General features: G+C 67.5%; 422 protein-coding genes, 3 tRNA genes, 1 other RNA gene, 3 pseudogenes and 2 riboswitches (1 of these 431 cut by a window edge). Of the genes and pseudogenes, 187 read left to right on the forward strand and 242 right to left on the reverse strand.

The genetic code is table 11. The features are described from left to right. Window positions 1–73: 73 nt before the first annotated feature. The 4 genes from H536_RS0100265 to hemP are packed head-to-tail and all read right to left on the reverse strand — an operon-like array spanning window position 74 to window position 3,153. On the reverse strand, window positions 74–883 hold the full coding sequence (locus tag H536_RS0100265) for a heme ABC transporter ATP-binding protein (protein ID WP_024348556.1): 810 nt from the start codon (window positions 881–883) through the stop codon (window positions 74–76). Continuing rightward, the gene (locus H536_RS0100270) at window positions 883–1,995 is read right to left on the reverse strand and encodes a FecCD family ABC transporter permease (protein ID WP_024348557.1); all 1,113 of its coding nucleotides are present in this window, start codon (window positions 1,993–1,995) and stop codon (window positions 883–885) included. The genes H536_RS0100265 and H536_RS0100270 overlap by 1 nt, the downstream gene beginning before the upstream one ends. Beyond that, window positions 1,992–2,939, reverse strand: a complete 948-nt coding sequence (locus H536_RS0100275; protein ID WP_024348558.1) for a heme/hemin ABC transporter substrate-binding protein — start codon at window positions 2,937–2,939, stop codon at window positions 1,992–1,994. Before H536_RS0100275 ends, H536_RS0100270 begins: the two co-directional genes overlap by 4 nt. Window positions 2,940–2,949: 10 nt before the next feature. Next, on the reverse strand, window positions 2,950–3,153 hold the full coding sequence (hemP, locus tag H536_RS23025) for a hemin uptake protein HemP (protein ID WP_228238627.1): 204 nt from the start codon (window positions 3,151–3,153) through the stop codon (window positions 2,950–2,952). 304 nt (window positions 3,154–3,457) lie between these two features. Here hemP and H536_RS0100285 point away from each other — a divergent pair, with 304 nt between their 5' ends. Both H536_RS0100285 and hmuQ read left to right on the forward strand, forming a co-directional pair. Beyond that, on the forward strand, window positions 3,458–5,446 hold the full coding sequence (locus H536_RS0100285; RefSeq protein ID WP_162142638.1) for a TonB-dependent hemoglobin/transferrin/lactoferrin family receptor: 1,989 nt from the start codon (window positions 3,458–3,460) through the stop codon (window positions 5,444–5,446). A 23-nt stretch (window positions 5,447–5,469) separates the two neighbouring features. After that, on the forward strand, window positions 5,470–5,814 hold the full coding sequence (hmuQ, locus tag H536_RS0100290) for a heme-degrading protein HmuQ (RefSeq protein WP_024348561.1): 345 nt from the start codon (window positions 5,470–5,472) through the stop codon (window positions 5,812–5,814). 62 nt (window positions 5,815–5,876) lie between these two features. Here hmuQ and H536_RS0100295 read toward each other — a convergent pair whose 3' ends face one another. The 9 genes from H536_RS0100295 to H536_RS0100335 all read right to left on the reverse strand — a co-directional run bounded on the left by H536_RS0100295 (window position 5,877) and on the right by H536_RS0100335 (window position 17,455). Continuing rightward, a complete protein-coding gene (locus H536_RS0100295) occupies window positions 5,877–7,007 on the reverse strand; it encodes a zinc-dependent alcohol dehydrogenase family protein (RefSeq protein ID WP_024348562.1) in 1,131 nt (376 codons plus the stop codon). A 211-nt stretch (window positions 7,008–7,218) separates the two neighbouring features. After that, entirely contained in the window at window positions 7,219–9,012 is a 1,794-nt protein-coding gene (locus H536_RS0100300; RefSeq protein ID WP_024348563.1) for a TRAP transporter permease, read from the reverse strand. 114 nt (window positions 9,013–9,126) lie between these two features. Next, the gene (locus tag H536_RS0100305) at window positions 9,127–10,095 is read right to left on the reverse strand and encodes a TAXI family TRAP transporter solute-binding subunit (protein ID WP_035694462.1); all 969 of its coding nucleotides are present in this window, start codon (window positions 10,093–10,095) and stop codon (window positions 9,127–9,129) included. A 125-nt stretch (window positions 10,096–10,220) separates the two neighbouring features. Further along, the gene (locus H536_RS0100310; RefSeq protein ID WP_024348565.1) at window positions 10,221–11,267 is read right to left on the reverse strand and encodes an aldo/keto reductase; all 1,047 of its coding nucleotides are present in this window, start codon (window positions 11,265–11,267) and stop codon (window positions 10,221–10,223) included. A gap of 96 nt (window positions 11,268–11,363) precedes the next feature. Next, complete coding sequence (recJ, locus tag H536_RS0100315; protein WP_024348566.1) at window positions 11,364–13,157, reverse strand: single-stranded-DNA-specific exonuclease RecJ; 1,794 nt, start codon at window positions 13,155–13,157, stop codon at window positions 11,364–11,366. Between the two features lie 54 nt (window positions 13,158–13,211). After that, window positions 13,212–14,201, reverse strand: a complete 990-nt coding sequence (glpX, locus tag H536_RS0100320; RefSeq protein WP_024348567.1) for a class II fructose-bisphosphatase — start codon at window positions 14,199–14,201, stop codon at window positions 13,212–13,214. A gap of 150 nt (window positions 14,202–14,351) precedes the next feature. Beyond that, window positions 14,352–15,656: a homoserine dehydrogenase gene (locus H536_RS0100325; protein ID WP_024348568.1), complete on the reverse strand. Its 1,305-nt coding sequence runs from the start codon at window positions 15,654–15,656 to the stop codon at window positions 14,352–14,354. Window positions 15,657–15,696: 40 nt separating this feature from the next. Next, window positions 15,697–16,914 (reverse strand): LL-diaminopimelate aminotransferase, encoded by a 1,218-nt coding sequence (locus H536_RS0100330; RefSeq protein WP_024348569.1) that lies wholly within the window; start codon window positions 16,912–16,914, stop codon window positions 15,697–15,699. 88 nt (window positions 16,915–17,002) lie between these two features. Continuing rightward, window positions 17,003–17,455, reverse strand: coding sequence for a hypothetical protein (locus H536_RS0100335; RefSeq protein ID WP_155898333.1), 453 nt, complete (start codon window positions 17,453–17,455; stop codon window positions 17,003–17,005). Between the two features lie 161 nt (window positions 17,456–17,616). On the opposite strand from H536_RS0100335, the gene phaC reads away from it, so the two are divergent. The 4 genes from phaC (at window position 17,617) to radC (ending at window position 22,427) form a co-directional block, all read left to right on the forward strand. Then, entirely contained in the window at window positions 17,617–19,458 is a 1,842-nt protein-coding gene (gene phaC / locus H536_RS0100340) for a class I poly(R)-hydroxyalkanoic acid synthase (protein WP_024348571.1), read from the forward strand. A 611-nt stretch (window positions 19,459–20,069) separates the two neighbouring features. Further along, window positions 20,070–20,792 carry a DNA/RNA nuclease SfsA gene (gene sfsA / locus H536_RS0100345; RefSeq protein ID WP_024348572.1) on the forward strand — a complete coding sequence of 241 codons (723 nt, stop codon included), beginning with the start codon at window positions 20,070–20,072 and terminating at the stop codon, window positions 20,790–20,792. After that, window positions 20,789–21,643, forward strand: a complete 855-nt coding sequence (gene map, locus H536_RS0100350) for a type I methionyl aminopeptidase (protein WP_024348573.1) — start codon at window positions 20,789–20,791, stop codon at window positions 21,641–21,643. The genes sfsA and map overlap by 4 nt, the downstream gene beginning before the upstream one ends. 43 nt (window positions 21,644–21,686) lie before the next feature. Beyond that, window positions 21,687–22,427: a RadC family protein gene (gene radC / locus H536_RS0100355; protein ID WP_024348574.1), complete on the forward strand. Its 741-nt coding sequence runs from the start codon at window positions 21,687–21,689 to the stop codon at window positions 22,425–22,427. Window positions 22,428–22,490: 63 nt separating this feature from the next. On the opposite strand, the gene H536_RS22230 is transcribed toward radC, so the two are convergent. The 9 genes from H536_RS22230 to H536_RS0100395 all read right to left on the reverse strand — a co-directional run bounded on the left by H536_RS22230 (window position 22,491) and on the right by H536_RS0100395 (window position 29,203). Further along, on the reverse strand, window positions 22,491–22,772 hold the full coding sequence (locus H536_RS22230; RefSeq protein WP_051141474.1) for an usg protein: 282 nt from the start codon (window positions 22,770–22,772) through the stop codon (window positions 22,491–22,493). Between the two features lie 150 nt (window positions 22,773–22,922). Next, the gene (locus tag H536_RS0100365) at window positions 22,923–23,651 is read right to left on the reverse strand and encodes an SDR family NAD(P)-dependent oxidoreductase (RefSeq protein WP_024348576.1); all 729 of its coding nucleotides are present in this window, start codon (window positions 23,649–23,651) and stop codon (window positions 22,923–22,925) included. A 95-nt stretch (window positions 23,652–23,746) separates the two neighbouring features. Beyond that, entirely contained in the window at window positions 23,747–24,367 is a 621-nt protein-coding gene (locus H536_RS25455; RefSeq protein ID WP_024348577.1) for a nucleotidyltransferase family protein, read from the reverse strand. Beyond that, window positions 24,357–25,394: a molybdopterin-binding protein gene (locus H536_RS25460; protein ID WP_024348578.1), complete on the reverse strand. Its 1,038-nt coding sequence runs from the start codon at window positions 25,392–25,394 to the stop codon at window positions 24,357–24,359. The genes H536_RS25455 and H536_RS25460 overlap by 11 nt, the downstream gene beginning before the upstream one ends. Next, window positions 25,391–26,107 (reverse strand): XdhC family protein, encoded by a 717-nt coding sequence (locus tag H536_RS0100375; protein ID WP_024348579.1) that lies wholly within the window; start codon window positions 26,105–26,107, stop codon window positions 25,391–25,393. The genes H536_RS25460 and H536_RS0100375 overlap by 4 nt, the downstream gene beginning before the upstream one ends. Further along, window positions 26,107–26,430, reverse strand: a complete 324-nt coding sequence (locus H536_RS0100380; protein ID WP_024348580.1) for an XdhC family protein — start codon at window positions 26,428–26,430, stop codon at window positions 26,107–26,109. The genes H536_RS0100375 and H536_RS0100380 overlap by 1 nt, the downstream gene beginning before the upstream one ends. 41 nt (window positions 26,431–26,471) lie before the next feature. Then, window positions 26,472–27,740: a vWA domain-containing protein gene (locus tag H536_RS0100385; protein ID WP_024348581.1), complete on the reverse strand. Its 1,269-nt coding sequence runs from the start codon at window positions 27,738–27,740 to the stop codon at window positions 26,472–26,474. A gap of 4 nt (window positions 27,741–27,744) precedes the next feature. Next, window positions 27,745–28,662, reverse strand: a complete 918-nt coding sequence (locus tag H536_RS0100390) for an AAA family ATPase (protein ID WP_029702470.1) — start codon at window positions 28,660–28,662, stop codon at window positions 27,745–27,747. A gap of 46 nt (window positions 28,663–28,708) precedes the next feature. Beyond that, window positions 28,709–29,203 carry a flavin reductase gene (locus H536_RS0100395; RefSeq protein WP_024348583.1) on the reverse strand — a complete coding sequence of 165 codons (495 nt, stop codon included), beginning with the start codon at window positions 29,201–29,203 and terminating at the stop codon, window positions 28,709–28,711. Window positions 29,204–29,388: 185 nt separating this feature from the next. On the opposite strand from H536_RS0100395, the gene H536_RS0100400 reads away from it, so the two are divergent. From H536_RS0100400 to H536_RS0100430, 7 genes are all read left to right on the forward strand, one after another. After that, entirely contained in the window at window positions 29,389–30,528 is a 1,140-nt protein-coding gene (locus H536_RS0100400; RefSeq protein ID WP_029702473.1) for a branched-chain amino acid ABC transporter substrate-binding protein, read from the forward strand. 4 nt (window positions 30,529–30,532) lie between these two features. Continuing rightward, window positions 30,533–31,546 carry a P1 family peptidase gene (locus tag H536_RS0100405; protein WP_024348585.1) on the forward strand — a complete coding sequence of 338 codons (1,014 nt, stop codon included), beginning with the start codon at window positions 30,533–30,535 and terminating at the stop codon, window positions 31,544–31,546. Between the two features lie 35 nt (window positions 31,547–31,581). Next, window positions 31,582–32,325, forward strand: coding sequence for a DUF2259 domain-containing protein (locus H536_RS0100410; RefSeq protein WP_024348586.1), 744 nt, complete (start codon window positions 31,582–31,584; stop codon window positions 32,323–32,325). Window positions 32,326–32,409: 84 nt separating this feature from the next. Beyond that, window positions 32,410–33,720 carry an adenylosuccinate lyase gene (gene purB, locus H536_RS0100415; RefSeq protein WP_024348587.1) on the forward strand — a complete coding sequence of 437 codons (1,311 nt, stop codon included), beginning with the start codon at window positions 32,410–32,412 and terminating at the stop codon, window positions 33,718–33,720. 106 nt (window positions 33,721–33,826) lie between these two features. Next, window positions 33,827–34,033 carry a hypothetical protein gene (locus H536_RS0100420; protein ID WP_024348588.1) on the forward strand — a complete coding sequence of 69 codons (207 nt, stop codon included), beginning with the start codon at window positions 33,827–33,829 and terminating at the stop codon, window positions 34,031–34,033. 8 nt (window positions 34,034–34,041) lie between these two features. Further along, window positions 34,042–34,791: an SDR family NAD(P)-dependent oxidoreductase gene (locus tag H536_RS0100425; protein ID WP_024348589.1), complete on the forward strand. Its 750-nt coding sequence runs from the start codon at window positions 34,042–34,044 to the stop codon at window positions 34,789–34,791. A gap of 64 nt (window positions 34,792–34,855) precedes the next feature. After that, window positions 34,856–35,416 carry an RBBP9/YdeN family alpha/beta hydrolase gene (locus H536_RS0100430; RefSeq protein WP_009209039.1) on the forward strand — a complete coding sequence of 187 codons (561 nt, stop codon included), beginning with the start codon at window positions 34,856–34,858 and terminating at the stop codon, window positions 35,414–35,416. Between the two features lie 34 nt (window positions 35,417–35,450). Here H536_RS0100430 and H536_RS0100435 read toward each other — a convergent pair whose 3' ends face one another. Next, a complete protein-coding gene (locus H536_RS0100435; RefSeq protein ID WP_024348590.1) occupies window positions 35,451–36,221 on the reverse strand; it encodes an HpcH/HpaI aldolase family protein in 771 nt (256 codons plus the stop codon). A 1-nt stretch (window position 36,222) separates the two neighbouring features. Continuing rightward, complete coding sequence (locus H536_RS0100440) at window positions 36,223–36,540, reverse strand: DUF1476 domain-containing protein (protein WP_024348591.1); 318 nt, start codon at window positions 36,538–36,540, stop codon at window positions 36,223–36,225. 260 nt (window positions 36,541–36,800) lie between these two features. On the opposite strand from H536_RS0100440, the gene purC reads away from it, so the two are divergent. The 5 genes from purC to H536_RS0100465 all read left to right on the forward strand — a co-directional run bounded on the left by purC (window position 36,801) and on the right by H536_RS0100465 (window position 39,494). Next, a complete protein-coding gene (gene purC, locus H536_RS0100445) occupies window positions 36,801–37,565 on the forward strand; it encodes a phosphoribosylaminoimidazolesuccinocarboxamide synthase (protein WP_009209036.1) in 765 nt (254 codons plus the stop codon). Window positions 37,566–37,635: 70 nt separating this feature from the next. Then, a complete protein-coding gene (gene purS / locus H536_RS0100450; RefSeq protein ID WP_024348592.1) occupies window positions 37,636–37,878 on the forward strand; it encodes a phosphoribosylformylglycinamidine synthase subunit PurS in 243 nt (80 codons plus the stop codon). An 89-nt stretch (window positions 37,879–37,967) separates the two neighbouring features. Beyond that, window positions 37,968–38,648, forward strand: a complete 681-nt coding sequence (gene purQ / locus H536_RS0100455) for a phosphoribosylformylglycinamidine synthase subunit PurQ (protein WP_024348593.1) — start codon at window positions 37,968–37,970, stop codon at window positions 38,646–38,648. Next, the gene (locus H536_RS0100460; RefSeq protein WP_035694389.1) at window positions 38,645–39,064 is read left to right on the forward strand and encodes a hypothetical protein; all 420 of its coding nucleotides are present in this window, start codon (window positions 38,645–38,647) and stop codon (window positions 39,062–39,064) included. The genes purQ and H536_RS0100460 overlap by 4 nt, the downstream gene beginning before the upstream one ends. Window position 39,065: 1 nt before the next feature. Continuing rightward, the gene (locus H536_RS0100465; RefSeq protein ID WP_060576975.1) at window positions 39,066–39,494 is read left to right on the forward strand and encodes a hypothetical protein; all 429 of its coding nucleotides are present in this window, start codon (window positions 39,066–39,068) and stop codon (window positions 39,492–39,494) included. Window positions 39,495–39,532: 38 nt separating this feature from the next. Here the strand turns inward: H536_RS0100465 and H536_RS23030 are convergent, their stop codons facing one another. Then, window positions 39,533–40,096 carry a tetratricopeptide repeat protein gene (locus H536_RS23030; protein ID WP_081651762.1) on the reverse strand — a complete coding sequence of 188 codons (564 nt, stop codon included), beginning with the start codon at window positions 40,094–40,096 and terminating at the stop codon, window positions 39,533–39,535. Between the two features lie 221 nt (window positions 40,097–40,317). On the opposite strand from H536_RS23030, the gene purL reads away from it, so the two are divergent. The 4 genes from purL (at window position 40,318) to H536_RS0100490 (ending at window position 44,955) form a co-directional block, all read left to right on the forward strand. Next, a complete protein-coding gene (gene purL / locus H536_RS0100475; RefSeq protein ID WP_024348597.1) occupies window positions 40,318–42,543 on the forward strand; it encodes a phosphoribosylformylglycinamidine synthase subunit PurL in 2,226 nt (741 codons plus the stop codon). Between the two features lie 101 nt (window positions 42,544–42,644). Beyond that, entirely contained in the window at window positions 42,645–42,878 is a 234-nt protein-coding gene (locus H536_RS0100480; RefSeq protein ID WP_024348598.1) for a BolA family protein, read from the forward strand. A 260-nt stretch (window positions 42,879–43,138) separates the two neighbouring features. Beyond that, on the forward strand, window positions 43,139–43,486 hold the full coding sequence (grxD, locus tag H536_RS0100485) for a Grx4 family monothiol glutaredoxin (protein ID WP_024348599.1): 348 nt from the start codon (window positions 43,139–43,141) through the stop codon (window positions 43,484–43,486). Between the two features lie 194 nt (window positions 43,487–43,680). Beyond that, complete coding sequence (locus H536_RS0100490) at window positions 43,681–44,955, forward strand: multidrug effflux MFS transporter (protein ID WP_024348600.1); 1,275 nt, start codon at window positions 43,681–43,683, stop codon at window positions 44,953–44,955. Window positions 44,956–45,005: 50 nt separating this feature from the next. Here the strand turns inward: H536_RS0100490 and H536_RS0100495 are convergent, their stop codons facing one another. From H536_RS0100495 to H536_RS23530, 4 genes are all read right to left on the reverse strand, one after another. Next, window positions 45,006–45,830, reverse strand: a complete 825-nt coding sequence (locus tag H536_RS0100495; RefSeq protein ID WP_024348601.1) for an inositol monophosphatase family protein — start codon at window positions 45,828–45,830, stop codon at window positions 45,006–45,008. Between the two features lie 23 nt (window positions 45,831–45,853). Beyond that, a complete protein-coding gene (gene ttcA / locus H536_RS0100500; protein WP_024348602.1) occupies window positions 45,854–46,753 on the reverse strand; it encodes a tRNA 2-thiocytidine(32) synthetase TtcA in 900 nt (299 codons plus the stop codon). Window positions 46,754–46,853: 100 nt separating this feature from the next. Then, window positions 46,854–47,471 (reverse strand): 30S ribosomal protein S4, encoded by a 618-nt coding sequence (gene rpsD, locus H536_RS0100505; protein WP_024348603.1) that lies wholly within the window; start codon window positions 47,469–47,471, stop codon window positions 46,854–46,856. 216 nt (window positions 47,472–47,687) lie between these two features. Further along, window positions 47,688–47,846, reverse strand: a complete 159-nt coding sequence (locus H536_RS23530; RefSeq protein WP_035694391.1) for a YqaE/Pmp3 family membrane protein — start codon at window positions 47,844–47,846, stop codon at window positions 47,688–47,690. 163 nt (window positions 47,847–48,009) lie between these two features. On the opposite strand from H536_RS23530, the gene H536_RS0100515 reads away from it, so the two are divergent. After that, window positions 48,010–48,564, forward strand: coding sequence for a DUF2799 domain-containing protein (locus tag H536_RS0100515; protein ID WP_029702478.1), 555 nt, complete (start codon window positions 48,010–48,012; stop codon window positions 48,562–48,564). Here the strand turns inward: H536_RS0100515 and murI are convergent. The 3 genes from murI to H536_RS0100530 form a co-directional block, all read right to left on the reverse strand. After that, entirely contained in the window at window positions 48,561–49,367 is an 807-nt protein-coding gene (gene murI / locus H536_RS0100520; RefSeq protein ID WP_024348605.1) for a glutamate racemase, read from the reverse strand. The two genes, H536_RS0100515 and murI, sit on opposite strands and share 4 nt — an antisense overlap. Continuing rightward, complete coding sequence (locus H536_RS22250; RefSeq protein ID WP_024348606.1) at window positions 49,364–50,230, reverse strand: RNA methyltransferase; 867 nt, start codon at window positions 50,228–50,230, stop codon at window positions 49,364–49,366. The genes murI and H536_RS22250 overlap by 4 nt, the downstream gene beginning before the upstream one ends. Window positions 50,231–50,320: 90 nt before the next feature. After that, window positions 50,321–51,802, reverse strand: coding sequence for a carboxylesterase/lipase family protein (locus H536_RS0100530; RefSeq protein WP_024348607.1), 1,482 nt, complete (start codon window positions 51,800–51,802; stop codon window positions 50,321–50,323). A 185-nt stretch (window positions 51,803–51,987) separates the two neighbouring features. Between H536_RS0100530 and H536_RS0100535 the strand changes: the two genes are divergently transcribed. After that, the gene (locus tag H536_RS0100535) at window positions 51,988–53,199 is read left to right on the forward strand and encodes an NADP-dependent isocitrate dehydrogenase (protein ID WP_024348608.1); all 1,212 of its coding nucleotides are present in this window, start codon (window positions 51,988–51,990) and stop codon (window positions 53,197–53,199) included. Between the two features lie 229 nt (window positions 53,200–53,428). Here H536_RS0100535 and alaS read toward each other — a convergent pair whose 3' ends face one another. Beyond that, the gene (alaS, locus tag H536_RS0100540; RefSeq protein ID WP_024348609.1) at window positions 53,429–56,101 is read right to left on the reverse strand and encodes an alanine--tRNA ligase; all 2,673 of its coding nucleotides are present in this window, start codon (window positions 56,099–56,101) and stop codon (window positions 53,429–53,431) included. A 177-nt stretch (window positions 56,102–56,278) separates the two neighbouring features. Continuing rightward, on the reverse strand, window positions 56,279–57,352 hold the full coding sequence (gene recA, locus H536_RS0100545; RefSeq protein WP_009209020.1) for a recombinase RecA: 1,074 nt from the start codon (window positions 57,350–57,352) through the stop codon (window positions 56,279–56,281). Between the two features lie 179 nt (window positions 57,353–57,531). On the opposite strand from recA, the gene H536_RS0100550 reads away from it, so the two are divergent. Further along, on the forward strand, window positions 57,532–58,479 hold the full coding sequence (locus H536_RS0100550; RefSeq protein WP_024348610.1) for a PfkB family carbohydrate kinase: 948 nt from the start codon (window positions 57,532–57,534) through the stop codon (window positions 58,477–58,479). After that, window positions 58,476–59,390: a pseudouridine-5'-phosphate glycosidase gene (locus H536_RS0100555; RefSeq protein ID WP_024348611.1), complete on the forward strand. Its 915-nt coding sequence runs from the start codon at window positions 58,476–58,478 to the stop codon at window positions 59,388–59,390. Before H536_RS0100550 ends, H536_RS0100555 begins: the two co-directional genes overlap by 4 nt. Window positions 59,391–59,411: 21 nt before the next feature. Here H536_RS0100555 and cckA read toward each other — a convergent pair whose 3' ends face one another. Next, complete coding sequence (gene cckA / locus H536_RS0100560) at window positions 59,412–61,949, reverse strand: cell cycle histidine kinase CckA (protein WP_024348612.1); 2,538 nt, start codon at window positions 61,947–61,949, stop codon at window positions 59,412–59,414. Window positions 61,950–62,200: 251 nt separating this feature from the next. Between cckA and H536_RS0100565 the strand changes: the two genes are divergently transcribed. Then, window positions 62,201–64,054: a flagellar biosynthetic protein FliO gene (locus H536_RS0100565; protein ID WP_024348613.1), complete on the forward strand. Its 1,854-nt coding sequence runs from the start codon at window positions 62,201–62,203 to the stop codon at window positions 64,052–64,054. Between the two features lie 176 nt (window positions 64,055–64,230). Here H536_RS0100565 and dksA read toward each other — a convergent pair whose 3' ends face one another. Next, window positions 64,231–64,647 (reverse strand): RNA polymerase-binding protein DksA, encoded by a 417-nt coding sequence (gene dksA / locus H536_RS0100570; RefSeq protein WP_024348614.1) that lies wholly within the window; start codon window positions 64,645–64,647, stop codon window positions 64,231–64,233. Between the two features lie 308 nt (window positions 64,648–64,955). Here dksA and H536_RS0100575 point away from each other — a divergent pair, with 308 nt between their 5' ends. From H536_RS0100575 to H536_RS23535, 5 genes are all read left to right on the forward strand, one after another. Continuing rightward, window positions 64,956–65,480 (forward strand): SixA phosphatase family protein, encoded by a 525-nt coding sequence (locus H536_RS0100575; protein ID WP_024348615.1) that lies wholly within the window; start codon window positions 64,956–64,958, stop codon window positions 65,478–65,480. A gap of 102 nt (window positions 65,481–65,582) precedes the next feature. Next, entirely contained in the window at window positions 65,583–67,028 is a 1,446-nt protein-coding gene (locus H536_RS0100580) for a YcjX family GTP-binding protein (RefSeq protein WP_024348616.1), read from the forward strand. After that, complete coding sequence (locus H536_RS0100585; RefSeq protein ID WP_024348617.1) at window positions 67,025–68,146, forward strand: YcjF family protein; 1,122 nt, start codon at window positions 67,025–67,027, stop codon at window positions 68,144–68,146. Before H536_RS0100580 ends, H536_RS0100585 begins: the two co-directional genes overlap by 4 nt. A gap of 86 nt (window positions 68,147–68,232) precedes the next feature. Further along, window positions 68,233–68,766: a hypothetical protein gene (locus H536_RS0100590; protein ID WP_024348618.1), complete on the forward strand. Its 534-nt coding sequence runs from the start codon at window positions 68,233–68,235 to the stop codon at window positions 68,764–68,766. Window positions 68,767–69,036: 270 nt separating this feature from the next. Beyond that, complete coding sequence (locus H536_RS23535) at window positions 69,037–69,546, forward strand: thermonuclease family protein (RefSeq protein ID WP_081651765.1); 510 nt, start codon at window positions 69,037–69,039, stop codon at window positions 69,544–69,546. A 184-nt stretch (window positions 69,547–69,730) separates the two neighbouring features. On the opposite strand, the gene H536_RS0100600 is transcribed toward H536_RS23535, so the two are convergent. The 3 genes from H536_RS0100600 to folP form a co-directional block, all read right to left on the reverse strand. Continuing rightward, on the reverse strand, window positions 69,731–69,979 hold the full coding sequence (locus H536_RS0100600; RefSeq protein WP_024348620.1) for a hypothetical protein: 249 nt from the start codon (window positions 69,977–69,979) through the stop codon (window positions 69,731–69,733). 131 nt (window positions 69,980–70,110) lie between these two features. Next, entirely contained in the window at window positions 70,111–70,629 is a 519-nt protein-coding gene (gene folK, locus H536_RS0100605; RefSeq protein WP_024348621.1) for a 2-amino-4-hydroxy-6-hydroxymethyldihydropteridine diphosphokinase, read from the reverse strand. Beyond that, window positions 70,626–71,486 (reverse strand): dihydropteroate synthase, encoded by an 861-nt coding sequence (gene folP / locus H536_RS0100610; RefSeq protein WP_024348622.1) that lies wholly within the window; start codon window positions 71,484–71,486, stop codon window positions 70,626–70,628. The genes folK and folP overlap by 4 nt, the downstream gene beginning before the upstream one ends. A gap of 213 nt (window positions 71,487–71,699) precedes the next feature. Between folP and H536_RS0100615 the strand changes: the two genes are divergently transcribed. The 7 genes from H536_RS0100615 (at window position 71,700) to H536_RS0100645 (ending at window position 78,427) form a co-directional block, all read left to right on the forward strand. Then, window positions 71,700–72,443, forward strand: a complete 744-nt coding sequence (locus H536_RS0100615) for a phosphatase PAP2 family protein (RefSeq protein WP_024348623.1) — start codon at window positions 71,700–71,702, stop codon at window positions 72,441–72,443. A 267-nt stretch (window positions 72,444–72,710) separates the two neighbouring features. Further along, entirely contained in the window at window positions 72,711–73,628 is a 918-nt protein-coding gene (locus tag H536_RS0100620; RefSeq protein WP_009209006.1) for an ABC transporter permease subunit, read from the forward strand. A gap of 5 nt (window positions 73,629–73,633) precedes the next feature. Next, window positions 73,634–75,094, forward strand: a complete 1,461-nt coding sequence (gene livM, locus H536_RS0100625) for a high-affinity branched-chain amino acid ABC transporter permease LivM (RefSeq protein ID WP_024348624.1) — start codon at window positions 73,634–73,636, stop codon at window positions 75,092–75,094. Continuing rightward, the gene (locus H536_RS0100630) at window positions 75,094–76,071 is read left to right on the forward strand and encodes an ABC transporter ATP-binding protein (protein ID WP_024348625.1); all 978 of its coding nucleotides are present in this window, start codon (window positions 75,094–75,096) and stop codon (window positions 76,069–76,071) included. Before livM ends, H536_RS0100630 begins: the two co-directional genes overlap by 1 nt. Then, window positions 76,068–76,817, forward strand: a complete 750-nt coding sequence (locus tag H536_RS0100635; RefSeq protein ID WP_009209003.1) for an ABC transporter ATP-binding protein — start codon at window positions 76,068–76,070, stop codon at window positions 76,815–76,817. Before H536_RS0100630 ends, H536_RS0100635 begins: the two co-directional genes overlap by 4 nt. Next, window positions 76,817–77,170, forward strand: coding sequence for a DUF6867 family protein (locus tag H536_RS0100640; protein WP_024348626.1), 354 nt, complete (start codon window positions 76,817–76,819; stop codon window positions 77,168–77,170). Before H536_RS0100635 ends, H536_RS0100640 begins: the two co-directional genes overlap by 1 nt. A 144-nt stretch (window positions 77,171–77,314) precedes the next feature. Beyond that, the gene (locus H536_RS0100645) at window positions 77,315–78,427 is read left to right on the forward strand and encodes a branched-chain amino acid ABC transporter substrate-binding protein (protein WP_024348627.1); all 1,113 of its coding nucleotides are present in this window, start codon (window positions 77,315–77,317) and stop codon (window positions 78,425–78,427) included. 162 nt (window positions 78,428–78,589) lie between these two features. Here H536_RS0100645 and H536_RS0100650 read toward each other — a convergent pair whose 3' ends face one another. Both H536_RS0100650 and H536_RS0100655 read right to left on the reverse strand, forming a co-directional pair. After that, a complete protein-coding gene (locus H536_RS0100650) occupies window positions 78,590–79,372 on the reverse strand; it encodes an enoyl-CoA hydratase (protein ID WP_024348628.1) in 783 nt (260 codons plus the stop codon). A gap of 101 nt (window positions 79,373–79,473) precedes the next feature. Then, entirely contained in the window at window positions 79,474–80,253 is a 780-nt protein-coding gene (locus H536_RS0100655; RefSeq protein WP_051141475.1) for an SDR family NAD(P)-dependent oxidoreductase, read from the reverse strand. A 183-nt stretch (window positions 80,254–80,436) separates the two neighbouring features. Here H536_RS0100655 and H536_RS0100660 point away from each other — a divergent pair, with 183 nt between their 5' ends. The 18 genes from H536_RS0100660 to H536_RS0100745 all read left to right on the forward strand — a co-directional run bounded on the left by H536_RS0100660 (window position 80,437) and on the right by H536_RS0100745 (window position 96,865). Further along, window positions 80,437–81,294 carry a D-amino-acid transaminase gene (locus H536_RS0100660; protein WP_024348630.1) on the forward strand — a complete coding sequence of 286 codons (858 nt, stop codon included), beginning with the start codon at window positions 80,437–80,439 and terminating at the stop codon, window positions 81,292–81,294. A 140-nt stretch (window positions 81,295–81,434) separates the two neighbouring features. Continuing rightward, a complete protein-coding gene (locus tag H536_RS0100665; RefSeq protein ID WP_024348631.1) occupies window positions 81,435–82,223 on the forward strand; it encodes a DeoR/GlpR family DNA-binding transcription regulator in 789 nt (262 codons plus the stop codon). Between the two features lie 94 nt (window positions 82,224–82,317). After that, window positions 82,318–83,817 (forward strand): glycerol-3-phosphate dehydrogenase, encoded by a 1,500-nt coding sequence (gene glpD / locus H536_RS0100670; RefSeq protein ID WP_024348632.1) that lies wholly within the window; start codon window positions 82,318–82,320, stop codon window positions 83,815–83,817. Window positions 83,818–83,841: 24 nt separating this feature from the next. Further along, on the forward strand, window positions 83,842–84,924 hold the full coding sequence (locus H536_RS0100675) for an ABC transporter ATP-binding protein (protein ID WP_024348633.1): 1,083 nt from the start codon (window positions 83,842–83,844) through the stop codon (window positions 84,922–84,924). Between the two features lie 10 nt (window positions 84,925–84,934). Beyond that, window positions 84,935–86,017: an ABC transporter ATP-binding protein gene (locus H536_RS0100680; protein ID WP_024348634.1), complete on the forward strand. Its 1,083-nt coding sequence runs from the start codon at window positions 84,935–84,937 to the stop codon at window positions 86,015–86,017. Window positions 86,018–86,028: 11 nt separating this feature from the next. Beyond that, window positions 86,029–86,919, forward strand: coding sequence for a carbohydrate ABC transporter permease (locus H536_RS0100685; protein WP_024348635.1), 891 nt, complete (start codon window positions 86,029–86,031; stop codon window positions 86,917–86,919). Next, a complete protein-coding gene (locus H536_RS0100690; RefSeq protein WP_024348636.1) occupies window positions 86,912–87,826 on the forward strand; it encodes a carbohydrate ABC transporter permease in 915 nt (304 codons plus the stop codon). The genes H536_RS0100685 and H536_RS0100690 overlap by 8 nt, the downstream gene beginning before the upstream one ends. 40 nt (window positions 87,827–87,866) lie before the next feature. Then, window positions 87,867–88,151 carry a DUF2160 domain-containing protein gene (locus H536_RS0100695; RefSeq protein ID WP_029702490.1) on the forward strand — a complete coding sequence of 95 codons (285 nt, stop codon included), beginning with the start codon at window positions 87,867–87,869 and terminating at the stop codon, window positions 88,149–88,151. Between the two features lie 92 nt (window positions 88,152–88,243). Further along, window positions 88,244–89,983: an ABC transporter substrate-binding protein gene (locus H536_RS0100700; protein ID WP_024348638.1), complete on the forward strand. Its 1,740-nt coding sequence runs from the start codon at window positions 88,244–88,246 to the stop codon at window positions 89,981–89,983. Window positions 89,984–90,065: 82 nt separating this feature from the next. Beyond that, window positions 90,066–91,550 carry a glycerol kinase GlpK gene (gene glpK / locus H536_RS0100705; RefSeq protein ID WP_024348639.1) on the forward strand — a complete coding sequence of 495 codons (1,485 nt, stop codon included), beginning with the start codon at window positions 90,066–90,068 and terminating at the stop codon, window positions 91,548–91,550. 76 nt (window positions 91,551–91,626) lie between these two features. Beyond that, entirely contained in the window at window positions 91,627–91,896 is a 270-nt protein-coding gene (locus H536_RS0100710) for a type II toxin-antitoxin system VapB family antitoxin (protein WP_024348640.1), read from the forward strand. Next, window positions 91,896–92,291 carry a type II toxin-antitoxin system VapC family toxin gene (locus H536_RS0100715; RefSeq protein WP_024348641.1) on the forward strand — a complete coding sequence of 132 codons (396 nt, stop codon included), beginning with the start codon at window positions 91,896–91,898 and terminating at the stop codon, window positions 92,289–92,291. The genes H536_RS0100710 and H536_RS0100715 overlap by 1 nt, the downstream gene beginning before the upstream one ends. 133 nt (window positions 92,292–92,424) lie before the next feature. Then, entirely contained in the window at window positions 92,425–92,991 is a 567-nt protein-coding gene (locus H536_RS0100720; protein WP_024348642.1) for a biotin transporter BioY, read from the forward strand. Window positions 92,992–93,016: 25 nt separating this feature from the next. Continuing rightward, a complete protein-coding gene (locus H536_RS0100725) occupies window positions 93,017–93,691 on the forward strand; it encodes an energy-coupling factor ABC transporter ATP-binding protein (RefSeq protein WP_024348643.1) in 675 nt (224 codons plus the stop codon). Further along, entirely contained in the window at window positions 93,688–94,278 is a 591-nt protein-coding gene (locus H536_RS0100730; protein WP_024348644.1) for an energy-coupling factor transporter transmembrane component T family protein, read from the forward strand. The genes H536_RS0100725 and H536_RS0100730 overlap by 4 nt, the downstream gene beginning before the upstream one ends. A 95-nt stretch (window positions 94,279–94,373) precedes the next feature. Continuing rightward, complete coding sequence (locus H536_RS0100735; protein WP_244495452.1) at window positions 94,374–95,372, forward strand: ABC transporter substrate-binding protein; 999 nt, start codon at window positions 94,374–94,376, stop codon at window positions 95,370–95,372. Then, window positions 95,362–96,159, forward strand: a complete 798-nt coding sequence (locus H536_RS0100740) for an ABC transporter permease (protein ID WP_024348646.1) — start codon at window positions 95,362–95,364, stop codon at window positions 96,157–96,159. The genes H536_RS0100735 and H536_RS0100740 overlap by 11 nt, the downstream gene beginning before the upstream one ends. Further along, window positions 96,128–96,865 (forward strand): ABC transporter ATP-binding protein, encoded by a 738-nt coding sequence (locus tag H536_RS0100745; RefSeq protein ID WP_024348647.1) that lies wholly within the window; start codon window positions 96,128–96,130, stop codon window positions 96,863–96,865. The genes H536_RS0100740 and H536_RS0100745 overlap by 32 nt, the downstream gene beginning before the upstream one ends. 24 nt (window positions 96,866–96,889) lie before the next feature. Here the strand turns inward: H536_RS0100745 and H536_RS0100750 are convergent, their stop codons facing one another. Both H536_RS0100750 and H536_RS0100755 read right to left on the reverse strand, forming a co-directional pair. After that, window positions 96,890–98,173 carry a cytochrome b/b6 domain-containing protein gene (locus tag H536_RS0100750; protein ID WP_024348648.1) on the reverse strand — a complete coding sequence of 428 codons (1,284 nt, stop codon included), beginning with the start codon at window positions 98,171–98,173 and terminating at the stop codon, window positions 96,890–96,892. Window positions 98,174–98,314: 141 nt separating this feature from the next. Next, window positions 98,315–98,917: a YceI family protein gene (locus H536_RS0100755; protein ID WP_024348649.1), complete on the reverse strand. Its 603-nt coding sequence runs from the start codon at window positions 98,915–98,917 to the stop codon at window positions 98,315–98,317. A 209-nt stretch (window positions 98,918–99,126) separates the two neighbouring features. Here H536_RS0100755 and H536_RS0100760 point away from each other — a divergent pair, with 209 nt between their 5' ends. Both H536_RS0100760 and H536_RS0100765 read left to right on the forward strand, forming a co-directional pair. Continuing rightward, the gene (locus tag H536_RS0100760) at window positions 99,127–99,738 is read left to right on the forward strand and encodes an LOG family protein (RefSeq protein ID WP_024348650.1); all 612 of its coding nucleotides are present in this window, start codon (window positions 99,127–99,129) and stop codon (window positions 99,736–99,738) included. 188 nt (window positions 99,739–99,926) lie between these two features. Next, on the forward strand, window positions 99,927–101,477 hold the full coding sequence (locus H536_RS0100765; RefSeq protein ID WP_024348651.1) for a GNAT family N-acetyltransferase: 1,551 nt from the start codon (window positions 99,927–99,929) through the stop codon (window positions 101,475–101,477). A gap of 10 nt (window positions 101,478–101,487) precedes the next feature. On the opposite strand, the gene rarD is transcribed toward H536_RS0100765, so the two are convergent. The 3 genes from rarD to H536_RS0100780 all read right to left on the reverse strand — a co-directional run bounded on the left by rarD (window position 101,488) and on the right by H536_RS0100780 (window position 103,952). Further along, window positions 101,488–102,402 (reverse strand): EamA family transporter RarD, encoded by a 915-nt coding sequence (rarD, locus tag H536_RS0100770; RefSeq protein WP_024348652.1) that lies wholly within the window; start codon window positions 102,400–102,402, stop codon window positions 101,488–101,490. 120 nt (window positions 102,403–102,522) lie between these two features. Next, window positions 102,523–103,488 carry a prolyl aminopeptidase gene (pip, locus tag H536_RS0100775; protein WP_024348653.1) on the reverse strand — a complete coding sequence of 322 codons (966 nt, stop codon included), beginning with the start codon at window positions 103,486–103,488 and terminating at the stop codon, window positions 102,523–102,525. Continuing rightward, window positions 103,485–103,952: a GFA family protein gene (locus H536_RS0100780; RefSeq protein ID WP_244495451.1), complete on the reverse strand. Its 468-nt coding sequence runs from the start codon at window positions 103,950–103,952 to the stop codon at window positions 103,485–103,487. The genes pip (H536_RS0100775) and H536_RS0100780 overlap by 4 nt, the downstream gene beginning before the upstream one ends. Window positions 103,953–104,152: 200 nt before the next feature. Between H536_RS0100780 and H536_RS23035 the strand changes: the two genes are divergently transcribed. From H536_RS23035 to H536_RS0100800, 3 genes are all read left to right on the forward strand, one after another. Next, window positions 104,153–106,240: a PatA/PatG family cyanobactin maturation protease gene (locus tag H536_RS23035; RefSeq protein WP_024348655.1), complete on the forward strand. Its 2,088-nt coding sequence runs from the start codon at window positions 104,153–104,155 to the stop codon at window positions 106,238–106,240. Window positions 106,241–106,341: 101 nt separating this feature from the next. Beyond that, window positions 106,342–106,476, forward strand: coding sequence for a hypothetical protein (locus tag H536_RS25310; protein ID WP_280137480.1), 135 nt, complete (start codon window positions 106,342–106,344; stop codon window positions 106,474–106,476). Window positions 106,477–106,971: 495 nt separating this feature from the next. Then, complete coding sequence (locus H536_RS0100800; protein ID WP_024348657.1) at window positions 106,972–107,199, forward strand: hypothetical protein; 228 nt, start codon at window positions 106,972–106,974, stop codon at window positions 107,197–107,199. Window positions 107,200–107,223: 24 nt separating this feature from the next. Here the strand turns inward: H536_RS0100800 and pip (H536_RS0100805) are convergent, their stop codons facing one another. Then, window positions 107,224–108,189 carry a prolyl aminopeptidase gene (pip, locus tag H536_RS0100805; protein WP_024348658.1) on the reverse strand — a complete coding sequence of 322 codons (966 nt, stop codon included), beginning with the start codon at window positions 108,187–108,189 and terminating at the stop codon, window positions 107,224–107,226. A gap of 1,375 nt (window positions 108,190–109,564) precedes the next feature. Continuing rightward, window positions 109,565–111,049 (reverse strand): cysteine--tRNA ligase, encoded by a 1,485-nt coding sequence (gene cysS, locus H536_RS0100810; RefSeq protein ID WP_024348659.1) that lies wholly within the window; start codon window positions 111,047–111,049, stop codon window positions 109,565–109,567. A gap of 339 nt (window positions 111,050–111,388) precedes the next feature. Between cysS and H536_RS0100815 the strand changes: the two genes are divergently transcribed. Further along, complete coding sequence (locus tag H536_RS0100815) at window positions 111,389–111,577, forward strand: hypothetical protein (RefSeq protein WP_024348660.1); 189 nt, start codon at window positions 111,389–111,391, stop codon at window positions 111,575–111,577. Between the two features lie 17 nt (window positions 111,578–111,594). On the opposite strand, the gene H536_RS0100820 is transcribed toward H536_RS0100815, so the two are convergent. Genes H536_RS0100820 through H536_RS0100830 form a run of 3 tightly spaced genes read right to left on the reverse strand, consistent with a single transcriptional unit; the run spans window position 111,595 to window position 114,065 of the window. Further along, window positions 111,595–112,209 (reverse strand): LysE/ArgO family amino acid transporter, encoded by a 615-nt coding sequence (locus tag H536_RS0100820; RefSeq protein ID WP_024348661.1) that lies wholly within the window; start codon window positions 112,207–112,209, stop codon window positions 111,595–111,597. A 44-nt stretch (window positions 112,210–112,253) separates the two neighbouring features. After that, window positions 112,254–113,291: a M42 family metallopeptidase gene (locus H536_RS0100825; protein WP_024348662.1), complete on the reverse strand. Its 1,038-nt coding sequence runs from the start codon at window positions 113,289–113,291 to the stop codon at window positions 112,254–112,256. A 24-nt stretch (window positions 113,292–113,315) separates the two neighbouring features. Beyond that, the gene (locus H536_RS0100830) at window positions 113,316–114,065 is read right to left on the reverse strand and encodes an SOS response-associated peptidase (protein WP_024348663.1); all 750 of its coding nucleotides are present in this window, start codon (window positions 114,063–114,065) and stop codon (window positions 113,316–113,318) included. 82 nt (window positions 114,066–114,147) lie between these two features. Between H536_RS0100830 and H536_RS0100835 the strand changes: the two genes are divergently transcribed. From H536_RS0100835 to H536_RS23040, 4 genes are all read left to right on the forward strand, one after another. Next, the gene (locus H536_RS0100835) at window positions 114,148–114,576 is read left to right on the forward strand and encodes an NUDIX domain-containing protein (RefSeq protein WP_024348664.1); all 429 of its coding nucleotides are present in this window, start codon (window positions 114,148–114,150) and stop codon (window positions 114,574–114,576) included. 122 nt (window positions 114,577–114,698) lie between these two features. Beyond that, window positions 114,699–115,136, forward strand: coding sequence for a TIGR02301 family protein (locus tag H536_RS0100840; RefSeq protein WP_081651767.1), 438 nt, complete (start codon window positions 114,699–114,701; stop codon window positions 115,134–115,136). A gap of 104 nt (window positions 115,137–115,240) precedes the next feature. After that, window positions 115,241–115,501, forward strand: a complete 261-nt coding sequence (locus tag H536_RS0100845; protein WP_035694394.1) for a hypothetical protein — start codon at window positions 115,241–115,243, stop codon at window positions 115,499–115,501. Window positions 115,502–115,567: 66 nt separating this feature from the next. Beyond that, window positions 115,568–116,479 (forward strand): hypothetical protein, encoded by a 912-nt coding sequence (locus H536_RS23040; protein WP_024348667.1) that lies wholly within the window; start codon window positions 115,568–115,570, stop codon window positions 116,477–116,479. Window positions 116,480–116,500: 21 nt separating this feature from the next. Here the strand turns inward: H536_RS23040 and H536_RS0100855 are convergent, their stop codons facing one another. Both H536_RS0100855 and H536_RS0100860 read right to left on the reverse strand, forming a co-directional pair. Next, window positions 116,501–117,040, reverse strand: a complete 540-nt coding sequence (locus H536_RS0100855) for an ankyrin repeat domain-containing protein (RefSeq protein ID WP_024348668.1) — start codon at window positions 117,038–117,040, stop codon at window positions 116,501–116,503. A gap of 110 nt (window positions 117,041–117,150) precedes the next feature. Continuing rightward, window positions 117,151–118,515 carry a dihydroorotase gene (locus H536_RS0100860; RefSeq protein ID WP_029702497.1) on the reverse strand — a complete coding sequence of 455 codons (1,365 nt, stop codon included), beginning with the start codon at window positions 118,513–118,515 and terminating at the stop codon, window positions 117,151–117,153. 74 nt (window positions 118,516–118,589) lie between these two features. Here H536_RS0100860 and ygfZ point away from each other — a divergent pair, with 74 nt between their 5' ends. Genes ygfZ through H536_RS0100875 form a run of 3 tightly spaced genes read left to right on the forward strand, consistent with a single transcriptional unit; the run spans window position 118,590 to window position 120,654 of the window. After that, on the forward strand, window positions 118,590–119,456 hold the full coding sequence (gene ygfZ, locus H536_RS0100865; protein ID WP_024348670.1) for a CAF17-like 4Fe-4S cluster assembly/insertion protein YgfZ: 867 nt from the start codon (window positions 118,590–118,592) through the stop codon (window positions 119,454–119,456). Beyond that, window positions 119,453–120,106 (forward strand): YfbR-like 5'-deoxynucleotidase, encoded by a 654-nt coding sequence (locus tag H536_RS0100870; protein WP_024348671.1) that lies wholly within the window; start codon window positions 119,453–119,455, stop codon window positions 120,104–120,106. Before ygfZ ends, H536_RS0100870 begins: the two co-directional genes overlap by 4 nt. Window positions 120,107–120,138: 32 nt before the next feature. Next, entirely contained in the window at window positions 120,139–120,654 is a 516-nt protein-coding gene (locus H536_RS0100875; protein ID WP_024348672.1) for a tyrosine phosphatase family protein, read from the forward strand. A 16-nt stretch (window positions 120,655–120,670) separates the two neighbouring features. On the opposite strand, the pseudogene panB reads toward H536_RS0100875, so the two are convergent. Together panB and panC are read right to left on the reverse strand one after the other, a co-directional pair. Next, a pseudogene (gene panB / locus H536_RS22265) lies at window positions 120,671–121,489 on the reverse strand (3-methyl-2-oxobutanoate hydroxymethyltransferase). Further along, entirely contained in the window at window positions 121,486–122,367 is an 882-nt protein-coding gene (panC, locus tag H536_RS0100885) for a pantoate--beta-alanine ligase (protein ID WP_024348673.1), read from the reverse strand. Before panC ends, panB begins: the two are co-directional and overlap by 4 nt. Window positions 122,368–122,559: 192 nt before the next feature. Between panC and H536_RS0100890 the strand changes: the two genes are divergently transcribed. Further along, entirely contained in the window at window positions 122,560–123,798 is a 1,239-nt protein-coding gene (locus H536_RS0100890; RefSeq protein WP_024348674.1) for an MFS transporter, read from the forward strand. Between the two features lie 19 nt (window positions 123,799–123,817). Here the strand turns inward: H536_RS0100890 and recO are convergent, their stop codons facing one another. The 8 genes from recO to rpoZ form a co-directional block, all read right to left on the reverse strand. Next, window positions 123,818–124,549: a DNA repair protein RecO gene (recO, locus tag H536_RS0100895; protein ID WP_024348675.1), complete on the reverse strand. Its 732-nt coding sequence runs from the start codon at window positions 124,547–124,549 to the stop codon at window positions 123,818–123,820. A gap of 65 nt (window positions 124,550–124,614) precedes the next feature. Continuing rightward, entirely contained in the window at window positions 124,615–125,577 is a 963-nt protein-coding gene (era, locus tag H536_RS0100900; protein WP_024348676.1) for a GTPase Era, read from the reverse strand. Next, window positions 125,574–126,296, reverse strand: coding sequence for a ribonuclease III (rnc, locus tag H536_RS0100905; protein WP_029702499.1), 723 nt, complete (start codon window positions 126,294–126,296; stop codon window positions 125,574–125,576). The genes era and rnc overlap by 4 nt, the downstream gene beginning before the upstream one ends. Beyond that, window positions 126,284–127,018 carry a signal peptidase I gene (lepB, locus tag H536_RS0100910; protein ID WP_024348678.1) on the reverse strand — a complete coding sequence of 245 codons (735 nt, stop codon included), beginning with the start codon at window positions 127,016–127,018 and terminating at the stop codon, window positions 126,284–126,286. The genes rnc and lepB overlap by 13 nt, the downstream gene beginning before the upstream one ends. Before the next feature lie 141 nt (window positions 127,019–127,159). Next, entirely contained in the window at window positions 127,160–127,762 is a 603-nt protein-coding gene (locus tag H536_RS0100915; RefSeq protein ID WP_024348679.1) for a DUF2062 domain-containing protein, read from the reverse strand. Window positions 127,763–127,865: 103 nt separating this feature from the next. Further along, window positions 127,866–128,444: an orotate phosphoribosyltransferase gene (gene pyrE / locus H536_RS0100920; RefSeq protein WP_024348680.1), complete on the reverse strand. Its 579-nt coding sequence runs from the start codon at window positions 128,442–128,444 to the stop codon at window positions 127,866–127,868. A gap of 57 nt (window positions 128,445–128,501) precedes the next feature. After that, window positions 128,502–130,718 carry a RelA/SpoT family protein gene (locus tag H536_RS0100925; RefSeq protein ID WP_024348681.1) on the reverse strand — a complete coding sequence of 739 codons (2,217 nt, stop codon included), beginning with the start codon at window positions 130,716–130,718 and terminating at the stop codon, window positions 128,502–128,504. A 111-nt stretch (window positions 130,719–130,829) separates the two neighbouring features. After that, entirely contained in the window at window positions 130,830–131,234 is a 405-nt protein-coding gene (rpoZ, locus tag H536_RS0100930; RefSeq protein ID WP_024348682.1) for a DNA-directed RNA polymerase subunit omega, read from the reverse strand. 270 nt (window positions 131,235–131,504) lie between these two features. On the opposite strand from rpoZ, the gene H536_RS0100935 reads away from it, so the two are divergent. Together H536_RS0100935 and H536_RS0100940 are read left to right on the forward strand one after the other, a co-directional pair. After that, entirely contained in the window at window positions 131,505–132,110 is a 606-nt protein-coding gene (locus tag H536_RS0100935; RefSeq protein ID WP_009208949.1) for a LabA-like NYN domain-containing protein, read from the forward strand. 46 nt (window positions 132,111–132,156) lie between these two features. After that, window positions 132,157–132,828: a uracil-DNA glycosylase gene (locus H536_RS0100940; RefSeq protein ID WP_024348683.1), complete on the forward strand. Its 672-nt coding sequence runs from the start codon at window positions 132,157–132,159 to the stop codon at window positions 132,826–132,828. A gap of 37 nt (window positions 132,829–132,865) precedes the next feature. On the opposite strand, the gene H536_RS0100945 is transcribed toward H536_RS0100940, so the two are convergent. The 3 genes from H536_RS0100945 to dapA form a co-directional block, all read right to left on the reverse strand. Next, window positions 132,866–133,426: a peroxiredoxin gene (locus tag H536_RS0100945; protein WP_024348684.1), complete on the reverse strand. Its 561-nt coding sequence runs from the start codon at window positions 133,424–133,426 to the stop codon at window positions 132,866–132,868. 16 nt (window positions 133,427–133,442) lie between these two features. Continuing rightward, window positions 133,443–133,916, reverse strand: a complete 474-nt coding sequence (gene smpB, locus H536_RS0100950; protein ID WP_009208946.1) for an SsrA-binding protein SmpB — start codon at window positions 133,914–133,916, stop codon at window positions 133,443–133,445. Window positions 133,917–134,005: 89 nt separating this feature from the next. Then, window positions 134,006–134,887, reverse strand: coding sequence for a 4-hydroxy-tetrahydrodipicolinate synthase (gene dapA, locus H536_RS0100955; protein ID WP_009208945.1), 882 nt, complete (start codon window positions 134,885–134,887; stop codon window positions 134,006–134,008). Between the two features lie 373 nt (window positions 134,888–135,260). Between dapA and H536_RS0100960 the strand changes: the two genes are divergently transcribed. Continuing rightward, window positions 135,261–137,444, forward strand: coding sequence for a lytic transglycosylase domain-containing protein (locus H536_RS0100960; RefSeq protein ID WP_024348685.1), 2,184 nt, complete (start codon window positions 135,261–135,263; stop codon window positions 137,442–137,444). Window positions 137,445–137,488: 44 nt separating this feature from the next. Here H536_RS0100960 and H536_RS23045 read toward each other — a convergent pair whose 3' ends face one another. The 4 genes from H536_RS23045 to H536_RS0100985 form a co-directional block, all read right to left on the reverse strand. After that, on the reverse strand, window positions 137,489–138,460 hold the full coding sequence (locus tag H536_RS23045) for a hypothetical protein (RefSeq protein ID WP_060576968.1): 972 nt from the start codon (window positions 138,458–138,460) through the stop codon (window positions 137,489–137,491). Between the two features lie 476 nt (window positions 138,461–138,936). After that, window positions 138,937–140,166, reverse strand: coding sequence for a porin (locus H536_RS0100970; protein WP_024348687.1), 1,230 nt, complete (start codon window positions 140,164–140,166; stop codon window positions 138,937–138,939). A gap of 398 nt (window positions 140,167–140,564) precedes the next feature. After that, on the reverse strand, window positions 140,565–143,213 hold the full coding sequence (locus H536_RS23540) for an AAA family ATPase (protein ID WP_024348688.1): 2,649 nt from the start codon (window positions 143,211–143,213) through the stop codon (window positions 140,565–140,567). Window positions 143,214–143,216: 3 nt separating this feature from the next. After that, window positions 143,217–144,365, reverse strand: a complete 1,149-nt coding sequence (locus tag H536_RS0100985) for a metallophosphoesterase family protein (protein ID WP_024348689.1) — start codon at window positions 144,363–144,365, stop codon at window positions 143,217–143,219. A 224-nt stretch (window positions 144,366–144,589) separates the two neighbouring features. Here H536_RS0100985 and ku point away from each other — a divergent pair, with 224 nt between their 5' ends. The 4 genes from ku to H536_RS0101005 all read left to right on the forward strand — a co-directional run bounded on the left by ku (window position 144,590) and on the right by H536_RS0101005 (window position 150,032). Further along, on the forward strand, window positions 144,590–145,555 hold the full coding sequence (gene ku / locus H536_RS0100990; protein WP_024348690.1) for a non-homologous end joining protein Ku: 966 nt from the start codon (window positions 144,590–144,592) through the stop codon (window positions 145,553–145,555). A gap of 12 nt (window positions 145,556–145,567) precedes the next feature. After that, window positions 145,568–148,198, forward strand: a complete 2,631-nt coding sequence (ligD, locus tag H536_RS0100995) for a DNA ligase D (protein WP_024348691.1) — start codon at window positions 145,568–145,570, stop codon at window positions 148,196–148,198. Between the two features lie 73 nt (window positions 148,199–148,271). Beyond that, window positions 148,272–148,829 (forward strand): gamma carbonic anhydrase family protein, encoded by a 558-nt coding sequence (locus H536_RS0101000; protein WP_024348692.1) that lies wholly within the window; start codon window positions 148,272–148,274, stop codon window positions 148,827–148,829. 90 nt (window positions 148,830–148,919) lie between these two features. After that, window positions 148,920–150,032: a pyridoxal phosphate-dependent aminotransferase gene (locus H536_RS0101005; RefSeq protein WP_024348693.1), complete on the forward strand. Its 1,113-nt coding sequence runs from the start codon at window positions 148,920–148,922 to the stop codon at window positions 150,030–150,032. 67 nt (window positions 150,033–150,099) lie between these two features. Here the strand turns inward: H536_RS0101005 and H536_RS0101010 are convergent, their stop codons facing one another. Continuing rightward, on the reverse strand, window positions 150,100–150,372 hold the full coding sequence (locus tag H536_RS0101010) for a hypothetical protein (RefSeq protein ID WP_024348694.1): 273 nt from the start codon (window positions 150,370–150,372) through the stop codon (window positions 150,100–150,102). A gap of 392 nt (window positions 150,373–150,764) precedes the next feature. Here H536_RS0101010 and H536_RS0101015 point away from each other — a divergent pair, with 392 nt between their 5' ends. From H536_RS0101015 to H536_RS0101035, 5 genes are all read left to right on the forward strand, one after another. Further along, entirely contained in the window at window positions 150,765–151,109 is a 345-nt protein-coding gene (locus tag H536_RS0101015) for a DUF2147 domain-containing protein (RefSeq protein ID WP_024348695.1), read from the forward strand. A 163-nt stretch (window positions 151,110–151,272) separates the two neighbouring features. Continuing rightward, on the forward strand, window positions 151,273–151,611 hold the full coding sequence (locus H536_RS0101020; RefSeq protein ID WP_024348696.1) for a DUF2147 domain-containing protein: 339 nt from the start codon (window positions 151,273–151,275) through the stop codon (window positions 151,609–151,611). A gap of 176 nt (window positions 151,612–151,787) precedes the next feature. Further along, window positions 151,788–151,976 carry a hypothetical protein gene (locus H536_RS0101025; protein ID WP_024348697.1) on the forward strand — a complete coding sequence of 63 codons (189 nt, stop codon included), beginning with the start codon at window positions 151,788–151,790 and terminating at the stop codon, window positions 151,974–151,976. Between the two features lie 45 nt (window positions 151,977–152,021). Beyond that, entirely contained in the window at window positions 152,022–153,524 is a 1,503-nt protein-coding gene (locus H536_RS0101030) for an AMP nucleosidase (RefSeq protein ID WP_024348698.1), read from the forward strand. Window positions 153,525–153,529: 5 nt separating this feature from the next. Next, window positions 153,530–154,573, forward strand: a complete 1,044-nt coding sequence (locus tag H536_RS0101035; RefSeq protein WP_024348699.1) for an endonuclease/exonuclease/phosphatase family protein — start codon at window positions 153,530–153,532, stop codon at window positions 154,571–154,573. Between the two features lie 121 nt (window positions 154,574–154,694). Here H536_RS0101035 and H536_RS0101040 read toward each other — a convergent pair whose 3' ends face one another. Together H536_RS0101040 and H536_RS0101045 are read right to left on the reverse strand one after the other, a co-directional pair. Beyond that, complete coding sequence (locus tag H536_RS0101040) at window positions 154,695–155,087, reverse strand: lysozyme inhibitor LprI family protein (RefSeq protein ID WP_024348700.1); 393 nt, start codon at window positions 155,085–155,087, stop codon at window positions 154,695–154,697. Between the two features lie 59 nt (window positions 155,088–155,146). Next, the gene (locus H536_RS0101045; protein WP_024348701.1) at window positions 155,147–156,820 is read right to left on the reverse strand and encodes an electron transfer flavoprotein-ubiquinone oxidoreductase; all 1,674 of its coding nucleotides are present in this window, start codon (window positions 156,818–156,820) and stop codon (window positions 155,147–155,149) included. Window positions 156,821–157,051: 231 nt separating this feature from the next. Between H536_RS0101045 and H536_RS0101050 the strand changes: the two genes are divergently transcribed. The 3 genes from H536_RS0101050 to H536_RS0101060 all read left to right on the forward strand — a co-directional run bounded on the left by H536_RS0101050 (window position 157,052) and on the right by H536_RS0101060 (window position 159,930). After that, the gene (locus H536_RS0101050) at window positions 157,052–157,381 is read left to right on the forward strand and encodes a DMT family transporter (RefSeq protein WP_024348702.1); all 330 of its coding nucleotides are present in this window, start codon (window positions 157,052–157,054) and stop codon (window positions 157,379–157,381) included. 37 nt (window positions 157,382–157,418) lie between these two features. Continuing rightward, window positions 157,419–158,339 (forward strand): uracil-DNA glycosylase, encoded by a 921-nt coding sequence (locus H536_RS0101055; protein WP_024348703.1) that lies wholly within the window; start codon window positions 157,419–157,421, stop codon window positions 158,337–158,339. Window positions 158,340–158,460: 121 nt separating this feature from the next. Continuing rightward, the gene (locus H536_RS0101060; protein ID WP_024348704.1) at window positions 158,461–159,930 is read left to right on the forward strand and encodes an MFS transporter; all 1,470 of its coding nucleotides are present in this window, start codon (window positions 158,461–158,463) and stop codon (window positions 159,928–159,930) included. A gap of 160 nt (window positions 159,931–160,090) precedes the next feature. On the opposite strand, the gene H536_RS0101065 is transcribed toward H536_RS0101060, so the two are convergent. The 3 genes from H536_RS0101065 to H536_RS0101075 all read right to left on the reverse strand — a co-directional run bounded on the left by H536_RS0101065 (window position 160,091) and on the right by H536_RS0101075 (window position 165,579). Further along, window positions 160,091–162,076, reverse strand: coding sequence for a PhoX family protein (locus tag H536_RS0101065; protein ID WP_024348705.1), 1,986 nt, complete (start codon window positions 162,074–162,076; stop codon window positions 160,091–160,093). Between the two features lie 143 nt (window positions 162,077–162,219). Next, window positions 162,220–163,170, reverse strand: coding sequence for a DMT family transporter (locus H536_RS0101070; RefSeq protein ID WP_035694397.1), 951 nt, complete (start codon window positions 163,168–163,170; stop codon window positions 162,220–162,222). A 111-nt stretch (window positions 163,171–163,281) separates the two neighbouring features. Next, a complete protein-coding gene (locus tag H536_RS0101075) occupies window positions 163,282–165,579 on the reverse strand; it encodes a xanthine dehydrogenase family protein molybdopterin-binding subunit (RefSeq protein ID WP_024348707.1) in 2,298 nt (765 codons plus the stop codon). Window positions 165,580–165,793: 214 nt separating this feature from the next. On the opposite strand from H536_RS0101075, the gene pepN reads away from it, so the two are divergent. After that, window positions 165,794–168,442, forward strand: a complete 2,649-nt coding sequence (gene pepN / locus H536_RS0101080) for an aminopeptidase N (RefSeq protein ID WP_192844239.1) — start codon at window positions 165,794–165,796, stop codon at window positions 168,440–168,442. A 228-nt stretch (window positions 168,443–168,670) separates the two neighbouring features. After that, window positions 168,671–170,923 (forward strand): PAS domain-containing sensor histidine kinase, encoded by a 2,253-nt coding sequence (locus tag H536_RS0101085; RefSeq protein WP_244495448.1) that lies wholly within the window; start codon window positions 168,671–168,673, stop codon window positions 170,921–170,923. 117 nt (window positions 170,924–171,040) lie between these two features. Here the strand turns inward: H536_RS0101085 and H536_RS0101090 are convergent, their stop codons facing one another. The 32 genes from H536_RS0101090 to H536_RS0101250 all read right to left on the reverse strand — a co-directional run bounded on the left by H536_RS0101090 (window position 171,041) and on the right by H536_RS0101250 (window position 201,382). After that, complete coding sequence (locus tag H536_RS0101090) at window positions 171,041–174,064, reverse strand: bifunctional [glutamine synthetase] adenylyltransferase/[glutamine synthetase]-adenylyl-L-tyrosine phosphorylase (protein WP_024348710.1); 3,024 nt, start codon at window positions 174,062–174,064, stop codon at window positions 171,041–171,043. After that, window positions 174,033–175,466, reverse strand: coding sequence for a sensor histidine kinase (locus H536_RS0101095; protein ID WP_024348711.1), 1,434 nt, complete (start codon window positions 175,464–175,466; stop codon window positions 174,033–174,035). Before H536_RS0101095 ends, H536_RS0101090 begins: the two co-directional genes overlap by 32 nt. Window positions 175,467–175,472: 6 nt before the next feature. Then, window positions 175,473–176,150 carry a response regulator transcription factor gene (locus H536_RS0101100; RefSeq protein WP_024348712.1) on the reverse strand — a complete coding sequence of 226 codons (678 nt, stop codon included), beginning with the start codon at window positions 176,148–176,150 and terminating at the stop codon, window positions 175,473–175,475. A gap of 178 nt (window positions 176,151–176,328) precedes the next feature. Continuing rightward, on the reverse strand, window positions 176,329–177,840 hold the full coding sequence (locus H536_RS0101105) for a Do family serine endopeptidase (RefSeq protein ID WP_024348713.1): 1,512 nt from the start codon (window positions 177,838–177,840) through the stop codon (window positions 176,329–176,331). Between the two features lie 150 nt (window positions 177,841–177,990). Next, entirely contained in the window at window positions 177,991–178,485 is a 495-nt protein-coding gene (locus H536_RS0101110; RefSeq protein WP_029702509.1) for a cytochrome c-type biogenesis protein, read from the reverse strand. Further along, window positions 178,482–180,470 (reverse strand): heme lyase CcmF/NrfE family subunit, encoded by a 1,989-nt coding sequence (locus tag H536_RS0101115; protein WP_024348715.1) that lies wholly within the window; start codon window positions 180,468–180,470, stop codon window positions 178,482–178,484. The genes H536_RS0101110 and H536_RS0101115 overlap by 4 nt, the downstream gene beginning before the upstream one ends. Continuing rightward, window positions 180,467–180,964: a cytochrome c maturation protein CcmE gene (ccmE, locus tag H536_RS0101120; protein WP_024348716.1), complete on the reverse strand. Its 498-nt coding sequence runs from the start codon at window positions 180,962–180,964 to the stop codon at window positions 180,467–180,469. The genes H536_RS0101115 and ccmE overlap by 4 nt, the downstream gene beginning before the upstream one ends. Continuing rightward, on the reverse strand, window positions 180,961–182,148 hold the full coding sequence (gene ccmI / locus H536_RS0101125) for a c-type cytochrome biogenesis protein CcmI (protein WP_024348717.1): 1,188 nt from the start codon (window positions 182,146–182,148) through the stop codon (window positions 180,961–180,963). Before ccmI ends, ccmE begins: the two co-directional genes overlap by 4 nt. Before the next feature lie 97 nt (window positions 182,149–182,245). Next, window positions 182,246–182,650: a hypothetical protein gene (locus tag H536_RS0101130; RefSeq protein WP_024348718.1), complete on the reverse strand. Its 405-nt coding sequence runs from the start codon at window positions 182,648–182,650 to the stop codon at window positions 182,246–182,248. An 82-nt stretch (window positions 182,651–182,732) separates the two neighbouring features. Continuing rightward, window positions 182,733–184,121: an ATP-binding protein gene (locus H536_RS0101135; protein ID WP_081651770.1), complete on the reverse strand. Its 1,389-nt coding sequence runs from the start codon at window positions 184,119–184,121 to the stop codon at window positions 182,733–182,735. Continuing rightward, window positions 184,099–184,773: a response regulator transcription factor gene (locus H536_RS0101140; protein WP_024348720.1), complete on the reverse strand. Its 675-nt coding sequence runs from the start codon at window positions 184,771–184,773 to the stop codon at window positions 184,099–184,101. The genes H536_RS0101135 and H536_RS0101140 overlap by 23 nt, the downstream gene beginning before the upstream one ends. An 85-nt stretch (window positions 184,774–184,858) precedes the next feature. Continuing rightward, window positions 184,859–185,176 (reverse strand): hypothetical protein, encoded by a 318-nt coding sequence (locus H536_RS25080; RefSeq protein WP_024348721.1) that lies wholly within the window; start codon window positions 185,174–185,176, stop codon window positions 184,859–184,861. Window positions 185,177–185,369: 193 nt separating this feature from the next. After that, window positions 185,370–185,576 carry a hypothetical protein gene (locus tag H536_RS0101150; protein ID WP_024348722.1) on the reverse strand — a complete coding sequence of 69 codons (207 nt, stop codon included), beginning with the start codon at window positions 185,574–185,576 and terminating at the stop codon, window positions 185,370–185,372. A gap of 34 nt (window positions 185,577–185,610) precedes the next feature. After that, window positions 185,611–189,501, reverse strand: coding sequence for a baseplate multidomain protein megatron (locus H536_RS0101155; RefSeq protein ID WP_024348723.1), 3,891 nt, complete (start codon window positions 189,499–189,501; stop codon window positions 185,611–185,613). A 3-nt stretch (window positions 189,502–189,504) separates the two neighbouring features. Further along, on the reverse strand, window positions 189,505–189,990 hold the full coding sequence (locus H536_RS0101160; protein ID WP_024348724.1) for an NlpC/P60 family protein: 486 nt from the start codon (window positions 189,988–189,990) through the stop codon (window positions 189,505–189,507). Further along, window positions 189,987–190,877 carry a DUF2163 domain-containing protein gene (locus tag H536_RS0101165; protein WP_024348725.1) on the reverse strand — a complete coding sequence of 297 codons (891 nt, stop codon included), beginning with the start codon at window positions 190,875–190,877 and terminating at the stop codon, window positions 189,987–189,989. Before H536_RS0101165 ends, H536_RS0101160 begins: the two co-directional genes overlap by 4 nt. Beyond that, window positions 190,874–191,509: a DUF2460 domain-containing protein gene (locus H536_RS0101170; protein WP_029702516.1), complete on the reverse strand. Its 636-nt coding sequence runs from the start codon at window positions 191,507–191,509 to the stop codon at window positions 190,874–190,876. The genes H536_RS0101165 and H536_RS0101170 overlap by 4 nt, the downstream gene beginning before the upstream one ends. A 2-nt stretch (window positions 191,510–191,511) precedes the next feature. Next, window positions 191,512–192,084, reverse strand: a complete 573-nt coding sequence (locus H536_RS0101175) for a phage tail tape measure protein (protein ID WP_024348727.1) — start codon at window positions 192,082–192,084, stop codon at window positions 191,512–191,514. Window positions 192,085–192,096: 12 nt separating this feature from the next. Continuing rightward, a complete protein-coding gene (locus tag H536_RS23550) occupies window positions 192,097–192,318 on the reverse strand; it encodes a rcc01693 family protein (RefSeq protein WP_081651771.1) in 222 nt (73 codons plus the stop codon). A 5-nt stretch (window positions 192,319–192,323) separates the two neighbouring features. After that, window positions 192,324–192,671: a gene transfer agent family protein gene (locus H536_RS0101185; RefSeq protein WP_024348728.1), complete on the reverse strand. Its 348-nt coding sequence runs from the start codon at window positions 192,669–192,671 to the stop codon at window positions 192,324–192,326. Window positions 192,672–192,673: 2 nt separating this feature from the next. After that, window positions 192,674–193,087, reverse strand: a complete 414-nt coding sequence (locus H536_RS0101190) for a phage major tail protein, TP901-1 family (protein ID WP_024348729.1) — start codon at window positions 193,085–193,087, stop codon at window positions 192,674–192,676. A gap of 124 nt (window positions 193,088–193,211) precedes the next feature. Next, the gene (locus tag H536_RS0101195; RefSeq protein WP_024348730.1) at window positions 193,212–193,622 is read right to left on the reverse strand and encodes a DUF3168 domain-containing protein; all 411 of its coding nucleotides are present in this window, start codon (window positions 193,620–193,622) and stop codon (window positions 193,212–193,214) included. Between the two features lie 119 nt (window positions 193,623–193,741). After that, window positions 193,742–193,960, reverse strand: a complete 219-nt coding sequence (locus tag H536_RS0101200) for a hypothetical protein (RefSeq protein WP_024348731.1) — start codon at window positions 193,958–193,960, stop codon at window positions 193,742–193,744. Then, complete coding sequence (locus H536_RS0101205) at window positions 193,960–194,292, reverse strand: phage head closure protein (protein WP_024348732.1); 333 nt, start codon at window positions 194,290–194,292, stop codon at window positions 193,960–193,962. Before H536_RS0101205 ends, H536_RS0101200 begins: the two co-directional genes overlap by 1 nt. Continuing rightward, window positions 194,292–194,855, reverse strand: a complete 564-nt coding sequence (locus H536_RS0101210) for a head-tail connector protein (protein ID WP_024348733.1) — start codon at window positions 194,853–194,855, stop codon at window positions 194,292–194,294. Before H536_RS0101210 ends, H536_RS0101205 begins: the two co-directional genes overlap by 1 nt. Before the next feature lie 71 nt (window positions 194,856–194,926). After that, window positions 194,927–196,177 (reverse strand): phage major capsid protein, encoded by a 1,251-nt coding sequence (locus tag H536_RS0101215; protein WP_024348734.1) that lies wholly within the window; start codon window positions 196,175–196,177, stop codon window positions 194,927–194,929. Window positions 196,178–196,213: 36 nt separating this feature from the next. After that, complete coding sequence (locus tag H536_RS0101220) at window positions 196,214–196,729, reverse strand: HK97 family phage prohead protease (protein WP_024348735.1); 516 nt, start codon at window positions 196,727–196,729, stop codon at window positions 196,214–196,216. Beyond that, the gene (locus H536_RS0101225) at window positions 196,726–197,067 is read right to left on the reverse strand and encodes a DUF6107 family protein (RefSeq protein ID WP_024348736.1); all 342 of its coding nucleotides are present in this window, start codon (window positions 197,065–197,067) and stop codon (window positions 196,726–196,728) included. Before H536_RS0101225 ends, H536_RS0101220 begins: the two co-directional genes overlap by 4 nt. Before the next feature lie 445 nt (window positions 197,068–197,512). Further along, window positions 197,513–198,718 carry a phage portal protein gene (locus H536_RS0101235; RefSeq protein WP_024348737.1) on the reverse strand — a complete coding sequence of 402 codons (1,206 nt, stop codon included), beginning with the start codon at window positions 198,716–198,718 and terminating at the stop codon, window positions 197,513–197,515. A 40-nt stretch (window positions 198,719–198,758) separates the two neighbouring features. Further along, a complete protein-coding gene (locus H536_RS0101240; RefSeq protein WP_051141502.1) occupies window positions 198,759–199,994 on the reverse strand; it encodes a DNA-packaging protein in 1,236 nt (411 codons plus the stop codon). A gap of 281 nt (window positions 199,995–200,275) precedes the next feature. After that, window positions 200,276–200,761 carry a hypothetical protein gene (locus tag H536_RS0101245; protein WP_024348739.1) on the reverse strand — a complete coding sequence of 162 codons (486 nt, stop codon included), beginning with the start codon at window positions 200,759–200,761 and terminating at the stop codon, window positions 200,276–200,278. Between the two features lie 144 nt (window positions 200,762–200,905). Next, window positions 200,906–201,382, reverse strand: a complete 477-nt coding sequence (locus H536_RS0101250; RefSeq protein ID WP_024348740.1) for a YcgN family cysteine cluster protein — start codon at window positions 201,380–201,382, stop codon at window positions 200,906–200,908. 140 nt (window positions 201,383–201,522) lie between these two features. Here H536_RS0101250 and H536_RS0101255 point away from each other — a divergent pair, with 140 nt between their 5' ends. Genes H536_RS0101255 through H536_RS0101265 form a run of 3 tightly spaced genes read left to right on the forward strand, consistent with a single transcriptional unit; the run spans window position 201,523 to window position 204,909 of the window. Beyond that, window positions 201,523–203,676 (forward strand): transglycosylase domain-containing protein, encoded by a 2,154-nt coding sequence (locus H536_RS0101255; protein WP_024348741.1) that lies wholly within the window; start codon window positions 201,523–201,525, stop codon window positions 203,674–203,676. 32 nt (window positions 203,677–203,708) lie between these two features. Next, window positions 203,709–204,293, forward strand: a complete 585-nt coding sequence (locus H536_RS0101260; RefSeq protein ID WP_024348742.1) for a DUF1214 domain-containing protein — start codon at window positions 203,709–203,711, stop codon at window positions 204,291–204,293. Continuing rightward, a complete protein-coding gene (locus H536_RS0101265; protein WP_024348743.1) occupies window positions 204,283–204,909 on the forward strand; it encodes a DUF1254 domain-containing protein in 627 nt (208 codons plus the stop codon). The genes H536_RS0101260 and H536_RS0101265 overlap by 11 nt, the downstream gene beginning before the upstream one ends. A gap of 90 nt (window positions 204,910–204,999) precedes the next feature. Here the strand turns inward: H536_RS0101265 and H536_RS24170 are convergent, their stop codons facing one another. Beyond that, on the reverse strand, window positions 205,000–205,170 hold the full coding sequence (locus tag H536_RS24170) for a hypothetical protein (protein WP_155898341.1): 171 nt from the start codon (window positions 205,168–205,170) through the stop codon (window positions 205,000–205,002). Between the two features lie 228 nt (window positions 205,171–205,398). On the opposite strand from H536_RS24170, the gene H536_RS0101275 reads away from it, so the two are divergent. Continuing rightward, window positions 205,399–206,430, forward strand: a complete 1,032-nt coding sequence (locus tag H536_RS0101275; RefSeq protein WP_024348744.1) for a hypothetical protein — start codon at window positions 205,399–205,401, stop codon at window positions 206,428–206,430. Between the two features lie 18 nt (window positions 206,431–206,448). On the opposite strand, the gene H536_RS0101280 is transcribed toward H536_RS0101275, so the two are convergent. The 3 genes from H536_RS0101280 to H536_RS22270 are packed head-to-tail and all read right to left on the reverse strand — an operon-like array spanning window position 206,449 to window position 209,369. After that, window positions 206,449–206,781: a DUF1491 family protein gene (locus tag H536_RS0101280; protein WP_024348745.1), complete on the reverse strand. Its 333-nt coding sequence runs from the start codon at window positions 206,779–206,781 to the stop codon at window positions 206,449–206,451. 16 nt (window positions 206,782–206,797) lie between these two features. Next, window positions 206,798–207,547, reverse strand: a complete 750-nt coding sequence (locus H536_RS0101285; RefSeq protein WP_024348746.1) for a peptidoglycan-binding domain-containing protein — start codon at window positions 207,545–207,547, stop codon at window positions 206,798–206,800. A gap of 1 nt (window position 207,548) precedes the next feature. After that, entirely contained in the window at window positions 207,549–209,369 is a 1,821-nt protein-coding gene (locus H536_RS22270; protein WP_024348747.1) for a sensor histidine kinase, read from the reverse strand. Between the two features lie 377 nt (window positions 209,370–209,746). Between H536_RS22270 and H536_RS23050 the strand changes: the two genes are divergently transcribed. Together H536_RS23050 and H536_RS0101300 are read left to right on the forward strand one after the other, a co-directional pair. Continuing rightward, entirely contained in the window at window positions 209,747–210,322 is a 576-nt protein-coding gene (locus tag H536_RS23050; protein WP_051141476.1) for a DUF5330 domain-containing protein, read from the forward strand. A 110-nt stretch (window positions 210,323–210,432) separates the two neighbouring features. Next, the gene (locus H536_RS0101300) at window positions 210,433–210,855 is read left to right on the forward strand and encodes a SufE family protein (RefSeq protein WP_024348749.1); all 423 of its coding nucleotides are present in this window, start codon (window positions 210,433–210,435) and stop codon (window positions 210,853–210,855) included. A gap of 63 nt (window positions 210,856–210,918) precedes the next feature. On the opposite strand, the gene H536_RS0101305 is transcribed toward H536_RS0101300, so the two are convergent. Next, entirely contained in the window at window positions 210,919–211,440 is a 522-nt protein-coding gene (locus tag H536_RS0101305) for a DUF6456 domain-containing protein (protein WP_024348750.1), read from the reverse strand. After that, window positions 211,437–211,835, reverse strand: coding sequence for a helix-turn-helix domain-containing protein (locus tag H536_RS23055; protein ID WP_202814799.1), 399 nt, complete (start codon window positions 211,833–211,835; stop codon window positions 211,437–211,439). Before H536_RS23055 ends, H536_RS0101305 begins: the two co-directional genes overlap by 4 nt. A 265-nt stretch (window positions 211,836–212,100) precedes the next feature. Between H536_RS23055 and H536_RS0101315 the strand changes: the two genes are divergently transcribed. The 7 genes from H536_RS0101315 (at window position 212,101) to H536_RS0101345 (ending at window position 218,837) form a co-directional block, all read left to right on the forward strand. Further along, complete coding sequence (locus H536_RS0101315) at window positions 212,101–212,529, forward strand: hypothetical protein (protein ID WP_060576870.1); 429 nt, start codon at window positions 212,101–212,103, stop codon at window positions 212,527–212,529. 190 nt (window positions 212,530–212,719) lie between these two features. Continuing rightward, window positions 212,720–213,946, forward strand: coding sequence for an ABC transporter substrate-binding protein (locus tag H536_RS0101320; protein WP_029702526.1), 1,227 nt, complete (start codon window positions 212,720–212,722; stop codon window positions 213,944–213,946). A 194-nt stretch (window positions 213,947–214,140) separates the two neighbouring features. Next, window positions 214,141–215,364 (forward strand): ABC transporter substrate-binding protein, encoded by a 1,224-nt coding sequence (locus tag H536_RS0101325; protein ID WP_029702527.1) that lies wholly within the window; start codon window positions 214,141–214,143, stop codon window positions 215,362–215,364. Between the two features lie 84 nt (window positions 215,365–215,448). Next, window positions 215,449–216,213 (forward strand): ABC transporter ATP-binding protein, encoded by a 765-nt coding sequence (locus tag H536_RS0101330; RefSeq protein ID WP_024348755.1) that lies wholly within the window; start codon window positions 215,449–215,451, stop codon window positions 216,211–216,213. Beyond that, on the forward strand, window positions 216,206–216,934 hold the full coding sequence (locus H536_RS0101335; protein ID WP_024348756.1) for an ABC transporter ATP-binding protein: 729 nt from the start codon (window positions 216,206–216,208) through the stop codon (window positions 216,932–216,934). The genes H536_RS0101330 and H536_RS0101335 overlap by 8 nt, the downstream gene beginning before the upstream one ends. Before the next feature lie 6 nt (window positions 216,935–216,940). After that, a complete protein-coding gene (locus tag H536_RS0101340) occupies window positions 216,941–217,828 on the forward strand; it encodes a branched-chain amino acid ABC transporter permease (protein ID WP_009208875.1) in 888 nt (295 codons plus the stop codon). A gap of 1 nt (window position 217,829) precedes the next feature. Further along, the gene (locus H536_RS0101345; RefSeq protein WP_024348757.1) at window positions 217,830–218,837 is read left to right on the forward strand and encodes a branched-chain amino acid ABC transporter permease; all 1,008 of its coding nucleotides are present in this window, start codon (window positions 217,830–217,832) and stop codon (window positions 218,835–218,837) included. Window positions 218,838–218,995: 158 nt separating this feature from the next. Here H536_RS0101345 and pbpC read toward each other — a convergent pair whose 3' ends face one another. The 4 genes from pbpC to H536_RS0101365 all read right to left on the reverse strand — a co-directional run bounded on the left by pbpC (window position 218,996) and on the right by H536_RS0101365 (window position 228,327). Then, window positions 218,996–221,065, reverse strand: a complete 2,070-nt coding sequence (gene pbpC, locus H536_RS0101350) for a penicillin-binding protein 1C (protein WP_024348758.1) — start codon at window positions 221,063–221,065, stop codon at window positions 218,996–218,998. A gap of 45 nt (window positions 221,066–221,110) precedes the next feature. Then, window positions 221,111–226,591, reverse strand: coding sequence for an alpha-2-macroglobulin family protein (locus H536_RS0101355; protein ID WP_024348759.1), 5,481 nt, complete (start codon window positions 226,589–226,591; stop codon window positions 221,111–221,113). Window positions 226,592–226,708: 117 nt separating this feature from the next. Beyond that, window positions 226,709–227,362 (reverse strand): alpha/beta hydrolase, encoded by a 654-nt coding sequence (locus H536_RS0101360; protein ID WP_024348760.1) that lies wholly within the window; start codon window positions 227,360–227,362, stop codon window positions 226,709–226,711. Further along, window positions 227,359–228,327, reverse strand: coding sequence for a ring-cleaving dioxygenase (locus tag H536_RS0101365; protein WP_024348761.1), 969 nt, complete (start codon window positions 228,325–228,327; stop codon window positions 227,359–227,361). Before H536_RS0101365 ends, H536_RS0101360 begins: the two co-directional genes overlap by 4 nt. Before the next feature lie 181 nt (window positions 228,328–228,508). On the opposite strand from H536_RS0101365, the gene H536_RS0101370 reads away from it, so the two are divergent. After that, entirely contained in the window at window positions 228,509–229,180 is a 672-nt protein-coding gene (locus H536_RS0101370) for a nucleoside triphosphate hydrolase (protein WP_024348762.1), read from the forward strand. A gap of 36 nt (window positions 229,181–229,216) precedes the next feature. Here H536_RS0101370 and H536_RS0101375 read toward each other — a convergent pair whose 3' ends face one another. Further along, a complete protein-coding gene (locus H536_RS0101375; protein WP_024348763.1) occupies window positions 229,217–229,954 on the reverse strand; it encodes a YhfC family intramembrane metalloprotease in 738 nt (245 codons plus the stop codon). A gap of 172 nt (window positions 229,955–230,126) precedes the next feature. On the opposite strand from H536_RS0101375, the gene H536_RS0101380 reads away from it, so the two are divergent. Both H536_RS0101380 and H536_RS0101385 read left to right on the forward strand, forming a co-directional pair. After that, window positions 230,127–231,695: a B12-binding domain-containing radical SAM protein gene (locus tag H536_RS0101380; RefSeq protein ID WP_024348764.1), complete on the forward strand. Its 1,569-nt coding sequence runs from the start codon at window positions 230,127–230,129 to the stop codon at window positions 231,693–231,695. Then, the gene (locus tag H536_RS0101385; RefSeq protein WP_024348765.1) at window positions 231,692–232,015 is read left to right on the forward strand and encodes a hypothetical protein; all 324 of its coding nucleotides are present in this window, start codon (window positions 231,692–231,694) and stop codon (window positions 232,013–232,015) included. Before H536_RS0101380 ends, H536_RS0101385 begins: the two co-directional genes overlap by 4 nt. Before the next feature lie 123 nt (window positions 232,016–232,138). Here the strand turns inward: H536_RS0101385 and bla are convergent, their stop codons facing one another. The 11 genes from bla to minC form a co-directional block, all read right to left on the reverse strand. Then, window positions 232,139–233,038: a class A beta-lactamase gene (gene bla / locus H536_RS0101390; RefSeq protein WP_029702535.1), complete on the reverse strand. Its 900-nt coding sequence runs from the start codon at window positions 233,036–233,038 to the stop codon at window positions 232,139–232,141. Between the two features lie 128 nt (window positions 233,039–233,166). Then, window positions 233,167–233,805 (reverse strand): cob(I)yrinic acid a,c-diamide adenosyltransferase, encoded by a 639-nt coding sequence (cobO, locus tag H536_RS0101395; protein ID WP_009208866.1) that lies wholly within the window; start codon window positions 233,803–233,805, stop codon window positions 233,167–233,169. A 1-nt stretch (window position 233,806) separates the two neighbouring features. Continuing rightward, window positions 233,807–234,247 (reverse strand): GNAT family N-acetyltransferase, encoded by a 441-nt coding sequence (locus H536_RS0101400; RefSeq protein WP_024348767.1) that lies wholly within the window; start codon window positions 234,245–234,247, stop codon window positions 233,807–233,809. A 21-nt stretch (window positions 234,248–234,268) separates the two neighbouring features. Further along, the gene (cobN, locus tag H536_RS0101405) at window positions 234,269–238,051 is read right to left on the reverse strand and encodes a cobaltochelatase subunit CobN (RefSeq protein ID WP_024348768.1); all 3,783 of its coding nucleotides are present in this window, start codon (window positions 238,049–238,051) and stop codon (window positions 234,269–234,271) included. 11 nt (window positions 238,052–238,062) lie between these two features. After that, a complete protein-coding gene (cobW, locus tag H536_RS0101410) occupies window positions 238,063–239,148 on the reverse strand; it encodes a cobalamin biosynthesis protein CobW (protein WP_024348769.1) in 1,086 nt (361 codons plus the stop codon). Between the two features lie 4 nt (window positions 239,149–239,152). Further along, window positions 239,153–239,689: a bifunctional adenosylcobinamide kinase/adenosylcobinamide-phosphate guanylyltransferase gene (gene cobU, locus H536_RS0101415; RefSeq protein ID WP_024348770.1), complete on the reverse strand. Its 537-nt coding sequence runs from the start codon at window positions 239,687–239,689 to the stop codon at window positions 239,153–239,155. Next, the gene (locus tag H536_RS0101420; protein WP_024348771.1) at window positions 239,679–240,320 is read right to left on the reverse strand and encodes a HupE/UreJ family protein; all 642 of its coding nucleotides are present in this window, start codon (window positions 240,318–240,320) and stop codon (window positions 239,679–239,681) included. Before H536_RS0101420 ends, cobU begins: the two co-directional genes overlap by 11 nt. 127 nt (window positions 240,321–240,447) lie before the next feature. After that, window positions 240,448–240,703, reverse strand: a riboswitch (cobalamin riboswitch). 162 nt (window positions 240,704–240,865) lie between these two features. After that, window positions 240,866–241,015, reverse strand: coding sequence for a hypothetical protein (locus tag H536_RS24875; RefSeq protein WP_169513611.1), 150 nt, complete (start codon window positions 241,013–241,015; stop codon window positions 240,866–240,868). A gap of 61 nt (window positions 241,016–241,076) precedes the next feature. Next, a complete protein-coding gene (gene minE, locus H536_RS0101430; protein WP_024348772.1) occupies window positions 241,077–241,340 on the reverse strand; it encodes a cell division topological specificity factor MinE in 264 nt (87 codons plus the stop codon). Continuing rightward, entirely contained in the window at window positions 241,337–242,152 is an 816-nt protein-coding gene (minD, locus tag H536_RS0101435) for a septum site-determining protein MinD (protein WP_009208858.1), read from the reverse strand. Before minD ends, minE begins: the two co-directional genes overlap by 4 nt. A gap of 31 nt (window positions 242,153–242,183) precedes the next feature. Next, complete coding sequence (gene minC, locus H536_RS0101440; protein WP_024348773.1) at window positions 242,184–242,936, reverse strand: septum site-determining protein MinC; 753 nt, start codon at window positions 242,934–242,936, stop codon at window positions 242,184–242,186. Window positions 242,937–243,169: 233 nt separating this feature from the next. Here minC and H536_RS0101445 point away from each other — a divergent pair, with 233 nt between their 5' ends. The 4 genes from H536_RS0101445 (at window position 243,170) to H536_RS0101460 (ending at window position 247,819) form a co-directional block, all read left to right on the forward strand. Continuing rightward, on the forward strand, window positions 243,170–244,384 hold the full coding sequence (locus tag H536_RS0101445) for an ABC transporter substrate-binding protein (RefSeq protein ID WP_024348774.1): 1,215 nt from the start codon (window positions 243,170–243,172) through the stop codon (window positions 244,382–244,384). Window positions 244,385–244,471: 87 nt separating this feature from the next. Further along, window positions 244,472–246,349 carry an ABC transporter permease gene (locus H536_RS0101450; RefSeq protein ID WP_029702538.1) on the forward strand — a complete coding sequence of 626 codons (1,878 nt, stop codon included), beginning with the start codon at window positions 244,472–244,474 and terminating at the stop codon, window positions 246,347–246,349. Continuing rightward, a complete protein-coding gene (locus tag H536_RS0101455) occupies window positions 246,346–247,125 on the forward strand; it encodes an ABC transporter ATP-binding protein (protein WP_024348776.1) in 780 nt (259 codons plus the stop codon). Before H536_RS0101450 ends, H536_RS0101455 begins: the two co-directional genes overlap by 4 nt. Then, window positions 247,118–247,819: an ABC transporter ATP-binding protein gene (locus H536_RS0101460; RefSeq protein WP_024348777.1), complete on the forward strand. Its 702-nt coding sequence runs from the start codon at window positions 247,118–247,120 to the stop codon at window positions 247,817–247,819. The genes H536_RS0101455 and H536_RS0101460 overlap by 8 nt, the downstream gene beginning before the upstream one ends. Window positions 247,820–247,846: 27 nt before the next feature. Here the strand turns inward: H536_RS0101460 and H536_RS0101465 are convergent, their stop codons facing one another. The 3 genes from H536_RS0101465 to H536_RS0101475 all read right to left on the reverse strand — a co-directional run bounded on the left by H536_RS0101465 (window position 247,847) and on the right by H536_RS0101475 (window position 251,036). Next, on the reverse strand, window positions 247,847–248,986 hold the full coding sequence (locus tag H536_RS0101465) for a CaiB/BaiF CoA transferase family protein (protein WP_024348778.1): 1,140 nt from the start codon (window positions 248,984–248,986) through the stop codon (window positions 247,847–247,849). 283 nt (window positions 248,987–249,269) lie between these two features. Next, window positions 249,270–250,094: a ferredoxin--NADP reductase gene (locus tag H536_RS0101470; protein ID WP_024348779.1), complete on the reverse strand. Its 825-nt coding sequence runs from the start codon at window positions 250,092–250,094 to the stop codon at window positions 249,270–249,272. Window positions 250,095–250,364: 270 nt separating this feature from the next. Next, window positions 250,365–251,036: a TetR family transcriptional regulator gene (locus H536_RS0101475; RefSeq protein ID WP_024348780.1), complete on the reverse strand. Its 672-nt coding sequence runs from the start codon at window positions 251,034–251,036 to the stop codon at window positions 250,365–250,367. 120 nt (window positions 251,037–251,156) lie between these two features. Between H536_RS0101475 and H536_RS22280 the strand changes: the two genes are divergently transcribed. Both H536_RS22280 and H536_RS22285 read left to right on the forward strand, forming a co-directional pair. Further along, window positions 251,157–252,581 carry an efflux RND transporter periplasmic adaptor subunit gene (locus tag H536_RS22280; protein WP_244877502.1) on the forward strand — a complete coding sequence of 475 codons (1,425 nt, stop codon included), beginning with the start codon at window positions 251,157–251,159 and terminating at the stop codon, window positions 252,579–252,581. Then, a pseudogene (locus H536_RS22285) lies at window positions 252,578–255,743 on the forward strand (efflux RND transporter permease subunit). The gene H536_RS22280 and the pseudogene H536_RS22285 overlap by 4 nt, the downstream one beginning before the upstream one ends. A gap of 153 nt (window positions 255,744–255,896) precedes the next feature. On the opposite strand, the gene H536_RS0101490 reads toward H536_RS22285, so the two are convergent. Beyond that, a complete protein-coding gene (locus H536_RS0101490) occupies window positions 255,897–256,175 on the reverse strand; it encodes a DUF1289 domain-containing protein (protein WP_024348782.1) in 279 nt (92 codons plus the stop codon). A gap of 199 nt (window positions 256,176–256,374) precedes the next feature. Here H536_RS0101490 and H536_RS0101495 point away from each other — a divergent pair, with 199 nt between their 5' ends. Together H536_RS0101495 and H536_RS0101500 are read left to right on the forward strand one after the other, a co-directional pair. After that, window positions 256,375–256,848 (forward strand): hypothetical protein, encoded by a 474-nt coding sequence (locus H536_RS0101495; protein WP_024348783.1) that lies wholly within the window; start codon window positions 256,375–256,377, stop codon window positions 256,846–256,848. 108 nt (window positions 256,849–256,956) lie between these two features. After that, a complete protein-coding gene (locus tag H536_RS0101500; RefSeq protein ID WP_024348784.1) occupies window positions 256,957–257,439 on the forward strand; it encodes a Dps family protein in 483 nt (160 codons plus the stop codon). 114 nt (window positions 257,440–257,553) lie between these two features. On the opposite strand, the gene H536_RS23060 is transcribed toward H536_RS0101500, so the two are convergent. The 7 genes from H536_RS23060 to H536_RS0101540 form a co-directional block, all read right to left on the reverse strand. Further along, entirely contained in the window at window positions 257,554–257,853 is a 300-nt protein-coding gene (locus H536_RS23060; protein ID WP_024348785.1) for a DUF1289 domain-containing protein, read from the reverse strand. Window positions 257,854–258,011: 158 nt separating this feature from the next. Further along, window positions 258,012–258,476, reverse strand: a complete 465-nt coding sequence (gene rirA / locus H536_RS0101510) for an iron-responsive transcriptional regulator RirA (protein ID WP_024348786.1) — start codon at window positions 258,474–258,476, stop codon at window positions 258,012–258,014. Between the two features lie 149 nt (window positions 258,477–258,625). Further along, window positions 258,626–262,423, reverse strand: a complete 3,798-nt coding sequence (gene metH, locus H536_RS0101515; RefSeq protein ID WP_024348787.1) for a methionine synthase — start codon at window positions 262,421–262,423, stop codon at window positions 258,626–258,628. Between the two features lie 720 nt (window positions 262,424–263,143). Beyond that, window positions 263,144–263,629, reverse strand: coding sequence for a DoxX family protein (locus tag H536_RS0101525; protein WP_051141478.1), 486 nt, complete (start codon window positions 263,627–263,629; stop codon window positions 263,144–263,146). Then, window positions 263,622–264,416, reverse strand: a complete 795-nt coding sequence (locus H536_RS0101530) for an HvfC/BufC N-terminal domain-containing protein (protein WP_024348790.1) — start codon at window positions 264,414–264,416, stop codon at window positions 263,622–263,624. The genes H536_RS0101525 and H536_RS0101530 overlap by 8 nt, the downstream gene beginning before the upstream one ends. Then, a complete protein-coding gene (gene bufB / locus H536_RS0101535) occupies window positions 264,413–265,315 on the reverse strand; it encodes an MNIO family bufferin maturase (RefSeq protein WP_081651777.1) in 903 nt (300 codons plus the stop codon). The genes H536_RS0101530 and bufB overlap by 4 nt, the downstream gene beginning before the upstream one ends. A gap of 73 nt (window positions 265,316–265,388) precedes the next feature. Beyond that, on the reverse strand, window positions 265,389–265,685 hold the full coding sequence (locus H536_RS0101540; protein ID WP_024348792.1) for a BufA1 family periplasmic bufferin-type metallophore: 297 nt from the start codon (window positions 265,683–265,685) through the stop codon (window positions 265,389–265,391). A 188-nt stretch (window positions 265,686–265,873) separates the two neighbouring features. Here H536_RS0101540 and H536_RS0101545 point away from each other — a divergent pair, with 188 nt between their 5' ends. From H536_RS0101545 to H536_RS0101555, 3 genes are all read left to right on the forward strand, one after another. Further along, entirely contained in the window at window positions 265,874–266,428 is a 555-nt protein-coding gene (locus H536_RS0101545) for a sigma-70 family RNA polymerase sigma factor (RefSeq protein WP_024348793.1), read from the forward strand. A 4-nt stretch (window positions 266,429–266,432) separates the two neighbouring features. Beyond that, entirely contained in the window at window positions 266,433–267,068 is a 636-nt protein-coding gene (locus H536_RS0101550) for an NrsF family protein (protein ID WP_024348794.1), read from the forward strand. A 130-nt stretch (window positions 267,069–267,198) separates the two neighbouring features. After that, window positions 267,199–268,194 (forward strand): threo-3-hydroxy-L-aspartate ammonia-lyase, encoded by a 996-nt coding sequence (locus tag H536_RS0101555; protein ID WP_024348795.1) that lies wholly within the window; start codon window positions 267,199–267,201, stop codon window positions 268,192–268,194. Window positions 268,195–268,231: 37 nt separating this feature from the next. Here the strand turns inward: H536_RS0101555 and H536_RS0101560 are convergent, their stop codons facing one another. Together H536_RS0101560 and H536_RS0101565 are read right to left on the reverse strand one after the other, a co-directional pair. Continuing rightward, on the reverse strand, window positions 268,232–268,894 hold the full coding sequence (locus H536_RS0101560) for a protein-L-isoaspartate(D-aspartate) O-methyltransferase (protein ID WP_024348796.1): 663 nt from the start codon (window positions 268,892–268,894) through the stop codon (window positions 268,232–268,234). A 69-nt stretch (window positions 268,895–268,963) separates the two neighbouring features. Further along, on the reverse strand, window positions 268,964–269,893 hold the full coding sequence (locus H536_RS0101565) for an NADP-dependent oxidoreductase (RefSeq protein WP_024348797.1): 930 nt from the start codon (window positions 269,891–269,893) through the stop codon (window positions 268,964–268,966). A gap of 208 nt (window positions 269,894–270,101) precedes the next feature. On the opposite strand from H536_RS0101565, the gene H536_RS0101570 reads away from it, so the two are divergent. Continuing rightward, the gene (locus H536_RS0101570; protein ID WP_024348798.1) at window positions 270,102–270,890 is read left to right on the forward strand and encodes an HpcH/HpaI aldolase family protein; all 789 of its coding nucleotides are present in this window, start codon (window positions 270,102–270,104) and stop codon (window positions 270,888–270,890) included. 78 nt (window positions 270,891–270,968) lie between these two features. Here the strand turns inward: H536_RS0101570 and H536_RS0101575 are convergent, their stop codons facing one another. Together H536_RS0101575 and H536_RS0101580 are read right to left on the reverse strand one after the other, a co-directional pair. Then, window positions 270,969–272,084, reverse strand: a complete 1,116-nt coding sequence (locus tag H536_RS0101575) for a helix-turn-helix transcriptional regulator (RefSeq protein ID WP_024348799.1) — start codon at window positions 272,082–272,084, stop codon at window positions 270,969–270,971. A 91-nt stretch (window positions 272,085–272,175) separates the two neighbouring features. Then, window positions 272,176–272,574 (reverse strand): ANTAR domain-containing protein, encoded by a 399-nt coding sequence (locus H536_RS0101580; RefSeq protein ID WP_024348800.1) that lies wholly within the window; start codon window positions 272,572–272,574, stop codon window positions 272,176–272,178. Between the two features lie 556 nt (window positions 272,575–273,130). On the opposite strand from H536_RS0101580, the gene H536_RS24175 reads away from it, so the two are divergent. Continuing rightward, on the forward strand, window positions 273,131–273,325 hold the full coding sequence (locus tag H536_RS24175; protein WP_155898343.1) for an FGGY-family carbohydrate kinase: 195 nt from the start codon (window positions 273,131–273,133) through the stop codon (window positions 273,323–273,325). Further along, window positions 273,322–274,173 carry a TIGR01459 family HAD-type hydrolase gene (locus H536_RS0101590; protein WP_024348802.1) on the forward strand — a complete coding sequence of 284 codons (852 nt, stop codon included), beginning with the start codon at window positions 273,322–273,324 and terminating at the stop codon, window positions 274,171–274,173. The genes H536_RS24175 and H536_RS0101590 overlap by 4 nt, the downstream gene beginning before the upstream one ends. Before the next feature lie 48 nt (window positions 274,174–274,221). On the opposite strand, the gene H536_RS0101595 is transcribed toward H536_RS0101590, so the two are convergent. Together H536_RS0101595 and H536_RS0101600 are read right to left on the reverse strand one after the other, a co-directional pair. Continuing rightward, complete coding sequence (locus H536_RS0101595) at window positions 274,222–274,896, reverse strand: class II aldolase/adducin family protein (protein ID WP_024348803.1); 675 nt, start codon at window positions 274,894–274,896, stop codon at window positions 274,222–274,224. 89 nt (window positions 274,897–274,985) lie between these two features. Beyond that, entirely contained in the window at window positions 274,986–275,879 is an 894-nt protein-coding gene (locus tag H536_RS0101600; protein WP_029702551.1) for a sugar-binding transcriptional regulator, read from the reverse strand. Window positions 275,880–276,543: 664 nt separating this feature from the next. On the opposite strand from H536_RS0101600, the gene H536_RS0101610 reads away from it, so the two are divergent. After that, window positions 276,544–278,214 (forward strand): BCCT family transporter, encoded by a 1,671-nt coding sequence (locus tag H536_RS0101610; protein ID WP_024348806.1) that lies wholly within the window; start codon window positions 276,544–276,546, stop codon window positions 278,212–278,214. 214 nt (window positions 278,215–278,428) lie between these two features. On the opposite strand, the gene H536_RS24180 is transcribed toward H536_RS0101610, so the two are convergent. Beyond that, a complete protein-coding gene (locus tag H536_RS24180) occupies window positions 278,429–278,845 on the reverse strand; it encodes a hypothetical protein (RefSeq protein ID WP_155898344.1) in 417 nt (138 codons plus the stop codon). Window positions 278,846–280,678: 1,833 nt separating this feature from the next. Between H536_RS24180 and H536_RS0101615 the strand changes: the two genes are divergently transcribed. After that, window positions 280,679–281,701 carry a helix-turn-helix transcriptional regulator gene (locus tag H536_RS0101615; RefSeq protein ID WP_024348807.1) on the forward strand — a complete coding sequence of 341 codons (1,023 nt, stop codon included), beginning with the start codon at window positions 280,679–280,681 and terminating at the stop codon, window positions 281,699–281,701. Window positions 281,702–282,110: 409 nt separating this feature from the next. Here the strand turns inward: H536_RS0101615 and H536_RS0101620 are convergent, their stop codons facing one another. From H536_RS0101620 to H536_RS0101635, 4 genes are all read right to left on the reverse strand, one after another. Continuing rightward, the gene (locus H536_RS0101620; RefSeq protein ID WP_024348808.1) at window positions 282,111–283,082 is read right to left on the reverse strand and encodes a nucleoside recognition domain-containing protein; all 972 of its coding nucleotides are present in this window, start codon (window positions 283,080–283,082) and stop codon (window positions 282,111–282,113) included. Between the two features lie 169 nt (window positions 283,083–283,251). After that, window positions 283,252–284,421, reverse strand: coding sequence for a GGDEF domain-containing protein (locus H536_RS23065; RefSeq protein ID WP_155898346.1), 1,170 nt, complete (start codon window positions 284,419–284,421; stop codon window positions 283,252–283,254). A 235-nt stretch (window positions 284,422–284,656) separates the two neighbouring features. Further along, window positions 284,657–286,063: a pilus assembly protein TadG-related protein gene (locus H536_RS0101630; protein ID WP_024348810.1), complete on the reverse strand. Its 1,407-nt coding sequence runs from the start codon at window positions 286,061–286,063 to the stop codon at window positions 284,657–284,659. A 255-nt stretch (window positions 286,064–286,318) separates the two neighbouring features. Then, entirely contained in the window at window positions 286,319–287,515 is a 1,197-nt protein-coding gene (locus tag H536_RS0101635) for an EAL domain-containing response regulator (protein ID WP_162142639.1), read from the reverse strand. Between the two features lie 255 nt (window positions 287,516–287,770). Here H536_RS0101635 and H536_RS0101640 point away from each other — a divergent pair, with 255 nt between their 5' ends. The 4 genes from H536_RS0101640 to H536_RS0101650 all read left to right on the forward strand — a co-directional run bounded on the left by H536_RS0101640 (window position 287,771) and on the right by H536_RS0101650 (window position 292,437). After that, window positions 287,771–288,340 carry a tyrosine-type recombinase/integrase gene (locus H536_RS0101640; protein ID WP_024348812.1) on the forward strand — a complete coding sequence of 190 codons (570 nt, stop codon included), beginning with the start codon at window positions 287,771–287,773 and terminating at the stop codon, window positions 288,338–288,340. A 22-nt stretch (window positions 288,341–288,362) separates the two neighbouring features. Beyond that, complete coding sequence (locus H536_RS24185) at window positions 288,363–289,244, forward strand: hypothetical protein (protein ID WP_156421783.1); 882 nt, start codon at window positions 288,363–288,365, stop codon at window positions 289,242–289,244. Window positions 289,245–289,431: 187 nt separating this feature from the next. Continuing rightward, window positions 289,432–289,686 (forward strand): hypothetical protein, encoded by a 255-nt coding sequence (locus H536_RS24190; RefSeq protein WP_155898348.1) that lies wholly within the window; start codon window positions 289,432–289,434, stop codon window positions 289,684–289,686. 189 nt (window positions 289,687–289,875) lie between these two features. Further along, the gene (locus tag H536_RS0101650; protein ID WP_162142640.1) at window positions 289,876–292,437 is read left to right on the forward strand and encodes a hypothetical protein; all 2,562 of its coding nucleotides are present in this window, start codon (window positions 289,876–289,878) and stop codon (window positions 292,435–292,437) included. A 24-nt stretch (window positions 292,438–292,461) separates the two neighbouring features. On the opposite strand, the gene H536_RS25465 is transcribed toward H536_RS0101650, so the two are convergent. Next, window positions 292,462–292,797: a DUF6626 family protein gene (locus tag H536_RS25465; RefSeq protein WP_373279276.1), complete on the reverse strand. Its 336-nt coding sequence runs from the start codon at window positions 292,795–292,797 to the stop codon at window positions 292,462–292,464. Between the two features lie 80 nt (window positions 292,798–292,877). Here H536_RS25465 and H536_RS0101655 point away from each other — a divergent pair, with 80 nt between their 5' ends. Both H536_RS0101655 and H536_RS0101660 read left to right on the forward strand, forming a co-directional pair. Then, on the forward strand, window positions 292,878–294,059 hold the full coding sequence (locus tag H536_RS0101655; RefSeq protein WP_024348814.1) for a hypothetical protein: 1,182 nt from the start codon (window positions 292,878–292,880) through the stop codon (window positions 294,057–294,059). A gap of 258 nt (window positions 294,060–294,317) precedes the next feature. Next, window positions 294,318–295,169 (forward strand): hypothetical protein, encoded by an 852-nt coding sequence (locus H536_RS0101660; protein WP_035694408.1) that lies wholly within the window; start codon window positions 294,318–294,320, stop codon window positions 295,167–295,169. 7 nt (window positions 295,170–295,176) lie between these two features. Here the strand turns inward: H536_RS0101660 and H536_RS0101665 are convergent, their stop codons facing one another. The 5 genes from H536_RS0101665 to H536_RS0101690 all read right to left on the reverse strand — a co-directional run bounded on the left by H536_RS0101665 (window position 295,177) and on the right by H536_RS0101690 (window position 298,330). Continuing rightward, window positions 295,177–296,184, reverse strand: a complete 1,008-nt coding sequence (locus H536_RS0101665) for a 3'-5' exonuclease (protein WP_029702554.1) — start codon at window positions 296,182–296,184, stop codon at window positions 295,177–295,179. Between the two features lie 60 nt (window positions 296,185–296,244). Continuing rightward, window positions 296,245–296,508: a hypothetical protein gene (locus H536_RS0101670; protein WP_024348817.1), complete on the reverse strand. Its 264-nt coding sequence runs from the start codon at window positions 296,506–296,508 to the stop codon at window positions 296,245–296,247. Window positions 296,509–296,712: 204 nt separating this feature from the next. Further along, on the reverse strand, window positions 296,713–297,585 hold the full coding sequence (locus tag H536_RS0101680; RefSeq protein ID WP_024348818.1) for a hypothetical protein: 873 nt from the start codon (window positions 297,583–297,585) through the stop codon (window positions 296,713–296,715). Then, window positions 297,582–297,866, reverse strand: a complete 285-nt coding sequence (locus H536_RS0101685; protein WP_024348819.1) for a hypothetical protein — start codon at window positions 297,864–297,866, stop codon at window positions 297,582–297,584. Before H536_RS0101685 ends, H536_RS0101680 begins: the two co-directional genes overlap by 4 nt. Beyond that, window positions 297,863–298,330, reverse strand: coding sequence for a DUF6641 family protein (locus H536_RS0101690; RefSeq protein ID WP_051141479.1), 468 nt, complete (start codon window positions 298,328–298,330; stop codon window positions 297,863–297,865). Before H536_RS0101690 ends, H536_RS0101685 begins: the two co-directional genes overlap by 4 nt. A gap of 401 nt (window positions 298,331–298,731) precedes the next feature. On the opposite strand from H536_RS0101690, the gene H536_RS0101695 reads away from it, so the two are divergent. Both H536_RS0101695 and H536_RS0101700 read left to right on the forward strand, forming a co-directional pair. Continuing rightward, window positions 298,732–300,780: an ATP-dependent nuclease gene (locus tag H536_RS0101695; RefSeq protein WP_029702555.1), complete on the forward strand. Its 2,049-nt coding sequence runs from the start codon at window positions 298,732–298,734 to the stop codon at window positions 300,778–300,780. Next, window positions 300,777–302,522 carry a UvrD-helicase domain-containing protein gene (locus tag H536_RS0101700; RefSeq protein ID WP_024348822.1) on the forward strand — a complete coding sequence of 582 codons (1,746 nt, stop codon included), beginning with the start codon at window positions 300,777–300,779 and terminating at the stop codon, window positions 302,520–302,522. Before H536_RS0101695 ends, H536_RS0101700 begins: the two co-directional genes overlap by 4 nt. A gap of 297 nt (window positions 302,523–302,819) precedes the next feature. Here the strand turns inward: H536_RS0101700 and H536_RS24195 are convergent, their stop codons facing one another. After that, the gene (locus H536_RS24195) at window positions 302,820–303,347 is read right to left on the reverse strand and encodes a thermonuclease family protein (protein WP_155898349.1); all 528 of its coding nucleotides are present in this window, start codon (window positions 303,345–303,347) and stop codon (window positions 302,820–302,822) included. Between the two features lie 417 nt (window positions 303,348–303,764). On the opposite strand from H536_RS24195, the gene H536_RS22295 reads away from it, so the two are divergent. Next, window positions 303,765–304,148 carry a helix-turn-helix domain-containing protein gene (locus tag H536_RS22295; RefSeq protein ID WP_024348823.1) on the forward strand — a complete coding sequence of 128 codons (384 nt, stop codon included), beginning with the start codon at window positions 303,765–303,767 and terminating at the stop codon, window positions 304,146–304,148. Between the two features lie 32 nt (window positions 304,149–304,180). On the opposite strand, the gene H536_RS0101710 is transcribed toward H536_RS22295, so the two are convergent. Then, window positions 304,181–305,494 carry a tyrosine-type recombinase/integrase gene (locus H536_RS0101710; RefSeq protein WP_024348824.1) on the reverse strand — a complete coding sequence of 438 codons (1,314 nt, stop codon included), beginning with the start codon at window positions 305,492–305,494 and terminating at the stop codon, window positions 304,181–304,183. A 205-nt stretch (window positions 305,495–305,699) separates the two neighbouring features. Continuing rightward, window positions 305,700–305,776 (reverse strand) — tRNA-Met (locus H536_RS0101715). A gap of 227 nt (window positions 305,777–306,003) precedes the next feature. On the opposite strand from H536_RS0101715, the gene H536_RS0101720 reads away from it, so the two are divergent. Next, window positions 306,004–306,963: a Gfo/Idh/MocA family protein gene (locus H536_RS0101720; protein WP_024348825.1), complete on the forward strand. Its 960-nt coding sequence runs from the start codon at window positions 306,004–306,006 to the stop codon at window positions 306,961–306,963. Window positions 306,964–307,032: 69 nt separating this feature from the next. On the opposite strand, the gene mnmA is transcribed toward H536_RS0101720, so the two are convergent. Next, window positions 307,033–308,205: a tRNA 2-thiouridine(34) synthase MnmA gene (gene mnmA, locus H536_RS0101725; protein WP_024348826.1), complete on the reverse strand. Its 1,173-nt coding sequence runs from the start codon at window positions 308,203–308,205 to the stop codon at window positions 307,033–307,035. Between the two features lie 373 nt (window positions 308,206–308,578). On the opposite strand from mnmA, the gene sciP reads away from it, so the two are divergent. Then, a complete protein-coding gene (gene sciP, locus H536_RS0101730; protein WP_024348827.1) occupies window positions 308,579–308,869 on the forward strand; it encodes a CtrA inhibitor SciP in 291 nt (96 codons plus the stop codon). Between the two features lie 406 nt (window positions 308,870–309,275). Here sciP and H536_RS0101735 read toward each other — a convergent pair whose 3' ends face one another. After that, the gene (locus H536_RS0101735; protein ID WP_029702559.1) at window positions 309,276–309,644 is read right to left on the reverse strand and encodes a flagellar export protein FliJ; all 369 of its coding nucleotides are present in this window, start codon (window positions 309,642–309,644) and stop codon (window positions 309,276–309,278) included. Between the two features lie 368 nt (window positions 309,645–310,012). Between H536_RS0101735 and ctrA the strand changes: the two genes are divergently transcribed. Next, the gene (gene ctrA / locus H536_RS0101740) at window positions 310,013–310,708 is read left to right on the forward strand and encodes a response regulator transcription factor CtrA (RefSeq protein WP_009208810.1); all 696 of its coding nucleotides are present in this window, start codon (window positions 310,013–310,015) and stop codon (window positions 310,706–310,708) included. 167 nt (window positions 310,709–310,875) lie between these two features. Here ctrA and H536_RS0101745 read toward each other — a convergent pair whose 3' ends face one another. Both H536_RS0101745 and chpT read right to left on the reverse strand, forming a co-directional pair. Next, the gene (locus H536_RS0101745; RefSeq protein WP_024348829.1) at window positions 310,876–311,283 is read right to left on the reverse strand and encodes a response regulator; all 408 of its coding nucleotides are present in this window, start codon (window positions 311,281–311,283) and stop codon (window positions 310,876–310,878) included. Window positions 311,284–311,412: 129 nt separating this feature from the next. Then, the gene (gene chpT / locus H536_RS0101750) at window positions 311,413–312,039 is read right to left on the reverse strand and encodes a histidine phosphotransferase ChpT (protein ID WP_009208808.1); all 627 of its coding nucleotides are present in this window, start codon (window positions 312,037–312,039) and stop codon (window positions 311,413–311,415) included. Between the two features lie 249 nt (window positions 312,040–312,288). Between chpT and H536_RS0101755 the strand changes: the two genes are divergently transcribed. Together H536_RS0101755 and H536_RS0101760 are read left to right on the forward strand one after the other, a co-directional pair. Continuing rightward, window positions 312,289–312,879 (forward strand): DUF1134 domain-containing protein, encoded by a 591-nt coding sequence (locus tag H536_RS0101755; protein WP_009208807.1) that lies wholly within the window; start codon window positions 312,289–312,291, stop codon window positions 312,877–312,879. A gap of 158 nt (window positions 312,880–313,037) precedes the next feature. Continuing rightward, on the forward strand, window positions 313,038–314,177 hold the full coding sequence (locus tag H536_RS0101760; protein ID WP_024348830.1) for a hypothetical protein: 1,140 nt from the start codon (window positions 313,038–313,040) through the stop codon (window positions 314,175–314,177). A gap of 107 nt (window positions 314,178–314,284) precedes the next feature. Here H536_RS0101760 and H536_RS0101765 read toward each other — a convergent pair whose 3' ends face one another. From H536_RS0101765 to H536_RS23555, 4 genes are all read right to left on the reverse strand, one after another. Then, window positions 314,285–315,106: a TrmH family RNA methyltransferase gene (locus H536_RS0101765; RefSeq protein WP_024348831.1), complete on the reverse strand. Its 822-nt coding sequence runs from the start codon at window positions 315,104–315,106 to the stop codon at window positions 314,285–314,287. Window positions 315,107–315,208: 102 nt separating this feature from the next. Then, window positions 315,209–315,586, reverse strand: coding sequence for a hypothetical protein (locus H536_RS0101770; protein WP_024348832.1), 378 nt, complete (start codon window positions 315,584–315,586; stop codon window positions 315,209–315,211). Window positions 315,587–315,834: 248 nt separating this feature from the next. Further along, window positions 315,835–315,909, reverse strand: a tRNA-Glu gene (locus tag H536_RS0101775). A gap of 70 nt (window positions 315,910–315,979) precedes the next feature. Beyond that, window positions 315,980–316,318: a hypothetical protein gene (locus H536_RS23555; RefSeq protein ID WP_024348833.1), complete on the reverse strand. Its 339-nt coding sequence runs from the start codon at window positions 316,316–316,318 to the stop codon at window positions 315,980–315,982. 117 nt (window positions 316,319–316,435) lie between these two features. Between H536_RS23555 and H536_RS0101785 the strand changes: the two genes are divergently transcribed. Together H536_RS0101785 and rpoH are read left to right on the forward strand one after the other, a co-directional pair. Continuing rightward, window positions 316,436–317,470: an RluA family pseudouridine synthase gene (locus H536_RS0101785; RefSeq protein ID WP_024348834.1), complete on the forward strand. Its 1,035-nt coding sequence runs from the start codon at window positions 316,436–316,438 to the stop codon at window positions 317,468–317,470. A gap of 185 nt (window positions 317,471–317,655) precedes the next feature. Continuing rightward, on the forward strand, window positions 317,656–318,567 hold the full coding sequence (rpoH, locus tag H536_RS0101790; RefSeq protein WP_009208764.1) for an RNA polymerase sigma factor RpoH: 912 nt from the start codon (window positions 317,656–317,658) through the stop codon (window positions 318,565–318,567). A 131-nt stretch (window positions 318,568–318,698) separates the two neighbouring features. Here rpoH and H536_RS23075 read toward each other — a convergent pair whose 3' ends face one another. Both H536_RS23075 and H536_RS0101800 read right to left on the reverse strand, forming a co-directional pair. Beyond that, on the reverse strand, window positions 318,699–320,669 hold the full coding sequence (locus H536_RS23075) for a hypothetical protein (protein WP_024348835.1): 1,971 nt from the start codon (window positions 320,667–320,669) through the stop codon (window positions 318,699–318,701). Window positions 320,670–320,720: 51 nt separating this feature from the next. Next, complete coding sequence (locus H536_RS0101800; RefSeq protein ID WP_024348836.1) at window positions 320,721–322,016, reverse strand: adenylosuccinate synthase; 1,296 nt, start codon at window positions 322,014–322,016, stop codon at window positions 320,721–320,723. Between the two features lie 227 nt (window positions 322,017–322,243). On the opposite strand from H536_RS0101800, the gene H536_RS0101805 reads away from it, so the two are divergent. Beyond that, a complete protein-coding gene (locus tag H536_RS0101805; RefSeq protein ID WP_024348837.1) occupies window positions 322,244–323,155 on the forward strand; it encodes a DMT family transporter in 912 nt (303 codons plus the stop codon). A 47-nt stretch (window positions 323,156–323,202) separates the two neighbouring features. On the opposite strand, the gene serA is transcribed toward H536_RS0101805, so the two are convergent. The 14 genes from serA to H536_RS0101875 all read right to left on the reverse strand — a co-directional run bounded on the left by serA (window position 323,203) and on the right by H536_RS0101875 (window position 340,208). Beyond that, entirely contained in the window at window positions 323,203–324,810 is a 1,608-nt protein-coding gene (serA, locus tag H536_RS0101810; RefSeq protein ID WP_024348838.1) for a phosphoglycerate dehydrogenase, read from the reverse strand. Window positions 324,811–325,056: 246 nt separating this feature from the next. Next, window positions 325,057–326,232 (reverse strand): phosphoserine transaminase, encoded by a 1,176-nt coding sequence (locus H536_RS0101815; RefSeq protein WP_024348839.1) that lies wholly within the window; start codon window positions 326,230–326,232, stop codon window positions 325,057–325,059. 199 nt (window positions 326,233–326,431) lie between these two features. After that, window positions 326,432–327,340 (reverse strand): outer membrane protein, encoded by a 909-nt coding sequence (locus H536_RS0101820; protein WP_024348840.1) that lies wholly within the window; start codon window positions 327,338–327,340, stop codon window positions 326,432–326,434. A 227-nt stretch (window positions 327,341–327,567) separates the two neighbouring features. Further along, the gene (locus tag H536_RS0101825; protein ID WP_024348841.1) at window positions 327,568–328,539 is read right to left on the reverse strand and encodes an outer membrane protein; all 972 of its coding nucleotides are present in this window, start codon (window positions 328,537–328,539) and stop codon (window positions 327,568–327,570) included. A gap of 129 nt (window positions 328,540–328,668) precedes the next feature. Continuing rightward, the gene (glmM, locus tag H536_RS0101830) at window positions 328,669–330,015 is read right to left on the reverse strand and encodes a phosphoglucosamine mutase (RefSeq protein ID WP_024348842.1); all 1,347 of its coding nucleotides are present in this window, start codon (window positions 330,013–330,015) and stop codon (window positions 328,669–328,671) included. A gap of 288 nt (window positions 330,016–330,303) precedes the next feature. After that, entirely contained in the window at window positions 330,304–332,241 is a 1,938-nt protein-coding gene (gene ftsH, locus H536_RS0101835) for an ATP-dependent zinc metalloprotease FtsH (protein ID WP_024348843.1), read from the reverse strand. A 127-nt stretch (window positions 332,242–332,368) separates the two neighbouring features. After that, the gene (gene tilS, locus H536_RS0101840; protein WP_024348844.1) at window positions 332,369–333,853 is read right to left on the reverse strand and encodes a tRNA lysidine(34) synthetase TilS; all 1,485 of its coding nucleotides are present in this window, start codon (window positions 333,851–333,853) and stop codon (window positions 332,369–332,371) included. Then, the gene (gene ybgF, locus H536_RS0101845) at window positions 333,757–334,704 is read right to left on the reverse strand and encodes a tol-pal system protein YbgF (RefSeq protein WP_024348845.1); all 948 of its coding nucleotides are present in this window, start codon (window positions 334,702–334,704) and stop codon (window positions 333,757–333,759) included. Before ybgF ends, tilS begins: the two co-directional genes overlap by 97 nt. A gap of 184 nt (window positions 334,705–334,888) precedes the next feature. After that, window positions 334,889–335,422: a peptidoglycan-associated lipoprotein Pal gene (gene pal / locus H536_RS0101850; RefSeq protein WP_009208752.1), complete on the reverse strand. Its 534-nt coding sequence runs from the start codon at window positions 335,420–335,422 to the stop codon at window positions 334,889–334,891. Window positions 335,423–335,659: 237 nt separating this feature from the next. Beyond that, complete coding sequence (gene tolB / locus H536_RS0101855; RefSeq protein ID WP_370195018.1) at window positions 335,660–336,964, reverse strand: Tol-Pal system beta propeller repeat protein TolB; 1,305 nt, start codon at window positions 336,962–336,964, stop codon at window positions 335,660–335,662. Window positions 336,965–337,214: 250 nt separating this feature from the next. Beyond that, window positions 337,215–338,288 (reverse strand): hypothetical protein, encoded by a 1,074-nt coding sequence (locus H536_RS0101860; protein ID WP_024348847.1) that lies wholly within the window; start codon window positions 338,286–338,288, stop codon window positions 337,215–337,217. Window positions 338,289–338,304: 16 nt separating this feature from the next. Next, window positions 338,305–338,754: a protein TolR gene (gene tolR, locus H536_RS0101865; RefSeq protein ID WP_024348848.1), complete on the reverse strand. Its 450-nt coding sequence runs from the start codon at window positions 338,752–338,754 to the stop codon at window positions 338,305–338,307. A 43-nt stretch (window positions 338,755–338,797) separates the two neighbouring features. Further along, entirely contained in the window at window positions 338,798–339,514 is a 717-nt protein-coding gene (gene tolQ, locus H536_RS0101870) for a protein TolQ (RefSeq protein WP_009208748.1), read from the reverse strand. A 247-nt stretch (window positions 339,515–339,761) separates the two neighbouring features. Further along, window positions 339,762–340,208, reverse strand: coding sequence for a YbgC/FadM family acyl-CoA thioesterase (locus tag H536_RS0101875; protein WP_024348849.1), 447 nt, complete (start codon window positions 340,206–340,208; stop codon window positions 339,762–339,764). Between the two features lie 200 nt (window positions 340,209–340,408). Between H536_RS0101875 and H536_RS0101880 the strand changes: the two genes are divergently transcribed. Beyond that, window positions 340,409–342,520: an esterase-like activity of phytase family protein gene (locus H536_RS0101880; RefSeq protein WP_162142645.1), complete on the forward strand. Its 2,112-nt coding sequence runs from the start codon at window positions 340,409–340,411 to the stop codon at window positions 342,518–342,520. 98 nt (window positions 342,521–342,618) lie between these two features. On the opposite strand, the gene H536_RS0101885 is transcribed toward H536_RS0101880, so the two are convergent. Next, window positions 342,619–344,277, reverse strand: coding sequence for a hypothetical protein (locus H536_RS0101885; RefSeq protein ID WP_024348851.1), 1,659 nt, complete (start codon window positions 344,275–344,277; stop codon window positions 342,619–342,621). Between the two features lie 54 nt (window positions 344,278–344,331). Then, window positions 344,332–344,727, reverse strand: coding sequence for a hypothetical protein (locus H536_RS0101890; protein WP_060576860.1), 396 nt, complete (start codon window positions 344,725–344,727; stop codon window positions 344,332–344,334). A gap of 215 nt (window positions 344,728–344,942) precedes the next feature. Between H536_RS0101890 and H536_RS0101895 the strand changes: the two genes are divergently transcribed. Together H536_RS0101895 and H536_RS22300 are read left to right on the forward strand one after the other, a co-directional pair. Continuing rightward, entirely contained in the window at window positions 344,943–345,173 is a 231-nt protein-coding gene (locus tag H536_RS0101895; RefSeq protein WP_024348853.1) for a DUF2188 domain-containing protein, read from the forward strand. Between the two features lie 174 nt (window positions 345,174–345,347). Next, the gene (locus H536_RS22300; RefSeq protein ID WP_024348854.1) at window positions 345,348–346,808 is read left to right on the forward strand and encodes a DUF2254 domain-containing protein; all 1,461 of its coding nucleotides are present in this window, start codon (window positions 345,348–345,350) and stop codon (window positions 346,806–346,808) included. Between the two features lie 10 nt (window positions 346,809–346,818). Here the strand turns inward: H536_RS22300 and ruvB are convergent, their stop codons facing one another. From ruvB to H536_RS0101930, 6 genes are all read right to left on the reverse strand, one after another. Next, window positions 346,819–347,865, reverse strand: coding sequence for a Holliday junction branch migration DNA helicase RuvB (ruvB, locus tag H536_RS0101905; protein WP_024348855.1), 1,047 nt, complete (start codon window positions 347,863–347,865; stop codon window positions 346,819–346,821). 151 nt (window positions 347,866–348,016) lie between these two features. Continuing rightward, window positions 348,017–348,637 carry a Holliday junction branch migration protein RuvA gene (gene ruvA, locus H536_RS0101910; RefSeq protein ID WP_009208741.1) on the reverse strand — a complete coding sequence of 207 codons (621 nt, stop codon included), beginning with the start codon at window positions 348,635–348,637 and terminating at the stop codon, window positions 348,017–348,019. Window positions 348,638–348,788: 151 nt separating this feature from the next. Then, the gene (ruvC, locus tag H536_RS0101915; RefSeq protein WP_009208740.1) at window positions 348,789–349,307 is read right to left on the reverse strand and encodes a crossover junction endodeoxyribonuclease RuvC; all 519 of its coding nucleotides are present in this window, start codon (window positions 349,305–349,307) and stop codon (window positions 348,789–348,791) included. A gap of 238 nt (window positions 349,308–349,545) precedes the next feature. Then, window positions 349,546–350,037, reverse strand: a complete 492-nt coding sequence (locus H536_RS0101920; protein ID WP_024348856.1) for a PRC-barrel domain-containing protein — start codon at window positions 350,035–350,037, stop codon at window positions 349,546–349,548. A 185-nt stretch (window positions 350,038–350,222) separates the two neighbouring features. Next, entirely contained in the window at window positions 350,223–350,942 is a 720-nt protein-coding gene (locus tag H536_RS0101925; RefSeq protein WP_024348857.1) for an SAM-dependent methyltransferase, read from the reverse strand. Between the two features lie 272 nt (window positions 350,943–351,214). Next, window positions 351,215–351,964, reverse strand: coding sequence for a YebC/PmpR family DNA-binding transcriptional regulator (locus tag H536_RS0101930; protein WP_024348858.1), 750 nt, complete (start codon window positions 351,962–351,964; stop codon window positions 351,215–351,217). 79 nt (window positions 351,965–352,043) lie between these two features. Between H536_RS0101930 and H536_RS0101935 the strand changes: the two genes are divergently transcribed. From H536_RS0101935 to H536_RS0101945, 3 genes are all read left to right on the forward strand, one after another. Beyond that, the gene (locus H536_RS0101935; protein WP_024348859.1) at window positions 352,044–352,559 is read left to right on the forward strand and encodes a GFA family protein; all 516 of its coding nucleotides are present in this window, start codon (window positions 352,044–352,046) and stop codon (window positions 352,557–352,559) included. 168 nt (window positions 352,560–352,727) lie between these two features. Next, window positions 352,728–353,354 (forward strand): tetratricopeptide repeat protein, encoded by a 627-nt coding sequence (locus H536_RS0101940; protein WP_024348860.1) that lies wholly within the window; start codon window positions 352,728–352,730, stop codon window positions 353,352–353,354. 40 nt (window positions 353,355–353,394) lie between these two features. After that, on the forward strand, window positions 353,395–354,204 hold the full coding sequence (locus H536_RS0101945; protein ID WP_024348861.1) for an MBL fold metallo-hydrolase: 810 nt from the start codon (window positions 353,395–353,397) through the stop codon (window positions 354,202–354,204). Between the two features lie 30 nt (window positions 354,205–354,234). On the opposite strand, the gene H536_RS0101950 is transcribed toward H536_RS0101945, so the two are convergent. Beyond that, on the reverse strand, window positions 354,235–355,056 hold the full coding sequence (locus H536_RS0101950; protein WP_024348862.1) for a TIGR00282 family metallophosphoesterase: 822 nt from the start codon (window positions 355,054–355,056) through the stop codon (window positions 354,235–354,237). A gap of 443 nt (window positions 355,057–355,499) precedes the next feature. Here H536_RS0101950 and H536_RS24200 point away from each other — a divergent pair, with 443 nt between their 5' ends. Next, on the forward strand, window positions 355,500–356,015 hold the full coding sequence (locus tag H536_RS24200) for a CAP domain-containing protein (protein WP_024348863.1): 516 nt from the start codon (window positions 355,500–355,502) through the stop codon (window positions 356,013–356,015). Here the strand turns inward: H536_RS24200 and H536_RS0101960 are convergent, their stop codons facing one another. Then, window positions 356,016–356,597 (reverse strand): 5-formyltetrahydrofolate cyclo-ligase, encoded by a 582-nt coding sequence (locus H536_RS0101960; RefSeq protein ID WP_024348864.1) that lies wholly within the window; start codon window positions 356,595–356,597, stop codon window positions 356,016–356,018. A gap of 89 nt (window positions 356,598–356,686) precedes the next feature. Continuing rightward, window positions 356,687–356,843: non-coding RNA, 6S RNA (gene ssrS, locus H536_RS23565), on the reverse strand. Between the two features lie 148 nt (window positions 356,844–356,991). Here ssrS and H536_RS0101965 point away from each other — a divergent pair. Then, window positions 356,992–357,489 carry a YgjV family protein gene (locus tag H536_RS0101965; RefSeq protein ID WP_280512686.1) on the forward strand — a complete coding sequence of 166 codons (498 nt, stop codon included), beginning with the start codon at window positions 356,992–356,994 and terminating at the stop codon, window positions 357,487–357,489. Between the two features lie 34 nt (window positions 357,490–357,523). On the opposite strand, the gene H536_RS0101970 is transcribed toward H536_RS0101965, so the two are convergent. Then, a complete protein-coding gene (locus H536_RS0101970) occupies window positions 357,524–358,621 on the reverse strand; it encodes a 2'-deoxycytidine 5'-triphosphate deaminase (RefSeq protein WP_029702575.1) in 1,098 nt (365 codons plus the stop codon). Between the two features lie 89 nt (window positions 358,622–358,710). Next, window positions 358,711–358,788: riboswitch (SAM riboswitch) on the forward strand. A gap of 71 nt (window positions 358,789–358,859) precedes the next feature. On the opposite strand from H536_RS0101970, the gene H536_RS0101975 reads away from it, so the two are divergent. Then, window positions 358,860–360,056, forward strand: coding sequence for an O-succinylhomoserine sulfhydrylase (locus H536_RS0101975; protein WP_024348866.1), 1,197 nt, complete (start codon window positions 358,860–358,862; stop codon window positions 360,054–360,056). A gap of 211 nt (window positions 360,057–360,267) precedes the next feature. Further along, the gene (locus H536_RS0101980) at window positions 360,268–361,194 is read left to right on the forward strand and encodes a GIY-YIG nuclease family protein (RefSeq protein ID WP_169513612.1); all 927 of its coding nucleotides are present in this window, start codon (window positions 360,268–360,270) and stop codon (window positions 361,192–361,194) included. Window positions 361,195–361,243: 49 nt separating this feature from the next. Here the strand turns inward: H536_RS0101980 and H536_RS0101985 are convergent, their stop codons facing one another. Beyond that, window positions 361,244–361,849, reverse strand: coding sequence for a CDP-alcohol phosphatidyltransferase family protein (locus H536_RS0101985; RefSeq protein WP_024348868.1), 606 nt, complete (start codon window positions 361,847–361,849; stop codon window positions 361,244–361,246). A 94-nt stretch (window positions 361,850–361,943) separates the two neighbouring features. Here H536_RS0101985 and apaG point away from each other — a divergent pair, with 94 nt between their 5' ends. Then, window positions 361,944–362,336, forward strand: a complete 393-nt coding sequence (gene apaG / locus H536_RS0101990) for a Co2+/Mg2+ efflux protein ApaG (RefSeq protein WP_024348869.1) — start codon at window positions 361,944–361,946, stop codon at window positions 362,334–362,336. Between the two features lie 76 nt (window positions 362,337–362,412). Here apaG and H536_RS0101995 read toward each other — a convergent pair whose 3' ends face one another. Genes H536_RS0101995 through H536_RS0102005 form a run of 3 tightly spaced genes read right to left on the reverse strand, consistent with a single transcriptional unit; the run spans window position 362,413 to window position 365,610 of the window. Then, a complete protein-coding gene (locus tag H536_RS0101995) occupies window positions 362,413–363,441 on the reverse strand; it encodes an Hsp33 family molecular chaperone (RefSeq protein ID WP_024348870.1) in 1,029 nt (342 codons plus the stop codon). Continuing rightward, window positions 363,434–364,387, reverse strand: a complete 954-nt coding sequence (argF, locus tag H536_RS0102000) for an ornithine carbamoyltransferase (protein ID WP_029702577.1) — start codon at window positions 364,385–364,387, stop codon at window positions 363,434–363,436. Before argF ends, H536_RS0101995 begins: the two co-directional genes overlap by 8 nt. A gap of 8 nt (window positions 364,388–364,395) precedes the next feature. Further along, on the reverse strand, window positions 364,396–365,610 hold the full coding sequence (locus H536_RS0102005; RefSeq protein WP_024348872.1) for an aspartate aminotransferase family protein: 1,215 nt from the start codon (window positions 365,608–365,610) through the stop codon (window positions 364,396–364,398). 449 nt (window positions 365,611–366,059) lie between these two features. On the opposite strand from H536_RS0102005, the gene H536_RS0102010 reads away from it, so the two are divergent. Continuing rightward, window positions 366,060–366,623 (forward strand): GcrA family cell cycle regulator, encoded by a 564-nt coding sequence (locus tag H536_RS0102010; RefSeq protein WP_024348873.1) that lies wholly within the window; start codon window positions 366,060–366,062, stop codon window positions 366,621–366,623. Between the two features lie 105 nt (window positions 366,624–366,728). Here H536_RS0102010 and phoB read toward each other — a convergent pair whose 3' ends face one another. The 8 genes from phoB to H536_RS0102050 all read right to left on the reverse strand — a co-directional run bounded on the left by phoB (window position 366,729) and on the right by H536_RS0102050 (window position 375,657). Then, window positions 366,729–367,472 carry a phosphate regulon transcriptional regulator PhoB gene (gene phoB, locus H536_RS0102015; RefSeq protein ID WP_024348874.1) on the reverse strand — a complete coding sequence of 248 codons (744 nt, stop codon included), beginning with the start codon at window positions 367,470–367,472 and terminating at the stop codon, window positions 366,729–366,731. A 5-nt stretch (window positions 367,473–367,477) separates the two neighbouring features. After that, window positions 367,478–368,224 (reverse strand): phosphate signaling complex protein PhoU, encoded by a 747-nt coding sequence (gene phoU / locus H536_RS0102020; protein ID WP_024348875.1) that lies wholly within the window; start codon window positions 368,222–368,224, stop codon window positions 367,478–367,480. Window positions 368,225–368,243: 19 nt separating this feature from the next. Further along, window positions 368,244–369,053, reverse strand: coding sequence for a phosphate ABC transporter ATP-binding protein PstB (pstB, locus tag H536_RS0102025; RefSeq protein ID WP_051141505.1), 810 nt, complete (start codon window positions 369,051–369,053; stop codon window positions 368,244–368,246). Between the two features lie 23 nt (window positions 369,054–369,076). Further along, the gene (gene pstA, locus H536_RS0102030; RefSeq protein WP_024348877.1) at window positions 369,077–370,360 is read right to left on the reverse strand and encodes a phosphate ABC transporter permease PstA; all 1,284 of its coding nucleotides are present in this window, start codon (window positions 370,358–370,360) and stop codon (window positions 369,077–369,079) included. Beyond that, on the reverse strand, window positions 370,353–371,735 hold the full coding sequence (pstC, locus tag H536_RS0102035) for a phosphate ABC transporter permease subunit PstC (protein WP_024348878.1): 1,383 nt from the start codon (window positions 371,733–371,735) through the stop codon (window positions 370,353–370,355). Before pstC ends, pstA begins: the two co-directional genes overlap by 8 nt. A 70-nt stretch (window positions 371,736–371,805) precedes the next feature. Next, on the reverse strand, window positions 371,806–372,840 hold the full coding sequence (locus H536_RS0102040; RefSeq protein WP_024348879.1) for a substrate-binding domain-containing protein: 1,035 nt from the start codon (window positions 372,838–372,840) through the stop codon (window positions 371,806–371,808). Window positions 372,841–372,990: 150 nt separating this feature from the next. Then, a complete protein-coding gene (locus tag H536_RS22305) occupies window positions 372,991–374,298 on the reverse strand; it encodes an ATP-binding protein (RefSeq protein ID WP_024348880.1) in 1,308 nt (435 codons plus the stop codon). A gap of 132 nt (window positions 374,299–374,430) precedes the next feature. Further along, window positions 374,431–375,657, reverse strand: a complete 1,227-nt coding sequence (locus tag H536_RS0102050; protein ID WP_024348881.1) for a prolipoprotein diacylglyceryl transferase — start codon at window positions 375,655–375,657, stop codon at window positions 374,431–374,433. Window positions 375,658–375,907: 250 nt separating this feature from the next. Here H536_RS0102050 and H536_RS0102055 point away from each other — a divergent pair, with 250 nt between their 5' ends. Further along, window positions 375,908–376,699 carry an SDR family NAD(P)-dependent oxidoreductase gene (locus H536_RS0102055; protein WP_024348882.1) on the forward strand — a complete coding sequence of 264 codons (792 nt, stop codon included), beginning with the start codon at window positions 375,908–375,910 and terminating at the stop codon, window positions 376,697–376,699. A 126-nt stretch (window positions 376,700–376,825) separates the two neighbouring features. Here the strand turns inward: H536_RS0102055 and H536_RS0102060 are convergent, their stop codons facing one another. Continuing rightward, the gene (locus tag H536_RS0102060; protein WP_024348883.1) at window positions 376,826–377,527 is read right to left on the reverse strand and encodes a DUF1013 domain-containing protein; all 702 of its coding nucleotides are present in this window, start codon (window positions 377,525–377,527) and stop codon (window positions 376,826–376,828) included. 158 nt (window positions 377,528–377,685) lie between these two features. Continuing rightward, the gene (locus tag H536_RS0102065; RefSeq protein ID WP_024348884.1) at window positions 377,686–378,693 is read right to left on the reverse strand and encodes an NAD(P)H-quinone oxidoreductase; all 1,008 of its coding nucleotides are present in this window, start codon (window positions 378,691–378,693) and stop codon (window positions 377,686–377,688) included. A 388-nt stretch (window positions 378,694–379,081) separates the two neighbouring features. Here H536_RS0102065 and rcdA point away from each other — a divergent pair, with 388 nt between their 5' ends. The 7 genes from rcdA (at window position 379,082) to H536_RS24880 (ending at window position 385,957) form a co-directional block, all read left to right on the forward strand. Then, window positions 379,082–379,633, forward strand: a complete 552-nt coding sequence (gene rcdA / locus H536_RS22310) for a protease adaptor protein RcdA (protein ID WP_228240260.1) — start codon at window positions 379,082–379,084, stop codon at window positions 379,631–379,633. A 158-nt stretch (window positions 379,634–379,791) separates the two neighbouring features. Then, window positions 379,792–380,799, forward strand: coding sequence for a zinc-dependent alcohol dehydrogenase family protein (locus H536_RS0102075; protein WP_024348886.1), 1,008 nt, complete (start codon window positions 379,792–379,794; stop codon window positions 380,797–380,799). Between the two features lie 430 nt (window positions 380,800–381,229). Continuing rightward, the gene (locus H536_RS0102080) at window positions 381,230–382,390 is read left to right on the forward strand and encodes a TRAP transporter substrate-binding protein (protein ID WP_024348887.1); all 1,161 of its coding nucleotides are present in this window, start codon (window positions 381,230–381,232) and stop codon (window positions 382,388–382,390) included. A gap of 74 nt (window positions 382,391–382,464) precedes the next feature. After that, a complete protein-coding gene (locus tag H536_RS0102085; RefSeq protein WP_024348888.1) occupies window positions 382,465–383,049 on the forward strand; it encodes a TRAP transporter small permease subunit in 585 nt (194 codons plus the stop codon). Further along, window positions 383,046–384,464, forward strand: coding sequence for a TRAP transporter large permease (locus H536_RS0102090; RefSeq protein ID WP_024348889.1), 1,419 nt, complete (start codon window positions 383,046–383,048; stop codon window positions 384,462–384,464). The genes H536_RS0102085 and H536_RS0102090 overlap by 4 nt, the downstream gene beginning before the upstream one ends. Further along, entirely contained in the window at window positions 384,454–385,788 is a 1,335-nt protein-coding gene (locus H536_RS0102095; RefSeq protein ID WP_024348890.1) for an amidase, read from the forward strand. The genes H536_RS0102090 and H536_RS0102095 overlap by 11 nt, the downstream gene beginning before the upstream one ends. Window position 385,789: 1 nt before the next feature. Continuing rightward, window positions 385,790–385,957 (forward strand): hypothetical protein, encoded by a 168-nt coding sequence (locus H536_RS24880; protein ID WP_169513613.1) that lies wholly within the window; start codon window positions 385,790–385,792, stop codon window positions 385,955–385,957. 128 nt (window positions 385,958–386,085) lie between these two features. Here H536_RS24880 and rpmE read toward each other — a convergent pair whose 3' ends face one another. Further along, window positions 386,086–386,307 carry a 50S ribosomal protein L31 gene (gene rpmE / locus H536_RS0102105; RefSeq protein ID WP_024348891.1) on the reverse strand — a complete coding sequence of 74 codons (222 nt, stop codon included), beginning with the start codon at window positions 386,305–386,307 and terminating at the stop codon, window positions 386,086–386,088. Window positions 386,308–386,537: 230 nt separating this feature from the next. Here rpmE and H536_RS0102110 point away from each other — a divergent pair, with 230 nt between their 5' ends. After that, a complete protein-coding gene (locus H536_RS0102110) occupies window positions 386,538–388,343 on the forward strand; it encodes an ABC transporter transmembrane domain-containing protein (protein ID WP_024348892.1) in 1,806 nt (601 codons plus the stop codon). A gap of 106 nt (window positions 388,344–388,449) precedes the next feature. Here H536_RS0102110 and H536_RS0102115 read toward each other — a convergent pair whose 3' ends face one another. From H536_RS0102115 to H536_RS0102150, 8 genes are all read right to left on the reverse strand, one after another. Continuing rightward, window positions 388,450–388,785 (reverse strand): c-type cytochrome, encoded by a 336-nt coding sequence (locus tag H536_RS0102115; RefSeq protein WP_024348893.1) that lies wholly within the window; start codon window positions 388,783–388,785, stop codon window positions 388,450–388,452. A 71-nt stretch (window positions 388,786–388,856) separates the two neighbouring features. Next, window positions 388,857–390,113, reverse strand: coding sequence for a PQQ-dependent sugar dehydrogenase (locus H536_RS0102120; protein WP_024348894.1), 1,257 nt, complete (start codon window positions 390,111–390,113; stop codon window positions 388,857–388,859). A 172-nt stretch (window positions 390,114–390,285) separates the two neighbouring features. Next, window positions 390,286–391,314, reverse strand: coding sequence for a peptidoglycan -binding protein (locus H536_RS0102125; RefSeq protein WP_024348895.1), 1,029 nt, complete (start codon window positions 391,312–391,314; stop codon window positions 390,286–390,288). 2 nt (window positions 391,315–391,316) lie between these two features. Continuing rightward, complete coding sequence (locus tag H536_RS0102130; RefSeq protein ID WP_024348896.1) at window positions 391,317–392,366, reverse strand: MotA/TolQ/ExbB proton channel family protein; 1,050 nt, start codon at window positions 392,364–392,366, stop codon at window positions 391,317–391,319. Window positions 392,367–392,539: 173 nt separating this feature from the next. After that, on the reverse strand, window positions 392,540–393,361 hold the full coding sequence (locus H536_RS0102135) for an inositol monophosphatase family protein (protein ID WP_024348897.1): 822 nt from the start codon (window positions 393,359–393,361) through the stop codon (window positions 392,540–392,542). Window positions 393,362–393,431: 70 nt separating this feature from the next. After that, window positions 393,432–393,995 (reverse strand): elongation factor P, encoded by a 564-nt coding sequence (gene efp, locus H536_RS0102140; RefSeq protein ID WP_009208693.1) that lies wholly within the window; start codon window positions 393,993–393,995, stop codon window positions 393,432–393,434. Between the two features lie 205 nt (window positions 393,996–394,200). After that, entirely contained in the window at window positions 394,201–395,265 is a 1,065-nt protein-coding gene (locus H536_RS0102145; RefSeq protein ID WP_024348898.1) for a tetratricopeptide repeat protein, read from the reverse strand. Then, window positions 395,262–395,915 carry a thiamine phosphate synthase gene (locus H536_RS0102150; RefSeq protein WP_024348899.1) on the reverse strand — a complete coding sequence of 218 codons (654 nt, stop codon included), beginning with the start codon at window positions 395,913–395,915 and terminating at the stop codon, window positions 395,262–395,264. Before H536_RS0102150 ends, H536_RS0102145 begins: the two co-directional genes overlap by 4 nt. Window positions 395,916–396,151: 236 nt before the next feature. Here H536_RS0102150 and H536_RS0102155 point away from each other — a divergent pair, with 236 nt between their 5' ends. Next, on the forward strand, window positions 396,152–396,910 hold the full coding sequence (locus H536_RS0102155; protein ID WP_024348900.1) for a sulfite exporter TauE/SafE family protein: 759 nt from the start codon (window positions 396,152–396,154) through the stop codon (window positions 396,908–396,910). A gap of 94 nt (window positions 396,911–397,004) precedes the next feature. Beyond that, window positions 397,005–398,636, forward strand: coding sequence for an acyl-CoA synthetase (locus H536_RS0102160; protein WP_024348901.1), 1,632 nt, complete (start codon window positions 397,005–397,007; stop codon window positions 398,634–398,636). A gap of 87 nt (window positions 398,637–398,723) precedes the next feature. Here H536_RS0102160 and H536_RS23570 read toward each other — a convergent pair whose 3' ends face one another. Continuing rightward, on the reverse strand, window positions 398,724–398,900 hold the full coding sequence (locus H536_RS23570) for a YdcH family protein (protein WP_035694417.1): 177 nt from the start codon (window positions 398,898–398,900) through the stop codon (window positions 398,724–398,726). A gap of 208 nt (window positions 398,901–399,108) precedes the next feature. Between H536_RS23570 and H536_RS0102170 the strand changes: the two genes are divergently transcribed. The 5 genes from H536_RS0102170 to H536_RS0102190 all read left to right on the forward strand — a co-directional run bounded on the left by H536_RS0102170 (window position 399,109) and on the right by H536_RS0102190 (window position 402,060). Then, complete coding sequence (locus tag H536_RS0102170) at window positions 399,109–399,312, forward strand: YdcH family protein (protein ID WP_024348902.1); 204 nt, start codon at window positions 399,109–399,111, stop codon at window positions 399,310–399,312. Then, complete coding sequence (gene purE, locus H536_RS0102175) at window positions 399,309–399,812, forward strand: 5-(carboxyamino)imidazole ribonucleotide mutase (protein ID WP_024348903.1); 504 nt, start codon at window positions 399,309–399,311, stop codon at window positions 399,810–399,812. Before H536_RS0102170 ends, purE begins: the two co-directional genes overlap by 4 nt. 41 nt (window positions 399,813–399,853) lie before the next feature. Next, on the forward strand, window positions 399,854–400,909 hold the full coding sequence (locus tag H536_RS0102180) for a 5-(carboxyamino)imidazole ribonucleotide synthase (protein WP_024348904.1): 1,056 nt from the start codon (window positions 399,854–399,856) through the stop codon (window positions 400,907–400,909). A gap of 174 nt (window positions 400,910–401,083) precedes the next feature. Continuing rightward, window positions 401,084–401,209 (forward strand): type B 50S ribosomal protein L36, encoded by a 126-nt coding sequence (ykgO, locus tag H536_RS0102185; protein ID WP_024348905.1) that lies wholly within the window; start codon window positions 401,084–401,086, stop codon window positions 401,207–401,209. 278 nt (window positions 401,210–401,487) lie between these two features. Further along, window positions 401,488–402,060: a tetratricopeptide repeat protein gene (locus H536_RS0102190; RefSeq protein ID WP_029702586.1), complete on the forward strand. Its 573-nt coding sequence runs from the start codon at window positions 401,488–401,490 to the stop codon at window positions 402,058–402,060. 41 nt (window positions 402,061–402,101) lie between these two features. On the opposite strand, the gene pyk is transcribed toward H536_RS0102190, so the two are convergent. Then, window positions 402,102–403,538, reverse strand: a complete 1,437-nt coding sequence (pyk, locus tag H536_RS0102195; RefSeq protein ID WP_024348907.1) for a pyruvate kinase — start codon at window positions 403,536–403,538, stop codon at window positions 402,102–402,104. Further along, a complete protein-coding gene (locus H536_RS0102200; RefSeq protein WP_029702587.1) occupies window positions 403,535–403,954 on the reverse strand; it encodes a DUF1036 domain-containing protein in 420 nt (139 codons plus the stop codon). The genes pyk and H536_RS0102200 overlap by 4 nt, the downstream gene beginning before the upstream one ends. Window positions 403,955–404,250: 296 nt before the next feature. On the opposite strand from H536_RS0102200, the gene H536_RS0102205 reads away from it, so the two are divergent. Continuing rightward, the gene (locus tag H536_RS0102205) at window positions 404,251–404,556 is read left to right on the forward strand and encodes a DUF1244 domain-containing protein (RefSeq protein ID WP_024348908.1); all 306 of its coding nucleotides are present in this window, start codon (window positions 404,251–404,253) and stop codon (window positions 404,554–404,556) included. Between the two features lie 132 nt (window positions 404,557–404,688). Then, on the forward strand, window positions 404,689–404,952 hold the full coding sequence (locus tag H536_RS0102210; RefSeq protein ID WP_024348909.1) for a DUF2312 domain-containing protein: 264 nt from the start codon (window positions 404,689–404,691) through the stop codon (window positions 404,950–404,952). Window positions 404,953–405,134: 182 nt separating this feature from the next. Here the strand turns inward: H536_RS0102210 and H536_RS0102215 are convergent, their stop codons facing one another. The 3 genes from H536_RS0102215 to H536_RS0102225 all read right to left on the reverse strand — a co-directional run bounded on the left by H536_RS0102215 (window position 405,135) and on the right by H536_RS0102225 (window position 409,720). After that, the gene (locus tag H536_RS0102215) at window positions 405,135–405,566 is read right to left on the reverse strand and encodes a Ros/MucR family transcriptional regulator (protein WP_024348910.1); all 432 of its coding nucleotides are present in this window, start codon (window positions 405,564–405,566) and stop codon (window positions 405,135–405,137) included. 741 nt (window positions 405,567–406,307) lie between these two features. After that, complete coding sequence (locus tag H536_RS24965; protein ID WP_024348911.1) at window positions 406,308–407,996, reverse strand: peptidoglycan L,D-endopeptidase MepK; 1,689 nt, start codon at window positions 407,994–407,996, stop codon at window positions 406,308–406,310. A 251-nt stretch (window positions 407,997–408,247) separates the two neighbouring features. Further along, window positions 408,248–409,720 (reverse strand): sigma-54-dependent transcriptional regulator, encoded by a 1,473-nt coding sequence (locus tag H536_RS0102225; protein WP_024348912.1) that lies wholly within the window; start codon window positions 409,718–409,720, stop codon window positions 408,248–408,250. Between the two features lie 179 nt (window positions 409,721–409,899). Between H536_RS0102225 and H536_RS0102230 the strand changes: the two genes are divergently transcribed. Continuing rightward, entirely contained in the window at window positions 409,900–411,726 is a 1,827-nt protein-coding gene (locus tag H536_RS0102230) for a M3 family oligoendopeptidase (RefSeq protein ID WP_024348913.1), read from the forward strand. Between the two features lie 44 nt (window positions 411,727–411,770). Here H536_RS0102230 and H536_RS0102235 read toward each other — a convergent pair whose 3' ends face one another. After that, window positions 411,771–412,031, reverse strand: coding sequence for a helix-turn-helix domain-containing protein (locus H536_RS0102235; RefSeq protein ID WP_024348914.1), 261 nt, complete (start codon window positions 412,029–412,031; stop codon window positions 411,771–411,773). A 312-nt stretch (window positions 412,032–412,343) separates the two neighbouring features. Here H536_RS0102235 and H536_RS24205 point away from each other — a divergent pair, with 312 nt between their 5' ends. Then, the gene (locus H536_RS24205; protein WP_155898353.1) at window positions 412,344–413,561 is read left to right on the forward strand and encodes an SGNH/GDSL hydrolase family protein; all 1,218 of its coding nucleotides are present in this window, start codon (window positions 412,344–412,346) and stop codon (window positions 413,559–413,561) included. 201 nt (window positions 413,562–413,762) lie between these two features. On the opposite strand, the gene H536_RS0102245 is transcribed toward H536_RS24205, so the two are convergent. Then, on the reverse strand, window positions 413,763–414,752 hold the full coding sequence (locus H536_RS0102245) for a small ribosomal subunit Rsm22 family protein (protein ID WP_024348916.1): 990 nt from the start codon (window positions 414,750–414,752) through the stop codon (window positions 413,763–413,765). Window positions 414,753–414,955: 203 nt separating this feature from the next. Here H536_RS0102245 and H536_RS0102250 point away from each other — a divergent pair, with 203 nt between their 5' ends. Continuing rightward, a complete protein-coding gene (locus tag H536_RS0102250; protein ID WP_024348917.1) occupies window positions 414,956–416,401 on the forward strand; it encodes a homospermidine synthase in 1,446 nt (481 codons plus the stop codon). A 180-nt stretch (window positions 416,402–416,581) separates the two neighbouring features. On the opposite strand, the gene H536_RS24750 is transcribed toward H536_RS0102250, so the two are convergent. Continuing rightward, window positions 416,582–416,776: a hypothetical protein gene (locus H536_RS24750; RefSeq protein ID WP_162142636.1), complete on the reverse strand. Its 195-nt coding sequence runs from the start codon at window positions 416,774–416,776 to the stop codon at window positions 416,582–416,584. Between the two features lie 86 nt (window positions 416,777–416,862). Here H536_RS24750 and H536_RS22320 point away from each other — a divergent pair, with 86 nt between their 5' ends. The 3 genes from H536_RS22320 (at window position 416,863) to hemH (ending at window position 419,065) form a co-directional block, all read left to right on the forward strand. After that, window positions 416,863–417,309 (forward strand): nuclear transport factor 2 family protein, encoded by a 447-nt coding sequence (locus tag H536_RS22320; protein ID WP_024348918.1) that lies wholly within the window; start codon window positions 416,863–416,865, stop codon window positions 417,307–417,309. Between the two features lie 165 nt (window positions 417,310–417,474). Further along, window positions 417,475–417,846 (forward strand): Omp10 family outer membrane lipoprotein, encoded by a 372-nt coding sequence (locus H536_RS22325; protein ID WP_024348919.1) that lies wholly within the window; start codon window positions 417,475–417,477, stop codon window positions 417,844–417,846. Window positions 417,847–418,003: 157 nt separating this feature from the next. Then, window positions 418,004–419,065: a ferrochelatase gene (gene hemH, locus H536_RS0102265; RefSeq protein ID WP_024348920.1), complete on the forward strand. Its 1,062-nt coding sequence runs from the start codon at window positions 418,004–418,006 to the stop codon at window positions 419,063–419,065. 112 nt (window positions 419,066–419,177) lie between these two features. Here hemH and H536_RS0102270 read toward each other — a convergent pair whose 3' ends face one another. Then, entirely contained in the window at window positions 419,178–419,576 is a 399-nt protein-coding gene (locus H536_RS0102270) for a response regulator (RefSeq protein ID WP_024348921.1), read from the reverse strand. Window positions 419,577–419,900: 324 nt separating this feature from the next. Here H536_RS0102270 and H536_RS0102275 point away from each other — a divergent pair, with 324 nt between their 5' ends. Beyond that, window positions 419,901–420,908 carry an SPFH domain-containing protein gene (locus H536_RS0102275; RefSeq protein ID WP_024348922.1) on the forward strand — a complete coding sequence of 336 codons (1,008 nt, stop codon included), beginning with the start codon at window positions 419,901–419,903 and terminating at the stop codon, window positions 420,906–420,908. Window positions 420,909–420,913: 5 nt separating this feature from the next. Next, entirely contained in the window at window positions 420,914–421,360 is a 447-nt protein-coding gene (locus H536_RS0102280) for an NfeD family protein (RefSeq protein ID WP_029702595.1), read from the forward strand. 15 nt (window positions 421,361–421,375) lie between these two features. Here H536_RS0102280 and H536_RS0102285 read toward each other — a convergent pair whose 3' ends face one another. After that, a complete protein-coding gene (locus tag H536_RS0102285) occupies window positions 421,376–422,359 on the reverse strand; it encodes a KpsF/GutQ family sugar-phosphate isomerase (protein WP_029702596.1) in 984 nt (327 codons plus the stop codon). 244 nt (window positions 422,360–422,603) lie between these two features. On the opposite strand from H536_RS0102285, the gene H536_RS25315 reads away from it, so the two are divergent. Next, complete coding sequence (locus tag H536_RS25315) at window positions 422,604–424,391, forward strand: outer membrane beta-barrel protein (RefSeq protein WP_024348925.1); 1,788 nt, start codon at window positions 422,604–422,606, stop codon at window positions 424,389–424,391. 698 nt (window positions 424,392–425,089) lie between these two features. Here the strand turns inward: H536_RS25315 and galU are convergent. Then, complete coding sequence (gene galU, locus H536_RS0102300; protein WP_024348927.1) at window positions 425,090–425,995, reverse strand: UTP--glucose-1-phosphate uridylyltransferase GalU; 906 nt, start codon at window positions 425,993–425,995, stop codon at window positions 425,090–425,092. A 240-nt stretch (window positions 425,996–426,235) separates the two neighbouring features. Between galU and H536_RS0102305 the strand changes: the two genes are divergently transcribed. Both H536_RS0102305 and H536_RS0102310 read left to right on the forward strand, forming a co-directional pair. Further along, a complete protein-coding gene (locus H536_RS0102305; protein ID WP_024348928.1) occupies window positions 426,236–427,465 on the forward strand; it encodes a lytic murein transglycosylase in 1,230 nt (409 codons plus the stop codon). Between the two features lie 35 nt (window positions 427,466–427,500). Next, on the forward strand, window positions 427,501–428,892 hold the full coding sequence (locus H536_RS0102310) for an SGNH/GDSL hydrolase family protein (RefSeq protein WP_024348929.1): 1,392 nt from the start codon (window positions 427,501–427,503) through the stop codon (window positions 428,890–428,892). 860 nt (window positions 428,893–429,752) lie between these two features. Here H536_RS0102310 and H536_RS0102315 read toward each other — a convergent pair. Both H536_RS0102315 and gltB read right to left on the reverse strand, forming a co-directional pair. Next, a complete protein-coding gene (locus H536_RS0102315; protein WP_024348930.1) occupies window positions 429,753–431,207 on the reverse strand; it encodes a glutamate synthase subunit beta in 1,455 nt (484 codons plus the stop codon). 116 nt (window positions 431,208–431,323) lie between these two features. After that, window positions 431,324–435,949: pseudogene (gene gltB, locus H536_RS0102320) on the reverse strand (glutamate synthase large subunit); the annotation flags it as partial. A 611-nt stretch (window positions 435,950–436,560) separates the two neighbouring features. On the opposite strand from gltB, the gene H536_RS0102325 reads away from it, so the two are divergent. The 3 genes from H536_RS0102325 to H536_RS24215 all read left to right on the forward strand — a co-directional run bounded on the left by H536_RS0102325 (window position 436,561) and on the right by H536_RS24215 (window position 440,156). After that, on the forward strand, window positions 436,561–437,610 hold the full coding sequence (locus H536_RS0102325; RefSeq protein WP_024348932.1) for a threonine aldolase family protein: 1,050 nt from the start codon (window positions 436,561–436,563) through the stop codon (window positions 437,608–437,610). A 356-nt stretch (window positions 437,611–437,966) separates the two neighbouring features. Continuing rightward, on the forward strand, window positions 437,967–438,191 hold the full coding sequence (locus tag H536_RS22330) for a ribosome modulation factor (protein WP_024348933.1): 225 nt from the start codon (window positions 437,967–437,969) through the stop codon (window positions 438,189–438,191). A 261-nt stretch (window positions 438,192–438,452) separates the two neighbouring features. Then, entirely contained in the window at window positions 438,453–440,156 is a 1,704-nt protein-coding gene (locus H536_RS24215) for a hypothetical protein (RefSeq protein ID WP_155898356.1), read from the forward strand. A gap of 84 nt (window positions 440,157–440,240) precedes the next feature. Here H536_RS24215 and H536_RS0102340 read toward each other — a convergent pair whose 3' ends face one another. Then, entirely contained in the window at window positions 440,241–440,708 is a 468-nt protein-coding gene (locus H536_RS0102340; protein ID WP_024348934.1) for an Hsp20 family protein, read from the reverse strand. A 32-nt stretch (window positions 440,709–440,740) separates the two neighbouring features. On the opposite strand from H536_RS0102340, the gene H536_RS24220 reads away from it, so the two are divergent. Together H536_RS24220 and H536_RS0102345 are read left to right on the forward strand one after the other, a co-directional pair. Beyond that, window positions 440,741–441,202 carry a hypothetical protein gene (locus tag H536_RS24220; RefSeq protein WP_155898357.1) on the forward strand — a complete coding sequence of 154 codons (462 nt, stop codon included), beginning with the start codon at window positions 440,741–440,743 and terminating at the stop codon, window positions 441,200–441,202. Between the two features lie 133 nt (window positions 441,203–441,335). Next, complete coding sequence (locus H536_RS0102345) at window positions 441,336–442,310, forward strand: alpha/beta fold hydrolase (RefSeq protein WP_024348935.1); 975 nt, start codon at window positions 441,336–441,338, stop codon at window positions 442,308–442,310. Window positions 442,311–442,367: 57 nt separating this feature from the next. On the opposite strand, the gene hisN is transcribed toward H536_RS0102345, so the two are convergent. Both hisN and H536_RS0102355 read right to left on the reverse strand, forming a co-directional pair. After that, a complete protein-coding gene (gene hisN / locus H536_RS0102350) occupies window positions 442,368–443,138 on the reverse strand; it encodes a histidinol-phosphatase (protein WP_024348936.1) in 771 nt (256 codons plus the stop codon). A gap of 329 nt (window positions 443,139–443,467) precedes the next feature. After that, window positions 443,468–444,352: an N-formylglutamate amidohydrolase gene (locus H536_RS0102355; RefSeq protein WP_029702597.1), complete on the reverse strand. Its 885-nt coding sequence runs from the start codon at window positions 444,350–444,352 to the stop codon at window positions 443,468–443,470. Between the two features lie 171 nt (window positions 444,353–444,523). Here H536_RS0102355 and cpdR point away from each other — a divergent pair, with 171 nt between their 5' ends. Together cpdR and H536_RS0102365 are read left to right on the forward strand one after the other, a co-directional pair. Continuing rightward, on the forward strand, window positions 444,524–444,889 hold the full coding sequence (gene cpdR / locus H536_RS0102360) for a cell cycle two-component system response regulator CpdR (RefSeq protein ID WP_009208652.1): 366 nt from the start codon (window positions 444,524–444,526) through the stop codon (window positions 444,887–444,889). A gap of 420 nt (window positions 444,890–445,309) precedes the next feature. Next, a tRNA-Val gene (locus H536_RS0102365) sits at window positions 445,310–445,384 on the forward strand. Window positions 445,385–445,731: 347 nt separating this feature from the next. Here the strand turns inward: H536_RS0102365 and H536_RS24225 are convergent. Next, window positions 445,732–445,893 (reverse strand): hypothetical protein, encoded by a 162-nt coding sequence (locus tag H536_RS24225; protein ID WP_155898358.1) that lies wholly within the window; start codon window positions 445,891–445,893, stop codon window positions 445,732–445,734. A gap of 371 nt (window positions 445,894–446,264) precedes the next feature. On the opposite strand from H536_RS24225, the gene H536_RS24230 reads away from it, so the two are divergent. Further along, complete coding sequence (locus H536_RS24230) at window positions 446,265–446,405, forward strand: hypothetical protein (RefSeq protein WP_154653357.1); 141 nt, start codon at window positions 446,265–446,267, stop codon at window positions 446,403–446,405. A gap of 327 nt (window positions 446,406–446,732) precedes the next feature. Here H536_RS24230 and H536_RS0102380 read toward each other — a convergent pair whose 3' ends face one another. The 3 genes from H536_RS0102380 to H536_RS0102390 all read right to left on the reverse strand — a co-directional run bounded on the left by H536_RS0102380 (window position 446,733) and on the right by H536_RS0102390 (window position 450,095). Then, window positions 446,733–447,761 carry a LacI family DNA-binding transcriptional regulator gene (locus H536_RS0102380; RefSeq protein WP_024348938.1) on the reverse strand — a complete coding sequence of 343 codons (1,029 nt, stop codon included), beginning with the start codon at window positions 447,759–447,761 and terminating at the stop codon, window positions 446,733–446,735. Between the two features lie 91 nt (window positions 447,762–447,852). Next, a complete protein-coding gene (locus tag H536_RS0102385; protein WP_024348939.1) occupies window positions 447,853–449,022 on the reverse strand; it encodes a Gfo/Idh/MocA family protein in 1,170 nt (389 codons plus the stop codon). A 14-nt stretch (window positions 449,023–449,036) separates the two neighbouring features. Further along, complete coding sequence (locus H536_RS0102390) at window positions 449,037–450,095, reverse strand: sugar phosphate isomerase/epimerase family protein (RefSeq protein WP_024348940.1); 1,059 nt, start codon at window positions 450,093–450,095, stop codon at window positions 449,037–449,039. Window positions 450,096–450,373: 278 nt separating this feature from the next. Here H536_RS0102390 and H536_RS0102395 point away from each other — a divergent pair, with 278 nt between their 5' ends. Further along, window positions 450,374–451,795 (forward strand): mannose-1-phosphate guanylyltransferase/mannose-6-phosphate isomerase, encoded by a 1,422-nt coding sequence (locus H536_RS0102395; protein WP_024348941.1) that lies wholly within the window; start codon window positions 450,374–450,376, stop codon window positions 451,793–451,795. Window positions 451,796–451,940: 145 nt separating this feature from the next. Here the strand turns inward: H536_RS0102395 and H536_RS0102400 are convergent, their stop codons facing one another. Beyond that, window positions 451,941–453,202 carry the 3' portion of a phosphomannomutase gene (locus H536_RS0102400; protein ID WP_024348942.1) on the reverse strand. The gene runs 169 nt beyond the window's last position, so only the last 1,262 of its 1,431 coding nucleotides appear in the window; its start codon lies beyond the right edge, outside the window; it ends in the stop codon at window positions 451,941–451,943.

The following is a 453,202-nucleotide window of genomic DNA, read 5'->3' on the forward strand; positions in this document are numbered from 1 at the left end:
CCGATGGTTAGCCGGAACGGGACGTCACGGCACAGCTGTCGCAAGGGCAATGGAAGCGGCGACCGGAACGCGATCAGGCGGCACCGACCGGCGCGGTCTGGGGCAGCACGAAGGGCAGATCCGGTGGTGTCCGGCCAACCGGCAGGGCGATGCCGTAGACCGCACTGACAAGCGCGTCGTCTACGACCGTGCCGACCGGCCCGTTGGCCAGGACGCGCCCGTCCTTGAGGGCGACGATGCGGTCGCTCGCAAGCGCTGCGAGATTGAGATCGTGCAGCACCACGACGACACCGATGCCGCGTCCCGCCAGCCGCCGGGCCAGCGACAGGGTCTCGACCTGGTGGCGCAGATCGAGACTGGCGGTGGGTTCGTCCAGAAGCAGGTAATGGCCGTCCGCGCCGTCGCCGGCCGGCGATTCCATCGCCGCTTCGAGCTGGGCAATGGCCCGGGCCAGATGCACGCGCTGGGCCTCGCCGCCGGACAGGCTCGGCACCAGCCGCGCCGCGTGGCCGGCCATGTCCACCTGCGCCAGCGCCGCGGCGGCGATGGCTTCGCGCCGCCGGCCGAGCGCCCCGCCCGCCTCGGCGCCGAAGCCGACCACCTCGGCGGCGGTGAAGGGAAAGGCGAGCGCCACGCTCTGGGCGACCACCGCACGGCGCCGCGACAGCGCCGCGGCGCCGATGTCGTCCATCGCGCATCCGTCGAGGCGCGCCGCCCCGCGGTCGGGCCGCATCTGCCCGCTCAGCACCTTCAACAGCGTTGACTTGCCGGCCCCGTTGGCACCGATCACCGCGACGCATTCGCCGGGAGTGACGGCAAGGCTGACCCCGTCGAGGATGGTTCGGCCGCCAAGGGAGACCGAAATGTCGGCGAGTTCCAGCATCAGACGACCAGCCCGCCGCGCCGCCGCAGCAGCAGCCAGAGGAAGAACGGCGCCCCGACAAGCGCGGTGAGGATGCCGATCGGCAGTTCGGCGGGGGCGACGATGGTCCGCGCCGCGGTGTCGGCGGCAACGACGAGACTGCCGCCGAAGAGCGCCGCCGCGGGCAGCAGGGTGCGATGGTCCGGGCCGATCAGCGTGCGCAACAGATGCGGCGCGATCAGGCCGACGAAGCCGATGATCCCGGAGATGGCGACGGCCGCGCCGATCGCCCCGGCGATGACGAACACCGCGAGGCGCGTGACGCGTTGTACGTCGATGCCCAGATGAAACGCTTCCGTGTGGCCGAGGGTCATGGCGTTGAGGCTGCGCGCGAGGAACGGCGCGGCGACGAAGGCCGGCAGCATCAGCGGCAGCACCGCCGCGATCTTCGGCCATGTGGCGCCGCCGAGGCCGCCCATGGTCCAGAAGGTCAGTTCGCGCAATTGCTGGTCGTTGGAAATGAAGACGAGCACGCCGATGAGGGCGCTGGCGAGCGCGGCCAGCGCGATGCCGACGAGCAGCATGGCGGCCACCGAGGTGCGGCCGTTGACCGTCGAGAGCCGGTACAGGATGATTGTCGTGCAGAGGCTGCCCAGGAAGGCGGCGATCGGCAAAAGATGCCGCGCGACCAGCTCCGGCAGCCAGCCGGCGGCCATTTCTCCCAGCACGATGCTGGTCACGGCGGCGAGCGCGGCACCTGAGGAGATTCCGACAAGGGACGGATCGGCCAGCGGATTTCGAAACAGCCCCTGCATCATCGCGCCGGACAAAGCGAGCGCCGCCCCGACCAGCATGCCGGCGAGGACACGCGGCAGGCGAATGTCGAGGACGATGGTGGCCAGCGACAGGTCCAGCGTCTCCCGGCGGCCGGTCGCGGCCGCGACCAGCGCGTCGAGCGTGGCCGAAAGCGACAGGCCGGCAGCCCCGACCGTCAGCGCTACGAGGCAGGCCAGCACCGCAAGAATTCCCGCAGCGACGACACCGATCCGCGCCAGCGCGGCGCGGTCGCGGGAACGCAGGATGTTCCCGCCCCTCCCGGTCCGCGCGCCCACCAGTTCCCCGGAGACGCTCACCGCGGCTCGACCCAGGCGCGCGGCGGCAAGGTCGGCAGATCGAGCCCGGGATACAGATCGGCGGCCAGATCCCGGATCGCATGGGCCGTGCGCGGGCCGAAGCCGAGAAGATAGGTCCCGTCATAGGCGAAGAGCCGGTCGTCTTGCACCGCGGGCGTCGTTGCGAAGGCCGGGTCGGCGCGCACGTGATCGAGGCCGTCGGCATGCTCGCCCGACTGCATGGTGACGACCGCATCGGGCGCGGCGGCAACGACGGCTTCCGGGGTTGCCGGCTTGAAACCTGTGAAGGCAGCAAAGGCGTTGTCGGCGCCGGCCAGCGCCAGCATGGCGTCGGCCGAGGTCTCGCGGCCGGCCACCAGCGGCGCTCCGCCCCGCATGGCCAGGACGAAGGCAACGCTTCGCCGCTCGTCGATGCTTGCGGTCGCCGCGGTCACGGCCGCCAGGTCCGCCGCGACCGTCGCAGCCAGTTCCTCGCCCTTCTCCCCTGCCCCGACAGCGTCGGCCACGGCGCGGATCTTGGCGACGATCCCGTCGGCCGTCGGCGTGTCGGGAATGTTGACGAAGGGCACCGAAGCCGCTTCCAGGACGTCGAGCACGTCCGGCGGGCCAGCGCCCTCGATGGCGACGATCAGCGTCGGCGACAGCGCCAGGATGCCTTCCGCCGCCAGGGCGCGCATGTAGCCGACGTCCGGCTTGTCCGTCATCGCCGCGGGGTAGGTGCTGGTCGTGTCCACCGCGACGATCTTGTCGGCCATGCCGAGCGCGTCGAGGATTTCGGTCACCGCCCCGCCGATCGACACGATGCGGGCCGTATCGGCGATCGCGACCGTGCGGCCATGGGCGTCGACGACGCTGCGGCTCTCCGCCATCGCCTGAGCCGACAGGGCCGGCAGGAGCGACAGCGCCGCGGCGGCGATGGTGAGGCGGCGGAAAAGGCTTTGCATGCCGGATGTCCTACTTGGTCAGGATGAGCTTGTTGTTGGACGTCAGCCGCAGCCGGTAGATGTCGCCGGCATGCCGGATCAGGACTTCCCGCCCGGCCGAAAACAGCTCGGCGGCATTCAGCATCGGCAGCGTTCCGCCGCCGGTTCCTCTCGCCTCATGGCCGGTCCCCGTCTGCGGCTTCGGCGCCGTTTCGCACATCATCTGCACCCTCATCGTCGTCATCCCGCGCTGGACACCCCAGCCCACCGGGCCTTGCCACCCCCTCGGCAACAATGTTGACTCTGATAGTCAGGTTAAATATCGAATGCAAGCAAGGCGCCACGGTCGACAGGCCGTCCGCCTCCGGATGCCAGCCAGCCGCTCCTGACCGTAGCCAGCCAGCCCGTCACGCCTCTCAAACGACAGCGGGAAATCATGGCCCATCCAGACGGGCGCCTTCGCGGCGCGACACCACCCCTCCATGGCGCAGGATGTGCAAACCACGCAGGAACCGGCGGGCGCTCCGGACATGGATGCGATGGCGATCCAGCTCGACGAGGTGTCGATCCTCGCCAATCGTGGTCCGCAGAGCCCGATCCAGAGTCTTGGCGGCGTCAGCGTCGTCGGCCGTGACGAGATCGCCCGCTACAATGCCGGCGACCTGGAGGACGTGCTGGCGACGATTCCGGGCGTGTCCACCACCAGCGACCGCGACGATCCCGGCGTGTCCATTTCCGTCCGCGGCCTGCGCGATTCCGGCCGCGTCAACGTGATGATCGACGGCGCCCGCCAGAATTTCGGCGTGCAGGGCCATCTCGACAACAATCTCGTCTATGTCGATCCGGCGCTTCTGGGCGGCATCGACGTGATCCGCGGCCCGGTGGCGAACGCCTACGGTTCCGGCGCGATCGGCGGCGTCGTGGCGATGCGCACGCTGGAGCTGGAAGACCTTTTGACGCCATCCGAGCGCTACGCGGCGCGTCTCGGCACGGTCTACGGCACCAACGGGCCGGACTGGGTGGGCAAGCTTGAAGCCGGCGTGCGCTTCACGGAGGACGCCGATGTCTACGGCGCCTTCGTCTACCGCGACGAGGACGACTACCGGGACGGTGACGGCAACGATGTCGACAACACCGGCTTCGACGTGCGTTCCGGCGTCCTGAAGGCGCGGCTGCGCCCCGCCGACGGCCACGAGATCACCCTGTCGGGCGTCATCTACGACAACGACTTCGTCTCATCGACCGGCTCCGGCGCCGATCGCGACACCGACGTGCGCAACGCCACCTACCGTGTCGGCTACACCTTCGTCAGCCCCGACACGCCGCTGGTCGACCTCAACTTCAACCTCTATCGCAACGAGACCGACTACACGCAGATCGACCAGAATCCCGCCGCGGCGCGCCGCGACGTCGAGGTGTCGACGACCGGCTTCGATCTCTACAACGCCTCGCGCTTCGATCTCGGCATCGTGCCCACCACCCTCACCTACGGCGTCGACTATTTCCGCGACGAGGTGGAGACCCGCGACGATGTCGGCTCGACCGAACTCTTCACGCCGTCCGGCACGCGCGAGGTCTATGGCGGCTTCATCCAGGCCCGGTTCGAATACGACACCTGGCTGGAAGTGATCGGCGGCGGCCGCTTCGATCATTTCGACCTGACCAGCACCGCGACGACCGAAGAGAACACCGGCGACCGCTTCTCCCCGAAGCTCAGCGTCGGCGTCACGCCGATCCAGGGCTTCCAGATCTACGGCACCTATGCCGAAGGCCTGCGCTCGCCGACGCTGAACGAGGCGGTCGTGTCGGGCCTCCATCCGGCGCCCGCCGCCTTCGAGCTCCTGCCCAATGCCGGCCTGTCGCCGGAAGTCGGGCACACGCTGGAGGCCGGCGTGAACCTCTCCTACGACAATGTCCTCGTCGGCGGCGACGGGCTGCGCGCCAAGCTGGCGGTCTTCCGCAACGACGTCGACGACTACATCGAATATGCCACGCTTGATCGGCCCGGCGTCGCCAATCCGTGCCTCGCCGGCCGCGGGCCGATCTGCTTTGCGCGCCTGCCCTACGATGCGCTGCAGTACCAGAACATCGAGGAAGCCCGGCTGGAAGGCGTCGAGCTGGAGGCCAGCTATGACTGGCGCTGGGGCTATGTGGGCCTGGCCGGCGCGATCATCGACGGCGAAAACCGCCGCAACGGCGATCCGCTCAACTCGGTCTATCCCGACAAGCTGACGACGACGCTGGGCTTCCGGGCGCTCGACGAACGCCTGACCTTCGGCGGCCGCTGGCATGCGGTGGCGGCCAAGGACGACGTCACCGATCCGACCCTCGCCTCGGACCGCTACGACGTCTTCGACCTCTTCGTCGCCTACGAGCCCAACGAGAACACCCGCTTCGACGCCAGCATCCGCAATCTCTTCGACCAGCAGTACCAGGCCTATTCCGGCTTCCCGGCAAGCGAGACCGACCCGGCGCCCGGCTTCGAGGCGATGTTCGGGGTGAGCATCAAGTTCGGCGTCGACAGCTGACACCCCAACACAAGGATCAGACCATGTTCATCGCAATGAACCGCTTCAAGGTGCTCCCCGGACAGGAGGAGGAGTTCGAGGCGGTCTGGCGCAATCGCGAATCCCAGCTCCAGACGGTGCCGGGTTTCGTCGAGTTCCACCTGCTGCGTGGGCCGGTGCGCGAGGACCACGTCCTCTACGCCTCGCACACCATCTGGGCCGACGAGGCCGCCTTCACCGGCTGGACCAAGTCGGAAGCGTTCCGGGCCGCCCATCGCAGTGCCGGCGAACGCCAGCCCATGTATCTCGGCCACCCCGAGTTCGAGGGCTTCACCGTCGTCCAGACCATTCCGGGTCTCGAAGCGGCAGAGCTTGCCGCCACCGGCTGATCGACACGACCGGCCGGCGGCGCGGGTTCACGCGCTGCCGACCGGCATGAACGGGCCCCGCGTCATAGCAGGACGACGTGGCGGACCGTGCGGCCAGCCGCGAGCGCATCGAAGCCTTCATTGATATCGTCGAGCGTTCCGCGGCTGGTCAACAGCCGGTCCACCGGCAGCCGTCCGCCGCGATAGAGCGCGATGTAGCGAGGAATGTCGCGGCTCGGGATGCAGCTTCCGACATAGCTGCCCTTCAGGGTCCGCTCCTCGGCGACGAGCTTGAGCGGCGACAGGGCCATGGTCGCCGTCGGCGGCGTCAGCCCGGCCGTCACCGTCGCCCCGCCGCGCCGGGTGATGGCGAAGGCCAGTTCCAGCGCCCGCGCCGAGCCGGCCATCTCGAAGGCATGATCGACACCGCCGCCGGTCGCCGCGCGCACCGCATCGGCGACGCCCTCCTCGCCGGCATTGAAGATGTCGGTTGCCCCCAGCGTCTTCGCCATGTCCAGCTTGTCGGCCTGCAGATCGACCGCGATGATCCGCGACGCCCCGGCCGCGACTGCGCCGAGAATGGCGCTGAGGCCGACGCCGCCGAGCCCGACCACGGCGACGGTCTCGCCGGCCTTGACCCGGCCGGTATTGACCACCGCGCCGACCCCCGTCAGCACGGCGCAGCCGAACAGCGCCGCGATCTCCAGCGGCAGTTCCGGATCGATCTTGATCAGCGAACGGCGGGACAGGACGGCACGCTCGGCAAAGGCCGAGACGCCGAGATGATGGTGGACGGGTTCGCCCTCGCAGGACAGGCGCCGCTCGCCCGACAGCAACGTGCCCTCGCCGTTGCGGGCATTGCCCGGCTCGCACAGCGCCGGCCGGCCTTCGGCGCAGGGGCTGCAATGGCCGCAGGACGGCACGAAGACCATCACCACGTGGTCGCCGGGGGCCAGATCGTCGACGCCCGCGCCGACCGTCTCGACGATGCCCGCGGCTTCATGGCCGAGCACCATCGGGGTCGGCCGCGGCCGCACACCGTCGATCACCGACAGGTCTGAATGGCAGAGCCCGGCGGCCTTGATGCGCACCAGCACCTCGCCGAAGCCCGGTGGAGCCAGCTCGACGGTCTCGATGGAGAGCGGCTGCGACGTGGCATAGGGGCCCTCGACGGGCGATCTGCGCAGCACCGCCGCGCGCGTGGTGGTGGTCATCATGTCTGTCCTCCCCTCGGGCCTGCCGCCGCGATGTTCCGCGATGGCCGGCATCAACGGCGCACGACCGGTCAAGGCCGCTTCCGGCCGGTGCAATCCGGCCGGCGATACTCCCCAGTGCGCCGCATGTCTCCCTGCGATCGGCCGGGAATGTCGCATCGCCTTTGGCGGCTTGGCAATCCGCGCCCCGCGGCTCCTGCTTGTGCGCGCGTCAGAGCGGCGCGAAGCAGACGATCAGCCCGCCAAGTCCGGCAGCAAGCCGCATCCACACCGGCCCCTTCCAGATGAAGGCCAGCGACAACGCCCAGAGCGCGATGGCGATCTTCACGAAGGCGATCCCGGCCTCGGCCGGACGGTCGGCCATGTGGATGATCGCCGGATTGGCGATCATCGCCAGCGGGATGACATAGAGCCCGATGCCGAGGCGCATGGCGGACCCTGCCACCTTCAGCCAGTTCTCGCCGACCATGCCGGCCGCGATGAACACGGCGCCGCAGACCGGCGGGGTGATGGTCGACAGGAGCGCGAACCAGAAGACGAAGAGATGGGCGAGCAGCGGCTCGATCCCGAGCCGTTCCAGCGCCGGCCCGGCGATGGTCACGCAGATCACGTAGGCCGCCGTCGTCGGCACCTCCATGCCGAGCAGGATGCAGGCGATGGCGGTCAAAAGCAGCGCCGGCCACAGGGAATCGTCGGCCACCGACAGGATCGTCGAGGTGACCTTCACCCCGAGCCCGGTCATGCCGAGAACGCCGATGACGATGGAGGCGCAGATGATGATCGCGCCGATGACCGCGATCTGCTGGCCGGCGCTGACCGCGGCCCCGCCTGCCCGCTCGACGAAACGGTGCAGCGAGACCTCGCCGCGAACATTGACGAAGAGCAGCAGCGCCGCGGCCAGGATCGCCAGGCAGGCGGCATATTGCGGCGTGAAGCCGCCGACGAACATGCGCTCCAGGAGAATGCCGAAGGGCACTGCGAAGAACATGGAGGTGATGACCACATCACGAACCGACGGACGGTCCGCCGCATCGACGGCGCCGAGGCCGTAGCGCCGGGCAAACAGGTCGATGCCGATCCAGGTGGTCAGGAAGTAGAGGATCGCCGGCGGCAGCGCCGCCGCCATGATGGTCGCATAGGGCGTGCCGGTGAGCTCGACCATGACGAAGGCCCCCGCCCCCATCAGCGGCGGCATGATCTGGCCGCCCGACGAAGCCACCGCCTCGACCGCGCCGGCCAGCGCCCGCGGATAGCCGAGCCGGGTCATCGCCGGGATGGTCACCGCGCCGGTAGAGGCGACATTGGCTGAGGCCGAGCCGGAGATCGAGCCGAACATCGCCGAGGACAGCACCGACACCTTGCCGGCGCCGCCGCGCAGGCGCCCGGCCGCCAGCGTCGCGACATTCATGAAACCCTGCCCGGCCTCGCCAGCATTCAGCACGGCGCCGAGAATGACGAAGATCGAGACGATGCCGACGGACACGCCCGTGAGCGAGCCCCAGATGCCGCCCTCGGTGATGGTCATGGTGCCGAGAAAGCTGGCGAAGGGAAAGCCCGGATGGCCGTATTCGCCGGGCACGTACTGGCCGAACAGGCCGTAGGCGAGACACAGGAGGGCCACCAGCGGCAGCGGCCAGCCGATCGCGCGGCGCGCCATCTCCAGCGTGATGGCGAGCAGCGTGATCGCGACCGCCATCTGGAAGCCATTGTCGATGTAGCCGTACTGGTCGGACAGCGCCTCGGCGTTGAGGGCGATGTAGAGGCAGCCGATCTCGCCGAGGATCAGCAGCACCCAGCCGGTGAGAAGCTGTGTGCGGGTCTTGGCCAGGAAGACGAAGAGCCAGGGCAGCGCCAGCGCCATGTGGAGCGGTCGGGCGACCAGCGCCGGCACGAGACCGCTGAAGATCAGTCCCAGATGGAAGGCGATGGAGAGCAGCCCGAGCAGCGGCCAGACGAACCACATTGGAGGGCGCACGGCCGCATCGTCGGCTACCATCGTACTCATCGCATCATCCTTGCGCGGGCCGCCGCGCGGCGCGTCGCACTTGCAGGCCGGCCCCGGCAGCGTTGCGCGCTACCGGGGCCGGAAGGGTCTTTGTCGGTTCAGGGCCCGGTCGTCTCAGCGCAGATCGTCGGGCAGATCGATCCCGGCTTCCTCGTAGTAGCGCGCCGCACCCGGATGCAGCTTGACGCCGCTGCCTTCCAGGAGTTCCGGCGTGACCGCGTTCCACCAGCGGGCGCTCTCGCCCATCGCCGCCTTCTCGTCCCAGAAGGTCTTGGTCAGGAGATAGGCGGTCTCATCGCTCGTGGCGGTGGTGGTGAAGGCGACGACCGGCAGCGAGGTGGTGACGGTGTCCTCGTCGATGCCGGCATAGGTGCCGGCCGGGATCACCTGCCGCGTGCGGCCGGTCTCGGCCACCTGCTCGTCGGTCAGCGTGATCAGGCTCACCGGCGTGCTGGCCGAGGCCTCGATGACGTTCGGTGCGGGGAACGAACCGGCGGTCACGAAGCCGTCGATCTGGCCGTTCTTCAGCGCGTCGGAGGCGTTGCCGAGCTCGGCGTCGGCGACCGTCACCTTGTCGGCAAGGCCGAAGAGCTCGAGATATTTCTCGCCCTCGGTGGCGCCGAAGGAGCCCTTGCCGAGAAGGATGGTCTTGCCGGCCATGTCCTCCAGCGCGCGCGCATCGGCATCGCCGCGCATGACGAAATGCATGGTCAGCGACGGGATCGGGAACAGCGAGCGGATCTCGGCGAAGCGCGGGTTCTGGCGCTCGGCGAAGGGGCCGGTGCCGGCCGCGGCGGCCGAGACGAGACCGGGAGGCGCGGTGAAGACGTAATTGCCGGCGCGGGCCGCCGCTTCCATCACGTTCTGGACCGAGCCCTGGCTTTCCTCGACCGTGACGATGACCTCGCCATTGGTGCCGCCCTTCACCGCATTCGCGAGCTCGACACCCATCTGGTAGTAGGACGTGCCGCTCTTGGCGGATTTGTAGGAGATCCGCTCCTCGGCGGCACCCGGTGCCGCATGGAGCCCCGCGACCAGTACGGCCGCAGCGGCTGCGAACGTCTTCAGACCATTTCCGTGCATCGTCATTCCTCCCATCGTCGTTCCGCCGGTGCCGGCGTGTGTCCCGGTCGACGCTGTCGGCAGCGCCGGCCTCTCTGTCAAGTGCGGCCGCCCCTTGAGGCAAGGCACGGCGGCCGCAGAAAAGGTCACATCGGGATCGGATGCTTGCGATGCAGCGCGTCGATCTCGGCCAGAACGTCCTCACCGAGCGTCACGTCCGTTGCCGCGATGTTGTTGCGCAGCTGGTCCATGTCGGTCGCGCCGATGATCGCCGCCGTCATGAACGGCCGGGTCAGGCAGAAGGCGATCGCCATCTGGCAGACATCGAGGCCGTGCTTCTTCGCGATGGCGCCGTAGGCGTCGGCGATGACCGCGTTCTGCGGCGTGTAGCGGCCGCCGAGCGCATTGTCGTTGACCGCGAGCCGCGCGCCCTCCGGGCTGGCGCCGCCGCTGTACTTGCCGGTCAGGAGACCGGCGGCGAGCGGCGAATAGGCCAGCAGGCCGACATCCTCGTTGACCGACAGCTCGGCGAGATCGAGGTCGAACAGCCGGTGCATCAGGCTGTATTCGTTCTGGATCGAGGCGACCCGCGGCAGGCCCCGCGCCTCGGCGAGCTGCAGGAATTTCTGCGTGCCCCAGCAGGTCTCGTTGGACAGGCCCACATGGCCGATCTTGCCGGCCTTCACCAGTTCGTCCAGCGCTTCCAGCACCTCGACCATGTTGGCCTCGACAGCGGCGGGGTCCTGGCCGCTCGGATCGTAGGTCCAGGACTGGCGGAAATGGTAGGAGCCGCGGTTCGGCCAGTGCAGCTGGTAAAGATCGATGCGGTCGGTCTGCAGGCGCTTCAGGCTGGCCTCCGCCGCCGCCCGGACGCTGGCGCCGGTGATCGGCTCGCCGCCGCGCACCTTGGCATTGCCCTGGCCGGTGATCTTGCTGGCAAGGACGACATCGTCACGCTTGCCGGACGCGGCGAACCACGTCCCGATGATCTCCTCGGTGCGGCCGACCGTCTCGGCGGTCATCGGCGTCGTCGGATACATTTCGGCGGCGTCGAAGAAATTGACGCCCGCCTCCACCGCGTAGTCCATCTGCTGATGGCCCTCGGCTTCGCTGTTCTGGCTTCCCCAGGTCATGGTGCCGAGACAGATCTCGCTGACGCTCAGGCCGGTCCGGCCGAGTGGACGGTACTTCATGCGTGTCCTCGCTGATGGGGAATCGTTCGGGCCGGACCCTAGCCAATTCTCCCCCCGGCACAAGCAAACGGCAGGGTTGCAGGGGTGACGGCGAGTTCAGTCGAAGGCTTCGGCGAGGTCGAGCAGCCGGAAACGCACTTCCTCACGCCCCCGGTACCTGTCCAGCGACAGGGTCCCGACGGCGTGGACCGGGCGGTCGCGGGAATTGAGGAGCCTCTGGCCAACTTCGGTTTCTGCCGTCTTGAAGGCGATCGCCGAGACGCGGGCGCCGTCGGCGCCGCGCAGGGTCGCCCGCACATGGCCATTGCCGACGATCGAGGAGGAATCAATCCGGTGCCGGGCGAGCGCGAAGATCGGTGACGCATGACCCGAGCCGAAGGGTCCGGCCCGCATGATCGTCGCATAGAGCTCGGGCGTCAGCCCGGCCGCGCTGACCGTGCCGTCGATCTTGAGCGAATCGCCCTCGCGCAACGCGGTCACGGCCGCAGCGGCGCGTTCTTCCAGGAAGCCGCGGAAATCGCCGAGCCGCTCCTTCTGGATGGTCACGCCGGCCGCCATCGCATGGCCGCCGCCCTTGACCAGCAGCCCTTCGGTCACCGCCTCGCGCACCAGCCGGCCGAGATCGAACCCGCCGATGGAGCGGCCGGAACCGGTGCCGCGGCCCGAGCCGTCGAAGGCGATGGCGAAGGCCGGGCGGCGATAGCGCTCCTTGAGGCGCGCCGAGATCAGCCCGACGATGCCCGGATGCCAGTCGTTCGAGCCGACGACCAGCACGGCCGGGCCCTCCCCCGAGCCGATCTCGGCGGCAACCTCGGCATCGGCCTCGGCCAGCATGGTCTGCTCCATCGCCTGGCGCTCCTCGTTGAGGGCGCTGAGGCGCGCGGCGATCTCGTCGCAGGCCGCGTCGTCGTCGAGGCAGAGCAGCCGGCTGCCGAGGGCGGCGTCGCCGATCCGGCCGCCGGCGTTGATCCGCGGTCCCAGCATGAAGCCGAAATGATGGGTCTCCATCGGTCCGGACAGGCGCGAGACCCGGCCGAGCGCCGCCAGTCCGCCATTGCGCTGGGCATGGGCGACCTTCAGTCCCTGCACCACGAAGGCGCGGTTGAGCCCGACCAGCGGGACCACGTCGCAGACCGTCGCCAGCGCCACGAGGTCGAGCAGGCCGAAGACGTCCGGCAGCTTCGACTGGGCCATGCCCCGCCGGCGCAACTCGCGCGACACCGCCACCAGCGTCATGAACACGACGCCGGCCGCGCACAGATGCCCCAGCCCCGAAAGGTCGTCCTGGCGGTTCGGATTGACCAGCACATTGGCGTCGGGAAGCTCGGGCCCGGTCTGGTGGTGGTCGAGAACGACCACGTCGACGCCCTCGGCGCGCGCCGCCTCGATCGCCTCGAAGCTGCCGGTGCCGCAGTCGACGGTGACGATCAGCGTCGCGCCGTCGGCCGCGAGTTCGCGCATCGCGGCAGGATTCGGGCCGTAACCCTCGGTGATCCGGTCGGGAATGCGGATCGCCGCGTCGATGCCGAAATGCTTCAGGTAACGCCAGAGCAGCGCCGAGGACGCCGCGCCGTCGACGTCATAGTCGCCGAAGATCGCCACGGTCTCGCGCCGGCCGATGGCGTCCGCGAGGCGGTCGGCGGCCGCGTCCATGTCGGTGAGGCGCGAGGGATCGGGCATCAGGTCGCGAATGCGCGGATCGAGGAAGCCCGTCGCATCCGCCTCGGCGATGCCGCGCGCCGCCAGCACCCGGCTGACGATGTCCGGCAGGCCCAGCGACTGCGCCATCTTCAGGGCGGCGCCTTCGGCCCGCTCGTCGAGCGCGTTCAGCCAGCGGCGACCGCCGATCGAGCGATCGACGTCGAGAAATGTGCGCAGGGGTGCGGCCATGGATGCTGTTGTGGCGATGGCGACGGGGCGGCGCAAGGCCGTCCCCGCGACTGCTCACAGATGAAACTTGGACTTGTCGTGGTGATAGGCGCGCATCTCGCGCACGGTGCGCGAGCGCGACCGCATCAGCAGCGTGTGGGTGACGATGCGGTCGTTGTAGAAGCGCACGCCGTCGAGGAGATTGCCGTCGGTCACGCCGGTCGCGGCGAAGATCACGTCGCCGGAGGCCATCTCGTTTGTCGAGTAGATCCGATAGGGATCGGAGATGCCCATCTTTTCGGCGCGGGCGCGCTTGTCGTTGGTGTTGAGCTGCAGGCGGCCCTGGATCTGCCCGCCGGTGCAGCGCAGCGCCGCGGCGGCCAGGACGCCCTCGGGCGCACCGCCAATGCCCATATAGATGTCGATGCCGGTCTGCTCGGGATCGGTGGTGTGGATGACGCCGGCAATGTCGCCATCGCCGATCAGGCGGATGGCGGCGCCGGCCTCGCGCACCGCCTCGATCAGCGGCGCATGGCGCGGCCGGTCGAGGATGCAGGCGGTGATCTCGGAGACCGCGACGCCCTTCGCTTTGGCCAGCGCCTGCAGATTGACCTCGGGCGGCTGGGCCAGATCGACGACGCCCTCCGGATAGCCCGGTCCGACGGCGATCTTCTCCATGTAGACGTCCGGCGCGTTGAGCAGGCTGCCGCGTCCGGTCATGGCGATGACGGCCAGCGAGTTGGGCAGGTTCTTGGCGCAGACCGTACGGCCCTCGAGGGGATCCAGCGCCACGTCGACCGCAGGCCCGTCGCCGGTGCCGACCTGTTCGCCGATGAACAGCATCGGCGCCTCGTCGCGTTCACCCTCGCCGATGACGATGACGCCCTCAATGGCCAGCGTGTTGAGCTCCGAACGCATGGCATCGACGGCGGCCTGGTCGGCGGCCTTCTCGTCGCCGCGGCCGCGCAGATGCGCCGCCGCGACGGCGGCCCGCTCGGTGACCCGCGCGATTTCGAGCGTCAGAATCCGGTCCAGCGTGCCGGTCTCGTCAGGTGCCCTGGTCATCGCGCGTCTCTCCCTCGTCGCGTCCCCGCCGCCCGAATCCTGTCAGTGCCGGGCGTGCAGGCCTGATATGCGCCGGATGTGCGAAAGCACAATGTCACCGGTCACAATGCCGGAGAAGCCGCCTCCCGGGCCCTCCGGCGAATGAAGCGGTCAGTCGAGCGCCTCGATGCGGATCATCTTCGGCTCGCCGGACAGATGCCCGTCCTTGGACACCATCTCCAGCGCCTTGCGGACGGCCGCCTCGGTGGTCTCGTGGGTGACGAGCACGACCGGGGCGATCGACGCGTCGGCGGTCTCGTCGCGCCGCCGCTGGACGATCGATTCCAGCGAGATCTTGCTCTCGGCCATGCGCCGCGCGATCGAGGCGAAGGCGCCGACCCGGTCGAGCACCGACAGGCGAATGTAGTAGCCGCCCTCATGGGCGCGCATGCGGGCCCGCTTGTAGGGCGCCAGATTGGCCGCCGGCATGCCGAGCGTCGGCCGCAGGGTGCCGCCGGCGACGTCCATGATGTCCGACAGCACCGCCGAGGCGGTCGCCTCACCGCCGGCACCCGGGCCGGCCAGCAGGATCGAGCCGAGGAGGTCGCTGTCCACCGCCACCGCATTGGTCACGCCGTCGACCCGCGCCAGGGCGGAATCGGCCGGGATCATCGCCGGATGGACGCGCTGCTCGATGCCGGTATCGGTGCGCATGGCGACGGCAAGCAGCTTGATGCGGTAGCCGAGCTCGGCCGCGGCGGCGATGTCGTCGTTGGTCACCGTCTCGATGCCCTCGATGAACACCGATTCCAGGTCGAGCTCGCAGCCGAAGGCGAGCGAGGTGAGGATCGTCAGCTTGTGGGCCGCGTCGAAGCCGCCGATGTCGAAGGTCGGATCGGCTTCCGCATAGCCAAGCCGCTGGGCGTCGGCGAGGCAGGCCTCGAAGGCGATCCCCTCCTTCTCCATGCGGGTCAGCATGTAGTTGCAGGTGCCGTTGAGGATGCCGTAGACGCGGCTGACATCGTTGCCGACCAGCGCCTCGCGCATGGTCTTGACGATCGGGATGCCGCCCGCGACCGCCGCCTCGAACAGGATCTCGGTCTTCTTGCGGGCCGCCAGCCGCGCCAGGGTCACGCCGTGATGGGCGAGCAGCGCCTTGTTGGCGGTCACCACCGGCAGGCCGCGGTTCAGCGCCGCCTTCACCGAATCCAGCGCCGGGCCTTCCGATCCGCCGATCAGCTCGACGAAGACGTCGATGTCGGCCTCCGCCGCCAGCTTCACCGGATCGTCGAACCAGGCGAGGCCGGAACTGTCGAAGCCGCGGTCGCGGCTGCGGTCGCGGGCACAGACCGCGGTGGTGCGGATCGCACGGCCGGCCTTGTTGGCCAGCGCCTCGGCCCTGGTCTCGATCAGCCGGGCAAGGCTCGCGCCGACCGTTCCAAGCCCGGCAATGCCGAGCCGCAATGGGCTGTTCATGACGTCCCTGTCGATGTTTGCGTCGAAATAGCCGGCGAGGTCAGGAGCCGGCGCCGATGGGTTCGACCTTCTGCCCGGCTTCGGCGCCGGTGGCAAGAAAGCGCTTGATGTTGCGGGCCGCCTGGCGAATGCGATGCTCGTTCTCGACCAGCGCGATGCGCACATGGCTGTCGCCATGCTCGCCGAAGCCGATGCCCGGTGCGACGGCCACATCCGCCTTCTCGATCAGGAGCTTGGAGAATTCCAAGGAGCCCATGTGGCGGTAGGCTTCGGGCAGCGGGGCCCAGGCGAACATGGTCGAGGACGGCGACGGCACGTTCCAGCCGGCGCGGCCGAACGAATCGACCAGCACGTCGCGGCGGCGGCGATAGATGGTCCGCACCTCCTCGATCGCCTCGTCGCCGGCGTTCAGCGCCGCGGTCGCCGCGACCTGGATCGGCGTGAAGGCGCCGTAGTCGAGATAGGACTTCACCCGCGCCAGCGCCGCCAGCAGCCGCTCGTTGCCGACGGCAAAGCCCATCCGCCAGCCCGGCATGGAGAAGGTCTTCGACATGGAGGTGAACTCCACCGCCACGTCCATCGCACCCTCCACCTCGAGGATCGAGGGCGGCGGCGAGCCGTCGAAGAAGATTTCGGCATAGGCCAGATCCGACAGGACGACGATCTCGTGCTTGCGCGCGAAGGCGACGATCTCGCGATAGAAGTCGAGATCGGCCTCGAAGGCGGTCGGATTGGCCGGGTAGTTGAGGATGATGGCGATCGGCTTGGGGATCGAGTAGCGCACCGCCCGGTCGATGGCGACGAGGAAGTCGTCGTCCGGCTTGGCCGGGATCGCGCGGATCGTGCCGCCCGACATGATGAAGCCGAAGGCATGGATCGGATAGGTCGGGTTCGGGCACAGCACCACGTCGCCGGGCGCGGTGATGGCCTGCGCCATGTTGGCGAAGCCTTCCTTCGAGCCGAGCGTCGCCACCACCTGGGTGTTGGGGTTCAGCGTCACGCCGAAGCGGCGGGCGTAATAGGCCGCCTGCGCCTTGCGCAGCCCGGCGATGCCCTTGGAGGCCGAATAGCGGTGGGTGCGCGGATCGCGGATCGCCTCGCACATCTTGTCGACGATGAATTTCGGCGTCGGCAGGTCGGGATTGCCCATGCCCAGATCGACGATGTCGGCGCCGCCGGCGCGGGCCGTCGCCTTCAGGCGGTTGACCTCCTCGAAGACGTAAGGCGGAAGCCGGCGGATCTTGTGAAATTCTTCCATGATATTCGGTCCTCGGCGCAATGCCGGTCGGGGATTGGGCCGGTCGTCGGGTGGGCCGGTCGCGGAAATTTAGTCGGCGGAAGGCCTGTTACTGCCCGGCCTCGATCTGGCGCAAGACTTCCTCGGGCGTCGGCCCGGTGCGCGCCGGCCGCTTGCCGGCGGCGTCGCGCGGCGTCGGCTCGGTGGCCAGCACCGCTTCCATCTCCGCGGCCTGCTGCTGGCGCACCGACTGGGCGCGCTGGATCTTGCCGTCGAAGCCGCTCGGCTGCGCCGCCGCGTTGGCATGCTGGCCGGCCGTGGCGGCGAGCCGGGCCTGCTCGGCCTGCACCTCGGCATCGGTCAGCTGCTCGGCGGCGCGACCCGGATAGGCACCGAGCAGCGGATAGCCGTCCGCGTCGGTCCGCTGCGAACTCGGCACGTCCGGCGAGGCCGCGAGCCGCAGGGCGCCGACGGACGTGTTCTCCGACTGACAGGCGGCGGCCGGCAGCAGCGCCAGCACGATCGCGAACGGACGGATAACGGAAAGCGGAAGCATAGCCATCAGGCCTTCTTGAAACAGCGTCACACCTCATATCCTAGAGGTCGGGCTTTGACAAAAGCTTGGGTGCCCGATTGTGGCGGGAGCCGATCCTCGACACAATGGCCGGGCACCTCGGGCCAGACTGGGAACCAGCACGCCCGTACCGCATGGGAGGATGCCGCATGACGACGACCAAGCAGCCGAACGACGCCGGACCGCAAAACGGCGCCGGTCCCGACCCGGACTTCGTCGTCAAGGATCCGGAAGCCTTCGCGCGCAACATGGCGCATGTTCTGGAAGAGGTCGGCAAGGCGGCCTCGGCCTGGGTGGGCCCGCGCGAGCGCGGCGAGATCGTCGAGGACAATCCGGTGTCGCTGGGCGAGATCGTCCAGACCCTGTCGAAGGTGTCCGAATACTGGCTGACCGATCCGACCCGGGCGGTGGAAGCCCAGACCGCGCTCTTCTCCAACTACATGAATGTCTGGAACAACTCGATCCGGCGCATGGCCGGCGAGGCGCCGGTCAATCCGGTCGAGACGCCCAAGGGCGACAAGCGCTTTGCCGACAAGCAGTGGAGCGAGCACCTGTTCTTCGACTTCGTGAAGCAGGTTTACATCCTGACGACGCGCTGGGCCGACGACCTTTTGGAGCGCACCGAGGGCCTCGATCCGCACACGCGCCACAAGGCGGAATTCTATCTCAGGCAGGTGAGCAACGCCCTGTCGCCGTCGAATTTCGTCCTGACCAATCCCGAGCTCTACCGCGAGACCGTCGCCTCCAACGGCGAGAACCTGGTGCGCGGCATGAAGATGTTCGCCGAGGACATGCAGGCCGGCGGCGGCACCCTGCGCCTGCGCCAGTCCGACGCCTCGACCTTCAAGGTCGGCCGCGACATGGCCCTGACCCCCGGCAAGGTGGTCGCCCAGAACGACGTGTGCCAGATCATCCAGTACGCGCCGCAGACCGAGACCGTGTTCAAGCGGCCGCTGCTGATCGTGCCGCCCTGGATCAACAAGTTCTACATTCTCGACCTGAAGCCGGAGAAATCCTTCATCAACTGGCTCGTCGGCCAGGGCCACACGGTGTTCGTCATTTCCTGGGTCAATCCCGACGACCGGCAGGCGATGAAGGACTGGCAGGCCTATATCGAGGAAGGCATCGTCTTCGGCCTCGACACCGTAGAGGCGGCCACCAATCAGAAAGAGGTCAACACGATCGGCTATTGCGTCGGCGGCACGCTGCTCGGCGCCTCCCTCGCCTATCTGAAGGCGACCGGCGACACGCGGATCGCCTCGACCACCTTCCTGACCACCCAGATCGACTTCACCCATGCCGGCGATCTGAAGGTCTTCGTTGACGAGCCGCAGCTCCAGACGCTGGAGCGGGCGATGGAGAAGAAGGGCTATCTGGAAGGCTCGCAGATGGCGACGGCCTTCAACCTCCTGCGCTCGGGCGATCTGATCTGGCCCTATTTCGTCAACAACTACCTGCGCGGCAAGGAGCCGCTGCCCTTCGACCTGCTCTACTGGAACGCCGATTCCACCCGCATGCCGAAGGCGAACCATCTGTTCTACCTGCGCAATTGCTACCTGGAGAACCGGCTGTCGCGCGGCGAGATGGAGATCGGCGGCCACCGGCTGGACCTGTCGCAGGTTGATATCCCGATCTACAATCTGGCGACCAAGGAAGACCACATCGCCCCGGCCCGCAGCGTCTTCACCGGCTGCCGGGCCTTCGGCTCGAAGGTCACCTATGTCCTGTCCGGCTCCGGCCACATCGCCGGCGTCGTCAATCCGCCCGAGAAGAACAAGTACCAGTACTGGACGGGCCCGGCCCCTAAGGAGGTCGACACATACGAGGACTGGCTGCTGGCGGCGAAGGAGACGCCCGGATCCTGGTGGCCGCACTGGCAGGAATGGATCGCGCCGCTGTCCGGCACCAAGGTCAAGGCGCGCAAGCCCGGCGGCCGCAAGCTGAAGCCGATCGAGGATGCGCCCGGCAGCTACGTGCAGATCAAGGCCTGAGGCTATGATCGAATACAGTTAGCGTTGGATCAAAAGTGGGTATGCCCTGAATATATTCTTGCCCCGGCGCCCCTCGGTCGGGCGTGGGGGCCTTGTATAACGTGCCCTCAGCTCGTCGACAGCTTGCGTTCGGTCTTCAAGGATACGAGCTGAACCTATTGAGCGATCGTCTGATCGCCACCGTTTTGTTCGCGCCGAACGCTTAATAACAGCGGCGACCTTAACGGGTTTTCCTTGATTTGATGCGCTTTCTTGCTTCAATCGTTGTGACATTTTCCTTTCGCGATGTAACGATGGCTTCGCGCGTTCAGTCGTGTGTTCAATGCGGTCGCCTCTCCCAATTTGGTCTAGGGACAATGTATCCATTGAGTGCGGCAAGCGGTTAGGTAGGATCATTACTGCCCCTCTAAGTACCCACCCTTCACGCCGCATTGCTGCGTAATCCTCGTAGTCAAGGATGTTTATATTAACCGACCGAACCATCACGCCCCCTCCCACCTGCATTCATTTCGATCTCACACCATTTCAGCCAATGGCGCAAAACCAAGTGGCAACAGGGAGAGGTGTTCTCTCGAATTGACGCCGGCCGACCGCCGCCGCTATCGGCAGCCATGGTCAGCTTCCCCTCTCCGCTCATCCCGGCGCGCCTCGTCCTGCGCTACAAGCGCTTCCTCGCCGATGTGGTGATCGACGGCGAGAGCGAGCCCGTCACCGTTCATTGCCCGAATCCCGGCGCGATGATGGGGCTGAAGGCGGAGGGCTCGCGGGTCTGGCTGTCGCGCTCGACCAATCTGAAGCGCAAGCTGCCGCTGACCCTGGAGATCGTCGAGGCCGACGGCACGCTGGTCGGCATCAACACCGCCCTGCCGAACCGTCTTGCCGAAGAGGCCATCGCCGCCGGGCTGGTGCCGCCGCTTGCCGGACTCGGCACGGCCCGCCGCGAGGTGAACTACGGTCGCCGGTCGCGCGTCGACCTGCTCTACCAGGCGCCGGACGGCCAGCCGATCTATGTCGAGGTCAAGAACGTCCACCTGATGCGCCGGCCTGGGCTGGCCGAATTTCCCGACTGCGTGACCACCCGCGGGGCCCGACATCTCGACGAACTCGGCGATCGCGTGGCGGCCGGCGACCGGGCGATGATGCTCTACATCGTCCAGCGCGGCGACTGCGACCGGGTGGCCTTCGCCGCCGATCTCGACCCGGCCTATGCCGCGGCATTCGCCCTCGCCCGCGAACGAGGGGTTGAAGCCCATGCCGTTCGGTGCGACATCAATCTGTCAGATATCCGACCCACGACCATCCTTCCGATCGTCGACAGCGCGCGCCAGCCATGACCACCTATCTCGAAGCCGAAGCGAATCCGACCCGCAACACGGGGGCGATCCGTCTCTATGACGAAGCGGCCTTCGCCGGCATGCGCAAGGCCTGCCAGCTCACGGCCCGCTGCCTCGACGGGCTGGCCGGCATCGTCGAGCCGGGCGTGACGACGGATGCGATCGATCGCTACGTGATGGAGTTCGGCCTCGCCAACGACGCGGTGCCCGCGACGCTGAACTATCGCGGCTACACCAAGAGCGTCTGCACCTCGATCAACCACGTGGTCTGCCACGGCATTCCCAACGACAAGGCCCTGAAGGAAGGCGACATCGTCAATATCGACGTCACCTTCATCGTCGATGGCTGGCATGGCGATTCCTCGCGCATGTATCCGGTCGGCCGGGTCAAGCGCGCCGCCGAACGGCTGTGCGACGTGACCTACCGCTCGCTGATGATCGGCATCGAGGCGGTGCGGCCGGGCGGCCATATCGGCGACATCGGCGAGGCGATCCAGACCTATGCCGAATCCGAGCGCTGCTCGGTGGTGCGCGACTTCTGCGGCCATGGCGTCGGCAAACTGTTCCACGACGCGCCGAACATCCTGCATTACGGCCGCCGCGGCGAAGGCGCCGAGATACGCCCCGGCATGATCTTCACCATCGAGCCGATGATCAATATCGGCCGCCCGCATGTGAAGATCCTCTCCGACGGCTGGACCGCCGTGACCCGCGACCGGTCGCTGTCCGCCCAGTACGAGCACACGGTCGGCGTCACGGAAACCGGCTGCGAGGTGTTCACCCTGTCGCCGGGCGGCTTCGACACGCCGGGCCTGACGGTCGAGCCGCTGACCGCCGCCGCGGCCAGCTAGTTCCGGCACGATGACCTCCGCGGCCTCCGACGACGAACCGGTAATGACCGGTCTTCAGGAGGCCGGCACGCCATCGGGCGGACGCTCACGCAAATCTCAAGACGCGGCGAAGACCGACCATCATCTCGGCCATCGCGACCGGCTGCGCGCCCGCTTCACTGATGCCGGCGCCGATGCCCTGGCCGATTACGAACTGCTCGAACTCGTCCTTTTCCGCACCATTCCGCGCCGCGACGTCAAGCCGATCGCCAAGGCGCTGATCGCCCGCTTCGGCTCGCTGGGCGAAGTGCTGAACGCGCCGCCGCGGCGGCTGACCGAGGTGCCGGGCGTCAAGGACAGCGTCGCGCGCGACATCGCCATCGTCGCGGCGATCAACCAGCGGGCCATGCGCTCGGCCGTCAGGCAGCGCGAGGTGCTGTCGTCCTGGTCGGCGGTGCTCGACTATTGCAAGGCCGCCATGGCCTACGAGACCCGCGAGCAGTTCCGCATCCTGTTCCTCGACAAGAAGAACGCCCTGATCGCCGACGAGGTGCAGGGCACCGGCACGGTCGACCACACGCCGGTCTACACCCGCGAGGTCGTCAAGCGCGGGCTGGAACTGTCGGCCACCGCCATCATCCTCGTCCACAACCACCCGTCGGGAGACCCGACCCCGTCACGGGCCGACATCGAGATGACCCGCACCATCATCGACACGGCGAAGCCGCTCGGCATCGCCGTCCACGACCACATCATCATCGGCAAGAACGGCCATGCCAGCCTGAAGGGGCTGCGCCTGATCTGAGGATGAGAGCCACCCGCCCGCCGCCGCCTCGTCCGGCGGCAGCGATGCGAGGGGTGCCTTCGCTCAGTGCAAGTGACCGCCATCCTTGACCAGCCGGATCTCGCGCGGCCGGATCAGGCCGGCATGCATGACCCGGACGGAGTGGATCGCCGCCTCGATCTCGCGGTCCCAATGATCGAGGAAGCGCTTCAGGCGCGGATAGCTCGGGGCCATGTCCTCGAACTGCCAGGAAAAGCTCTGCAGGAAGTCGGGATGATCCGGCATCCGGTAGAGAACTTCGGCTGTGGTCAGGCCGAAGCCCTTCAGCATGTTCTCGAACTGGGGATCGACGTTGCGGGTGTGCATCGGCAAGCTCCTTGGCTGTGCCGGCCGGCATGAACCGGCACCTGGATGCTCTGCCCCTATGGTTAACGCTTCGTTAAAGCCTGGCAAGCCGGTCGCGCATCCGTGACCCGCAAACCGAACCTCGCGGCGACTTGCCCGCCCCTGCCCCGGTCAGCCGCGTGCGACGCGGAGGGTCGAACGTCCGCCGTCGATGCCGATGACCTGCCCGGTGATCCAGGACCCGGCATCGGTGAGCAGGACCTCGCCCATCGCCGCGATGTCGTCGGGCCGGCCGAGACGCGGCAGCGGATGCATCTTGGCCACCGCCTCGGCCATCTTCTCGCTCGATGCGACGCGCTTGCCGAGCGGGCTGTCGACCAGCGACGGCGCGATGGCATTGACCCGGATCTGCGGCGCGAACTCGGCGGCGAGCGAGCGGGTCAGCCCGACGACGGCGCCCTTGGCCATGGCGATCGAGGCATGGGCGGCAAAGCCCTGATCCACTGCAACCGTGGAGAACAGGAGGACGCTCGCCCCGTCCGGCGCCTTCTGCAATGCCGGAAGCGACGCCTGAATCGCTTTCGCAGCAGCCAGCGCGTTCAGGTTGAAATCATTAAGAAAGTCCTCGCCCTTCAATCTGGCGAAGGGCTTCAGATTGATCGTGCCGACCGCGTAAACCAGCCCGTCGAGGATCTCCCCCGCCGCCTCGGCCGCTGTTGCGATGGCGTTGTCGTCGGTCACGTCGCAGGTCACTGTCTGCGCCCCGATCTCGCCGGCCAGCGCCTGCAGTTCCTCGTCGTTGCGGCCGGCAAGGACAAGGTCGTGACCGGCCGTCGCCAGGCGCCGGGCGATGGCTTCGCCGATACCGCCATTGCCGCCGTAGATGAGATATCTGCCCATGATCGTGCCGGCCTTCCCTGATTGCGTCGAGACCGGCAGATGCCGCCGCAGGCCGAACGATCAACTGCGACGCGATGGCGCGCCGAGGCGACGTGTCAGGCGGAGACGATGGCGCCGCCCGCCGCGCGCATGGCTTCCGGCGTATCGACATCGACGCTGGCCGCCGCGCCGATCTCCACCGTGACCAGGGCGTCCGGATGCGCCGCAATCACCGATTGCGCGCCGACATCGCCGGCAATCGCCGCGATCTCGTCGGCAAAACCGGTGGCGAGAAGCACCGGGTTGCGCCGCTTGCCACCATCCGAGGCGGCGACGATCGCGCCTCTGCCCTCGGGCGCGAAGGCGGCGATCAGCCGGTTGAGATCGGCGGGCTCGAGTTGCGGCTGGTCGGCGAGCATGACGAGCACGCCATCCGCGCCCGCCGCCACGGCCTCCGCAAAGCCCGCCTTCAGCGACGTTGAAAGGCCGTCGGCATAGGCGGGGTTCTCGATGAGCGACAGATCGAGCCCGGCGAGCGCCGCGCCGATCTCGGCGCGCATATGGCCGACGACGACGCGAACATGGCGAGCGCTCGAGGCGAGCGCGGTCTCGGCCGAGCGGCGCACCAGCGGCACGCCGTCGAAGGTGGCGAGCAGCTTGTTCGGTCCGCCCATGCGGCTGGACCGGCCCGCGGCGAGGATCACCACGTCGACGGCCGGCCGGGCATCATCCGGCATCTGCCGGGCCTCGCGTCTCGCTTTCCTTCGGCAGCGCCTCGCGCGGCTGCGGACGCGAGGCGATCTCCATCAGGAGACCGCCGACGCCCATGCGCCTGATATCCTCGCCCGACACCGCAAGATCGGCCAGCAGGCGATTCAAAACCCAGTCGAATCCGTTTTCCTTGGGACTGCGGGCGCAGCCCGGCGCGCCCAGCACCGGACGTCCCTCCAGTCGGCCGAGCAGCAACAGATTGCCGGGATCGACCGGCATGCCGAGATGGTCGACGGCGCCGCCGGCCGCCACGATCGCCGCCGGGATCACGTCGCCGGCGTCGATCACCGCCGAGGCGCCGAAGACCAGCGTGATGTCGGCGGGCCCGAGCCCTTCGAGCGCGTCCCTGAGCGCCACCGTGTCGTGGGCGCAGCGGATCTCCTCGCTGATTGTCGAGCCGGACAGCGCCAGCCGCGCCTCCGTCGCCCGCCGCGTCTTGTCGAGGACGCTCGGCTTGACGCCCGGCAGTTCGGTCTGGATCAGCGCCACGCGCCGCGCCGCGAAGGGCGCCAGCCGGAAGGCCGCCCTCTCCGCGACGAGCTGCACCGCCCTATCGACGGCCGCGCCGGGGACGGCGAGCGGGATGATCTTCACCGTTGCCACCATCTGGCCGGCATCGACCGGGGCATGTTCGGCCAGCGTCGCCAGCGTGATGCCCGGGTCGATAGCGTTCAGCGCATCGACGACGCGGCGATCCGGCAGGAACAGCCCGGCAGGCTCGGCGAAGAGATTGACCCGCCCGGTGGCGGCGGCCCCGGCCCGCACGCCGGCGCCGGCCAGTGCCGCGCCGATCGCGGCGGCGGCCTCGTCCTCGGTCAGGTCGCCCGGCTCCAGCCGCGCCGCCACCACCGTCGCGATCCCCGCCGCGCGCAGCCGCGCGACATCGTCGGCGGACAGCCGCGTGCCCTTCTTCAGGCGGCCACGGTCGAGCGCCTTGGAATGGGCGAGGATCGCGCCCTCGGCATCGGCAAGAGCCACCTCCCCGAAGATCATGCGGCCTCGGTCTCGCCCCGGCGATCGGCGAACATCTTGCGCTTGCGAAAAGCCTCGACGACCGAGGCCATGATGGCGACGGCGATCTCGCCCGGCGTGGCGGCACCGATATCGGCGCCGATCGGCGCCTCGATCCGCTCGATCAGATGCGGCGCGATGCCGGCCTCCACCAGCCGGTCGACGCGTTTGGCATGGGTCTTCCGGCTCCCCAGCGCGCCGATATAGAAGCAGCCGGCTTTCAGCGCCGCGATCAGCGGATAATCGTCGATCTTGGGATCATGGGTGATCACGCAGACCGCCGTATAGGCGTCGAGCGGACGATCCTTGAGCACGTCCTCCGGCCATTCGGCATGGAGGGCGATGTCGGGAAAGCGCTCCGGCGTGGCGAAGGCGGTGCGCGGATCGATGATCTCGATATCGTAGCCGGCCAGCCGCGCGATCGGCGCCAGCGCCTGGCTGATATGGACGGCGCCGATCACCACGAGCCGCGCCGGCGGCAGATGGGCGTTGAGAAACGCCTCGCCGTCGCCGGTCTGGACGATCCCCGACTTGCCGGAGCGGATCACCCGGCCGATCTCTTCGGCCAGCGGATCGGCCGCCACCTCGGCCTCGCGCACCAGACGCTGCGTGCCGGTGGCGAGCTCGGTCACGACGACCGCGGCCCGCCGGGCCTCGCGCTCTGCATTGAGTGCGGAAAGAAGCGCGCGGTCCATCAGTTCACCCGTTCGACATAGACCCGGATCCGGCCGCCGCAGGACAGCCCGACGCGCCAGGCGGTCTCGTCGGCCACGCCGAATTCCAGCATGCGCGGCGCGCCGGCCTCGATCACGTCCACGGCTTCGGCGACCACCGCCCCCTCGACGCAGCCGCCGGAGACCGAGCCCTCGAAATTGCCCTCGGCATCGATCACCAGATGGCTGCCGGTCGGACGCGGCGCCGAGCCCCAGGTCTCCACGACGGTGGCCAGCGCGAGGCTGCGCCCCTCTCCTGCCCAGGCTTCCGCGGTCTTCAGGACGTCGAATTCGGGTTGGCTCATCTTGCGTCTTCCTTCAAGCATCCTGCCGGTCCGCCTGCGGCTCAGGCCGCCGCGGCTGCGCGATCGGCCGCCGCGATCCAGCGGCGCGGATCGGTGTTGCGGTCGCCGCCCTCCGACAAGGCCGCGCAGAGCGCGCCCATCGCCTCCAGCGAATGCACCGCGCGGAACTCGTCGACATGCGGCAGCATGGCCCGCACGCCCTTCGCCCGTGCCGAGAAACCGTCGAACCGCAAGAGCGGGTTCAACCATATCAGCCGCCGGCTGGATTTATGCAGCCGCTCCATCTGTTGCGAGAGGTCATCGACACTGTCGCGTTCCAGCCCGTCGGTGATCAGGATCGTCACCGCGCCCTGCGTCAGCACCCGGCGCGACCAGACCCGGTTGAACTCGGCCAGCGCCTCGCCGATCCGCGTGCCGCCGGACCAGTCCCGCACCGCGCCGGCGCAATCGGCCAGCGCCTCGTCGGGGTCCTTGTGGCGCATCTGGCGGGTGACGTTGGTCAGCCGCGTGCCGAACAGGAAGGTGTGCACGCCCCGCCGCTGCTCGGTCAGGGCATGCAGGAAATGCAGGAAGATCCGGCTGTACTGGCTCATCGAGCCGGAGATGTCGGCCAGCACCACCAGCGGCGGATGCACCTCGCGCGGCGAGCGGAACTTCGGCAGGACAAGGTCGCCGCCGGTACGCATCGACGCGCGCATCATCGCCCGCGGGTCGATCTTGGCACCGCGCGGATCGCTGCGGAAGCGCCGCGTACGCACCCGGTCCTGCGGCAGCCGCAGGGCGGCGATCGCCCGCTTGGCCTCCTCGACCTCGGCGACGCTCATCTGGGCGAAGTCCTTCTGGCGCAGCACCTCGTTGCCCGAGACCGTAAGGCTCGCGTCGATCTCGATTTCCGGCTTTTCCTGCTTCGTCACCCGCTCCTTGGCGCCCTCGAACATCGCCTCGGCGGCGCGGTCCTCGCCGGCGCTCTTCTTCTCCGGCTTGGACGGCCGCGGCGGCGCGGTCGGCGAGAACATCGCGATCATCTTCTCGATGAGTTCGCGCGAGCGCCAGAACAGCCGGAACGCCTCGTTGAAGACGGCGTCGTCCTCGTGCCGCGAGACCAGCACGGCATGCAGGGTCCAGTAGAAATCGTCGCGCGAGGACAGGCCCGCCGCCTTCACCGCCGCGATGGCATCCAGCGTTGCCGACGGACCGAGCTTCAGCCCGGCCTTGCGCAGCGCGCGGGCGAAATAGGCGATGTTGTCGGCCAGCCGGCCCTCGGGGTCGGCAATTGCCGGCGCGCCATCCTCCGGGTCCGAATCCGCCATGGCGTCAGGACGCCTTCGCCAGTTCGCGCTTCACCTCGGTCAGGATCTCGCGGCTTTCGCCCCGTTCCATGCGCTGGATGTCGTCCTGGTATTTCAGCAGCACCCCGAGCGTGTCGGAGACATGGGCCGGGTCGAGGGCGATGGCGTTCAGCTCGGTCAGGGCATTGGCCCAGTCGATCGTCTCGGCGACGCCCGGCGCCTTGAACAGGTCGATGCCGCGCAGCCGCTGGACGAAGGCGACCAACTCCGCCGCCAGCTCGGCATTGGCGCGCGGCGCCTTGCGGCGCACGATATCGAGCTCGCGGTCCGAAGCCGGATAATCGACCCAGTGATAGAGGCAGCGGCGCTTCAGCGCGTCGTGGATCTCGCGGGTGCGGTTGGTGGTGATGATGACGATTGGCGGCTCGGCGGCGCGGATGGTGCCGAGCTCGGGGATGGTCACCTGGTTGTCGGAGAGGATCTCCAGCAGGAACGCCTCGAAAGCCTCGTCGGTCCGGTCGAGTTCGTCGATCAGCAGCACCGGCGCGCGGCCCGGCTCGCCCTCCAGCGCCTGCAGGATCGGCCGGCGGATCAGGAAGCGTTCGGAGAAGATCTCCGAGCGCATGGCGTCGCGGGAAATGTCGCCCGAGGCCTCGCGCATGCGGATCTCGATCATCTGCGCGGCGTAGTTCCACTCGTAGAGCGCCGAGGAGACGTCGAGCCCCTCGTAGCATTGCAGCCGGATCAGCGGCCGGTCGAGCGCGGCGGCCAGCACCTTGGCGATCTCGGTCTTGCCGACGCCCGCCTCGCCTTCCAGGAACAGCGGCCGGCCCATCTTCAGAGCGAGGAACAGCACCGTCGCCAGCGCCCGGTCCGCCACGTAGTTCTGGCTGTCGAGCAGCTGTTCGGTCTCGTCGATGGATGCCGGCAATGAATGTGTCACGTCGCTTCCTTCACGCAGATGGCGTCGTCGGCCGGCTCGCGGCCGCTCAGAGGTGGCGGTAGGCCCGGTCGAGATAGACCAGCGACGCCGCCCTTGGATTGGTGCGAACCGCCACGACCTCGCCGATCAGCACCCGGTGGGTGGCGACGACGCTCGCCTCGATCAGCCGGCAGTCGAAACTTGCCAGCGCCGAGGTGAGGACGGGCGCGCCGGTCTGCAGCGTGTCCCACTCCGCCTTGGCGAACCGATCTTCCGGCGCCAGCTGGCCCTCGCCGGCGAAGGCCCGGGCCACCGGCTCGTCGGCGGCGGCGACCAGATTGACGGCGAAATTGCCATTGGCCTCGAAGCGGTCGTTCTCCGGGCTCGACATGTTGAGGCACACCAAAAGCGTTGCCGGCGAATCGGAGACCGAGCAGGCGGAAGAGACCGTCAGGCCCCGCTGGCCGGCCGGCCCGTCGGTGGTCACCAGATGTACCGCCGCCGCAAAGCGGCTCATCGCGTCGCGGAAGCTGTCGCGGTCGATTGTCGAAGTCGTCAGCAAACCATCGTCCATACATTGCGGGAGCGAATCCCGGAGCTTTGCGGGTAAACATAGGGCGCGCGGATCGGTTTCGCACGGGGGCGCGCCGCAATCCCGCCGGCAACGCACTGTCCTTTGCGGTGGGCGTGCCTGCCGGCCGGCGAAAGCCGATTCCGCTCGGCCGCTCGCTGCTGTAGGCTCGCCCCATGACCATGCTGCAGTTCCGTCCCGGCCCCTTCGGCCCCACCGCCCTCCTCGCCATCCTGACTGTTGCCGGCCTCTGGTCCGCGTCCCCGGCAGTCGCCCAGACGGCCGATGCCACGACCGCGAGCCCACCGGTGCTGCTTGGCGTCGCCGCGCCGCTGAGCGACAGCCAGGCGATTCTCGGCACCCAGCTCGTCGCCGGTGCGCGGGCCGCCGCCGGCACGACTGGCCAGGGCGCCGGCATCGAGATCGTCGAGGCCGACACCAAATGCTCGACCGAGGGCGGGCGGCAGGCCGCCGAGACCTTCGTTGCGATGAACGCGAGTGCCGTGGTTGGCTTTCTCTGCGCCGAGGCGATCGAGGCGGCGCTGCCGGTGCTGACCGAGGCCGGCATTCCGGTGATCGATGTCGGCGTGCGCGCCAACCGCCTGACCGACCGGCGCGAGCGCACCGGCCATCTGGTCTGGCGCATCGCCCCGCGCTCCGACGCCGAGGCCGCGGCGATCGCCCGGACCCTGACCGATCGCTGGGCGGGCGAGCCGCTGGGCCTGATCGACGACGGCTCCATCGCCGCGCGCGGCCTAGCCGACACGGTGCGGCGGCTCCTCGGCGACCGCGGCATCGAACCCCAGAGCGTCGACAATTACCGCCCGGCCGAGGAGAAACAGTTCGGCCTCGTGCGCCGGCTGGAACGCACCGGGATCAGCCGCTTCTTCATTGCCGGCAACCGGCCTGACGTGGCGATCATCATCCGCGACGCAGCCGCCAACGGTCTGGCGCTGCAGGTGATCGGCGGCGAGGAACTGCTCGACGAGACCAGCCTCGACGCGCCGCTGCCCGAGGGCGTCATCGCCGTCGCACCGCGCACCAGCTTCCCCGAACTGGCATCCGCCGAGGACGCAGATGCGGACCTGCCGCCGCAGGGTTATTTCGGTCCGGCCTTCGCCGCGACCGAGATCGCCGTGACGGCCGCCCGCCGCGCCGCCGAGACCGGCCGCCCCCTGCCCGACATCCTGAAGGCCGACAGCTTCCCGACACGTCTCGGCGAGATCCGCTTCGACGCCAAGGGCGATTCCGATCTCGATCTCTACCGGGTGTTCGAATGGCGCGGCGGCCGCTTCGCCGAAGCCGGCGGGAGCTGAGACCCTGACCGGCGTCTGGCGCCCGGGACCGCGCAACAGCCTGACGGATATCGCGGGCGTCCGTGTCGGCCATGGCGGTGATGCGGCGCTGAAGAGCGGCACGACGGCGGTGCTGTTCGACCGGCCGGCAGTCGCCTCCGTCGCCGTTCTCGGCGGCGCGCCGGGCACCCGCGAGACCGATCTGCTGGCGCCCGAAAACACCGTTGCCGGCATCGACGCGCTGGTGCTGTCGGGCGGCTCCGCCTTCGGCCTCGATGCCGCCTCTGGGGTGCAGGCCTTCCTGCGGGAGGCCGGCCGCGGCTTTGCCGTCGGCGATGTGCGCGTCCCCATCGTGCCGGCGGCGATCCTGTTCGACCTCGCCAATGGCGGCGACAAGCGGGCCGGCTGGGACCGCTATCCCCCCTATCGCGAGTTCGGCTATGCCGCAGCCAGCAGCGCGTCCGCCGACTTCGCCATCGGCACGGCCGGCGCCGGCATCGGCTGCACCACCGCGACCTTCAAGGGCGGCCTCGGCACCGCCTCGACGCTGCTGCCAAGCGGCATCGTCGTGGCCGCCCTCGTCGCCGTCAACGCGGTCGGGTCCCCCACCATCGGCACCGGCCGGCATTTCTGGGCAGCCCCATTCGAGATGGCGGACGAGTTCGGCGGCCTCGGCCTGCCCATGCCCCTGCCGGCGGATGCGGCCACGGTTCGCACCAAGCTCGCCCCGCGCCCCGGCACCAACACCACGATCGGGATCGTCGTCACCGACGCCGTGCTCGACAAGGCGGCGGCCAAACGCCTGGCGATCGCCGGGCAGGACGGCTTCGCCAGAGCAATCTGGCCCGCCCACACCGATTTCGACGGCGATCTGGTCTTCGCGGCGGCCACCGGCACCAGCGGCATCGGGCCGGCCCCCATCGATCGAATGGAGCTCGCCGCCGCGGCCGCAGCGACCATGGCGCGCGCCATCGCCCGGGGCGTATCGGCGGCGAACGCGACGGCGTATGATCGGCTGCCGGTCTGGTCGACGGCCTAGGGCGGACCGGACACAACGACATCGGGAGAGACCACATGCCGACGCGGTTCACGACGGGTCTTTTTCGCTGGCTGGTCCTGGCGGCCCTCGCCCTCGCCCCGACCATGGCGAAGGCCGGCGATTTCGCGAGCCTCGAATCCTACGGCTTCTCGTCCAACGGCCAAGTCTACGCCTTCGGCCAATCGGGCATCCATGACGGTTCGGGCTTTCCCTATGCCCATATCTTCTTCCTGGATCTGACCGAGGACCGGTTCATCGCCCCCTCGCCGATCCGCGTGCGGCTCGACGACGAGAACGCGACCCTCGACATGGCGCGCGAGGAGGCCCGCAGCCGGGCCGCGCCGCTGTTCGCCGAGCACGATCCCCGGCCCGAGGCAGGCCTGCTCGTCTTCGCGAAGCCTGCGACCGAACTGTCGGACGATCCGCACCGGGCGCGCTTCCTGCCCCGTGCCATCGCCCCCTCGCCGGATCGCCCGGTCGAGCTGCGGATCGAGACGGTGTCCCTCGCCGGCCCGAGCTATTGCGGCGATTTCGGCGAGACGGTCGGCTACCGGCTGGTGCGGATCGCCGCCGAGCCCGGCGCCACGGCGCGCCTCGTCCATGAGGATACGAGCATTCCCGAGAGCCGCGGCTGCCCGCTCGACTACAGCATTGCCGAAGTGCGGGTGCTCGAGCGCCCCGAGGGCGGCTTCGCCGCGGTCGCCATCATCGCCGTCGAACAGGTCGGCTTCGAAGGCCCGGACCTGCGCTACATCGCCAATCCCGTACCGATGGACTGAACACCGAGTCCGTTGAGGCGATTCGAAACGTCTGGTAGACGGCGCGCATCCCTTCTCCTGCTCGTCTTCGAAAGATATCAGCCGATGATCCCTCGCTATTCCCGCCCCGACATGGTCGCCGTCTGGTCGCAGGAGACGAAATTCCGGATCTGGTTCGAGATCGAGGCCCATGCCTGCGATGCGCTGGCGAAGCTTGGCGTGATCCCCGAGAGCGCCGCGAAGACCATCTGGGAAAAGGGCGGCGCCGCGACCTTCGACATCGACCGGATCGACGCGATCGAGGCCGAGACCAAGCACGATGTCATCGCCTTCCTGACCCATCTGTCCGAGATCGTCGGCCCCGACGCACGCTTCGTGCACCAGGGCATGACCTCGTCCGACGTGCTCGACACCTGCTTCAACGTGCAGCTGACCAAGGCGGCGGACATCCTGCTCGCCGACATGGACGCGCTGCTGGCCGCGCTGGAGCGCCGCGCCTTCGAGCATCGCGACACCATCACCATCGGCCGCTCGCATGGCATCCACGCCGAGCCGACCACCTTCGGCGTCAAGCTGGCGCTTGCCTATGCCGAGTTCGAGCGCTGCCGCGAGCGGCTGGTCGCGGCCCGCGCCGAGATCGCCACCTGCGCCATTTCCGGCGCCGTCGGCACCTTCGCCAACATCGATCCGCGGGTCGAGGCGCATGTCGCCAAGGCCATGGGCCTGACCGTCGAGCCGGTCTCCACCCAGATCATTCCCCGCGATCGCCATGCGATGTTCTTTGCCACCCTCGGCGTCGTCGCCTCGTCGATCGAGCGCCTCGCAACGGAAGTCCGCCATCTGCAGCGCACCGAGGTGCTGGAAGCCGAGGAGTATTTCTCGCCCGGCCAGAAGGGCTCGTCGGCCATGCCGCACAAGCGCAACCCGGTGCTGACCGAGAACCTCACGGGCCTTGCCCGCATGGTGCGTTCCTACGCCATGCCGGCGATGGAGAACGTCGCGCTCTGGCACGAGCGGGACATCTCCCACTCCTCGGTCGAGCGCTATATCGGCCCGGACGCGACGATCACGCTGGACTTCGCCCTTGCCCGCCTCACCGGCGTCGTCGACAAGCTGCTGGTCTATCCCGACCGGATGCTGGCCAATCTCAACAAGTTCAAGGGCCTCGTCCATTCCCAGCGGGTGCTGCTGGCGCTCACCCAGGCCGGCGTGTCGCGCGAGGATTCCTATCGCCTGGTCCAGCGCAACGCCATGCGGGTCTGGGAAGAGGACAAGGACTTCCTGACCGAGCTCCTGGCCGATCCGGAGGTTACCAAGGCGCTGCCCGAGGCGACCATCCGCGAAAAGTTCGACCTCGGCTACCACACCAAGCATGTCGGCACGATCTTCGAACGGGTCTTCGGCCGCGCCGGCTGACGCGCCGCATCCGGAACAATCGACGCCACCGGCGGTTGGCAGGATGAGGGCTGTGCCCGGCATCCGGCAACCGCCGGTCGCGGCCGATCAACCGGGAGGAAGAGCCATGTCCACGCCCCGCGGCCCCTCGCGCCCGAACCGGCGCCATCACACGCTCTGGATCGCACTGACCGTCATCGTCGTCGCCGCGATCGCCTATTTCCTGTTCTTCACCGCCACCCCCGACGAGGGCACGCGCGACGCGGTCGGCGTCTCGACCGAGACCAGCGAGCCCCCCGCGAACGAGGCGCCCGTCACCCTTCCGACCGACTGACGGCCCGAATGGCGCGGCGCTTTGCCCTTTCGGGCCGGACGATCCTCCTGACCGGCGGGTCGAGCGGTGTCGGCGCCGCGCTCGCCGAGCGGCTGGTGGCACTGGACTGCAAGATCGTCGTCTGGTCGCGGCGCCCGCCCGACCCCGCTCACCCGTCGCTCATTCACGAGCCGGTCGATCTGGCCGACATGACGGCGCTGGACGGCGCCCTCGACGGTCTCCTGGCGCGCCATCCGGACCTCTCCGTCGTCATCAACAATGCCGGCATATCCGAGCGCGGCGACCTCACCCGCAGCGACCCCGCGACGCTGGACGCGCGCGCCGAGGCCCAGATCGCCGTCAATCTGCGGGCGCCGATCCGCATCTGCCAGCGTCTCTTCGCGCCGCTGAGCCGGCTGGACAGCGCGATGATCGTCAACAACACCAGCGGGCTGGCCGTCGCCCCGACCGTTCCCCACCCGGTCTATTGCGCCACGAAGGCGGGCCTGCGCAGCTTCACCCAGTCGATGCGCTACCAGGCCGAGAAGGCGGGCGGCCGGCTCGCCATCACCGAGATCCTGCTGCCCGTGGTGGAGACGCCGATGACCGCGAGCGTCCCGCGCGGCCGCATGCCCGTCGACAAGGCGGCGGACCGGATCATGCGCGGCCTGGCCCGGGCCGAGCCGGAGATCTGGGTCGGGCAGACGGCACTGCTGCGCCGCCTCGTCGGCCTGTCCCCTGCCCTCGCACGACAACTTCTCAAGGTAGCAACTGGTTAGCTACCGGGACGGGTTTCGCAAGCCGCGCCTTGACACACCTGACGACCGACCGCATCTGGGTCCGATGCGAGTTGCAGATGCCGATATTCTCATCGTGCCCGGATACAAGGGCTCACCCGAAGACCACTGGCAAAGCCGGTGGGAGCGCAAGCTGTCGACCGCGCGCCGCGTCCAGCAGGCCGAATGGACCAAGCCGGTGCGCGACGACTGGACCCGGACCATCGCCGACGCCGTCAACGAATCGACGCGGCCGATCGTGCTGGTCGCCCATTCGCTCGGCGTCGCCGCCACGGTGCAGGCGATCCCGCAGTTCCGCAACCGGATCTCGGGCGCGTTCCTGGTCGCGCCTCCGGATGTCGAGAACGATGCGATCCGGCCACGCCATCTGATGACCTTCGGCCCCTATCCCCGCGACCCGCTGCCCTTTCCGAGCGTCGTGGTCGCCAGTCGCGACGATGCGTTCTCGTCGCTGGAAAGCGCCGAGGACATTGCCGGCGCGTGGGGATCGCTGTTCATCGATGCCGGCGAGGCAGGCCATATCAATGCCGACAGCGGCCATGGGCCATGGCCGGAAGGTCTCCTGACCTTCGGCAAGTTCATGTCGCGACTGACCGTGCCCGCCTGACGCCGCGAACGACGCCAGGCATTTCAGGTCAGGCTCAGGCGGACGCCGCCTTCGCCAGGGCAGCCGCCCCGGCCGACAGCACGCCGAAATCCGATCCGACGCAGGCCATCCGGTAGCCGTAGCCGCGATAGCGCTTGGCGTCCTCGGCCGTCATCGCATAGATCGCCGCGATCTTGCCGGCCGCGGCAGCCGAGGCCGCGAGATCGCGGATCGTCGCTTCCGTCTTCTCGCTGCCCGGATCGAGCGTGCCGTCCCCGGACAGGGCGATCGACAGATCCGACGGGCCGACGAAGATGCCGTCGAGCCCCTCGATCGCGAGGATCTCCGGCAGATTGTCGAGGGCAGCGGCCGTCTCGATCATGGCGAAGGCCAGCGTCTCGGTGCGAGCCTCGGGCACGTAGCCGCCGCGGTTCCCGTAAGCGTGCAGCTGCGCCGCACGGGTCGGGCCATAGGAGCGCAGGCCGACCGGCGGATATTTCACCGCCGCAACGAAGGCGCGCGCATCCTCGGCCGTCTCGATCATCGGCATGATCAGGCCCGTGGCGCCGAAATCCAGGCACCGCGCGCCCAGCGACCGGTCCTCGATCGGCAGGCGCACCAGCGCCGGCTTGTCGAGAAGGACCGCGCGCTCGATCGCCACCCGCAGGGAGCCGACATCGAAGAGGCCATGCTGGACGTCGAAGGTCGCCACGTCGAAATCGGCGCGCAGGAACGCCTCGTGCACGAGCGGCTCGGGCATGCCGAGCCAGCACGACAGCACGAAGCCGCCTTCGCCGAGGCGGCTGCGAAGTTTGGGAAGGGCCATTCTATTCGGTGTGGACTTGCGTCTCGGCCTCGCCGAGGAACTGGGCCATGTGCCGCCGGATCTGGTGGTCCGACTGGTCCACGCCAGCGTCGTCGAAATCCTTGCGGATCTTCTGGAAGACGTCGTTGTCGCCGGCCTCGATGAAGTCCGCCTTGATGACCTCCTGTGCGTAGGCCTTCGCGTCGTCGCCGGTCTTGCCCAGAAGCTCTGCCGCCCAGAGGCCGAGCAGCTTGTTGCGCCGGGCCTCGATACGGAAGCGAAGTTCCTGGTCATGGGCGTAGCGCGACTCGAAGTCCCGCTCGCGGTCGTTCAGCGACATCGTATCCTCCTTGTACAATCGGCCGGACGAAACCCTTCGGCCTAGCTGATCCTTACCGGCTGCGGCCGATGTTTTGAAGCCGCATTCGGCTGTGAACAGGCGCTTGCGCCCTTGATTTGTGCGCACAACCGCACGACTTCCCGAGCAAGCCATCCCTCGACGATTGTTAAGGTCCGCCGTTTGGGCTAATGAGCGGCATAGTCGTCAGACGTCTTCGCGCCGGGCCAGGGCCGGCGCCTCCACCACGATAGAGCTGCATAATGACACGTCGCCGCCGTATCTACGAAGGCAAGGGCAAGATCCTCTACGAGGGCCCCGAACCCGGCACCCTGGTCCAGTTCTTCAAGGACGATGCCACCGCCTTCAACAAGAAGAAGCACGAGGTTGTCGACGGCAAGGGCGTCCTCAACAACCGCATCTCCGAATACATCTTCTCCCACCTGAACAAGATGGGCATCCCGACTCACTTCATTAAGCGGCTCAACATGCGTGAGCAGCTAATCAAGGAAGTCGAGATCATCCCGCTGGAAGTGGTGGTGCGCAACGTCGCGGCCGGCTCGCTGGCCAAGCGCCTCGGCATCGAGGAAGGCACGGTGCTGCCGCGCTCGATCATCGAGTTCTACTACAAGGCCGACGCGCTCGACGATCCGCTGGTCTCCGAAGAGCACATCACGGCCTTCGGCTGGGCGAGCCCGCAGGAGATCGACGACATCATGGCGCTGGCCATCAGGGTCAACGACTTCCTCTCCGGTCTCTTCCTCGGCGTCGGCATCCAGCTCGTCGATTTCAAGATCGAGATGGGACGCCTGTTCGAGGGCGACATGATGCGGATCATCGTCGCCGACGAGATCTCTCCCGATTCCTGCCGCCTGTGGGACGTGCAGACCCAGGAGAAGCTCGACAAGGATCGGTTCCGCCGCGACATGGGCGGCCTAGTCGAAGCCTATCAGGAAGTCGCGCGGCGTCTCGGCATCATGAATGAAAACGAGCCACCCCGCCCCTCGGGGCCGGTACTGGTCAAGTGAGGCGGCGCCGTGCCGTCAAGCAGCCGGTACCGGCGCTGAAACTGGTCTATTCGAGAGACAGGCGGATATCGTGATGAAGGCACGCATTGTCGTCACGCTGAAGAACGGCGTTCTGGACCCCCAGGGCAAGGCCATCGAGGGCGCGTTGGGCCATCTCGGCTTCGACGGGGTCGGATCGGTCCGCCAGGGCAAGGTCTTCGACGTGGAACTCCACGGCACCGATGGCGAGACCGCACAGGCCCAGCTTGACGCCATGTGCGACAAGCTGCTCGCCAATCCGGTGATCGAGAACTACACCGTCGAGATCGCCTGAGAGCGTCGACGGCCTCGTTTCGACCGTTCCGAGCGGTGGCTGTCGCCTGAGGCAGCCGCCGGATCGTCCTCACCTTTCGAGCCGCACCCATGAAAACAGCCGTCGTCCTCCTTCCCGGCCTCAATCGCGATCGCGACATGATCGCCGCCCTGACCGCCATCACCGGTCGGGCGCCGCAGACGGTCTGGCAGACGGAGACGACGATCCCCGATGTCGATCTCATCGTCATCCCGGGCGGCTTCTCCTTCGGCGATTATCTGCGCTGCGGCGCCATCGCGGCGCGGGCACCGGCGATGCGGGCGGTCGCCGAGGCGGCAGCGCGCGGCGTGCCGGTGCTGGGCGTCTGCAACGGCTTCCAGATCCTGTGCGAGGCAGGCCTCCTGCCGGGCGCGCTGATGCGCAACAACACGCTGCGCTTCGTCTGCCGCGACGTGAAGCTCGAAGTGGTGACCGCCGCCACCCGCTTCACCGGCAACTACACCGACGGCCAGATCATCCGCTGCCCGGTCGCCCATCACGACGGCAACTACTTTGCCGACGACGAGACGCTGGCCCGCCTCGACGGCGAGAACCGCGTCGTCTTCCGCTACGCCGAGGGCACCAATCCAAACGGTGCGATCCGCGACATCGCCGGCATCGTCAACGCCGACGGCAACATCCTCGGCATGATGCCGCATCCCGAGAACCTCATCGAACCCGAGCATGGCGGCACCGACGGCCGCGCGATCTTCGAGAGCGCGCTCGGCATCACCTCGCGTCTCGCCGCGTGAGCCATCCCGTCCTGCGGCCCGCCGCGCTTCTGGCCGCCCTCGCCCTGTCCGCACTGCTGGGCGCCTGCGCGGCCAAGCCCGGCGCTGCGACCGGCGATGCCGCCGCGGGCGACGACACCGGCCTCGACCGGATGGAACGCCTGACGCTGACGGCCAATCGCTGCTGGTTCAAATCCGGCGACGCCGCCTTCGCGCCCTACAGCCTCGCGCCGGAACTCTCGTCCTTCTCGGGCCGGCCGCGCTTCCTGCTGGTGCCGCGCGGCAAGCCGGAATCGAAACCCCTTCTGGTCGTCGAAGGCCGCAAGGGCTCGACCGCCATCGACACCTACGGTCCGCTGATGGGCGAGCCCGTCGCGGCCCGCATCTCGGCCGACCTGTCCCGCTGGCGCGCCGGCGCGGATGGCTGCTCGGCCTGACATGCGACGCCTGCGGACCCTAGCGGCGATGCTGGCGGGCTTCGGCCTCAGCGCCTGCCTGTCGGGCGAATCCGCTTCGCTGGCCGAGCTCGCCGCCCCGGTCGCGGCGCCGGCCTTTGCCGGCCCCGCGCGTCCCGGCCCGGCCGAGATCGACTATGCGAACGCCACTGCCGCCGGCATCTATCGCCGCCGCAGAGCCGAGCGGTCCGCGACCTTCCTGACCGACCGCGATCTCGGTGGCTATGGCCTCTGCCTGCGCTCGCCGGCCGCCGGCGGCGGCATGGACCATGCGCTGATCCTCTTCACCCGCCGCCTCGACGGCGATGCGATCTCGCAGGTGGACGACGACACGCTGGTGCTGCGCCGCCCGGCCGATACGTCGCCCTGCCGGTCCGGCGACATCGCCTATGTCCCGGCGGGCCAGCGCTAGGCGGCGCTCGCCGTAGCTGCTCCAACCGCCGGCCGATCTTACCAGCGCTGCTTGACCGGCTCGACCCGCGCCGCGGGATCGTCCTTGTAGGACCGGATCGAGGCCTCCAGCGCCGTATATTCGCGGCAGCCATTCTCGAAGGCACCGTCGGAAAAGGTCAGCGCCACGCGCCGACACTCGCCGCGCAGCCGGATCAACAGGATGCCGGCGTCGCGCACCCGTCCGAGATCGAGATAGGCCTCGCCGAGATAGGCCATGGCACCCCGGTGATGCGGATTGATCGACAACGCCCGTCCATAGGCGTCGAGGGCGCGCTCGTGATTGCCGGACTTGCGCAGCGAATAGGCCAGCAGCGTCCAGGCATTGTCGTGATGCGGCCGCCGCGCCACGACCTTTGCGAAGGCGGTGATGGCGGCGGGCCAGTTTTCCGCGTCGAAGGCTTCGACGCCATCGGCATAATCGGCATCGCCCGAGCGCACGGTCGGGCTCATCTCGCCGGAGAACACCGCGCCAGCGTCCTGCGATGTGCCGGCCGTGACCATCAGGCCGAGGAACAGGGATGCGGCAAGCTGCAAAGCCGCTCGTCTCGCCATGGTCGCCATCGGGTTCTCCCTGCCTGTGCCGGTCCCCGGCAGGATGAGACCATCGATCGGCGCGGCGCGAAACCGGCATCGGGTGCGGCAGAGCGTCTCGCCGCCAGGCCGATCGCCGGGCCCGATCTCCGGCAGCAACGGGGGAACACCGGCCAAGCCCCTTTGTGTGCGCCGCGCCAGATGGTAACAGGCGCGCAGGACCTTGCCGGAACGTCGCCCCAGGACACGCCATGAACGCCGAGACCCCCATCACCCCGGAACTGATCGCCGCGCACGGGCTGAAGCCGGACGAGTACGACCGCGTCCTGGCGCTGATCGGCCGCGAGCCGACCCTGACCGAACTCGGCATCTTCTCGGCCATGTGGAACGAGCATTGCTCGTACAAATCCTCCAAGCGCTGGCTGCGCACCCTGCCGACCAAGGGCGAGCGCGTCATCCAGGGCCCCGGCGAGAATGCCGGCGTCGTCGATATCGGTGACGGCCTCTGCGTGGTCTTCAAGATGGAGAGCCACAACCACCCCTCCTATATCGAGCCCTATCAGGGCGCGGCGACCGGCGTCGGCGGCATCCTGCGCGACGTCTTCACCATGGGCGCCCGGCCGATCGCGGCGATGAACGCCCTGCGCTTCGGCGCGCCCGACCATCCGCGCACCCGCCACGTCGTGGCCGGCGTCGTCGCGGGCGTCGGCGGCTACGGCAATTCCTTCGGCGTGCCGACCGTCGGCGGCGAGGTCAATTTCCACCCGCGCTACAACGGCAACTGCCTTGTCAACGCCTTCGCCGCGGGCCTCGCGAAGACCGACGCGATCTTCTACTCCAAGGCCGAGGGCGTCGGCCTGCCGGTGGTCTATCTCGGCGCCAAGACCGGCCGCGACGGCGTCGGCGGCGCGACCATGGCCTCGGCCGAGTTCGACGACACCATCGAGGAGAAGCGCCCGACCGTGCAGGTCGGCGACCCCTTCACCGAGAAGTGCCTTTTGGAAGCCTGCCTCGAGCTCATGCAGACCGGCGCCGTCATCGCCATCCAGGACATGGGTGCGGCGGGCCTGACCTGCTCAGCCGTCGAGATGGGCGCCAAGGGCGACCTCGGCATCGAGCTGGACCTCGACCAGGTGCCGGTCCGCGAGGCGAAGATGAGCGCCTACGAGATGATGCTGTCGGAGAGCCAGGAGCGCATGCTCATGGTGCTGCGTCCTGACAAGCGCGACGAGGCCGAGGCGATCTTCGTCAAATGGGGCCTCGACTTCGCGGTGGTCGGCCGCACCACCGACGATCTGCGCTTCCGCATCATGTGGGAGGGCCGCGAGGTCGGCAATCTGCCGATCAAGGAACTCGGCGACGAGGCGCCGGAATACGACCGTCCGTGGATCGAGCCGGTACCGGCCGCGCCGATCGCCGCCGCCGACATTGCCGAGCCGGCCGATTACGGCGCCGCGCTCATCAAGCTGCTCGGCTCGCCGGATTTGTGCTCGCGCCGCTGGGTGTTCGAGCAGTACGACACGCTGATCCAGGGCAATTCGCTGCAGCGGCCGGGCGGCGACGCCGGCGTCGTCCGCGTCGACGGCCATCCGACCAAGGCGCTGGCCTTCTCCTCCGACGTGACGCCGCGCTATTGCGAGGCCGACCCGCTGCAGGGCGGCATGCAGGCGGTCGCCGAATGCTGGCGCAACCTGACCGCCGTCGGCGCCGAGCCGCTCGCCTCCACCGACAATCTGAACTTCGGCAATCCCGAAAAGCCGGAACTGATGGGCCAGTTCGTCAAGGCGGTCGAGGGCATCGGCGCGGCCTGCGAGGCCCTCGCCTTCCCGATCGTCTCGGGCAATGTCTCGCTCTACAACGAGACCCACGGCCAGGCGATCCTGCCGACCCCGACCATCGGCGGCGTCGGCCTGATCGAGGACCGCAGCCGCACCGCCACGATCGGCGGCATGCAGGATGGCGAGACGCTGGTGCTGATCGGCGCCGACGGCACGCATCTGGGCGCCACGGTCTATCTGCGCGAGATCGACGGCCGCGAGGCCGGCTCCCCGCCGCCGGTTGATCTGGCCGCCGAGAAGCGCCACGGCGACTTCGTGCGCGGTCTGATCCGCGACGGCCGGGTCGCCGCCTGCCACGACCTCTCCGACGGCGGCCTCGCCATCGCGCTGGCCGAGATGTGCATGGCCTCCGGTCGCGGCGCCAGCATCGATGCCGGCGACGGTTCCGACCATGCCCGCCTGTTCGGCGAGGACCAGGCCCGCTACGTCGTTGCGCTGAAGGCCGGGGACGTCGCCGCGGTGGAAGCGGAAGCGGCTGCGGCAGGCGTGCCGGTCCGCCGCCTCGGCACGGTCGAGGGCGACCGGCTGGTCGTCGCCGGGCGTCTCGACCTGACGGTGGAAGAGCTGACGATCGCCCACGAGACCTGGTTCCCGGCCTACATGTCCGGCGAGATCGTCGAGCCGGCCGCCGCCGCCTGAGCGAAGGCCCCTCCCCGGTCCGCCCGATTGATCGCGGACCGGGCGATACCTATCATCAGGCCCGGCCGCGATTCCGGACCCGGCCGAAGGAGATCCAGCACATGCCCATGAACGCCCGCGACATCGAGACAATGATCAAGGACGCCATCCCCGATGCCGACGTGACGATCCGCGATCTGGCGGGCGACGGCGACCATTATGCCGCCGAGATCGTCTCGGAGAGCTTCCGCGGCAAGTCGCGCGTCCAGCAGCATCAGATGGTCTACCAGGCGCTGCGAGGCAACATGGGCGGCGAACTGCACGCCCTGGCCCTACAAACCAGTGCGCCGAAGTAATATGTCGGGGTGACGAGGACGAGGTTTCCCGTCGCCGACGATTTCGCATCGTGCCGCGGACGCCATCTGACAACGGATGACATGGCGCACGATGCAGGACGAGACCCGCGCGGGTTGCCCGCGCGCTTGCGTGCCGGTCCGACCGGCCGCCTGACAGACACCTTGCTTTCGACGAGCGAGGCGATTGAAATGGACGCACGGCAGAAGCGCTGAAGGCCGCTGCACCAGTGTCCGCGAACCCTGAGCAAAGGACCGCATCCATGACCGCCATCAACGAATGGATCGACAACGAAGTGAAGACCAACGACGTCGTCGTCTTCATGAAGGGCACGCCCGCCTTCCCGCAGTGCGGCTTTTCCGGCCAGGTCGTGCAGATCCTCGACTATCTCGGCCTTGAGTACAAAGGCGTGAACGTCCTCTCCACCGACGAACTGCGCCAGGGCATCAAGACCTACAGCGAGTGGCCGACGATCCCGCAGCTCTACGTGAAGGGCGAGTTCGTCGGCGGCTGCGACATCATCCGCGAGATGTTCCAGGCCGGCGAGTTGCAGACCTTCCTGGTCGACAAGGGCATCGCCACCACCGCACCGGCGCCCGCCGCCGGCTGACCCTCTTGGCGCGCCGCGGGACATCCCGCGCGCCTGCCCCATATCCCGATCCGCGGCCCGTGCGTTCTTGAGCGTGCGGGCCGCTTTCGGTTGACACAGCGTCGCCCGCTTCAGGCCGCCGAATTGCTAAGCCATGCTTGCGGTTTTGTGCAGTGCGAAATACATCTGCGCGGATCGATCCCACGAGGCTGATGATGTCCAACGCGTCCCCCAACGCCGAAACGCGCGGGCTTCCCTATTGGGAACTCGTCACCATGGTCGCCTGCCTGATGGCGCTCAATGCGGCGGCGATCGACATCTTCATTCCCTCGCTGCAGGAAATGGGCGCGGCCCTCGGCGTCGACGACGCCAACCAGCGCCAGTTCGTGATCACCGCCTACATTCTCGGCTTCGGCGGCGCGCAGATCCTCTACGGCACGCTGTCCGACCGGTTCGGTCGCCGGCCGATCCTGTTCTTCGGCCTGGCCGTCTACATCCTCGCCTCGATCGCCGCGATCTTCTCCCCCACCTTCGGCATCCTCCTGGCGCTGCGCGCCCTGCAGGGCATCGGCGCGGCCGCGACCCGGGTCATCGCCATCTCGGTGGTGCGCGACTGCTTCGGCGGCCGCCGCATGGCCAGCGTGATGTCGCTGGTGATGATGGTCTTCATGGCGATCCCGGTGATCGCGCCGAATATCGGCCAGGCGATCATGCTGTTCGGCTCGTGGCGCGAGATCTTCGTGGCGATCGCCATCTTCGGCGCCTTTGTCACGGTCTGGGCCGCCTTGCGCCTGCCGGAGACCCTGAGCCCCGACGACCGGCGCGAGCTCACCGGCAAGCGCATCGTCGAGGCGTTCCGCATGGTCCTGACCAACCGGGTCGCCTTCGGCTACACGGTCTCCACGGCCCTGATCTTCGGCGTCCTGTTCGGCTTCATCAACCAGGCCGAGCAGATCTATACCGGCCTCTACGGCCTTGGGCCTATCTTCACCGTCGTCTTCTCGGCGACCGCCGTGTTCATGTCGGCCGCCTCGTTCCTGAACTCGAAGCTGGTCGAGAAGCTGGGGATGCGGCGGCTGTCGCATGGCGCGTTGATCGGCTTCCTGTCGCTGGCCGCCCTGCACCTGGTCGTCGCCTACGCCATGGGCGGCGCGGCGCCGCTGTGGTTCTTCGTGCCCATCATGACGCTGAATTTCTGCCTGTTCGGCTTCATCGGCACGAACTTCAACGCGCTGGCCATGGACCCGCTCGGCCATGTCGCGGGCACCGCATCCTCGGTGCTGGGCTTCATGCAGACCTTCGGCGGCGGCCTGTTCGGCGCGGCGATCGGCTATTTCTACGACGGCACGGTGCTGCCGATGCTGGTCGGCTTCATCATCCTGTCGGTCTCGTCGCTGATCTGTGTGGTGCTGGCCGAAGGGCGGTTGTTCGACGCCAAATACGACACGCCGACCGCGGGCACCGCGCCGACGGGCACCGGCGCCGAATAGCAGCTGCCGCGCGCTTCAGGGCGATCGCGGGCTCTGGCCGGCGTCGCCGCCTATCGCGGCAGCAGGCCGTCCCGCGCGGCGGCCCAGACACTGGCGTCGCAGGCGGCAATGACAACGCCTTCCTTGTCGCGCGGCGTATAGGGCGAGCCGTCAGGCTTGCCGACATGGCCGCCGGCTTCCGCGACCAGCAAGCAGCCGGCTAGATGATCCCAGGGCATCAGCTTGGAATAGACGCTGAAATGCGAGCCGCCGGAGGCCAGCAGCCGGTATTCGTGGCCGGCGCAGCGATAGTTGCCGGTGATCTTCACCCCGGCCAGGCGCGGCAGCAGTGCGGCCTTCTCGTCGGGCGGAAAATAGCTGGTGCTGATGCAGCCGATGGTCTCGGCCAGCGGCAGGGCGGCCGCGGTCGACAGCCGCCGCGTCTCGCCCGAACGCGTGCGCTGGAACGCACCGGCGCCCTTCTCGGCGATCATGACGTCGTCGCCCACCGGATCGTAGATGATGCCGCCGACGGTCTCGCCGCGCAGCACCACCGCCGCCATCACCGCGAAGAGCGGCAGGCCGGCGGCGAAATTCGCCGTGCCGTCGACCGGGTCCACCACGATCGCCAGTTCGGCGTCGTCGAGGCGATCCAGCAGCGCCGGGTCGGCGGCGACCGATTCCTCGCCGAGGAACAGGGCGTCTGGCGCCAGCGACCGGCATTCGCGGGCGATCCAGCGCTCGGCCGCCTCGTCGGCCTCGGTGACGAGGTCCGTCGCCGAGGTCTTCTGCCGGATATCGGCCTCCGACAGATTGCGGAAGCGCGGCATGATCTCCGCGATCGCCGCCTCCCGCAGGATATGGGCCAGGCGGTCGATATCGATGGGTGCGGTCATGACGGAAGGCCTTCGGCTGAGGGTCAGGTCGTGGGGGAAGCGGGCGCCAGTCCGGCGAAGTCGAACAGCGACGGATCGAGGAGATGGCCGGGCCGCACATTGGCCAGGGCCCGCAGCATCACCTGCTTGCGGCCCGGGAAGCGGCGCTCGAGATCGGCGATCATCTGCTTGGTCACGTTGCGCTGCAGCCCGTCCTGGCTGCCGCAGAGATCGCAGGGAATGATCGGGAACGCCATCGCCGCCGAGAACCTGGCGATGTCCTCCTCCACCGACCGGATCAGCGGCCGCAACACCATCAGGTCGCCCTCGTCATTGATGAGCTTGGCCGGCATTGCCGACAGCCGCCCGCCATGGAAGAGGTTCATGAAGAAGGTCTCGAGGCAGTCGTCGGCATGGTGGCCGAGCACCAGCGCCTCGCAGCCCTCCTCGCGGGCGATGCGGTAGAGATTGCCCCGCCGCAGGCGCGAGCACAGCGCGCAATAGGTGGCGTTCGACGGCACCTTCTCGGTGACGACGGAATAGGTGTCGCGATATTCGATCCGGTGAGGAATGTCGTAGCGGGTCAGGAAATCCGGCAGCACGTGCTTGGGGAAGTTCGGCTGTCCCTGGTCGAGATTGCAGGCGAGAAGATCGACCGGCAACAGGCCGCGATATTTCAGGTCCGACAAAAGCGCCAGCAGGGCGTAGGAATCCTTGCCGCCGGACAGGCCGACCAGCCAGCGCGCGCCCGGCCGGGCCATGGCATGCGCCTCGATGGTCTCGCGCATCTCGCGCAAAAGCCGCTTGCGCAGCTTCTTGAAGGTCACCGACGACGGACAGTCGCGAAACAGCGGATGCGCCGAGCCGGCGCCATCCTCGGCAGCCGGCGCCGCCGCGTCGTCGTCCTGCGCGCTTGCCGCGCGCGCGGTCTCCAGATCGAGCATCCCCGCCTCCGTCGTCACGGGCTTCGTCTAGCCGCAGACCGCCCAAAACAAAAGGCCGCCCAGAGGACGGCCTTTCGCAGAACTCGCATGCACCGAGAAATCAGCGCGAATAGAACTCGACCACGAGGTTCGGTTCCATCTGCACAGGGTACGGCACGTCGTGCAGGCCCGGAACGCGCTGGTAGGTCGCGACCATCTTCTGGTGATCGACCTCGATGTATTCCGGCACGTCGCGCTCGGCGAGCTGCACGGCCTCGAGGATGATCGTCAGCTGCTTGGACTTCTGACGAACCTCGATCACATCGCCCGGCTTGCAGACGTAGGACTGGATGTTCGTGCGCACGCCGTTGACGTTGACATGGCCGTGATTGACGAACTGACGGGCCGCGAAGATCGTCGGCACGAATTTCGCACGATACACGACGGCGTCGAGGCGGCTCTCGAGCAGACCGATCAGGTTCTCCGAGGTGTCGCCCTTACGGCGCGCGGCCTCTTCGTAGATCTTGCGGAACTGCTTCTCGGAGACGTCGCCGTAATAGCCCTTGAGCTTCTGCTTGGCGCGCAGCTGCACGCCGAAGTCGGAAACCTTGCCCTTGCGGCGCTGGCCATGCTGACCCGGGCCGTACTGGCGCCGGTTCACCGGGGACTTCGGACGACCCCAGATGTTCTCGCCCATGCGGCGATCGATTTTGTACTTCGCTGATGCGCGCTTGCTCATCGCATTTCCTTCAACAAAACGAGGCCCCGCGGACAATCCGAGGACCTTCTGAGGAAACGCGCCCTCCTCTGCCCGCTGTTGCGGACTGACAGGACGACATTGGCACGAGGCGATGCCGTCCACGGGACACGTCAAAAACCGGCTGGAACGGGTCCAACCGGCTGGGCTGTTCCATACGGGGGCGGCCGGAAACTGTCAACCGGGCCGCCCGCCGGATCAGTATTTGGCGATCACCCAGATCGCATGGATGATGCCGGGGATGTAGCCGAACAGCGTCAGGATGATGTTGATCCAGAAGTGCTTGCCGAAGCCGACCTGCATGAACACGCCGACCGGCGGCAGGATGATCGCGAGAATGATGCGGATGATGTCCATGGGGTCTGGTCCTCTTGTACGGGTGTCGGTCTCTGCAACGCCGCTTGTCCCGGCTCGTTCCCCGCAGGCCGTCTTGAAGGGATAGCGCAGCTTGATCTTTGCGCCCGGCGATGCCACCCGTTGCAACCTGCCGATACGGAAGGGGGACGGGATGGGGCGACGGATGAGGGTGTTGCCGCTGGTGCTGGGCGCAGGGGTGCTGCTCAGTGCCTGCGCCACATTGTCGGAAGAGGAGTGCGTCACCAGCGACTGGCGCACTCTTGGCGAATCGGACGGGGCCAATGGCCGGCCGGTCAATTTCGTTGCGCAGCACCAGGCCGCCTGCAGCAAGCACGGGATCGAACCCGACCTGTCCGCCTGGCGCAGCGGCTGGGACGCCGGCATCGTCAGTTTCTGCACGCCGGAAAACGGCGCCCGGATCGGCGCGCGGGGCGGCAGCTACCAGAATTCCTGCCCGCTCGACCTGAAGGCCGGCTTCGAGGAACCCTACCGCGCCCACAAGCGCGTCTATGACGCCGACCGGCGGGTCAACGACCTGCAAGGGCGCATCGACCGCCTGCGTGACGAGATCGACACGCTGGACGACGAGAAAGCGGAGCGCGGCAAGCGGCGCGAGCTGCGGCGGCTGCGCGACGATCTGTGGGACGCCGAGGACGATCTGCGCCGGGCCCAAGAGGATCTGCTGCTGGCTCGCTTTGCCGAGCGGGCAGCCGGCTAGGCGGCGCCGTCCGCCACTTCGAGACCGAAGCCGCGCACCAGCCGGCGCATCTGGTAGCCGGGTGTGCCGCCGGTGAAATGCGCGCGGTCGAAACCTTCGGGGAGTTCGCCCGAGCCCGGCCTGCACAGCGAGCGCGCCCGCCGGGCGATCGCCTCGGCCGGGTCGAGCCAGTCCACCGGCCATGGCGCCAGCCTGCGAAAATGATTGGCGATCAGCGGATAATGGGTGCAGGCGAGAACGACGATGTCGGTCCGCTGGCCGCCGGCCTCGACGAAGCACGGGGCGATCTCCGCCGCCATCGCGTCGTCGAGCTCCTGGCCGCCGCTTGCCTCGCTGTCGAGGAGCGAGCGTTCGGCCAGCCGCGCCAGCTCCGGCGATCCCACCAGCCGCACCTCGCAATGGGTGGCAAAGGCCTCCACGAGATCGCGCGTATAGACGCGGCGGACCGTGCCGGGCGTCGCCAGGACGCTGACGAGGCCCGACCGGGTGCGCTCGGTGGCCGGCTTGATAGCCGGCACCGTGCCGACGAAGGGAATGGCGAAACGGGCGCGCAATTGCGGCAGCACCAGCGTCGAGGCGGTGTTGCAGGCGATGACCGCAAGGCTCGGTTCGTAGATGTCGATGAGCTCGGCGAAGAGGTCGAGAATGCGCGCGACCAGCGGCTCCTCCTCCCAGTCGCCATAGGGAAAGCCCGCATCGTCGGCCACATAGATGAAGCGCCGGTCGGGCATCGCCGTCCGCAATTCGCGCAGCACGGTCAGCCCGCCAATGCCCGAATCGAAGACGAGGATCGGCGCGTTCACAGGGCCGGCTTTCCGGTCCCGTCCGGCGCCGGGTCGGCCCCCTCCGGCGCATCGTCCCCGGCATGGCCGCCCTCGGCCTTGTCCGCCGGCGCGAGGCCCCCCTTGGCAATGACATAGTCGAAGGAGCGGATGACGCCGCGCATGGTGCGCACCTCCGGCTCGGAGAAGCCGGCCTTGGTCAGCATGGTGCGCAGCTTCTGGGCCAGCGCCTCGCGCTTGTGCTCGGGGTAGAAATAGCCGTTGCGGTCGAGCGAGGTCTCCAGATGCTCCAGCAGCCGGTGCAGGTCCTCCTTGCGCGCCGGCGGCACCTCGGGCGCCGAGAAGCGCGGCTTGGTGACATCCGCCGAGCCGGCCATGCGCCAGGCATAGCTCATCAGGAGCACGGCCTGGGCGATGTTCAGCGAGGCGAAATCCGGATCGACCGGGAACGTCACGATCTCGTCGGCAAGGCCCACTTCCTCGTTGGACAGGCCGAAGCGCTCGCGTCCGAACAGGATGCCCGCCGGCTGGCCGCCGCCAATCCGCGCCCGCAGATTGGCGGCCGCCGTCTCGGGCTCGCGCACCGGCTTGAAGCTGTCGCGGGCCCGCGCCGTCGTCGCATAGACGAAGGTGAGGTCGGCCACCGCCGCCTCGACGCTGTCATACAGCCGGGCCGCCTCGATCACGTGGTCGGCACGCGAGGCTGCCGCCACCGCCCGCTCGTTCGGCCAGCCGTCGCGCGGGCTCACGAGGCGCAGGTCGGACAGGCCGAAATTGGCCATCGCCCGCGCCACCATGCCGATATTCTCACCGAGCTGGGGCTCCACGAGCACGATGGCAGGCCCGGCCTCGGGCTTCTTGTTGGGCGACTGGTTCTCGGGCACGCTGGCGACATCCTCTGTTCGGCTCGCTGATACCGCGCCACGCCCGCCACGCCAAGCGGGGCGCAAGAGCATCCCCAGCCGCGCGGTTCCTCACGGCGTCGCGCCGTCCACCCCCTCCCAGGCGATGCGGCGCAGCGGATCGGGATCGGCCTCGACACGGTCGCGGCGGGCCGACAGGACTAGCGTCTCGCGGGTCTCGCTCCGGTAGGCCGGCCAGTCGTCGCCCGGGGGGCCGCCATTGACGAAGGCCATCCAGCGATCGCGCATCCGTATCGCCAGTTGCTGGCGCGCGGGATCCGGCAGCACGCCGAGATAGACGCTGCGGAACGGCTTCAGAAAATCCTCGAACAGCAGCGGCAGATCGACCGAATGGGTCGCCCCGAGCCGCGACAGCAGCCCCTTCGCCTCCCAGTCCAGCCGGTACATGTAGGTGAGCGCGCGCTGCGACTGGCTGTCGGCCATGTGGATCGCCGCCATGCGGAAGAGGAGATCCGTGCCGAAGGCGATGCGCCCGGCCCTACCCGCGGGATAGAGCGCGGCGATCCTCTCGGCCGCCGCCTCCCCCGCCGTCTCGGCCACCCACCGGGTCAGGGACGGCTTGTCGCTGTCGATCTTGAAGATCGGCAGCTCGCTGAAGAAGGAGAACTCGTCGCGATTGGTGCCGATCAGGAGCGGCACCGGCTTCATGGCGCGGTAGAGCGCGGGCAGCGGGCCGTCCGGCAGTTCACCGCAGTCGAAATGCGGCCGCGAGGGGATGCCGGGGAATTCCGCCGTGACCTTGCGCGCGGCGAGACCGAAGGCTCGCGGCGCCAGCCGGAACAGACGCTCGCGATCGGCCTCTGCACCGAGGACCGCCAGGGTGCGCTCGCCGATCTCCATCGCCTGGGCGCGCGGATAGAACAAATTGAGCCCGCCCGACTGCATGATCGCCCGCGAGAACAGCCCATGCGATCCCGGCGCCGCCATGTGGAAGGCGACGGAGGCCGCCCCGGCGGATTCGCCGGCGATCGTCACCCGTTCCGGGTCGCCGCCGAAGGCCGCGATGTTGTCGCGCACCCAGGCGAGCGCCAGCCGCTGGTCGAGCAGCCCGGCATTGGCGGCAAAGCGCGCGTCGCCGGGAAACAGTTCGGCAAAGCCGTTGAAGCCGAAGACGCCGAGCCGGTAGTTCAGCGTCACCACCACCGCGTCGCCGCGGCGGGCGAGATCGGCGCCCGGATATTGCGATCCCGAGCCGATGATGAAGCCGCCGCCATGGATGAAGACGAGGACCGGCCGCGACCCGCGCGTGTCCGGCGTCCAGACATGCAGGTTGAGGCAGTCCTCGCTGAAAGTCCGCTTCAGCCCGGCAAAAGTGGCGAAGGGTTCGGCCAGGGCACGGCGCTGGGGCGCTGCCGGCCCGTAGGCATCTGCGTCGAAGGTCCCCCGGAACGGCGCGGGGGCGCGAGGCGCGGCAAAGCGCAGGCGTCCGACCGGCGGCGCGGCATAGGGAATGCCCAGAAAGCACGTGATGCCGCCGATGCGGTTGCCCCGAACCCGGCCGCAGGGCGCCTCCGCCACCACCGATGCTGTCATGCGCGAACTCCTGTGCGGTTGGTGGCGGGCCGCACCGGCCCACCGGCGGCGAGCGGCGCGGCCCATGCTTTGCGTCCACCGATACGGGTGTTATAGGGCGCCGTGAGTTTCGGGCGTGGCACCGCGTACTGCATCCATGCGGCCGCTCAGGGCCGCGTTTTCATTGCTTCAGGGGGAAGACAGAGATGGCGAAGATCAAGGTCGACAATCCGGTCGTGGAACTCGATGGCGACGAGATGACCCGGATCATCTGGCAGTTCATCAAGGACAAGCTGATCCATCCCTATCTCGACATCGACCTTGAATATTACGACCTCGGCATGGAGAACCGCGACGCCACCGACGACCAGGTGACGGTGGATGCGGCCAACGCCATCAAGAAGCACGGCGTCGGCGTCAAATGTGCGACGATCACCCCGGACGAGGACCGCGTCGCCGAATTCGGCCTGAAGAAGATGTGGCGTTCGCCCAACGGCACGATCCGCAACATCCTCGGCGGCGTCATCTTCCGCGAGCCGATCATCGCCAAGAACGTGCCGCGCCTGGTGCCCGGCTGGACCCAGCCGGTGATCGTCGGCCGCCATGCCTATGGCGACCAGTACCGCGCCACCGACTTCAAGTTCCCCGGCAAGGGCAAGCTGTCGATCAAGTTCGTCGGCGAAGACGGCGAGACCATCGAGCACGAGGTGTTCGACGCCCCGGCCGCCGGCATCGCCATGGCCATGTACAATCTCGACGAGTCGATCCGCGACTTCGCCCGCGCCTCGCTGAACTATGGCCTGCAGCGCGGCTACCCGGTCTATCTGTCGACCAAGAACACCATCCTCAAGGTCTATGACGGCCGCTTCAAGGACATCTTCCAGGAGGTGTACGAGGCCGAGTTCGAGGACAAGTTCAAGGCCGCCAAGATCACCTACGAGCACCGCCTGATCGACGACATGGTGGCCTCCAACCTGAAATGGTCGGGCGGCTATGTCTGGGCCTGCAAGAACTACGACGGCGACGTGCAGTCCGACACCGTGGCCCAGGGCTTCGGCTCGCTCGGCCTGATGACCTCGGTGCTGATGACGCCGGACGGCAAGACCGTGGAAGCGGAAGCCGCCCACGGCACCGTCACCCGCCACTACCGCCAGCATGAGCGCGGCGAGCAGACCTCGACCAACTCGATCGCCTCGATCTTCGCCTGGACCCGCGGCCTCGCCCACCGCGCCAAGCTCGACGACAACGCCGCCCTCGCCGAGTTCGCCTCGACGCTGGAGAAGGTCTGCGTGTCGACCGTGGAGAGCGGCCACATGACCAAGGACCTGGCGCTGCTGATCGGTCCGGACCAGCCGTGGCTGTCGACCACCGGCTTCCTCGACAAGGTCGACGAGAACCTGCAGAAGGCCATGGCCTGATCGCCAGCCCGACAGCTGAATGACGAAACGCCCGGCCTCACCGCCGGGCGTTTTCGTATGGGGAGACGGGAGGCGACGCCGCTCGCAGGGTCAGTCGGGGCGCGCTGGCACGAACGCGGAGCCGCTCACGGTCCCCAGACAGACGCAGACCGGCACGGGCAAACTGGCACGAACGCAAAAGGGGCGCCCGCGGCGCCCCTTGATCCTCGATAGCCATGTGCGGTCGGCCTCAGCCCGCCGCGGCCTCGATCGCCGCTTCGACGGCAGCGATGGCCGCGTCGGCCTTGTCGGCATCGGGACCGCCGGCCTGCGCCATGTCGGGCCGGCCACCGCCGCCCTTGCCGCCGATCGCGACGCTCGCCTCGCGCACCAGCGCCACCGCGTCGAAACGGTCGGTCAGGTCCGCCGTCACGCCGACGACGACGCTGGCCTTGCCGGCATCGACGCTGACAAAGGCGACGACGCCCGAGCCCAGCTGCGTCTTGGCCTCGTCCACCAGGCCCTTCAGATCCTTGCCGGCAACGCCGTTGAGCACACGGCCCACGAAACCGACCCCGGCCACGACCTTCGACGCCGAACCACCCTCGCCGCTCGCCCCGTCGCCGGCCAGCGCCAGCCGCTTGCGGGCTTCCGCCAGTTCGCGCTCGAGCCGGCGCCGCTCTTCGACCACCGCTTCCAGGCGCGCCGGCGCATCGGCCGGCGAGACCTTGAGGATCGACGCCATCTGCCGGACGCGGGCATCCTGCGCGAGGAGATGATCCCGCGCCGCCTGGCCGGTCAGCGCCTCGACCCGGCGCACGCCGGCCCCGACCGCGCTCTCGCCCAGGATATGGACGAGGCCGATGTCGCCGGTGGCATTCACATGGGTGCCGCCGCACAGTTCGATGGAGAAGGTCTTGCCGGCCTTCTCGCCTTCCTCGCCCGTGCCCATGGACACGACCCGCACCTCGTCGCCGTATTTCTCGCCGAACAGCGCCATGGCGCCCGATGCAATGGCGTCATCCACCGCCATCAGCCGAGTCTCCACCGGGGCGTTCTGCAGGACGATGCCGTTGGCCAGCCGCTCGACCTCGGCGAGCTCGGCGGCCTCGATGGGCTTGGGATGCGAGAAGTCGAAGCGCAGCCGCTCCGGCGCGACCATCGAGCCCTTCTGCGCGACGTGACTGCCGAGGATCTCGCGCAGGCCCTCATGCAGCAGATGCGTCGCCGAATGGTTGGCGCGGATCTTGGTGCGCCGGCCATGATCGACGATCAGGTCCAGCGGCATGCCCGGCTTCACCGTGCCCGACTTCACCTTGCCGCGATGGACGAACAGCCCGTCGGCGAATTTCTGCGTGTCGGCGATGACGATCTCCACGCCGTCGCCGCGCATGATGCCGGTGTCGCCGAGCTGGCCGCCCGATTCGCCGTAGAACGGCGTCTGGTTCAGGATGATGGCCACCTCGTCCCCGGCACCCGCTGCCGGCACCTCGGCGCCGTTGCGCACCACTGCCATGACCGAGCCCTCGGCCCGCTCGGTGTCGTAGCCGAGGAACTCCGTCGCGCCGACGCGCTCGCGGATCGGGAACCAGATCGTCTCGGACGCGGCTTCACCGGAGCCGGTCCAGCTCTTGCGCGCCTCGGCCTTCTGCCGCTCCATGGCGGTATTGAAGGCGTCGAGATCGACCTCGATGCCGCGCTGGCGCAGCGCGTCCTGGGTCAGATCCAGCGGGAAGCCGTAGGTGTCGTAGAGCTTGAAGGCGGTCTCGCCGGACAGCTTGGCGCCGGCATCCATGCCTTCGGTCGCGTCGGTCAGCAGCGACAGGCCGCGGTCGAGCGTCTGCAGGAAGCGCCGCTCCTCCAGCTTCAGCGTCTCGGAGATCAGCGCCTCGGCCCGCACCAGCTCGGGATAGGCGCGGCCCATCTCGGCGACCAGCGTCGGCAGCATCTTGTAGAGCACCGGCTCGCGTGCCCCGAGCATCTTGGCGTGGCGCATGGCCCGCCGCATGATCCGGCGCAGGACATAGCCGCGGCCCTCGTTCGAGGGCAGGACGCCGTCGGCGATCAGGAAGGCGGTCGAGCGCAGGTGGTCTGCGATGACCCGGTGGCTGGCGACGCTGTCACCCTCGGCGCGCGAGCCGATGGTCGCCTCGACGCTGGCGATCAGCGCCTTGAACAGGTCGATGTCGTAATTGTCGTGGACGCCCTGCAGGATCGCCGCGATGCGCTCCAGCCCCATCCCGGTGTCGATCGACGGGCGCGGCAGCTCGACGCGATTGTCGGCGCTGAGCTGCTCGAACTGCATGAAGACGAGATTCCAGATCTCGATGAAGCGGTCGCCATCCTCGTCCGGGCTGCCCGGAGGGCCACCGGGGATGCCCTCGCCATGGTCGAAGAAGATCTCCGAGCACGGGCCGCACGGGCCGGTCTCGCCCATCGCCCAGAAATTGTCGGAGGTCGAGATGCGGATGATGCGGTCGTCGGACAGGCCGGCGATCTTGCGCCACAACGCCGCCGCTTCCTCGTCCTCGGAATAGACCGTGACCAGCAGCCGGTCGGCCGGCAGCGCGAATTCCTTGGTGATCAGGTTCCATGCGAGCTCGATCGCCCGGTCCTTGAAATAGTCGCCGAAGGAGAAATTACCCAGCATCTCGAAGAAGGTGTGGTGCCGCGCGGTGTAGCCGACATTGTCGAGATCGTTGTGCTTGCCGCCGGCGCGCACGCATTTCTGCGAGGTCGCGGCGCGCTGATAGGGCCGCGTCTCGACGCCGGTGAAGACGTTCTTGAACTGCACCATGCCCGCATTGGTGAACATCAATGTCGGGTCGTTGCGCGGCACGAGCGGCGACGAGGCCACCCGCTCGTGATCGTTCTTCGCGAAATAGTCGAGGAACGCGGACCGGATTTCGTTGACGCCACTCATGAATGCGACCTTCGGAATACCTGCGGGGAAGAGCCCGTCGCCGCGGCGCGCACGCCGTCAGCCTCGGGCAAAGGCGCGTTGTACAGAGGCCCGCTCCGCCTGTCCATCAGACCCCCCAACGCGAAACGGCCCACCCGGATGGGCAGGCCGTCGCTCATGTCGTGCTGCCGTCGCCGATCAGGCGTCGGAATCGTCGCCCGGGCCGGTATCGTCCAGAAGCTGCTCGGCGAGAAGCCCGGCATTCTGGCGGATCAGTGTCTCGATCTCGTCGGCGACGGCCGGATTGTCGCGTAGGAACGACTTGGCGTTCTCGCGTCCCTGCCCCAGCCGCTGGCTGTTGTAGGAGAACCATGCGCCCGACTTCTCGACGATGCCGGACTTCACGCCCAGATCGACCAGTTCGCCGGTCTTGGAGACGCCCTCGCCATACATGATGTCGAACTCGACCTGCTTGAACGGCGGCGCCAGCTTGTTCTTGACCACCTTGACCTTGGTCTGGTTGCCGGTGACCTCGTCGCGGTCCTTGATCGCGCCGATGCGGCGGATGTCGAGACGGACCGAGGCGTAGAACTTCAGCGCGTTGCCGCCCGTCGTTGTCTCGGGCGAACCGAACATGACGCCGATCTTCATGCGGATCTGGTTGATGAAGATGACCATGCACTTGGAGCGCGAGATCGAACCGGTGAGCTTGCGCAGCGCCTGGCTCATCAGCCGGGCCTGCATGCCGGGCAGCGAATCGCCCATCTCGCCCTCGATCTCGGCGCGCGGCGTCAGCGCGGCGACCGAATCGACCACCAGCACGTCGATCGCGCCCGAGCGCACCAGCGTGTCGGTGATCTCCAGCGCCTGCTCGCCGGTGTCCGGCTGCGAGATCAGGAGGTTCTCCAGATCGACGCCCAGCTTGCGGGCATAGACCGGGTCGAGCGCGTGCTCGGCATCCACGAAGGCGCAGACGCCGCCCTTCTTCTGGGCTTCGGCAATGGTGTGCAGTGCCAGCGTCGTCTTGCCCGAGCTTTCCGGGCCGTAGACCTCGACGACACGTCCCTTGGGCAGACCGCCAATGCCGAGCGCGATGTCGAGACCCAGCGAACCGGTGGAAACAGTCTCGATCTCGACGATCTTTTCGTTCTCGCCGAGCCGCATGATAGAGCCCTTGCCGAAGGCTCTCTCGATCTGCGACAGGGCGGCGTCGAGCGCCTTGTTCTTGTCCAACGAATTATCCTCGACAAGCCTGAGTGAATTCTGTGCCATGAGAGACGAGACCTTATTCCACGCGTTGGACGGGGGTGCAATGACGAGCCGCACCATCACCATGTACTCTTTTTGTTCCCGTTCCGCAAGCCTGCGATCCCCGTTTGTTCCGTTTTCGCGCGCTGCCGCGAATCGCTTCCCGGCGATAAATTTCTGAAGTTTTGATGAAGAGCCCGCCCATGACCGCCCCCCTGATCTATGTCGCCGGTGCGGCCCATATCGACCGGCGCGCGATCTCGGACGCGCCCTTCATCCCGCACGCCTCCAATCCCGGACGGCTGGTGGATTGTCCCGGCGGCGCGGCGTTCAACGCGGTTCAGGCCATGGTCCAGGCCGGTGCGACGATCAGCCTGCACAGCGCCCGCGGCGGCGATCCGGACGGGCGCCGCGTCACCGACGCGATCCGCGCCCTCGGCGTCACCGACCTGTCGGTCACCTGGCTCGACCGCATGACCCCCACCTACACCGCCGTTCTCGACGACAAGGGCGAACTCGTCGCCGGCGTCGCCGACATGGCGCTCTACGACCTCCTGGTGCCGCGGTTGTTCACCAAGAGCGCCGTGCGCGCGGCGATCGGCAAGGCCGACGGCGTCCTCGTCGACGCCAATCTGCCGTCCGGCGCGATCGCGACGATCACCCGGGAGGCGGCGGGCAAGCCGGTCGGCGCGATCGGCGTCTCGCCGGCCAAGATCGGCCGCCTGCAGGATTCGCTCGCCAATATCTCGGCGCTGTTCCTCTCCTATGCCGAGGCCGCCAGCCTGGTCGAGGCGACCACCGGCACCAGCCCGCAGCTGATCGCCGAGTTGCTGGGCGAGCTCGGCGTCCACCGCGCCGTGGTGACCGATGGCCCGCGCGAGGTGATGATCATCGACGGCGAGACCGTTTTGCTGCAGCAGCCGCCCACGGTCGTTCCGAAAGATATCACCGGCGCCGGCGACAATCTGGCCGGCACCGCCTTTGCGGCTTTGTGCGCCGGCACGCCCTGGCTCGACGCCGTGCGCGCCGGCATCGTCGCCGCCTCGTTGCGGATTTCGTCCGATCCGTTATCCCCGGACGCATTGTCGCGGAGGATCGCCGAGGGCGTCGCCGCGCTGCATGACCCCCGCGCACCGGAGCCTGCGTCTTGACCACCGCCCTGCCCTATACGGCCTCTGCCAATGTCGCCGCCGCGCTTGCTTCGAACGCGCCGATCGTCGCGCTGGAATCGACCATCATTACCCATGGCATGCCCTATCCGCGCAATCTCGCCATGGCCGAGCGGGTCGAGGCGATCGTCCGCGAGGAAGGGGCCGTCCCGGCGACCATCGCCGTCCTCGACGGACGCCTGCGGATCGGGCTCGAGCCCGCCGAGCTCACGGCACTGGCGACTGCGAGGGACGTTCTGAAGGTGTCGCGCGCCGACCTCGCCTATGCCCTGGCCACCGGCCGCACGGGCGCGACCACGGTGGCCGCGACGATGATCGCCAGTGCGCTCGCCGGCATCGGCGTCTTCGCCACGGGCGGCATCGGCGGCGTCCATCGCGGCGCCGAGACCAGCTTCGACATCTCCGCCGATCTCGAAGAGCTGGCGCGCACGCCGGTCATCGTCGTCTGCGCCGGCGCCAAGGCGATTCTCGATCTGCAAAAGACGCTGGAAGTGCTGGAAACCAAAGGCGTTCCGGTGGTCGGCTACGGCACCGACGATCTGCCGGCCTTCTGGTCGCGCAGCTCCGGCCTGCCGGTGCCGCTGCGCCTCGACAGCGCCGCCGAAATCGCCGGCTTCCAGGCTGCCCGCGACAGTCTCGGCATCGATGGTGGCATGCTGGTGACCAACCCGCTCGACGCAGCCGCGGCGATCGATCGCGACGAGGTCGACGGCTGGATCGCCCAGGCGCTCGCCGATGCCGAGGCGGAAGGGATCACCGGCAAGGCCGTCACGCCTTTCCTCCTCGCCCGCATCTTCACCCTCAGCGGCGGTCGCTCGCTGGAGGCCAATATCGCGCTGGTCGAGGCGAATGCCCGGCTTGCGGCCCGCATCGCGGTCGCCCGGCAGGGCTGAGCCGCCGGGACGGCCGGAAGCCTATTCGTCGAGCATGTTCTTGACCGCCACGGCCAGCTCGCGCAGCGAGAAGGGCTTGGCGAGGAAGCCGAACTTCTCGCCCTCGGGCAGGTTCTTGGCGAAGGCGTCCTCGGCATAGCCGGAGACGAAGATGAACTTCAGCTCCGGCCGCGTCTTGCGCATTTCGCGCAAGAGCGTCGGGCCGTCCATCTCGGGCATGACCACGTCGGAGACGACGAGCTCGATCTGGCCGTCGAGTTCTTCCATCACCTCCAGCGCCTCGATGCCGGACGCCGCCTCGTGGACGTCGTAGCCGCGCATCTTCAGCGCGCGCACATTGCCGGCCCGCACATGGTCCTCGTCCTCGACGAGCAGGATCGAGGCGGTGCCCGACAGGTCGACCTTGGCGTTCACCGGCGCGGCCACCGCATCGCTCTTGGCCGCCGTCACCTGCGCCGGGATATGGCGCGGCAGGAAGATGCGGAAGGTCGTGCCCTCGCCGGGCTTGGTGTCGACGAAGATGAAGCCACCCGACTGCTTGACGATGCCGTAGACCATGGAGAGGCCGAGGCCGGTGCCCTTGCCGATGTCCTTGGTGGTGAAGAAGGGCTCGAAGATGCGCTCGGCGACCTCGACCGGCATGCCCGTGCCGGTATCGGAGATCTCGGCGAGCACATAATCGCCCTCGGTCATTTCCGCGTAGCCGAAGGCCGCGGCCTCCGCCGCCTCGACGTTGCGGGTCGAGATGGTGATGGTGCCGCCGTCCGGCATCGCGTCGCGGGCGTTCTGCACCAGGTTGGTGATCACCTGCTCGAACTGGCCGATATCGGCCATGACCGGCCACAGGTCGCGCGCATGATGGCGCTCCAGCTTGGCATGGTCGCCGCTGACCCGCTTCAGGAGGAGATGCATGTCGGCGACCACGTCGGTCAGGTTCAGCATCTTCGGCCGCATGGTCTGGCGGCGCGAATAGGCCAGCAGCTGGCGCACCAGCGAGGCGGCGCGATTGGCGCTCTGCTTGATCAGCAGCAGGTCCTGGAACGAGGGATCGCCGGTGCGGTGGTTGAGCAGCAGGAAGTCGACCGAAGCGGTGATGATCGTCAGGACGTTGTTGAAGTCGTGGGCAATGCCGCCGGCCAGATTGCCAATGGCCTGCATCTTCTGGCTCTTGGCGAACTGCTCCTCAAGGGCCCGCTGCTCGGTGATGTCGACGCCGTAGAGAATGACCACTTCTTCGGTGTCCGACCCCGAATTCGGGATCGGGCTGACATAGAAGCGCACGGCGCGGGTCCGCTCGCCCTCGATTTCGGCGTCGATCGGCGGGACGCCCGCCTGCCCTTCCATGGCCGAGCCGAGCGCCTGCTGGAAGCCGTCGCGGCCGGCCGCCAGAATACTGGATTCGATCGCCGCGGTGCCGTTCGCCGCCTCGTTGCCGAAGATCTGCCGGAACACTGCATTCGAGCGCACCGCGCGACCCTGCCGGTCGAGGACGGCGATCGCCATGGGCGAGGAATTGAAGAAGCGGGTGAACCGGGCCTCGGCGACCTCGACGGGGCTGGCGGCATGGTTGTCGCCGCTGCGGTTGAGGACCAGCGTGCGCACCGTGCCCGGCGCGGCCACGTCGTCGGCGACCGGCTTGCGCAGGAGGCGCACCGGCAGGCTGCGTCCCGACTTGGTGATCAGGTCGAGGTCGATGGCGGTGGTGTCCAGCGCATCGGCGCCGTCCTGCGGCAGGGTCAGGAGCGGATGCGACGCCTCGGGCACGAATTCCAGGATCGAGCGGCTGAACGGCCGGAACTCGACCAGATCGACGCCGAGCCAGTCGGCCAGCGTGGCGTTGAGATAGGCGATCTTCAGATTGCCGTCGGTGGCGAAGAAGCCGGCCGGCGCGCGGTCGAGATAGTCGATGGCGTGCTGCAGATCCTGGAACGAACTCTCCTGGTGCTTGCGCTCGGAGGTGATGTCGAGGATCTGCCAGGCGTGCAGCGTGCCGTTCGAGGTGTTCAGCGGGCGCACCGAGGCGCGGTACCAGTGCGGCGTCGGGTCGGTGCTGTCATACAGGCTGCGCGGCAGGCGGAACTCGCGCTGTCCGGTGCGGTTTTCCCGCGCCAGATTGGCGAGGTGGTAGATCGCCTCGGACGCTTCGGTCTCGCGCGCCAGGAGCCGCTCCAGCGTCTTCACGCCGGCGGCACTGGTGGCGCCGGTGATCTCGCCATAGGCCTTGTTGGCGTAGATGATCCGGCCCTTGCGATCGAGGATCAGCATGCCGGTGCGGGCGGTGTCGAGAAAATCCTTGGCGATGGACGCTTCGGCGATCCGGCCGGTGAACTGCACGAAGCCCAGCGCGGTCGCGAAGATCGCCGCAAGACCGGCCATGGCGAGGCCGCCGAAGATGATCAGCAGCGCGATGCCGCCATAGGCGTTGCCAAGAAGCGCCAGCAGCGCCGCCAGCACCATCAGCGAGCCGCCCAGCATCAGAAGGCGCCTGACGCCCGAGGCTGCCGTGGCCCTGTCGATCAGCGGCCGGTCTGCAGACCCCGTCGTCGCCCCTCCATCCATCGTGATTCGCTCCTTGTCCGCGCCGCCATGACTATGAATCAAAAGCAGATTCGACGCGAGAGTGCCCCAGGGTGCTTTTATTCGGCCTGTGGCCGCGGAAAATCCCGGCGACGCCTTCGCGTGCGCCGTCCAACGCTTTATGAACGTCCAAGCTGGCGTTGCCCTTGCCCATGGGGTTCATCCCGCGGAAGGTTGCCCCAAATGTGAAATCGGGCGTGCTCCTCCGCCCAGAGTAGAAGGAAGCCCGCCCCATGCCGCAGTGGATCGTCGATCTCGTCGGGGAAGGCCTCGCGCCGATCGTCTGGGTGGCCATCGTCGCCGTCATCGTCTGTGGTCTGGCGATGGCGATGATCGTTCTCGCCAAGAAGGCCTTCGGCGGACGGATCGGCACCCAGTTCAAGGGCCGCGCGCCGCGTCTGGCGGTGATGGACGTCACCCGCATCGACGAGAAACGCAAGCTGGTGCTGGTGCGCCGCGACGAGATCGAGCACCTGATCCTCATCGGCGGCCAGAACGATGTGCTGCTGGAGGGCAACATCCTGCGGGTGCCGGCCGCCGCGCGTCCGCATGGCGACTGGAACACCTCGCGCTCCGACGAGATCGAGGAGGAGCGCTTCGCCAGGAACCATCGCCACGAGCCGGAGCTGCCCGCTGTCGCCGAACGGGCCCGGGCGCCCGAGCCGCGGATCGACGCGCAGGCCCCGCGCGAGACGAAGCCGACGCCGCCCGAACGCGCTGAAGCCCCCTCCCCGGAGGTAACCGACCGTCGCTCGCCTCCGCCGGTCGCAACGCCGTCGCCGCTGGCCGCCGCAAGTCTGGCCACTGCGGCAACGGGTGCCGCCGCAAATGGTGCCGCCGCGTCCGTTGCGGTCGACAGCCCGTCGCCGGATACCAGGCGTCCCGCGGCCGCCGCCATGCCGGAACCGGCGGCGCCGCCGGCGCCGCCCAGGGCACCCGTTGCGGCGCGCCCGGTGACCCAGCCGCGCTCCATGGCGACGCCGACGGCCACGCGTGCGCCCGACATCGGCCCTGCGACCGCGCAGCAGGACACGGCCGCCGGCCCGGCCCCCGCCAGCCGCGTCGAGCCGCGCTTTGCCGCGGCCAGAAGCCAGCCGGAGCCATCGGCGCCCGATTCCGAGACCGCCCGCACGCAATTGCGCGCCCAGATGAACCGCTCGCAGTCGCCGGAATTCTCGCGGGTTCAGGACGCGACCGCGCCGGCGATCGCCGTCGAGCCGGCCGATTCCCCGGTGGCGGCGCGCCAGCCCCTGTCGGTCCGCAGCTTCGCGAGCGCCATCCAGCAGCGCAAGGCGCCGCCTGAAATGCCGCCGCCGGCCACACCAGCCACGCCGGCGCCGACGGCTCGGCCGGCTCCGGCGGCCCCGGCTTCGGCGGCTCCGGCTTCGGCAAGTGGCCGCGGCGCTGCGACAGCCGCCACCGCGTCCACTGCCTCTGCCGCCTCCGCGGCCCCATCGGTCGCGTCGCCGGCCCCCGAGCCGCAAGCGCCGAAGCCGGAGGTGGCGCCGGCCGCAAAACCGGAGGCGCCTGCCGCCTCCGCATCTGCGCCCGCCAAAGCCCCCGCCATCGAGGCCGAACGCGCCGACCCGAGTCTCGAGGATTTCCTGTCGGCCGAACTCGATACCGATTTCGGTGATGACGACGGCGACGAGGATGTCGCTCCGCCGCGTGGCAATGCCCCGGCTCCCGCGGTCGATGTACCCGTGACGGACCGGCCGGAGCGCACGCCCGAATCCCGCGACGTGCCGAAGGTCGACGCCACCTCGCGTTCCCCCGGCGCGTCGACCTGGCCGCAGGCGCCGACCCCGGTCGTCGCCAAGGCCGAGGATGCGAAGCCGTCACCGGCCCCCGCCCCGTCGATCGACGCCCCCAGCCGCGAGCCGGCGGCCTCCCCACGCCCGATGCCGGAACCGGCGCGGGTGGAACCGGAGACGCGCGCAGACCGCGAGACCCCGGACGATTCGGCGCCGGATGCGCCCGCGACGGGCGATCAGGCCCCCGAGCGTCGCCTGACGCTGGAAGAGGAGATGGAGCGCCTGCTGGGCGACTTCAGCTTCGACGCCAAGGGCGAACGCAAACCCAATTGATGCAGGAATGCCCTCTTGGCGCTGATCACGCGCAGGCGGGCATTCCGCCACCCTGAGGGGTGGACGGCCGGTACGCTGAAACTGTCGGGATTGGAACGCCGAACCGGAACGGTGCGGCCTGGAACGGGGAAGCTGGTCGTTCGAAGGGCGGCCCCCGTCAGGGGACGACCGGTCGGCTATTCGTCGCGATAGACCTTCTCGCGGCGCTCGTGCCGCTCCTGCGCTTCCAGCGACATGGTGGCGATCGGCCGGGCATCGAGCCGTTTCAGGCTGATCGGCTCGCCGGTCTCCTCGCAATAGCCGTAGGTGCCGTCCTCGATGCGCTCCAGCGCCGAATCGATCTTGGCGATCAGCTTGCGCTGGCGATCGCGGGCCCGCAGCTCGATGGCGCGGTCGGTCTCGGAGGAGGCGCGGTCGGCGGCATCGGCCTGATTGCTGTTGTCGCTGGCCAGTCCCAGGAGGGTCTCGCGCGATTCCCGCAGGATCTCGGCTTTCCACGCCAACAGCTTCTTACGGAAGTAGTCCTTCTGACGGTCGTTCATGAACTGCCCGTCTTCGGACAAGGTCGCATCGATATTGAGTAACTGGCTCATCACGCACCTCCGTTTCCGTAATTCGGGCTTATAGCGACGCTTGTCTCCGGGAACAAGTTAACTCCGGCATCCTACATCCAGAATATGAAGACGTTTCTAAGAGACGGATTTCGCAAGGATTTCCGAGCGCTCTATCCCTCGTCTGGATGACGTGGCGATGACGTGGCGATGACGCGGCGGCGATGAATGCCGTCCTGCGTCGAACCGGCCGCCGGTTCCGCCCCGAACCGCGCCCCCGACCGACATGCCGACAGCGGCGGCGAGGCCGCCGATTGCCCGGACCGCATTTATCGGCATAGTCCCTCGCCATGTCCTCCGCCCCGACGTCCCGCCTCTACATTCTCCGCCATGCCCATGCGGGCTGGGCCCGCCCCGGCGAAAGCGACCATGATCGCAGGCTGGACGCCCGCGGCCGCGCCGAATGCGAGCGGCTGGTCGTCTTCCTGCGCCGCGAAGCGTTCGCCTTCGACACCATCCTCTGCTCGACGGCGGCGCGCACCCGCGAGACCCTCGACCTGATTCGACCGGCCCTGCCGTCCGGCCTTGCCGAAGCGGAGCTGTCCTCGCTCTACGGCGGCGAGATCTCGGCCTATTACGAGGCGGTGCGCGGACAGGCGGAGGCGGCCGCGCTTCTCGTCATCGGGCACAATCCAATGATCGAGGAATTCACCCTGTCGCTCGCCGGCAGCGGCGATCGCGCGGCACTCGCCACGGCGAGCCAGGGCTTCCCCACCGGGGGTCTGGCAATCGTCGAGTTCGAGCGTCCCCTGTCCCGGATCGCACCGGGCGCCGGCCGGTTGTGCCGCCTGTTCGATCCCGACGAGGCCGGCTGAGCGGCAGGCCGCGGGCCGGCGCGCCTTTCGAGGTGCCCCCGGCGGACCTATATCGGGGCCTGACGACCGACCCGGAGCCCAGAGAGGACCCCCGCCCCGCCCATGACCTCCCTTGCCGACGAAGCCCGGCTCGTCTTCGATACCTTCACCGACCGCACCACCGGCCTGTTCCACCCCACGCTGCGGCTGGGGGTCACCGGCCTGTCGCGCGCCGGCAAGACCGTCTTCATCACCGCGCTCGTCCACAATCTGCTGCATGGCGGGCGGCTGCCGCTGTTCGAGGCGCAGGCGGGCGGCCGCATCCTGCGCTCCTTCCTCGAGGAGCAGCCGGACGATGCCGTGCCGCGCTTCCAGTACGAGGAGCACATCCGCACCATCCTCGAGGACCGGCTCTGGCCGAACTCGACGCGGGCGATTTCCGAGCTGCGCCTGACCATCGAGTATGAATCGGGCTCCGGCTGGGGCCGGATGTTCTCCGGCGGCCGGCTGTCCATCGACATCGTCGACTATCCCGGCGAATGGCTGCTCGACCTGCCGCTCCTGGAAAAGGACTTCGCGACCTTCTCGGCCGAATCGCTGGAGCGCGCACGCCTGCCCTCGCGCCGCCATCTCGCTCAGGAATATCTCGACCTCGTCGACAGCGTCGATCTGGAAGCGCCGGCCGACGAGACGACGGCGGTCGCGCTCAGCCGTGCCTTCGCCGCCTATCTGCAATCCTGCCGCGCCGACAGCGCCGCCCTCTCGACGCTGCCGCCGGGGCGCTTCCTGATGCCCGGCGACCTCGAAGGTTCGCCGGCCCTCACCTTCGCGCCGCTGCCGGTCGAGCCCGGCCGGACCTATCCCAAGGGCTCGCTCGCAGCCCATCTCGCGCGCCGCTACGAGGCCTACAAGACTGTCGTGGTCAAACCTTTCTTCCGCGATCATTTCGCCCGCCTCGACCGGCAGATCCTGCTGGTCGACGTGATGCAGGCGATCAATGCCGGCCCTGAGGCCGTCCGCGATCTCGAAACCGCCCTCGCCGACATTCTCGGCTGCTTCCGCCCCGGTCGCTCGACCTGGCTCGGCTCCTTCCTGACGCGGCGGATCGACCGCATCCTGGTCGCCGCCACCAAGGCCGACCATCTCCACCGCGACAGCCACCGGCGGCTGGAGGGCATCGTGCGCCGGCTGCTCGACGACGCCATCGCCCGCGCGAAGTTCTCCGGCGCCCGCACCGACGTCCTCGCCCTTGCCGCCGTGCGCGCCACCCGCGAGGCCAGCGTCGAGGATGGCGGCGAGACCCTGCCCGTCATCGTCGGCACGCCGGCCGAGGCCGAGACCATCGGCGAGGAAACCTTCGACGGCCGCACCGAAACGGCGATCTTCCCCGGTGACCTGCCCGCCGACCCGGCGCGGCTGTTCGTCGACGGGGCTGAACCCGACCCGATCCGCTTCGTGCGGTTCAAGCCGCCGCGGCTGGAGCGCGATGCGGCGGGGCTGACCCTGTCGCTGCCGCATATCCGCCTCGACCGCGCCCTGCAGTTCCTCATGGGAGACCGGCTGTCATGACGAGCGACGACACGCAGGACGGTCGCCGTCCGCGCCGCCGGCCCGGCGCCTTCCGCCTTGACGAGGCCGGGATGCAGCCCGAGCGGGCGCCGGAGGCAGAAGCCGCGACGGCGAGCCGCACGCCGCGGGCCATCGAGAATATCGCGAAGATCCGGCTCGACCCCGAGGACGCCATCGAGCGCGAGGCGGTCGCGGTTCTCGACGACGAGCCGGCGGCCCGGCGCAAGCGGCGCTTCTCCTTCGGCAAGCTGTTCCTCGCCGCGCTGGGCCTGCTGGTCTCGCTCGGCATCGGCCTCGCCGTCGATGCCCTCGTCCGCGATCTCTTCGCCCGCTGGGAGTGGCTGGGCTGGGGCGCCGTGGCGCTCGCCGCACTTCTCGTCGTCGGCGCGCTGGGCGTCGCCCTGCGGGAAGTGATCGGCCTGATGCGGCTGGCCGCCGTCGACCGCGAACGCCAGGCCGGCCGCGCCGCCTATGAAGCCAACTCGACCGAGGATGCCCGCAACGTGGTGCGCGGCCTCTCCACCCTTCTCTCCGGCCGCCCCGAGACCGCCAAGGGCCGTGCGAAGATGGCGGAGCTGAAGGACGAGGTGATCGACGGGGCCGATCTGGTGGCCCTGGCCGAGCGCGAGTTGCTCGGGCCGCTCGACATGAAGGCCCGCGCGCTCGTCCTCGCCTCCTCCAAGCGCGTCTCCGTTGTCACCGCCGTCAGCCCCAAGGCGCTGGTCGACGTCGCCTATGTCCTGTTCGAGACGGTCAAGCTGATCCGCCGCATGTCGGAGCTCTATGGCGCCCGGCCCGGCACCCTCGGCCTGATCCGCCTGACCCGCGACGTGGTCGGCCATCTCGCCGTCACCGGCACGATCGGCATCGGCGACGGGCTCGCCCAGCAATTGCTCGGCCATGGCGTCGCCGCCAAACTCTCCGCCCGGCTCGGCGAGGGCGTTGTCAACGGCCTGCTCACCGCCCGCGTCGGCCTTGCCGCCATGGACCTCTGCCGGCCCTTGCCGTTCCTCCGGCTGCGCCGCCCGTCGATCTCCGATGTGCTTGGCGACCTGACCGTCATCGGTGCGGCCCGAACGCCACAGGCGGGGTCGACCGAGCCGCGCACGCCCGGTTGAGCGATCCGTCGCAAGGCTGTGTTAACCCTTACGGATCATAAAGGGGGCTAGGAAACAGCCACTTGCGCCGTCAGGAAGGTCCGCTCATGTCCCGCATGCTGAACGCCGGTCTCGCTCTCGCCATCGCGGCCGGTTCGGCCATCGCGACGCCTGCTCTCGCCGATCCCGACAAGGCGTTCTTCCGCCAGGTCGTCGGCCAGTGGTCCGGCCCGGGCGAGATCGTCGCCGGCAAGTACAAGGGCACCAAGTTCGTCTGCGACTTCGCCGGCTCCGAGCATCCCAAGGCCACCGGCGTCGCCCTCGACGGTTCCTGCCGCGTCGGCCTGTTCTCGCAGCCCATGCACGCCGAAGTCCTGCGCTCCGGCACCAGCTATCGCGGCGCCTTCCAGGACGGCGCCAAGGGCAAGGGCCTCGACATCGTCTCCGGCAATGTCGATCGCGACCGCATCATCGTCGGCCTCGACCGCAAGCAGCTGAAGGGCGCCATGGTCGCCCGCCTCGCCGACGCAGAGACGCTGGCAATCACCGTCTCGGTCACCGTCGCCTCCGAACTCGTCCCGGTCATCGGCATGAACCTGAAGCGCACCGGCGCCACCCGCCAGAGCGCGCTGACAGACTAAAAGCGGCAATGGTCGTCGGACCGAAAGCCGCGGCAACCGGGGCGGCCATCGTCAACTCGGTCCGATACGAGCCCCTGCTCGATACAGACGCCGACCGACGACCTGTTCGGGGCCGTCCTTTGCGCGATCCGACATAGGCAGCCTCACCGGCGGTCCAGTTGGCGTTGGCCGATCCTAACTCATCATATTCGAATTTCGTTGAAACGGACTGCTACGAGGTGACACCCGCGAGCGCCCGCTTACGCTTGGAAAGAGGTCTCGCACAGGACCATGGGGCTCTATTGGAAGATTCTCCGCCTCCTCTTCAGAAAGTTCAATTCGCGGCGGCGTAGGGCGCCTAAGAGAACCGGTGCTGGCCCCAGCGACAGGTTGAGGAAGCTCCAACCGGGCACTGTGCTCAAGGGCAGGTGTTGGGTAATCGATGGCGACACCATCATCATCGACAAGATCCACATTCGGCCAGCCGGCATCGACGCGCCTGAACTCGACCATCCCTGGGGCGAACGTTCCAAATGGGCACTGTTTCGATTGTGTAAGGGCCAGGTCGTAACGGCTCGGCTGACGCCCGAATTCTCCTACGACCGAGTCGTGGCGGAATGTTTCCTTCCTGATGGTCGCGATCTTGCAGCCGAACTTGTCCGCTGCGGCCTCGCTCTCGACTGGCCAAAGTACTCCGGCGGCAAGTACCGGCATCTCGAGCCGGCTGACGCACGACGCAAGCTGTGGCGCGCCGCCGCCCGGCAAAGAGGCGAACCGCACCTGCCGGAGCACGTTGGATAGCAGTCAGACCGTGGGAGGCCGATATCCACGCGACGCGGAATGGGGGACCGATCGATCTCTGATGCTCGCGCCTGCAACGCTCAGTTCACGCACCCAATTCTCCTCCCAGGCCTTCTTTCGGACGCGTGATCGAGACCAGGTTCGGGTCACATCACTTCTCCGCAAAGCCGACAGGTCGAGGTGATCAACGGTTTCGCAGCCATGCCAGGGCGCCGGGCGCCATTCCCTTGAATTTCGGCGCGTCCTCCAGCGGCGCGACGAGGAGCCAGGCGTCGTCGACGAGCTGCCATTTCAGCCGGTGGTAGAGCTTGGAGCGCGTCAGCGCGCTGTCGATGAGATAGATGCCGTCGCCCAGCCTGAAGCCGTCTCCGTGGAGATCGATGTCGATGCCCTGCCACCGCTCGTCGCAGAGAAAGAGGTAGAGCTGGGTCATGCCGGTCCGTCTCGCCTTCGCCTGACATCCACTCGGACCTGCCCGGTCCGTCCCGTCGATTGACCGCCTGGGCCCGGAACACCCCGCCGTGCCAGCGCCCAAGTCCGCTACGCGGCCCCGCACCGCCGCTCTCATGCGTCGGCGTGTTCCTCTCGCCACCATTCGCCGTCGGCGCTGGCGGGCTGGATCCCCTCGGGGTCGATCGCCGCGATCCAGTCGGCCACCGTCCGGCCGCCGAAGGCGAGCTTAGACGCGATGTCGGCGAGCGGCACCAGCACGAAGGCGCGCTCGGTTACCCTGGGATGCGGCAATGTCAGCGCGTCGTCCTCATAGGGTGAGGCCGCATAATCCAGCACGTCGAGGTCCAGCGTGCGCGGCCCCCAGCGCTCGCGCCGCTCGCGGCCGAAGAGCCGCTCCGTCGTCAGGCACAGTTCCAGGAGATCGCGCGGCGCCAGATCGGTCTCGACCGCCGCGCAGGCGTTGACGAAGTCCGGCTGGTCGGTTTTGCCCCAGGGTGGCGTGCGATAGAGCTTTGAGACCGCGACCACCGCCGTGTCGTCGCGCGCGTCGAGCCGCCGCAGCGCCGCCGCCATCTTCGCTGCCGGATCGCCGATATTGCCGCCGAGCCCCAGATAAGCCCGTGCGCTCACCAGCGTTCGCCTCGCATGGCGCGGAACATGGCGTCGGTCACACGCAGCGCGTCGCGATTGGCCGCCACGTTGTGGACGCGGAAGATGTCGGCGCCGCGTTCGCGCATCAGCGCGCTGGTCGCCGCCGTGGCAATGTCCGGCTCGGGATCGTCGCGCCCGACCGCGCCGCGCACGAAGCGCTTGCGCGACGTCCCGACCAGCAGCGGATGGCCCAGCGCCTGCAATTCGTCGAGCCGGGTCAGGAGGATCAGGTTCTGCGGCCCGTCCTTGGCGAAGCCGAAGCCTGGATCGACCACGATCGCCTCGGCCGGAACCCCGGCCCCGCGCGCAATGTCCAGCGACCGGTTCAGGAACAGATACTGGTCGGCGATCATGTCCTCGAGCGTCTCGCGCTCGCGGCCATTGTGCATCAGGCAGAGCCCCGCGCCGGTCTCGGCCGCGACCGTGGCGATGCCCGGGTCCTTCTGCGCGCCCCAGATATCGTTGACGATGTGGGCCCCCGCCTCGACCGCCATGCGGGCCGTCTCGGATCGGTAGGTATCGACCGAGATCACGCAGTCGGAGCACGCCGCCAGCGCCTCGATCACCGGCATGATCCGCCGCTGCTCCTCGGCGGCGTCCACCGGGGTCGCGCCGGGCCGGGTTGATTCGCCGCCGATATCGACGATCGTCGCGCCTGCCTCGACCATCCGCAGCGATTCCGCCACCGCAGCGTCGACGCTGGCATAGCGGCCACCGTCGGAGAAGCTGTCGGGCGTCGCGTTCAGGATGCCCATGATGCAGGCCGGGCCGTTGAGGTCGATACTGCGGCCATGGCCGACGCGCCAGGTTCCGCCGCGCGGTTCGGTCAGCTTCATCGCGTGTCACCTTGCCAGCATTGCATCAGGGTCTGGTAGCGCGCGGCCCGGCCGGGTGCAATCGCGTCGCCGGGCAAGCGCGCCGGGTCGACGGGCAGGCGCGCGAAAACGCCGCGACCGGGCCCTTTCTGCCGGTCGCCCACTGGCCCCGGAGGCCTTGCGCGCTAGCCTGTGACGTTCAGCCCACCCTGCCACTGCCCGCGAAAGCCGCCGATGCAATACCACGCCATCCACCAATGGGTCCGCCAGCGGATCGAGATCACGACGCTCGTGGCCGCGCTGACCGCGGCAGCCGCGATCTGGGGGTTCGTCTCGCTCGCCGGCGAGGTGGTGGAAGGCGACACCAAGGGGCTCGACACCGACATCCTGCTCTGGTTCCGCAGCGCCACCGACCCGCAGGACCCGCTCGGCCCCGGCTGGATGGAAGAGTTCGGCCGCGACATGACCGCCCTCGGCGGCACCGGCGTCCTCGTCATGCTGACGCTGTTTGCCGGCGGCTTCCTGTGGATGCAGGGCAAGCGCCGCTCGATGATCATGATCTTCGCCGCGGTCGGCGGTGGCTTTGCGATGAGCCAGCTTCTCAAGTTCGGCTTCGACCGGCCGCGTCCCGACCTCGTGCCGCACGGCTCGATCGTCTACACGGCCAGCTTCCCGAGCGGCCACTCGATGATGTCGGCCGTCACCTATCTGACGCTGGCGATCCTCGTCGCCCGCGTCCAGGAGCGCCACCGGGTCCGCATCTACCTCATCACCATTGCCTGCTTCCTCACGGTGCTGGTCGGGGTCAGCCGCGTCTATCTCGGCGTGCACTGGCCGACCGACGTCCTCGCCGGCTGGACCGCGGGCGCCGCCTGGGCGGTCGGCTGGTGGATGCTGGCCCGCTGGCTGGAGGAACGCGGCGCGGTCGAGCCGGAAGCCCAGACGATCGACGACCCCGTCGATTCTGCCACGACCTGACGCCGAATGCGGCAGCTCACGAGCGCTTCCATGGCCGCCCCGACCGGGCGGCCATAGGCGATCTCTATGCGCCTTTCGTCGCGCTTGCACGCCCGTAAGCCCTGATTCGCCAAGGCGTTAACACCTTCGCGCCGCGAAATTGACGCAATCGGCTTGCGGAGCCGCCATTGCTATGGAAATGATCATGCCTTCGGACGCGGCGTTTCTGACACTTTCGCGCGCGCCAAACAGACCGGCATCCCAGAAGCACCGGAAAACGGGCGGGCAATGGAATATTTTCTTCAGCAATTGATCAACGGTATCACGCTCGGCTCGATCTACGGGCTGATCGCCATCGGATACACGATGGTCTACGGCATCATCGGCATGATCAATTTCGCCCATGGCGAGATTTTCATGATCGGATCGTTCGTCTCGCTTACGGTCTTCTTGGCGCTCGCCGCCCTCGGCATCACGTTCCTGCCGCTGGTGCTGCTGATCATGGTGCTGGTCGCCATGCTCTGCACCTCGCTCTGGGGCTGGACGGTGGAGCGGGTCGCCTACCGGCCGCTGCGCGGCTCCTTCCGGCTCGCCCCGCTGATCACCGCCATCGGCATGTCGATCTTCCTGCAGAACTTCGTGCAGGTCACCCAGGGTGCCCGCGTCAAGCCGCTGCCGCCGCAGATCCAGGGCGGCATCACGCTGATGGATTCGCCCTCCGGCATCGTCGTGCAGCTGAGCTACATGCAGATGATCATCATCGGCATGACCATCGTCCTGATGGCCGGCTTCTCGCTGCTGATCTCGCGCACCTCGCTCGGCCGCCAGCAGCGCGCCTGCGAGCAGGACCGCAAGATGGCGTCTCTGCTCGGCGTCAATGTCGACCGCACGATCTCGCTGACCTTCGTGCTCGGCGCCTCGCTCGCGGCGGTCGCCGGCATGATGTACCTGCTCTATTACGGCGTCATCGACTTCTATATCGGCTTCATCGCCGGGGTGAAGGCGTTCACCGCGGCGGTTCTGGGCGGCATCGGCTCGCTGCCGGGCGCCATGCTGGGCGGCCTCGCCATCGGCCTGATCGAGACCTTCTGGTCCGGCTATTTCTCGGTCGAGTACAAGGACGTCGCCGCCTTCTCCATCCTGGCGATCGTGCTGATCTTCATGCCCTCCGGCCTGCTCGGCCGGCCTGAAGTCGAGAAGGTCTGATCGCGATGGCCAGCACGACATCAGCCACCGCGGCGAACCGCCCCGAGGGCGCGGAGATCCTGTCCGAAGAGCGGCGCGACGCGGCGCGGGGCGAACCGCCCTTCACCGAAGCGCCGACCGGCGACAGCCGCCTCGTCGCCTCCCTGAAGGAGGCCGGAATCACCGCGGCGATCATCGCGGTCATCACCCTGTTCTTCCTGGCCTTCCGGTCCGATATCGCATCGGGCGGCCTGTCCCTGACCCTGCGGCCGGAGCTCTGGCTGGTCTGGGTGGCGATCGCCTTCGGCGTCCGCTTCCTCCTGTCCTACTTCGTCTTCCGCTCCGAACAGCCGATCACCGGCTTTCTCAAGAAGACCTTCGCGCCCACCGCCCGCGGCCTGCCGATCGGCAAGGTCCTCGGCATCGCGCTCCTGCTGGTCGCGCTGACCCTGCCCTATCTCCTGGCGACGCTGGTTCCGAGCCAGAACCGCTATCTCCTCGATCTGGCGATCCTGATCCTCACCTATGTCATGCTGGGCTGGGGACTGAACATCGTGGTCGGCCTCGCCGGCCTGCTCGATCTCGGCTACGTCGCCTTCTACGCGGTCGGCGCCTATTCCTTCGCGCTGCTGTCGACGAATTTCGGTCTCGGCTTCTGGGTCTGCCTGCCCATGGCCGGCCTGTTCGCGGCGATGTGGGGCGTCATGCTGGGCTTCCCGGTGCTGCGCCTGCGCGGTGACTATCTGGCCATCGTCACCCTCGCCTTCGGCGAGATCATCCGCATCGTTCTGTTGAACTGGTACGAGTTCACCGGCGGCCCGAACGGCCTCCTGGGCATTCCCAAGCCGACCCTGTTCGGCCTGGAGTTCAACCGCGGCGACAATTCCTTCGCGGAGTATTTCGGCCTCGAATACGACACCGTGCAGCGCTTCGTGTTCCTCTACTACATCATCCTGGCCCTCGCCCTGATCACCAACTTCGTCACCCTGCGGCTGCGCAAGCTGCCGGTGGGCCGGGCCTGGGAAGCGCTGCGCGAGGACGAGATCGCCTGTCGCTCGCTCGGCATCAACACCACCAACGTCAAGCTCACGGCCTTCGCCACGGGCGCGATGTTCGGCGGTTTCGCCGGCGCCTTCTTCGCCACCCGGCAGGGCTTCATCTCGCCGGAGAGCTTCACCTTCATCGAATCGGCGATCATCCTCGCCATCGTGGTGCTCGGCGGCCTCGGCTCGCAGCTCGGCGTGGTCATCGCCTCGGTGGTGATGATCGGCGGCATCGAACTCTTGCGAAACCTCACCATCCTGCAGGCGGTCTTCGGTTCGGACTTCGATCCGACCCAGTACCGCATGCTGATCTTCGGTCTCGCCATGGTGGCGATCATGGTGTGGAAGCCGCGCGGCCTGATCTCGTCGCGCTCCCCATCCGATGTCTACAAGGAGAAGAAGAAGATCGGCGCCGATCAGGTCTCCCAGGGCGAGGGTCACTAATGTCGAACACCTCTCACCGCTGGTCGCTCGACCCGGTTCTGACCGTCGAGCATCTGACGATGCGCTTCGGCGGCCTGACCGCCGTGGACGACCTCTCCTTCAATGTCGGGCGCGGCGACATCACCGCCCTGATCGGTCCGAACGGCGCCGGCAAGACCACGGTCTTCAACTGCGTCACCGGCTTCTACAAGCCGACCGAGGGCCGCATCGCCATGCGCCGGGGCCGCAATGTCCCGGACGCCAAGATCGCCGCCCTCACCCGCAGCGGCAACCAGTACGACCGCGACGACGAGCATGCGGTGTTCCTGCTGGAGCGGATGACCGACTTCCGCATCACCGAGGTGGCCGGCGTCGCCCGCACCTTCCAGAACATCCGCCTGTTCGGCGGCATGACGGTGCTGGAAAACCTGCTGGTCGCGCAGCACAACAAGCTGATGCGCGCCTCCGGCATGACCATCGGTGGCCTGTTCGGCCTGCCCGGCTACCGGCGCGCCGCCGCCGAAGCCAAGCGCAAGGCGATCGAATGGCTGGGGCATACCCGCCTTCTCGACCGCGCCGACGACCCGGCCTCCGACCTGCCCTACGGCGCCCAGCGCCGGCTGGAGATCGCCCGGGCCATGTGCACCGATCCGGCGCTGCTGTGCCTCGACGAGCCGGCCGCCGGCCTCAACCCGCGGGAATCGGCCGAGCTGAACACGCTCTTGCGCTACATCCGCGATGAGCATGACGTCTCGGTTCTGCTGATCGAGCACGACATGGGCGTGGTGATGGAGATCTCCGACCACATCATCGTGCTCGACTACGGCAAGAAGATCTCCGACGGTTCGGCCGCCGAGGTGCGCGACGATCCCAAGGTCATCGCCGCCTATCTCGGCGTCGACGACGAGGAGGTGGAGCAGGTCGAGCAGGATCTCGGCGTCAAGAAGGCCGGCGCGTCGACGCACGCCGCCGACGGCAGTCAGGGAGACATGGCATGAGCGCGGTCGCGCCGACGCCCGCGGGGGAGCCGATGCTGGCGGTCCGCGGCGTGCATACCTTCTACGGCAAGATCCAGGCGCTGCGGGGCGTCGATGTCGACGTCTTCGCCGGCGAGATCGTCACGATGATCGGCGCCAACGGGGCCGGCAAGTCGACCCTGATGATGACCATCTGCGGCAATCCGCAGGCCCGCGAGGGGCAGATCCTCTATCGCGGCGAGGACATCACCCACATGCCGACCCACGACATCATGTCCCGGTCGATCGCCCAGTCGCCGGAAGGGCGTCGCGTCTTCGGCCGGATGACCGTGATGGAGAACCTCCAGATGGGGGCCATCATGGAGGACGAGAAATATTTCGACGACGACCTGCGCAAGGTCTTCGAGCTGTTCCCGCGCCTCAAGGAGCGGCGCGGCCAGCGCGGCGGCACCCTGTCGGGCGGCGAGCAGCAGATGCTGGCCATCGGCCGGGCGCTGATGAGCCGGCCGAAGCTCCTGCTTCTGGACGAGCCGTCCCTCGGCCTGGCCCCACTGATCGTCAAGCAGATCTTCGACGTCATCCGCGAGCTCAACGCCAATGAGGGGCTGACCGTGTTCCTCGTCGAGCAGAACGCCTTCCATGCCCTGCGGCTCGCCCATCGCGGCTACGTCATGGTCAACGGCACCGTCACCATGTCGGGCACCGGCAAGGAGCTTCTGGCCCGCGAGGAAGTGCGCAGCGCCTATCTGGAAGGGGGAGCCCACTGATGGAATCCGAAATGGGCCTGCTCTGGGAAGTCGCCCTGCCCGAATTCCTGCTCGTCACCGTTGTTCTCGGCGGCGGCGGTGCCTGGATGATCGGTCGCTCCACCGCGCTGACGTGGAACGGCTGGGGTCTGATGACCTTCTACGTGCTGTTGCTGACGATTGCCGTCCGCTTCATTCACTTCAGTCTGTTCGGCGGCTCGTTCTTTCTGCCGCCGGCGACATTCGGCACCGCGATCTACTATGGACTGATCGACTTTATCGTATTGTTGGCCATTGCCGGCATCGGGCGCAGCTATGTCCGCAACCGTCAGATGTCTCGGCAGTACGGTATATTGCACGGTAACCATCGCTGACTCTGCCGCATTAATGAGCGCCGGCGAAAAACTGTGCCGGGGCTATTCCAACGGCAGCGAATCCGGTCTTAAATCCCCCTCGGTAGAGGACGGTCAACACCGCCTCGTGGCCCACCGGCCGCCAGAATCAACAGGAAGGTTCCCATGAAGAAAGCACTCCTAGCCGGCGCAGCGCTCAACCTGGTATTCGCTGGCGCAGCGTTCGCCGAGATCACGATCGGCGTCGCCGGCCCCATGACCGGCCAGTACGCCAGCTTCGGTGAGCAGTTGCGCACGGGCGCCGAGCAGGCTGTCGCCGACATCAACGCCGCCGGCGGCGTGAATGGCGAGATGCTGAAGCTTTCGGTCGGCGACGACGCCTGCGATCCGAAGCAGGCCGTGGCCGTGGCCAACCAGTTCGCCTCGCAGGGCGTGCCGTTCGTGGCCGGCCATTTCTGCTCGGGCTCCTCGATCCCGGCCAGCCAGGTCTATGCCGACGAGCAGATCGTCCAGATATCCCCGGCCTCGACCAACCCGGACTTCACCGACAAGCGCCCGGGCGACGGCGTGTTCCGCGTCTGCGGTCGTGACGACCAGCAGGGCGAAGTTGCCGGCAAGTACATCTCGGACAACTTCCCGGATGCCAACGTCGCGATCATCAACGACAAGACCGCCTACGGTAAGGGCCTCGCCGACGAGACCCAGAAGTACTACGAGGAAGCGTCCGGCAAGAAGCCGGCCCTCGTCGAGGCCTATACGGCCGGCGAAAAGGACTACACCGCCCTCGTCACCAAGATGAAGGAAGCCGGCATCAACCTGCTCTATATCGGCGGCTACCACACCGAAGCCGGCCTGATGGCGCGCCAGATGCGCGAGCAGGGCATGGACACCGTGCTGATGTCGGGCGACGCGCTCGTCGCCGAGGAATACTGGGCGATCACCGGCGACGCCGGCCAGGGCACGCTCATGACCTTCTCGCCGGATCCGCGCAAGAACGAGGCCGCAGCCCCGGTCGTCGCCGAGCTCGAAAAGGCCGGCAAGACCGCCGAGGGCTACGTGCTCTACACCTATGCGGCGATCCAGGCCTGGGCCGACGCGGTCAAGAAGGCCGGTTCCACCGACTTCGATCCGGTCGTCACCGCCCTCAATGATGGCGACTACGCCACGGTCATCGGCGACCTGACCTTCGACGACAAGGGCGACGTCACGCTGCCCGGCTACGTCGTCTACGAGTGGAAGGACGGCCAGTACGACTACGTCGACGGCGCCGCCCAGTAAGCATCAGGACGCGGCAGACGCCGCATTCCGACATGACGAAGGCCCCGGTGCATCGCGCCGGGGCCTTTGTCATTCAGGGCAATCAGCTCGACTGTCCGAGCACACTCCCGCTTCCGTGACCTCCGCCCGCCATGGGCGGGGACGGCGACCGGTATTCCGCCTTCAGTCCTGCCCGTGCTTGAACACGGCGGCGCGCTTCTCGCGGAAGGCGGACATGCCCTCCTTCTGGTCGGAGCCGGAAAACAGCGCGTGGAAGGTGCGGCGCTCGTGCAGCAGCCCCTCGCGCAGCCCCACCTCGAACGACCGGTTGGTGGCTTCCTTGGCGGTGATCGTCGCGGGCTTGGAGAACTCCGCAATGGTCCGCGCGGCGGCCATCGCCTCCTCCATCAGCGAGGCGGCGGGCACCAGCCGCGACACCAGCCCCATCCGCTCGGCTTCCTCGGCCTCGACCATCCGGCCGGTGAGGATCATGTCCATGGCCTTGTACTTGCCGACGGCGCGGGTCAGGCGCTGCGAGCCACCCATGCCGGGAATGACGCCGAGCTTGATCTCCGGCTGGCCGAACTTCGCCGTGTCGGACGCGATGATCAGGTCGCACATCATCGCCAGTTCGCAGCCGCCGCCCAGCGCGAAGCCGGACACCGCCGCGACCATCGGCGTGCGCACCCGCTCCAGCATCTCCCAGTCGGAGAACCAGTCGGCGAGCATCATCTCCATGACCGTGCGGTCTTCCATCTCCTTGATGTCGGCACCGGCGGCGAAGGCCTTTTCCGAACCGGTGATCAGGATCGCGCCGACGCCGGGGTCGCGGTCGAGTTCGGCGGTCAGCCGGACGATCTCGCGCATGACCTCGGAATTCAGCGCATTCAGCGCCTTCGGCCGGTTCAGGGTGAGGATCGCGACGCGGCCCTCCCGGCTGGTGAGTACGACCTTGTCTTCGCTCATCTGTCCTCCTCTTGCGGGGCCCTGCCCGCTCTCGGCTCTGCGACATGGGGCGACGGTCCGGGCTGCCGTCCTTGGCAACCCGGCCGCCGCGATCGCGGTCCTTATTTCGGGGCCATGCGGATGGCGCCGTCGAGGCGGATCGTCTCACCGTTGAGCATCGCGTTCTCGGCGATGTGGACGACCAGCCTGGCGTATTCCTCGGCGGTGCCGAGGCGCGAGGGGAACGGCACCGCGGCGGCCAGCGAGGCCTGCACCTCTTCCGGCATGCCGGCCAGCATCGGCGTCTCGAAGATGCCCGGGGCGATGGTCATCACCCGGATGCCGGTCTGCGCGAGATCGCGGGCCATCGGCAGCGTCATGCCGGCGATCGCCGCCTTGGAGGCCGAATAGGCGAGCTGGCCGATCTGGCCGTCGAAGGCAGCGACCGACGAGGTCGAGACGATCAGGCCGCGTTCGCCATCGGCGTTGAGCGGGTCGCCCTCGGACATCAGCTGCGCCACCTGCGAGGCCATGTTGAAGGAGCCGATCAGATTGACCGCGATCACCTTCTGGAACAGTGCCGGGTCATGGGCCGCGCCCCGCGAGATGGTCTTGCGGCCCGCCACGATGCCCGCGCAATTGACCAGGATGCGCGGCGTGCCGATCGCCTCGACGGCCAGCGCCAGTGCCTGCCGGACCGATTCGGAATCGGACACATCGCAGCGCACGAAGACGCCGCCGATCTCGTCCGCGACCGCCTGCCCGGCCTCCTCGTTGAGGTCCAGCACCGCGACCTTGCCCCCCTTGGCGGCCAGTGCGCGAGCCGTGCCGCGCCCGAGACCCGAGCCTGCGCCGGTCACGATCGCCGGTGTCGTCGTTCCGATATCCAAGCATTTCTCCATGCGTTGCGGGTCGGGACCGCGAAGATGCGGCGCCTCGCCCCTTGGGATGTGATCTATTGCCGTAGCCCCGCGCGTTCCCCGGCGAAAGCCGGAAATGATGCCGGCGCGCGATCTTTCCCCCTCGTCTTCCACCCGGCCGCGCCACGTCGTATGCACGGCAGCGATCTGTCACAGGAGTCCGGCATGTCCCGTACCGTTTACGTCAATGGCGCCTACGTTCCCGAGGAAGAGGCGACGATCTCGGTCTTCGACCGCGGCTTCCTGTTCGCCGACGGCGTCTACGAGGTCACCACCGTCCTGTCCGGCAAGCTGGTCGATTTCGGTCCGCACATGAAGCGGCTGGCGCGCTCGCTCGGCGAACTCGACATGCCCTCGCCCGCCAGCGAGGAGGACTTGCTGACGATCCACCGCGAGCTGGTCGCCCGCAACGGCCTCGACGAGGGGCTGATCTACATGCAGGTGACCCGCGGCGCCGCCGATCGCGACTTCCTATTCCCGCCGAAGGACACGGCGCCGTCCCTCGTCCTGTTCACCCAGGCCATGGTTCTGCGCGACAAGCCGGCGGCGCGCACCGGCATCCGCATCGCCTCGGTGCCCGACCTGCGCTGGGCGCGCCGCGACATCAAGACGGTGCAGCTCCTCTACCCGTCCATGGCCAAGATGGAAGCCAAGTCCAAGGGCGCCGACGATGCCTGGCTGGTCGAGGACGGCGTCGTCACGGAGGGCTCGTCCAACAACGCCCATATCGTCACAGCCGACGGCACGCTGATTACCCGCGACCTGTCGCATTCGATCCTGCACGGCATCACCCGCGCCGCGGTGCTGAAGCTGGCGGCCGACGACGGCGTCAAGGTCGAGGAGCGCAGCTTCACCCTCGAAGAGGCGAAGAACGCCAGCGAGGCCTTCGTCACCTCCGCCTCCACCTTCGTCATGCCGGTGGTGGAGATCGACGGCCAACCGGTCGGCAGCGGTGCGCCCGGACCGATCGCCAGGCGCCTGCGCGAGATCTACCTCGCCGAGGCCGACCGCACCGCCATCTGACGGCCTCGGGACGCCGGCCGCTCGGCACGTCGCCGGTCGGCGCCGCGACCGCCAGCGAAGCCGGTGATCGGCTTCGCTTTCGTTTCTTGCGCTTCGGTTTCGTTTTGCCCATGATCGCTCCGTCACGGGAGGAGTGAACCATGCTGTCGGACCGACAGACACAGATACTCGAAAGTGCCAAGCGCAGCGGCCGCGTCTCGGTGGAGGAACTGGCGGCCCGCTACGACGTGTCGGTCCAGACCATCCGTAAGGACCTGAACGACCTTTGCGATCAGCGGCTTCTGGCCCGCGTCCATGGCGGCGCGGTGCTGTCTTCCGGCGTCGAGAATGTCGGCTACGACGCCCGCCGCACCATCGCGGCGGACGAGAAGGGCGCGATCGGCCGGGCGGTTGCCGATCTCGTGCCGGACCGCGCCTCGCTCTTCGTCAATATCGGCACCACGACCGAGGCCGTCGCCCGCGCGCTGCTGCGCCATGCCGGGCTGATGGTCATCACCAACAACATCAACGTCGCCACCGTCATGCGGCCCTATCCGGAGATCGAGGTGGTGATCGCCGGCGGCGTCGTGCGCCGCTCCGATGGCGGCATCGTCGGCGAGGCGGCGGTGGATTTCATCCGCCAGTTCCGGGTGGATTTCGCCGTCATCGGCGTCTCGGCCATCGATCCCGACGGCTCGCTCCTGGATTTCGACTATCGCGAGGTGCGCGTCGCCCAGGCGATCATCTCCAATGCGCGCCACGTCATCCTGGCGGCAGATTCGTCCAAGTTCGAGCGCAGCGCGCCGGTGCGGATCGGCCATCTCGACCAGGTCCACACCTTCGTCACCGACGTCGCGCCCGACGGAATCCGGCAGATCTGCCAGGAGCGCGAGGTCCGTCTGATCGAGGCCGGCCGGCGCGATGCGACCAAAGCCGACGCCGCCGAGTAGTTTTCGTTTGACGTTCGGTTTGGTTTCGTAATAGCCTCCTCACATTCGCAATCGCAACCTCAAATGTTGCGGTGCGAAGCCTGGGGAGGCTCTTCTGGATTACGACGTTTTCATCATCGGTGGTGGAATCAACGGCTGCGGCATCGCCCGCGACGCCGTCGGCCGCGGCTACCGTGTCGGGCTCGCCGAGATGAACGATCTCGCCTCCGGCACGTCCTCCTGGTCGACCAAGCTGGTGCATGGCGGCCTGCGCTATCTCGAACACTACGAATTCAGCCTCGTGCGCCACGCCCTGATGGAGCGCGAGGTGCTGTGGAGCATCGCGCCGCACATCATCCGGCCGCTGCGCTTCGTCCTGCCCCACCATGACGGCCTGCGCCCGGCCTGGCTCCTGCGCCTCGGCCTGTTCCTCTACGACCATATCGGCGGCCGGCGGAAGCTGAAGGCGACGACCACCGTCGATCTCGACGGGCCGCTGGGCGCGCCGTTGAAGGACGATTTCCAGAAGGGCTTCGAATATTCCGACGCCCGCGTCGACGACGCCCGCCTCGTGGTCCTCAACGCCCGCGATGCGGCGGCGCGCGGCGCCGACATCATGGTCCGCACCAAGGTGACCGAGGCGCGGCGCGAGAAGGACGGCTGGGTCATCGCCCTCCACGACCAGGAGACCGGCGCGGTCCGCTCCGTCACCGCGCGTTTCCTGGTCAATGTCGGCGGCCCCTGGGTCGACGCCATCATCCAGAATGCCATGGGCCGCAACGGCGCCAACCACATCCGCCTCGTCCAGGGCTCGCACATCGTCACCCGCAAGCTCTACGACCACGACCGCGCCTACATCTTCCAGAATGCCGACGGGCGGATCATCTTCACCATCCCCTACGAGGACGACTTCACCCTCGTCGGCACCACCGACCAGGACTATGAAGGCGACCCGTCGCAGGTGGCGATCAGCCAGGGCGAGATCGACTATCTCCTGTCGGCCGCCAGCGAGTATTTCGCCAGGCCTGTCGTCGCCGAGGACATCGTCTGGACCTATTCCGGCGTGCGCCCGCTCTTCGACGATGGCGCCTCGAAGGCGCAGGAGGCCACCCGCGACTACGTGCTGAAGGTCGAGGGCGAGAATGGCGAGGCGCCGGTCCTCAACTGCTTCGGCGGCAAGATCACCACCTACCGCGTCCTGTCGGAAGAAGTGCTCGGCAAGATCGCCCATCATCTCGGCGCCAAGGGCAGGAGCTGGACCGGCGACGAGCCGCTGCCGGGCGGCGACTTCGCCGTCGACGGCGTCGGCGCGCTGGAAGCCGCACTGCGCCAGGCGGCGCCCGAACTCGACGCGGCGACGATCCACCGGCTCGTCCGCTCCTACGGCACCGACGCGGCGAGATTTGCCAGGACCGGTGCACTCGGCCGGGATTTCGGGCACGGTCTCTACCAGGCCGAGATCGACTGGCTGATCGCGGAGGAATGGGCTCGCACGGCAGAGGATATCCTGTGGCGCCGCACCAAGCTCGGCCTGCGCTTCAGGGCCGACGAGACGGACGCACTGGCGCAATATGTGACGCAGCGACAGAATGAACGGAGGACGGCCGCCGAATAGAACCGGCGCGTCTGGGAGGACACATTGCTCGAATTGCAGAACGTCAGCCGCAGCGTCGGCGGCGAAAAGCACATCATAGACGTCTCGCTGACCCTCGACCGCGGCTCGCTCAACGTGCTGCTCGGGCCGACGCTGGCCGGCAAGACCAGCCTGATGCGGCTGATGGCCGGCCTCGACGCGCCGACGTCGGGCCACGTCGTCATGGACGGCAAGGACGTGACCGGCGTGCCCGTGCGCAAGCGCAACGTGGCCATGGTCTACCAGCAGTTCATCAACTACCCGACCCTGACGGTCTACGAGAACATCGCCTCGCCGATGCGCATCGCTGGCAAGTCGGCGGCCGAGATCGAGGCCGCCGTCCAGAAGGCCGCGGCGCTGATGAAGCTGACGCCCTTCCTCGACCGCACGCCGCTCAACCTCTCCGGCGGCCAGCAGCAGCGCACGGCGCTCGCCCGCGCCCTCGTCAAGAACGCCGAACTGGTGCTGCTCGACGAGCCGCTGGCCAATCTCGACTACAAGCTGCGCGAGGAACTGCGCGAGGAACTGCCGAAGATCTTCGCCGAGACCGGCGCGATCTTCGTCTATGCAACCACCGAGCCCCACGAGGCGCTGCTTCTGGGCGGGCGCACCGCGACCCTGTCCAAGGGCCGTGTCACCCAGTTCGGCGAGACGCCAGACGTCTATCGCCAGCCCCATGACCTCCTGACCGCGCGCACCTTCTCCGATCCGCCGCTCAACGTCATGGCCTTCACCAAGGCCGGCAGCCGCTTCACCTCGCCCAACGGCGTCGTCTTCGAGGCCGCGCCGAGCCAGGCAGCCCTGCCGGACGGCCGCTATCTCAGCGGCATCCGGCCCCATCACCTCACCGTCGAGACCGGCGACACCACCGGCACCGTCTTTCCGGCGGTGATCAGCCTGACCGAGGTCACCGGGTCGGAGACCTACATCCACGCCGAGGTCGGCGAGGACCGGATCATCGCCCTCGTCCACGGCGTGCGCCGCCACGAGACCGGCGAGACCATCCGCCTGTCCTTCGATCCCGCCAGCCTTCTCGTCTTCGACGAAGCGGGCAACGCCGTCGCGGCGCCCGCCCGACACGCGGCCTGAGGAGAACGCCATGGCCCGCATCCGCCTCGACCATATCCGCCACGCCTATTCGCCGGCCCTCGCCGCGGCCGACATCTACGCCCTGCGCGAGGTCCACCACACCTTCGACGACGGCGGCGCCTATGCGCTGCTCGGGCCGTCGGGCTGCGGCAAGACCACGCTGCTCAACATCATCTCCGGCCTGCTGACCCCGTCCGAGGGCAGCGTCCTGTTCGGCGACGACGACGTGACCATGCTGACGCCCGAGGCGCGCAACATCGCCCAGGTGTTCCAGTTCCCGGTCATCTACGACACCATGACGGTCCGCGAGAACCTGGCCTTCCCGCTGAAGAACCGGAAGGTGCCGGCCGCCGAGATCAAGACCCGCGTCGAGGACATGATCGGCCGCATCGGCCTCGAGGCGAAGGCCGATCGCAAGGCCCGCGGCCTCACTGCCGACGAGAAGCAGAAGATTTCGCTCGGCCGTGGCCTCGTGCGCTCCGACGTCAACGCCATCCTCTTCGACGAGCCGCTGACCGTCATCGACCCGCACATGAAGTGGCAGCTGCGCTCGGAACTGAAGCAGCTCCACCGCGAATTCGCGATGACCATGGTCTACGTCACCCACGACCAGACCGAGGCGCTGACCTTCGCCGACAAGGTCGTCGTCATGTACGAGGGCGAGGTCGTGCAGATCGGCACGCCCGAGGAACTGTTCGAGCGGCCCCAGCACACTTTCGTCGGCTATTTCATCGGCTCGCCGGGCATGAACGTCCTACCCTGCCGGATCGACGGCAGCGACGCGATGGTCTCCGACATGCGCATCGCCCTGCCGGGCGGCCGCGCGGCCTATGCCGCCGGGGCGAAGACCGAACTCGGCATCCGGCCGGAATTCGTCACCATCGTCGACCGCGGCGACGGCGACGCCGTGCCGGTGACCATCGACAAGGTCGAGGACGTGGGATCGGAGCGCATCGTGCGGGCCCGGCTCGGCGAGCATCCGCTGAGCGCCATCGTGCGCGAAGGCGTCGCCATCCCCACCGACGCGGCCATGCGCTTCGCGCCCGACGCGCTCAATCTCTATGCCGATTCCCGGCTGGTCGGACGGGTCTAGGGAGAACGCACATGGACAAGACCTGGAACAACAAAGCCTGGTTCATGGTCATGCCGGTGCTGGTGCTGGTCGCCTTCTCCGCCGTGATCCCGCTGATGACCGTGGTCAATTACGCGGTGCAGGACACCTTCGGAAACAACCAGTTCTTCTGGTACGGCACCGACTGGTTCGAGGAGGTGCTGACCTCGGCGCGTTTCCACGACGCCCTCGTCCGCAACCTCGCCTTCTCGGCCATCATCCTGACCATCGAGGTGCCGCTCGGCATCCTCGTGGCGCTGGCCATGCCCCGCAAGGGGATCTGGGTGCCGGTCTGCCTCGTCCTGATGGCGCTGCCGCTGCTGATCCCCTGGAACGTCGTCGGCACGATCTGGCAGGTCTTCGCGCGCACCGACATCGGCCTGTTCGGCTACACGCTCGCCTCGCTCGGCCTCGACTACAATTACGTGCAGGACCCCTTCGACGCCTGGGTCACCGTCATCATCATGGATGTCTGGCACTGGACGAGCCTCGTCGTCCTCCTGTGCTACGCCGGCCTCGTGTCGATCCCGGACGCCTATTATCAGGCCGCCAAGATCGACGGCGCCTCGCGCTGGGCGGTGTTCCGCTTCATCCAGCTGCCCAAGATGGGCCGCGTGCTGCTGATCGCCGTGCTGCTGCGCTTCATGGACTCGTTCATGATCTACACCGAGCCCTTCGTCGTCACCGGCGGCGGACCGGGCAACGCCACGACCTTCCTGTCCATCGACCTGGTGAAACTGGCACTGGGCCAGTTCAACCTCGGCGAGGCGGCGGCGATGAGCCTGATCTACTTCCTGATCATCCTCGCGCTGTCCTGGGTCTTCTACACCATCATGACCAATGTCGGCACCGAGCGCCCGATGAAGGGAGGCGACAATGACTGACACCACGGCAAACCGCGACGTCGTCGAGGCCCCGGGCGCCGGCGCCGTGCCGCCGACCGGCCGCTCCGGCGAGGCGATCGCCCGGCGCAGCCGCAAGGCATCCGGCGGCTTCCGCTGGAAGGCGCTGATCCCGATCCTCTACATCGTCTTCCTGCTGCTGCCGATCTACTGGCTCGTCAATATGAGCTTCAAGACCAATCAGGAGATCCTGAGCGGGCTGACGCTGCTGCCGGAAAACCCGACCCTGCGCAATTACACGGTCATCCTGACCGACCCGTCTTGGTACAACGGCTACATCAACTCGATCATCTATGTCGTTCTGAACATGGTGATCTCGGTCTCGGTGGCGCTGCCGGCGGCCTACGCCTTTTCGCGCTTCCGCTTCCTGGGCGACAAGCACCTGTTCTTCTGGCTTCTGACCAACCGCATGGCGCCGCCGGCGGTGTTCGCCCTGCCCTTCTTCCAGCTCTATTCGGCCTTCGGCCTGATCGACACGCATATCGCCGTGGCGCTCGCCCACTGCCTGTTCAACGTGCCGCTGGCGGTGTGGATCCTGGAAGGCTTCATGTCGGGCGTGCCGAAGGAGATCGACGAGACCGCCTATATCGACGGCTATTCCTTCCCGCGCTTCTTCTTCAAGATCTTCACCCCGCTGATCGCCAGCGGCATCGGAGTCGCGGCCTTCTTCTGCTTCATGTTCTCCTGGGTCGAGCTGCTCATCGCCCGCACCCTGACGGTAACCGACGCCAAGCCGATCTCGGCGATCATGACGCGCACGGTCTCCGCCTCCGGCCTCGACTGGGGCGTCCTCGCCGCGGCCGGCGCCCTGACCATCATTCCCGGCGCGATCGTGATCTGGTTCGTGCGCAACTACATCGCCAAGGGCTTCGCCCTGGGGAGGGTGTGATGCGCATCACCGCACCGACAGCCAAGACGGAGGCCTGCCGATGATCGACCTCAGCTGGATGGCCTGGACCTGGCCGACCGCCACCTTCTTCATCGCGATCTTCGCCCTCATCGCCCTGATGGGCGTCTGGGAGAAGGTGTCGCCCGGCGGCAATCCCCGCGTCGGCATCCTGCGCTTCGAGACCACCCGCGGCGACCGGCTGTTCGTGTCGCTGCTCGGCTCGGCCTTCATCTGCCTCGGCTGGCTGTGGGGCGTCGACCTGCCGCTCTGGTATGCCCTCGGCCTCTGCGCCGTCTTCTTCGTTCTGGTTTTCCGGCTCGTCTGACGGGCCGGAACCGGGCCACACCGCGTCGTCGCCGGTCGACGCGGACATGCCCATCGCTCGCACCGGCTCACACTGGGAGGACATTCGACATGATGAAACGATATCTGATGGGAACGGCCGCCACGTTGGCGATCGCCCTGGCCGCAGGGCCGGCCATGGCCGACATGGAGGCGGCCAAGAAGTTCCTCGACGCCGAGATCGGCGATCTGTCCACCCTGTCCCGGGAGGAGCAGGAGAAGGAGCTGCAGTGGTTCATCGACGCGGCGAAGCCCTATCAGGGCATGGAGATCAAGGTCGTCTCCGAGACCATCACCACCCATGAATACGAGTCCAAGGTGCTGGCCCCGGCCTTCACCGCCATCACCGGCATCAAGGTCAGCCACGACCTGATCGGCGAGGGCGACGTCGTCGAGAAGCTGCAGACGCAGATGCAGTCGGGCGAGAACATCTACGACGCCTACATCAACGATTCCGACCTGATCGGCACCCACTGGCGCTACCAGCAGGTCCGCAACCTGACCGACTGGATGGAAGGCGAAGGCAAGGAGGTCACCAATCCGGGCCTCGACCTCGACGACTATATCGGCACGTCCTTCACCACCGCGCCGGACGGCAAGCTCTACCAGCTTCCCGACCAGCAGTTCGCCAACCTCTACTGGTTCCGCTACGATTGGTTCAACGACGAGAAGAACAAGGCCGACTTCCAGGAGAAGTACGGCTACGAGCTCGGCGTGCCGGTCAACTGGTCGGCCTATGAGGACATCGCCGAATTCTTCACCGGTCGCGAGATCGACGGGAAGAAGGTCTATGGCCACATGGACTACGGCAAGAAGGACCCGTCGCTCGGCTGGCGCTTCACCGACGCCTGGCTGTCCATGGCCGGCAATGGCGACAAGGGCATCCCGAACGGCGTGCCGGTCGACGAATGGGGCATCCGCGTCAACGAGCAGAGCCAGCCGACCGGCTCCTGCGTCGCGCGCGGCGGCGACACCAACGGCCCGGCCTCGGTCTACGCCATCGAGAAGTATCTCGACTGGCTGAAGGCCTACGCCCCGCCGGAGGCCCAGGGCATGACCTTCTCCGAATCCGGCCCGGTCCCGGCCCAGGGTGCCATCGCCCAGCAGATCTTCTGGTACACCGCCTTCACCGCCGATGCGGTCAAGGAAGGCCTGCCGGTGGTCAACGAGGACGGCACGCCGAAATGGCGCATGGCCCCCTCGCCGCACGGCGTCTACTGGGTCGACGGCATGAAGCTCGGCTACCAGGACGTGGGCTCGTGGACCCTGATGAAGTCGACCCCGGTCGACCGCGCTCAGGCTGCCTGGCTCTACGCTCAGTTCGTCGGCTCCAAGACCGTCGACGTGAAGAAGGCCCATGAGGGCCTGACCTTCGTGCGCGAATCCACCATCCGCGACGAAAGCTTCACCGAGCGGGCACCGGAACTCGGCGGTCTCATCGAGTTCTACCGCTCGCCGGCGCGCAAGCAGTGGTCGCCGACCGGCACCAACGTGCCGGACTACCCGAAGCTGGCACAGCTCTGGTGGCAGGCGATCGGCGACGCGTCCTCGGGCGCCAAGTCGGCCCAGGAAGCGATGGACTCCCTCTGCGCCGAGCAGGAAAAGGTGATGGAGCGCATCGAGCGCGCCGGCATCCAGGGCGACATCGGCCCCAAGCTCAACGAAGAGCAGGACATGGAGTACTGGGTGGAGCAGGCCAAGGCCAACGGCACGCTGGCACCTCAGCCCAAGAAGGAAGACGAGAAGGAACAGCCGATCACCGTCAATTACGACGAGCTGGTGAAGAGCTGGGCCGACGCCAACGCGTCCAAGTGACCGTCTGACATCTGAGAAACGAAGGCCGGGGTCAGCCCCGGCCTTCTGCCATCGCGAACACCAGCATCCAGAAGGGGACGGCATGTCCGGATACGTTCTCGCCATCGACCAGGGCACGACGTCGACCCGTGCGATCGTCTTCGACGACGGCTTCCATATCCGCGGCCTCGGCCAGCAGGAATTCCCGCAGCATTTTCCCCATTCGGGCTGGGTCGAGCACGATCCCGAGGACATCTGGACCTCGACGCTCGCCACCATCCGCACGGCGCTCGCCGACGCCTCGCTGTCGGCCTCCGACATCGCCACCATCGGCATCACCAACCAGCGCGAGACCACGCTGATCTGGGATCGCGACACCGGCAAGCCGATCCACAACGCCATTGTCTGGCAGGACCGCCGCACCGCCGAATTCTGCCGCAAGCTGGTCGCCGACGGCCACGAGCCGGAGATCACGCGCAAGACCGGGCTCCTGATCGACCCCTATTTCGCCGGCACCAAGATCGCCTGGCTGCTCGACAATGTGGAGGGTGCCCGGGCCCGGGCCGAGGCCGGCAAGCTCGCCTTCGGCACCGTCGACAGCTTCCTCCTGTGGCGGCTGACCGGCGGCCGGGTCCATGCCAGCGACGCCACCAATGCCTGCCGCACCATGCTCTTCGACATCGAGGCGCATGACTGGGACGACGATCTCCTGCGGCTCCTCAGAGTGCCGCGCGCGCTGCTGCCCGAGGTCAAGGATTGCGACGCCGCCTTCGGCACCAGCGACCCCGGCCTCTTCGGCGCCGCCATCCCGATCTGCGGCATGGCCGGCGACCAGCATGCCGCGACCCTCGGCCAGGCCTGCTTCCAGCCGGGCATGCTGAAATCGACCTACGGCACCGGCTGCTTCGCCGTCCTCAACACCGGCGACACCAGGGTGCCCTCCTCCAACCGGCTCCTGACGACGATCGCCTATCGGCTGGCCGGCCGCACCACCTTCGGCCTCGAGGGCTCGATCTTCGTGGCCGGCGCCGCGGTGCAGTGGCTGCGCGACGGGCTCGGCCTCGTCGACCGCGCCGACCGCACCGGCCCGATGGCGGGGGCCGCCGACGACGCCCAGGAGGTCTATATGGTGCCGGCATTCACCGGCCTCGGCGCGCCCTGGTGGGACGCGGAGGCGCGCGGCGCGATCTACGGCCTGACCCGCAAGACCGGCCCCAACGAGCTCGCCCGCGCCGCCCTCGAATCCGTGTGCTTCCAGACCGCCGACCTGTTGTCCGCCATGAAGAAGGACTGGACCGGCGCCTCCGACACCATCCTGCGCGTCGACGGCGGCATGGTCGCCTCCGACTGGACCATGCAGCGCCTTGCCGACATTCTCGATGCCCCCGTCGACCGTCCGGTCGTCCTGGAAACCACGGCGCTGGGCGCCGCCTGGGTTGCCGGACAGAAGGCCGGCGTGTGGCCCGACATGGCCGGCTTTGCCGAACGCTGGAACCTCGAACGCCGCTTCGAGCCGCGCATGGATGCCGTCACCCGCGGCCGCAAGCTCGCCGGCTGGGCCGATGCGGTGAAGCGGACGCTGAGCTGAGCCGTTCGGCGCGTCGCTGGACACGCGGATATCCCGACACTAAGTTAGGGATATCCTTGCGGATCGGAGCACGATCATGCCGCTCTATGTGAAAGACCCGGAAGTCGGCGAACTCGCCGAGAAGCTCGCCGCGCTGACGCAGACGACCAAGACCGAAGCCGTCCGGCGCGCCCTTCGCGATGCTCTCACCCATGCCCGCACCACAAGCGCGCCGGAAACAGGCGAGGCGTCCTATGTGGAGCGGGGGCTGCGTTTCTCCCGCGACATTCTGAACGATTATCCCCCCGGTGCGCATCCGCAGCCGGTCACAAAGGAATGGATCGACAGCCTCTATGAGGACGGCTGATGTATGTCGATGCATCGGCCCTCGTCGCACTCATCCTGGCGGAACCGGATGCGCCGGACATCCTTGCGCGGATGGAATCGGCGGACCGGCTGTTCACCAGTCCGACCGGCCTGTGGGAAGCGGTGGTTTCCTGCACCCGCCGCATGGACTGGGACCCTGAAACCGCGCGGTCTGCTGTCGCGAGATATCTCGACGGAATGCAGATCGCCGTCGTGGACATGCCCGCAGCAACCGCGGACCGCGCCATCGACGCCTATGCGCGCTACGGCAAGGGTCGGCATCCGGCAGCGCTGAATTTCGGCGATTGCTTCGCCTATGCCTGCGCCAAGCATTTCGACGTGCCGCTGCTCTACAAGGGCAACGACTTCGCCCGGACCGACATCGACGCCGCCTGACCGCCGGTCCGCCGCGCAGCTAAGCAATGCGATGCGCCTCACCCGTTGACCTTTGCCCCGCGATCCGGTCTGTCGTCAGCCGACACGGCGCCGCATCCGGCTGACGCTCACAACATCCCGCAAGAGATTTGCCATGGCCACCAAGGACATCGTCTATATCGCCCTGTTCGCCGCCCTGATGGCGGTGCTGGGCGTGTTTCCGCCCCTGATGATCCCGGCGCTCGGCATTCCGATCACCGCCCAGTCCATGGGCCCGATGCTGATGGGCGGCATTCTCGGCGCCCGGCGCGGCACCCTGTCGATGCTGCTGTTCCTCGCCCTCGTCGCGGTCGGGCTGCCGCTCCTGTCCGGCGGCCGCGGCGGCCTCGCGCCCTTCGTCGGTCCGTGGTCTGGCTTCATCTATGGCTGGCTCGCCGCAACCTTCGTCATCGGCTGGCTGACCGAACGGTTCTGGAACCGCCTGTCCTTCCCGCTCGCCTTCGTCATTGCGGTCATCGGCGGCATCGGAATCATCTATCTGGTCGGCATTCCCTGGTATGCGGCGATGTCGGGCATGGGCCTCGTCGAAGCCTTCATCGGCTCGGCCGTCGCCTTCATCCCGGGCGACCTGATCAAGGCCGGCGTCGCCGCGGCGGTCATCATCGCCGTGCGCCGCGCCTATCCGCTGATCGCGCCCCGGACCTCCGCCCGCTCGGCCTGACCGGCAACATGCGGATGGCCGCCTCGTGATCGCCCTGACCGGCGTCGCCGCCGAACGCGGCGGCCGCCGCGTCCTGTCCGATCTGGACCTGACCCTCACCGAACGCCGGATCGCCATCGTCGGCGCCAACGGCTCCGGCAAGAGCACCTTCGCGCGCCTGCTCAACGGCCTTGTCCTGCCCAGCGAAGGTAGCGTCACCGTTGACGGCCTCGACACGAGGTCGAGCGGCAAGGAGGTGCGCCGGCTCGTCGGCTTCGTCTTCCAGAACCCGGACAACCAGATCGTCTATCCGACCGTCGCCGAAGATATCGCCTTCGGGCTGAAGGGGCGCGGGCTGGACAAGCCGGCGATCGCCGCCCGGGTCGCCGCAACGCTTGACCGCTTCGGCCTGACCGGCATGGACGACCGCCTCGCCCATGAACTGTCCGGCGGCGAACGCCAGATGCTGGCGCTGGCCGGCGTCATGGCGACGGCGCCGCGCTGGCTGGTCATGGACGAGCCGACGACGCTGCTCGACCTGCGCAACACCCGCCGCGTCATGGACGCGGTCGCGGCGCTGGATCAGCATGTCGTCTTCGTCACCCACGATCTCGACCTGATCGCCGGCTTCGACCGGGTGCTCGTCTACGAGGCCGGCCGTCTCGTTGCCGATGCGGCACCGGCCGAGGCTGTGGCCGCCTACCGGGCCATCGCAGGATGATCGCCGGGCTTTACCGGCCCGGCACCAGTCCGGTCCACCGCGCCCGCGCCGGCGGCAAGCTCGCGGCTCTGCTCGGCCTCGGCACGCTGCTCTTCGCCATCGCCGATCCCTGGCTCGCGGCCGCGGCCCTCGTCGTCACCTTGGCCGCCCACGGCCTGGCGCGCATTCCGGCCCGCGTCGCCTTTGCCCAGATCCGCCCCGCCCTGTGGATTCTCGGCATTCTCTTCGCGGTCCAGCTCTGGCTGGTCGGGCTCGACGCCGCCCTCTTGCTGGTCCTGCGCTTCGCCACGCTGATCCTCGCCGCCTCGCTCGTCACCCTGACCACCCGCACCGCCGAGCTCGTGGCGGTCATCGAATGGGCGCTGTCGCCATTGGCGAGGCTGGGCGTCGATGTGGCGAAGGTCGGCCTCGCCATCTCGCTCGCCATCCGCTTCATCCCCGCCGTCGCCGCGATCGTCGAGGAGGTCCGCGAGGCCCAGCGGGCGCGCGGCCAGGACCGCAGCATGATCGCGCTGGCCGTGCCGGTGATCATCCGCCTCCTGAAGATGGCCGACGAGATCGCCGAGGCGATCGACGCCCGCTCCTGACGGGAGAAATTCCCGTTGTGCGATAGGGCGTGACGGGCCGCACCGGGACGCGCTAGATGAAGCCGGGCACGCGAAGGATCATGGGAGGATCGTTCATGCGATGGATTCGGGCGACGCTCTGCGCCGCACTGGCTCTGGCGCTGTGGACCGGTTTCGCGGCCGCCGAGAACGACGCGGCGCATGCGCCGGTTCGGATCGGCGTTCTGAAATACGGCACCGTCAACTGGGAACTCGACGCCATGAAGCGCGCCGGGCTCGACGCCGCCAACGGCGTCGATGTCGAGATCGTGCCCTTCGCCGGCGAGGACGCCTCGACCGTGGCGCTGCAGGCCGGTTCGGTCGACATGATCGTCTCCGACTGGCTGTGGGTCTCGCGCCAGCGGGCGACCGGCGCCGACTTCACCTTCGTCCCCTACTCCACCTCGGTCGGTTCGATGATGGTGCCGGGCGACAGCCCCGTCGCCGACCTGGGCGACCTGACCGGCAGGACCATCGGCGTCGCCGGCGGCCCTCTGGACAAGAACTGGCTGCTGATCCAGGCGCTCGCGAAAAAGGACCACGGCACCGACCTGGCGGCCGAAAACGACATCGCCTATGGCGCACCGCCGCTCCTGGCCGAAAAGGCCCGGACCGGCGAGCTCGATGCCGTCCTCAATTACTGGCACTACGCCGCCCGGCTGGAGGCGCAGGGCTTCCGCACGCTGATCTCCGGCACCGACGCGGCGATCGCCATGGGCACCGACGGACCGGTCGCGGCGATCGGCTGGGTGTTCAGCGAGGCCTTCGCAAAGGACCATCCGAAGGCGGTCGAGGGCTTCGTTGCCGCCGACAAGGCAACCAAGCAATTGCTTGCGACCTCCGACGACGCCTGGGACGCGCTCAAACCGCTGATGAAGGCCGAGGACGACGCGACCTTCCGGATTCTCCGCGATCGCTACCGCGAGGGCATCCCTGGTCGCAGCGGAGCCGACGAGGCCGTCGACACCGCCAGGCTCTACGAGGTTCTGGCCGAGATCGCCGGATCGAAGCTGGTCGGGCCGTCGGACACGCTCGTCGATGGCACCTACTGGACCGGCGACGGGAATGGCTCCTGAGGCAACCGCCGGCGGTCGCGGCAGGTCCTCGGCCGGCATCGCGCCGGCGCTGGTGACGACGCTGTCGCTGCTCGGGCTCCTGGCCGCCTGGTGGATCGCCGCGGTCATCGCCGACAGCCGCGTCCTGCCGACGCCGCCTGCCGTGTTCGACGCCTTCTGGCGCGATGCCGTCACCGGCGAGCTCTTCTACCATCTCGCGATGACGCTGATGCGCGTTGCCGCGGCCTTTGCCATCGCCATGATCATCGGCTCGGCCATCGGCGTCGGCCTCGGGATCGACGCCCGCGCCGACCGCTTCTTCGACCCGTGGCTGATCCTGTTCCTCAACATCCCGGCGCTGGTGGTGATCGTCCTCGCCTATATCTGGTTCGGGCTGAACGAGGCGGCGGCCGTCGGGGCGATCGCGATCAACAAGATCCCCAATGTCGTCGTCACCATGCGGGAGGGCGCCCGCTCGCTGGATCGCGGCCTTTCGGAGATGGCGTCGGTCTACCGCTTCGGACGCTGGCGGACCCTGCGCGACGTCGTGCTGCCGCAGCTCCAGCCCTATTTCGCGGCGGCCTCCCGCTCCGGGATCGCGTTGATCTGGAAGATCGCCCTGGTCGTTGAGCTCCTCGGCCGTTCCAATGGGGTCGGCTTCCAGATCCACCTCTATTTCCAGCTTTTCGATGTCGCGGCGATCCTCGCCTACACCCTGGCCTTCGTCGCCATCATGCTCCTGATCGAGTTCCTGCTTGTCCAACCCCTCGAAGCCCATGCCACCCGCTGGCGCGCCCGGCCCGCTTGACGTCGCCATCCGCGACAAGGTGTTCGCGACGATCGACGGCGTCCGGCTGGCCGCGATCGACGCGGTCGCCTTCACCGCACCGCCGGGCAGCTTCACGACGCTGATCGGCCCCTCCGGCTGCGGCAAGACGACGACGCTGCGGATCATCCTCGGGCTCGACCGGAACTATACGGGCCATGTGCGCCTGCCCGCCGCCGACGGCCGCATCGCCGCCGTGTTCCAGGAACCGCGCCTCCTGCCCTGGCGCACGGTCGAACAGAATGTCCGCCTTGCGCTGCCCGAAGCGCTTGAGGGCGCCGATCTCGACGCTTTGTTCGAGACTTTGGGCCTTGCCGCCATGCGCGGCCGCTATCCCGGCGAGCTCTCGCTGGGTCTTGCCCGCCGGGCGGCGCTGGCCCGCGCCTTCGCCATCGAACCGGCGCTGCTGCTGCTCGACGAGCCCTTCGTCTCGCTCGACGAGGCGACCGCCAACCGGCTGCGCGCCCTGCTCATGGAGGTGTGGTCCGCCCGCCCGACGACGGCGCTGATGGTCACCCACAATCTGCGCGAGGCGGTGGAACTCTCCGACCGGATCATCTTCCTCACCGAGCGGCCGGCACGGGTCCGGGGCATCCACGACATCGACACGCCGCGATCCGAGCGCGATACCGCTTGGCGCGACGCCGCGGTCCGGGCGATCGACGCCCGCTTCCCGGGCGTTCTCTAGGCTTCAGGGGGCCGTGGCTCGCGTCTAGCTGCCGGGGTCCGTCGCTCCGGCCGGCACGGCGACCAGCTCGAAGCGGATCGTCACGGCCCTGTCCAGATACTGCCCGGTCGGATCGTTGGCGACGCCGAGATCGAAGGCGGTCCGGTCGACCGTCGCGCTCCCGACCACATGCGCCGTGCCGTCGCCGTCCTGTTCGAAGCGGAAGGGGACCGTCACCGGCAGGCTCTTTTCCTTGATCGTCAGCGTGCCGCCGGCTTCATAGCCGGTCTCCAATGCGCGGAAATCGCTGAGTTGCAGCGTCACGGTCGGGTGCGTCTCGCTGGCAAAACCGTCCGTGCTCTGCACCTGCGGCGCGACGAAGCTGTTGTCGACATCGATCGACGCCGCATCGATGGTGATGCTGGCCTCGGCCAGATCCAGCGCCTCCGGGGAAAAGCGTACATCCGCCTGCCACGCGCCGATGGTGCCGGTCAGCGTCTTGCCCGAAAACTGCGTCTCGAAGCCGAGCCGGCTCTGCGCCGGATCGACGATCCAGTCGCCGCCGGCAGGGCCCGCGTCGGGTGCCGCCGTCGCGCGGTCGGCGCGCGTCGCCCCTGCCTCGAGGAGAGCGTCGGACTGGCCGGCCACAAGCCCGCCGCCCAGCGCGGACAGCACCACCGCCAGCGCGATCGGGATTGCGATCAGCCGGGTCTGCGGTCGCGCCATGCCGTGATGCGGCAGCATGCGCGAGAAGGACGGAACCGCATCGACCAGCGAATGCTTCAGCGCGCCGGCCACATGCAGGACGAGAAGCCCGAGAAACGACAGCGCCAGCCATTTATGGGCAAAGCCGAAAACATCCTCGAGCGCAGCGGCGTCCATGCCGGGGACCAGCGCGGCCACCGGCAGATGCGGCCATTCGAGACTGTCGATGAGGAAGAGATAGGTCGGGATGCCGGCGGCTGCGGCCGAGACCAGCAGCCAGCCCGACAGCGGCACGATGAGCATCAGGGCGTAGAAGGCCAGATGGACCAGGCCGGAGGCTGCCCGCTCGGCGCGCGTGGTGGTCGGCGCCAGCGCCGGCGGCGGATTCACCAGCCGCCAGGCGATCCGCGCCAGCGTCAGGCAGAGCACCAGGATGCCGATGGTCTTGTGCCACTGGAACAGCGCGAACCGCAGCGCGTCCGGCATGGCGTCGAGATGCACCATGGCGAGGCCGACGGCGAGCTGGAACAGGATCGCCAGGGCGATCGTCCAGTGCAGCAGGATCGCGCCGCTGGTGTAGCGCGTATAGGCCGCGGACCAGCCGGCTGTCGGGGACACGCTCATCAGACGCTCCGTGGCGGGAATGGGGAAGGATCAAAACGACCGCGAACGGCCGCACGCCGGACCTGCTTGCCGACGGCGTTGGACGTTGGGGATGGTGCAGTCGCGGGCGGCGGGACGCGAGAGCGCCCCGCCTTCAGGCGATCAGGACTGGGGAACGAATTCCGCCTCGATCTCCAGCAGCACCTCGGCGGCGACCGGCCCGGCCAGCGCCTCGATGCCGTATTCGGTGCGGTCGACGGTCATCGCACCGGAAAAGCCGACGGCCGGCTTCTGCGACATCGGATGCGGGTTGAGGGCGGTGTTGAAGGTGACGTCCAGCGTCTCTTCATGGGTCTGGCCGTTCAGCGTCAGGTCGCCGGTCACCGTGCCGGTGTTGTCGCCGGTCAGCTCGATCGACTTGGACACGAAGGTGATCTCGGGGAACTTCGCCGCGTTCAGGAACATGTCGCTGGCGATCTCGGCGTCGAAATCCTTGTCGTCGGCCGGATAGTTCGTATCCACCGAAGCCGGATCGATCGTCGCGGTCAGGCTCGACTGCGCCGGATCCTCGGAATTCAGCTCCAGCGTGGCCGAAATCGTCGAGAACCGGCCGATATAGGTCGACAGGCCGAAATGCTTCACCTTCCAAAGAACATTGGTGTGCAGCGGATCGGCGACATAGGTTCCGGCGGGCACGTCGATGCTCTGCGCATGAACGGAGCCGGCAAGGCACAGTGCGGCGACGGTGGTCAGCAAGAAACGCATGAAAACTCCTCTGGGACAGAAAGCCTCTGGGGCTGCCGGTACACTACGGATTTTCTGCACTGCAAAAAGACGCCACCGCCGAGACAGACTGTTCAGGGGCATTCCCCGGCGCAGCCGCGATCCGGGATCGTAGCGACGGGTCGCCCGGCGTCGCCCATGACCCCGCTTGGCGCTTGACCTCTTCGCGCCTGCGTCGGACTTTCAATCCCATGAACACGATTCGATCCGTCTGCGTCTATTGCGGCTCCTCCGCCGGCCGCGATCCCCGATATCTCGAGAGCGGCCGACGCCTTGGCGAGGCGATCGGCGCCGCCGGCATGCGCCTCGTCTATGGCGGCGGCACGCGCGGCATCATGGGCGCGGTCGCCGAGGGCGTGATCGCCAAAGGCGGCGCCGTGACCGGCATCATCCCGCGCTTCCTCATCGACATGGAGGCGACCGAGAGCGAGCTGACCAGGCTGGACGAGTTGATCGTCACCGAGGACATGCACGCCCGCAAGCACCAGATGTTCGAACGCTCCGACGCCTTCGTGGCCCTGCCCGGCGGCATCGGCACGCTGGAGGAACTGATCGAGATCCTCACCTGGAGCCAGCTCGGCCGCCATGCCAAGCCGGTCATCGTCGCCAATGTCGGCGGCTTCTGGGACCCGCTGTCCCGGCTGATGGACCATATGAGCGCCGAAGGCTTTCTCCACACGGCCCATCAGGTGCGCCCGATGGTGATCGACGACGTCGATTCCATCGTGCCGGAACTGGTCACGGCCCTCGCCGGCGACGACGCGCATCGCCGCGGCCGGGCGGAGATCGTCGAGAAGCTCTGACGCCGCCGCACCCGCGGCCTCGCAGCCTTCCAGCCCCGTCGCACGACCATGCGCCCGCCCCCGGACTGCCGGCGGCGGGCGCCTTTGCTTGCGTCGCGGCGCCCGCGTCCTACATCGAAGGCATGGCGGCGCCCGGCCGCACCCCATTCCTCCCCGTCAAACGACCCGAGAAGACAAGGACACGCCGCATGGCCGAGAAGCGCTCGACCCCGAAGATCGAGGTCCGTACCGCCGAGAAGAGCGACGTCACCGACATCATCGCCCTCTCCTCCAAGGTCTTCAAGGACGACGCGCCCTATACGCGCGGCATGATCCTCGGCCAGCTCTCGGCCTTTCCCGAGGGCCAGTTCGTCGTGGTCTACGAGGGCGAGATCGTCGGCTATGCCGCGACCATGATCCTCGCCGAGGAAAAGGCGCTCGGCCAGCACAGCTGGGGCGAGGTCACCGGCGGCGGATATGCCGCCATGCACGACCGCAAGGGTGAGTGGCTCTACGGCACCGAGGTCTGCGTCGACCCGGACCGCCGGCGCCTGCGCATCGGCAAGCGGCTCTACGACGCCCGCCGGCGCCTGTGCCAGGATCTCGACCTCAAGGGCATCGCCTTCGGCGGCCGCATGCCGGGCTACCAGCGCCATGCCAAGAAGTTCGTCACCCCGGAAGCCTATCTGGAGGCGGTGAAGGCCAATGACGTCAAGGACCCCATCGTCTCGTTCCACCTGAATGCCGGCTTCGAGCCGCAGGGCCTCCTGAAGAACTACTATCCCGGTGACAAGGCGTCCGGCGGCTACGGCGTCCTGATGCTGTGGCGCAATCCCTATTACGATCCGGCCCGCGAGGAGCAGCCGGTCAACCGCGGCAATCCCGACATGGTGCGCATCGTCACCGTGCAGATGAAGGCGCGCAAGATCGCCCAGCCGCAGGATTTCTACGACGCGGTCGAATATTTCGTCGAGGTGGCGTCGGAATATGGCGGCGACTTCGTCGTCTTCCCCGAACTCTTCACCCTGATGCTGCTCTCCTGCGAGCCGGAGGAGCTGAAGCCCGACGCGGCGATCCAGCGGCTGACCGAGCACACGCCGGACTTCGTCGAGCGGTTGAGCGAGATGTCGATCCGCCGCAACATCAACATCATCGGCGGCAGCCACGCCACCAAGACCGACGACGGCGACATCCAGAATGTCGGCTATGTGTTCCTGCGCGACGGCTCGGTGCACGAGCGCGAGAAGACCCATCCGACGCCCAACGAGCGCCAGTACTGGCAGATCAAGGGTGGCGACCCCACCGACACGATCGAGACCGACTGCGGCCCGATCGGCATCATGATCTGCTACGATTCCGAGTTCCCGGAAGTGGCGCGCCGCCTCACCGACCAGGGCGCCCGGATCCTGTTCGTGCCGTTCAACACCGACACCCGCCACGGCTATCTGCGGGTGCGCTATTGCTGCCAGGCCCGGGCGATCGAGAACCAGTGCTATGTCGTGACGTCCGGCATGACCGGCAATCTGTCCAACGTCGACAATCTCGACATCGAATACGCCCAGTCGGCGATCTTCACCCCTTGCGACTTCCCCTTCGCCCGCGACGGCATCGCCGCCGAGGCGTCGGAGAATGTCGAGATGGTCACCGTCGCCGATCTCAATCTGGCGACGCTCAACTGGGCCCGCTACGAGGGCTCGGTGCGCAATCTGCGCGACCGCCGGCTCGACCTCTACAAGGTGCGCTGGTCGGACGGCGGCTGAGCCGTCCGGCTCAGGCCGTCTGCGGGGTGAGTGCGGCGGCCCGCCGCCGCGCCCGCCCGTTGCGGAACAGCGCCACGGTGTAGAGCACCACCGCGCTCCAGATCAGGCAGAAGGCGACCAGCTGCCAGTTCGAGAAGGGCTCGCCGAAGACGAAGACGGCAGTCAGGAACAGGAGCGTCGGCACCATGTATTGCAGGATGCCGATGGTCGAGTAATGCAGGAGCCGCGCGCCGGCGGCGAACAGCATCAGCGGGATCGCCGTCAGCGGCCCGGCGAAGATTAGCATGCCGGCCACGTAGCCGCCGGTCATCACGTGGTTGTCGCCCGGCAGGAAGGCCAGGAGCAGCACGCTCGGCACGGCCAAAAGCGCCACCTCCAGGAAGAAGCCCTCGGTCGAGCCGACCGGCACCATCTTGCGCAGCAGCCCGTAGGTGCCGAAGGAGAAGGCCAGGACGAGCGAGATCCACGGCAAGCCGCCCGCCTTGATCGTCAGGATCACCACCGCGATGCCGGCCAAAGCAATGGCCGTCGCCTGCAGGCGGTTCGGCCGCTCGCCCAGGATCACCGCGCCCAGAAGCACATTGACCAGCGGGTTGATGTAATAGCCGAGCGCCGCGTCCAGCGCCTGGCCGGAGGCGATGGCGTAGACATAGGTGCCCCAGTTGAACGAGATCAGCGAGGCCGTCAGCGCCGCCAGCGCCAGGGTCCGCCACTGGGTGAAATACCGCCAGACGCCGCCCAGCAATTCCTGCCACCACAGGACGAGCACCGCGAAGGGGATCGCCCAGATCACCCGATGCGCCACGATCTCCAGCGGCGAGACGTGGCTCAGGAGCTTCATGTAGATCGGGAGAACCAGACCCCAGATCGCGTAAGCGCCAAAGGCATAGAAGAAGCCCTTGTTCGCGCTGCCGGCGGCTTGCATGGATGTGCTCGATAATAAGGGTGAGTGACGGCTTCCTGTAACAGAGCCGCCCCCGTCCCGACACCCGCTTTCTGGTGATCGGACCGATCGCGAATGATGATCGACATGGGCCCGGCGGGATCAGCCCTGCCGGCCGAAGCGGTCCGTTGCCCGGATCAGCCGGTCGAGAATCCCCGGCTCGTTGAAGGCGTGCCCCGCCCCCTCGACCAGGTGCAGATCCGCGTCCGGCCAGGCCTTGTGGAGTTCCCAGGCGATGCGGGCCGGACACGGCATGTCGTAGCGCCCGTGGATGATCTCGCCGGGAATGCCCTTCAGACGATGCGCGTCGCGCAGCAGCTGCCCCTCCTCCAGCCAGCCGGCATGAACGAAGAAGTGATTTTCGATCCGCGCGAAGGCGATGGCGAAATGCGGGTCGGAGAAGTCCGCCGTCAGCGCCGCCGAGGGCATGAGCGTGATGGTCTCGCCCTCCCACAGGCTCCACGCCTGTGCCGCCGCAAGCTGCTCGGCCGGATCGTCGCCGACGAGGCGCCGGCGATAGGCCATCATCATGTCGCCCTGCTCGGCAGGCGGGATCGGCGCCAGGAATCGCTCCCATTTGTCCGGGAACATCTCCGAGACGCCGAACTGGTAGTACCAGGACAGCTCCGCCTTCGTCAGCGTGTAGATGCCGCGCAGCACCAGCGCGTCGACCCGTTCCGGATGGGTCTCGGCATAGGCGAGCGCCAGGGTCGAGCCCCAGGAGCCGCCGAAGACCAGCCAGGTCTCGGCCCCGACCATGGCGCGCAGCCGCTCGATGTCGGCGACCAGATGCCAGGTGGTGTTGGCCTCGAGCTCGGCATGGGGCGTCGAGCGACCGCAACCGCGCTGGTCGAAGAGGAGAACGTCGTAGACCACCGGATCGAACAGGCAGCGATGCGCTGGCGAACAGCCGCCGCCCGGCCCGCCATGCAGGAACACCGCCGGCCGGCCGCCCGGCGTGCCGCAGCGCTCCCAGTAGACCCGGTGTCCGTCGCCGACATCCAGCATGCCATGGGCGTAAGGCGCGATGTCCGGATAGAGGCCCTTGAGGCCGGTCGCATCATTCATGGCCGTTCCTCTTCTTCGGCATCCGGGCGATCGGCATGCTGATACGACACGATCTCTGCCAAAAACGGATTGGCGGCGATATCGGCGGCGGTCGAACGCACGGGCAGGTCGCTGAGCCGGTCGGTGTAGGGCAATTGTGCCTCGACGCCGAACTGGATCGTCGGCGCGATGGCCGCCGGATCGTCGAAGGCGCCGATGGCCAGCGCCATGCCGTCCGGCGCCTCGTAGGTCAACGGCGTCCCGCAGTTTTCACAGAACCCGCGCACCACATGGTTCGACGAACGGAACCGCGCCGGCTCGCGTTTCGTCCACACGCAGCCGCCCTCCGGCACCGACACCAGCGGCGCGTAGAAATTGCCGAACGCCTTCTGGCACATGCGGCAATGGCAGATCGACGCCTGCCCCAGTGTCCCGGTGATGCGAAACCGCACCGCGCCGCACTGACATCCGCCCGAATGACCCATCCGCCCGATCCTCATCGCCCGTCCGGCGCCCGAACGCGCCGCCACGAGGATAGACCCGCGCCCGCACGTCTCCAACAGGCAGACCCCAAGTGTGACCCGCCTCGAATTGCAACCCATGGGAGAAAACAGGGTTGCCCTCTTAGGTTGCATATGCAATATTACGTAACGTAATAATTGCAGCGCAAGGGAGGTGGAACGGCATGTCCGACATATCGACCCTCCTCGACACGCTCGGCCCCTGCGACCCGACCCTGCGCATCGGCGTGGTGGACGGCACGCCCGACCTCGCCATCCCCGCCCTCGCCGATGCGCGGCTCGACCTGGAGCCCACGATGCGCATTGCCGAGGCGCACGGGCCGGACGCCCATGGCACCGAGATCTGCAGCGTGCTGTTCGACCGCGAGGGCGGCCTGGCCCGCGGCTGCAGCGGTCTCATCCTGCCGGTGTTCTTCCCCGATCCGCGCCCCGCCTACATGGCGCCCCGCGCCACCCAGACCGACATCGCGCGCGGGATCTACATGGCGGTCGAGCGCGGTGTGGCGATCGTCAACATCAGCGCCGGCCAGCTGTCCTCGACGCCCGAGGCGTCCCGCCATCTGGAGGATGCGCTGGATCTGTGCGAGCGCAAGGGCATCCTCGTCGTGGCCGCCACCGGCAATGACGGCTGCGCCTGCCTACATGTCCCGGCCGCCGTCGCCAGCGTTCTGGCGGTCGGCGCGATGGATGCGGCGGGCCGGCCGCTGCAAAGCTCCAATTTCGGCGCGAGCTACGGCGCCAACGGCATCCTGGCGCCCGGCGCGGGCCTGACCGTCTCCAGCCTGCGCGGCGAACGCGTCCAGCGCAGCGGCTCGAGCTTCGCCACCGCGGTGGTCACCGGGGTCGCCGCACGGCTGCTGTCGGCCGCCCGACGCGCCGAGAGGTCCCTCGGCCCGCTTGACATCCGCCGGATCCTCATCGAGACCGCCCGCCCCTGCGACCCGCAGGCCGATGGCGAGTGTGCGCGGGTTCTCGCCGGACGGCTCGACGTTCGGGGAGCGATCGAACGCCTTCGTCAGACACTGGAGCCGGAGCTGGAGGGGGCGGTTTTCCTCCCGCGATCCGGGAACGACCAAGCTGGGAGAGAGCCAATGATCAGGGAAACCCTATCCGTCAGCCCGTCCGCGGCGACCATGTCCCCGCCCGGACGATCCGGCATCGCCGGCGCCGTCCTTCAGTCCGATTGCGGCTGTGGCCGCGGCGGCAAGAAGCAGGCGGCGCAGCAGGAACTGGCCGCCGGCGCGATGGACGACGCGGACGAGTTCGACGAGGACATGCTCGCCGCCGGCGACGATGGCGGGGATGACGACGACGGCGACGATGATGTGGAGGTCGCGGGCGCCATGCAGTCGGCCCGGCCGGTGCGGCGGCGGCGCGGCGCGCTGGTAGAGGCCCGCGAGGTCCGGCAGTCGAGCGTGACCCAGCAGGGCTGCGGTTGCGGCGGCGCGGCCAAGGAGCCGCAGAAGGTCTATGCCATCGGCTCGGTCTGGTTCGATTTCGGCAACGAGCCGCGATACGACGCCATCGTCCAGCGCATGGGCGATCCCGTCGCCGCCAACACGCCGGCGGCGCTGATCGACATGCTGAAGAGCGATCTGTCCTTCGCCACCGGCATCACCTTCATCCTGATGCAGGAACAGATCCCGATCTACGCCATCACACCGGCCGGCCCCTTCGCCCAGGAGGTCTATGCCGACCTGCTCGACGCCATGCAGACCAGCCTCGACAACACCGGCGATTTGCAGCGCGTCGCGATCCCGGGCTTCGTCCACGGTTCGACGCGGCTGATGAACGGCCAGATCCTGCCGGTGATCTATCCCGACCCGCGCGGCATGAGCAAATGGAAGCCGATGGAGCTGGTCAACGCCGCCAAGGCCGCGATCGGCGAGGAGAGCGTCAGCGACGACGCGATCTTCAACTTCCTCGTGCGCACCTATGACGAATTGCGCAATCTGGGCATCAGCCCCGAGGACCGGGCGATCAACTTCGCCGCCACCAATGCCTATCAGGGCGCCAGCGTCTTTGCCGACGGCATGAATCGCGGGCTCGAGCTCTACAGCATCACCGTCGCGCGCAGCCCGATCTGCCGGCCGGATTCCGATTGCTGGGATGTGCAGGTGACGATGTTCGACGCCGAGAACGAGCGGCGCGCCGCCCGCGTCTACCGCTTCACGGTGGATGTCAGCGAGGTCCTGCCCGTCACCGTCGGCGCCGGCCGCAACTGGAGCGTCCCGCTCAGCGCGTTGACGTGACCCGAGCCCATCCGCCGGGCCTGCCTGCGCGCGCCCGGCGGTTCCCGGCGTCGGCGCATGATGTGCCGGCGCCAGACCTGCGAACCTGAAGGAGAACCAACATGAGACGACCGATCCAGGCTCCGCCCGTCCAGCGCCATGGCAGCGGCCTGGCACAACTCTCGGGCACGGTCAGCCAGTCCGGCTGCTGCGTGCGGGTGGCCGGAATCTGCCTCGCCAGCTCTCCGATCTGCTGAACGGGCCGGATCATCCGAGCCCGCATCGGAAGACCGTTCGGCCTTAAAGACCCGCCGGTCGGTCCCAACGGGATGGGCGTCGCGCGACAGGCGCGCCGGCCATCCGGACATGCCAACGACCCACAGCCAGTCACCAACAGGGAGAAGTCATCATGAGATCCCCCATGCAATCGGCTCCGGTCATGCGCGGAGCGACTTTCGTCACGGATTCGGGCGGCGTCGGCCAGTCCTTCAGCTGGCGATGCCTGCTGAAGTGTGGCGTCAAGCTCGCCCGCTGCGCCCCCCAGTGCATTCCGAACCCGCTGAGTTCCGGCTGCATCAGCTGTCTCGGCTCGTCCTACAACACCTGCAAGAATTGCTTCTGACGACACCGGCGATCGCCGGCCCATCCGACCGGGCCGGCGGTCGCCCCGCAACGCACGATCCGCGTTGCACAAATGGACCCCACGGTCCGAGACTCGCCGCGTGCTACGCCTCTTGCGAGCGCGCCCCCGCATGATCCCCTTCGACAGGGAGGCTCAGACGATGGACATGCCCCGTCAGGCGAAGCCCCAGCCTCGCAATTTCATGCAGGAACTCGTCGGCCGGCAATGGGCGCCGACGGCCGAGGACCGCAGCGTGCCCGAAGCGCTGCGCCTGGAGGAGACCACCAGGCCGAAGCGCCGTCGCAAGAAGGCGGACGGCGCGTGCCTGCGCCAGCTCATGACCTTTTCGGTCGGCTGAGGCCCACCGCCCCCGCCGGCAGGGTCACAATTCCCTTGCGAAGCGCTCCGTCGCTTTCAGGAGTTCGTTCAGGATGCCCGGCTCGGCGAAAGCGTGGCCGGCGCCCTCGACCATGCGATAATCCGCCCGCACCCAGGCCTGGGCCAGCTGCCAGGAGGTGATCGCCGGCGTCACGACGTCGTAGCGCCCCTGCACGATGACCCCCGGAATGTCGGCGAGCCGGCCGGCGTCGCGGATCAGCTGCCCCTCCTCCAGCCACAGATCATGGTAGAAATAGTGGTTCTCCAGCCGGGCGAAGGCGATCGTCGCGTCCGAGACGGGACCGCCGGACGCCGGCTCGCCGCCCGGGGCGGTCCGCAGCATGACCGTCGCCGATTCCCAGCCGGTCCAGGCCCGCGCCGCCTCGGCCCGCACCGCCCGGTCCGGGTCGGTCAGGCGCATGCGATACGCCGCGATGATGTCGTCCTGCTCATTCGCCGGGATCGGCCCCAGGAGGTTTTCCCAGCGGTCGGGAAACAGCCGGTTGGCACCGCCGTCATAGAACCAGTCGAGCTCGGCCCGCCGGCCCGAGAAGATGCCGCGCAGGATCAGCCCCGAAACGCGCTCCGGATAGGTCTCGGCATAGGTGAGCGCCAGCGTCGCCCCCCAGGAGCCGCCGAACATCAGCCAGCGCTCGACGCCGATCAACTCGCGCAGCCGCTCCAGATCGGCGACCAGATGCCATGTTGTGTTGCCCTCCAGCTCGCCGAGCGGGGTCGAGCGCCCGCAACCGCGCTGGTCGAACAGCAGGATCCGGTAGCGCTCCGGATCGAACAGCCGCCGGTGCTGGGGCGACGCACCGCTCCCGGGCCCGCCATGCAGGAACACCACCGGGATGCCGCGCGGATTGCCGCACAATTCGTAATACAGCTCGTGCCCGTCGCCGACGGCAAGGCGTCCGGTCTCATAGGGCTCGATGGCGGGATAGGGCTTGCGCGTTGGTTCACTCATTCCCTGCCTTGTAGGGCAGACAACGCCGCTTGGCATCGGGGCACACCGATGAATTCTCGACGAGCGACGGGGAAGTGCCGAGTGCCGAGCCGACTGCGACATCCCGCTGCCGCAACGTCACGCCTAGCGGCTCCGCGACGCCCAACCGCCACCGCCAGATCGCCAACCTCCCAGCTGCGTCATCCTCGGGCTCCGACCCGAGGCCCCATGCCAAACCGTTCCCACCGCCGCCACGGCAACGGGCTCCCCTCCCCGATCGCCGCGACGGGGCGATGCCGAGGAATGGGTCCTCGGGTCAAGCCCGAGGATGACGCCGTGGGTGGGGTGTGTGTTGTGGATGGATGGCAAGCGTTGATGGGGTATGCGCAGTGGGTGACTGGCAGCGTGATGGCGGCCCTTGAATGGTTGATCGACACAGACGCCCGCACTGAACTCCCACCAGCTCAGCCCCCGCCCTCGCCACAAAGGGCGCCGCCCTCCCAGCCGCGTCATCCTCGGGCTCCGACCCGAGGCCCCATGCCAAGCCGTTCCCACCGCCGCCACGGCAACGGGCGCCCCTCCCCGTCCGCCGCATCGTGCGCGATGCCGAGGCATGGGTCCTCGGGTCAAGCCCGAGGATGACGCCGTGGGCGGTAGGAGCGCCGTGGATGAATGCAGGCGTTGGTTGGGTATGCGCAGAGGGTAACTGGCAGGCGTGATGGTAGCGCTTGAATGGGTGACCGGCGCAGTCGCCAGCACGGCACTCCCACCAGCTCAGCGGCCGCGCCCTCACCACAAAGCGCGCCAACCTCCAAGCTGCGTCATCCTCGGGCTCCGACCCGAGGACCCATGCCAAACCGTTCCCACCGCCGCCACGGCAACGGGCGCCTCTCCCCGACCGCCGCGACGTGGCGTTGCCGAGGAATGGGTCCTCGGGTCAAGCCCGAGGATGACGGCGTGGGCGGAAGGAGCGTTGCGGACGGCTGGAAGGCGTTGATGGGGTATGCGCAGAGGGAAACTGGCGGGCGTTGAGGTGGCCCTTGGATGGTTGACCAGGGCAGACGCCCGCACAGCACACCCCCGCGGTTCAGCACCCCCCGCCCTCGCCACAAAGGGCGCCGACCTCCCAGCCGCGTCATCCTCGGGCTCTGACCCGAGGACCCATGCCAAACCGCTCCCACCGCCGCCACGGCAGCGGGCGCCCCTCCCCGATCGCCGCGACGTGGGGATGCCGAGGCATGGGTCCTCGGGTCAAGCCCGAAGATGACGCCGTGGGTGGGATGAACGGCGTGGAGGGATGGCAGGTGTGATGGTGACCAGTGAATGGATAGCCGGTGCAGTTGCCAGCACGTGGGTCCCAGCACCGCAGGCGCCCACCGCCGCCCCACTGCCGCCGCTAGCGCTTCATCTCCCAGGTGGTGATGCGTTCGCCGGTGTCGGGGTCCTTGCCGTCCTTGAGCTGGATGCCCTCGGCGAGCAGGTCGTCGCGGATGCGGTCGGCCTCGGCGAAGTTCTTCGCCCGCAGGAGATCGAGGCGCTCGGCGATCCGGGCGGCGATGGCGTCCGTCGGCACCGGCGCGGCCAGGTCCGACGTCGCGGCGAGATAGCCGGATACGTCGATCCCGATCAGGTCGAGGCAGGCGCGCAGCGCGGCCGGGTCGGCCTTGCGCAGCGCGTGCAGTTCGGCGATGGCGGCGGCACTCGCCAGATCATCGGACAGGGCGGCGAGGAAGCGCTCGCTCGGCGCGGAGGGCGCGACCTCGGCCACGGCCCGCGCCCAGCCGGCCAGCGCCTCCTCGGCCTCCTCCAGACGCTTCACCGAGAAGTCGATCGGCTCGCGATACTGGGTCATCAGCATGGCCAGCCGCAGCACGGCGCCCGGCCAGGACCGCCGGCCGAACCGCTTCGTGTGCAGGAGGTCGTGGATGGTGACGAAATTGCCGTCCGACTTCGACATCTTGCGGCCCTCCAGCTGGAGGTAGCCATTGTGCATCCAGAGCTGCGCCATCGCCGCGGTGCCGTGGGCGCAGCGGGACTGGGCGATCTCGTTCTCGTGATGCGGAAAGATCAGGTCGAGCCCGCCGCCATGGATGTCGAAGGTCTGGCCGAGATAGGCCTCGCTCATTGCCGAGCATTCGATATGCCAGCCGGGACGGCCCTTCGGCATGCCGGTGCGGCCTGCGGCCTCCCAGGCCTCGCGGCCCCAGGGCGCCTCCCAGCCCGGCTCGCCCCGCGACGACAGTTTCCACAGGACGAAGTCCCCCGGATTGCGCTTGTGGCCTTCGACCGCGATGCGCGCGCCGGCCCGCTGCTCGTCCAGCCTGCGGTTCGACAGCTGGCCGTAATCGGCCATCGAGGTGACGTCGAACAGCACTTCGCCGCCCGCCTCGTAGGCATGGCCCTTCTCGATCAGCGTGGCGATCATCGACACCATGTCGTGGCCGTCGCTGCGCCCGGTGACGAAATCGGTCGCCCGCGGCTCGTGATCGGGCGGAAGGCAGCCGAGCGCCGCGACGTCGGCGTGGAACTGGTCGGCCGTCGCCTGCGTGACCTTCGCGATCGCCGCATTCAGCGGCAGGTCCGGATAGTCCCGGGCCGCCCGTCGGTTGATCTTGTCGTCGACGTCCGTGATGTTGCGCACATAGGTGACGTGATCGGCGCCGTAGAGATGGCGCAGCAGCCGGTAGAGCACGTCGAAGACAATCACCGGCCGGGCATTGCCGATATGGGCGTAGTCGTAGACGGTCGGCCCGCACACATACATGCGCACATGCCGGTCGGCCTCGGCCTTCCCCGGATCCTGCCAGTCGAGCGGCCGGAACTCCTCCTTGGCGCGCTTCATGGTGTTCCAGAGCGTCAGCCCCCGAAAGCCGTCGTCCATCACTCGTCCCCGGTCGTCTGCATGGTTGCGGAGGCTCTCGCTAACGCCATTCGGCCCGGCTGACAAATCGCGGCGGAGACCCGCGCCGACGGACCCCACGATTCATGACATTCGGACATGCGGCTTGATCGAAAACGGACGGCGCAATTTCCATTCGCAAAGCGTACCAAACTGGAAATATTCCAATCGCCTGGAACCCTTTCACTGTATCGCGATTGCCACTGCATGCCCCAAACGAAGGTGGCGCACCGAGGTTGTGATTTCGGTTTAGAATTTGCCGCTAATCTGGCGCAATCGGGGTCATTGGTTGCGGTCCCATCCAGCCGACGAGACATGGCAATGAGCAGCAGCAACAGTATCGAATTTCGTTCCAAGAGCGAGCGTGAGCGCGACATCCATCTGGAGCGCAATTACCGCGAGATCGGCAACCGCGCGATTGCCGCGGCGAGCCAGTCCTGCTGCAAGCAGAAGCGCGTCGAGACGCGCCGGGACAGCCACGCCGGCGCCGACCTGACCGCCGCCCACTAAGGCGACGGTCGCGGATCTCAGAAATCCGCGCTCATCAGCAGCGTGATGGACAGAAGCGCCATCACGGCGGCGATCGAAACGTCCAGGATCCGCCATGCGGCGGGTCTGACGAAGACGGGCGCAAGCAGCCGCGCACCGTAGCCCAGCGCCACGAACCACACCGCCGAGGCGATCATCGCCCCGCCGGCATAGGCCGTGCGCTCGCTCGCCTCGCCATAGCGGGCCGACAGGCTGCCCAGCAGCACCACCGTGTCCAGATAGACATGCGGGTTGAGGAAGGTCAGCCCGAGCACCACGCCGATCGCGGCCCGCCGGCTCATCAGCCGTGCGCCACGGACCGCCATCGCGTCCGGATGGAACGCCCGCCGCAGCGCCAGCACCGCATAGACGGCGAGGAAGGCCGCGCCGCCCAGCGTCACCAGCCGGACGATCTCCGGTGCACCGGTGATCAGCGTGCCGAGCCCGGCGACGCCGGCGGCGATCAGCGCCGCATCCGCCAGCGTACAGACCAGCACCACCGCCAGCACGTGGTTGCGGGCCAGCCCGCGCTCGAGCACGAAGGCGTTCTGCGCCCCGATCGCCACGATCAGGCCGAGACCCAGCGCAAAGCCCCGCGCCCCGGCCGCAAGCAGTTCCATTCAGCTATCCGTCACCGATCGAGAGCAGGAGAGCCGCCTCAATGGGCGGCGATGAACGCGGTCAGGATCTCGCGCGCGGCGAGCAGATCGCGCTTGTCGATCATCTCGGCCACCGTGTGGATGTAGCGCGTGCCGACGGCGATGCCGACCGCCCGCGCTCCCGAGGCCGCCTGCTGGACGGCGGCGCCGTCCTGTCCGCCGCGGGCGAGGATGGTCCGCTGGAAGGCGATGTCCTTGGAGCGGGCCAGCGCCTCGATCTCGCGCACGAGGTCGATGTCGGCAATGAAGGACCCATCCTTCAGATGCAGGCCGAAGCCCTTGCCCTGCACCGTGGTGCGGTCCTTTTCCGGCACGCCCGGCGTGTCGCAGGCGAGCGTCGTGTCGACGCCGATGCCGATGTCCGGCTGCACGCCGAAGGCCGCCGTCTTGGCGCCGCGCAGGCCGACTTCCTCCTGGGCGGTGAAGGCGACCGTCAGTTCGCAATCATGGGTCTCGCCCGCCTCGACCAGCTTGCGCACGGCCTCCAGGCCGAGCCAGCAGGCGATGCGGTTGTCCAGCGCCTTGGAGACGATCTTCTCGCCCATCTCCTCGAAAGGCTCGTTCATCACCACAAAGTCGCCGACCTGCACCATGTCCTTCGTCGCCGCGCCATGGCCGATATCGACGAAGAACTCGTTCGGCTCCGGCATCTTCTTGCGCTCTTCGGCCGACTGGATGTGGATCGGCTTGCCCTCGGCGTTCATCACGCCCTTGAAGTCGCCGTCGTCGGTGCAGACGAGGACGCGGCGCGAGAACAGATTGCGCGGATCGAAGCCGCCGACCGGATCGATGTGGATGAAGCCCTTGTCGGTGATGTGGCTGACGAGGAAGCCGATCTCGTCCATGTGGCAGAGCAGCATGACCTTCTTCGGCTTGTCGCCCTTGCCCTTGCGGGTGCAGATCAGCGAGCCGAGCGTATCGACGCGGATCTCGTCGAACAGGCCCTCCGCCTCTTTGGTGATCAGGTCGCGCACGCGGTGTTCGCGGCCGGGCACGCCGGGGGTTTCGCACAGACGCTTCAGAAGATCGGTGTTCACGGGGCTATCGTCCTGTTGGAAATGTCAGAAGAGCGAGGGCTGGATCGGGCCATCGGCCGCGCCGTCGTCCGGCTCGGACGCGGTCTCCACCGGCAACTGGATATCGGGGCCGGTATTGGCAACCTTGTTGACCTTGTCCGACACCCGCACCGGCTCGAAGAAATCGTCGTTCGCCGCGGTGAGTATGTCGCCGACCGACGCGGGATCGTGGGTGCGGCAGTCCAGCCAGCGGTCGTGATCCTGTGGCAGGACAACCACCGGCATCCGGTCGTGGATCGGCGCGATGCCGGGATTGGCGGCCGTCGTCAGGATGGCGGCGGTGTCGATCTCGCTGCCGTCCGGCGCCAGATAGGTCTCCATCAGCCCGGCAAAGGCGAAGGGCCGGCCGTCCGCCGGACGCAGGAAATACGGCTCGGACTTCGCCTTGCCCTGCCGGCGCCATTCGTAGAAGCCGGTCGCCGGCACGAGGCAGCGCCGGTAGCGCATGGCGCCGCGAAAGGCGTTCTTCTCGCTCGCGGTCTCGGCCCGGGCGTTGATCAGCAGCGGAAACGCCTTCAGATCCTTGACCCAGGACGGGATCAGGCCCCATCGCACGATCAGCGCCGTGCGGTTCGGCAGATTCGCACCGGGCCGCTCGGGCTGGCCGCCGATGGCGATCAGGATCGGCTGGGTCGGCGCGATGTTGTAGCGTGGCGGAAACGGATCGAGCTCCGCCAGCGCCAGCAGCGCGGCGACGTCGTCCGGGGGTGCCGTGAGAGTGAAACGTCCGCACATGCCGGCTGTTGAGCCGCAGCGCCCGCGTCCTGTCAAGCGGGTCGCGGCCGATCCGGCAAGCGGAGTGAAGAGGACCTTGCCCATGCCAGAGACCAGCCCCCGTCCGCTTCTCGGCGTCTCCTGCGGCCTCGTCGCCGAGGACCGCCTGCTTCTCGTCGAACGCGGCCGACCGCCCTTTGCCGGCAAGCTGAGCCTGCCCGGCGGCAAGCTGCGCTTCGGCGAAGCGGTCGCGGCCGCCGCGCGGCGCGAACTGGCCGAGGAGACCGGTGCGGTGGCGGACAATCTCGCCTTCGTCACGCTGCACGAGGCGATCGATCCGGATTTCCACGCGGTGATCGCGGTCTTCGGCGGACGGCTGATGGCCGGCAGCGAACTGGCGGCGGCCGACGATGCGGCGGCGCTGCACTGGCTGGCCCTCGCCGACATCGAGGCCGCCGAGGCTGCGGGCCGCACGACGCCCGGTCTTTACGATGTCGCACGGAAGGTCCTCGCCACCTGCGCGGAAAACTGACACACCGGGGGCAACGAACGGCGTGCGATTCCTGTTGCCCGAAAGGCGCAGGCGCGGGAGATAAGCGGCCGGGCATCGGACCGATCGTTGCAATTGTCTTAACGAAGGACGAAACATCGGCCATGCGTCGAATGATGATAGCCGCGACGGCCGCACTGGTGGTCTCTTTCGCCGGTTCCGTGGCGGGCGATCACCGGGCGCTGGCCCAGGAGAGCGCCCCGGCGGAGACCGTGCCGGAAGCTGCAGCGCCGCGGGGCGAGGCAGCATTCCTGAAGCCGCTCGGACGGCTGGCGTCGATCCTCGGCTCCATCCACTTCCTGCGGACCCTGTGCGGCGACACCGACGCGGCGATCTGGCGCCAGAAGATGGAAGAGCTGCTGGCCGAGCAGGCGCCGGGAGAGGCCGACCGCCGCTATCTGATCGGCAGCTTCAACAGCGGCTACCGGGCGTTCGAATCGACCTATCGCGAATGCACCCCCGCCGCACGGGTCGCGGTGAACCGCTATCAGGGCGAAGGGGTCACTCTGGCACGCGAAATCAGTGCCAGATACGGGAATTAACCGATGATTAACGGTTCGGAAAAACGGCGAGACTGTTCGCGCCCGGATCGTGCTAGGACCTTAACGGGACGTGAAGCCGCATGGCTGGAATTGAGGGAATCGGAATGATCGATTTGCAGAGCGCCGAACTGGACGAAATGATCCAGGCCGAAAAGAAGCAAGTCGCATTCGAGTATCACAACGAAGCCTGGGCCGACGGCATTTCCGACGGCATCGAGGCCGAGATCCTCGCCGAGACTGCCATTGCCACCGCCCTCACCGAGCTGGTGCGCCGCCATGGCGAGGACGACGTCCTCGAAATGGTCGAGACCCTGCGCCAGCGCATCGAATATGGTGAATTCCGTCCCGACCGGATCATCCAGTAGCCTCTGCCCTCCCCGCGGTCCGGATATTTTACCGCACCCCATCGTCCAACGCAGCGGAGGTCCGTCGTGCCGACGCGCCTGACCCTTGCCCTCAGCACTGCTCTCTTCGCGCTGGCGACCCTCGTCGCCGGCGACGCGCTGGCGTTGTCGCAGATCGACCCCGTCGAGGGCCGCTCCGGCTCACGTGAAGGCATCATCGCGGTGCCGCTACCGCCGCTGACGGATGCGCCGGCCAGCGAGACGGAGTCCGGCCGGCCGCAGGGACCGGGCGAAGGCACCGATGCCGGCGAAGTGCCGCTGTCGCCGGAAGACGAGGTCGAGCCGGGCGACACACGTCCGGCGCCCGCCGAAGGGCCCGAACGCCGGCGTGAACCGAGGCCCGCCGGCGAGGCGCCGGCCGATGCCACCGATCGTCCCGGCCCCGGCACCCCGCGTCAGGACGGGGCGCGGGCAAGGCCGGACGGCGCAACCACCAATTACCAGACCGAACGGGCGCCGAGCGCGGCTCTCGCCTCGGAAGTCGCCTATGGCGATGCCGGGCTGCCGCGCCCGGTCCGCGACCTGCGGGCCCGGCTGATGGCCGTGGCCAGAAGCGGCGAGATCGAGAAGCTGGCGCCCTATATCGAACGCGGCGACCACGGCACGGTCCTGTCCTTCGGCCAGGGCGGCGAGGACCCGATCGCCTTCCTGAAATCGGCCTCCGGCGACGGCGAAGGGATCGAGATCCTCGCCATCCTCCTGGAAGTGTTGCAGTCGGGCTATGCCCGGATGGAGCCGGACACCGACAACGAGATCTATGTCTGGCCCTATTTCACCCAGCAGCCGATGGATTCGCTGACCAAGCCGCAACTGGTCGAGCTGTTCGAACTGGTGACCGCCGGCGACTACCGGAACATGCGCGAATTCGGCGCCTATAATTTCTACCGGGTCGGCATCTCGCCCGAGGGCCGGCTGGAATTCTTCGTCGCCGGCGACTGAGCCTTTAGCGTCTCCGGCCGGTCAGCCGGCTTTCGCCGCCATCAGCCGTTCAAGCTGCGCTGCCGTCTCCTGCGCCCCCATCGCCTTGGCCGCGCCCAGCGCGTCGACGCCGTCCGCGGCGCGAGCCTCGAGATCGGCGCCGCGCTCCAGGAAATAATCGACCATCTCGGTGCGGTTGAACATCGCCGCCATCATCAGCGGCGTGCGCCCGTCCGGCCCGCTGCCGTTGATGGCGGCGCCATGGTCGAGAAGCAGCCGCGCAATCTCCGCCTCGCCCTTGAAGGCGGCGCCGGCCAGCGGTGTCTGGCCGCGATCGTTGACCAGCGACGGATCGGCGCCGCGTTTCAGCAGCAGTTCCGTCAGTTCGACATGGCCGTGATAGCTCGCCAGCATCAGCAGGCTGTCGCCCTTCTCGTTGCGCAGATTGGGCGGCAGGCCCTTGTCGAGGAAGTCGGCCATGGCGACGGCGTCGCCGCCGCGCGCCGCCTGGAAGACCATGGCGGCCAGCGCCAGCGTCTCCTCGTCGAATTGTGGGGCGGGGCCGTTCGCCTCGTCCTGCATGGCCGTCTCCTTGATCCGTGGCGTCTGCACCGTGCGGACTTAGGAAGTCGCTGACGGATGCCAAGCCATGGGACGACAGACGGCCCCCGGCCGCCTCAGCCCTGGCCGCCTCAGCCCCGGCCGCCGAGCGGCGCCAGGGTCTCGACGAACTCCACCGGCTCGCCGGTCGACGGCGCGACAAGCTCGCCCTCCCACATGGCCCGACGGCCGCGCACCAGCGTGCCCACCGGCCAGCCGGTGACCGCCTTGCCGTCATAGGGCGTCCATTGCGAGCGCGAGCCGATCCAGTCGTCGGTGATGGTGGCGTCGCGCTTCAGGTCGACGACGGTGAAGTCGGCATCGTAGCCGAGCGCGATGCGCCCCTTGCGCGACAGGCCGAAGATCCGCTGCGGGCCGGCCGAAGTCAGGTCGACGAAGCGGGCAAGCGACAGGCGGCCATTGGCGACATGGTCGAGCATGATCGGCACAAGGGTCTGCACGCCGGTCATGCCGGAGGGCGATTTCGGATAGATTGCGAGCTTCTCTTCCAGCGTGTGCGGCGCATGGTCGGAGCCGAGAACGTCGACGACGCCGGCCGCGATGCCGTGCCAGATGCCGTCGCGGTGGCGTGCGTCGCGCACCGGCGGGTTCATTTGCAGCTTGGTGCCGAGCCGGCTGTAATCCTCGGCACTCATGGTCAGATGATGCGGCGTCGCCTCGCAGGTAACGTTGCGCTTGTGCCCGGCGAGATAGACGATCTCCTCGGCCGTAGAGATGTGCAGCACGTGGATGCGCGCGCCCACCTGCTCGGCAATGCCGACCAGCCGCTCGGTGCATTGCAGCGCCGCCACCTCGTCGCGCCAGACCGGATGCGACGCCGGATCGCCCTCGACCCGCAGGTCGGCGCGGTCGCGCAGCCGGAACTCGTCCTCGGAATGGAAGGCGGCGCGGCGGCGGGTGCGGCGCAGGATCTCGCGCACGCCGTCATCGTCCTCGACCAGCAGCGAGCCGGTCGACGAGCCCATGAACACCTTGATGCCGGCCGCGCCCGGCAGCCGTTCCAGCTCGGCGACGTCGGCGGCGTTCTCGCGGGTACCCCCGACCCAGAAGGCGAAGTCGCAATGCATCCGGTGGCGGCCGCGCGCCACCTTGTCGGCGAGCGCTTCCTCGCTGGTGGTCAGCGGATTGGTGTTCGGCATCTCGAAGACGCAGGTGACGCCGCCCAGCACCGCGGCGCGCGATCCGGTCTCCAGGTCTTCCTTGTGGGTGGCGCCCGGCTCGCGGAAATGCACCTGGCTGTCGATGACGCCGGGCAGGATGTGCAGCCCGGTGCAGTCGATCACCTCGCCGGCCAATGCCGCGTCCAGCGTGCCGATCGCGGCGATGCGCCCGTCGACGATACCGACGTCGCGCTCACCGGCGCCGTCCTGGTTGACGACGATGCCGCCCTTGAGAACCGTGTCGAAGGTCGCGGCGTTGCTGGCACTCGTTCCCATGGCGTCGTTCCGTGCTTGTCCCTCTGGAGTGCCCGGCTTACGTAAACAGGCAGGATCACACAAGCGAGCCGTCCATGCCCTATGCCCGCCTGCCGGAGCGCAGCCTCCTTGCCGTCACCGGGGAGGCCGCCCATCATTTTCTGCAGAACCTCGTCACCGCCGACCTCGACAGTCTGGCCGAAGGCGAGATGCGCCCCTGCGCGCTGCTGACGCCGCAGGGCAAGATCCTGTTCGAATTCCTCATCGGCAAACAGGCCGACGGGCTGCGCATCGATGTGGCGACAAGCGCCGCCGCCGATCTGAAGAAGCGCCTGACCCTCTACCGCCTGCGCACCAAGATCGGCATCGAATCGCCCGACCTGCCGGTCCATGCGGTGTGGGAAGAGCCCGACCTCACCGCCGCCGAACTTCATGCCGATCGCCGTTTCCCCGAGGGCGAGATGGCGCGGCTCTACGGCACTCCGCCGGAAGGGCTCGCCGAGGCCTCCGCCGACGATTACCGCCTGCGCCGCATCCGCGCCGGCATCGCCGAGGCGGAGACCGACTATCCCGGCTCCGACGTCTTCCCGCATGACGTGCTGTTCGACCAGAATGGCGGCGTGTCCTTCCGCAAGGGCTGCTTCGTCGGCCAGGAGGTCGTCTCGCGCATGCAGCACCGCGGCACCGCGCGGCGGCGGCTGATGCTGCTGGCCGGCGAACGGCATTTGACGCCCGGCTCCAACATCGAGGCCGGCGGAAAGACCATCGGCACCGTCCTGTCGGCCGACGGCACCGAGGGCTTCGGCTTCCTGCGGATCGACCGGCTGGCCGGCGCCCTGTCGCGCGGCGACGAATTGTCGGCCGACGGCGTGCCGGTGACGGCGACGATCCCGCCCTGGGCCGGTTTCGCCCTGCCCGAACCCGCCGGCGCCGATGGCGAGACCGCCGGAAGCGAGGCATGAGCCGCACCGACGCGAAACCGCAGCGCGTCTGGCAGCGCATGCTGTCGGGCCGCCGGCTCGACCTGCTCGATCCCTCCCCGCTCGACATCGAGATCGAGGACGTCGCCCATGGCCTGGCGCGTGTCGCCCGCTGGAACGGCCAGACCCGCGGCGATCACGCCTTTTCCGTCGCCCAGCATTCGCTGATCGTCGAGGCGATCGTCGCGCGCCGCGAGCCCGATCCGCGCTGGCGCCTTGCCGCGCTGCTGCATGACGGCCCGGAATATGTGATCGGCGACATGATCTCGCCCTTCAAGAGCGTCATGGGCGGCGACTACAAGCTGGTGGAAAAACGCCTGCAGGCGGCGCTGCATCTGCGCTTCTCCCTGCCGGCGACGCTGCCCGCCGCCGTCGAGAAGGCGATCAAGGCCGCCGACCGGCTGTCGGCCTATCACGAGGCGACGCTGCTTGCCGGCTTCGACGAGCGCGAGGCGGCGCAGTTCTTCGGCAAGCCCGGCGCGGCGCTGCTCGATGCCGCGGATTTTGCCCCCGTCCCGACCGCGGCGACGGAAGCCGCCTTCCTCAGGCGCTTCGCCGAACTCGACGCCGCGCTGGCCGGCGCGGCCGGCTCCAGCGACCGGGCCCCGGCCAAAGCGTCGCGGCAGGGGTGACATCGGCGCATCCCGGCGCGATATGTGGACCCATGTCCTATCTCGTCGTCTCGTCCCTCGCCGAACTACCCGCCACGGTCGCCAGCCATGGCGCCCAGGATCTGGTCACGCTGATCAACGCCGACACGCGGGTCGACCGGCCGTCCGGCATCGCGCCGGACCGGCATCTGTTCCTCGGCTTCAACGACATCGCCGAGCCGATCGAGGGGCTGACGGCCCCGACCGTCGACCATCTCGACCAGTTGCTGGACTTCGGCACGCGCTGGCGCCGCGACACGCCGCTGGCGGTGCATTGCTGGGCCGGCATCAGCCGCTCCACCGCCGCCGCCTATATCCTGGCGCTGTCGATCAATCCGGATCTTCAGGAAGAGGCGCTGGCGAACGAGCTGCGCAGGCGGGCGCCGTCCGCCACCCCCAATCCGCGCCTCGTCGCCCTCGCCGACGACAAGCTGCAGCGCGGCGGCCGCATGGTTTCCGCCATCCGCGCCATCGGCCGCGGCGAAGACGCCTTTTCGGGCACGCCCTTCATCTTGCCGCTGACGCTCTGATCGACGAGCGGCGGCGTCAGCCCCGCGGCTTGTAGACGTGGTCGGGGCCCGGGAAGCTGCGGCTGCGCACCTCATCGGCATAGTCCGCGATGGCCTGGCTGGCGGCCTCGCCGAGCGCGCCGTAGCGCTTGACGAAGCGCGGCACGCGCGGCGTCAGGCCGAGCATGTCCTCCAGCACCAGGATCTGGCCGTCGCAGGCTGCCGAGGCGCCGATGCCGATGCTGGGCGCCGCGATCTCGGCCGTGATCGTCTCGGCCAGCGGCTCGACGATGCCTTCCAGCACCACGGCGAAGGCGCCGGCGTCACTGACCGCCTTCGCGTCGGCAAGGATGCGGTCGCGCGCGGAGTCGTCATGGCCCTGGCTGCGAAACCCGCCCATGGCGTTCACCGCCTGGGGCGTCAGGCCGACATGGGCCATCACCGGAATGCCGCGCTCGACGAGGAAGGCGATGGTCGGCGCCATGTGCTGGCCGCCTTCCAGCTTGATCGCGCCGCAGCCGGTCTCCGCCATCACCGTCGCCGCCGCGCGAAACGCCTCCTGCGGGCTCGCCTCGTAGCTGCCGAAGGGCATGTCGACGACGATCAGTGCCTTCTCCGTCGCTGAGACCACGGCCCGGCCATGGGCGATCATCAGTTCCAGCTAGGCGCCGAGGGTGGACGCCATGCCGTGCTCGACCATGGCGAGGCTGTCGCCCACCAGGATGAAATCCACATGCGGATCGACCAGAGCCGCCATGGTCGCGTTATAGGCCGTCAGGGCCACGATGGGGGTGGCGCCCTTGCGGCCGGCAATGGCGGGCGCCGTTAGGCGGGTCGTGCGAACCGGCGTGCTCATGCGGCCTGCCCTCCCGTTTCACGCCCTTGCGCTTTCTCTGCGACGCGCTGGTCGATCAGCAGCACGTCGCCGAAGCGGGCGGTCACCAGGATCACCACCGGCCGGTCGTCGATCGCCGTCACCGCATCGAGGTTTGCCGCGTCGCGAATGTCCAGCGAGGCGAGATCGGCGCGCGGCTCGGCGGCGATGATCTCCCGCATGGCCGCCAGCACCGGCTCCGGCTCGGCGGCACCGGCCCGCAGCAGCGCCTCGCCCCGGTCCAGCGCCCGCGCCAGCACCACGGCCGCGTCGCGGTCCTGAGGCGTCAGCCGTACATTGCGCGACGACATGGCGAGACCGTCGGCCTCCCGCACCGTCGGCACGCCGACGATGGCGACCGGCGACGACAGGTCGGCGACCATGCGGCGGATCACGGTGAGCTGCTGGTAGTCCTTCTCGCCGAAATAGGCCCGGTCCGGCTGGACGATGTTGAACAGCTTGGTGACCACCGTCGCGACGCCGCGAAAGTGCCCCGGCCGCGCCGCGCCGATCAGGATCTGGCCGAGCGGCGCGAGATCGACGGATGTCTGCAAGGGTTGCGGATACATTTCCGCCACCGTCGGCGCGAACACCTGGACGCCGGCGAACGCCGCCAGCTGCGCGAGGTCGCGTTCCAGATCGCGCGGATAGGCGTCGAGATCCTCGTTCGGCCCGAACTGGGTCGGGTTCACGAAGATCGTCACCACCACGACGTCGTTCTCGGCGCAGGCCCGCTCTACGAGCTTCAGATGGCCGGCATGGAGATAGCCCATGGTCGGCACCACGCCGACGCTCTCGCCCCGGGCCCGGCATTCCGCCAGCGCCGCCCGCATCGATCCGATCTCGCTATGTACCTGCACGCAGTCCTCCCCACCGTCTGGCCGCGGCTTTTATCGTCTGCGGGGCGCGAGCGAAAGCCGTCGCAACCGGTTGCGGGACCGGACTTGTGGGCGACCGATCAGCGCCGGTGATCGCTGCGATCACGGAAACGCGGTTTCACGGGCGATGCGCCGGGTCTAGTAATGGCAGCGAACCGATGCGGGGATGACGAGATGAGCGCGACGACGACGACCGCGAGCGCCGACCGGACGCCATGGCTGGCGATTGCCGCCGGCTGCCTGATCGCGCTTCTCACCTTCGGGCCGCGCTCGGCGATCGGCTTCTTCCAGATCCCGATGCTCACCGACAATGGCTGGAGCCGCGAGGATTTCGCCATCGCCATCGCCATCCAGAACCTCTTCTGGGGCGCCGGCCAGCCGCTGTTCGGCGCCATCGCCGATCGCTTCGGCACCGCCAAGGTGCTGGTCCTGTCCGGCTTCCTCTATGCCGCGGGCCTGGCCATCACCGCCGTCGCGTCAACGCCGCTCTGGCTGACCATCGGTTCGGGCGTCCTCGTCGGGCTGGGCGTCGCCGCCGGCTCCTTCGGCATCGTGCTCGCGGCCTTCGCGCGGCGGGTCTCGGCCGAGCAGCGCTCCTTCGTCTTCGGCCTCGGCACCGCCGCCGGCTCGGCCGGCATGTTCGTCTTCGCGCCGCTCAGCCAGGGACTGATCGACCGTTTCGGCTGGTCGGATTCGCTTCTGGTCCTGTCGGCGATGATGCTGCTGGTGCCGCTCTTCGCCTTCGCCCTGCGCGGCAACAGCCGCACCACGCGCGGCCATTCCAGCCTGGTGGCGGAGATCGAGCAGACCATGGGTGCGGCGCTGCGCGAGGCTTTCGCGACGAAGAGCTACGTGCTTTTGACCACCGGCTTCTTCGTCTGCGGCTTCCAGGTCGCCTTCATCACCGCCCACTTCCCGGCCTATCTCGCCGACAAGGCCATCGCCCCGGTCTGGGCGGTCACGGCGCTGGCGCTGATCGGCTTCTTCAACATCATCGGCTCGATCGCCTCGGGCCTCATCGGCCAGCGCTATTCCAAGCCGCATTTCCTGGCGCTGATCTATGTCGGCCGGTCGATCGCGGTGACGATCTTCCTGCTGACGCCGATCACGCCGCTGACGGTGGTGGTCTTCGCCGTGGTCATGGGCCTGTTGTGGCTGTCCACCGTGCCGCCGACCAACGCCCTCGTCGCGATCATGTTCGGCACACGCTATCTCGGGCTCCTGGGCGGCCTCGTCTTCCTGTCCCACCAGATCGGCTCGTTCCTCGGCGTCTGGCTGGGCGGCTATCTCTATGCCGTCGCCGGCTCCTACGATCCGGTGTGGTGGCTCGGCGTCGGGCTGGGTCTCGTCGCGGCGCTGGTCCACTGGCCGATCCAAGAGGCGCCGGTGGTGCGGGCGCCGGTTCCGGCCTGAGCCAGCCTTCCAACTGCGACTAGGCAGCGATTCCGATCTTGCGCAGCGCCGACAGGAAGCCGGCGCGCGCATCCGGCACGTCGATCCCGCGCGGCTCGTAGACATGGCGGCCAAGGAAATAGCCGGTCAGGCGGTACCCCGCCGCCAGCGATTCCGCATCGCTGGCCGTGGCGGCATCGGCGAGGAAGGCGGGCAATGTCAGCAGCTTGTCGTGCCACGGCGCGCCGGCGTCGCGGCTGACCGCCCGGCCGGTGCGCGGCGAAACATAGGCGAGATCGTCACGCTGGCCGGTGGCGGCGCAGCGCTCCAGGTCGAGGCCGAAGCCCAGCTCCTCCAGGAGCGCGATCTCGAAGCGCAGCATCAGTTCGGCGACGAGTTCGGGCCGGTCGAGATGATCGACGATGATCTGCAGCCCGTCATAGAGCCGCGCATGGGGATCGCGCTCGGCCAGAAGCCGCAGATGCGCCGCGACGAGTTGCACGCCGTTCAACCCGACGCCGGATTCCATCAGCCGGGCGGCGCGCAGTTCCAGCGGTTCCAGAACGAAGGCGCCCATATGCTCGTCGAGCCGGGCGCGCCAGTGGACGGCGACGGAATTGCCCGGCTGCAGCACCGGCTGCTGCTTGCGCGAGCGCCCGCCCCGCACGAGGCCGAGATGCCGGCCCCGCGCACGCGTCATCACCTCGGCGACGACACTGGTCTCGCCGAGGCGCCGCACGCCGAGCACGATCGCTTCCTCACGCCATTCCATGTCACATCAGCGCCGCAGCGCACTTCGGACCGGTCCGCCGCGACGGCAGGAGCGGCCGCAGGCGGTCAGCTGGAATAGTCCAGCCCCATCTCGCGATAGCGCTCGGGATCGTCGCCCCAATTGCCGCGCACCTTCACGAACAGGAACAGATGCACCTTCTGGTCGGCCGCTTCGGTGATCTCCTTGCGGGCCGCCGAACCGATCGCCTTGATGGTCTCGCCATTGTGGCCGATCACAATGCGTTTCTGGCTGTCCCGCTCGACATAGATGGTCTGCTCGATCCGCACCGAACCGTCCTGGCGCGTCTCCCACAGCTCGGTCTCGACATGCGAGCTGTAGGGCAGCTCCTGGTGCAGGCGCAGATACAGCTTCTCGCGGGTGATCTCGGCGGCGAGCTGGCGCAGCGGCAGGTCGGTGATCTGGTCTTCGGGGTAGTACCAGGGCCCTTCCGGCAACGCCTTGGCCAGATAGTCCATCAGGTCGCCGCAGCCCGAGCCGTTCAGCGCCGAGATCATGAAAATCTCGTCGAAGGCGACGCCGCGCTCGGTGATCTGCTGGGTCAGGCCGAGCAGCCGGTCGCGGCGCATCTGGTCGACCTTGTTGAGCAGCAGGACCTTGGGCTGCTTCACATCCTTGAGGCGTTCGAGAATGGTCTCGACCTCCTCGTTGATGCCGCGGTCGGCGTCGATGATCGCCAGCACGATGTCGGCGTCGCGGGCGCCGCTCCATGCGGTGCGCACCATCGCCCGGTCGAGCCGGCGCTTCGGCGCGAAGACGCCCGGCGTGTCGACGAAAACGATCTGCGTGCGATCGCGCATGGCGATGCCGCGCACGAGGGCCCGGGTGGTCTGCACCTTGTGGGTGACGATCGACACCTTGGTGCCGACGAGCTGGTTGACCAGCGTCGACTTGCCGGCGTTGGGGGCGCCCAGCAGCGCCACGAAGCCCGAGCGCGTCGGTCCTTCTGCGGCAGGCGCGGCGCTCGCCTCGGTCGTCTCGTTGCCGGTCGTGTTGTCGTCTTCGGTCAATTGTCGTCCTTCCAGACGGATTCGCGAATGAGCACCGCCGTGGCGGCCTCCTGTTCGGCAATGCGGCGGGACCGGCCCTGCCCGTCCGCGGGAGCAACGTCCGGGATCGAGACCCGCACGGTGAACAGTGGATCATGGTCGGGGCCGGAGCGCTCGACGATCTCGTATTGCGGCGTCACGGGCCCGCGCGTATGCGCCCATTCCTGCAGCGCCGTCTTGGCATCGCGGCGTGCGGCGACACTCTTGCCAAGCCGCCCGCCCCAGTAACGCACGATGAAGTCGCGCGCCGTATCGAGCCCCTCACCCAGATAGATAGCCGCGATCAGCGATTCCACCAGATCGGCGCGAATGCTCTTGGTGCGATCGCTCTTCAGCTTCTTCAGGTCGCCGCCATGGCGGACGAACTCGTAGAGGCCCAGCTCGTCGGCGATCTCGGCGCAGGTATCGGCGCTGACCAGCGAATTCAGCCGCAGCGACAGCTCGCCCTCGTCGGCACCGGGAAACATGTCGAACAGCTTTTCGGCGACGACCAGGCCGAGCACCCGGTCGCCGAGAAACTCCAGCCGCTCGTAGCTGCGTTCGCCCTCGCCCTTGCCGCCCTTGCTGGAGCGCAGGCTCGAATGCGTCAGCGCCCGCTCGAACCGCGCCTTTTCATGGAACGTGATGCCGATCCGGCGTTCGAGCTCCTCGAGCGGCTTGTCCGCCTTCAGCCGAGCCATGTCAGGATGCGGCCCGGCCGCAGGTCGGTCGGCCATTTCCAGATTTCCAGCGGGGACACGTCGCCCTCCACCGAGAAGAAGATCACCTGGGCCTTGCCGACGAGGTTCTCGAACGGCACGTAGCCGACGTCGAAGCGGCTATCGAGCGAGTTGTCGCGATTGTCGCCCATCATGAAGTAATGCCCCTCGGGCACCACGAATTCGCGGGTGTTGTCGCCAGCCGAATTCGGGCTGAGATCGAGCGTCATGTAGCTGACGCCGTTCGGCAGCGTCTCGCGGAAGCGCGGCACCGGCGTGCCGTCCTCGGCGACGAAGTCCTCGACCTTCTCGCGTTCGACCGGTTTGCCGTTGATCGACAGGACGCCGTCGACCACCTGGATGCGGTCGCCCGGCAGGCCGACCAGCCGCTTGATGTAGTCGACGTCTTCCTCGCGCGGCTTGCGGAACACCACCACGTCGCCGCGATCGGGCTGCGAGGCCATGACCCGGCCGTCGAACAGCGGCGGCGACAGCGGCATCGAATATTGCGAGAAGCCGTAGCTCCATTTCGACACGAAGAGATAGTCGCCCACGAGCAGCGTCGGCATCATCGAACCCGACGGAATCGAGAACGGCTGGAACAGGAACGTGCGGATGACGAGGGCGAGCAGGAGCGCCTGCACGATCACCTTGAGGGTCTCGCCGATCCCCCCGGATTCCCTACGTTCGGCCTTCTCGACCATGCTTCGCCTTTCGTCGCCCCATCGCAGCGCGGCAAAGCCGCCCGCGCCTTCTACCGGCTCGCTCCGACAGGAGCAATCCGCTCTGCGTCAAACTTCGCGCCGCCCAAACGCGCGCCCCGTCGCCCTCGTCGCGGCGGCCTGTCAGGCCGCCCGTCCGGCGTCGCCACCCGCGGCATCCGGGTCGCGCAGACCGCGCGGCGGCCGTCCGGCGATGATCTGTCGGGCGCGGCGCCGCTGGAAGCTGCGCGCCGTGAAGAACACCAGCGCGTAGCTGGCCAGCCCGGCGATCAGGCCCAGCGGCAGGCAGCCGACCAGCATCGGCTTCACCACCGGATCCCAGATGGCGATGAAATCCATGTGGCCGAGGGCCGTACCCAGCCCTTCGGGCGATTTCTCGTGCACCGGCGGCGCATGCAGCATGAACTGGCCGGTTTCGTAGGTGATGCCCCAGATCAGCGGGAAGGTCAGCGGATTGCCGGCCGCCGTGCCCAGCGCCGCGGCTGCCATGTTGCCGGCGATGACATAGGCGATGGCGAAGGCCAGCAGGAAGTGGAAGCCGATGAAGGGCGTGAACGAGGAGGCGACACCTGCCGCCACCCCGGCCGCGATGGCATGCGGCGTCGCGTTCAGCCGCAGCACCCGCTTGCGCAGATAGCGGAAGGAGCGGCGGAACGAGCGGCGCGGCCACAGGATCGTGCGGATCCGCGCTGCTAGATTCTCCGGCTGGCGCCGCCTGAACAACATTCCGGTCGCATTCCCCAATCCGCGTCAGATCGCGGCGATCAGTCTTGCCTGCGCCCGGTGCGGAAAGGCCGCACTGTCGCTGGCGATGGTCCCGCCCGGTCGGCTACAGGTTGCGGCTACCCGGCTTGACCGGCGGAATTGCGGCCAGTTCCGGCGGCAGGGCGTCGGCCGGATAGGCCGGCACCTCGTATTCGGCCAGCGCGATCAGCGGCACGCCGACATCGACCTTGCCGGCCGAGCGGTCGATGATGCAGGCCGCCGCCAGCACCTCGGCGCCCAGCCCGCGCAGGCATTTCACGGTCTCGCGGATCGACAGGCCCGTGGTGACGATGTCCTCGACGATGACCACGCGGTCGCCGGGAGAGATCTCGAATCTCCGCAGCCGGAACACGCCGTTCTCGCGCTCTACCCAGATCGCCGGCGCGCCGAGATGGCGGGAGGTCTCATAGGCCGGGATGAGCCCGCCGATGGCCGGGCCGACGACATAGTCCGGCGCCGGCGACACCTCTTCCCGAATACGCTCGGCCAGCGCCTTGCACAGCCGCTCGGTCAGATGCGGATGCATGAACACCCGGGCCTTCTGCAGGAAGACCGGACTGCGCAGCCCCGAGGTCAGGATGAAGTGGCCTTCCAGATAGGCGCCGGCCTCGCGGAATATCGCGAGCACTTCCTCACTGGTCATGAACGGGTCTCCTCGGCTGCTGTTGCAGCGGTTCGATACGCTGGCTGGCCGTCAGGCTCAACCGTTGACCCGCACGACTTCCGAGACGCAGGGCTTGGCGCGGAGCTGACGCAGGGTCTGGGTCAGGTGCTGGACGTCCCAGACTTCCAGCTCCAACACCATCTTGGTGAAGTCCGGCGCCGTGTTGACCATCGTCAGATTGTGGATGTTGGCGTCGTTGGCGGCGACCGTCTCGGCGATCTCGGCCAGCGAGCCCGGCTCGTTGATCGCCGAGATCATGATGCGGGCCGGAAAGCGCTCGTTCATCGCCTCGTCGATGTCCCAGCGCACGTCGATCCAGCGGTCCGGCTCGTCGTCGAAGGCGATCAGCGCCGGCGACTGGATCGGATAGATGGTGATCCCCTTGCCCGGCTCGATGATGCCGACGATGCGGTCGCCCGGCACCGCGCCGTCCGGGCCGAAGCTCACCGGCATGTCGTCGCCGGCGCCGCGGATGGGGATCGCCTTGCCGCCCTTCTTCGACTTCTTGGAGCGGCCGGGCACCCGGAAGATCATGCCGGCGGCGGTGCGTAGGTTGACCCAGCCGTCCTCTTCCCGGTGCGGTGACTTGCGGGTGACGCGGCTGTCCTGGAAATCCGGATAGGCCGCCCGCACGACGTCCGCCGAGTTCAGCTCGCCGCGGCCCACCGCCGCCAGCGCGTCCTCGACCTCGCGCTGGCCGAGCTTGGCCAGAAGCGGCTTCAGCGCGTCGCGCGAGAAGGTCTTGCCCGAGCGGGCGAAGGTGCGTTCGAGGATCTGCTGGCCAAGGCCGGAATATTGCCGGCGGATGGCGGCGCGGTTGGCCCGGCGGATCGCCGAGCGCGCCTTGCCGGTGACCGCCAGGTTCTCCCAGGCCTGGGGCGGCGTCGCGCCCTTGGCCCGGATGATCTCGACCTCGTCGCCATTCGACAATTCGGTGACCACCGGCATGATCCGGCCGTCGATCTTGGCGCCGACGCAGCTGTCGCCGACATCGGTATGCACCGCATAGGCGAAATCGATGGGCGTCGCGCCGCGCGGCAGCGCGATCAGCCGGCCCTTCGGCGTGAAGCAGAAGACCTGGTCCTGGAAGAGCTCGAGCTTGGTGTGCTCCAGGAACTCCTCGGGATTGTCGCCCTCGGCCAGAAGCTCGATGGTGCGCCGCAGCCAGCCATAGGCGTTGGAATCCTTGGAGAGGTGGACGCGCTGGTCGCCGTCGCCCTCCATGTCCTTGTAGAGCGTGTGGGCGGCGACGCCGTATTCGGCGACCTCGTGCATCCGGCGGGTGCGGATCTGCAGTTCGACGCGCTGGCGCGACGGACCGACGATGGTGGTGTGGATCGAGCGGTAGTCGTTCTGCTTCGGGGTCGAGATGTAGTCCTTGAACCGGCCCGGCACCATCGCCCAGCTGCGGTGGACGATGCCCAGCGTGCGGTAGCACTCCTCCTCGGTCTCCACGATCACCCGGAAGCCGAAGATGTCGGAGAGCTGCTCCAGCGACAGCGCCTTGCGCTGCATCTTGGAGAACACCGAATAGGGTTTCTTCTGCCGGCCGCTGACCGTGGCGACGATGCCGTTCTCGCGCAGGCGGTCGGTCAGGTCCGTCTCGATGCTGGCGATCCGCGACGCATGGCGCTGGTTCAGCTCTTCGAGGCGCGCCGAGATCGTCTCGTAGGCTTCCAGATTGACATGCCGGAACGCCAGGTCCTCGAGCTCCTCGCGCATGTCGTGCATGCCCATGCGCCCGGCCAGCGGCGCATAGATGTCCATGGTCTCCTGCGAGATGCGGGCCCGCTTTTCCGGCGCCATGTGGCCGAGGGTGCGCATGTTGTGCAGGCGGTCGGCCAGCTTGACCAGGAGGACCCGGATGTCGTCGGCGATGGCCAGGAGCAGCTTGCGCAGGTTCTCCGCCTGCGCCGCCTTCTTGGAGACGAGGTCGAGGCGCTTGAGCTTGGTCAGGCCCTCGACGAGCTGGCCGATCTTGGGGCCGAAATGCTGGTCGATCTCCTTGCGGGTGGCGTCGGTGTCCTCGATCGTGTCGTGCAGCAGCGCGACGGCGACGGTCGCCTCGTCGAGATGCATGTCGGTGAGGATCGCCGCGACCTCCAGCGGATGCGAGAAATACGGATCGCCGCTCGCACGCTTCTGCGCGCCATGCTTCTGCATGGCGTAGACATAGGCTCGGTTGAGGAGCGCTTCATCGAGATCGGGCTTGTAGGCCGCCACCTTCTCGACGAGTTCATATTGCCGCATCATGGGATTGGGGATCGGGTCCGCAAAGAGAAAGGGGCGCGCCGTCAACGACGGCACGCCCCTCAATATAAGACTGTGAGGCCGCCGACCGAAAGTGCCGGCATTCCCAAAAGCTTAATAATCGTCGGTCTTTTCCGGCGGGACCAGGCCCTCGATGCCGGAGAGGAGCTCTTCCTCGGACATCCGGTCGAAGGAAACCGGCTCGTCGTCGCCGGCCTCGGCGGTGGCCGCGATGCTGCGGGTCTCGGCCGGGGCCGAGGCGGGCTGCGGTGCCGGCTCCGGCTCGTCGACCTCGACATGCTTCTGCAGCGAGTGGATCAGGTCTTCCTTGAGATCGCCGGGCGACAGGGTCTCGTCGGCGATCTCGCGCAGCGCGACCACCGGGTTCTTGTCGTTGTCGCGATCGATGGTGATCGGCTGACCCTGGGAGATCTGCCGGGCGCGATGGCTGGCGAGCAGGACCAGCTCGAACCGATTGTCGACCTTATCGACGCAATCTTCTACGGTGACGCGGGCCATGCCTGTCTCCTGAGTATCTGAAATTCGAAGAGATGAACGCGTCGCATATACCGTTTGTGGGCGTACGGCAAGGGTCGGACGCTGCGCTATCCCCTGCCCTCGTTGACAGCGCCGCGGCGGCCAGAATAAGCGAAGCGCAACTGACCGGCTGTCGCCGACCGGCGACGGCGCCGGCCTGAAACGGCCGGCCCGCAGACCCTCGTGCCGCCTGCGCTCATCCTGTCGAGCCTGCGGATGCGTGCCCTCCCTCATGCGAGAAAGCAGCCATCCATGTTCGATCAACGCGAAAAGATCGCTCTCTTCATCGACGGGGCCAATCTCTATGCCGCCTCGCGCGGGCTGGGCTTCGACATCGACTACAAGAAGATGCTGCGCAGCTTCGAGGCCCGCGGCTATCTCCTGCGCGCCTATTATTACACCGCCCTCGTCGAGGACAACGAATACTCCTCGATCCGGCCGCTGATCGACTGGCTGGACTACAATGGCTACCGCGTCGTCACCAAGCCGGCCCGGGAGTTCACCGATGCGAGCGGCCGGCGCCGGATCAAGGGCAACATGGACATCGAGCTCGCCGTCGACGCGATGGAGCTGGTCGACACCGTCGACCATTTCGTCCTGTTCTCTGGCGACGGCGACTTCCGCTCGCTGGTCGCGGCCCTGCAGCGCAAGGGGCGCAAGGTGTCGGTCGTCTCCACCCTGACCAGTTCGCCGCCGATGATCTCCGACGACCTGCGGCGCCAGGCCGACCATTTCATCGAGTTGGCGAACCTGAAGGCCGAGATCGGCCGCGACCCGGCCGAGCGAGAGGCGCGGATCGCCCGCCGCATCGAGGCCGAGGAAGCCGCCGCGGCCGTCGAAGAGGACGACGACTATTGAGCGCCACCATCGCGCCGCGCCGTCCGTCGACGCTCCGGATCGAAAAATGAGTTCAACGCCCGCGCCCGAAAACCTGCCGGCGGAGCCCTCCCGCGATTGCCCGCTCTGCCCGCGGCTCGTCGCATTCCGCGAGGAATGGCGGGCAAAGGAGCCCGACTGGCACAATGCCCCGGTACCGACCCTGCTACCGCCCAAGGGGGCTGGCGCGGTGCGGCTGCTGATCGCCGGTCTGGCGCCGGGGCTGCGCGGTGCCAATCGCACCGGCCGGCCATTCACCGGCGACTATGCCGGCGACCTGCTCTACGCGACGCTGGCGCGCTACGGCTTTGCCAATGACCGCTTCGCCGCCCGCACCGATGACGGGCTCGAACTGATCGACACGGCGATCGTCAACGCCGTGCGTTGCGTGCCGCCCCAGAACAAGCCCGTGGGTGCCGAGATCAACACCTGCCGGCAGTTCTTCTCCGGTCGGATGGCGACCTTCCCCAAGCTCGCGGCGGTCGTGACCTTGGGCCGCATCGCCCATGACTCGACGGTCCGCGCGCTGGGCGAACGCCCCTCGGCGGCCCCCTTCGGGCACAATGCCCATCACATGGTCGGCGGCATAGCGGTGTTCTCGAGCTATCACTGCTCGCGCTACAACACGAATACCGGCCGGCTGACCGAAGCGATGTTTCACGACGTGTTCGAGAATGCGGCGGCGTTCCTGAAGCGCTGAACGTCAGCGCCAGTGCGCCATGATCGCCGCCTGCGCGTCAGCGCCCGGCGGACAGCCAGGCGACGACATCCGCCGCGTTCCGGTCGGGCGGGAACACCGGGTAGAACACCTTGTCGATGCGCCCGTCGGTGATGATCATCGCCATGCGCTTCAGATACAGCCCGCCGTCGAGTTCGAAGAACGGCAGGTCGAGGGCGCGGCGCAGATCGCCCGCGGCATCCGACAGCAGCGGATAGGGCAGATGCAGTCGCTCGGCCGCCTCGCGCTGCTCGTCAATCGTCTGGGTGGACAGGCCGAACACCCGTGCGACGCCGAGCGCCTGCAATTCGGCATGATGGTCACGGAAGCTGCAACTCTGGGGCGTGCAGCCGCGTGCGCCGGGGAAGTCGTTCCAGCCTTCGGGCAGCGCCGCGTCGGGCCGGCCGGTCATCGGATAGACATAGAGGACGAGGCGGCCGGGCAGACGCGACAGGTCGACCGCTGTCCCGTCCGTTGCCGGCAGCGGCACCGCCGGCAGGCGCGTGCCTTCCAGATGTGCGGCCCCGCCGTCGTCGGTCGGCGGCGTCAGATCATCCGGCAGTCTCGACACGTCGACCATCGGCCTCTTCCCTGGCTCAGGCTTCCTTCAGGATCCGCTGCTTCTGGCGGTTCCAGTCGCGTTCCTTCATGGTCTGCCGCTTGTCGGGCGCGTTCTTGCCGCGCGCCAGCGCCAGCTGCAGCTTGGCCACGCCGCGATCGTTGAAATAGATCCGCAGCGGCACCAGCGTCATGCCGTCCTTCTGGATCGCGCTCGCCAGCCGGCTGAGCTGCGTGCGATGCACGAGGATCTTCCGCCGCCGCTTCGGCACATGGTTGAAGCGGTTGGCCTGCAGATATTCCGGCAGGTTGGAGTTGATCAGCCAGAGCTCGCCGCCCTCTTCGCTGGCGTAGGACTCGGCGATCGACGCCCGCCCCTCGCGCAGCGACTTCACCTCGGTCCCGGTCAGGACGAGGCCGGCCTCAAGCGTGTCGAGGATCTCGTAATTGAAGCGGGCCTTGCGGTTCTCCGCCGCAACGTTCGAGCCTGCCGATTTCTTCTTCTTCGCCATTCAAACCTCGCGCGCGGCCCAGCCGCGCTCCTCTCGCCCCATGATATAGGGGCGAGACGGCATGGTTTCGACCGTCGCGCGACGGCCGATCAGCCGATCAGGCCGGCATGCTTCAGCGCCGCGTCGATCGTGCGTTCGGTGGATTCGTCGATCGGCACCAGCGGCGAGCGCAGGCGGTTGCCCAGCTTGCCGAGCTTCGACAGCGCGTATTTCACGCCGGTCGGGTTCGGCTCGATGAACAGCGCCTTGTGCAGCGGCATCAGCTTGTCCTGGATCTCCAGGGCCTTGGCGTAGTCGCCCGCAAGGCAGGCCGACTGGAATTCGGCCCCCAGCTTCGGCGCGACATTCGCCGTCACCGAGATGCAGCCCTGGCCGCCATGGGCATTGAAGCCGAGCGCCGAGGCGTCCTCGCCGGACAACTGCAGGAAGTCGGGGCCGCAGGTGATCCGCTGCTCCGACACGCGCTCGACGCGGCTGGTCGCGTCCTTGACGCCGATGATGTTGGAGAAATCCGCCGCCAGCCGGCCCATCGTCTCCGGCGTCATGTCGATGACCGAGCGCCCGGGGATGTTGTAGATGATGATCGGCAGCGACACCGACCGGGCGATGGCGGCGTAATGGGCGTAGAGGCCCTTCTGGTTCGGCTTGTTGTAATAGGGCGTGACGACCAGAAGCCCGTCGGCGCCGGCCTTTTCGGCGAACTGCGCGAGTTCGATCGCCTCGACCGTGTTGTTCGAGCCGGCACCCGCCACAACCGGCACCCGGCCACGCGTCGTCTCGATGCAGATCTCGACGATGCGCTTGTGCTCGCCATGGGTCAGTGTCGGGCTCTCGCCCGTCGTGCCGACGGGCACCAGACCGTGCGAGCCCTCGCCGATCTGCCATTCGACGAAGGCCGCGAACGTCGCCTCGTCCAGCGATCCGTCTTCGGCGAACGGCGTCACCAACGCCGGCAGCGAACCCTTGAACATGCTCTCTCTTTCTCCCCACATGCCGGTCATCGAACGGCGGCACGCGCTTCGTCTCGTGAATGTCATCTGGCCGACGACCGTCGCCCGCTGGACCACCCGAAGATGGCGTGCCGGAAGCTGCAATCGGTCCGGGATCGCGGCACCATATTGAAGCGGTCGGGGCGAAACAAGCAGCGCCCGCAGGCCGTCCCGCCCGAAGCCTCGTGACTGTTGCCGGTAACGGCGCTTTAATCGTGGTCGTGAGAGATTTGCAAACCATTCCGGCAATCCGCCATGCCCCGATCGCGACGGTCACAGGCAGCGGCGATTGCGAGCGGAAGTGGCGGGACCCGGCAGTCCATCTGCCTCGGTCCGGACGTCCAGAAGGTTGGCCATGACAGCACAGAATCTTGCGCAGCGGCTCGTGATTGCAGCGGTGATCTCCGCCATGACGGCCACGTCCACACTGGCCCAGGAGGCCGTGTTGCCCCTGCTCGGCCCGTTGCCGACGTCGCGGCCCGCCGTCCATGCGGCCGGGGTCCCGATGGATCCGTGGCGCTTTGGCCGAACGGTCACCACCGCACGCCAGAACCCGGCCCTCGCCCAGGCCGCCCCCGCGGCGACCCCGGCCGGCGCCAGCGCCTTCACCGCCTCGATCGCGGCGATGACCCCGCGCCTCGGTTCGGTGCAGCCGATGCGCGGCGAGTTGAAGGACGGCCTGCAGGCGCTCTCCGACCGCAATGCCCAGAAGGCCCGTGCCATCCGCGAGGGCATGGTGCCCGGCTCGCTCGACCGCCACATCCTCTCCTGGGCGATCGGCCTGACCGGCGGCAAGGACGTGCCGGCCGCCGAGATCGCCCGCACCGCCACCGAGCTCGCCAGCTGGCCCGGCACCAAGACGCTGCGGATCAACAGCGAGAAGGCGCTCTATCGCGAGCAGCTGCCGGCGGGCGAAGTGATCCGCGCCTTCGGCAACGGCAAGCCGGAAAGCCCCGAGGGCGCGATGGCGCTGGCCCGCGCCTATCTGGCCGCCGGCGATGCCGGCCGCGCCAAGGCGCTGGTGTCGCGGGTCTGGCGCGAGGAACGCCTCGACAAGGATGTCGAGCGCCAGTTCCTGGCGAATTTCCAGTCGCTTCTGTCGCGGGCCGACCACAAGCGCCGCATGGACATGCTGCTCTATGCCGAGCGCGTGACCGATGCCGGGCGCGTCGTCGGCATGGCCGGCGCCAAGGCACTCTACGCTGCGCGCGCCGCGGTGATCCGCAACGAGGGCAACGCCGCCAAGCTGTTGTCGGCGGTGCCCAAGGCCGAGCGCGCCGATCCGGGCTACCGCCTCGCGCTGATCGAGTACAATCGCAAGCACGACAAGGTCGAGGAAGCCGCGCAACTCCTCATCGACGCACCGCGCGACGTCGATGCGCTGGTCGATCCCGACGCCTGGTGGAACGAGCGCCGCATCGTCGCCCGCGATCTCCTCGATCTCGGCAAGCCGAAGCTTGCCTATCGCGTCGCCGCCATGCATCTGGCCGAAAGCGCCTCGGAACAGGTCGAGGCCGAGTTTCACGCCGGCTGGATCGCCCTGCGTTTCCTCAACGACCCGGTGACGGCGCAGCGTCATTTCGCCCAGATCGTCCAGATCTCCAGCATGCCGCTGTCCCTGTCGCGCGGCTATTACTGGCTGGGCCGTTCGGCGCAAGCCGGCGCCTCGGGCTCGGCGGCCAGCTATTACGCCAAGGCCGCGCATTATCCGGCGACCTATTACGGTCAGCTTGCGGCCGCGCGCCTCGGCCGCAAGCCCGAAGCGATCAGCTTCCCCCGTCCGAGCGACGCCGAGCGCCGCCGCTTCGAGCAGCGCGAGGCGGTCCGGGCGATCCGGCGCCTGGAGGAGATCGGCTCCGACTGGCGGGCCGACAGCCTCTATCGCGCGCTTGCGGACGAGTTGGAGAGCCCGGGCGAACTCGCGCTTCTCTCGGTCATGGCGGAGCGGCGCGGCGACCATCATCTGGTGCTGCAGGTCGGCAAGCTGGCCTACTGGCGCGGCATCGACGCCCCGGCCCTCGCCTTCCCCATCGGCGTGATCCCGGCAAGCGCCAACATCTCGGCGGCAGGCAAGGCGCTGGCCTATGCCATCGCGCGCCAGGAAAGCGCCTTCAACCCGAAGGCCCGCTCATCGGCCGGCGCGCTTGGCCTCCTGCAGCTCATGCCGAACACCGCCAAGAGCGTCGCCCGCAAGGTGGGTGTCAGCTATTCGCCGGACCGGCTGACCAGCGATCCTGGCTACAACGCCACCCTCGGCGCGCATTTCCTCGGCGAGCAGATCGCCGATTTCGGCGGCTCCTACGTGCTGACCTTCGCGGCCTACAATGCCGGCCCGCGGCGCGCCCGCGAATGGATCGAACGGTTCGGCGATCCGCGCGGCAAGCCGCTCGACCAGGTCGTCGACTGGGTCGAGCGCATTCCCTACACCGAGACCCGCAACTACGTGCAGCGCATCATGGAAAATTACGGGGTCTACAAGATGCGCCTCGGCGCCGGCTTCGACATCGAGCGCGACCTGCGCTTCGGCCGCGGCGGCTGACCGCCGCCGCTTGAAGCCCGGAAGTGGCAGCAGGCGCGCCGGCCTCAGCCGGCCGCCTTGCCCTGTGACAGGGCACGGGCCTGTTCGACCCAGGCCTCCCGGCCGATCCGGCCGCTGAAGCCGATCGCCGCTTCGATCGCCGCGATCTCGCTCTCGCCGAACGCCGCGATCTGGTCGAAGCGGAAGATGCCCTGCTCGAACAGGAGACGCTCGACCGTCGGGCCGATCCCCTTGATCCGCGTGAGATCGTCCGGCGCCTGCGCCCCCTCTCCCGTGTCGATCACCGGCGCATCGGCGGCTGCGGCAGCAGGCGGCGCCTCGACGCCCGCATCCTCGCCGCCCGCACTGGCTGAACTGTCGGCGTCCAAATCCGTCTCCACGTCCGCGCTCGCCGGCGCGCCGCGCAACGGCGCCGGCCCTCCGGCCGTGCGGAACGCGGCGACATAGGACCCGTCATCGGCAGGCACCGGCGTCAGGGCCGGCGGCACGGCGCTGTCGTCCTCGACCATCCCGGGCGCTGCCTCGCCGCCATCGAGATTGGCATAATCCACCGTCCGGAAATCCTGGTCGAAGCGCGCGGAACGGTGCTTCAACGCCAGCGGGTCGGCCGGTATGCCCTCACGATCGGCGAGGTCGGGCGTCGGCGCGTCGGGATGCGGCCCGGAGAACGCGATCCGTTCGCCGGGAAGCTGCGGCATGGGATCGGGAACGCGCCCGGCCTCGCTACCGCGGATCACCTCCGCTGCAATGACGCTGCCGCCGAAATTCGAGAACACACCCGACTGGCTGGGTTCGGCCGGTCGCCTCTGGTCCGGCGGCGGCGGGCTCCAGGTCGAATGCATGCGCCGCTGACGCGCGCGATCCTCAGCGATCGTCGCCCGGTCCCGCGACAATCGGGTGTAGTCCACCGAGCGGAAATTGCGGTCGAAGGGTGCGGCCCGGTGCTTGACGGCGAGCGGGTCTTCCGGCGGGACCGGTGCCGCAGACTTGGGCGCGGCGGCAGGCTTCGCCGCCACCTCTGCCTTCGCGGAGTCTGCGCCCCCTCCGTTCGATGCGGACGGCACGTCCTGACCGGCAACGTCCTGCGAGTCGGTCTCGGGCGGAGCAGGAGCAGGCCTCGCCGCAGCATTGTCGACGGCCTCGGCCCCGTCCATGCGCGCGGGGGCCGGTGTTTCAGCAGCTTGGGAGGTCTTGTCGTCCCTGGGCCCTCGGCTCCCTGCCCGGCCGCTGTCGCCGCGAAGAAGGCGGGACAGTCGGGTGAGACCTGCGGTCGTGGCGGCAAGCACGATCAACTTGCCAAGGAAGGACGTCATCTGGCCGGCTCCGCAGTCGATGAAGATGCGGGACTAGCTAGTGGGAGTGTGCAGCGCGGCAACCGCCGGTCGGCAGGACCGTCGATCCGCCGGACGGACGTCTTGCGGTGACAGTCACGGCCACAAACAAAAAGAGCCCGGCGCGAACGCCGGGCTCTCTAGACGATATGTCTGCTCTATTAGAAGGAGCGGACGAAGCGGAGGAAGCCCGCCGTCTGGTCGATCGAGTTGTCAGCGAAGCCGTTGTCGCCGTTGAAGTCGAGGTTGGCGTAGGAGATCTCAGCCAGCATGTCGAAGTTGTTGGTGATCTCGTAGCCGACGTTACCGACCAGCTTGTAGTAGTCGCCGTTGCCACGGTTCGTGAAGGCGGTGGCAGTGGTGAAGCCGTAGGTGTCGAAGGTCTCACCGTAGACGCCGGACACGGCGATGCCGAGCTTGCCGAACTGCTGAGCGTAACCAGCACCGATCTGCCACTCGACCGGCAGGGTACCGGTGAACAGGTCGATCTGCGTGCCGAGCGTAGCGGCATTCGAGAACAGGCCGATCGTGGAGTAGCTCGACGGGTCGAAGGCGTAGGAACCCTCGATCTTCAGCTCGGAGTCGGCAGCGATCAGGTCCGTGAGGGACAGACCGGCCTTCAGAGCGAAAGCACCATCGTCTTCGCGCGGATCGAAGCCGACGACGAACGGTGCGAAGGACGCACGGTTGATCAGGCCCGTAGCGAAGTCGACTTCCTCGTCGTACGAACCGGCGAGGTAGATCGAGCCCCAGCCACCGGCATAGGCCAGGCGACCAACGACGTCCGGAGCAAAGTCGCCCGTGCCATCGTCTTCGAGCGACAGAGCGGCGGTAAAGCCGTTTGCAGCGTAGGTGTAGGAGACGCGGTTGGTCTGGTAGTCACCGACCGGCAGGTCCGTGTCCGTCAGCAGGCCGTCGCCTTCGGTCCAGAGGCTGTCCAGGTAACCCATGGTCAGGCCACCGAGCTGGATGAAGCCCATGTCCATGCGGTAGTTGGCGTCGTTGCTGTAGGCGCCGAAGGCGTTCTGAGCCTGGACGCGAGCGAAGGCGCGCAGGGTGCCGAGCTCGGTCTCTTCACGAGCGTCGAAGTTCAGGCGGACGCGGACGGCGGAGCCGGCCTGGTAGTTGTCGCCTTCGAGGTTCGTGAGGTAGTCGTTGCCGAAGTCGTCCTCGATGCCGCCAGCGACGTTGTACTGGAAGCGTACGTAGCCGTTGATCGACAGGCAGGTCTCGGTGCCCGGGATGTAGTAGAAGCCCGTGCCGTAAACGTCGCAAACGCGAACGTAGTCGACCGGCTCCGGAGCAACCGGCATAATGACGTCCGCAGCGCGGGCGCCGGAGACTGCGACGAGAGCCGCAGCGGAGCCGAGAAGAAGGCTCTTAATGTTCATGTCCTGACCTCCAGTCATTTTTTATAGGTTAGGGTTGGGCCTTATACGAAGGACAGCCTTCCCTGCCCCATCCCCTGTGCGAAAGTCCGAAGCGAATGCCCCCTCGATCTCTCTGTGGCGACAATATCCACCAGCGTTCTGGATGCAATCGCCTAAATGCCACATTGGGGCTTCTGGGGTGCTTTGGACACACCCCTGTTGCGGGGATGCCACTTTTTCATTCACCACTTGTTAAGAATCGCCGGTTTGCAGGGGTTTGCGGCCACCTCTGACGGCCTTCGCCCGGGGCCTTGCCGGGTCCCGGACCGCGCGGAACAGGCCCTCCAAACGGCATTTGCCCGTTCGCGGCCCGAAATGCGGCGCGGGTGATTCCCGCCCCGAAACGGCCGTCCGGCGGGTCAGAGTCGGAAGATCGGCGCCCCGAGATCGCGGAAGTCCCGCTCGCGGCAGGTCAGGACGATGATCTGCAGATCTTCCGCCGCCTTCTGCAGGACGAGATGCATCCGTTCCAGGCGCTTCTCGTCCGTATTGACCAGCGCATCGTCGAGGATCACCGCGGCCGGATGCCCGCCCTTCTTCAGGACATGGGCCAGCGCGATGCGGGTGACGACCGCCACCTGTTCCCGCGCGCCCGCCGACAGGCGGCGGAAATCCTCCGCGACGCCGGCCCGGTGCAGGCTGCGGATTTCCAGCGTGGTGTCGTCGAGTTCGATCTCGGTGCCGGGATGAATCAGCTTCAGATACGGCGCGACCTGGGTCTTGATCGGCCCCAGCCAGTGTTCGCGCGCCTCGCGCTGGGCGCCGATCAGCGTGGTGTGCAGCAGACGCGAAGCGTCGGCTTCGAGCCTGAGGCGCGAGAGCCGCGTCTCCAGCGTGCCGATCTCGCCCTCGAGACGGGCGATCTCCTCGCCGAGGCCGGTGGCGCCCTGGGCCCGCAGCTCGCCTTCCAGCGTGAGCGCTTCGTCCTTCAGCGCCGCCATGTCGCGGCGGATCGATTCGAGCGCCTTCCTGCGCGTCGTCAGGGTCAGGCGCACCGTCTCCGGATCGGCATTGTCGCGTTCGCGCTGGCGCATCGCCGCAACGGCGGCCTTGGCCGAACGCTCCAGCTCCGCGGCCGCCAGATCCTCGGCCAGTGCCGTGCGCGGCCGCACGGCTTCGGCCTCGGCGAGTTCGCGGCGCAGGCGATCGGCCTCGGCCTGCCGGAAACCGGCTTCCGACTCTGCCGCGGCAATCCTGGCAAGACTGCCGGACGCGGCCCGGCGCACCTGCTCCAGCTCGGCGCCGGCTGCATCGAGGCGCCGCCGCGCTTCCTGGCGGATCTGCCGGATGCGCTCGCCATCGGCCGCAATCGGCTCGGCGGCATCTCCCGCGGCCTCCGGCGAGAGGGCTGCGCGCCGGGCAAGGTCAGCCCGCAACTCCTCCAGCGTCGACACCGTGGCCGTCACGCCCTCGGGCAGCAGCGCCGCCAGCTGCTTGGCCAGTGCAGCCGCTTCGATCCGGCGGTCTTCGGCGACTCTGGCGCGGGCGCGCGCCGCGTCGGTCGATTCGACGCCGAAGCGTTTCAAGAGCGCCGCGCGCTCGGTTGCCGCCGCTTCGCTGTCATGGCGGAGGGTTTCCGCGTCACCGCCGGGCTCCACCACGATCCGGCCGAAGCCGTCGAGCGTGAAGCCGGTGGGGACCGTCACCCGGACGGCAGCGCCGGGCGCCACGGCCTGCCCGGCCGGGTCGGTGACGCCGGCGTCGCCGTCGGGCTCGAACCGGATGGTCGGCGCGGCCACCGAAAGGCGGACCGCGGCGTCGCGCACCCGCTGGTCGGCCGCATCGAGCGCCTTGATCGCAGCCGCGTCGATCGCCGGCGCGCCGTCGGGCCGGCGCAGCTCGGCGAGGCGCGCATCCAGCGTCCGGCCTTCCTTCAGGCGGCGCTCCAGCGCGGCGATCTCATCGGTCAGGCGCTTCACCTCGGCGCGCGAACGCTGGGCCTCGTCGGCGGCGTCGGCCTGTTCCGCGGCCAGCCGCGCGGCCTCGCGCGCCGCTTCCGCCCGCTCCAGTCCGGCCCGCTCCTCGATGCCGGCCGCCCGCAACTCGTCGAGCGTGGCCGCACTCTCCCCGGCCACCCGCGCCGCCTCGGCAACCGTCGCCATCAGCTTGTCGCGCTGGGACAGGCGCTCGGCCGCCGCGTCGCGCCGCGCCAGCGCATGCTGCACGTCGCGCTCGGCCTCGCCGCATTCCCGGTCGAGATTCTCCGCGCGGACCGCCGCCGCTTCCGCCGCTTCCAGCGCCTGCTCGGCTTTCGGCAGAGCGGCGTCGCGCTCATAGGCGCGCAGCTTGCGCCGGCGCTCCTCCAGACGGTCGAGCCGGTCCTGGAAGTCGCGCCAGAGCGCCGTCTTGGCGGACAGCTCGTCGCGCAGCTCAGAGAGACGCTCTTCCGTCTCGCGCACGGGCGACGAGCGGGCGACCTTAAGCGTCTCGGTAAAGAAGCGGTCCTGCAGCGCCTTGGCGCTGGCGATCAGGCTGCGCCCGCGCTCGCCGCCGAGAATCTGCCCGACCTCGCCCTCCAGCGAAGCCGTCACCGCGTCGCGGCCGACACCGACATCGAGGCCGCCGGTCGAGCGCCCCTGCTCCACCCACAACAGGCCGAAGGCGCCCTGGTGCTTGTCGAGCTTGGGCTCGCCCGCGCCCGGATGGGTGAAGCGGAACAACTCGGCGAGATGCTCCTCCACCGCGTCGCCCGACAGCTTGCCGCCGGCCCAGACGAGCTCGGCCGCCGGCCGCTGCAGGAAGGCCTTGGTCAGCGTGTAGCTCGTCCCGTCGATCTCGAAACCGACCTCGACCTCGGGCCGCGCCTGCCGGTCATAGGGTCCGAGCGCCTTCACCGCCTCGCCGCCGGCCCGGTGCTTCTGGAAGAAGGCGGCGCGCAGCGCGGTCAAGAGCGTCGACTTGCCGGCCTCGTTGTCGCCGACGATGACATTGAGGCCCGGCTCGATCAGCGGCAGTTCGGCCGAGCGGATACCGGCGAAATCGGTGAGGCGAAGCGACTTCAGATACATGGCTCAGCCCTTTGCCGTGCCGGAGCCGTCGGCCGCGGTGCCTAAGAGCCGGCGGTGCTCGACATAGGCCATGCGCAATGCCAGCTGCGCGGCGGCGCGCTCCGGGTCCTGCGGATCGGCTGCCCGTTCGCGCAGCCGGTCGATGGCCACGCGCACGAAGCCGCCGACATCGATCAGGTCGAGATCCTCCGCGTCCGGCTCGTCGATCAGCCCGGCGTCGCGCAGCCGCAGATCGAAGAGCCGCGCCGACCACTCGCCCAGCGCCGCGTCCAGCCGCACCCGTTCGCGCAGCGGCAGGCTGCCGGTCAGGGTCAGGTCGAGCAGCGTCTCGCCGGGACGGGTCAGTTCCGCCAGGGCCGCGTCGAGACCGTCGATGGCGCCGTCGAGCCTGAGTTCCATCGCGCGCCAGTCGAAACGGGCGGTGCGTACCCGCTCGATGCGCGGCGCCGCGCCTGGCGCGTCGATCTCGACGATCGCCACATGGCCGGGCTCGTTGGCCGGATAGCGGTCCGGCTCGGGCGTGCCGGCATAGACCGTGCGCGGTGCGATCTCGACGAAGCCGTGCCAGTCGCCGAGCGCCAGATAGTCGAGCCGCGCCCGCTCGGTGCGGTCGTCGGCGATCGGATTGCCGGATTCGGCCTTGGCCGGCAGCCGGTTGGCGACCGAGCCATGGGCCAGCCCGATGCGCACGGCGCCGGCGGGCGTCTCGGCGTGGTCGAACCAGGCCGTCAGATCGGCGCCCTCGTGGCGGCGGGTCAGCGGCGCCGGCAGGATCACCGCCGCGCCGTCCTTCAGATCGATCGGCTCCGGCCGGTCGGCGATGGCCACCGCGGCCTGGCCGCTGCGCCGGCGCAGCCGCGTCCAGACGGATTCGCTCAAGGCGGCGTCGTGATTGCCCGGCAGCATGATCCATGGGCCGGAAAAGCCCGCCATCGCCTCCAGCGTCCGGTGCAGATCGCGATCGGACACCGTGTTGTCGTCGAAGGCGTCGCCCGCCACCAGCACCGCGTCGCAGCCGCGCGCCTGCGCCAGCGCGGCGATCCGCGCGACCACGGCGAAACGCTCGGCCCGCAGTTCGCCGCGGCGGTCCGGCTCGAACTGGCCGAAGGGCTTTCCGACCTGCCAGTCGGCGGTATGGAGAATCCGGATCAAGGGCTTGGCGCGGTCAGTTCGGTTGCAGGGCGAGGATGGCGTTCGCAGAACGTGCTGCCCGAGTGCCGGCCGATACGCAAGGTTGCGGCGGCACAGCCCTTAGCCATCAACCACTTTTCGCCGGCCGCCAACGCGCGCAGGGCGACGGGGTGACTCAACGGGAACGAGTCGCCGCCCGCGTCCGTTCTACCGGCGCGGCAGTCTGTCTTGTCTGGAGTATGTGAATGGCGCCTCGTCCCATCTGGAAAGGCCAGATCCGGCTTTCCCTCGTCTCAATCCCGGTCGAAATGTTCTCGGCCACCCAATCCGGTGCCTCGATCAGCTTCCGCCAGATCCATCGCGAGAGCGGCAAGCGCATCCATTACGACAAGGTGGTGGAAGGCATCGGCCCGGTCGACAAGGACGAGATCGTCAAGGGCTACGAGGTCGGCAAGGACGACTACGTGCTGCTCACCGACGAGGAGATCGAGGACGTCAAGATCGAGACCAAGAAGACGCTGGAGCTCGTCCAGTTCGTCGACACCTGCTCGATCCCGCCGCTCTATTTCGACAAGCCCTATTATGTCGTGCCCCAGGACGAGCTGGCCGAGGACGCCTTCCGCGTCGTGCGCGACGCCTTGCGCCAGGCCAAGAAGACCGGGCTCGGCCAGTTGTCGCTGCGCGGCAAGGAATATCTCGTGGCGCTGCGCCCCTGCGGCACCGGCCTGCTGCTGGAGACGCTTCATTACGAGGACGAGATCCGCAAGTCCGATACCATCTTCTCCGACATCTCCGACGCGGAGACCGACGGCGATCTCCTCGACGTCGCGACCCAGCTCATCGAGAAGAAGACCGCCCCCTTCGACGCCTCGAACTTCAAGAACCACTACACCGCGGCCCTCAAGGCGCTGATTGCCGAGAAGCGCAAGAAGGGCGGCAAGGCCCGCGTCACCGTCGAGGACGACGAACCGGCACCGGCCAGCAAGGGCAGCAATGTCGTCGACCTGATGGCGACCCTGAAGAAGAGCCTCGAAAGCGGCGGCGGCGACAGCGGCGAGAAGAAGAGCGGGGCCAAGTCCGGCGCGTCGTCCGCACGGGGCAGCAAGGCCAAGACCACGCCGAAGTCGCGCAGCACCAAGGCGAGCGGCAGCAAATCGACCAAGTCCGGCTCGGCTGCGAAGGCCACCACCAGCCGGCGCAAGAGCGCCTGACGGGTCGCGGTCATGGCAGCAAAGAGCGACGCCCTGCTCGAAACCTACCGGCAGAAGCGCGACTTCGCCAAGACGCGCGAGCCCAGCGGCTCGGAGGCGGAGAAGATCGCCGGCGACGGCCTGTTCTTCTGCGTCCAGAAGCATGACGCGACGCGCCTTCACTACGATTTCCGCATCGAGTGGGAAGGCGTCCTGAAGAGCTGGGCGGTCACCAAGGGGCCCAGCCTCGACCCCGCCGACAAGCGCCTCGCGGTCCGCACCGAAGACCATCCGATGGACTACGGCACCTTCGAGGGCACGATCCCCAAGGGCGAATATGGCGGCGGCACGGTGATGCTCTGGGACCAGGGAACCTGGGAGCCGCTGGAGGATCCCGACAAGGGCTTCGCCAAGGGCAGCCTCAAGATGCATCTCGAGGGCGAGCGCATGCGCGGCAACTGGGCGCTCGTGCGGATGAAGCCGCGGAACGGCGAGAAGCGCGAGAACTGGCTGCTGATCAAGGAGAAGGACGAGGCGGTCGATCGTCGGCGCAATCTCCTGAAGGCCGACAAGAGCGTGAAGACCGGGCGCAGCATGGCCGCCATCGCCAAGGGCGACGACGTCTGGGACACCGACCGCACGGCCGACGACGCGAGCGAGGAACCGGGCGGCAAGAAGAGCAAGGCGTCCTCGACCGAGACGAAGACCGCCGCGAAGGACAAGAAGCCGTCGGCCAAGCCCGCCAAGGGCAAGGCGGCCAAGCCGCTGCCCATGCCGGCCTTTTCCCCGCCGCAGCTCGCCACCCTCGTCGATACGGCACCGGCCGGGCGCGACTGGGTCCACGAGATGAAATATGACGGCTACCGCGTGCTGATCGCCATCGGCGACGGCAAGGTCAGCTGCTGGACCCGCAACGAGCAGGACTGGACCGAGCGCTTCACCGGCATCGCCGAGGCCGCCGCGACGCTGAACTGTCGCAGCGCGCTGATCGACGGCGAGGTGGTCGCTTTCGACGCCGATGGCGGCACCGATTTCTCCACCCTCCAGAAGCATCTGTCGGAGGGCGGCCCCCTCTCCTGCTTCTGTTTCGACCTCCTGCATCTTAATGGCGAGGATCTGCGCGATGAGCCGCTCACCGACCGCAAGGCGGCGCTGCGCGATCTCCTCGACGGGCACGAGACCCAGACGCTGCTCTACAGCGATCACATCACCGGCAGCGGCGAATCCGTCTTCAAGAAGGTCTGCGCCTCCGGCCATGAAGGCATCATCGCCAAGCGCGCCGATGCGCCCTATCGCAGCGGCCGCTCGCGCAACTGGCTGAAGGTGAAATGCACCCGCCGGCAGGAATTCGTCATCGGCGGCTGGAAACCGTCGGACAAGAAGAGCCGGCCGTTCTCCTCGATCCTGCTCGGCGTGATGGACGGTGACACGCTGGTCTATCGCGGCCGTGTCGGGTCGGGCTTCGACGAGGAGGCCATGGCCGATCTGAAGGCCCGCTTCGCCGATCTGGCGCGCAAGACCTCGCCCTTCGCCGAACTCGCCTCCGATGTGAAGCGCGCCGCCCGCTTCGTCACGCCCACTCTGGTGGCCGAGATCGAGTTCGCCGAGATCACCGCCGACGGCTCCATCCGCCACGGCGTCTTCAAGGGACTGCGCGAGGACAAGGAGGCCGGGGACGTGACCGACGAGCGACCGACATCCGCTCCGGCGTCGGGGCGCAAGGGCGGCAAGTCCGCCGCGAAGGCGACCCCGTCGCCGCAGGGCACCGGCGCTGCGCCCGATCGGGTGGCCGATGTGCGGCTGACCCATCCCGGGCGCGTGGTCTTCGAGGGCCAGGGCGTCACCAAGGGCGACCTCGCACTCTATTACGAGAAGATCGCCGACCGCATGCTGGCCCATGCCGGCAACCGGCCGCTGTCGCTGGTCCGCTGCCCGCAGGGCGGCGACAAGCGCTGCTTCTTCCAGAAACACGACAGCGGTGGCTTTCCCGACGCGGTCGAGACCGTCGCCGTCACCGAGAAGGACGGCAGCAAGGCCGATTATCTCACCGTCGGCAGCGCCGCCGGCCTCGTCGGCGCCGTGCAGATGAACACCCTCGAATTCCACATCTGGGGCGCCCACAACGACAGGCTGGAAAAGCCCGACCGGCTGGTCTTCGACCTCGATCCCGACGAGGGCCTCGATTTCGGCGACGTGAAACAGGCCGCCTTCGACCTGCGCGACAGCCTCGCCGATCTCGGCCTGACGACCTTCGCCATGGTCACCGGCGGCAAGGGCGTCCACGTCATCGCGCCGCTGGAGCGCCGCCAGGGCTGGGACGATCTGAAGGCCTTCGCCCGCGGTTTTGCCCATCTGCAGGCGCGCGAGGAGCCGGACCGGTACGTCGCCACCATGTCCAAGGCCAAGCGCACCGGCAAGATCTTCATCGACTGGCTGCGCAACGAACGCGGCGCGACGGCCATCGCCCCCTATTCCACCCGCTCGCGCGCCGGCGCGCCGGTGGCGACGCCCGTCACCTGGGACGAACTGGCCGAACTCGACGCCGCCAATGGCTTCACCCTCGACGCGGTCGCCGCCCGCCTCGAGGAAGCCGATCCCTGGGCCGACTACGATTCGGTACGCCAGTCGCTGACCAAGGCGATGCTCAAGGCGGTGGCGGAATGAGGCGCCGCCGCCGCGCTTGATTCCCGCCCCCCGCTGACGCAGTTTCGCTGCGCATCAGCTCGGGAGGTTGCCCATGCCCATTTACGCGCTCGACGAAGACCGGCCGGAATTGCCGGACGATAACAGCGTATTCGTCGCGCCGGGGGCGCATGTCATCGGCCGGGTGCGGCTCGGCCGCAATGTCGGCATCTGGTTCGGCGCCGTGCTGCGCGGCGACAACGAATGGATGACCATCGGCGACGACACCAACATCCAGGACAATTGCACCCTGCACAGCGATGCCGGCTTTCCGCTGACCATCGGCGCCGGCTGCACCCTCGGCCACGCCGCCATCGTCCATGGCTGCACCATCGGCGACAATTCGCTGATCGGCATGGGCGCGACGGTGCTCAACGGCGCCAAGATCGGCCGCAACTGCATCGTCGGCGCCAATGCGCTGGTGACCGAGGGCAAGGAATTCCCCGACAATTCGCTGATCGTCGGCGCGCCGGCGCGGGTCGCCCGCACGCTGGACGAAAAGGCCGAGGCCGGGCTGAAACTGTCGGCCGAGCATTACGCCCGCAACGCCCAGCGCTTCGCCAGGGGCCTCGTGCCGATCGAGCCGGGCAACGCCAAAGCGCCGAAGGCCTGACCCCACGGCCCGGCCATCGCCGCCGGGCCGCATGCCTGCCGCGTCGCCCCGCGCTGCGACGGCTCTTTCCATTCCCGTCCGGAGTTCCCCATGCCGCTCTTCACCGATCTCGTGCGATTGCTGCCCGCTTCGGTGCCCTTCGTCGGGCCGGAAGCGCTGGAGCGGCAGACCGGCGTGCGCTTCAAGGCGCGCCTCGGCGCCAATGAGAGCGTCTTCGGCCCGTCGCCGAAGGCCGTCGAGGCGATGACGCGGGCCGCCGCCGACAGCTGGGGCTATGGCGATTCCGCCAATCACCACCTGAAGGAGGCGCTGGCGGCGCATCTCGGCCTCGCGCCGGACAACATCATGGTGGGCGAAGGCATCGACGGGCTGCTCGGCCTGCTGGTGCGCCTCACCTGCGAGCCCGGCGACCGCGTCGTCACCTCCCACGGCGCCTATCCGACCTTCAACTACCATGTGGTCGGCCACGGCGCGGCGCTGGACTTCGTGCCCTATCGCGACGACCGCGAGGATCTCGACGCGCTGATCGCCCGCACCCGCGAACTGAAGCCGAAGCTGCTCTACGTCTCCAATCCCGACAATCCGACCGGCTCCTGGTACGAGGCCGCGGAGATCGAGCGGCTGATCGACGCCGTGCCGGCGGAGACGATCCTCGTTCTCGACGAGGCCTATGCCGACATGGCCCCCGCCTCGGCCCTGCCGGCGATGGGCGTCATGCGCCCCAATCTTCTGCGCTTCCGCACCTTCTCCAAGGCCTATGGCCTTGCCGGTGCGCGCGTTGCCTATGCCATCGGCGAAGCCGGGACGATCGTGCAGTTCGAGAAGGTCCGCAACCATTTCGGCATTTCGCGCGTGTCGCAGGTCGGCGCGCTCGCGGCGCTGCGCGACCAGGACTATCTGCGCCGGACGGTGGAGAAGATCGTGGCCGCTCGCGGCAGGCTGGCGGAGATCGCCACGACGGCCGGGCTGATCCCGCTGCCGTCGGCGACCAATTTCGTCGCCATGGATTGCGGCGGCGACGGGGCCTATGCCCGCGCGATTCTGGAGGCCGTGATCCGGCGCGGCGTGTTCATCCGCATGCCGGGCGTTGCGCCGCTCGACCGGATGATCCGCGTGACCGTCGGCCGCGACGAGGATCTGGCGATCTTCGAGACCGCGCTCGGCGAGGCGCTGACGGAAGTGGGCCGGCCCCGGACGGCCTGACGGCGGCCGCTTGTGTCAGAGGCGGGGCGACGATGCGCCCGATGCCGTGAAGACGCGTCGCGTGTGATCAGTGACGGGTCATCCACTGGCGCGCGGCGCGCAGCGCGGCGGCGACCTCGGCCTTCGACATCTGGCTGGCGACGTCCTGCCGGTGATAGGCGGCCGCGTCCGATCCCTTGCGATCGGCGAGGTTGAAATACATGTGGGCGGCGACGAAATCGACCGCGCCGTCATGGCCGCAGGCCGCGCGCATGCCGAGGTCGAAGAGGATGTCGGCGTCGACGAACACCGCGCCGCTGGCCGAGATGTCGTCGTAGTTCTGGAAGTCGATGCGAGCCATTGTCTTTCGCGTCCCTGTCGCTGTTGATCGGCTGCTGTCCGATGGGTCGAGAATGACCGCGACGACTGAAGGGGTGCTTAAAGTTTTCGATTAATTCGAGATAAATGCGTGTGAGCATTTGGTTCGGGAAAACGCGCTCAAGCCCATGAACCTTCGGGACAATCCGATCTGAGGACGGACCGCTTCCGTTTCGGAAGATTCACCCATTGCTAACCGTACACTCGCATTCCATGCCTCTGCGGCAGATCTTCCGCCCTGGTGCCCATCGCCGATTTTGCCCATCCGGCAGGCGCGCCAGCATTGCCATTTGCGGCGTCTCGTTTACTCTTACGTGAAGGGAAGCGTCACGGTGTCGAGGAGGACGCCGGCTTGCCCTGATGGGGAGCGAGAACATGAAGCGACTGATACTGGCGGCCGTGCTCGGCCTTGGCATGGGCGGCATCGCGCACGCCGATCCGATCGAGGGCAACTGGAAGATGCCGTCCGGCTACAATGCCAAGATCACCAGCTGCGGCGGCGCCTTCTGCCTGACCTACACGACCGGCCCCCACAAGGGGAAAACCTTCGGGCAGATGCAGCCGACCGGCAAGGGCAAATATGCCGGCACGGTCACCGACTACACCAAGGGCGGCAAGGAATATTCCGGCAAGGGCGCGCTGTCCGGCAACACGCTGTCGGTGTCCGGCTGCGTCCTCGGCGGCCTGATCTGCCGCTCGCAGAGCCTCACCCGCCTCTGATCCGGCCGGGTGGGCAGGCCTCCCTGCCCGCCCGTTCCGCGAACCACTTGGCGCGTACCGGCCCGCATCGGTCCGTCATCGATGGCGACATATCGGCTGCGCAACCCTTGGCGCGGCAGCGGCGTTCTGTCTGTTCGATCCTGAACAGACCACGGAGCCCGCCATGAAGACGATCCTCATCGCAGCCGCCGCCGCCATGGCGCTCGGCACCTCCGCATGGGCCGCCGAGCCCATCGTCGGCAAATGGCGCGCGCCGGGTGGCGGCATCGTGCAGGTGTCGAGCTGCGGCGGCGCCTATTGCGCCGAAGTGATCTCCGGCCAGCACAAGGGCAAGTCCGTCGGCCGCATGACCGGCAGCGGCGCCGACTACGAGGGCGAGGTGATCGACCCCCGCGACGACCGCACCTACAGCGGCAATGCCGTGGTCAAAGGCGGCAAGCTGGAGCTCACCGGCTGCGCCCTCAAGATCTTCTGCAAGACCCAGACCTGGGTGAAGCTCTGAGCCGCGCCGCCTGACCGGCACCAACAACCGACCGCCGCCGCGCACCAACACTCGCCCCGTCTGCGGCTCCGCACCCACTCTCGCCCGGCCATCCGAGCCGGGCGCGTGTCAGCCTCGCTTCAGCGCCATGTGCAATTGTGGCGAAAATGCTGTAGGGCGGCACCATGATGACACGAATGACCGCGCTGACGGTCCTGATCGCCGGGATCGGCACTGTCCTGAGCTTCCTGGTGCAGGACATCGGCGAGCGCCCCGGCAGCGCCTTCGGATCCCTGACCGGCGACGATTGCGATTATCGCCGCGGCATCGTCTGCCCGCTGGTCCGCGATCCGATCGTTCTGCAGAACACCACCGGCGGATTTTGAGACCCGGCGTCTTCTCGCTGCCGTGACAGCCGGTTAGACAGGGGCATGACCGAGATCGTTCCCGCCCCGGCCGAGAGCCGCATCGTCACCCCCGAGACCGCCGAACGCCGCCCTTACTGGGATGCGCAGGAGGCCGTCGCGGAAGTCATCCGCCTTTATGGCCGCTCCGTCGCCTTCCTGTCCGACAGCTTCGACGCGGTGCTGAAGGATGGCGATCTCGACCATCGCTACCGCGCCTATTATCCGGAAATCTCGCTGGCCACGACGACCCATGCGCGGGTCGATTCGCGCCTCGCCTTCGGCCATGTGCCGCGCCCTGGCCGCTACGCGACGACGGTGACCCGGCCGGACCTGTTCGAGCGCTACCTGGTGGACCAGATCGCGCTCCTGATCCGCAATCACGGCCAGCCGGTGCTGGTCGGCGATTCCACCACGCCGATCCCGCTGCATTTCGCCTTCGGCGAAGGCACCTATGTGGACGGCAGCATGGCCGAGCGGCTCGACCGGCCGCTGCGCGACGTCTTCGACGTGCCCGATCTGGAAGCCACCGACGACCGCATCGTCAACGGCAACCACGAGACCGGCCCCGGCGAGGAAATGCCGCTGGCGCCCTTCACGGCCCAGCGCGTCGACTATTCGCTGCACCGGCTGTCGCACTACACCGCGACCCATCCGGCGCATTTCCAGAACTTCGTCCTGTTCACGAACTACCAGTTCTACATCGACGAATTCTGCATGATGGCGCGCGAGATGATGATGCGTGGCGGTGATGGCTATGTCGAATTCGTCGAGCCGGGTAATGTCGTCACCAGCCCCGGCGAGGCCAAGCCGCATCAGGGCGTCGCCCCGTCCCGGCTGCCGCAGATGCCGGCCTATCACCTCAAGCGCGCCGACGGCCACGGCATCACCATGGTCAATATCGGCGTCGGCCCGTCCAACGCCAAGACGATCACCGACCACATCGCCGTGCTGCGCCCCCATGCCTGGCTGATGCTCGGCCATTGCGCCGGCCTCAGAAACAGCCAGGAGCTGGGCGACTACGTCCTTGCCCATGCCTATGTGCGCGAGGATCACGTCCTCGACGCCGACCTGCCGGTCTGGGTGCCGATCCCGGCGCTGGCCGAAGTGCAGGTGGCGCTGGAGAAGGCCGTCGAGGAGGTCACCGGCCTGTCCGGCTACGAGCTGAAGAAGATCATGCGCACGGGCACGGTCGCCACCATCGACAACCGCAACTGGGAACTGCGCGACCATCGCGAGCCGGTCGAGCGGCTGTCCCAGTCGCGGGCCATCGCCCTCGACATGGAATCGGCGACCATCGCGGCCAACGGCTTCCGCTTCCGCGTGCCCTACGGCACCCTCCTCTGCGTCTCCGACAAGCCGCTGCATGGCGAGTTGAAGCTGCCGGGCATGGCGACGGAATTCTACAAGCGGCAGGTGGCCCAGCATCTGCGCATCGGCATGCGGGCGCTGGAGCTGATGTCCGAACTGCCCTCCGAGCGGGTTCATTCGCGCAAGCTGCGCTCCTTCTTCGAGACGGCGTTCCAGTAGACACCATGGCAGGGACCGGAACGACAGACCCGCCGGCGCGTGGGCGAACCGGCGGTCGCCGCTGGCTGCGGTGGACGCTCGCGGCCCTGGCGCTGGCCTGCGCCGTGGCGATCGTCGCCGGCTTCTTCGGCGATCGCGTCGCCGCCTTCGATTCCGTTGGGCATTTTCGCGCCCATCTGTCGGTCGCCGCCCTGCTCGTCGGCATCGCCGCGCTGATCGCCGGCCCGGCCATCCCGCGCATCGCCGGCGCCGCGGCACTCGCCGCAGCCCTCGCCGGCTTCGCGACCGTGGCGCCCTATGTCCTGCCGGACAGCACCCCGATGGCCGCCGACGCCGTCGAGGGCCGGCCGGCCTATCGGCTGCTGCAGATGAATCTGCGCTACGACGTCGCCGAGCCGGCCGAGGCCATCCGCCGGATCGCCGCCGAAGCGCCCGACATCGTCACGCTGCAGGAAACCGGGCGCGACTGGCAGGCGCGGCTCGAAACCCTGTCGGCCACCTATCCGCATCAGTTCTACTGCAGCGGCCCCTTCGCGCAGGGCAACGTCGCCATCCTGTCGAAGCGCCCCTTCGTCGACGAGGCCGGATATTGCGACGTGGTGAACGGCTTCGCCGCGCGGCGCATCGACTTCAACGGCACCGTCGCGACCATCGTTTCCCAGCATTTGCAATGGCCCTGGCCCTTCGGCCACTGGCGCCAGCTGGACGAACTGCAGGAGACGCTGGGCCTGCTCCGCGGCCCGGTGCTGGTCGCCGGCGACTTCAACGCCGCGCCGTGGAGCGCCGCACTGGAAACCTATGCGGCGGCCAGCGGCACGACACCGACGACGGGCATCGGCTTCACCTGGCTCCTGCGCGCCCTGCCGGGAGCATTGGCGCCCTATATCGGCCTGCCGATCGACCACGTGCTGGCGACACCCGGCATCGTGGTCCGGCAGCTCGGCACGCTGGCGCCCACCGCCTCCGATCACCTGCCGATCGCCGCGACCTTCAGCCTGCCGGCCCCGGCGCCGGCCGCCCCGGATACCCCGCTGGCCGCCGCGCTGTAGCTCTGCGGCCGTTCCGGCTTCGATATTATCGGATAGACCGGGCACTCGTCGCCCTGAGGCGGCACCAGGTTGATGCTCTGGTTCGGATCGTTGGTGGCCTCGGGGATCCTGTAATGCCCCCTTACTGCGGCGCGACCGACACCAGGATCTCGTTCAGCGCCTGTGTCCGTTGCGCGATGACGAAAGCCCGGCAGGACGGATAGGACAGGTGCCGGCCGATCGAACCGTAATTCGCCGGATCCAGGTAGAACAGGCAGCTCTTGTCGCGGTAGGTGAGCCACGCCCGCTGCTCGTCGCGAAGCATCGGCTGGCTCTCCTCGGGAAGCTCCGCCAGGAGCGCCTGCCACGCCGCGTTGAGGCGTGCATCCTCGCGCTCGATCCAGGCACCGCCGCAGTCCCCCATCTCCCGCATGCTGGCATCGGCCTCGCGCAGGCACGCATCATAGGCGTCGTCGGCGCGCGCCGGCAGCGCCAGCAGGAGGGCCAGGAGGATCAGCGGCAAAGCCAGGCGCATGGCGGTCTCCCCTTCACGACACGACGTGCAACGCTGCGCAGGTCAGCGAGACGCGGCTCCTACATCACCTGATAGACCGGCCCCTCGCCACCCTGCGGCGGCACCCAGTTGATGTTCTGGTTCGGGTCCTTGATGTCGCAGGTCTTGCAGTGGACGCAGTTCTGGGCGTTGATCACGAACTTCTCCTCGCCGCCCTCCTGCACCCATTCGTAGACGCCGGCCGGGCAGTAGCGCTGCGACGGGCCGGCATAGACCGCGAATTCGGAATCGTGCTGCAGCTGCGGGTCCTTGACCTGCAGATGGACCGGCTGGTCCTCCTCGTGATTGGTGTTCGACAGATACACCGAGGAGACCTTGTCGAAGGTCAGGACACCGTCGGGCTTGGGATAGTCGATCTTCTTATGCTTGGCCGCCGGCTCCAGGCAGGCATGGTCGGGCTTGCCGTGCTTCTGGGTGCCGAAGAACGAGAAACCGAACAGCGAGTTGGTCCACATGTCGAGGCCGCCCAGCCCGATGCCGAGCAGGGTGCCGTATTTCGACCAGAGCGGCTTGACGTTGCGCACCGGCTTCAGGTCGCGGCCGATCGCCGACGTGCGCCATTCGTCGTCATAGGCCGACAGCACGTCGTGGGCGCGCCCCGCCTTGATCGCCTCGGCGGCCTTCTCGGCGGCCAGCATGCCCGAGGTCATGGCGTTGTGGACGCCCTTGATCCGCGGCACGTTGACGAAGCCGGCCGAGCAGCCGATCAGCGCGCCGCCCGGGAAGACCAGCTTCGGCACCGACTGCCAGCCGCCCTCGGTGATGGCGCGCGCGCCATAGGCGATGCGCTTGCCGCCTTCCAGGAGTTCGGCGATGTCGGGATGCGTCTTGAAGCGCTGGAATTCCTCGAAGGGCGACAGATACGGGTTCTTGTAGTTCAGGTGGACGACGTAGCCGACATAGACCTGGTTTTCGCCCAGGTGGTACAGGAACGAGCCGCCGCCGGTGCCGCTGTCGAGCGGCCAGCCGAAGGAGTGCTGGACCCGGCCCGGCTTCGACTTGGCCGGATCGATCTCCCACAATTCCTTCAGCCCGATGCCGAACTTGCCCGGCTCGCGGCCCTCGTCGAGGCCGTAGCCGCGGATCAGCTGCTTGGCCAGCGAGCCGCGCACGCCCTCGCCGATCATCACGTATTTGCCCATCAGCGCCATGCCGCGCTGATACATCGGGCCGGGCTCGCCGGTGCGGGCAACGCCCATGTCGCCGGTGGCGACGCCGATCACCGCATTGCTCTCGTCGTAGAGGATCTCGGAGGCCGCGAAGCCCGGATAGATCTCGACGCCCAGCGCCTCGGCCTTCTCGGCCATCCACTTGCACACGAGCCCCAGCGACACGACGAAATTGCCGTGATTGTTCATCAGCTTCGGCATCAGCGCATTGGGCAGGCGGAGCGAGCCGCTGGCGCCGTAGAGATAGAACCGGTCGTCGGTGACCTTGGTCTTGATCGGCGTCTCTTCCTCGCGCCATTCCGGCAAGAGGATGTCGAGGGCCGAGGGATCGAGCACGTTGCCGGACAGGACATGGGCGCCGACCTCGGCGCCCTTCTCCAGGACCACGACGGAGAGCTCCGGATCGATCTGCTTTAGCCGGATCGCCGCCGACAGACCCGCCGGCCCGGCGCCGACGATCACCACGTCGAATTCCATCGACTCGCGTTCGGGCAGGGTCTCGGTCTGGCTGGCGGTATCGCTCATCGTCTCTGGGTCCTTTCGGTGGCGCGGGCAGATGCCGCGCATCCTCGTACACATTCGCACCGTGTGCCGTCGTTCCAAGACTAGGGCACGGGCCTGTTTGGACGAGTTCTAGCCTGATTGACCTTTCCGTCAAACAGCCGGCGTCGTGCGGATCGTCGCGGACGTCCCCGGCCCTTGACGCGCCGCCCGCGGGCGGATCAGACAGCACCGGCCCGACACAAGGAGACCGGCTTGAACGCGCTCTATCTCGGCATCGCGATTCTCTGCGAGATCGTCGGTACCACCGCCCTGAAATCCACCGAAGGCTTCACCCGGCTCGCACCCTCGCTGGTCACCGTGGCGACCTATGTGCTCGCCTTCTACTTCCTGTCGCTGCCGCTGCGCACCATGCCGGTCGGCATCGTCTATGCGATCTGGTCGGGCACCGGCATCGTGCTGCTGGCCCTGATCGACATCCTCTGGTTCCGCGTCACCCTCGACCTGCCGGCCCTTCTCGGCCTGGCGCTGATCGTCGGCGGCGTCCTCGTCATCAACCTGTTCTCCCAGTCGCTCGGACACTGACGCCGCCGTCGCGCCGCGCGGAAAAATCGGCTAGGGAATGGCCATGAACGCCGAGCCCCACCCCATCGACCGCGAGGCGGCCATCGCCCTCCTCGAATGGTACCGCGCCGCCGGCGTCGATGCGGTGACCGGCGAGGCCGCGCGCGACCGCTTTGCCGAGACGCAGGCCGAGATCGCCGCCCGCAAGGCCCGGCGCGGCCCGCCGGCGGGCGCCACCCCGGCAGCGTCCGGCGATGCCCCGCGCCCCGCACAGGAGACGAGGGCCGCCCCGGCCAGGACGCCGCAGCCGGCCGAGGAGCCCGGCTTCCCCTCGCCGCGCATCGCGGTGCCCGACGATATCGCCGTCGCCGATGCCCGCGAACGCGCCCGCTCGGCGACGACCCTGGCCGAGTTGCGGGCCGCGCTGGAGGATTTCGACGGCTGCAATCTGCGGATCTCGGCCCGCTCGACGGTGTTCGGCGACGGCAGCGAGACCGCCGATGTGATGCTGGTCGGCGAAGCGCCGGGCCGCGAGGAGGACACCGCCGGGGTGCCCTTCGTCGGCCGCTCCGGGCAGCTCCTCAACCGCATGCTGGAATCCATCGGGCTCGAGCGCGAGGCGGTGCGGGTGACCAACACCGTGCCCTGGCGCCCGCCCGGCAACCGCCCGCCGACGCCGGCCGAAACGCAGATCTGCCTGCCCTTCGTCCAGCGCCATATCGAACTGGTGGCGCCGAAGATCCTGGTCTGCCTCGGCTCGCCCTCGGCCAAGGCGATCCTGGGGGCGCAGGAGGGCATCCTGCGGGTGCGCGGCCGCTGGACGACCTACAGCTTCGGGCTGGAGCAATGCGACGCGATCGACGCGGTGGCGATGCTGCATCCGGCCTATCTGCTGCGCCAGCCGGCCCAGAAGCGCCTCGCCTGGCGCGACCTGATCGCCCTGCGCGAGCGTCTGGCGCAGAAATCGACGCCGGGCTGACGCGGGACCGGGCCGCCGCACGAATCGGCGGCGAAAAGGCACTCGCCAAATCGGTCCGAAACGCCTAGCTCTGCCCGCGAGGCAACGCGCCGCATCGACCACACCGTTCCAGGGCCGTCCCATGCCACTGCAGATCCTGCCGATCGCCGCACTGCTCGCATCGACCTTCTTCCTGATGGCCGGCGCCGGTCTGATGGGCATTCTCCTGCCGGTGCGCGGCTCGATCGAGGGCTGGTCGAGCTACCAGATTGGCGCCTTCGGCACCTCCTACGCCATCGCCTTCACGGTCGGCTGCTTCGTCATGCCGGTGATCGTGCGCAGCGCCGGCCATGTGCGTACCTTCGCCAGCCTCGCCGCCCTCCTGGCGATCTCGGTGCTCCTCAGCGGCGTCCTCATCGACCCGCTGGCCTGGATCGTCTTCCGCGCCATGGCCGGCTTCGCGCTGGCCGGCACCTACATGGTCGTCGAGAGCTGGCTCAACGAGCGGGTCACCAACGAGAGCCGCGGCAAGGTCTTCTCGATCTACATGGTGGTCACCATGGCGGCGATGATGGGCGGCCAGTACGTCATGCCGCTCAGCCAGCCCGAGCTGACCATTCCCTTCATGCTCTGCGCGATCCTGTTCGCGCTGGCGGTGATCCCGACGGCGCTGTCGCGCGCCGCCTCGCCGAAGCCGCTGACCAGCGTGAAGATCGATGTCGGCCTGATCTTCCGCAATTCGCCCGTCGCGGCCGTCGGCGTGCTCCTGGCCGGCATCATGTCCGGCGGCTGGAACAACATGGCGCCGGTGTTCGGCCAGAAGATCGGCCTGTCGACCACCGAGATCGCCACCCTCGTCGTCGTCGCCATGGCCGGCGGCATCGTCTTCCAGGTGCCGCTCGGCCGCTTCTCCGACCGGATGGACCGACGCTACGTGATGACCGCAGCCGGGCTGATCGGCTTCATCGCCGCCGTCCTCGGCGTCTATGTCGACGTCATGCCCTGGGGCGCGACGGTCTATTTCGTCGTCGCCTTCATCCTCGGCGGCATCGTCTACCCGTCCTATTCGCTGGCCGTGGCGCATGCCAACGACTACGCCGCCGACGAGGATTTCGTGAAGATCTCCAGCGGCCTTCTGATCCTCTACGGCGTCGGCACGATGATCGGCCCGATCTATGCGGCATTCCTGATGGAGAGCTTCGGCCCTGAAGGCATGTTCCAGGCCGTCGGCACCTCGGCCGTTGCCTATGCCGCCTATTCCTACTACCGGACCTACCGCCGCGAGGCGCTGCCGGTGGACGAGCGGGCGGACTTCCAGACCGTGCCGCTGGCCCGCACCCAGACGCCGACCAGCTTCACGCTCGATCCGCGCGCCGAAGCCTCGATCACCGCCGAGGAGGAACTCGCCGCCAGCGACGAGGCCGAGGCGGCCGAGGCAATGGCCAGTGCCGAAGCGGAGGCGGAAGCAGAAGCAGAAGCGGCGCAGGCCAGTGCCGAGTCAGAGAGAGCAGCAGAGGCTGAGGCAGCAGCCGACCGAACCGACCGCGATGCCGCCACCGCGCGTCCGGCCGAACCGGTGACCCCGCCGGACGACAAGGCCGGCGGCATCTGAGCACAAGACGCGGACGCCAGCTCCCTCCCCGGCCTCGGGCGATCATCCGCGCCCTTCGCGAAAGCGGGACCTGTCGAACGCCTCCGGGTCTTGCACCCACACAAACGAAAACGGGCGGCCGTGATGGCCGCCCGTTTCGCGTTTCGGACCTGTCCGGCGGTCAGCCGATGCGGCCGCCGCCCTGCTTGGTGATGGCCACCACCGACGGACGCACCGGCATGTCGTCCTTGAAGTCGGGCCAGCGGGTGGAGAGATCCTCGTAATAGGACGGCCGGCCGAAGCCTTCCCAGTCCTCGCCGCCATCGGCCGGGTGCTGGACCGCCACGAAGGCCGTCTGCATGTCCGGCAGGATCAGCGGACCGCACATCTCGGCGCCCACCGGAACGCGGAAGAACAGCTTCGACGTGCCGCGGGCCGCGCCCTCGGTGTCGACGGCGAAGAGGCCGTCGGTGCGGCCCGTCGCCTTCGGCGAATTGCCGTCGGTGGACACCCACAGCCGGCCCTCGGCATCGACCGCGCAATTGTCCGGCATGCCGAACCAGCCGTTCTTCGTCGTTTCCGTGGAAAAGGTCGCGCCGACATCGGCGACCGACGGGTCGCCGCATTTCAAAAGGACTTCCCACGTGCCCTTGGTCGCGGCGAAGTCGCCGCCGTCCTCGGCGATCTCGATGATGTGGCCGAAGGCGTTCTTGGCGCGCGGATTGGCGGCATCGGCCTCCTCGCGCTTGGTGTTGTTGGTCAGCATCACGTAGACGCGGCCATTGGTGCCGTTCGGCTCGATGTCCTCCGGACGGTCCATCTTGGTCGCCTCGAGAAGATCGGCCGCGCGCCGGGTCTCGATGACCACGTCGGCCTGGCTTTCGAAACCGTTCTCGGCGGTCAGCGGGCCTTCGCCGAAGACCAGCGGCATCCAGGTCAGCGAGCCGTCGTCCTCGAACTTGGCGACATAGAGCGTGCCCTCGTCGAGAAGGTCCATGTTCGCGGCCCGGTCGTCGGGATTGTAGGTGCCCGCAGTGACGAACTTGTAGACATAGTCGAAGCGCTCGTCGTCGCCGAGATAGAACACCACCCGACCATCCGCCGCGACGATGGACTCGGCGCCTTCATGCTTGAAGCGGCCGAGCGCGGTGCGCTTCTTCGGCACCGAGTTCGGGTCCTCGACATCGACCTCGACGATCCAGCCGAAGCGGTTGGGCTCGTTCGGCTCCTTCGACACGTCGAAGCGATCGTGGAAATTGCCCCATTCGTAGCTGCCGTCCGGCACGCCGTAGCGCTCGTAATTCTGTGCTTCCCGGTGATCTGCCGGCAGTTCGCCGACGAAATAGCCGTGGAAGTTCTCCTCGGCCATGATGTAGGTGCCCCACGGCGTGACGCCGCCGGCGCAATTGTTGATGGTGCCGAACACCTTGGTGCCGGACGGATCGGCTGTCGTCTGCAGCCGGGCATGGCCGGCGGCCGGGCCGCGCAGCTCCATCTCGGTTCCGGCGGTGATGCGGCGGTTCCTGGCGCCGTCGGTCACCACCTGCCACTTGCCGTTCTCCTTGCGGATCTCGACGATGGTGCCGCCATGGGCCGCCATCTCGATGTCGACGCGCTTCTGGTCGGCCGCGGCGACCGTGAGCTTGTCGCCCTCGACCTTCACGATGCCCGGGAACATCAGGTGTTCGTTGGTATATTCGTGATTGACGACGAGCAGACCATGCTCCGACGAACCGTCGATCGGGATGAAGCCGACATAGTCGTTGTTGTAGCCGAACTGGCGCGCCTGGGCTTCCGGCGTCTGGTTCGCCGGATCGAATTCCGGTGAATCGGCAAACACCGGATCGCCCCAGCGCAGCAGCACGTCGGCATCGTAGCCTTCGGCGATGTGGTGCATCTCGTCGACGCCGGCCTCGACCTCGGTGAAGTCGAATTTCGAGCCAGCGGCGCCTTCGGCATGGGCCTCGTCGGCGGCCATCAGCGCCAGCGGGCTCACCGTGGCGGCGATCGCCGTGGCAGCCATCGAGCCGCGCAGGAAGTCGCGGCGCGAGAAGCGCGTCGCGATCACGTCGCCCATGGTGCGGTTGTCGGTCGGGTTCAGACCGTCGCCATCGGCCTCTTCGAGCTGGCTGGTGCGGAATACCGCACGGCTTGCATGTTCGTTCATCGACGCCCCCTGATCTTGCGAAATCCGGCACCGTCCAACTTTTGGAACGGTTCCAGCATCGCATAATCAGGCAAGGTCACAAGCCGATGACACGCCACTGTGAAGGCGCGCGGGTGGCGGGCGGGCCTGCGCCGGCGGGCGTTTCAGCCCGTCGGCGGGGTGACGCGGCGGGCCCGCGAGCGCTCCAGGCCCAAGCGGTGCTCGCGCCAGATGATGAAGATGCCGGCCGACACGACGATGGCTCCGCCGAGGATCGTCGTGCCGCTCGCCGCCTCGTCGAAGATCACATAGCCGATGATGATGGCGAGGATCAGCGAGGTGTATTCGAAGGGCGCGATGGTCGAGGTGTCGGCATAGCGGTAGCAGGCGGTCAGGAGCAGCTGGCCGACGCCGCCGCACAGGCCGGCGAGGATCAGGAAGCCGGCCTGCTCCCATGTTGGCACCACCCAGCCGAAGAAGATCGACAGCGCCGCCAGCGCCGACGAGGTCAGCGAGAAATAGATGACGATGGTGGCGGTCTTCTCGGTGTGGACCAGCCGGCGGATCTGGATCATCGCGATGGCGGCCACGGTGGCCGAGACCATCGCCGCGGCAATGCCGATCGCCTCGCCATCGGCCAGCCCGTCACTGCCGAGCGACAGTTTCGGCAGCGTCACGACCATGATGCCGATCAGCCCGACGAGCACCGCCGACCAGCGGTAGAGCCAGACCACCTCCTTCAGGAAGATCGCGGCGAACACCACGGTCAGCAGCGGCGCGCCATAGGTGATGGTAATCCATTCGGGATAGGGCAGCCGCGTCAGGGCGAAGAAGCCGAACCCCATGGAGGTGACGCCGATGACGCCGCGCCAGACATGGCCGCCGAGATGGTCGGTCGTCAGCGCCGTGCGCAGATCGCCGAGCCAGGCGAGATAGATGACGACGGGCACCAGCGCGAAGAACGAGCGGAAGAACACGATCTCGCCGGCCGGAATGCCCTGGGCCCCCGCCTTGATGGAGGTCTGCATGCCGACGAAGACCACGACGGAGATGCATTTGAGCATGATGCCGAGCATCGGATTGGGCGAGGCCGCGTCGCCAGGCACCTGTGGCATTCGTCCCCTCAGACCGCCGCACCCCTTTGCAGGCGCCGGCATCGTCGATCACGCGTTTCTGTCATCGCCCGGCTGAGCATCTCACGGACAGCCGGGCGACGTTTAAGGGCCCTAGCGGGCGGCCTGCAGCGCTTCCCAGACCCGCAGCGGCGTCGCCGGCATGTCGATATGGGCCACGCCCGCCGGCCGCAGCGCGTCGACGACGGCATTCATCACCGCCGGGGCCGCGCCGATCGTTCCCGCCTCGCCGGCGCCCTTGATGCCGAGCGCATTGGTGGTGGACGGCACGTTGCGGGTCTGGAAGTCGAAATACGGGAAGTCCCAGGCCCGCGGCATGGCGTAGTCCATGAAGCTGGCGGTCACCAGCTGGCCGGTCTCGTCATAGACGGCGTTCTCGATCAGCGCCTGACCGATGCCCTGCGCGACGCCGCCATGGATCTGGCCGGCCAGAAGGATCGGATTCACCGTCACGCCGAAATCGTCGCAGATCGTGTAGGACAGAAGCTCGGTCATGCCGGTCTCGGGGTCGATCTCGACCTCGCAGACATGGGTGCCGTTCGGATAGGTCGCCTCGTCCTGCTTGAACTCGCCGACCGCCTTGCGATCGTCGTCGGACTTGGCCGCCGCCGCCAGCGCGGCGAAATCGATGGCCCGGTCGGTGCCGACGATCCGCGCCTCGCCGCCTTCCAGCTCGATGTCCGTCGCGGCGGCTTCCAGTTCGTCGGCGGCCAGCTTCTTCAGCTTCTCGGCCAGCGACTGGCTGGCCCGGCGCACCGACACCGCGCCCAGCGGGATGGAGCGCGAACCACCGGTGCCGCCGCCGGTCGGGGTCTCGTCCGTGTCGCCCTGGCGCACGTCGATCCGGTCGTAGTCCAGCTTCAGCGCCTCGGCGACGAACTGGGCATAGGCCGTGGCATGGCCCTGCCCGTTGGTCTGGGTGCCGATCTTCAACTCGATCCGCCCCTCATGCGTCAGTTCCACATAGGCCGGCTCGGAGCCGGGGAAGGCGCAGGCTTCCACATAGGTCGCAAAGCCGATGCCGCGCAGCTTGCCGTTCTTGCGGGCCGCTTCACGCCGGGTCTCGAAGCTGGCCCAGTTCGCCCGCCGCAGGCCGGCGTCCAGATGCCCGGCGAAATCGCCGGTGTCGTACAGGCGACCGATCGGGGTGCGGTAGGGCAGCTGGTCGGAGCGGATGAAGTTGCGCTTGCGGATCTCGTCGCGCCCGAGACCGAGCTCGATGGCGCATTCGTCCACCAGCCGCTCGATCAGATAGGCCGCCTCCGGCCGCCCGGCGCCGCGATAGGCGTCCACCGGGACCGTGTTGGAATAATAGAGGTGGCAATCCACGTCGATCGCCGGGATGTCGTAGAGGCCGGTCGCCATCGACATGCCGAACCACGGGATCATCGGCCCGAACTGCGAGGCATAGGCGCCGAGATTGGCGTGCAGATCGATCTTCAGCGCCAGGAACCGGCCGTCGGCGTCCATCGCCATCGAGCCCCTGACGATGTTGTCGCGGCCATGGGCGTCGGTGACGAAATGCTCGGTGCGGTCGGCGGTCCACTTGACCGGCTGGCCCAGCCGCTGCGCCGCGACCAGCACCAGCGCGTGCTCGCGATACAGAAACGCCTTGGTGCCGAAGCCGCCGCCGACGTCGCGGGTGACGACGCGGATCTTGTCCTTGCCGACCTTCAGGACGCGCGCCGCCAGCGTGTCGCGCATGCCGTGCACGCCCTGGCTGCCGGTGGTCAGCGTGTAGCGCTCGCTCTCGGCGTCATATTCGCCGACCGAGGAACGGACCTCCATGTAGTTGCAGACGAGGCGGTTCTGCACGAGGTCGAGGGTGGTGACATGCGCCGCCTGCGCGAAGGCCGCCTCCGTCTTCTCCCGGTCGCCCTCATGCATGTGACCGGCGATGTTGCCGTCGCGATCGTCCCAGGCGAGGACATGGCCGGCCTTGGCCGCCGCCAGGTCAGGCACCGCGTCGAGCACGTCGTAGTCGATCTCGACCAGTTCGGCCGCGTCGCGCGCCTGGATCGCCGTCTCCGCCACGACGAAGGCGACCGCGTCGCCGACATGGCGCACCGTGTCGCGGCACAAAACCGGCGCGTCATGGGGCTGGAACGGGTCGCCGCCCACCTGCTTGGGGCTGGCGAGACAGGGCACTTCGCCGAGTTCCGCAATGTCGGCATGGGTCAGCACCATGCGCACGCCCGGCGCGCTGCGCGCCGCTTCCAGGTCGCCGATGGTGAAGCGGGCATGGGCATGCGGCGAGCGCACCACCGCGGCGTGCAGCAGGCCCGCGCGGGTCTCGTCGTCGGTATAGTGGCCCTCGCCCCGGATGAAGGCGTCGTCTTCCTTGCGCAGCACCGACGCGCCGAGGCCAAACTTTGGGGTCATGACGTTCATGGGAAAGCTCCTTCGACGCGAACCGATCGCCGTGGACAGGACCCGTTCGCAACGGGAGGGTCGGCCACAATGGTCTTAAACACCACTTATTGCTTCCGGCGCAGCCCGTCGAGGGTGGAGGTTGCCGGCCCGCCGCATGTGCCCCTCCGCCGCACGCGATTGGCAATCTGCGGTTTCCGGTCTAACTGCCGGGAAAATCAGGAAAGGGAAGCCCATGCTGCGCAGTGAAGACGGCCAGACGATCCGGCTGGAAGATTATCGCCCGACCGATTTCATCCTGCATTGCGTGGACATGACGGTCCGCCTGTTCGAAGGCCGGGCCGAGATCGACACGCGGCTGGTGCTGGAGCGCCGCGAGGGCGTGGCCGAGGATGCGCCGCTGGTGCTCGACGGCGACGAGCTGGCCCTGACCGGCCTTGCCCTCGATGGCGCCGTGCTCGAGGCCGATGCCTATACGGCGACGCCCGACCGGCTGACGATCCGCCAGGCCCCGGCCCGCGACCGCTTCCTTCTCGACATCGCGACCCGCATCGTGCCGGAAGAGAACACCAAGCTGATGGGGCTCTACCGCTCCAACGGCATCTGGTGCACCCAGTGCGAGGCCGAGGGCTTCCGCCGCATCACCTATTTCCTCGACCGCCCCGACGTGCTGGCGCCCTACCGGGTCCGCATCGAGGCCGACCGTACCGCCGCCCCGGTCCTCCTGTCGAACGGCAACCCGACCGAGAGCGGTGATCTCGGCGACGGCCGCCATTACGCCGTCTGGGACGACCCGTTCAACAAGCCGGCCTATCTCTTCGCGCTCGTCGCCGGCGATCTCGATTCCATCCGCGAACCCTTCACCACCGCCAGCGGCAAGCCGGTCGAACTCGCCGTCTACACCGAGAAGGGCCGCGCCGGGCAGGCCGGCTACGCCATGGACGCGCTGAAGCGCTCGATGGTCTGGGACGAGCGCCGCTTCGGCCGCGAATACGACCTCGACGTGTTCAACATCGTCGCCATCGCCGACTTCAACATGGGCGCGATGGAGAACAAGGGCCTCAACGTCTTCAACCACAAATACGTGCTGCTCGATCCGCAGACGGCGACCGACACCGACTATGCCGGCGTCGAGACGGTGATCGCCCACGAATATTTCCACAACTGGACCGGCAACCGCATCACCTGCCGCGACTGGTTCCAGCTCTGCCTGAAGGAAGGCCTGACGGTCTATCGCGACCAGGAATTCAGCGCCGACGAGCGCTCCGCCACGGTGCAGCGCATCGGCGCGGTCCGGCGCCTGAAGGCGCACCAGTTCCCCGAGGATCAGGGCCCGCTCCAGCATCCCGTCCGGCCGACGGAATACAAGGAGATCAACAACTTCTACACGGCCACCGTCTACGACAAGGGCGCCGAGATCGTCCGGATGCTCGCCACCATCCTCGGCGAGGATGGCTTCCGGAAGGGGATGGACCTCTATTTCGAGCGCCATGACGGCGACGCCGCGACGATCGAGGACTATCTCGCCTGCTTCGAGGCGGCCACGGGCGTTGACCTCTCGCATCTGGCCGTCTGGTACAACCAGGCCGGCACCCCGACCCTGTCGGTGCGCGAGGACTACGACGCCGGCGCCGACCGGCTGACCCTCACCCTGCGCCAGTCGCTCGACGAGGGCGCCGCCGGCACGAGGACCGATCCGGTCCATATCCCGGTCCGCTTCGGCCTCGTCGGCTCCAACGGCCAGGACAAGGACGCCGTGCCGACCCATGGCCCGGACGTCGAGGGCGACGTCATTCACCTGACCGAGGCCGCGACGACGCTGGTCTTCGAGAATCTCGGCGAGCGCCCCTACCTCTCGATCCTGCGCGACTTCTCAGCCCCGGTGAATCTCGACTTCGCCCAGAGCGAAGCCGACCGGCTGGCACTGGCACGGCTCGATCCCAATCTCTTCAACCGCTGGAGCGTCCTCAACGATCTCCTCGGCGAGGCGATGGTGCGTGCCTGCCGCGCGGGCGGGGCGGCAACCGCCTCGCCGCTGCCGGCGGAGATCGTCGACGCGGTGCTGGCCACCGCCACCGATCCCGCGCTGGAGCCCGCTTTCCGGGCCCAGGCCCTGGCCCTGCCGGCCGAACCGGACGTGGCGCGCATGCTCGGCCGCGACGTCGACCCGCAGATCGTCCACGACGTGGTAGACGCCGCCCGCCGGGCGATCGGCACCGCCGGCGTCCAGGTCTTCGAGCGGCTGGCCGCCGAGATGGCGACGGTCCAGGCCTTCTCCCCCGACGCCGAAAGCGCCGGCCGGCGCTCGCTCGCCAATGCGGCGCTCGCCTATCTGACCGCCGCCACGAACGACCCGGCGGCGGCCGAGGCGCAATATGCCAGCGCCTCCAACATGACCGACCGCCTCGCAGCGCTCGGCATCCTCGTCCATCGCTTCCCGGATGCCGCGGCGTCGCAGGCCGCGCTCGACGATTTCTACCGGCGCTTCGAGACCGACGAGCTGGTGCTCGACAAATGGTTCGCCCTGCAGGCGACCGTGCCCCGGCCCGAGACGCTGGAGACGGTGATCGCCCTCACCGGCCACGCAAAGTTCTCCATGCGCAACCCGAACCGCGTGCGCGCCGTCATCGGCACCTTCGCGGCCGGCAACCAGCTTGCCTTCCACCGCCCCGACGGCGCCGGCTATCGCTGGGTGGCGGAGCGGCTGGTCGAGCTGGACCGCCTCAATCCGCAGATCGCCGCGCGCATCGCGACCACCTTCCGCTCGTGGCGCAGCTTCGAGCCGACCCGCCGCGAGCAGGCCGAAACGACTCTGCGGCAACTGCTTGAGACTGAACATCTTTCGACGGATCTTGGAGATATCTTGGGAAGGTCTTTGAAATGACTCGTCAATTCGTTGACTCCCAGATTCTGCCGCAATTCCACGCTGGACAAGGTGATTCGCATTTGCTCAATTGGTAATGATTCGGATCGGCGGCGTTCCTGATCGTTAAGATGCGGTTTACGAGGGGTGAGCATGCGAGCGGACGCGTCCAACGCGCCGGCAGGGGGACTATTGTCCCGATTCGAGGCCCTGCTGACTGCGCGAACGGAAATCGCTGGACACGCCAAGATGTTGGCGGCCCCGGCCTACCGACAGCTTCTGCGCTCCGAGAAGGCGCTTCGCCGCTCGATCCCCATCCTCATCGTCTCCTTCCTGGCGCTCGCGGCGGTCATCCGCCTGGCGACCCTCGTCGAGGAGCGGATGGCACTGGAAGAAGGCGCCGTGCGCGACCTGACCATCGCCACCGCGCTGATGCGCGCCGAGAGCCACGCCATCGAGGCCGATGGCGACGGTGTCGCGCTGGCGGCGGATCTGCTGGCCAGCGCCCTGCCCGCCGAACTCCTGCGCCACGGCCGCTTCGCCGTGGTCAGCGACAGTGACGGCATGATCGTCGCGGCCATGCCCGGCTTCGAGAACCTCGTCGGCGGCGACCTCAAGCGCCTGATCGGCGAGCATCAGGAACTTTTGATGTTCGGCGAGCGCGCCGGCGTGCAGGACACCCGCTTCGGCAGCGAACCGGCCCTCGTCGCCAGCGCCCGCCTTGCCGACAATCAGGGCATCCTCACCTTCGTCCAGCGCGAGACCGACCTTCTGTCCGAATGGCGCCATTCGGTCTCGGTCAACGTCACGCTCTTCGCGCTGACCTCCACGATCATGCTGGTCGTGCTCTACGCCTATTTCCGCCAGGCGACGCGGGCCCAGGACGCCGACGCGCTGTATCTGGAAACCCATCAGCGGGTCGATACCGCCCTGTCGCGCGGTCATTGCGGGCTCTGGGACTGGGACATCGCGCGCGGCCGCATGTACTGGTCGCGCTCCATGTACGAAATTCTTGACCTCTGCCCCAGGGACAGCGTCCTGGCCTTCGGCGACATCGCGCCGCTGATGCATCCCGACGACGGCAGCCTGTTCGAGGTCGCCCGGCAGGTCGCCGCCGGCAAGATCACCAGCCTCGACCGCGTCTTCCGCATGCGCCACCGCAACGGCAGCTATGTCTGGCTGCGGGCCCGCGCCGAGGTGTCGCGCACCGCCGAGAACGAGGTCCACCTGATCGGCGTGGCCGTCGACGTGTCCGAGCAGCAGGAACTGGCGCGTCGCACCGACGAGGCCAACACCCAGCTGAACAACGCCATCGAGAACATCTCCGAGACCTTCGTCCTGTGCGACAGCCAGGATCGCCTGGTCCTGTGCAATTCCAAATATCGCGAGACCTTCGGCCTGACCGAGGCGGACGTCGCCCGCGGCACGCCGCTGGCCACCGTCATGGCCAAGGCCCGCAAGCCGATCGACAGCCATGCCGTCACCAGCCCGACTTTCGCCAGCGGCGAGCGCGCCTCCGAGGCGCTGCTGCCCGACGGCCGCTGGCTGCTCCTGTCGGAGCGCCGCACCGCCGACGACGGCTTCGTCTCCATCGGCACCGACGTCACCCAGCTCAAGCTGCATCAGGCCCGCCTGTCGGATTCCGAGCGCCGGCTGATGGCCGTCATCGACGATCTGTCGATCGCCCGGCGCGACGCCGAGCGCAAGGCGGTCCAGCTCACCGAGATGAACCAGAACTACGCCGCCGAGAAGGAGCGCGCCGAGACGGCCTCCAGCGCCAAGACCACCTTCCTGGCCAACATGTCCCACGAGCTGCGCACGCCCCTCAACGCCATCCTCGGCTTCTCCGAGATCATGCGCCAGGGCACCTTCGGCCCGATCGGCTGCCCGAAATACGGCGAGTACGCCGAGGACATCCACCAGAGCGGCCACTACCTGCTGAAGCTGATCAACGACATTCTCGACATGGCCAAGATCGAGGCCGGTCGCCTGGTCCTGAACCACGAAACCGTCGACCTCAGCGAGATCGCCACCGAGACCGGCAAGATCATCGAGGTCCAGGCCGACCAGAAGGCCATCCGCCTCAATGCCGACGTGCCGGAGCGCATGGAGCTGACGGTGGACCGCCGCGCGACCAAGCAGATCGTGCTGAACCTCCTGTCCAATGCCGTGAAGTTCACCGACAATGGCGGCACAGTGAAGATGAAGCTGCGCACGGTCGGCGACGCGGCGCTGATCACCATCGCCGACAACGGCATGGGCATTCCCCGCGCCGCGCTGAAGAGCCTCGGCAAGCCCTTCGAGCAGATCGAGAACGAGCTGACCCGCACCAACAAGGGCACCGGTCTCGGCCTCGCCATCGCCCGCTCGCTGGTGGCGCTGCAGGGCGGCCGCATGCGGATCAGCTCGCAGGTCGGCGAAGGCACGATCGTCGCCATCCGCCTGCCGCTCACCCCTGCCCCGGCACAGACCGAAGCCCTCGACCAGACCGCCGTCGCCTGACGCCTCGCGCGGCGACGCCGCGACGGCACGACCGCGCCCACAGCCCTGCGAAGATCAGTCCACGCTAGGGAGCCAGGCGGTCACGCATCCGCGCGGCTGACAGGACGAAGGACGTCGTCAGCCCCCTTGCGCCGCCGTCGCGGCATCGGCCGGCACCGTCTCGTCCTCGCCGGAGACCGGCAGCAGCGTGTTGAAGGCGTGCCGCACCCGTGCCGCCGTCCTGGCGAGCAGCGGCGCCACTTCCCCCGGCTCCTCCAGCCCCAGTGCCCGCGTCAGCCGGTCGGCCAGCCCGGGCGGCAGATCCTCGATCCGCTCGACCCCGGTCGGGCCGAGCCGCAGGATCTGGATGACCGACGTATAGGTCCGCATCGCGCCCGGCAGGTCCACCGGCGCTCCGTCGGCATCAACGGCGGCGAGATCGGCGGCGGAAAGGACAGACACGGTCGGGCTGCCGACGAGATCGGAATCGGCCCGCCCGGTCAGCAAGGCCCATTGCGCCAGAAACTCCAGGTCGATCAGGCCGCCCGGGATCAGCTTCAGATCGAGCGGGCCCTTGGGCGGCTTGTCGCGGTCGAGCCGCGCCCGCATGTCGGCCACGTCGCGGCTGGTCATGGCCTCGTCGCGGGCCTCGCCGAGAATGTCGCAGATGGTGTGGCCGACCTCGTCGCGGAACTCCGGATCGCCGGCGATCGGCCGCGACCGGGTCAGCGCCATGCGCTCCCAGGTCCAGGCGTCGGTCGCCTGGTAGCGGCGGAAGGAATCGATGCGCGTCGCCAGCGGCCCCATGTTGCCCGACGGACGCAGGCGGAAATCGACCTCGTACAGGATGCCCTCGCGCATCTGCACGGTCAGCGCCGCGATCAGGCGCTGGGTCAGCCGGGCGAAATACAGCCCCGTGGCGAGCGGCTTGTCGCCGTCCGATTCCTCGACATCCGGGTCGTGGTCGTAGAGCAGGATCAGGTCGACATCGGAGCCGGCGGTCAGCTCGCAATTGCCCAGCCGCCCCATGCCGAGCAGCGCCAGCCGTGCGCCGGGCACCCGGCCATGCTTCTCGGCGAAGGCGTCGCCGACCGCCTTGAGCGTGGCGTCCAGCACCACATTGGCGATGTTGGAGAAGGCCGGCCCCGCCTCCCCCACATCGACGACGCCGCTGAGGAGGCGCGCACCGACCAGGAAACGCTGTTCGGAGGCGAAGATCCGCAGCCGTGCCAGAATGTCTTCATAGCCGTTCGCCTCCGACAGAAAACTCGCCAGCCGCTTCTCCATCATCGCGCTCTCGGGCACCTCGTCGAAGAAGGCCGGGTCGAGCAACGCGTCGAAGACATGCGGGCGCGCCGCGATGGTCTCGCGCAGCGCCGGAGCCGATGTGATGATCAGCGCCAGAAGATCGAGGATGCGGGGGTTGGAGGCGATCAGCGAGAAGAACTGGATGCCCGCCGGCAATCCCGCCAGAAACGTGTCGAAGGCGGCGATCGCCCCGTCCGGGTCCTTGGCGTTGGAAAAGGCTGCCAGCAGCATCGGCAGGCCCGAGGCCAGGCGCTCGCGCGCCGTCTCCGACCGCGTCGAGCGGTAGCGGCCGAACCCCCAGCCGCGCACGATCCGCGCGACGTCCTCCGGCCGGGCGAAGCCCAGCTCCTTCAGCCGTGCCAGCGCGTCGGGATCGTCCTCGCTGGACAGGAGCCGCTTGGAGACCGCCTCCTCGCCCTCTCCCGCATCGCGCTCGCGGCCGTCGTTGAACAGGCTCGTATAATGCCGGTCCACGCGGCGCAGATGCGACAGCAGCGCCTCGGCGAAGGCCTCGCGACCGTCGAACCCCGCCAGCCGCGCAATGCGCTCCAGCCCTTCCTCGTCCTCCGGCAGCGTGTGGCTCTGCTCGTCGGCGACCATCTGGATGCAGTGCTCGATTCGCCGCAGGAACCAGTAATCCTCGAGGAGGTCGCGGGCCGTATCGGCGGTGATCCAGCTCCCCTCGGCCAGCTCGTGCAGCGCCTCGTCGGTGCGCCGGCTGCGCAATTGCGGCGCCCGTCCGCCGGCGATGAGCTGCTGGGCCTGGACGAAGAACTCGACCTCGCGAATGCCGCCCCGCCCGAGCTTCACATTGTGGCCACCCACGGCGATGTCGTCGAAGCCGCGATGGCGATCGATGCGGGTCTTCATCGCCTGAATGTCGGCGATCGCCGCGAAGTCGAGATATTTGCGCCAGACGAAGGGCGTCAGCTCCTGGAGGAACGCCTCGCCCGCCGTCCGGTCGCCGGCGATGGTGCAGGCCTTGATCATCGCGGCGCGCTCCCAGTTGCGCCCGGAGCCCTCGTAATAGCTCATCGCCGCATCGGTGGAGATCGCCAGCGGCATCGCGCCCGGGTCGGGCCGCAGCCGTAGATCGGTGCGGAAGACATAGCCGTCCGCGGTCCGCTCGCCGACGATCCGCACCAGCCGCCGCACGATGCGCGAGAAGGTGTCGACCGATTCGGTCGGATCGGCGGCGACCGACTGCTCGGGATCGAAGAACACGATCAGGTCGACATCGCTGGAATAGTTCAGTTCGCGCGCGCCCAGCTTGCCCATGCCGAGGACGAACAACCCGCATCCGGCCTCCGGGTCGGCCGGGTCGGGCAGCGCGATCTTGCCGCTCTTGTGGGCCGCGATCAGGCAGAAGCGCAGCGCCGTCGCGACCGCCGCTTCGGCCAGTTGCGACAGATCCTCGGTGGTCTCCTTCACGCTCGCCGCGCCGAACAGGTCGCGCAGCGCGATCAGCAGCGAGACCTCGCGCTTGATCAGGCGGATCGTCGCCATCAGCGCCGTCTCGCCCTGCTCCGCCACCTCCATGTCGCGCAGTTCGCCGATCCGCTGCGCAATTCTTTCACGCGCCGGCGCGTCGAACAGCGCGTCCAGCCATTCGGGGTGCTGGAGCATCTGGGTGTTGAGATAGGTCGAGAGGTCGAGCACCGCGCCGAGCCGCGCCACGTCCGGGCCGCCCCGCGCGAGAAATTCGCCGAGCCGCGTCAGATCCTGCGCCGCCGCCGCCTTGCTCAGGTCAGTGAGCCACGCCTCCGCCTTGCCGGGATCGAGCGGCGTCGGGGCGATGTCGCCGCCGATGCCCAGACCGCTGTCATGCTCTTGCGCCGTGTCCTGTTTCGCCATCGGCGACCGTCTTTCCATCCTGAGGAAACTCCAGGACCACTCTAAGGCCCGGCGCCGCATCCTCAAGCGCGAGACGTCCGCCATGCACCCGTGCGATCGCCTGGACCAGCGACAGGCCGAGGCCGGAGCCCGGCAGCGAACGGCTCTGGTCGAGGCGGTAGAAGCGCTCCAGCACGCGCTCGCGCTGGTCGGCGGGCACGCCGGGACCGTCGTCCGACACCGACAGGCGGCAGACGCCATCGGTCAGTTCGAGCCGCACGGCGATCCTGGCGCCGCCGCCATCCGCAACGCCGTATTTCAGCGCATTGTCGATCAGGTTCGACAGGGCCTGGGCGATCAGTTCGCGGCTGACGGAGGCCTGCACCGGCGGGCTCGGCACAAAGACCAGCGTCGCGCCGGCTTCCTCGGCGAGCGGCTCGTAGAGTTCGCAGACATCCGCCACGATCCCGGCGACGTCGACGCGGGTCTTGATCACCGGATGCGATCCCGCCTCGACCCGCGAGATCATCAGCAGCGCGTCGAAGGTGCGGATCATCTGGTCCGCCTCGGCGATCATCCCCTCCAGGACGGTGCGCGTGCCGGCGGCGTCGACATCGGCCGACAGCGCCGCCTCGGCACGGTTGCGCAGGCGGGTCAGCGGCGTCTTCAGATCGTGGGCGATGTTGTCGGAGACCTGGCGCAGGCCCTCCTGCAGCAGGGCGACGCGGGCAAGCAGCGTGTTGAGATTGTCCGACAGCCGGTCGAACTCGTCGCCCGTGCCGGTCACCGGCAGGCGTTCGGTCAGGTCACCGGCCAGGATCCGCGCGCTCGCCCCGGACATGCGGTCGAGGCGCTGCAGTGCCTGCCGTCCAACGAGGAACCACGCGAACAGCGCCGCCGCCCCCATCAGCGCAAAGGCCAGGATCAGCGCGCTGCGTACGATCTGGCGGAAGCGTTCCTGCTCGGTCTGGTCGCGGCCGACCAGCACCCGCATGCCGTTCGGCATGCTGACCACCTGCGCCACCGCCAGATGGTAGCGGTCGCCCGGATCGTCGGCGAAGCGCTCATAGCCGAAGGGCTGTTCGGTAAAGCCGCCCTCGTCGAGGACGCCCGCCTGCAAGCTCTCCACATTGCCGGCGAGAATGCGCCCGGTGGCGTCGGTGACGAGGTAGAGCGAGGCGCCCGGCTGGCGTGCGCGACGGTCGATGGTGCGCACCAGCCCGGCAATGCCGGCGGCATCGTAGATCTGCGCGATCTCGCCGATTTCCTCGTTGATCGCCGCCCGGCTCTGGTTCTGCAGAATGCTCGACGCCGTCGCGGTGACATAGAAGACGAGGATCACGGCGGCGACCGAGAACAGCAGGAAATAGACCGCCGACAATCGGACGGCGGTCATCCGCATCAGGGCCTTCAACCGCGCCATCGGGGCTTACGCGTCGCTGCGCATGATGTAGCCCGAGCCGCGCACCGTGTGCAGCAGCGGCGTGTCGAAGTCGCGCTCGATCTTGGAACGCAGCCGGGAGATATGCACGTCGATCACGTTGGTCTGGGGGTCGAAATGATAGTCCCAGACATTCTCCAGCAGCATCGTGCGGGTCACGACCTGGTTGGCGTGCTTCATCAGATATTCGAGCAGCCGGAACTCACGCGGCTGCAGCACGATCGGCTTGCCGTTGCGGCGCACCTCGTGGGACAGCCGGTCGAGCTCAAGGTCGCCGACCCGGTAGCTGGTCTCCACGTCCTTGCTGCCGCGGCGCCGCCCCAGCACCTCGATGCGGGCCAAGAGCTCGGAAATCGCGAAGGGCTTGGCGAGGTAGTCGTCGCCGCCCGCCCGCAGTCCAGTGACCCGGTCGTCCACCTGCCCCAGCGCCGACAGGATCAGCGCCGGCGTCTCGTTGCCCTTTTCGCGCAGGCCCGAGATGATCGACAGGCCGTCGCGCCTCGGCAGCATGCGGTCGACGACGAGAACGTCGTAGCTTCGGCTGTCGGCCATGTGAAAGCCGTCGTCGCCATCGCCGGCATGTTCGGCGACGTGACCGGCCTCGCGCAGCGCCTTGACCAGATAGGCCGCGGCTTCGCTGTCGTCTTCGATGATCAGGATGCGCATGGGGTCGGGCAGCGTTGCGGGGCTCGGGGAGAAGGACATCTCGGTTTCTCCTATGTGAACCATTCGGCGCAAAAGAAAAGCGGCTGACCGGCGTGCCGGGCGCAGGCCTGGCGCGTCGGTCAGCCGCCGCGGGTGGAGAGAGCGAGGCCCGAAGGCCTCGCCATCATCGTCGGAAGGATCAGCTCTTGGCGATCGGCAGCGCCACGAAGCGGTTCTGCCCGTTGGTCTGGAGCTGGAACAGCGCCGCCTTGCGACCGGATTCCGCAGCGGCGTCGATCGCCGACTGCACATCCTTCTGGGTCTCGACCGTCTCGCCATTCACCGCGATGATGATGTCGCCGGCCTTGATGCCCTTCTCGGATGCCGAGGAATCCGGCTTCACGTCGGTGACCACGACCCCCTCGCCGTCTTCCGACGGGGTCAGGGTCAGGCCGTAGCCCGACAGCGAGGACGGATCGACCGGAACGCCCGAACCGCGGGCCGAGGCGGCCTCGTCGAGGCTGGACAGATTGCCCAGTTCCACCGAAACGTCCTGCGCCCTGCCATCACGCCAGATGGTCACGTCGACCTTGGTGTCCGGGCGGTAATTGCCGATCATGCGGGCCAGCTCGCGCGGACCCTCGACCGTCTCGCCGTTGACCGCGGTGATCACGTCGCCGGTCTTGATGCCGGCCTTGGTCGCCGGGGTCTCGTTGTCCGGCAGGGTGACGATGGCGCCCTTCTCCTCGTCGAGGCCGACCGCCTCGGCGATGTCGTCGGTGACCGGGGCGATCTGCACGCCCAGCCAGCCGCGCTCGACGCTGCCGTCTTCGCGCAGCGACTGGATGACGTCCTTGGCGACCGAGGCCGGGATCGCGAAGGCGATGCCGACATTGCCGCCCGACGGCGAGAAGATCGCCGTGTTGACGCCGATGACCTTGCCGTCGAGACCGAAGGCCGGGCCGCCGGAATTGCCGCGGTTCACCGCCGCGTCGATCTGCAGGAAGTCGTCATAGGGGCCGGCGCCGATGTCGCGGCCGCGGGCCGAGACGATGCCGGCCGTCACCGAGCCGCCGAGGCCGAACGGGTTGCCGACCGCCACGACCCATTCGCCGATGCGCACGGCGTCGTCATCGCCGAACTCGACATAGGTGAACTTGGTGTTGCTCTCGTCGACCTTGAGCAGCGCGAGATCGGTGCGCGGATCGGTGCCGATCAGCTCGGCGTCGTACTCCGTGCCGTCATCCATGACGACGGTGTACTGGCTGCCGCCCTCGACCACGTGGTTGTTGGTCACCACGAAGCCGTCGTCGGAGATGAAGAAGCCCGAGCCCTGGCCCATACGGGTGCGCGGCTCACGATCCGGACGCATGCCGTTCGGGGCGTTGTCGCGGCCCGGCACGTCGAAGAAGCGGCGCAGCGGGTGATCTTCCGGAAGGCTGTCGAAGGGGCTGCCCATCTGCGGGCCGCGGCCCTGCGACATGGTCGGGGTCACTTCCTGGGTAACGCGGACGGAGACGACGGCCGGCGAGACCTTCTCCACCACGTCGGCAAAGCCGAAATTCTGCACCGGTGCCTCGACCTTCACCGGCTCGGCGAAGACCGGCACGGTGTTGCCGACGACGCCGGTCAGCGCGACGCTGGCGACGCCCGCGGCCAGAACGCCGGCAATCAGACCGCCACGCTTCGTCTTGTTCGCATCGTTGCGCATTGGAAACCCTCTTCGATTGGTCTTCGATCCCTGTGGCGCCGGCACGAGCCGTGCGCCATCGATGGATGCCAATCTAGGGATGGCCAGATTACGGGACCTTTTCGGGCGTGTGAAATCTTCGTAAGGTTGGCGCCTTGACGCCCGGAACCGTCAGCCGCGCGAGCGCGTCACCTCGGCGATCGCCGCTTCCTCTTCCGGCGAGAGCGCCGTCGGCGCCGCAGCCTGCCGGCGGCCGCGCACGGTGATAATGGCAAAGCCGATGCCGGCCAGAAGCACCACCACCGGCGTGCCCCACAGCGCCAGCGTCGCCCAGTCGAAGCGCGGCTTCAACAGCACGAACTCGCCATAGCGCGAGACCAGATAGTCGATGACCTCGTCATCCGTGTCGCCCGCCACCAGCCGCTCGCGCACCAGGAGCCGCAGATCCTTGGCGAGATCGGCATTGCTGTCGTCGATCGACTGGTTCTGGCAGACGAGGCAGCGCAGCCCCGTCGACAATTGCCGCGCCCGCGCTTCCAGCGCCGGATCGCTCAGCACCTCGTCGGGCGTCACCGCGAAAGCCGGTGCCGCGCCCTGCGGCCCAGCGATCACGAGGATGGCGAGCGCCAGGCTCGCGGTGATGGCGCGCCAGCCCGGCCGGATCACGCTTCGGCTCCCGTCGCCAGCTGCCGCTTGCGGCTGCGCGCCGGCGCACCGACCCGCAGGCGCCGGTCGAACAGCGACACCGTACCGCCCACCGCCATGAAGATCGCGCCGATCCAGATCAGCGTGATCAGCGGCTTCCACCAGACGCGCACCACGATCGACGCGCCGTCCGGCGAGGGATCGCCCAGCGAGATGTAGAGCTGTGAGAACCAGCGTGTGTGGATGCCGGCCTCGGTCGTCGGCATCTGCCGCGCCGGGTAGAAGCGCTTGGCGCTTTCGATCATGCCGGCATCGAGACCGTCGCGGCGCAGCGTGAACGTGCCCACCTGCTCCTCGTAATTCGGCCCCTGCCGCTGCTGCGCGCCCTCGTAGCGCACCTCGTAGCCGCCCGCATTCACCGTCTGCCCGGCCCGCATCGCCGTCACGGTCTCGGTCTGGAAGGCCGAGGCGGTGATCACGCCGAGCACCGTCACGCCGAGGCCGAAATGCGCCAGCACCGTGCCGAAGGCCGAGCGCGGCAGCCCGCGCAGGCGGGCAAGGCCCGTGCGCCAGCCGACCTTGGCGAAGTTCGCCCGCACGAACAGATCGGTCAGCGCGCCGGCCATCAGCCAGACGGCGAGGCCGAAGCCGAGGGCCGCAAGGATGCGCGTGCCGGAGGTCAGCGCCACGGCGATCAGGATGGTCAGCATCGCCGCGCCGATAGCGAAATACAGCCGCTGCGCCGCGGCCAGCAGGTCGCCGCGCTTCCACGCCAGCAGCGGGCCGAACGGCACGGCAAACAGCAGCGGCACCATCAGCGGGCCGAAGGTGAGGTTGAAGAACGGCTCGCCGACCGAGATCTTGGCGCCGCCCAGGACTTCCAGCACCAGCGGATAGAGCGTGCCGACCAGCACCGTCGCGGTGGCCGTCGTCAGGAACAGATTGTTGACGACCAGCGCTCCCTCACGGCTGATCGGCGCGAACAGGCCGCCCGCCTCCAGCGACGAGGCGCGCAGCGCAAACAGCGCCAGCGACCCGCCGATGAACAGGCACAGAATGGCGAGGATGAAGACGCCGCGGGTCGGGTCGGTAGCGAAGGCATGGACCGAGGTCAGGACACCCGAGCGCACCAGGAAGGTGCCGAGCAGCGACAGCGAGAAGGTCAGGATCGCCAGAAGGATCGTCCAGATCTTCAGCGCCGAGCGCTTTTCCATCACCAGCGCCGAATGCAGCAGCGCGGTGCCGGACAGCCACGGCATGAAGGAGGCGTTCTCCACCGGGTCCCAGAACCACCAGCCGCCCCAGCCGAGCTCGTAATAGGCCCAGTAGGAGCCCATCGCGATGCCGGCGGTCAGGAACACCCAGGCCGTCAGCGTCCAGGGCCGCACCCAGCGGGCCCAGGCCGCGTCGATGCGACCGTCGATCAACGCGGCAACGGCGAAGGAGAAGGCGATCGAGAAGCCGACATAGCCGAGATACAGGAGCGGCGGATGGATCGCGAGACCGATGTCCTGCAGGATCGGGTTGAGGTCCTGCCCCTCCATCGGCGCAGGAAAGACGCGGGTGAACGGGTTCGACGTGGTCAGGATGAACAGCAGGAAACAGGCGGTGATCCAGGCCTGCACCGCCAGCACATTGGCCTTCAGGCTGGCCGGCAGGTCGCGGCCGAACAGCGCCACCAGCGCACCAAACAGGCTGAGGATCAGCACCCACAGGAGCATCGAGCCCTCGTGGTTTCCCCACACGCCGGTGACCTTGTAGAGCATCGGCTTCAGCGAATGGGAATTCTGAAAGACGTTGAGGACCGAAAAGTCCGACGTCACATAGGCCGCCGTCAGCGCCGAGAAGGACAGCATCAGGAGAACGAAGGCACCGGTCGCGGTGATCGTGCCGGTTTCCATCAGCCGGGCATCGCCGCTGCGCGCGCCGATCGCCGGCAGCACCGACTGCACCAGCGACAGGGACAGCGCCAGGATCAGGGCGTAATGGCCGATCTCGACGATCACGAGCCGGCCCCCGACGTCTGCGTCACCACGGCTTCTGGCGTGTCCTTGTTCACCATGCCCTTGCCGTCCTCCCAGAGCCCGCGCTCCTTCAGGTCGTCGACGACCTCCTTCGGCATGTAGGTCTCGTCATGCTTGGCCAGCACCGTGTCGGCGATGAAGATGCGGTCCGGCCCCAGCGTGCCTTCGGTGACGACGCCCTGCCCCTCGCGGAACAGGTCCGGCAGGAGCCCGGTATAGGCGACCTCGACGCTCTCCAGCGAGTCGGTGACCTTGAAGCTGACATGCTGCGAGCCGTCGCGCACGACCGAGCCTTCCTCCACCAGTCCGCCCAGCCGGATGCGCTGGCTCTGCGCCGGCGCCTTGGCGACGATGTCGCTCGGCGAATGGAAATAGGCGACGCTGTCGGACAGCGCGGTCAGGACGAGCGCGGCCGCGCCGCCGATGACGACGAGGATCGTGGCGATCGAGGCGAGGCGCTTCTGCTTGCGGGTCATTGTGTCTGCGTCTCTCCCTCGGCGGTCAGCCCAAGCTCGTCGCCGAAAGCGGCGATTTCCCGGCCGGCGGCGGAATCGGCGGCAAAGGTCTGGCGCGCCGTACGATAGGCCGCGCCCGCGGCCTCGTCGTCACCGAGGACGGTATAGGACCGGATCAGGCGCTTCCATCCTTCCACATCGTTCGGGTTGGTTTCCAGCCGGGCGGCAAGCTGCGACACCATGCCCTCGATCATCGCCTGGCGATCCTCCGCCGCCATGTCGGCGGCAGCGGCGATGTCGGCCTCGCCCGGCCCCGGCGCCGGCGCCGCGGTTCCGGCGTCCGCCGTCGCAGCTGCCGGGGGCGCTTCGCCGCGTGCATCGGCGATCGCCGCATTGGCGATTTCCAGCCAGGGTGCATCCGGCGGGCTCATTTCGACAAGCTGCGTCCAGGCGGTCACCGCCTCGTCGCGGCGCCCTTCCTGCGACAGGTTCAGCGCCAGGAAGAACTTCGCCGGCAGATGCGCGGGATTGGCGGCCACGGCGCGTTCGAAGGCGGCCTCAGCCTCGTCCGTCACCTCGCCGCCGGCAAGCTGCGTCAGCGCCTCGCCCAGTCCGCTTTCGCGGGCGGCCGACGAGCCGTTGAGGCGAATACCGTTGCGAAAGGCCTCGGCCGCATCCTCGACGCGGCCGATCCGCAGATAGATCGGCGCCAGCACGTCCCAGCCGCGACCATCCTCCGGCTCGGCGCGCAACCGTTCCTCGGCGCCCGCGATCAGGGTCTGGATGTCGCCGGGACCGCTCGTCGGCGCGCTGCGTCCGGCCAGCGGCACATCCGGGCGCCCCGCGCCGCCGAGCTGGGCATACAGCACCACCGAGCCGATCGGCACGAGGAGCGCGACCGCGGCGATGGCGGCCAGCATGCGCGGCCGCTGCCACGATGCGGTGCCCGCCTGGCTCTCGCTCTTGCCGCGATCGGCGGCCCGCAGCAGGCGCCGGCCGATCTCCGCCCGTGCGGTCTCGGCCTCCGCGGGCGCCATCGCGCCGCGCGCCACATCCGCGTCGAGCTCGCGCAATTGCGCCGAATAGACTTCCACGTCGTGCTCGGCACGACTGGCCAGATGCTCCTGCCGGGAGCGCAGCAGCGGCCACAGCGAGAGAAGCGTGACGGCCGCCGTCATCACGGCGGCGATAAACCAGAAGATCATGCCATCCCTATACTCACGGCGACGGCCAAAGGAAACGCGGCCTTCGGCCTCGCCCGCCCTCTGCGGCGAAGCAGGTCGGCCGCGCGCCGCATGATCGTCAGACCACCGGCTTCCAGAAGCCGCTGGCCGTCCGGCAGGCGGTTCCTACCGCCTTCACCGCCGGCGATTCGCCCTGGAACACATGCGAATAGCCCCGGCAGTCCTGCGAACCGACGCGGTAGAGCTGGGTCGGCACGACCTCGCCGCTGTAGCCGTCGGCGTTCCACGCGACCGGCTGTCCGGCCGTGGCGAAATTCAGCGCCTGGAACTCTGCCTCCAGCGCCCGGGCGCGGGCGTCCTCCGGCAGCGTCCGTCCCACCGGATCCTGCCCGATCAGCCCACCGTCCAGCGCCGCGACGCCCTCGGTCGGCGGCGACAGGGTTCCGCCGCCGAACCCGGCGCTCAGGCAACCGGACACGGGAAGCGCCAGAACCGGAACCAGAAGCTTCAAGACAATGCGCATATGATCCATCCGAATACGGCAGGCCCGTCGCAAGACTGCGCCAGGGAAGGCCTGTCGGAGATCATGGGTCTTGCCCGGCATGTCAAGCGGCCAGGCCGCCCGGCGCGCGGGGAAGCGTCACCGTGGCTTTCAGGCCACCCAGTTCGGAGCGGCCGAGATCCAGGACGCCGCGATATTCGCGCACCATGTCGAGAACGATGGACAGGCCCAGCCCGCTGCCGGGGGTTGCCTCGTCGAGCCGCGTGCCGCGCTTCTTGGCCTCGACGATCTGTTCCGCCGTCAGCCCCGGCCCGTCATCCTCGATGCTCACCGAGACGCGGTCGGCGCCCGTCGCCTCGGCCGAAACGCGGATACGGGCCTTCGCCCATTTCCCGGCATTTTCCAGGAGATTGCCGGCGATCTCTTCCAGATCCTGCTTCTCGCCGGCAAAGACCAGCTCTCCCGCCGCCTCCGCGTCGAAATCGAGGTCGATGCCCGGATTGAGCTTGGCGACCACCCGCACCAGCCGCTCCAGCGTCGGCGCCACCGGCGTGCGGAACACGCCGCCCTCGCTCTGTGCCGCCACCCGCGCCCGGTCGAGATAATGCTGCACCTGCTGGCGCATCCGCTCGGCCTGGTCGCCGATGACCTGGCCGCGCTCACGGCCCATCGCGCTCGCCTCGTTGACGAGCACGGCGATCGGCGTCTTCAGCGAATGGGCGAGATTGCCGACCTGGGTGCGCGAGCGCTCCACGATGCGGCGATTGTTGTCGATCAGCGCGTTCATCTCGACCGCCAGCGGCTCGATCTCGATGGGAAAACGCCCCTCAAGCCGCTCCGCCCGGCCCGTTCGCACGTCGCTCAGCGCCGCGCGCACCGCCCGCAGCGGCCCCAGCCCGAAAAGGATGGCGAGGCCGTTGACCAGCACCGTCCCCAAGCCGACGGCGCCGAGATAGAGGGTCAGGATGCGGTCGAATTCACCGATCTCGGCGGCCACGACGCTGGCATTGCCCATCACCCGGAACCGCGCCGCATGGTTCTGGCTGTCGAGCACGACCTCGGTCTCGATGATCCGCAATTGCTCGCCGTCGAGGCCGTCGGCATCGTAGCTGCGCCGATAGGCGGCGTCGAAGGGCACCTGCGCGGTCGCGGTCGGCGGAACGTCGAGGATCCCCAGCGAGCCGGAGCTCAGCCTCCCTTGCGTGTTGGTGCTGGCCGGCACGACCTCCCAGTACCAGCCCGACAAGGGCTGCAGGTAGCGCAGATCGCCGAGGTCGGGCGAGCCCGACAGATAGTCGGAATCGCCGACGCTGACGCTGTTGACGAGATTGTAGAGCTGCGCCGTCAGGAGGTCCTCGAACCCCTTGCGCGCGGTCCGCTCGTACAGCGTCGAGATCAGACCGCCGGCCACCGCGAAGGCGACGATCGCCCACACGCTCGACAGCAGGATGACCCGGGCGGTGAGCGACCTAACCGCCGGTGCCGACATCATGCATCCTGTAGCCCTGCCCGCGGACGGTTTCGATCAGTTCGGCGCCGCCGAGCTTCTTGCGCAGCCGCCCGACAAACACCTCGATCGTGTTGGAATCCCGATCGAAATCCTGGTCGTAGAGATGCTCGATCAGCTCGGTGCGCGAGACGATCTGGTCCTGATGGTGCATCAGATAGTCGAGCAGGCGGTATTCGTGGGAGGTCAGCTTCAGCGCCGTGCCGTCGAGCGTCACCCGGGCCGCACGCGTATCGAGCCGCAGCGGTCCGCAATGGATTTCCGAGGAGGCATGGCCGGCCGCCCGGCGGATCAGCGCCCGCAGCCGCGCCAGCACTTCCTCCACATGGAACGGCTTGGTGACATAGTCGTCGGCGCCCGCGTCGATGCCGGCGACCTTGTCGCTCCAGCGGTCGCGGGCGGTCAGGATCAGCACCGGCATGGTGCGGCCGTCGCGCCGCCAGCGCTCCAGGACGCTGATGCCGTCCATCAGCGGCAGGCCGACATCCAGCACCACCGCGTCATAGGGTTCGGTATCGCCGAGAAAATGCCCCTCCTCGCCGTCCATCGCCTTGTCCACCACGTAGCCGGCGCCGTTCAACGCCTCCACGAGCTGGCGGTTCAGTGTCTGGTCGTCCTCCACGACGAGTATCCGCATGCGGATCGTCCCCTCTCTGCAATTCGTCCGGCATCGCTCGAAGCCGGATGGTGCGCGCGTCCGGCTGAACGCGGCGCTGCCCGGCTTACGGGCGAATGGTCACCGTCGTTTTGCGCGGGCGGCCGCCGTCGGTGCCCGGCACCAGCACCGTCACCACGCAGACCGTCTGGCCGCCTTCGGTACGCGTCGAGACCGACAGCACCTCGCCGCCGGTCTGTGCCGCGGCCTTGGACCCGGCGCTCGAGCAATCGGCCTGGGCGAGGCGCACCAGACCGTCCGTCACCGGCGCCGCCCGGCGGAGCTGCTTCGGCCAGTCGCCCGCACCGTCACGCGCGACGACGGGCCCGGCGCCCAGCGTCAGGGCGGCGAGAAACACAAGAAAGATGGTACGAATTCGGGTCATGGATTGCCCAGCTAGATCGGAACGCCACCGGCCACAGACATGGCAGCCGACCCCTTCCTAGCAAGGTCTCGCTGAACCGCCCATGAATGATGCCGGTTCTCGAGCCGATTCTGGCCGGTACCGGCTCTCCCGCCGCCCCGAACCGCCACGCATCCATACCGGACGCGTGACGGCTCCAGCCGCAGCCAGCCCGCTATCGCAGGGTCTTCTGCGCCGCCAGCCGGCCGAGGATCGCGACAACCGCACCGATCGCCGCGGCGCCGTTGGTCAGCGACAGCACCAGCGTCTCGCTGGTCGCCGCGTCGATCTCGACGCCGACCATCCCGCCGACGCCGGCGACCAGCGCCACCAGTCCGCCCCAGATGCTGCGCGACTGGTACCAGGGTTTTGCATCACTCATCTCGCCTCTCCTCCTGTTGCCTCGAATTGCCGGGTCAGCCCGGACGGATGAAGGTCTGGACGGATGGCGTCCCGTCGCCCCAGACCGGGCTCGTTTGGGCGACGGTCACGGTGACCGTCGCCGGCAGCGCGCCGAAGGCGGCGTGCTGCTCTGCTGCCGCGATAGCCAGCGCCGGCAACTCGGTCTGGCGGGAAAGAACCGCGCCCGATCCGTCGCCGATCTCGACGCTGTAGAGTTCGCGCTCCTCGCCCAGCGGCACGTCGAGCCCGTCCCAGCCGTCGCCGCCGATCCGCGTCCGCCGGATCCACGCCAGCGCCAGCGCGCCGTCCGGCTGGAATGCCGCGCGCAGATGCACCGGCGACAGCGGCCGCACCGAGCGTGCCCCCAGCGTGGCGGGCAGGGTCACGACCGCCGGATCGTCGGCGAGCCGGCCGAGCGGCGATACGCGGATCGCCAGGTCGCGCCCGACCTCGCCGGTGCCAAGGCCCAGCGCTTCGCAGGCCGCATCGAGCAGCACGAAGGCCGCCCCCGGCGCGGCGCCCGCCGCCATCGCATCCTCGGTGCCGCCCTGCGCCCGCAGCAATCCGCTCAGATCGAAGACCTGCGGCGCGGTCTCGGTAGCGCTGGCGAATTGCAGCACCTCCCAGGCGCCCGACGCGCTCTCAACGGCGCAGAGATTGCCGCCATCGAGCAGCGCTCCCTCGTCGATCGAGGGCAGCGCCCCGCGATGCAGCCGCACGACCAGCCGACGCCCGCGGTCGAGCACACCGCGGGGACCCGGTTCCAGCGCTTCGATCAGGGTCCCGGTCGTCGCCGCACGGGTGGCGATGCTGCGTGTGTCGAAGCCGTCGCCCGTACGCGACACGCCGACGGCATAGCCCGCGAAAGGCCTCGCATGGATCGCGAAACGCGCGCCGGCGATGGCGTCGCCGCCCTCCGGCAGCGGCAGGTCGAGCAGATGCACCAGCGGTCGCGACGCGCCGAGCGGCACGAGTGGGCCCGGCCCCGGTGGCGGCTCCCCCTGGTCGGGATAGGCGCGACGCCGTGGCGGCAGCAGCCGCGCTTCCATCTGGCGGGCGAGCCCCGTCTCGATCCGCGTGATCAGCCAGGCCCCGTCCCGGCCGTCGAGCTGCACCGTGTCGCCGGCCTCCAGCGCCAGTTCCGATGCCGCGGTTCCGAAGCGCGCGGTCTCGGCATGGCCGCCCATTTCCGCCAGCATCGCGGCCGCCAGCTCCCGCGCATGGGCTTCATCCAGCACCACCGGCAGTTCGACGATCTCCTTGCGCGGCCGGTCGGCGCTCGCCCGCACCGCCTCGGCGGCGCTCGGCTGATAGGCCCGCGCCGGATCGAGATAGCCCAGCGACATCTCCTGCGCCCGCTCGCTCGCATCGGCCCGGCGCAGTTCGACATAGGGGCCCTCCCCGTCGGCGAAGGCGGTGATCGTCGCTTCGGGCCGCAGCCTTGCCAACGAGCGCAGCACCAGCCGGCCCGCCGCCACATGGCCGACCGTCCCGGTCAGCCGCATCAGCTCTTCCAGCGCCTGGCGGGCCGAGCCGGGCCCGCCCGCAAGGAAGCCGGTCACGACCGCATCCACTGCCGAAACGTCGAAGTCGGTAATGCCGTGATCGTGCAGGATCGCGGCAAACAGCGCATCCGCCGGAGCGTTCGCCAGCCGGCCGCTCAGCCAGTGGCCGCGCCGCCAATTGTCGCCATCGGCCCAGACATCGGATCGCTCGGGAAAGGCTGGATAGGGTCGCGCATCCCATGTCCACAGATGGATGGCGTCCGGCGCCACCATCCGCCCGCCATAGACCGGCGAGACCGGGTTGGCCGCCGCGTCGAAAACCGGCGAGGCCGGGTCCCAATGTTCCAGATGCGCCTCGACGAAGCGGCGCTGGGCGAGATCGTCGCGGCCCCCCGCCGAGAAATGCGGCATATGGCTTTCCGACGATTTCGGATCGACGAAGACATTCGGCTGGTTGGCGCCCTTGTCGATTGCCGGGCAGCCGAGTTCGGTGAACCAGATCGGCTTGCCCATCGGTACCCAGGGGGAGGTTCCGGCGATCTCCACGCCGCCGCGCCGTTCGACATGCGGGTTCGCCCACCACCCCGCCAGATCCTTGGCGCGATACACCCACGGCTTGCCGTGGGCGCCGTCGGTGATCGGCGTGCGCAGCCCCGCCGCGCGATCACCCGCGCTGGCATAGTACCAGTCGAAATATTCGCCGCCGGCAATGCCGCTCCGCAGCGCCACCCGGTCGTATTGCGAGGGCGTTTCCTCCGCCGCCGCATCCTCGCTTGCGTCCCGCAGATCGGCGAGCGGCAGGTAATTGTCGATCCCGACCACGTCGATCGCCGGCGAGGCCCAGAGCGGATCGAGATTGTAGAAGACGTCGCCCGAACCATCCGCCGGCTGGTAGCCGGCGTACTCGCTCCAGTCCGCCGCATAGGCCACGACCGCGTCCGGCAGCATCGCCTTCACGGCCTCGGCGATAGCGATCAGCCCCTCGACGAAAGGAAACGCCCCGGTCTCGTCCCGAAGGCGGGTCAGGCCGCGCATTTCCGAGCCGATGACGAAGGCGTCGACGCCGGCCATGGCGGCCAGCGCCGCCTGATGGAAGATCATCCGCCGATACGACCATTCCGCCGGCCCCGCATAGACGACCTCTCCGCCCGCAACGGAGAAATGCTCCGGTCCGGCCGTCCCGAGAAAGGCCGCAATGACGGCCCGTGCCGCCGCCGTGCCGTCGGTCGAGCCGGCCCTCCCCGGTTCCAGATCCAGCGTCATCCGCCCGCGCCAGGGAAACGCCGCCTGTTCGCCCGCGCCATAGGGGTCTGGCAGACCATTGCCCGGCGGCACGTCCATCAGGACGAACGGATAATAGGTGACCGCCAGCCCGCGCGCCTTCAGATCCGCGATCGCCCGCGAGACGCCCCGGTCGCTCGGCGTGCCGCCGAAGGCCGGCCCGCCATCGACGCGGCTGACCAGCCGTGCCCCACCGCGACCGACGCCGCCGGCCCGCCATTCCTCGCTCTCGTCCCGGGCTCCGATCTCGATTCCCGGCCGCACAGTGCAGTGTCCCGCCCGCAGATCGTCGCCGAACCAGGACACCACCAGCGCCGCCCGCTCCAGCGCCGGGCACAGCGCCTCCAGCTCGTCCAGCGATGCCGTCCAGTCACTCGGTCCGAACAGCATGTTGCGGTTGACCAGCCGGTCCTCACCCGGTCCCAGCCGCTCGCGCACCGGCAACGGATCGAGCCCGTGCTCGCTGGCGCCGGGAATGATGGTGACGGCACGGATCTGCGTTTCCATCTGCCCGACCGGACGCAGGATCTCGCAGGTGATCTGCGGCAGACGGTTGCCCCAGCGCTCCAGCGGCAGCCGCTCGAACACCAGATAGGCAAGCCCCCGATAGGCCGGCGCGTTGCCGGCCCCCTGCCGGGCCTCGATCAGCGGATCGGGCGCCTGGGTCTCGTTCCCCGGATAGACGCGATGGACGACCTGCTCGCGGTCGATCTCCTCGCCATCGGCCCAGATCCGGCGAATGCCGGCGATCGGCCCCTCGCACAGGCCGACGGCGACATTGCCGTAATAGCTGTAGGTGGTGCTTTCGACCTTCGGGCCGCCGCCCTTGCCGCCGCGGCGCTCGGTGGCCGAATCCTCCTCGAAGCGCGTCGCCCAGATCACCTGTCCCGCCACCCGCGCCGTGCCGTAGACCCGCGGAATGCCGGCGCCCTCGTCGGCCCCCATGATCCGGCTTTCCGTCAGGCGCGGGCCTTCCGTCCGCTTTGTCGTGCCGAACAGCGCCGCGTCGATCGAGGCGCCCGCCAGGGCACCGGCCGCGCGGCCGAGCACCGCGCCGAACGGCCCGCCCAGAACGCCGCCGACGAGACCGCCGGCCGCCTGCAACAGGATCGTCGCCATGGTCTACTCCGGAAAGCGAAAAGCGCCGGCAATGCAGCGCGCCCAGGCATGCGGCATCGGCGAGGAAACGACCGAAGCGCCCTCATAGGCGTGGATCAGCCGGCTTTCCGCATCGAGAATGCCGCAATGGGTGGCCGGCGCGCCGACCCGCCAGCGAAACAGGAGGACGTCGCCGGGCCGCGCATCGGCACGGGCAATCTCCCGCAGATGCCGCCGTGCCCCTTCCAGCAGCCGGTCCGGCCCCGAACGCGTCGCCCAGTCGACCCGGTAGGGTCCCGGATCCTCCGGTTCGGCGCCATGCAACTCGCGCCAGACACCGCGCAACAGGCCGAGACAGTCACAGCCGACGCCCCGCCGGCTGCCCTGATGGCGATAGGGCGTTCCCAGGAATCCGCGCGCCACGATCAGCGCCGGCGGCAACCCCGCACCGGCGGCCGGCCCGCTGCCATCGGCATCAGCACCGCGCGGGTCCGCCTGCACCGTGCTCATGGCACCACCGGCGCGCCGTCATGGCGCCCGTCGCTCTTGGCGATGGCCAGCGCCGCATCGCCGCCCGGCATGTGCGGAAAGCCGCGAAAATTCACCGCATTGCCGAACCGGTCGCGGCAGGTGGCAAAGCGCTTGTCGCAGCCCTGCACCAGTCGCACCGCGTCCCCAGGCAAAGGCGTCGCCCCCGGCGCCTCCGCCAGCACCAGCGTCACCGTCCCCTCGCCGCCCGCCATGGCCGAGACGATGTCGGCCCCGAGCCCCTCGGCAACCCCACCCAGCATCGTCAGCCGGCCGTCCTGGAACAGCGCCGACGCACCGCCGAGCGTGCCGGCGACGACCATCCGCGATCCTTCGCCGCCCACGACAGCCGTCTCGATCGTATAGGGCGCCGCCGCGACCGCGAATCCGCAGCGCGCATCGCCGAACACCGCATCGCATCGCCGCCGGTAGATCCGCCCCCGCACCCGGTCGAGCTGTGCCGCAACGCCCCGCAGTTCGGCGGCAAAACCGGTCTCGCCGCGCTTCACTTCGCCGAGTTCCGCAACATCGACGAGGACGTGATCCTCCGGGCTCTGCCAGTTGACGACGAAGGTCTCGATGCGCGCCGCGTCGTAGCGCCCCGCCCGGATGTCGGCCTCCTCGATGGCAGCGGAATCCAGCGCCCCCTCGACCTCGCGGCTGGCCGCCGCCAGCCCCAGCATTTCCTCGGCCTCGCTGCCGGTCAGCCCCGTCGCCGCCTCAAAGCGGGTCCCGGCAAGAACCAGCGCCGCATCGTGATCGGTGAAGCCCAGCACCACGCCGTCCCGGCGGGTCAGGCGCCAGCAATGGGCGAGCGTCGTCTGCGGTCCCTTGAGATGCTCCGCCAGTCCCGGGGGAATCGGTCTCATGGGCGTACCTCGATCAGCGGGATGGACGGGATTTCCCCGGCCTCGAAAGCCGCGACATTCACGGTCAGCTGGTCCATGTCGAACCGCACCGGCACGTCGAAATCGTAACCGGCGGTGATCGCCGCGCCTTCGGCCGGCGGAGCGGCGAAGGTGACGATCCCCGTCGCCGGGTCGACGGCAAGCCCCGCCGCGACCTCGCTGCCGTCCACCGCGATGCGCACCGTGTCCGCTGCCGGCTTGGCGATCGGCCGAACATAGGCGCCGGCGCCGAGGCCATAGCGCTTCACCAGCGCAAATTCCGTCGTCACCCCGTCGCCCACGCCGATCGCCTGATCGAGGGCGCTCGGGCTCCCGCCATAGGCGCAGGAGCGCCAGTCCAGCGGGTCGCGAAAGCGGAACCCTGTCAGCCGGCCCCGCCGCGCCTCGAAGAAATCCAGCACCGTCACCAGATCGGCGAGACTGCGCACGCCGGACCCCGCATCGTAGCGGCGCACGGAATGGCGATGGCGCTGGTTGCGATGCTCGAACCCCGTCGACAGCCGCACGATCTCCGTGCGCCGCTCCGGCCCGCCGCTGGTCCCGAAGGACACGCGCAGCGGAAACCGCGCCTCGCTGAAGGCTTCGATCCCCATGGTCACAATCCCCGCCGGCCGCGGCTGGCGGCCCGCGCCAGCATCGCCTGGATCTGCGCCTCCGACCGCCGGAAGCTCGTCGCGTCGGGCGTGGTCACGTTGAACACGATGGACGGGCCGGCCGGCGCACCGGTGCTCGCCACCCCCAGCGTTCCGTCGGCACCGCGCTGCAGCGGCAGGATCGCCTCTGCCCCAGCCTCGCCCATCAGTCCCAGCTTGCCGGCCGTCGGAAAATAGCTCGGCGCGGCGACCACGCCGCCCTTGGCGAAGGGCACGATGCTGGTCGCGGCGGGCAGACCGCCACAGCCACCCAGCCCGCCCAGCGCATTGCCCAGCACGTTCGACGCCAGGTCCGTCAGCGGCTTCAGCGCCGCATCCAGCGCGATCGTCGAGATCCGCTGGCCGAGCTGGCGCAGCACGCCGTCGAGCGAGCGCCCGCCCGTCACCGCGCCCTTCATCGCCGAAGCGATCGCCGCGCCGAAGGAATTGGCGCGCTGCGTCAGGTCCCCCATCGCCAGCTCGAACCCACTGGTATCGGCGACGATCGCGACGTTTATCGTCTCGTCCGGCTCCATCCTGTCACCTCGTCAGTTCGAAGAATCCCGGTCGGGAAAGCGCTGCATCAGGGCGGCCAGCGCGGCGCGTGCGGGCGCCTCGCCCGCCACGGTGCCGAAGGGCGCCAGCGCTGCCGCCAGCTCGCGCGGCGTCGCGGCCCAGAATGCGCGCGGCGACAGGCGCAGCAGGCCGAGCCCCGCCTGCATCGCCTCGGTCCAGGGAAAAGCCGTGCCGGGTGCCGGTCGATCCGGCACGGCGTTCAGGGGTTTGGCGGGGCCCGCTCCGGCTCCCCGTCCGGCGGGCCGAAGGCCGCGGCCAGCAATTGCGCAGCAACAGTCGCGGCACCCGCCGCCCCTCCGTCGATCCGCATGGTCGCCACCTCGGCCTCGCTGACATCGGCCCCGCCGCCGCGCAGGCCCGCCGCCAGGATCCGCGTCAGGTCACGCGCCGACAGCCGGCCGGAACCGAAGCGCTCCGCCAGCCCGGCCAGGCTGTCCGCCGCGAAGGCGTCCTCCAGTTCGCCCAGCGCCCCCAGCGTCAGGCAGAGCGTGCGCTCGCGCCCGTCGATGATCGCCGGCACCTCGCCGCGATGCCGATTGACCGCCATCGTCAGACCGCCACGAAGGCCAGCGCGCCGGCCGATTCCAGCGTCGCCTCGAAGGTGATCTCGCCATTGTGCTCGCCGGCATATTCCAGCGCCGTCAGCTGGAACGGTCCGGTGATCGTGCCGAATTCCGGGATCGCCACCTGGAACGGCACGATGTCTCCGGCGAAGAACACCTGCCGCAGGCTGGCGTCCGAGGCGGCATCCTTGAAGATGCCCGATCCCGACAGCGACGCCCGCTGCACCCCGGCCCCGCCCAGGAGTTCCCGCCAGCGGCCGGCGCTCTCGGCGTCGGTGATGTCCACCGTCTCGGCGTTGAAGGCGATCCGCCGGGTCCGCAGCCCGGCGACGGTGACGAAGCTCCCGTCCCGGTTCTCGTCCATCTTCAGGAGAAGGTCCTTGCCTCTCTGTGCGGCCATTCGCGTTGTCCTTTCCGCCCCGGTGCCGGACGGCCCCGGCCAAAGAAAAAGGCGGCCCCGAAAGACCGCCCGTGTCGATGTCGCTTGAGTGTCTGCGGGACCCCGGCCCCGCGCCGGCTGGCCGTCAGGCCAGCGGTTCGGTCACCGCCCGGAACCGCAAGATGCCGTGATAGGTAGCGGAGTCCGGTTCCTGCCGCGCCTCGGCGAACTGCAGTTGCAGATTGACCAGGTGGTGGCCCTCCAGCGGCAGATGCGCGTCGTTCAGCCGGCCGGCCACCTTGTCCATGATCTCGTAGGTCTCGGCCTTGCCGCCACCCTTCGCCCAGACATGCAGGGTCAGGATGTGCTCGGAACCGTCCTCGGTCCCGGTCGACCAGTCCACCACCGCCGTCCGGCCAAGCGTCAGATAGGGAAAGCTTGCATGTTCGGGTCTGCGGTCGAACACTTTCGGCCCGCCCAACAGCGATGTCAGCGACGGGTCGGCGGTCAGCGTCTCGAAGATCGTCGTCTGGAGTTCGGCACTGGGATGCGCCATGTCATCCTCCTCGCTCACGGATGTCTACAAGATGATATATGGCGTGCCCTTGCGTCCGCCAGACGAACTGCGACCTCTTATGCCTCGTCGCGCACAAGTGATCGCGCCGGCCCGCAAGTTCAGACCGTCGCCGCCGAGCCCCGCGCATCCCGCAGATCGCCGCCAGGGCTCGCATCGTCATCGTCCAGCGTCCCGAGATGCCGCGGCATGTTCGAGGTCGACGGCCAGGTCCCCGCCGGCACGGTCGAGCGCGGGCGGCCGGGCCGGCGAACCGCGCGCACCAGCCGTTCGAGCGGCAGGCGGCTGCGCAGCCGCCGGATCTCCACCGCAATCCGCATCACGCCTCCTCCTCGCACCGGCACACCAGAAAGCGCCCCGTCTCGTCCGGGTCGTGCACCGAGGCGATGACGAGGCGCCGCGTCCCGATGCCGAAGGCGCGCCCGCGCACCACCTCCCCGCTCGAACGGCAGATCACCCGATGCGTGATCGTTGCCTCGTGGCGGTCGAACCGCTCGCGCGCCGTCACGGTCACCGGCTCCACATGCACCGACAGCTCCCGAATTTCCGTCCAGCGCGTCGCCGCGCCGCCGGCGCCGTCGGGCTCCGCTTCGGGCGCCAGCAGCGCCGCGCGCTTGCGCAACAGCCCCGGATCAAGGAACAGCGGCGCCATCAGATCCGCACCCGCCGATAGGGCGCGATCAGCGACCGCGTGAGCTCCGGCATCACCGCCGGCTGCTGTCCGGGATCGACCGCCGCCCGCATCTCGTAGGATGCCGCGACGATCACCAGGAGCGCGGTTCGCAGGTTCTCCGGCACCGCACCAGCCGCAAACCCCGCCTCGAACTCCACCTCGACGCCGTTCACCGCCGCCGCCCGCACGCCCGGCGACACCCGGATCGCCTCCACCCCCAGCGCCCGCTCGACGATCGCTTCGCCCGCGTCGAACATCACGGGCACCCCGCCCGAGGCGTAGGCGGTCACGCCGGTGATCGCCCCCAGCGGTCGGCGAGCGATCTCCACCCAGCCGTCGGCCGGCACCGGATCGAGCGCCAGCCGGAAGGACCGCTGCACCAGGACCAGCCCGGCTATCGCCTCGATGGTCTCGCGCGCCGCGCGGATCAACGCAGCGATCAGATCGTCCTCGTCGTCCCGGTCGATCCGCGCCCAGGCCTTCGCCTCGGCCACGCTTGCCGGCTCCTCGGCCCCGCCGAGCCCCAGATCGATGATCGTCATCCGTCCCTCCGCCAAAGCAAACGGCCGGGCGTGTGCCCGGCCGTCATCCGTCTTGCCCTTGAGCCCGCCCGTCAGGCGGCGAAGTCGAGGAACTTGGCGGCGTCGAAGTCCTGGATGCCGCCGCCGACCCGCTTGGTCGTGTAGAAGAGGACGTAGGGCTTGGCCGAATAGGGATCGCGCAGAACCCGCACGCCCTGCCGGTCGACGACCAGGTAGAAGCGGCCGAAATCGCCGAAGGCGATCGCCTTCGCATCCGTGGCGATATCCGGCATGTCCTCGGCCTCGACCGTCGGGAAACCCATCAGCGTCGCCCGCGCCCCGGCGCTGGCCGGCGGCTGCCACAGATAATTGCCGTCGCCATCCTTCAGCTTGCGCACGCTCGCCTGGGTGCGGCGGTTCATCACGAAGCTGGCGTTCTGCCGGTAGCCGGCCTTCAGCGCATAGACGAGGTCGAGCAGGCTGTCGGCCGCCTCGCCCGGCGCAAAGCCGCCGTCGGCGCCGGTCGCCACCGTGCCCACCGAACCCCAGGCCCAGGCGCCCTCGTCCACCGTCGGATAGGTCATGAAGCCCTTCGGCTTGGCGACGCCATCGCCATTGACGAAGGCCGCGCCCTCCTGCGCCGCGAAGGCCTGCTCGACCTCGTCGCCGATCCAGCGATCGATATCCACCGCCGCATCGTCGAGCAGCGCGTTGGTCGCCGCCGGCATGGCGTAGAGTTCCATAGTCGGAAAGGCGAGTTCGGCGAGTTGCGGTGCGGTGGTCTGCGGCCGGGCATCGGCCTCGCCCACCCAGCCGGTCTGCGCGCCGTCGATCGCGAAGGGTTTCTTCAGGACGGCGGCCGAGACCATCCGCACCGTCGCGATGGCGCGGATCGGCGAGATCGCCGCCAGCCGCCGGCCGATCTCGGTCTCGGTCTCGTCCGGCACCAGGAAGCCGCCATCGGCGCCGGTCAGGCTCGACATCGCCTTTTCCTCGAGCCGCCGCAGCCCCTGCTCGTCGCCGCCGCGCACATAGCGCTCGAAAGCGCTGCGATGCTCGCTCGGCCCGGCCGCCGGCCGGCGTTCGCCCCCGCCAAGCGCCGGCCGCGCCTCCTTCAGGATCAGCCGCTCGACACGCCGCTCCTGCTCGTCGAGGCTCCTGGAAATCCGATCGACCTTCTCCTCGGTCAGGATGTCGGCGCTCATGCGCTTCTCGATCTCGCCCAGGCGCTCGTCATTGGCCTCACGAAAGCTCTCGAAGGCCTGCATGAACTCGTGAAAGGCCGCTCCGGCCTCCGGCGCATGCGCCTTGGTCTCGAGGGACGGATGGGAATGGTCGCTCATGCGGATTCTCCGTTTCGCTTCAGAAGAGTTCGGATGTCAGGCGGCAAAACCGGTCGCGGCCCGGGCGCGCTGCGGGCCGGCATGATCCGCCGCGCTGGCCACGCCGGCGAACAGGCGCGCCCGCTCCTGCATCGGGAAGGTCACCAGCGAGACCTCCCACAGATCGATGGTCACCAGCCGCCGCCGGGCGGTGCCCGCGCCGCGGCGCGCCAGCCTCGTGCGAAAGCCAATGGACAGGCCGTCCAGCGCCCCCGCCGCGATCAGCCCGGCCGCCTCGCGCCCGGCCGCCGTCGCCAGCGCCAGGGCGCCCTCGACATAGAGGCCGGTCCGGTCCTCGCGCACATGGTGCCAGCGCCCCAAGGGCCGGCCGGGATCGTGCTGCCAGAGCATGGCGATCCCGGCCATGCCCCGGCGCAGGACCGAGGCGGCAAAGGCGCCCGGCTCGATGACGTCGCCGGCGAGATCGGTCTCGCCGAAGATCGCCGCATAACCGCGGATCGCCCCGTCCTCGGTCACGCCGGGCCCCGTGCGGGCGCGCAGCCCGCCAGTCATCGCTTCCTCCACGGCCGGTTCTCGCTGCCGCGAAACAGCCCGTCGGCAAAGCGCGACAGCACGCCCAGCGCCCACCAGGCGCACAGGCTCGCCGAGGCCGACCCCATCAGCGCCAGCTCCATGGCGCTCAGTGTCTGGCCGAGGTCGAGATGCTCGGCCAGCATCAGCCCGGCGGGCGGGCCGAACACCACGCCGGTCACCATGCCGATCAGGAAGCGCGACGCCGCCTCGCGCCGCCCCTTCGGCAGCAGATAGGCGACCGAGATCGCCGACCCGGCCGCCGCACCGAGGATCTTCGACGCCCAGAGCGCCAGAACGGACACGGGTTCGACGTTCATCGGCACCTCCATGGAACGGTCGCGGGCCGGCCGGCCCGCTGTCACGGACCCCGGCACCTGTCATGTCTGTCGATTACAGAAGACGTCTCGGGTGTTTCCCGAACCGCCGGGCGCCGGTTTCGGCCACGCAGCAATAGCGCCCACCCAGGCGGCGGGCCGCGCGGGAAAACCGCGCGGCCCCATCAGCCGTCGGGCGCGATCAGGCGATCCACCAGAACACGATGCCCCAGAACAGCAGGCACACGAGCAGCAGGATCAGCCCGGCCCTGGCGCAGCCAATGGCGCCATCGTCGTCTTTCACGGCGGGCTCCTCTCGCATTCATCGAAGCCGCGACACTGCAGCTACAGACAGGCACGAGAAGGATGACCGCATGGTTTCCACGGGCTTACCTCGCCCGGTGGTTAGCAAGGTCTTGACCAAGTGTCGCGATTGCGCTCGGTCGCCTCAGCCCTCGGCGCCGTACCCCACCGCCTCGCGCTTTTCCGAGCGCGACAGGAAGTCTGCCGTCCCGACCCGCGCCCACAGCGCCTCGCGCTCGGCGCTCAACCCCTCGACCCGGTCGAGATCCTGCGCCAGCCGCAGGTCGGGCGCGCCGAAATGGCCGCCCAGCCAGTCGCCGATCGCCCCGGCCAGGCGTCCTGCCAAGGGCAGCACCGTCAGGCGGAAGAAGGCGCGGTTGGCCTCAGCATAATTCGCATAGGTCAGGTCGCCGGGGATCCCCAGCAGCATCGGCGGCACGCCGAAGGCCAGCGCGATGTCCCGCGCCGCGCCATTGCGCGCCTCGATGAAATCCATGTCCTTGGGCGACAGCGCCATCGCCTTCCAGTCGAGCCCGCCTTCCAGCAACATCGGCCGCCCGGCCCGCGCCGCCCCGGCATAGCCGCTTTCGAGCTCGGCCTTCAGCCGGTCGAACTGCTCGGGCGCCAGATTGCCCCCGTCGGCCGGCTGATAGACCAGCGCCCCTGACGGCCGGGCCGAATTGTCGAGCAGCGCCTTGTTCCAGCGCGACGCCGCATTGTGCAGGTCGAGGGCCGTCTGCGCCGCCGCCAGCGGCGAATAGCCTGCCGTTTCGGCCAGCGGATGGAACAGCCGCACATGCAGGAGCGGCGCCGGCCGCTCGCCATGCCCCTCGGCGGCGATCCGGCGCACCGCGTGGCCGGCGCGATATTCATAGGCCTCCGGCCAGCCGTCGCTGCCCTCGACGATCCGCACCCGGTCCGGTCGCAGCGCATGCAGCGCCCGGATCTCCCCGTCGATGCCGGTCGCCTCCAGATAGGCATTGCCCGACAGGAGCAGATGCCCGCACAGGGTCTCGGTCAGGCTCTGGCCGTCGCTGGCCGGGTTCGGCCGGCGCAGGAGGTCGAGGATCGGATGTGCCGTGACCTCCCGGCTGCCCTCGTAGAGCAGCATCGGGATCGCCGCCGCGGTCTCGGCGATCAGCCGGACCGAGCGGTAGACCACCGGGTTCTGCATGAAGCCCGCCCGCGCCAGCCCCTCATAGCCGCGCTCGCTCCAGCCGCCCGGATCGCCGCCGCCGGAAAGCACCAGCGCCCCGCCGGCAGACCCCACGCCCTTGCGCTCCCCCGGCGCCGCCGCACGCGCCCCGCTCCCGCCGCCGAGCCAGTCGGCGATCGTCCGTGCCAGTCCCATGGAGTGTCTCCAGATTACTTCGATTGACGCGGAAGCCGCCTCAAAGCCCGCGCACCCGCGGGTCGCGCACCGGGCCGGTCAGCGCCGTCACCGCCCACACCAGCGCGTCCAGCCGGTCGGGCGAGCGACCGCCGCTCAGGCCCTCCGGGCCGAAATCGGCCATCTCGTCTTCCAGTTCGGGAAACCGCCCCGCATGGCGCACCCGGCCCTGCTCGTAGAGCGCCGCCACCGGCTCGGCCCGCAGCCATTTGCCCCGCGACGCCCGCACGGCGCGGAACGGCACGCTCGGCGCGCAGGCGCGGATCACCGCCTCCACCATGTCGCCGCCCTGGTTCACCTCGGCGACGATCCGGTCCGCCTCCAGCCGCTCGAACAGCGCCACGGCGGCGCCCGCCCATTGATGCGGCTTGGCCCCGCGCCGGCTGGCATCCGCCAGCACATAGATCGTGCCGTCGGCCGCATGGCCTGCCGCGACGATGCCGCAGGCGTCCGAGCGCGTCGTCGCCGTCGCCGGCGGATCCACCGCCACCACCACCCGCCGCAGCTCCGGCGCCGCGCGCACCCGCGCCCTGTCGATCGCCGCCACGTCGAACAGCGCGTCCTCGCGCGCCTCCAGCATCAGCCCTTCCAGCTCCTGCCGGCCGAGCCGCGACCCGCCATAGCGGGCCTCCATCGCCGCCAGGAATCCCGGCGCCAGATTCGCCGCGTTCTCCGCCGTGCGCATGTGGGTCGTCGCCGTCCCGGCATCCGCCATCAGCTGCTTCAACAGCGGGATCGGCCGCGGCGTCGTGGTGAACAGCGCCCGCGGCCGCCCCCCCAGGCGCAGACCGAACTGCAAATTGTCGAAGCAGGCTTCGCCATGCACCCATTTGGCGAATTCGTCGCCCCAGGCCGCATCGAACTGGTAGCCGCGCAGCGCGTCCGGGTCCTCCGACGAGAACACCTGCGCGATCGCCCCGTTCGGAAACACCAGCCGCCGCCGGCTCACCTCATAGACCGGCCGCCCCTCCACCGAGGCCGCCACGATCCCGCTTTCGCCGGCGATCATCACCTCGCGCGCATCGCCCAGTGTTTCGGCGATCAGCGCGATCCGGCCGTGCGGGCGCGCGGCGATCGGCGGTGCCCCCGCCGCCATCGCCCGCACCCATTCGGCGCCGGCCCGGGTCTTGCCCGAGCCGCGCCCGCCGATCAGCAGCCATTGCCGCCAGTGGCCCGGCGGCGGCAATTGCGAGCGCCGCGCCAGGCGCAGCCAGTGCGGCGACGCGCTCGCCAGCACCGGTCCCGGATACGCGCCCGACAAGGCGACCACTTCCGCCTCGTATTCCGCCTCCGACAGCAGCGGCAGCGCCGCATCGTCCGCTGCCGCAGCGGCTCCGACCTCCGATCCGTTTCCACAGCCGCCCGCAACGGCAGCGCCGCCATCGCCGCCCGACGCCCCGCTCGCGTCGATCCCGGCCGCTACGCCCACGCTCCGCGCCAAACTCACACGGTCCGACCCGCCATCGGCGCCTTCGTCGCCGCCGCCCGCGCCTGTCGCGCCAGCCCGCCGCCCGCCGGTCATGCGCCATCCATCGCCGCGGAAGGCCCCGCAGGTCCATCATCCACCGGCCGCGGATCGCCCGCATAGGCGCCGTCGGCATCGAACAAGGTCGCCCCCTCACGCCGCCGCGCGTCGAGGCTGCGCAGCCGCGACAGAAACTCTTCGCGCAGCCGGGCCGTCTCCGCCGCGTCCGCGTCGCCGCCCTCCACCGCCAGCCGTTCCAGCCGCTTCAGTTCCAGGAGCTTCTCCAGGGTGCGCGCCGCCTGGCCGATGCTCTCGACCCGCTCCTTGGCGCTCGCCCGACGCGGCGCCGGCGCGGCCTCGCCGCCAGCCTTCGCCGGCGCCCGCCGCTTCGCCCCGTTGGCGGTCGCCGTCCTGGCGGCTTGGGCCCGCGCCGCGCCGGCCGCCCGCGATAAAGGAATATTGTCCGAGAACTCGGCCTGCAGCGTCTCGACCTCGCGCCGCAGCAGCACGAACAGGCGCTCCGACAACAGCTCCGCCATGCCGCGCCTGCCCCCGAGCCCGCCGGCCAACAAAAAGGGCGCCGGGGTCAAACCCCGCCGCCCGCAATTTCTCGACTGTATCTGAACCCTACCCGACCACCGTCACGCCGTCAAGGACTTTTTTCCTAGACCTTTCATGCCCCCCTAAGCCGCGTCGTCCATCGGGTTCTCGCCCGGCCAGGCCGCCAGATGGTCCTCGTAATCCTCCAGCGCCATGCCGGCCTCGCTGACCGTGCGGCCGCGCACCGAGACGCCGGCCTGGTGCACCGTGTCGGGATCGCCCGAGACCAGGTGGTGCCACCAGTAGAGATCGCTCCCCTCCGCCACCAGCCGGTAGGCGCAGCTCGGCGGCAGCCAGCCGATCGAGCGCACCGTCGCCACGTCCAGCGACACGCAGTCGGGCACCGTCGCCTGCCGGTTGTCGTAGTCGCGGCAGCGGCAGCTCTCGCCGTCCAGAAGCTGACAGCCGACATTGGTCCAGGCGATCTCGCCCGTGTCCCAATCCTCCAGCTTGTTGAGACAGCAGCGCCCGCAGCCGTCGCAGAGCGACTCCCACTCGTGGGGGGTCATCTCCTCGAGGCTCTTGGCCTGCCAGAAGGGCTTGTTGCCGGAATCACGCATGGTTGAAATGTCTGCACTTCCTCGCGACTTTTTCATGATCTCGACGTATAGGGTACAAGCACTTCCTGATGAAGGGACGTCGCGTCGCGGCCGCAGATGCGTCGCGGGCGCGGGGTCCGGCCGAGAGTGACAGGTTGACCTTGGACGAAACTCCCGAAAAACGCCGGCGGCGCAGGCAGCCCTCGCGACTGATCGAGATCGACGCCTGGATCGACTCCAGCCTGTGGCGCTCCTTCCATGCCTTCGCGGCGTGGTGGGAAGGCGTCACCGTGTTCTCCCGCAAGTTCCGCGTGCGCGGCTTCAACCGCTTCCTGTTCGAGGTCATGGGCGAAGGCCTGACCCTCGGTCTGGCCGGCTTCGTGCTGCTTCTGGCGCTGGCCCAGCCGGCGATGAAGGTCACGGCGAAGGGCCTGCCCCAGGAAACCGACTATTCCGTCCAGTTCCTCGACCGCCATGGAGACGAGATCGGCCGCCGCGGCGTGCTGCGGGCGGCCGCCGTGCCCATCGACGAGATGCCGGATTCCTTCATCAAGGCGGTGCTGGCCACCGAGGACCGGCGCTTCTTCGAACATTGGGGCATCGACTTCTTCGGCCTCGCCCGCGCCATGTCCGAGAACGCCCGCGCCGGCGGCGTCGTCCAGGGCGGCTCCACCCTCACCCAGCAGCTCGCCAAGAACCTGTTCCTGTCCAACGAGCGGACCATCGATCGCAAGATCAAGGAAGCCTTCATCTCGCTCTGGCTGGAGTCGCATCTGACCAAGCGCGAGATCCTCGCCATGTATCTCGACCGCGCCTATATGGGCGGCGGCACCTTCGGCGCGGCCGCCGCGGCGGAATTCTACTTCGACAAGAACATCCGCGACGTCTCCATGGCCGAGTCGGCCATGCTGGCCGGCCTGTTCAAGGCCCCGGCCCGCTATGCGCCGCACATCAACCTGCCGGCGGCGCGCGCCCGCGCCAACGAGGTCCTGACCAACATGGTCCAGGCCAACTTCGTCACCGAGGGCCAGGTCGTCGCCTCCCGCCGCCAGCCGGCCGTCGCCGTCGACCGCTCCTCCACCCAGTCGCCGGACTATTTCCTCGACTTCGCCTTCGAGGAGGTGCAGCGCCTCGCCCGCGAGGCCGGCCTCAAGCAGCGCAGCTTCCTCGCCCGCACCACCATCGACATGCGGCTGCAGCAGCTCGCCGATGAATCGGTCGAGTATCATCTGCGCCAGTTCGGCACGAATTACGACGTCGAGCAGGGCGCCATGGTCGTCATCGGCGAGGATGGCGGCGTGCGCGCCATCGTCGGCGGCCGCGACTACGGCGTCTCCCAGTTCAACCGCGCCACCAATGCGCTGCGCCAGCCGGGCTCCTCCTTCAAGGTCTTCGTCTATGCCGCCGCCATGCAGGCCGGCATGACCCCGTCCGACACCATCGTCGACAGCCCGATCACCATCGGCCGCTGGTCGCCGCAGAATTACGGCCGCTCCTTCTCCGGCCGGGTCACCCTCGCCAATGCCCTGGCCCGCTCGCTCAACGTGCCCGCCGTCAAGCTCAGCCAGAAGGTCGGCATGGACAATGTCACGGCCCTGGCCAGCGAGATGGGCGTCGAATCCCCGCTGCGCGGCGACAAGACCATGGCGCTGGGGACCAGCGAGGTCACCGTCCTCGACCAGGCGACCGCCTATGGCGTCTTCGTCAATGGCGGCATGGATTCCCACCGCCACGCCATCATGCAGCTGATGGACGCCTCCGGTCAGACGATCTGGGATGCCCGCCGCGACATGCCGCCCCGCAAGCGCATCCTCACCGAGGACGCGACCAAATCCATGAACGAGATGCTGGTCGCCGTCTCCGAGCGCGGCACCGCGCGCCGCTCCCAGCTCTCCATGACCCGCGTCGCCGGCAAGACCGGCACCACCCAGAGCTACCGCGACGGCTGGTTCGTCGGCTACACCGGTAATTTCACCGCCGCCGTCTGGTACGGCAATGACAGCTTCCGCCCGACCCGCAACCTCACCGGCGGCTCGCTCCCGGCCATGACCTGGCAGCGCTTCATGGAGACGGCCCACAAGAATATCGAGCTGAAGCCGATCCCGTTCATCGACGATCCCTTCCCGGCCGAAAAGCGCGAGGTCGCCACCAGCGATGGCGAGGCGCCGCCGCCCGAAGGGCCGCAGATGCTGTCGCGCGCCGCTCAGGCGGTTCTCGACGACATCGTCGAGCGGCTGGAAGCCCTGCCGCCGCTCGAACCCGAGCAGCTCGCCGCCGCCAGCGCGTCCGGCGCCCCCGCCGCCACGCAGCGCTAGACCGCCATCGGCCTCCCCGGATCTGACCGCCCATGCGTCTTGCGCTTCTCGTCCTCATTGCCCTGTCGATCGCCCTCGGCCTCGGCGGCTGGTCCGCCGACTGGGCGCTGCAACGCTCGACCGAGATCGGCACCGTGTCGGTCGGCCCGTGGCAGGCAAATCCCTTTGCCGGCGCGCCCGACGCCGATCCCTATTCCAAGGCCCGGCTCGCCCGCCTCGGCAATCTCACGCTCGGCATCGGCGAAGGCATCCTCTTCACCGCCGACCAGGACGGCGCCGGCAACGCGCTGCGCCGCCAGTGCAATTACCGCCTTGCCGGCCAGACCCCGCCGGCCCGCATCTGGACGCTGGTGCCCTTCACCCCGGAAGGCCGGCTCATCGCGCCGGCGGCCGGGCGCAACGGCTGGCTCACCTCCAACAGCCTGATGCGCGAGGAAGACAATTCCTTCGTCATCGCCCTCGGCCCCTCGGCCCGCTCGGGCAACTGGCTGGCGACCTCCGGCACCGGCCCCTTCACCCTCGCTTTGGCGCTCTACGACACGCCCGCCAGCGCCTCCACCGGCGTCGACAGCCTCGCTCTGCCCAGCATCACCCTCGAGACCTGCTATGATCGCTAGGCTGCTCTACGCCATCGTCGTCGGCCTCATCGGCGCCGCGCTCGTCCATATCGTGGTGATCTTCGCCATGCCGCATCTGGCCGAGAACAATGCCTGGGGCCGCTTCGCCCGGCTCGGACCGCTCAACGAGACCGTCCGCGTCGAGGCGCTGCGCAGCGCCGGGCCCGACACCATCGCCGCGCCGCCCGGTTCCGATCGCCACGACTTCGCCTTCGTCGATCCGGCCTTCGTCAATGCCAGCTGCCGCTTCTCGCTGGCCGACGGCCCGGTGCGGATGATCGCCAGCTACGGCCCCACCACCTTCTGGTCGGCCTCGATCTACGATCGCAACGGCGACAATCTCTACAGCATCAACGATCGCTCCGCCGTCGACGGCATCTTCGACCTTCTGGTCGGCACCCGCGAACAGATCGTCGACGCCAATGCCGACATCGACAGCGGCGACGACACCACCATCCCGGTCGAGGTCGATCTCAGCGAAGGCTACATGACCATCCGCGTGCTGGTGGACGAGGAGAGCAAGCGCCCGGCCGTGGAGGAATTCATCGGTTCGCTGGCCTGCCGCCCGCTCGGTCCGGTCACCGCCAATCAGCCGGCCGCCAGCCGCGACGGCTGATCGCCGTCCCCGGGAACGCCGCATGGGGCGGCATGCCGCCCGGCTCCGCTCGGTCGGCAAGGACGATCGACCGACGCCGAACCGCTGCGATCAGGCCTGCCGTTTCATCACGACGGCGCCCTTGCCGGCCCGCTCCGGAATCGCTTCCCGGCGCACGCAGGGCAGGAGAATGATCTCCGCCGTCGTGCGGCCGCCCGGCGCGGCCGGCCGCGCCCGCTGATATCTGTCCGACTTGCTGTTCAGGCTCACAATGACTGCCATGGTACGATTCCTCGTCCAATGGAGCACGGCAACATCCAGTATCTGGCGCTGTCGACCCAGGGGCTGACCATCGCGCATCGACCATGATCCGGATGGTCCTGATACCGGCGCATTCGTCATTCGCGCCGTCCGCAGGGCAGCAGACCCTACGACAGTTAACAGCTTGCTAATGTTTCTTAGCTAATCCTTCCTCCCGGCGAAACCAAAGGTCAACCATACGGGAGCCCCATGAAGGACGTCCTGCCGCGCATCTACCGTTCCCTCGAAAAGGACATCCGGCGCGGCGGATTCGACACCATCGTGACGGCCGCGACCATGAGCTTCCTGACCCAGCGCGCGCCCGGCAAACGGCAGCTGCGCGAGTTCGGCGAGCTGGTCGCCTCGGCCTGGCCGCAGCTCGGCGCCGACACCCAGCGCACGCTCGCCCAGTCCCTCGCCTCCGCGCCCAACCTGCCTGTCGGCATCGTCGACCGCATCTGCAACGCCCCGCTGGATATTGCGGCACCGTTCCTGCGCACGAGCCCGTGCCTCGAGAGCCGGCATCTGGAGGCGCTGGCCCAGCGCCCGGACGCGGCCCTCCACGCCATTCTCGCCGAGCGCGAGGCCGCCGATGCGGTCCCCGCCGCTTCGGCCCCGACCGCAATTCCCGCTGCCCCGGCAAAGCCGGCGACCGCGCCCGTCGCGGCCCAGCTCTCCGCCCCCACACCCGTCCGCCAGGATGCCGCCGCAGCCGCCCGCGCCGAGCTGTTCCGGCTCGCCCGCCCCGGCCATGCACCGGCGACACCGGCCGCGCCCAAGGCAGCCGAAGCACCGCTTGCGACCTCGATCTCCGGCCTCGTCGCCGACGCCCGCGCCGGACGCCTCGAACGCTTCTATGCCGGTCTCGGCCGCATGCTGTCCCTCGACGCCGCGACCATCGCGACGATCGCCGACGACGCCAGCGGCGAATGGCTTGGTCGTGCGCTGAAGGTGTTGCGGGCCGGTCCGACCGATGCCCTCACCGCGATCATGCTGGTCAAGCCCTGCATCGGAGCGGATGTCGCGGCCTTCGAGGCGATGAAGACGATTTATCGCGGACTGGACGCCGACGATTGCCGGTCCCGCCTCGGCCTCGCGAGGGCCCGGATCATGGTCGACGCGCCGGCGCTGCAGCCGCAATCGGCCGATCTGGTGATCCGTCCGGTCGCCGGTGCGCCGCGGCGCAGCTTCGGCCGCCGCACGCTGCCGCCGGCCGTCGAACGCTCCATCGGCAAGCGCTGAGGCCGATCGGCCGCTGCGCTATTCCGTGGCGAGGTCGATGAAGGCTTCGGGGTCGCGGGTCTCGATCTCCACCACCCAGAAATCCGGGTCGAAGCGCGCCTCGCGGGCAAGCCGCGCTTCCAGCGCCGCCTCGTCCGCCGCCGGTTCGAGAACGAAGCGGCGCTCGCCGCTCTCCTCGCTCAGGCTCTGCGGCGCGGGCCCGTACAGCTGAAACGCCCCGCCCGGCTGCCGCGCCACGATGAAGATCGCGCCCGCCTGATCGGCGCCGCGGCGGGCGACGACGGCGAAGTCGCCGGCCGAAAACAGCCTGCGCACGAGCTGCGCCACGTGGAGTTCGCTGGTTATCCGCATCGGCGCGCGCGACCGCTCACTGGATCGCGCCGATCTCGATCAGCCGCTCCAGGATCCGCGGGTCCGGCGCGCCGGTGACTTCCAGCCCTTCCAGCGCCTCGAACGTGCGGATCGCCTCGCGGGTGCGCTCGCCGGGAATGCCGTCGGCCGAGAGTTCGGCGACCTGCGCCGAGGTCAGCCCGGCCTGGATCCGGCGCACCAGCTCGCTGTCGCTGAGCTTGCCGATCTCGGCCTGCAGGGCGTCGTCCGGCGCGTCGGTGGAATTGTCGGGCACGTTCTGCGGAATGCCCCGCATCCGCTCCTCGATGCTGGCGATGGCGTTCGGCCGCGGCGACGGGTTCGGCGCCTGCGCCGTCACCTGCCGGATCTGCGACAGCAGCAGCGGCGTCGCCGCCCCATCCGTCGTCAGGCCGTGGCGACTCTGGAAGGTGCGGATCGCGGTGTCCGTCGCCGGCCCCGGACGGCCGTCCACCGGCGCCTCGTAGATCCCCGCCTCGGCCAGCGCGGTCTGCACCTCGCGCACCAGCGGCACCGGCATCAGCGCCGGGTTGTTGCCGGCCACGCGCGTACCACCGCCCTCGCCCGGCTCGCGCGTCGCCAGGAACGGGCTCGGATGCGGTCCCGGCTGGTGCATGGCGTTGATCGCCACGCCGCCGAACAGGATGGCGAACCCGGTCAGGCCCGCCGACAGCGCCGGACGGCGTGCGAGCGCACGCGCCACGCCCGCCGCGCCGCGGCGGGTCAGGGCCAGAAGCGTCGTGCCCATGCTAGGCCGAGCGGCGCGCTTCGAGGGTCTGCGGGGGGAGATTCGTTTGGGTGCGGGCATCGCTCAGAGCTACGACATTTTCCTTGAGGTTTGGTGTGGATTCGGCGCCTTCGACATAGACCGCCGGCAGGCGGACCGTCACCATGGTGCCGACGCCCGGCTGGCTGCGGATCGTCATGTCGCCGCCGTGCAGTTCGGCCAGTCCCTTGACCAGCGACAGGCCGAGGCCGGTGCCCTGGTAGCGCCGCGTGGTGCCGGACGAGACCTGCACGAAGGGCCGACCCAGGCGCTCGATGTCGCTTTCGGCGATGCCGATGCCGGTGTCGCTGACCGAGAACTCGACCATCGGGCCGACCCGCCGGCTTTCCAGCGTCACGACGCCGACCTCGGTGAATTTCAGTGCGTTGGACAGAAGGTTCAGGAGGATCTGGTGGCAGGCCCGCCGGTCGGCGGTGATCTCCTCGTCGCGGCAGCCGGGCCGCACGTCGAGGCGCAGATCCTTGCGCCGCGCTTCCTCGCGCACGACGTCCACCGCCAGGTCCATCGCCTCGCCCAGCCCGAAGGCCTCCGGCACCAGCTCATAGCGGCCGGCCTCGATCTTGGACACGTCGAGCAGGCTGTTGACCACCGACAGGAGGTGCTGGCCCGACTGGCGGATCAGCCCGACATATTCCTTCTGGCGATCGCTCTCGAAGCCCCCGAAGAATTCCTGGTCGAGAATGTCCGAGAAGCCGATGATCGCGTTGAGCGGCGTGCGCAATTCGTGGCTGACCGCCGCCAGGAACTGGCTCTTGGCCGCCGACGATTGATTGGCCGCGTCGAGGGCCGTCTGCAGGTCCGCCGATTCGCCTGCCGCATGCACCGCGACCGCGACGGCCACATGCACGGCACCGGTCTCGGCGCAGCCGCGAAGACGCAGGCTTGCCGGATGATAGGTCCCGTCGCCGCGGCGCAAACGCGCTGCCGCAGTGACGACCTGCGCCGTGCGCCGCGCGTCCGCCAGAGCCTGCAGGAACACCACGCGGTCGCCGACATGGACGAGGTCGACGAGGCTGCGGCCGGTCACGGCGTCGCGCTCCTGCCCGATGCCGGCCAGCGCGGCAGGCGAGACCGCGGTCACCATGCCGCGGGCGTCGAGGGAGATCAGCGCCGCATCCAGGAGAGCGGCGGCATCGTCGATCGACGGCCCCGCAACGGCAACATCCGAGGTCGTGGCCGTAGCGTTAGCGTTGGAGCCGGTCGAACGCCGGGCCAGCCGGAGAACGAGCGTCGCGCCATAGCACAGGATCAGCGCCGCCGAGGCGGGGTCGAGACCGGCGGTGAAGACCGGCGGACCGACGGCGAGCAGGCAGGCGGCAAAGACCAGGGTCGACCCGGCCAGCGCCGCGGCCAGTCCGCGACGGCCGGCGATCAGCAATTCGGCCGGCAGGATCGCCAGCAGGATCAGCCAGGCCGCCGAGGAGGATTGTGCGAACAGCGCGCCCCAGCCGATCAGGCCGGCAACGAGCGTGCCGCCCAGCCAGGTCGCATGGTCGATGGCGCCCGTCGAGGACAGATAGGCCGCGGCCGCCAGCGCCATGCCGGCGACGATCAGCGGCGCCGCCACGGCGAGGATGCCGGACTGGAGCAGTGCCAGGATGGGCGATGCAATCGCGGCGAGCAGGCCGGCGCCGATCAGGCCGCCGATCGCCAGCGCCTGCACCCGGCGCTCACCCGCGTCGCTGACGGAGTTCGGAACGAGAACATCGAGCCGTTCGCCGATGAGAGACAGCGCACCACCGGCCGGTGTTCCTGTCTGTCGCTCGTCCAACGCCTCGGTCATACAAGAACTCGCACTCACATTCAGGCCGCCGGGCGTCGAGGACAATTCGAGGTCCGGCGGCGGTCGACCGTGATAATGCGACCGACGGTTTAAGGAAGCCATAAACCACGGCTTTTCCCGTTGGCGTTGCCGTCGGATACCCGGCACAGCGCAGATTCGGACATCGTCCGTCTTCGCTTATGGTTAACGCTTCCTTGCACCGCCCGATGCCCGCTTCGCCGGCCATCTGGTCTTAAGCGGCGGTGGAAAACGGACAATTTGAATCAACTACGCGTCGCAGTTTCAACGTCCCCTTGGAACGGCCATGGCATGGTGGCGCTTATCGAACGACCGGTCGACCAGGACCGTATGCATGCTCTGCCATTTCGGGGATTGAAATGATCCGCTTCATCATCAGATCGGCCTTCCTGCTCGGCCTCGTCGCGCTGTTCCTGCCTAGCGGCCAGAACGACGGCGACGACGCGGCGACCGGCATCGATCCCTTCACCGCCATGATGGGGGCCCAGGCCGCCATCGCCGACATCTGGGGCTTCTGCGACCGGGCGCCCGCCGCCTGCTCGGCCGGTGGCGATCTGGTGCAGTTCGCCGGCGACCGGATCGGCGATGGCTTCGCCCTCGCCTATCGCACGATCCAGGGTCAGGCCGGCGAGCCGGCGACCACCGACATCGCCGCCGTAAAGACGCCCGCGCCGCAGCACCCCGTTCCGGCCAGCACGATCCCCGCAAGCAGCCGCCCGGACGACATCGTCACCGGCGCCGTGACGCAGGTCCTGGAACTCGCCCGCCCAGCAACCCCCGGCCGCACCGCAAAGCCGGCCGCCAGCACCACTTTCGCCATGCCGGCGCTGGAGGAGACCCAGACGGTCGCCAGCCAGCCGCGCCCCGACACCGCCGTGCCCGCCGCCGCAACGCCGGCCCGTCTGCCGATCCCGCAGCCCGCGCCGCGCGCCTGAAACCCTTTCTCCGAGATCGCATCCCCGGCCGGGCCTGACATCGCCGCCCGCTGACCTTATATCGCGACCAGAGCGGTCCCACGGCCGTATCGGGCCAGACCGGAGGCGGAATGCAGACGATCGAAGACATCACGGCGGATTTCGAATATCTCGACGACTGGGAAGACCGGTACCGTTACCTGATCGAGCTCGGCCGCGCCCTTCCGCCGTTGCCCGAAGGCTCCCAGACCGAGGAGAGCAAGGTCCGCGGCTGCGCCAGCCAGGTCTGGTTGGTGAGCGAATCCGACACGGCCAATCCTCCGCACCTGACCTTCCTGGGGGATTCCGACGCCCATATCGTCCGTGGTCTCGTCGCCGTGGCGCTCGCTCTGTTTTCCGGCAAGACCGCGCCGGAGATCCTCGAAGCGGACGCCGAGGCGACCTTCCTGCGCCTCGGCCTCAAGGATCACCTCAGCCCGCAGCGCTCCAACGGCCTGCGTTCCATGGTCGCGCGGATCAAGGACGACGCCCGGCAGGCCCTCGCCGCCGCCTGAGTTGCGTGCCGTCGCGGACGGCACCCTGCCGCGACCGCGCCGCCGGCGACGGCCCCGCATGCATCACCCTTCCACCGGCTGATCGCCGTCCCCTCGCGCCCCGCCGATCGTCGGGCGCGAATCGGCGGTCCCCCACCGGCGGATATGTCCCTCGCGGTGGCCCGCCTGCCGGTCGAGCCCGTAATGGCGCGCCAGAACGCCGAGCCCGGCCTTCAGCAGGAGCTTGGCGGAGCGAACCGGCCATTGCCGCTCCCGCTCGATCGTTTCCAGCCCCTTCAGGAAACAGCAGAAGTCGAGCAGCACGCCCGAGAGTTCCGGCCCGACCGCCCCGATCGCCGCGTCCACCCGCCGCCGCGCGTCGATTGCCGAATCCGAGAAATCCCCGCCACCGCGGCTGCCCTGCCCGCGCGGCTGCGCGTCCCAGCGCTGGCTGATGCCGGGCATCAGCTGGCCCCGGGTGAAATGGCCCCGCAACCGCTCGCCGGCCTCCACCTCCTCCGCCGTCAGGAACGCCGCGCCATCCCGGCCCCGCCGCCTGGCGAGGCGCGCAAGCGGCGATTCGTCGTCGTTGAACCCCGCCTTCACGCCGCCTCTCCGCGTCCGCTGCCGGGCTGGAAAGCCGCCCGGATCGCCGTGCCCAGCCGCTCCAGCCGTTCGATCACCGCGTCGAATTCGGCATCGTCCCGCCGATCCTCGATCCGCCGCACCGCATAGGCGATCGTGGTGCGGTCGCGGCCGAACGGCCCGGCCATGCCGGTCAGCGGAATCTGGAAAACCACATGGGCGAGATACATCGCCACATGGCGCGCTTCGCAGATCGGCGCGATGGCCCGGGTCGGCCGGTCGATGTCGCAGACCGGCACGTCGAGAAAGGTGCTGGCGATCTCCCGAGCCAGGCGGCATCCGAGCCGCGTGTCGATCGGCGGAACGCCGTCGCGGGCGGGCGGCACGTCGGGTGACGCCGCCGGAACGCCAGGCAAGCCCGCCCTCTCCGACAAAATCTCTGCGCTTCTGGCCGGGATCTGATCCTGCATCGCTGCCTCCACTGTTTCGGGATCTCCCCCGTTCTTAGGCCAAATGCGACCGGTTGTGGAAATTATTCCTATTTCATGCCGCGCGACCCCAGCCGTCGGATTGACCATTCATGCCGAAACTCTGGCGTTGTGGCGAAACCGCACAGGAATTTTTTCCCCGCCATCGCCCACACACCTCAGGCTCATGCGGACATCCCAGGAGGACATCCGCATGACCCCATCCTTCGACCGCCCGGCATCGCAGACCCGGCTCGAAGCCGCCGCCCGCAGCTATGTCGCGGCGCGCCGGCGAGTCGCCGCGGACCGCGCTGCCCGGCGTCAGCTCGCGGCGTTGCTGCGGCCTTTGGCGCCTCCGTCGGCCGCGCTCGACGCGGCCGTCGCCGCCGACGATCCGAGCCTCATTCCCGAAGGGCAGCGCCACGAGATGCTGTCGCGTCTGGCCGCCGAGCTTCGCCATCTGGCGCGTCTGGCGCGGCGCGGCGACCGCGCCTACGACATCAACCGCCATCTCAAGGCGAAGCGTCTGGCGCGCTGGCTCGGCGGCGCCGAGCGCTGGCTTCGCAGCCCCACAGAGCTCGGTTCCGGCCGCTCCGCGAACGCCCGGTTTCGCCGCGCCGGCCGGTGTCGATCAATGCCCTAGAGGAAGCCCCCGACAGACAAAAACCCAACGTTCGCAACACAGATCGCACCGATACTAAGCCTCGCGTAGTATAGCTTGACACCCTTCCGATGGCTGGCCACAACATCGGTCCTGTTCTTGATCAGGTGACTCACCGGGCATCGGCCCTGGGGCCCGATCGAAAGCGAACGATCTGGGAGGATCACCGAATATGCAGAGTTTCACGCGCCTGCTGCTGGCCGGCACCGCCGCGGCCGCCGTCCTCGTACCGGCGACCGTCAGCGCACAGGAAGTGTCCAACGACGTCGTCAAGGTCGGCATTCTCAACGACCAGTCGGGCGTCTACGCCGATTTCGGCGGCAAATGGTCGGTCGAGGCCGCCAAGATGGCGATCGAGGATTTCGGCGGCACGGTTCTCGGCAAGCCGATCGAGATGGTCTCCGCCGACCACCAGAACAAGGCTGACATCGCCTCCAACATCGCCCGCGAATGGTACGACGTCGACAATGTCGACGCGATCATGGAGCTGACCACCTCGTCGGTCGCCCTGGCGGTTCAGGGCCTGTCCCGCGAGAAAGAGAAGATCACCATCACCACCGGCGCGGCGACCACCGAGCTGACCGGCGGCCAGTGCAGCCCCTACGGCTTCCACTGGGCCTACGACACCCACGCTTTGGCGGTCGGCACCGGCGGCGCGCTGGTCAAGGCCGGCGGCGACACCTGGTTCTTCCTCACCGCCGACTACGCCTTCGGCTATTCCCTCGAGGAGCAGACCGGCAATTTCGTCAAGGAGAATGGCGGCGAAGTCCTCGGCGCGGTCCGCCATCCGCTCGGCACCACCGACTTCTCCTCCTTCCTGCTCCAGGCCCAGAGCTCGGGCGCCAAGGTCATCGGCCTGGCCAATGCCGGCCTCGACACCGCCAGCGCCATCAAGGGCGCCGCTGAGTTCGGCATCGTCCAGGCCGGCCAGCAGCTCGCCGGCCTGCTCTTCACCATCGCCGAAGTCCACGGCCTCGGCCTCCAGGCCGCACAGGGCCTGAACCTCACCGAGGGCTGGTACTGGGATCAGAGCGACGAGAACCGCGAGTTCGCCAAGCGCTTCATGGAGCGCACCCAGCGCATGCCGAACATGATCCAGGTCGGCACCTACTCGGCCGTCACCCAGTATCTGAAGGCCGTCGAGGCGGCTGGCACCGATGCCACCGACGCCGTCGCCGAGAAGATGCACGAGCTGCCGGTCGAGGACGTCTTCGCCAAGAGCGGCACCGTCCAGGAGAACGGTCGCATGGTCTACGACATGTACCTCTTCCAGGTGAAGGCGCCGGACGACTCCACCCAGCCGTGGGATTACTACAACGAGATCTCCACCGTGCCGGGCAACGAGGCCTTCCTCTCGGTCGAGGATTCGGGCTGCGACGTCGCCAGCTTCGCCAAGTAGGACGGACACGGGAACGGGGGCGGCGCCGCGGGCGTCCGCCCCCGTTCCGCTTTCTGGCCGGCTGCCCGATTCCAGGACAAGTGCCTGAAGTTTCGGCTTGCAGTCATGGGGTTTGGCCGATCCAATGCAGTTGCGCGACAGCCGTCACGGGGAGGTGACGACCGCGCTCCAAGGGAGGAATCGATTTGATGACCATGAAGACCAGCCTCGTCGCCCTGTGCGCTGCCGGCGTCGCGGCCACCGCTGCCCTTCCCGCCGCGGCCCAGGAGATTTCCGACGACGTCGTGAAGATCGGCATCCTGAACGACCGCTCCGGCGTCTATGCCGACACGGCGGGCGAAGGCTCCGTCGTCGGCGCCCGCCTCGCGGTCGAGGATTTCGGCGGCACGGTTCTCGGCAAGCCGATCGAGATCGTCTCGGCCGACCACCAGAACAAGGCCGACATCGGCTCCAACATCGCCCGCGAGTGGTACGACACCCAGAATGTCGACGCGATCATGGACCTCACCACGTCCTCCGTGGCCCTCGCGGTCCAGGGCCTGTCGCGTGAGAAGAAGAAGATCACCATGACCACCGGCGGCGGCTCGACCGAGATCGCCGGTGGCCAGTGCAGCCCCTACGGCTTCCACTGGGCCTACAACACCCGCGCCTTGTCCCAGGGCACGGCCGGCTCGCTGGTCAAGAACGGCGACGACAGCTGGTACTTCGTCACCGCCGACTACACCTTCGGCGATTCGCTCCAGGGCGAGGCCACCAAGGTGATCGAGGCCAATGGCGGCGAAGTGCTCGGCGCCGTGCGCCATCCGCTCGCCACCACCGACTATTCCTCCTTCATGCTGCAGGCTCAGAGCTCCGGCGCCAAGGTCGTCGGCTTCGCCAATGCCGGCCTCGACACGGCGAACGCCGTCAAGGCCGCCACCGAGTTCGGCCTTGTCCAGTCCGGCCAGAAGCTCGCCGCGCTGCTCTTCACCCTGGCCGAGGTCAACGGTCTCGGCGTCGAGGCGGCCCAGGGCCTGAACCTCACCGAGGGCTGGTACTGGGACCAGAGCGACGAGAACCGCGAATTCGCCGACCGCTACATGAAGGCCTTCGGCAAGATGCCGAACATGATCCATGTCGGCACCTATTCCGCGGTCCTGCAGTATCTGAAGGCCATTGAGGCCGCCGGCACCGACGAGACCGAGGCGGTCGCCGCCAAGCTGCACGAGATGCCGGTCGAGGACCTCTTCGCCAAGAACGGCAAGGTCCTGGAGAACGGGCGCATGGTCTATGACATGTACCTGTTCGAGGTGAAGACGCCCGAGGAATCCACCGGCCCCTGGGACCTCTACAAGGAGGTCGCCACCGTTCCCGGCGACGAGGCCTACGGCACCGTCGAGGAAAGCGGCTGCGACGTCTCGTCCTTCCCCAAGGGCTGATCTGACAGCGGACGCCGGCCGGCCATGCGGGCCGGCGTCCATCCCGGCAATGCGTTTTAACGCCGACAGGAGTACCCCGCGCCGATGAGCGTATCCCCGCAAGAGGCGATTCTGTCCGCCCGCGGCCTGACCAAGGAATTCTTTGGCTTTACCGCCGTCAATTCCGTCGATCTCGACGTGCGCGAAAACACCATCCACGCGCTCATCGGTCCCAACGGGGCCGGCAAGACGACGGTCTTCAACCTTCTCACCAAGTTCCTGACACCGACATCGGGCACCATCACCTTCCGCGGCAAGGACATCACCAAGGTCAAGCCGGCCGATGTCGCCCGGCTCGGGCTGGTGCGCTCGTTCCAGATCTCGGCGGTGTTCCCGCATCTGACGGTGCTGGACAATGTCCGCGTCGCGCTGCAGCGCAAGGCGCATCTCGGCACGCAGTTCTGGCGCTCCAACCGGGTGCTGCACACGCTCGACGACCGCGCCCACGAGCTGATCGACGCGGTCGGCCTCGCCGAATACGCCAATCTGGATGCCGCCGAGCTCTCCTACGGCCGCAAGCGCGCCCTCGAGATCGCCACCACCCTTGCCCTCGACCCGCCGGTGCTGCTCTTCGACGAGCCCATGGCCGGCATGGGCATCGAGGACATCGGCCGCATCTCGGCCCTGATCAAGCGCATCGCCAAGGACCGCACCGTGGTGATGGTCGAACACAACCTCAACGTCGTGGCGGATCTCTGCGACTACGTCACCGTCCTGGCGCGCGGCGAGATTCTCGCCGAAGGCGACTACGAGACGGTGAGTTCCGATCCGCGCGTGCGTGAAGCCTATATGGGAAGCGAAGATGATTGAGGCCCCGGGCCGCCCGCAGGGCCCCGCCCTTCTCGAGGTACGCGATCTGCACGGATGGTACGGCGAAAGCCACGTCCTGCACGGCGTCTCGCTGGATCTGCACGAAGGCGAGACGATCACCTTGGTCGGCCGCAACGGCGCCGGAAAGACGACCACCCTGCGCGCCATCATGAACCTTCTGCCGCGGCGCGAGGGATCGATCCGCATCGCCGGCGCCGACATGATGAAGGTGCCGGTCCACCGCACCGCCTATTCGGGCATCGGCTACGTGCCGGAAGAGCGCGGCATCTTCGCCACGCTGACGGTCTCCGAAAACCTCATGCTGCCGCCCACCGTGGCGCCCGGCGGCATGACCATCGAGGAGATCTACGACCTCTTCCCCAACCTTGCCGAACGCCGCAACTCGCCGGGCACCAAGCTGTCCGGCGGCGAGCAGCAGATGCTGGCCATCGCCCGCATCCTGCGCACCGGCGTCAAGATCATCCTTCTCGACGAGCCCACCGAAGGGCTCGCCCCCGTCATCATCCAGCGCATCGGCGACGTGCTGATGGAGCTCAAGAAGAAGGGCATGACGCTGCTTCTCGTGGAACAGAACTTCCGCTTTGCCCGCAAGGTCGCCGATCGCTTCTTCCTGATGGAGGACGGCCACATCCTGGAAAGCTTCCCGACCTCCGAACTCGATGCCCGGATGGACCGGCTGCACGAAGTGGTGGGAGTGTAACGCGCCATGACCATGATCTTCGGCATTCCGCTCCCGGCGCTGCTCGGCCAATTGCTGATCGGCTTCATCAACGGCTCCTTCTACGCCCTTCTGAGCCTCGGCCTCGCGGTCATCTTCGGCCTCCTGCGGGTCATCAACTTCGCCCATGGCGCCCAGTACATGCTCGGCGCCTTCACCGCCTATCTGGTGCTGGCCTATACCGGCCTCGGCTTCTGGCCGGCGCTGATCGTCGCCCCGCTCATCGTCGCCATGCTCTCGGCGGTCATCGAGCGCACCATGCTGTCGCGGCTCTACGACCTCGACCATCTCTACGGCCTGCTCTTCACCTTCGGCCTGGCGCTGATCATCGAGGGCACCTTCCGCTATTATTTCGGCGCGGCGGGCAATCCCTATCCGACACCGGCGCTTCTGGCCGGCGGCACCAATCTCGGCTTTATGTTCATGCCGAACTATCGCGGCTTCGTCGTCGTCGCCTCGCTGGTCATCTGCATCTCCACCTGGCTGCTGATCGAGAAGACCCGGCTCGGCGCCTATCTGCGCGCCGCCACCGAGAACCCGCAGCTCGTCCAGGCCTTCGGCGTCAACGTGCCGCTGCTCCTCACCCTGACCTACGCGCTCGGCGCCGGTCTCGCCGGCCTCGCCGGCGTCCTGGCCGCGCCGATCTACCAGGTCAGCCCGCTGATGGGCTCCAACCTCATCATCATCGTCTTCGCCGTGGTGGTGATCGGCGGCATGGGCTCGATCCTCGGCGCCATCATCTCCGGCTACATGCTGGGCATTCTCGAGGGCCTCACCAAGGTGTTCTATCCCGAAGCCTCGAACATCGTCGTCTTCGTCATCATGGCGATCGTGCTCATGATCCGGCCCGCCGGCCTGTTCGGGAAGGAGGCGTGACATGACCAGCCTGGATCACACCAGCGAAGTCCGCACCGAGGGAACCGACGGCGCCGCCGTCTCTCCCGACCGCAAGCCCGGCCAGCGCGACCTGTCGACCATCGGCTTCGTCCTCGCCGGCATCGCCGTCGTCGGCCTGCTCGTCGCGCCGTTCTACGTCTATCCGGTCTTCATCATGAGCGTGCTCTGCTTCGCGCTCTTCGCCATCGCCTTCAACCTCTTGCTCGGCTATGTCGGGCTTCTCTCCTTCGGCCATGCCGCCTTCTTCGGCGGCGCGGCCTATTTCACCGCCCACGCCGCCAAGGTCTGGGGCTGGGAGCCGCTCTCGGCGATCCTGCTCGGCGCCGGCGGGGCCGGCCTGATCGGTCTTCTGGTCGGCTATCTCGCCATCCGCCGCCAGGGCATCTACTTCGCCATGGTCACGCTGGCCCTATCGCAGATGATCTTCTTCATCTTCCTGCAGGCGCCCTTCACCCATGGCGAGGACGGTATCCAGGGCGTGCCGCGCGGCTATCTGCTCGGCATCGTCAATCTCAACGACCCGCTGAACATCTACTATTTCGTCCTGGCGATCTTCCTGTTCGGCTTCTTCGCCGTCTGGCGCATCGTGCACTCGCCCTTCGGCCACGTGCTGAAGGCGATCCGCGAGAACGAGAACCGCACCATCTCGCTGGGCTACCGGGTCGAGCGCTACAAGCTCGGCGCCTTCGTCATGTCGGCGGCCATTGCCGGCCTCGCCGGCTCGACCAAGGCCATCGTCTTCCAGATCGCGACGCTCACCGACGTGGCCTGGCAGATGTCCGGCGAGGTCGTGCTGATGACCCTCCTCGGCGGCATGGGCACGATCTTCGGACCGGCGATCGGCGCCGCGCTCGTCGTCACCATGCAGCACTATTTCGCGTCGATGGATTTCCCGGTCACCGTGATGATCGGCATCATCTTCGTCCTGTGCGTGCTGCTCTTCCGCCGCGGCATCGTCGGCGAGGCCATCCGCCTCATCCGCCGATAAGAACAACACCCAGCGGGGCCGGCCATCGCGCCGCCCCGCTGGCGTGACCGCCACATCCGGCATCCCCCGGCTGCCGGCACGCGCAGAACGCTGCCCGCCCGAACCAGCGCCAGTGTCTCGCCACATCCCTCGCCGCTCAAAGCCACCCAGGCCCGGCCTCAGTCGAGAAACACCCGCGAGCGCGCCGCGGCACCCATTGCATCCACCACCGAGATATCGACGAAGCCCGGCTCCATCGGCTGCCACCGCGCCTGCCGCTGCAGCGCGTCGCGGGCTACCGGCCGGCCGTCCACATACCAGGTGAAGGGCGGCTGGCCGTTCCTCACCTTCAGGAACAGCTCGCTGCCGGCGCCCGAGACGAGCCCCAGTTCCACCTTCGCCGCATCCGGCGGAAACACGATCTCCGGCTTCAGCCCGCTCTGGGCGAGGTCCGCGGCCCGGCCGACCCGGCGCATCGGCGGCGGCAGTCCGCCCCCGGCCGAGGCGAGAATGCCCGGCGGCGGACCGGCAAGCCGCGTCACCGGCCCGATCCGCGCAAACACGTCGCGCATCACCGGCACGGCGGAATCCTGCCCGACGAGCCCGGCCACCGGCGCCCCGTCCGGCCGTCCCAGCCACACGCCCACGACGTGCCGCCCGTCATAGCCGATGGTCCAGGCGTCGCGGTAGCCGTAGGAGGTGCCGGTCTTGAAGGCGATCTCGCCGGGTGAGCCCTTCGTGGTGGTCGAGGCGCCGGCGAGGATCGATGTCACGTACCACGCCGCCTGCGGCGCCAGGATGCGCTTGCCCATCACCGGCTCGCCGCTGCGCTCCACATGCAGCGGCATGGCGACGCCGCCATTGGCGAGCCCGCCATAGATCCGCACCAGATCCTCCAGCGTCAGCCCCAGCCCGCCGAGCCCGATGGCCAGCCCCGGCAGCGACCGGTCGCCGAGTTCCGGCGCAGCGCCCGCCCGCCGCATGCGATAGACCAGCCGCGACGGCCCGACCGCCCCGAGCAGTTCCACCGCCGGCAGGTTGCGCGACAATTGCAGCGCCCGCCGCGCCGTGATCACGCCTTCGAACTCCCGGTCGAAATTCTGCGGCGTATAGCCCGCGAAGCCGCCGGGTGAATCGTCGACGAGGCTTTCGGGATGGGCGATGCCGCGCTCGAAGGCGAGGCCGTAGATCAGCGGCTTCAGCGTCGAGCCCGGCGAGCGCGTCGCCCGGGTCAGATCGACGAAGCCCTGCCGCTCGCGGTCGAAGAGGTCGGGCGATCCGACCTGCGCCAGCACCTCCCCCGTCGCCGCATCCGCCACCAGAAGGGCAAGGCTCACCGGCTTCTTCAGGCCTTGCGCCTTCTGGCGCGCATAATTCTCCAGCCGCGCCTGCAGGGCCTTGTCGATGGTCAGGTCGATCCGCGCCGCCTCCGGCTTTGCCTGGTGCAGCCGGACCGAGGCATGGGCGGCCAGCATTGGCAGCGCCCGCCGGCCGGTCGGCATCGCCTCGCGCATGGCGCGCGCCGCCTCGCGGTCGCTGATCAGCTCCAACGTCGCCATCCGCGCGATCACCCGGTCCCGCGCCGCTTTGGCGCGGTCGGGATAGCGGTCCGGCCGATAGCGTTCGGGCGATTGCGGCAGCGCCACCAGCAGCGCGGCTTCCGCCGCCGTCAGCCGCTTCGGCTCCTTGCCGAAGAAGCTGAGCGCCGCTGCCCGCACGCCCTCCAGATTGCCGCCATAGGGGGCGAGCTGCAGATAGAGCGACAGGATTCCGGCCTTGGTCCGGCTGCGCTCCAGCGCAAGCGCGACGAGGATCTGCTCGGCCTTGGCGGCGAGACTGCCCGTCGGCAGGCGGCCCAGAAGCCGCGCCACCTGCATGGTCAGCGTCGAACCGCCGGACACGATCCGCCGCTCGGCCAGCGACTGCCACGCCGCCCGCACGAAGGCGACCGGATCGACGCCGCCGTGCTCGGCAAAGCGCTTGTCCTCCCAGGCGACCAGCATCTCCAGATAGCGCGGATCGACGTCGCCGGCCCCGGCGGCCAGCCGCCAGCGCCCGTCATCATTGGCAAAGGCCCGCAGCAACGCCCCGTCGCGGTCGCGCACCTCCACCCCGGTCGCCGGGGTCTCGATGGCGGCGATCCGCGCCGTCACCGCCCGCTCGAAGGCCGAATAGCCGGCGCCGAGGATCGCGATGGCCAGCAGTAGGCCGAGCAGCCCCAATTGCGCCAGACGGCGCCGCGCCGACATGGGATCAGTTCCCCGTCGCGAAGGCCCGGCGGATCGCGCCCGCCCTCACCGCAGCGGACCGATGACCGAGACGCTCGTCTCGTCGGTGCGCCCGCGCCGGCTTGGATCGTACATGTTCTGCACCAGCGCCGCCGGATGGACGAATTCGCCCGGCGAGACCGCCCGCACGATATAGGCAAAGCGCCTCGTGGCGGTGTCGCCGTCGCCCTGGTCCATGGCCGCCAGGAAGCGCTCGGCCCGGAACTCCGTATGCGCCGCCTCGCCGGTCAGCTGCAGCCAGTCCAGCGCCGCCACGTCGCCGCCGCGCAGGATCGCCGGATTGTCGATCTCGAAGCCCGCCGGCAGCGGGTCGTCGACCATCAGCCGTGCCGGTCCCGAATCGAGCGGCGTGACCTCCAGCACCGTGACCAGCCGCTCGCCCTGCCCGATGGCCGACGGATCGGCCGGGTCGCCGTCCAGCGTGTAATAGCGCCGGTCAATCGCATAGCCGTCCGATTGCGCCGCCGGCGCGAACTCGGGCACGCCGCGCAGGGTGATCTCGGCCCGCACCGGCTGTGCCGCGCGGTTGGCGATGTCCAGCCCGCCGCTGATGTCGGCCGCCGTGAAGGCCGCCGCATACGGTCCGTCCACGTCGCGCCCGGCCACCGTCAGCTTGGGCGGGCTACGGTCGAGCAGCGCATGCGCCGCCAGCAGCGACCAGGAATCCTCCTGCGTGCTGGTGAAGCGCTGGGTCCGCCGCGCATCGTTCACCTGCCGCACCAGCCCGTCGAAGGAGACCCCGTCGATCGCCGTCTCCAGTCCCAGCGTCAGGATCGCCGCATCGTCGCGCAGCGGCGTGCCGTAATCGCCGCGCTGCGAATTGAGCAGCGGCAAGCCGATGGCATCGTCGACCGCGGCGCGGAACACCCGCTTGGCCCGCACCCGGTCGCCATAGAGCGCCAGCGCCGCGCCGATCTGGGCCTTGGCGAGCGGCGTCCGGAAGTTCATCAGCTCGTTGTCGGCGTAATAGCGCAGGTCGCCGATCGCCGCCCGGCCGTTGCGGGCCAGCACGTAGCTCGCATAGGCCACCGGCCCGAAGTCCGGCGCGTCCGGCAGATAGGCGAGGCTGTTGCGCAGATTGTCGATGGCGAGATCGAAGCCTTCCTCCGGCACCTTGTAGCCGGCCTCGCGGGCCCGGGTCAGGAAGTCCGTCACATAGGCGTCGAGCCAGAGGTCGCCGTAATCGGGCCGCCACAGGCCGAAGCTGCCGCTGGACGACTGGTTGGCCAGGACGCCCGAGATGGCGCCGTCGACCCGCGTCTTCACGTCCTCGACGCGGTTCAGCCCGGCGGCCAGGATGGTCGGCTCCAGATAGACCAGCGGCATCGCCCGGCTGGTGATCTGCTCGGTGCAGCCATAGGGATAGACGTCGAGCGCCCGCACCACGCCGGCCACGTCGAACTCGGCCGCCCCGGTGACGCTCAGCGTCGCCGTCGCCGTGCCCGGCAGGAAGTCCGCGAACAGGCTGCGGTCGAAATCGAACTGCCCGCCATTCGCCGCCAGGGTCACGGCGCTCTTGTCGACGGTCTCCGGCGCGATCGAGCGCACCGGCAGCGTCACGCGCTTCGACAGGATGTCGCCATTCGGCAGCGTCAGCGCCACCTCCAGCGTGCCGTCGCCGACCGCCGCGCCTGTCACCGGCATCAGGAAGGTCTCGCGGCGGCCCTCCACCAGGTCGAAGCGTCGCGGCGCGGTGTCGTCGAAGGCGACGATCCCCTCCGCGCCCGACACCGCCAGGCTGGCCGCGCCGGTCGGCCCCTCGACATGGGTCACGTCGATGGCGATACGCGAGCGGTCGCCCGGCGCCAGGAAGCGCGGCTGGTTGACCGCAATCACCACCGGGTCGCGCACGATCATGGAAGCATTGGCCTCGCCCACCCCGGTCTTCGACCAGGCCAGCGCCATCAGTTTCAGCGTGCCGTTGAAGTCGGGAATGTCCAGCGGCACCGCCACGGTCCCGTCCGCGCCGACCGTCACCACGCCGGAGAACAGCGCGACCAGCGCCTCCATCGGCGGCGGGCTGTCGTAGCTCGCCCCGGCGTCGCCGCCCGAGCGCACGCTGCCGGGCGCGCCCTGCATCCGGTCGATCAGCTTGGAATAGAGGTCGCGAATGTCGACGCCGAGGCGCCGCTTGCCGAAATAATGCCCGCTCAGCGACGGCGGCTGGAAGCCGGTGATGTTGAGGATGCCCTCGTCCACCGCCGCCAAGGTCAAATAGGCGGTCTCACCCGCCGCGACGCCGTCGACCGACACCTCCACCGTCATCCGTTGCCGCGGCTCGGTCTTTTCCGGCGCCGCGATGGCGACCTGCAGGGCCCGTTCGCCCGGATCGACCTCGGCATGGGCCAGCCCGATCGCCCGGCCCGGCATCCGCTTCTGGTCGAGATCCATGGGCCGGTAGACGATCGCCGCGATATAGGCGCCCGGCCCCCAGTCGCGGGTGACCGGCAGTTCCACCGTGCCGCCATCGGCGTCGATCTCGGCGGTCTGCCGGGTGATCACGCGCTCGTCCATCACCAGCACTTCGGCGGTTCCGGCAAAGCGCGGCTCGATCCGCACGACGGCCGTATCGCCGATCCTGTAGCGCGGCTTGTCCAGCGACACCCGCGCCATGTCCGGCGTGTCGAGCGCGGCGGCCGCGACGTACCAGCCCGCCTCGAAGCCGGCGCTCGCCGGCACCGCTGCACCGGACGGATCGCTCAGCACCAGCTCGTATTCGCCCCATTCCACCGGCAGCGACAGGGCTGCTGGCCCCTCGGCCCCGATATCGACCGTGCCGCTGGCGACGCGCTCCGTGCTGCGGACCGGCTCGTAGTTCCAGTTGCCGCCCGTAGCGTACCACTGGAAGCGGGTGTTCACCTTGTTGAGGACCCAGTCGACGCCGGCCTGCGCCATGCGCGCGCCGTCGGCATCGATGGCGATCAGGTCGAAGCCGGCCTCCGCCCCCTCGCCCACCGTTCCGTCGAAGCGCGGCTTGATGCCGAGACGCGGCTTGGCGCCGGCCAGTGGCAGCTCCAGCCTGCGCTCCACCGGCCGACCGCCGGTGTCGATCACCCGCACCTGCAGGGCCGCGGTCACCGGCTTGGTGGTCGCCGGCGCGGTGAACGGGTCGAGCCCGATCGTCGCATCGCCCGCCTCGTCGGTCTGCCCGCCATTGAAGGGCTGGCGCAGCGCCGTCGTCTCGTCGCCGGCCAGCCCGAAGCGGTAGCCCGGATAGGCGCCGAGACGGTCGGTTGCCGTCAGCACCGCCTCGCCCCCGACCTCCAGCCCGCCGGCCGGGGCACCGAAGAGGTAGCGCGCCGCCACCGCGATCACCGGCGGCGCATCGGGATCGAGCGCCTCGGCCTGCGTCGTCAGCTCGAAATCGATCTTCTCCGGCTCGAAATCCTCGACGATCACCGTGGTCTCGGCCAAGGCCGGCTGCTTGGGATTGGTATGGAGGGCCACCTTCCAGACGCCGCGCATGGCGCCCGCCGGCAGGTCGAGGCCGAAGGCGAAACCGCCGGCACCCGCATCGGCCACCTGTCGCCGCCGATGCTCGACGCCGTCGGGCCGGGTGACGATCTGGGTCATGGTCAGGCCCTCGACCGCCGCGCCCGTGGCGTCGCGCATCGTGCCGGTGAAGAAGGCCGTCTCGCCGGTGCGGTAGATGCCGCGCTCGGAGGTCAGGAACACGTCCAGCGGCCCGGCCGGCGCCCGGCCGTCCACGCCGCGATCGGTCAGGTCGAAGGGCGTCTGGGTGAGGTCAAGGAAGACGAAGTCCTTCGCCGCCCGCGCCGCCGTCAGAAGCGCCGGACGGTCGCCGCCGGTGCCGCGCAGCAGGCCCGCCGGCAGCCGCGCATGGCCGGCCGCGTCGGTCGTCGCCGTGCCGAGAACCTGGTTGTTGGCGGCCACGAGATCGAGCGTGATCCCGGCCATCGGATCGGCGCTGCCCAGCGAGCGGGCGAAGACGTGGAAGCCGTCCTCGGCGGCCAGGCTGGTCAGCCCGATATCGCTGACGACGAACCACTGGGTGGCGAAGCTGTCCTGGTAGCGCAGGCCGTTCTTCGCCTTGGCGGTCAGCACATAGACCCCGGGCTCGATCTCCGGCACGATCTCGGATACCGGGATCGCCGTCGTCACTTCGCTGTTGATCTCGCGCACCACGCCGACCGTGCCGGTCCACACGTCCTCGCCGGCCTCGGTTGCCACCTCGGTGATCTGCCACTCGGACAATTGCTGCAACAGCCGCCCGTCGGCGATCGCCCGCGACAGGGCGCGGTCGCCGATGCGCTGCAGCCGCGCCTCGATCTCGTCGGTGTTGATCGTCGTCACCGGGATCGTCGCCTCGCCGCCGGCCGGCAGCACATAGGCATTGGTGGCAAACCGCACCGAGGGGTCGCGGTCGCGCACATAGACGCTCACCTCCGCCGAGCGCGACAGGGTCTCGCCATCGACGGAGCGGATGCCGGGACGCGCGACGATGCGGTAGCGCTCGCCGTGCTTGACGCCATCGATGCAGATCTGCGATCCGCTCGCCGTCACCGGCAGGGTCTCGCCGCCCTCCACCTGCACGAAGTCGCCGGCATTCTCCGAACCGGTGAGATGGCTCGACAGCGCGTCCGAGAAGTTCAGGCAGATGCGCGGGCTGGCCGCGTTGTTGTCGACGCTGTTGTCGACGATGCGGAAACCGTGCGCGGCCACGACCGCGTCGAGACTGGCGCGAACATCCGCCATCTCCGCCAGATCAAGGCTTTCGCGATAGGCCTTGATCGCCCGCTTCCAGTTCTGGGCCGCCTCGTAGGCGCGGGCCAGCGTCGCCAGTGCGGCGGCGCGTTCGTCGTCTTGGCCGGCGGTCAGATAGGCGTTGATCGCACCCGCCTCGCGCAGCCGGTTGTTGGCGGGCTGCTCGCCATATTGCTCGGGCGTATAGGCGAGCGCCGCATCGGCGATGCCCTGCCAGGCGAAATGCGCCAGCGGCGCGCGCTTCAGCGCTTCCCGCCATGCCCGGATCGCCTGCGGATGGGTCAGCGCCGTCCGCGCAAGGCCGGAAATCTCCAGCGCACTCGCATCGCCGAACCGGATGCTGCGGTCCTCATTGGCGATTTCCAGCCGCAACTGCCTGGCATCGTCCAGCGTCGCGGCCGGCAGAAACGCCAAATCCGCCATGCGCGCCTCGACGCTGTCGGCGTCGATCCCGGCCTCGGCCACCACCTTGCCGGAAATCGCCCCTGCCACCGTCCGCAATTCGCCCACCGCCTCCTTCAGAAAGCACCAGCGGCTGTTGGTATTGAGGGTGAAGGCCTGGCAGCGGTCGTCGGCGAGACAGGTCGCGGTGCACTGGTCGAGATCGACATCCTTGAGGATGTCGTAGTCGCGGCCGAAATAATCAGCGCCCTCGGTGGTGATCACCCGGCGCCCGTCTTGCGCAAGGGAAGGCGCCGCGGCCTGCCCCGAAAACAGCAGTGCGACCGCCAAAACGAAGAAGAGCCTGCCGAAACCGCGCATCGAATGCTTCTCCCCGGCGGACTTCCGCCGGGTTCATCCTATGCCGAAGCTTTAACTCGCACCAGTGGATTCCGGCGGGACGTCCAATGGCGACGCCCCGCCGGAATCAGGCCCGTTTCAGCCCGCCAGCCCCTGCAGAAGGGCCCGCGCCCGGCCGATCTCGTCCATGTTGATCGTATGGCCGGGCTCCGGATAGAGCACCGCGGTCACCGCGGCGCCGCGGGCTTCGTAATGCGCGGCGGTCTCACGCACCCGCACGGCCGGAATGAACGGATCGCGCTCGCTGCAGCCGATGAACACCGGCAGGCCATCGAGCCGGCCCGTCTCTTCGCGCCCTTCCACCGACGGCCCGATCAGGCCGCCGCTGAAGCCGAGCACGGCCGCGACGCGGCCCGGATGGCGCGCGGCGAATTCCAGCGACAGGCAGGCGCCCTGCGAGAAGCCGGCGATCACCACCTTGTCCGCGCCGATGCCGGCCGCGTCGAGATCGGCGAGGATCGCCGCGATCCGGTCCAGCGCGGCGCTCAGATCCGGCTCGTTGGCGTCGAGCGGCTCCATGAAGGGGCGCGGATACCACGCCCCGCCGCGGGCCTGCGGCGCCAGATAGGCGATGTCGCCGAGGCCGATCGCTCCGGCAATGCCCAGGATGTCCGCCGCCGTCGCGCCGCGCCCGTGCAGGCAGACGACGACCCGGCGGGCGCTTTCCAGCGGCGCCCCGGCATGGCCGAGATGATGGCGGGCCAGAAGCGCGTTCGAATCCTCGGGGGTCATGTCCTGTCCTTTCCCTGGCGGTCGAGCGGCTTCAGGCCGGCTTCGATCTGCGCGCGCTTGGCCTCCAGGAAGGGCGGCAGCGACAGGCTCTGGCCAAGGCTTTCCATCGGCTCGTCGACGGCAAAGCCCGGCCCGTCCGTGGCGATCTCGAAGAGCACCCCGTTCGGCTCGCGGAAATACAGCGAGCGGAAATAGTATCGCTCCACCTCGCCGCTCGACGGCACGCGGAAGCCGCGCACCCGCTCGGTCCAGGCGTGCAGTTCCTCAACGTCGGCCGCGCGGAACGCCACGTGATGCACGCCGCCCGCACCCTGCCCGGCCGCCGGTAGCGACGGGTCCACCGCCACGTGCAGTTCGGCCGCCGGGCCGCCCTCGCCCATCTCGAACACATGCACGCTTGCACCGTCCGCCTCATAGGTGCGGACTTCGCGCATGTTCATCACCTCTGTCAGCACCGGCGCGGTCCGGGCGAGATCCGGCACAGCCATGGTGATCGGGCCGAGGCCGCGGATCTGATGCTCGGCCGGCACGCTGCTCGCGTCCCAGGGATTGGCCTCGCCGGCGCCCCCGTCGTCGATCAGCCGCAGCCGCTGGCCTTCGGGGTCCTCGAAGTCGAGCGAGGCGCGGCCATCCAGTTCCACGATCTCGCCGGTCGCAACACCGGCCTCGGTCAGCCGCGCATGCCAGTAGTCGAGGCTGGCGCGGCCGGCGACCCGCAGGCCGGTCCGCGAGACCGCATGGTTGCCGCGGGTCTCGGGCTGGGCCGGCCAGTCGAAGAAGGTGATGTCGGTGCCCGGCGTCGCCTTTCCGTCGGCGTAGAACAGATGATAGGCGCTGGTGTCGTCCTGGTTGACCGTCTTCTTGACCAGTCGCAGGCCCAGGACTTCCGTGTAGAAGCGGAGATTGCCGGGCGCATCGGCCGTGATGGCGGTCAGATGATGAATGCCTTTGAGGGCAAGGGTCATGGTATCGCTCCGTTGCACGAGGTCGCTTGGCGCAAGATAAGCGGCCTTGGCCTCGCAATTGGAAGGGCGCCGTTCGTGACGAATCGTTTCTCTTTGTTGAACGGCCGTCGTTCGGATGCGAACAGTGCCCTGTCGTCCACCCGGTCCTCCCGCACCGTTTTCCCTGTTCCCGGAGGCTCCCATGCCCATGACCGACCTGGATCCCATCCTCGACGCCATCGCCGCGCGCCGGGGCACCGAGTCCCGGCGCCTCATCGTTGCGCTGGCCGGGGCGCCCGGCTCCGGCAAGAGCACCATGGTCGAGCATCTGCGCGACCGGTTGAATGATGCGTCGCCGCCGGCCGCCGCGACCGGCACCGCCGCGCCGGGGATCGCCGACATCCTGCCGATGGACGGCTTCCACTATGACGACCTCGTGCTGGACGCGCGCGGCCATCGCCCCCGCAAGGGCGCACCGCACACCTTCGACGTCGACGGGCTGACCGTCACCCTCGACCGGCTGAAGGCCGATGACGGTCGCGCCGTCGCCGTGCCGGTCTTTGACCGCGCCATCGAGATCGCCCGCGCCGGTGCCCGCATCATCGCGCCCTCGGCCCGCATCATCCTTGTCGAGGGCAATTATTTGCTTCTGGACGACCCGGCCTGGGCGCCGCTACGCGACCGCTTCGACCTGACGGTGATGCTCGCCGTCCCCGAGCCGGTCCTGCGCCGCCGGCTGAAGGACCGCTGGCTCGGCCACGGCCTGACCACCGACGCCCTCGTCACCAAGCTCGACGGCAACGATCTGCCCAACATGCGGCTGGTGCTGGAGCGCAGCGTGCCGGCGGACCTGACGGTGGTGAATGACGGCTGAGGCCGTGCGGGAGACCGGCGTTCTGCCGGCTGCAAGTCAGCCGCCGGTCAGGCGCAGCGCCAGATAGACCCAGCCCGCCAGGGCCGCGCCGGAAATCGCAAGGTAGAAGGCCCGGCAGATCCGCGGCTCGAACCAGTCCCAGTCGCGGCCGGCGCCATAGGTCGCCGCCCCGTCGACCAGCGCGAACAGACCGAGCGCCACCAGCGCCGGAGCCCATTCCCGGGCGATCATCGCGTCGAACACCGCAATGCGCGTCATCACGTGAAGCGCCGTCGCATCGATCCGCTCGATGGCGCCCATATAGGCGACCCACAGCGAGCGGCGGGCGCCCGCCAGCCAGCGGGCCAGCTTGTCCGGATCGGGGTGGCGATAATCCTCGATCGTCCCCGTCACGAGGATGAAGACGATCTCGAAGCCGGCCGCGCCCAAACCGCAGATCGCCGCGACCTCCAGTTGCAGCGGCAGCCAGCCGGAAGAAGCGATCGCGGCCAGGACGCCGAGTTCCGCAAGGCCCGAGGCCAGCCCCCAGAGCCCGGCCCCGGCGACGCCCGCCTTCATCAGGCGCCGCGCGAACCGCACCCGCGCCAGGAGCAGCTTGCCCGCGACGGCGAGCCCCCACGCCGCGCCCCCGATGGCGTAATAGGCCAGATCGCCGGGCCGCACGGCTGCCAGCCAGACCACGGGCCCCAGCGTCAGCACCGCGAGCACGGCCAGCGACACCCGGTGATGCAGATGCGGCGATGCGACGATGTCTGGCTGCTGCGGACCGGTCATGGCTCCCCTTGCGTCAGATATCGCGCCATGCGCCTTCCATCTTAGGTTGAATTGCTGTAGATTGCCATCCTGGGTTGATCTTACCCAGTATAACCCCTGCCGGTTGCAGGCTCGCGTCTGGCGAGCGGCCCCGCAGGGACCGTTCCGTCGATGCCGAATACGGGAGACCGTCATGCGGGTTGTTCTCTGTGCGCCCCCGATCATGGATCGGTTCGAGGACACGCTGGAATCCATCGCGATGGATGCCCATCGCGAATGTCCGCCCTATGGCATGTATCTCCTGCGCGCCGCCCTGCTTCAGGCCGGCCATCACGTCGATTTCGCCGATCTGATCGCGCTGGGCACCAGTTCGCTCCAGGGCTTTTCGGCCGAGATCGACCGCGCCGATCTCGTCGGCATCGGCGCCACCTCCATGTCCTGGCCCACCGCCATCGAGGTGCTGAAGCAGATCCGCCGTCGGCGGCCCGACGTCCCGGTCGTCGTCGGCGGCATCCACCCGACCATGTTCGACCAGTATGTGCTGTCGGCCTTCCCGGTCCAGTTCGTCGTGCGCGGTGAAGGCGAAGCCGCCATCGTCGCTCTGGCCAACGCGCTGGAGGGCTCCCGCGATTTCCACGAGGTACCGAACCTCTCCTGGAAGACCGACGACGGCGTCGTCGTGCGCAACAGCATCGAGAAGCTGATCCGCAAGGACGAACTCACCGATTTTCCGGTGCCCGATTACGGCGACCTGCCCGACCGGGTCTATCAGGCCCTGTCGATCGAATCCTCGCGCGGCTGCGTCTTCGACTGCTCGTTCTGCTCGACCTCCTACCGGCGCACCTGGCGCGGCATCCAGCCCGAGGAATTCGTCGACCGGCTGGAGATGATCCTGCCGCATGTGCCGCGCACAAGCGCCGGCCATATCCACATCATCGACGACGAGTTCTCGATGAACGTCAAGCGCGCCACCCGCATCGCCCAGATCATCAGCCAGCGCGGGCTCGACGCCGGCCTGGTCTACGATTCCCGCGCCAACGACATCTGCGACGAGGCCTATGTCGAGGCGATGGCGCCCCATACGGTGCAGTTCCTGGTCGGCGCCGAATGCGGCTATGACGAGGGCCTGGCGCTGATCGGCAAGGGCACCACCTGCGCCAAGCTGGAAGAGGCCGCCCGCATCCTGCGCAAGTTCGGCATCGCCGACCGGGCCGACTTCTCCTTCGTCCTCGGCCTGCCCTGGGAGGGCCGCGCCGAGGTCGAGCGCACCATCGCCTTCGCCACCCATCTCCATGCCACCTACGGGGTGCGCGTCCTCCTGCAATGGTACTGCCAGATCCCCGGCTCGCGCCTGTGGGACGAGGCGGCGCGCAACGGCCTCGTCACCGAGGCGATGTATGACGAGTTCGGCTTCTTCTCGAACTACTATCTGTTCCAGTCGGGCGTGAAGATCCCCACCGCCGACATCTATGCGATCTCGGACAAGGTCGCCGCGGTGCGCACCGTCTCGCAGGCCGTCTACAAGGGCCGCAACATGATCGAATATGCCTTTCCCGAGCCGGTCGCGAAGTATTTTCCGCGGATCCTCGAGACCTTCCAGCAGAATGGGCTGGCGAGCCTGCGCCAAGTCGCCGGCCCCGGATCGCAGGCGGCACGCCGCGAGATCCCGGTCGAGCCCCCGAAACCGGCCCCGCCGGGCGAACGGATCGGCATTCCCCTGCGACATTTCCACGGCGTCCACGACAAGGGAGCAGTGACATGACCGACCTGCAGAAGGGCGAAGACACCTATGTGAAGGCCCTGCAACAGATCTTCACCGACCCGGAAGTCCGCAAGGCCCTGGAGGCCGAGCCCGAAGCCACGATGGAAAGGCTCGGCTTCGATCTCGACGACGAGGCGCGGGCCACCCTGCGCGCCAACGACCAGCCCGAACTCGCCGTGGCCGCCGTCCCGGCGGTTCTGGTGAGGGTCGCCACCAACGGCACCCGGCCGGCCGTCCGCGTCGCGGTCTCCAGCTCGACCTTCGCCGCCACCCGTGGCCGCGCCGCCGAGCTCGATGCCGAGCGCGACCGCAGCAGGTAGGCCGGCCCAGCCATCGCTGCGCCGGCCCCACCCGCCTGCCGCCACGGGCGCCGGCACCTCCCGGAGGCGTCGGCGCAGCGACGTCAGGCGACGAGCCCGGATCGACTGCCGGCCGCAGCCCTCTTAACGCGCCGCGATTACCGGGACGATGGCTGCGCCGATCTCGGCGACCGCGGCATTGCGCGTGCTGAAATCCGCCGGCGAGTCGGACAGATAGATCGCCACGAACACCGGCGCGCGCCCCGGCGGGGTGATCATCGCCACGAGATTGCGCGTATGGGTCCGTCCGCCGCCTGACTTGTCGACGACCTCCCAGTCCCTGGGCGTACTCGCGCGGATCAGCTTGCCGGTCACGCCGCCAAGGCGCATCCATTCGCGCAGTTGCTGGCGTGAATCCGGGCGCAATCCGTCACCGACCAGCATGCTCTCCCAGCTCGTCGCCATGGCTTTCGGGCTGGTCGTGTCGCGCGGATCGCCGGGGGCGAAGATGTTGAGATCGGGCTCGGTCCGGTCGAGCCGGGTCACGCCGTCGCCGATGCCGCGCAGGAAGGCGGTCACGGCCTGCGGACCGCCGAGCCTGGCGAGAAGCAGGTTGGCGGCTGTGTTGTCGCTCATGTCCGTCGTCGCCAGGCAGAGTTCGCCGATCGTCATCGTGCCGCCCTGGCGCGTCTCGGTCACCGGGGCATAGCTGAGAATGTCCGCGGCCCGGATCTCCACCGGCTCGTCGAGCGCCAGTGCGCCCTGTTCGGCCTGCTCCAGCACCGCCCCGCACAGAACCGACTTGAAGGTGCTGGCCATCAGGAACCGCTCGTCTTCGCGGTGCCCCCACTGCCAGTCGCTGCCGCTGTCGCGGATGAAGACGCCGATGCGGGCGTCCAGCCGCTCCTCCAGCCCCCGCACCGTCTCCGCCAGGCGCGCCGTGGCGTCCTCGGCCTGCGCCTGAGGCCCTGCCCACAGCGCGGCCACGACCACGACAGCCGACAGGACCGATCGGCGCGACACCATCCGGCAAAAGCTTTTCATCTTCATCCCCCACGCAATAGCCGGTTGCCTCTGCAACCGTTGGAAGGGGGCGATCATGTCGCGCCTCGTGTCGAAATGGAGGCGAAACGCGGCGCTCGTGAGCGCCATCCACAGCCCGGCGAATGACCCTAGAACTCGATCCCCAACTGCGCCTTCACGCCCGAGCGGAACGGGTGCTTGATCATTTCCATCTCGGTGACGAGATCGGCGAAGTCGATCAGCTCGTCCTTGGCGTTCCGACCGGTGATGACGACATGCTTCATCTCCGGCTTGCCCTTCAGGAATTCGATCACCTCGGCAAGATCGAGATAGTCGTAGCGCAGGACGATGTTCAGCTCGTCGAGCAGCACCAGCTTGTGCTCGTCGTCCATGATCAGCGCCTTGGCCCGCTCCCAGGCGGCCTTCGCCGCGGCGATGTCGCGCTGCCGGTCCTGGGTCTCCCAGGTGAAGCCGTCGCCCATGGCGGTCATCGTCACCTGGTCGGGGAACTTCTCCAGCACCTTGCGCTCGCCGGTCTCCCACTTGCCCTTCACGAACTGCACGACGGCGACCTTCATGCCGTTGCCCAGAGCCCGGAAGACCAGGCCGAAGCCGGCCGTCGACTTGCCCTTGCCCTTGCCCGTATGGACGATGACGAGACCCTTCTCGATCGTCTTGGTGGCGATGATCTTGTCACGCGCCGCCTTCTTCTTCTTCATCTTCTCGGCGTGCCGGGCGTCGAGCTCGGCGTCCGACATGCCGTCGGTGATCTTGGGTTTGTCGTTCATGTCAGGCCTCCCCTGCGGTCTGTGTCTGGTCGCCGAAGATCTTGGCGTAGAAGATGCGTTCCTCGCCCTCCGGATAGTCCGGCAGCCGGCCGAATGGGCGATAGCCCATGGCCTCGTAGAAGCCGGGCGACTGGAACGAATAGGTGTCGACCCAGACGCCGCGCAGCGTCTCCTCGCGCGCGATCGCCTCGGCACGTTCGACCAGCCGCCGGCCCAGCCCCGCGCCGCGATGGCGCTCGGGCACCGCCAGCACCTCGATATGCAGCCAGTTCCAGTAGATCTGGGCGATCAGCCCGCCGTCGATACCCGCCGCGTCGCTCAAAGCCAGCGTCAGGAAGCGCGGCGACATGGCAAAGTCGGTGCGCGTCGCCAGTTCCGCCAGCGGCGCCACGATGCGGCTGCGCGTCTCGTCGTCGGCCATCTCCACTTGGCGGATGTCCATGCGCGCGCCTCCTGCGGTCCGTCATCCGGCACCCAGCTCCGCCCGTGCGGAATTCGAGCGCGGTATCCATAGGCCCCGGTCGATCGCCTCGGCAAGCTTGTCGCACATCTCGCGATAGGCGTTCGCATTGTTGTCGAGCATGAAGTCCCGCACCGGCTCGTCCACCACGAAGGCCCGGTAGACGGCCTCGAAATGATGGTCGCGCACCGCACCCGTGGTCGCCGAGAAGGCGAAGAGATAGTCCACCGTCGCGGCGATCTCGAAGGCGCCCTTGTAGCCATGGCGCATGACGCCGGCGATCCATTTCGGATTGACCACCCTGGCGCGCACCACCCGGCCGATCTCCTCGTCCAGCGTGCGCACCACCGGCCGCTCGGGCCGCGAATGATCATTGTGATAGACCACCGGCCGGTCGCCCGAGACCTGCTCGACCGCCGCCGTCATGCCGCCCTCGAACTGGTAGTAATCGTCAGAATCCAGAAGGTCGTGCTCGCGGTTGTCCTGGTTCTGGACCACCGCCTCGATCCCCGACAGCCGCTGTTCGAAGCCGGCCCGGTCCGCCTCGCCCGCGGCATCCGCCCCGTAGGCATAGGAGCCCCAGACGATATAGCTCTCGGCCAGATCCGCCCGGTCGTCCCAGCCCTTCTCGTCGATCAGCGCCTGCAGTCCCGCGCCGTAGGCGCCGGGCTTGGAGCCGAAGATGCGAAAGCCCGACCGCCGCGAAGCCTCGGCCTCATCGACACCGTCGGCCATGAGCGCCTGCCGCTCGGCCCGCATCCGCGCCGCGATCGGATTGTCAGCCGCCTCTTCCTCCAGCGCGCCGACCGCCCGGATCGCCCGGTCGAACAGCGCGATCTGGTCGGGAAAGGCGTCGCGGAAGAAGCCCGAGATGCGCAAGGTCACGTCGACCCGCGGCCGGCCGAGCTCGGCCAGCGTCACGATGGCGTAGCCGGTGACCCGCCGCGAGGCCCGGTCCCAGACCGGCCGGGCGCCGATCAGCGCCAGCGCCTGGGCGATGTCGTCGCCGCCGGTGCGCATGTTGGAGGTGCCCCAGGCCGTCAGCCCGATCGAGCGCGGCCAGTCGCCCTCGTCCTGCAGATGCCGCGTCACCAGGAGCTCCGCCGAGCGTCGGCCGAGATCGTAGGCCGCCTCGGTCGGCACGGCGCGGGTGTCGACGGAAAAGAAGTTGCGCCCGGTCGGCAGCACGTCCGGGCGCCCCCGCGTCGGTGCGCCCGACGGTCCCGGTGCGACAAAGCGGCCGGCAAGCCCGGCCAGAAGGCCGGCGATCTCGGCCGGGCCCGATCCCGTCACCGCCGGCGCCAGCCGCGTCTCGACCTCGGTCAGCACCGCCCGCGTCGCCGTCCAGCCCGGCTCCGCCGCCGTCTCGCCGGTCACGAGCCGCGCCGCCAGCCATTCGATCCGCTCCACCGTATCGCCGGCCGTACGCCATGCGTCGGCCGACAGGTTCTGGAGCACGTCGGGCCGCGCCGCGGTCCATGGGGCCGCCATGTCGCAATCCAGCGGATCGAAGCCGCCCGTCTCCACGCCATCGCTCGCCAGCAGATCGGCCGCGATCGCCCGGTGCAGCGAGCCGTCGCCCGGCGCACTGCCGCGCGGCAGCCGGGCCAGCGCCACGGTCAGATCAGTCAGCAGCCGGCCTTCCGGCGCAACGCCGAAGACATGCAGCCCGTCGCGGATCTGCATCTCCTTCAGGTCGCACAGATAGGCGTCGAGCTTTTCCAGCGCCGTATCCTCGGCTTCACCCGCCGCGATGCCGGCATCCTGGTCGAGACCGATGTCGCGGACGAGGTCGAGGATCTGGCCCTTCAGCAGTTCCAGCCGCCGCGGGTCGCTGCCTGCCGCCTCGTAATATTCGTCGACCAGCGCCTCCAGATCGCGCAGCGGCCCGTAGCTTTCGGCCCGCGTCAGCGGCGGCGTCAGATGATCGATGATCACCGCGCTCGTGCGGCGCTTGGCCTGAGTGCCCTCGCCCGGATCGTTGACGATGAAGGGGTAGAGATGCGGCAGCGCCCCGAACACCGCCTCGGGGAAACAGGCCTTGGACAACGCAAGCGCCTTGCCCGGCAGCCATTCCAGATTGCCGTGCTTGCCCATGTGGATCACCGCGTCGGCATCGTATTGCGTCCGCAGGAAGGCGTAGAGCGCCAGGTAATTGTGCGGCGGCACGAGGTCCGGCGAGTGGTAGGTCTCCTTCGGGTCGATATTGTAACCGCGCGCCGGCTGGATTCCGACCAGCGTCTCGCCGAACCGTGCCAGCGGCAGGGCAAACGCGTCCCGATCGGCCAGGAAGAACGGATCGGCCTCCGGCGCGCCCCAACGCCCCGTCACCGCCGCCTGCACCGCCTCCGGCAGACCGTCGAAGAACGCCCGATAGGCCTCGAACGCCAGCGTCTCGCGGATCTCCCGCGCCGCCGTCCCGGCATTGGTCGGACCGGCCATCAGATGGTCGATCAGCCCGTTGCCCGTCGTCGGCACGTCGGCGACGTCGTAACCCGCCGCCGCCATGGCGTTGAGGACGGTGATGGTCCCGGCCGGCGTGTCCAGGCCGACGCCGTTGCCGAGCCGCCCGTCCCGGTTGGGGTAGTTCGCCAGGAGGATCGCCACCCGCCGCGCTTTCGCGGGCTTTGTCCGCAGCCGGCACCAGCGCGCCGCCAGTTCGGCGACGAAATCCACCCGGTCCGGCAGCGAACGATGCGCCACGATGTCCGTCTGGGTGAGCGCATCCCAGTCGCCCGCCGACTTGAAGGCGATGGCCCGGCCAAGCACCCGCCCGTCCACTTCCGGCAGGGCGACATTCATCGCCAGATCGCGCGCCGAGAGCCCCTGCGACGACGTCTCCCAAGCCTCGCGCGGGCCGCTCGCCAGCACCGCCTGCAGGACGACGGCCCCGCCTTCCTCCAGCACCGTCGGCACCCGCTCGCCGCCGGGCGACGAGACCGCGAAGCCGGTCAGATTGACGACGACATCCGGCGCCCGCTCGGCAAACAGCGCCCGCAAGGTCTCGATCGACACCGGGTCCTTGAGGCTGGAGACATAGACCGGCAGGACGTCGAGCCCCTGCCGCGCCATCGCCCTCGCCAGCGCCTCGACGGGCTCGGTCTGGCCGCTCTGCATCAGCGCCCGGTAGAAGACGATCGCCGCCAGCGGCCGCGCCGCCGGCGTCGCCACTGTTTCGCCGGGAGCATCCGGGTGCAGTGCCGGAGCGGCAGCCGGCCGCGACGCGTCGGCCGCGACGCCTGCCAGTTCCAGCCTGCCCGCCTTCAGCAGCGGCTGCGCCTCCGGCGGCCAGTCCCCGTCCGACAGGATCGCGCCCAGCGCCTGCAGGAAATTCTCCGCATTCGCCGGCCCGCCCTCGACGAGATTGCGCCACAGCCGGTCGCGCTGCCCCTCTCCAAGCGTGTTGTAGCGGTCGAGGCCCGGATCCGGCTTGTCGTCGCCGGGCACCACGACCAGATGGCCGCCCGTCGCCTGGGCATTGGCCAGCAGCGCGTCCAGCCCGTAGGGCCAGTAGGCCGCACCGCCGAGTATGCGCACCACCACCAGCTTTGCGTGGCGAAGCGTCCGGGCGACATAGGCGTCGACCGACATCGGATGCTTCAGCCGCAGGAAATTCGCCAGCCGCAGCGACGGGGCAGCCGCGCCCAGCCGCCCGGCGGCCCCGGCCAGGCCGGCGATCTCCGTGTCGGCGGCCGACAAAACGACGATGTCGGCCGCCGTCTGGCCGAGATCGACCGCCTCGCCGCCATCGTCGATCGTGCCTTTCTGGGCAAGAAGAAGATGCACGACGCTGTGCCCTACTCCGCCGCCGCCTGCGCCGCTCCGTCGGTCAGGGCGCGGATGGTCGCCTGGATCGTCCCGCAGGTCGCCGCGTCCAGCCCGTCATGCAGGCCGATGACGACCAGCCGGGTGGCGCGGGTCTCACCCGGCTTCCAGGGCCGGTCGAAATAGGTCTCGATGCGCTGGCCGACGGCCTGCACCACCAGCCGCATCGGCTTGCCCGGCACATCGGCAAAGCCCTTCAGCCGCAGGATGTCGTGGCCGGCAATGACCGCGGACAGCCCGTCCGCGAAGGCCTTCGGATCGGCGACCTGCCCGGCCTCCACGACGAAGCTCTCGAACTCGTCATGGTCGTGATCGTGCCCCTGGCCTTCATGGTGGAGCTCGTGATGCGACTTGCGATCTCCGATCAGATCCTCCGTCCCGGCGGACAGGCCCAGGAGCACGTCGGTCGGCAGCACGCCACCTTCCGCCGTGACGATCTTCACGGCCTCGGCGCACTGGCCGCCGATCTCGCCGCGCACCCGCTCCAGCGTCGCCGCGTCGACGAGGTCGGCCTTGTTCAGGACGATCAGGTCGGCCGCCCGGATCTGGTCCTCGAACAGCTCTTCCAGCGGATTGTCGTGGTCGAGGCTCTCGTCGGCGGCCCGGGCCGCGGCGACCTTGGCCTCGTCGTCGGCAAAGCGTCCGGCGGCGACCGCCGCGGTGTCGATGACCGTCACCACGCCGTCCACCGTCACCCGCGTCTTCACCTCGGGCCAGTTGAACGCGGCGACCAGCGGCTGCGGTAGTGCCAGCCCCGAGGTCTCGATGACGATGTGATCGGGCAGCCGGTCGCGGGCGAGCAGCTTGGTCATGGTCGGGATGAAGTCGTCGGCGACGGTGCAGCAGATGCAGCCATTCGTCAGTTCGACCACGTCGTCCTCTGTGCAGGTCTCGATGCCGCAGCCGGTCAGGATGTCGCCATCGACGCCCAGATCGCCGAACTCGTTGATGATCAGGGCGATCTTCCGGCCGCCGGCATTCTGCAGCATGTTGCGGATCAGCGTCGTCTTGCCCGCTCCGAGAAAGCCGGTGACGACGGTGGCTGGTATCTTCTGCACGGCTTCAACCTTTCAGGGTGAGCGGCAGGCCGGCGGCGACGAAGATCGCCTCGTCGCACGCGGCCGCGATCAGTTGGTGGAGACGCCCGGCGTGGTCGCGGAAGCGCCGCGCCATGGCGTTTTCGGGGACGATCGACAGGCCGACCTCGTTGGAGACGAAGACGATGAGCCCCGGCGGCCGGCCTTTCAGGCAGGCCACGAGCCGATCGGCCTCCGCGTCGACATCGCGTTCGGCGAGCATCAAATTCGACACCCAGAGCGTCAGGCAGTCGACCAGCAGCGCCCGGTCCGACGCAGCCTCGCTTTCGATGGTCGCGACGAGATCGAGCGGCGCCTCGACGGTGCGCCACGGCGCCGGCCGACGCGCTTTGTGCGCGTCGATCCGGGCGGTCATTTCGGCGTCGAAGGCCTGCCCCGTCGCGATGTAGACGGGGGCGCGGCCGCTCTCGCCGACGCGGCGCTCGGCGAAGGCGCTCTTGCCAGAGCGCGCGCCGCCGAGAACGAGGACGAGGCGGTCGGTCGCGCCGGCCTCAGCCGGCAAGACCGGCGATCGCCAGCAGCTGCTCGCCGAGGATCATCGCCCCGGCACCGGCGACGACGCCGCCCGACACCCGCAGGCCGAAATTCTCGCGGGCGGCGAGGCCGCTGCCGAGAAGCCGCACGGCGATGAAGCCGGCGGAGACCGCGACGACATACTGGATGGCCGCGAAGCCGATCAGATAGGCGGCGACGGCGCCCGATTCCGAACCGACCACCGCTTCGCCATAGGCATAGCCGTGGAACAGGCCGGCGACGGCGAAGAGCGAACCGATCGCGAGCATGCCGTAGGAGCGGCCGGACAAAGCGAGGATGCCGATGCCGGCGACCGACAGGGCGACGACGAATTCGGCGGCCGGCAGGTCGAAGGCCATCAGGTGCAGCAGCGTGCCGGCGACGGTGGCGCCGATGAACAGCAGCGGCGCGGCGAAGCGATGCGCGGTCAGCGCGGCCAGCAGGCCGACACCGATGATGAAGGCCAGATGGTCGAGCCCGATGACCGGATGGGCAAGACCCGACAACAGGCCCCCGCCCATGCCCTGCGGCGCCATGCCACCCGCGGGGTGGTGGGCGAAGGCCGCGGTCGGAATCAGGGACAGCAGCGCCGTGACGGCGAAACGATTGCGGAAAGGCATGAAGACAACTCCCGTGTCCTGTTGGAACGGACGCGGATAGTCCCAAAAAACCGGCGTTTCCCCGAAACTCCGCGGCACGACGGCCGCCGGATCGAAACACAGGTCCTGAAGGAACATCCCGTCCCGTAGACGTCGCACGTGGATGGCAGGTCTCCTGGCTCGCGGGTCGTCGGTCTTCGCCTGGCCTTCCCGGAGACATCTCCAGTGGCTTTTCGCCGGTCTCGCCTGGCCTGACGGCCCGACGCATCCCGGTGGTGAAGACCTCGCCGCTCTACAGTCGCGGGGTCGGCTGCGATATGGGCCCCCTGTTTGGGTCGGCCCGTCGCATTCCCTCTTCGCCCCTGCCGCGTGGCAGCGGGGGAACCATCCTTCGACGGACCCGGCGCAAGCGTCGAATCCGATCAGCTCGCAGACTAGCGATCGGCCGGCGCGACGCAAGCCAATTCGCCCCACGGGCGGGCTCTGCGTGCCGTGCGCGGCCCGAACGCAAAAGGCCCGGCCGCAGTCTCCTGCAGCCGGGCCTCGATGCATGTCAGGCGCTCGGCTCAGCGCGCCGCCGACTGCTCGCAGGCTTCCACATGCTTGGCCAGCGCCTCGTTGGAGAGGATCGCGCTGATCGTGCGGATGTCGCGGTTCTGGAACTTCGGCGTCTTCTGCAGCTCCTTGAGCCGCTCGAGCATGGTCACTCGGCTCATGGTGTTCTCCTTCTTGCCGGTTCCGCGACGGGGATCCCGCCGCGGGTTGGGGCGGGCGCCGTCAGGCGGCCCGCACGCTCGCGGTCACGGGAATCTCGATGTCGACCTCGAGGGTCGAGACCTGTTCGCCGCGATCCATCTTCACGATCACCTTCTCGCGGTCGACATGGACGTGCCGTGCGATCACCGCGAGAATCTCCTCGCGCAGGAGCCCGACGAGATCGGAATGGCCGACCGTCGCGCGCTCGTGGGCGAGCAGGACCTGCAGGCGCTCGCGCGCCATCGGCGCCGAGCTCTGCTTGCTGAAGAAACTGAAAAGGCTCATGCCGCTCTCCGTCCGAAGATCTTGCCGAACAGGCCGCGCTTCTCCCCCGGGATCACCATGGGAACGGTCTCGCCGGCCAGGCGGCGCGCGGCGTCGGTGTAGGCCAGCGCCGGCGCGCTGCGGGCGTCGCCCAGCGTGACCGGCGTGCCGAGGTTGGACGCGCGCAGCACGTCCATCGATTCGGGAATGATGCCGAGGAGCGGGATCGACAGGATCTCCAGCACGTCCTCGACCTTCAGCATGTCGCCGCGCTCGGCCCGGTTCGGGTCGTAGCGGGTCAGAAGCAGGTGCTTCTCCATCCGCTCGCCGCGCTCGGCCTTGGCGGTCTTGGCGTCCAGCAGACCGATGATCCGGTCGGAATCGCGCACCGAGGAGACTTCCGGGTTGGTCACCACCACGGCGACGTCCGCATGGCGCATCGCCAGGGTCGCGCCGCGCTCGATGCCGGCCGGGCTGTCGCAGATGATCCAGTCGAAGGTCTCGCGCAGCTCGTTCATGACGATCTCGACGCCTTCCGACGTGAGATTGTCCTTGTCGCGGGTCTGCGAGGCCGGCAGCAGGAACAAAGTCTCCAGCCGCTTATCGCGGATCAGCGCCTGCGGCAGCTTGGCGTCGCCCTGCACCACGTTGATCAGGTCGTAGACCACCCGGCGCTCGGCGCCCATGACCAGGTCGAGATTGCGCAGGCCGACGTCGAAATCGACCACGACGGTCTTCTCGCCCCGCTGCGCCAGCGCGGCGCCGAGCGCTGCCGTGGAGGTCGTCTTGCCGACGCCTCCCTTGCCCGAGGTCACCACGATTACTTTTGCCATCTCGTTCTCCTGTATGCTGGTCGGCCGCCGGCTAGACCAGGATTTCCGTCTTGAGCGTGTCGCCGTCGAGCCAGACCTGCACGGCCTGCCCGCGATGCGCCGGATTCATGTCGTCGGCCATCTTGTAGAGGCCGTCGATCGCCAGAAGCTCGGCCTCGAGCTTGCGGCAGAAGATGCGGGCCGAGGCGTTGCCGACCGAGCCGGCCATCGCCCGGCCCCTGAGGGTGCCGTAGACGTGGATCGAGCCGCCTGCGACGATCTCCGAACCCGACGCGACCGAACCGAGGATGGTCACGTCGCCTTCCGGGAAGATCACCGACTGGCCCGAGCGCACCGGCTCGTGGATGATGATCGACGGCATCGCCCGGACCGGCTGCGGCTCGGGCCGCGGGGCCGGCGCTTCGGCCTTCGCGGCAGTGCTGGCCGGCGCGCTCGCGGGAGCCGGCGCGGCCGGCGCCTCGAAATCGTCGGCCGGACGTCCGCCCTTCATCGCCGGCGGCATGCCGAAGCCGAGCAGCGAGGCACGGGCGCCCTCGATGCCCATGATCCGGACACTGCGCTCGCCGAGTTCGCCGATCAGCTCCTTCAGCTGCGCCTGGTCGATGTCCAGGCCCTCGACGTCGAGAACGATGGGACGGCCGAGGAAGAAGCCGGTCGAACGGGCGGCCAGATCGTCGAGGCGAGCCAGCCAGCTGTCGAACGGCAGCTCGGGGGACAGCACCAGCGCGAGGAAGGAGCGGCCCTTGAGGCGGATCGGACGGGTGTCTGTTAGCGCTTTGGTCATCTGCGTTAATTTTCGGTTGCTGGGCGATCTAATCGGACGTCGGTTAACCGGAGATTAAGCCTCAAAGCCTGCGCCGGGCTGACGCGAAAGCGGCGATTTGCCCTGTCGGGATACGGCCTTGGCGGGGCTATGACGTCCTTGTGGCCTTGCGATGGCAGCCGCTTTCGGCCATGACGCCGGGGCAGGGTCGGCCCTTGAGATCGGGGCTACGGCCGCAGACACGGGGACTTGCCATGATCACCGGACGGATGTTCGCCACGCTCGCAGGGGCCCTCGGCCTGTTCGCCGGGCTCGCCACGCCGGGCCTCGCCCAGGAGCCGATCACCCTCGGCGAGATGAACAGCTACACCACCCTGCCCGCCTTCACCGGTCCCTATCGCAAGGGCTGGGAACTGGCGCTGGAAGAGATCAACGCCGCCGGCGGCATCGATGGCCGGCCGGTCGCGGTCGTCAGCCGTGACGACAATGGCAAGCCCGCCGACGCCATCCGCATCGCCGAGGAATTCGTCGCCTCCGACGACGTCGCGGTTGTGTGGGGCGGCTTCTTCTCCAATGTCGGCCTCGCCCTCACCGACTTCGCCAAGCAGCGTCAGGTGCCGTATCTGGCGACCGAGCCGCTGGCCGACGCCATCGTCTGGTCGCAGGGCAACCGCTACACCTTCCGCCTGCGCCCCTCGACGGCCATGCAGGCCGCGATGCTGGCCGAAGAGGCCGCCAAGCTCGACGCCACCCGCTGGGCGACCATCGCGCCGAACTACGCCTATGGCACCGATGCGGTCACCGCCTTCAAGGCCGAGCTGAAGAAGCGCAAGCCCGACGTCGAGTTCGTCGGCGAGCAATGGCCGCCCCAGGGCAAGCTCGATGCCGGCCCCACCGTGCGCGCCCTCGAAGCCATGAAGCCCGACGCGATCTTCAACGTCACCTTCGGCGCCGACCTCGCCAAATTCGTCCGAGAGGGCGACATTCGCGGCCTGTTCGACGGCCGCGAGGTCGCCTCGCTCCTGTCCGGCGAGCCGGAATATCTCGAGCCGCTGGGCGCCGAGGCCCCCGAAGGCTGGATCGTCACCGGCTACCCCTGGTACGACATCGATACGCCCGAGCATGACGCCTTCCGCAAGGCCTACGAGGCGAAATACGGCGAGCATCCCTATGCTGGCTCGCTCGTCGGCTATAACGGGATGAAGGCCCTCGCCGCCGCCCTGACGAAGGCCGGCGGCGCCACCGACGCCGACTCGCTGATCGCCGCCTTCGAGGGCCTCGAGGTTTCCGACGCCCCGTCCGGCCCCTTCACCTTCCGCGAGGCCGACCACCAGTCCACCATGGGCGCCTGGGTCGGCCGCACCGCGGTGCGCGATGGCCAGGGCGTCATGGTCGACTGGCGCTATGCCGACGGCGCCGACTATCTGCCGTCGCCCGAGGACGCCCGCAAGCTTCGCCCCGCCGAATAGGCTGGCCGCACAGGCAGCGCACAGACGCCAGCGCGCGGTGACCCCTCCGGTCGCTGCGCGCCGGCGCCCATCCCCAACGAGGAGACGGTGTTGACGACGCTCGGCTTCGTATTCGCCCAGCTCCTGGCCGGCCTTGCCGACGCGTCGTCGCTGTTCCTGGTGGCGGCCGGCCTGTCGCTGATCTTCGGCGTCACCCGCATCGTCAATTTCGCCCACGGCTCGCTGTTCATGCTGGGCGCCTATGTCGCCTATTCGGCGGTCACCTGGCTGCCGACCGGCTTTCTCGGCTTCTGGGGCGGGATGCTCGTCGCGGCCGTCGCAGTGGCGCTGATCGGCGGGCTGATCGAGATCGTCATCCTGCGTCGGCTCTACGCCTCGGCCGAGCTCTACCAGCTCGTCGCCACCTTCGGCGTCCTCCTCGTCATCCAGGATGTCGCGCTGGCGATCTGGGGGCCGGAAGACCTGCTCGCGCCCCGCGCGCCCGGTCTTGGCGGCGCCCTGCGGATCTTCGGCGAGCCGGTGCCGCAATACGACCTCCTGCTGATCGCCGCCGGCCCGGTCGTCCTCGCCGTCGTCTGGCTGGTCCTCAACCGCACCCGCTGGGGCACGCTGGTCCGCGCCGCGACCGAGGACCGCGAGATGACCGGCGCCCTCGGCGTCGACCAGGCGCGCCTGTTCACCACCGTCTTCATGCTGGGCGCCTTCCTTGCCGGCCTTGCCGGCGCCCTCCAGACCCCGCGCGAGGCCGTCAGTCTCGCCCTCGATCTCGACGTCGTGGTCGAGGCCTTCGTCATCGTCGTCGTCGGTGGGCTGGGCTCGATCGGCGGCGCCTATGCGGCCGCCGTCCTGATCGGCGTCCTCAATGCCTTCACCCTCCTGTGGTTTCCGACCCTCGCCACTGTCCTGCCCTTCCTGGTGATGGCGGCGATCCTGGTGGTGCGGCCCTACGGCCTGTTCGGCCAGGCTGCCCTCGTCGCGCCGGCCCCGGCCGAACGCGGCGCCACCCTGCGGCTGCCTGGCCGCACGGTGACGATCCTCGTCGTCCTCGCCGTTGCGGGTCTCGCGCTGCTGCCGCTGGTCGAATCCGGCTTTGCCCTGATCCTGCTCACCGATTTCTTCGTCGCCGCCCTCTTTGCCGCCAGCCTGCAGTTCATCATGGGCCTCGGCGGCATGATCTCCTTCGGCCACGCCGCCTTCTTCGGCCTCGGCGCCTACGGCGCAGCACTGGCCGCCACGGCCCTCGGCCTGCCCATGTTCGCCGCCATGGCGCTGGGCGTGGCCACCGGCGGCCTAGGCGCGCTGATCATCGGCTGGTTCTGCGTCCGCCTGTCCGGCGTCTATCTCGCCATGCTGACCCTTGCCGGCGCCCAGATCCTCTGGGCCGTCGCCCTGCAATGGCAGGATGTCACCGGCGGCGACGACGGCATTCTCGGCGTCTGGCCCGACCGCTTCGCCGCCTCCCGCACGGTCTATTACCTGATCGCCCTTGGCCTGTGCGCCGGCGGCCTCTGGCTGATCCGCCGCATCGCCCATGCGCCCTTCGGCTATCTCCTGCGCGCCACCCGCGACTCGCCCCTGCGCGCCGAGGCCATCGGCCTCGACGTGCGCGGCCGCCAGCTCGCCGCCTTCGTCATCGCCGGCCTCTTCGCCGCGCTCGCGGGCACGGTCTTCGTCTTCGCCAAGGGCAGCGTCTTTCCCACCATCCTGGCGGTCGGCCAGTCCGTCGACGCCCTTTTGATGGTGCTGATCGGCGGCGTGCAGGCCCTGTCGGGTCCGATCGCCGGCGCCGCGATCTTCGTCGGCATCGAGGACTGGGTCGGCCGGCTGCCCTATTGGCGGTCGATCTTCGGCGTCATCATCCTCGCCGTCTGCATTCTGGCGCCCCAGGGCATCGCCGGTGGCCTGCGCTCGGTAGCCGGCCGCGTCCGCCGCCGCGCCACAGCGCCTTCCGGAGCGCCGGCATGAACGCGCTGGAGATCCACGGCCTGAGCAAGGCCTTTGGCGGTGTCGTCGCGGTCGACGACGTCGGCTTTCACGTCGCCTCGGGCGAGATGCTCGCCCTGATCGGCGCCAATGGCGCCGGCAAATCCACCACCTTCAACATGCTCAACGGCCAGCTGCGTCCCGATCGCGGCTCGGTGCGGCTGTTCGGGTCAGAGATCGCCGGCCTGCCGGCCCGCCGCATCGCGCGCCGCGGCGTCGGCCGCACCTTCCAGATCACCCAGACCTTCACCTCCATGACGGTGCGCGAAAACCTGCAGACCGCCCTGCTCGCCCATCGCAAGCGCCGCTTCGACTTTTTCTCCCGCGCCGTCGCCGCCGAGCGGGCGGAAGCCGACCGCCTGCTCGCCATTGTCGGCATGTCCGAGGCCGCCGACCGCCCCTCCGCCGAGCTTGCCTATGGCGACGTCAAGCGGCTGGAACTCGCGGTCGCGCTGGCCGCATCGCCGCGGCTCCTGCTGATGGACGAGCCGACAGCCGGCATGGCGCCGCGCGAGCGCACCGCCCTGATGGCGCTGGTGCGCAGCATCGTCGAGGACACCGGCCTCAGCGTCCTCTTCACCGAGCACGACATGGATGTGGTCTTCGCCCATGCCGACCGCATCGTGGTGCTCAACCGGGGCGCCGTCATTGCCGAGGGCACCGCCGATGCGATCCGCGCCGACCCGACCGTTCGCGCCGTCTATCTCGGCGGCGGCACACCGGAATCAGTCACTGAACAAGTCTCGCCAAATGCTTGAACTGCAAGCGATCGACAGTTTCTACGGCGACGCCCACATCCTGCATGGCGTGTCGCTGACCGTGAACGAAGGCGAGATCGTCGCCCTCGTCGGGCGCAACGGCGCCGGCAAGTCCACGACGCTGAAGAGCGCCATGGGCCTCGTGCGCCCCCGCCGCGGCACGGTGCGCTATTGCGGTGCCGACATCACCGGTCTGCCGCCCTATCGCATCGCGCGGCTGGGCCTCGGCTACGTCCCCGAGGATCGCCGCATCTTCAAGGATCTGACGGTCTCGGAGAACCTCGAGGTCGGCCGCCGCGACGCCGCGGATGCGGACACGCCATGGACGCCGGCGCGGCTCTTCGACCTCTTCCCCAATCTCGGCGAACGCCGCGGCCAGAAGGGCGGGCGCCTGTCCGGCGGCGAGCAGCAGATGCTCAGCCTCGCCCGCACCCTGATGGGCAATCCGCGGACCCTGTTGCTCGACGAACCCTCCGAAGGCATCGCGCCGGTCATCGTCGACGCCATGGCCGCGGCGATCCGCGACCTCAAGCGCGAAGGCCTGTCGGTGCTTTTGTCGGAGCAAAATCTCGGCTTTGCCCGCGCCATCGCCGACCGCGCGGTGATCATCGAGACCGGCACCGTCCGCTTCACCGGCAGCTTCGCCGAGATGGAAGCCGATCCCGACATCGTCTCCAGCCACCTCGCCGTCTAGGCGGCGCGGCCCTTTCGACGGACGCGATCAGCCACCGTCGCCGAAACCCGCGCCCTGGTGCTCGCCGAGCTTCGGCGCCGGCCGCTCCAGCGACAGTTCGGCATCGCCATAGGTGATCGGGCTGCGCACGCCCGCCATGCCGCCCGGCGCGATCTGCATGCCGCGATGGACGATCTGCGGATCGGCGAAGACGTCGGCGACATCGTTGATCGGCCCCGACGGCACGCCCACCGGCTCCAGCGCGGCCAGAAGGTCGTCGCGGCGCCATGCGGCGATCGCCCCGGCCAGGATCGGCGTCAGCGCCTCCCGGTTGGCGACCCGCGCCTCATTGGTGGCGTAGAGCGGATCGGCGGACAGCTGCGGCAGGTCGAGGACGGCGCAGAGCCGCGCGAACTGCCGGTCATTGCCGCAGGCGATGATCAGATGGCCGTCGGCGACCGGAAACACCTGATACGGCACGATGTTGGGATGGGCATTGCCGAGCCGCGACGGCGCGGCGCCGGTGGCGAAGAAGTTCAGCGCCTGGTTGGCCAGGACACCCGCCATGCAGTCGTAGAGCGCCATGTCGACATATTGCCCGCGCCCGGTCCGCTCGCGGTCGGCCAGCGCCGCCTGGATGGCGATGGTGCCGTAGAGCCCGGTGAAGATGTCGGCGAAGGCGACGCCGATCTTCTGCGGCTCGCCCGCCGGATCGCCGGTCAGGCTCATGATGCCGCCCATGCCTTGGATCATGAAGTCGTAGCCGGCCCGGCCCGCATAGGGGCCGTCCTGGCCGAAGCCGGTGACCGAGCAATAGACGAGGCGCGGATTGATCGCCTTCAGGCTCTCGTAGTCGAGGCCGAACTTTTCCAGCCCGCCGACCTTGAAGTTCTCGATCAGCACGTCCGCCTCGGCTGCCAGCGACCGTACCAGCGCCCGCCCCTCCTCGGTGCCGAAATCGGCGACCACCGAGCGCTTGCCGCGGTTGCAGGCGTGGAAATAGGCCGCCGTGCGCTCGCCGTCCCGCTCGACGAAGGGCGGCCCCCAGCCGCGGGTGTCGTCGCCCGCCGGGCTCTCGACCTTGATCACGTCGGCGCCGAGATCGGCAAGCGTCTGGCCGATCCACGGGCCGGCCAGGATGCGGGCGAGTTCCAGGACCTTCAGTCCGGCATGGGGTGCGTGCGTCATCCGGTCGGCGTGCCGCCCGGCGCCGGCGCTGTCAAGCTGCACCAGCGCTTATCGACGGCCCTCGGGGTGAGGATAGCTATGTCTTACGCTGCGGCATTCTGAGTTGATACTCAACCTCAACAGACGCGCGCGAGCATGCCGGACGGCCTGCCGGCGCCCCGACGGGGAAGGCGGGGCGAGGTCGCCCTCGCGACCTGCCCCTCGCCGGGATCGGCGAATAGGGCCCGCTCGCGGAGCCGCCGGAGGCTGCGCCCGGCCGCTCCCGGCAGCAGGCCCGCCTTCCTCAGTCCACGAAGGCGCGTTCGACGACGAAGGTGCCGGGCTTGTTGTTGGCGCCTTCCTCGAAGCCGCGGGCTTCCAGCAGCGCTTCCGTGTCCTTCAGCATCGCCATGGAGCCGCAGATCATCGCCCGGTCGGTCTCCGGGTCCAGCGGCGCGATGGCGAGGTCCTCGAACAGCTTGCCGTTCTCGATCAGCGTGGTGATCCGGTGGCCCCGCGTCTCGCCGTCGCGGGTCGCGCTGGCGTGGAAGATCAGCTTGTCGCCGATGAACTCGCTCATCAGCTCGTCGGCCTTCGACGTCTCCACCAGTTCGCGGCCATAGGCCAGCTCGGCATTGCCGCGGCAGGTCTGGGTAAGGATCACCTGGTCGAACTTCTCGTAGGTCTCCGGGTCGCGGATCACCGAGGCGAAGGGCGCGATGCCGGTTCCGGTCGAGAACAGGAACAGCCGCTTGCCAGGCTTCAGCGCATCGTGGACGAGCGTGCCCGTCGGCTTCTTGCGCATCAGCACCGTGTCGCCGACCTGGATCTTCTGCAGATGCTCGGTCAAGGGGCCGTTCGGCACCTTGATGGAGAAGAACTCCAGTTCCTCGTCCCACGCCGGGCTGGCGATGGAATAGGCGCGATAGACCGGCTTGGCCGCGTTCGGCAGGCCGATCATCACGAACTCGCCCGAGCGGAAGCGGAAGCTCTGCGGCCGGGTGATGCGGAAGGCGAACAGGCTGTCGGTATAGTGCGTGACCTTGGTCACCGTCTCGGCAAAGACGCCGGCGGGAATCGGGAAGGCAGGCTCCGGCGAATGCTCCGGCTGTTGGGCGAGAGAACTCATCAGGCGTCGTTCCTTTCCATGGTCCGCGACCGCGCGAGACGGCCTTGTCCGGTGCGCGCGACGGATCAGCGCCGCGTCACGATTGATCGGGTCCCGGCTGTCGGGAGAATGGCAGGCCGGACAGCATCCTTGCCCCGTGCCTACATCGCAGTCGTGCCGGAAGATAGAACCCCGCACCCCGCAATGCAGCGTCGCACGTTCCAAATATCGGCATTGTTCGGGGAAAACATTCGCCGCAGCCGCCATGCGGCGCGTGCGTCCGCCCTCACCTCAGTTCAGGTTCGCCGCGGCCCGCGCCTCGGCCATCTCTTCGAGGCACGCGACCCGCGCGCTCGAACAGGCAAATCCCGCGATCACGCTGCGCACCACCCGCGCGCCGACCCCGGTCAGGTCGAAGCCGCGATCCGAGCGCAGCCATTCCGAGATGACGCCGCTCACCGCACAGACATAGGCGGTGGCCGCCTCCTTCGGCTGCCATTCGTGCTTCAGCTCGCCGCGAATCTGCACCGCCGCGAAGATCCCAGTGATCGCCTTGTGCATGGTGGCCTCGGCATCCGCCCGGCGCAGCATCGCGTCCTGCATCTCGCCGACATATTCGCAGCGAAACAGGAGAATGGTCAGGATCTTGCGCGTCCGTTCGTCGCGCTCCAGATGGCGAAGCGCCTCCAGCGTGTTCTCGTAGAGGTCCTGCAGCGACCGCCGGCCGGCACAGGCCTGCTCGTCGAAGAACTCTTCCTGGGGCAGCTTCGCGCGCTCCTGCATCGCCCGGAACAGTTCGAGCTTGTTGGAGAAGTGCCAGTAGATCGCGCCGCGCGTCAGGCCGGCGCTCGCGGCAATGTGACTGAGGGTCGTTCCTGCGACGCCCTGTTCGTAGAACAGCGTTTCCGCCGCGTCGAGGATCGCCTCGCGCGTCTGCATCGCGTCCTGCTTGGTGCGTCTCAAGTCCGGGCCTCCCTTGCTCCGATACATTTATGGATGTATGTATGCCGCAATGCAAGAGAGCGGCGCCATGGCCGGCCGGAAAAAGGTTTTACAATGCGCGGACTTAACCTGATTTTGCGCATGACGGCGTGCGTCGGCGTCTCGCTGGCAGCCGCGGGCGCGGCCTTCGCACAGGCCGGCGGCACCCCGCCCCCGCCCGCCGTCACCGTCCTGACGGTCAAGAGCAAGAACCTGCCGGTGACCTACGAATATGCCGGTCGCGTCGCCTCCTCCCGCGAGGTCGAGGTCCGGGCGCGCGTCGGCGGCATCCTGCTCGAACGCAATTTCGACGAAGGCTCGCGCGTCGAGGCCGGCACGCTGCTGTTCCATATCGATCCGGCGACCTACGAGGCGCAGGTGGCGCTGGCCAAGGCGCAGGTGCTCCAGGCGCAGGCCCAGCTCGGCCAGGCCAAGCGGACCGAGGCCCGCGCCCGGCAGCTGGCCCAGAGCGGCGCGTCGAGCCAGGCGACCCTCGAGGACTCCGTCTCGTCGCGCGAACTCGCCGAAGCCCAGGTCGCAGCCGCCGAGGCGCAGTTGCAGACCGCCACCCTCTCCCTCGACTACGCCACCGTCGAGGCACCGGTCGCGGGCGTCACCAGCCTGGAACAGGTGCCCGAGGGCAGCCTGCTCAGCACCGGCGACCTGCTGACCCGCATCAGCCGCCTCGATCCGGTCTATGTGAACTTCTCGGCCGCCGACAGGGAAGCCGCCTCCATCCGCGAACTGGTCGAGAGCGGCCAGTTGCAGGGCGCCTCCTCGCCGTCCGACCTCACCGTCACGCTGATGTTCGGCAATGGCGAGACCTACGGCGAAACCGGCACCATCGACTTCACCTCGACGACGATCGATTCACAGACCGGCACGATCCTGTCGCGCGCCGTCCTGCCCAATCCCGAAAGCCGCCTCCTGCCGGGCCAGTTCGTGCGCCTGCAGCTCGAGGGCCTGTCCATCGAGAACGCCATCGAACTGCCGACCGAGGCGCTGATGCAGGGCCCGCAGGGCACCTTCGTCTACACGCTGAACGACGAGAACCTGGCCGAGGTCAGCCCGGTCGTCGTCGGCCGCGAGCTCGACGGCTCCATCGTCATTTCCGAGGGCCTCGCCGATGGCGACAAGGTCGTCGTCAAGGGCGTCGTCAAGGTTCGCCCCGGCGCCCCGGTCAACCCGCAGCCGGCAGCCGCGAACGCCGATGCCGCCAGCAGCGAGCCGGATGCGCCGGCGCCGGACGCCCCCGCCGCCGAGGCAGCCCCCGCAACAGACGCCCCCGAGCCCGCCGCGGCCGAGCCCGCCGCCGACACCGCCAACGAGGCGGCTGGCGAACAGCAGGGTGCGATCGAGCGCGCCGTCGACGCGGCGAACGACAAGGTCGTTGCCGACGCCGGGCACACGCCCGGTGAAGCCGGCCGCACGGATGCTCCGCCGGTGCCCCTGACGGCCCTGCCCGATGGCGACGACGCCCGCCGCGCCACCAGCGACGGCGACGCTTCGTCGGAGTCCGCCCGATGAATGCGCGGTTCTTCGTCGACCGGCCGATCTTCGCGGCCGTCATCTCGATCCTGATCACCCTCGGTGGCCTGCTGTCGATCAGCGCGCTGCCGATCGAGCAGTATCCGCAGCTTGTGCCGCCGCAGGTCCAGGTGCGCGCCTCCTATCCCGGCGCCAGCGCCGAGACCATCGCCCAGACCGTCTCCGCGCCGATCGAGCAGCAGATCAACGGCGTCGAGGACATGCTCTACATGCAGTCCACGAACTCCTCGACGGGCACGGCGACGATCACCGTCACCTTCGCCAGCGGCACCGATCCCGATCAGGCGACGATCAACGTCAACAACCGCGTCCAGCAGGCCAATGCCTCGCTGCCCGAGCAGGTCCAGCGTCTCGGCGTCACCGTCGCCAAGCAGAACTCGTCGATCCTCGCGGTTCTGACCATGTCGTCGGAGGACCCGCGCTACGACGCGACCTATGTGTCGAACTACGCGCTGCTCAACGTCCTCGACGAGCTGAAGCGCCTGCCCGGCATCGGCGAGGCGCAGCTCTTCGGCGCCCGCAACTATTCCATGCGCATCTGGCTGCGGCCCGACGCGCTGGCCTCCTACGGCCTGACGCCGGGCGACGTGGCCACGGCCGTGCGCGACCAGAACGCCCAGTTCGCCGCCGGCCAGTTCGGCGCGCCGCCCACCAACACCGACCTCGCCTTCACCTATTCGGTGACCACGGCCGGGCGCCTTCCCGACGCCGAGGCCTTCGAGAACATCATCCTGCGCTCCGACGAGAACGGCTCCTCGCTGCTTCTCAAGGATGTCGCGCGGGTCGAGCTCGGCGCCCAGGATTACGGCTTCAACGCCACCTATAACGGCACGCCGACGGTGCCCATCGGCATCTACCTGCAGCCCGGCGCCAACGCCCTCGACACGCTGAGCGGCGTGCGCACCCGCATGGAGGAGCTCTCCGGCTCCTTCCCCGATGGCATCAGCTTCGCCATTCCCTACGACACCACCAAGTTCATCGAGGCCTCCATCGAGGATGGTCATCATGACCTTCATCGAGGCCATGGCGCTGGTCTTCGTCGTCGTCTTCATCTTCCTGCAGAGCTTCCGGGCGACGCTGATCCCGATGCTCGCCGTCCCGGTGTCGATCATCGGCACCTTCGGCGTGCTGCTGGCGCTCGGCTTCTCGATCAATCTCCTCACCCTGTTCGGCCTCGTCCTGGCCATCGGTATCGTCGTCGACGACGCCATCGTGGTCCTGGAGAATGTCGAGCGGATCATGACCACCGAGGGGCTCAACGCCAAGGACGCCACCGCCAAGGCGATGACCGAAGTCGCCGGCCCGGTGATCGCCATCGTGCTCGTCCTGTGCGCCGTGTTCATCCCGGTGGCGTTCCTCGGCGGCCTCGCCGGCACCATGTACCGGCAGTTCGCCGTGACCATCGCCGTCTCGGTGGTGATCTCGGGCATCGTCGCCCTCACCCTCACCCCGGCGCTCTGCGGCCTTCTCCTGAAGCAGGGCCATTCCGAGCCCTGGGCGCCGTTCCGCTGGTTCAACACGGGCTTCGACAAGCTGACCAACGCCTATGGCGCCGGCGTTGCCTTCATCATGCGCCGGGCCGTCGTCGCCCTCGTCCTGTTCGCCGGCATCGTCGGCGGCAGCTACTATTTCTTCCAGACGATCCCCGGCTCGCTGGTCCCGGACGAGGATCAGGGCGTCAATTTCGCCATCGCCATCCTGCCGCCGGCGGCCTCGCTGGCGCGCACGACGGAGGTCATGGAGCAGGTCAGCGCGAATGTGCGCGAGCATCCGGCGGTCGCCGACGTCGTCGCCTTCGCCGGCTTCGACCTCCTGGCCGGAACCCAGAAGTCCAGCTCGGGCGTGGCCTTCGTCACCCTCAAGGACTGGTCGGAGCGCGAGGACCCGTCGCTCGACGCCCGCAACCTCACCGGCCCGATCATGGGCATGAATGCCGGCATCCAGGACGGCATGGTGCTGGCCTTCAACCCGCCGCCGATCCAGGGCCTGTCCACCACCGGCGGCTTCGACCTGTTCGTGCAGGACCGGCAGAACCGCGGCTCCCAGGAACTGGTCGCGGCGACCAGCGCGCTGGTGGCGGCGGCGGCCGAGCGGCCGGAGCTGGCCGGCGTGCGCACCACCTTCTCGGCCAACGTCCCGCAGTACCAGATCGACGTCGACCGCCAGAAGGCCAAGGCGCAGGACGTGCCGATCTCGTCGATCTTCGAGACCATGCAGTCGACCTTCGGCTCGCTCTATGTGAACGACTTCACCCTGCTCGGCCGCAACTACCGGGTCTCGCTGCAGTCCGAATCCGACTTCCGCGAGAAGCCGCAGGATCTGCGCTTCGTCTACGTCAAGGCGAACAACGGCGCGATGATTCCCCTCGACGCCCTCCTGTCGGTCGAGCGCATCGTCGGTCCGGACCTCATCGAGCGCTTCAACGCCTTCACCGCGGCCAAGGTCTCCGGCGGCCCCGCCCCCGGCTATTCGTCGGGGCAGGCGCTGCAGGCCATGCAGGAGATCGCGGCCGAAAAGCTGCCCGACGGCTATCAGGTCGCCTGGACGGGTTCGGCCTATCAGGAGATCGCATCGGGCGGCACCGGGCTCGCCGCCATCGGCTTCGGCATCCTGATGGTTTTCCTCATCCTGTCGGCCCAGTACGAACGCTGGTCGCTGCCCATCGCGGTCCTTCTGGCGGTGCCCTTCGCCATGTTCGGCGCGCTCCTGGCGATCTGGCTGCGCGGCCTCGACAACGACGTCTACTTCCAGATCGGCCTGGTCACGCTGGTCGGACTGGCGGCCAAGAACGCCATTCTGATCGTCGAGTTCGCGGTGCTGAAACGCGAGGAGGGTCTGTCGGCCTTCGACGCCGCGCTGCAGGGCGCCAAGCTGCGCTTCCGGCCGATCGTCATGACGTCGCTCGCCTTCATCCTGGGCGTCGTGCCGCTGGCGATCTCCACCGGCGCCGGCTCGGCCAGCCGCCACTCCATCGGCACCGGCGTCATCGGCGGAATGCTCGCGGCGACCTTCGTTGCGATCTTCTTCATCCCGCTGTTCTACAAGCTGCTCGCCCGCAAGCAGCCGGCCCGCGGCAGCCACGCGGCTCCGACCTCCGGCGACGATGGCGCAGCGACGCCGGCGCCTGCCCCGGCCGAATAGCTTTCGGCCCGGCCGGTTCGCCTCGGGAACCGGTTCATCCCACAAAAAAGGGCGGCGCGCCTGGCTGGCGCGCCGCCCTTTTGCCGTGTGAGCACAAAGCATTGCCGGATTGTCCGGAATCGATCTCTCAGCCGTTTCCGCCCCACCGCGCGATCACGCCTCTGCCGGCACCTCCAGCTTGTCCAGCGGGCACGGATGATCCTTCTTGTCGCATTTGCGCCGATAGACATGCGCCCAGCGGTCGTAGCGCCCGGCCCTGACCAGCCGCTCGGCAAGGGTGCGGAAGAACGCCTTCTTCTCGGCCTTGCCGTCCAGCCGCTTGAACCGCTTCTTTTCCGGCTTGGTCATGGCGCAGCCGATGCAGCGGCCGCCATCCTTGTATTTGCAGATATCGATGCACGGGGACGGGGCATCGGCCCAACGTTTGGCCACGGGCGCTCCTGTGATGGTCGGATGGCGAAGGGACGAATGACGCGGCGGTCTCGATCCGGCCTGCGGCACTTCCCTTCCATTCCCGGTCTGCTATGAATAGATGAAAGTGGTTGTCAAGTTTAGAACGGTTCGAGACGTCGGGTGCGATTCCCTGTCGCGGGTTCCCGGCGCGGTCTTCTTACAGAACGCGGTTGCCTGAATGTCTGCACTGCCCCTGCCCGAGACTCTTCCCTCCTCCGGGCGCGCCCCGGCGCGAATCCTCGCCTTTCCCGGCGGCAATTGCCCGACGGTCCGACCCGCCGCGCCCCAGCTCACCGATGCCGAACGCGACGAGCTGAATCGTCTGCGCTGGTTCGCATTGCGCAGCCGGCTCGCGCCGAAGCCCGATCTCGAACGGGCCTGCTTCCTTCTGGCCGGCGAGGAGAACGTCTCGCTGGAGCGCTTCGCCATCGCCTTCTTTCGCGGCCTCTCCGGCCAGAGCCTGCGCGAGATGGTGTTCTACCGTCCCGGCGCCAAACAGGCCTCGGACGACGAGATCTGGCTGTTGCGCCTTCTCGCGGTGCTGCGCGCCGGCGAGAACGCCGCCGCCGGTGCGCTGGTCGCCTGGCGGGTCCGCCCCGAGGGCCGGCGCTGGCTGCGCTTCCTTGCGGCCTCCCTCGCCCGGGCGCTCTGACGCTCTGACGCGAAAAATCGCATGGGGCCGATTGCCGCGACCTTGCCATGCCCGGCCTCGGAGGCTAGATTAGAATTATTCTAAGACACCACTAAGGGACCGGAGACCATGGGACTAGTAGCAGCCAAGATCGAGCCGACGGCGAAGGAAGAGATCGTCAACGGCCTCACCCAGTCGTTGGCCGAGACGGCGATCGCCACGCTGAAGGCCCAGAACTTCCACTGGAACGTGACGGGCATGTCCTTCGGCGCCCTGCACGCGCTGTTCCAGGAGATCTACGAGGATCACTTCGAAGGTCAGGACACGCTGGCCGAGCGCATCAAGGCGTTCGACGCCCATGCCGAGGGCCGTTACTCGGTCTATCTGGAACGCAGCGCCATCGAAGAGCATGACGGCCGCACCGACGCCCGCACCATGGTCGAGGTCCTGATGCAGGACCAGGAGACCCTCTCCTCGACCCTGTCGGCGCTTGCCGAGGTCGCCGACCAGCATGGCGATTTCGCCACCAACGACCTGGCGACCGCCCGCATCGAGCAGCACGACAAGTTCGCCTGGATGCTGCGCGCCCATCTGAAGACCACCGCCGCCTGAGGCGACCCGCTCGCCGCCCTCGCCGGCGGCGGACACCAGACGTGAAAAAGGCCCGCCGGAGATCGTCCGGCGGGCCTTTTTGCATGTCTCGACAGTGTTTGCGGGCGGCCCGGATCAGGCCTCGTCGCCCTCCACCGGGATCGGACAGGGAACGCCCTCCCGCTCGCATTTGCGCCGGTAGGACATGATCCAGAAAGCCGGGTTGCGCGCCGATTCCTGCAGCCGCCCGATCAGCGTCTCGATGAACTCGCGCTTCTGCTCAGCACCGCCTGACGACGGGAAGGCCTGCTTCTCGGCCTTGGTCATCGAGCAGCCGACGCAGCGGCCCTGGCGCTTGTATTTGCAGATGTCGACGCAGGGGGACGGCGCGGTGGCCCAGGCGGCGTCCGCGGCGTCGGTAACCTTGGTATCCATGAAGAGGGCTGGCCGCTGTTGACGAAATGGCGGGTGACGGCCGGCATATAGGAGCGTCGCCGCCATCCTGCCAGCGGTCGCGCACGCACATCACACACACGAGGGTGACCGGCGCGCCATCCGTGCGCCGGTCCCATCAAACGATCGCAGGATGCGCGTCAGCTCGCCGCGGCGAGCCCGTGCACCGGTTCCATCAGGCCGAGCCGCCGGCGCATGAACGCCTTGTTGCCCAGGAGATCGTCGATCGTGTAATTGCCCAGTGCCCCGAGAAACGCGTTCAGTGCCTCGCGCAGGGCGGAATTGAGCTCGCAGCTCTCGATCAGCGGGCAATCCACGGCGCCGGTCTCGAAGCACTCCGCCAGGGCGAAATTCTCTTCGGTCACTTCCACGACATTGCGCAGATTGATCGCCGCAGCCGGCCGCGCCAGGCGCACGCCGCCATTGCGGCCGCGCACCGTCTCGACCATGCCGGCCTCGACCAGCGGCTGCAGGATCTTGAACAGGAACAGCTCCGACGCCGAATAGGCTGCCGCGATATCCTTGATGCGACTGAGCTGCCCGCCATTGGAGGCGCAGTACATCAGGATCCGGATCGCGTAGTTCGTCTGGCGGGTAAGCCGCATCAAATCGTCCTCGACCATCGTCGCTGGTTAACTTCCAGCGAACCCAATCTAGAACGATTCCAGCATCATGAGAAGGGGAAGCGGGAACCGCGCATCCGCGCGGCCCCGTTTCGTCCCGTTTCGGCGCCGCAAGCGCCGCGCCCTATGCCCTATTCCGCCGCCTGTGCGGGCGTCTCGGCGGCCGCCGTCGGAATGTAGTTGAGGATCGGCGCCAGCCACCGCTCGACCTCGGCGACGGGCATGCCCTTGCGCGCGGCATAATCCTCGACCTGGTCCCGCTCGATCTTCGCAACCCCGAAATAATAGGAGTCCGGGTGTCCGATATAGAGGCCGGACACCGAGGAGCCCGGCCACATGGCGTAGCTCTCGGTCAGCTTCACGCCGGTGGTCGCCTCCGCGTCGAGAAGCTCGAACAGCGTCGTCTTCTCGGTGTGGTCGGGCTGGGCCGGATAGCCCGGCGCCGGCCGGATGCCGGCATAATCCTCGCTGATCAAATCTTCCGGCGTGAAGGTCTCGTCCGGCGCATAGCCCCAGAATTCCCGCCGCACCTTCTCGTGCATGCGCTCGGCAAAGGCCTCGGCGAATCGGTCGGCGAGCGCCTTGACCATGATCGACGAGTAGTCGTCATTGGCCTTGGCGAAGCGATTGGCGATCGCCTCCTCCTCGATCCCGGCGGTCACCACGAAGCCGCCGACATAATCCGCCTTGCCGCTGTCCAGCGGCGCGACGAAGTCGGCCATCGCGACGTTCGGCCGGTCGCCGCGCTTGGTCAGCTGCTGGCGCAGCGTGTAGAGCGTCGCCAACTCCTCCTTGCGGTCGTCGCCGGTGAACAGGCGGATGTCGTCGCCCACCGAATTGGCCGGCCAGAAGCCGATCACGGCCCGCGGCTGGAACCACTTCTCGGCGATGATCTGCTTGAGCATGGCCTGCGCGTCGTTGAACAGCGACCGCGCCGCCTCGCCCTGCTTCTCGTCCTCCAGGATGCCCGGATAGCGGCCCTTCATCTCCCAGGTCTGGAAGAACGGCGTCCAGTCGATGTAGCGCGACAGCTCCTCCAGGTCCCAGTCCGTAAAGACCCGGGTGCCGGTGATCGCCGGCTTGACCGGCTCGTAGGCCGCCCAGTCGCTGACCTGCGCGTTGGCGCGGGCCTGGGCCAGCGGCAGCCGCTTCTTGTCGCGCTCGCCCTTGCGATGCGCTTCGGCGACCTTCTGGTAGTCGGCCTTCACGCCCTCGACATAGGCGTCGCGGGTTTCCTCGGAGAGGAGGTGCGACACCACGCCGACCGCGCGCGAGGCATCGGTGACATAGACCGTCTGGCCCCGGTTGTAGCCCGGGTCGATCTTCACCGCCGTATGCACCTTGCTGGTCGTCGCCCCGCCGATCAGCAGCGGGATGTCGAAGCCCTCGCGCTCCATCTCGGCGGCGACATGCACCATCTCGTCCAGCGACGGCGTGATCAGGCCGGACAGGCCGATGACGTCGACCTTCTCCTGCCGCGCCGTCTCCAGGATCTTGGCGGCTGGCACCATCACGCCGAGATCGATGACCTCGTAATTGTTGCAGGCCAGGACCACGCCGACGATGTTCTTGCCGATGTCGTGGACGTCGCCCTTCACGGTCGCCATCAGCACCTTTCCGGCGTTCGAGCGCTCGTCGGTGCCGTTCAGCCGCTTCTCCTCCTCCATGTAGGGGAGCAGATGCGCCACGGCCTGCTTCATCACGCGGGCCGACTTGACCACCTGCGGCAGGAACATCTTGCCGGCGCCGAACAGGTCGCCGACGATGTTCATGCCGTCCATCAGCGGCCCCTCGATGACGTGCAGTGGGCGGTCCGCCTCGAGCCGCGCCTCTTCGGTGTCCTCGACGATATATTCGGTGATGCCGTTGACCAGCGCATGGGCGATGCGGTCCTGGACGCTCTTCTCGCGCCAGGTCAGGTCCTTGGCCTTGGCCTCCTTGCCGCCGGCGCCGCGCCAGCGCTCGGCCAGTTCCAAGAGCCGCTCGGTCGGGTCGCCGCCATCGGCGCGCTTGCGGTCGAGGACGACGTCCTCGCAGGCCTCGCGCAGTTCCGGATCGATCGACTCGTAGACCGCCAGCTGGCCGGCATTGACGATGCCCATGTCCATGCCCGCCTGGATGGCGTGGTACAGGAACACCGCGTGCATCGCCTCGCGCACGGCCTCGTTGCCGCGGAACGAGAAGGACAGGTTCGACACGCCGCCGGAGATGTGGGCGCCCGGCAGGTTCTGGCGGATCTGACGGGTCGCCTCGATGAAGGCGACGCCGTAGCCGTTATGCTCTTCGATGCCGGTGGCGATCGCGAAGACGTTCGGATCGAAGACGATGTCCTCCGGCGGGAAGCCGGCCTCTTCGGTCAGGAGCTTGTAGGCGCGCGTGCAGATCGCGACCTTGCGCTCCAGCGTGTCGGCCTGGCCCTGCTCGTCGAAGGCCATGACCACCACAGCGGCGCCGTAGCTGCGCACCAGGCGCGCCTGCTTCAGGAAGCTCTCCTCGCCCTCCTTCATGGAGATCGAATTGACCAGCGCCTTGCCCTGCACGCATTTCAGACCGGCCTCGATCACCTCGAACTTGGAGGAGTCGATCATCACCGGAACCTTGGCGATGTCGGGCTCGGCCGCGATCAGGTTCAGGTAGTCGATCATCATCTGCTTGGAGTCGATCAACCCCTCGTCCATGTTGACGTCGATGATCTGGGCGCCGTTCTCCACCTGGCTGCGCGCCACGTCGAGGGCGGCCGGCAGGTCGTTCGCCTCGATCATCTTGCGAAAACGGGCCGAGCCGGTGACGTTGGTCCGCTCGCCGACATTGACGAAGGGGATCTCCTTGGTCAGCGTGAACGGCTCCAGGCCCGACAGGCGCATCAGCGGCGCGATGGTCGGCACCTTGCGCGGCTTGTAGCGCGCCGCCGTCTCGGCCACCGCCTTGATGTGGTCCGGCGTCGAGCCGCAGCAGCCGCCCAGGACGTTGACGAGCCCTTCCTCGCAGAAGATCTCGACCTCCTTGGCCATCTGCTCGGGGCTCTGGTCGTATTCGCCGAATTCGTTCGGCAGGCCGGCATTCGGATAGGCGCAGACGAAGGTGTCCGCGACGTTCGAGATTTCCGCCAGATGGTCGCGCATCGCCGCGGCGCCGAGGGCGCAGTTCAGGCCGATGGTAAAGGGCCGGCCGTGCCGCACCGAGTGCCAGAACGCCGTCGGCGTCTGGCCCGACAGCGTGCGGCCGGACAGGTCGGTGATGGTGCCGGAGATCATGATCGGCAGCGTCACGCCCTTTTCCGCGAAGATCTCCTCGCAGGCAAAGATCGCCGCCTTGGCGTTCAGCGTGTCGAAGATCGTCTCGATCAGGATCAGGTCGGAGCCGCCGTCGATCAGGCCGCGCAACTGCTCGCCATAGGCGATGCGCAGATCGTCGAAGGTGACGGCCCGGTAGCCCGGATTGTTGACGTCCGGCGAGATCGAGGCGGTGCGGTTCGTCGGTCCGAGCGCGCCGGCGACGAAGCGGCGCTTGCCGTCCTTCTCCTCGGCGCGGATGCAGGCGCGCCGGGCCAGCCGCGCGCCGTCGCGGTTCAGCTCGTAGACCTGGTCCTCCATCTGGTAATCGGCCTGGGCGATCGTGGTGGAGGAGAAGGTGTTGGTCTCCAGGATATCCGCGCCGGCCATGGCATAGGCGTAGTGGATGTCCTCGATCGCCTGCGGCTGCGTCAGGTTCAGGAGATCGTTGTTGCCCTGCAGGTGGCATTCGCAGGCGCCGAAGCGATGCCCGCGGAAATCGTCCTCGCCGAGGCCCAGGAGCTGGATTTCGGTGCCCATGGCGCCGTCGAGCACCAGGATACGCTCGGAAACCGCCTTGCGCAGCGCCGCGGACGCCTCTGCCGGCGAACGGCCTTCGGTCATCGCCCCGAAAAGCTTGTCGGACGTCTCTGTCATGGCTTCACCGTTTCCTTGTCGCTCCGCGGCAAATCACATAAACATATCCTTATGTCAATATTTGCCACGGCGTCGGCCTGTCTGCGCCCACCCTTACACCATGCCCGCGACGGATAGAATTCGAGCCGTGGCGCAGATGCTTGCGCCCGCGCCCGACAGGCGGATGACGGCTGCGGTGGAGGTGAGCGTCAGGCACTCTCCGTCACACGGCAAACCGACAGCGTCATCGGATGCGTCGCCCCTGGGCAGGAGAGCGACATCGGCCGCCATCGCAGCCGCCGCGTCACCCCCGCCATCCGCAGAAAACACACCCCACCTCCCCACTCGGCGTCATCCTCGGGCTCCGACCCGAGGACCCATGCCAAGCCGCCCCAACCGCCGCCACGCCGCAGACCGCGCCCCTCCTCCCCCGAAGCGACAGCGGAACCGCAGAGGAATGGGTCCTCGGGTCAGGCCCGAGGATGACGGCGTTGATGGAAAGGCACCGACAAACCACGACGTCAGCCTTGCACAAGCTTCAGGGCGTACCCATCTGTGTGTGGTGCAACGCGTCCCTGACTTGTCAGGTCGATGCGCCCAGGGTCTTCTGCTCTTCGTCCGACCACGGATGTACTGGCGAGTCGAAGAGTGAGGCCCGCACATTGTCTCTCAGAGACAACGCGGAGCCGCCGGGCAATGTCCTTGGCGGCTTTTTCGTGTCTGGAGCCCTGATGTGCCGCCCTAGACGGACGGCATCCCCCGCGGCCGGGCGCGCGCCCCGTCGCCGAAGATCAGACTGTCCAGCGCCAGCCGGCCGCCGCCGAAACACATCAGCGTCAGCGCCATCGCCGCCCAGGGCAGATGAAAATTCGCCCAGCCCTCCGGCACGGTGATCTGGATCACCGCGGTCATCAGCAGGAGCGCAAGGGCGGCAAAGCGCGTGCCCAGCCCCAGCACCAGGAGGATCGGCAGCACGATCTCGGCGATTCCCGCCAGATGCGCGCTCAGGATCGGCGCCGGATAGGCGTATTCGGCACCCAGGATATGCAGCTTGAACTCCTGCGTGAACAGATAGCGCGCGCCGCCCGACAGCTGCAGGAAGCCGTCCCACTTGGTGAGGCCGGACCTGTAGAACGGCACCGCCAGCGCGACCCGCAGGGCGAGCAGCGGCAGGGCCGCCGGCACCGCGCCCAGCGCCGCCTCGGCACGGATCAGCAACTCACGCATCCTCTGTCTCCCTATCGCGAAAGCCGGTCACGGCGCCGAGATCGATGAGCGCGATCAGTGCCTCGCCGAAGGCGAAGGTCTGGTCCGCGTCGACAGCCGCCCCGGCCGCCTCCGCCAGATTGGCCCCCGCCACCAGTGCCGCCACGAAGGGCACGCCGCAGGGTGGCAGGATGGTCGACCGCAATTCCGCATCCGGCCGCGTCACCAGCACCGCCTCTCCCCGCCAATTTTCGACCGGGCGCACCGGCTGCTCCTGATGGTGCGACCAGATCGTGCCGATGGGAAAAGGAGAGCGCACCAGCCGCACGGCCGGATGCAGCGCCGGCGTTATGGCATCGAGCCGCGACGGGTCGAGCCCGGCAAGGCCCGCCCGGTCCAGCGCGTGTGCTTCCGCCGCGTGATAGGCCTGCGTCAGCGCCACCTCGAGCCGGGCGACATCGGCGAGATAGGGCAAGTCCTCCGCCGGCGCGAAACCGGCGACGAAGTCCGCAAACCCGTGGCCGTATTCGAGCATCACCGGCGAGGCGGGCTTCTCGGCGGTCACATAGGCGCGCGCCATGATCTGGAAGAAGGCGTCGCCGACCAGTTGCCGGACCACCGGAAATGCCTTTTCCAGCGCACCGACCAGCCCGACATGGACATTGTTGCGATAGACCGCGAAGCGGCGGGCGTCGCGTGAGCCGCGATGCGTCGTCAGCCCCGCCGGCATCTCTGCCTCCGCCCCGGTCAGGGCGGCGACGAAATCCTGCGCGCCCGGCCTCGGCGCGGTGCCGGCCGCCGCGCTCATGCCGCCGACCGGACGCGGCGATCTACCTGCCGCGCGTCGGCCAACGCCCCTTCCACCCGCGCGACCTCGTCCATCAGCGCCGCGAAAGGAGGCACGTCATTGTCCCATTCCACCAGCGTCGGCAGCGGGCCGCTCTTTCGCAAGGTGTGCTGGTAGAGCGCGAAGACGTCGGGCAGCACCGGCGCGTTGTGCGCGTCGATCAGCAGCCGCTCGCCGGCATCGTCCACCGTCTCGTCATAGCCGGCCAGATGGATCTCCCCGACGCGCTCCAGCGGAAACCGGTCGATATAGGCAAACGGGTCGAGGCGGTGATTGACCGCCGACACCATGACGTTGTTGACGTCCAGCAGCAGGCCGCAGCCGGTGCGCTCGGAAATCGCCGTCAGGAAGTCGATCTCGTCGATGCTGGATTCGGCGAACAGGAGATAGGTCGAGGGGTTCTCCAGCAGCATCCGCACGCCGAGCGTTTCCTGCGTCTCGGCGACATGCGCCACCACCCGCTCCAGCGTCGCAGGCGTATAGGGCAGCGGCAGAAGATCGTTGAAGAACGCGCTTTCATGGGTCGACCAGGCCAGGTGCTCGGAAAAGCTCGCCGGCCGGTAACGATCGATCAGCGCCTTCAGCCGCGCCAGATGCGCCCGGTCGAGGGCGCCCTCGCCGCCGATCGACAGGCCGACGCCGTGCAGCGACAGCGGATAGCGCGCGGCGATCGCCGTGAGGTACCGGTGCGGCGGCCCGCCGGCGCCCATGTAGTTCTCGGCATGAACCTCGAAGAAACCGACCGCCGGGTCCGTTTCCAGGATCTCGCCCGCATGTTCGAGCTTCAGGCCGAGCCCAGCGGCGGCGGGCAAGGGCGATGTATCCGCCATCGATACGGCGGTCTTGCGATGTGACGACATGGGGGCAGCCTCCCGGAAGCCAGCGTCGGGGGAAGGCCCGGCTTGCCGGCCGGGCCTTCCGGTCAGGGCCGTGTCAGCTCGGCACGTCGCGGGTCAGCGGCTCGGTCGAGCCCATGCGGTCGCCCGGCACGTCCATGGTTTCGCAGGTTCCGGCCGGCACCGCCTTCCAGGCATTGCCCTGGTAGTCGACGCTGGACGTGCCGGCGCAGGTCGTGCCCGGGCCGGCGGCGCAGTCGTTCTGGCCGGCCAGCGCCACGCCGTAGCACTTCACCGTATCCTTGCTGTCCTGCGCCGAAGCCGGCAGCGCCGAGGCGGTCAGGGCGGCGGCGAGCGAGCCCGCCAGTGCGAGATTGAGAGAGCGACGGTCCATGGAATCCTCCTTCGAGACCTTTGATCGGGCGACACCGTTGCCGGTCCCGCCTCCCTGTCTTCGCCCTCGCTGCCCGGTTCGTTACGCCCTCTCGACCATCACCATCATGTGAACCGCGTCGCGCCCTGCCGGCGGAAAAATTCGCCATGCTGCGAAACATCCAAGGCACTGCGCGCGAAGGACCAGACATGAAGCCTGCCTCGCCCGTCCGGCCCGGACGACTGGAATCCCTCTTGATGGCGGCCAACGCCGGCGACGACGGCGCCTATCGTGATTTCCTGCAGGAGGTCGCGGGCCTTCTGCGCGGCTTTGCCCGCGCCAGGGCGCCGGTGCATGCCGGCGGCTTCGATCCGGAGGATCTGGTCCAGGAGATCTTGATGGCGGTGCATCTGAAACGACATACGTGGCGCGAGGGCGAGCCCGTGAAGCCGTGGCTCTTCGCCATCGCCCGCCACAAGGCGATCGACGCCTATCGCCGCGAGGGCCGGCGCATCAATCTCGACATCGCCGACTTCACCGACACGCTGGACGATCCCGCCACCATGCCCAACGCCAAGGCCCACGACATCTCCCGCGCAATCCTGTCGCTCGCCGGCCGCCAGAGGGAGGTCGTCGCCTCCCTGTCCGTCCATGGCCATTCCATCACCGAGACCGCCAGTCGCCTGGGCGTCACCGAGGGCGCCGTGCGGGTCGCCTTCCATCGGGGCCTCGCCGCGATCGCCGCCAGATTCGGACGGACCTGACGCCATGCAGACCGACACCCTCATCGACACGCTGGTCGCCGACCGCCAGCGGACCGCGCCGGAGACAGGCCCGTCCTGGCTGCTGCTCGCCCTTGTCGCCGCGGCGCTCGCCGGCCTTGTCTTCTTCACCGCCATCGGCGTCCGGCCGGATTTCGCCGGTGCGCTGCAGACCATCCGCTTCGACTTCAAATTCGTCGTCACCGGACTGCTGGCCGTCACCGCCATCGTCACGATGCGGGCCTTCTCGCATCCCGGCGAACCGCTGCGTCGGCTGTGGTGGCTGGCGCTGCCGGCCGGGGTGATGCTCGCCGCCGTCCTTGCCGAGCTGATCGCCCTGCCCTCGGACACATGGATGGCCTATCTCGTGGGCTCCAACGCGCTGATGTGCCTGACCGCCATCCCCTCCATGGGTGCCCCGGCGCTGATCGTCTTCCTGTGGGCCCTGCGCCGGCAGGCACCGACCCGGCCGGCCCTTGCCGGCGGGCTTGCCGGCCTCGCCGCCGCCGCCCTCGCCGCCATCTTCTATGCGGCGCAATGCACCGACGATTCGCCGCTCTTCGTCGCCGTCTGGTATCCGCTGGCCGCCTCGGCGCTGGTCGCGGCGGGCGCGCTTCTGGGCTGGCGGCTCCTGCGCTGGTAGCGCCTCCGGGCGTCGCGGCACCACGCCTCGCAGCCTCGGGGCGGCGCCCTTTACATCGCCCCATCGCTCACGTTGAACACGGCGCATGGGCGCGGGGTGCAGCCGCGCCGTTCCAGATGAGGCGCCATCGATGACCGCAATCGCAAACGCCGGATCGTCCTCCGGCACCCGCCTTCCGACCTTCGCCGATGTCGCCGCCGCGCGCGAGCGCATCGCCGGCATCGCCCACCGCACGCCGGTCCTGACCTCGCGCTTTGCCGACGCGCGGACGGGCGCGACGCTTCACTTCAAATGCGAGAACCTGCAGCGCGCCGGCGCCTTCAAGTTCCGCGGCGCCTGCAACGCCATCGCCGCCCTGCCCGAGGATGCGCGCCGGCGCGGCGTCATGGCCTATTCCTCCGGCAACCACGCCCAGGCGATCGCGCTGGCCAGCCGCATCGAGAACGTGCCGGCGACAATCCTGATGCCGGCCGACGCCCCGGCCATGAAGGTCGCGGCCACCCGCGGCTACGGCGCTGACGTCATTACCTACGACCGCTACAGCGAGGACCGCGAGGCGCTGGCCAACACCGTCGCGACGGATCGCGGCCTGACGCTGATCCCGCCCTACGACCATCGCGACATCATCGCCGGACAGGGCACCGCGGCGGCCGAACTCTTCGCCGAGACCGGCCCGCTCGACATCCTGCTGGTCTGCCTCGGCGGCGGCGGCCTCCTTGCCGGATCGACGCTGGCCGCAAGCGAACTGTCGCCCGGCTGCCGCGTCATCGGTGTCGAGCCGGAGGCCGGCGACGACGGCCGCCAGTCCCTGGCCCGGGGCGAAGTCGTGCGCATCGACGTGCCGCGCTCCATCGCCGACGGCGCGCTGACCACCCATCTCGGCGATCTCACCTTCCCGATCATCCGCGACCGGGTGGATTCGATCGTCACCGTGCCCGACGCGGCGCTGGTCGACGCCATGCGCTTCTTCGCCGAGCGCATGAAGATGGTGGTCGAGCCGACCGGTTGCCTGGCCGCCGCCGCCGCCTTCACCGGCGCGGTGCCCTGTGAAGGCCAGCGCGTCGGCATCATCGTCAGCGGCGGCAATGTCGACGTGGCGAGCTACGCCCGCTTCCTCGCCGACTAGGGTCGCCCCGTCCCGCCGACACCGGAGCCGCACCCCGTCAGTCTCCGGCGTCGCCCGAAGCGTCCGGCCAGCCTTCGCGCCCGATCAGCGGCACGAAGGCGACCATCTCGAGCACGGTCTCGTCGAATTCCGTGGCCGAGCGCCGGGTGATCCGGCGCAATTCCTGGCCCTGCCGCGTCCGGCCGACCGGGATCACCAGCCGCCCGCCGATCGCCAGTTGCGCGCGCAGCGCCGCGGGAACCGCCGGCGCGGCCGCGGCCACCAGGATCGCGTCGAAGGGAGCGGCGCTTTCCAGCCCGCGCGTGCCGTCGCCGATGGTCACCGCCACATCGTAGCCGAGCGCCTGCAGCCGCGCGCGCGCCGACTCGCCCAGCGCCGTATCGCGCTCGATCGAGACGATGGTCGCGCCCATCTCGGCCGCGACGGCGGCGGCATAGCCCGAACCGGTGCCGACATCGAGCACCCGGTCCCCCGGCGCGATTGCCGCCGCTTCCAGCATCCGCGCGACGATATAGGGCTGCGAGATCGTCTGCCCGCCGCCGATGGACAGCGGCCCGTCCACATAGGCGGACGACACCAGCGCCTCCGGCACGAAGGCCTCGCGCGGCACCCGTCCCATGGCCTCGAGCACGCGGCGGTCCGAGATGCCGTGGCGGACGAGCTGGTCCTCCACCATCCGGCGGCGCAGTTCCTCGCTCATCGGCTCTCTCCCTGGTTTCCGGTCGCCCTCGCGCAGCTGTCCCGTTGCTCTTTGCCCCGCTGTCGCCGCTTACGGCACCGGGCTGAGCACGATCTTGCCGCGCACATGGCCGGTCTCGATCCGCTCATGCGCCGCCGGCAGATCCGCGAACGCCATGGTCGCGATCTCCGGCGGCCGCACAGTACCCGAGGCGACGAGGTCGAGGATCCGCGTCAGATGCGCCCGGTCGCGCCCGACATGCGGCCGCACGATCCTGATGTTTTCGGGCGTCGCCATGTCGGCCGGCCCCGGCGCAATGTGCACCAGCAGGCCGCCGGGCTTCAGCACCTTCAGCGAGCGACGATGCACCTCGCCGCCGATCGTGTCGAACACCACGTCGCAATCGGCCACCGCCTCCTCGAAGGACGTGGCAGTGTAGTCGATGACGCTGTCGGCACCGAGATCGCGCAGATAATCGTGATTGCGCGCACTGGCCGTCACGAACACCTCCGCGCCCACATGCCGGGCATATTGCACGGCGAAGCTGCCGACGCCGCCGGCCCCGCCATGGATCAGGATGCGCTGGCCGCGCGCGAGCTGCGCCACGTCCTCCAGCGCCACCAGCGCCGTCAGCCCGGTCAGCGCCAGCGCCGCCGCCTCGACATGGGACAGCGCCTCCGGCTTGCGGGCGACGAGCCCGGCCGAGAGTGCGAGCTTGCCGGCGCAGGCGCCCTCATGGCCGCGGTCGAGCACCCCGAACACGGCATCGCCCACCGCGACATCGGTCACGCCCTCGCCTAGGCTCGCGACCGTGCCGGAGAAATCCCGGCCGAGCGTCAGCGGAAAGCGGATGGCATCCGCCCCCGGCGAGCGGCCGGCCCGCAGCTTGGCGTCGGCCGGATTGACGCTCGCCGCCTTAACCGTGACCAGCACCTCGCCCGGCCCCGGCACAGGATCGGGCACCTCGCGCAGCATCAGGCTGTCCGCCGGTCCGAATTCGTCGATCTGCCAGGCCTGCATGGCCGCCTCCCCCTCAATTGCGCCGATGTGGCGACATGCCGAAACGGGCGGGCCCGCCACCGTCCGGCAAGCGGCACCGCCTCCTCGCGCTCCCGCCGCCTCACCCCTTATGGTCCTCCGCTTAGGAGAAAAGAACCGGCGAGACGCTTTCGTCCCGCAACTTTCCCGCCTATCACTTCATCAGGCAACCTGACGGATTGGAAGACCCATGGCGCATCCCGTGACCGCTCGCGAGAACCGGCTGAAGACCCGCGTGGCCGCGGGCGAGAAATCCTTCGGCGTCTGGCTGCAAAGCGCCAATGCGACCACGGCCGAGATCGTCGGGCTCGTCGGCTTCGACTTCGTCATCATCGATCAGGAGCACGGCACCGGCGACATCCAGTCGGCGATCGACATGATGCGGGCGCTGAACGGCACGCCGACCACCGCCATCATCCGCGTGCCGGCCGCCGATCCCGCCTATCTGAAGCGCATCGTCGATGCCGGCGCCGAGGCCGTGCTGGTGCCCATGGTCAATTCCGCCGCCGAGGCGCAGAGCGTCATCGACGCCTGCCTCTACACGCCCTTCGGCCAGCGCGGCAACGCCGCTGCCGTCGTGCGCGGCTCGCGCTACGGCCTTGTGCCGGACTATGTCGCCACCGCCCACGAACGGCTGATGGTCATCCCCCAGATCGAAACCGTCGAAGCCGTCGCCAATGCCGAGGCGATCGCTTCGGTGCCCGGCGTCGACATGGTGTTCATCGGCCCCGCCGACCTGTCGGGCAGCGCCGGCATGCCCGACCAGACCGGCGCGCCCGAGGTCGAGCGGCTGATCGCCGAGGCCGAGGCCGCCGTGCGCCGCGCCGGCAAGCCGCTGGCCACCGTCCCGCGCCAGGGCCGCAGCTGGCAGCAGCTTCTCGGCGAGGGCTACGCCGCCGTCGCCTCCGGCAGCGACATCGCCTGGCTGCGCGATGCCGCCCTTGCCCAGGCGAAGGAATGGCACGATTTCGCCGGCTGACCGGCGCTTGGCAAGCTGACCTTGCCGCGCGCAGTCGGGTCGGCTGTCCCGGCCCCGCCTCCACGGCGGCGACAGGCATCAATCCGCGTCGGCCTTGCCGGCCGCGGCCGGGTCCGGTCCCGGAACATGCAGCCCGGCCAGCAGGCTGACGAGCTCGGCCTGCCGGGACAGGCCGGTCTTCATGAACACCGCCTTCAGCTGCGAGCGGACGGTTTCCGGCGAATTGCCGGAGATCCCTGCCAGCGTCTGGATGGTGCCGCCCCTGGCGATGCCGCGCGCGACGCGGGATTCGGCCGGCGTCAGGTCGAACAGCCCTTCGATGATGTCCGCCGACGGCACCTCGCGGCGCGTCACGGGCGTGATCAGCAGAACCGCCGAGGCCGAGAAGAAGATGTCCCGCGCCGCCAGCCGCACCGGCACCAGATGGGCGATCATCGGCGGATGCCCTTCGCGCGCCGCCAGCGGGATCGAGCGCATCGACCGGGCTCGGCCTTCCGACAGGACATCTGCCAGCAGCGCATCGGCGCCCGGATCGCTGAAGGCGACGCGCTTGCTGCCGTCGCGGATCACGTCGGGGATCAGCGCCTCGAACAGCCGGTTCGCCGCGGCGATGCGGTGCGACAGCGACAGCACCGCCCCCGGCAGGCCGACGAGGCCGAGCATTTCCGTCGCCGCATGCGCCCGCTCCAGCTCCAGCCGTCCGGACAGGACGGCCGCCCGCGCCAGATGCGGCCGCAGCGCGTCGAGCTTGTCCACGGCGGCACGGTCGAAGGGACCGTCGTCATAGCGGCGCTCGAAGGTGTAGAGCAGCTTGTCGCCGGTCGGCACCTTCACGCCCGTCCCGGCGCACCACCCATAGCCTCGGGGCCGCAGGAACTCCGTATACATGGGCTGGGTGTCGAGGTGCTCGCGCGTCATCACGTCGAGCTCGGTGATGAAACCCGGATGGGTGGACGTCAGTCCGTGCGGCGTCCGCATATCCATCTCCGGGCGGCCGAGCGCCGCGAAGTCGGCGAGCAGGTCGGACATCATCTTCGAACCGACCCAGCGCATGCCGTCCGGATGAAGGTCGAGCAGCGCGCCACCGCAGCTTCCCACGTCTTCGGCGACGTCGTGGAGAATGGCCGGCCAGAACTCGCCGACGAAGGCAGCCTCGTAGATCCTGTCGACAAGGTCCGTCTCGCCGCGTGGCATGCTCCGCTCCGTCCGATGGCCGACAAGCCATCAGACGCTACGAATTACATCCTCTGCGTGCAAGCGGGATGCATCGCCTGCATGTCGCGCCTCACGCATGTCCCTCGCGCTCGACAACCCGCAGCACGTAGTCGCCGAGGAAATCCGGCGTGTCCGGATCGTAACGGACGGTCGCGATATACGGGTACTCGTCGGCGAAGGTCCCGAGGTCACCGCTCGCCGAGAACAGCAGCGTCGGGATCCGCCGGCGCTTGAGCACGGCGAGCACCATCGGCAGATAGCGGCAGCGGGCATCGACGCCGACCACGGCCACGTCGTAGTGCCGGCGCAGAAGGTAGCCGAGCTTCGCCGGCAGGCTGATGCAATCCGCCAGGATCTCCCGTCCGAGGAGAACGTCCTCGATGAACGCGGCCACCAGCGGGTCGTCGACCAGCACCAGCGCCTCCAGGCCGGACATCCTGCCGCCGAAACTGCCGGCCCCGTCCATCATCGCCCGACACCTGCCATCCGGCCCACGCACCGCGCCCGTTCGAGGACGAGAGTGCGTCGACGTCTTCCTGCGGAACTGCGGCTCGAAACGGTGGCACCCGCGACAGCCTGATGCATGATCGTGCCCTTCGGTGCGCGGGCACCGGCCCGCATTGTTCCCATGGTCCCGCCGGTCGCCCGTCTCCGCATCCCCCGTTTGAGGGATACGCCCAGCAAACCGGCCGCATCGGCCCGTCACGCCCAGGAGAACCGGGCGCGGGCGACGACTCGGCCGGGTTTCGGCACCTCATATACAGAAACCTGCCGTAGCGTCATTTGACAGGCGCATCAGAAGGTGAAAATTTTTACGCGCGCTGAGAAGATAAGCACAAGCCGGACAGCTACATGGGGGAGCGAAACATGATCGCCACGGCTGCGCCGCCTTGTTTGACCACCGCTCCGAACGCCGGGTGCCGCCCTGCCGATCCACGGCCTTTGCCCCGCGCCTGACACCGCGACCGGCGGAGGATACGATTTTCCTGCAGGGGCTCCCCGAAGGCATCGCGCGGATCGAGACGATGGGGTATCGCAAGCTCGACGCACTCGGCGCCCCGCCGCTTCGCAATGTCCGCACGGTGGGCGGCGGCGCCGTCAACACGGCCTGGAGGGAGATCCGTCGGGCCATGCTGGGCGTGCCCTTTCTGCCGGCGCGGGCATCGGATGCGGCGGCGGGCACGGCCCGTCTCGCCCTCGGCAGGAACGCCCTCCCATGACCGGTCACGCCATGCAGTTCGACAGACTTCGCGACATCGCCGAACGCTACGACGCCTTCTTCCTCGACCAGTTCGGCGTCGTCCATGACGGCACCGCGGCCTATCCCGGCGCGCCCGAGGCGGTTGCGGCACTGGCCGGTCTCGGCAAACCGGTGCTGTTCGTCACCAATTCCGGCCGGCCGGCGGCCTTCAACGAGGACCGCCTCGCCCGTCTCGGCATCGCGCGCAGCCTCTATCTCGCCTGCGTCACTTCCGGCGACGTCGCCATCGGTCTCTGCGAGGACGGCACCATCCCGCTGCCGCGGGACCGCGAGATCCGCTGCCTGACCCTGTCGAGCCCCGGCGACACCAATTTGTCCGACCGGCTCGGCTGCCGCGCCGTCGAGGCGGCCGCGGACGCCGATCTGGTCGTCATCGCCGGAAGCCAGGCCGACCGCATCGCCATGGCCGAGTATGAGGACCGCATGCGCCCCGCCGCCAGCCGCGGCGTGCCCTGCATCTGCACCAATCCCGACCGCGAGATGCTGACGCCGCAGGGCCTCGTGCCGGCCGCCGGGGCGATCGCCGACCTCTACGCGGCGCTCGGCGGCGAGGTCACCTTCGTCGGCAAGCCCTATGGCGAGATCTACGCCGCGGCCCATGCGCTGATCGCCGACATCCTGCCGTCGCGCATCCTCTGCGTCGGCGACAGCATCGACCACGACATGGCCGGCGCCGCGTCCTTCGGGGCAGCCAAGGCATTGGTGCGCACCGGCATCCTCGCCGGTGCCGATGACGAGACGGTCGCCGCCCGAATTGCCGCGGAGGGCGTCACCGTCGACCACCATCTCGCCGGCCTGCAATGGTGAGCCCGCGATAGCGCCGCGCCCCGTTCGCATCGCGGGGAAAGACGCGTCTCAGCCGGCGATGGCGTCGCGAGACTGCAGGCCGTAGCTGCCGAACCCCTCCAGCACCTCGGCGATCTCGGCATCGCTCAGGATCACCGGGCCGCCCGGCAGCAGCAGGCTGTGGTGATATTGCTGGGCCAGCGTCTCCAGCTCGACCATCCGCCACATCGCCTTGTCGAGATCGCTGCCGATGGTGATGGCGCCGTGATTGGCGAGCAGGCACCCCGTCCGCCCGTCCAGCGCTGCCAGCGCTTCGCGGGACAGCGCTTCCGTGCCGTAGCGCGCATAGCCCGAGCACTTCACGTCGGTGCCGCCGAAGACGGCGACCATGTAGTGGCAGGCGGGGATCGCGCGGCGGGTCATCGCCAGAGTCGTGGCGAAGATCGGATGGGCATGGACGACCGCGCCCGCATCCGGCCGCGCGCGCAGGATGTCGCGGTGAAAGCGCCATTCGGTCGACGGCTTCAGCGGCCCCGACCAGTCCGAGCCATCGCCTTCCAGCGGCACCGAGACGATCATCTCCGGCGTCAGCGCCCCGTAGGGCGTCGCGCTCGGCGTCAGCAGCATCGCATCACCATGGCGCGCCGAGATATTGCCCGACGTGCCCTGATTGATCCCGTTGCGGTTCATCTCCAGGCACAGATCGATGATCTGCTGCCGCACCGCCCGTTCGCTGTCGCGCATTGGTCCCTCCCTCTCGATTGTCGTCCGCCGCCCCACCCCGGAACCGGGCCCGTGCTCCCATCCCCGGCCCAGACGCGCGCTGACCGCCCTCACGCGGCGGCGTTCTCCGCCAGGATCGCCCGGGCCGTCACCTCGTCGGTCACCAGCCCGTCCAGGAATTCGCTGCGCAGCAGCGCCAGGATCGGCGACACCTTGTCGGCTCCGCCCGCCAGCGCCACGACCCGCGAGGCCCGCAGATGGTCCAGCGTCGGCGACAGCGCCCGGGCGCTGACGGCTTCCGCCACCGGCTGACCCGCCGCGTTGAAATAATGCCCGAGCAATTCGCCGACGGCCTTGCCGGCGCGGATCTCGCCGATCTCGTCGGAGCCCACCAGGCTGGCGGTGAACAGGAACGCGTCCTCGGTCACGTCGCCGATGCCGGCAAAGACCAGCCGCGCCGAGCAGGCGAGGTCGAAGACTTCGCCGACGCCCGGCTGGCTCAGCAGCACCGCCTTGTCCTCGGCCGTGTTGGCGAAGGTCGGCAGCGGGATCTGGAAGGCCTCCGCGCCGGTCTTTTCCGCCAGCCGGTGGATGACATCGTAGGGATTGGCGGCAAAGCGCCGGGTGAAACCGCCGAGCACCGAGACGAAGCGCGTGCGCCCGGTCGCCACCGCCGGCATGGCGTCGACGGCCGCCGCCAGGGTGCGGCCATGGCCGACGCCGATCAGCGCGTGTTCGCCGCGCTCGATCTCGTTCTTCAGGAAGTTCGCGCCGGCGATCCCCAGCACCCGCAAAGGCAGCGCCGTCTCCTCGCCGAGATCCGGCGCCACGCTGCAGAACTCGAGCCCGAAGCGCTGGCGGATCGTCTCCTCCAGCTCAAGGCATTCGGCCACTTCCGCATCGACGAAGACCCGCACCAGCCCGTCGCGATGGGCGCGGGCGATCAGCCGATGCGCCTTGATGCTGGTGACGCCGAGCCGCTTGGCGATCTGGCCCTGGGTCATCCCGCCGGAAAAATACAGCCAGGCGGCCCGCGCCGCGAGACCGGCCTCCCCGTATTCGTCATGGCGGTGTGGCGCCTCGTTCGGCACGGCAGTCTCCCGGTTCCGCGGACATCGCCGCACGCCATTTCACCGACAACGCAGCGAGCTGGAGCTATCCACCGCCGCCGCACGCCCGGCAAGCCTCACCCCCGGCGCCTGCCGCCGACTGTACAGAATCCTAGAGACGCGCCCACAGAATTGCAAAATATTGCGTCATGTGCATAGATTTTCCTGCCGTTGCGGAAACCGAGGCAGGCCCCGGCATATGAGGCGTACATGGCCTTTACTGCCTCGAACTCGCCTTCCGCGAGCGCGAGCCCGCCGATCGCCAGGTCGTGGCGGCCCTCGCCGAATCCGTCGCCCATCGGGCCCCTATGCGGACACCGGCCTCGCCCAGAACGATCGCGTCCCGTCGCGCGCCTGACCGGTGCGGCGCCTGAGCGGCTCCCCCTTGCGCTCGCCGCCGACGCCGGGGCGATCCGCCCCGCGGTCGCCCCCGCGCCACGCCAGACCCCGCCCGTGCCGGCTGGCACGCGGCCACCTTTCGAAGCGCCCATTGCGTGACTTTCCGCCGGACCGCCCCATAAGTAGCTGACCAACGACGCGAAACGGAGCTCGATCGACCATGGCTGGCATGCGACCGCAAGAACGCCTCTGGATTTTCCCGAAGGTCAATCGCCCGGTCTTCCTCGTCTCCGCCCTGCTGATCGTCGCCTTCATCGTCTTCGGCGCGATCTTCAGCGATTTCGCCAACACCATCTTCACCGGCGTCCAGGGCTGGCTGACCGGCTATCTCGGCTGGGCGATGATCGTCCTCGTCAACGCCCTCCTCGTCTTCGTGGTCTTCCTGGCGCTCGGACCCTTCGGCGACGTCCGGCTCGGGCGCTCCGACGAAAGCCCCGAATATTCGCTGTTCTCCTGGACCTCCATGCTGTTCAGCGCCGGCATCGGCATCGGCCTCATCTACTGGGGCGTCGCCGAGCCGATGTACCATTTCTTCGCCCCGCCGAACGCCGAACCGGAAACCGTCGCCGCCGCCCAGGAGGCGATGGCCATCAGCTTCATGCACTGGGGTTTCCACGCCTGGGCGATCTATGCGGTCGTCGCGCTGGCGCTGGCCTATTTCCACTTCCGCAAGGGCCTGCCGCTGGCGATCCGCTCGGCCCTGTTCCCGCTGATCGGCGACCGGATCTACGGCCGCTGGGGCGACCTCGTCGACATCATCGCCGTCTTCGGCACGATGTTCGGCATCGTCACCTCGCTCGGCCTCGGCGCCATCCAGGTCAATACCGGCCTCACCCAGCTCTTCAGCGTGCCCGAGCATGTCAGCGTTCAGATCGCGATCATCGCCGCCATCACCGCCATGGCCACCATTTCGGTGGTCGCGGGCCTCGACGGCGGCATCAAGCGCCTGTCCAACATCAACATCGTCCTGACGCTGCTCTTCCTCGCCTTCATGGTGATCGTCGGGCCGACCCTGTTCATCTTCGACAGCTTCGTCGGCAATTACGGCTACTACATCAGCCGTCTGATCCCGCTCGGCACCTGGAGCGAGAGCTGGCGTGCCGGCAACGAGGCCGGCGACTGGCAGAACAGCTGGACCATCTTCTACTGGGCCTGGTGGATCAGCTGGGCGCCCTTCGTCGGCGTCTTCGTCGCGCGCATCAGCCGGGGCCGCACGGTCCGCGAGTTCATCGTCGGCGTCATGCTCCTGCCCTGCACGATCATGTTCTTCTGGTTCACTGCCTTCGGCGGCACCGCCATCTCGATATCGCTCACCGGCGATCCGGCGCTGATCGAGGCCACCCGGGAGAATTACGCCAACACCATGTTCGTGCTCCTCGGCTACTTCCCCTATTCCGGCGTCGCCTCCCTCTTCGCCACCGTCTTGATCGTCATGTGGTTCGTGACCTCCTCCGATTCGGGCAGCTTCGTCATCGACATGCTGACCGCCGGCGGCGATCCCAACCCGCCGAAGATCCAGCGCATCTTCTGGGCGGTCTCGGAGGGCGCGGTCGCCTCGGTGCTCCTCCTCGCCGGCGGCCTGGGCGCCCTGCAGGCGGCGGCCGTCATCGCCGGCTTCCCCTTCGCCGTGGTGCTGTGCCTGATCGCCTGGGGCCTGATGCGCGCCCTGCGCTGGGACGACCTGATGGTCCACCGCCACCGCCAGCGCTTCCGCAGCGATGCCGAGGCCGAGCACAACATGGGCACCGAAGCCCACGACGCCTATGCCGAGCTCCCCTCCGCCGGCGAACCCGACGCCCCGCCGCCATCCTCCGCCGTCCCGGCGGAGTGACCGGCAAAGGTCGAGGGTCCGCCGGCATCCAGCTGCTACGACAGGGGGGAGTGCCCCGCGCTCTTAGGCAGGAAGAATGGTAGCGACAGGGGAACTGCTCCCCCGGACAAGCGGGTTTTGATTGAGGCTAGCTTTCCAGGGTGGATTACACCTCGCCAGCTTAGATTGTCGCATGGACTGATCTACGATCCCGAGCGAAGGCTATTTCAGCGTTTTAGTCGACTACAACAATGCGTAAATCGTTGTTCCCTGGGAGGGGGTCGCCTACACTATCAATTAACCGCGCGGAATATTTTCCGGGACAAAGAGCAAAACGATAATCATAAATTCTGTATTCATTCGTCTCCGGGATGAAAACTACATTCACCTTTATGTCCCTTGCGCCGACCTCGGCACTCGATAGACCCAGTGCATGCCAAACCTCCCTGAAGGTCATAGAACTAAGAACGCCAAAGATCTGCTCTGAACCAGAGAGTTCCCGGAGGGCTTTTGCCGAAGGCGAAACCGGCTCACGCTCATAGCATTCTCCGTCGCGGGTAAAGAAAAACGCTACAGGACCGGCTGTTGGATTCCGCAAATTTCCCCAGAAATATAACGCTTTCCGACCATCAACAGTGTCGAGAGCGCTCATAGATACACTAGCCCCGTGAGGGATTACACCGACACATTGCCTATCTACGACATTACTGCAAAATGCTGCATCTCTGACCGACTGAGCAACCGCAGCATGTGACACGAGACAGAACATTAGCAGACTGCCTAAAGGAAGTAGTTTTGCTATTCTGCCCACACTTTTCCTCCCAATATCGTATGCTACAAACGGTTTAGTTTAAACCGAGTTCTGGCACGCGAACGCTTCGGCTACTCGCATGGGTGCTTCCGTTGCCCGAGGGCAGGCAAATGCATTCACGGAGGACCAGAATCAACATCCATGTTTGCGAGCGAGCTAGCAGATGCCCACCGACTCAATCAACTGTAAACAATCATCAACGTCAAGACTATTCGAAAACACCAGAACATTCTAGGGCACTCTATCTGTTACAAAACTAGGAAATGCGGCCACTGAAAGCATGAAGGAATGCATTTTGCTTCCTGAGGCCCAAATGCTTGTGATATCGACGAAAATTAAGCTCGGATCTTAGGCCTGGATGAGCCAACTTCTCACAAGCCACACCTTCACGTGATTATTTGATACTCGATCCACGTCGTCACTACGCATCCAATCTGACGTTTAGTCACCTAGGATGACACGCTGAGTAGCCCGCACGCAAGTCGGCCTACGGCATGCGAGACCTAACCACCTGGAATATCTGGAAAAATTTGGTAGCGGGAGAGGGACTTGAACCCCCGACACGCGGATTATGATCTGAACGCCACACATCTACAGGGTTGAAAACGCACGATATTTTCTCGAGAGCGTTGCATTTGCGCTGCGTGGCAACCACACCCAACCGTCAGACGAGACGCGAGAAGGCACTCGCATGCCTGTATCTACCGATCGAAGCGGGATCCCCAAATCTGGGGATGTCTACCGCCTGGATGCACATAATCTCGGTCCCCGTTCGGGCACTTCGCCCGATGGAGGGCACCCAATGAACTTCATAGCCGCAATCGCCATCTGCCTGAGTTCCACGCCGGTCAGCCAATGCCAGAGACAATCCGCGGTCCATTGGTTTGCACTGTCCGAGCCAAGCGCCGGTCTCGCCGACTGTATGCGGGAGGGTATGATATCGGCAGCACGTTCGCGTTTATTGAAAGGCGGTGATTATCCGAAGGTTTTTTGCCGACCATCAGAGTGGAAGCAAACCATCGTAGCCGTGGATGGCGGGTCCTTGCGGTAAGCGGTCGTAGTTCGACAATGTCCACGCGTTTTCTTGAGGCGCTCGTTTTAGAAGACGACGACTTGGTCGCCTCATTCATCGAGGATGTTCTGCTAGCTCGGAACATTGGCTCGGATTGCATCTCGCTCCCGGGTCGCTTTGATTACCTACTCCGGCGTCGATACGACGTCGCAGTAATCGGAGTTGAAACCCCTCGCCGCTATATGCATCTCTCCGCGGAGATATTAAATCGCAGACGCATACCATTTATTATATTCTGCACGTCCCCGCAGTCTCCGCGCGATGGTGTTCTGAAGGAGTTCGCGGTCAGCGTATATAATCCGGCATTCCCGGAGCAGTTGGCTGAAGACGTAATACGCGAATATTCCTGCAATCTAGTCGCCGAGAGAACATCCGAGCGCGATAAATTTCCGCTCAACCAATGACTCCACCCCCGGCTACAGCCTAGCGGGAGCGGAGTGCTAATCCTGCAATTGCATTTGCATGATAGCTGGATTGGGAATTGCCTACCGTTCCTTTTGATGCTTCTTATAACGTGTAACGCTGAGGGCATGCACGTGATAGATGAGGCAGTAAATCGACTTTACGGGACAATCGACGGGTCTGTGGAATGGCAAAGTGCCATGCAAACGTTGATGGAAGCAACTCGTTCGGAGCGCATATCAGCAGCCTTCATCGGCAAAGATGGCTCCTACAGGGAGCTCACCGAGCCGTTCGATCCGGACGGCGCAATGTGGTTCCTGCGCGACTACGCAGACAAAGACGTACGGATTTCGCGCGTCATGCAAGGGCGGAGGGGGATACTCGATACCCGAGATTTGATGTCGCCTGAGGAAATCGCGAAGTGCCCCGTCCACAACGAGTTCTACCGAACTTATCCCGAATGCTGGAACACACTGGCCTGCACCATGGACGGAGAGAAATCACTATTCTTGCCGACCATACATCGTGGGGCAAACAAGGGTGAGTTCACGATGGAGGAGCGCGCGAAGCTAGAGATTGTTTCACAGCATCTCGCGCGCGTTATCGAGATCCAAGATACATTGTCAGCTACGACCCTATCCAAAGATGGCATCGTGGCAGCGTACGACGCGCTGGATGATGGCATCGTCATCTTTGACCAAACAGGAGCCGTACTGCATATGAATGCCTTTGCCAGAAGACTGGCGGCCGCGACCGATGGTATCAAGTTGCGGAATGGAACTCTCGTCGCAGCCGAACCGGTATCCGAGAAGGCGCTCTTGCGGATGATGGCGCTGACAATTCGGGTCGCGGCAGGAGAACTCTATAGTCTACCAAAGCCTGTCGGTATTCGTCGCCGATCGACCTCTCATCCATTGATCGTACGATCGTACGTCGTCCCAAATGGCAACCCAGCTAACAGGGTTGGCGTCATCAAGCTCCAAGAGCGATCTGCTTGGAATCGGCCCACAATCGAGACAATCCAAGCTGCGACGGGGCTTACGAAGTCAGAGGCCGCGCTTGGTCTTGCGTTGCTCGACGGGGTGACCGTGATGCAATATGCGAAGCGAAATGGACTTTCCGAGCATACCGTGCGTGCTCATATGAAGAACATGAACGCGAAGCTTGGCCTCACCCGTCAGGTCGAGGTAGTCGCTTTGCTGGCCCGGCTAGGAAGCGGCTAACCCGATTTCTCTGTACGTCCGCTCAAGCGCTCATAATCGCACCACGGCCGTGGTTGTGTATCTCCCTCTATGCGAGCTGAAACATTGCCAGGAGCAGGGAGGCCCAAAAGATCGCTAATAAAAGGACGACGCCGACCCAAGTCCAAAGGAAACAAGTCCGATCGCTAAATCGATACGACAAAGTACAGACCGTTCAAATTGCATTTCTAGCTGCAGCGTGTCTCCATTTGAATTGTGACCCGGTCGTTGGGAGCGACCGGGTCACAATAAGGACTGCCTAGCATCGATAAAATCCGTTGCGAAGCCCCCGCGTAAACTTACCCGAGCTTTTGCCATTGCCGCATAGCCCAAATTGGGTAGATGGAATAATCCAGCCACATTCTCAGATCGCATATTGAGGCTGACGCTCTCAACCGACCTGCGACGCTGAATGACGGAAAGCCCATTTCGCGAAGCTCCTTTCGGAGATGACTGCCGTCAGGACCGAAATTGCAGCCGTCGCCGCCACGGCGAAGACCAGACGGCCGACGAGGACGCCCATTGGATCAGCGCCGAGCGCGACTACGACCAGCGTGTCTTCAATGACGCCATGTGCAAAGCCCATGAAGACGCAGGCGAGAAATATCTGGCGCGGGGAGATCGCACCCGATCGCGCCTCGCGGATCAGCAGGCCGCCGCCATAGGAAATCCCAAGGAGCAGACCGACCGCGGTGAACTCTCCCGCCTCCCCGCGTATCCCGGCGAGCCGCAGCAGGGGGGCCAGTCCCCGCATCATCAGGTCCAGTAGCCCGGTGGCCTTCAGGATGTCCAGCATCCAGGACAGAGCCAGGAAGATGACGAGCATCGCGGCCATCGTCTCCAGCAGGCCGAGAAGGAAGTCCCCCCAGCCCGGCTCGACGTTCATCGGGATCCAGGCAGGATTTACCGGCGACGCTAACCAGCCGGTCGCCACGAGCAAGCGGTGCAGCAGGAAGGCGTAGAGGACACCACCAAGGAGGCGGAGGACCGTCGTGAGGATCAGCGCGGGCCCGGCCTTCTGGATGATCTTCTGCTCGATGGGTAGGCCGTGGGCAAACAGCAGAAGGGCCGAGAAGACGGTAATGTCGCCGACGCTCAGATCGGCGGCCGGCACCAGCACGTAGATCAAGGGAATCGCCCCCCAGATCCCGATCAGGAGCCCGCTCAACCAGGCAAGGCCCAGTTCCGGAGGCAGACCGAACACGTGCATCACCGGGCCTAATGCGGGTGCGATGGCCTCGATCACCCCCATTCGCGACAGCATCTCGGTAAGGATCGTGATCGGCGCCACGATCCGCGCGAGCACCCAGTAGATGGCGAGCGTCTCCCGCGTCTTGCGAAACATCCGGTTCAGAAGCGGCATTAAGGATCCCCTCGTTGTAGAGCCTTAGGCACTACGTATACGAAGAGGAATAGCAGTATCTACGCCCAAGCCCGGAGGCATGCAAAGAAAGCCGGGGCTTGGCAAGGAAGGAGCAGTTCAGCAGTTCTGTACAACGCTTGCGTAGTGGGAGCCCGTGCCCGCCTCCGAGCTAGCTCTGGGGTAGACATGCGGCAATCGGATCCCCGAGATAACCCTTCGCTCCCGAACGCGGATGCCGATATGCGCCAAACTGCCCGGTCACGCACCGATTCCTTCCGCGGCCTTTCGCGTCGTAGAGGCCCCGATCAGCCGCCGAGAAAAGCTCAGAGAAGTCTACGTTGCCTCCAATTTGACCCGCGACCCCTATGCTGACAGTGACGCTGATTTCATCCCGATGCATTCGATAGATATTAGCTTGCACAGCTAGTCGAATGCGCTCCGAAATCGTCAGTGCATCATCTGCCGTAGTGTCTGGGAGTAGGACAGCGATCTCCTCGCCACCGTACCGGGCTGCTAAATCCTCGGAGCGAATGGACGAAGCGATTATCTCGGCCACGTTGCAAAGAACGCGATCTCCCACGTCATGTCCCCACCGATCATTCACCAATTTGAAATGATCGATATCAATCATCAACAGCGCTACGGATCGGTCCGTGGTCCCCGCGTCTCCCAGTAGGGCTGCAGCAGCCGCGTCGAATGCGCGACGGTTAGCCAAGCCTGTAAGTGCATCTGTGGCAGCTTCCTTCTCCAGTCGCTGGGTGGCGTAGAGTCGGCGACCCTCCGCCGAGAGGAAGCTTCCCAGGACGATAATACCTATTGAATTCAGCATGCAGAGCGGTACCAACGATCCGACCAGCCCCGGTACTGGGATGAATGCGAGGACGAAGAGTACCGAGAACCCATGCAGAGAGCCGAATGCTGAGAGGAGTATGAGTTGGCGGAGAGTATAAGCCCCCCGGTCGAGCGGTATGTAACGGGCATATGCGACGCCGACTACAGTCGCAACGAGGATCGTCATGCACCCAATCGGTGCGCCAGCTCCACCAAGCCAAACGCGGTACGCAATTGCACAAATCGCCGAAATCACCGCAGCGGCCACACCGCCGAATGGTCCTGCCAACGTCAAAATAATGCCTCGGGCATCAATGAAGATACCCTCCTGCATCACAATCGGATCGGCCATTGTTGAAATGGCGCCTAGGCCGAACGTTAGGCCGACTATTACTCCTCGCGACGGAACGGACGAGACAGTTCTCGCTATGAAGCCGTATGTGATGGACACAAGCGCGAGCATGGCTAAGCCATGGATCATCGTGAGAGGATTCGTGAGTGCCTGCAAGTGCCCATCTTCCGGAGTAACAGATGATAAATTTCACAAATAATAAATAAATATACGGAAAATTTCATTAGAATGCCGCCTTGCCGCGAAAACCCTATGATCAAAACCACCCTTCAAATTTAAATGCATCTTGGATAGGAAAAATCTCTATTATATTAATTATTCTGCGCATTTCGCTCGCCGTAAAATAAGTAATTCAAATTCGGCGCCAGGAGGAGTGTCGAGGTGCTCAATGTTACATTGCCAATGCGATATTACCGCCGACCGGGCCGACGCCGGCCGGGACCGGCACGTCGGAATCGGCGTAATTGGCGTTGAGCATCAGACGGACACCCGCGGTGACTGCGATTTCGCTGGCGACGAGTGCAGTCCAGTCGGAGAACTGGCCTACATTCGCCTTGCAGCCGGGTGTCCCCGCGCCAGCGCCGCCGCCCCCGCCGTCGCCGTCATCATCATCATCATCGTCGTCGTCGTCGTCGTCGTCACCGGCGACCGCCACGTCGGGATCGCATACGCCATCGGCATTCTTGTCGCCGCCGATCGTCAACTTGTCATTCGGCAGGTAGATCGTTCCGATCATGCGCTTGGCGTTGTTGCTCTCGATCTTGAAGTCGCGGGCCTTCTTTTTCTGCGAGTCGGCATAGATCAGGACACCGGCCATGGGGCCGTCCTTGGCCGCTGACAGCGAAATCATCGAATCGTTTTTCAGATCAAGGCTGGATTTTTGGCCGATGAAAACGAGGCTGACATCATCGCCGGTCAGTTCGGTTCCCTTGTCGAGTTTCACCTTGGCGTCCCAGAAGATGTAGGTACCGGGCTGCAGGGTGATCTTCGAGCCGCTGACCTGAAGCTTGCCGCAATAGGTGCCGGGCCACAGGATCTGGTTGTTGTTCGAGATCTTCTGGTTCTTGTGATCGCATTTCGTCGGGACCGGCGGAATGCGCGAGGACAGGGGATCGCTGACGGCCGGGCAATCGGTCAGCGGCAAGGGCTCGTAGTTCGACTCGATCCCTTCATAGCCGCCGGAGGAGCAGGCGAGTTCGCTCGAAAGCTTCGCCACCTTGGTGACCGACAGGCCGCTGGGATCGATCGAGTTGGAATAGACCGCGCAATCGGACGCCTGGACCTGGGCATTGCCCGAAATGTCGATGGCCTTCTTGCCCTCCTTGGTGAGGGCGATCGCGCAGATGCGGCCGCCGCCGGCAATGCGCGCCGTGGCGCTGGCCGTGAGTTCGCCGATCGCGCCGGTCAGGTCGGGCATGGGCAGCGACTTGCCGAAATCCTTGTTGAGGGTGACCGTGACTTCGGTGGAAATGGCGGATTCCGCGGCGGTCGCATCCGATCGTCCACCGATCTTGACGTCGATCGTGACGCCTTCGGCCTGATTGCCGAGATTGGTCATGGCGAAGGAATAGGCGACGCTCTTCAACACCTCCGGCCGGCTGTTGGCCATGTAGAGCTCGCGCGCGGCCGCCAGGGCGGCGCTGTCGGCGGCGCTCTGCAGGCGGGAATGGGCGGAATGAGCGGTCGAGAGATTGACGACTCCACTCATCACGAAAATCAGGAGCGGGGTAAGCAAGGCCACGATGGCAGCGACATTTCCATTGGTCGAGGCTGCGAAGGCATTCAGACGTGGCGTCAATTCACGCTTCCTCTCATGAGGAGTTCACTCACGTTGGGATTTTTTGCACATGGTGGTTTAGGATCGAGTGAATGCCGTCGTTCGCATTTGATGCTCAGGTGTTTTGGCAACGATGTCCGCCGGTGCCCGTCCCTGCGTCCGTATATCGCGGGAGTTGCGTCGGCGGCGATCGGGACTATTTTGTGGTTACGCAACTCGTCGAATGATTTGTGCGGTCCCGCCGCTGGCGTGAGATAGGTCGGCGGTGCCAACGGCTCAGGCCGAACCAACCTCTCGCAGAGGATGCGAAAAATCGGTCAGAGCGAAGGCGTCCATGGCTGGTAGCGGCCTGCTGTAGAAATAGCCCTGGACAATGTGAATGCCGGACTCGCGCACGATCTGTAGTTCATCTGCCGTCTCGACGCCCTCGGCCACCACCGACATGCCGAGATCGTTTGCTGTTGTCGCTGCGGTTTTCAGGAACCGCCTGGAGATCCGATCCGTCGTACTGGCCTGGACGATGGACCGGTCGATCTTGAGCTCGTTGAAGGGACATAGGCGCAGCAGGGAGAAATTGGCGCTGCCGGTGCCGTAATCGTCGATGGAAACGCCGTAACCGGCCATCCGGGTGCGTGTCAGGATCTCGATCATGTCGGCCATCGAGTGCGGCAGGGCCTTCTCAGTCAGCTCGAACACGATGCTGGAGGGGTCGATCCCTCGCTCGGTGGCCAGTTCGAACAGGTGTGGCATGACCTGCGGTACCTCGATGACCCGTGCGTCGAGATTGATCGAGGTGCGGTGGAAGACGCCCCGGGCGCGCCATGCCGCGATGTCGTCCATCACCCGCGTGGCGATCGCGATCGTCAGCGCGGGCAGGTCGGCATCGGTGATGCCGGGATGGAAGACCGCGGGGGGGCCGAGGATCGTGCCGTCATCGGCCTCAAGACGGATCAGCGCTTCCAGTCCGGCCATGGACAGCGACCTCGTGTCGATCTGGGGCTGATAATAGGGAAGCAGCGTTCCGAGCGTCACGCCGGAAGCCTGGGTATCGCTCGGATCGAGCGACGGAGGTCGTTGCGGGGCGCGCGCTTGGCAGGCTTCCAGCATGGGCACGAGATCGGAAATGCGGATCGGTTTCTTTAGCGAACCGCAGATGCGCACCCCGAGCATCTCGCCCATGCGTCTGGCCGCATCCAGAATTGCCTCGGATTCGCCGCTCGACAACACGACACTGCCCGAATAGGCGAGTTGGCCGAGGCTGCGCAGATAGGCCAGTCCGTCCATCTTCGGCATGTTCAGGTCGAGAATGATGATATCGACGGGTTTGGTTGCTGCCTGGAGAAGCCGCAATCCCTCGACGCCGTCGCACGCGGTCGAGACAGCGTGATTGTCCAGCGACAGCACGACGCTTTCGGCCACCGCCAAGAATACAGGGTCGTCGTCGACTACTAGAATGTGATGCGCAGTCGCCATGGTGCCTCCAGCGAGGACAACATCCATTCGAACTAGCTAAGATATAATTACGATCAGCGGAAGCGGGGTTCACCGGCCGTGAAACTGCCGGTGAAGCAATTGTCACAGAACACACATTACCTGACGTTTCTGACGCCTACGTCGATAACGCCTTGATCCCGCAGAAGCTTCCGGACCCCCTCTCCGACGCTCGCCCTTCGCGCTGGTTGGAAACATAACGAACGGCACGATGAGGATGCCTTTCGTGAGGTTTCAATGAAACAGGCGCGCGTGCTGACGGATGTGGAATTCAAACGGCTGATGGCTGTGGTGGCGCAGGGCCGACACGCCGCGCGCAACCGGCTCGCCTTCATGCTTTCCTACCAGGCGGGCCTTCGCGTGGGTGAGATCGCCGCCTTGAGGGTACAGGATGTCATGAACCGTGACCGCACCATTCGCGATCAGCTGCGCCTGAGCGCGGCGGTCACCAAAGGTGGTCATGCTCGAACTGTGTTTCTGAATGACCGCCTTCGGAGGGAGATCGAACGGTTCCTCGACAGCTTCGTACCAGCCCCCTCCCCGACCTCGCCGCTGCTGGTCACACAGAAGAGCACGGCGTTCAGCGCGAACACGCTGTGCCAGCTCATGGGGCGGGTCTACCAGGCTGCCGGCCTTGACGGCGGAACCAGCCATAGTGGGCGCCGATGGTTTATCACGAGGCTTGCCCACTCCGGAGTCAGCGCTAAAATCATTATGCAGCTTGCCGGCCATAAGAACCTCGGCACCACGCAGCGCTACATCGATGTGAATGACGAGATGATGCGCGCAGCTGTACAGTCGTTGTGATATAATCGCCACATGATTTTTGGTGTTTCAGATGTTTTATCATGATGTCGAAGGCCTTCGCAAAGATATACTGAATTCTAATCTGCTTCGCTTGCCCGAAGAGATCGAAACCCAAATAACCTCGATCGCCCCTGCGATACCTGATGGGCTCACGACACTCTACAAGCCCAAACAAACATTTTCGAGCACCGTTAAGCCTGCCGCGGAAGCAAGAGAATTATTTGAGGTAAAAATCCGAAACGGTTGGGTTGACGAAGACCGCCTCGAGCAAGGCTTGTCCGTGATGAAGGAGACTGGAAAATTTGAGCTTTCCGCTTCCGATCGAGAGCGTGCATGCACGAGAGAGATAATAATACACACCACACGCCTTCGGGCTCTCGAAAACGAAAGGGATACTGGCTTTTCCCGATATATTCGTGACGAGCGGCTACAAAATTATCTGAGTACTTTATCGCCCTTCGACCTTGCAGCACTTTCGCAATTTCTGGACTCAATTGAAGGTTGGGCTGCACCGTGCTCCGATATCTGGCAGAGTTTGCTCCGAAGAATTGTCATCGGATTGCACGGTGGAGCCATTTCCAACTTAGCGCATCGCATATACTATTTATGCAAGTCGTATTTGAGGTCCCCACCAAGATACATCTCGATTGCTGAAAAGCGTTATCAAATACCCATTTCAGCAGCGCCGGTTGGCGTGAGCATTCCTGTTTGGAAATGCGCGCACTGGCTTGCCTCAAAGGCCAGCCCTGAAAACCCCTTCATCTTTGCAGTCAATTCGACTGTTCGCGATCGAATTGTCGGTTTGAATGCAGTGATGCAGTACGCGGCGAAATGCTCGGCTGGAGGCAATCAAGCTCCAAGCGCGACTCTATCAAGCCGAATGGCATTCGCGATAACCCTCTGAGTTATTTGATTTTTCGTCAGAATTTTTCCATCTAGGTTCGAGAATCGCCAATCGGTAGCTTGAAGCCTCCTTAACCGCGATGGAGGCGCTCATGACCTGAACTCTTGCTTCTTCACCGCCGGCCTGATCTCGAAGCCTGGAAGCTTTGGCGGGTCGGTTCCATTCAACCCTTGTTTGGGAGTAGCCAATGGCTGTCCTAACGAGACCCATTTATGCGCGTTTTCCAACGGGCGATTTGATCCCGTTGAATGACGCTCGCGGACTGAAGGTGCTGCCCGATGGGCGTGTCGTTCTTCCGAGCGGTGGAGATAATCCCTTGATTATCTTCGATCCTGATATCTTCGACGGCGTGTCGCGCGACGATGTTATCAGGACACTGCAGCAGATTCTCTTCGACATCGCAAGAGGTCTGCCGGTCACAATGCCAGATTGGCTCAAGTGATCTCAGGCCCGGGCGTTTTGGCGCCCGGGCTAGCTTTTATTGATTTGGTGTAAAACTCCCATTGGGGCTCTCTACGAGCCTACACCACACCGGCTCTTTCCCAACGAAAAAATGAAATTTGTCATGGTGTCTTCCGCTGCGTCTTCGAGCGCGTCGTCAGCCTCGGCATGTCCAAAGCTCGTCGCTCAGATGGGCATCGACGCCGAATGGGTGACGAGAACCGATCCGCTTGATGGCAGTCCTTACAACCAGATTCTCAGCTACCAGGCTGTCCTTCATTTGGAGGGACAGCGGGTGTCGCTTGTCGTTTACCCTAGGGGAACGACGAAGTCTCATCGCCTCTCTCTCAGTGGCTTGTTGAAGCGCCTAGTTCGTCTCGCGATCAAAAAGGGCACTCTTCCGCGCCTGCCCGACCGGCTGGAAATATTCGGCCACTTCCTACGAGCCGACCTTCCCACGTTTTCAGATTTCTGGCCTCGAAAGCGGGAGTTCGATGGGTTTGGACGCACGTTTACTGCCAAGTCGTTTCGTGAGTCCATCGGACAAAATCTGTCCGACGATACCGAGGGGGAGGATGCACGGCGTCATTCCACCGAAGTGATTTTCTTCCGACAGGGCAAAGCGCCTCCGCACATGGTTCTTTGCCGTTTCGTGGACACCATGCTGTTGACGCCCGGGCGCGCCGGTTTAGCGGTTGCTGCGCAGTTGGTTGGCATGCAGAAGATTTCCCTCCCGGAGGGCCATTCCATCGATCGGATGGATAAGCTTCTCCGGGACGATAAGCCGGCGTTCGAACGATACGCGCTCCACGATGCTGAGATCGCTCTCGAATACGGTCTTCGGATGAAAGCGATGATGACCGGTGCCGGGCTGGGCCGTTTGCCAACCACTCTCGCTGCTGCAGGTATCGGCCTTCTGAGGAGGAAGTGTCGTGAGGACGGCATCAACCTCAACGATGCGCTCGGCTTGGAGGTCAGGAGCGAGACCAAATTCCACGAACGAACGGGGCGTTACCGAACCCGTAAGTCCGTTCATGCTTCCCCGCGCCGTCAAATCCTTGAGGAATTCGGAGCCCTTGCCTATCAGGGTGGTCGCGGGGAGAGCTACTGGTTTGGGCCTACGCCCGTCGGCACCTACTACGATTATGACCTTCCCGGTGCCTACACCACCGCCATGTGCGCCTTGCGGGCTCTCGATTATGATGCGTATCGGTGGACCCGGGATCTCGATGATTTTGAGGCGGATACCGTCGGAGCTGTAAGGGTTCGGTTCCGGTTTCCGTCTGGCACCCGATTCCCCTGTCTGCCCGTCAGGATCGACGACAAACTCATATTCCCCTTGTCCGGCACGAGCGTTTGCACGCCGCCAGAGATCGTTTTGGCGCGATCCATGGGCGCTGAGATGGATGTTCTAGACGGCGTTGTTATTCCCTACGTGGACGATCATCCGATCTTTGGCAGTTTCATCCAGCATGTTCAGGCCGAGAGAGCCCGGGCGGGGAAAGGCACCTTTGAGGACAAAATCTGGAAGGAAATCGGTAATAGTGTCTACGGCAAGCTTGCCCAAGGCGTGAAGCAAAAGCGGGTCTTTGTTCCGCGGTACGGCCGCTACGACGAGATGCCGCCCTCGGCGATTACCGCCGCCTATCCCGCCGCGTTCGTCACCGGCTTTATCCGTGCAGTCCTCGGGGAAATCCTCAACGGTGTACCTGAAGATCGCACAGTTGTCAGTGCTACCACAGACGGTCTCCTGACGAACGCGTCGCTAGCTGAACTAAACGTCGATGATCCGTTGTGCCGCGAGTTCCGCCGGCTCCGTTGGCAGACATTCGGTACCGATGACATCCTCGAAGAGAAGCACCGGGTGGCGCAGGTCGTCGCGATGAAGACCCGGGGCCAGATCACGGGGAAAGCCATCGACGGGCATCCGGTGGTCCTGGCTAAGGCGGGGGTCAAACCCGATGTACCTCCGGACCAGCATAACGATTACATGCTCCGGCTTTTCTTCAATCGGGAACCCGATCAAAGGCATGACCAGCTTTCCCTGATCGGCTTCTACGAGATGTGGAGAACCGAGAGCGATCTGGTGGCCCTCTCTCGCAGTGTTCGGTTGAACCTTGAGTACGATTTCAAGCGTCGTCCGCACCGGGTCGGCGAGTACGCTGTCCGGTTGGCAGGGCCGGATCTGGTACCTTCCTGCGCGGGGGAGCTGCAAACGCATCCGTTCGACCGGATGCATGTTGCTTTCGATACGGTTCCCTATGATACGGCCGATGACGCCGTACGAGCGATGGAGCGCTTCCGAGGCTGGACCCGTAGCCACAAGCGGCTCCTGCAGACGCAGGCCGATGTCGCTGCTTGGCGGGCCTACGAGAGTCTGTTGGATCGTGTCCGCGATGCTAAGGGCGTAGGGGTTCGGTCAGACGGATCGTATGGCTATCTGTACCGCCAGTTTCTTCGAGCGTTGGTTCGGGATGAGTGGGGACTATCCATGGATGGACGGACCTACCCCTCAGTCGTGAACTGGCTTGTTGATCGAGGGTTCGAGAGCTCCGTTGATGACCTGAAGAATGCCAAGCGACCAGGTGCCCGATTGCTGGAACGGTCCGTAATCGTGGACGACACAACGATCCCCCTGCTCAGGGTGATTGTCGAGGAGTTTCCGGATCTGGTGCTGGAACAGATGATAGATCCCGCGTATCTCGAACTGGCATACGAGGCCCTGAATCTACCGTCAAAACGGTGTTCATAACGGAGCCGGCGAAGCCGGCTCCGTTCAGGTTCTCGGCCTGTCGAGAGACTCGGATTCTGCTGTTGATATCCCTGCTCGGGTCCGATGTGCGCGGATCAGCCCACGCGTCTCTATATGCAAGCGTAATCGTTGCCCGAGTCGCCGGAGAAGTTCACGGTCTTCCGGTTGGACGGCTATCCCGGCTTGACGTCGTAGCCGTCCTTCCAAGGCGATAAGCGTACCAATGCCGGGTTCTCGCCCCTCGGCTAGGAGATGAGAATAATATCTCTTGCTCCGCCCAAGCCAAATCTCTGAAAATTCCAACTGGGATCTTGCGAATTCCGCCGACGAGAGCTCCCTATATACATCTGATATCTTCACAACAGCCTCCCCATACCGACAGTATATTTATGTCCACCGGTACTGTGCTTTATAAATAGCAGGAGAAGGAGGACCTTTACATGACGACGATGCTAGAATTACGCGCGGCGATGATGAGCGGCAATTGTTTCAAAGCGGAAGAACGGCGCCAGATCCGTTGGCTGGCACCCGGCATGGAAGCCCAGCGCCAGGTCGTCCTGAACGCGATGGGTATGATGCACGACCTCTCCGACCGCCTACGGGATTGCGGCGAGGATGACCGTTGGGGCGGCGTACAATATTGCCGCGTCCCTACGTGTCCCCGCTGCTTCATGCGGCTTCGCGCTAAAGAGACGGGCAAGGCCATCAAGCGGGACTTCGAGAGGGCGACTAACCAGCAGCTGGCGTTCTTCACGATCCTCCTGCCGCTGACTGCCAGGATCAGCGATGTCGATGGGATCATTACGGCGGAAAAGACCCGTCTTCGCAATATGTTCGCGCGCAAGCGGCGTGCCGATGCTCGTTGGAACGCCGTTCATCTGGTCAGCTGGTGGGAGATGGACCGCACCACCCCGGAAGAGCTGGCGGAGGCCAAGCGCAACAGCGGGCTGTTCTACGAGCAGATTGGCGCGCCGTTGATGGCGATGCCGGGCCGGACACTATGGCGTCCGCATCTGCATGGGATCGTCCATCTGGGCGACATGCCGGCGGCGGTGTTCGCAGAGACACTGCGCGGGTATGGGCACGGTGCAGCGTATCAGGTGGACGTACAGGAGTTCGATCCAAGACGGCCCGTGGAAAGGAACATCCAGAACGTCGTTCGGTATGCCCTGAAGTTCCGCATCGAAGCCGATTACAAATGTCTTCGCGGGCTCTCCTATGCGGAGACGGAAAAGGCCGAACGGAAATCAGATGACGACCGGAATTGGTGGAGCCCGCAGGACGTCAGGAGTTACACGGAATGGCTGGTGCCGAAGGGCCGCAAGCGTTCGCTGCGCTTCGTCATCAACAAGAAGGAATCACCGGTAGAAGCCAATGTGGGAGTGTCAAACGTGGTGGAGTGGGAGGACGTTGATAGGATTAGGTATGAGGATATTATACAAGATACTAACTGGCCTATGGGAGGATCCGAAGGCTTCGATTCCCCACAAAATGATCACGATACGGTCGTCAGCGAGCGTTGCGAAGCCTTTGCAAAATCCGCAAGCGTCCATGGCATGACGTCGGCGGGCGCCTCCGCCCAATCTCAGCTTCGTCCCCACTACGCGGGATGGTTAGGATGATGTCGAACCCGAACGGGAAGCCATGTCCCCTCCCCTACACTGCGGCTCGAGGAGCTCTATCAGCGTCAGGAGCATGTCATCCGCTGCGGTGGCAGATGAAGCGCACACGTAGTAGCTCCCTGAAGAGGCCGCAGCCAGTGAGCATCAGTGGCTTCCGCCCCGCGACGGCAAGAGTTTATAGCATAAACTCTGCCGTCGATCTCTCCGGCCAAGGGTTCAGGCTGTAAGCTGGGCAAACGATAGCGAGGAGTGCGAAGATTGGTGAAGCCGGGCTTTCTGGGTGCTCCGGATATTCTTGCTTGGCTAGCCGGCGTGCAACCCGCATGGACCGCACTGGAATTCGAGAGCTTCAACCTTCTGCGTCGCGAACCTGATGAACCGGACATCGCTGTCCGCTTCTCGGATGGCGTCTCGTCTCCTATCGCGCAGAACACGATGCGTTTCCTATCGCAGTTGATCGACGGCGCTAAGCTGACGGTGACGGGCAATCTCACCCGAGCGTTCGTCGCCGAGGTTCTCGATGATCTGGACTGGCCAGACTTCGACCGGGAGGAGATGTTTCGTCTTCACAAGGTGATCAACGAACCGGATTGCCTGCCCCTGCATGCGATGCGGATCTTTTGCGATCGCGCGGGATTGGTCCGGGGCTACAAAAAGCAGCTGCGCCTGACAAAGGCCGGGAAGCAGTTGGTGTCATCCGGCGATCTGGGTGAATTGAACCGGACGTTGTTCCTCGCGACTTTCTGGAACACCAACCTCGCCTATTTCGATGGCCTTCCCCTGGGGCCTTGGCCGCAGTCGGACATCGGCGTAGCGCTCTGGTGCCTTTCAGTCGCAGCCCACCAATGGCAAACACCGGCGCATCTTGTTCGAACGGCCACCATTCCCATCAACGGGATTATCGAAGCTGCTGGAAGCAGAGACATCGCGGGACCGATCTTCGAAGCCAGGGTTCTCCGCCAACTCTCATGGTTCGGACTTCTCGATGTGGAGACGCAACCCGATCCCATCTACGGGTTCCTCAAACGGCGTCGGTACCGGAAGAACTCTTCCTACGATCAATTTCTGTCCTTCGACGTACGGTTGGAAGGGCAGGACCGCCTCCATTAGGATTGCGCTACGCCTTGAACCGCTCACAAGCCGTCAGCCGTTGCGCGAACAGATCGACATCGGCGCGGTAGATCTCTTCGCGCAGGAACTGCATCTCCATCGCGTGATCGTCCTCCTCGATCTCGACCCACCAGCATTTGGGCATGCCGTCTGATCCATCGTTCCACCGGTAGCCGCGCGCTTTCAGGACATCCTTCAGGTCGAAAGGGCTGCCTTCGGCGAACAGCCGGAGCCGGGTACGCGATGCAGACCTGACGAGTTGCTGGAACGCGGCAATGCCATCCGTTCGAGGCGCAGCCGCCAGCACTTCCAAAAGGGCATGGCAATCATCAACCGCACGATGGCCGTTGTGAAACCAGCCGCATTGACCAACGAGGTAGGCAAGCTTGCTGCCTTCGAAGCCCAGAGCGCCCCAGTCCACCTCTGACACGGAACAGGCCCACGGCTTGATGTCGAAGCTCGGGGCAAAACGCTCGCAAAAGGGACGGTCGAATTTTGCATTGTGCGCGATGACCAGGTCGGCCGGTTCGATGAATGCCGCGACCGCCGATAGATCAATGCTACGGCCCGCGACCATGTCGTCGGTGATGCCGGTGAGCCTGGTGATTTCCGCGTTGATCGGGACGCTGGGCTCCTGCAGCTGAGAAAAGACGTCGATGACCTCGTGTATGCCTCCGTCATCGTAGGTGAAGGCCACCATGCCAAGTTCGATGATCTCATCTCGGCGACGATCGAGGCCCGTAGTCTCGGTGTCCAGGATGATACCGACGCGCTCGCCTGGATTAAGCGCGTAGTTTTCCCGGATAGGACGCGGTTCGAGTTTGCGCAGGATGCGGTAGCGTCCGGTTCGTTCAAGCTGTTGGGCGAGCGCTTCCTCGTTGTCCGTTAGCCCCTCCCTCGGCGTGGGCACGACCAGCGCATCGGCAACGGGTTCCGAAGGCGCGGCGTTACTCGAAGGAGCTTCATGGAGCTCCGCAAACAGATCAGTTTGCCGCGCTGCCTGCGGTCTGTTCATCGCCGCCATCGTGGCCTTCCTGTTTCCTGCTCGGGCCGTCACGTAGTGTGCGGTCAGCGGTCAATGGAGCTGGTGGTCGGGAGACGACACGAAGGCGAGAATGCCTTCGTGCTGGACCGCCGATTTGAACTCTTCATATGCGGCTTCGTCTGTCGCGAACGCATCATCCCAAACCGTCGATGTGTTGACGCTGTCGACGACTTCGAGCCACCAACCTTCGTCATCATCGGCCACTCGGAAGATGTTCACGGTGACAGTGATCCCATCCTCCGTGAAAGTGCCCGTGTAGGGGGAATATTCGATGTCTGGGTCGCGGTCGGTCATGGCTCAACCATCTGCTGAAGGCGCCAACATTATTCCGGTGAACAGGCCGACGCTACCCAGCAAGACGCCCTCCACTCGGTCAACGATCATTCGGTATCCAGTATCAAATCCGGCTCGTGCCGCGTCAGGAGCGCGTCGTCCGCTGCGGTCGTGACGGCTACGCTGCTCGGCAGCATAGCCAGCTTTCGAGCGCGTCGTTGACGCTTACAGGGTCTCCACGGCGTATATTCGGCAGTCGGTCAGTCCGTAGCGTCGATCGTTGGTTATCAGCGTGAGAGTGCCGCCGGGAGCGATCTGGTAGTCTAGGTTCTCGGTGTAGGCGGGCCTGGTTGAAATGGCCTCGCGAAACCGATTGCTGCCGACGCAGGAAAACCAAAGCCGCCGGATCGCGACCGGCGTATCGTTGGTGATGTGCAGGAGGTTGTGCCCGCTATCTCTCGGCTCGAACCTAACCGAGGGGATGAACGCGGGCATGCGCCGGAAGTCCGCATGAGCCACGCTGCAGATTGTACGGCCGAGGTCATATCGGTTGGGATCATTTGGATAGACGTTGGCGATTTCCGCACGCGCGATCCCTTCGTCGGGAGCCAGCCAATGTCCCCAAGATACGGTCTTCGTCCACAGGCTCTCCACAGGGTGGCCGTCCGCATAGATGGCCTGGCATGCGATGCTTGCAGACTGAAGCCAATGGACGCTTTCGTTACTGACCGAGACGGTGATGATGCCGCCAGAGACGGATTGCTTGATCGCAATGGGGATGTTTGCGGTCAGGCGGATGCGCTCTGACGTTGGAATCACGCGGTCGAAGATCACCTCGGATTTCCACATGGCGATCATAGCGAGCGCAATCACCACGGCACCGAGATAGCCGCCGCCGAAATGCGTGAGCGCTATGGCGAGCATGATCGCGCTGCCCGAGATGAAGCCGTAGATGATGACCCGCACGGGCTCCACGTCCGTATAGGCGAGAAGCAGGAACGCCGATCCGCCAATCAGTCCGAGAACGCGGAACTGGGCGACCGCCATGACAATGGGGAACGCCAACACCTCAAAGACAAGATCGGCGTTGCGCTTCAATGCAGCTGCCTTTGCAGATCGGCGAGCGAGATGCTCGTCTGCGCGCCGCCAAGGCACCAACTCAAAATCATCTGGTTCGCTCGGGAGGCCGCGCGTATGGCCATCGCTACATGCAACAGGAAGGCTTGGCGTTCATCGTCAGCGACCTGCGTCTCCGCTAAAGTCAGGGCCAACCGATGGCCCGTCTCGTTGACCAGGCCGAGGTCTTCCAACAACCTGCGGTAACGGTCCAATTCGTCCCTGCTGGGGCGCGTCAGCGCGCGCCCCTCGATGATGGTCAAGTTGCCGTCTTCTTGCGCAGCATCTGGCCCCTTGCCTCAGCGGCTGCGGCCAACTGCGCATCAAGCTCTCCCGCCTGTACGGCCTCGATGAGCGTGTCGATAACTGCCGGGATCTTCTCGAACTCACCGACTTCGATGGCGTTCTTATCCTTGGCCAACTCGATCACCGTCCCCGCGTAGCGCAGGGCAAAGAAGGTCTGGCCCGCAGCGTTCTCGAACCAGCCGGCCCGGAAGCGCTTGCGCGTTTCCATCTGAATGCGCTCACCCGCCTCGTTCTTGCGCCACACCATATGCGTCGGTGCATAGGCCTGCCCGGCGATCTTGGCCTCGGCCGCGCGCTTCTGCTCCGCGAGGGCCTCCATCACCTTGTTACGCGTGCGCTTTACGGGATCGGCCTGTGCGGCGACCGGCTCCGCGCTGGTCAGCTTGAGTGCCTTCAAATGTGCCATGTTGTTGTTCTCCAAGACGTCGTTTCAATGTCCCGGAAAAACTGCCAGTGGCGCCAAAGGGCAACCTGAATTCATCAAGCCATGCATTGTCTCGGTTCGCGAGAAGCCGCTTAGCGCCCATTTCGGTCATCAGAGCGCATAGCCATCACTTCCGTTAGCGGAATCCTGAACCTCCCTCGGAACACCGTGAAGCCCCGGAAAACCGGACGTCCGTGATTCGTGTCAGAACCGGCCGGTTCTGACACCAGCGAAGACCGAGAAGCGGGCGTTTCAGCGTCGTCGGACGCTTCCGAAGCCAGCCGCTCGTTCAGTTATGCGCGACAATCCCTTTTGTCGGTGATCAATTTGCGATCAGACCAACTCGCACTTGGAACGGGCGAACCCGCCGATAGAATGATGGCGACTTAGGGGACGGCATGATCAGACTTACAAATGCGCGCGTTGAGGGTTTTCGTCTGCTGGACAATATCGAGATCGCCGTGGAAGCCGGCGCGACGGTTGTTGTCGGGCGCAACAATAGCGGCAAGACCTCGCTCACAGAAGTGTTCGACCGTTTCCTTGGCGAGCAGGCCGGTAAGTTCCGTCTTGAAGATTTTGCTGCCGTCGTCAGGCCCAAATTCCTGTCCGCGAAAGGGCTGAGAGACGGCGGGGGTGCCGCTCCAGAGGACGTGCTCGCGGAGTTGCCGGTCATCGCGCTTACGCTGACCTTCACCTACAATCCGGCCGCCGACGATCTCGGCGCGCTGTCGCCGTTCGTCATCGATCTCGATCCCGATTGCGTCACGGCCATCGCCCGGATTGAATATTCGCCCGTGCTCAACACCGTCCCGATGTTGCTCGATCTACCCGAACTGGAAGAGGGGGCTAACCCGAACGAGAGTCTCCTCCGACATCTACGTGATGGTATCCCCAAGGCTTACGCGATCCGCTGCTTTGCGATCGACCCCACCGACGACACCAACCGGCGCGCGTTCGATAAAACCACCGAGCTTTCCGCGTTGATCCATACCGGCTTCGTCAAGGCTCAGCGGACGCTCGATCTCGGCAAGCGTGGCGACACTGACGTGATCGGCAAGCTCCTGAACAAGCTATTCAAGACCGCCAACACCCTAACTGCATCAGTCGATGATCAGGAAATCGCCCAAGGGCTCAAGGCATCCGTTGCCGATCTCGAACAGGCGATGCAGGGGGATTTCGACGAGCGGTTGAAAGCCTTGCTGCCCGCGCTTAACACCTTCGGCTTCCCCAGCATCAACGATACCGAGTTGCGGCCGCATACGACGATCGATGTCGAGAGCCTTCTCACCGACAACACCCGCATCCTTTATACCGGGGCCGACGGCGTTCACCTGCCCGAGGGATACAACGGGCTTGGCACACGCAACCTCATCTATATTCTGCTCCAGCTGGAGGCTTTACATAAAGCCTATCGTAGCTCCGCGATGCGGCCCGTGACCCATCTCATTTTTATCGAGGAACCCGAGGCGCACCTCCACCCGCAGATGCAGGAGGTGTTTATCAGCCAGCTCAATGCGGCCGTCGCTACCCTTTCACAGAAATATCCCGGCGAACCGGTCTGGCAGGTGCAGTTCATCGTTTCTACCCATTCCTCACACCTCGCCAATGCGGCTCAGTTCGACGCGATCCGCTATTTTCTGAACGAGCCCACAGCGCATGAAGGTGTCCGCCGCACCAAGGTGAAGGATTTCCGTCGCGGTGCCGAGGCAATCAGCCCCGAGGACCGCCGCTTTCTCCAACAGTATATGACGCTCACAAAGTGCGACCTGTATTTCGCGGACAAGGCCATCCTCGTGGAAGGAGCCACCGAACGGATTCTGATGCCGCGCATCTCCAAGATCGTGGACGCTGACCTACCCGCAGGCAGCAAGCTCAGCCGTCAGTATATCACCACCATCGAGGCCGGTGGCGCGCATGCACAGGTTTTCTATCCGCTTCTTGAATTTCTGGAGCTGAAGACGCTTGTCATCTCCGATCTCGACGCCGTGCGGCTCCTGGATTCTAAATGGCGGAAGTGCCCTTGCGCAGACGGTGAGCGCACGTCGAACTCGGCGCTCAGGGCATGGTTCGACGAGCCTCACATCTCCGTCCAAGACCTGATGGCGAAGACCACCGCCGACAAGACGAAGGGCTTTTGCCGCATCGCTTATCAGATGGCGGAAGATGGATCGGCTCATTGCGCGAGAAGCTATGAAGACGCCCTTATTCTCGCCAATCTCGCGGACTTTGAGATTGTCGATGATGCCGAGGCAGCCAAGAATGCGTGGGAGACCGCGCAGGATTTTAGAAAGTCCGAGGAGGCGATCAAATTTGCCGTCCGCGAAGAAAATTGGAACGTGCCCCGGTATATCCGCGAGGGGCTGATCTGGCTGTCCGAACCGCCACCACCACCCGACGCTCCGCCGCCCATAGTTCCCGGCGGCGAGCCTGAGGAGGCAGCGGCATGACGACCCAGCCTCCATCGCCTGCGGTTGTTGCGGCCCAGCAAGCACAAGAAAGACTCGAGGCATGTCTGGAGGCGGGTGAGAACTTCCGTCTGGAAGCTGGCGCAGGCGCGGGAAAAACCTATTCGCTGGTCGCGGCACTGCGGAAGCTGATCATTGAGCGGGGCACGGCGCTGATGAATGCCGGGCAGAAAGTGGCGTGCATCACCTATACCGAGGTGGCTCGCAACGAGATCGCTCAGGAGATTGAGCAGCATCCCGCCATTCTCGTGAACACCATCCACGGGTTCGGATGGTCCTTCATCTCACCGTTTCAGAAGCAGCTTCGCGATCTTGTCGCCGCTCAGGAAAACCGTCAGGAAGCGATCGAGGCCGCCGGGGGAATCCACAACCAAACGGTCGAATACAATCTCGGCTTTTTCGGCATCGACGATAAGCGGATCACACTCCATCACGACGATATCCCGAGATATCTCGCCGCGCTGCTCGCAAATCCAAAGTTTCAGAAAATTTTCAGCAGCCTGCACCCTGTGCTTTTTATCGACGAGTATCAGGACACCGACCCGCTTGTCATGAGCGCGCTCTCGGACCAGTTTTTTGCGACCGGCACGGGACCTATTATCGGCCTCTTCGGGGATCACTGGCAGACGATTTATCGCAAGGACTATCAGCTAGCGGAGTTTCCCAACGTCGAGCCGATCGACAAGGGTTCCAATTTCCGTTCCGTCCCGGTCATCGTGAACGTGCTGAACAAGCTCCGCCCGGAGCTGGTGCAACACGTAGATGACGAAACCGCTCAGGGCGAGGCGCGGTTCTTCCATTGCAATGCCTACACGGGCGAGCGGGTGGACTCACGAAACGGAAAGGCAGAGCTGCCTGCTGAGCTATCCTTGAGCTTCATCGACACCCTCAAGGAGCAGTTGGAAGCCGAGGGATGGGACATGGCTCCGGCAAAAACCAAAATCCTGATGCTCACTCATAACGCAATCGCGGCTGAGCGCGGCTACCCAAACCTCGCCAATATCTTCGAGCACAAGGAGGCCTTCTCCAAGAAGCAAGACGCGACCATCGCCTTCCTTGCCGACACCGTTGAGCCGATCTGCCTAGCCTATATCGCCGGAAATTATGGCGACATGTTCCAGTTTATGGGCGGCCTTCCCACGATCCGAAAATCCGCCGACAAGGCCGAGTGGCGGGCGCAGATGGATCAGCTTGTCGGGCTTCGTGCTAATGGCACAATCGGTGAGGTGATCGATTTTCTGAAGAACACTTTACGGCCGCGCCTCACGGATCGGGTAGCCAAACGCGAAGCTGAGATCGCCGGACTTGGCCCCGATGAAACGCCGGACGAATCCAAATCCCTCAAGCGTCATCGCAAGCTTAGAAACGTGGCGTACCGCGAGCTGGTCGCGCTCGTGGAATTCATCAACGGCTTCACGCCGTTCGCCACGCAGCACAGCGTGAAGGGCGCGGAGTTCGAAAATGTATTCGTCATCCTCAGCGCCGGGTGGAACCACTACAATTGGCCGAAATTTCTCGAAAGCCTTGAGACGGGGAACATCCCCGCGAAGGAGCAGGCGAGCTTCGCGCGGTGGCGGAACCTCTTTTATGTCGCCATTTCGCGACCTAAGAAGCGGCTTGCCGTTTTGGCAACTCAAACGCTCGGACCACAGGCGCTTGCGGCAACGGTCCACTTATTCGGTGATGAGAATGTCCTATCGCTACCGGTGCCCCAGCGTGAATAGGTGAGCAAATTCAGGAGGCCGTGAAGCTCGGCCCGATGCGTTCGCCTTTCTGATGATCCGCGCTCGGTGCGCTCTCGCAATCCCGCCGCAAGTAACCCTGGTACGAGATAGCAGTCTCGGGTCCCAAAGCGACCATTCCGGTTTTTACCGGATGAAGAAAGCTAGTCTAGGGTGTCGAAACCGAGCGGTTGTGACACTCGCTGAGAGGCAGCTTATCGCCCTTTGCGAACGAAAAGTTGCCAGTCCGCTATGGGCCCCTTTTGGTCATCGAAGTTTGCCGCATAGATAGGCGCGCTTCTAGCGGCACCAAGGATTGCCGCTATTCGGCCAACCCTGGGACAAGCCTTCAGCAATCAACACGTCACCGGCGTCGCGCCCGTCCGCGAGGGTGATGGTGACCAGCGTACGCTCGTAGTAGCCTTTGCCGTGTCGAGTTAGGGTGTAACCGCGAGTCATCAGCATGCGCAGCCGATCGCGAGCAGCATAGCCTCGCGACCTTTCATTCGCGCACTCCGGTGATGATATTTCCGGCGTATCGATATTGGCGATCCGCCATTTGTCGCCGTCCTGCCACCCCGTGTCGCCGTCAACGATACAGGTTACCTGTCGCGCCGCTCGATCTCCGCCAGAACAAGCTGGAATAGGACCACGATACTGAGGTCTTGTCGCGGCCGTGATCGACCTGACACCCGCGGTGGTGTCATTGAAGCTGATGACCCCGGAAAGCCGGGCAATTGTCTCGCCGGCCCGTAACTCGGGCCACTCGAACGCCTGCAGACGATCGAGCAAATGAAACCGATCAGCGACGATCGGTGCGGCGAACACCACCGCGCATGCGAGTATTAGATGCGGCCAGAAGGTAGAGTTGCGCTTCGGCGCCCGGGGCTCAGTTCGGCGCTGTCGAGCTTCTTGAAGATTGCTGACATTGCGAAGCCATACGTCGCCACTCTTTCGATGACGTGTGATCTGCGATTGTGGCCGTTTTGATTGCCAAGGGCTGTCCATACTGCCACGCTAGCAACTGCTCGATAAGCTTTCGTCTCTGCAGACTGAAAAAATCGAGATATCGATGCTGCGCACCTCTCTGTATCCGGATGGCGTTCCAACAATCCGTAGATGCAGCGGCAACGACCCATCTTTCTCAAGTCAGCGGCGATAATGTACTCTATAGGCTGCGTTATCTCCCCAACTCTGTCACAATTTTCGTGACCGGTTGATGTGAACTCTTGGCCGAGGGAACGGATGCGCCAACAAGTTTCAGCAGATCAGGAAAAAGAGCTCGGCGCACGATTGCGTGGCTATCGGAATTATCGTGGTATGTCGCAGAGCGACCTGGGCAAACATTTAGGCGTCACGTTTCAGCAGGTTCAGAAATACGAAAAAGGCGTCAACCGGATCTCCGGCATGCGTATCCTGGAGATTGCCAAGGTACTGGGAATTTCAGTGTCGACGCTGCTCGGAGAGGACAGCAGCGCTGATCCTGTCGGCCAAATTTCGTCGGAGAGCTTGGATCTGATCCGACGCTTGGAAGCCATGCCGGAGGCATCGCGGCGGTCAGCGACTGAGGCAATGATCCGCATCATAGATGCGATTGAGGGGGTCAGAAAACTAGGCGACCCTGCATGATGCAAGGATGCTGTCGGAGGCAACCGATGCCATTACCGGTTTCCCCATTCCGGTCGGAGGCTCTCTTTCATTCGTTCGATCTGAACCTGCGCGTAGTGCTTGTCGATCATCGCGATTGAGGTGCGCGTGTTGCGGGCCAGGTCATGAATGGGAACACCGTGGGCTAGCTGCTGCGACATGTGGAAGTGCCGGAGCGAATAGGATGTGCGGCGCACACCGCGATGATCCGTTTCCAGGCCGCAGTTCCGCAGCAGCTCGTTAAATCCTTTTTTGAAGCTCTGGATACGCCCGCCGCTGGCATCTGCGAACACGGGATCATCATCAGCGGGTTCGCGCCCGGTGCCCTTCTCGAACATCTGCCAAAGCACGTCGAACCACGGCAGTGCCGAAAGCTGGGGAACGAGCGTGCCGCTCTTGCCCTTTCCCCTCACCCGGATACGGATGTCACGGTCACCGATGGGCAGTTGCCGGATTTTCCGATAATCGAGGACGTCACCCCAGTTGAGATTCTTGCTCTCGGTGGGTCGCATCCCGGTGGCCGCAGCGATCTCGATATAGCAGTGCAGGGTGATGCGATCCCGGCGCGTGTGGTCATCCAGTTTGGATAGTCGCCACTGACGACCGTCCTTGGTCGACACGGTGCGCTCGGTTCCACTCAGCATGATGGGATCAACGAGCCGGTCCAAACTGGTCTGGATCAAATTCTCGAACTCGTGGGGCTCGAAGCTGGGTCGTCGGTTGTCCACGCGCCGGCGAATCTTGATCGTTGGGACCTCGATGGCCCGCACGTAACCCCACTTGGTCGCCTGCTGGAACAGCGCTCGCACGATCACCAACTCGCCACGCTGACGACTTATCGACGGGACCTCTCGCTTTACCGAGCGCTTGAGTGCCCTGCCCCCGCGTTCGTAATGGATATGCTCGAGGTCCTTGCCGGGACCACTAATCCAATATTGTCGCCGCCATTCCACATAGCGTTCCAGATCGGGTTCGCCGATACCATCGATGGGGCGTTCGCCGAAAAAGCCGATGAGATAACGGCGAATCACCGGTGGCCAATCTCGCCGATGATGGGAGCTGCGCTGGTCTCGATCGACCTCCAGCAGGATCTGTTCGATGAAGCTCTCGGCGACCTTCGCGAACGGCATCGCCGTGACGTTCAATCCGTTCTTGTCCCGGTAGCTCGCTTCTGCCCAAATCTCGTATGCACGGCGTTCCGCATTGTGGCGATCGTCGGTTTCCAACGATTTGCGGATCTGCTTGCCCTGCATGGTGAAGCGAACGGACCAGTTTCTCGTCCCCTTGCGCTGGAACAGCGTGAATGGCGGCGGCGACAGCTGGGACATGGAGGGCTCCAATGGCGTTACGCTGGTACCCTGCTCTGCGCTAAGACTGTGCTAGGGCCACCCGAGCCAGGCACCGCAAGCCTTGATAACAAAGAGCTTCTGCCAGTGCTGTGCTGAGGCTGTGCTAGCGTAAATCCAGCACAGTGAGCCGTACAGAGCCGGCCGGAACTTTCCGATAAACACTTGTTTTAATTGAGAGAATTAGTGGTAGCGGGAGAGGGACTTGAACCCCCGACACGCGGATTATGATTCCGCTGCTCTAACCAGCTGAGCTACCCCGCCACGGAGCGGATCGTCGCAACGACCGCTCGGAACGAGGGCGGATATAGGAGAGGGCGCGGACGCCTGTCAATGCCTTCGCTGAGCTTTCGCCCAGGAAGCCGCGATGCGGTGGCGCCCGGCCCCTCGGCCCGCAGGTCTGCACGCCCTGCGCCGCGCTTTGCCATGCCCGACTTGCGAGGCGTCCGCCGCTTCGCTAGGTCGAAGCCATGTCAGCTGAGGTCCATGCCATGTCGCCAAGAATCGCCGTCGTCGGATGCGGGCAATGGGGCCAGAATCATATCCGCACCCTGGCCGAGATCGGTGCCCTGGCCGCTGTCGCCGACCGCAACCCGGACCGCGCCACGGCCTTCAGCGAGCAATACGGCGTTCCCGCGCTCGCGCCCGAGGTCGCCATCGCCTCCCCGGACATCGACGCCCTCGTCCTGGCCCTGCCGGCCTCGGTGCATGGGGTCACCGCCCGCGCCGCCTTTGCCGCCGGCAAGGACGTCCTGATCGAAAAGCCGATCGCCCTCGACCCGGCCGATGCCGAACGCACCGCCGCGGCGGCCCGCGAGGCCGGACGGCTGTTGATGGTCGGCCATGTCCTGCGCTTCAATCCGGTGTTCCGGGCGCTCTGCGGCGAGGTCGCCGCCGGCCGCATCGGCACGCTGCGCCACATGATCTCCACCCGCATGGGCCTCGGCCGCTTCCTCGGCATGGATGTGGTCTGGGACCTCGCCCCGCACGATCTGTCGATGGTGCTGCATCTGGCCGGCGCCCATCCGATCGATGTCTCCTGCCGCCGCCGCACCGTCCTCAGCGACGAGACCGACATCGCCGACATCGTCATGGACTTTCCCGGCGGCGTCGGCGCCGAAATCCACGTCTCGCGGGTCTCGCCCTATCGCGACCGGCGCTTCTCGGTGATCGGCACCAAGGGCATGCTGACCTTCGACGATCTTGCGCCCGAGGGGGAGAAGCTCGCCTTCTACGCCCACACGGTGTGGCGGACGGACAATGCCTTCGCCTTCGAGAACGCCCCGGCGCAATATCTGGAGACCGAGCCAGGCATGCCGCTGGATCGGGAATTGCGGCATTTCATCGAATGCATCGGCACGCGGGCCGAGCCCGAGACCGGCGCCGACGAAGCCGTCGAGACGGTGCGGATCCTGTCGGTCGCCTCGCCGCTGGCGCGCACCCCCGGCTGATATTGAAGAAGGCGGCCGGCGGGAAAATCTGCCGGCCCCGCGCGCGCCTGCCTGCCTACGTGATCGCGCCTATTCGGCGGCCAGCACCGGTGCGGCGCGCTGCGCCCTCTGCGGCCGGTCGGTCTCGCTGATCACGCCACCGCCCAGCACTTCGGCGCCGACGCCCTCGCCGCGATAGAAGACGCAGGCCTGCCCCGGCGCGACGCCGTCCTCGCCCGAGGCCAGCTCCACCGTCCAGGCGCCGTTCTCGACATGGATGCGCGCCGGTGCCGGCGGCCGGGTCGAGCGCACCCGCACGTAGATCTCTTCGTCCGCCGCTGCCATGTCGGCCGGATCGGTGCGGCCCAGCCAGTTCACGTCGCGCAGTGTCAGACGGCGCGTCGCCAGCGCCTCGCGCGGGCCGACGACGACCTGCGCCGTCGCCGGATCCAGCGCCACCACATAGAGCGGATCGGCCGCGGCAATGCCGAGCCCCCGGCGCTGGCCGATCGTGTAGTGCACGATGCCCGCGTGGCGGCCCAGATGCCGCCCGTCCAGATGGACGATGTCGCCGGGCTCGCTGGCTTCCGGCCGCAGCTTGCGGATGACGTCGCTGTAGCGGCCCTTGGCCACGAAGCAGATGTCCTGGCTGTCGGGCTTGGCCGCAACCACGAGGCCGTGCCGCTCGGCCAGCTCACGCGTCTGCGGCTTGGTCAGCCCGCCCAGCGGGAAACGCAGGAAGTCGAGCTGCTCCTGGGTGGTGCCATAGAGAAAATAGCTCTGGTCGCGGTCGAGATCGGCCGGCCGGTAGAGGCTGCGATGGGCGCCGTTCTGGCGGCTCTCGATATAATGGCCGGTCGCCAGCGCGTCGGCGCCCAGATCCTGCGCCGTGGCCAGGAGGTCGCGGAACTTGACCGTCTGGTTGCAGGCGACGCACGGGATCGGCGTCTCGCCGGCCAGGTAGCTGGCGGCGAACGGATCGATCACCGCCTTGCGGAACCGGTCCTCATAGTCGAGCACGTAATGGTGGATGCCCAGCGTCTCGGCGACGCGGCGGGCATCGTGGATGTCCTGGCCTGCGCAGCACGAGCCGGCACGCCGGGCCCCCTCGCCCGCATCGTAGAGCTGCAGCGTGATGCCGACGACGTCGTAGCCCTCCTCCTTGAGGATCGCGGCCACGACGGAGGAATCGACGCCGCCCGACATGGCGACGACGACGCGCGTGTCGGCGGGTGGCTTCGGCAGATCGAGACTGTTCGACATCGGCCACTCCGGCAGCGTGTTCGAATGGACGGGATGTGGGTACGGGAATGCCCGCTTCTACCCGCAGGCGGGGACCGAATGCAAAATCCCTGTGGCGGCAGCATGACGGCGAGGCCGACTCGCGACGCGCAAAAAACTTCGCCGCGGCCGCTATTTTCCGCCTCCGCGGGGCGCCAATCGGGGCTTGCAGCCGCGAAATGCGGATTTTCGGAGGCCACTTTTCACGCCGTCAGGGCGAAAAAGCCCGGATTCGCAGGCAGTTGGCCAATTGCTTCAAACTGTTATCGAAACCTTACGCGACGCTTGACGGATTTTTTAGGAGCGGCGTTCTAGGTTGGGGCTCGATTAGGTCTTGAGTGTTGTAGAGAGTACAATGACCGATCAGGTTAGACCACGCGTTAAGTACGTCATTGGCCCCGACGGCAGCCCGTTGACGATTGCCGACCTGCCGCCATCCAACACCAGACGTTGGGTCATCCGCCGCAAGGCCGAGGTCGTTGCCGCCGTGCGCGGTGGCCTCCTCAGTCTCGATGAAGCCTGCTCGCGGTACACGTTGACCGTCGAGGAGTTCGTCTCCTGGCAGATGTCCATCGACCAGCACGGGCTTGCCGGACTGCGCACCACGCAGATCCAGGAATACCGCAAAAAGTCCGACCTTCACTGACGGTCGGATCGGGCCCCGCCTCGTGCGGGGCTCTCAGCGCCCGGCTCCGGCCGGCCGCAAACCGGTTGATCCGCCTGCCGCGGTCGCCTCACGGCGCCGTGCCGTCGCCGATCGAATCGCCTGGACCGCGCTGCGCACGAATCCGCCGGTCCGATTCCCGCTCCCCTCCCCTCGCGCCTTCTTCCGCCCGTTTGACGGCCGCTCGGCCTGAGCGCGACGCCTGTCGCGGCATCGCCGCGTGGCCGATCCCGATACGGAAAATGCCAGGCCCGCCCAACTGGCGTCCTGGCACTGAGATCACGCGGCCTTGCGAAAGTCGGGCCGACCGATCACCGCCCCCGTCGCCGCGCGGCGCCAGGGGCTGAGTGAAAGATTGCCGGTGCGGTTCGCGCCGGGCGGTCGCTGGTCAGCCGACGGCTTCGCGGCGGTCGTCCTCGCCGTCGCGCTGGCCGTCGCGCAGCTCCAGCTTCTCGGCATGCAGCAATTCGGCCTCGGCCTCTTCCAGCGCCAGCTTCGCGGCGTTGATCTGGGTCCGCAGGTCCTGGACCGAATTGGTCAGGTTGTCGCGACGCGAGCGCGCCGCCTTGGCGAAGGTCGGATAGGCGAAATGGGTGATATCGGTAATCCCCGCCTTCTTTTCCTCGTTCGAAATCTGATGATCGAGCTCGGCCGCCATCCGGGCGAACTCCCCCATCATCAGTTCGAGCTGCTCGAGCTGACGACGCTTTTCGCTGACCTTGAAACGCGTCAGTCGCACCAGGTTGTCACGCTTCATCACTCAAACTCCAGATGACGGGCTCCGTCTGACGGCCCGGAAAAGATGCGGCGGACGGTTTTGGGCAAGCCTCGTGAGCTATGCGTTTAACCGTCTGTTTACGCGCACCATTAATCATAGGGGTGAGGATTTAAGGCTGGGTAAACCGAACGCACCGACTTTGGCGGATCGCTCAATCAGGCGGAACACCGGGGTCAGACCAAGGGAAACCAGGTCTTTCATCGTAGGACAGATGCCCGCAGCCCGGCCGACCGTTCGGATTGTGAGCATTTGTTAACCACTTCGTGCCACTTTTGGGCCGAACTTTAGACAAACCGGGGCCATGCCGTTTACCCGAATCGGCAGGGCTGGGCTAAGAGGAATTTCTGATGCGCGTTCTTTTGATCGAAGATGACAGCGCGGTCGCGCAGAGCATCGAGCTCATGCTCAAGTCAGAGAGCTTCAACGTCTATACGACCGATCTGGGCGAAGAAGGCGTCGACCTCGGCAAGCTCTACGACTACGACCTCATCCTTCTCGATCTGAACCTGCCGGACATGTCGGGCTACGAAGTCCTGCGCACCCTGCGCCTGTCCAAGGTGAAGACGCCGATCCTGATCCTCTCCGGCATGGCGGGTATCGAGGACAAGGTGCGCGGCCTCGGCTTCGGCGCCGACGACTACATGACCAAGCCGTTCCACAAGGACGAGCTGGTCGCCCGCATCCACGCCATCGTCCGCCGCTCCAAGGGCCATGCCCAGTCGGTCATCAACACCGGCGACCTGACGGTCAATCTGGATGCCAAGACGGTCGAAGTGAACGGCCAGCGCGTGCATCTGACCGGCAAGGAATACGCCATGCTGGAGCTGCTCTCGCTGCGCAAGGGCACCACGCTCACCAAGGAAATGTTCCTCAACCACCTCTATGGCGGCATGGACGAGCCCGAGCTGAAGATCATCGACGTCTTCATCTGCAAGCTGCGCAAGAAGCTGGCGACGGCCACCGAGGGCAAGAACTACATCGAGACGGTCTGGGGCCGCGGCTACGTGCTGCGCGAGCCGGAAGTCGCCCGCGGCGCCGCCTGATCGCGCGCCCGGCTTTCTGATCGCGTCCCGGATCTTTCGGGACCTGTCTTCCAAACGGCCTGCCCGGTTCCCCGCGGCGGGCCGTTTGGCATTCGGGCCTGGCTGTTTTCGGATTGGCTGTTGCGGATGATCGGCGCCATGCGCCGCCTGCCTTGCGAGACGTCGGCTCACGCGGCCGAGGCCGAGGCGCCTTCCGCGCTGGTGCCGGCAGCCTGGACGAAAGGCGTCAGCCAGCCTTCCAGCGCACTGCGATCGAATGGCTTGTAGATATAGTCGGTGACGCCGGCCCGGCGCAGGCGCGTCATCAGGCCGAGGTTGGATTCCACGATCGAGGCGAGGATCACGGTCGGCCGGCCCTCCGCCTCGGCGCGCAGATGGCGGACCAGCTCGACGCCGGCCGGATCTTCCGCCGACGCCGCGACGATCACGATCTCCGGCAGGCCGTTGGCGGCGACCCATGCCTTGGCCTCGTCGCCCGAGGCGACCCCTTCAACCGTCAGTCCCATCTGGAACAGGATGCGCGACGCCACCTTCCGGATCACCGGAGCCGGATCGACGATCAGACAGCTCTGCATGGGCGCTCACCTCTCCTGACGGGGCCCGGACAATCCGTCCGGAACTCCTTCGTGGTGGATCAGTCCTAGCGCAGCATCTTTGCTGTTTCGTTCAGGAACAGGGGTAACATTACCTAAACGGCGTGTCCGTCAGGCCACCGTGAACAGAACCGAGCCCTCGGTCTTCTCGTGCGCGACCGTCAGGCCGGATTCCTGCGCGAGGAACAGCGTGTAATAGGGCTGGATCGTCTGGGCATCCATCGCCTCCTGCGCCACGTCGCCGTTGAGCAGCGCCATCAGCCGCGGCTGGATGCGGATGCGGTCGCCGGTGGCGCGCACCGTCGCGCGCGGCGGATCGATCGATTCGATCACCACCTTGATCTCCCCGCCCCGGCTGATCGAGGCGTTGGCTAGGACGATCAGATTGAGGATGATCTTGACGAAATTCTTGGCCACGTAGCCCGGCTCGCCCTCCCAGACGATCGCTGCCTTCTCGTGGTTCATGTAGCCATTGGCGACGGTCTTGGCGTCGTTCAGGTCGATCGTCGCGGTCTGCGAACCGGCGGCGCCGAAGGCGATGCGGGCGAACTGCAGCTTGGCGACGGCCGATTTCAGCGAATGGCGGACCAGCTCCATCGATTCGGGATCGTTCGGCATGTCGTCCAGCAGCTCGAGGCCACTCTGGATTCCGAACACCGGCGAGATGATGTCGTGGCACAGCTTGCTGGACAACAGCGCGGCGAGATCCGCAGCCGACAGTTCGGGAAGGGTTGTCATGCAGGAGGTTCCGTTCGATCGAGCCATGGGGAGCCGACGGCGAATCAGCCGTCTCGCTTTGGCACAAAGCATGGGTTCCTGCCCGGAATCCGTCAACCGAGCCGCATCATCCGTACCGCCGCGACACGCACATTGCGGGCGTTAGGCGATTGGAAAGCATGTTTTGGTCAAATGCCGGATATCGCGTCGCAAGCGGGTACCGGGTCGGTCGTCGATCGCCCGCGCCCGCCCTGTCGAAAGGAACCGAACATGAATGCCATCACAGGGGCGGTCCGCAGTCTCCTCTTCGCTGCGGCCACCGCATTCCTCGTCGCAGGCTTCGGCGCTGCATCTCCCGCTCACGCCCAGGCCGGCACCAGCGGCTACAACACCGACGAGGTCATCGCCACCGGCCATAAATTCTTCGGCACCACCTCCGGCAGCCTCGCCCAGGTCGTCGAGCAGGCGTTCAAGAAGTTCGGCTTGCCGAACGGCTACATTCTCGGCGAGGAAGCCGCCGGCGCCTTCTTCGGCGGCCTGCGCTTCGGCGAGGGCACGCTCTTCACCAAGAATGCCGGCGAGCACCGTATCTTCTGGCAGGGCCCCTCGCTCGGCTTCGATGTCGGCGGCGACGGCGCCCGCACCATGATGCTGGTCTACGACCTGCCCTCGGTGGAAGCCGTCTATGGCCGCTTCGGCGGCGTCTCGGGCAGTGCCTATCTGGTCGGCGGCCTCGGCATGACGGTGCTGACCCGTGACAACATCGTGCTGGTGCCCATCAAGACCGGCGTCGGCGCCCGTCTCGGCGTCAATCTCGGCTATCTCAAGCTGACCCCGATGCCGACCTGGAATCCCTTCTGAGCCCATCACCCGCGCGGCGGCCGGTCAGCCCGGCCGCCGCAAGCGTTGCCCGATGACCATACCGGACCGTGAATCGCGCACCGAAAAGCCCGGGCCTCGGCCCCTATTGTCGCTTCGTGCGTTATAAGGGTATCCGAAAGCCCCCAGCGTAGGTCCCCATGATCGCCTCCGGCCTGATATTCCTGTTCGGCTTCTTGGCCGCTGCCCTGATCGCCCTGCTCGTGTCGCCGATCGTCTGGCGCCGCGCCAAGCGACTGGCCCGCCGCGAGTTCGAGGCGACGATTCCCGTCAGCGCCAACGAGATCCGCGCCAGCTACGACCATGTCCGCGCCCAGGCCGCCATGGAATCCCGGCGCCGCGAGATGGAAGCCCACGCCGTCCGCGAGAAGGCCGCGCTGGAGCGCGCCGAGGCCGGCCGCGTCGCCGTCGAGAATGCCGATCTGCGCGGTCGCAACCGCGTCCTCACCGAGACCGTCGCCCAGAACGTCGCCGATCTGAAGGAACTCTCCGCCGCCCTGGAGGCCCGCGAGCAGGACTATCGCAAGCTCGAGGAAGAGCTGCGCGAGACGGTCCACGACCTCGACCTGCGCACCGAGGAGATGAACGCCCTCTCCGATCGCTTCCGCGACCTGACCGGCATCGCCGAGGACCGCAAGCTGAGCATCGTGTCGCTGGAGACCCGGCTGGAGGAAGCCCAGGACGAGGTCCGCTCGCAGGAGCGCATCGGCCGCGAGCGCGACAATGCGATCGACCGTCTGCGCAGCCAGGTCGGCGCCCTCGACGCCAGCCTGCAGAAGGAAAAGGCGACCGCCCGCAAGCTCGAGGAAAAGGTCATCCGCCTCACCGCGCGCCTCGCCGACCAGGACGAGCGCCTGGCGCTGCACGCCGGCGGCCGGGACAGTCTCGACGACGCGGATGACACCGATCTGCCGCAGGCGAGCCGGGCGGACGACACATCCCCGGACGACATCGACAAGACTCCGGTCGTGGCTGCCGCTGCCCCGGTCAGCGCCGAGGCCGTGCGCCGCCAGCTGGAAGAACATCTCGACCTGCCGGCCCATCCGCTGGGCGAGGACGACGACGAGGAAGCCCTGCGCGAACGCATCAGCGACATTGCCGCCCGGGTGATTCACCTGACCGGCAAGGCCGAAGGCCCCAATTCCGTCATCGAGCGCATTCTGGCCGCGGACGAGTCCGGCAAGACCGGCACTGCCGAAAGCGGACGCCCGACGCTGGCCGGCCGGGTCCGGCGCCTGCGCGCCGAGGAATCGAAGACCACCGGACAGGCCGCCGAATAGCTCGCGCCCGCCGACGCGTCGTCGCCTGAAAGACCGGCCGACCCCGCGCCCCCTACCGCTGCCGATCGACCGTGCCGCGCGTGGGCGCTTGGCGACCCGGCGCCCCGCTACCCCGTCGTGTCGTCTCCGGCAAACAGCCGGTGCAGGACGATCGCCGCCGAGGTCGCGACATTCAGGCTGTCGAGCCCCGGCGCCATCTCGATCCGCACCGTCTCGACCGCACGCATCAGCTCCGGCGACAGCCCCTGCCCTTCGGCGCCGAGGCACAGCGCCGTGCGTCCTGCCGTCGCCAGCCCTGCCAGCGGCGTCTCGCCGGCCGGCGACAGCGCCAGGACCCGGTAGCCCGCCGCCCGGCACGCCGCGACGAGGCTCTCGCCCGTCCCCTCCCGGCACCAGGGCACCGTCAGGGCCGTGCCCACCGACACCCGCAGCGCCTTGCGATAGAGCGGATGGCAACTGGTCGCGTCGCACAGCACCGCACCGGCGCCGAACGCCGCCGCATTGCGGAAAATCGCACCGAGATTGTCGTGGTTGGAGAGGCCCACGGCGATGACGACCGGCCGCCCGCCGGCCGCCGCGATCGTCTCGCCCGCCGACGGCCGCGCTCCGCGCTCTGCCCCATGGGCCAGCACGCCGCGATGCACGGCAAAGCCGGCGATCCCGTCGAACACCGCCTGGTCCGCCACATGGATCGGCACGTCGTTTGGAAACCGCGCCAGCCGCTCGGTCAGTCCGGCCAGCCGGTTGCGCAGGATCAGCAGCGATGTCGGCCGAAAGCGCTGCGACACCAGAAGCTGGTCGAGCACCACCGTGCCCTCGGCGATAAAGCCGTCACGGCCGACGAGATCGCGGTCCCGCACATTGCGAAACGGCTCGACCCGCGGGTCGGCCGGGTCGTCGATGGCGATGGTGGAAAGCGAAACCGGCATGGGAGACGTCGAACCAATCGGAGAGAAGCGCGGCAGCGCCCGGGGCGGCCTGCGTATCGCCGTTCGCCGCATCGGGCAAACCGGCAGGCCGCATCGCCGGCATCAGTCCGGCAGTTCGAACTGCGACGCCCCCGAGGCCTTCTCCATCTCGAAGGTCACCCTCGTTTCCTTCCACTCCTCATAGGGCGCGTCCGGCGCGCGCAACGGCAGGCAGCGCTTCATCGCCCTCACCGCCGCATCGCGCAAAGTCCGTTCGACGGCATTCGCCGGCACGTAGTCGGTGCTGGCCTTCACGAGATCGGCGTCGGGCGCCAGTTGCAGGACGAAGGTGATGGGCCGGACCGAGGTGGCCCTCTGCGCCGACGGTGAGGTCCAGCACCGCTTCACCTGCGCTTCGATGCTGGCAACCGGCTTCTGTGCCGAGGCGACGGTCGTGGTGAGGCACAGGGCGAGTGCCAGTGTCAGAATCTTCCGGCCCATGGCTGCGGACAATCGGTTTTCCCCGTTGCGATGACGATACAGACAGCGTCCTACCACGCCGCCGCCCACGACAGCGAGCGACGAACTGGCGCGCCTCGACACGAGTGCGGGAAGCGCCAGCCAGATCGGCAAGCCCCGCCACGGCAAGGCGCTCTGCGCCGCCCAAGAACGCGAAGCGACACTCGGCTGCGAATAATGTCATCGATGATTGGAAGCCAGCAAACACTGCAACCACCCGAGAGGGGGAGTGGTACGCCCAAGGGGAATCGAACCCCTGTTTGCGCCGTGAGAGGGCGCCGTCCTAACCGCTAGACGATGGGCGCTTGCTGGTGAGCGAGGATATAACCGGGCGATTTGCCCGATGCAAGGGGGGCATCGGGCAAATTCTGCGAACTATTGCGGCAGCGCGTAGCGGGCCGTGACGCTGCCGTCGGTGAGCGACACCAGATACAGCGACACCTCGGACCCGTTGCGCACGCGCAGGAGCGCCTGCTTGCCGTCGAGCGAGCTTTCCAGCACCTCGCTGCCGGCCGGCAGCGCGATGGTCGTCTCGATGCCCTCCAGCGGCCCCGGCCCGCCCATGGTGCGGTAGACAATGGCCGCCAGCACGGCCATAAGCCCGATCGTCATGATCCCGATCGAGACCACCAAGAGCCGCACCATCTTGCGCCGGAGCCGTTCGGTCGCCGGGTCGAGCGGCTTTTCGGTGTCGTCGTTGTCCTCGATGCTCATGGCGCGTCCGGTCGGTCTGGCGGCGGCATCGTCCCGAAGGATGCATCTGGTTTCGGGACGGGACACCGCATTGAGAGGGATCAAAATGCCTGTCACTCCAGCGGATCGGGCACTGTGATGGTCGACATCGCTCCTACAGGGCCGCAAGCCGCCGACACAAGCCGCTTTCTGGTCGAGGACGACCGGGCCGGCATCCGGCTCGACGCCTTCGTCGCCGCCGCCAGCGACGGCGCGCTGTCGCGCAGCCGCGCCCAGGCCCTGATCGCCGACGGCCAGGTCACCGTCGACGACGTGACCGTCACCGTCGGCAAGCGCAAGCTGGCCGCCGGCGAGATCGTCGCCGTCGACATTCCGCCGCCATCCGACCCCGAGCCCCTGCCCGAGCCGATCCCGCTGAGCATCGTCTTCGAGGACGAACACCTCGTCGTGATCGACAAGCCGGCCGGCCTCGTCGTCCATCCCGGCCCGGGCAACTGGACCGGCACGCTGGTCAACGCCCTGATCCACCATTGCGGCGACAGCCTCTCCGGCGTTGGCGGCGTCAAGCGGCCGGGCATCGTCCACCGTCTCGACAAGGACACCAGCGGCCTGCTGGTCGTCGCCAAGTCCGATGCCGCCCATCAGGGCCTTGCCGACCAGTTCGCCGCCCATGGCCGCGACGGCCGCCTGTCGCGCGCCTATCTGGCGCTGGTCTGGGGCGTCCCGCTGCGGCCCAGCGGCACGATCGACGCGGCGCTCGGCCGCTCCACCACCGACCGCGTCAAGCGCGCCGTCGTCGCCGCCGACCGCGCCGACGCCCGCCATGCCGTTACCCGCTTCAACCTGGTCAAGGCCTCGACGCTGGACGACGGCATCGCGTCGCTGGTCGAATGCGTGCTGGAAACCGGCCGCACCCACCAGATCCGCGTCCACATGGCGCATATCGGCCATCCGCTCGTCGGCGACGACGTCTATGGCGCCGGCTTCCGCAGCAAGTCGCGGCGGCTGGAGGACGACGCCCGCCAAGTCGTCGAGCGCTTCGACCGTCAGGCCTTGCACGCCTTCCGGCTCGGCTTCGTCCACCCGGTCACCGGCGAGGATCTGGCGTTCCAGGCGGATTTGCCGGCCGATATGGTGGAACTGTGCGCCGCCTTCGGGATTTCTACAGGGTAAGACCCGTTGCCGAGGCCATTGGTGAGCGTTCGCGAACAGATCGTTCAGCGCGCTGATCCCATGATCTTGCCGTGCAATCGGCCGGGGTAATCCCCATATCTGAAAGGTGCGGGCAGGCGAAGGCGGCCCGCACACCGACCGGCTTTCGCGAAAAGCGGTCGTCTGCAACGATGGAGGGCGCACATATGGCCCAAGCCAATCTCCCGAGCATCTCCTCGGGCGAAGCCGGCCTCAGCCGGTACCTGGAAGAGATTCGGCGGTTCCCGATGCTGGAGCCGCAGGAAGAATACATGCTGGCGAAGCGTTACGCGGAACATGACGACCGCGACGCGGCGCACAGGCTCGTCACCAGCCATCTGCGGCTCGTCGCCAAGATCGCCATGGGCTATCGCGGCTACGGCCTGCCGATCGGCGAAGTCGTGTCGGAAGGCAATGTCGGCCTGATGCAGGCCGTCAAGCGCTTCGATCCGGAGCGCGGCTTCCGTCTGGCCACCTATGCCATGTGGTGGATCAAGGCCTCGATCCAGGAATACATCCTGCGGTCCTGGAGCCTCGTGAAGATGGGCACCACGGCGAACCAGAAGCGGCTGTTCTTCAATCTTCGCAAGATGAAGAGCCGCATCCAGGCGCTGGACGAGGGCGATCTGCGCCCCGACCAGGTCTCGCAGATCGCCACCAATCTCGGCGTGTCCGACGAGGAAGTCGTGTCGATGAACCGCCGCCTGTCCGGCGACGCCTCGCTCAACGCGCCGCTGCGTGCCACCGAGGGCGAATCCGGCGAATGGCAGGACTGGCTGGTCGACGACAGCGAGACGCAGGAAGACCTGCTCGCCCGCAACGACGAGCTCGACCAGCGTCGCGGCATGCTGCAGCAGGCCATGGGCGTGCTCAACGACCGCGAGCGCCGGATCTTCGAGGCACGACGCCTGGCCGAGGATCCGCTGACGCTGGAGACGCTGTCCGGCGAGTTCGAGATCAGCCGCGAGCGGGTGCGCCAGATCGAGGTGCGCGCCTTCGAGAAGGTCCAGAAGGCGGTGCGCGACACCGCCGACGCGACCAACCGGGCGCTGCGCACGGTCGAGCAGCCGGCCGCCTGATCGGCGACCACAGCCAGAATGAAGAAAGGGCCGGTCCGCAATCCGCGGGCCGGCCCTTTTCGCATGATGCACGCTTGAACCGTGCCGCGGACTGCCCCCGCCCTGCCCTCAGGCGCGGCAGTCAATGCCCGTCAGGTCTTGGCCTTCCAGGCCTCGATCGCTTCCTTGAACACCCGGTCGCCCGGCACGCCCTTCTCAATCGACATCAGCGCCCGGCGGCCCGAGGCATAGGCGATCGGAATGTCGATCCACTGCTCGTTCTGCAGGAGCGCCATGTTGTTCTGCATCGCCTGTTCGAGATTGTTCAGGGCGATGATGAAGAAGCCGTCGGAGATCTTGCCGGCCACCCCGATCAGCGGCTCGCCGCGCGCCTGCTCGGAGGGCTTCAGGGCCAGCCGCTGGACGTTGGCGACACTGCCTCCGGCGAAGTTTTCCGGCGTCGTGAACAGCAGCTCGATGACGTGGCTGGCCGGCAGCGTCGGGTCCGCATTGCGCCGGATCGTCATGGTCATCTTCAGGTTTTCGTCCGGGATCTCGGCTTCGGCCCGGATCGCCGGCTCGGGCGGCTGCCCTTCCGTCGGCGACTCGTTGACCACCGACCAGACGACGTCGCCGCTCTCCTGCGTGCCCGGCACCGTCTCGGTGCGCTCCTGGTAGAACACCGCGTCCTGCGCGACGCCCACCCCGTCCTCGGACGGATCGACGGCTGCGACCTCGGTCTCGCCGGCTGCGGCGTCCTCGGTCGGCGCGGCATCGGGCGTCTCAGCCGCGGTCTCGCCCGGCGTCTCCGGCGCACCGACGACTTCGGGATTCTCGCCGATCTCGCTGGCAATGGTCGGATTGCCCGACAGGTCCGGCGTCTCCACCGGCGAGGCGGCGGCGATGTTCGTGCCCTCGTCGAAGGCGTTCGGCGCGACCTCGGCCGGGCCCTCGTCGACTTCGGTGCCGTCCGGCAGCAGCCGCTGGGTGAACTGCCGTGTCGATTCCCGCGCCGGCGTCGTCATCTCCGACGCGGTCTCGCCCTCGGCGTCCGGCGTCTCGGCTGCCGGATCGACCGCGGCGACGTCGGTCCCGGCCTCGTCCGTCGGCGTCGGCGCGGGCGTGCCGTCGGCGTTGTTCGTGGCGATGGTCTCGAGGCCCGCCGGATCGACCAGCATCGCCTGGATTTCCTCGCGATACATCCAGCCGGCCGTTCCCAGCCCGCCGAGGATCAGCACGGCGGCAACGGCCGTGATCGCACCGCGATTGCCGGCACCGCCGGACTTTCGACGCTGGCGCGCAGAGTAGCGCGGCGCGGTCAGGTCGGCGGCGGGGATCAGGTCGTCGTCGGAGCGGATGCCGGCCGGCAACCGGTCCTCGTCGTCATTGGCATCGTCCGTCCCGGCAACGGCGGGACCGGAGCGACCGCTCTCCTGCGACGGCACGATGAACGGCACCCCCACGGCGGCGGGACGCGCCCCGCCCTCGGGCTCTTCCGCCGAGACCGGGAAGAAGGGCGGCGGATCGCTGCGCCCGGCATCCTTGGCCGGTCCGGGCCTGGCCGGCGAAGCCGCGCCGGCGCCCTGCGGCTTAGGCGCGGACGGCGTCGGGGTGGCGGGCGTCTCCCGCTCCCAGGCCGAATGCGTGTTGGCCCCGCCGGCGGCAGCTGCAGCGTTACCCGCGTCCGGGCGCCCGCCGTCGAAGGAGGGTTCGATGCGGCTGTCCGGCTGCGGCGCGCGCGGGCGCTCAGCCGGCGGCGTCTGCGGCCGCGGCGGCTCGGACGGCCGCAAATCGGACCGCGGGGACATGTCCTCGGAAGGGGCTGCCGGCGCATCGGCAGGCGCAGACGCCGGCGACGCTGCGACCGGCGCGGCCGGTGCCGCTGCCGTGGGCTCGCTGCCGTCGCCATCCTGGTCGAGATAATGCTGCTCGGTGCGCGCGATCGCATCCTCGAGCGCCGACTGGCGTGCGGCGACGACCTCCTCGGCAAGAGGAGGATTGGCCGCCTGGATCTGCCGCTGGATCGCCGCGCGGGCTTTCTCGTAGACCTTCGCTCGCATCTGCGGCGTTGCGCGTGGCAGGCCATCGATGGTCTTGCGAAGTACGCCGCTCAAATCCGCCATGGATCGCAGTCACTCACTCGTCTTGATTTCTGGTGCGCCGGCGCCGGGACTCTAGTCCTGAAACGGATCGCGAACAAGTATTGTGTCGTCGCGCTCCGGCGAGGTCGACAGAAGCGTGACAGGCGCTTCCACCAGTTCCTCGATGTGCCGGACATACTTGATCGCCTGGGCAGGAAGATCGGTCCAGCGGCGTGCGCCGGCCGTGGTGTCGCGCCAGCCTTCCAAGGTCTCGAAGATCGGCTCGATGCGCTGTTGCTCGGCAAGACTTGCCGGCAGATAGTCTATCGTCTTGCCGTCGAGCTTGTAGGCGACCACGATCTTGATCTCGTCGAGGCCGTCCAGAACGTCGAGCTTGGTCAAGGCGAGGCCGTGAATGCCGTTCAGCGCCACCGCCTGGCGCACCAGCACGGCGTCGAACCAGCCGCAGCGGCGCTTGCGCCCGGTCACGGTGCCGAATTCGCGGCCCTTCTCGCCCAGGAACTGGCCGATCTCGTTGTCCTGCTCGCTCGGGAACGGCCCCTCGCCGACCCGCGTCGTATAGGCCTTGGTGATGCCCAGCACGAAGCCGAGGCTCGACGGGCCGAGGCCGGAGCCGGCCGCGGCCTGCCCGGCCACCGTGTTAGAGGAGGTCACGAAGGGATAGGTACCGTGGTCGATGTCGAGCAGCGTGCCCTGCGCGCCCTCGAACAGGATCCGGTCGCCGGCCTTGCGCCGCTGGTCGAGCAGCCGCCAGACCCGGTCGATATAGGGGGTGATCTCGTCGGCGACCGACGTCAGCTCGTCGAGGATCGCCGCCGGGTCGATCTCGCTCTGGCCGAGGCCGCGCCGCAGCGCGTTGTGATGCGCCAGCAGCCGCTCGATGCGGCCCGGCAGGCTTTCGGGATTGGCGAGGTCCATCACCCGGATGGCGCGGCGGCCGACCTTGTCCTCGTAGGCCGGGCCGATGCCGCGGCCCGTCGTGCCGATCTTGGTGCCGGCGGCGCTGGCGTTCTCGCGGGTGGCGTCGAGTTCGCGGTGCAGCGACAGGATCAGCGCCGCATTGTCGGCGATCCGCAGCGTCTGCGGGCTGACCGACACGCCCTGCTCCTGCAGGCGGTTCTTCTCGGCCACGAAGGCATGCGGGTCGAAAACCACGCCATTGCCGATCACCGACAGCTTGCCCTGGCGCACGACGCCCGAGGGCAGCAGCGACAGCTTGTAGGAGACGCCGTCGACGACCAGCGTATGGCCGGCATTGTGCCCGCCCTGGAAGCGCACGACCACGTCGGCCCGCTCCGACAGCCAGTCGACGATCTTGCCTTTACCCTCGTCTCCCCACTGGGAACCGACGACGACGACATTGGCCATGATATGTCCTTCTCGCGAATGTTCGCCCCGCACCCTGCTGCCGAAGGCGCGCGGACTATAGTCAAGCGCCCGGCGCGAAGCGAGGCGGTCCTGCGGCGGACTTCCGACAATTTGGCCCGACATGCAAGCTGCGCGGCGGCGCGAAATGCCGGCCGCGCCACTCGTCAGCGAACCTTATTTTATCCGCCCCTCTAGGCGCATCGTCCTGGCGCGCGTAAACGCGAAGCATGACGTCCTATTTCCGCAACGCCTATCTCGTCCTCGGCACCGTCGCCCTGTTCTGGGCCGGCAACGCAATCGCCGGCAAGCTGGCCGTCGGCCACGTCTCGCCGATGCTCCTGACCCTGATCCGCTGGACGCTGGCCTGCCTGTTCGTCGCGCCCTTCGCCTGGGGCGACGTGCGCCGCGAATGGCCGGAGATCCGGCGTAACCTGCCCTTCCTCTTCGCCCTCGGCGCGATCGGCTTCACCTGCTTCAACGCCATCTTCTATCTGGCGGTGAACTATACCAGCGCCATCAACGTCACCATCGAGCAGTCGGCCATGCCGCTGATCGTCTTCGTGGCGAACTTCCTTCTGTTCCGCACCGGCGTGACGCTGTTCCAGATCATCGGCTTCAGCCTGACCATCGTCGGCGTCGCCCTGACCGCCTCTCACGGCGAATTGTCCGCGCTGCTCGCCCTCGACCTTAACCGCGGCGACGCGCTGATGATGCTCGCCGTCCTGATCTATGGCGGCTACACGGTGGCGCTGCGCTTCAAGCCGAAGCTGCACTGGCGCTCGACGATCTTCGTTCTCGCCCTCTCCGCCCTCGTCGTCTCGGTGCCGCTGGCCGGTATCGAATGGGCCATGGGCCACACCCAGCTGCCCGACACCTCCGGCATGACCGCGGCGCTCTATACCGCCATCTTCCCGTCGCTGCTGGCGCAGGTGCTCTATATCCGCGGCATCGAGCTGATCGGCCCCAACCGGGCCAATCTCTTCGTCAATCTCGTCCCGATCTTCGGCGCCATCCTGGCGGTCCTGATCATCGGCGAGGAGCTGCACGCCTATCACGTCGCCGCCCTCACCTTCGTCCTCGGCGGCATCATGCTCGCCGAGCGGGGCGCCGCCCGCGCCCGCAAGGCGAGCGAGGCGTAAGCGGCGCCCCGCAAGAAACGGGGCGCCGCGATCCTGGTCTCAGGCCGTTAGACGGCCGCTTCGGCAACGTCGAAGCGCAGCGGCTTGGCGCTGATGATCTCCTTGTGGGAGAGCACCGTCTTAAGAAGGTCCTCCGGCATCGGCGAATCCAGATACAGCAGCGCGATCGCGTCGCCGCCCGGACGGTTCCGGCCGAGCTGGAAGTTGGCGATGTTGACCCCGGCAGCGCCGAAGGTCGTGCCCAGAAGGCCGATGATGCCCGGCGCGTCGTTGTTGGTCGTATAGACCATGTGCTGGCCGACCTCGGCGTCGAGATTGATGCCCTTGATCTGGATGAAGCGCGGCTTGCCGTCCGAGAACACCGTGCCGGCCACCGAACGGGTCATCTTCTCCGTCGTCACCGTCAGCTTGATGTAGGTCTCGAACACGCCCGACTGGTCGCGACGCGATTCCGTCACGTGGATGCCGCGCTCCTTCACCATGATCGGCGCCGAGACCATGTTGACGTCCGACACCTGGCTCTTGATCAGACCCGACAGCGCCGCGCTGGTCAGCGCATTGGTGTTCATGCCGGCCACCGTGCCGTCATAGAGGATCTCGACCGAGGTGATCGGCTCCTCGGTGACCTGCCCGGCAAAACCGCCGAGGATCTCGGCGAGCTTGACGAAGGGCGTCAGGATCGGCGCTTCCTCGGCCGTGATCGACGGCATGTTGATGGCGTTGGAGACGGCGCCGCGGACGAGATAGTCCGACATCTGCTCGGCGACCTGCACCGCGACATTCTCCTGCGCTTCCGAGGTCGAGGCGCCCAGATGCGGGGTGCAGACGACGTTCTCCAGGCCGAACAGCACCGAATCCGTCGCCGGCTCGGTCTCGAACACGTCGACGCCGGCACCGGCCACCTTGCCCGATTTGATCCCCTCGGCGAGATCGGCCTCGACGACGAGACCGCCGCGGGCGCAATTGATGATGCGCACGCCGTCCTTCATCTTGGCGATCGCCGCCGCGTTGATGATGCCCTTGGTCTTGTCGGTCATCGGCGTGTGCAGGCTGATGAAGTCGGCGCGCTTGAACAGCTCGTCGAGCTCGACCTTCTCGATGCCGAGCTGCGCGGCGCGCTCATGCGACAGGAACGGGTCGAAGGCGACGACGCGCATCTTCAGGCCGACGCCGCGGGTCGCCACGATCGAGCCGATATTGCCGCAGCCGATCACGCCCAGCGTCTTGCCGGTGATCTCGACGCCCATGAAGCGGTTCTTCTCCCACTTGCCGGCCTGGGTCGAGGCGTCGGCGGCCGGAAGCTGGCGGGCGACCGCGAACATCATCGCGATCGCATGCTCGGCGGTGGTGATGGAATTGCCGAAGGGCGTGTTCATCACGATGATGCCCTTCCGGCTGGCCGCCGGGATGTCGACATTGTCGACGCCGATGCCGGCGCGGCCGATGACCTTCAGATTGGTCGCCGCCTGGATCAGCTTCTCGGTCGCCTTGGTGGCCGAGCGGATGGCGAGGCCGTCATACCGGCCGATGATCTCGAGCAGCTTGTCCTTGTCCTTGCCGAGATCCGGCATGTAGTCGACCTCTACGCCGCGGTCGGTGAAGACCTGGACGGCGGTCTTGGAAAGCTTGTCGGAAACGAGAACGCGAGGTGCCATGGGAATGGTCCTTTGAATGATGATCGACGCGGTTTTCCGGCGTCGCGAAAACACTGAATGCTGTGAACTGGAACGAGGCGGCCGTCCCTCACCCACACACGGATGAGGACGGTCCGAAGGATCGGGCGACGCGTCGCAAGAGCGCCTGAACAAGGCTTGCCGCGCGGCGCCCCTTCCCGGATCGTTCGCCCTACTTCGGGCCGGACATCCCTCCCCTTGCAGGGAATGGAATGATCCGCGACCGGATCAGGCTGCCTTGGCGAGCTCGGCCTTCTGGGTCTCGAAGGCCCATTCGATCCACGGCATCAGCGCCAGGACGTCGGAGGTCTCGACCGTCGCGCCACACCAGATCCGCAGGCCCGCCGGCGCGTCGCGATAGGCGCCGATATCGAGGGCGACGCCCTCCTTCTCGAGGAGCGACACGACTGCCTTGGAAAAGGCGTTCTGCGCGTCGTCGGAGAGATTGGCCACGGCCGGATCGGCGAAGGTCAGGCAGACCGACGTGTTGGACCGGGTCGCCTTGTCGGCGGCCAGGAACGCCAGGAAGGGATGCGTGTCGACGAAGCTCTCGATCACCGCCAGATTGGCGTCGGCCCGTGCCTTCAGGGCCGGCAGGCCGCCGATCGACTTCGCCCAGCCGAGCGCGTCGAGATAGTCCTCGACGCACAGCATCGACGGCGTGTTGATGGTCTCGCCCTTGAAGATGCCCTCGATCAGCTTGCCGCCCTTGGTCATGCGGAAGATCTTCGGCAGCGGCCAGGCCGGCTTGTAGCTCTCCAGCCGCTCGACGGCGCGGGGCGACAGGATCAGGACGCCGTGCGCCGCTTCACCGCCGAGCACCTTCTGCCAGGAGAAGGTCACCACATCGAGCTTGTCGTAGGGCAGGTCCTGGGCGAAGGCCGCCGAGGTGGCGTCGCAGATCGTCAGGCCTTCGCGGCTCGCCGGGATCGCGTCGCCATTCGGCACGCGCACGCCGGAGGTCGTGCCGTTCCAGGTGAAGACCACGTCGCGGTCGAAATCGACCTCGGCGAAATCCACGATCTCGCCATAGGGCGCCTCGAAGACGCGGGCATCGTCGAGCTTGAGCTGCTTGACCGTGTCGGTCACCCAGCCGGCGCCGAAGGATTCCCAGGCCAGCATGTCGACGCCACGGGCGCCGAGCAGCGACCACATCGCCATCTCGACCGCGCCGGTGTCCGACGCCGGCACGATGCCGATGCGATAGTCGTCGGGCACGCCGAGAACCTCACGGGTCTCGTCGATCGCCTGCTGAAGCTTGGATTTTCCGACCTTGGCGCGATGCGAGCGACCGAGCGCGGCATCGTTGAGTGCGTCGAGCGACCAGCCGGGTCGTTTCGCGCAGGGGCCGGAGGAAAAACGGGGATTGGCCGGACGCAGGTCCGGCTTCGCGGTATGTGCCATCAAAGCTATCCTCACAGATAGAAGCGCCTCGTTGGGGAGGCGTGTCCCGCGAATGGCGCTACTCCTGCGGCCGGCACCCGTCAAGCACATTCGGGCCGCGCGACGGCCCGTCACCCGTCACGTCCCTCCCCCGAACGCAAGAACGGCAGGCCCCGCAAGGCGCCCGCCGTTCTTGCATGAACTTGCTGTGACTTCTCGCCTACCAGAGCGAATAGCGGATCGCGGCCTGGACCGAATGACGCTGGAAGCCGTCATCCTCGGCGCTGAGGCCGAGCTGGCCGTTGGCCGCGACGTCGCCCGAATAGCTGTAGGCGTCGCCGCCGTCGACATCGAGGAAGCGGTAGCCGAGATCGACCTTCAGGTTCCGCGAGATGTCGTAGGAGACACCGGCCATCAGCGAGTAGGCGAAGCGCCAGCTGGTGGCGCCGTCATAGCTCGCCTCGCTGTTGTAGAAGCTGTTCGCGCAGGCCGTGCCGTTGAGCGTGCAGCCATGCGAGACGTTGACGTCGTCATACTTGACCTTCACCGCACCGGCGCCGGCGCCGACATACGGCGTGAAGCCGACGAAGGTGCCGAGATCGGCATAGGCGTTGGCCATCAGTTCCAGGCCGGTCGCGCTGGCGCTGGTCGTGGAGTCGCAGGACGCCTGGCTGGCCGTGCCGCCGGTCGCCGTCACATAGTCGAAGCAGGAGCCGATCCGGTCGCCGCCGTCGATATCGGCCGACCAGTAGCGCGCGGTCAGGTCGCCGCGGAAATAATCGGTGAACTGGTAGCCGAAGCCGACGCCGAAGGACGCGGCGCCATCCATCTCGAAGCCGTCATGGCCGGCACCGAAGGAATCGTACTCGCCCGGCGCATAGGTCGGTCCGTTGCCGTAGCGCGCGAAGTCCGGGCGGTATTCGCGGCCGTTGACGTCGACGTCGGACTGGAAATCGTAGGAGACATCGCCGCGCAGATACCAGCCGCTGCCGATCTCGACGGGCTGCACTTCCGGCACGTCCTGGTAGATCGGGGTCTCGTAGATGGGCGGAAGGTCGGCGGCGCTCGCCACCGGCATGGTGAAGCCGATCAGCGCGGCACTGGCCATCAGTTTGGTTGCAAGGTTCATGGAGCCGCTTCCCGTTGCAGTCTTCGCTTCACGAGAAGTGCGGCACCGCACCCCTCGTCTCACCCGATCCTGCCGCAGAAAGATTAACGCGCGATTAACCCTGTTTCTTAACCGTAAACCTTTACGAAGGTTACGATCGTCCCGCGAAGACGGACGCGAACGCCGCATGAAAAAGGCCGCTGCCCGAAGGCAGCGGCCCGTCTCATGCGCAGCCTTTGCGGGCCGGCTTACTTGTAGATCGGCTCTTCGTAGATCGGCGCCGGCTCTTCATAGAGCGGGGTCGAGGCGTAGATCGGCTCGACGGCCTTGCCCTTGCCCTTGCCGAAGCCACCGCCCCCGCCGCCGAACTCGTAGCGCAGGCCGGCGCGCACGGCGTGGATGTTGAAGCCGTTGTCGCTGCCCTGGACGCCGGACGCGCCGAAGCTGCGGTCGAGCTCGTCGTAACCGAAGGCGTCACCGCCCGAGATCCGGGTGTAGCGGTAACCGGCGTCGAACTTCAGCTTGTGGGTGATGTCGATGCTGGCACCGGCGCTGAGCGACGAGGCGAAGCGCCAGCTCGACTTGCCGGCATGCACGCCGACATAGTTGGTCGCCGGGCAGTTCGGGTTGGAGCCGCAGACGATCTCGTTGGTCTGGTCGTCGTATTTCACATGGGCAAAGCCGAGGCCGGCGCCGACATAGGGCGTGATGCGGCCATAGGTGCCGAGATCGACATAGGCGTTGGCCAGAGCCGTCCAGATCGAGACCTTCGAGCTGTCGTCGTAATAGCAGCCCGCATTGGCCAGGATGTTGTAGCTCTGCTGCACCTGCGTGTTGCAGTTGCTGCGGCCGTCGACATCGGTCCGGAAGTAATCGACGGTCGCGTCGACGCGCAGATGATCGGTGAAGCGGTAACCGACGCCGACGCCGAAGGAGGCGGCGCCCTTCGTCTCGATCGAATCGTAGTGGAAGACGTCGTCGACGAACTGGACGCCCGGATCGATGTTCCAGCCGTTGTAATAGCCGTCGGTCTTGGACTTGAAGACGTAGCCGACGTCACCGCGCAGATACCAGCCGCCCGTGGCGACTTCTTCCACGATCACCGGAGCCGGCGGCGGGAAGTAGGGCTGCTCTTCGATGATGTCGGCGGCCTTGGCGAAGCTGCTGAAGGATGAGACCGCGCCGATCAATGCCACGGTCGTCAAAAGGCGAGATTTCATTGCTCTCATCTCCGATTCGATCCGGCGGCCGGGATTGGCAGACGCCGTTACCTTAACGAAGACGGTAAATCGGAATGGTTAATACGAAGTTTAACGAAGAGCGGGCCCTCAGAACTTGGTGACCCTACCTTACGCTGCGGTCTGCTGGAGCGCGCCAAGGATATCGTCGACCACCGAGTTGACCAGCCCGCGATCGTCGCCCTCGGCCATCACCCGGATCAACGGTTCCGTACCGGAAGCGCGGATGACCAGGCGCCCGCCCTCACCGAGACGATCGCGCCCGGCGCTGATGGCGTCCTGCACGCGCTGTCGCTCCAGCGGCGCGCCGCCCGAATAGCGGAAGTTCTTGAGGATCTGCGGCACCGGCTCGAAGCGGCGGCAGACCTCCGACACGGTGCCGCCCTTGCGCTGGACCACCGCCAGCACTTGCAGCGCCGCCACGAGCCCATCGCCCGTCGTGCCGAAATCCGACAGGACGATGTGGCCGGACTGCTCGCCGCCGACATTGTAGCCATGCTCGCGCATGTGCTCGACGACATAGCGGTCGCCGACCGCCGTGCGGGCCAGTTGCAGATCGTGTTCGGACAGGAAGCGCTCGAGGCCGAGATTGGACATCACCGTCGCGACGATGCCGCCGGCCGCCAGTCGGCCGTCTTCGGCCCAGCTTTCGGCAATCACCGCCATCAGCTGGTCGCCGTCGACCACCTCGCCGCGCTCGTCGACGATCAGCACCCGGTCGGCATCGCCGTCCAGCGCGATGCCGATATCGGCGCGCACTTCCTTGACCTTCTCGATCAGCGCCGCAGGCGCCGTCGAACCGCAATTGCGGTTGATGTTGGTGCCGTCCGGATCGACGCCCAGCTTGACGATCTCCGCGCCGAGCTCCCACAGGACGTCCGGCGCTACCCGGTAGGCCGCGCCATTGGCGCAGTCGATGGCGACGCGCACGCCCTCCAGCGACAGCTCGCGCGGCAGCGTCCGCTTGGCTGCCTCGATGTAGCGGTCGTGGACGCCGTCGATGCGCTTGGCCCGGCCAAGGCCGTCGCCCGTCGCCAGCCGCGGCGTCAGATCCTCGTCCAGCAGCGCTTCGATGCGCAGTTCCAGCTCGTCGGACAGCTTGTAGCCGTCCGGCCCGAACAGCTTGATGCCATTGTCCTCGAACGGATTGTGCGAGGCCGAGATCATCACGCCGATATCGGCGCGCAGCGACCGGGTCAGCATGGCCACCGCCGGGGTCGGCATCGGCCCGAGCAGGAACACGTCGACGCCGGCCGCCGTAAAGCCGGCCACCATGGCGTTTTCGATCATGTAGCTCGAGCGCCGCGTATCCTTGCCGATCACCACCCGGTGCCGGTAGGAGCCGCGCTGGAAGACCAGGCCCGCCGCCATGCCGACCCGCATCGCCACCTCGGCCGTCATCGGGTGCCGGTTGGCCGTGCCGCGAATGCCGTCCGTGCCGAAATAGCGTCTGCTCATCACCTGACCCCGTCTGTTCCTGTTCTGCCGGACCGTCCGTCCGGTGGCGGCTGCCGCGCGCGCCATCGCCCGGCCCGGACGCCGCCATCGACGGTGTCGCGGACCGGGAGAGGCGCGCAGCGCCGTTCCCTGTCGTCATACTCTCGCATCAATGGATTGCGGAGACGTTGCCTGCAACCCCGCCGGTCTGCGTCGCCGCTGATGCCGACCCCGCAAACGAAAAGGGAGCGGCCGTGAGGCCGCTCCCTTCGATTGTCTTGCGATCCCGCAGGAGCGGACCCCGCGTGATCAGGTCGGCTGCGGCTCCAGGCTGTCGCCCGCCTCGCCTGCGCGGGAATCCGGCCCGCGGCTCGAACCGGCCTTGGGCACGGCGGACCCGCGCGACGGCGGCGTGTCGTCGCCCATGTCGCGGGCCAGCGGCTTGCCGGCCAGGAGGTCGCGGACCTCGTCGCCCGAGAGCGTCTCGTATTCCAGGAGCCCCTTCGCCAGGATGTGCAGCTGGTCGATATGGGTGTTGAGGATGTTGCGCGCCTTGTTCTCGGCCGTCTCGATGATGCCGCGCACCTCCGAGTCGATCAGCCGCGCCGTGTCCTCGGACATGTGCTGCTGGTGCGCCACCGAATGGCCGAGGAACACCTCGTCCTGGTTGTCCTTGTAGCGCAGCCGGCCGAGCTTGTCGCTCATGCCGTATTCCATGACCATCGCCCGCGCCATGTTGGTCGCCTGCTGGATGTCGTTGGAAGCGCCCGTGGTGACGTTGTCGAGCCCGTAGATGATCTCCTCGGCGGCACGTCCACCGAAGATCATGGCGAGACGCGCTTCCATCTCGTTCTTGCGCATGCCGTAGCGATCGCGCTCCGGCAGGTTCATGGTCACGCCCAGCGCACGACCGCGCGGGATGATCGTCACCTTGTGCAGCGGATCGTTGAACGGCTCGATGATGCCGACGAGGGCGTGGCCGGCCTCGTGATAGGCGGTCAGCGTCTTCTCTTCCTCGGTCATGGCCATCGACCGGCGCTCGGCGCCCATCATGACCTTGTCCTTGGCATCCTCGAATTCGAGCATGGTGACGAGACGCTTGGAGCGCCGCGCGGCCATCAGCGCCGCCTCGTTGACGAGGTTGGCGAGATCGGCGCCCGAGAAGCCGGGCGTGCCACGGGCGATCGTCCGCAGATTGACGTTCGGTGCCAGCGGCACGTTGCGCACATGCACCTTCAGGATCTTCTCGCGGCCGCCGACATCCGGGTTCGGCACCATCACCTGCCGGTCGAAGCGGCCCGGGCGCAACAGCGCCGGGTCGAGCACGTCCGGACGGTTGGTCGCGGCGATCAGGATCACGCCTTCGTTCGATTCGAAGCCGTCCATCTCGACCAGAAGCTGGTTCAGCGTCTGCTCGCGTTCGTCATTGCCGCCGCCGAGGCCGGCGCCGCGATGGCGGCCGACCGCGTCGATCTCGTCGATGAAGATGATGCAGGGGCTGTTCTTCTTGGCCTGCTCGAACATGTCGCGCACGCGGCTGGCGCCTACGCCGACGAACATCTCGACGAAGTCCGAACCGGAGATGGTGAAGAACGGCACGTTGGCTTCACCGGCCACCGAGCGGGCGAGCAGCGTCTTGCCGGTTCCCGGAGGGCCGACGAGCAGCACGCCGCGCGGGATCTTGCCGCCGAGGCGCTGGAACTTCTGCGGCTCGCGCAGGAATTCGACGACCTCTTCCAGGTCCTGCTTGGCCTCGTCGACGCCGGCGACGTCGGCGAAGGTGACGCGGCCATGGGCCTCGGTCAGGAGCTTGGCCTTGGACTTGCCGAAGCCCATCGCCTTGCCGCCGGCACCGCCCTGCATCTGGCGCATCAGGAAGATCCAGACCGCGAGGATCAGGAGGATCGGGCCGAAGGACAGCAGCATCGACCAGATCGGGTTGCTGTTGTCACCCGGAGGGCTGGCATTGATCTGGACGTTCTGGGCCTCGAGCCGCTCGACCAGCTGCGCGTCTTCCGGCGCATAGGTCTGGAAGGGCGGCGAGGAATCCGAATATTTGCCGCTGATGCGCTGGCCCTGGATCGTCACGGCCTCGACACGGCCGGATTTCACGTCGGACAGGAACTGCGAATACGGGATGTCGCGGGCGCCGGCGGTTTGCGAACCGTTCGAAAACAGCTGGAAAAGCGCGATCAGCAAGAGAGCGATGATCGCCCACAGCGCGAAGTTTCGAAAGTTCTGGTTCATCGATCTTCCTGGAATGGACGCCCGAAGTCACGAGGACGATTGGCTCGAAGATAGGTGCTGCCCCCCTTCTTGCCAACAAGGTCAGGCGGTTTTGCGGCAATTTGCACCGGTTGGCGGCGCAGGGTGGTTACCGCGGCTTTGCACTCGGCCCGGCCCGGCCGCCCGTTGGCGGCGGCAGATCGCGGGTCAGGCTCCAGCCGACGAGCGACCGGATCGCCAGCAGCGGCGTTCCCGCGGCGACCTTGCCGCCGAGCTGTGCGGGGATGGCGACAAGGCTATCGCCGGCAACGAGCACGGGCAAGGTCTTCTCGACCGGATTGCCCCGGCCGAGATCCCCGAAGGCGACGAGCCGCCCCCCACAATGTGAGGGCCCGGCGCCGGCATCGACCACGAAACGGCCGTCGAAGACCCGTTCTCCCGCCGTCGCCGTCAGCACAGCGATCCCGGCCCGGCCGTATTCGCGCATCAGGGCGATCGTTTCGCCTGGCACCGCCCGCACACCCGCCAGCGTGCGGGCCCCGTCCGATTCGCCGCGCAGCGCCTCCAGAAGCCGGATCGTCGCCGGGCCCTCGGGACCATGCCCCCTGCCCCCGACCGCCGCGATGGCGCGTTGCAGAAGGACGAACGCCGTGTCGTCGCCGAGGCCCCGCAGCGCATCCCGGTCGATCTCCAGCGTGCCGGCCTCCGTCAGGCAAAGCTCACCCGCCGCCTGCATCGCGGCGACGGCCTCGCCGAGCCCGGCTTCCAGCGCGTCGCGTTCCGATCGATGCCCGGCGATTCGCGCCCGCAGCGCGTCCCGGTCCAGCCCGCCCGCCGCGATCTGCCGGCGAAGCTGCACCCGGCGCGAGCCCGGATCGTCATTCGTCGGGTCCGTGACGGCCGGCAGGCCATGCGCCGCCACGCTTGCCTTCAGCCGGTCGCCGGCAATGTCCAGGAACGGCCGCGCCAGGACGAGATCCGGCGCCAGCGACCGCACCGGGCGCATGCCCGCCAGGCCGACGACCCCGGCGCCGCGTTCGCGCGCCAGCAGGTGAGTCTCGCACTGGTCGTCTGCGTGATGGGCGGTCAAGATCACTGTCGCGCCGAAGCGCCGGGCCGCATTTGCGAGCAGCGCGTAGCGGGCCTCGCGGGCCGCCGCCGCAATGTTGCCGGTCCGGGCCGGCGCGGCCCAGCGCAGCGTTTCGTGGCCGAGGCCGAAGCGCGCGGCAACGCCCGCGACGTAGCGCGCTTCGGCCGCCGAGGCGTCGCGCAGGCCGTGGTCGACGGTGACGATGTGAAATCGGGTTTGCGGCAGCGCTGCGGTGCCCTGCAGGGCGATGGCCGCGAGAACCAGCGCCAGCGAATCGGGGCCGCCGGACACGGCAAGGATGGCGCGGTCGCGGAAGCCTGTCAGGGCGGCCGCCTGGTGCAGCGAATGGGTCAGGAGCTCGGCAAGGGCAAGCCGGTCGAGCGGCGCGGCGTCGGGACGGGCGCGGGGAATGTCCAGGCGCAGGCCGCGGCGGTCCGCGGCGGGTGTCAGCAGTTGGCCGACTTTTCCTCGCTCGCCAGCTTCTTGCGCACGTTGCTGCTCATCTGCGGATAGCGTTTGGCCACTTCCTTGTAGGTGATGCACGCGGTTTCCCGATTGTCGAGCTTGGCCAGCGACATGCCCAGCTTCAGCATCATCTCCGGCGCCTTGCCGTTCTCCGGCGCGCTCTTCTGCGCCTCGAGGAACACCTCGGCCGCGTCGGCGAATTTCTGCTGCTGGTACAGGCTCTCGCCCAGCCAGTAGCGCGCATCCGGCGCATCCTCGGCGGTCGGATAGGTCTGGGCATACTGGCGGAAGGCCTGCTCGGCGAGCTGGTAGTCGCCGGCCAGGAGGTAGTTGTAGGCCAGGTCGTAGGTCTCGCCCTGCCCGCCCGGCGTGATCGCCGCGACGGTGCTGGAGCCGCCCGACGACGCGCTGTCGCCAAGGCCGGGCACGCCGGTCTGCAGATTGGTCGTGTCGAGCGCGCCGGTGGCAAGCTCGCCGTCCTCCAGGAGACGACCGATGTCGTCTCCCGTGGCGGCCTGCTGGCTGTCGCCGGGCTGCTCAGGCATGGCCGAGCCGGCGTCGCCGCGCTGCTCGTTGACCGAGGTGCCCGCGGCACCCGCTCCGCCGCCCTCGAGCTGCTGGAAGCGGAACTCGTTGTCCTCGAGCTGCTTGCGCATGTCTTCCTGGGTGCGCAGCAGCTGGAAGCTCAGTTCCTCGACCCGGCCATTCAGCCGGCGGACCTCTTCCTCGAGCTGGTTGATGCGCACGCTGACGTCGCCGGCCTGCGCCATGCGCACGGGGGCGGTCCGCGTCTCGGCCGGCGCCTGGCGTGCAGCGCCGGATGCGGACTCGCCGAAGAGCCCGGGCAATTCGAAGGCCGACGCCCCGCCGGTCGCGGTACCCATCAGGGCCAGCGCCGATACGGCAAGGATCGTTTGTCGAAACATCATGAACACAGTTCCTCGACGGCTGGAAACGGCAATGGCCGCCGCGGCGCGAACGCAATGGTTCGTGCAGCGACGGCGCGGTTTCCTAGCATGGAACGAGGCAGTTCGGCCAAAGTTGGGCAGCGCCCTGCTTTCGCCGTGGATGCCGCCGGTCGCATCGCGAACCGGCGACGATTCGTCAGGCCGATCAGCTGCCGGCGCCGCTCAGGACGGTGACGGCGCGGCGGTTCTGCGACCAGCAGGAAATGTCGTCGCAGACGGCGACCGGACGTTCCTTGCCGTAGGAGATGGTGCGCATCCGGTTGGCCGGCACGCCCTGCTGGACGAGGTAGTCGCGGGTCGCGGCGGCGCGGCGTGCGCCGAGTGCCAGGTTGTACTCGCGGGTGCCGCGCTCGTCGGCATGGCCTTCGATCACGATCGAGTACTGCGAATACTGGTTCAGCCAGCGCGCCTGCTGCGTCAGCGTCTGCTGGGCGTCGGCCCGCAGCGAGGTCGAGTCGGTGTCGAAGAACACCCGGTCACCGACATTGACGGTGAAGTCCTGGGTCGAGCCCGGCGTCGCGCTGCCATAGGCGCCGTTGGCACCGTTGGCCCCGTTCAGACCGAGACCTGCCGCGTTGTCCGGCAGGGCGTCCTTCTTGCTGGCGCAGCCAGCGACCGCCAGGCTGGCGACGACGGCGAATGCGATGCGGCTCTTCACCCCGAAAATGCTCCGGCGCATGGCCAGCTCCTTTGAAAACAGTGGGTTTGGGTTACGCGACGTTTACCCTGACGCCACTTAACGACACGTAAAAACGGCGGCGCTTCGGTGCGCCCAACGCGGCTCATCCCGTTGAATTATCGCCGGAATGAGGCCGCCGCCGGATCGTTGCCCGGTTTCCGCCATGTTGCGGCATTTCCGCAACATTCACGCCATAATCGGGCCCCGGGCTTGCCCGGGGCTGGCCTTGCGGCGGCCCTATTCGAGGGAGGGCGACCAGGCCGGGTCCGAGGCGTAGCTCGGGGTCGGGATCTTCTGCTCGTTGTAGCCCGTCAGATCGATCGAATAGAGCTGCGGTCCGCCGCCGCCCCGCTGGTCGCGGAAGAACATCAGGACACGGCCGTTCGGCGCCCAGGTCGGGCCCTCATTGTGGAAGCCCGAGGTCAGGATGCGCTCGCCCGAACCGTCCGGCCGCATGACGCCGATCTGGAACTGCCCGCCGCTCTGCTTGGTGAAGGCGATCAGGTCGCCGCGCGGCGACCAGACCGGGGTCGAATAGGAGCCGTCGCCGAACGAAATGCGCTGCTGGCCCGAGCCGTCGGCCCCCATCACGTAGAGCTGCTGGCGTCCGCCGCGGTCGGATTCGAACACGATCCGGCGCCCGTCCGGCGAATAGGACGGCGAGGTGTCGATGGCCGTGGTCGAGGTCAGCCGGGTCGTCGCCCGCGAGCGCAGATCCATGGCGTAGATATTGGCGTTGCCCTCCTGCTGGAGGCTCATGATCACCTTCTGGCCGTCCGGCGAGAAGCGCGGCGAGAAGGTCATGCCGGGGAAGTTGCCGACGATCTCGCGCTGGCCGGTTTCCAGCTGCAGGAGATAGACCCGCGGCTCGCCATTGCCGAAGGACATGTAGGTGACCTCCTGGCGGCTCGGCGAGAAGCGCGGCGTCAGCACCAGCTCGCTGCCGTCGGTCAGATAGCGCAGATTGGCGCCGTCCTGGTCCATGATGGCGAGGCGCTTGACCCGCTTGTCCTTGGTGCCGCTCTCGGAGACGAAGACGATGCGGGTGTCGAAATAGCCCTTCTCGCCGGTCAGCCGCTCATAGATCGCGTCGGCGATGATGTGGGCGACCCGGCGCCAGTTCTCCGGATTGGTGTAGAACTGCTGGCCGTCGAGCTGCTGGCCCGCAAACGTGTCCCACAGGCGGAACTCGACGCGCAGCCGTCCGTCGGCCTCCGGCGAGACCCGGCCGACCACCAGCGCCTGGGCGTTGATGACGGTCCAGTCCTTGAAGGACGGCGTCGTGTCGGTGGTCAGGCCGGACTGGATGAAGGCCGCCCGGTCGATCGGCGCGAACAGGCCCGAGCGCTTCAGGTCGGCCTGGACGACGTCGGAAATCTGCTTGCCGATGCCGTCGGCCGACTGGAAGTCGGTGATGGCGATCGGCAGCGGCTCGACATTGCCCTGGGTCACGTCGATCTCGACCGCCGCGGCGGCCGGTGCCAGTGCCACGAAAGCGCCGGAGATCGCCATCGCGATCACGAGCGCGCCCTTGATGATCATCTTCATGTCAGACCTTCAACTGCGGTCGGAGACCTGCGCCGGCCGGTTGGCCGCGCCTCTCCTGTTTGAACTGGTACGGAAAATCCCCCGGCAGGCTGGGCCGGGGAATCGATCTTCCCTCGTCCGCTTCCTACCATCCAATAGGGGGATTGTATGGCGTCCTGCCGCAACGGCGACCGGGCGGCTGGCGCCCGGACCGGCGATCCGGCGGCCGGATCATGATCGAAACCGGGTCGCCGCGCCGTCGCCATCAGAACATCTGGCTCGGATCGAAATTGACCACGACGTCGGCCCAGGTGTCGTACTTCTCGGCCGGCAGATTGTAGGGCGCGCAGCGCTGCACGGCGCGCAATGCCGCCTCGCCCGCCACCCGCTCGATCATCGAGCCGCCGCCGCCGCCGATGATCTGCGGCCGCGCTTCCAGTTCGCCCGACGGATCGAGCCGCATCTGGATCGAGATTCGCAGCGAACCGGCTTCCGACACGCCCGAGGGCGGCGACCAGCAGCGCTGGATCTGCCCGCGCAGCGCGTCGAGTTCGCTCTGGGAGAGCTTGCCGCCGGTCTGGCGATCGGTGCCGAGCGAGGCCTGTTGGTCCGAGCGCTTGGCGCCGCCGCCGGCCGACTTCTCCTTGTTCAGGAGCGCGGCGATCTGGTCGGCGTCGAACTGGCTCTCTTCCGGCGTCCGCGTCTCGGCCTGCTTCGTCGGCTCCGGCCTTTTCGGCTCGACGGGCTTGGTCTCGGCGACCTTCGGTGCGGGCGCCGGCGGCTTCGGCTTGGTCGCCGGCACCGGCACGTTCTGCGGCACGGGATCGGGTTCCGGCGCGGCCTCGGCCTCGGCGATCGCCTGCTCCACCGGGTCGGGCTGCGGCGGCGTCACCTCGGCGGGCTGTTCCGGCGTCGGCTCGGGTTCGGGCTGCGGCTCCGGCGGGGTCGGCGCGGGGGCGGGCTCCGGCTCGGGCGCAGGTTCCGGCTCAGGCGTCGGTGGCGTCGGCTCGGACGGCTGGGCGGCGGCCGCCTGCTCGGTCGGGGTCGGGCGCTTGACCGGCGTCGGCGGGGTGGCGAGATCGGTCTCGTTGTCGCCGACATTCTCCGCCGGCATCGGCAGCGTCTCGGGGGTCTCGGTCGGGTTGGGCGCCGGCGTCTCGGTGACCGGCGCGTCCTTGGCACCGATCATCGACTGCGAGAATTCCTCGATCGGCACGAGGTCCACCGGCAGCGATTCCACCGGCGCCATCTGCAGCGGCTCGGGCGCCGACAGGGACCACAGGCCCCAGGTCAGGACCGCTCCGTGCAGAAGGGTGGAAAGGACGACGCCGGACTTCATCGAAAGCTGGTTTCGCTCAAGCGTTTTCTTGATCGGTCACGAGACCGATATTGCGGAAGCCGGCGGCCGAGATCCGCGCCATGACGCGCATCACCGTGCCGTAATCGGCCGAACGGTCGCCGCGCACGAAGATGCGCTCCTCGTAGCCGGCCTTGGCCACGGCCTGCAGCTTGGCCACGACCTCGTCGATCGGGATCACCGTGTCGTTGAGATAGATCTCGCCGTCCGAATTCACCGAGATGGTGATCGGCTGGGTGTCCGAATTCATCGCCTTGGCCTGGGTCTCAGGCAGTTCGATCGGCACGCCCACGGTCAGGAGGGGCGCGGCGACCATGAAGATGATCAGCAGCACCAGCATCACGTCGACCATCGGCGTGACGTTGATCTCGCTCATCGGCTGACGGCGACCGCGGCCCCGACCGCGTCGCGACCCGCTGGAACGCCCGGTTCCGGCAGACATGCCCATCTGTCATTCCCTTCCCGGTCGCACGGACCGGCGTTTCACGCGCTCAGCGCGAGGACAGCTTCTCGTCGATCTGCCGCGACAGGATCGCGGAGAACTCGTCGGCGAAGGATTCCAGCCGCATGCCCAGCTTGCCGGCATCGGCCGACAGCTTGTTGTAGGCAATGACGGCGGGGATGGCGGCGACGAGGCCGATGGCGGTCGCCAAAAGCGCTTCCGCGATACCCGGCGCCACGACGGCAAGGCTGGTCTGCTGCGACCCGGCGATCGCCTGGAACGAGGTCATGATGCCGATGACCGTGCCGAACAGGCCGACGAAGGGGGCCGCCGAGCCGATGGTGGCGAGGAAGCCGAGCCGCGATTCCAGCTCGTCCATCTCGCGGGCCAGGGTCACGTCCATCGCCTTGTCGATCCGGGTCTGCAGGCCGAGCGGCGAACGGGCGCCCTTCTCGAACGACTTCTTCCACTCGCGCATCGCCGCGACGAACAAGGCGCCCATGCCCGACGTCTTGCGCTCGGACAGGTTGTGATAGAGGTCCTCCAGCGACTGGCCCGACCAGAAATTGCTCTCGAACTTGTTGAGCTGGCGGCGGAACCGGCCATAGCGCATCGACTTGTCGATGATGATCGCCCAGGTCCAGACCGAAGCAGCCATGAGCCCGATCATCACCAGCTTCACGATGAAGCCGGCCTGCCAGAACAGGTCCCAGAGGGACACCGAACCGGCGGCGTGTAGCGTTCCCTGAACGACGTCAGCGTCCATTCCCAGTCATCCTCGATATTCGGAACCGTCGGCAGCCTGCAGCAGGTGCGCGCCTCTCGGCACCGTCCCGCCCATATCGGCCCCGACATGCAGCAAATTCGGCCATTCGGCCGCGTAAACCCCTGATGCCCTTTCACAAGCGAATCCGGTGAAAGAATGGCGTGGTTCGGCTCAAATCCGATTCGCGCCATTGATGCACCGGTAGGGTTAACGAGCCGTTACCGCCCACGCCCGGCCGGCCCGCGCCTCACGCCTCGGCGGCGGGCTGCAGCAGCGCCTGCATCTCCTTCGGCATGCGCATCGGCTTGCCGCCGGGCGAGATCACCGCGACCTTCACCATCGCCTCGATCAGCGCCGTGTCGCCGCAGGAGATGCGCTGGGCAAGGACGATCCGCGCGCCGCCGAGGAGTGCCGTGCGGGTGGTCACGGTGACCACGTCGTCGATCCGCGCCGGCCGCAGGAAGTCGATGTCCATGTGCCGCACGGCAAAGGCCATCGGCGCACCGTAGCGTCCGTCCATCAATTCGCCGTGGCCGATCCCCTTCAGCCGCAGGAAGTCCGAGCGTCCCCTTTCGAGGAAGTGCAGGTAGCGGGCGTGATAGACGACGCCGGAGAAGTCGGTGTCCTCGAAATAGATGCGCACGTCGAGCGCGTGGCCGTCCTCGGTCAGCCGTCCGGCCAGTCCATCGGTCATCGCCAGCTCCTTTCACCTCGCGGTCGCGGCACGCGCCGGTCGCACGCCCGTTCCGGCACTGTGTCACGCCTCTGTAACAGGCCGACCTCATAGACGCGCCATTCGCGTCAAGCAAAGGAACCGCCGCCGTGATCTCGCCGCTCCGCCTCAGCCTCGCCGCCCTTCTCGCCACCAGCGCGCTCGCCGCGCCGGCCACTGCGATGGCCGAGCCGGTGTTCCGGCGCATCGCCAGCTTCCCGGTCGCCGCCAACCTGCCGGCCGAGATGCCCGCCGAGACCGAGACCTCCTCGGAGATCATCACCGCCAGCGCCGACGGCAACACCCTGATCTACTCCGACAGCCCGGCCGGCGGCATCGGCCTGATCGACATCACCGATCCGAAGGCCCCGAAGGCCGGCGGCTTCCTGGCGATGGACGGCGAGCCCACCTCCGTGGCGGTCGCCGGCGGCAATGTCCTCGTCGGCGTCAACACCTCGCCGAGCTACACCGCGCCGTCGGGCCGCCTGGCGGTGATCGACATCGTGGCCAAGACCGAGACGGCCTCCTGCGATCTCGGCGGCCAGCCCGATTCCGTCGCGGTCTCGAAGGACGGCGCCTATGCCGCCATCGCCATCGAGAACGAGCGCGACGAGGACCTCGACGACGGCGCCCTGCCGCAGATGCCGGCCGGCTTCCTCGCCATCGTCAAGCTGGCCGACGGCGTGCCGGACTGCGCCTCCCTGACGAAGGTCGAGCTGACCGGCCTCGCCGACATCGCGCCGGAAGATCCGGAGCCGGAATATGTCGACTTCAACGATGCCGGCGAGATCGTCGTTTCGCTGCAGGAGAACAACCATTTTGCCATCGTCGACGCGGCGACCGGCGAAGTCACCGCCGACTTTTCCGCCGGCGCCGTCGACCTCGACGGCATCGACACCGAGGACGACCGCGAACTTTCCTTCACCGGCAGCCAGGCCGGCCGCAAGCGCGAGCCCGACACCGTCCAGTGGATCGACAACGACCGCTTCGTCTCCGCCAATGAAGGCGACTACGACGGCGGCTCGCGCTCCTTCACCGTGTGGAACAGGGACGGCAGCGTCGCCTGGGAATCTGGCCCGTCCTTCGAATACGAGGTCATCCGCGCCGGCCATTATCCGGACAAGCGCTCCGACGCCAAGGGCGTCGAGCCCGAGGGTCTGGAAGTCGCGACCTTCGACGGCACGACCTACGCCTTCGTCCTGTCCGAGCGCGGCTCGGCCGTCGGCGTCTACGCTCTCGGCGACGGCGATCCCGTCTTCACCCAGCTCCTGCCCTCGGGCGTCGCCCCGGAGGGCGCCATCGCCATCCCGTCGCGCAACCTTTTGGTCACCTCCAACGAGGCCGATCTCGTCGAGGATGGCGGCGCCCGCTCCCACGTGATGATCTACGAGCGCGGCGAAGGCGAGAGCGCCTATCCGATGATCGTCTCTGAAGACGATGCCGACGGCCGCCCGGTCGGCTGGGGCGCCCTTTCGGGCCTTGCCGCCGACGCCGACAGCGCCACCACCCTCCACGCCGTCAGCGACAGCTTCTACACCAGCCAGCCGGCGATCTTCACCATCGACGCGTCTGAGAAGCCGGCCCGCATCACCGCCAGGACGGTCGTCACCCGTGACGGCGAGCCCGCCGAGGCTCTCGACCTCGAAGGCATCACCGCGGACGGCGAAGGCGGCTTCTGGCTCGCCAGCGAAGGCAATCTCGAGAAGGACGTGCCGCACCAGCTTCTGCGCGTGGACGCCGCCGGCGCCATCACCGAGGAAGTGCCCTTCCCCGAAGCGCTCGTCGACGGTTCCACCCGCTTCGGCGCCGAGGGCGTGACTCTGGACGGCGACACGCTCTGGGTCGCCATCCAGCGCGAATGGGCGGACGATGCCAAGGGCACCGTGAAACTTCTCGCCTACAAGCCGGCCTCGAAGGAATGGAGTGCCGTCAGCTACGCGCTGGAGAGCACCGGGAAGGGCTGGGTCGGCCTGTCGGAGATCACCGCCAGCGGCGACTGGCTCTATGTTCTCGAGCGCGACAACCAGATCGGCGACGGCGCCCGGCTGAAGAAGCTCTTCCGCGTAGCCAAGGCCGACCTGAAGCCCGCCCCGCTCGGCGGCGACCTGCCGACCGTCACCAAGGAGGAGGTCCACGACTTCCTGCCCGACCTGAAGGCCACCGGCGGCTATGTCGTCGACAAGATCGAGGGCTTCACCATCGCGAGCGACGGCACCGCCTATGCGGTCACCGACAATGACGGCGTCGACGATTCCTCCGGCGAGACGCTGTTCTTCTCGATCGGCAAGCTCTAGCCCGCCATCCAGGAGCCGCGACCGGGGCATCCCGCCCCGGCCGGACCAATTCATCGAAAGGGCGCGCTCCACTCGTCGGGGCGCGCCCTTTTCGTTGTTCAGCGCGCAGGCGTGTCGGAGGCCGCGCCTGTCGGCGCGGAGGGCACGGTGCGCCTGGGCGGCGCGAATTGCGATCCTTCATAGGTCTCGCACAGCCCGGTCTTGCCCTTCGGCGCGACGCAGCTCGCATTCAGCATGCCCCAGACCATGTCCATCGGCAGGACCCGCATCTGGTTCGTGCCCGTGGCATAGAACCAGTCCGGGTCCGGCGCGCCGTTCACCGTCTGGCTCAGGCCGAACAGATTGAGGTCGTTGCTGGCGCCGATCCCCGGCACGCCGGGATTGCCGGTGGCGTCCGGCCCGGCCTGGGAATGGCAGGTCATGCAGGAGGCCGAATTGACGAAGCCGCCTTCGGTGATCGACTGGCCGGCATGGGTCGGCATGCCCGTCGGCATGACGAACTCCGTCTGCGAGGCCTTCAGCCGGTAGCTGCGCCACGCCGGATCGGCCGCCGACGGCCTGTCCGGATCCTGCGGCCCGTCACCCGTGGCAATGCCCATGGCGGCCATCAGCCCGTCCAGCGCCGGGGTGATCCGCTCGCCGGTCTCCTCCGGCGTGTAGGGCGTGCCCATGTCGAAGACGATGTCCTGCGTGGCGTCCTCGGAGTTCTCGGTCTTCGGCGGAATGTAGTTCTGGCCGAAGCTCTCGCCCTCCACCGTCACGCCGGCGGCGCTGTAGCCGTAGGAATCGTTGCAGCCGGTGAAGTCGCAGCGGCCGAGATTGCCGACATGCTCCATGGCGTACCAGTGCCAGGTCGGGATCGCCTTCGACGCCGCCGTCACCGCGACGAGATAGTAGAGTTCCGGTTCCTCGTCGCCCGGCGCCAGCGTCTCCTCGATCAGCATCGTCACATAGGGCGCGTCGGGATCGTTCGGCGGATTGAGCGTTCGCCCGGCATCGTCCTCGCGCCAGATCAGGCCGTTTTCCAGCATCTGCGACTGGCTGAGGAAGTCGACCTTGAACATCACCGCATCGGTCGGATAGTCGATCGCCAGCGCCGCGTTGTTGTAGGGCGCATTGACGTTCACCCAGTCCTGCATCGCGGTGAAGCGGGCGCCGAGACTCTCCTTGTTGTAGAGGTTCTGCGCGAAGGTGTAGCGCACGAAAGACCGGTTGCGGAACACGATCTCCGCCTCCTCCTGGCGCAGCACCCGCGCGGGATCGAGCCGTTCCAGGAAGTCGTGGGTGTGGCTCGGGCTCGGCCGCGCCACGGTGATCGGCGGCGGATTGGTCCAGTCCGGCGGATAGAACGGGCAGCCGGCCGGCGGCGCCTCGCCCAGCGGCGGCGTCTCGTCGAACACCGCCGGATCGCAGCAATCCTCCGGCGAGCCCTCGCGTCCGCAGATCGCCTTCGGGTCGTCGATCCAGATCGTCTGGTCGGTGCCCCAGGTCCAGAACGCCTGCTCGACCGCCGTCAGGAACGAGGTCCAGCCGAAGGCATCGGGACAGCTCACCGCCGGATTGCCGATCGCCTCGGGCCAGCTCACCATGCCGTTCGCGGCGCTGGGCTCGCAGCCCGGCCGGTCCCGCACGTCGGCCCGGAACAGGCTCGCCTGCTGGATCTGGTTCGGCGCCGCCGCCTGTCCCTGCGCTTCCGCGCCGGCCGCCAGCAGCACAGTGGCCGCAAGCAGCGATCGGGCGATCGTTCGATGGGTCATGCCGTCCTCCCGTTGATGCCTGGTCGTGTGAACCCTCCGCCCCGTCCCGCCGCGTCAGGCCGCCGGCAGCAGGGCGACCACCGGCAGGTGATCCGATTGCAGCTTGTCCGGCGGATAATTGGGCGGGATCCGGTCGGCCGCCGGGCCGGCACTGTCGAAGACGTAGTCGCCCGCCCGGTCGCCCTGGGCGAGGCTGCGCGGTGCGAGATCGCGCCATTCCCACGCCAGGCTCGCTTCCTGCAGCCCGATGAAGGCGAAGCCGTCCATGCCCATCGCCTCGGGCATCGCGTCGATGCAATGGGCGACGTTGACGGCGCGGCGGGTCAGATGCGGATTACCGGGGACGAAGGTGCAGGCATCGCCCAGCGGCAAGCCATGGTGATGGCTCATCGCCTCCCAGCAGACATTGTAGCTGAGCACCAGAAGCGCGTCTGTCCCGCTGTCCGCCATCGCCGACCACCTTCCGCTGCGGAATGCTACCAGCAGGGCAGGCTCCTGACCAGCCTTCGCGTCGACGTTGTCGCCCCGGCCGGCGGCGAGACCGAACACATCCGGGCGTTTGACCCGTTGCCCGGCCAGAGGACCGACGGCCGCGACCACTTGCCGCCCCGCGGCGCCTCGCTAGCTTTCGCCAGCACGAGAAACCCGATTGCGAGGAGAGCGGCATGGCACGCGAACGCTATTACGTCCTGAAGGATGGCGACGGCTGGAAAGTACGTCACAACGACAAGGACACGCCCTACGACACCCAGGCGGAGGCGATGGACGCCGCCCGCGACGCGGCCCACAAGATGCATGACAGCGGCACCGACTCCCAGGTCCTGGTGCAGGGCAGCGACGGCCAGTGGCAGACGGAATGGACCTACGGCAACGATCCCTACCCGCCGGCCGGCTGACCCGGCGCACCCAGCCTTCCCTTTGTTGGATCGGCCGCTGACAAAGCGGCCGGTCCCAGCGCCTCCCGCCGGCTCCGGGCACCCATCGTTTCGGATTCACGCGGCAATGGCGGCTTGGAGCTTGTGCCGGGCCGTGCGGGCCATATCTGCACTCGCCCGACCCGAGGAGCCGCGATGCGTGCGTTCATCCAGCAATATTACCAGCGCGTCGTCGCAAGCTACTGGTTCATCCCCTCGATCATGGCGGTCAGCGCCGCGGTTCTGGCCTTCGTCCTGATCGAGATCGACGCCCGGGTCCCGCTCGACGCCTTCGGCGAGAGCCCGTTCTTCTACGCCACCCAGCCGGACGGGGCCCGCGCCATCCTCAGCGCCATCGGCGGCTCGATGATCGGGGTGGCCGGTACCGTCTTCTCGGTCACCATGGCGACGGTCGTCTTCGCCTCCGGCAGCTACGGCCCGCGTCTCCTGACCAATTTCATGAACGACCGCGGCAACCAGATCACCCTCGGCGTCTTCGTCGCGACCTTCATCTATTCCATGCTGGTGCTGCGCAGCGTCCGCGATGGCGGCGAGGACGACGTCTATGCCGCGATGTTCGTGCCCAACATCGCGATCTTCGGCGCCATCATTCTGGCCATCGGCTCGATCGGCGTCTTGATCTTCTTCATCCACCACGTCCCGTCCAACATCCACATCTCCAACGTCATCGCCGGCATCGGCGAGGCGCTGTGCAAGCAGATCGAGAAGGCGTTTCCGGTCCGCGGCGACGTGGAGGACGGCGAGGCGACCGGCGAAGCCCAGCCGGCCGGCCTCCTGTGGCAGGTGCCGCCCTGCTTCGGCGACGACATCGACGAGGCGGCGGCCACCGTGCCCTATGCCGAGATCGTCTCCGACCGCAGCGGCTATCTCCAGATCATCGACCACGAGACCCTCATCGAGGCGGCGCAGAAGGCCGACATCGTCGTGCGGATGAACTGCCGGACCGGCATGTTCGTGCATCCCGGCAAGGTGATCTTCCACGCCTGGCCGAGCGAGCGCGTCACCGACGAAACCCGCACCGCCCTCGTCGCCTCCATCGCCTGCGGCAACCAGCGCAGCCCGCATCAGGACCAGGTCTTCCTCGTCGACGAACTGGTCGAGATCGCCGGCCGGGCCCTGTCACCGGGCGTCAACGACCCCTTCACCGCGATCACCTGCATGGACTGGCTGACCGCCGCCATGTCCCGCATGGTCGGGCGCGGCAAGGCCGATCCGCTGCATGTCGACAGCGACGGCAAGCTGCGGGTCATCGACCTGCCGCGCAGCTTCGCCGAATATCTGGAATATTCCTTCGGCCATCTGCGCCAGTATGCGGCCACCGACATGATCGCTGGCGAGCATTACCTCGCCTGCCTGGAGCAGATCGCCCCGGCCGCCACGCGGCCGCGTGACATCGCCGCGCTGCGCCGCCAGTGCGACGCCTTCATGGGTCTCGCGCGTCTCGGCCTCGACGGCGCCGCCCTCGCCGTGGTCGAGACCCGCGCCGCGCATCTGGCCGCGACCCTCGACCATCCGGCCCATCGCCTCGCCTATCCGGTGCCCGATGGCGAGCGCATGGCGCGGCTGGACACCGGGCACCACCCGGCCTCGGCCTGAACCGCCCGCCTCAATCGGCGTCGGCGCCGTCCTCGAAGAGGCTCGCCTGCGATCCCTGATAGGTGCTCGGCACCGCCAGCCCAAGATGGGCGAAAGCCCGCTGGGTGAGCAGGCGCCCGCGCGGGGTGCGCTGCAGGAAGCCCTGCTGCAGGAGATACGGCTCGACGATGTCCTCGATGGCGTCGCGCGGTTCCGACAGCGCCGCGGCGATGGTCTCGATGCCCACGGGCCCGCCGCCGAAATTCATCGCGATCAGCTCCAGGTAGCGCCGATCGAGCTGGTCGAGGCCGAGACTGTCCACTTCCAGCCGCGACAGCGCCTCGTCGGCCACCTTGCGGTCCACGGTCTCCGCGCCGGCGACGTCGGCGAAGTCGCGCACCCGGCGCAGCAGCCGGCCGGCGATGCGCGGCGTGCCGCGGGCCCGCCGGGCTATCTCGCGGGCGCCGTCCTCGGCCATGGGCAGCCGCATCAGCCGCGCGCCGCGGGTGACGATATGCTCCAGCTCCGCCACCGTGTAGAAATTCAGCCTCACCGGGATGCCGAAACGGTCGCGCAGCGGCGTCGTCAGCAACCCCAGCCGCGTCGTCGCCGCGACCAGGGTGAATTTCGACAGGTCGATCTTCACCGAACGCGCCGCCGGCCCCTCGCCGATGATCAGGTCGAGCTGGAAATCCTCCATCGCCGGATAGAGGATTTCCTCCACCGCCGGGCTCAGCCGGTGGATTTCGTCGATGAACAGGACGTCGCGCTCTTCCAGATTGGTCAGCAGCGCCGCCAGATCGCCGGCCTTGGCGATCACCGGGCCCGAGGTCGAGCGGAAATTGACGCCAAGCTCCTTGGCCATGATCTGCGCCAGCGTCGTCTTGCCGAGCCCCGGCGGCCCGACGAACAGCACGTGATCCAGTGCCTCGCCGCGATTCTTCGCCGCCTCGATGAAGATCTTGAGGTTGGCGCGCGCCGCCGCCTGGCCGACGAAATCGTCCAGTCGCTGCGGCCGCAGGGTCGCGTCGATGTCCTCGCCGTGCTTCTCGGGAGTGATCAGGCGGGCGTCGCTCATAAGGGCCGTTCCGTCGCGATGGGACAATCTGCCTGCAAGACCAGAGGCGCGGCCGGTCGCGGGCAGGTTCCGCAATGGCCGTTCGGCGCCGTCATGTCAAAACCGGCCGGCCGGCGATCCGTCCCCGGCCCCGGCGGCGCCATTCGCCGCCTCAGCGGCTCAGCGCCTTCAGCCCCAGCCGGATCAGCTTCGCGCTGTCCGGCGCCTCGCCGGCATCCTTCAGCGCCTTCGCCACGGCCTCGGCCGCCTGGTCGCGCGGATAGCCGAGATTGACCAGCGCCGAGACCGCATCGGCCACCGGCGCGGCGGCTGTGCCGCCGCCGATGTCGCGCTTCAGTCCCAGGCTCTCGTCGCTGCCGGCGCCCGAGAAGGCCGGCGCCTTGTCCTTCAGCTCGGCAACGATCCGCGCGGCGACCTTCGGCCCGACGCCGGGCGCGCGCGCCACCATCGCCTTGTCCTGCAACGCCACCGCATTGGCGAGATCCCCGGCCGACAGCGTGCCGATCACCGCCAGCGCCACCCGCGCGCCGACGCCCTGCACCATCTGCAGCAGCCGGAACCAGTCCTGCTCAGCCCGCGTCGCAAAGCCGTAGAGCCGCAGCATGTCCTCGCGCACATAGGTGTCGATGAACAGCACCACCGCCTCGCCCTCGCCCGGCAGCGCCGCCAGGGTGCGCGCGCCGCAAAAGGCGACATAGCCGACGCCGTGGACGTCGACGACCACGTGGTCCTCGCCGATCTCGTCGACGGTGCCCTTCAGTTTGCCGATCACGAATGCGTCTCCAGGCGGTGGGAATCGAAGGCGGGTCTGCGGCAAGGCATGCCCGCGCCGTCGCTTACCACGATCGGCGCATCCTCGCCGACAGTCCCGGCTGGCAGCGCCGGGCGCGGGCCGCGACGGGCGGACGGATTGGCGCGCACCCTCACAGGCCGGCCAAAAGCGCCCGCGACTGGGCCGACTGGCGATGATGGCTGTGGCAGATGGCGATCGCCAGTGCGTCGGCGGCGTCGTCCGTGTCGAAGGTCGCCTTGGGCATCAGCACCTTCACCATCATGTGGATCTGCTTCTTCTCGCCATGGCCGACGCCGATCACCGCCTTCTTCACAGCGTTGGGCGCATATTCGGCGACCGGCAGCCCGGCCAGCGACGGCACCACCATGGCGATGCCGCGGGCCTGCCCGAGCTTCAAGGTGGCGACGGCGTCCTTGTTGACGAAGGTCTGTTCCACCGCGGCCTCGTCGGGCTGCTGCGCGTGGATCACGTCGGTCAGCCCCTCGTAGAGCGTGCGCAGCCGCGAGGCGAGATCCATCTTGCCGTCCGACATCACCGTGCCGCTGGCGACGAACCGCAGCGAATTGCCGAGCGTCTCGACGATGCCCCAGCCGGTCCGGCGCAGGCCGGGATCGATGCCGATGATGCGAATGGTCCGCTCCTGCAACACTTCGTTAACCCTCTCCGACTAGCCGAATCAGGTGCTATTGAGAAGACGAAAAGTGAACAAACCAAAAACGAAACGGGCTTGGTCACGTGGAAGCCGCACAGCTCAAAGCGCGCGGGGCGTCGTTCCCTCACCGAAACGGAGCGCTCCATGAACGAGGCCCGCCGCGGTTTCCCGCGACGGGCCTTCGGATTGCACCGGATCAGCTCCGGCTCAAGCGTCGCCGGTCAGGCGAGACGCCTCAGTTCCACCAGGCTTCGTCGACGCCCGGACGGCCTTCGAGCTCTTCCTCGGAGAACCGCGTGATGAACGCGTAGGACTGGTCGTCGACCGGGACGAGATCCACGTCGCCAACCCGCAGCATGACGTGCTTGTCGGCTATGTCGAGAAAGCCGCCCACTTCGGCGACGACGCCGGCAAGGTTGCCCGACCGGTCCAGGACCACGTCCTCGATCTCGCCGATCTGGTTCCAGTCGCTGCCGACCGCGTCATAGCCCGAACGGCCCCAGGCGTAGTCGTCCCGGTCGCCCCAGGAGCCCTCGTCATAGGCTTCGTTCGTCGTGTAGACGGCGCCACCCACGATGTCCCGGGTCCGGATCAGCTGCGCCCAGTCGGTCGCTGCAGTATCTTCCGAGGCCATCGGCGTCGTGGCCGGTGTGCCGGCAGTGTCCTGCGCGATCGCGGGCGTCGCGGCCAAGATGATGGCGGTCGCAGTGGCTGCAATATACTTCATATGAGCCTCCTCTCTGGCGTTGGAATTCATCGAACCAACGGAGAGGATGCGCCATTGTTCCAGAACGCGCGACACAGTCTGACGCTGCCCATCCATACGGGTGCCGGTTGCTTTTGAAACTCGCTCAGCCCGTGCGTTCTACTTCACCGTCGGATGGCCCTGGGCGGCGGGCGGCGAACCGGGAGCTAGGCGTCCCGGGCGCCCGCGTCCCGGGTGGCGATCACCGATTTGCGCAAGCCGAGGACGGTCTCGTAGGAGATCTCGCCATCCGGGAAGAACGCCGCCATCTGCCGCCGGCCGATCAGATCGTGGTCGCGCACCACGTTGCGTGCGTCCTCGACATCGTCGATGCGGTCGAAAAAGCCGAGCGCGAAGCGCTGCAGCATGGCGACCCGGACCGCCTTGGGCAGGTACTGGAAGCCGGCGGTGCGGAAATGCGGCTCGTACGGAAACCAGTAATTCGGCGTCTGGCAGTAATAGCGTGGTGCCAGCCGGCGCATGTTGAGGGCGAAGTCCCGCATGTTGGCCCGCGAGCCGACATGCTCGATCACCGAGTTGGAATGGGCCAGATCGAAGCCCTGGCCGTCGAACAGCGTCAGGTCGCTGGCGCTCTCCCGCACGGCGCGGAACTGCTCGGGGCGCGCCACGACCTGGGGCTCGGTATTGACCAGCGTGACGAAGACACGGCCCTGGCGCCTCTCGAGATAGTCGCCAGCGACCGCCCAGTATTTTTCGGTGCCGCCGAGATCGATGATCTCGCAGCGCTCCTGCTCGGCCAGAACGGCGTCGATCAGGCGGCGGATGCGCACGAACCGCTTGGCGCGGAACTGGAATTCCAGGCTGGTGGTGTCGACATAGGGGTCGGAGCGACGACGAAGGGCCCCGAGATAGGCGGAAATCTGCATGACGTGGTTCCTGTTTCCCACGTCGATGTAGGACTTTCCCTAAGGGGACGTCTCGTTAATCGTTAACAAATGGTTAACGCAGCCAGGCCCGGAAGGCCGGGGGTTGCGGGTGAACGGCGCCTCAGAACACGCAGTCGTGAGGGAAGCTCGGGCGGACGGACGGCGCCATTCGCCCTCGGCACGGCCACCGCGGCCACGCCACGCAGAAGCGACCGGTCGAGCTGCGGCACCGCAGCCCGACGCATGTCAAGGATGGGCGATCAGCCCGGTTTTCAGGCGGCCGACAGCTTCGCCATCACCTCGTCGTCGACCTCGAAATTGGCGTAGACGTTCTGCACGTCGTCGTCGTCGTCGAGGTTGCCGATCAGCCGCATCACGCTCTCGGCCTTGTCCTCGTCCACCGGCGTGCCGGTCTGCGGCCGCCAGGTCGGGCGCACGCTTTCGGCCTCGCCCAGCGACTCCTCGAGCGCCGTCGACACGTCGCCGATATCCTCGAAGGCGGTGATGATGGTGTGGCCGTTCTCGTCGGAGATCACGTCGTCGGCGCCGGCCAGGATCGCCGCTTCCATCACCGTGTCGGCGTCGCCGGCCGACAGCGGATAGACGATCTCGCCGACATGATCGAACATGAAGGACACCGAGCCGGTCTCGCCCATCGAGCCGCCGGCCTTGGTGAAGCAGGAGCGCACGTTGGAGGCGGTGCGGTTGCGGTTGTCGGTCAGCGCCTCGACGATGATGGCGACGCCGCCCGGGCCGTAGCCCTCGTAGCGGACCTCGTCATAATTCTCCGAATCGCCGCCCGAGGCCTTCTTGATCGCCCGGTCGATGTTGTCCTTCGGCATCGACTGCGCCTTGGCGTTGTTGATCGCCAGTCGCAGCCGCGCGTTCATCGAGGGGTCCGGCAGGCCCGACTTGGCCGCCACCACGATCTCGCGGGCGAGCTTGGAAAACATCTTCGATCGGACCGCGTCCTGGCGGCCCTTGCGATGCATGATGTTCTTGAACTGTGAATGGCCGGCCATGGCGAACCTGTCTTTCAATGCGGAAGAATTGCGCGACATATAAAAAATCGGGCGGCAAACGTCCAGAACGAGGTTTCCCATGTCCGACGCCCCCGAAGCTTCCGCGCCCCGCCGGACCACCCTTCCGGCCCTGCCGCTGACCGGCGGCTGCCAGTGCGGCAGGGTGCGCTACGAGATCCGTGCCGCGCCGCAGGTCTTCTATCTGTGCCATTGCACCGAGTGCCAGCGGCAGACCTCCAGCGCCTATGGGGAGAGCTTGCGCGTCGATCCCGCCAGCCTCGTCATCCGCGGCGAGATGGCGACGACCCGGCGCATGGCCGACAGCGGCGCGGTGCGGCTCGGCGATTTCTGCCCCGATTGCGGCGTGCGCATCCAGCACCGCTCGCAAGGCAATCCCGGCCGGGTCAACATCAAGGCCGGCACCCTCGACGACACCAGCTGGCTGGTTCCCGCCGGCCACATCTGGACCGCCTCGCGCCAGCCCTTCGTCGCCATCGGCCCCGACGAACTCGATTATCCCGGAGCGCCGGCCGACAATTTCGCCGCGCTGATCGCACGCTGGCAGGAGATGGTCCGACCCGCCGACGGCGCATAGACGCCTCGCAGCCCGCTCCCGCGTCCCCTCCTGCGCGTTGCCGGCCGGCGACCGCCGCGTGATGACGCCATGTTGATTTCGCTTCTGGCGCCGGCGGGGTAGCCTCGAAGCGTCGGCGCCCGATCGCCCCTGCTGCTGCCGCGCCGACGGTCAGGGGAGAACGCGACCATGCGATATCGCGCTGCGCTGTTCCGCTACGCCCTCTGGGCGGCCCTCGTCCTCGCCGCGGCCGTCCCGGCCCTGGGCGACACCGCCGCGCCGGGCAATGACCGCGCCGCGCCGGCCGAAGCCGAGCCCGCGCTTCGCCCCACCGAAACCCATCTGTTCGCCGCGCTGAAGAACGCCGCCACCGAGGCCGAGGGTCTCGCCGCCGAAAGCGCCATCTGGCGGCACTGGATGCAAGCCGCGCCCGATGCCGCCACCCGCCGCCTCGTCGAAGAGGCCATGGATCGGCGCGGCAGCTACGATTTCGCCGGCGCCCGCGCCCTTCTCGACGCCGCCGTGGCGGCCGCCCCCGATTATGCCGAGGCCTTCAACCAGCGGGGTTTCGTGCGCTTCCTGCAGGAGGATTTCGACGGGGCGCTGGCCGATGTCGACCGCGCCATCGCGCTGGAGCCGAAGCACTTCGCCGCCATGTCCGGCCGCGCCATCATCCTGATGCGCCAGGGCCGCTTCCGTCTCGCCCAGGCCCAGCTGCGCGAGGCCGTGGCGATCCATCCCTTCCTCAAGGAGCGCGCGATGATCGTGCCCGAGGCGCCCGACACGCCTGCCGAACCCGGCGGCGTCAATCTTTGACCCGCTTGACCCGCCCGTCCCGCCGACCCGGAGCCTGCCCATGAACCGCCTCGTCGCCCTTGCCGCGCTTCTCGCCGGCCTCGCCCTGGCGCCCGCCCCGGCCGCCGCCCAGATGGTGCCGAGCACCTGCATCGCCATGGCCGAGAGCCTGCCGGGGGCAACCTATGTCGCGATGGACAGCCCGGCCGCCCGGCGCTTCGCCGCGACGTCGGACGAGGTGACCATCACCTATGTCTCCCACGCGACCTATCTGATCGAGAGCCCCGGCGGGGTGGTGGCGGCCACCGACTATGCCGGCTTTGCGGGCGGCGCGATGCCGGACATCGTCACGATGAACAAGGCGCATTCGTCCCACAACACGCCCTATCCCGACCCGGCGATCCCGCATGTGCTGCTCGGCTGGAACCCGGAGGGCGGCCCGGCAGAGCATGCCTTGACCGTCGGCGACCTCTATGTGCGCAACGTGCCGACCGACATCCGCGCCTTCGGCGGCATGGAGGCGGACGGCAATTCGATCTTCATCTTCGAGGTGGCGGGCCTGTGCATCGGCCATCTCGGCCATCTGCACCACCAGCTCACCAACGAGGATTACGCCCGCATCGGCCGGCTCGACGTCCTGATGGTGCCGGTGGATGGCGGCATGACCATGAGCCAGGAGGGCATGGGCGAGATCGCCGACCGGCTGCGCTCGTCCATCGTCCTGCCGATGCATCGCTTCGCCGGCCCGATCGAGCGCTTCCTCGACCGCATGCCCGGCTTCGCCGTGGAGCGGCGGACCGAGCCCAGCCTCACCATCTCCATGCGCAGCCTGCCGAAGACGCCGACGGTCATCGTCCTTGCCGGCGTCTGAGGCCGGCGCCGTGCGTTCGCGGCGAACGCCTTACCAGAAGTCCGGCACCGCCTCGGCGAGCCGCGGGCCGATGCGCACCGGCGCGACCTTTTCGGCCAGCCCCGTGCGGTCGGAAATCTCCACCGCCAGCCCGGCGATGGTCGCCGGCCCCTGCGCGGCGTCGAAGCGGCCGCGCGGCACCTTGGTGACGAAGCGGTTCAGCGGCTCCTCCTTCTCCATGCCCAGCGAGGAATCGTAGTCGCCGCACATGCCGGCATCGGACTGGTAGGCGGTGCCGCCGACGAGGACCTGGTGGTCGGCGGTCGGCACATGGGTATGGGTGCCCACCACGACGCTCGCCCGTCCGTCGAGGAAATGCCCGAAGCATTGCTTCTCGCTGGTCGCCTCGGCGTGGAAGTCGATGATGATGGCGTCCGCCTGTTCGCCCATCGGGCAGGCCGAGACCAGATTGTCGGCGCAGGCGAAGGGATCGTCGAGATCGGGATGCATGAACACCCGGCCCATGATGTTGGCGACCAGCACCCTGGCGCCGTTCTTCGCCTCGAACAGGCCCGAGCCGTGGCCGGGCGTGCCGGCCGGATAGTTCGCCGGCCGGATGAAGCGGTCCTGCCGTCCGGCGAAGGCCAGCGCCTCGCGCTGGTCCCAGACGTGGTTGCCGGTGGTCACCGCATCGGCGCCCGCCTCCAGCGTGCGCTCGAAGATCTCCTCGGTGATGCCGAAGCCGCCGGCCGAGTTCTCGCCATTGACGACGACGAAGTCGAGCTTCCAGTCGGAGATCAGGCCGGGCAGCCTGTCGAAGACGGCGGTCCGTCCGGAGCGGCCGACCATGTCGCCGAGAAAGAGAAATCGCATCGCGCTCGCCTGTCGCTGTCTGTCCCGCGGCCTCGCGCCGCGCCGGCCCGCCCCTGACGACAAACCGGCAGCGATCCGCTTGGCCCATGCCGCCCGCCCCGTCAACTCGGCCGCGGCATCCCGCGATGCGGGGGGCGCCCGCCGGCAACAGTGCCGCCGTCGCCCGCCCCCTGCGCAACATCGTCGCGCCGGCCGGCCGCCGCCGTCCGGTCGAAAAACCGCCAGATTGCCGAGGCATGAGGCCGGTGTTTCGCCGCGTCGCCGCTGGCCGTGCGCGGTCTTTTGCCGTGCCGACATGCCGGCGGGGCCGACGACTTTCAGATTTCGGTGAGCAATCCCCGCCATCATCATCGTGCATCTGCGTCCCCTTGGGCGCAGGGCCGCCGACCGCCTGCCGCGCCTCCCCGATCGCGCGCCGCAACCGACAGGACAGAACAGACCCCATGATTTTCGCCCGCCGCACGCTCCTTGCCCCCGTCCTGCGCCTCCTGGCGCTGCTGCCCATCGCGCTTCTGGCTGCCTGCGTCGGCTCCCCCGGCTCCGTCGATGTCGGCTCGACCCGCGAGATCAGCGTCGACCGCAATGTCGCGCTCGCCACGATCAACGCCTTCCGCGCCGAGAACGGCCTCGGCGCCGTCCGCTTCGACCCGGTCCTCGGCAAGGCCGCCGAGCGGCAGGCCCGCGCCATGGCCGCCAGGGGCAATCTCAGCCATTCGCTGGACGGCGCGCTGCCCAACCGGGTCGCCTCCTTCGGCTATGACTGGGCCGCCGTGTCGGAGAATATCGGCTGGAACTACCGCTCGACGCCGGCCGTCATCACCGGCTGGAAGCGCTCGCCGGGCCATCGCCGCAATCTGCTCAACGCCAATGTCACCGAGATCGGCTTTGCCGCGGCGACCGGCGCCAATGGCGAGCCCTATTGGGCGCTGATCCTCGGCCGCGAGAAGAACCGGCGCTGATCAGCCGATGTCGGGGCGGATCGTCTCGCGCTCGGTGACGATCATCGGCAGGCGGATGTCGTGGGGCTCCATCGGCACCGTATCCGCCTCCTGCACGGCAAAGGCGACGCCGGCCAGGATCGGCGGCGCGCCCTTGTCCGTCAGCGCCGCGATGGCGCTGTCGTAATAGCCGCGGCCATAGCCGATCCGGCCGCCCTGCCGGTCGAAGACCGCCAGCGGCACCAGCATCAGTTCGGGGTCGAGCACCGCCGCCTCGGCGCCCGGCGCATAGGTGCCGAAGCCCTGCGGCTCCAGCGGCGCCCCGCGCACCAGATGGCGGAACTGCAGACGGCCGTCGACGATCGCCGGCACGCAGAGGCGCGCGCCGCGGTCGGCCAGCAGCATCATCAACGGACGGATATCGATTTCGGAGCGGATCGGCAGGAAGCCCGAGACGACCATGCCGGGCGTGATCGGCAGGAGCTCGGCGCAGCGATCGGCGACGGCGAGCGACGCCTCGATCCGGGCGTCTTCCGGCATCGCGTCCCGCCGGGCCAGCGCCGCCTGGCGCAGGCTTGCCTTGGCTTCTTTCGCATCACTCATCGGCTCTCCCCCTGCCGGGCAGAGGTGAACGATTTCGCGGCGGAAGAAAAGTGGTCTGCCGTGTCGGCTGGCCGGAGAAGGGTGGAAAGTGACGAGCCACCCGGCCGATGGAGATGTCGATCCCGGGAACCTACAGAGTAGGTGGGCGCCGTGTGCCCCAGGCCCACGGGCCAAGGCAGGGACAGCTCCCTAGGAATGACTAAGGCCCCGAGAATATGTTACTCCTGGCGCACCGCGCAGCCCGTCGAACACCAATATAGGCGACGCTGCCCCATCCAGCCATAGCTGCAAGGGCTCCGCCCGAAGTTTCTTCTCACACCCGGCGGACGGCGTCGTTCGACCGCCCCCCCATTCGACCGGGAGATCACAACTGGAGCTCTGGGATTTCCGCTTCATCGCCGGTCAGGCGACCGGCTTTGCCGCGCTGGTCATCTGCATCATGGCCTTCGCCAGCAAGCGCGACGACCGTCTGCTGCTGCTGCTGGTCTTCGCCAATGTCGCCTTCGCGGTGCAGTTCTTCCTGTTCGGCGCCAAGGTCGCCGGCGCGATCAGCGCGCTGATCATCCTGCGCATCCTCCTGGCCCGGCGCTACAAGGGAAGCTGGCCCGTCATGGCAACGATGCTCGCGGCGACCGGGCTGGTCAGCTGGATCAGCTGGGAGCGGTCGCTCGACGTCATTCCGCTGACGGCGGGCCTTCTCGGCACCATCGCCATGTTCATGCTCGACGGCATTCCCATGCGCCTGCTTCTGGCCGGCGCGGCGCTCTGCTGGGTCGCCAGCAACGTCCTCGTCGGCTCGGTCGGGGCGGCGCTGGCCGAACTCCTCGTCCTGACCACCAACGCCATCACCATCTGGCGCCTCACCCGCGACCGCCGCGAGGCGCTCGCCTGAGGGGCGGCGGCGCGGGTCGTCACCGCGCCAGCCGTCAGACGAAGTGCTTCGACAGCTTCAGCCCCTGGGCCTGGTAATTCGACTTCAGATCGCTGCCATAGAGCTTCTCCGGCAGCGCCTGCATCCGCTCATAGACCAGCCGGCCGACGATCTGCCCGTCCTCCAGGATGAAGGGCACGTCATGGCTGCGCACCTCCAGCACCGCCCGGCTGCCCGAGCCGCCGGCCGCCGAATGGCCGAAGCCCGGATCGAAGAAGCCGGCATAATGGACGCGGAATTCGCCGACCAGCGGATCGAAGGGCGTCATCTCGGCGGCGAAGGCCGGCGGCACATGCACCGCCTCCTTGGACACCAGGATGTAGAATTCGTCCGGGTCGAGCACCAGCTCGCCGGCCTTGGAGCGCAGCACCGGCTCCCAGAAATCGGTCAGCGCATAGGCACCGCGCCGGTCGACGTCGACGACGCCCGTATGCCGCTTGCCGCGATAGCCGACCAGCCCGTCCCGGTTGCCGACGAGATCGATCGACAAGGCGATGCCGCCGCCGGAGATGTTGGCCTCGGCCGCGGTCGTCAGCACCTGTTCGCCGTGCAGCGCCGCCAGTTCCGCCTCGTTCAAGAGCGGCTCGCCGCTGCGGAAGCGGATCTGCGACAGGCGCGAGCCCTGCCGCACCAGGATCGGGAAGGTCCGCGGCGAGATTTCCAGATAGAGCGGGCCGTCATAGCCGGCCGGCAGCTTGTCGAATTCCTGCGCCCCGTCGGCCAGCACCCGCGTGAAGATGTCGAGCCGGCCGGTGGAGGATTTCGGATTGGCCGTCGCGCGGATGTCGGCCGGCAGGCGAAAGCTTTCCAGCAGCGGCACGACGTAGACGCAGCCGGTCTCCAGCACCGCCCCGTCTGCGAGGCTGAATTCGTGCAGCGAGAACCGGTCGAGCTTGTCGACCACCGACTGCCCCTGCCCCGGCAGGAACGAGGCGCGCACCCGGTAGGCCTTCGGCCCGAGGCGCAGGTCGAGGCTCGCCGGCTGGATCTGGTCGCCGTCGCGTTCGATCGGCGCGGCGATGGCACCGGCGGCAAACAGCCCCGCAATCTCCAGGTCGGGCAGGATTCCGCCCTGCGCGTATGTGTCCGACATCGGCTGTCCCGTCATGGCCTTGCATTGCGTCCGCGCCGCCCGCGGCGTCGCGCTCCCGGATTGACGCCTAGCCGGATCGGGTCTATTTGCAAAGCAGAAGTGGTGATTTGGCCGGCCGGCTTGCAGCCACGTTAAAGAAGTCGCTAAAGGGCCGTTCTGACGAAATGGCGATCGTGCCTCCCGACGAACCGGCTTTGCGGCGACGCGACAGCCGGTTTTTGTTGTTCGGAGACGACCCATGCAGAAGAAGACGGATACGGCACGCAAACTGCGCCCGGCCACGGCCATGGTCCATGGCGGCACGACGCGCTCAAGCTTCGGCGAGACCTCCGAGGCGCTGTTCCTCACCCAGGGCTTCGTCTATCCGAGCGCCGAGGCCGCCGAGGCCCGCTTCCGCGGCGACGAGCCCGGCTTCATCTATTCGCGCTACGGCAATCCCACGACCCGCATGTTCGAGGAGCGGATGATGGCGCTGGAAGGCGCCGAGGATGCCCGGGCCACCGCCTCCGGCATGGCCGCGGTCGCCGCCGCCATGCAGTGCCAGGTCAAGGCCGGCGACCATGTCGTGGCCGCCCGCGCTTTGTTCGGCTCCTGCCGCTACGTGGTCGAGACGGTGCTGGAGCGCTGCGGCGTCGCCTGCACCCTCGTCGACGGCCGCGATCTCGACGCTTGGCGCGCCGCCGTCCGGCCGGAGACCAAGGTCTTCTTCATGGAGACGCCGACCAATCCGACGCTGGAGGTGATCGACATCACCGCGGTCGCCGAGATCGCCCATGCGGCCGGCGCCACCCTCGTCGTCGACAATGTCTTCGCCACGCCCATGCTGCAGCGCCCGCTGGAGCTCGGCGCCGACGTCGTCGTCTATTCGGCCACCAAGCACATTGACGGCCAGGGCCGGTGCCTCGGCGGTATCATCCTGTCCTCCGCCGCATGGATCGACGAGAACCTCCACAACTATTTCCGCCACACCGGCCCGTCGCTGTCGCCCTTCAATGCCTGGACGCTGCTCAAGGGCCTGGAGACGCTGCCACTGCGCGTCGCGCAGCAGACACGCTCGGCCGCCCGCATCGCCGACACGCTGGCCGAGCACGGCAAGGTCAACAAGGTGATCTATCCGGGCCGCGCCGACCATCCGGACGCGGCCATCATCGCCCGCCAGATGACCGGCGGCTCCACCCTCCTCGCCTTCGAGGTGGCCGGCGGCAAGGAGGCGGCCTTCCGCTTCTCCAACGCGTTGGAGATCATCCTGATCTCCAACAATCTCGGTGACGCCAAGAGCCTGATCACCCATCCGGCGACGACCACCCACAAGAACCTGACGCCGGAAGCCCGCACCGAACTCGGCATCAGCGACGGCCTCCTCCGCCTCTCCATCGGCCTCGAGGACGTCGACGACCTGCTGGAAGACATCGAGGCCGCCCTGGCGGCGGTCTAGATTGGTCGAAAGATCAGCCAGTGCAAGACAATCGGCGATGGCATTGCCGTCGCCGATAATTGCCGTATTGAGGCATTCGTCCTGCAAAATGTTGATAAGTGGAAGCGCAACGCAATTGACCTATCGTCACAAGATATAAGCGCGTTCACCACAGGTCCATGATAGATGAAGGTCACAGTGCTCGTGACCACATCGGCTTGAGGCTTTCCCATTGATCACCGGAAGAAGCGTTCGCCTATACCTCGTTGACGGATCGCCCACCGGCATCCTGACCGCTGAAATCATGAACTGGACAGGGCATGTTCTGGTAGCGCCCCGTTCACGTTTGGCAGAAGCGCTGCAACGTAGTGAGGCAGCGCGAACCGGCGTCTATTTCCTTGTGGGTGACGACCCCAAACAGCCCACGAAGTCCCGGGTTTACGTCGGCGAGGGCGATATTGTTGCTGATCGCATCAAATCGCATGCCAAGGACGACCAGAAGGATTTCTGGACCCGGGCGTGCCTCGTCACCTCCAAGGATCTGAACCTGACAAAGGCGCATGTACGCTATCTGGAGAGCCGCTTCGTTGAACTGACGAAGAACTCCGAGCGAGCAAACGTTGCGAACGGCAACGAGCCAGCGCGCAAGAGCCTGCCCGAAAGCGATGTTGCGGATATGGAGTTCTTTATCTCGCAAGTTCAGGTGATCCTGCCCGTTGTCGGCTTCGATTTCCTGCGAGAAAGGGCAAAGTCAGCAACGTCCGCCGACGCGGCAACGCAATCCCTGCCGGGAATATCTCCGTCGAAGTTGGACTTAGTTCTGACGAGCGGAAAGTACGGTTTTGAGGCGCGCGCGGTCGAGGTTGATGGCGAAATCACCGTACTGGCAGGGTCACACGCGAGCACAGAAAGTTTCGCAACGAACGTCTATGCCAATCTGCGTGATCAGCTTGTTCAGGACGGTCGCCTCGTTCCAACTGATGACCCGAACTTTCTCCGGTTCGCCGAGGATGTCGCCTTTGCGAGCCCGAGTGCGGCCGCTGCTGTTATCAAGAACCGCAACACGAACGGCCGAACGTCATGGAAGCTGGTCGCGACAGGCCAGACGCTGAAGGATTGGCAGGACGCCCAGTTGTCGTCCGTCCCTAGCGACGGATAATACGGCTTGCTCACCTGCGCAGCGGGACGCAGCAGACAAGGGGCGGCCCTCACCCGAACGCCTGGAAACTCAGCCGCACGCGCCAGGCAAAGGTCCAGGCCGTCATCGCCGCGAAGATATAGGCGATCATCGCGAAATGCTGCGGCAGCAGGCAGAACAGCACGAAGACGGCCAGCGTCTCCGACGCCTCGGCCAGCCCGGTGGTGAAATAGAGCGATTTGGTGCCGCGCTGCACGGTCGCGATGCCGCGCTTTTCGGCCATCACCGCATAGGCGAGGAAGCTCGCGCCATTGGCGTAGAAGCTCATCAGGAGGATCGCCGCGGCGAGCGCATTGGCGCCCGGATCGAGGATCGCGAAGGCCAGCGGGATCGATCCGTAGAAGAGAAAATCGAAGACGATGTCGAGATAGCCGCCGAAATCCGTCGGCCGTGTCTGCCGCGCCACCGCCCCGTCCAGCCCGTCGGCGAGCCGCGACAAGAGGATCAGCACGAGGCCGGTGATCAGCGCGCCGAAGGCGATCGCGGCGGCAGCCGACAGTCCCAGCACGAGGCCAGCAATCGTCACGGTGTTGGCGCCGATCTTCAGCCGCGCCAGCCCGCCCGCCAGCCAGTCGATCGGCGGGTCGATCTGCCGTTTCAGAACACCGTCGAGCAAGGCTTTCTCCGTCCACGCGGCGACCCGCCGTTGACCCGAACCGGCCGCGCCGCGATAACGTAAGCGACGCGACACGCCATTCGGGTATGGGGCCATGTACAGGGCGACGACGCACGGCATCACGGTCACGGTGACACCGACCTATCTGGAAGACCAGTCGATGCCGGACGACGGACGCTGGGTCTGGGCATATACGGTCGAGATCGAGAACGGCAGCCGGCAAACGACCCGGCTGCGATCACGATATTGGCACATCACCGACGCCAATGGTCACGTCGAGGAAGTCAGCGGCCCCGGCGTCGTCGGCGAGGAACCGCGGCTCGCGCCGGGCGACAGCTTCACCTACACCTCCGGCTGCCCACTGGGCACGTCGTCCGGCTTCATGCGCGGCCATTACCGCATGGAGCAGGAGGACGGCACGCTGTTCCAGGTGGAGATCCCGGCCTTCTCGCTCGACGTGCCGGCCCGTCAGCGGGTGCTGAACTAGCCGCGCGAACCCGCCGGCCCGTCGTCAGCGCCCCGCGCCCGAACCGGCCGGCCGGCCGCGCGCGAAAAGTGTCGGATCAGCTGTCGCCGTCGGGGCTCGTGTCGCTTTCCGCGTCCGTGAATTCCGACGGATCGAAGCTGTAGGACTCGCCGCAGAACTCGCAGGTCACCGCGATCTCGCCGTCCTCGACGCTCTCGGTGATCTCCTCGGCGGAGAAGTTCGACAACACGCCCTTGATCCGCTCGCGGTTGCACGAGCAGTCGTCGGCGACCGGATTGGGCGGGAACACCCGCACGCCCCGCTCGTGGAACAGGCGGAACAGCAGCCGCTCGACGCCGACATCGGGATCGGCGAGTTCCGACGCCTCGACCGTGTCGACCAGCGCCCGCACCTCGACCCAGGAATCGTCCGGCTCGAAATCGCCCAGATCGTCCTCGACGCCTTCCGGCGCGTCGCCGCCCGGCAGGTCCGGCATGCGCATGCGCTCCGGCGATTCCGGCAGGAACTGCGCCACGAGACCGCCGGCACGCCAGCTTTCCACGAAGCCGTTCTCGCCGCGCTTGACGATCCGCGCCACCGCCAGCTTCACCGCGGTCGGGATCTGCTCGGATTGGCGGAAATACGCCTCGGCGACCTCCTCCATGGACGAGCCGGCCAGTTCCACGATGCCCTGGTAGCGCTGGGTGTATTCGCCCTGGTCGACGGTCAGCGCCATGATGCCGTTGCCCAGCAGCGCCTCGGACGAGGTCGCGCCGACGCTGACGGCGGCCGCCAGCTTGTCCGCGTCGAAGCGGGCATAGCCGCGCACGCTCGACGGCGTCGTGAAGTCGACGACCAGAAGGTCCACCGGACCGTCGGTCTGGGTCTGGGCGATGAACTTGCCGTCGAATTTCAGCGACGTGCCGAGCAGCACCGTCAGGACGACCATCTCCGCCAAAAGCCGTGCCACCGGTTCGGGATAATCGTGCCGGCCGAGGATCTGGTCGAGCATGGGGCCGAGCTGCACCGCCCGGCCACGGGCGTCGAGGCCCTCGACCGCGAACGGCACGACGGCATCGTCGCCGGCGAAGTTGAACTCGCCGAGCGCCTTCTGCGGATCAGCCACGGCTCTGCCCCGCGGAAGTCTCGGTGCCGAGTGCGTCGAAGCACCAGGCCAGGATGGATTTCTGCGCGTGCAGACGGTTCTCGGCCTCGTCGAAGACCACCGATTGCGGGCCGTCCATGACGGCGTCGGTCACTTCCTCGCCGCGATGGGCAGGGAGACAATGCATGAAGAGTGCCTCGGGCTTGGCATGCGCCATCAGGCGTTCGTTGACCTGATAGGGCATGAAGACATTGTGGCCGCGTGCCTGTTCCTCGCGGCCCATGGACACCCAGGTGTCGGTGACGACGCAGTCGGCGCCGGTCACCGCTTCCACCGGGTCTTCCGTAATTAGGATCGAAGCGCCGTCTTTGCGAGCCCGCTCGACGAAGCGCATGTCCGGGCCCGACCCCGCCGGCGTGGCGATGGTCAGGTTGAACGAGAAGCGCGCCGAGGCCTCGACGAAGGACGACAGCACGTTGTTGCCGTCGCCGGTCCAGGCGAAGGTCTTGCCGCGCACCGGGCCGCGCTTTTCCTCGAAGGTCAAAAGATCGGTCATGATCTGGCACGGATGGGTGTCGTCGGTCAGGCCGTTGATCACCGGCACCGTGGCGTATTCCGCCATTTCCGTCAGCCGGTCATGGGTGGTGGTGCGGATCATGATCGCGTCGACATAGCGCGACAGCACCCGCGCCGTGTCGGCGATGGTCTCCGAGCGGCCGAGCTGCATCTCGGTGCCCGACAGGAAGAGCGTCTCGCCGCCGAGTTGCCGCATGCCGACGTCGAAGGACACCCGGGTGCGCGTCGACGGCTTGTCGAAGATCATCGCCAGCACCTTGCCGGCCAGAGGCTTCGGGCCGTCGCGGCCGAGCGCCTTGCGCCTTGCGGCATCGTCGATGATGTCGTGCAGGTCGCGGCTCGGGACGGCGGAGATGTCGAGAAAGTGCTTGGGGCCGTTTGCCATCGTCATCATCCGCCTCACGCGCTCTTGCGCCGGTTGCCGGCCGACATCGCCGCCACCGCCGTCTCGATCCGATCCATCGCCTGCCGGACCTCGTCCGCGGTGACGTTGAGCGGCGGCAGCAGGCGCACGACATTGTCGCCCGCCGGCACCGCCAGAAGTCCTTCCTCGCGCATCTGCGCCACGAGTTCGCCGTTCGGCACCTTGGCCTTCAGGCCGATCAGCAGCCCCTCGCCGCGCACCGCCTCGATCACGTCGGGATAGCGGTCCGAAAGCGAGGCCAGCGACTGCTTGAGCTGCAGCGACATGTCGTGGACATGGTCGAGGAAGCCGTCGTCCAGCACCACGTCGAGCACGGCATTGCCGATGGCCATCGCCAGCGGGCTGCCGCCATAGGTGGTGCCGTGCGAGCCCGGCGTCATGCCGCTGGCCGCCCGCTCCGTCGCCAGGCACACGCCGAGCGGAAAGCCGCCGCCGATGCCCTTGGCCGAGGCGAGGATGTCCGGTGCGGCGCCAGAATGCTGATAGGCGAAGAACTTGCCGGTCCGCCCGACGCCGGTCTGCACCTCGTCGTAGATCAGGAGGATGCCGAGATTGTCGCACATCTCGCGCAGGCCCGTCAGGCACATGGGCGGGACGCTGCGGATGCCGCCCTCGCCCTGGATCGGCTCGATCAGGATCGCCGCGACGTCGGGCTGCGCCGCCGCCTCGCGCAGCGCGTCATGGTCACCGAAGGGCAACTGGTCGAAGCCTTCGACCTTCGGGCCGTAGCCCTCCAGATATTTCTTCTGCCCGCCGGCCGCGATGGTGGCCAGCGTGCGCCCGTGAAAGGCGCCCTCGAAGGTCAGGATGCGATAGCGCTCCGGCGCGCCGTTGACGTAGTGATAGCGCCGCGCGGTCTTGATCGCGCATTCCACCGCCTCGGCGCCGGAATTGGCGAAGAAGGCGCGGTCGGCGAAGGTCGCCGCCGTCAGCCGTTCGGCCATCCGCGTCTGGTCGGGGATCTCGTAGAGATTGGAGACGTGCCACAGCTTCTCGGCCTGCGCCTTCATCGTCTCGACGAGATGGGGATGGGCATGGCCGAGGCAGTTCACCGCGATGCCGCCGCCAAAGTCCATGAAACGTCGGCCGTCGCGCGTCTCCAGCCAGACGCCGCTGCCGCGCTCGAAGGCGAGCGGCGCGCGTGCATAGGTCTCGAAGAGCGGCGAGGAATGGTCCGTCGTGTCAGCCATGGCCTTTGACTTTGCTGGATCGTAAGGGTCGGATCCGGTTGTTGTTGCGGGATCGGTTCGGCGCGCGAACCGCTGGGGCGGGATGCTTGAAACGCCAAAGCCTGCCGATGGGGCAGGCTTTCGAGCGTTTTCCGAGACTTCGGAGCTTCCGCTATACCATGGCGAGCCGACGCGGTGTCAATCGAACCGCATTTTCGCCCTGCTTGTCGGTCATAGGCTTGACGAACGTCACGGGCGGCAACAAAGGCTGGGGAAAAGCCCCAAACGATTCCCCTGCGTCCCCGGCGAGCCTTGTCAGCGAGTCCGCGGCTGGGCTATCTTGCCGTCAAGATACTAGATTTCGTGCGGCGGACCTAGTTCCTCAATATATCTTGTGCGTTCTGGCGCGGTCAGCCGTCGCGCTTGTGGAGGGATTCCAGCCGTCGCGACTATGCCGAAAGGAGCTTGCCATGGGCTGGACTGACGAACGCGTGGAGCTGCTCAAGCAGCTCTGGACCGAAGGCCTGAGCGCCAGCCAGATCGCCGACCGCCTGGGCGGCGTCAGCCGCAACGCCGTGATCGGCAAGGTGCACCGCCTGAAACTCGAATCGCGGGCCCGCCAGCCGAATGTCGCGCAGCCGGTTGCCGTCGAGCGCCCTGCCCCGCGCCGCACGGCCGAGGTCGAGACCGTCGAGATGGTGGTGCCGGCCCGTCTGGTCGCCGCCTCGCAGCAGCAGGCCCCGAGCCGTTCCATGCCGCGCACCATGGGCGCCACCGCGCTGAAGATGGAGCCGGAGGAAGAGCTCGAGGTGATGGACCAGCCGCAGGAGCGCGAGAGCGCCGAAGTGGTGCCGATCGCCCGCAAGCTCAGCCTCGTCGAGCTGACCGAGACCACCTGTAAATGGCCGGTCGGCGACCCGATGAAGCCGGACTTCCATTTCTGCGGCAACAACGCCCGCGATGCCTCGCCCTATTGCGCCTATCACGCCAAGCTGGCCTTCCAGCCCTTCTCGGATCGCCGCCGCGCCCGCTAGGCGCCACAGACCGTACCCAACGCAAACACCCCGCGTGGCCAGGCCGCGCGGGGTGTTTGCGTTTCAGGCTCGTGAAGAAGCCGCCCGGCGCCGGGCGGAGACCCGTCAGGCGCCGGCGCTCAGCCGCGTGCGGGCCGGCGCGGCGGGGGACCTGGCGGCGCTGAACTGCTCGTCCAGCGCATAGCCGGCGCCGCGCACGGTGCGGATCGGGTCGCGCTCGCGGCCGCGATTGATCGCCTTGCGCAGCCGGCCGACATGGACGTCCACGGTGCGCTCGTCGACATAGATGTCGCGGCCCCAGACGCCGTCGAGCAGCTGCTCGCGGGAGAACACCCGGCCCGGCGACTGCATGAAGAATTCCATCAGCTTGAACTCGGTCGGTCCGAGCTTGAGCTCGCGGCCGGCGCGGCGCACCCGATGGGTCTCGCGATCGAGATCGATGTCGCCGGCGACGAGCTGGCTGGAGATCTTCTCGGGCTTGGAGCGGCGCAGCATGGCCCGCACCCGGGCGATCAGTTCCGGCGTCGAGAACGGCTTGACGACATAGTCGTCCGCGCCGACCGACAGGCCGCGCACCCGCTCGCTCTCCTCGCCGCGTGCCGTCAGCATCAGGATCGGCAGGCGCTCGGTCTCCTCGCGCTGGCGCAGCCGCCGGCAGAGCTCGACACCCGACAGGCCGGGCAGCATCCAGTCGAGGATCAGGAGATCGGGCACCTCCTCCTTCAGCCGGATATCGGCCTCGTCGCCCCGGTCGATGACGTCGACGACGTAGCCCTCGGCCTCGAGATTGTACCGCAGGAGAATGCCGAGGGCTTCCTCGTCCTCGACGACGACGATCCGTGCGCTCATCGGTTTCAGCCCCCGTCAGCCTGGGTGGGCGGGTCGTTCGGCACCGGCTGGGTCATCGTCGCCGTGTTGTCGCGCTTCGGCCGCTCGTTCTCGAGCTGCTTGCCGGTCTGGATGTAATAGACCGTCTCGGCGATGTTGGTGGCGTGATCGCCGATCCGCTCGATGTTCTTGGCCGAGAACAGGAGATGGGTGCAGGAGGTGATGTTGCGCGGATCCTCCATCATGTAGGTCAGGAGCTCGCGGAAGATCGAGGTGTACATCGCATCGATCTGCTCGTCGTTCTCGCGCATGGCGAGCGCGCGCTCGTAGTCCCGCTCGCCATAGGCGTCGAGCACTTCCTTGAGCTGCTCCAGCGCCATTTCCGACAGATGCTCGATGCCGCGCACCAGCTGCACCGGATGGGCATGGTCGTGTACCGCGATCACCCGCTTGGCGATGTTCTTGGCCAGGTCGCCGATCCGCTCCAGATCGTTGGAGATGCGGATGGCGCCGACGATCTCGCGCAGGTCGACGGCCATCGGCTGGCGCTTGGCGATGGTCATGATCGCCCGCTCGTCCAGCGCCCGCTGGGCGTCGTCCAAAAGCAGGTCGTCGGCGACCACCGACTGGGCCAGCCCCCAGTCGCTGCGCATCAGCGCGGCGACCGACTGCTCGACCATCCGCTCGGCCATCCCGCCCATTTCCGAGATCCGGCGGACGATCAGCTTCAGCTCGTCTTCGTAGGACGTGACTGTATGTTCGGTCATGGGCATGACGCTTCCTTGCCTTCGTTCAGCCGAAGCGGCCGGTGATGTAGTCCTGGGTGCGCTTGTCGTCCGGGTTGGAGAACATCTTCTCCGTCGGGCCGACCTCCACCAGATAGCCGAGATGGAACATCGCCGTGCGCTGCGAGACGCGCGCCGCCTGCTGCATCGAATGGGTGACGATGACGATGGTGTAGTTCTGCTTCAGCTCGTCGATCAGCTCCTCGACCTTGGCGGTCGCGATCGGATCGAGTGCCGAACAGGGCTCGTCCATCAGGATCACCTCGGGCGACACCGCGATGGCGCGGGCAATGCACAGGCGCTGCTGCTGGCCGCCCGACAGGCCGGTGCCCGGCTCGGCGAGCCGGTCCTTGACCTCTTCGTAGAGGCCGGCCTTGCGCAGGCTGGTGACGACGATCTCCTCGAGCTCGGCCTTGGTCGAGGCGAGTCCGTGGATCTTCGGACCGTAGGCGACATTGTCGAAGATCGACTTCGGGAACGGGTTGGGCTTCTGGAAGACCATGCCGACCCGCGCCCGCAGCTCGACCACGTCGATCGCCGGATCGTAGACGTCTTCGCCGTCCAGCGTGATCTTGCCGCCCACCTTGGCGATGTCGATCGTGTCGTTCATCCGGTTCAGGCAGCGCAGGAAGGTCGACTTGCCGCAGCCCGACGGTCCGATGAGCGCCGTCACCTGGTTCTCCTCGACATCGAGATCGATGTCGTAGAGCGCCTGCTTCGGACCGTAATGGACGGTCACCTTCTCGGATCGCATCTTGATCGGACGGGTAGGTTGCACGGCAGGCCCTTTCGCTAACGACACCTGGATATTTTCCATCATGGGAGTCTCCTGTCGCATATCTACCAGCGCCGTTCGAGACGGCGTCGCAGAAGGACCGCCGTAAGGTTCATGATCGAGAGGAAGGCCAGGAGCACGCAGATGGCCGCACTGGTGCGCGCCACGAAGCCGCGTTCCGGGCTGTCGAACCAGATGAAGATCTGGGTCGGAAGCGCCGTCGAGGGGTCGAGAGGACCCGACGGCGCCGAGGTGATGAAGGCGTTCATGCCGATCAGCAGCAGCGGGGCCGCCTCGCCGAGCGCCTGGGCCAGTCCGATGATAACCCCGGTGAGGATGCCCGGCAGGGCCAGCGGCAGGACGTGATGGCCGATCACCTGCATCTCCGAGGCGCCGACACCCCGCGCCGCCTCGCGGATCGAGGGCGGTACCGCCTTCAAGGCGTTCCGGGTGACGATGATGATCGTCGGCAGGGTCATCAGCGACAGCACCATGCCGCCGACCAGCGGCACCGAGCGCGGCAGTCCGAAGACGCCGATGAACAGCGCCAGGCCCAGGAGACCGAAGACGATCGAGGGCACCGCCGCCAGGTTGTTGATGTTGATCTCGATGAAGTCCGTGAACCGATTCTTCGGCGCGAACTCCTCCAGATAGACGGCCGCGCCGACCCCGACGGGAACGCTGATGAGGAAACAGACCAGGAGCAGGAAGAACGAGCCGATGATGGCGCCCTTCAGGCCGGCGAGCTCGGGGAAGCGGCTATCCGCCTCGGTGACGAGGCCCCAGTCGACGGACGAGCGGATCAGCCCGGCCTCTTCCAGCTGCTTGAAGCGAGCCAGCGCCGCGTCGTCGAGGCGTCGGTTGGCCTCGGCCTGGTCGGCGTTCACGACGCCTTCGAACAATTGCTCGTAGGGGTCGGACACCGGCACCCACACCGATGTCGTCTGGCCCTTGAGCTGCGGGTCCGCGGCGACGAGGTCGCGCAGCATGAACTGCGCGCCGTTGCTCAGGATGCCGGTCACCGCCCGCCGTTCCGCGCGCCCGTCCGTCTCCGGGAACAGGGCGAGCAGGGAATTGTTGGCGAGCGAATTGTAGTTGATGTCGTCCTCGGCGGGGATCGCCACGTCGAGCTTCACCTCGGTCCGCGTCCAGGCCGGAAGCGAGGTCGAGACGACCGAGCCGATCAGGGTCGCGAGCATCAGCAGCGCGAACGCGATCGCGGCGCCGCCGTAGATCTTCAGCCGGGTCTGCGCCGACTTGCGCTTGCCGAGGCTGGCCCTGACGAGATCACGGGAATGCGTGCCCGGCCGGCCCGAGGGAAATGCGCCTGCTTGGGTAGCGTCAGTCATATTGTTCCCGATACTTCCGGACAATCTGGATTGCGACGAGGTTGAGCATCAGCGTCAGGAGGAAGAGCGTCAGCCCGAGGCCGAAGGCGGCCAGCGTCTTGGGACTGTCGAAGGACGTGTCGCCGGTCAGAAGCGCCACGATCTGCACCGTGACGGTGGTGACGCCTTCCAGCGGATTGGCGGTGAGGTTCGCGGTCAGGCCCGCGGCCATGACCACGATCATGGTCTCGCCGATCGCCCGGCTGGTGGCGAGGAGAACACCGCCGACGATGCCCGGCAGGGCCGACGGCAGGATCACCTTGGTAATGGTTTCGCCGCGGGTCGCCCCGAGCCCGAGCGAGCCGTCCCGCATGGCCCGCGGAACCGCGGAGATCGCGTCGTCGGCCAGCGACGAGATGAACGGGATGATCATCACGCCCATGACGAGGCCCGGCACGATCGCCGCCGTCGGCGACACCGGGATGCCGATGTCGCTGCCGAAGCCGCGAATGGCCGGCGAGACGACGAGGACGGCGAAGAAGCCGTAGACGATCGTCGGAATGCCCGCGAGCACCTCGATCAGCGGCTTGACCACCGTGCGCATCGGCTGCGAGGCGAACTCGGCCATGTAGATCGCCGAGAACAGCCCCACCGGCAGCGCCACGACCATCGCCGTCAAGGCGATGATCAGCGTGCCGGCAAAGATCGGCACCGCGCCGAAGGCGCCGGTCGAGCCGACCTGGTCGGGGCGGATGGCGATCTGCGGGTCCCAGTTGATGCCGAAGAAGAATTCCAGCGGCGACACCACGGCGAAGAACCGAAGCCCCTCGAACAGGAGCGAGAAGAGAATGCCCAGCGTCACCAGGATCGAGATGGTGGCGCAAAAGATCAGGATGTACTTGATGATCCGCTCGGCCGTGTTGCGGGCACGAAACCGCAGGTCGATCCGGGGAACGACGACGCCCGAGGCGATCAGCGCGATCGCCACGACGACCGCGAGCAGCAGCCAGCGCGAGACGTTCGCCGCCGTCTGGAAGGTCTCCGCAGCGGTGAAGACCGCGGGGTCGGGCTCGCCGAAGGTGACGCCGGCCGCGACCTGGCGGACCTGTCCGATGAGCAGGCCGAGCCGCCCGGCCGACGCTTCCTTCAGCGTCTCGGGCAGATTGGCGAGGATGATCCGGTCGAGCACGACGGGCTCGAGCGCCAGCCACAGCAGGATGACGACGACGCAGGGCGTCAGGATCGTCAGCGCAAGAAGATAGCCGTGATATTTGGGGAGGGAGTGCAGCGTCCGTCCGTCACCCGTCGCCCCGACCGTCCGCGCCTTCATGAAGGCGGCGCTGAAGCCGATGATCGTCAGCAAGACGGCAGTCGCTAGCGTCAATGATAGCGGCATGGATCCCGACACTCCTTGCGAGGAACCGCCGGCCAGGAAAATGGCCGGCGGGTTTTGTCAGCGCGAAAGCTTACTTCGGCGCCTGCATGGTCTCGCCTTCGGTGGCGGACTTGCGGGTGGCCTCGAGCTTGTCGGCGCTCAGCGGAACCAGGCCGCGGTCGATCAGGTAGCCGTCCTCGCCCATCGCGCCGTCGCTGACATACTCGGCGACGAACTCGTTGAGGCCCGGGATGGCGTCACGATGCGCGTTCTTGACGTAGATGAAGAGCGGGCGGGAGACGCCGTACTCGCCGGTCAGAACCGTGTCCTCGGACGGAACGACACCACCGATGGCGGCGCCCTTCAGCTTGTCCTGGTTCTCGAACAGGAACGAGTAGCCGAAGATGCCGAAGGCGGTCGGGTCGGTCTCGAGGCGCTGCACGATCAGGTTGTCGTTCTCGCCGGCTTCGACGAAGGCACCGTCGGTGCGCATGCGCTGGCAGACTTCGTCGTGACGGTCCTCGTCGAGCGCCTTGATGGCCTCGAACTCGCCGCAGCCCTCTTCCATGACCAGCTCGACCCAGGCGTCGCGCGTGCCGGACGTCGGCGGCGGGCCGTAGACCAGGATCGGCTCGGCCGGCAGCGAGGAATCGATCTCGTTCCAGCTCTTGTACGGGTTGGCCTTCACCTCACCGTCGACCTCGACCTCGGCGGCGAGCGCCTGGAAGAGCTGCGCCTTGCTGACCGACAGCTCCGGGCCGCTGCGGGCGTTGGCGAAGGAAAGCGCGTCGTAGCCGAGCAGGACTTCGGTGACGTCCTTGACGCCGTTCGACTGGCACAGCTCGTATTCCGACGCCTTCATGGCGCGCGAGGCACCGGTGATGTCGGGGGTCTGCTCGCCGACGCCGCCGCAGAAGATCTTCATGCCGCCGCCGGTACCGGTCGACTCGGTCACGGGCGCCGGAAACTCACCCATGTTGGCGAACTGTTCAGCAACGGCCTGGGTGTAGGGGAAAACCGTCGAGGATCCGACGATCTGGATCTGGTCCCGGACCTGCGCGGAGGCCTGGCCGGTCAGTGCGATGGCGGTACCGAGCGCGAGGCTGGCGATGAACTTGTTGTTCACGGGTGCGTCTCCTTGAGGAGTTTGTTTCGAACCGAGCACTGTTGGGCCGCCCTGTCTGACGGCTGCTGCTCGCCGACACGTCTAGCGGCGCTGGAAGAAGTCTATATGACAGTCGGATTGCACCTTTATGACAGTGCAAGCGGCTGATAATTATAGAGGTTTTTCCGAAGTGTCAGAATCGGACCGCGGCAGCGGTAACCTGGCCGTGAACACAGAGCCTTTTCCGATGGTCGACTCGACCAGAAGTCGCCCGCGATGGCGCAAAAGGATGTTGCGGGTGATCGACAGGCCGAGGCCGGTGCCCCGCTTGGCCCGCGAGCGGCCCGGATCGACGCGGTAGAAGCGTTCCGTCAGCCGCGGCACGTGCTCGGCCGGAATGCCGGGACCGAAATCGCGCACCGCCGCGTCGACGAAGCTGCCGCCCGCCTCCTCCGTCCGGGTCAGGCTGATCTCCACGCGCTTGCCGGTCTCGCCGTATTTGCAGGCGTTCTCGACCAGGTTGGAGAAGACCTGCATCAGCTCGTCCTCGTCGCCGGGGATCGCCACCGGCTCGTCCGGCAGGTCCAGCGCCAGCTCGACGTCCAGCTGCTCGGCCAGCGGCGCCAGCTGGCTCTCCACCTTGCGCAGGATCGCCCCGAGATCGACACGGGTCGAGATCGGCACATGCCGCTTCATCTCGATCCGCGACAACGACAGGAGGTCGTCGATCAGCCGCGACATGCGGGTCGCCTGCTCGCGCATGATGCCGAGGAATTTCTCGCGCGCCGCCGGGTCGTCCTTGGCCGGCCCCAGCAGCGTCTCGATGAAGCCCGACAGCGAGGCCAGCGGCGTGCGCAATTCGTGGCTGGCATTGGCGACGAAATCGGTCCGCATGCGTTCGATGCGCAGCTCGGCGGTCCGGTCGCTGAACCTTATCAGGAAGAAATGCGGTCGCTCGCCCTGATAGGGCGGGATCGGCAGGATCTCGATCTGCCAGACCCGCTCGACCGGGCGCCGTTCCTCGATCGTCACCCTGCCCGGCTGGTTGTCGCGCAGCACCGCCTCGACCGCCGCCAGGAATTCCGGCGAGCGGAAGCGCAGCGACAGCGCGTCGCCCAGCGCCATGTTGCCGAAGCCGACCAGCGAGGCGGGATTGCGGTAGCGCAGCAGCATCTGGCGGTCGATGATGAAGCTGGGCTGCTGCAGCGCCTCCACCACCGCCTTGACGCCCCGGCTCGGCCAGGTCGTGTCGGCGCGTTCGCTGGCCGCCACCGCCTGCCGGCGCCGGTCGACCCGCTGCGGCACGTAGAGCACCGCCAGGAGAAACAGGAAGACGGCCACGCTTCCCGGGGCGGCCTCGGGCACGAACCAGCCCAGCCCGCCGAGCCCGATCAGCGCCGCGAGCGCCACCGACCGGGCCCGCACGCCGGAGCGGCCGGCGGGCACGATCTCCGGCTCGCCGGGCTCGGGCGGGCTCAAGCGGACACCTGTGGGGCGGGAATCGGACGGCGGCGGGACGAATGCGACATCCGTCCTTCCTAGCGCAGAATTGTCGAAGATCGATGACGCCGGTTGGCGCCCGGCGCAGTTCGCGAGCCGGCGGCGCCGGTGCTAGTCGATGGCCTGGACACGGAAACCGTAGACGTTCAGGTCGCCCGCCCCGGTTCCGATCTGCGGATCGATGACCAGCTGCGCGGCGCCCATGGCGCCTTCCGGCACCGCCATGTCGAAGACGAAGGTCTCCTCCGCGGCACTCACCTGGAAGCGCTGGCGCCCGCAGACCGTTTCGCCGGCGAACAGGCAGCTCACGCTGAATTCGCGGCCCTGGTCGTCGGGTGATCCGACGGCGAGTTCGCCGCGGGCCCGGCTGCCGGCGATCTGCTCGACGATTCCCGCGCCGATGACCAGGCTGACCTCCGACCCGTCGCCATCGGCCGGCGCGGCGATCTGCACGGCCATCCGGCCGCCCGATCCCGCCACGCCACTGGCGCGCGCGCCGCCCTCGGCCGCGATCTTCTCAAGGTCGGTGCCGGCGAAGACGTCGATCCAGTTGTCCGGCGAGGGTCCGCCGGTCAGCGCCGGGTCCTCGCCGGCCGACTGGATCGTCTCGGCGATGGTCGGCCCATCCTCGCTGGCGACCGGCGCCGGCGCGGTGGAGAACAGCGGCAGCACGACCCAGACCGCCGCGGCGATCAGCAGCAGCAACAGGACGACGATGACCGCGCCGACCAGCTTGTTGCTGGCCTCGCTGAACGGACGGCCGCGCTTCGGCTTGTGGTCGGGCGACCAGCGGTCGCGCACCGGCTTGGTGGATGTCGCGGCGCCGGGCTTGGCGGTCGCGGCCGTCGCGTCGGCCTTGGCCGCAGGCGCCTTGGCGGACGCGGTCTTTGCGGACGGCGTCTTCGCAGCGGGCGTCGGTGACATGGGCGCCGCCTCGGCGGTACGTGTCGCACCAGCCGACGGCGCAGCGGTGTCAGGCGTATCTGCTGCCTGCGTTTCGTCGTCGGTGGCCGGCATCGCCTCCGGCGTCTCAGCCGGGATCGGCGGCGTGGCAGGCGCGGCGACGTCCGGCTCGACTGATGCCGTCGCGTCGCCGTCCTCGGACACGGCATCGTCCCCAAAGCCGCCCGGCGCCGGATATTCCGCCTCGATCGCCTCGATCGCGCTGATCAGCGCCTGGCGCTTGCGATCGGCTTCCGCCTCGTCGCTGTGCTGCGCCGACTGCACGCGGAGAATGGCGCGCTCGGCCGCTTCGTAGACCACGAGGCGAAAATCCGGATCGGCGGCATTCCCCTTCTGCAGCGCGCGTCTGACGCTCTGTTCGATCGCGCTGGCCAAGGACGGTCACTCCACTTGCAAAGAGCCCCTCGGCGCCTTGCGCGCGATGGGAAGAGACAGGGCGACACTAATCGGCGCCCCTGCGGCGTTCAATCCCGTGCCCTGCCGGCAGCATAAGCATCGCCGTCTGGACCGAGGCTGACGCGGCGGCCGGCGAACCGGTCCGGCGCCCCTGCCCTTGCCCGCCCATTCTGGTATGGAGAGCGCGTTGCCGCGTTCGGCGCGGCTGAGATGTCAAAGGAGAAGCGCCATGTCACTCGAAGGCAAGGTCGCGATCGTCACCGGTGGCGCCAAGGGGATCGGCCAGGCCATCGCCCGCCGCTTCCTAGAGGACGGCGCCCGGGTGATCATCGCCGATGTCGACGAGCGGGCCGGCCTCGCTGCCGCGGCCGAACTGAAGGAACTGGGCGAGATCCGCTCGGTGGTCTGCAACGTCGCCGACCGGCTGCATGTCCACAATCTCGTCGCCACCGCCCTCGACGATTTCGGCGACGTGGACATCCTCGTCAACAATGCCGGCATCGTCCACAAGGCCGACTTCCTCGATCTGGAGGAGGAAGCCTTCGACAAGGTGCTGAACGTCAATCTGAAGGGCGCCTTCCTGTGCGGCCAGGCGGTGGCGCGTCATCTGGTGCAGAAGGTCAAGGATGGCGGCGAGCCGGGATCGATCGTCAACATGTCGTCGGTCAACGCCGTTTTCGCCCTGCCCGACCAGGTCGGCTATTCGGTCTCCAAGGGCGGCATGAACCAGCTCACCAAGGTGATGGCCCAGTCGCTGGCGCCTTACGGCATCCGCGTCAACGCCATCGGACCGGGCTCGATCATGACCGACATGCTGCGCTCGGTCGTCGCCGACAAGGACGCCACGGCACGCATCCTGTCGCGCACCCCGATGGGCCGCATCGGCGAGCCGTCGGAGATCGCCGCGCTGGCCGCCTTCCTCGCCTCCGCCGAGGCCAGCTACGTCACCGGCCAGACGCTCTATGCCGATGGCGGCCGCCTCGGCCTCAACTACACCGTCGCGCCGCCCGAGCCCGACTGAGCGCATGGCGGCAGGCCGCCCGGCCGCCGTCCCGCATCCCAGGACATTTCCACAAACGAAAGCGGCGCCGGATCACTCCGGCGCCGCTTTGGCATGTCCCGGGGCCGTCTCCGGCCGCGGGCGATCTCAGTTCTGGTTGCCGTCGTCTTCGTCGGTATCCGTGCTCTGCATCGAGGAGAGCTTGGCGAACACCGCCGCCGCGTCGAGCTCGCCCTCTTCGCGGTCTTCGCGCGAACGGTCCCAGTTCTGGGTCTGCGAGGCCGACAGCAGGCGCTCTTCCTCGGCGATCTCCTCGGGGCGGACGATGCCGCGCGAGGCCTTCTCGACTTCCAGGTCGAGATTGATCTGCGTGCACAGCCCCAGCGTCACCGGGTCCATCGGCTGCAGATTGGCCGAGTTCCAGTGGCTGCGGTCGCGGATCTGCTGGATCGTGTTCTTGGTCGTGCCGACCAGGTTCGAGATCTGCGAATCCTTCAGCTCCGGATGGTTGCGCACCAGCCAGAGAATCGCGTTCGGGCGGTCCTGGCGCTTCGACACCGGCGTGTAGCGCGGCGCCTTGCGCTTGGCCTCGGGCACCCGCACCTTCGGCGCGGCGAGCTTCAGCTTGCGGTTCGGATCCTTCTCCGCCGCCTCGATCTCCTCGCGCGACAGCTGGCCGGTCATGATCGGGTCGAGACCCTTGATGCCCTGGGCCGATTCGCCGTCGGCGATCGCCTTCACCTCGAGATGGTGCAGCGTGCAGAAATCCGCGATCTGTTCGAAGGACAGCGAAGTGTTGTCGACCAGCCAGACGGCGGTCGCTTTTGGCATCAATAATTGCTGTGCCACGATACAATCCTCCTAAGTGCCTGCCCCGGAAGGGCCGGCCGTGGATACTCACCACATGTACGGGAATTCGGGCGCCCTTATAGGCCGTTAGCCATATTGGTGCAAGGAAATCGCCGGATTTCCCGTGCGGCGACCCGGCAGGGGCCGCCGCGACGCGCTCAGCTCTCCAGATGGCGCGTCGTCAGGATGATCTTGCCGATGTGATCCTCGTCCATGTGGCGATGCGCATCGGCGGCCTTCTCCAGCGGATAGACCTCGTCGATCAGCGGCTTCACCGTGCCCGCTTCCAGGAGCGGCACCACCTGATCGGTCAGTTCGGACGCGATCACCGCCTTGAAGCTGACCGGCCGGTTGCGCAGGGTCGAGCCGGTGAAGGTCAGCCGCTTGCGCATCAGCGGCGTCAGGTCGATCTGCGTCTTCGGCCCCTTCAGGAAGGCGATCTGCACGATCCGCCCGTCCTCGGCGGCGAGCTGCAGATTGCGCGGCGTGTACTCGCCGCCGACCATGTCGAGGATCACGTCGACCCCCTTGCCGTCGGTCTTCTCGCGCAGCGCCTCGACGAAATCCTGCGTGCGGTAGTTGATGCAGTCCTCGGCGCCGAGGGATTCGGCCGCCCGGCACTTGTCGTCGCTGCCCGCCGTGGCGAACACCCGCGCCCCGAAATGCTTCGCCAGCTGGATCGCCGTCGTGCCGATGCCCGACGTGCCGCCATGTACGAGGAAGCTCTCACCCGCCGTCAGCTTGGCCCGCTGGAAGACGTTGTGCCAGACGGTGAAATAGGTCTCCGGCACGCCGGCCGCCTCGATCATCGACAGCGATGTCGGCACCGGGATCGCGTTCACCTCGGCGACGGTGGCGTATTCGGCATAGCCGCCGCCCGGCACCAGCGCCATCACCCGGTCGCCGACGGCAAAGCGGCTGGCGCCCTCGCCCAGCGCCACGACGGTGCCGGCGATCTCGAGGCCCGGCCAGTCCGGCGCGTCGGCCGGCGCCGGATACATCCCCTGGCGCTGCATCACGTCCGGGCGGTTCACCCCGGCCGCGGCCACCGCCACCAGCACCTCGCCGGCGGCCGGCTTCGGCACCGGCCGCGTGCCGGGCTTCAGCACCTCGGGTCCGCCGAATCCGTCGAGAAGGGCTGCCTGCATGTCCTGGGGTATCGTCATGGTCTGCGTGATCTCCGTGTTGGCCGTCGCCACGAAACGTAGAGAAATTCCTACGAAAGCGAACCACCGTTAAGCCCTGAGTAAGGTTTCCGGGGTTTAACTGAGATCAGTCCAGATTGAAGGAACGCCGGATTGATGGATAGACGGAGCGGTTTCCGCCCCGTTTGACGCCTCCCTGTTGAAAACTCCTGAAGGGCCGCTCACGCGGCCCCTTTTTTTGACAGACCGGCGGAACCGTCCCGCCCCTGCCGCGCTTGCTTAACAGCAATTAACCTTGTCCAGCGCCCTCGCTTGCAAAGCCTTGGTAACGGACGCACCCTGTTCTCGTTCGACGACCGCGCCCTGTTCGCGGTCCGACCGATTCTGGCAGTGCGAAAAGGTGTCCGCGATGGGGAGTGAATTCGGCTCGATGACGATCCAATCCAACGGCACATCGGACGGCGACCGCACGATCCGGCTCGCCGAGCATCTGGCCTTCTCGCGCTCCTTCCAGCCGCTGTTCAACCAGGGCATGGCCCTGGTCGACGAGACGGCGATCTATCTCGACGGCGCCGGCCGGGTCGAGGCGAAGGCGCTGTCCAAGCACGGCACCACGCTCTACGCCGCCGAATCCATGCGCCTGACCACCCGGCTGATGCAGGTCGCCTCCTGGCTCCTGCTCCAGCGTGCCGCCAACCAGGGCGACATGTCGCGCGCCCAGGTCGAGGCCGAGAAGGTCAAGGTCCGTCTCGAAGGCCTCGGCAGCGCCAAGGATTCGCCGAATTACGGCGAACTCCCGGAAGCCTTCCGCGATCTCGTCGAACGCGCCCTCATGCTGGAGCGCCGCATCGCCATGCTGGATCGCGAGATCTATGGCGAGAACGCCGCCGAGCCGGAGCATGCCGCGCGCAATCCCGTCGGCGAGCAGATCGACCTGCTGAAGACCGCCTTCCACGGCTGATCGCTCCCCGCGGTCGGCAACAGGCGGTCGCCCCGTCTGCGGGTCCATGGCCCGCCCTTGAGCGACGCAGGCGACGGTGTGTTCGCCGCCAAGCCGCAACCGCCCTCGCCTCCTTGCGTTCGCTCCCCACCCTTCCAGCGAACCCAGGAGACGACGCGATGCGCGTGATCCAGCTCAGCAAGCCCGGCGGCCTCGACCAGTTACAGCTCGTCGAGCGCGACGCACCGGGCGCGCCCGGCCCCGGTGAAATCCGCGTGCGGATTCGCGCCAGCTCCCTCAATTTCCACGATTACGGCGTCGTCAGCGGCCGCATGCCGACCGAGGACGGTCGCATCCCCATGTCCGACGGCGCCGGCACCGTGGAGGCCGTCGGCGACGGCGTCAGCGCGTTCACCGTCGGCGACCATGTCGTCTCGACCTTCTTCCCGCTGTGGCTCGATGGCGAACCGCCGGTGGCCGACTTCAGGACCACGCCCGGGGACGGCGTTGACGGCTATGCCCGCGAGGAGGTCGTGCGTCCCGCCACCTGGTTCACCCATGCCCCGAAGGGTTTCAGCCACGCCGAAGCCGCCACCCTGACCACCGCCGGCCTCACCGCCTGGCGCGCCCTTGTCGTCGATGGCGGCATCAAGGCCGGCGACACCGTGCTGGTGCTGGGCACCGGCGGCGTCTCGATCTTCGCCCTGCAATTCGCCCGGCTGATGGGGGCCCGCGTCATCGCCACCTCCTCCTCCGACGAGAAGCTGAAGCGGCTGCGCGAGATGGGCGCCGACCACACGATCAACTACAAGCGCGACGAGAGCTGGGGACAGACCGTCCTCGACCTCACCGAAGGCCGCGGCGTCGACCACGTCATCGAGGTCGGCGGCCCGGGCACATTGCCGCAGTCGATCACCGCCTGCCGCATCGGCGGCCACCTCGCCCTCATCGGCGTCCTCACCGGGCGCGCCGGCGAGGTGCCGACCGCCGCCCTGATGGCCAAGCACCAGCGCCTGCAGGGGCTCATCGTCGGCAGCCGGCGGCACCAGATGGACATGGTCCGCGCCATCGACGCCATCGGCCTGAAGCCGGTCATCGACCGCAGCTTCGCGCTGGAGGACATCGCCGACGCCTTCCGCCACGAGGAATCGGGCGCGCATTTCGGCAAGATCTGCCTGGAATTCTAGGCGCCGATCACCACCGCCGGGCGGCGCGGTTTTGCACCGCCCGGCGCGTTAGACTTTGGTCTCATCTTGCGACCCGGGGCGGCCGGTGCAGCGTTTCCCGCCATCGTGATCGCGGCCCGCAACGCCGCGCGCAGGCCCCGCCGGACCCGCAACCTGGCGCGCCCGGATATGCCTCTTCCGTAAACGTAAATCGCACGCAAGCCCTTGCAAACCATCGGCTTGCGGCTGCTCCACCTGCTGCAGCGCCGTTGCGCCTTGCCGCCACCCCGCGATCGGCTGGCCCTGCCCGGCGCGCGGCCTTCCTCACATGAGCGGCTGCTCAAGACGGTTGGCTTCCGCCTTGATTGACGTGGAGTTTTTAATCGGCAATCTTGCACGCGCTGGGAGGCAACAGGTCATTCCGAGTTAATTCATAAGGGAGGAGTAGATAATGCTGCGCCGCAATAACAACGTTGAGAGCCTGTCCAAGTCGAATGACGGCGTTTCTCGCCGCAAGTTCCTGAGGGGTGGCGTCGTTGCTGCGGGAGCGGCTGCCGGCACTCTCGCTGCGCCGGCCGTGCTGGCCCAGTCGCCGCTGGTCGTGAAGATGCAGACGTCCTGGCCGGCCTCGGACATCTGGATGGATTTCGCCCGGCAATATGTCGAGCGTGTCGAGACCATGTCCGGCGGCCGCCTCAAGATCGATCTCCTGCCGGCCGGCGCCGTCGTCGCCGCCTTCCAGGTGATGGACGCGGTCAATGACGGCGTCATCGATGCCGCCCATTCGGTGTCGGCCTACTGGTACGGCAAGAACAAGGCCGCCTCGCTGTTCGGCACCGGCCCGGTCTTCGGCGGCAACCCGACCACCATGCTGTCGTGGTTCTACCAGGGCGGCGGCAGCGAGCTCTACAAGGAGCTGACCCAGGACGTCATGGGCCTGAACGTCATCGGCATGATGGGCTTCCCGATGCCGGCACAGCCCTTCGGCTGGTTCAAGGAGCCGGTCAACTCGGTCGCCGACATCGAAGGCTTCAAGTACCGCACCGTGGGTCTGGCTGCCGATCTGATGCAGTCCATGGGCATGAGCGTCGCCCAGCTTCCGGGCGGTGAAATCGTGCCGGCGATGGAGCGCGGCGTCATCGACGCCTTCGAGTTCAACAACCCCTCCTCCGACCGTCGCTTCGGTGCGCAGGACGTGGCCAAGAACTACTATCTCGGCTCCTACCACCAGGCGAGCGAGGCTTTCGAGTTCCTGTTCAACAAGGACTTCATGGAGGATCTCGACGACGACCTGCGGGCCATCATGGAATACAGCGTCGAGGCGGCCTCCACGGCCAATACGGCGCTCGCCCTCAACGAATATTCCAAGGACCTGCAGGAACTGCAGGACGTCGACGGGGTGACGGTCCGCCAGACCCCGCCGGAAATCCTGGAAGCCCAGCTGGAAGCCTGGAAGCAGCTGATCGTCGGGCTCGAGGAAGACACCTTCTTCAAGAAAATCCTCGACAGCCAGCGCGAATGGGTCGAGCGCGTCTCGTACTACGAGCTGCTCAACTCGCCGGATTATCGTCTGGCCTACAACTTCTTCTTCCCGGGCAAGCTGCCGAGCTGACGCCGGCTGCGTCGAAGAACGGAATGTCCGGCGGCTGATACCGCCGGACATTTCTGTACGAGGATCGGGAGTCCATGATCGCATTCATTCGTTTTGCCGACGCCCTGTCGGCAGCTTTCGGCAAGGCCTTTGCCTGGCTGATCATTCTCATGACGTTCGGGACGAGCTACGAGGTCTTCGTGCGATACGTCCTCGGATCGCCGACCCCCTGGGCCCTCGACGTCTCCTTCATCATGTACGGCACGCTCTTCATGATGGGCGGCGCCTATACGTTGTCGCGCAGCGGCCATGTCCGCGGCGACTTCCTCTACCGGATGTGGAAGCCCCGCACCCAGGCCATGGTCGACCTGGTGCTCTACGTCTTCTTCTTCTTTCCCGGCGTCACGGCGCTGATCCTGGCCGGCTGGAAATACGCCGCGCGCTCCTGGCGCTACGGCGAGGTCAGCGTCAACAGCCCGGCCGGCATTCCGATCTACCAGTTCAAGACCGTCATCGTCGCCGCCGGCATCCTCCTTTTCATCCAGGGCATTGCCGAGATGATGCGCTGCATCCAGTGCATCCGTGGCGGTGAATGGATCCGGCCCGAGGAAGACGTTCAGGAAACCGAGGACACCGTCCTCAACAAGGCGACCGCGGCCGAGAGAGATGCCCATCCATGAGTGACCCGCAACTCGCCCTGTTGATGCTGGGGCTGTTTATCTTCCTCGTCTTCCTCGGCTTTCCGATCGCCTTCACCCTCATGGCGATGGGTATCGGCTTCGGCTACTACGCCTATTTCGACCCCAACCGCATGTGGCGCAGCTACAACCGGCTCGACGAGCTGGCCTCCAGCTGGGACAGTTTCACGCTCTGGATAGACGGGTTCTTCAGCAACACGGTCTTCGACCTGTTCATCAACCAGACCTATACGGTGATGGCGAACGAGGTGCTGACGGCCGTCCCGCTGTTCCTGTTCATGGGCTACATCGTCGAACGCGCCAACATCGTCGACCGCCTGTTCACGACGCTCAACATCGCGTCCAAGAACATGCCGGGCTCGATGGGCGTTGCGGCGCTGATCACCTGCGCCCTCTTCGCCACCGCCACCGGCATCGTCGGCGCCGTCGTCACCCTGATGGGCCTGCTCGCCCTGCCGGCGATGCTGAATGCGCGCTACGACAAGTCCTTCGCCTCGGGCATCATCTGCGCCGGCGGCACGCTCGGCATCCTGATCCCGCCTTCGATCATGCTGATCGTCTATGCGGCGGCCTCCGGCGTCTCCATCGTCCGGCTCTATGCCGGCGCGCTGCTGCCGGGCCTGATCCTCGTCGGCCTCTACCTCGTCTACATCATCGGCCGGTCCGTCCTGCAGCCGAGCGCCGCCCCGCGCCCGACCAAGGACGAGGTGCCGGACGTGCCGTTCCTGCGGCTGACCTTCATGATCCTGACGTCGTTCCTGCCGCTGGCCTTCCTGATCCTCGCCGTTCTCGGCTCGATCCTGTTCGGCCTCGCCACCCCGACCGAGGCGGCGGCCATCGGCGCCCTCGGCGGCATTCTGCTGGCCGTCGGCTATAGGGCCCTCACCTTCCAGCGGCTGCGCGAATCCGTCTATCTGACGGTCCGCACCACGGCGATGGTCTGCTGGCTCTTCGTCGGCTCCTACATCTTCTCCTCGGTCTTCTCCTATCTCGGCGGCGAGCAGGTGATCTCGGAGTTCGTCCGCGGCCTCGACCTGACGCCGCTGCAGTTCCTGCTGCTCGCCCAGCTGATCATCTTCCTGCTCGGCTGGCCGCTGGAATGGTCGGAGATCATCATCATCTTCGTGCCGATCTTCCTGCCGCTCCTGGAAATGTTCGGCATCGATCCGCTGTTCTTCGGCATCCTCGTCGCCCTGAACCTGCAGACCTCGTTCCTGACGCCGCCCATGGCCATGTCGGCCTATTACCTGAAGGGCATCGCGCCGCCGGACGTGAAGCTGACCGACATCTTCAAGGGCGTCCTGCCCTTCCTGATGATGGTCTTCCTGGCGATGGCGGTGGTCTATCTCGTCCCGCAGTCGGTCTACTACCTCCCGGAAGTCTTCTATGGCCGCTAGGAGTTCGCTGATCGACCTGCCGCCGCTCGACCTGCGCGAGCGGCTGGCAGGGGGCGCCGCGCGCGCGGCGGAGGTCGCCGACGCCGCCGCCGCCCGGGTCGAGAGCGATCCGGTGGCGGCCGCCGCCTTCGCCTGGTTCGACGCCGATTTCGCGCGCCGTCAGGGCGTCCATCTCGACACCCAGCGGGGGCGCCTGCGCTCCATCGGCGCGCTGCACGGCCTGCCGGTCGCCGTCGACGACATGATCGACGCGGCGCGCATGCCGGCCATCGCCGGCTTCGCCCCCTTCGCCGGCCGCGTGCCGGAAGCCGATTCCGCCATCGTCGAGCGCCTGCGCTCGGCCGGTGCGCTGATCGCCGGCAAGACGGCGGTGCGCGAACTCGGCATCGGCCCTGCGGTCCAGTCGACGGACAGCGATGCCCCGGCCACCGGCATCGACGGCTGCGTCACGGCGGTCACCCGCGGTGCCGCCTCGCTCGGCGTCGGCATGTCCGGCGATGGCGCGCTGATCCGCTCCGCCTCGGCCAGCGGCATCACCGGCTACACGCCGACCTTCGGCGCCATCCCGCGCCGCGGCGTCCGCGACGTGGCCCCCAGCCTCGACGCCCCGGGCGTCTGTGCCCGCAGCATCTCCGGCGTCGCGCTCCTGGCCGAATGCCTGTTCGGCAACGATCTGGCCGACCCCTCGACCGAGGCGACGCCGCATCCGCAGCTCCTCGCCCAGGCCGGCATGACGCCGCCCGTCGTGCCGACGCTGGCGATCGTGCGCACGCCCTGGTGGGACCGCGCCGATCCGCTCACGCAGGAAGGCATCGGCGAGGTCGCGAGCGAACTCGGCGAGCGCTGCTTCGACGCCGACCTGCCGGAGATCTTCGCCGACGGGCTGATCCATGCCGAGCGGGTCCGGCTGGCCGAGGCCGCCAAGAACCTCTACGGCACGCGCCAGCGCTACCCCGGCGCCGTCTCGCCCGAGCTGACGGCCCTCTTGGAACAGGGCGACGCCATCCTCGCCCGCGACTACCTCGCCGCCCTCGACTGGCGCGCCGTGCTCTATGCGGGGCTGGAGGCGGTCCTGTCGCGCTGCGACGCCATCCTCACCCCCGCCGCCATCGGTCCGGCCCGGCCCGTCGTGGCGCCGGAGGGCGAGAACGTGTTCAATGCTCTGTGGACCTTCCTCGGGGTGCCCTGCGTGACGCTGCCGCTGCTCGAGACCCCCGATGGCCAGCCCATTGGCGTCCAGCTCGTCGGCCGGCGCGGCGAGGACGGCCGCCTACTGCGCACCGCGCACTGGCTCGAAACGCAACTGACCAACGGGAGCGCCTGACATGACACTGGAACGCAAGCTGTCGCTGGTGGCCTACGCCGTCCTGTGCGCCTTCCTGCTGATTCTCATCGTCCACGTGCCGTCGCCGGATCTCGGCCTGGTGCTCCTGGCGACCGTGCTGCTGGCCGGCTACGACCTGTTCTTCCACGATCCGACGCCGAAGCCCTGACGCGCGTCGCGCGCGGCGACCTCGGCACGCGACCGCGCGGCCCCGCCGCGCGTCGCTTCCGGACCCCAGACAGCAAAAAGCCCGGCACGATGGCCGGGCTTCTTTCATGTCGACTCCGTGTCGGCCTCTTACATGCCGAGGCCTTCGTACCGCTTCTTGAAGCGCGACACGCGACCGCCGCGGTCCAGCAGCTGCTGGTTGCCGCCGGTCCAGGCCGGATGGCTGGTCGGATCGATGTCGAGATTCATCTTGTCGCCGTCAGAACCCCAGGTCGACCGGGTCTGATACTCGGTGCCATTGGTCATCACGACGGTGATCGTGTGGTAGTCCGGGTGGATTTTGTCTTTCATCGCCTTCGATCCTTGGGTCTGGCCGGATCCCCGCCAAACCGACACAGCTGCGGACAGGGCCGCCTGCAGGTCTCGATGTCGCGGAGTTGGAAAGCGCGATCGCTTTCAAATTCGAGGACGAGCCTATACATGAGGGCACCTGTCGGCACAAGAGCCGGAGGCCATCCCCGTCGCGGTGTGCGCGGCGGGTTCATGAACTGCGAGAATGACTGGAGGCGGGCTTGCGCCAGATGACAGCCGGCGAGCGCGAAGCCGAACGCAAGCGCCGCGACCTGAAGCCCCTCGCCCGGCTGATTCCCTATCTGAAGCGCTACAAGGCCAAGGTCGCCGGCGCGATCTTCTTCCTGTCGCTGGCGGCCCTCACCACGCTCTCCCTGCCGCTTGCCGTGCGCAGGGTGATCGACAAGGGCTTCGACGCCCCCAGCACCGCCTTCATCGACACCTATTTCGCCATGCTGGTGGTCCTGGCCGCCGTCCTCGCAATCGCCAGCGCCGGCCGCTACTATTTCGTCATCACGCTGGGCGAGCGCGTCGTGGCGGATCTGCGCAAGGATGTCTTCTCCCGGGTGACCCGCCTGTCGCCGGGCTTCTACGACCGGGCGCTGACCGGCGAGATCGTCTCGCGCCTGACCGCCGACACCACCCAGATCAAGTCCGTCGTCGGCGCCACCGCCTCGCTGGCCCTGCGCAACGCCATCCTGTTCATCGGCGCCGTCGTCATGATGGTCATCACCAGCCCCGGCCTGTCGCTGATCGTCATCGCCGCGATTCCCGTCATCATCGTGCCGCTGGTCGCCTTCGGCCGTTCCGTGCGTCGCCGCTCGCGCTACGCCCAGGACACGCTGGCCGACGCCACCGCCTATGCCACCGAGGCGATCGGCGCCGTGCGCACCGTCCAGGCCTTCACCAGCGAGACCGCCACCGGCAACCGCTTCGCCGCCGCCGTCGATCGCGCCTTCCAGGCCGCCCGCGCCTCGGTCAGCGCCCGCGCCTTCCTCACCGCCTTCGCCATCTTCCTGATCTTCTCGTCGATCATCGCCGTCCTGTGGATCGGCGCCCAGCAGGTCACCGAGGGCACCATGAGCGGCGGCACGCTCGGGCAGTTCCTCCTTTACGCCGTCTTCGCCGCGGGCGCTGTGGGCCAGCTCTCGGAGGTCTGGGGCGAGATCGCCCAGGCCGCCGGCGCCGCCGAGCGCCTGTCCGAGCTTCTGGCCGAGGAACCGGCCATCCGCTCGCCCGCCGATCCCGTCGCTCTGCCCCGGCCGGCGCGCGGCGAGGTCGTCTTCGACCGGGTCAGCTTCGCCTATCCGACGCGGCCCGACGTCTCGACGGTCCACGACCTGTCCTTCACCGTGAAGCACGGCGAGACCGTCGCCATCGTCGGCCCGTCCGGCGCCGGCAAGTCGACCATCTTCTCGCTGATCGAGCGCTTCTACGATCCCGATGCCGGCCGCGTCCTGATCGACGGTGTCGACGTGCGCGCGGCCGATCTGGAAGAGCTGCGCAGCCGCATTGCCCTCGTCCCCCAGGACGTGACCATCTTCGCCGCGACCGCCGCCGAGAATATCGGCTTCGGCGATCCCAACGCCTCGCGCCCGCAGGTGGTCTCGGCGGCCCGCTCGGCGCTGGCCGAAGGCTTCATCGAGGCCATGCAGGACGGCTACGACACCGTGATCGGCGAGCGCGGCATCACCCTGTCGGGCGGCCAGCGCCAGCGCGTGGCGATCGCCCGGGCGATCCTGCGCGACGCGCCGATCCTGCTCCTCGACGAGGCGACCTCCGCCCTCGACGCCGAAAGCGAGATCCTCGTCCAGCGGGCGCTGGAAAAGCTGATGGAGGGCCGCACGACGCTGGTCATCGCCCATCGCCTCGCCACGGTCCTGAAGGCCGACCGCATCCTCGTCCTCGATGGCGGCCAGATCGTCGAGGAAGGCACCCACGCCTCGCTGATCGCCAAAGACGGCATCTATGCCCGTCTCGCCCGCCTGCAGTTCGAGGCCGGCCGCACCGACGCGATGCTCGGCGCCGCCGAATAGCACCGCGAACGCGGCGTCCCGCAGCGCGCCGCGTCACCTCCGGGCGAAGCGTCGTACCTTTGCCGCGGACCGCCGGACCCTGCGCCCGCAAAGCCCGGCGTCCCGGCTAATCCACCTCGGGCATGGTCGCCGTCACCTCGATCGCCGCATACCAGGCGGCCAGATCGGCGATGTCGGCGTCTTCCAGACCCTGCGCGATGATCGACATCTGCTGGTGCTGGCGCGCGCCCGAGCGAAACGCCTTGAGCTGTTCGGCGAGATAGAAGGCGCTGTCGCCGGCGATGTTCGGGGCATCGGGCGCTGTCGCGACGCCGTCGAGGCCGTGGCAGGTGGCGCACATGGCGGCCTTCTCCTTGCCGGCCGCCAGATCCGCGGCCATGGCGGCGGACGAGGCGAGAAGAAGCAGCGCCGCGGCGAGGCCACGCGGCAGGAACTTGGTCATGGGGGTCATCCGTCTGGAGGGTGGCGGGCCGCCCCGGTCTCCCGGCGCGGCCCTGTCGGCGTCAAGAACGCCTATTTGGTGTAGGCGATCCGGTAGATCGCGCCCGCCAGATCGTCGGAGACCAGCAGCGAGCCGTCCTTCAGCGTCGCCACGTCCACCGGGCGGCCGATATATTCGCCGCTGTCCGACAGCCAGCCCTCGGCGAAGACTTCCGTCTCCTTGGCCGAGCCGTCCTCGTTGAGCGAGGTGAACATCACCCGCGCCCCGATCGGGTCGGTCCGGTTCCACGAGCCGTGCTGGGCCGAGAAGATGCCGCCGCGATATTTCCGCGGGAAGCTGTCGCCGTCATAGAAGGTCATGCCCAGATCGGCCGCATGGGCGTCCATCTCGACTTCCGGCATCACCACGTCGGCGGGGATCTCGGCGTTCTTGTACTCGTTGGTGCGCACGCTGCCGCCGCCATACCAGGGGAAGCCGAAATCCTGGCCGGACGCGGTCGCCCGGTTCAGCTCGCCCGGCGGGATGTCGTCGCCCATGCCGTCGACCTGGTTGTCGGTGAACCACAGCTCGCCATTGTCGGGGTTGAAGTCCATGCCGACCGAATTGCGCACGCCGGTGGCGTAGACCTCGCGGCCGCTGCCGTCGCGCTCCATCCGCACGATGCCGCCGATGCCCTCGCGCTTGTAGAGGTCGCTCTTCTCCTCGGGCGGCACGTTGTAGGGCTGGCCGAGCGAGACATAGAGCTTGTTGTCCGGCCCGATCCGGCAGACGCGGGCGGTGTGATTGAAGGATTCCTCGGCGGCCGGAATCAGCTCGCCCTTGTCCACCACCACGCCGACGGCCACGTCCGGGCTCTCGTAAAAGAACTCGGCGGCCGGCAGCACCAGCACCCGGTTCTGCTCGGCGATGAACAGGAAGCCGTCATCGGAGAAGCAGACGCCGTTCGGGATGGTGAAGTCGATCGACGGGGCGAACTGCTTCACCTCGTCGGCCACCCGGTTACGGTCGCGGTCGGTGATCGCCCAGACGGTCTGCTTGCGGGTGCCCACGAAGGTGGCGACGCCCTGCGGGCCGACAGCGATGTGGCGGGCGTCCGGAACCACCGCGTAGAGCGAGATCTCGAAGCCGTCCGGCAGCGTGATCGCTTCCAGGTTCTTGCGCAGCTGGTCGGCATAGCCGCCGGTCTGGTCGATGGTCTGGAAATCCATCGATGTACCCGTCGACTGCATGCCCTGCAGCTTTTTCATGTTGTCGTCGGATTGCGCCGCCGCCGGCGACACCGCCATGAGTGCGAACACGGCGACCGTGCTCATCAGGATCCTGTGCATGTTTCCTCCCCTGCCGCGCTGGGCGCGATCGTTGTGGAGGGGGTGCCCTTCCCCTCGGGCAGGATGCTGGCATGCACTTCGCGACATCGTCAATCATGCACCGCCCACCGACGGCGGCGGGAGGCGCGCCGCAAGGTCGCAGCGTCTCGGAGGCTCGAGATGACGCGGCGGCTCAGCGTTCGGTCAGCTTGAACTCGATGCGCCGGTTGCGGGCGCGGGCCTCGGGCGTGTTCTCGGGATCGATCGGCTGGTATTCGCCGAAGCCCGTCGCCGCCAGCCGCTCGGGCGGCACGCCCTGGCTGATCAGATACTTGACCACCGCGCCGGCGCGCTCGGTCGACAGCTCCCAATTGTCCTCGAACCGGCCACCGGAGATCGGCACGTTGTCGGTGTGCCCGTCGACCCGGATGATCCAGTTGATGTCCGACGGGATCTCGCGATTGAGCGCAACGATCGCCTCGGCGAGCTTGGCCATCTCGTCGGTGCCTTCCTCCTGCAGGACGTCCGACCCCGAGGGGAACAGCACTTCCGACTGGAACACGAAGCGGTCGCCGACTATGCGGATGTTCTCGCGATCCGACAGGATCTCGCGCAGCCGGCCGAAGAAGTCCGAGCGATAGCGCGACAGCTCCTGCACCCTTTGGGCGAGCGCGACGTTCAGGCGCCGGCCGAGATCGGCGATCTTGGTCTGGCTTTCCGCGTCGCGGCTCTCGGACACCTCCAGCGCCCGCTCCAGCGCGCCGATCTGCTGGCGCAGGGCGGCAAGCTGCTGGTTCAGAAGCTCCACCTGCGAGCGGGCCCGCTGCGACAGCTCCTGCTCCTCGCTGAGCGCCGTCTGCAGGCCCTCGACCCGGGCCGAGGCGGCGGCCGCCGAGCCCGATCCCGATTCCAGCGCCTCCTGCAGGCGCGAGCGCTCCTCCTCGATGCCGGCGAGCGACGCCCGCAGATTGGCGATCTGGTCCTCGTTGTCCTGGGTGGTCGAGCGCTCCAGCGCCAGCAGCTGGGTCAGCTCGTTGATCTGGCTGTTCAGCCGGTCGAGCACCTCGTCCTTGCCGGTGATCTCGCGGCTGAGCAGGAACTGCGCCAGCACGAACACCGACAGAAGGAACATGATCGCCAGGAGCAGCGTCGACAGCGCATCGACGAAGCCCGGCCAGTAATCGACCGACCGATCGCTCCTGCGGTTGCGCGACAGCGCCATGGCTAGGGTTCCTTGCGCTTGTCGCCGAGACTGCCGGCGAGCCGGTCCAGCACCTGCCGCAACTCGCGCTGCTCACCGGCCTGGGTCTCCACGAAGTCCCGCAGCATCTGCTGCTCGCTGCGCATGTGGGTGACGAGGCCCTGGATGCTCTCGGCCAGATTGGCCATGGCGGCGCTGGTGCGCGGCGTCGTGGTCTGGTCCTTGGCGATCTTGTCGATCTGCTCGGACAATTGCCGCAGCTGCTCCGAACCGCCGGCGGCCACCTGCGCCCCCTCGCCCGTCGGCGGCAGCACCATGTCGGAGCCGACATCGGTCACCGAGGACAGCCAGTTTTCCAGCTCGGTATAGAACCGGTTCTGCGCCCGCCCGACCTGCAGGTCGAGAAAGCCGAGCACCAGCGAGCCGGACAGGCCGAACAGCGACGAGGAAAACGCCGTGCCCATGCCCGACAGCGGCGCGGCAAGGCCCGCCTTCAGGGCGTCCAGAACGCTGGCGGTGTCGCCGGCGGCCGGATCGAGGCCCTGGATGGTCGCGCCGATCGAGCCGATGGTGCGCAACAGGCCCCAGAACGTGCCGAGCAGGCCGAGAAACACCAGCAGGCCGATCAGGTAGCGGGCGATGTCGCGGGTCTCGTCGAGGCGCGTGGCGATCGAATCGAGGATCGAGCGCATCGAATGGGTCGACAGCGAGATCGAGCGCCGACGACCGATCAGGCCGCGCATCGGCGCCAGCAGCACCGGATCCTTCAGCCGGTCGAAATCCGACGAGCCCTCGCGGAAGGCGTTGACCCAGCGGACCTCTCGCGACAGCCGCAGCACCTGCAGGAAGGCCAAAAGGATGCCGACGGCCAGTACGCCGATGATCAGGCCGTTCAGCCCGGGATTGGTGGCGAAGGCGGTGGAGATCTGCCGGCCGAGGATTGCCGCCACGAAGGAGGCCAGCGCCAGGAACACCAGCATCGACCACAGGAAGACCATGGGGCTCGACAGCCGGTTCGGATCGAAATCATCCGGCCGCCCGGTGTTGTCCGTAGACGATCTGAAGACCTGCATCGCGTTCCAATCAACTCCGCCGGTTCGGGTCCACGGCACGGACCCCGCTGCCCGCGTTCACTCGAACCATAAGGCAAGGTAAGGAATAATGCGGCTCTTTTAAACGCCCGTTACGTCGCCCCGCCAGCCGTCCCCTGCCGTCTGCCCCGGCCGACGATGCGGCCGCGGTCGTCTCAGCCGTTCTGGGCGGCAGCCGTGCGCTTGCGCTCGGCCAGGGCGATCTGGTCGCTCAGCGCCTTGCGCATGAACTCGTTGCCGCAGACCACGTCGCCGATCTCGTGGTCGAACTTGGCGCCGTTCATGCCGCTGATGAAGCCGCCCGCCTCGCGCACCAGGATCGAACCGGCGGCCACGTCCCAGGGCTTCAGCTTGCGCTCCCAGAAGCCGTCGAGCCGGCCCGCCGCCACATAGGCCATGTCCAGCGAGGCCGCGCCCATGCGGCGCACGCCCGAGGTCTCGCCCATGATCTGGCGCAGCTCGTACAGATAGCCGGCATGGTCACCATGGCCGAGGAACGGCGTGCCGGTGCCGAACAGCGCTTCCGCCAACGACTTGCGGGCCGCGACCCGCAGGCGCCGGTCGTTGACGAAGGCGCCGCCGCCCTTTTCCGCCGTGTAGAGTTCGTCCATCGCCGGGTTGAACACCACGCCGGCAACGATCTGGCCGTCACGCTCGAGGCCGATCGAGATGGCGAATTGCGGAATGCCGTGCAGGAAGTTGGTGGTGCCGTCCAGCGGGTCGACGATCCAGCGGTGCTGCGGGTCGTTGCCCTCGACGACGCCGCGCTCCTCCATCAGGAAGCCCCAGTCCGGGCGCGCCCGCGACAGCTCCTGGTGGACGATCTCCTCGGCCCGGCGGTCGGCATTGGACACGAAATCCGCCGGTCCCTTCATCGAGACCTGCAGGTTCTGCACCTCGCCGAAGTCGCGGATCAGGGAACGGCCGGCCTTCATGGCGGCCTGCGTCATCACATGGAGAAGCGCGGATCGGGCCATCGTCTGCTTTCGTCGAATAAGAGAGGGCCGCCCGGATGGCGGCCGCCGTCAGGAAATCTCGGGCTCAGCCTCAGTCGGCGCGGCGCAGATAGGTGATCTCGTTGGTATCAACGAGAATGCGCTCGCCGGTCTCGATGAACGGCGGCACCATCACGCGCATGCCGTTCTCCATCACCGCCGGCTTGTAGGAGGAGGCCGCGGTCTGGCCCTTGACCACCGGGTCGGCCTCGACGATCGCCAGCACCACCTGGTCGGGCAGCTTGATGCCGATCGGCTTGTCCTCGTGGCTTTCCACCGTGACCATCATGCCGTCCTGCAGGAAGGCCGCGCGCTCGCCGACGAAGTCCTTCTGGAGCTCCAGCTGCTCGTAGGTCTCGGTGTCCATGAACACCAGCATCTCGCCCTCGGCGTAGAGGAACTGGTAGTCCTTCTGCTCCAGGCGGACGCGCTCGACGGTCTCGGAGGCGCGGAAGCGCTCGTTCAGCTTGGTGCCGTCGATCAGGTTCTTCAGCTCGACCTGGGCGAAGGCGCCGCCCTTGCCGGGCTTCACATGGGCGGTCTTCACCGCCGCCCACAGGCCGCCATTGTGCTCGATGACGTTGCCAGGGCGAATTTCGTTTCCGTTGATCTTCATCGATGCTCTCGAAGGGTTCTCGCGTCGGCGACGATCCGGTCGCACGGCAGCGGCAGCGTTATTGATCGGCAGGCTCGCTCGCCGGAAGGGGGCGGCCGGCCGGTGCCGGGCTCCATGCCTTCGTCTGACGATCTCTGCGGGTCGGGGCTCAAGACCATAATTTACCCCGCCATTCAAGCCTTGTGGCGGGTTTCGGCTGTCCCGCTCAGCGCGAACGGAACCGGTTGGCCGCCTCCAGGGCCGACTTCTGGGTCTGCGGATCGAGCCCGCGGAAGAAGTCGTCGAGGGTCGGGTCGGAGTTTTCCACCCGCTTGGCCAGCACCGCCCATTTCGCCGCCTGCAGCCGGTCCGGCGCGGTTCCCACGCCGTCTTTGTAGAGATGCGCCACCCGGTTGATGGCGATGGGATTGCCCCGGTCGGCCGCCCGCTTGAGGAAGCGGAAGCCGTCCTCCAGCTGCGGCGGGCCGCCCTTGCCGTTGATCAGCCAGATGCCGAATTCCACCTGCGCCGCGCCGAGGCCGTTGATCGCCGCCGCGCGCAGCCATTTGCGCGCCACGGCGCTGTCGGCCTGCACGCCGCGGCCATACTCATAGAGCTGCGACATGGCGTATTGCGCATCGGCGACGCCGGCATTGGCGGCTTTCTGGAAATAGCCGAAGGCTTCCTCGAAGCCGCCCGAGGGCGAGGCCTGGACGATCATCTGTGCGTAATTGTACTGGGCCAGCGGCAGGCCCTGCTCGGCGGCCGCCGCCATCAGGTCGCGTGCCTTGGCGATGTCCGAGGCGACCACGGTGCCGTCCAGCAGCATCAGCGCGAAGCGGAACTGGCCCTCGGCGCTGCCGGCCTTGGCCGCCGCCTCGTACCAGTGCGCCGCCTTCTGCAGATCCTGCGGCACGCCGAGCGCCCGCGAATAGATCTCGCCGAGCAGCGTCTGCGCCGCCGGGTCGCCGAGATTGGCGATCGGCTCGGCCAGCTTCAGCGCCGTCAGGTAGAAGCCGCGCTGATAGGCGCCGTAGGCCAGATCGCTGGGGGACGGCTGCTGGCCTTCCGCCGGCGGCGTCTCGGGCGCGACCTCCGCCGGCACCGGCAGCGCCTCGCCCTGCGCGCCCTCGGTCAGCGTTCCCTGATCCAGCGCCGCCGGATCAGCCGTCGCGGCCTCGGCCGGCGCATCCTCGCTCTGGGCCCAGGCCGGCCCGGCGCCGATGATCAGCGCCGCCAGCCCCGCTAAAAGGACAAGCCGCCCGCCGGCCGCTCGTTCGGGTGCTCTCATGCGGCCGCGCTTTCGAACCAGGCGTCGATCAGGGCATTGGCCCGCGCCACCATCTCGCCTGCCGCATCCGGCTGCGCGAAGACGGCAGCCGACAGGGCGATGAACTCGGCTCGCGTCGCCGCGGCCTCCACCACGCTCTCGATGTCCGAACCGGCCAGGACGATGCAGGGCAGTTCGACGATCTCGGCCCACCATTCGCCCATGGCGATGCTCTTGGGATGCGGGTTCGGATCGACGTCGCCGCCGAACCGGCCGAACAGCAGGTAGTCGGGGCGCAATTCGCCGGCTTCCAGCGCGTCGTGGCGGGTCTCGAAGCCCGAGGCGCCGACGATCAGCTTCGGCGCGAAGCGCTCCATCGTCTCGCCCAGTTCGGCCGGATCGCCCGACGTCATGTGGATGCCGTCGGCCTGGACGCGGCCGGCGCAGCGCGTGTCGTCGGCGACGATCGCCGCGGCGCCCGACGCCTGGATAATCGGCACCAGCTTCTCGGCAAGGTTCTGGAAGGAGACGGCGTCGCGGCCGGCCGGGTCGAGAATGACCGAGGCGACGTCGCCGCCGGCAAGCGCGGCCTGCACGGCCGTCACGGCATCCGCGTCGCCGAGCGGCGTGGTCAGGAGTACGAGCCGGGGACGGATGTATTCGGTGTCCATCGAAAATGTTGACCTTGCATGTCGGGCGCCGATCGTCGTGTCGGCCGTTTCGCGAAAGGCTTTAGCAAATCACTCGCCGGGTGGGAAACATCCGCCGCGCCGCGGCCGCGACCACGGCCCGATGCCCCGGCGCATCCCGCCGGATGCCGCCATCGCCCGCAGTTGCCATGGCGGTGTGACGGTTCTACTCCTGCGGCACCTTCGTTTGCTGACTCCCACCGGAAGCCGTCCGCCGCGTGATCACCGACCCGCTGTTCTATCTCGTCGCGATCCCCGCGGTGCTTCTCGTCGGCCTTGCCAAGGGTGGCTTCGGCGGCGCGCTGACGCTGGTCGGCGTCCCGCTGATGGCCGTCGTCATCTCGCCGGTCACCGCAGCGGCGATCATGCTGCCCGTGCTGGTGGCCATGGACATCGTCGGCCTCGTCGCCTGGCGCGGCACCTTCGACCGCCGCGTCATCGCCATCATGCTGCCGGCCTCCTTCGGCGGAGTCCTTCTCGGCTATCTCACCGCCACCATGGTTTCCGCCGATGGCATCCGCCTCGTCATCGGCCTTTTGGCGCTGTGGTTTGCCGCCGAATGGTTCTGGCGCTCGCGCCATCAGCTCGAGCCACGGCCGCGCAACACCGCCAAGAGCCTCAGCTGGGGCGCCATCGCCGGCTTCTCCAGCTTCGTCAGCCATGCCGGCGGCCCGCCCTTCCAGGTCGCGGTCATGCCCCTGCGCCTGCCGCCGCCGGTCTATGCCGGCACTTCGGTGCTGTTCTTCGCCTCCACCAATGCCGTCAAGCTGATCCCGTATTTCCTGCTCGGCCAGTTCTCGGCCGACAATCTGGCGACCTCGGCGGTGCTCATGCCGCTGGCGCCGGTCGCCACCCTTGCCGGCGTCTGGCTGGTGCGCCGCGTCGACCCGAAGGCCTTCTACTGGATCGCCTACATGGTGCTGGTGCCGGTCGGCCTGAAGCTCATCGTCGATGGCGCCCGGGCGCTGTTCTTCTAGGGCCCTCTGCCGGCGTTCGGCGCAATCCGCCGTGACGCGCGCCTCCCGATCTTCTATAGAACAGCCCCAAACGGGGGAGTTCGGGACGGAACACATGGGCATCTACGACGAGCATCTCGATCGCAACGCGGCCAATTACCAGCCGCTGACGCCGCTCAGCCACCTGGCCCGCGCGGCGCTGGTGCATCCGGACCGGGTCGCCATCATCCACGGCGCACTGCGGCGGACCTATGCCGAGTTCTACGCGCGCTCGCGCCGCCTCGGCTCGGCGCTGGAACGGCGCGGCATTGCGCGTGGCGACACCGTCGCAGTGATGCTGTCCAACACCCCCGCCATGCTCGAGGCCCATCACGGCGTGCCCATGACCGGGGCCGTGCTCCTGTCCATCAACACCCGCCTCGACGCCGACATCATCGCCTTCCAGCTCGACCATGCCGAAGCCAAAGTCGTGCTGGTCGATCGCGAGTTCTCGGGCGTCATGGCCGAGGCGCTGAAGAAGGCCAAGGTCACGCCCCTCGTCGTCGACTACGACGATCCGGATTTCCCCGCCGACGCCCCGGTCGCCAAGGGGCCGGCCATCGGCAGCCTGGAATACGAGGCGCTCGTCGCCGAGGGCGACCCGGACTATGCCTGGCACATGCCCAACGACGAGTGGGACGCCATCTCGCTCAACTACACCTCCGGCACCACCGGCAATCCGAAGGGCGTCGTCTACCACCATCGCGGTGCCGCGCTGATGGGCTACGCCAACGTCATCGCCTCCGGCATGGGCCGCTATCCAGTCTATCTGTGGACGCTGCCGATGTTCCACTGCAACGGCTGGTGCTTTCCCTGGACGCTTGCCGTCCAGGCCGGCACCCATGTCTGCCTGCGCTGGGTCCGGGCGAAGGCGATGTTCGACGCCCTCGCCGATCACGGCGTCACCCATCTGTGCGGCGCGCCGGTGGTCATGGCGACACTGATCAACGCCGATGCCGGCGACAAGCGCGACTTCGACCAGACCGTCACCTTCAACACCGCCGCGGCCCCGCCGCCGCAATCGGTGCTGTCGGGCATGCGCGACGCCGGCTTCGAGGTCACCCATCTCTACGGCCTGACCGAGACCTACGGCCCGGCCGTGGTCAACGAGTGGAAGGACGAGTGGAACGCGCTCGACGGTCCGGCCCGCGCCGCCCAGACGGCGCGCCAGGGCGTGCGTTACCCGGCGCTGGAGGATCTGGCGGTGATGCATTCGGAGACGATGGAAAAGACCCCGGCCGACGGCGAGACCATCGGCGAGGTCATGTTCCGCGGCAACATCGTCATGCGCGGCTATCTGAAGAACCCCGAGGCGTCGGCCGAGGCGTTCCGCGGCGGCTGGTTTCATTCCGGCGATCTCGGCGTCCTGCACGAGGACGGCTATATCGAGCTGAAGGACCGCGCCAAGGACATCATCATCTCGGGCGGCGAGAACATCTCCTCCATCGAGGTCGAGGACGCGCTCTACCAGCACCCGGATGTCGCGACCGCCGCCGTGGTCGCCAAGCCGGACGAGAAATGGGGCGAGACGCCGCTGGCCTTCGTCGAGCTCAAGCCCGGCCGCAGCGTCACCGAGGCCGATCTCATCGCCCATTGCCGCGAGCGGCTGGCGCGCTTCAAATGTCCCAAGGAGATCCGCTTCCAGGAGGTCCCGAAGACCTCCACCGGCAAGATCCAGAAATACGTGCTGCGCAAGGCGATCGGCTGAGAATGTCGGCGCGGCGCCCGGGCCCGGACGAAAAACGCCCCGACACCGTTGCCGGTGCCGGGGCGGAATGGCTTGGGAGGTCTGAGATCAGCCGGCGGGCTGGCGCAGCCGCTCGATCTCGTCCTTCAGTTGGAGCTTCTTTCGCTTCATCTCCCGGAGTTCCGAATCCCTCATCGCCGGTTTCGATACCAGCGCAGCTGAAATCTCGTGGTCGAGCGCCGAGTGGCGTTGTTCCAGCGTAGCGAGATGGGTATCCAAGGACATGGCTTCTCCCTTCGTGAGTTAGGTCGCGGTCCGCAATGCGAACCGGAGCCAGCAACCAGTCGACGGTGTCACAAGAGTGTCGCACTGTCGATTGGTCCGGCGGTCGCTATCGTCCGATGGGCGGTTTTGCTAATCGTCCGTCACGACTGTCTGGACAATTGTCGAGACCCCGGTTCGGTTGCACGCGGCGGTGCCTGAAAGGAACAGAATGGCGGATCAGGAACAGGCGGCCTTGAGGCTGCAGGTGGCGCGTCTGCGGCAGGAACATGCCGATTTCGACGCGGCCGTGAACGCGATGGTCGCAACCGGCTGCGACCGGCTGCAGGTCCAGCGCATGAAGAAGAAAAAGCTGACCATCCGGGACCGCCTGCAGGATCTGGAGGATCAGATCATTCCGGACATCAGCGCATGAGCGACGCCGCCCTCTCCCCGCCCGTCGCCATCATCATGGGTAGCCAGTCCGACTGGTCGGTGATGAAGAACGCCGCCGACACGCTTGACGCGCTGGCCATCGGCTATGACGCGCAGATCGTCTCGGCCCACCGCACGCCCGAGCGCCTCTACGATTTTGCCCGCGGCGCGAAGGCCGCCGGCTTCAAGGTCGTCATCGCCGGGGCCGGCGGCGCCGCCCATCTGCCCGGCATGACCGCGGCGATGACGCCGCTGCCGGTGTTCGGCGTCCCGGTCGAAAGCCGTGCCCTGTCCGGCCAGGACAGCTTGCTCTCCATCGTCCAGATGCCCGCCGGCGTGCCCGTCGGAACCCTCGCCATCGGTCGCGCCGGCGCCGTCAACGCGGCGCTCCTCGCCGCCAGCGTGCTCGCTTTGTCCGACGACGCCCTCGCCGGTCGCCTCGACGCCTGGCGCAAGGCCCAGACCGACGCGGTCGCGGCCGCGCCCGTGGACACCCCGTGAGCAGGACGCCGCCTGCCCCCGGCGCTGAAGCGCGCTTCGCCATGCCCGACACCGCCATCGGCATCGTCGGCGGCGGCCAGCTCGGCCGCATGCTGGCCATGGCCGCGGCCCGTCTCGGCTACCGGGTGATCGTCCTCGACCCTGACGCCGGCTGCCCGGCCGCGCAGGTCGCCAACGCGCAGATCGTCGCCGCCTATGACGACGTCGCCGCCCTGCGCGACCTCGCCGCCCGCACCAGCGTCGTCACCTATGAATTCGAGAACGTGCCGGTCGAGCAGATCCGCGCCGCCGTCACCGCCGTGCCGCTCTACCCGCCGGCCGAGGCGCTGGAAGTCGCTCAGGACCGCGTCGTCGAGAAGGCGTTTCTCAACGGCATCGGCGTCGCCACCGCCGAATGGCGCGCCATCGACAGCGTCGCCGAACTCGGCCACGCCCTCGTCGAGCTCGACGGCGACTGCATCCTGAAGACCCGTCGTTTCGGCTATGACGGCAAGGGCCAGGCCTCGATCCGCAAGGGCGGGCCCCATGCCGACGTCTTCGAGAGCCTCGGCGGCGTGCCGGCGATTCTCGAGAAGAAGGTGCCCTTCGCCTACGAATGCTCGATCATCGCGGCGCGCGGCATCGACGGCAGCGTCGTCGCCTACGATCCGGCCGAGAACGTCCACCGGCTCGGCATCCTGCATACCTCCACCGTTCCCGGCCGCGTCTCGTCGCAGGTCGGCGAAGCGGCGAAGGCCGTCGCCGCCAGCATCCTCGCCAAGCTCGGCTATGTCGGAGTCATCGGCGTCGAGTTCTTCGTGCAGGGCGACGACACCATCCTCGTCAACGAGATCGCTCCGCGGGTGCACAATTCCGGCCACTGGACCGAGGCGGCCTGCGTCGTCTCCCAGTTCGAGCAGCATGTGCGGGCGATCGCCGGCCTTAAGCTCAGCTCCGCCGCGCGGCACTCGGACTGCGTCATGGAGAATCTCATCGGCGACGACGTGAAGCGCGTCGATGCGATTCTCGCCGAGCCCGCCACCCTCCTCCATCTCTACGGCAAGCCGGAAGCAAGGCCCGGCCGCAAGATGGGCCACCTGACCCGGCTGACGGACTGAATCAGCGCAAATCGGGCATCACAGGGCGGTCGCAATGGCGCCGGGAGCGTTGACAAAAGCTGCCGGCAAAGCTATTTCGGCACCAATCTTTCCGGGCGTGCCGCTGCGGCGCGCCCATCATTTTGCGGCGGAACGGCCAGCCCCGATCCTCGCGTCTAACATTCCGGTGTTGTCATGAAGATCAAGAACTCGCTCAAGTCCCTCGCGACCCGTCACCGCGCCAACCGCATGGTGCGCCGCAAGGGCCGCGTCTACATCATCAACAAGGTGGCACCGCGCTTCAAGGCGCGCCAGGGCTGATGCCCCTGGGGGCCGGCCTCGCCCGTCCCCGCCCCTTCGATCACGAAGTTTCTGATTGACGCTGCGCTGCGGAGAATTAACCTCTCCGCATGCGCGGCGTTTTTCATTGTCTCACCCTTGGTGTCTGCTTTCTCGCCCCGGGCCTCGTCCCGGCGCTGGCGCAGGACGGCGGGCCGCCGTCGCTGATCGAGCCCGATCGTCCGCCTGAGGCCGCGCCGCTCCCCGGCCCGGACGATTCGCAATCGCCGCCCATGGTGATTCCGCCCCCCGATGAAGGCATGACCGACAATCCCGACGCCTTCGGCAGCGCCCCCGTCGCCGAGGACGAGGCCGCCGACGAGGCCGAGCCGCAGGTCGCCGACGAGACGCCGGAGCAGGAACTCGACCGCCTCTTTGCCGAGCTGCGCAAACAGGCCGACGAACGCGCCGCCCGCCGCATTGCCGGCCGCATCGAGCGGCACTGGCGCCGCAGCGGCAGCGCCACCATCGATCTCCTGATGCAGCGTGCCGCCCTCGCCATGACCCGCGAGGACAACGCCGCCGCGCTCGACCTGCTCGACCAGGCGCTGGTCATCGCGCCGCATTATCCGGAAGCGTGGAACCGCCGGGCGACGCTGAATTTCTCGATGAACAGGCTGGGCAAGTCGCTGGTCGACATCGAGCAGACCCTGCTGCGCGAGCCGCGGCACTGGGGCGCCCTGATGGGCCTTGCGATGATTCTCGAACAGACCGGCCGCAAGGAACAGGCGCTGGAGACCTATCTGCGGGTCCTCGCCGTCTACCCGGCGCTGGATTCGGCGCAGGACGCCGCCGGGCGCCTGTCCGAGGAACTGCTCGGCCCGGCGATCTGAGACAGACCGCCGGGCCGTTGCGCGTGGATTGAACGGCCGCGTCAGACCGCGCTGAGGCCGTCCGAGCCGATATAGGCGATGCGCAGCATGTTGGTGGCGCCCGGCGTGCGCAGCGGCACGCCGGCCGTCACGATCATCCGCTCGCCCGACTTGGCGTAGCCCTGCTCCACCGCGATGCGGCAGGCCCGGTCGACCATGTCGTCGAGATCCTGGGCGTCTTCGGTCACCACGCAGTGCAGGCCCCAGACCAGCGACAGGCGCCGCGCGGTGGCCAGCACCGGCGACAGCGCCAGGATCGGCGTCTGCGGCCGCTCGCGGGCGGCGCGCAGGCCGGTGGTGCCCGTCGCCGTATAGGTGACGATCACCGACACGCCGAGCGTCTCGGAAATCTGCCGGGCCGCCAGCGACACGGCGTCGGCGCCGGTCGCCTCGGGCGGCGTGCGCTGACCGGAGATGATGCCCGGATAGAGCGGGTCGAGTTCGACGCGCTGGCAGATCCGGTCCATCGTCGACACCGCCTCGACCGGATACTCGCCGGCCGCAGATTCCGCCGACAGCATCACCGCGTCGGCGCCCTCGTAGACGGCAATCGACACGTCCGAGACCTCGGCGCGGGTCGGCACCGGGGCGGAGATCATCGATTCCAGCATCTGCGTGGCGACGACCACCGGCTTGCCGGCCTTGCGGGCGGCACGGGTGATCCGCTTCTGGATGCCCGGCACCGCTTCCAGCGGCATCTCGACACCCAGATCGCCGCGCGCGACCATGATCGCGTCGGACAGTTCGATGATCTCGTCGAGCCGTTCCACCGCCTGCGGCTTCTCGATCTTCGACAACAGGAAGGCGCGGCCGCGCGACACCTTGCGCGCTTCGGCGAGGTCTTCCGGACGCTGGATGAAGGACAGCGCCACCCAGTCGACATTCTCGGCCAGCACCGCGTCGAGATCGCGCCGGTCCTTGTCGGTCAGCGCCCCGGTGGTCAGGGTCGTGTCCGGCAGGCTGACGCCCTTGCGGTCGGAGATCTTGTTGCCGGCGACGACGCGGCACTTGATCGAGTGCTTGTCGGTCTCGGTGCAGACGAGCTGCAGCCGGCCGTCGTCGATCAGCAGCCGGTGCCCGACCTCCACCGCTTCCAGGATTTCCGGATGCGGGAGATAGACGCGTGTGGTGTCGCCCGGCTCGGGATTGTCGTCGAGGGTGAAATCATCGCCGACCGTCAGCTGGACGCTGCCCTCGGCGAATTTCGCCACCCGCAGCTTCGGGCCCTGCAGATCGGCCAGAATGCCGATCGGCCGGCCCACGGCGGACTCGACCCGGCGGATGCGGGCGACGAGCTCGCGCATCAGGTCGTGGTCGGAATGGCTCATATTGATGCGAAAGACATCCGCACCGGCTTCATGCAGCTTGCGGATCATCTCCTCGGAGGACGATGCCGGCCCGAGGGTGGCAAGGATCTTGACCTTGCGATGGCGTCTCATTGGCTATCCGTTGTTTCGCGGGGCGCTTCGGTCAGCTGGACCATCCAGCTGGCCTGCTCGCCTGTGTCGTATTCGCGGAACCCCATTTTCTGGTAGCCCCGTTTGAAACAGTCCTTGACCCCGGCGATCTTGAACTCGTTCTCGGCGATGCAGAGATTCACCGGCCCGGCCCAGCGGCCCTGGCCATCGGAGTCCTCGGCATACACGTAATAGTACCGCGACGACAGGGGACCCTCGATGATCGCCTTGCAGGTCGTCGCCGGAATCCGCCACCAGCCTTCGGTGGTCCAGCCGGCTTCGGCCCGGTAGCCGATGGCCACGCCGACCAGCGACTGGGTGCCGTTGCACACCCGGAAATCGGCGCGGGCGGCATCCGCCGTCAGCGGCGCCGAGACGAGGAACAGTCCGGCGGCCATCAGCCCGAGAGCAAATCCGTGGCGCAGCCGGCGAAACGGGTTGGGTATCATCACGCTTTCCCCGAAAGAGAGAGTGTCCGCACGAGAGGCAGCTTTCGCATAGCGGTCGAACCTGTCAACGACATGACCACGCTGCGCTGCCGCCGTCCTAGATCATCCGCCGGCCGGTTGCGAGCCCGAACCGGTCCGCCGGCCCCCTGCCCGCCGCCTCGCACCATCCCGCCCTTGATGCGAAGACGCTTCGGCTCGATATCGAGGGCAAGGCGCCGCGAGGCGGACGGACACAGGAGAGCGACATGGACCCGATCGACGACCAGAAGCGCATCGAGCTCGAAGCGGCGGCGTTCCGGCGCCTGCGCGATCATCTGCGCGAACGCATCGACGTGCAGAACATCGATCTGATGAACCTCGCCGGCTTCTGCCGCAACTGCCTGTCCAACTGGTATCGCGACGCCGCCGAGGCCGACGGCATCGCCATGACCAAGGACGAATCCCGCGAGATCGTCTACGGCATGCCCTATGGCGAATGGCGCGACCGCTACCAGCGCGAGGCGAGCCCCGAGACCGCGCAGCGCTTCGAGCAGACGCGCCCCAGCGAGTAACGTTTTCGCGCGCGGACGCCGCATCGGGCGGCCGCCACGTGCCATAGCGGCACAACGGGCTTTCCCCGAATCACCCCGGTCTGGTAGTTCCCGGCCAATTCATTGCGCGAAAGTGCCAGACGGAGACCCACCATGTCCGACGTGAACGATGTCGCCCAGGATCAGCTGCGATCCTTTGTCGAGCGGATCGAACGGCTCGAGGAAGAGAAGAAGACGATCAGCGACGACATCAAGGACGTCTATGCCGAGGCCAAGGGCAACGGTTTCGACACCAAGGTGCTGCGCCGCGTGATCTCGCTGCGCAAGCAGGACCAGAACGAGCGCCAGGAGCAGGAAGCGATCCTCGATCTCTACCTGCAGGCCCTCGGCATGGCCCCGGACCTGCCGCGCGAATAGGCGCCAGCGCCGCGGTCCCGCAACGGCGACCACGCGTCGCCGGTCGCCGGTCCATGGGATCCGGCGCGGCTCGCATCCACGCCGGCGCCCATCACCCGAGGCTCTCAACCGAACACGAAAAAGCCCGCCGGATCGCTCCGGCGGGCTTTTTCTGTTGCTGCCGCGGCGATGCGGCGGCCGGCTCAGCGTGCCGCGGCGCGGCGACGCTTGTGGCCGAGGCCCATCTGCTTGGCGAGGCGCGAACGCGCCGCGGCGTAGTTCGGCGCGACCATCGGATAGTCGGGCGCCAGGTCCCACTTCTCGCGGTACTCTTCCGGCGAGAGATTGTAGTGGGTCATCAGGTGGCGCTTCAGCGACTTGAACTTCTTTCCGTCCTCGAGACAGATGATGTAGTCGTCGGTCACCGACTTCTTCACCGGCACCGCCGGCTTCGGCTTCTCGGCCTGCACCGCCTGCGGCGCACTGTTCGTGCGACCGAGGGCGCCGTAGATGTCCGAGATGAGTGCAGGCAGTTCGGAAACCGGCAGCGAGTTGTTGCTGACATAGGCCGCCACCACTTCCGCGGTCAGCTCCATCAGCATTTCGTTGTTTTCGACGTTTTCGATCTGGTCCATTTTTACCCCGTGCTGCGCGAAGTTGTGGCGATTGCGCCTGTTGAATCAGGCGCCTCTGCGCGCCTCGTGCAGTTTGTTTATTGCGAAACGGTGGCCTCGCCTCCGGGCAATCCACCATCCGTGTTTGGTATTTATGTGGCGTTACTTAATGTCAAGTGGATTATTCGCAACCCCTAAGTCCCGACAATTTTGTCCACACTTGCCGGGGCGAATAAGCAGCCGCAGAATATCGAATGTCTGCCTTATTATAGAACAACTCTAAATGATGCGCGTACATCAAGAGCCCGCAACCGGCACAACCATGCGGCGAAACTGTCCGGCATTGTTCAATGAGCCGCAGAAACCGGAAATGCTTTGCGTCTCATCGCACTGCTTCGGTGGTAAGACCAGCGAACGATATATCGGTGAAGTTGCGACCACCGACTGCGGTGAAAAAGCCGGCCCAAGCCGTTGCGAAGATACGCGGATATCGCACTGCTTCGGCACTGCAGCGAAGTCGAGAGCGCTCGCACGACGTGCATTCCTCGTCCCCATACAAGGCTTCGACGGACTTTTACGTATCGGTCAACTGGCGCCGCGCCCTGGTCTTCTACGCCACGCCACCCCGCCGTCCCGCCTCGCCCACCGGCCGCGGCGAGTTGCCGGTCCTGCCACTCCATGCCCGAACGAAAACGGCCGCCCGGTGGCAACACCGGACGGCCGTCGACGCTTGGATCGTGCGCGGATGGTGGAGCGGCGGCCTTACTGGCCGACCTTCACCATCGGCAGGAAGTTGACGGCAGAGCCCGAGAAGCGGTCGCTCTTGCCGGCATTGGCCGCCGGGGCGAAGCCCGAGGCGAACAGCGTGCTCGGCAAATTGCCGACCAGCCGCCCGGCATCCGGCTTGGCCGTCGCCAGACGCGCGGCCCGGCTGTCGGTGTCGGAGACAAGCGCCGCGATCTTGAAGCGCGAGGCGATCGCCTCCTGCGGATCGAGCACCTTCGGCTTCGGCGTCTCCTGCACCACGGCGTTAAGAACGCGGCCGCCCTTGCCCGAAATCGCCGCGGCGGCAACCGCCGCATCGGCCGGCTGCGGCCGGGGCTTCGGCGCGCTGGACGCCGCTGCGGTCATCAGCGCCGGCACCGGCTTGATGGCCTGCGGATCGATCTGCGGACGCGGGCTCGGCGCCCTGGCGGCCATCTCCACGGCCTTCATCGTCTCTTTGGCGGGCGCGGCCTTGGTGATCGCCGTCGCGGCAGTCGCCGGCTTGTCCTTGAGCACGCTTTCAAATTGCGGGCGGTCGCCCGGCGTCGGAACCGCATAGGCCATCTGGCCGCTCGCCACGGTCTCGCTCGCCTGCTCCTCAAGCGCGGCAACGAGGGTCGACACCGCATCCTCGCGGGCCCCCGGTGCGTCGGAGGCGTCGGCCGGCACGGCACGGCTCGGCGCCCAGGTCGGCACCGGGATCTGTGCATTGATCAGGGCCGCGACCTCGGTCTGCGCGGGGGCGGCAGCCGAGGCCGGTGCACCCGTATCGAAGCGGTCGCCGACCGGCACGGCGACACCGCCCGGCAGATCCCGGCTTGGGCGCGCCTGCGGCACGACCGAAGCCACCTCGACCTTCGGCGCGGCTGCGGCCTTCACCGGAGCCCGCGGCGTCGGTGCGCTCTGCACCTCGTCCTCGCCCTCGTCGCCATCGCCGAACAGCATGGCCAGCAGCGTCTTGCCACCACCCGAAGAACCCGAGCCGGCATTGGCGACCTGGATCGACGAGCCGCCGCGGCGCTGCTTGTAGGAGGCCAGCGCCTGCTGGTAGCCCGGCAGCGGCTTGCCGTCGGACGGCACATGCACCGTGTTCCCGTTCGGGAAGACCGCCATCAGCTGCTTGCGGTTCATCCGCGGCCAGTGGCGGGCGTTGCCAACGTCGAAATGCACGAAGGGCGAGCCGGACTTGGGATAATAGCCGACGCCGCCGACCTGCATCTTCAGGCCGATCTCGCGCAGCTTGGCCAGCGGCACGTCCGGAATGTAGAAGTCGAGCGCCTTGCCCAGCGTGTGCTGGCTCTTCTTGGCGACGCCCGAGCTGCGCGAGCGCAGCATAGAATTGGTCGCCGGCGAGCGATAGCTGGAGACGACATTGATCAGGGCGTTGGAGCCGCTCTGGCGATACGCCTCCCAGATCAGGTCCAGGAGCCGCGGGTCGATCTGGGTCTGCTCGCCGTTGCGCCAGTCGCGCAGGAACCAGTTGATCTTCTTGAGCTCGCCGCTGTTGTAGCGGCCGTTGCTCTTGTAGGAGAAGCTGCCCTTCTCCTTGGTATGCAGATTGTAGAACTTCAGGACGCGGGTCTCGGCCTTCGCCGCGGTGACCGTGCCGCCGATCAGCAGAGCCAGGGCAGCGAACGTCGCGAGGCGCCAGGCCGAGCGGCCGGCGCGAGCGGTATGTCCGAACATGCGGTCTCTTCCCCTCAAAACACTTGCCTGCCCGTCGGACGCATCCGCCGGTATGGGCAACCCCGATGACCGTTCTCGTCGCCTGTCCAATTTTTCCGAAACTGCGGCATGAAGATGACAGTCAGCGAACTTTCTCCCGATTCTGCAAGAAAAGCGTTAAGGCCCGATTAAGCTTACTCGCCGGGATAGTGGTGTTTCGGCGTGAAATCAACGCCTTGCCGGATGGGAAGATCTTGACCGGCGCAAGCTGATCAATCGGCGTCGATCTTGTATTCCCGCATCTTGCGGTACAGCGTCGACCGCCCGATTCCCAGCCGCCGGGCGATTTCGCTCATGCGGCCATGATACTGGGCATGGGCCAGCCGGATCAGGTCGGCCTCCACCTCCTCGACGCGCCGCACTTCGCCATTCTGGTCGCGCACCGCGAAATCGGCGGGCTCGGTGCGACCGTGGCCGTTGGATATCGGCGCCGGGTCGCCCGGCGCTCCGGTGCCGTGGCCACCATGGGACGCCGCATGGGGGGTCGCCTCCGCCTCGGCAGGCCCGGCCGCGATCAGCGCCGCGATCTGCGGGAAGTCGGCCGCCGTCAGGCTTTCGCTCTCGCCCAGCACCACCGCCCGGTGAATGGCGTTCTCCAGCTGCCGGATGTTGCCCGGCCAGTCGTAGCGCTGCAGGAGCGCGATCGCGTCGGCCGCCAGGTGCCGGACCGGCGATTGCGGCTCCATCGCCACGTAGCGGTCGACGAAGCGGCGGGCCAGCTTGGCGATCTCGCTGCGCCGCTCGCGCAGCGGCGGCACGGTCAGCTCGAAGGCGTTCAGCCGGTAATAGAGGTCTTCGCGGAACCGGCCGGCCGTCACCCCGGCCGCCAGATCCCGGTTGGTCGCCGAGATGATCCGCACATCGGTCTTCACCGCCTGGCGCCCGCCGACCGGGTCGATCACGCCGTCCTGCAGCACCCGCAGCAGCTTCACCTGCGCCGAGGCCGACAATTCGCCGACCTCGTCGAGCAGCAGCGTGCCGCCATTGGCCTCCGCGAACTTGCCCTCATGCGGCTGGCCGGCATCGGTAAAGGCGCCCTTGGCATGGCCGAACAGGATGCTCTCCACCAAATCGCCGGGCAGCGCCCCGCAATTGACCTTGACGAAGGGCGCCTTGGCGCGGTCGCCGCCGGCCTGGATGGCGCTGGCCAGCCATTCCTTGCCGACCCCGGTCTCGCCCGAGATCAGCACCGGAATGCCCGAGCGCGCCGCCTTGGCCGCCGCCGCCAGCACCGGCCGCAGCGCCGGCGAGGCGTCGCCCTGATCGAGCCGCACGGTGCGCGCCTTCGACGTGGTCCGCCGCGTCGCCGCGCCGCGCATCTTCAGCGCGCTGTCGATCACCGATTTCAGCTTGTCCGGCGACACCGGCTTAACGATGAAGTCGAAGGCGCCGGCCCGCATCGCCTCGACGACGGTGTCGATCGAGCCCTTGCCGGTCTGCACGATCACCGGAATGTCGAGATTGCGGCGCCGCATCTCGGCCATGACCTCGCTGCCGCCCTTGTCGGGCATCATCAGGTCGAGGATCACGGCGGAGATTTCGCCCGGCTGGTGCGCGTCGAGCGCCCGCAACGCCGCGAGGCCGCCGTCGCAGGTCAGCGGACGCAGGCCCATCCGGCCGATCTGGGCTTCCACCAGACGCCGTTGAATGGGGTCGTCGTCAACGATAAGTACTACGCGGTTCATGTCAGCCTCCAGTCTCGTCTTGACGCGAGAACGACCCAAATTGACACGCACCGCTAAAAAGCGACTGAACGAGAATGGGCAAAAAAGTCCCAGCAATTTCAGTCGAATTTGATCCTTTCCGACGACCGTCCGGCGACCCGCGCCGGCCGGTATTCCCGCCAAGCCATGAGATTGTCCCGATGACGCATTCTGTCCGACCGACCTTTTCCGCCGCCGAGACGGCGGTCGACGCCACCGGCGCCCTGCCGGAATGGAATCTGTCGGATCTCTACCCGGCGATGGACAGTCCCGAACTGACACGCGACGTCGAGCGCGCCCGCGCCGATGCCGAGGCGTTTCAGGAGCGCTGGCGCGGCCGGCTCGAGGAAGCCGCCAGGGCCGAGGACGGCAATCTTGCCGCCGCCGTCGCCAGCTTCGAGGCGCTGGAGGAGCTTCTCGGGCGGATCATCTCCTATGCCGGGCTGGTCTATTCGGGCGACACCTCCGACCCGGCGCGGGCCAAGTTCTACGGCGACATCCAGTCGGTGGTCACCGACATATCGTCGCGCCTCCTGTTCTTCCCGCTGGAGCTGAACCGCATCGAGGATGCCGACATGGACGCGGCGATGGACCGCGATCCGGCGCTGGCCCATTACCGGCCGTGGCTCGTCGATCTGCGCCTCGACAAGCCCTACCAGCTGGAAGACCGCGTCGAGGAGCTGTTCCACGAAAAGGCGATCACCGGCCGCGGCGCCTTCAACCGGCTGTTCGACGAGACGCTGACCTCGCTGCGCTTCACCGTCGACGGCGACGATCTGGCGCTGGAGGCGACCCTCAACATCCTGCAGGACCCGGACCGCGAGAAGCGCCGCAAGGCGGCGAGCGCGCTGACCAACGTGTTCAGCGAGAACCTGCGCACCTTCACGCTGATCACCAACACGCTGGCCAAGGACAAGGAGATCTCCGACCGCTGGCGCGGCTTCGAGGACGTCGCCGATTCCCGCCATCTGGCCAACCGGGTCGAGCGCAATGTCGTCGACGCCCTGTCGCAGGCCGTCACCGACGCCTATCCGTCGATCTCCCACCGCTATTACGCCATGAAGGCGAAATGGCTCGGCCAGGACGTCCTCGACTACTGGGACCGCAACGCGCCGCTGCCCGATTCCACCCGCCGCGACATCTCCTGGGACGAGGCCCGCCACACGGTGCTGTCGGCCTATTCGGGCTTTGCGCCGGAAATGGCCTCGATCGCCGAGCGCTTCTTCACCAATGACTGGATCGACGCGGCGATCCGCCCGGGCAAGTCGCCGGGCGCCTTCGCCCATCCCACCGTGCCGAGCGTCCACCCCTATGTACTGCTCAACTACATGGGCAAGCCGCGCGACGTCATGACCCTCGCCCACGAGCTCGGCCACGGCGTCCACCAGGTGCTGGCCGGCCGCCAGGGCGCGCTGATGGCGGCGACCCCGCTGACGCTCGCCGAGACCGCCTCGGTCTTCGGCGAGATGCTGACCTTCCGCTCGCTGCTCGACCAAGCGACGACCAAGGCCGAGCGCAAGACGCTGCTCGCCTCCAAGGTCGAGGACATGATCAACACGGTGGTCCGGCAGATCGCCTTCTACCAGTTCGAGCGCGCCCTGCACGAGGAGCGCCGCGGCGGCGAGCTGACCACCGAGCGGATCGGCGAGATCTGGATGGACATCCAGAAGCGCAGTCTCGGACCCGCATTGCGTCTCGGCGACGGCTACGAGACCTACTGGACCTACGTGCCGCACTTCATCCACTCGCCGTTCTACGTCTATGCCTATGCCTTCGGCGACTGCCTGGTGAACTCGCTCTACGCGGTCTACGAGAACTCTGAGGCCGGCTTCCAGGAGAAGTATTTCGAGATGCTCAAGGCCGGCGGCACCAAGCACCATTCGGAGCTCCTGCAGCCCTTCGGCCTCGACGCCTCCGACCCGGCCTTCTGGTCGCGCGGCCTCGCCATGATCTCCGGCTTCATCGACGAACTGGAAGCCATGGACTGAGCCACCGGACAACGATCGCAAACCAGCGCCGCCGGGCCTCAAGCTCAGGCGGCGCTGTCGCGTTCCAGACGCTGGCGCATGCCTTCGGGATCGTCGTAGATCACGTCGATGACGTGCCGCACGAAGCTGTCCGGCGCGGTCCGCCCCTGCTCCCAGTTCTGCAGCGTCGAGCGCGGGATCCGCAACAGGGCGGCGAAGGCCGACTGGCTGAGCCGCAGCCGGGCCCGGATCGCCTGCAGCTTCAGCGCACTGTCCAGCGGCGCCACGACGGCATCGCTCCAGTCGGGATTGTCGTCACGGGTCATTGGATCGTCGGTTAGATCGTGTCTGCTGCTTAGCATCCCCAACGATAGGATTACCAGCGCCTCTAGGCGAAGGAACGCCTATCACTCCTGCATCAGATAGCAGAGGCCCGCTACGGATGGCAGCTATCGACCTAATGGCAGCTATCGACCTAATAGAGACATTCGAGCGCAGCGCGTAGATCATCCGCTTTGTGCCCGGAATAGTCATTTGGAACGCTGCAGCTGAAGGCAGCTAGGGCGAGCATCGGCAGTGCGTTATAAATGCGGAATCCCGGGATATCGTTACCCGTGCAGACAGACCGGAGGGGCGGTATGCCCGATCAGAACGACCCTCAGCTCAAACAGCGGATGATGGCAATTGAGGAGCGGCGTGTAGCGATCGAGGAAAAACGAGAGCACAGACTGCAGGCAGAGCGCGAACGTGAACTCGGTTTGGCCGAGCGGCAAGCACAGCCCAAGCACTGGGCCGAAGCGTTCGGAAATCCATTTTTGGTTGCAGTTGTTGCAGGAATTTTAGCTTTAGCCGGGAACGGCCTAGTCGCATTCGTGAACAATATTGGCGAGTTAGATCTTGCGACGCGCAAAGAGCAGTCTGATCTCGTTCTCGCGGCTCTGGGCACCGAAGAAGTCGATAAGGTGAAGCAGAACCTCCGGCTCCTGGCTGAGGCAAAACTCATAACTAGCGATGACCGGAGAAATAGCATCCTACAATATCTTAATACACTTGAAGAAGGGCAAGGGCCGGGCGGCCTTGGACAATCCGTATCTAGAGAAACGCCTAGCGGTCTCGGATTTCTGCAGCATATTCAGCAAATGAAGTCTTTACGATATCAGCGCGCACTCGATAAAGGCCGCATGGCTATCGGGGTTGTAGGCGATGGATGGCTAAATTATCCATTGTTACTGAAAGATATCGGAGACCAGCTGTCTGAAGAATTCGCAGTATTCCGTCAAGGCAATGCTGGAGAATGCATTGAATCTTTGTTGTTCCGAGAAGTACCACTGCCCTCTGATTTAGAATTCGTCTTGGTCAGCGCTGGACTGTGCGAGTTATTTGGAGAGAACGGCATAGTCGCGTCAGTCGCGCCCCCCGTAGCAGGCGAATCACCTTTGCAAGAAGCTGCTAATAGAAAGTTCGGCGCACTTGCCGCCAATTTAGCCATTATAGTTGATGGTTTGATGCTTGAGGCACCGAACGCTCAGTTTGCACTGCACGGCTACGACTACCTGCCATCAATCGTACCAAGCCACCCTCTCGCGAGTGAACTTGCCGCACGGGGTTATCAAGGCGCTGGTGCAAACGATTTGTCCCGAAGACTAATTGACGAATTCAACGATATCGCTGCAGCCTTGGCAGTCGAGCGGTCACGACTGACTTTCGTCGACCTTCGAGGGACCCTTGATCCCGAGGATTGGTACGATCAGCTGTTTCCCAGTAATGCCGGATTCAAAAAAATTACCGAGACGATCAGAAAGCGGATCGACAAGCGGACCGGCGCGACGTCTGATCAATCGCAACCACCACGATAGGACATCTGCTTGTGATCTATCAAATCATCACATGATCGTAACAAATTCACCTTTGGGACAACGTCAGCGAACAGTAGCAATTCCGCATGTCTACCATTCGCTCACAGCTTCGCGAATGGTTCGTTCCCACCCAAAGCCAACTTTGGCCTCCCGTCCCAAGCCTCGTTGTCGGCGCAGTAGATGGCCCTTGCCGCCTGCCCCTCACTCCAGCGCGTCGCCCCAGTCGAGGCGGCGGGCGGTGCGGAACAGGTCCCCCTCGCGCTTGGTGACCAGCCGGTCGCGCAGCGAGCCGTCGTCATTGCAGAGCTTGAGGGTTACCTTGCCGCTGCCCTTGCGGGCCGGCGCCAGCACCCGGGCCGCCGGCGGTGCGGCCGGCGTGCGGGCGACCGCCAGATAGGCGTATTTCTCGTCCTCGAAGGGCACCGTGGCGCTCTTGGCCAGCCGGTGGGTGCGCGTGCGTTCCACCCGCTCGGCGAAATGGCACCAGTCCGGCGTCGTCACCGGACAGGCCCTGGCATGCGGGCACGGCGCCACCAGATGCGCGCCGGCGTCCAGAAGCGCGTCGCGTGCTGCAAGGATGCGCTGCCAGCCCGCCGGCGTGCCCGGTTCGACGATGAGCAGCACCCCCGCCGTCAGCTGCCAGAGCGCCGCCATCAGCGGCGCCAGCTGCGCCGGCGCCAGTTCGTCCAGCACATAGCCGAGCGTCACCAGATCGGCCGGCGCGCGCGCTGCCAGTGCCGTTGCGAGGTCGCCGCGCACCCAGTCGACATGCAGGGCCTCGCCCGCGTCCGCCGTGTCGGCGAAACCGTCCCGCGTCAGCGCCTCGCCGACCGCCATGGCCGGCGCGCTCGCCTCCACCAGCGTTGCCCGGGTCAGCTCGGGATAGGCGTCGCGGGCCGCAAACAGCGCCGTGCCCGGCCCCGCCCCCACATCGAGCAGCGACACCGGCGCAAAATCCGGCCGCCGCCCGGCCACCGCCTCGAGGCTCGCCCGGATCGCCGCGAAGGTCGCCGGCATGCGCGCCGCCAGATAGGCCAGCACCGCCGCCTCGCCGTCCAGATGCTGGCGCCCGTCGCGGGTCTCGGCCCGGTAGCGCTGGCTCAGCCGCGAACCGGCGAGGCGCAGATCGTCGAAGGATTCCGCGTCCAGGCGGTCCGCCAGCGCCGCGCGCAGGGTCGGGGGAAGCTGCATGGGGCTGTCCTGCCTCCGCAAGAATGTCGTATCGGTCGCGCCATGAAACCGACAAGCCCGTCCCCGATAGGTCCGGCTTGCCTGCCGGCGCCCGCTTCCGCGGCGCGCTGCACACTTTCAATTGTCACGGAAACGTTCTAGCGGCTTGCCCGAACACTCCGTGACGATGACCGGCTCCGAGTTGAACCGAAGGAATTTCGCAAATGGCCAAAGAGAACCATCCGATCCACGCCAAGATCACCGGTCCGGTGGTGATGATCGGTTTCGGCTCAATCGGCAAGGGCACCCTGCCGCTGATCGAACGCCATTTCGACTACGACAAGAGCCGCTTCACGGTCATCGACCCCAACGATGCCGACAAGCAGATGCTCGACGAGCGCGGCATCCGCTTCGTCAACGAGGCGGTGACCCGCAAGAACTACGAGGAACTGCTGACGCCGCTGCTCACCGAGGGTGAAGGCCAGGGCTTCTGCGTCAACCTCTCGGTCGACACCGGTTCGCTCGATCTCATCAAGCTGTGCCGCAAGCTCGGCGTCCTCTACATCGACACCGTCGTCGAGCCGTGGCTCGGCTTCTATTTCGACGAGAGCCTGTCGAACGCCGACCGCACGAATTACGCGCTGCGCGAGACCGTCCGCAAGGAGAAGCGCAAGAACCCCGGCGGCACCACCGCCGTCTCCTGCTGCGGCGCCAATCCGGGCATGGTCTCCTGGTTCGTCAAGCAGGCCCTCGTGGATGTGGCCACCAAGGTCGGCCTGGAATTCACCGAACCCACCTTCGACGACCGCGAGGGCTGGGCCAAGCTGATGAAGAAGGCCGGCGTCAAGGGCATCCACATCGCCGAGCGCGACACCCAGCGCACCAAGAACCCGAAGCCGATGAACGTCTTCTGGAACACATGGTCGGTGGAAGGCTTCCTGTCGGAAGGCGTGCAGCCGTCGGAGCTGGGCTGGGGCACCCACGAGAAGTGGATGCCGAAGAACGCCCGTACCCACAAGAAGGGCAACCAGGCGGCGATCTATCTCGAGCAGCCGGGCGGCAACACCCGGGTGCGCACCTGGTGCCCGACGCCGGGCGCCCAGTACGGCTTCCTCGTCACCCACAACGAGTCGATCTCGATCGCCGACTTCTTCACCCACCGCAACAAGGATGACGAGGTCACCTACCGGCCGACCTGTCACTATGCCTACCATCCCTGCAACGACGCGGTCCTGTCGCTGCACGAGGTGTTCGGCGCCGCCGGCAAGTTCCAGCCGGTCCACCACGTTCTCGACGAGAACGAGCTGGTCGACGGCGTCGACGAGCTCGGCGTGCTGCTCTACGGCCACGACGCCAACGCCTACTGGTACGGCTCTCAGCTCTCGCTGGAAGAGACCCGCAAGCTGGCGCCCTATCAGAACGCCACCGGCCTGCAGGTGACCTCGGCGGTCATGGCCGGCATGGTCTGGGCGCTGGAGAACCCGGAAGCCGGCATAGTGGAGTCCGACGAGATGGACTACAAGCGCTGCCTGGAAGTGCAGTCGCCCTATCTCGGCCCGGTCAAGGGCTACTACACCGACTGGACCCCGATGACCGATCGTCCGGGCCTCTTCCCCGAGGACCTCGACGAGAAGGATCCCTGGCAGTTCCGCAACATCCTGGTGCGCTGACCTCAGCCACCACGCGTCATCGTGTTCAACCGCCGGCAGTCATTTGCCGGCGGTTTTTCTTTGCGCGCCGACTGTCGAAACGCGGGGCGACAGGCGAATCGCCCGTCCCGGCAGCACGTTTCAGGCCATGAATGGCAGAGACAACGCGTCAGCCACCGGCAAGCCGTTCTTTCGCCTGCCTTATCCCCAATTATTTTCCCATAGGGAAGCTTCTCCGATGCCATGGGCAAAATGTCGGGAAACCGGCGATTTCCACCGCTTTTTCGCAGCCTCGCCGCAAAATTGGCGCTGCGATCGTGTCGCTTGAGCAAACTTCATCACGCGGATGCCGCAGAACGAGACGCCCGGTACTTGCTTTTCCGCTTGAATATCCAAGGTTTGACCGTCCGGGTGGGAGTTTGTTGCGTCACCCGACGAAAATCGGCAGAGCGGCGCGGGCCGTTCTCCGCTCGGAGCAGTTCATGGTCGACACGGCAGTCACGCGTAAGATCGTCGAGGAAGTGATGGAAGCGGTGATGGCGGGAGCCGCGGGCTCCATCGCCCGTCACTTCGTACCCGGCGCCATGGTGTCCCAGCGCAGCAATGCCGCCATGTCGGACGCGCCGTGGTTCGGCCGCATGGAGGGCGAGTTTCGGCTGCAGGGCGAGGAGGAGGCGCGCGCCTTCTTCGACGAGATGCTGAAGCGCACCACCTACATCTCCTATGATCTGCGCGGCATCGTCTGCGAGGACGACAACGCCGCCAGCCGCTGCGACTGGACGCGCCGCGACGAGAAGACCGGCACGCTGATCACCGGCACCACCATGTACTGGTTCGCCTTCACCTCCGACGCGCGGATCCGCTCCATCGAGACCATCGGCTCGATCCATTCGGTCATTCCCCTGCGCAAGGCCGAGAAGGTCGACTGAACCGTCCCCGTGCCCGTGCTTGCCGTCATGACAGCCGTTTCAAATTGGGATAGCGTGGCACGCGTCTCAAAGCGTTGCGGCGGCGCGGTGCCGTCTCCACGCGAACATTGTTGCCTTAGCGGATCGGCGGTCGCCGGAGTGCCGCATCAGTATCGAGGTCGTATCATGCGCCGTATCGCCGTCACCCTCAGCCTCGCCGCGTTTGCCCTGGGCGCCTGCCAGAGCGAGCGGGCCCAGATGTCGCGGCCGCTGCCGCAGGCCGCCGCCTACCAGGGCGTCGAGGGCCGCTGGGCCTCGACCGGTGGCCCGATCGCCTACACCGCCGTGTTCCAGAACGGCCGCTTCACCTCGGCCGAGCGCGATACCAACGGTCTCCTGGCCGAGGGCAACTACACCTCGAGCGGCGCCTCGCGCATCCAGCTCAACTTCACCTCGGTCGCCCGCGGCGTCCAGATCGCGGCCAACTGCAACCACGGCGGCGGCACGATGGTCTGCACCTCCTCGGACGGTTCGACCTTCCGTCTCGCCCGCGCCTGAAAATCGGTCGCACCCTGATCGCATCGCCGGCGGTTCCAGCCGCCGGCAATCCTCCCTATATGGCCTTGCACGAGGTCGGTCCGGGCGCCCAGCGCCGCCCGGCGTGTTCTGCCGTGGACACGAGCGACCGCCCGCCACACGACGCAAGGACCTGCCGATGAATGCCCTGACCAAGACCATCGCCGAACGCTCCATCGGCCCCCTCCCCGAGGGCCATCCGCCGGTGAAGCAGCCCAAGGTCGGCGTTCTCCTGGTCAATCTCGGCACGCCCGACGGCACCGACTTCAAGCCGATGCGCCGCTATCTGAAGGAGTTCCTCTCCGACAAGCGCGTCATCGAATGGCCGCGCGCCGCCTGGTACCCGATCCTCTACGGCATCGTCCTCAACACCCGCCCCAAGAAGTCCGGCGCGGCCTATGCCGAGATCTGGAACAAGGAGCGCAACGAGTCCCCCTTGCGCACCTTCACCCGCGCCCAGGGCGAAAAGCTCGCCGCCCGCATGGCCGGCGATGCCGGCGTCGTCGTCGACTGGGCCATGCGCTACGGCAAGCCCTCCATCGCCGAGCGCACCGACGCGCTGATGGAACAGGGCTGCGAGCGCATCCTCGTCTACCCGCTCTATCCGCAATACGCCGCCTCGACGACCGCCACGGTCAACGACAAGTTCTTCGAGCACATGATGGGCAAGCGCTGGATGCCGGCCGTGCGCACCGTGCCCGCCTATCACGACGAGCCGGTCTATATCGACGCCCTCGCCCGCTCGATCGAGACGCATCTGGCGACGCTCGACTTCGAGCCGGAGCGGGTGATCTGCTCCTATCACGGCATTCCGCAGAGCTATTTCCGCAAGGGCGACCCCTATCACTGCCATTGCCAGAAGACCTCGCGGCTTCTCGAAGAGCGGCTCGGCTGGCCCAAGGGCCGGCTGATGACCACCTTCCAGTCGCGCTTCGGCCCGGAGGAATGGCTGCAGCCCTATACCGACAAGACCGTCGAGAAGCTGGCGCAGGAGGGCATCAAGGACATCGCCGTCCTCAACCCCGGCTTCGTGTCGGATTGCCTGGAGACGCTGGAGGAGATCGCCGGCGAGGCGGGCGAGATCTTCCACGAGGCCGGCGGCCGGAACTTCGCCCATATCCCCTGCCTCAACGACAGCGAGCCGGGCATGGACGTCATCGAGGCGATGGTCCGCCGCGAACTGCGCGGCTGGATCGACTAGTCGCCGACGCGCAAACGGCCCCGTTCGGCAAGCGAGCGGGGTCGCGCATCCGGCGCGGTCTCCAGCAATGTTTTTAAGAGGAATGCGGCGCCTTGCGGGTGCCGCGGCCGGGCTAGATGCTGAGGCCTTCGCTCTGCATCTGCGTCGCCGCGTTCAGCGGCCCGATCAGCCAGGTCTCGGCATAGGGCTTGTCCACGAAGCCGATCGGCCGAGCCGCCAGCGCCTCGGTCACCATCGCGTCGCCGATGCCGGCGCTGACGAAGAGCGAGGGAATGTCGTGCTCCTCGCGGAGCCATTTCGCCACCGCCACGCCGTTCGGTCCGCGCCGCAGCCGGACATCCACCACGGCGACATCCACCGCGCCGGCGGCGATCTCGTCCATGACCTCGAAGAAGTCCTTGGCAATGCCGACGACCTCGTAGCCATTGTCCTCGAGCATGACCCTCAGATCGATGGCGATCAGAAGCTCGTCTTCGACGATGAGAACCCGGTGTCGTGCCAGTCGCGCCATGCCATTCCCTTTCGTCAACCGGGAAAGGAAGCGCAGATCCCCGGATCGGTTCCCTCCCGTTCCGGCATTATGTGTATTTTTATGGAACACTTGGCGAACGTCGGCAGGCTTTGCACAGATTTCGGCAAAACCGCCACACGAAGACCATCAGGTGACACGTATGACGTGTCGGTCGCGGCCGTTTATACTAAGCAAAACTGACATCCCAGATGCGCCTTGCGTTCCGCTTCCGTCTCCCCTGATATGCGGCCATTGCCGGATGCGGCCCAGCAGGATGCGGGACGGTCACGGCAGCGGAGGTTTTTCATGTTCGCAGGCGATTTCCTGTCGGGAACGGGCATCCTTGTCCTCGTCGTGCTGTTCGTCGCGGTGCTCGTCCTCCTGTCGACGATCAAGATCGTCCCGCAGGGCTACAATTACACGGTCGAGAATTTTGGCCGCTACACCCGCACGCTCACCCCCGGCCTCAACATCATCGTGCCCTTCATCGAGCGCGTCGGCCGCAAGCTCAACATGATGGAGCAGGTGCTGGACGTGCCGACCCAGGAGGTGATCACCCGCGACAACGCCTCGGTCGCCGCCGACGGCGTCGCCTTCTACCAGGTGCTGGACGCCGCCGCCGCCGCCTACGAGGTGTCCGGGCTGGAGAACGCCATCCTCAATCTGGTGATGACCAATCTGCGCTCGGTCATGGGCTCGATGGATCTCGACGACCTCCTGTCCAACCGCGACGCGATCTCCGAGAAGATCCTGCGGGTCGTCGATCAGGCCGCCAACAGCTGGGGCATCAAGATCACCCGCATCGAGATCAAGGACATCAACCCGCCCAAGAACCTCGTCGATTCCATGGCCCGGCAGATGATGGCCGAGCGCGAGAAGCGGGCCGAGATCCTCGAGGCCGAAGGCTCGCGCAACGCCGCGATCCTGCGCGCCGAGGGCGAGAAGCAGTCGCAGATCCTGCAGGCCGAGGGCCGCCGCGACGCCGCCTATCGCGAGGCCGAGGGCCGCGAGCGCCTGGCCGAGGCCGAAGCCACCGCCACCCGGCTGGTCTCCGACGCCATCGCCGCCGGCGACGTCCAGGCGATCAACTACTTCGTCGCCCAGAAATACACCGAGGCGCTGGGGAAGCTTGCCTCCGCGCCCAACCAGCGCGTCGTCCTGATGCCGCTGGAGGCCTCGTCGCTGATCGGCTCCATCGCCGGCATCGGCGAACTCGCCCGGGCGACCTTCGGCGACGACGCCACCGCCGGGGCGCGGCCCCAGGCCGGCCCCACCGCCGGCAAGTCGCGCACGCGGGTTCCCACCGCGCCCTATGGCGGCAGTGAGGGCTGACCGACATGCCTGAGGTTCTGATCGATTACGGCTGGTGGATCCTCGGCCTCGTGCTGCTCGCCCTCGAGGTCGCCGCGCCCGGCGTCTACCTGCTGTTCTTCGGCATCGCCGCGCTGATCGTCGGGATGAACGTCTTCTTCCTCGGCACCGGCTGGTTCGGCTGGGAGCAGCAGATCATCGCCTTCGTCATCCTGTCCGTTGCCGCGGCGCTGCTTGGCCGCCGCTGGTACGGCAACAAGAGCGTCGCCGGCGATGGCGAGCGGCTGAACAGGCGCACGGCCCGGCTGGTCGGCCGTCAGGCCGTCCTGACCGAGCCGATCGTCGACGGCCGTGGCCGGATCGCGATCGAGGACAGCTGGTGGAGCGTCACCGGCCCGGACATGCCGGCCGGCGGCCATGTCCGGATCACCGGCGCGGACGGCTCGGTGCTGGTGGTCGAACCCGCGCCCTGAGGACGGGCGGGCTCGTCAGGCGACGCCGATCCGCAACAGGTCGTGCATGTGGACGATGCCGACCGGACGCCGGTCGCGCACCACCATCAGCGCCGTGATGTTGGACGAATTGACGATCTCCAGCGCCTTGGCGGCCAGGGTCTCCGGCGTGATCGTCTTGGGGTTGGCGGTCATCACCGTGTCCACCGTCTCGGCCAGGAGATCCGGGCCGAGGTGACGGCGCAGATCGCCGTCGGTGACGATGCCGATCAGGCAGCCGCCCGCATCGACCACCGCCGCACAGCCGAAGCTCTTGCGCGACATCACGATGATCGCCTCGGCCATGGTCGTGCCGGAGGCCACCAGCGGCAGCGCCTCGCCGACATGCATCAGGTCGCCGACATGGACGAGGCTGGCGCCCAGCTGCCCGCCGGGATGGAAGACGTGGAAGTCGCCCGGCGTGAAGCCACGCCGCTCCAGAAGCGCCACCGCCAGCGCGTCGCCGAGCGCTGCCTGCAGCGTCGTCGAGGAGGTCGGCGCCAGGCCGTGCGGACAGGCTTCGGCCACCCGCGGCAGGAGCAGCGCCACATCCGCTTCGCGTGCCAGCGTCGAGCCCGGCCGCGAGGTCATGGCGATCAGCGGCAGCTTGAAGCGCCGCGTATAGGCGACGATGCCCTTCAGCTCCGTCGTCTCGCCGGACCAGGACATGGCCAGCACCGCGTCGTCACGGCCGATCATGCCGAGATCGCCGTGATTGGCTTCCGACGGATGCACGAAGAAGGCCGGCGTGCCGGTCGAGGCGAAGGTCGCGGCGATCTTCGCGCCGATATGGCCGCTCTTGCCGACGCCGGTGATGATCAGCCGGCCGGTGATGCCCGCGATCAGGTCCAGCACCCGCTCGAACGGCTCGGCCATCTCGGCCTCGAGCAGCGCCGCCAGCGCGCGCAGGCCGTCCGCCTCGGTGGTGACGGTGCGAACCGCCGACTGCGAACCGGGTTTCGAGGCGGTGGGCTGGGGCATGGATTGGGCGATCACGACGCGGGGAATCACTGTTTTGTTGCAAGATGTGGCGACCAATGACCAGTTCGGTCCGGCCAAAACAAGGCATGTGACGCGCAAACCCCGGTGTTGCGGGGCCCCGCGGAAAATATCAACGAATCCTTAACCATGAAAATTTACGCTTTCGCAACCGGCGCGAAGAAGGCGCGGGCAATGAGAGCGCAGGCAAACCGAGATGCCGTCCATCCCCCGTCGATCCGCACGCATGATCGCCGCCACCGCCCTTCTGGGCGCGGCCGGCATCGGCGTCGGCCTGCCGGGTCTGCCGATCGCCCGCCCTGCCCTCGCCCAGTCGGCGCAGCTACCGCTGTTCCCGGAACTGCGCACCGACGACGCCCGCCCGGCCGCCCCGCAAGCCTTCGACCCCTATGATCTGAGGGCCGCGCCGCTGACCCGCGGCACCCGCATCGACCCGTCCCTCATCGACCGGCTGGAGCAATCCGGCGGCACGCCGGGCGACGATCGCCGCGGTCCGGCCGGGACCGATGCCGGCACCCTGCCGCCCGATCCGCGCGACGCCACCGAGACCGACGGCGCGTCGTCACCGGAGTTCGATCTCTTCAGCGGCCCCGCTGCCGCGCCGCAGGGCCGCGCCGCCACCAGCCGCCCGGCAGCGCCCGTCCGGAGCTTCGATCCCGAGCCCGAGGCGGCCGACGTCGCGGACGAGACCCTCGCCGAAGATCCGCGCGACGCACCGGCCTTCTCGGCCCGGCCCAGCGCCGGCGGACCGGCGAGTGCGGTCCCCGCCGTCGCGCCCCGCAATCCGCCGCTGGCCGCCGGCATCGCCGACGAGGCGCCCGCCGTCGACAGCCCGCTGCGCACCAGCCGGACCGTCATCACCCCCGAGCGCGCGCCGGTCGCCACCAGCGACGCCGATCCCTTCGCCCCGCTCGGCGTGCGCGCCGGCCGCTTCATGCTCTATCCCGAGCTGATCCAGACCCTCGGCGCCTCGACCAATATCGACGATGCGGTCGATGGCGAGAGCGGCATCTTCTCGGAAACGACGATCTCGGCCCGGCTCCTGTCCGACTGGTCCCGCCACGAAGCCGAGCTCAACGGCAGCCTCACCTATCGCCGCAACTTCGCCGGCGACACGCCCGAAGACCCGCGCGCCGCCCTCGACGGGCGCCTGCGCCTCGATCTCGACCGCATGACCACCGCCACGCTGCGCGGCGCCATCGACTATGCCCGCGAGGACACCGTCGACATCTCCGACAGCTTCGTCGGCACCGACCAGGCCGACCGCCTGCAGGGGTCCCTCTCCGGTCAGCTCGAACGCCGCTTCGGCCGCCTCGTCGTCAGCGGCACGGGCACGCTCGCGCGCACCGCCTATGCCGACCTGCCGGCCGGCGCCATCGACCAGGACTACACCACCCTCACCGCGACCTTGCGCACCGGCTACGAGATCTCGCCCGCCGTCACGCCCTTCGTCGAGGCAAGCCTCGGCCGCCGGCTCTTCGATGCGCCCGGCGAGGAAGCCGACGGGACCTTCGACCGCGACGCCCTGCTGCCGGCGCTGCGCGGTGGCGTCGCCCTCGATGTCACCGAGAAGCTGCGCGGCGAAATCGCCCTCGGCTATGCCTGGAACCGTCCCGACGACGATCGCGGCGAGGCGACCAGCGCCCCCACGCTGGACGCCAGCCTCGTCTGGTCGCCGCAGCGCGGCACCGAGGTCACCACCGCCCTGCGGACCCGCTTTGAGCCCGAAAGCTCCGGCCGCTCCACCATCGTCGCCTATGAGGGCTCGCTGGGCCTGCGCCATGCCCTCGACACGCGCACCGAACTAACCGCGACGGCGCTGGCGGAATTCAGCAATTCCACCATCCCCGGCGACGACGAGACCCTCCTGACCGGCGAGGCCGGTTTCACCTACTGGCTGCACCGCGGCTTCGCCGTCACCGGCCTCTACACCCACCGCCAGCTCTACACCGACGACGGCACGGGCGATTACGGCTCCGACACCCTCCGCATCAGCATGAAACTGCAGCGGTAGGGGAAGAGGCCTGAGGCGGGTGAAGACACGGGCGGGTTTCGAACCATCGCAGACGTTCGCCACTTTGCGAGGCGTTGCCGATGAGAGATGTTGACAGCGGCCGAGGGTTCTGACATGTCATAAACCTTGGTGCCGAACCGCGCCAATTTCCGCCCGGCTCTGCCGGGTTTTTTTATGATCGGATGAAAACCGGCCTTTATGTCCCCAGATTCCTGGGTGCAGGTCGGCCTCTTGATCAGCGCGCTTACCCTTACGGTCAATTTCCTTAGTTTCTGGTACTCCGCCCCTCGTCGGGTCGCGCGGAAGCGCGTCCGTATTGTGGAGCGCGAGCGGGAGCTGCGTATTGGAAACTGGATTGTTTGGAAAGTGCGCGATCGAGAGACCACCCGCTCCTAGCGCTCTCGCGCCCGCCTTCACTTTCAGATGACGGGAGCGAGCGATGACTCACGTCTATAGGTCAGGAGCAGACAGTATCAGCATGTCTGCTTGATCAAGTGAACGCTGGTTGTCCGAACAGCAAACGAACTCGTACGATTTTCGTTTTTTCCCCTACCGGCGATACGGCTTGGCCGCCTAGCGTTGGGCTTCGACGGCGCCGCGCCGCGCCCCCCACCTAGCGCCCCCGCCCCACACAAAGACGCCGGCGGCCGCCCCTCAGGGCAACGCCGCCGGCGCGCTTTACCGTCTCTGCTAAGCCGCTATTCGGCGGCCTTCGCCGCGTCCTTCGGCTTTACCGTGTCCATCAGCCGTTCCATGTTGCCGATCACCTTGTCGCGGATGTCCGGGCGCCACAGGGCAAAGGCGACATTCGCCTCGATGAAGCCTTCCTTCGAGCCGCAGTCGAAGGTGCGGCCGTGGAACGGATAGGCGTAGAAATCCTGCTGGTCGGCCAGCTTCAGCATGCCGTCGGTCAGCTGGATCTCGTTGCCGGCACCCTTCTCCTGGGTCTCCAGGATGTCGAAGATCTGCGGCTGCAGGATGTAGCGGCCTGAAATGTAGTAGTTCGACGGCGCCTCGGCCGGCTTCGGCTTCTCCACCATGCCGTCGAGGCGGAAGCCCGAGCCGACGTCTTCGCCGCGCCCGACGATGCCGTATTTGTCGGTCTCCTGCGGGTCGCACTGCTCGACGGACACGATGTTGCCGCCGGTCTCCTCGTAAAGCCGCACCATTTCGGCGAGGCACCCCTTCTCGGCCTGCATGATCATGTCCGGCAGGAGCAGCGCAAAGGGCTCGTCTCCCACGAGGTCGCGCGCGCACCACACAGCGTGGCCGAGGCCGAGCGGCGCCTGCTGGCGGGTGAAGCTGGCCGTGCCGGGGGTGGGCTGCAGCCGGTCCAGAAGGTCGAGTTCGGCCGTCTTGCCGCGCTCCGCCAGCGTGTTCGACAGCTCCACCTGGATGTCGAAATAGTCCTCGATGACGCCCTTGTTGCGTCCCGTGACGAAGATCAGATGCTCGATGCCGGCTTCCCGCGCCTCGTCGACCACATACTGGATCACCGGCCGGTCGACGACCGTCAGCATCTCCTTGGGGATCGCCTTCGTCGCAGGCAGGAACCGCGTGCCGAGACCGGCCACCGGAAACACCGCTTTTCTGACTTTCTTCATCCTTGCACCGTCCTCATCAAACTGGATTTCTGACGCTATCACGCGCGTGCTCACCGTCCTGTGACAGTCGGCACATTGCCGCCATTTCGCCCCGAAATAGCGGCATAAGTCGGTTCGGCCAGATCGCCCGGCCCGGCGTATCGAGATCGGCTGCCCATGCGCCGTCTTGGTGAACGATCGCTTAACGAGATGCTTCTAGTCTGCCGCTTCGCACAGCGACCCTATCTGAGGAGAAGACATATGCAACGAGCGTCCGCAATCCGGCAGAGCTGGCTGGGCTCGGTCATCATGGCCCTGTTGCTGTCGTTCCTTGCGGCAGCGCCGGCCTCGGCCGATGCCGGTTTCCAGCGCTGGATCGCCGATTTCGAGTCCGTCGCCGCTTCCAACGGCGTCAGCCGCAACGTCTACCGGGCCGCCTTCAAGGGCGTCACCTCCCCCGACCCCGACGTCATCGAGAAGGCCCGCTACCAGCCCGAATTCCGCTCCACCGTCTGGGACTATCTCGACAACCGCGTCAATGACGAGCAGGTTGCCAAGGGTCGCCAGATGGCGGCCAAATACAAGGACTGGCTCGACCGGATCGAGAAGCGCTTCGGCGTCGATCGCAACATTCTTCTGGCGATCTGGTCGATGGAGACCAATTACGGCGCCATCCTCGCCCGCGACGACGTCATGAAGAACCTGCCGCGCTCGCTGGCCACCCTTGCCTATCTCGACAAGCGCCGGGCCAAGTTCGCCCGCCAGCAGCTCATCGCGGCGCTGAAGATCGTCCAGGCCGGCCACATCGCGCCGGGCGACCTCACCAGCTCCTGGGCCGGCGCCATGGGCCACACCCAGTTCATCCCGACCAGCTACCTCGCCTATGCGGCGGACATCGACGGCGACGGCCATCCCAACATCTGGGGCTCGATCCCCGACGCGCTGGCCACCGCCGCCAACCTCCTGCGCAAGAATGGCTGGCAGACCGGCAAGACCTGGGGCTACGAGGTCGAGGTGCCGAGCCAGTATCGCGGCAAGCTGGAGCGCGACAATCGCAGCCTGTCGCAGTGGCAGGGCCTCGGCTTCTCGCGGCCCAATGGCAGCGGCTTCGCCTATCCGTCAGACCGCGCCAACCTGGTCCGGCTGGCCGGCGACAGCGGTCCGGCCTTCCTGATGTCGAAGAACTTCTTCGTCCTCAAGAACTACAACAATTCCGACAAATACGCCCTCGCCGTCGGGCTTCTGGCCGACCAGATCGCCGGCTATCACGGCCTCTATCGCGACTGGCCGCGCGGCTACACGCCGCTCTCCACCAACGAGCGTTACGAGCTGCAGAAGCACCTCGCCTCGCGCGGGCTGTATGACGGCAAGATCGATGGTAAGATCGGCGACGGATCGAAATCGGCGATCATGGCGTTGCAGGGTCGGGCCGGTCTCGCCCAGGATGGCAACGCCTCCAAGGCGCTGCTCGACTTCCTGCGGCGCAACTGACGGGCCGCGGCGCAAACGAGAGAACGGAGACCCCGATGACGGGAGCTCGACACGGCAGCAGCCCCGCAAGGGGCTGGCTCGCCAGGATGATGGTCGCCGCGCTGGCGGCCATTGCCGTTTTCGTCACGGCGGTCGTGCCGCAATCGGCGGCCTACGCCCAGCAGCGTCCGCGCACCGTCCTGGAAATGCTGTTCGGCAACCAGACCCGGGAGGCCGCGCCGCCGCGCCGCGTCATTCGCAAGCGTGCCGCTCCGCGCAAGCAGCGCACCCGCCGCTCGCGCTCCTCCTCGTCCTCCAAGCGCACGAGCCCGTCGCGTGCGCCCGCCGCAGCAGCTGCCGCCGCGCCGGACAAGAACGACACCGCCCAGACCGTCCTCGTCGTCGGCGACTTCATGGCCGACAGCCTCGCCAAGGGCCTGTCCGACGTCTATGCCGACAATGCCGACGTCAAGGTGAAGGCCCGCGCCAACGGCTCCTCCGGCCTCGTGCGCGAGGATTACTACAACTGGCGGACCAGTCTCGGTCCGATCATGGAGGAGGAGAAGCCGGCCGTCGTCGTCGTGATGATCGGCTCCAACGACCGCCAGCAGATCGACACCGGCAGCGGCAGCGCCTCGCTGCGTTCCGACGCCTGGGTCGCCGAGTACCAGAAGCGGATCGCCGCCATTGCCGGCACGGTCAAGGAGAAGGGCGTCCCCCTCGTCTGGGTCGGCGTGCCGTCCTTCAAGTTCGATCGCATGAGCGAGGACATGATCTTCCTCAACGATCTCTACAGCAAGGGCGTCGCCAGCGTCTCCGGCGAGTTCGTCGATGTCTGGGACGGCTTCGTCGACGCCAATGGCGGCTTCGTCTATTCCGGCCCCGGCGTCAGCGGCCAGAAAGTGCAGCTGCGCGGCTCCGACGGCATCACCATGACCGGCGACGGCGCCGACAAGCTGGCCTTCTTCGCCGAGCGCGCCATCACCAAGCGCCTGCGCAACCCGGCGGCGCCCGGCACTGCCTTCTCGCTGAGCGAGGAACAGCTGCCCAACATGCAGCTGCCGCCGATCAGCAACGCCGCCAACGCCGTCAACGCCGCGCCGGTCGCCCTCGACGATCCCTCCCTCGACGGCGCCGACCGGCTGCTGGGTGCCGGCGCCGTCCAGGGCTTCTCGCTGGAGCCCTCGCCACGCGACCGGCTCGTCCTCAACGGCAACAGCACCGGCAACATCGCCGGCCGCGCCGACGACTTCGCCTGGAACGAGAAACGCGCCGCCGTCTCGCCGGGCGGCCCGCCCATCGCCTATCGCGGCTCCCTCGATCTCAACAAGCTGCGCGAAAACGACGGCATCGAGCCACCGGAGGAAATGCCCTCCATCCTCGACGCCATCATCGAGGACTGGTCCCGCTCCAACGACGCCGCCAGCGGAACAACGCCGCAGGGATAAACGATCGCGGCCGCGCTCGCCTGCAACCGTGGGCGACAAGCCGCTTCCACCTATCGAGGTCGTCATCCTCGGGCTCCGACCCGAGGATGACGCGCGGAGGAGGCAGCACGCCAACTTGCAGCGTCGCATCGGTAGGGATGAAGGCTGATGTTGACGCGCGGAGAGGGCCTGTGGACGCGCAGAGGGCGTGACACTTCCGTCAGCGAGGGCGTCCCCTCCAGCGTACGCGTCGCGCGAGATAGCACGGAGGTAGCCGCGCCCCTCTCTCCAGCCGCATCCGCAGCAGCACGACGGCGGCGATGAGCGACGCCTTTCATCAAGGTCGTCATCCTCGGGCTCCGACCCGAGGACCCATGCCTCGCCACCCGCGCCGTCCGCTCGGCCAACGACAAACCACCCAACGCGCCGCAGCCGCCAACCGCCACCGCTGCGGTCATCCCAACGGTTTGGCATGGGTCCTCGGGTCAAGCCCGAGGATGACGCGCGGAGGGGGCAGCGCGCCAACTTGCAGCGTCGCATCGGCAGGGATGAAGCATGGTGTAGAGCGCGGAGAGGTGCGCCGACACGCAGGACCGCATCGCGAAGGATGAAGCGTGGTGCGGACACGCGGACACGGGCTTTGGACGCGCGCAGAGGGCGTGACACTCCCTGCAGCGAACGCGTGGCGCGGGTAGCACGGAGGTAGCCGCGCCCCTCTCTCCAGCCGCATCCGCAGCAGCACAACGGCGGCGATGAGCGACGCCTTTCATCAAGGTCGTCATCCTCGGGCTCCGACCCGAGGACCCATGCCTCGCCCTTGGCGCCATCCGCTCCCTCAGGCGCCAATCGCCGGGCGACGACGCATCGCCGCCCGCGCCGCCCTACCGCGGCAGCGTCGTGGCGCCCATCAGGTCGAGATCGATGGCGCGGGCCGCCTGGCGGCCTTCGCGGATCGCCCAGACCACCAGCGACTGGCCGCGGCGGCTGTCGCCGGCGGCGTAGAGCTTGTCGACCGAGGTCAGGTAGCCGAGATCGTCGGCGGCGATGGAGACATTGCCGCGGCGGTCGGTGTTGGTGCGCAGCGCCTCGCCGACATCACTCATGAAGCCGGTCTCGGACGGGCCGGCAAAGCCGATGGCGATGAAGGCGAGATCGGCCTTGATGACGAATTCCGTGCCGGCGATCGGCTTGCGGGCCTCGTCCACCTGGGCGCATTTCACGCCGGTCAGGACACCGTCCTCGCCGACGAATTCCAGCGTGGCGATCTGGAACTCGCGGATCGCGCCCTCGGCCTGGCTCGACGAGGTGCGCATCTTGGTCGCCCAGTAGGGCCAGACTTCCAGCTTGTTCTCGGTCTTGGGCGGCTGCGGCCGGATGTCGAGCTGGGTTACCTTGACGGCGCCCTGGCGGAACGCCGTGCCGACGCAGTCCGAGGCGGTGTCGCCGCCGCCGACCACGACGACATGCTTGCCGCCGGCCCAGATCTCCTCGCACGGCCAGCCGACGCTCTCGACCGGCTCGCTGCCGACCCGGCGGTTCTGCTGCACCAGATACGGCATCGCGTCGTAGACGCCGGACAGGCCGTCATGCGGAATGCCGCTGTCGCGTGGCCGCTCGGAGCCGCCGCAGAACAGGACGGCGTCGTAGCTGGCGCGCAGTTCCTCGACGGTCTTGTCGACGCCGACATTGACGCCGCAGAAGAAGGTGACGCCCTCGCCTTCCATCTGCTCGACGCGGCGGTCGATCCAGTGCTTTTCCATCTTGAAGTCGGGAATGCCGTAGCGCAGCAGGCCGCCGGGGCGGGTCTCGCGCTCATAGACATGCACCGCATGGCCAGCGCGGCCGAGCTGCTGCGCTGCGGCAAGGCCCGCCGGGCCCGAGCCGATCACCGCCACCGTCTTGCCGGTCTGCTGCTTGGCCGGCTGCGGCCGGATCAGGCCCAGCGCGTAGGCCTTGTCGGCGATCGCCTGCTCGACGGTCTTGATGGCGACCGGCGTGTCTTCCAGGTTCAGCGTGCAGGCTTCCTCGCAGGGCGCCGGGCAGATGCGGCCGGTGAACTCGGGGAAGTTGTTGGTCGAATGCAGGTTGCGGGCCGCCGTCTCCCAGTCGCCGGAATAGACCAGGTCGTTCCAGTCCGGGATCTGGTTGTGCACCGGGCAGCCCGTCGGCCCGTGGCAATAGGGGATGCCGCAATCCATGCAGCGTGCCGCCTGCTTGCCGACTTCCGCGTCGGACATCGGCAGGGTGAACTCGCGAAAATGGCGGATTCGATCGGATGCCGGCTGATACTTCTGCGTCTGCCGATCGATCTCGAGAAATCCGGTGACCTTACCCATACCCACTCCAACAGTCTCTTGTGCGGGCTTCAGTGCCGCACCCAATGCTCGACGTCCAGCCCAAAGGGCCCACCGGCGCCGCGCGGCACATCAGCCACGCAGCGCATCGCGGTGGATCACTCGGCGGCAACGCCGAGCCGCATGCGCTCCATCTCCTGCAGCGCGCGGCGGTATTCGACCGGCATGACCTTGACGAATTTCGGCCGGTGCTCCTCCCAGTTCTCCAGCATCTCCGCCGCCCGGCGCGAGCCGGTATAGTGGTGATGGTTGGAGATCAGCTGGAACAGCCGCTCGCCGTCGTGGCTGGTCATGTCCGAGGACAGGTCGACCCGGCCCTTGTACTGGAGGTCGCCGCCATGGTGGTGCAGCTTCTCCATGATGTCGTCCTCTTCCGGAACCGGCTCCAGATCGACCATGGCCATGTTGCAGCGCTCGGCGAAGTCGCCGACCGCGTCATAGACATACGCCACGCCGCCCGACATGCCGGCCGCGAAGTTGCGGCCGGTCTCGCCGAGAATGACGACGACACCGCCGGTCATGTACTCGCAGCCATGGTCGCCGACGCCCTCGACCACCGCCACGGCGCCCGAATTGCGCACGGCGAAACGCTCGCCCGCGACGCCGCGGAAATAGCACTCGCCCGAGATCGCCCCGTAGAGCACCGTGTTGCCGATGATGATCGACTCCTCCGGCACGATGCGGGTGTCCTCGCGCGGGCGCACCACGATGCGGCCGCCCGACAAGCCCTTGCCGACATAGTCGTTGCCGTCGCCGGTCAGCTCGAAGGTGATGCCGCGGGCAAGGAACGCCCCGAAGCTCTGGCCGGCGGTGCCGGTCAGCTTCACCGTGATGGTGTCGTCGCGCAGGCCCTTCAGCCCGTAGCGCTTGGCCACCTCGCCCGACAGCATCGCGCCGGTCGAGCGGTCGACGTTGGAGATCGGCGTCTCGATGGTCACCGGCTGGCGCGCCGACAGGGCGGGCTCGGCCTCGGCGATCAGCTTGCGGTCGAGAATGTCGACGATCGGGTGCTCCTGCAGCTTCGTCCAGCGCACTGCCTCGGGCGCGGCATCGGGCTTGTAGAACACCTTGGAGAAGTCGAGGCCGCGCGCCTTCCAGTGCTCGATCATCGGCTTCTTCTCGAGCAGCTGCGACTGGCCGACCAGCTCGGCCATGGTCCGAACGCCCATCTCCGCCATGATCATCCGCACCTCTTCCGCGACATAGAAGAAGTAGTTGATCACGTGCTCCGGGGCGCCCTTGAAGCGCTTGCGCAGCACCGGGTCCTGGGTGGCGACGCCGACCGGGCAGGTGTTCAGATGGCACTTGCGCATCATGATGCAGCCGGCGGCGATCAGCGGCGCCGTCGAGAAGCCGAACTCGTCGGCGCCCAGAAGCGCCCCGACGATGACGTCGCGGCCGGTCCGCAGGCCGCCGTCGACCTGCAGGCAGACGCGGTCGCGCAGGCCGTTCATCACCAGCGTCTGCTGGGTCTCGGCGAGACCCATCTCCCACGGGCTGCCGGCATGCTTGATCGAGGTCATCGGCGAAGCGCCGGTGCCGCCGTCATAGCCCGACACGATGATGTGGTCGGCGCGCGCCTTGGCGACACCCGCCGCGACCGTGCCGACGCCGACTTCCGACACCAGCTTGACCGAGATGTCGGCCGCCGGATTGACGTTCTTCAGATCGTAGATGAGCTGCGCCAGATCCTCGATCGAATAGATGTCGTGATGCGGCGGCGGCGAGATCAGGCCGACGCCCGGCGTCGAATGCCGTGTCTTAGCGATGGTCGCGTCGACCTTGTGGCCGGGCAGCTGGCCGCCCTCGCCGGGCTTGGCGCCCTGCGCGACCTTGATCTGCAGCATGTCGGCATTGACGAGATATTCCGTCGTCACGCCGAAGCGGCCCGACGCGATCTGCTTGATCGCCGAACGCTCGGGATTGGGCGTGCCGTCGCTCAGCGGCAGGAAGCGGTCCGATTCCTCGCCGCCCTCGCCGGTGTTCGACTTGCCGCCGATCTGGTTCATCGCCCGTGCCAGCGTCGTATGCGCCTCGCGGGAGATCGAGCCGAAGGACATGGCGCCGGTGCAGAAGCGCTTGACGATGTCCTTGGCCGACTCGACCTCGTCCAGCGGCACCGGCGTGCGGCCGGCTTCCTCGGCCATCTTGATGTGGAACAGGCCGCGAATGGTCGAGCTCTCGACCGCCGCCTCGTTCACCATCTTGGCGTAGTCCTGGTACTTCTCCCAGGAATCGGTGCGCACGGCGTGTTGCAGCGTCGCCACCGCATCCGGCGACCACATGTGGGTCTCGCCGCGCATGCGGTAGACATACTCACCGCCGATATCGAGCGAGCGCTGCAGGATCGGATCGTCGGAGAAGGCGCGGGCATGGCGCTCGGCCGTCTCGCGGGCGACCTCTTCCAGGCCGACGCCCTCGATGGTCGTCGCCGTACCGGTGAAGTAGCGCTCGACGAATTCCGACTGCAGGCCGACCGCGTCGAAGATCTGCGCGCCGCAATAGGACTGGTAGGTCGAGATGCCCATCTTGGACATGACCTTCAAAAGGCCCTTGCCCACCGACTTGATGTAGCGGGTCACCACCTCGTTGGCGTCGACCTCCGGCGGGAATTCCTTGCGCCGGTGCATGTCGAGCAGCGTGTCGAAGGCCAGATACGGGTTGATCGCCTCGGCGCCGTAGCCCGCGAGGCACGCGAAGTGATGCACCTCGCGCGGCTCGCCCGATTCCACCACCAGGCCGGCGGCGGTGCGCAGGCCCTTGCGGATCAGGTGGTGATGCACCGCCGCACAGGCCAGCAGCGCCGGGATCGGGATACGATCCGGGCCGACCTGCCGATCCGACAGGATGATGATGTTGTAGCCGCCCGCGACCGCAGCCTCGGCGCGCTCGCACAGACGCTCCACCGCACCCGCCATGCCCGCCGCGCCGGCTTCCGCCGCATAGGTCATGTCGATGGTCTTGGTGTCGAACCGGTCCTCGGTGTGACCGATGTTGCGGATCTTTTCCAGATCGCCATTGGTCAGGATCGGCTGGCGCACCTCCAGCCGCTTGCGGCGCGAGGAGCCCTCGAGGTCGAAAATGTTCGGCCGCGGCCCGATGAAGGAGACGAGGCTCATCACCAGTTCCTCGCGGATCGGATCGATCGGCGGGTTGGTGACCTGGGCGAAGTTCTGCTTGAAATAGGTGTAGAGCAGCTTCGACGACGACGACATCGCCGAGATCGGCGTGTCGGTGCCCATCGAGCCGATCGCTTCCTGGCCGGTGGTGGCCATCGGCGCCATCAGCGTGCGGGTGTCCTCCAGCGTGTAGCCGAAGGCCTGCTCGCGATCGAGCAGCGAGACGTCCGAGCGCGAGGCGCGCGGCGCCACCGGCTTCAGGTTCTCCAGGATGATCTGGGTGTTCTTCAGCCACTCGCCATAGGGGTTGGCCGACGCCGTCTCGCGCTTGATGTCCTCGTCGGAGACGATGCCGCCCTTCTCCAGGTCGATCAGCAGCATGCGGCCCGGCTGCAGCCGCCACTTCTTGACGATGCGCGCCTCGTCCACCGGCAGCGTGCCGGCTTCCGACGCCAGGATCACCAGATCGTCGTCGGTGACGATGTAGCGGGCCGGGCGCAGGCCGTTGCGGTCCAGCGTCGCGCCGATCTGGCGGCCGTCGGTGAAGGCGACGGCGGCGGGGCCGTCCCACGGCTCCATCAGCGCGGCGTGATACTCGTAGAAGGCCTGGGTGTCCTTCGGCATCTGCTTGTTGCCGGCCCAGGCTTCCGGGATCAGCATCATCATGGCGTGGGACAGCGGATAGCCGCCCTCGGTCAGGAATTCGAGCGCGTTGTCGAAGCAGGCGGTGTCGGACTGGCCCTCGTAGGAGATCGGCCACAGCTTGGAGATGTCGTTGCCGAACAGTTCCGAATCGACCGAGGCCTGGCGCGCCGCCATCCAGTTGACGTTGCCGCGCAGCGTGTTGATCTCGCCGTTATGGGCGACCATCCGGTAGGGATGGGCGAGCTTCCAGGACGGGAAGGTGTTGGTCGAGAAGCGCTGATGCACCAGGGCCAGCGCGCTCTCGAAGCGCGGATCGGTCAAATCGGCGTAATAGGCGCCGAGCTGGTAGGCCAGGAACATGCCCTTGTAGACGATGGTGCGGGCCGACAGCGACACGACATAGAAGCCGATGTCGCGGCCTTCCGTCTCCACATGGACGCGGTTCGACACGACCTTGCGCAGGATGAACAGCCGCCGCTCGAACTCGTCGTCGCTGGTCAGCGTCGGCGCCCGGCCGATGAAGACCTGACGGTGCACCGGCTCGGTCGCCAGGATCTCCGGCGCCTTGGAGAGCTGGGAATTGTCCACCGGCACGTCGCGCCAGCCGAGGATCGTCTGGCCTTCCTCGCGCACGACCTCCTCGAACACCGCCTCGATATGGCGGCGCTTCTCGGCGTCCTGCGGCATGAAGACGTGGCCGACGCCGTACTGGCCGGCGGCCGGCAGCTCGATGCCCTGGCCGGCCATCTCCTCGCGGTACAGCCGGTCCGGGATCTGCACCAGCATGCCGGCGCCGTCGCCCATCAGCGGATCGGCGCCCACGGCGCCGCGATGGGTCAGGTTTTCGAGGATCTGCAGGCCCTTCTCGACGATCGAGTGGGACTTCTGGTTCTTCATATGCGCGATGAAGCCGACGCCGCAGGCATCGTGCTCGTTGCGCGGATCGTAGAGGCCGATCTTCTCCGGCATGGTGCGCGGCTTGATCGCGGCACCGATGGTCGCGGCGGCGGTGTCGTTCGAGAGGCTGGTCTCGAAGGTCCCGGCGTTGGATGGCGTCAGCTTCGTCATCGCGTCGTCTCCCGTCGTCGCGCCGCCGTTTCCGGCCGCGCATCTTGTCGCGCCGTTTCAGGCGCAACCTTGGCTCCGGTCCCGCGCCGTCCGCCTGGTTCAGGAGAAGCTCCCTCAGGCGTCCGGGCCGAACCCGAGCGACAATGTCTCGTTTCCGCCGGCTTTTCGCATGACCGCTGGCGTCAGGATAGAACCCGGGCGCGTCTTTTCCGCGCGCCATCGTGCCAGATCGCGCTTTTTCACCAGCCGATTTATGGCAGCATCACTGTCCTATCGGCCGTAATATGACAGAAGCGGTGCCACGCCACAAGGCCACCCCCGGCAGCGCCCCCTCGCCGGCCCCACGCGGATTCAGCATGCGCCGGTCCGCGCGCTGGTCCCTGAACGACCCGCCTCGACTGCAAAGAACGCGCCCGGCAACCGCCCCCGCATGCCCGCAGCGCATGGGAGATCCGCGCCGCGTCCCGCTTGCCCTTGGCCGCGGCGCATTATAACTGCCCGCCATGATCTTTGCTTCCGATAACTGGTCCGGCGCCCATCCGGCGATCAATGCAGCCCTCACCGCCCACGGCGCCGGCATGGCCGCCGCCTATGGCGCGAGCGATCTCGACAAGCGCGTCGAGCGCCGCTTCGACGAATTGTTCGAGCGCGAGGTCGCGGTGTTCTTCGTGGGCACCGGCACCGCCGCCAACTCCCTCGCCTTCGCCGCGGTCAACCGGCCGGGCGGCGTCGTCCTGTGCCACCGCGAGGCCCACGTCATCGAGGACGAGTGCGGCGCACCGGAATTCTTCACCCATGGCGCCCGCATGGCGCCGATCGACGGCCCCGACGGCAAGATCGACCCGGACAATCTGAAGCGCGAAATTGCCCGCTTCAAGCCGGACTTCGTCCATGCCGGCCAGCCCATGGCCGTGACCATCAGCCAGCCCGGCGAGGCCGGCACGCTCTACAGCGGCGACGAGATCGAGACGATCGCGAAGATCGCCCATGACCGCAATCTCGCGCTCCACATGGACGGCGCGCGCTTTGCCAACGGTCTGGCCGCCACCGGCATGACTCCGGCTGAGATGACCTGGAAGCGCGGCGTCGACATCCTGTCCTTCGGCGCCACCAAGAACGGCTGCTGGTGCGCCGAGGCCGTGGTCTTCTTCGATCCCGCCAAGGCCAGCCAGTTCCCCTATATCCGCAAGCGCGGCGCCCAGCTCTTCTCCAAGACGCGCTTCGTGGCGGCCCAGTTCATGGCCTATCTGGAGAACGATCTCTGGCTCGAGCTCGGCAGTCATGCCAACCGCATGGCCGACCGCCTGCGCGCCGGCCTCGACGCCAGCAACCAGGCCCGCCAGGCCTGGCCGACCCACACCAATGAGAGCTTCGCCATCCTCAAGGCCGACCGGGCCGAGGCGCTGAGGGCCCGCGGCGCGGTCTTCTACGACTGGAACCCGCCGCACGGCTTCCACGACATCGTCGGCGACGACGAGCATCTCGTCCGCCTCGTCACGAGCTGGTCGACGACCCCCGACGAGGTCGACCGCTTCTGCGAACTCCTGGCCTAATCCGCCCCCCCCGATCGGTCGCCCGAGCGACGGCCGATCGGCGTCCGATGAAGTCCCAACTGACTCCCGTCAGCCGCAAATCGGCCCTTCGACAGACAGGGAACCGACTTGCCTTCGACGCCCCCCCCTGACTGGCCCCTGACCAGCCTTCGATAGAGCCCCTGACCGGCCTGCAACGGTCGCCCGGGACTGGCCCTCGACGGACCCCTGACTGGTCTTAACCGGCCTTTGCCGACCCTCTGGCCGGCCGGGGCGCGCTCGCCCCGGACCGATCGGGCCGATGGACATCTTTCTTCGGAACGGTTGACCGCGCACGGGATTTCCGTAGCGTAGGTTCACAGCCAGAGGAGAACGTCATGTCCACAGACGCGTTTCATCAGGGCGAACTCGCTTTCCGCAACAATTTCCCGATGTCGTCCTGCGAATATCCGGCCGGCTCATCCCTGCGCGCCGCGTGGATGGAGGGCTGGACCACGGCCCGCAACGCGGCGCCGACGGGCACCGGCCAGCATGCCGGCATGATGAAGGACGCCCGCACCGCCACCAATCTCGGCCGCCACGACGCCCCCCACGAATCCTGACGCGGCCGGGCAGAAACGAGCGAGCGCGCGACGGCCCCGGCCGTCGCGTTTTTTTGTGCAAAGCGTCTGAACGAAGCGAGCGGAGCTCGCGTGCTCAGAGAGTTTCTCGCCGTAATATCCAATCATACGTTGGTGTCGCTAAAGCGTTTCGCGGGACAGCTGAGACTAAGCGCAACGGGCTTTGGTCGCTTTACAAAAACGATAGATTGTCTGGCGATAAGATAGCTTTTCAACGCTTCTCCAGCAAACGAAAAGCTTCCAATGACCTTATCCGCCACACCTCGCCCACGACCAGTCCAAATCGCTGAACTTAGCCTTGGCATCGGCCTAGCTCTATCTCTCGCATTTTCAGCGATCGCATTTGGTCGCCTAGCTCTTCAGTCTGGTTTCGATCTCTATTCGGTGATCTTAAATCGAGGCCTAAAGGAAGCCGTCGAGGTTATCGGTCAATATCTCGCAACGCTAGCAATTAACGATATGGTCGGTCGCTTTGAGGTCAGCGCTCTTGCTGCCAACGTTGCCATCGCGATGTCGATGGCGGCTGCCGTTCTTGCACCATTGTTGTTTGTCTTCGTTTGGTTGCGCATAGCCAAACTCACCAGCGCCTATCTGATGCGAGGTGCATGGGCATTAGGCCCTCGTGACGACGTCGAAGCAGATGTACCGGGTGCTCTCCCCCCAATCGGTAAAGTCAACGAACTCCTCATGTCCGAGGATTTCCAAAACGCCCGTTTAACACAGGAAGATCGAGCCATGCTCGGCCGTCATGGTCGGCACACGCCAAGGGCATTTGTTGCGTTACAGCACAGCTTACGCCTTCCAATGCAGCGGGCTATCCAGCCTCTGCTTAAAGGCTTGCTATGGGCGGTGATGGCATTCGTTGTTCTGGTGGGGCTGGTTCTGTTTCTCAGTGGTCGCATTGAGGTTGTGTTAGCGACGGCGGAACAACTCGCAGCGAATTTTGGTCGCGCGTTTGGCATACCGAGCTTGCTTCTGGTCTTGGCTCTGCTGGGCATCGGCATCATAAGCGTCCTGATGGATCTACGGTTTGCACGGGCGCTTGCACCACGAAAGAAACCAGACGCAAGCAAGTCAACTGAGATGCTACGAAATCTCACTACTAACGCCACACCCGCGCAATTCCTCTCGGTCCTAAAATCTGAACTCGCGATAAGGCTAAAGCAGGCCCGGGTCAGAACACATGGGACAGATGATTCGCGGGACGGATTCGTTGATCAAAGCAGCTTCTTCGTTGACCTATTGATTGAAAATGAATCGAAGGCCGCCAAAAACCCCGTTTCGGGCGAAGCCCGAATCCGAATTTGGACCGGGGTAGTATTCGTATTGGCAGGGACAATTGTCCCACTATTCTTTCTGTTACCATCTTCCCTTCAAAACATGCTCCAGTTTGATCGCTTTGAACTGGCGACGACATCGAGCGCTTTGATTTGGATGTCGATTGCTCTGGCTACCGGTCGCGCTATGCGGGAACTAGGTATGCGCGCAGTGAATGATGCCGAGGTTGTTTTGCAGACCGACTGGCACGAAACTCCAATCGCAGCGATCCGGATAGATGGTACAGTGAACACGCAAACCGCCCTTACCGGACGTGCTCAGAACGATTCCTATGGTGCTGAAAACAGAATCCAACAAAGCCGATACGACGCACGCTTAGTTAGCTGCACTCTGATTACAGTGGCGCCCAAAATTGATGCTGCACGTGAGATTGTTTCGTTCAGCCCCCATGGCTCGGACATGGATCTACACCAGTGCGTAGCGGATTTATTGCGCGAAGAAGGATCCAACTCTACTTTTAGCGCGGTTACCGCGACCATGGAAGACAACCAAGCCATCCTTACGAAGGCGCAACTTCATAAAGCCGAACTCGAACTACGTCTGGCACAGACTCGAGAGGAGTTAAGGCGTATCGAGATGGATAGTGGGGATATCGACCGCCGCGATTAGCAATCGCGATATGCCTATATACTCCACAAACAAAAACGGCGCCGTTTCCGGCGCCGCTCTCTTCCCGTTCCGAGTGTACGCTGATCAGGCGGCGTTCGCCTCGATCTGCTTCTCGTTGACATTGTCGGCCGTGTTGATGGCGATCCGGCGCGGCTTCATCGCCTCCGGGATCACCCGCACGAGGTCGATATGCAGGAGGCCGTTCTTCAGGGCGGCGCCCTTCACCTCGACATATTCGGCCAGCTGGAAGCGGCGCTCGAAGGCGCGGCCGGCAATGCCGCGATAGAGCGTCTCGAACGTCTCGCTCTCCTGGCTCTCGGCCTTCTCGCCCTTGACCGTCAGCACGTTCTCGCGTGCCTCGATCGACAGTTCCTCGTCACCGAAGCCGGCGACGGCGAGCGTCACGCGATAGGCGTTCTCGCCGGTGCGCTCGATGTTGTAGGGCGGATAGGTCTGGCCGTTGTCGGAGAGCGTCTGGCTGTCGAGCAGCGAGAACAGCCGGTCGAAACCGACGGTGGAACGATAGAGGGGGGCAAAATCGACATGACGCATGATGTTCTCCATTCAGAAGCAACGAGGTTTGCGTGAAGTCGCCCGGCACGCATCCCGAATTGGCGATGCAGCCCGGCGTGCGGCCCCGTCTCGGCGACCGCATGACAAAAATAATGGCGCGATTTTTGCTGTTCAAGAGCGCCCGCAAGCCGGCCTTGCAGATTTTTCTTGAGCCCGCCCTCCCGCGCGCGTCGCAGGCGTGCCATCCCGACAGGCTGCCCAACGCTCTGATCGTGCATGGTTTTCCGGCGGGCCTGCCTGAACCGCAGATGAATGCCGCCTTCCGCGACCGTTCATCTGCCCTGGTGCAATGTGGCGTCAGATTTCAGCCGCCCACGAGACATCGGGCGGCCCGCCAAACGGTCGCAGCGTCCCGTCCCTTCCGCTGTGGCCGCTCCGGCCGGAAGCCTGTCAAAGGGCTTCCGGTCGATCCCCTTCCCACCCCTGTCCCGCTGCCTCGCCGCCAGCTTCACACCCCGGCCTTCCGGGTCTGACGCCGCCGCCACTCCGGCTGGCCGCCGGCGCGGAAGGCTTTGACCCGCCCGGCCCCGGCCACTAAAAGCGCGCAACGGCCATGGCCGCCGGATTGCCAGCAGAACGGCCGGTCCCGGGCGAAGCGGATACGACATGAACGAAGCCTTCAATCCGGACGAACTCGTCGTCACCGAGGCCAATCCGGCGCCCGCCGGCATCACCGCCTCGACTTTCCGCGCCCCCGACGGCAAGCGCCTGCGCTATGCGGTCTCGCCTTCGGCGCTGGAGCGCACCCGCGGCACCGTCATCCTGCTGCAGGGCCGCAACGAGAATATCGAGAAATATTTCGAGACCATCGGCGAGCTCAATCGCCGCGGCTACATGGTCGCCACCTTCGACTGGCGCGGCCAGGGCGGCTCGGAACGCATGCTGCGCGATCGCCGCCGCGGCTATGTCCGCCGCTTCGGCGCCTATGTGAACGACCTGGAAGCCTTCATCCAGGACGTCGCCCTGCCCGACTGCCGCGGCCCCTTCGTCATCCTCGCCCATTCCATGGGCGGCCTCGTCGCGCTCACCGCCGCACCGCGCCTCGTCAACAGCATCGAGCGCATGGTGCTCAGCGCGCCGCTGGTCGCCTTCCCGGCGAACCGCGCCATCGGCACAAGGGGCCTGCATCGTCTCGCCCGGCTCGGTCGCTGGCTCGGCCTCGGCCGGCTGCCGGTCGCCCCGTCGCTGCTGCCCGGCCGGCGCATCCGCGCCGCCAGCCCCGCCCTCAGCAGCGATCCCAAGCGCCTGGCCCGCAACGCCGCGCTCGCCGAGGCGGCGCCGTGGCTGTTCCTCGGCAAGCCGACCGTGTCGTGGCTGGCGGCGGTCACCGGCGCCATGCGCCGGCTGGAGGATTCCGACAATATCGCCCGGCTGGGCGTGCCCACCCTCATCGTTACCGCCGGCCAGGATGCCGTCGTCGACAGCCGCGCCGCCGAGCGGCTGGCCTGGCGCATGCGCTCGGGCTCCAGCCTGACCATTCCCTTCGCCCGGCACGAATTGCTGCAGGAGGCCGACCGCTTCCGCGCCCCCTTCATGGAGGCGTTCGAATCCTTCACCGCCGGCGCCCTGCCCCTCGACTGAGCCGGACCACGATGCCTTACGGCGCAGATCCCGGCTCGCGTCGGGATGGCCCAGCCGTCAGCGGTTGAGCATCGCCAGCGCCGCCGCGTGCAGTTCCGGCGTTCCCGCCGCGACGATGTCGCCGCCCGATTCCGGCCGCCCGCCGTCGAGCCGTGTGATGATGCCGCCGGCCTGCTCGATGATCGGCACCAGCGCGACGATGTCGTAGGGCTTCAGCCCGGTCTCCACCACCAGATCCACCTGCCCCGCCGCCAGCATGCAGAAGGCGTAGCAATCGGTGCCGAAGCGCGTCAGCCGCGCCTTGGCCTCCAGCGCCTCGAAGGGCGGCGTCCCCTTCGGCTCGAACAGCCGCGGCGAGGTGGTGAACAGGGTCGCCTCCTCCAGCCGGCGCACGTCGCGCACGGCGAGCCGCGTGCGCGTTCCGCGATGCAGGCCCCACGACGCCTCGCCATCGGCGACGAAGCGCTCGCCCGTGAAGGGCTGCGACATGATGCCGACCCGCGCCCGGCCCGATTCGCAATAGCCGATCAGCGTGCCCCACACCGGCACGCCGGAGATGAAGGCGCGGGTGCCGTCGATCGGATCGATCACCCACAGCCGGTCGCTGGTGCCGCTGGCGCCGAATTCCTCGCCGAGCACCGCATGGTCCGGATAGCGCGCCGCGATCGCCGAAAGGATCGCCCGTTCGGCCGCCCGGTCGGCTTCCGTCACCGGGTCGAAATCCGCCGCGCGCTTGTTGTCCACGGCCGTGCCGGCGCGAAACCGCGGCAGCGTCTCGGCATCCGCCGCATCGGCGAGTTCGAACAGGAAGGAGACGTCGGGAAGAATCATGCGCGCGAAGAACCCACTGAGATCACGAGGATTCCGATCCTAGCGGATCGCCAAGGGCCGGGCGACCGGTGAATGCGCGCCACGCGGCGTTTCCCCTGCGCCTCCGGCCATCGGCGGCCGCCGCATATGCCTCAATATGTGGCGCCAAGCTTTTCTGCACGATTTCCATGCAGATTCCGCTTGCGTCCTGTCGCAGTGCAGCATATCTTGATCTTGCGGTGCTGATGTACCGCGGCCCTTACGGGCGTTTCCTCCCTAGACTCAGACCGCGCTGCCCTCCCGCAGTGCGGTTTTTTTTCGCGTTGAAGACCGGATGACCGGCAGGCCTATTCCGCCGCCGCCGGCAGCCCGTAATCGGCGTCCACATCCTCCGCGAAGCCCGCGACGAAGGCCGCCAGCCGCTCCGCCAGCACCTCGAAGCCGGCATGCGGGCGATAGATGCGCTCGTCGGCATAGAGCCCGCGATTGATCTCGATCTGGATCGCGTGCTGGCCGATCGCCGGCCGACCGTAGCGCTCGGTGATGTAGCCGCCGGCATAGGGCTTGTTGCGCGCCACGTCGTAGCCCAGCCGCGTCAACCGGCCGGTGGCGATGGCCACGAGCCGGGCGCCGGCGCTGGTGCCGTAGCGGTCGCCCAGCACCATGTCCGGCCGCCGGCCGCCCGGTAGCGCCCGCACGCTCGACGGCATCGAGTGGCAATCCACCAGGATCGCCATGCCGAATCGCTCCTTCGTGCGCCGCAGCCGCTCTTCGACAGCCGCGTGGAACGGCTTGTAGATCGTCTCGATCCGGCCGATCGCCTCGGCGAGCGACAACCGCTTGCGGTAGATCTCCTCGTTTTCAGCGACGATCCGCGGGATCGTGCCGAGCCCGCCCGTCACCCGCACCGAGCCGACATTGACGTAGTCGGGCAGCGGCTCGCAGAACATCTGCGGGTCGAGCTCGTAGGGCTCGCGATTGACGTCGAGAAACGCCCGCGGGAACCGCGCCCGGATCAGCGGCGCGCCGAGTCTGGGCACGCATTCGAACAGCTGGTCGACGAACAGATCCTCCGACCGGCGGATCGAATCGCCCGGCAGCCGCGTCGCCGCCAGAAAATCGGCGGGATAGTCGCGACCGCTGTGGGGAGAGCAGAAGACGAAGGGGATGGTCGGCTCGGCCGGTTCGACGACTTCGAAGGCGGGAACTGCCCCGCCGGCCGTCGTGATCATGGGTATGTTCGCCAAACTGTCCCCTTCCGGTTGGATGGCGCACCGAAAAATCCGCCGTCCACCGCCGGATCCTGATTCCTTTTAGAAAAAGTTCCGGCATTCTGCTATGGAATTGCGACCTCAATGAACAGCCGCCGGCATCGTTGCGCCCGGCGTATCCGGATAACGTGAATGTCAAAGATTCTACTCGCCGAAGACGACAACGATATGCGCCGTTTCCTCGCCAAGGCGCTGGAGCGGGCCGGCTACGAAGTGGTCAGCTACGACAATGGCGGCAGCGCCTATGAGCGCCTGCGCGAGGAGCCCTTCTCGCTGCTCCTGACCGACATCGTCATGCCGGAGATGGACGGCATCGAGCTGGCGCGCCGCGCCACCGAGCTCGATCCCGACCTCAAGGTGATGTTCATTACCGGCTTTGCCGCCGTCGCGCTCAATCCCGATTCCAAGGCTCCCAAGGACGCCAAGATCCTGTCGAAGCCCTTCCATCTGCGTGAGCTGGTCGACGAGGTCGCCCGCATGCTCGAGGACGCCGCCTGACCGGCTGAACCCTCACGGGCGCCTGAGCGACACGGAATCGCGTCGCTCGCCAACCCCGGTCCTGCGCAGAGGCAGGCCGGGCGCCAGCGCGCCGATCCCCTGCCCCGCGGGATCACCGCCCGCCGCGGCTTTTCCGTCCGGCGCGGCTCTAACGCTAGCGCAAGCCGCCCATCAGATGGCGGCATTCCCGGCGCCGATCCGCTGCCGCGCGGGATCACCGCCCGCCGCGGCTCCTCGGTCCGGCGCGGCTCTAGCGCCTGGCGCAAGCTGCCTGCCGGATCACGGCATTCCCGGTGCCGATCCGCCTGCCGCGCACCGGCTCCGGCGACCGTCGGACCGGCCATCGAATTCTTCGCGAAAATGGCCGCAAGACCCTATTGACGACCGCTTTGGTCTGTGGTCAAAGCCGCCTCGTCGGATGGGCGTGTAGCTCAGCGGGAGAGCACTTCGTTGACATCGAAGGGGTCACAGGTTCAATCCCTGTCACGCCCACCATCCGAACCTTCCCGGAAAAAACGCCTGCCCCGTCACTGGAATCGAACGTCATGTTCGGATGCGCGACGCAGCCGCAGCGTCTCTGCGCCCACAGGCTGTTTCTCCACCTGACGCCTTTCACGGCACGACAATGCCAAGCGCCCCGCGGCAGACAGCGGCTGCGATGGCCCGAGCCCGATTCGAATGTCGGTGCGGCCACGCGCTCGGCCGGTGCAACCTCTCGCCTCCCCTCCCGTGGAGAGGACAGGGAACCGCAGCTTCGCTTCTGCCGGAGAGAGGGATCGTCTGGACGGCCCAGGGGCATCCGGACACGGTCTCGGACGCCCGATGCCTGCAACCGGCGACAGTTACCAGGTCTGCGTATCGACGAGTTCGTCTTCGATTTCGCGGTCGGTCTTGTTATAGGGCCGCGTTTCCCAGCGATTGTCGGCCCACCGCGCTTCGATATAGTCGAAGGGGTAGAGATATCGCTTCTGCCAGTTCTCGTCGCCGGGCCTGCGACGAAGCATGATCCTGAGATACGCTTGCCATGGACCGAGAAAACCTAGACGATACAACAACGCTTGACGCATATACCTCTCCCCAGCGGGAATGATTATATGCAGCGCGCTGACTTAGCAACCAGAACGATATTTGCCCGCCTAACACAACTCCTTTGCGACCCGGGCGTGCATAAGTGCAGGGCTCCCAGCCGCGGCACGCAAGCGGGCCGGTCTTCCTTGACGAAGGCTTAACGACGCCCCGTTCGCCCATGCGCTCACCGCATGGCTCACCTGCAAGCATCCCGATACCGCAGCGCAGCAAGACCTCCTATATCTCGCTCATCGGAACGACGCGCCGGACACGCTGGCGCCGCCCCGGACAACATTGGAGAGAGATCATGGCCACCACCCGCCCGAGCACGATGCGCCGCATGTACAACGCCTTCGTCGACGCCCGCTTCCGCTCCGTCGAGCGCGAGATCGCCCGCGTCCGCATCTATCACCTGGAAGACAGCGCCCGTTCGAAGCTCGAAGGCTGAACAGGCACACGGGGGGCAGCCTGTCCCTTGTGATACGATCAGGCCGGTTGCCGACCGCGTGTCGGCCCCGGCCCGCCATCCGGCCGGCCCGCCATGTGTCCGACTGCCCAACCGGTCCCTGACCGGCAGCGGCGGCCCGGCACGTTGGGAGCGCACCGAGCCGCCTCGTATCTTCCCTTCCGAGATTGCCCACCCCCGGGGAAGACGACACACGCTATCCTAAGCTTACCAGACGTCAATCCGTCGCTGCCTGAAAATTGTGCAGAACGCGTCGTCGCGACCCGATCGCCTTCGGTCCCATGACCGGGGCTGCACCGGTTCGCCGCGCTACGGCAGATTGTCCCGCATGAAGATGTCGATGCGGATCTGCTCCTGCGCTTCCAGCACCGGCCGGTCGTCGATCAGCGCCTTCAGGATGCGCACGGCGCTGCGCGCCTCGTGCCCGGCATCCTGGTTGATCACCGCATCGAAGATGCCGTCGTGCAGCGCCGCGCGCGCATGCGGGCTGACCTCGTGCGCCACCACGCGCACCCGGCCGGCAAGCCCGGCCCGTTCCAGCGCCGTCACCACCCCGCGATTGCCCGCGCCGAGGCTGTAGAGCCCGGCGATCTCGCCGTCTTGCGCCAGCATCTCGCCCAGAAGCGACGCCACCCGCTCGGCATCGTCCAGCCCTTCCAGCGACGGCAGCACGGTCAGATGCGGATAGTGTTCCCGCATCACCGTCTCGAATCCCTGCCGCCGCTCGACATGGTCGCGCAGCAGCATCGACCCGGCGACCACGGCGATCCGTCCCGGCGCGCCGCCGCAGAAGCGGCCGAGCAAACCGGCGGCCGTGCGGCCCGCCACGACATTGTCGATCCCCACGAAGCGGTCGCGGCTGGAACCGGGCAGGTCGCTGACCAGCGTCACCACCCGCACACCCTCGCCGGTCAGCCGGCCGATCGCGTCGCGCACCTCTGCCGCATCGGTCGCCACCACCGCCACGCCGTCCGTCGCCGTGCGGTCGATGGCGTCGAGGGCCCGCACCAGCGCCGGCCCGTCAAAGGCCGGCACCATGGTGACGGTCACCTCGGCGCGCTCCAGCGACGAGTGCCGCGAGGTCGCCTGCACCGCCGCCGCCAGCCCGCGCATGAAGCTGTTGTCGCCGTCCGGCAAAAGGAAGCTCAGCCGGTAGCGGCGCTTCTTCGACAGATTCGCGGCGGTGATGTCGCGGGTGAAGTCGAGGCGCTGCATCGCCTCCTCGACCTTGGCGACGGTCTTCGCCCGCACGCCGGCCCGCCGGTTCAGAACCCGGTCCACCGTGGCCAGACTCACCCCCGCCGCACGGGCGACGTCCCGGATCGTCGGTCGCGACATCACGCCTCGTCCATGTCGTCAGTTCCCATCGGTCCCGCCAGCCGGTCGTCCCGGCCAGGGCCGTACCGGCCGGCGCAGGGCGGGCCGCGCGTCAGAGCGCCGTCCACGCCCCGTCATTCTGCGACGACGCCACGCAGGCCTCGATGAAGGCGAGGCCGTCGATTCCGTCCGCCAGGGTCGGCAGCGCCAGCCCGTCCGGCGGCGCCTCGCCGGCGTCCGATGCATGGATCAGCTCCGCCGCCTCGGCATAGATCGTCGCGAACCCTTCCAGATAGCCTTCCGGATGGCCGGCCGGGATGCGCGAGACGGCCGCCGCCGCCGCGTTCGCCCCGGCCCCGCCGCGGGTCAGGAGCCGCTTCGGCTCGCCCAGCGGCGTGAACCACAGCCGGTTCGGCTCCTCCTGGCGCCATTCCAGCCCGCCCTTGTCGCCATAGACCCGCAGCGACAGCCCGTTCTCGTTGCCGACCGCCACCTGGCTCGCCCACAACATGCCCTTCGCCCCGCCGGCAAAGCGCAAGAGCATGTTTGCATTGTCGTCGAGCTCGCGCCCTTCCACGAAGGATGACAGATCCGCCGACAGGCGCTCCACCTTCAGCCCGGTGACGAAGCAGGCAAGGTTGTGGGCGTGCGTGCCGATGTCGCCGATCGAGCCGCCGGCCCCGGCCTTCGCCGGATCGACGCGCCAGCCCGCCTGCTTGGAGCCGGTATCCTCGGCCCGGTCGGCCAGCCAGTCCTGGATGTATTCGGCATGCACCATCCGGATCTTTCCCAGATCCCCCGCCGCCACCATCGCCCGGGCCTGCCGGATCATCGGATAGCCGGTGTAATTGTGGGTCAGGACGAAGATCTTGCCCGAGGCCGCGGCGATCTCCGCCAGCTCCTGCGCCTCGGCGAGCGTCGTCGTCATCGGCTTGTCGCAGATGACGTGGATGCCGACCTCCAGAAACGTCTTGGCGACCGGAAAATGCATGTGGTTCGGCGTGACGATCGCCACCGCCTCGATGCCGTCCTCGCGTTCCGCCTCGGTCGCCGCCATCTCCACATAGGAGCCGTAGCTGCGTTCGGGATCGAGGCCGATCTCGGCCGCCGATGCCAGCGCCTTTTCCGGCGTCGAGGACAGCGCCCCGGCGACCAGCTCGAACCGGTCGTCGATGCGCGCCGCGATCCGGTGCACGCCGCCGATGAAGGCGCCCTGCCCGCCGCCGACCATACCCAGCCGTATGCGGCGTGGTCGCTCTGTGTCCTGTTCCTCGCTCGTCATGATGCGTTCTCCCCTCAGCCCTCGATGCCCAGCATGCGCCGGTTCGCCGCCGCGTCCGTCCCGCCCGCCGCGAAATCGTCGAAGGCCTTGTCGGTCACCTCGATGATGTGGCTGGCGATGAACGGCGCCCCCTCGGCCGCCCCCTGCTCGGGGCTCTTCAGGCAGCACTCCCATTCCAGCACCGCCCAGGAATCATAGTCGTATTCGGCGAGCTTGGAGAAGATCCCGGCGAAATCCACCTGCCCGTCGCCCAGCGAGCGGAACCGCCCGGCCCGTTTCGTCCAGGGCTGGTAGCCCGAATAGACGCCCTGCCGGCCGGTCGGATTGAACTCGGCGTCCTTCACGTGGAAGGCGCAGATCCGCTCGTGATAGATGTCGATGAACTCAAGGTAATCGAGCTGCTGCAAGAGGAAATGCGACGGGTCGTAATTGATCTGGCAGCGCGGATGGTCGCCGCAGGCCTGAAGGAACATCTCGAAGGTCGCGCCATCGAAGACGTCCTCGCCCGGATGGATCTCGTAGCCGACGTCGCAGCCCGCCGCGTCGAAGGCGTCGAGGATCGGCACCCAGCGTTTCGCCAGTTCCTCGAAGGCCGTGTCGACCAGCCCCGCCGGCCGCTGCGGCCAGGGATAGAGGAACGGCCAGGCCAGCGCGCCCGGAAAGGTCACGTGGCTCTGGAAGCCGAAATGCGCCGAGGCCTTCGCCGCCAGCTTCATCTGCTCCACCGCCCAGGCCTGCCGCGCCTTCGGATCGCCCCGCACCTCCGGCACCGCGAAACCGTCGAAGGCCTCGTCGAAGGCCGGATGCACGGCGACGAGCTGGCCCTGCAGATGGGTCGAGAGGTCGGTGATCTCGACGCCGGCCTCGCGGCAGATGCCGGCGATCTCGTCGCAATAATCCTTCGAGCCGGCCGCCTTCTCCAGATCGATCAGCCGTGTGTCCCAGGTCGGCAGCTGCACGCCCCTGTAGCCATGCCCCGCCGCCCAGCCGGCGATGGACTTCAGATCGTCGAACGGCGCCGAATCGCCGAGAAACTGCGCCAGGAAAATCCCCGGCCCCTGCATCGTCTTCATCGAAAGCCTCCCCGTTCCCGGCGCCTCCCCGCGCCGCCGGCCCCGTCCCGGAGCCCGTCAGGGGCGCATAGAAGCCGCTTGAGGTACGCCTGTCAAAACGCCGCGCCGCTGGCGCTCTCCCGCCGCGTACGAAGCACGGCATCAACCATCCCGCGCCGCTTTCGCCCCCTCGCTTGCTCTGCCATGGTAGCTAAGGGCAGTGTTCCGACAGATCACCGGCACATGCAGCCGTCATGCATCCGTGCGATGCCGGACGTTCAGATACGACGAGGAAAGCCATGGAACAGCGCGATCAGGTCCTGCCGATCATCATGGCCGGCGGCGCCGGAACCCGGCTCTGGCCGATCTCCCGCGACACGATGCCCAAGCAGTTCATCGCGCTCCTTGAGGATGGCGTCTCGCCCTTCCAGGCGACGGTCCGCCGGGTCGCCGGCGACGGTTTTGGCCGGCCGATCGTCGTCACCAACAACGATTTCCGCTTCATCTGCGCCGAACAGCTCGCCGCCGTCGGCATCACCGCCGACATCGTGCTGGAGCCCGAGCGCCGCGACAGCGCCCCGGCCGTGGCGATCGGCGCGCTGATGGCCGAGCGCCGCGCCCCCGGCACCACCTGCCTGGTGCTGGCCTCCGACCATGTCATCCGCGACGAGCCCGGCTTCATCGCCGCCGTCGCCACCGCCGCGCAGCTCGCCGCCGGCGGCCGCATCATGACCCTGGGCATCACCCCGGACCATCCCTCCACCGCCTATGGCTACATCCGCCCGGGCACCGAGACCCTCGGCCACGGCGCCCATGTCCTCGACAAATTCGTCGAAAAGCCCGACCGCGCCACGGCCGAGACCTATCTCGCCGACGGCTTCGTCTGGAACAGCGGCAATTTCGCCTTCCGCTCCAACGTCATGCTCGACGAGCTGCGTGCCCATGCGCCCGACGTCCTGGTCGCGGCCGAAGGCGCCCTCGACGCCGCGGTCACCGATCTCGACTTCATCCGCCTCGACGCCGACGCCTTCAACCGCTCGCCGTCCCTGTCCATCGACTACGCCGTCATGGAAACCACCCGCCTCGGCGGCGTGCTGGCGGCCGATTTCGGCTGGTCCGACATCGGCTCGTGGGATTCGCTCCATGCGATCAAGGACAAGGATGCCGACGGCAACGTCTTCGAGGGCAATGTCGCGGCCATCGACACGACCAACAGCTTCGTGCGCAGCGACGATGTGCTGACCACCGTCCTCGGCCTCGACAATGTCGTGGTCGTCACCACCGACGACGCCGTGCTGGTCGCCGCCAAGGATGCCGCGCCCGACGTCAAGCGCATGGTCGCCAAGCTGCGCAAGGCCGGCCGCAGCGAGGCCAGCGAGCATCTGCGCATCCACCGCCCCTGGGGCTGGTACCAGCGCATCGACATCGGCGACCGTTTCCAGGTTAAGCACATCTGCGTCAAACCGGGCGGCCGCCTCAGCCTGCAGCGCCACCACCACCGCGCCGAGCACTGGGTCGTCGTCCACGGCACCGCCGAGGTGACCATCGACGACGAGGTCCGCCTCTATCACGAGAACGAGGCCGCCTATCTGCCGATCGGCTGCGTCCACCGCCTGCACAATCCCGGCAAGATCGACCTGAAGCTCATCGAGGTGCAGGTCGGCAGCTATACCGGCGAGGACGACATCGTGCGCATCGAGGACATCTACGCCCGCGGCTGACCGCCGGGCGGCCCCTCGAGGCCCCTTGGGCACCTGAACGGGTCACCGGCAGCTCCGGTCACCCCGTCCGGCGGGACGCCAGGCACACCGGTTCAGCGCCGTCCCGATGGCGCAGGCCGTCGCGCCGCGATGCGGCCAGGCGCCGTCAGCCCCGCACCTCGGCCTCCGCCGCCGCCAGCCCCCAGGCCAGCAGCTCCGCCGCCTTCGCCTCCGATCCCGCCTCCACGTAGCAGCGCAGCTCCGGCGCGTTGCCCGAGGCGCGGAAATGCACCACCGGCCCGGCGTCGAGGATCACCCGCACGCCGTCCAGCGCATCGACCGACGCGACCGTGCCCGCCGGCGCAAAGAAGCCGGCGCGAAACTCCGAATCCTCGGCCAGCCCCGTCAGGAATTTGCCGCTCGCCGCCTGCGGCACATCCTGCAGCCGGTGCGCCGCCGCATGGCCGGCATCGAGCTCGGCCACCAGCGCCGCCAGGTCCATGCCGCGCCGCCTGGCCATGGCCAGCGTGGCGAGGATCGGCAGCACGCTGTCGCGGGTCGGCAGCGCCGGCAGGCTGCGCCCGTCGCGGGTCACCGCCGAGCCGAGCAGCAGGCCGCCATTCGCCTCGAAGCCGACAATGCCCTCGGCGCCGGCCTGCGCCGCCTCGGCCATGCCGGCAATGACGAAGGGCGAGCCGACCTTCGTGCGCACCACCTTGTTCGCAATGCCGGACGTCTCCACCGCCGAGCTCGACGTCACCGGGGTGACGATCGTCGTGAGCCCCAGCGCCCGGCTGGTCAGGAGCCCCAGCACGTCGCCGCGCAGGATCGCGCCCTTGGCGTCCGCCACTAGCGGCCGGTCGCCATCGCCGTCGGTGGAGACGATCGCATCGAAGCGGCCCTCTGCCGCCCAGTCGCGGATCTGCTTCACGTCTTGCGGCCGGTGCGCTTCCGTATCCACCGGCACGAAGGCGTCCGAGCGCCCGAGCGCCACTGCCGTGCCGCCGAGGGCCGCCACGAGATCCGCCAGCAGGTCGCGCGCGACCGAGCTGTGCTGGAACACGCCGATGGTCAGCCCCGCCAGCGCATCGCGCGCGAAGAAGTCGGTATAGCGCCGGGCGAACACCGCCAGCGCATCGCGTTCCGCCGCCTGACCGCCGGCCTCCGGCCCGGGCCGCGGATCGGCACCGGCAATGGCCGCGAACTCGGCCGCGATGCCGGTCTCCTCGGACTTGGTGATCTCGCCGCCACGGCCGTAGAATTTCAGCCCGTTGCGGTCGTCTGGAATATGGCTGCCGGTGATCATCACCGCCGGGCAGCCCTGGTGCATCGCCGCCAGCGCCAGCGCCGGGGTCGGCACCGCGCCGCAATCCACCGCCCGGAAACCGGCGGCATGGGCCGCCGCGATGCAGGCCTCGAGGATCTCCG

Source organism: Aurantimonas coralicida DSM 14790 (assembly GCF_000421645.1).
Classification (GTDB): domain Bacteria; phylum Pseudomonadota; class Alphaproteobacteria; order Rhizobiales; family Rhizobiaceae; genus Aurantimonas; species Aurantimonas coralicida.

Excerpts from the sequence above, each read along its gene's own strand:
- H536_RS0100295 (WP_024348562.1), bottom strand. The coding sequence starts at position 7,007 with ATGACCACCACCACGCGCGCGGCGGTGCTGCGCAGATCGCCCGTCGAG.
- H536_RS0101805 (WP_024348837.1), top strand. The coding sequence starts at position 322,244 with ATGACGTCCTATTTCCGCAACGCCTATCTCGTCCTCGGCACCGTCGCC.
- H536_RS0101195 (WP_024348730.1), bottom strand. The coding sequence starts at position 193,622 with ATGGCGCATCCCAGTGCCGAACTCCAGACGACGATCTTCGAGACGCTG.
- H536_RS0101650 (WP_162142640.1), top strand. The coding sequence starts at position 289,876 with ATGGGCATCGACGCCGAATGGGTGACGAGAACCGATCCGCTTGATGGC.
- H536_RS0101370 (WP_024348762.1), top strand. The coding sequence starts at position 228,509 with ATGCCCATGACCGACCTGGATCCCATCCTCGACGCCATCGCCGCGCGC.
- H536_RS0100425 (WP_024348589.1), top strand. The coding sequence starts at position 34,042 with ATGGCGCGGCGCTTTGCCCTTTCGGGCCGGACGATCCTCCTGACCGGC.
- H536_RS0101785 (WP_024348834.1), top strand. The coding sequence starts at position 316,436 with ATGGTCGACATCGCTCCTACAGGGCCGCAAGCCGCCGACACAAGCCGC.
- H536_RS0102205 (WP_024348908.1), top strand. The coding sequence starts at position 404,251 with ATGGACCCGATCGACGACCAGAAGCGCATCGAGCTCGAAGCGGCGGCG.
- H536_RS0100580 (WP_024348616.1), top strand. The coding sequence starts at position 65,583 with ATGACCTCCCTTGCCGACGAAGCCCGGCTCGTCTTCGATACCTTCACC.
- sfsA (WP_024348572.1), top strand. The coding sequence starts at position 20,070 with ATGGTCAGCTTCCCCTCTCCGCTCATCCCGGCGCGCCTCGTCCTGCGC.
- H536_RS23540 (WP_024348688.1), bottom strand. The coding sequence starts at position 143,213 with ATGTATCTGAAGTCGCTTCGCCTCACCGATTTCGCCGGTATCCGCTCG.
- H536_RS25315 (WP_024348925.1), top strand. The coding sequence starts at position 422,604 with ATGATCGCCGCCACCGCCCTTCTGGGCGCGGCCGGCATCGGCGTCGGC.
- sciP (WP_024348827.1), top strand. The coding sequence starts at position 308,579 with ATGACCGATCAGGTTAGACCACGCGTTAAGTACGTCATTGGCCCCGAC.
- argF (WP_029702577.1), bottom strand. The coding sequence starts at position 364,387 with ATGACGATGGCAAACGGCCCCAAGCACTTTCTCGACATCTCCGCCGTC.
- rnc (WP_029702499.1), bottom strand. The coding sequence starts at position 126,296 with ATGGCTCGGCTGAAGGCGGACAAGCCGCTCGAGGAGCTCGAACGCCGG.
- H536_RS24875 (WP_169513611.1), bottom strand. The coding sequence starts at position 241,015 with ATGAGCCGAGTGACCATGCTCGAGCGGCTCAAGGAGCTGCAGAAGACG.
- H536_RS0100835 (WP_024348664.1), top strand. The coding sequence starts at position 114,148 with ATGCCAGAGACCAGCCCCCGTCCGCTTCTCGGCGTCTCCTGCGGCCTC.
- H536_RS0100310 (WP_024348565.1), bottom strand. The coding sequence starts at position 11,267 with ATGAAGTACCGTCCACTCGGCCGGACCGGCCTGAGCGTCAGCGAGATC.
- H536_RS0101055 (WP_024348703.1), top strand. The coding sequence starts at position 157,419 with ATGGCCATGAACGCCGAGCCCCACCCCATCGACCGCGAGGCGGCCATC.
- H536_RS0102280 (WP_029702595.1), top strand. The coding sequence starts at position 420,914 with ATGCCTGAGGTTCTGATCGATTACGGCTGGTGGATCCTCGGCCTCGTG.
- H536_RS0100480 (WP_024348598.1), top strand. The coding sequence starts at position 42,645 with ATGCCCATGAACGCCCGCGACATCGAGACAATGATCAAGGACGCCATC.
- H536_RS0102150 (WP_024348899.1), bottom strand. The coding sequence starts at position 395,915 with ATGGACACCGAATACATCCGTCCCCGGCTCGTACTCCTGACCACGCCG.
- H536_RS0101885 (WP_024348851.1), bottom strand. The coding sequence starts at position 344,277 with ATGACCCATCGAACGATCGCCCGATCGCTGCTTGCGGCCACTGTGCTG.
- H536_RS0101975 (WP_024348866.1), top strand. The coding sequence starts at position 358,860 with ATGCAGAAGAAGACGGATACGGCACGCAAACTGCGCCCGGCCACGGCC.
- H536_RS0101800 (WP_024348836.1), bottom strand. The coding sequence starts at position 322,016 with ATGGCCAATGTCGTCGTCGTCGGTTCCCAGTGGGGAGACGAGGGTAAA.
- H536_RS22280 (WP_244877502.1), top strand. The coding sequence starts at position 251,157 with ATGACGGCGTGCGTCGGCGTCTCGCTGGCAGCCGCGGGCGCGGCCTTC.
- H536_RS0102110 (WP_024348892.1), top strand. The coding sequence starts at position 386,538 with ATGACAGCCGGCGAGCGCGAAGCCGAACGCAAGCGCCGCGACCTGAAG.
- H536_RS0101600 (WP_029702551.1), bottom strand. The coding sequence starts at position 275,879 with ATGACCCAGGGCCAGATCGCCAAGCGGCTCGGCGTCACCAGCATCAAG.
- H536_RS0102215 (WP_024348910.1), bottom strand. The coding sequence starts at position 405,566 with ATGGACCAGATCGAAAACGTCGAAAACAACGAAATGCTGATGGAGCTG.
- H536_RS0100435 (WP_024348590.1), bottom strand. The coding sequence starts at position 36,221 with ATGGCCCTTCCCAAACTTCGCAGCCGCCTCGGCGAAGGCGGCTTCGTG.
- H536_RS25080 (WP_024348721.1), bottom strand. The coding sequence starts at position 185,176 with ATGACCCGAATTCGTACCATCTTTCTTGTGTTTCTCGCCGCCCTGACG.
- H536_RS0101550 (WP_024348794.1), top strand. The coding sequence starts at position 266,433 with ATGCAGACCGACACCCTCATCGACACGCTGGTCGCCGACCGCCAGCGG.
- H536_RS0101190 (WP_024348729.1), bottom strand. The coding sequence starts at position 193,087 with ATGGCCGCACAGAGAGGCAAGGACCTTCTCCTGAAGATGGACGAGAAC.
- hemP (WP_228238627.1), bottom strand. The coding sequence starts at position 3,153 with ATGAGGGTGCAGATGATGTGCGAAACGGCGCCGAAGCCGCAGACGGGG.
- H536_RS0101065 (WP_024348705.1), bottom strand. The coding sequence starts at position 162,076 with ATGAACGAACATGCAAGCCGTGCGGTATTCCGCACCAGCCAGCTCGAA.
- H536_RS0100535 (WP_024348608.1), top strand. The coding sequence starts at position 51,988 with ATGGCGAAGATCAAGGTCGACAATCCGGTCGTGGAACTCGATGGCGAC.
- rpoH (WP_009208764.1), top strand. The coding sequence starts at position 317,656 with ATGGCCCAAGCCAATCTCCCGAGCATCTCCTCGGGCGAAGCCGGCCTC.
- H536_RS0101100 (WP_024348712.1), bottom strand. The coding sequence starts at position 176,150 with ATGCGCATCCTGATCATCGAAGACGACAGCGAAGCCGCGGCCTATCTG.
- H536_RS0101470 (WP_024348779.1), bottom strand. The coding sequence starts at position 250,094 with ATGAGTTCTCTCGCCCAACAGCCGGAGCATTCGCCGGAGCCTGCCTTC.
- H536_RS0101360 (WP_024348760.1), bottom strand. The coding sequence starts at position 227,362 with ATGACCCCCGAGGATTCGAACGCGCTTCTGGCCCGCCATCATCTCGGC.
- recO (WP_024348675.1), bottom strand. The coding sequence starts at position 124,549 with ATGGAATGGCGTGAGGAAGCGATCGTGCTCGGCGTGCGGCGCCTCGGC.
- H536_RS0102315 (WP_024348930.1), bottom strand. The coding sequence starts at position 431,207 with ATGGGTAAGGTCACCGGATTTCTCGAGATCGATCGGCAGACGCAGAAG.
- dksA (WP_024348614.1), bottom strand. The coding sequence starts at position 64,647 with ATGAGCCAGTTACTCAATATCGATGCGACCTTGTCCGAAGACGGGCAG.
- H536_RS0101030 (WP_024348698.1), top strand. The coding sequence starts at position 152,022 with ATGACCGAGATCGTTCCCGCCCCGGCCGAGAGCCGCATCGTCACCCCC.
- H536_RS0100915 (WP_024348679.1), bottom strand. The coding sequence starts at position 127,762 with ATGTTGTTCAGGCGGCGCCAGCCGGAGAATCTAGCAGCGCGGATCCGC.
- H536_RS0102270 (WP_024348921.1), bottom strand. The coding sequence starts at position 419,576 with ATGGCGCGACTGGCACGACACCGGGTTCTCATCGTCGAAGACGAGCTT.
- livM (WP_024348624.1), top strand. The coding sequence starts at position 73,634 with ATGGCCAGCACGACATCAGCCACCGCGGCGAACCGCCCCGAGGGCGCG.
- H536_RS0101185 (WP_024348728.1), bottom strand. The coding sequence starts at position 192,671 with ATGGCGGTCAATCGGCATCGCGGCGAGGTGCCGGCGATCATCGACGGG.
- H536_RS0101160 (WP_024348724.1), bottom strand. The coding sequence starts at position 189,990 with ATGAGCACGGTGCAGGCGGACCCGCGCGGTGCTGATGCCGATGGCAGC.
- H536_RS0100285 (WP_162142638.1), top strand. The coding sequence starts at position 3,458 with ATGGCGATCCAGCTCGACGAGGTGTCGATCCTCGCCAATCGTGGTCCG.
- H536_RS0101695 (WP_029702555.1), top strand. The coding sequence starts at position 298,732 with ATGATCAGACTTACAAATGCGCGCGTTGAGGGTTTTCGTCTGCTGGAC.
- H536_RS0101755 (WP_009208807.1), top strand. The coding sequence starts at position 312,289 with ATGAATGCCATCACAGGGGCGGTCCGCAGTCTCCTCTTCGCTGCGGCC.
- H536_RS0100630 (WP_024348625.1), top strand. The coding sequence starts at position 75,094 with ATGTCGAACACCTCTCACCGCTGGTCGCTCGACCCGGTTCTGACCGTC.
- H536_RS0101375 (WP_024348763.1), bottom strand. The coding sequence starts at position 229,954 with ATGACCGGTCCGCAGCAGCCAGACATCGTCGCATCGCCGCATCTGCAT.
- H536_RS0102285 (WP_029702596.1), bottom strand. The coding sequence starts at position 422,359 with ATGCCCCAGCCCACCGCCTCGAAACCCGGTTCGCAGTCGGCGGTTCGC.
- rpsD (WP_024348603.1), bottom strand. The coding sequence starts at position 47,471 with ATGAGCAAGCGCGCATCAGCGAAGTACAAAATCGATCGCCGCATGGGC.
- mnmA (WP_024348826.1), bottom strand. The coding sequence starts at position 308,205 with ATGTCGAACAGTCTCGATCTGCCGAAGCCACCCGCCGACACGCGCGTC.
- H536_RS0101300 (WP_024348749.1), top strand. The coding sequence starts at position 210,433 with ATGCAGACGATCGAAGACATCACGGCGGATTTCGAATATCTCGACGAC.
- H536_RS0101170 (WP_029702516.1), bottom strand. The coding sequence starts at position 191,509 with ATGGGGATCGAAGCCTTCAGCGAGGCGCGGTTTCCGCTGCGCGTGTCC.
- H536_RS0100305 (WP_035694462.1), bottom strand. The coding sequence starts at position 10,095 with ATGCACGGAAATGGTCTGAAGACGTTCGCAGCCGCTGCGGCCGTACTG.
- H536_RS24170 (WP_155898341.1), bottom strand. The coding sequence starts at position 205,170 with ATGGCAGTCATTGTGAGCCTGAACAGCAAGTCGGACAGATATCAGCGG.
- H536_RS0100730 (WP_024348644.1), top strand. The coding sequence starts at position 93,688 with ATGATCGCCGGGCTTTACCGGCCCGGCACCAGTCCGGTCCACCGCGCC.
- H536_RS0101925 (WP_024348857.1), bottom strand. The coding sequence starts at position 350,942 with ATGCAGATTTCCGCCTATCTCGGGGCCCTTCGTCGTCGCTCCGACCCC.
- H536_RS0101045 (WP_024348701.1), bottom strand. The coding sequence starts at position 156,820 with ATGAGCGATACCGCCAGCCAGACCGAGACCCTGCCCGAACGCGAGTCG.
- H536_RS0100720 (WP_024348642.1), top strand. The coding sequence starts at position 92,425 with ATGGCCACCAAGGACATCGTCTATATCGCCCTGTTCGCCGCCCTGATG.
- H536_RS0101275 (WP_024348744.1), top strand. The coding sequence starts at position 205,399 with ATGAAGGACGTCCTGCCGCGCATCTACCGTTCCCTCGAAAAGGACATC.
- H536_RS0101620 (WP_024348808.1), bottom strand. The coding sequence starts at position 283,082 with ATGCCGCTTCTGAACCGGATGTTTCGCAAGACGCGGGAGACGCTCGCC.
- H536_RS0101880 (WP_162142645.1), top strand. The coding sequence starts at position 340,409 with ATGGCCGAGCCGGTGTTCCGGCGCATCGCCAGCTTCCCGGTCGCCGCC.
- H536_RS0100400 (WP_029702473.1), top strand. The coding sequence starts at position 29,389 with ATGACCATGCTGCAGTTCCGTCCCGGCCCCTTCGGCCCCACCGCCCTC.
- H536_RS0101340 (WP_009208875.1), top strand. The coding sequence starts at position 216,941 with ATGACCATGATCTTCGGCATTCCGCTCCCGGCGCTGCTCGGCCAATTG.
- H536_RS0101720 (WP_024348825.1), top strand. The coding sequence starts at position 306,004 with ATGTCGCCAAGAATCGCCGTCGTCGGATGCGGGCAATGGGGCCAGAAT.
- apaG (WP_024348869.1), top strand. The coding sequence starts at position 361,944 with ATGTACAGGGCGACGACGCACGGCATCACGGTCACGGTGACACCGACC.
- H536_RS0100440 (WP_024348591.1), bottom strand. The coding sequence starts at position 36,540 with ATGTCGCTGAACGACCGCGAGCGGGACTTCGAGTCGCGCTACGCCCAT.
- H536_RS0100375 (WP_024348579.1), bottom strand. The coding sequence starts at position 26,107 with ATGGACCGCGCGCTTCTTTCCGCACTCAATGCAGAGCGCGAGGCCCGG.
- H536_RS0100550 (WP_024348610.1), top strand. The coding sequence starts at position 57,532 with ATGACCGCCCCCCTGATCTATGTCGCCGGTGCGGCCCATATCGACCGG.
- H536_RS0101220 (WP_024348735.1), bottom strand. The coding sequence starts at position 196,729 with ATGACTGGCGGGCTGCGCGCCCGCACGGGGCCCGGCGTGACCGAGGAC.
- minE (WP_024348772.1), bottom strand. The coding sequence starts at position 241,340 with ATGAGCCTTTTCAGTTTCTTCAGCAAGCAGAGCTCGGCGCCGATGGCG.
- H536_RS0100940 (WP_024348683.1), top strand. The coding sequence starts at position 132,157 with ATGAGTTCAACGCCCGCGCCCGAAAACCTGCCGGCGGAGCCCTCCCGC.
- pyk (WP_024348907.1), bottom strand. The coding sequence starts at position 403,538 with ATGAGACGCCATCGCAAGGTCAAGATCCTTGCCACCCTCGGGCCGGCA.
- H536_RS0101920 (WP_024348856.1), bottom strand. The coding sequence starts at position 350,037 with ATGAAGTATATTGCAGCCACTGCGACCGCCATCATCTTGGCCGCGACG.
- H536_RS0100745 (WP_024348647.1), top strand. The coding sequence starts at position 96,128 with ATGCCACCCGCTGGCGCGCCCGGCCCGCTTGACGTCGCCATCCGCGAC.
- H536_RS0101380 (WP_024348764.1), top strand. The coding sequence starts at position 230,127 with ATGCGGGTTGTTCTCTGTGCGCCCCCGATCATGGATCGGTTCGAGGAC.
- H536_RS0102200 (WP_029702587.1), bottom strand. The coding sequence starts at position 403,954 with ATGGCCGCCGGACTGTTCCTCGTCTCGGCGCCGCTGACGGCGGATGCC.
- H536_RS0101590 (WP_024348802.1), top strand. The coding sequence starts at position 273,322 with ATGACCGGTCACGCCATGCAGTTCGACAGACTTCGCGACATCGCCGAA.
- H536_RS0100890 (WP_024348674.1), top strand. The coding sequence starts at position 122,560 with ATGAGCGCGACGACGACGACCGCGAGCGCCGACCGGACGCCATGGCTG.
- H536_RS0101555 (WP_024348795.1), top strand. The coding sequence starts at position 267,199 with ATGACCGCAATCGCAAACGCCGGATCGTCCTCCGGCACCCGCCTTCCG.
- H536_RS0101095 (WP_024348711.1), bottom strand. The coding sequence starts at position 175,466 with ATGGCGCGGTTGAAGGCCCTGATGCGGATGACCGCCGTCCGATTGTCG.
- H536_RS0100650 (WP_024348628.1), bottom strand. The coding sequence starts at position 79,372 with ATGAGCGAAGACAAGGTCGTACTCACCAGCCGGGAGGGCCGCGTCGCG.
- H536_RS0100760 (WP_024348650.1), top strand. The coding sequence starts at position 99,127 with ATGAACACGATTCGATCCGTCTGCGTCTATTGCGGCTCCTCCGCCGGC.
- H536_RS0102090 (WP_024348889.1), top strand. The coding sequence starts at position 383,046 with ATGAGTGACCCGCAACTCGCCCTGTTGATGCTGGGGCTGTTTATCTTC.
- H536_RS24190 (WP_155898348.1), top strand. The coding sequence starts at position 289,432 with ATGGCTGTCCTAACGAGACCCATTTATGCGCGTTTTCCAACGGGCGAT.
- cysS (WP_024348659.1), bottom strand. The coding sequence starts at position 111,049 with ATGGACGACGGCTTTCGGGGGCTGACGCTCTGGAACACCATGAAGCGC.
- H536_RS0102080 (WP_024348887.1), top strand. The coding sequence starts at position 381,230 with ATGCTGCGCCGCAATAACAACGTTGAGAGCCTGTCCAAGTCGAATGAC.
- H536_RS23030 (WP_081651762.1), bottom strand. The coding sequence starts at position 40,096 with ATGGCGACCATGGCGAGACGAGCGGCTTTGCAGCTTGCCGCATCCCTG.
- H536_RS0100700 (WP_024348638.1), top strand. The coding sequence starts at position 88,244 with ATGAAACGATATCTGATGGGAACGGCCGCCACGTTGGCGATCGCCCTG.
- pal (WP_009208752.1), bottom strand. The coding sequence starts at position 335,422 with ATGCGCCGGAGCATTTTCGGGGTGAAGAGCCGCATCGCATTCGCCGTC.
- H536_RS0101320 (WP_029702526.1), top strand. The coding sequence starts at position 212,720 with ATGCAGAGTTTCACGCGCCTGCTGCTGGCCGGCACCGCCGCGGCCGCC.
- H536_RS0101090 (WP_024348710.1), bottom strand. The coding sequence starts at position 174,064 with ATGGCGAAACAGGACACGGCGCAAGAGCATGACAGCGGTCTGGGCATC.
- H536_RS0100740 (WP_024348646.1), top strand. The coding sequence starts at position 95,362 with ATGGCTCCTGAGGCAACCGCCGGCGGTCGCGGCAGGTCCTCGGCCGGC.
- H536_RS0100465 (WP_060576975.1), top strand. The coding sequence starts at position 39,066 with ATGCGACGCCTGCGGACCCTAGCGGCGATGCTGGCGGGCTTCGGCCTC.
- H536_RS0102130 (WP_024348896.1), bottom strand. The coding sequence starts at position 392,366 with ATGCAGGTCTTCAGATCGTCTACGGACAACACCGGGCGGCCGGATGAT.
- H536_RS0101205 (WP_024348732.1), bottom strand. The coding sequence starts at position 194,292 with ATGGCGCCGCTGTTCCTTGATCCGGGGCTGTTGCGCAAGCGCGCGGCG.
- hmuQ (WP_024348561.1), top strand. The coding sequence starts at position 5,470 with ATGTTCATCGCAATGAACCGCTTCAAGGTGCTCCCCGGACAGGAGGAG.
- H536_RS0100335 (WP_155898333.1), bottom strand. The coding sequence starts at position 17,455 with ATGGCTATGCTTCCGCTTTCCGTTATCCGTCCGTTCGCGATCGTGCTG.
- lepB (WP_024348678.1), bottom strand. The coding sequence starts at position 127,018 with ATGGTCGAGAAGGCCGAACGTAGGGAATCCGGGGGGATCGGCGAGACC.
- H536_RS0101165 (WP_024348725.1), bottom strand. The coding sequence starts at position 190,877 with ATGAGACCGATTCCCCCGGGACTGGCGGAGCATCTCAAGGGACCGCAG.
- pbpC (WP_024348758.1), bottom strand. The coding sequence starts at position 221,065 with ATGTCGGCGCGGCGCCGTCTGGCGCAATTGGGGCTGCTCGGCCTACTG.
- H536_RS0101710 (WP_024348824.1), bottom strand. The coding sequence starts at position 305,494 with ATGTCCCAGCTGTCGCCGCCGCCATTCACGCTGTTCCAGCGCAAGGGG.
- rarD (WP_024348652.1), bottom strand. The coding sequence starts at position 102,402 with ATGCAAGCCGCCGGCAGCGCGAACAAGGGCTTCTTCTATGCCTTTGGC.
- phaC (WP_024348571.1), top strand. The coding sequence starts at position 17,617 with ATGACGACGACCAAGCAGCCGAACGACGCCGGACCGCAAAACGGCGCC.
- H536_RS0101575 (WP_024348799.1), bottom strand. The coding sequence starts at position 272,084 with ATGCCACGCGGCGAGACGGACCTTGTCGACAGGATCTACGAGGCTGCC.
- recA (WP_009209020.1), bottom strand. The coding sequence starts at position 57,352 with ATGGCACAGAATTCACTCAGGCTTGTCGAGGATAATTCGTTGGACAAG.
- H536_RS0102345 (WP_024348935.1), top strand. The coding sequence starts at position 441,336 with ATGAACGAAGCCTTCAATCCGGACGAACTCGTCGTCACCGAGGCCAAT.
- H536_RS0100565 (WP_024348613.1), top strand. The coding sequence starts at position 62,201 with ATGCCGCAGTGGATCGTCGATCTCGTCGGGGAAGGCCTCGCGCCGATC.
- H536_RS0101010 (WP_024348694.1), bottom strand. The coding sequence starts at position 150,372 with ATGGCTCGCATCGACTTCCAGAACTACGACGACATCTCGGCCAGCGGC.
- cobO (WP_009208866.1), bottom strand. The coding sequence starts at position 233,805 with ATGAACGACAAACCCAAGATCACCGACGGCATGTCGGACGCCGAGCTC.
- H536_RS0102005 (WP_024348872.1), bottom strand. The coding sequence starts at position 365,610 with ATGGCTGACACGACGGACCATTCCTCGCCGCTCTTCGAGACCTATGCA.
- H536_RS0101235 (WP_024348737.1), bottom strand. The coding sequence starts at position 198,718 with ATGGGACTGGCACGGACGATCGCCGACTGGCTCGGCGGCGGGAGCGGG.
- H536_RS0100690 (WP_024348636.1), top strand. The coding sequence starts at position 86,912 with ATGACTGACACCACGGCAAACCGCGACGTCGTCGAGGCCCCGGGCGCC.
- H536_RS0102380 (WP_024348938.1), bottom strand. The coding sequence starts at position 447,761 with ATGTCGCGACCGACGATCCGGGACGTCGCCCGTGCGGCGGGGGTGAGT.
- H536_RS0102160 (WP_024348901.1), top strand. The coding sequence starts at position 397,005 with ATGGGCATCTACGACGAGCATCTCGATCGCAACGCGGCCAATTACCAG.
- H536_RS0101075 (WP_024348707.1), bottom strand. The coding sequence starts at position 165,579 with ATGAACGTCATGACCCCAAAGTTTGGCCTCGGCGCGTCGGTGCTGCGC.
- H536_RS24965 (WP_024348911.1), bottom strand. The coding sequence starts at position 407,996 with ATGTTCGGACATACCGCTCGCGCCGGCCGCTCGGCCTGGCGCCTCGCG.
- H536_RS0101860 (WP_024348847.1), bottom strand. The coding sequence starts at position 338,288 with ATGAAGTCCGGCGTCGTCCTTTCCACCCTTCTGCACGGAGCGGTCCTG.
- purE (WP_024348903.1), top strand. The coding sequence starts at position 399,309 with ATGAGCGACGCCGCCCTCTCCCCGCCCGTCGCCATCATCATGGGTAGC.
- H536_RS0101445 (WP_024348774.1), top strand. The coding sequence starts at position 243,170 with ATGATCACCGGACGGATGTTCGCCACGCTCGCAGGGGCCCTCGGCCTG.
- H536_RS0100860 (WP_029702497.1), bottom strand. The coding sequence starts at position 118,515 with ATGGGAACGAGTGCCAGCAACGCCGCGACCTTCGACACGGTTCTCAAG.
- H536_RS0101700 (WP_024348822.1), top strand. The coding sequence starts at position 300,777 with ATGACGACCCAGCCTCCATCGCCTGCGGTTGTTGCGGCCCAGCAAGCA.
- ctrA (WP_009208810.1), top strand. The coding sequence starts at position 310,013 with ATGCGCGTTCTTTTGATCGAAGATGACAGCGCGGTCGCGCAGAGCATC.
- purB (WP_024348587.1), top strand. The coding sequence starts at position 32,410 with ATGATCCCTCGCTATTCCCGCCCCGACATGGTCGCCGTCTGGTCGCAG.
- H536_RS0101260 (WP_024348742.1), top strand. The coding sequence starts at position 203,709 with ATGCGTCTTGCGCTTCTCGTCCTCATTGCCCTGTCGATCGCCCTCGGC.
- H536_RS0101400 (WP_024348767.1), bottom strand. The coding sequence starts at position 234,247 with ATGGACATCCGCCAAGTGGAGATGGCCGACGACGAGACGCGCAGCCGC.
- H536_RS0101070 (WP_035694397.1), bottom strand. The coding sequence starts at position 163,170 with ATGCCACAGGTGCCTGGCGACGCGGCCTCGCCCAATCCGATGCTCGGC.
- H536_RS25310 (WP_280137480.1), top strand. The coding sequence starts at position 106,342 with ATGAGACGACCGATCCAGGCTCCGCCCGTCCAGCGCCATGGCAGCGGC.
- H536_RS0102340 (WP_024348934.1), bottom strand. The coding sequence starts at position 440,708 with ATGCGTCATGTCGATTTTGCCCCCCTCTATCGTTCCACCGTCGGTTTC.
- H536_RS0100660 (WP_024348630.1), top strand. The coding sequence starts at position 80,437 with ATGTCCCGTACCGTTTACGTCAATGGCGCCTACGTTCCCGAGGAAGAG.
- H536_RS0102310 (WP_024348929.1), top strand. The coding sequence starts at position 427,501 with ATGACGGGAGCTCGACACGGCAGCAGCCCCGCAAGGGGCTGGCTCGCC.
- H536_RS0101325 (WP_029702527.1), top strand. The coding sequence starts at position 214,141 with ATGAAGACCAGCCTCGTCGCCCTGTGCGCTGCCGGCGTCGCGGCCACC.
- H536_RS24230 (WP_154653357.1), top strand. The coding sequence starts at position 446,265 with ATGGCCACCACCCGCCCGAGCACGATGCGCCGCATGTACAACGCCTTC.
- H536_RS0100960 (WP_024348685.1), top strand. The coding sequence starts at position 135,261 with ATGACAGCACAGAATCTTGCGCAGCGGCTCGTGATTGCAGCGGTGATC.
- H536_RS0100575 (WP_024348615.1), top strand. The coding sequence starts at position 64,956 with ATGTCCTCCGCCCCGACGTCCCGCCTCTACATTCTCCGCCATGCCCAT.
- H536_RS0101895 (WP_024348853.1), top strand. The coding sequence starts at position 344,943 with ATGGCACGCGAACGCTATTACGTCCTGAAGGATGGCGACGGCTGGAAA.
- ccmI (WP_024348717.1), bottom strand. The coding sequence starts at position 182,148 with ATGATCTTCTGGTTTATCGCCGCCGTGATGACGGCGGCCGTCACGCTT.
- H536_RS0101635 (WP_162142639.1), bottom strand. The coding sequence starts at position 287,515 with ATGGCGACTGCGCATCACATTCTAGTAGTCGACGACGACCCTGTATTC.
- H536_RS24180 (WP_155898344.1), bottom strand. The coding sequence starts at position 278,845 with ATGAGCGCTCTCGACACTGTTGATGGTCGGAAAGCGTTATATTTCTGG.
- H536_RS0101745 (WP_024348829.1), bottom strand. The coding sequence starts at position 311,283 with ATGCAGAGCTGTCTGATCGTCGATCCGGCTCCGGTGATCCGGAAGGTG.
- H536_RS0102075 (WP_024348886.1), top strand. The coding sequence starts at position 379,792 with ATGCGCGTGATCCAGCTCAGCAAGCCCGGCGGCCTCGACCAGTTACAG.
- H536_RS0101005 (WP_024348693.1), top strand. The coding sequence starts at position 148,920 with ATGCCGCTCTTCACCGATCTCGTGCGATTGCTGCCCGCTTCGGTGCCC.
- H536_RS0101615 (WP_024348807.1), top strand. The coding sequence starts at position 280,679 with ATGCAAACGTTGATGGAAGCAACTCGTTCGGAGCGCATATCAGCAGCC.
- phoB (WP_024348874.1), bottom strand. The coding sequence starts at position 367,472 with ATGAGCGCACGGATCGTCGTCGTCGAGGACGAGGAAGCCCTCGGCATT.
- H536_RS0100385 (WP_024348581.1), bottom strand. The coding sequence starts at position 27,740 with ATGGCGGATTCGGACCCGGAGGATGGCGCGCCGGCAATTGCCGACCCC.
- H536_RS0101655 (WP_024348814.1), top strand. The coding sequence starts at position 292,878 with ATGACGACGATGCTAGAATTACGCGCGGCGATGATGAGCGGCAATTGT.
- H536_RS0101640 (WP_024348812.1), top strand. The coding sequence starts at position 287,771 with ATGAAACAGGCGCGCGTGCTGACGGATGTGGAATTCAAACGGCTGATG.
- H536_RS0102250 (WP_024348917.1), top strand. The coding sequence starts at position 414,956 with ATGGCCAAAGAGAACCATCCGATCCACGCCAAGATCACCGGTCCGGTG.
- H536_RS25460 (WP_024348578.1), bottom strand. The coding sequence starts at position 25,394 with ATGATCTTCGGGGAGGTGGCTCTTGCCGATGCCGAGGGCGCGATCCTC.
- H536_RS0102210 (WP_024348909.1), top strand. The coding sequence starts at position 404,689 with ATGTCCGACGTGAACGATGTCGCCCAGGATCAGCTGCGATCCTTTGTC.
- H536_RS0101820 (WP_024348840.1), bottom strand. The coding sequence starts at position 327,340 with ATGAACCTTGCAACCAAACTGATGGCCAGTGCCGCGCTGATCGGCTTC.
- H536_RS0101945 (WP_024348861.1), top strand. The coding sequence starts at position 353,395 with ATGAACCGCCTCGTCGCCCTTGCCGCGCTTCTCGCCGGCCTCGCCCTG.
- H536_RS0101040 (WP_024348700.1), bottom strand. The coding sequence starts at position 155,087 with ATGCGCCTGGCTTTGCCGCTGATCCTCCTGGCCCTCCTGCTGGCGCTG.
- H536_RS0101935 (WP_024348859.1), top strand. The coding sequence starts at position 352,044 with ATGTCCGACGCCCCCGAAGCTTCCGCGCCCCGCCGGACCACCCTTCCG.
- H536_RS24880 (WP_169513613.1), top strand. The coding sequence starts at position 385,790 with ATGACACTGGAACGCAAGCTGTCGCTGGTGGCCTACGCCGTCCTGTGC.
- ligD (WP_024348691.1), top strand. The coding sequence starts at position 145,568 with ATGGCAGCAAAGAGCGACGCCCTGCTCGAAACCTACCGGCAGAAGCGC.
- H536_RS0101355 (WP_024348759.1), bottom strand. The coding sequence starts at position 226,591 with ATGCGCGGTTTCGGCAGGCTCTTCTTCGTTTTGGCGGTCGCACTGCTG.
- H536_RS0100830 (WP_024348663.1), bottom strand. The coding sequence starts at position 114,065 with ATGTGCGGACGTTTCACTCTCACGGCACCCCCGGACGACGTCGCCGCG.
- H536_RS24225 (WP_155898358.1), bottom strand. The coding sequence starts at position 445,893 with ATGCTTCGTCGCAGGCCCGGCGACGAGAACTGGCAGAAGCGATATCTC.
- ccmE (WP_024348716.1), bottom strand. The coding sequence starts at position 180,964 with ATGACCCGCAAGCAGAAGCGCCTCGCCTCGATCGCCACGATCCTCGTC.
- H536_RS0100665 (WP_024348631.1), top strand. The coding sequence starts at position 81,435 with ATGCTGTCGGACCGACAGACACAGATACTCGAAAGTGCCAAGCGCAGC.
- H536_RS0101770 (WP_024348832.1), bottom strand. The coding sequence starts at position 315,586 with ATGGGCCGGAAGATTCTGACACTGGCACTCGCCCTGTGCCTCACCACG.
- H536_RS0102170 (WP_024348902.1), top strand. The coding sequence starts at position 399,109 with ATGGCGGATCAGGAACAGGCGGCCTTGAGGCTGCAGGTGGCGCGTCTG.
- H536_RS0102325 (WP_024348932.1), top strand. The coding sequence starts at position 436,561 with ATGATCTTTGCTTCCGATAACTGGTCCGGCGCCCATCCGGCGATCAAT.
- H536_RS0102245 (WP_024348916.1), bottom strand. The coding sequence starts at position 414,752 with ATGCAGCTTCCCCCGACCCTGCGCGCGGCGCTGGCGGACCGCCTGGAC.
- H536_RS0100780 (WP_244495451.1), bottom strand. The coding sequence starts at position 103,952 with ATGGGTCATTCGGGCGGATGTCAGTGCGGCGCGGTGCGGTTTCGCATC.
- minD (WP_009208858.1), bottom strand. The coding sequence starts at position 242,152 with ATGGCAAAAGTAATCGTGGTGACCTCGGGCAAGGGAGGCGTCGGCAAG.
- H536_RS0101545 (WP_024348793.1), top strand. The coding sequence starts at position 265,874 with ATGAAGCCTGCCTCGCCCGTCCGGCCCGGACGACTGGAATCCCTCTTG.
- H536_RS0102055 (WP_024348882.1), top strand. The coding sequence starts at position 375,908 with ATGTCACTCGAAGGCAAGGTCGCGATCGTCACCGGTGGCGCCAAGGGG.
- H536_RS0102010 (WP_024348873.1), top strand. The coding sequence starts at position 366,060 with ATGGGCTGGACTGACGAACGCGTGGAGCTGCTCAAGCAGCTCTGGACC.
- H536_RS0102095 (WP_024348890.1), top strand. The coding sequence starts at position 384,454 with ATGGCCGCTAGGAGTTCGCTGATCGACCTGCCGCCGCTCGACCTGCGC.
- tolQ (WP_009208748.1), bottom strand. The coding sequence starts at position 339,514 with ATGGACGCTGACGTCGTTCAGGGAACGCTACACGCCGCCGGTTCGGTG.
- alaS (WP_024348609.1), bottom strand. The coding sequence starts at position 56,101 with ATGAGTGGCGTCAACGAAATCCGGTCCGCGTTCCTCGACTATTTCGCG.
- galU (WP_024348927.1), bottom strand. The coding sequence starts at position 425,995 with ATGAAGAAAGTCAGAAAAGCGGTGTTTCCGGTGGCCGGTCTCGGCACG.
- H536_RS0102145 (WP_024348898.1), bottom strand. The coding sequence starts at position 395,265 with ATGAGAGCACCCGAACGAGCGGCCGGCGGGCGGCTTGTCCTTTTAGCG.
- H536_RS0101495 (WP_024348783.1), top strand. The coding sequence starts at position 256,375 with ATGTCTGCACTGCCCCTGCCCGAGACTCTTCCCTCCTCCGGGCGCGCC.
- glpK (WP_024348639.1), top strand. The coding sequence starts at position 90,066 with ATGTCCGGATACGTTCTCGCCATCGACCAGGGCACGACGTCGACCCGT.
- H536_RS0101960 (WP_024348864.1), bottom strand. The coding sequence starts at position 356,597 with ATGAGTGATGCGAAAGAAGCCAAGGCAAGCCTGCGCCAGGCGGCGCTG.
- H536_RS23530 (WP_035694391.1), bottom strand. The coding sequence starts at position 47,846 with ATGGACATCATCCGCATCATTCTCGCGATCATCCTGCCGCCGGTCGGC.
- H536_RS0100735 (WP_244495452.1), top strand. The coding sequence starts at position 94,374 with ATGCGATGGATTCGGGCGACGCTCTGCGCCGCACTGGCTCTGGCGCTG.
- H536_RS0102355 (WP_029702597.1), bottom strand. The coding sequence starts at position 444,352 with ATGATCACGACGGCCGGCGGGGCAGTTCCCGCCTTCGAAGTCGTCGAA.
- H536_RS0100875 (WP_024348672.1), top strand. The coding sequence starts at position 120,139 with ATGTCCTATCTCGTCGTCTCGTCCCTCGCCGAACTACCCGCCACGGTC.
- H536_RS0102385 (WP_024348939.1), bottom strand. The coding sequence starts at position 449,022 with ATGACGAGCGAGGAACAGGACACAGAGCGACCACGCCGCATACGGCTG.
- purL (WP_024348597.1), top strand. The coding sequence starts at position 40,318 with ATGAACGCCGAGACCCCCATCACCCCGGAACTGATCGCCGCGCACGGG.
- H536_RS0102305 (WP_024348928.1), top strand. The coding sequence starts at position 426,236 with ATGCAACGAGCGTCCGCAATCCGGCAGAGCTGGCTGGGCTCGGTCATC.
- H536_RS0100410 (WP_024348586.1), top strand. The coding sequence starts at position 31,582 with ATGCCGACGCGGTTCACGACGGGTCTTTTTCGCTGGCTGGTCCTGGCG.
- H536_RS0101385 (WP_024348765.1), top strand. The coding sequence starts at position 231,692 with ATGACCGACCTGCAGAAGGGCGAAGACACCTATGTGAAGGCCCTGCAA.
- H536_RS0100530 (WP_024348607.1), bottom strand. The coding sequence starts at position 51,802 with ATGACAGCATCGGTGGTGGCGGAGGCGCCCTGCGGCCGGGTTCGGGGC.
- H536_RS0100685 (WP_024348635.1), top strand. The coding sequence starts at position 86,029 with ATGGACAAGACCTGGAACAACAAAGCCTGGTTCATGGTCATGCCGGTG.
- H536_RS0101000 (WP_024348692.1), top strand. The coding sequence starts at position 148,272 with ATGCCCATTTACGCGCTCGACGAAGACCGGCCGGAATTGCCGGACGAT.
- tolB (WP_370195018.1), bottom strand. The coding sequence starts at position 336,964 with ATGATCATCAAGGGCGCGCTCGTGATCGCGATGGCGATCTCCGGCGCT.
- H536_RS0102395 (WP_024348941.1), top strand. The coding sequence starts at position 450,374 with ATGGAACAGCGCGATCAGGTCCTGCCGATCATCATGGCCGGCGGCGCC.
- H536_RS22230 (WP_051141474.1), bottom strand. The coding sequence starts at position 22,772 with ATGCACACCCGCAACGTCGATCCCCAGTTCGAGAACATGCTGAAGGGC.
- H536_RS0101570 (WP_024348798.1), top strand. The coding sequence starts at position 270,102 with ATGGCGCATCCCGTGACCGCTCGCGAGAACCGGCTGAAGACCCGCGTG.
- H536_RS0101565 (WP_024348797.1), bottom strand. The coding sequence starts at position 269,893 with ATGCAGGCCTGGCAGATCGACGAATTCGGACCGGCGGACAGCCTGATG.
- H536_RS0100515 (WP_029702478.1), top strand. The coding sequence starts at position 48,010 with ATGAGGGTGTTGCCGCTGGTGCTGGGCGCAGGGGTGCTGCTCAGTGCC.
- H536_RS0101460 (WP_024348777.1), top strand. The coding sequence starts at position 247,118 with ATGCTTGAACTGCAAGCGATCGACAGTTTCTACGGCGACGCCCACATC.
- ykgO (WP_024348905.1), top strand. The coding sequence starts at position 401,084 with ATGAAGATCAAGAACTCGCTCAAGTCCCTCGCGACCCGTCACCGCGCC.
- H536_RS0101420 (WP_024348771.1), bottom strand. The coding sequence starts at position 240,320 with ATGCCTTTCCGCAATCGTTTCGCCGTCACGGCGCTGCTGTCCCTGATT.
- H536_RS0102135 (WP_024348897.1), bottom strand. The coding sequence starts at position 393,361 with ATGGCCCGATCCGCGCTTCTCCATGTGATGACGCAGGCCGCCATGAAG.
- H536_RS22320 (WP_024348918.1), top strand. The coding sequence starts at position 416,863 with ATGGTCGACACGGCAGTCACGCGTAAGATCGTCGAGGAAGTGATGGAA.
- H536_RS0100620 (WP_009209006.1), top strand. The coding sequence starts at position 72,711 with ATGGAATATTTTCTTCAGCAATTGATCAACGGTATCACGCTCGGCTCG.
- H536_RS0101930 (WP_024348858.1), bottom strand. The coding sequence starts at position 351,964 with ATGGCCGGCCATTCACAGTTCAAGAACATCATGCATCGCAAGGGCCGC.
- H536_RS23075 (WP_024348835.1), bottom strand. The coding sequence starts at position 320,669 with ATGGCGGATTTGAGCGGCGTACTTCGCAAGACCATCGATGGCCTGCCA.
- H536_RS0100300 (WP_024348563.1), bottom strand. The coding sequence starts at position 9,012 with ATGAGTACGATGGTAGCCGACGATGCGGCCGTGCGCCCTCCAATGTGG.
- H536_RS0101950 (WP_024348862.1), bottom strand. The coding sequence starts at position 355,056 with ATGCGATTTCTCTTTCTCGGCGACATGGTCGGCCGCTCCGGACGGACC.
- H536_RS0102180 (WP_024348904.1), top strand. The coding sequence starts at position 399,854 with ATGCCCGACACCGCCATCGGCATCGTCGGCGGCGGCCAGCTCGGCCGC.
- cpdR (WP_009208652.1), top strand. The coding sequence starts at position 444,524 with ATGTCAAAGATTCTACTCGCCGAAGACGACAACGATATGCGCCGTTTC.
- H536_RS0101085 (WP_244495448.1), top strand. The coding sequence starts at position 168,671 with ATGTTGGCGGCCCCGGCCTACCGACAGCTTCTGCGCTCCGAGAAGGCG.
- H536_RS0101610 (WP_024348806.1), top strand. The coding sequence starts at position 276,544 with ATGGCTGGCATGCGACCGCAAGAACGCCTCTGGATTTTCCCGAAGGTC.
- H536_RS0102190 (WP_029702586.1), top strand. The coding sequence starts at position 401,488 with ATGACCGACAATCCCGACGCCTTCGGCAGCGCCCCCGTCGCCGAGGAC.
- H536_RS23555 (WP_024348833.1), bottom strand. The coding sequence starts at position 316,318 with ATGAGCATCGAGGACAACGACGACACCGAAAAGCCGCTCGACCCGGCG.
- efp (WP_009208693.1), bottom strand. The coding sequence starts at position 393,995 with ATGAAGATCAACGGAAACGAAATTCGCCCTGGCAACGTCATCGAGCAC.
- H536_RS0100430 (WP_009209039.1), top strand. The coding sequence starts at position 34,856 with ATGCGAGTTGCAGATGCCGATATTCTCATCGTGCCCGGATACAAGGGC.
- H536_RS0101595 (WP_024348803.1), bottom strand. The coding sequence starts at position 274,896 with ATGCGCGACAGCGAACGGGCGGTGCGGCAGCAGATCATCGATCTGTGC.
- ruvB (WP_024348855.1), bottom strand. The coding sequence starts at position 347,865 with ATGAGCGACGCCCGCCTGATCACTCCCGAGAAGCACGGCGAGGACATC.
- H536_RS0100615 (WP_024348623.1), top strand. The coding sequence starts at position 71,700 with ATGCAATACCACGCCATCCACCAATGGGTCCGCCAGCGGATCGAGATC.
- H536_RS0100935 (WP_009208949.1), top strand. The coding sequence starts at position 131,505 with ATGTTCGATCAACGCGAAAAGATCGCTCTCTTCATCGACGGGGCCAAT.
- H536_RS0100855 (WP_024348668.1), bottom strand. The coding sequence starts at position 117,040 with ATGCAGGACGAGGCGAACGGCCCCGCCCCACAATTCGACGAGGAGACG.
- H536_RS0100755 (WP_024348649.1), bottom strand. The coding sequence starts at position 98,917 with ATGCGTTTCTTGCTGACCACCGTCGCCGCACTGTGCCTTGCCGGCTCC.
- H536_RS0101130 (WP_024348718.1), bottom strand. The coding sequence starts at position 182,650 with ATGCGCATTGTCTTGAAGCTTCTGGTTCCGGTTCTGGCGCTTCCCGTG.
- pstB (WP_051141505.1), bottom strand. The coding sequence starts at position 369,053 with ATGGAAAATATCCAGGTGTCGTTAGCGAAAGGGCCTGCCGTGCAACCT.
- H536_RS0100845 (WP_035694394.1), top strand. The coding sequence starts at position 115,241 with ATGATCGATTTGCAGAGCGCCGAACTGGACGAAATGATCCAGGCCGAA.
- glpX (WP_024348567.1), bottom strand. The coding sequence starts at position 14,201 with ATGACCAGGGCACCTGACGAGACCGGCACGCTGGACCGGATTCTGACG.
- H536_RS0101025 (WP_024348697.1), top strand. The coding sequence starts at position 151,788 with ATGACCGCGCTGACGGTCCTGATCGCCGGGATCGGCACTGTCCTGAGC.
- H536_RS22300 (WP_024348854.1), top strand. The coding sequence starts at position 345,348 with ATGCGTGCGTTCATCCAGCAATATTACCAGCGCGTCGTCGCAAGCTAC.
- H536_RS0100330 (WP_024348569.1), bottom strand. The coding sequence starts at position 16,914 with ATGGAAGAATTTCACAAGATCCGCCGGCTTCCGCCTTACGTCTTCGAG.
- H536_RS0100840 (WP_081651767.1), top strand. The coding sequence starts at position 114,699 with ATGCGTCGAATGATGATAGCCGCGACGGCCGCACTGGTGGTCTCTTTC.
- H536_RS25455 (WP_024348577.1), bottom strand. The coding sequence starts at position 24,367 with ATGCCGGATGATGCCCGGCCGGCCGTCGACGTGGTGATCCTCGCCGCG.
- radC (WP_024348574.1), top strand. The coding sequence starts at position 21,687 with ATGACCGGTCTTCAGGAGGCCGGCACGCCATCGGGCGGACGCTCACGC.
- tolR (WP_024348848.1), bottom strand. The coding sequence starts at position 338,754 with ATGGGCATGTCTGCCGGAACCGGGCGTTCCAGCGGGTCGCGACGCGGT.
- H536_RS0101265 (WP_024348743.1), top strand. The coding sequence starts at position 204,283 with ATGATCGCTAGGCTGCTCTACGCCATCGTCGTCGGCCTCATCGGCGCC.
- H536_RS0100800 (WP_024348657.1), top strand. The coding sequence starts at position 106,972 with ATGATCCCCTTCGACAGGGAGGCTCAGACGATGGACATGCCCCGTCAG.
- H536_RS0100275 (WP_024348558.1), bottom strand. The coding sequence starts at position 2,939 with ATGCAAAGCCTTTTCCGCCGCCTCACCATCGCCGCCGCGGCGCTGTCG.
- H536_RS0102125 (WP_024348895.1), bottom strand. The coding sequence starts at position 391,314 with ATGGCGCTGTCGCGCAACCGCAGGAGCGATCGGTCGGTCGATTACTGG.
- H536_RS23050 (WP_051141476.1), top strand. The coding sequence starts at position 209,747 with ATGATCCGCTTCATCATCAGATCGGCCTTCCTGCTCGGCCTCGTCGCG.
- H536_RS0101500 (WP_024348784.1), top strand. The coding sequence starts at position 256,957 with ATGGGACTAGTAGCAGCCAAGATCGAGCCGACGGCGAAGGAAGAGATC.
- pip (WP_024348658.1), bottom strand. The coding sequence starts at position 108,189 with ATGAGTGAACCAACGCGCAAGCCCTATCCCGCCATCGAGCCCTATGAG.
- H536_RS0101940 (WP_024348860.1), top strand. The coding sequence starts at position 352,728 with ATGCGATATCGCGCTGCGCTGTTCCGCTACGCCCTCTGGGCGGCCCTC.
- H536_RS0101140 (WP_024348720.1), bottom strand. The coding sequence starts at position 184,773 with ATGCGGATACTCGTCGTGGAGGACGACCAGACACTGAACCGCCAGCTC.
- H536_RS0100645 (WP_024348627.1), top strand. The coding sequence starts at position 77,315 with ATGAAGAAAGCACTCCTAGCCGGCGCAGCGCTCAACCTGGTATTCGCT.
- H536_RS0101020 (WP_024348696.1), top strand. The coding sequence starts at position 151,273 with ATGAAGACGATCCTCATCGCAGCCGCCGCCGCCATGGCGCTCGGCACC.
- phoU (WP_024348875.1), bottom strand. The coding sequence starts at position 368,224 with ATGCCCATGACCGAACATACAGTCACGTCCTACGAAGACGAGCTGAAG.
- dapA (WP_009208945.1), bottom strand. The coding sequence starts at position 134,887 with ATGTTCAAGGGTTCGCTGCCGGCGTTGGTGACGCCGTTCGCCGAAGAC.
- ttcA (WP_024348602.1), bottom strand. The coding sequence starts at position 46,753 with ATGCTCGATCTGGAGACCGCGCGCGCGGCAAGCGCGCAGGACGACGAC.
- H536_RS22325 (WP_024348919.1), top strand. The coding sequence starts at position 417,475 with ATGCGCCGTATCGCCGTCACCCTCAGCCTCGCCGCGTTTGCCCTGGGC.
- H536_RS0100710 (WP_024348640.1), top strand. The coding sequence starts at position 91,627 with ATGCCGCTCTATGTGAAAGACCCGGAAGTCGGCGAACTCGCCGAGAAG.
- map (WP_024348573.1), top strand. The coding sequence starts at position 20,789 with ATGACCACCTATCTCGAAGCCGAAGCGAATCCGACCCGCAACACGGGG.
- glmM (WP_024348842.1), bottom strand. The coding sequence starts at position 330,015 with ATGAGCAGACGCTATTTCGGCACGGACGGCATTCGCGGCACGGCCAAC.
- H536_RS0101175 (WP_024348727.1), bottom strand. The coding sequence starts at position 192,084 with ATGGAGCCGGACGAGACGATAAACGTCGCGATCGTCGCCGATACCAGT.
- H536_RS0101245 (WP_024348739.1), bottom strand. The coding sequence starts at position 200,761 with ATGGCGGAGCTGTTGTCGGAGCGCCTGTTCGTGCTGCTGCGGCGCGAG.
- H536_RS0102390 (WP_024348940.1), bottom strand. The coding sequence starts at position 450,095 with ATGAAGACGATGCAGGGGCCGGGGATTTTCCTGGCGCAGTTTCTCGGC.
- H536_RS0102230 (WP_024348913.1), top strand. The coding sequence starts at position 409,900 with ATGACGCATTCTGTCCGACCGACCTTTTCCGCCGCCGAGACGGCGGTC.
- H536_RS0101210 (WP_024348733.1), bottom strand. The coding sequence starts at position 194,855 with ATGACGATCATCGATCTGGGGCTCGGCGGGGCCGAGGAGCCGGCAAGC.
- H536_RS0101105 (WP_024348713.1), bottom strand. The coding sequence starts at position 177,840 with ATGCGCAACGATGCGAACAAGACGAAGCGTGGCGGTCTGATTGCCGGC.
- purC (WP_009209036.1), top strand. The coding sequence starts at position 36,801 with ATGACACGTCGCCGCCGTATCTACGAAGGCAAGGGCAAGATCCTCTAC.
- H536_RS0100600 (WP_024348620.1), bottom strand. The coding sequence starts at position 69,979 with ATGACCCAGCTCTACCTCTTTCTCTGCGACGAGCGGTGGCAGGGCATC.
- bufB (WP_081651777.1), bottom strand. The coding sequence starts at position 265,315 with ATGTCGTCACATCGCAAGACCGCCGTATCGATGGCGGATACATCGCCC.
- H536_RS0100640 (WP_024348626.1), top strand. The coding sequence starts at position 76,817 with ATGGAATCCGAAATGGGCCTGCTCTGGGAAGTCGCCCTGCCCGAATTC.
- H536_RS0101200 (WP_024348731.1), bottom strand. The coding sequence starts at position 193,960 with ATGCGGATTGCGGTGGAGATCCGGCGGCTGCGCAGCCGCCTGCCGCTC.
- pip (WP_024348653.1), bottom strand. The coding sequence starts at position 103,488 with ATGAATGATGCGACCGGCCTCAAGGGCCTCTATCCGGACATCGCGCCT.
- H536_RS22330 (WP_024348933.1), top strand. The coding sequence starts at position 437,967 with ATGTCCACAGACGCGTTTCATCAGGGCGAACTCGCTTTCCGCAACAAT.
- H536_RS0101455 (WP_024348776.1), top strand. The coding sequence starts at position 246,346 with ATGAACGCGCTGGAGATCCACGGCCTGAGCAAGGCCTTTGGCGGTGTC.
- H536_RS0102235 (WP_024348914.1), bottom strand. The coding sequence starts at position 412,031 with ATGACCCGTGACGACAATCCCGACTGGAGCGATGCCGTCGTGGCGCCG.
- H536_RS0101670 (WP_024348817.1), bottom strand. The coding sequence starts at position 296,508 with ATGACCGACCGCGACCCAGACATCGAATATTCCCCCTACACGGGCACT.
- H536_RS0101815 (WP_024348839.1), bottom strand. The coding sequence starts at position 326,232 with ATGGCACATACCGCGAAGCCGGACCTGCGTCCGGCCAATCCCCGTTTT.
- H536_RS24215 (WP_155898356.1), top strand. The coding sequence starts at position 438,453 with ATGACCTTATCCGCCACACCTCGCCCACGACCAGTCCAAATCGCTGAA.
- H536_RS0101890 (WP_060576860.1), bottom strand. The coding sequence starts at position 344,727 with ATGGCGGACAGCGGGACAGACGCGCTTCTGGTGCTCAGCTACAATGTC.
- H536_RS0101345 (WP_024348757.1), top strand. The coding sequence starts at position 217,830 with ATGACCAGCCTGGATCACACCAGCGAAGTCCGCACCGAGGGAACCGAC.
- H536_RS0101035 (WP_024348699.1), top strand. The coding sequence starts at position 153,530 with ATGGCAGGGACCGGAACGACAGACCCGCCGGCGCGTGGGCGAACCGGC.
- H536_RS0101530 (WP_024348790.1), bottom strand. The coding sequence starts at position 264,416 with ATGAGCGCGGCGGCCGGCACCGCGCCGAGGCCGGGCGCGCAGGATTTC.
- H536_RS0101970 (WP_029702575.1), bottom strand. The coding sequence starts at position 358,621 with ATGTCGGACACATACGCGCAGGGCGGAATCCTGCCCGACCTGGAGATT.
- H536_RS0101760 (WP_024348830.1), top strand. The coding sequence starts at position 313,038 with ATGATCGCCTCCGGCCTGATATTCCTGTTCGGCTTCTTGGCCGCTGCC.
- H536_RS0101155 (WP_024348723.1), bottom strand. The coding sequence starts at position 189,501 with ATGGCGACGATCCTGTTGCAGGCGGCCGGCGGTCTCGTCGGCGGCGTT.
- H536_RS0102120 (WP_024348894.1), bottom strand. The coding sequence starts at position 390,113 with ATGCACAGGATCCTGATGAGCACGGTCGCCGTGTTCGCACTCATGGCG.
- ftsH (WP_024348843.1), bottom strand. The coding sequence starts at position 332,241 with ATGAACCAGAACTTTCGAAACTTCGCGCTGTGGGCGATCATCGCTCTC.
- ygfZ (WP_024348670.1), top strand. The coding sequence starts at position 118,590 with ATGCCCTATGCCCGCCTGCCGGAGCGCAGCCTCCTTGCCGTCACCGGG.
- H536_RS0100495 (WP_024348601.1), bottom strand. The coding sequence starts at position 45,830 with ATGACCGCACCCATCGATATCGACCGCCTGGCCCATATCCTGCGGGAG.
- H536_RS0100680 (WP_024348634.1), top strand. The coding sequence starts at position 84,935 with ATGGCCCGCATCCGCCTCGACCATATCCGCCACGCCTATTCGCCGGCC.
- H536_RS0100590 (WP_024348618.1), top strand. The coding sequence starts at position 68,233 with ATGTCCCGCATGCTGAACGCCGGTCTCGCTCTCGCCATCGCGGCCGGT.
- H536_RS0101465 (WP_024348778.1), bottom strand. The coding sequence starts at position 248,986 with ATGACGCACGCACCCCATGCCGGACTGAAGGTCCTGGAACTCGCCCGC.
- chpT (WP_009208808.1), bottom strand. The coding sequence starts at position 312,039 with ATGACAACCCTTCCCGAACTGTCGGCTGCGGATCTCGCCGCGCTGTTG.
- H536_RS0100365 (WP_024348576.1), bottom strand. The coding sequence starts at position 23,651 with ATGGGCAGATATCTCATCTACGGCGGCAATGGCGGTATCGGCGAAGCC.
- H536_RS23060 (WP_024348785.1), bottom strand. The coding sequence starts at position 257,853 with ATGGATACCAAGGTTACCGACGCCGCGGACGCCGCCTGGGCCACCGCG.
- H536_RS0101060 (WP_024348704.1), top strand. The coding sequence starts at position 158,461 with ATGCCACTGCAGATCCTGCCGATCGCCGCACTGCTCGCATCGACCTTC.
- H536_RS0100325 (WP_024348568.1), bottom strand. The coding sequence starts at position 15,656 with ATGAACAGCCCATTGCGGCTCGGCATTGCCGGGCTTGGAACGGTCGGC.
- H536_RS0101250 (WP_024348740.1), bottom strand. The coding sequence starts at position 201,382 with ATGCGTGATTCCGGCAACAAGCCCTTCTGGCAGGCCAAGAGCCTCGAG.
- grxD (WP_024348599.1), top strand. The coding sequence starts at position 43,139 with ATGACCGCCATCAACGAATGGATCGACAACGAAGTGAAGACCAACGAC.
- H536_RS0102085 (WP_024348888.1), top strand. The coding sequence starts at position 382,465 with ATGATCGCATTCATTCGTTTTGCCGACGCCCTGTCGGCAGCTTTCGGC.
- H536_RS0101765 (WP_024348831.1), bottom strand. The coding sequence starts at position 315,106 with ATGCCGGTTTCGCTTTCCACCATCGCCATCGACGACCCGGCCGACCCG.
- H536_RS0101540 (WP_024348792.1), bottom strand. The coding sequence starts at position 265,685 with ATGGACCGTCGCTCTCTCAATCTCGCACTGGCGGGCTCGCTCGCCGCC.
- H536_RS0101665 (WP_029702554.1), bottom strand. The coding sequence starts at position 296,184 with ATGAACAGACCGCAGGCAGCGCGGCAAACTGATCTGTTTGCGGAGCTC.
- H536_RS0101335 (WP_024348756.1), top strand. The coding sequence starts at position 216,206 with ATGATTGAGGCCCCGGGCCGCCCGCAGGGCCCCGCCCTTCTCGAGGTA.
- pstA (WP_024348877.1), bottom strand. The coding sequence starts at position 370,360 with ATGACTGACGCTACCCAAGCAGGCGCATTTCCCTCGGGCCGGCCGGGC.
- H536_RS0101735 (WP_029702559.1), bottom strand. The coding sequence starts at position 309,644 with ATGAAGCGTGACAACCTGGTGCGACTGACGCGTTTCAAGGTCAGCGAA.
- H536_RS0100655 (WP_051141475.1), bottom strand. The coding sequence starts at position 80,253 with ATGGAGAAATGCTTGGATATCGGAACGACGACACCGGCGATCGTGACC.
- H536_RS0100380 (WP_024348580.1), bottom strand. The coding sequence starts at position 26,430 with ATGAGCCAACCCGAATTCGACGTCCTGAAGACCGCGGAAGCCTGGGCA.
- H536_RS24175 (WP_155898343.1), top strand. The coding sequence starts at position 273,131 with ATGGGGTATCGCAAGCTCGACGCACTCGGCGCCCCGCCGCTTCGCAAT.
- H536_RS0101280 (WP_024348745.1), bottom strand. The coding sequence starts at position 206,781 with ATGCGGATAACCAGCGAACTCCACGTGGCGCAGCTCGTGCGCAGGCTG.
- H536_RS0100870 (WP_024348671.1), top strand. The coding sequence starts at position 119,453 with ATGAGCCGCACCGACGCGAAACCGCAGCGCGTCTGGCAGCGCATGCTG.
- H536_RS0100420 (WP_024348588.1), top strand. The coding sequence starts at position 33,827 with ATGTCCACGCCCCGCGGCCCCTCGCGCCCGAACCGGCGCCATCACACG.
- H536_RS0101525 (WP_051141478.1), bottom strand. The coding sequence starts at position 263,629 with ATGCGTGAGTTGCTGATCCGTGCCGAGGCGGCGCTGGGCGCGGTGCCG.
- H536_RS0100750 (WP_024348648.1), bottom strand. The coding sequence starts at position 98,173 with ATGAGCGTGTCCCCGACAGCCGGCTGGTCCGCGGCCTATACGCGCTAC.
- H536_RS0101225 (WP_024348736.1), bottom strand. The coding sequence starts at position 197,067 with ATGAACGTCGAACCCGTGTCCGTTCTGGCGCTCTGGGCGTCGAAGATC.
- serA (WP_024348838.1), bottom strand. The coding sequence starts at position 324,810 with ATGGCACCTCGCGTTCTCGTTTCCGACAAGCTTTCCAAGACCGCCGTC.
- H536_RS0101315 (WP_060576870.1), top strand. The coding sequence starts at position 212,101 with ATGACCCCATCCTTCGACCGCCCGGCATCGCAGACCCGGCTCGAAGCC.
- H536_RS0101330 (WP_024348755.1), top strand. The coding sequence starts at position 215,449 with ATGAGCGTATCCCCGCAAGAGGCGATTCTGTCCGCCCGCGGCCTGACC.
- H536_RS0100490 (WP_024348600.1), top strand. The coding sequence starts at position 43,681 with ATGTCCAACGCGTCCCCCAACGCCGAAACGCGCGGGCTTCCCTATTGG.
- H536_RS0100695 (WP_029702490.1), top strand. The coding sequence starts at position 87,867 with ATGATCGACCTCAGCTGGATGGCCTGGACCTGGCCGACCGCCACCTTC.
- H536_RS0100715 (WP_024348641.1), top strand. The coding sequence starts at position 91,896 with ATGTATGTCGATGCATCGGCCCTCGTCGCACTCATCCTGGCGGAACCG.
- H536_RS0102065 (WP_024348884.1), bottom strand. The coding sequence starts at position 378,693 with ATGACGATACCCCAGGACATGCAGGCAGCCCTTCTCGACGGATTCGGC.
- H536_RS23535 (WP_081651765.1), top strand. The coding sequence starts at position 69,037 with ATGGGGCTCTATTGGAAGATTCTCCGCCTCCTCTTCAGAAAGTTCAAT.
- H536_RS0102225 (WP_024348912.1), bottom strand. The coding sequence starts at position 409,720 with ATGAACCGCGTAGTACTTATCGTTGACGACGACCCCATTCAACGGCGT.
- H536_RS0100945 (WP_024348684.1), bottom strand. The coding sequence starts at position 133,426 with ATGGTCGACGTGTCGAGACTGCCGGATGATCTGACGCCGCCGACCGAC.
- pyrE (WP_024348680.1), bottom strand. The coding sequence starts at position 128,444 with ATGACCAGTGAGGAAGTGCTCGCGATATTCCGCGAGGCCGGCGCCTAT.
- rpmE (WP_024348891.1), bottom strand. The coding sequence starts at position 386,307 with ATGAAAGACAAAATCCACCCGGACTACCACACGATCACCGTCGTGATG.
- rcdA (WP_228240260.1), top strand. The coding sequence starts at position 379,082 with ATGGGGAGTGAATTCGGCTCGATGACGATCCAATCCAACGGCACATCG.
- rirA (WP_024348786.1), bottom strand. The coding sequence starts at position 258,476 with ATGCGGCTTACCCGCCAGACGAACTACGCGATCCGGATCCTGATGTAC.
- H536_RS0100925 (WP_024348681.1), bottom strand. The coding sequence starts at position 130,718 with ATGATGCGGCAATATGAACTCGTCGAGAAGGTGGCGGCCTACAAGCCC.
- rpoZ (WP_024348682.1), bottom strand. The coding sequence starts at position 131,234 with ATGGCCCGCGTCACCGTAGAAGATTGCGTCGATAAGGTCGACAATCGG.
- ybgF (WP_024348845.1), bottom strand. The coding sequence starts at position 334,704 with ATGATGTTTCGACAAACGATCCTTGCCGTATCGGCGCTGGCCCTGATG.
- H536_RS24205 (WP_155898353.1), top strand. The coding sequence starts at position 412,344 with ATGCCCGATCAGAACGACCCTCAGCTCAAACAGCGGATGATGGCAATT.
- purQ (WP_024348593.1), top strand. The coding sequence starts at position 37,968 with ATGAAAACAGCCGTCGTCCTCCTTCCCGGCCTCAATCGCGATCGCGAC.
- H536_RS0101015 (WP_024348695.1), top strand. The coding sequence starts at position 150,765 with ATGAAGCGACTGATACTGGCGGCCGTGCTCGGCCTTGGCATGGGCGGC.
- H536_RS0101150 (WP_024348722.1), bottom strand. The coding sequence starts at position 185,576 with ATGAGTGATGCAAAACCCTGGTACCAGTCGCGCAGCATCTGGGGCGGA.
- bla (WP_029702535.1), bottom strand. The coding sequence starts at position 233,038 with ATGAAAAGCTTTTGCCGGATGGTGTCGCGCCGATCGGTCCTGTCGGCT.
- recJ (WP_024348566.1), bottom strand. The coding sequence starts at position 13,157 with ATGGCCGCACCCCTGCGCACATTTCTCGACGTCGATCGCTCGATCGGC.
- H536_RS22295 (WP_024348823.1), top strand. The coding sequence starts at position 303,765 with ATGCGCCAACAAGTTTCAGCAGATCAGGAAAAAGAGCTCGGCGCACGA.
- H536_RS0100265 (WP_024348556.1), bottom strand. The coding sequence starts at position 883 with ATGCTGGAACTCGCCGACATTTCGGTCTCCCTTGGCGGCCGAACCATC.
- H536_RS0100765 (WP_024348651.1), top strand. The coding sequence starts at position 99,927 with ATGGCCGAGAAGCGCTCGACCCCGAAGATCGAGGTCCGTACCGCCGAG.
- H536_RS0100585 (WP_024348617.1), top strand. The coding sequence starts at position 67,025 with ATGACGAGCGACGACACGCAGGACGGTCGCCGTCCGCGCCGCCGGCCC.
- cckA (WP_024348612.1), bottom strand. The coding sequence starts at position 61,949 with ATGGATGGAGGGGCGACGACGGGGTCTGCAGACCGGCCGCTGATCGAC.
- H536_RS0100815 (WP_024348660.1), top strand. The coding sequence starts at position 111,389 with ATGAGCAGCAGCAACAGTATCGAATTTCGTTCCAAGAGCGAGCGTGAG.
- H536_RS0101135 (WP_081651770.1), bottom strand. The coding sequence starts at position 184,121 with ATGATGTCGGCACCGGCGGTTAGGTCGCTCACCGCCCGGGTCATCCTG.
- H536_RS0101825 (WP_024348841.1), bottom strand. The coding sequence starts at position 328,539 with ATGAAATCTCGCCTTTTGACGACCGTGGCATTGATCGGCGCGGTCTCA.
- pstC (WP_024348878.1), bottom strand. The coding sequence starts at position 371,735 with ATGCCGCTATCATTGACGCTAGCGACTGCCGTCTTGCTGACGATCATC.
- H536_RS0102115 (WP_024348893.1), bottom strand. The coding sequence starts at position 388,785 with ATGACCAAGTTCCTGCCGCGTGGCCTCGCCGCGGCGCTGCTTCTTCTC.
- minC (WP_024348773.1), bottom strand. The coding sequence starts at position 242,936 with ATGACCAAAGCGCTAACAGACACCCGTCCGATCCGCCTCAAGGGCCGC.
- H536_RS0101215 (WP_024348734.1), bottom strand. The coding sequence starts at position 196,177 with ATGAGCGACCATTCCCATCCGTCCCTCGAGACCAAGGCGCATGCGCCG.
- smpB (WP_009208946.1), bottom strand. The coding sequence starts at position 133,916 with ATGGCGAAGAAGAAGAAATCGGCAGGCTCGAACGTTGCGGCGGAGAAC.
- H536_RS0101285 (WP_024348746.1), bottom strand. The coding sequence starts at position 207,547 with ATGGGCACGACGCTTCTGGCCCTGACCCGCCGCGGCGCGGCGGGCGTG.
- H536_RS23570 (WP_035694417.1), bottom strand. The coding sequence starts at position 398,900 with ATGTCCTTGGATACCCATCTCGCTACGCTGGAACAACGCCACTCGGCG.
- pepN (WP_192844239.1), top strand. The coding sequence starts at position 165,794 with ATGCTGCGCAGTGAAGACGGCCAGACGATCCGGCTGGAAGATTATCGC.
- H536_RS0101875 (WP_024348849.1), bottom strand. The coding sequence starts at position 340,208 with ATGACCGATGGACTGGCCGGACGGCTGACCGAGGACGGCCACGCGCTC.
- H536_RS0100635 (WP_009209003.1), top strand. The coding sequence starts at position 76,068 with ATGAGCGCGGTCGCGCCGACGCCCGCGGGGGAGCCGATGCTGGCGGTC.
- hemH (WP_024348920.1), top strand. The coding sequence starts at position 418,004 with ATGAATGCCCTGACCAAGACCATCGCCGAACGCTCCATCGGCCCCCTC.
- H536_RS0101365 (WP_024348761.1), bottom strand. The coding sequence starts at position 228,327 with ATGACCCTTGCCCTCAAAGGCATTCATCATCTGACCGCCATCACGGCC.
- H536_RS0101580 (WP_024348800.1), bottom strand. The coding sequence starts at position 272,574 with ATGATGGACGGGGCCGGCAGTTTCGGCGGCAGGATGTCCGGCCTGGAG.
- H536_RS22270 (WP_024348747.1), bottom strand. The coding sequence starts at position 209,369 with ATGACCGAGGCGTTGGACGAGCGACAGACAGGAACACCGGCCGGTGGT.
- H536_RS24200 (WP_024348863.1), top strand. The coding sequence starts at position 355,500 with ATGATTTTCGCCCGCCGCACGCTCCTTGCCCCCGTCCTGCGCCTCCTG.
- ku (WP_024348690.1), top strand. The coding sequence starts at position 144,590 with ATGGCGCCTCGTCCCATCTGGAAAGGCCAGATCCGGCTTTCCCTCGTC.
- H536_RS0101560 (WP_024348796.1), bottom strand. The coding sequence starts at position 268,894 with ATGAGCGAGGAACTGCGCCGCCGGATGGTGGAGGACCAGCTCGTCCGC.
- metH (WP_024348787.1), bottom strand. The coding sequence starts at position 262,423 with ATGACAGAGACGTCCGACAAGCTTTTCGGGGCGATGACCGAAGGCCGT.
- H536_RS0100970 (WP_024348687.1), bottom strand. The coding sequence starts at position 140,166 with ATGAACATTAAGAGCCTTCTTCTCGGCTCCGCTGCGGCTCTCGTCGCA.
- folP (WP_024348622.1), bottom strand. The coding sequence starts at position 71,486 with ATGAAGCTGACCGAACCGCGCGGCGGAACCTGGCGCGTCGGCCATGGC.
- H536_RS23035 (WP_024348655.1), top strand. The coding sequence starts at position 104,153 with ATGTCCGACATATCGACCCTCCTCGACACGCTCGGCCCCTGCGACCCG.